Genomic DNA, 461373 nt, shown 5'->3' with positions numbered 1-461373 from the left:
GCCGGCCGCGTCCAGCCACAGCTTGGCGGCGCTGAGATAGACGTCGGTGCCATGGTCGGCGCGCGCGCCGATCGCCAGCGGCAGCGTGCCGTCGCGCAGCCGCTTGTACTGCACGCCCAGCGCCACCTGCGGCGCGGCCCCGTAGACCAGGTCACCGCCAAGCCGCAGCTTGGCGCCGACCACGTCCTGGCCGAGCGCGTTCCACGGCAGCGCCAGGCGCCGCTGCAACGTGCCCAGGTCCAGGCGCTGCCGGGCCAGCGACAGTTCCAGGCGGTTGCCCAGGGTCAGCGCCGCACCCTGCACGTCCAGCCGGTAATCGCCGCTGTCCACATGCGTGGCGAACAGCACCGCACCATCCTGATCGCGCGTGCCGTAGCCGGACAAGGTCGCCCACGGCACGATGCCGCCGCCGCCGCTGCCCTCCACGGTGGAGGCGCCGCCGGTGGCCAGCAGGCGTCCCTGCCCGGCCCAGGCCAGCCCCGGCAACAAGGCCGCAACCGCAAGCAACACGCTTCGTGGAAGTCGGGTTCGGGTCATCGGGACATCTCCATGATCGGGGCCGGCGTTACCGCGCCCGCCTCCGCGCGCTGCGCGCACCAGGCCAGCAACGCGGCTTGGTCGAGCGGCTTAGCATACAGATAGCCCTGCGCCACGTCGCAGCCGTAGCTGCGCAGCAAGGCCTCGGCCGCGGCATGCTCCACGCCTTCGGCAACCACCTTCATGCCCATGTTGTGTCCCAGGTCGATGGTACTGCGCACGATCACCGCGTCGTCGCTGCCCGCAGCCAGCTGCAACACGAAACTCTTGTCGATCTTCAGCTCCTGGACCGGCATGCGCTTGAGCTGCGCCAGCGACGAATAGCCGGTACCGAAGTCGTCGATGGACAGGCGCACGCCGCAACGGCGCAGTTGCTGCATCATATGCAGGGCGTGCTCGACATCGCGCATCAGCGCGCTTTCGGTCAGCTCCAAGGTCAGGCGCGGCGCGGGCAGACCGTGCCGCGCCAGGCAGCCGCTGACGAAGGCCGGCAGGCCCGGATCGTTGAGGTCCAACGCCGACAGGTTCACCGCCAGGCCAAGATCCAGGCCCTGGCCACGCCACAGCGCCTGCTGGCGCATCGCCTCGTCGAGCACGAACTGGGTGAGCTGCTGGATCATCCCGGAGTGCTCGGCCAACGCAATGAACTCGTCCGGCCCGATCAGGCCGAGCAGCGGATGCTGCCAGCGCAACAACACCTCCACTTGTTCGACCTCACCGCGCGCCAGGCCGATCTTCGGCTGGAAGCGCAGCGACATCTCGCCGCGCGCGATCGCCTGGTGCAGGTCGCCGGTCAGGCGCAGGCGGCGCAGGTGCTGCTCGTCCTGCCCGTCGCGGTACACGGATGCGCCACTGCCGAATTGCCGTGCCTGCTGGCGGGCGATGTCGGCGCGGCGCATCAGGGTGTCGGCATCGGCGCCATGCGCGGGAATCAGTGCGATGCCGATGCTGGCATCGGCCAGAATCCCCGCCTGCGGCAGACTCAGCGGTTGCCGCAGTTGCGCCAGCAACTCGGCGGCGTAGGCGTCCACCACGGTGGCATCGCAGCGCGCCAGCACCACCATGAATTCGTCGCTACCGAGCCGGCCGACCCGATCCGGCGCACGCACCGCCTGTTCCAGCCGGCGCCCGGTGTGGACCAGCACCTGGTCGGCGAAATCATGGCCGAAGCTGTCGTTGAGTTCCTTGAAACGTTCCATGTCAAGCACCAGCACGGCCGCGGTGGTGCCATCGGCCTGGCACGCCTCGACCACGCTCTGCAAGTGTTGCAGCAGCGCCGTGCGGTTGGGCAGTCCGGTCAGCGCATCGTGCCGCGCCTGGTGCAGGATGTCCTGTTCGCGGCTGGCGATGCGGCGCTGCATGGCGCCGAAGCTGCTGGCCAGTTCGGTCAACTCGGCGCTGGCGTGCAGCGGCAGCAGCGTCTGGTAGTCGCCGTGCTGGATGCGCCGCGTCGCCGCGACCAGTTGCGCGACCGGGCGGCTGACCCCACGCGCCAGGAAAATCGCCGCGACCAGCGCGGCCAGCGTGGCCACGCCGGCCAGGATCAGGATACGCAGCTTCAGCAGGCGGTATGGCGCATCGGCGCGGTCCAGCGAGGCCTGCAGTGCGACCATGACGCGGCCGTCGTCGGACGCCGGCCGCACCCGCACGAGGTACCGCGCCTGCCCGAGCAACAGTGGCTGCGCGGCCGCCGGCGCCAGCGCCGTGTGCCGCAACTGCTGCTGGAACTGCGCGGCCCGCAGCGGATCCAGGGTCGAGGCTAGCACCTGCTGCGCGCCCTGGGTGGTGAAGAAGGTCGCGTCCAGCCCGGTGGTGCTAATGAAGTCCTGGCCGAGCTCGGCGCCGGATTCCCCGCCAATCGCGACCCAGCCGACCCGTTGCGGCGCCAACACCTGCACCACCGCCAGACGCATGAGGCGCCGGTCCAGCACCACGAAGCCGACCGCGCTGCCGTTGCGCTGCGCCTGCCGCAGCAGCGGCTGCACGGTACGCAGTTGTTGCGCCTGCGGTAGCGCCGACAGCCCAGCCAGGAACTGGCCGTCGGCCGACAGCAGCAGAGCACTGGGCGCGCGCACGCGCGCGGCATGGTTGCGCAGCGCCGACTGCATGGTCGGCACGTCGCCGCTGGTCACCGCGGCGCGGAAACCGAAATCGTCGGCGAGCACCGAGGCGGCCTGCAGCAGTTGCTCGTCGCGGCGCTGGTCGATGCGCTGCCACACACGCTCGCCGGTGCGCAGTTCGTCGTCCAGTTGCGCGGCGACGCTGCGCTGGGTCGCCACGTGTACGGCCAGGAACGTCAGCGCCTGTGCCGCCAGCACCACCAGCACCAGCAGCGCGGCGATGCGGGTGTGCAACCGCAAAGGCTTCATCGCGTCGGCGCCGTCTGGCTGCGACGAAACTTGTCCTGCAGCGCGCGAATGCGCGGATCCTCCGGGACGACCGGCGCCGGCCCGTGCGTGGACAGCAGCACGGCTTGGCGCAGCGGCGCGCGCGCCACCTGCAGCGGCTGCGAATAGCTGGCGCCGCTCAGGCGCGGATGCCACACCCGCAGTTCGTATGCGCCGGGCGGCACATCCAGTCGCACCTGCGCATCGGCGCCGGTCACCGCGAAATACGGGGTATCGAGCACCATCACGTAGCCGACCATCCAGTCATGGATGTTGCAGCCCACCGTGACCAAACCCGGTTGCTCGAAGCGCACCGGCTTGGCAGTGCTGCCCTGGTACAGCGGCAGCTCGAAGCGCTTGGCCGGCGAGAAGGAATAAACCTGGTGGCGGATCTGATCGCGGTTGGGAAAGCGCACCAAGCTACCGACCTGCACCGCCAGCACCGCGGGTACGAACTGCGAGTTGACCTGATCCATCGTCGCCGTCACCGACGCCGCCGGCGAGGCCTGGCGTACCGGCGCGGCCGGTTGCAGGCTGACCACGGCGTCGGCCAGCGGCCCGGCGGCATCGGCTACGACCACCGTGACCGGCGTGGCCGCTGCCGGCAACTCGGCCAGCCCAAGCACAACTGCGAGCCAGCAGCGGCGGCCCTGCCGCCAGAAGGATCCCGTCCGCCTTGTCATCGTAGCCTCTCTACGTGCCCGGCTGGCAGCGCCCGGACCACCCGGACGGCGCATCGAGGGCGACCTGCAAGCGATATCGGCATTGACCGGACCCGGCTTGAGGCCGTTTCCGGCCGGCGGGCGTCCCGACAGCGGCACGGAGCGTTGCGGGCGGGGTTACTTCAACTTGATCTCGCGCAGGCGCTCTTCCAGATAGCCCTGCGCGGTGATCGGCTCAGGATAGCGATTGGGATTGTCGGCACTGACGCACGCAGGCAGCACGTCGATCAGGAAGTCTGGGTTAGGATGCAGGAAAAACGGGACCGAGTAACGCGGCGTGCGTGCCTGCTCCCCCGGCGGATTGACGACGCGATGTGTGGTTGAGGGATACACATGATTGGTCAGCCGCTGCAACATGTCGCCGATGTTGACCACGATGGTATCGGCATCGGAGGTGAACGGCACCCATTCGCCCTGCCTGGACTTCACCTCCAGACCGGCGGCACTGGCGCCGACCAACAATGTGATCAGATTGATGTCCTCATGCGCGCCGGCGCGCACGTTGGGGATGTCGTCGGCGGTGATCGGCGGATAATGGATCGGGCGCAGAATCGAATTACCCGAGTCGGTCTTGTCCACGAAATAATGCTCGGGCAGACCGATATGCAGCGCCAGCGCGGACAGCACCCGCGCGCCGAGCCGATCCAGCGCCTGGTACAAGCCATAACCTTGTGCGCGAAACTCCAGCACTTCGCTCGGCCACAGGTTGGGCGGCATCACTAGACGATGCTTGGAATCGTCAGCGATCTCGCGACCGATATGCCAGAACTCCTTAAGGTCGAAATGCTGGGCACCCTTGGCGGTCTCCACGCCCAAAGGGGTGTAGCCGCGAGCGCCGCCAGCACCAGGCACTTGGTATTTGCGCTTGACCGCTTCGGGCAAAGCAAAGAACGCCTTGAATACAGCATAGGCGGCATCGATCTGCGCCTGTGCGATGCCGTGGTTGCGGATGCCTGCAAACCCCCACTCGCGATACGCCGCGCCCAGTTCGGCGACGAAGGCGTCGCGGTCGCTGTCCAGACGGGTGATGTCCAAGATGGGAATGCGTGCGGTCATGGCAGCAATGGTCATCGTCGCAAAATTAAGGAGACAAACACCGCCATCAACGCAATAGGCGATACAGCAAGTAAAACGTGGCCGCCTTGGCGATCACCACGAAGATGGCGATGAGGATCGACTCACGCCGCGTCACGGACCGCCTCGACGAGCGCATCCAAGGTGTGGCGCATCAACCCGACATCGTCGGCTTCGACCGTGACCCGCACCACCGGCTCGGTGCCAGAAGCGCGCAGGAAGGCACGTCCATGCCCCTGCACTGCCGCCTGCGCCGCCGCCAGCGCCGCCTGCACGCTAATCGCCTCCAGCGGGCGCGCCCCCGGCTGCAGGCGTACGTTGATCGTCTGCTGCGGCACTTTGCGTAAATTCTCCAGCGCCTTGCGCAAGGTCTGGCCGGAGCGCTTGAGCACTTCCAACACCTGCAGTGCACTCACGATGGCATCGCCGGTGGTGGCCCGATCCAGACACAGCATGTGCCCGGACGTTTCGCCACCGAGGATGCCGCTGTGTTCGACCAGCGCCTGATGCACGTGACGGTCGCCGACCTTGGCGCGCAGGAACGGCAACTGCAACTGCGCCAGCGCCTTCTCCAATCCATAGTTGGTCATCAGCGTACCAACCACCGGTCCGCGCAAGCGACCACTGGCGTGCCAGCCGCACGCCAGCACATATAGCAGATCGTCGCCATCGACCGGATTGCCCTGGTCGTCGGCCATCAGCACGCGGTCGCCATCACCGTCGAAGGCGATGCCCAGGTGTGCGCCGTGAGCGCGCACATTGTCGGCGAGGGTGTCGATGTGCATCGAGCCGACGCCGGCGTTGATGTTGAGACCGTCCGGCGCCGCGCCAATGGCGATCACCTCCGCGCCCAGTTCGCTAAACAACAGCGGCGCGATGTGGTAAGTCGCGCCATGCGCGCAGTCCAGCACCAGCTTCAGCCCGCGCAAGTCAAAACCGCGCGACACGCTGGCCTTGCAGAATTCGATGTAGCGGCCGATCGTATCGCGTGCGCGCACCGCCTTGCCCAGACGCTCGGATTCCACCGTGGCGAATGGCGCGTCGAGCGCCGCTTCGATCGCCTGCTCGGTCGCATCGTCGAGCTTCTCGCCCTCGGCGGAAAAGAACTTGATGCCGTTGTCGTAGTGCGGGTTGTGCGAGGCGCTAATCACGATGCCGGCATCGGCGCCGAGCGTGCGGGTCAGGAACGCCACGGCCGGCGTCGGCATCGGACCGAACAACTGCACGTTGGTGCCTGCCGCGACCAGGCCAGCCTCCAGCGCCGACTCGAACATGTACCCGGAAATGCGCGTGTCCTTGCCGATCACCACGGTCGGCTGCGCATTGCCCGCGGCCACCAATACCCTGCCCAGCGCGTTGCCCAGGCGCATCACAAAATCCGCAGAAATCGCCCCTTGCCCAACCCGACCACGGATGCCATCGGTGCCGAAATACTTGCGCACGCTCATAAAGCCGGGACTCGGGACTCGGAACTGGAGACCCAGCGGGAAAAGCGCACAGCGCTGCTAGCGATGAACGCGCGTGCGCTGTTTGTGCGATGCATCCGCTGCGAGAAACCGCCGCCCCCGGGACCCGGGTCTCGGGTCCCCACCTTCATGCGGCCTCCGTCTTCGCCGGCGCCGGTTGACGCATCAGCATCGCCAGCAGTTCGGCCAGGCGGTCGCGCAGTTCACGGCGGTCGCAGATCTGGTCGATCGCGCCATGGTCGAGCAGGAACTCCGCACGCTGGAAGCCTTCGGGCAAGGTCTCGCGCACAGTCTGCTCGATCACTCGCGGGCCGGCGAAGCCGATCAACGCATGCGGTTCGGCGATATTGATGTCGCCCAACATGGCGAAACTGGCCGACACGCCACCGGTAGTCGGATGGGTCAGCACCGACACATACGGCAGACCTGCCTCGCGCAGGCGCCCCAGCGCAGCGGAGGTCTTAGCCATCTGCATCAGCGAAAACAGCCCTTCTTGCATGCGCGCACCGCCACTGGCGGAGAAGCACACGAACGGTGCACCGATCTTCAGCGCGGTCTCGGCGGCCAGCGCGAACCGCTCGCCCACCACCGAGCCCATCGAGCCACCCATGAAGGCGAAATCGAACGACGCGGCGACCAACGGCTGCGACTTGAGCAGGCCCTGCATCGCGACCAGCGCATCGTATTCGCCGGTGCTCTTCTGCGAGGCCTTGATGCGCTCGCCGTACTTCTTCTGATCCTTGAACTTCAGTGCATCGGTCGGCCCAAGACGCGCACCGATCTCGGTGGGCGCGGTGTCGGCATCGAATAACGCCGCCAGGCGCGCACGCGCGCGGATCGGCAGGTGGTGGTCGCACTTGGGACACACCTCCAGATTCTCTTCCAGCTCCGGCCGGTACAGCGCAGCGCCGCAGTTGGGGCACTTCTCCCACAGACCTTCGGGAACACTGCGTTTTTTGCCGGGCGTGTTATCGGTACGGATGCCCGAGGGCATCAATTTGCTGAGCCAACTCATGCGGAATGACGATCCAGTCGCGCGGCCCGTCGGGCCGCCAAGGGGCGACAGTCTAGCGCAGGGCGCGGGCCTGGGTGGCAAGCCCCCCGGCCGGACCCGCACGGATCCGGCGGTAATACGGCGGTCTAGCCGTGCGCGTCCAACGCCTGTCGCAAGGGCGCCAGGAACGCCAGGGCAGCGGCGCGCGCCGCCTGCGGAGTCGCGGCCTCGGCCAAGGCGGCGACCAGGGCGCTGCCAACCACCACGCCATCGGCATCGGTCGCCATGGCCTTAGCGCTGGCCGCGTCCTTGATGCCGAAGCCGGCCACCACCGGCACCGGACAACGCGCCCGCAATTGGCGCAACCGATCCCCGGCGGCATGCGTATCCAGCCGGTCGGCGCCGGTCACGCCAGCGAAACTGACGTAATAGAGGTAACCGCGCGCGGTATCGCACAGCAGATTCAGGCGCGCATCGCTGGTGGTTGGCGAGGCAAGCACGATCAAATCCAGACCGGCATCGGCGAACACCGCCAGGGTCTCGACCGACTCTTCCGGCGGCAAATCGACCAACAGCACGCCATCCACGCCGGCGGCGACCGCTTCCTCGGCAAAACGCGCAGTTCCGTGGATTTCGACCGGGTTGAGATAGCCCATCAGCACCACAGGCGTGACCATGTCGTCACGGCGGAATGTACTGACCGTATCCAGCACGTAGCGCAGCCCGGCACCGCGTGCCAACGCGCGCTCGGAACTGCGTTGGATGGTCGGACCATCGGCCATCGGATCGGAAAACGGCACGCCCAATTCGATCACGTCGGCACCGGCCTCGACCAAGGCATGCATCGCCGGCACGGTCGCCTCCAGCGACGGGTCACCGGCGGTCACGAACGGAATCAACGCCTTGCGCCCAGCCTGACGCAACACCTCCAACCGCGCGGCGATGCGCCCCACCGCGACGCTCACGGACGGCCTCCGACGCACGCCACAACGTCCTCAATGCTGCAACACCTCGTTTCCACGTTGCCTTCTCCCGGCATGTTCTCGTTCTCCGCACCATCGCCAATGATCGACCACGCGGCACAGTGCGGCATCGCGGCAAGCGCGCTCACAGCGTCAACCCTTCGCGCGCGGCGATGGTGTGCACATCCTTGTCGCCGCGACCGGACAGGTTGCACAGCACCAGCGCGTCTTTAGGCAACTCCCGCGCCAGCTTGATCGCTTGTGCAACCGCGTGGCTGGACTCCAGTGCAGCGAGGATGCCCTCCGTATGCGCCAGCAGATGGAACGCGGCCAGTGCCTCGTCGTCGGTGATGCCCTGATAGGTGGCACGACCGCTGTCGGCCAGAAAGGCATGCTCAGGACCGACGCCCGGATAGTCCAGGCCGGCGGACACCGAATGGGTCTCGATGATCTGCCCATCGTCGTCGCAGATCACGTAAGTGCGATTGCCATGCAGCACACCGGGACGCCCAGCCGCGATCGAGGCGGCATGGCGACCGCTGGCGATGCCGTCGCCAGCGGCTTCGGCACCGTAAATTTTCACCGAAGCATCGTTGAGGAAGGCGTGGAACAGACCGATGGCATTGCTGCCGCCACCGACGCAGGCGCTGATCGCATCCGGCAGGCGACCGTAGTCCTGCAACATTTGCGCGCGCGCTTCGCGCCCGACGATGGCGTTGAAATCGCGCACCATGCGCGGATACGGATCGGGACCGGCGACGGTACCGATGATGTAGAAGGTGTCCTGCACGTTGGTCACCCAGTCGCGCATCGCCTCGTTGAGCGCGTCCTTGAGCGTGGCCGAACCGGAAGTCACCGGCACCACCGTGGCGCCAAGCAACTTCATCCGGTAGACGTTGATCTTCTGCCGCTCGATATCGGTGGCCCCCATGTACACCACGCACTCCAGCCCCAGCCGCGCGGCCACGGTGGCGCTGGCCACACCGTGTTGGCCGGCGCCGGTCTCGGCGATGATGCGGGTCTTGCCCATGCGACTGGCCAGCAGGGCCTGGCCGATGGTGTTGTTGATCTTGTGCGCGCCAGTGTGATTGAGGTCTTCGCGTTTGAGCAGGATCCGCGCACCGCCAACTTCGCGACTGAGCCGCTCGGCATGGTAGATCGGGCTGGGCCGGCCGACGTAATGGGCCAGATCCTTGTCGTAGGCGGCGATGAACGCGGGATCCTGGCGCGCGGCATCGTAGGCCGCGGCCAACTCCTGCAGCGGGCCGATCAGGGTCTCGGCGACGAAACGACCGCCATAGCGACCGAAATGGCCGGCGGCATCGGGATAGGCGTGGAAGTCACTGACGGGAACAGAGGCCATGGCAGTAGCTGGGCAGCGGGAGCAAGCGAACACTTTAACGCACATTTCAATGCACAAAAACCTATAAAATCTGACCATATATGTCAGGAAAATTCACATGAATACCCCGCGCCGCCTGCCCTCGCTCAACGCCCTTCGCGCATTCGAGGCGACCGCAAGACTGTGCAGCGTCGGTGCCGCGGCGACAGAACTGCACGTCACCCATGGCGCGGTAAGCCGCCAGGTGCGCTTGCTGGAGGAGGACCTGGGACTGGCACTGCTGCGCCGCGAGGGGCGCGGTATTCGCCCGACCGCCGCCGGCGAACGCCTATGCGAAGCAGTCGGCACCGCTTTCGCCCATTTGCACGACACCGTGGCCGAACTGCGCCAGCCGAGCCGGCCGTCGGCGCTGGTGCTGGGCTGTCCAGGCAGCATCCTGGCCCGCTGGATGATCCCGCGCCTGCAGGCACTGCAGCGCGACTTGCCCGCTCTCACCCTGCACTTGTCCGCACACGAAGGCGAATTCGCCACCGATCTGGAGGGACTGGATGCAGTGCTGTTGTTGGGTCAGGCACCATGGCCGCAGGATTGGCAGGTTCACGTACTGGCGCCGGAACGGATCGGTCCGGTGCTGAGCCCGGCGCTGCCGCAGGCACAGACGCTGTGTGCAGCGACACCGACGGCACTGCTGCAGTGGCCGCTGCTGCATACCGCCTCGCGGCCACAGGCCTGGCCAGCCTGGGCTCAGGCACAAGGCATGAGCTCGGCGCAGTTGCACTACGGCACCGGCTTTGAGCATCTGTACTACCTGCTCGAAGCGGCATTGGCCGGGATCGGCGTGGCAATCGCGCCACAACCACTGGTCGCCGACGACTTGGCCAACGGACGCCTGCTGGCACCATGGGGCTTCGTCGAAACCGCTGGACAATGGGCGCTGTGCACGCGACGCGAACGGCAAGACCCCAGAGTGGAAGCATTGGCCGGCTGGCTGACCGCCGAACTGCGAAGGTGAAGCGCCAACACCAACGCGTCGCACTGCAAATTTACGACGCGAACCAAGCGGCCGCGTGACGCGTCCGCCGCGTCACGCGGCGGACGCTGTCGCACTCAGCGACTCTGAGCCAATTCGTAGCAGTCGGCGCGGCGGACTTCCTCGACGAAACGGCGCATCTTGTTCCCGTCCTTGATCCCGGGCTGACTTTCGATACCACTGGAGACATCTACACCCCACGGCAACGTGGAGACGATCGCATCGAAGACGTTGTCGCCGGTAATGCCACCAGCGAGCAGCAACGGCCGATGCAGCCCGGTCGGCAGTCGCGCCCAATCGAATGTCTTGCCCGACCCACCGCTTTCGCCGGGGGCATGGCTGTCGAACAGAAACCCGGCAGCGTTGGGAAACTGCAACTGCAGCGTGCGCGCATTGAACTCGCCGCCACCCATCGGCACCGCTTTCAAGTACGGCAGGTTGAAACTGCGGCAAAAACCATCGTCTTCAACGCCGTGGAACTGCAACAGAGTCGGACGTAACGTGCGCAGCACCTCGCGCACCTCATCCTTGGTGTTGTCGCGAAAAAGTGCAACAACATCCACCATCGGCGCAGCCGCCTGGCGCATCGCCCGCGCCTCGGTCGGCGCGACACGCCGCGAACTCCCATGGGCGAACACAAACCCGACCGAATCCACGCCCAATTCGCCTGCAAGGCGGATGTCGCCGGCACGGGTCATGCCGCAGAACTTGATGCGAGTGCGATATAAGGTTCGATTCATAGGGTGACCTCATCCGGAAGCGTCCAATGGGCGGGATAGAGGGGACCGACGAAGACCAGCCCCTGCGGCGACGCGGTCGGACCGGCGATACGGCGATTGCGTCCGGATAGAAGTTCGCCAATCCAGGACACCGGCTTTTCGCCCGTTCCGACCATGACAAGCGACCCAACGATATTGCGCACCATGTGATGAAGGAATGCATTGGCCTGGAGCTGGAACTCGACGAGTTCACCGTTGCGAGTGACCACGATCGACTGCAATTCGCGACGCGCATGCAGTGCCTGACACTGTACGCTGCGGAACGCGCTGAAGTCTTGCTCGCCCAGCAACGCCTGCGCGGCGATATGCATCGCCTCGACCTGCAGTGGCCGCCGCTCCCAGCTCAGCGTCTGCCGGTACAAGGCTGGACGCACCTGGCGGTTGAGCAGACGGTAGCGGTAACGACGCGCACGCGCGGAAAACCGCGCATGGAAATCGTCTGCGACCGGCACGCACCAGCGCACGCACACCGAGGGCGGTAAGCGCGCCGTAGCACCCAACATCCAGCCACGTGGGGGCCGCAGCGCAGCGCAATCGAAATGCACAACCTGGCACTCGCCATGCACACCGGCATCGGTACGACCGGCGCACACCACACTCACCGGCACATCGGCCACAGACGACAGTGCCCCCTGCAGCGTCGCCTGGACGCTCGGGCCACCGGATTCGCCAAGTTGCTGCCACCCCTGGAACGCACTGCCGTCGTATTCCACGCCTAACGCGTAGCGCATGGCGGCCTCCCTGCCAACGCTGGCCAATCGCCGAACGCTGTCGACGCGCATCGCACATGGACCGGCCCAACCAAGCCATCCGGATCCACACCAACGACAGCGGCAAGCTGCCGTCTCGCCACGGAATGACGCAAGCCGCTAGCCGGCATACAAAAAAATGAGCGCATTGCCACCGTCCCGATGTCATCAGGACGGCGCCGCGCGCCGTCTGCATGCATCAACCCAGACGCTCCAACAACTGCCGAGCTTCCGTTTGCGCGGTGGGATCGCCGTTGGCGGCCACCTCGATCAGCAAAGTGCGCGCAGTCTCGTGATCGCCCAGATCCATGTATGCCACCGCCAATTCCAGTCGCTCGCGACCGACCGGCGGATACGGCGATTCCGGCACAGCGACCACCGGCGCCTCGGGCGGATGCCAGGTCGGTTCCTGCCGGCCGACTGCGGTCGGCGCGGGCGACGGGGACCAAGGCGCCTCGGCAGCGGGCAGCGGCGTTTGCGCCGATACCGGCTCGAGCGCAGTAGCAGCATCGGCGCGATGGAGATCGATAGGCGGCGCAAACGGCGCAGGCTCCACCGCATCGTGCCGATACGCGTGTTGCGCCATCTCGCGCTCGAATGCATCCATAGCATCTTCTTGCTGTGCGCGGTGGTGATCGTCTGCAACCGGAGCCGGACTCGGCTCGTGCAGGCCTAAGGAACCGTGCGATTCGATACCCTCGACATGATCCAGCGGCGGCAGTTCCAGTGCATCCACCTCGTGGTGCGCGACCACAGGTGCCGATGCCGTCAGCGCCATCGCTTCGTCGTCGTATTCCGACAAGGGCGGCAACGGTGAGGGCTTACGCCGGCGCGAAAGCCACCAAGCGCCAACGCACAATACCAACAGACTCAATCCAGCCCATAGCCACAGCGACGACCCAGCTGCTCCCTGGACAGGTACCGGCTGCGCCTGTCCGGCTTGCGCCAGACGCTTCTGCGCCACAGCCAGGTCACTGTCCTTGAGCGCGAGCAGTTGCTGCTGCCGCGTCTTGAGCTTTTCCAGTTGTTCGACCCGCGAACGCAGTTCCTGAACCTCGGCATCGCGCACTGCGAGATCTTCGCGCGCCTGCTGCAATTGTTGCGTCGCCACTATGTCTCCTTCATTGCCAGCACCAGTGCCGGACTTAGCTCCCGCCCCACGGCGCGACGCCGGTACTGCCGGCGCGATTTCAAGGTGTGCGCCGGATGCGGCGGCAGACGTCGCAGCGACTGGCTTGGTCGCTGACGCCGCGCGGCCCTGCTGCGCCTGCGCAGGCTGCGGCACCGATGCCCGAACATCGCGCCACTGTGCGGCCTGCTCACGCACCAACGCGGCCGCTGCGGCGGCATCCAGGCTAGCCAGATCTTCCTGACGCGGCGTACGCAACACGGCGCCCCGCTTGAGCAGGTTGAGATTGCCACGAATGAAGGCGTCCGGGTTCGCGCGCAGCAAAGCGACCATGGTCTGGTCAAGCGAATGGCCATTTCCCCGCGCCAGTTGCCCGGCAATCTGCGACAAAGTTTGCCCGGCACGCACCGGCGCCAGCGCGTCGCCAGACGCGGCCACTAGCGCGGCGGCTGGTGCCACCGCCCGGCTCGCCGGTACCGGCGCCTGAGCAGCCGCTCCCGCCGACGGCGGCACCGATGAGGATGCGTGGCGGGTAATGCGATCAGACGGCGCTGCAGCCGGCGCCTTGATGGCCGGCGCATCGACCGCCGTGGCGGTGTTAGGCGTGTCGATTAACGCGGAATATTCCCGGACCAACCGGCCCTGCCCCCAATCGACCTCGATCAGAAAGCTCAACGACGGCGCCGCGACCGGCGTGCGGCTAGTGACACGGATCACCGCGCGGCCCTGTTTGGTCTGCGCGAAACGGAACTGCAGCTCGCTGACCAAACCTTGCGGACGCTCCAGGCCGACTCGCGCGAAGGTTGCCGGCGAAGCCAGCGCCACCTGCGCTTGCTCGAGTTCGCCCGGCTGATTGGAGATCACCGGGATCTCGGCCAGAAATGGTTCGCCTGGCCTGGACAACACGCGGATATCGCCAAGACCCAGCGCAAACGCCGTCTGGCTGCATGTCAGCAACAGCAGCGCACACAGCGTCCACCAAGCACGACCGGCACCAAGCGCGATCGACGCATCGCCGCCGACAAGGCGGCAACACAACAAGCGTAGTCCTCGGCGCATCCCGTCATTGCCCGTTGGTGTCATGGGGCCAAATATATATGAAAGCCGGGACGCGGGGCTCCAGACCCGAAAAGACGCCAGGCCAGGACCGATGCCCTGACCTTGGTGATACGTCATCTCAACGGATACACCCTGCAGGCACGCAAGCGATCAAATCCGAGTGCGCCCCAGGCATTTAGTTCTCCTGCGCCACCAACTCCGCCAACTGTACCGCGTTGAGCGCGGCGCCCTTGCGGATGTTGTCGGAAACGATCCACAGGTTGAGGCCGCGCGGATGCGAAATATCCTCGCGGATGCGCCCGACGTAGACCGCATCCTTGCCGGAGGCGTGGGTTACCGGTGTCGGGTAACCACCGGGTTTGCGCTCGTCGACCACCTCTACGCCCGGCGCGGCAGCCAGCAGCGTGCGCGCCTGCTCCAGCGTGACCTTGCGCGTGGTTTCGATCGCCACCGCTTCGGAGTGACCATAGAACACCGGCACACGTACCGCGGTCGGATTCACTTGAATGCTGTCGTCACCGAGGATCTTGCGCGTCTCCCAGACCAGCTTCATCTCTTCCTTGGTGAAGCCGTTGTCCAGGAACTCATCGATATGCGGGATCAGGTTGAAGGCGATCTGCGCCTGGAATTTCTGCGGCTCGATGTCCTGGAAGGCCAGCAACTGCGCGGTCTGCTTGCCCAACTCTTCCATGCCCGAACGACCGGCGCCGGAGACCGATTGGTAAGTGGCCACGTTGATGCGCTCGATGTTGAATGCGCGGTGCAGCGGCGCCAGCGCCACCATCATTTGCATGGTCGAGCAGTTGGGGTTGGCGACGATGCCGCGCGGGCGTTGCTTGAGCGCGTCCGGATTCACTTCCGACACCACCAGCGGCACATCGTCGTCGTAGCGGAAAGCCGAGGAATTATCGATCACCACCGCACCGGCCGCAGCGAATTTCGGCGCGTATTGCTTGGAGATATCGCCGCCGGCGGAGAACAGCGCGATGTCCACGCCAGTGGGATCGAAGGTTGCCAGGTCGAGCACCGTGACCTTCTGGCCCTTGAACTCGATCTGGCCGCCGGCGGAGCGCTCGGACGCCAGCGGGAACAACGTGGCCACAGGGAAATCGCGCTCGGCGAGGATACTCAGCATGGTGTCGCCGACAGCACCGGTGGCGCCGACGACAGCGACATTGAAACGACGAGTTGGGTTGCTCATGGAGGTGTTGGATTCACAGGAAAAAGTTGAGAAAAAACCGCCGTACTGTCAGAAGGATTCGGGGAACCTGCCATGCGGATCGCACGGACCGCCGCAGGTTCCCTATCGTTTTTTGTCCACTATCGCAGACGCTGCGTCGACCGAAACCGCAGTCGCGATCGCATCCAGGTTCAATGCATTGGGCGGACGTCCCGCGTTGGCACCGATGCCCAACGCGGCGAGCAAATTGTCTACCGCCAGCGCCACCATCGCGCGACGGGTCACCGCGCTGGCGCTGCCGATATGCGGGGTCAGCACCACATTGCGCAGCGCCAGCAACTCCGGGCGCACCGTCGGCTCGCCTTCGAACACATCCAGTCCAGCTGCGGCCAGACGCCCCTGCGCCAAGGCATCGGCCAACGCCAGCTCATCGACCAGACCACCGCGCGCGATGTTCACCAAGGTCGCAGTCGGCTTCATTTTGGCTAACGCGGTGGCATCGACAATGTGGTGCGACTGCACGCTGTATGGCAATACCAGCAGCAGGTGGTCGGCACGCGCTAGCAGCGTGTCAAAGCCGACGTACTCGGCGCGATGCGCGTGTTCCAACGGCTCCGGCAGGCGGCGGCGGTTGTGGTAGAGCACGCGCATCGAGAAGCCGGCGGCGCGGCGCGCGATGGCCTGGCCAATGCGGCCCATGCCGAGGATGCCGAGGGTGCTGCCATGGAGATCGGCGCCGAGCATGGTCTGGAACGACCATTGCCCCCAGCGCCCCTCGCGCAACCAGCGCTCGGCCTCGGTGATCCGCCGCGCCGCGGCCATCAGCAGCGCGAAGCCGAGATCGGCGGTGGTTTCGGTGAGCACATCGGGGGTATTGGTGGCGACGATGCCGGCCGCGCTGAGCGCGTCCAGGTCCAGGTTGTTGTAGCCCACGCCAACGTTGGCGATGGCGCGCAAGCGCGGTGCGTCGGCGATCTCGGCGGCACCGATGCGCTCATTGAGGGTGACCAGTGCGCCATCCAGCGGCGCCAGTGCCGCGGCCAGTTGCGCCGGGGTGTACGCGGTCACCGTCGTGGTGGTGGTCAGCACGCAATGCGCGTCCAACCGTGCGACGACATCGTCGAACAGCGGCTGGCTGACCCACACCCGCGGGCGCGGGTCAGCCATCGCCAGCGCCGGGAATGCGCGGCCCGACCACGCCGACATCGCCGCACTGCGCGCGGTGACGCAGCGCCTGATCCATCAGCACCAGCGCCATCATCGCCTCGGCGATCGGCGTGGCGCGGATGCCGACACAGGGATCGTGACGGCCGGTGGTGATGACGTCCACCGTCTGCCCGTCCACATCCACTGTGGCGCCGGGCAAACGCAAACTGGACGTGGGCTTGAACGCCAACGACGCCACGATCGGCTGGCCAGTGGCGATGCCGCCCAGCACGCCGCCAGCATGATTGGATTGGAAACCCTCCGGTGCGATCAGATCGCGATGCTCGGTGCCCTTCTGAGTCACCACCGCGAAGCCGTCGCCGATCTCCACCCCCTTGACCGCATTGATGCTCATGAAAGCGCCGGCCAATTCGCCATCGAGCTTGCCGTAGATCGGCTCGCCCCAGCCTGGCGGCACGCCATCGGCGACCACAGCGATCCGCGCGCCGATCGAATCGCCGGACTTGCGCAGCGCATCCATGTACGCCTCCAGCGCCGGCACCTGCGGCGCGTGTGGCCAGAAGAAATCGTTGCCCTCCACCGCATCCCAGGCAAAGCCCTGCGGCAGCAGCTCTCCCAACTGGGCCAAATACCCGCGCACGCGCACGCCGTAGCGCTGTGCCAGCCACTTCTTCGCGATCACGCCTGCGGCCACGCGCATCGTGGTTTCGCGTGCCGAAGAGCGGCCGCCGCCGCGCGGATCGCGGATGCCGTATTTTTGCCAGTAGCTGTAGTCCGCATGCCCCGGACGGAACTGGCGCCCGATGTGCGTGTAGTCCTTGCTGCGATGGTCGGTGTTGCGGATCAGCAAACCGATCGGGGTGCCGGTGGTGCGTCCCTCGTAGACACCGGACAGAATTTCGATCTCATCGGCCTCGCGCCGTGCCGAGGTATGCCGGCTCTTGCCGCTGGCACGACGTTGCAGATCGTGGGTAAATTCGCTGGCATCCAGTTCCAACCCGGGCGGACAACCATCGACCACGCAGCCGATCGCCGGCCCGTGCGATTCGCCAAAGGTGGTCACGGTCAACAGGGTACCGAAGCTGTTCGCGCTCATGATTGTGGCATCACCGATGCGCGGCCAGCGCGGCGATGCGCGCGTGGTGCGCCACCAACGCGCTGCGTTCCACCGCGAAAATACCCATCTGCCCGACCTTGAACTCGATCCAGGCGAAGTCCACCTCCGGCAGCAACTGCACCAGCGCGCGCTCGGATTCACCGACTTCGCAGATCAACAGCCCATCCTCGCTCAGATGCGCCGGCGCGTCGCGCAGGATCTTGAGCGCCAGATCCAGGCCATCCTCGCCGGCACGCAGGCCCAGTTCCGGCTCGTGCGCGTACTCCGGCGGCAATGCGTCGGTTTCGGCATGGGTGACGTAAGGCGGATTGGTGACGATCAATTCGTAGCGGCGCCCACCCAGCCCGGCGAACAGATCGGACTTGACCAGCGCGACATTGTCGGCCAGCAAGCGCTGTTTGTTTTCCGCGGCCAGCGCCAGTGCCTCGTCGCTGATGTCGACCGCATCCACCTGCCAGTTCGGGTTGTAATGGCCCATCGCGATGGCGATGCAACCCGAGCCGGTGCACAAGTCCAGCGCGCGGCTCACCGCACGCCCGGCCAGCCACGGCTCGAAACCGGCCTCGATCAGCTCGGCGATCGGAGAACGCGGCACCAGCGCGCGCGCATCGCTCTTGAAACTCAGCCCGGCGAACCAGGCTTCGCCGGTCAGGTAGGCGGCCGGGATGCGCTCGGCGATGCGGCGCTCGAACAGCGCCAGCACCTGCGCCTTCTCCGGCGTGGTGACCCGCGCGCTGCCGTAGGCCGGCCCCAGATCGTGCGGCAGATGCAGCGCGTTCAGCACCAGATGCGTGGCTTCGTCCAGCGCGTTGTCGTAGCTGTGACCGAAGCTCAACTCGGCGGCGTTGAAACGGCTGGTGCCGTAGCGGATCAGGTCGATGAGCGTGTGGAGTTCGGCGGCCGCGTCGGCAGTCATGGCAACAAGCAAGGCGATTCGGACCCCGATTATAGAGGCCCGAACGCTATGATGAGCGTTCGTTGCATGGGAAATCAGCATTCGTATGTTCAACCGCACCTTCGGCATCGTCCTGGTGGTTGCCCTGGCCGCGGGCCTGGGGTTGCTGCTGGCGCAGAGGTTCTTCATCGGCAGTCCTGTCCCGGCCTGGCCGGAAACCCTCACCGTGCGCCTGTACCCACAACCGCGCGCCCTGCCCGACGTCCATCTGCGCCAATCCGATGGCAGCGCGCTGACGCCAAGCGCGCTCAAGGGCCATTGGACGCTGGTGTTCCTCGGTTTCACCGCCTGTCCGGATGTGTGCCCCACCACCCTGGCCACCCTGGCCCGCGCGCAGGCGCAATGGCAGACGATTCCGGACAACCTGCGCCCACGGGTGCTGTTCGTCTCGGTCGATCCGCAGCGCGATACGCTGGCGCGGCTGGGCCAGTACGTGCGCGCCTTCCACAAGGACACCCTCGCTGCCACCGCCGACATGCCCGAACTGGAACGCTTCGCCACCGCGCTGGGCTTCGTGTTCCAAAAAGTACCCGGCACGCATTTCGCGCAGAATCCCAACGATTACAGCATGGACCACTCCGCCGCGATCGCGGTGCTCGATCCGCAGGGCCGGCAGGCTGGATTGATCCGCCCACCGTTCGACGCGGCGGCGATCGCCGCCGATCTGCAAGCGCTGACCAAGACCACCACGCCATGAGCCTCATAACCCGATTGACTTACGTGCTGCCGCACCGGCTGCTGTCGTCGCTGGCGCGGCGCCTGGCCTATTCGTCGCAACCAACGCTGAAACAATGGCTGATCGACACCGTGGTGCGCCGCTTCGGCGTGGACCTGAGCGAGGCCGCGCAGCCCGATGCGCGCGCCTACCCCACCTTCAACGCCTTTTTCACCCGCGCGCTGAAGCCCGGCGCACGTGTCGCCGATGCCAATCCACAGGCGCTGCTGATGCCGGCGGACGGCCGCATCAGTCAACTCGGCCAGATCGAGGATGGGCGCATTTTTCAGGCCAAAGGCCAGTCGTTCACCGCTGCGGAATTACTCGGCGACGCTGCGGCAGCGACACCCTTCGCCAATGGCTTGTATGCCACCGTGTACCTGTCGCCACGCGACTACCACCGCGTGCACATGCCCTGGACCGGCACCCTGCGCGAGACCGTGCACGTGCCGGGGCGGTTGTTCAGCGTCGGCACCGATGCGGTGCGCAGCGTACCGCGGCTGTTCGCGCGCAACGAGCGCTTGGTCTGCCATTTCGATACCGACTTCGGGCCGATGGTCTCGGTCATGGTCGGCGCGCTATTGGTGTCGGGCGTGGAAACGGTGTGGAGCGGCGTGGAGATCCCGCGCTACGCAAACCGCATCACCCGCAAGGACTGGCGGGGCAAGGGAATCAAAGTGCAACGATTCGAGGAGATGGCGCGCTTCAACTATGGCTCTACGGTCATCGTGCTGCTCCCGCCCGGCGTAGCCGCGTTCGACCCGACGCTGAAAGCGGAATCACCGGTGCGGCTCGGCCAAGCGCTGGCACGGCGACTGCACGGCTGACGGGCGGCAGCGATAAACCGCCTGATGCTACGTCGAGAAATCCACCTCACCCACATCGCATCGAAGCAAATCGCCCGAGACTGCCGCCTCACCGCCATGTGCCGAACGAGGCACTCGAAAAGGCAATTGCTGCCAGCCGCCTGGCACACGCGTTAGCGTGCGTCCCCAGCCAGCGGCATCCACGTCAACGGCCATTTTCAGCGACTATTTTTCACAGCCGGACAGTTTCAACGACTGCCCCGGCTTCACCGCATAGCTAGGCGCGCGCAAACCGTTGGCCTTGGCAAGCTCCTTGATGTCGCAGTCGTGATGGTCGGCGATCTTGCCCAACGTGTCGCCCTTGGCGACGCGGTAGCTTCGCACCGGCTTTTGCTTCTCTTTGGGCTTGACCGAGGCCGGATGACCGGTGGCAACCGTGGTCCGCACACCAGCAACCTGCCTGACATCGCCCACTGCAACATTACCGGTGAAATCGGCAGCCGGCGCACCGCGGCCGCTGCGCACGGCGGCATTGACGTCGGCGGTGATCAGCGCGCGGGCCAGATCGGCGCGCGGGCCACTCACGCAGTAACGGCTGTACAAGCCGACGATCTTGGTGGTGGCGTTGAGAGCCACCCCGGCTGGAATCCAGCCATCGGGCTCGTAGCGCGGGTTGAGATTGCGCAACACACGCATGTAGCCATCGCGCGTGCCATCGCTGCCCAGGCAGATAGTCAGCTCGTAGATGGTGGTGGTCTTGACCAGACGCAGGATGGCCGGTTGCGCATTGACCTTGGGGAACGCCACGCCGTATTGCTGGGGATGCATAAAGATCCACGCAGCGGCGATCACCATCGGCACATAATCCTTGGTCTCGGGCGGAAACTGGTTGTAAACCGCCGCATCCCAAAAACTATTCCCCTGCATCTGGTTGAACACCCGTGCAGCGCGGCCTTCGCCGCCGTTATAACCGGCCAGCGCCAGTTCCACGTTGCGATTGAGTTCGGCCATGCGCTCATTGATGTAGGTGGCGCTGGCCTCGGCGGCGCTACGCGCGTCGTAGCGGGTATCGAAGCCGGTGCCATCTGGCCCCAGACCGAAACGGCGTCCGGTTGCTGGCATGAATTGCATCAACCCGGCAGCACCCACGCGCGAACTGGCATGCACGCGACCGTTGGACTCCTTGGCGATAATGCCGAACAGCAGCGCCTCGGGCAGGTTGCGCTTCTCCCATTCCGGCCACATGACCGCGCGCAGGTTCTCGTAGTTCTCATAACTACTCATCAGCGCAGGGCGCATGTCGGTGAGCCAGCGGCGGATACCGGCCTGCACCGCCGGGTTGTATTCCACCATCGAATCGAAAGCATGACGCTTATCGCTGAGCAGACGCGCTGCACGTAACGCCTCCGGCACGTCGGCGGCCAGCGGACTGATGTGATCCGGATCGGCCTGCAACGGCGGTGCGTCATCCGTGGCGACATCGGCATCGCTGGCCGCGCCTTGCGCATCGGTTTTGGCTTTCAGCAGACGCTTGTATGCACCCAGGTAGGTACCGACCTGGCAATTGCGCTGCTTGATGCAGGCTTCGATCACGTCCTCGATATCCTGCAGCGCAGCATCGCTCTCCTGAGTGCCCTTGGGGTCGTTGTTGCCGACCAGCACCATGGCATCGTTGTAGCGCTTCTCGGCCGCAACAAGACGCTGATCGAGAACGGCAATGGCGGCCTGATCGCGGGCGGAGACGCGGGCAGCATGGGCAGAGGGGACGGCACAGATCAGCGCCATGGCGGCCCCGACGGACCACACGTTGGAGAGGCGGAACGTAAGGGGCATGGCGGAACGCGGCGACGGAAAGGCCGCAGAGTAGCCCCCACCATCGCATTGCGGCAAGCCGGCGGCCATGGCGGTACTGTTTGCGGGGTGACATCGTTCACATCGCCACCGCCGGGCCGGCACTGGCCTAGCGCACGCGGGTGCGCACGCCCGATGCACGCGCTAGCATCGCCCTCCGCTTGACCGTGATTGTGTCCCGATGAGCCGCTGGCGTCCCCCTGCCGAAAAAAGCACAGCCCTGATCACCCCGGAAGGCCATGCCCGGCTCAAGGCCGAACTGGACGATCTGTGGCGCCTGCGCCGCCCGGAGGTAGTCAGGGCGCTGGCCGCCGCCGCCGCCGAGGGCGACCGCTCGGAGAACGCCGAATACACCTACCGCAAAAAGCAATTGGGCGAGATCGACCGCCGCGTGCGCTACCTGAGCAAACGCCTGGAAGCGCTGCGCGTGGTCGCCGACGCTCCGTCGGACCCGCAGGCGGTGTTCTTCGGCGCGCGCATCGCACTGGAGGATGTCGACAGCGGCGAACTGCGCCGCTACCGCATCGTCGGCCCGGACGAGACCGACGCCGCGCGCGGCTGGATCAGCATCGATTCGCCGCTGGCGCGGGCGCTGCTGAAAAAACGCATCGACGACGAGGTGGAAGCGCAATTGCCCGGTGGCCGCCACAGTTTCGTGGTGGTGGCGGTGGAATACGGCGCGCCTTGAACCTGCGAGGGCCACGCGCCGCATGTGCCGATCCAACCGACCTCAGAGCACCCGCAAATCCAGCGACCGCGACGGTGTCTGATGCGCCGGCAAGGCATCGCCGAACAGATCGTGTTCGTCGCTGTCGGTGATTTCCACCTGGACCAGATCGCCTGGTTTGAGGCCGCTTTCGGCGCCATTTTGGATATGCACAAGGCCATCGATCTCGGGCGCATCGGCCTTGGAACGCGCCACCGCAATGCTGTCTTCCAGCAAATCCACCAGGCATTCCTGCACGCTGCCGATCTTGGCGTCCAAGCGTGCCGCAGAAATTTCCGCCTGCCGCGCCATGAAGCGCGCCAACCGTTCCTGCTTGAGCGCCTCCGGCACCGGATCCGGCAAGGCGTTGGCACTGGCGCCTTCCACTGGCGAGTAGGCGAAGGCGCCGACACGGTCGAGTTGGGCGGCGTCCAGGAACTCCAGCAACTGTTCGAACTCGGCGTCGGTCTCGCCTGGGAAGCCAACGATGAAGGTCGAGCGCAAGGTGATGTCCGGGCACAACGCGCGCCAGCGCTGCACGCGTTCCAGTGTGCGCTCGACCGCGCCCGGCCGCTTCATCAGTTTGAGAATGCGCGGGCTGGCGTGTTGAAACGGGATGTCCAGGTATGGCAGCAACTTGCCTTCGGCCATCAACGGGATCACGTCATCCACATGCGGATACGGATACACGTAATGCAGCCGCGTCCATGCGCCCAGTTCCGCCAATCCCTCGCACAGCGCCGTCATCCGCGTCTGATAGGCGCGACCGCGCCACTCACGCTCTGCGTACTTCAGATCCACGCCATAAGCAGAGGTATCCTGCGAGACGATCAGCAATTCGCGCACCCCGCCTTTGACCAGACGCTCGGCCTCGCGTAACACCTCATCGACCGGGCGCGACACCAGATCGCCCCGCATCGACGGAATGATGCAGAAGCTGCAACGGTGATTGCAGCCTTCGGAGATCTTCAGATACGCGTAATGGCGCGGGGTCAGCTTGACCCCGATGTCGTCCTCGCTGCTGCCGCGACCGCGCGGCAGCAGGTCCACGAACGGATCGTGACGCGGCGGCAGCGCCGCATGCACCGCCTCCATCACGCTCTGATAGTCCTGCGGTCCGGACACCGCCAGCACATCCGGGTACGCCGCGCGAATCTGCTCCGAGCGCTTGCCAAGGCAACCGGTGACAATCACCTTGCCGTTCGATGAAGCCACAGGTATTGACCACCACCACATCGGCCGCGTCGTAGCTGGGCACGATCGCATAACCCTCCGCGCGCAACTGGGTGAGGATGCGTTCGGAGTCGACCAGGGCCTTCAGTCAGCCGAGGCTGACGAAGCCGACTTTGGGCTTCGCAAGAGACATGGGGCCGGGTTCCGGGGCCGGGAAGAAAAAGCACGCGGATCATAGCGGGCCAAGGTGGCTTGCGCGGCATGCCAGCACCCAGCCCTTCACCCGTTCCCCCGCCTTGGTCGCAGCCATGGATAATCCACCGCATCTTCCGCCACAGGAGCGCACCATGGGCCACTGGATCACCCTCTCCACCGCGCACGGCCAGGTCTCCGCCTGGCACGCTCAGCCAGACGGCATCCCGCGCGCCGGGCTGGTGATCATCCAGGAAATCTTCGGCGTCACCGCCTACATCCGCGAAGTCGCCGAGCGCTATGCCGCCCAGGGCTACGCGGTGCTGGCGCCGGCGCTGTTCGATCCGATCGAGAAAGACGTGCAACTGACATACGACCAGGACGGCGTGCACAAGGGCCTGGAGCTGGTCGGTGCGCTCGGCTTCGAGCGGGCCTTGGACATCATGCAGGCCGCCGCACAGACGCTGGCCCCGGCAGGCAAGGTCGGCACCCTCGGCTACTGCTGGGGCGGCAGCGTCGCACTGCTGGCGGCACTGCGCTTGGGCCTGCCCTCGGTGAGCTACTACGGCGGGCGCAACACCCAGTTTCTGGACGAGACGCCGAAGGCGCCGGTGCTGTTCCACTTCGGCGCGCACGACAACAGCATCCCGGCCGAAGCGGTGCAGCAGCACCGCGAAAAACTGCCGCAGATGCAGACCTTCGTGTATCCGGCCGGACACGGCTTCGACCGCCACGTCGATCCGCATCACCACGACCCGGACAGCGCCGAGCGCGCACGCGAACGCAGCCTGGCCTTCCTCGCCGAGCACCTGGGTTGAGTCACGGCCATGGCCGAGTTCATGCTCGATCCACGCCTGCACGCCGACAGTGCGTTCGTCGCCGACGGACCACTGTCGCAAGTCCGGCTGATGGACGATGCCCGCTTCCCGTGGCTGCTGCTGGTACCGCGGGTGGCCGATGCCAGCGAATGGATCGACCTGGACGGCAACCAGCAGCGCCTACTGTTGGCAGAGATCAATCAACTCTCGCAGTTGCTGCGCCAGGAGCCGGACGTGCGCAAGCTCAATATCGGCGCACTGGGCAACGTTGTGGCGCAATTGCACGTGCATGTGCTGGGGCGGCATCCGGGCGATGCAGCTTGGCCCGGACCGGCCTGGGGCAGCGGCCCAGCCCAGCGGCTGCCAGCCGACCTGCTCCAGGCGCGTGTCGCGGTCTGGCGCCAGCGGCTACGATAAGCTCCCTTTTTGCAGAAACCGCGCCTCCATGAAATCCAATGCGATCGCCGCCATCGTGCTGATCCTGATCGGCCTGGTGTTCCTGGCCAACAACCTGGGCTGGACCCATCTGAGCCTGGGCCGATTGATCGCGACCTGGTGGCCGGCAATTCTGGTCGCGGTCGGCGTCGGCATGTTGTTCGGCCGCGGCAAATAACCGCCGACACCGACACATGGCGGCGGCGTGGCGGATCAACGACGGACATTGAACACCCAGGCGCCAGCGCTCGGATCGTGCCAGCAGCGCTTGTCTGGGGGGCCCTCGTGATCGAAAGGGAAACTCAGGTTCTGGGCAAGGTCACGCCGGTCTGGCCCTGGTACTTGCCACCGCGGTCCTTGTAGCTGGTTTCGCAGATCTCGTCGGACTCGAAGAACAGCATCTGCGCGACACCTTCATTGGCATAGATGCGCGCTGGCAGGGGTGTGGTATTGCTGAACTCCAGGGTCACGTGCCCCTCCCACTCCGGCTCCAGCGGGGTCACGTTGACGATGATGCCGCAGCGCGCGTAAGTGCTCTTGCCCAGGCAAACCACCAGCGTACTGCGTGGAATGCGGAAGTACTCCACCGTGCGCGCCAAGGCGAAACTGTTGGGCGGGATGATGCAGACATCCGATTCGATGTCGACGAAACTCCCGTTGTCGAAGTGCTTGGGATCGACGATGGTCGAGTTGATGTTGGTGAAGACCTTGAATTCGCGCGAACAACGCACGTCATAGCCGTAACTGGAGGTGCCATAACTGACGATGCGCTCGCCATTGACCTGTTTGACCTGGCCCGGTTCGTACGGCGCGATCATGCCGTGCTGTTCGGACATGCGGCGGATCCAACGGTCGCTCTTGATGCTCATGGGTAGTCCTGATGCCGATGGCGGCAGGCCACGGCCTGCACGCCGGAAACGCGACCGACGCCGAAAACGGGCCGCAACAGCCGGCGATTCTAGCTGGTCGTGGGCCATTCGCCGAGCGGCTCCGGCCCTCAGCGCAACGCCGCGGCAATCGGGATAGCCGCACGCGGCCGCTTGCGCAACTCCTCGACCAAGCGCTGCGCCGTGGACATATAGGCTTGTGCCGCAACCGACTCCGGCGCGGCCACCACGATCGGCGTGCCGGCATCGCCTTGCTCGCGTATCGCAATCGCCAGCGGCAGCGCCCCCAACAGCGGCACTCCATACTCCTGCGCCATGCGCTGGCCGCCGCCCGCACCGAACACATGCTCAACATGGCCGCACTGGCTGCACGTGTGCATCGCCATGTTCTCGACGATGCCCAGCACCGGCACCTCGACCTTCTCGAACATCTTCAGCGCCTTTTTTGCGTCCAGCGTGGCGATATCCTGCGGAGTGGTGACGATCACCGCACCGGCCACCGGGATCTTCTGCGCCAGGGTCAACTGGATGTCGCCGGTACCCGGCGGCAGATCGATCAGCAGGCAGTCCAAGTCGTCCCACAGCGTGTCGGCGAACAACTGAGTCAACGCCGAGGTCGCCATCGGCCCGCGCCAGATCATCGGCGTGTCTTGGTCCACCAGCAGGCCGATCGACATCGCCTCGATGCCAAAAGCGCGCATCGGTTCGATCGTCTTATCGTCCGGGCTGTCCGGCCGACCGCTCAACCCGAGCATCGCCGGCACGCTGGGCCCATAGACATCGGCATCCAGCACCCCGACCCGTGCCCCCTGACGCTGCAGGGCCAGGGCCAGATTCACTGCCGTGGTGGACTTGCCCACCCCGCCCTTACCGGAACCGACGGCGATGACATTACGGATACGGGGATGCGGCGCGAGTTTGGGCTGGACGGCGTGGGCGGGAAGGCGGAGATGTTCGGTCATTGGGAAACTCATCGAATGAAATGAAACGCTTGCACGCAGGGCACTGCGCGGCAAGCGGGAGACGGGGACAGGACCGCACCGCGGCCATGGCTGTTGACCCAGCGGTCGCGACGCGAGGGATCAGATGGACATACGACTATACAAGTGCGAGGCATTCGCCATCCTCGGCCATGTGCTTCTGTACCCACGCCTGCCGCGCAAATTTGCGCAATCGGCACCCGAACGCCCCGTGTACGGACGCGATGGCCCGACGCGGGCACGCCAATCGAAGCGCACCGGCAACGGCGCGCAAGGCACGCATCGTGACCGTCACTCGCCGCTCCCGCCCCATCCGGGAGAAACAGAATCACCGATCTGGTGCGAGCCGTGCGTCGCCCGCGGACACCAGCACCACCTCCAGACATGCATTCGTTAGGGACCGCACGTCGTTCGCCTGCTCGCCCAATGCATCCATTCAGCATCATGTACATACAACGCCCCAACATGATGCGAATCGGTCATCCGCTGCACGTAATCGGCTGTTTCACCGATGTTTGCCATTGAATCCAGACATATGCAGTCCGTAGACAAAAAAAGAGACAGGCTCATAAAGTCAACCGTTAAGTCCGTGTTACGTTTGGTCACATCGCGGGAAGCGATCCAACTTTCGACACACATGTCGTGGCACGAGGCCGAGTCCCCCCTCTCATCGATTGATTTTCGGGAACAGAAAAATCATGACTGCTCGTCACACTCGTTATTTCATGCATCGCCAACTCAGTGCCGCACTTGTCTCGGCCATGTTGCTCCCAACAGCGTTCAACGCCCTTGCGCAGGACAGCGCATCCGATGGCAAGTCGACCGACAAGACGACGAACCTAAGCAAGATCACCGTCACCGGCTCGCTGATTCCGCAAAGCCAGATCGAGATCGCCACCCCGGTCACCACGATCGATGCCGAGGAAATCAAGGCACGCGGCTTCAGCAGCGTCGCCGAAGTGCTGCAGAAGAGCTCCTTCGCCACCGGCGGAGTGGAAGGCGGGCAAAGCTCGGGCACCTTCACCCAGGGCGCGAAGTCCGTCAGCCTGTTCGGCCTGCCACAGGGGTACGTGAAATACCTGATCGACGGCCGTCCGATGTCGAACTACCCCGCGCTGTACGACGGCACCGATACCTTCAACAACATCAGCGGCATTCCGATCGACCTGATCGACCGCATCGAGATTCTGCCGGGCGGCCAATCGGCCCTGTATGGCTCCGACGCCATCGCCGGCGTCATCAACGTGATCCTCAAGAAGAAGCTGGACGGCGCGGTGTTCAGCATCCGTGGCGGCCGCTACTTCGAAGGCGGCGGCAACAACTTCCGCACGACCTTCGCCGATGGCTGGACCTCCTCCGACGGCCGTACCAGCCTACTGGGCGGTGTGCAGTACGAGGAAAGGGACCCGATCTGGGCCTACCAGCGCGACCTGACCAAGCAGTTCAACACCCAGGGGTATTCCCCACAATTGGTTGGACGCAACTTTCTGGTCTACGGCAAGAAAACAAGCTACCACTTCCTGGATCCAGCGCGATGCCAGAACGTCTCCGGCCTGTTCAACGGCACCGAAGCGTTGCAACGCCGGGTCGGTTTTGGCGATGAATATTACTGCGGCTCGGCCTATGTACCGGGTTATCGAACCCTCAACAGCAGCCTCAAATCCGCGCAAGTCTACCTGCACGGCACCCACGACATAAATGATAACGTCCAACTCTACGGCGACACGCTCTACAACCACGAACAAACCAAGTACCACATAGGGTCAAACTATATTTGGTGGAACACAGCGTCAGATTTCGGCTATTACTACGACCCGAATATCGGCGATCTGGTCAACCTGCAACGCAGTTTTGCCCCAGAGGAAATGGGCGTCAATGGCATCAAGGACACCATGTCTCACGACAAGAGCGAGTCGGTGCGCGTCACGTTTGGCGCCAAAGGCACACTCAGCCAATCGACCTGGGACTACGATGCCGGCGTCACCTACACCCAGTACAAACTCCAAGAAAACAATTTTGTCCGCTACAAGCCAGCAATCGATCAATTTTTCATCAACAAGGTACTCGGCCCGCAACTCGGCGTGGACCCGATCTATGGCACCTACCCGGTCTATTCGCCGAACTACGCGGCGTTCTACCAGCCGATCAGTCAACAGGAATTCGCCAGCTTCACCGGTTATGCCACCAACAAGAGCAAAACCTCCGACGGCATGATTCGCCTGCAGGCGCTCAATGCCAAGCTATTCAGCCTGCCCGGCGGCGATGCCGGCTTGGCCGTGGTCGGCGAATACGGCAAACAAAAATGGAACTACGCCCCGGATCCTGCGATCCTCAACGGTGGTATCTGGGGTTTGACGGCGGTGTCCGGCGGCGGTCAGCGCGACCGCTACGCGCTGACCTCGGAACTGCGCATGCCGGTCTTCGACCCACTGACCATCACCCTGGCAGGCCGCTACGACGCGTTCAAGGCCAGCGGCCGCACCATCGACAAGCCGACCTACAGCGTCGCACTGGAGTACCGTCCGTTCGAATCGCTGCTGCTGCGTGGCAAATACGGCACCGCGTTCCGTGCACCGACCCTGTCCGATCTTTACCAAGGCAAGAGCGGCTATTACAACACCGTGACCGACTACTACCAGTGCGCACAGCGCGGCTACCTGCCAGGCAACACCGATAATTGCCCACAACAGTATTCCAGCGCCCAGTTCTTCGGCACGCAGTCCGGCAACTTGGGGCTGAAGCCGATCAACGCCACGGTGTGGAGCGCAGGCTTCGTGTGGTCGCCGGTGGAGCGCATGGCCCTGACTGTCGACTATCTCAACTGGGATATCAGCGATGAAGTCACCCTGCAAAGCTCCGATGCGCTGAGCCTGCAGGACTACCGCTGCCGCGCCGGCATCGACTCCCCCAGCTCGGCACTGTGCCAAGCCGCCGAATCACAGGTCACCCGCGATTCGACGGGCCAACTCGCCACCATCTATACGCCGAAGATCAACGTATCCAACCAGAAACTGGAAACAGTCATCGCCTCCTTACGTTATGGCTACGACCTGGGACGCTGGGGTGACCTGAGCAGTATTGTCAGCTACACCCAGAACCTGCGCCACAAGTACGTGCGCTACGCCGGGGACACCCCAGTGGATCTGCTCAACGATCCATACTGGAGTACCGATCCCAAGCGCAAGGCCGATGCGGCGCTCACCTGGGATATCGGCGACTTCTCGACCACCTGGTATGCCAACTGGTTCGACAAGACGCCCAACTATGCCGCGACATTGAACGCCGATGGCTATGCCGGAACGCGAGGCGGGAAACTTCCTTCGCACATCACCCACAACGCCAGCATCACCTACAAGGCATTCGAGGGCATGGAGCTGTCGCTGATGGTGACCAACGTGTTCAACAAGATGCCGCCGCTCGACAAGTCCTATCCTGGCAGCACATATTGGGCGTACAACGATTACAACTACGACGTGTACGGCCGCGCGTACTACCTGCAAATGCATTACGCGTTCGGCAAGTAAGCGGATACGCACAATCGGAAAAGCCCACCCCCGCGGGTGGGCTTTTTTGCGTACGCTGTAATTGGAATTTTGTACGTACATCATCACCACTTCACGGCATATACGGCCCATGACACATCGCCGCCAAGCGAAAATTACGCGCTTTTGATAAGCGCACACACCGCCCTTCGCGCCCGGCAGAGTAGGCGGCGGCGTTTGAAGTCCACAGACGAGGCGACCATATCGACAGACATCGCCACACCGCGGTGCGTCCGCCATCGCGCCACGAATCCACGCTAGGCCGCGCCGCCTATTCCACGATCGCCTCGCTCGAACCGATGCGCGATTGCTTGCCTTACTCTGCGCAAACAGCGACGCAGCTCAACCACGCAACAGGGCCATCGCCGCGTTGTGGCCGGGCGCGCCAGTCACGCCACCGCCAGGATGCGTACCAGACCCACATAGAAACAAGCCAGCAATCGCACCGCGATACGCGGCTTGGCCAAGCATCGGCCGCGCACTGAACAACTGGTTGAGGCTCAACGCACCATGAAAAATGTCGCCGCCGACCAAACCGAACGTGCGCTCCAGGTCCAGCGGAGTCAGCACCTGCCGCCCCAACACCGAGGCGGCGAAACCCGGCGCGTAACGCTCGACGGTAGCGATCATCAGGTCCGCGACCACGTCGCGATACGCATCCCACGAACGCCCCTGCGGCAATTGCGGCGCCACGTGCTGGCAGAACAGACTGGCCACGTGCTGACCGGGCGGCGCCAGCGATGTATCCAACGTGCTCGGAATGAGCAATTCAATGATCGGGTCGCGCGACCAGCCCTGCGCACGCGCATCGTGGTAGGCACGATCCATGTAGTCCAGGCTCGGCGCCAGCACGATGCCGGCGGTGAGATGATCGCCTGGCTCGGGCAACGCGCGGAACGTGGGCAACCGCGATAGCGCCACGTTCATGCGAAACGTGCCGGAACCACAGCGCCAGTGCGCCATGCGCTCCAAGGTGGCGGCCGGCACGTGCCTGGGGTCGAGCAGGCGTTCGTAAAGCAACTTGGGATTGACGTTGGCGACCACATGCCGCGCGTACACACGTTCGCCACGTTCGGTCAGCACGCCGACTGCGCGTCCGTCCTTGACCAAAATCTCAGCCACACCGACATCGGTACGGATGCGGGCGCCGGCCGCGACTGCGGCCTTGGCCATCGCCTGCGTGATCGCGCCCATGCCGCCCAGCGCGTGCCCCCAGGCGCCCTTGACCCCGTTGCTTTCGCCGAACACATGGTGCAACAGCACGTAGGCCGAACCCGGCGTGTACGGGCTAGCGTAGTTGCCGACGATGCCGTCGAAGCCGAACAAGGCCTTGACCGGTTCGCTCTCGAACCAGCGCTCCAGATACTCGGCGGCCGAGAGCGTGAACAAATCCAGCAACTCCTGGCGCAAGGTCGCCTCCAATGCATGCAGGCACCGCCCGAGGCGAGCGGCACGCAGCAACTCCGGTAGCGCCTGCCACCAGCCGCCCTCGGTGACGTTGGGTGGCGGCTGCAACGCCAGCGCACGCAGCACGTCGGCAATGCGTTCCAGCCGCGCCTCGTAGGCGGGTAGGCGAGCGGCGTCGCGCGCGGAGAATTTGGCGATTTCGGACTGGGTCAGGCCAGCGCCGGTCAGTAGATAACGGTCGTTCGGCAACGGCAGGAAATTGTTGCGGCGTCGCGGCACGATGCGCAGGCCATGCCCGGCCAGATCGAGGTCGGCAATCACTTTGGGCTGCAGCAGCGACACCGTATAAGACGCCACCGAGTTGCGGAATCCTGGGTGGAACTCCTCGGTGACCGCGGCGCCACCGACCACGCCGCGCCGCTCCAGCACCGTCACCGTCCAACCGGCACGCGCCAGATACGCGGCGCAGACCAAACCATTGTGGCCGGCGCCCACGATCAGGGCATCGCATGGCGGCTGGCTGCGCATGGCGAGCATGGTAAGCCAGTCCCGTGGCAGCGGCAGCGTGGTCGACCATCACGCCATGCCCATGACCTTCGACACCCCTTGCCCACCCTGAAGCACGATAGAGTCTGCCCTCGGCCCATCCGGGCCATTCCGTATCCACGCTGGCCTGGAGCCTCACAGTGACCCTTCGCACCCCTAAGATCTTGCTGCTGTCCCTCGCCGTGAGCGCCGCACTGAGCGGCTGCGGCAAGCACGACGCGGTCGCCCCCGACACCGCCAAGCCGGCCGCGACAACCGCACCAGCCCCCGCGCCCGCCGCCGCCGAACTCACCCTCGACACCAGCAAGCTGCCACCCTACAGCGCATTCAACATCGACGATCTGGATCCCAGCAAGAACGCCTGCGACGACTTCAATGGCTACGTCAACGGAAAATGGCTGGCCACACACGAGATCCCCAAGGACCGCAGCACTTGGGGCTCGTTCTCGATCCTGGAGGAGCGCTCGGTCGCCGTGCAGCACCAACTGGCCGAACAGGCTGCCGCCGCAACCAACGCAAAGGGCGTGGAAAAAATCGTCGGCGACTTCTGGGCCTCCGGCATGGACGAAGCCAAGATCAACGCGCAGGGCCTCGCCCCGCTGAAGGCCGAGCTGAGCGCGATCGACAACCTCAAGGATGGCCCAGCGGTGGCGGACTACCTGCGCCAGAGCGCGGCCAAGGGCGAGAAAACCCTGTTCTCTTTTTACGCGGGGCCCGACTACAAGAACTCGTCCATGAACATGGCCTACACCATGCAAGGCGACCTCGGCCTGCCCGACCGCGGCTACTACCTCGATGCCGACAAAAAGGACAAGCTGAAGGCGTACCAGGCACACGTCGCCAAGGTACTGGAACTGTCCGGCGTGCCAACGACCGACGCCGCCAAGCAAGCGCAGGACGTGGTGGCGCTGGAAACGCGCTTGGCCAAAGTCTCCAAGTCAATCGAACAACTGTCGCGCGATGAAGCGCTGTCCTACAACCCGATCACCCCGGCCGAAGCCGACAAGCTGACTCCGAACTTCCCCTGGACCAAATTCTTCGAATCGCAAGGCGTGGCGGTGCCGGAGAAGTTCTCGCTGGCAATCCCCGCCTTCCACCAGGAGGTCAGCAAGGCGTTGGGCGATACCGATCCGGCGGTGTGGCGCGCCTATCTGCGCTTCCACACCGTGGATAACGCCTCGCCCTACCTGAGCGATGCCTTCGTACAGGAACGTTTCGCGTTCTACAACAAGGAACTCAACGGCCAGGCGGAGATGAAGCCGCGCTGGAAGCGCGTTCTCCACAGCATCCAGGACGGCGCTGGCGAGGCAATGGGCCAGATGTACGTCAAGGTTGCCTTCTCCGCCGACGACAAGGCCAAGATGGAGCAGTTGGTCGACAACCTGCGTCAAGCGTTGAAAGCGCGGATCGAAAAGCTCACCTGGATGAGCGAGGAAACCAAGGCAAAAGCCCTGGACAAGTGGAAGACCTTCACCCCGAAGATCGGCTACCCGGACAAGTGGCGCGACTACAGCGGCCTGAACACGCAGCGCGACAGCTACCTGGACAACGTGCGCGCCGCCAACGCCTTCAACTACAAGTACGTACTGAGCAAAATCGGCAAGCCGGTGGACAAGACCGAGTGGGACATGACTCCGCAAACGGTCAACGCGTACTACAACGCGCAGCGCAACGAGATCGTGTTCCCCGCGGCGATCCTGCAACCGCCGTTCTTCGACCCGAAGACCGACGACGCGTTCAACTACGGCGGCATCGGCGCGGTGATCGGCCACGAGATGACCCACGCCTACGACGACCAGGGCGCGCGCTTCGGGCCGACCGGCAACATGGAAGACTGGTGGACCAAGGCCGACGCCAAGAAATTCGCCGCGCTCACCGGCAAACTGGTCAAGCAGTTCGACGCTTACAAAGTGGACGGTAAACCAGTCAACGGCAAGCTGACCCTGGGCGAAAACATCGCCGACCTGGGCGGTCTGACCACCGCCTACGATGCCTTCAAGAAAGCCACCGAGGGCAAGGACGACCCGAAGGTCAACGGCATGGCCCGCGACCAGAATTTCTTCATCAACTGGGCCACGGTGTGGCGGACCAAATACACTCCGCAGACCGCGATGATGCTGCTGATCACCGACCCGCACGCCCCGTCGCAGTTCCGTGCGATCGGCGCTCCCTCGAACCTGCCGGCGTTCGCCGCAGCGTTCCAGTGCAAGCCGGGAGCCCCGATGGTGCGTAGCGGCGACAAGCAGGTGGTGATCTGGTAAACGCCGCACACACGCAGCGTCCATCGAAAAGGCCCGGCATGTCCGGGCCTTTTCCTTGCCTGGCGAACGCGCAGCGTGCCACTGCCGACGCGCGCGGCACGACACACCACGCACCATCGCCACAGTTGCACGTCGCGGCTTGTTAAACTTGTCGACTTGATTCCTGACCGGATGCGTTCCAGATGCTCATTGCTCGTCCGCTTGCACTTGCCGTCACCCTCGGCCTGATCGCCCTGGCATCCACCACCGATGCTGCGCCCAAAAAGAAACATGCCGCTGCCCCCAAGCCCCCCGCCGTCAGCGCCGCCTGCAGCGATTTCTACGGCGACGCCAATGCGGATTGGTTGAAGCGCAACCCGGTGCCGCAAACCGGCGCAGTCACCGCTCTGAGCCAACTCGCCGAGCACGCCCAACAGCAGCAACGCGACCTGCTCGAGGCGGCAATGCAGTCACCGCAGAACCAAGTGCAGAAGGCACTGGGCGACTTCTGGGCCAGCGGCCTGGACGAGGCCGCGGTGGAGAAAGATGGCTCCACTCCGATTGCGCCGCTCCTCAGCCGCATCGATGCGATCAAGAAAGCCAAGGACGTACCAGCCTCGATCGCCGCGCTGCATCAGATCGGCATCCCGGTCGCGTTCAATTTCGGCGCCGACGTCGACCTGAAGGCGCTGGACCGCCACATCGGTTACTTCATGCAGGGCGGCATGGGTCTGCCCGACCCGGCCTTCTACACCCGCACCGACGCCGACACCCTGGCGCTGATGGGCCGCTACCGGACCTACGTCAAACAGATCCTGACCCTGACAGGCGCACCAGCGGCCACGCTCGACGCCGACGTGCAGTCGGTGCTGCAGATCGAAACCGCGCTGGCGCGCAGCGCCAAATCCCTGGCCGGCATCAACAACCCGTTCAACAACTACGCGCCGATCTCCACCAAGGACTTGAACAAGCAGTATCGCAATCTGCAACTGGACGCCTTCCTCAAGGCACAGGGCGTCAACGACGACCTGGTGTCAATGGCCGATCCGGACATGTTCAAGCAACTCGACGGCATGATCCTCAGCATCAAGCCCGAGCAGTGGAAGGCCTACCTGCGCTGGCGCGTCGGCGATGCGATGGCGCCATACCTGTCCAAGAGCTTCCGCGACGCCAACTTCGACTTCCGCGGCCGCGTACTGGAAGGCCAACCCACGCCACCGCCACGCTGGGCACAGGTGCTGGACGCGATCAACGTCGCTGCCGGGCCAATGCTCGGCCACGAATACGTCGCCCGTTATCTCAACGCCGACACCCGCCACAAAGCCGAGACCATCGCCGACCAAGTGCGCGATGCGCAGATCGCCGCAGTCAAGCGTAGTACCTGGCTCAGCGAACCCGCACGCACCGAAGCGCAAGCCAAGCTGGCCGCCCTGAAGATCGAAGTCGGCGCACCGCATCGCGACCTCGACTACACCCTGCAACCAACCGGCCGCGGCAGCTTCGGCGGCAACATGCTGATCGCTTCCACTTGGCGCCATCGCGAAGAAATGAAGCGCATCGGCAAGGGCAACGCCGACCGCCGCTGGGACGTGTTGCCGCAGCAACCAGCACTGACCTACGACATCGCCCAGAACCGCCTGATCGTCACCGCCGCCGTGTTGCAACCGCCCGTATTCGCTAGCGGCGGCGACGCTGCTGCGCTATACGGCAGCTATGCGGCGCTGGTCGCGCACGAATTGATCGGCGCGATCGACGACAAGGGCAGTCAGGTCGATGCACAGGGCCAGTTGCGTACTTGGTGGAGCGCCGAGGACAAGAACGCCTGGAACGCGCTGGCCGCACGCGCCGCCACGCAATACGGTGCTTATGATTTCCCCGGCGTGAAAGGCGCCAAAGTCAACGGCACGCTTACCCAATACCAGGACCTGACCGACATCGGCAGCGTCGAACTCGCCTGGCAGACCTACGTCGCCGCACAACCCACTGCCAGCGATACCGGCAAGCAAGCGTTCTACACTGCCTGGGCTGGCCTGTGGGCGCAGCAACTATCGCCGAGCGAAGCGGTGCAACGCGTCACCGCCGACGTGCACGCGCCGGGCCGCTGGCGCACCAACGGCCCCCTGGCCAACCAACCGGCCTTCGCCGCAACCTTCAGCTGCAAAGCCGGACAGCCGATGGTGAGAAGCGACGCCGAGCAGATTCACCTGTGGCCGTAACTGCTATCGGATAAGCAAATCCATGCACGACGGCGCGGACAACCGCGCCGTCGTCGTGTTGGTCGCGACTTTTCTTCGGCGCATGGTCCGGGACAGAACACTTCATACTCTCGCCGATTTTTTGCTCAGGTCATCAGACGAATCGCAGCATCGGCTAAGAACAGCAACCCACTCCATTTTATTGCTCGACTCATCGTGGCCATGGGGGCCAATGCTGGCAAAATACTTACTTTAACGATGGACTCGTTTTCTTGGGGTGAGTCAATGGCCCCAACCATCGATGAATCCGAGTTAACCACATACAATCCATTAAATTAATATTAATGCCGTGACGCCAACCACATTATTATATTTTCAATATTGCCTTTGAATAATCGATTCGACATCATAGCCATACGATTAAATACTAGGAATTTAGAAAATCTCAAGCGCTTTGAAACAATGCATAGCCAGTCGAGCAATTTGCGTATCACCGTCTCTACATGTTTCACGTGCCTCTCACGGGATTGATCGGCAATGGCAAGGAGCTGTTGACCAATCGCCCACCTTGCTTGAAAGTGTACCGCATGCTTTATTCATGCAAATGATGCAGTGCGTCTCGCATTTATAATTTTTTAATTAATGTTTTAGCTGAAGTTCGCACTTATATTTTCGAAACTATTTTTTGGAGCAACATGATGGCCACTGATTTGAATATTCGTAAGATCGTGCTGTGCGCCCTGTTTGTAATGATCACAAGCGCCGCTACAGCGGCTGACGCGCAACAACCCTCCACTGTGTTGTACAGCGTGCAGAACTGGAGGCGGGACGTCGTGGCCATAAGGGTTACCGACTCTATCTCCTCAGGTTGCGGACAAGTGCGCTCGTCCAACGGAAACCCCCGACTCAATGACACCATCCCTTTCCAGGTCGGCATGCAAACAAAAGTTGAGGCGATGTCGCAGCGTGACTGTAGCGATAATAGCCGGATAAATAATTTATCCGTATCCACTTCCGTGTCCAAACCAGGAACCATTATTATCAAGGGCAATCAACTCCAAATTGTCCCTGGTCGTTGATCTGCGTAGGATGAGCCTGTAAATCGAACTGCTTGGACTCAACTTCCAAATGCAACACCCCGCAATCACGCGGGGTGTTGCCATGAGAAAGCAATACAGCCATCTGAATTGCAAAGACATGCGCGATCTAGGCGAGCGCTCCAGCCGTCATCGCGTGTATCGCTTGATGCGCGCGCAAAGGCTGCGCGCTTAGGTGGGCGATGGCGCAAGCCACGTTTTCATGCCATGTCTATGCAGCATGGCGCGGCAACTGACTGGACAACGCATCGGTGGAGAGTGTCTTCGGCCTGCTCAAACGCGAGCGGATGAGGCGGCGGATCCACCCACGAAAGACGCCGCACGCGCCGACGCGTTCGACTACATCGAGATGCTCTACAACTCCACAAACGCCGCCATCGTTCCAATGACGATCTGTGGCCTGTAGAGTTCGAGCGGTGCCACGCGCAACGAGGGTCATGCGTGTCTATGGAACCCTGGGAGATTCAGACGCTTGATGACCCGACCTGAGGCGGTGCGCTCGGACACAGCGTCCATCGACTACACCTGCCCAACGGGCCACTCAAAATCGACGGACGCCGACGCCGCAACATCGCGAGCCATCGGTAGCATGCGAACGCAAGGGCATGACAGCCGGACAGGACGAACCTCCAGTACAATCGATAAGATAAAACTATCGATTCAGTAATTTTATTCAAATTACATCAATAGAACTTTCGTTCTATCGTTTGCGCATCTGCCACATGAAGTTCGCCAGATGCGCTTGTCCACCACAGCACCGCCGCACGCGCTCACTCTTTGCCGCACAGCCGGCGAACGAACGCCTTGCCCCTGACCTGCGCTTGCCCCCCCCACACACCGCCTGTTTTCCCATTCCCGCCACTGCGGCGGCCCATCGCTCCCCACATGTTCACGTAGAGAGATAATTGCTCATGACGACCGAAGCGAAGTGCCCCTTCAACCACACCACGACCGGCACCAGCACCAGCAACCGCGACTGGTGGCCGAATCAACTGCGGGTGGAACTGCTCAACCAACATTCCGACCGTTCCAATCCGCTGGGCACGCACTTCGACTACGCCAAGGCGTTCAAGGGTCTGGACTTCCAAGCGCTGAAGCAGGATCTGCGCAAGTTGATGACCGATTCGCAGGATTGGTGGCCAGCCGATTTCGGCCACTACGGTCCGTTCTTCATCCGCATGGCCTGGCATTGCGGCGGCACCTACCGTATCAGCGATGGCCGTGGCGGCTGCCGCCGTGGGCAACAGCGCTTCGCTCCGCTCAACAGCTGGCCGGACAATGTCAACCTGGACAAGGCGCGGCGCCTGGTGTGGCCGATCAAGCAAAAATACGGTCAAGCGATCTCCTGGGCCGACCTGCTGGTCCTCACCGGCAACGTCGCACTGGAGTCCATGGGCTTCAAGACCTTCGGCTTCGCCGGCGGCCGTATAGACACCTGGGAACCGGACCACGACGTGAATTGGGGACGCGAAACGACGTGGCTGGGCAGTGAAGAGCGCTACGCCCACGGGAAGCAGAAGAACACCCGCGATCTGGAACGCCCACTGGCCGCGGTGCAGATGGGGCTGATCTATGCCAACCCGGAAGGTCCCGATGGCGATCCCGATCCACTGTTGTCGGCCCAGGATATCCGCATCACGTTCGGGGAAATGGCGATGGACGACGAGGAGACCGTCGCGCTGATCGTCGGTGGCCACACGTTCGGCAAAACCCACGGCGCCGCCTCGACCGATTATCTCGGCCCCGATCCAGAAGCCGCAGGGCTGGAAATGCAGGGCCTGGGCTGGTTCAACTCCTTCCGCAGCGGCAAAGGCCCCGACACCATCACCAGCGGCCTGGAAGTGACCTGGACCACCACGCCGACGCAGTGGAACCACGACTTCTTAGAACTTCTGTTCAAGTACGAGTGGGAACTGAGCAAGAGCCCGGCCGGCGCGCACCAGTGGGTGGCCAAGAACGCCGATGCGGTGATTCCCGACGCATACGATCCGTCCAAGAAGCACCTGCCGACCATGCTCACCACCGACCTGGCACTGCGCGCCGACCCGGCCTACGAGGCAATCGCGCGGCGCTTCCTGGCGCATCCGGAACAATTGGCCGACGCCTTCGCCCGCGCCTGGTTCAAGCTGACCCATCGCGACATGGGCCCACGCACGCGCTACCTTGGCCCGGAAGTTCCGGCCGAAGAGTTGATCTGGCAGGATCCGATCCCCGCCGTGAACCACCCGCTGGTCGACGCACAGGACATCGCCGCATTGAAGCAGGCCCTGCTCAACGCCGGCCTGAGCATCGCCCAGTTGGTCTCCACGGCATGGGCCTCGGCCTCCACCTTCCGCGGTTCGGACCTGCGTGGCGGCGCCAATGGCGCGCGCCTGTTCCTGGCACCGCAAAAGGACTGGGAGGTCAACCAGCCCGCGCAACTGGCGCAGGTGGAAGCCACGCTGAAACGCATCCAGGCGCAATTCAACGGCGCCCAGAGCAACGGCAAGAAAATCTCGTTGGCCGACCTGATCGTCCTGGGCGGTGGCGCGGCGATCGAACAGGCCGCCAAGCAGGCCGGGCAGACGCTGACCGTGCCGTTCGTGCCAGGACGCATGGACGCCTCGCAGGCGCAGACCGATGTGGAGTCCTTCGCCGTCCTGGAACCGAACGCCGATGGCTTCCGCAACTACGCCAAACCTGGCTACACGGTGTCGGCCGAAGCCATGCTGATCGATAAGGCACTGTTACTGACCCTGACCGCGCCGGAGATGACCGTGCTGGTCGGCGGCCTGCGCGTGCTCGGCGCCAACACCGGGCAGTCCACAGATGGCGTCTTCACCGACCGCCCTGGCGTGCTCAGCAACGACTTCTTCGTCAACCTGCTGGACATGCGCACCGAGTGGAAAGCCACCTCGCAACTGCAGGACTTCTACGAAGGCCGCGATCGCAGCACCGGCAGTCTGAAATGGACCGGCACCCGCGTCGACCTGGTGTTCGGCTCCAACGCGATACTGCGCGCGGTGGCCGAGGTCTATGGCAGCGCCGATGCGCAAGAGAAGTTCACACGCGATTTCGTCGCCGCCTGGACCAAGGTGATGCAGCTGGACCGCTTCGACCTGGCCGCATGAGGTTGACGGCTCAGGCGCCGACTGCGGCGCCTGAGCTTGCGGCAATCGCGGCGACCCATCGCGACGTGTGACATCGCGCAGACGCACCGCGCCTACAACGCGTCGAGATCGCCCAGCGCGCGGATCAGCCGCCGCGCTCGCTTGTCTGGCTTGCTCTCGGGCGCCTGGTAACCATTGCGTTCGGCACGCTGCTGCGCGCGCTGTTGCGCGCGCCGTTCCCGCGACTGCTCGCTTTCCTGGTAAAGCGCCTGCGCCACACTGGCCGAGCCACGGGTATCGCTGAGCCCCAGCACCTGGAGCTCGAAGAGTTCATCGCCTCGTTGCACGCACAAGCACTCGCCCACGCGCACGGCGCGCGAGGATTTCGGCCGCTGCCCGGCCACCTCCACCTTGCCGGTTTCCACCGCCTGCTTGGCTAGGCTGCGAGTCTTGAAAAAGCGTGCGGCCCACAGCCAGACATCCAACCGAACCGCCGCCGCTTGTGCGAGAAGTTCATTCATTTGTGTTGACGAAAATCCAGCTGCATAGGCTGTTCGCCCGACCGCGCGATGTTGCCTTGCGGCGCCTGCCCGGGATTGCAGCGCTGCTGACGCTGGTTCGCCACCAGTCCATCGGCGCGTGGCGGAATCGCACTGGGTTGCTCGCCGACCAAACACTCCGGGCGATCCGGCCGCACGTTGGCATCGCCCCAACGCGCTCTGTCGGCGCAACCGGTCAATCCCGACAACAACGCCAACCCCAACGCGCTGGCCCCCATCCATTGCACATGATCACGTAACTGCCGCATTGCACGCTTCTTCATTCGGTTTGGCATAACGGGCACCCGCACATCCGCTTGGCGGACAGCGGACCTGCGCATCGATGCAACCAGTCTAGGACGTTGGCGGCTGCGCCGCATCTGTCACCGCCCGGGGGGGCATATGCCAGTGCTAGTCTGCACCCCTCACCCATCCTCTTACGCATGCGATGCAAAAGCCCGGCACACTCACCGAAGGACCGATCGGCCGGCAGTTGCTGCTGTTTTCGTTGCCGATCCTGGCCGGCAACATCGCGCAATCGCTCAACAGCTCGGTCAATGCGATCTGGATCGGCCACTACCTCGGCGAGGCCGCAGTGACCGCAGCGGCCAACGCCAACAGCATCATCTTTTTCGTGCTCAGTTCGGTGTTCGGCATCGGCATCGGCATCGGCATCGCCGCCACGATCCTGATCGGCCAGGCGATTGGCCGCAACGACATGGCGCAGGCGCGCCGGGTCATGGGCACCAGCACGAGCTTCTTCATCGGCATTTCGGTACTGATCGCCGCCAGCGGCTGGTGGCTGGCGCGGCATCTGCTGGCGGCAATAGGGACTCCAGCAGCGTCGCTGCCGCTGGCCGAGGCCTACCTGCGGGTGTTCTTTCTGGCGATGCCGTTGCTGTACACGTTCGGATTCCTGTCCGCCGCGCTACGCGGCACCGGCGATTCACGCACGCCGTTTCGTTTCCTGCTGCTGTCGGTGGTGCTGGATATCGGTATGAACCCACTGCTACTGTTCGGGCTGGGACCGTTCCCGCGCCTGGGAATCGCCGGCGCCGCCTGGGCCACGCTCATCGCACAAGGCGTGGCACTCAGCGGACTGCTGCTATACCTGCGCCGCAAGCGCCACCTGCTGTGGCTTGGCCGCCGCGACCTGCATCTGTTTCGGGTGGATCTACCGATCCTGCGCGCGCTGGCCGTCAAGGGCCTGCCGATGGGCATGCAAATGGCGCTGATCTCGCTGGCGATGATCGTGCTGATCTCGCTGGTCAACACCTATGGCACCGATACCTCGGCCGCTTACGGCGCCGCCTTGCAATTGTGGGCCTATCTGCAGATGCCGGCGATGGCGATCGGTGTCGCCTGCTCGTCGATGGCCGCGCAGAACGTCGGCGCGCAGCACTGGGACCGGGTCGCGGCGACCGCACGCAAGGGCGTGCTGTTCAACTTTCTGATCACAGGCGCCCTGATCGCACCGCTGATCCTGCTCGACCGCTGGACGCTCGCGCTATTCCTGCTACCCCACAGCACGGCGCTGGAAATCGCTCGCCATCTCAACCACATTACGCTGTGGTCGTTTCTGTTCTTCGGCGTGACCTTCGTGATTTCCGGCGTGGTCCGCGCCACCGGCGCGGTGATCCCGCCCCTGCTGATCCTGGCGCTGGCGCTGTGGGGCATCCGCGTGCCATTCGCGCAGTTGCTGCAACCATACCTGGGCGTGGAGGCAGTGTGGTGGAGCTTCCCGACCAGCGCCATCTGCGCGATGCTGCTGTCGCTGAGCTATTACCGCTGGGGCAACTGGCGCAAGGCGCGGATGCTCGCGCAACCGCACGCCGACGCATTGACCCACCCCAACGACATCGCAACGCAACCACCTGCACCAGTAGTCGGGGTGCAAACCACACCGGACCCGACGCGCTGAAAACCGTCTCACAGCCCTCAGTCAAGCGCCAGCATGTGCTAACCGGATTGGCAGCAATTGAGCGCAGCCATGCTGGCCGATGATGCAGATGCCACAACCGCTGTTGGGCGGAAATCACGCTCGATGCAAAAAAGCAGCCGTCTCCGCCACGCCCAGCATGGCCCCACGCATCACCACACCGAGCAATCGCAAAAACGCAAACGGCCACCCGGAGGCGGCCGTTGCAGCAGCGACCAGTGGCCGCCGGAGAAGCTTATTCGGCCTTGGCAGCAGCCACAGCAGCCTGACGGGCGACCTTGGCCTGCGCGGCAGCAGCCAAGTCTTCCTTGATGCGAGCAGCCTTGCCTTCCAGGCCACGCAAGTAATACAGCTTGCCGGCGCGAACCTTGCCGCGGCGCTTCACTTCGACCGACTCGATGGTAGCGCTGTGGGTCTGGAACACGCGCTCGACGCCGTAGCCGTGCGAAATCTTGCGCACGGTGAAGGAGGAGTTCAGGCCCCCGTTCTTGGTGCCGATCACCACGCCTTCGTAGGCCTGCACGCGCTCGCGGTTGCCTTCCTTGACCTTGACGTTGACGACGATGGTGTCGCCCTGGTTGAACTCCGGCAGCTTGCGCTGGATCTGGGCGGCTTCGAAGTCGGCCAGGATGGTCTTGTTGAGCTTGCTCATGATGGGCACCGCTTGTGTCTGGTGAGGTGGTCCGGCAGTCGCCACACGGCGATTGCACGATATCGGGCCGGGCCAAGTCAGCAACGCACTGGCCGGAAAGCCGGGAATTTTAACTCAGTCCAATGCCCATGGCTAGGGCTTGGAAGGATTTTCCGGTTCGGGCGGCTCGGGCGATGGCGGAACATCCATACCCTCGCGGAATTCCTGCAGCAAACGCCGGTCGGCCGCACTCAACGCGGCCGCGTCCAGCAACTCCGGACGCCGCCGCCAGGTCCGCCCCAGCGCCTGCATCCGCCGCCAGCGTGCGATCTCGGCGTGGTTACCGGAGCGCAGCACAGCCGGAACCTCGCCCAGGGCATGCATGCGCGGATGGGTATAGTGCGGACAATCGAGCAGGCCGTCCGGCCCTTCGAAACTGTCCTGGGCCGCGGACTCGGCGTCGTTCAACGCGCCCTCCTGCAACCGGGTCAGCGCATCCACCAGCACCGCCGCAGCCAATTCGCCACCGGACAGCACGTAGTCGCCGATCGAGATTTCCTCGTCCACCGCGGCGGCAACGAAACGTTCGTCCACACCCTCGTAGCGCCCGCACAGCAGCAGCAGGCGCGGCAGTACGGCCAGTTCGCGGACCTTGGCCTGGGTCAACGGCTGCCCCTGCGGACTGAGGTAAATCAGCGGCGCCGGCTGCGGATCGACTGCGCGCACTGCCTGCAAACAGGCCTGCAGCGGCTCGATCATCATCACCATGCCCGGCCCGCCGCCGAACGGACGGTCGTCCACCTTACGGTAGCCCCCACTGGCGTAGTCGCGTGGATTCCAGCCATGCAGACCCAACAGCGCGCGCTCCTGCGCACGGCCAACCACGCCGAACGCCGCACACTGGGCGACGAACTCGGGGAACAGGCTGATGACGTCGATGCGCATGGTGAACTCGGGACTCGGGACTCGGGACTCGGGACTCGCAAAGCCTAGGCATGCGCCGCTGCTGTGCAAGCCCCTGCCGGACTCAGAACTCGGGATCCCAATCGACCACGATCAGGTTGGCCTCGAAATCCACCGACCTGACGTAATCCGGCTGCACGAACGGCACCAGCCGCTCACGCTCGCCGCGCACCACCAGCACATCGTTGGCGCCAGTGGAGAACAGGTGCGATACCTGCCCCAAGGCCACACCTTCGACGGTGCGCACGTCTAGACCCTCCAGATCCACCCAGTAGTATTCATCCGGATGCGGCGGCGGCAAGCTACTACGCGTTACGTAGATCTCGGTGCCACGTAAGGCTTCGACCGCATCGCGATCGCTCACCTCGGGCAGGCTGGCGATCAGGGACTTGCCGGAAGCGCGACCACGCACGCCGGTCAGGGTGCTCTCGCTGCCGTCGGGTTTGCGCACGATCCAGGGTTGATAGCGAAAAATGGCCAGACGCGGCTCGGTCCACGATTCGAGCTTGGCCTCGCCACGGATGCCGAACGCGCCGAGAACCCGACCGAGCAGGATGCGGCGCTGGCTATCTTTCATCGGAGCAAACGCAAGGGCCGCACGCAGATGGCGCGGCCCACAGGATCAGGCCGCGACGGCCTGGGCCTTGGTGGCTTCCTTGCACAGATTACGCACCTTGTCGGTCAGCTGCGCGCCATTGGACACCCAATGCTCGACGCGGGCCATATCCAGCACCACGCGCGGCTCTGCGCCCTGCGCGACCGGGTTGTAGTAGCCAAGGCGTTCGATATTGCGGCCGTCGCGCGCGCTGCGCACGTCGGTGACGATGATGTGGTAGAAGGGGCGCTTCTTGGCGCCGCCACGGGTAAGGCGGATCTTGACCATGGTTGAGTTCCGGTGTTGCCCAGTCGCCAGGATGGCGCGGTGAACTGGTAATGATAGCTACCCCAGCGCCATCTGCCAAGTCGCCGCAACCGTTCAGATCGGCTGCCATGGCTGGGTGCGCAATGCGGCCTCCAGTACTTCCAACACCTGCTGGGCAGGCCGCAACGCGCGCCCATCCACCGTGGCGATGGCCTGCTGCCCACGGGCATTGCAGACGAATGCGGCCATGTGCGCATCCAACTCGTGCACTTGCAACGGTCGCACTTGCTGCGCCACGCCCAACGCGGCCAATCCAGCCTGCAACAAGCGCTCCTGGGTTCCGCGCAGGGCCGGCGCCTGCGGCCAATGCAGACACTGCCCATCCCACGCACCCAGGTTCCAGGTCGTGCCTTCGGCCACCCATCCGTGCGCATCAACAAACAATGCATCATCGCACCCGGCCTGCATCGCCAGGCGGCGCTGGTGGAAGGCAGCGAAGGTACCGACATGCTTGATCTGCGGCAATTCGCGCGCGAACACGCTGCTGCGCAGGCGCAATGGCGCGGCGTCCGCCACCGCTGGCGCATCCAGCGAAACCAGCAACTCCGGCATGCAAACCGCATCGGCACGACGCAACGCGAAGCGCGGCGAGAACACCGTGGCGCGCAGCGAGGCATCGGCATGACCGAACTCAGCCAGCGCCGCGCGCAATTCGGCACGCACGTGCTCGGCCGGCAACGCACTGCCGAATAGCAATTGACTGGCCTGATCCAGCCGTTGCAGGTGCAGATCCAACCCGCGCACCGCGCCATCGCGCACCTGCAGCGTACTGAAGTGGCCGTAGTTGACTAGCGCCGCCGCGGCCAGCACCTCCGCGTCCGCCAGCCGCCCGGCGTGAAACACGCGCGCGCTCACCGCAAAGCCTGCGCTTGCGCCCACCACTGCGCCACCAGTTCCGCCGCCGGCTGTGCCTGGGCCATCCATGCCGACTGTCCAGCCCAAGTCTGCATGGTCGGCAGATGATCGGCTTGCAGCGCGGCTTGGCGCATCGGCGTGGTCAAGCCGCGCTGCACGGGGTATGGCCGCGGCGCTGGCGCCCCAGGCGCGGCGGCGGCGCGCACATAGTCGTTGGTCAGCGCACGGCCCAGGCGGCCAGAGAAGGCGCGCGTCAGCAACGCGTGTTCGGGTTCGGCCTGGGCCAGCGCATTGGCCCAGGCCGGCGCCAATGCCGCTTCCGGCGTGCGCAGCAACGCGGTGCCGATCTGCACCGCGCTCGCGCCCAGGGCCAATGCAGCGGCGATGCCGCGACCGTCACCGATACCGCCAGCCGCGATCACCGGCACCTGCAGGCGATCGACCAGGCGCGGCAACAACGCGAACAATCCGGTCAATTGGCGCTCGGCGCTGGCCGCATCGAACGCACCGCGATGGCCGCCGGCCTCAGCCCCCTGCGCGACCACCGCATCGGCGCCGGCCTCCTGCGCAGCCAGCGCTTCCTCCAACGTGGTGGCGCAGGCGAACCAGGCGATGCCGGCCTGCTTCAATTGCACGACAAAGGCGGGCGGGAACAACCCCATGATCGAGGAGGCCGCCATCGGACGCGCTTCCAACACGGCGGCGCATTGCGCAGCGAAGTCGGCTGGCGCCGCGTCGCCAGCGCTGGGATCCACCGGCGGCCCCCAGGCGCCGAGAAAAGCACGCATGTCGGCCTCGGCAGACGCATCGCGCAACGGCGGTGGATCCGGCACCCATAGATTGATCTGGGCCGGTCCACTGCAAGCAGCGCGAAAGGCGTCCATCCACGCGACGATGTCCTGCGGCGAGGACAACACCGCCCCCATTGCGCCCATACCACCGGCCGCAACCACCGCTGCCGACAGTGGCACAGGACACGCTCCGGCCATCGGACTGAGCAACACCGGCAGGCGCAACCCGAACCGCTGCCGAAAGGCGTCGACCCGCGACAAGTCCCCCATCATGCGACTCCAATGATCAACAGAACACGCATGGTAACGGCGACTGGCCTGGGCCACTGCACAGTCGTCGACAGCACTACCCAGCGGCTCATCGACTGCAACACCAAGACCAAAAACACAGAGAACAATCGCCAACGAAAGGACACAAAGCCCGTGCCGTGTTCAGCACTCAGCGGAACGGCAGGCCGCCGCCGCCCATGCCACCCATCATGCCCTTCATGCCGCGCATCAGGCCCTTCATGCCGCCGCCGGCGAGCTTGCCCATCATCTTTTCCATCTGCTGGAACTGCTTCATCAACTTGTTGACGTCGGCCGGCTGGGTACCGGAACCGCGGGCGATGCGCGCGCGGCGCGAACCGTTGAGCAAGGCCGGGTTGCGCCGCTCCTTCTTGGTCATCGAGCCGATGATGGCGATCATGCGTGGCACCTCCTTGTTACCGGCCACTTGCTGCTTGAGGTGCTCGGGGATCTGCCCCATGCCCGGCAGCTTGTCCATCAGCCCGGACAAGCCGCCCATGTTCTGCATCTGCTCGAGCTGGTCGCGCATGTCGTTGAGGTCGAACTTCTTGCCCTTGGCGACTTTCTCCGCCAGCTTCTGTGCCTTGTCCTTGTCGACCTGCTGCTCGACCTGCTCAACCAGCGACAACACGTCGCCCATATCCAGGATGCGACTGGCCAGGCGGTCGGGATGGAAAACATCCAGACCATCGGGCTTCTCGCCCACGCCGATGAACTTGATCGGCCTGCCAGTGATGTAACGCACGCTCAGCGCGGCGCCGCCGCGCGCATCGCCGTCGGTCTTGGTCAACACCACGCCAGTGAGCGGCAGAGCATCGCTGAACGCCTTGGCGGTGTTGGCCGCGTCCTGACCAGTCATCGCATCAACCACGAACAGGGTTTCGGCCGGGGTGATCGCGGCATGCAACGCCTTGATCTCGGCCATCATCGCCTCGTCGATGGCCAGGCGGCCGGCGGTATCGACCAGCAGCACGTCGACGAAGGACTTGCGCGCATCGGCGATGGCGGCGCGAACGATGTCCACCGGTTGCTGCGAGGATTCGGACGGGAAGAACAACACACCGACCTGCTCGGCCAAGGTCTTGAGCTGTTCGATCGCGGCAGGCCGATACACGTCGGCGCTGACCACCATCACTTTCTTCTTGCGCTTTTCCTTCAGATGCTTGGCCAGCTTGCCGACAGTGGTGGTCTTGCCCGCGCCTTGCAAGCCCGCCATCAACACGATGGCCGGTGCAGGCACGTTGAGGTTGAGGTCGCTGGCGGCCGAGCCCATCACCGCGGTCAACTCATCGCGCACCACCTTGATCAGCGCCTGACCTGGGGTCAGACTCTTGAGCACTTCCTGACCGACCGCGCGCACCTTGATGCGTTCGATCAGCGCCTGCACCACCGGCAGCGCGACGTCGGCCTCGAGCAGGGCAATGCGCACCTCGCGCGTGGCTTCGCGGATGTTCTCCTCGGTCAAGCGGCCACGCCCGCGCAGGCGCTGCATGGTGCCGGAGAGACGCTGGGTTAAGGATTCGAACATGCGGGCGGATCGCAGACGGGAAACGGTCTTTGATTATAGCCCTGCGCGTTGGCGATCCCCGTGGCGCAGCGGCCGCCACCATCACCAGGCTCGGCGCGATATGCGAAACTGACGCGATGCTCATCCTCGTCGCCACCTTGCTATACCTGACCGCGACCGGCCTGCTCGTTGGCGCGGTCGTGCGCGACCGGGTGGAGCGCAGCCGCGTGTGGCTGTGGCCGGCGTTGCCGGCGGTGGTTCTGCACACGGCATACCACGTGCAGGTGGCGCTGCATACGCCCGGCGGCCCGGACATGCACTTCTTCGCCGCGCTGTCGCTGGTGAGCCTGGGGATGGCGTTGATGACCGCGCTGGTCGGCGCCAGCGGGCGCATGGCCGCGCTCGGCGTGGTGGTCTTTCCTCTCTCGGCGACGCTGCTGCTGGCCTACCACGGTTACGGCCACGCGCCAGCGCCACTGCTGGATTGGCGGCTGCAACTACATGCCTGGCTGGCGTTGCTGGCCTACGCCACGCTGGGCATCGCCGCACTGCTGGCGGCGATGCTGTGGCTACAGGAACGCGCGCTGCGGCGTCGCGACTTCCACCCGTGGTTGCGCGCATTACCGCCGCTGACCGCACTGGAAACCCTGCTGTTCCGCACGATCGTGGTCGGTTTCATCCTGCTCAGCCTGACCCTGCTGACCGGGGTCTTGTTCGTGCAGGATTTCCTGGCGCAACAGCTCGTGCAAAAGACCGTGCTCAGCGTGCTGTCGTGGATCGTGTTCGGCGCACTGCTGTTCGGCCGCTGGCGCTACGGCTGGCGCGGAGTCAAGGCGGTGCACTGGACCTTGGTGGCGATGCTGTTGTTGCTGCTGTCGTTTTTCGGCAGCAAGTTCGTGATCGAAGTGCTCCTGGGCCACCTGCAATAAGCACCACACGCCACCGAACAATGCATGCTTGCTCGTAGCGCATGCGCACGCTGCGACGCCTATACCTTGCAGATCGGCGCGAACAACATGCGCTGTTTAGAGCGTGTTCAAAGTCTCCCGCGAGCATGAGAAGCTCGGAGGATGAGAAGCTCGGAGGATGAGAAAAGCCTATCCAAGCGGCATCAAGCGCGAGCAGTTCGAGCAGGCCAGGGAATTGCTCGAGAGCGCCCGCAGGAAGACAGCGCCGCGCAGGCGCGCGACCTCACCCGACCAGTGCGGCCTCCACCGCAGCCCAATCGGCGCCCGCACCGACCTCGGCAAAGCGGTATTGGATGCGATGCCGATAGATCTGCCCCGGGCGCAGGATCGTGTCGGGGAACCCAGGCTGGTTCGGTGCATCTGGATAGCCTTGCGGCTCCAGACAAATGCCGCGTCCCAGGTGCGGATGCTGCCGGTCCAGCCCCTGCCCCTCGTACAGTTGCAGCGCCGGCATCGGACTGTCCAGACGCATCGCCACGCCGCTGTACGGCGAGTACAGCAGCGCGCTGTAGTCGCGCGCCTGCGCCAGCACCAGGCAATGATCGTAACCGGCACTCAGGCACAGTTGCGGATCGGCGGCGATGTCCTTGTCGGCGATCGCACGTGGGCTGCGGAAATCGAACGGCGTGGCGGCAACGCCGGCGATCTCGCCGCGGGGCAGCATGCCCGCATCGCACACAGGCAGGTAGCCCTCGGCGGGCACGCGTAGCCACTGCGCCGCCGCGGCCACGGCGGGATCGCCGGCCAGATTGAAATACGGATGATGGGTGAGGTTGAGCGGCGTGGGCGCATCGGTCTGCGCGACGAACTCCAACTCCAGGCAATGATCGTGCAGACGAAACGCCGCTTCCACCCGCAACGCTCCGGGATAGCCTTCCTCGCCGGCCGGCGAGTCGTAACGCAGTTGTAGTTCGCTCGTGGACTGCGCCACGACCGTCCACACGCGCCGTCCGAAACCCTGTGCGCCGCCGTGCAAATGGTTAGCCCCCTCGTTGGCGGTCAAAGGATAACGCTGCCCATCGAGCGTGAACGCCGACCCGGCGATGCGATTGCCGAAACGACCGACCAACACGCCCAGATACGCCGGATCGTGCAGATACGCCTGCAACGTCGGCAGCCCCAGCACCATTTCGACAGGACCGTGCGCGGTGTCCAGGCGCAGGCTGCGCAGCAGACCACCGTAAGTCAGCAGTTCGGCGCGCAGGCCATGCCCGCGGTCCAGGACCAGGCGATGAATGGCGGTGCCGTCGGGAAGATGGCCGAAGATCGATGACATGCAGACTCCAGGTTCGCCGGCACACGCGCCAGCGTGGCGTGCAGCATACCCAGGACGGACACGTGGCGGCCATCGCCATGCAGCATCGCAGCGGCGCGGGGCAGCGCCGACAGCGACACACCGCAGCGCAGCATTGCAATCCGGTTATACGCAAGCCGATTTAAAGCATTGGTCGCCACCTCATGCGGTCCTCTATGCTCGATCCGCCGTGGACAGCGGCACCGCCCATCGCACGGGAGAACGAACGCGAACGCAAGACAGCACGCTGCACGTGTGACGCCAGCGCTTCGCGTGTTTCCAACGCTCGGCGTTCATACATGTGCGCTGCGCGATGGGTATAGCGTCGGCGACACGCTGGCGCAAGCCACTGTCTACGCGCCACCCTTCCCTAGCGCGATACCGCGCTGGCCAGTATGAGGAGATTCCGATGTACTCGATCCGTTCGCTGCACCACCTCGCCAGGCATTGGCGGCAACGCCTGCCACTCATCGCCCTGGCGACACTGACGCTGAGCGCCGGACTGACACAGGCCGACGCGGTCGAAGTGCATGGCACGCTGGACGCCGACCACCCAGGCGCGACCGTCTCGCGCAACCTGTTCGGCCAATTCGCCGAACACTTGGGCAACGGCATCTATGGCGGCGTGTGGGTCGGTCCGGAGTCGAAGATTCCCAATACCCACGGCTACCGCAACGACGTGCTGGCCGCGCTGAAGGCACTGGACGTCCCGACCATCCGCTGGCCTGGCGGCTGCTTTGCCGACGAATACCACTGGCGCGACGGCATCGGCCCGCGCAAGCAGCGCCCGACCAGCGTCAACACCCATTGGGGCGGCGTCGAGGAACCGAACAGCTTTGGCACCCACGAATTCATGGACTTCACTGAACTGGTCGGCGCCCAGGCCTACGTGGCCGGCAACGTCGGCGATGCGGCGCCGGACGAGATGGCGCAGTGGGTGGAGTATATGACAGCACCGACGCACTCGACCCTGGCCGAATTGCGCCGCCGCAATGGCCGCGATGCGCCCTGGAAGCTGCCGTTCTTCGGCGTCGGCAACGAGTTGTGGGGCTGCGGCGGCAACATGCGCGCCGAGTACGCGGCGGACGTGTTCCGCCGCTACCAGACCTTCGTCAAGTCGCCGGCCGACCAGAAAATCCTCAAGATCGCGCCAGGCCCGAGCGACAACGACTACCACTGGACCGAAGTGATGATGCGCGAGGCCGGCAAATACATGGACGGCCTGAGTCTGCACTACTACACCATCCCAGGCGGCTGGCCGCCGCGCGCCTCGTCCACCACGTTCGACGAGACGGCATGGATCGAGACGCTGTCGCGCACGCTGACGATGGACGAACTGATCGCCAAACACAGCGCGATCATGGACAAGTACGACCCGGACAAGAAAATCCCGCTGGTGGTCGACGAATGGGGGACCTGGTACAAGGGCCTGCCCGACGTCAACCCAGGCTTCCTGCGGCAGCAGAACACGCTGCGCGATGCACTGGTGGCCTCGCTCAATCTGGACATCTTCGTCGCCCATGCCGACCGCGTGCGCATGGCCAATATCGCGCAGATGATCAACGTGTTGCAGGCGATGATCCTGACCGATGGCGACAAGATGCTGCTGACGCCCACCTACCATGTATTCGCAATGTACAAGCCGTACCAGGATGCGACCGCATTGCCGCTGCACTTGCAGACGCCCGACTACAAGCATGGGAGCTACACCGTGCCGGCCGTGCATGGTTCGGCGGTGCGGGCCAAGAACGGGCACGTCTACGTGGCGCTGACCAACCTGGACCCCAACCACAGCGCCGATGTGGCGATCAAATTACAAGGCGTCCAGGCGCGCCACGTCGGCGGCCGCCTCCTGAGCGCACCGGCGATGACCGCGCTCAACAGCTTCGCGCAACCGCAGACGGTACAGCCCACCGCCTTCGCCGGCGCCAGCGTGCGCGGCGACACGCTGCAGCTGACGCTGCCAGCCAAGGCCATCGTGATGCTGGAGTTGCAGTAATCGCATATTGCGGCAGCGCCAACGCGCTGCCGCTGCCACGAAGGGATGATTCGCAAGATGGCGCGGTCGTCGTCGCAAAAGCAGTTCGCGGCGGCGGCACGGTGCAAGCCCCTTGGACGCTCGCGCAACGTCGGCACACCCGCGCCATGCTGCAACCACAGCGGCGCTGGAGATGCATGGATTTCGCCACGCCGCGCTCCTATCATCCGCGCAGCCATTCGAGACCCACCCCATCGTGACCACACCGCAACTGTCGGTCTATTTCTTTCTGCAAGCCGCCGCCATCCTGTTCGCGTGCCGGCTGGTCGGCATGCTCGCCAAACGCCTGGGCCAACCGCAGGTGGTCGGCGAGATGATCGCCGGCGTCGCCCTGGGGCCATCGCTGTTCGGTGCGGCGCTACCGGGCCTGCAGCAGGCGCTATTCCCCAAACAGACGCTGGATATGCTGTACGTGGCCGCGCAGTTCGGCGTGGGCCTATACATGTTCCTGGTCGGCACCGATTTTCGCAGCGCGCATTTGCGCGCGCGCTACCGCAGCGCGATGCACGTGTCGCTGGCCGGCATCGCCGTGCCATTCGCGCTCGGCTTCCTGCTAGTACCATGGTTGCTGCATGTGCCGGGCTTGTTCTCGGCCAAGGCCAAGATCGTGGACGCCTCGTTATTCCTTGGCGCGGCGATCGCCATCACCGCATTCCCGATGTTGGCACGGATCATCCACGAGCGCGGCCTCACTGGCAGCTCGCTCGGCACCCTGGCGCTGACCGCCGGTGCAATCGACGATGCGGCGGCTTGGTGCATCCTCGCCATCGTACTGGCGAGTTTTGGCGGCAGTTGGGGCAGCGCCTATCTGGCGATCGGCGGTGGCGTGGGCTATGCGCTGTTCATGCTATTGCTGGGGCGGCATGGGTTGCGTCGACTGGCCGATCATGTAGATCCCGACCAACCTCTGAGCACCAGCGTGCTGGCCGTGGTCCTGATGCTGTTCTGCCTGAGCGCCTGGGCGATGGACGCAATCGGCATCCACGCGGTGTTCGGCGGTTTCCTGCTCGGCGCCTGCTTGCCCAAGGGCGCGCTGACCGAAAAATTGCGCGCGCAACTGCAACCGTTCGTGGTGGTGTTCCTGCTCCCGATGTTCTTCACCTTCTCCGGACTCAAGACGCAACTCAGCGTACTGCTGGCCCCACAAATCCTGCTGTCCGCCGTGGCGATCCTGCTGGCCTCGTTCCTGGGCAAGGGCATCGCCTGCTGGGCCGCGGCACGCGCCAGCGGCGAGAACAACCGCGACGCCATGGCAATCGGCGCACTGATGAACGCACGCGGCCTGATGGAGCTGATCATCATCAACATCGGCCTGCAAGCCGGGGTCATCGAACAAGGACTGTTTTCGATCCTGGTGCTGATGGCCATCGCCTCCACGCTGATAGCCACACCGCTGTTCAACTGGGTGATGCGCCATGACGGCACGCACGCGACAACACCGACCATGGCCGGCAACAGCAACTAGCCAACAATCTGCACTCAACCTTCTGCCGCACCACCGGGCCCACGCCGGGTCAACAAGCGCTGCAACAGGCAGAACACCAACAGTAGCGCGCCGATCACGATCCGCGTCCACCACGAACTGAGCGTGCCGTCGAATACGATCAACGTCTGGATGACCCCCAACATCAGCACACCGAACAGCGTGCCGATCACATAACCGCTGCCACCGGCGAGCAGCGTGCCGCCGATCACCACGGCGGCGATCGCATCCAGCTCCAGCCCCGACGCATGCAGGCTGTAACCGGACAGCATGTAGAACGTGCACACCACCCCGGCCAAGGCCGAACAAAAACCGCTGAAGGCATACACCCGGATCTGAGTGGCATCCACCGGCAACCCCATCAGCCGCGCCGAGGCCTCGCTACCGCCCAGCGCATACACGCAACGACCAAAGCGCGTGCAGTGCGCCAGCCACATGCCCAGCGCCACCGTCGCCAACGCGATCAGCGCGCCGACCGAGAGCGACGCGCCAGCCGCAACCGGCACGCGGGTTTGTGCGATCGCCATGTACAGCGTATTGGTGATCGGAATGGAATCGACGCTGACCAGATAGCTAGCGCCACGCGCCAGGAACATGCCAGCCAACGTGACAACGAACGGCTGCAAACGGTAACGCTGGATCAGCACGCCCATGCCAGCACCGAAGGCGGCGCCGATCAGCAACACCAGCGGGATCGCCGCCAGCGGCGACCAACCGTGGCGTTCAACCAGCGACGCCGACAACACCGTGGTGAACGCCAACGCCGCACCGACCGACAGATCGATGCCGCCGCTGAGGATCACCAGGCTCATGCCGACCGCGACGATGCACAGGAATGCATTGTCGATCAGCAGATTGGCCAATACCTGCGGCGACAGGAAGCCATCGTAGAGCACACCACCGGCGCCGAGCATCGCCACGAACAGGACCACGGTGATCGCCAACGGCAGACGCGCGCCATGCAGCAACGCTCCGGCCCGGCGCAGGCCATCCAGCATGCCCTGCACGGCAACGCGCGGTGCGGGTACGCTCATCGCACCCTCCCGGCAGACGGTCGCCGCACCCAACCGCGCACGCTGGCACGGAACCGTGACGACTGCAGCAGCATCACCGCGAACACCAGCAGCGCCTTGATCAGCATGGTGACCTGCGCTGGCACGCCAAGCGCATAGATGGTGGCGGTCAGGGTCTGGATGATCAGCGCGCCGATCACGCTGCCCGCGAGGCTGAAGCGGCCACCGTCGAGCAAGGTACCACCAAGCGTCACTGCGAGAATCGCGTCCAGTTCCATCAGTTGCCCGGCATTGTTGGCATCGGCGCTCTTGACGTTGGAACTGATCAACACCCCGGCCAGGCCCGCGCTGAATGCGCAGAACACGTACAACAGCACCGAGATCAGCCGCGCCTTGACCCCGGCCACGCGCGCGGCACGCGGATTATGGCCGATGGCGCGCACGAACAAGCCCAACGCCGTGCGTCCAAGCAACAACTGCATAACAAGGAAAACCGCCGCGACCACGAAAAGGGCAAACGGCAACCCAAACAGGAACCCATTGCCGAGATAAAAGTACGGCGAATAGTAGATGGTCAAAATTTGTCCATCGCCGATCAGCTGAGCGATACCGCGTCCGGCCACCATCAGGATCAGCGTGGCGATGATCGGCTGCATGCCGATCTTGACCACCAGCAGTCCGTTCCACAGTCCGCACAGCGCCGCGACCAGCAGCGGCGCGAACACCACCACCCAGAATGGGAAGCGGCTATGTTCGCTGCCGCCGATCGTCCAGGCCGCCACCATGGCAGCAATCGCCACCACCGCGCCGACCGAGATGTCCAGGCCGCGCACCGCGATCACCAGGGTCATACCCAGCGCCACCAGCGCCAACGGCGCGGCACGATTGCCGATGTCGATCAAGGTCCCGTACAGATGTCCGTCGCGCCATTGCAACGACAGAAAACCCGGATTCCACACGCCATTGCCGAGCAGCAACAACGCCAAGGTCGCCAGCGGCCAGAACAAAGGATGCGCGCACAGCCGCGCCAGCCATCGCCGTGGATTCACAACCGACGCGCTGGCCGCGTTCATGCCACCGCGCTCCCGGCGATCAGATCGAACACCACTCGCTCGCCGCAGCCACCTGGCAGTTCGCCGACCAGGCGGCGCTCGCGCAGCACCGCGATCCGGTCGGCGATACGCGCAATCTCGGCGACCTCGGCAGAAATGAACACCACCGCCATACCCTCCCGCGCCAACGCCAGGATGCGGGTCATGATGTCCTGCTTGGCCGCGATGTCGATTCCGCGCGTGGGTTCGTCCAGGATCAGCAAGCGCGGCTGGGTCGCCAACCAGCGCGCCAGCACCACTTTTTGCTGATTACCGCCGGACAACAGGCCCACCGGCGTTTCCACGCTGGCGGTCTTGATCCCCAACGCTTCGACGAAGCGCTCGGCAATGCGCCGCTGTTCCGCCGGGGCCAGGAAACGGCGCAGCCCCCTGCGTGCCTGCAGCGCCAAGACGATGTTCTCGCGCACCGATAGTTCAGCGACGATGCCATCGGTCTTGCGTTCTTCCGGACACAATGCGAAACCATGACCAATCGCATCGGGCGGACCGCGCAACACCACCTCCCGGCCATCGATGAGCACGCGCCCGCACTCGGCGCGATCCAGGCCGAACAGCAGCCGGGCCAGTTCGGTGCGACCGGCACCGAGCAGACCGGCCAGGCCCAGCACCTGCCCACGATGCACGTGCAAATCGGTCGGATGCAGATGACCACGACGACCCAGCCCCTGCACCTGCACCAGCGCTGGCCCCTGCTCGACCAGCGGCGCAGCGACCGTCTCCGCCGCCGCTGGATCAAGCACGCGCCCGACCATCGCCGCGACCAGCTGCGGCGCTGGTAGATCCACCGGCGCGTATTCCCCCACCAGACGACCGTTGCGCAAGACGCTGATACGGTCGGACACCGCATAGACCTGATCCAGAAAATGGGTGACGAACAGGATCGCCATGCCTTGCGCGCGTAATGCACGCATCACCCGAAACAAATCGGCGACCTCACCCTCGTCGAGGCTGGAAGTCGGTTCGTCAAGAATCAGCACCCGTGCCGAGACGCTCACCGCGCGCGCGATCGCCACCATCTGCTGCACCGCCACCGGATACGCGGACAACGCCCGGCGCACATCGATGGCGACGCCCAGCCGCCGCAGGCAAGCCTGCGCATCGCGCTCGACCCGCCGCCAATCGATCCGCCGCAGCCAACCCTTCATCGGATAGCGGCCAGCGAACAGATTCTCCGCCACCGACAGGTTCGGACACAGATTCACTTCCTGGTACACGGTGCTGATGCCCAAGCGCTGCGCCTGCAGCGGCGTGGCCGGCGCGATCGCCACGCCATCGAGCGCGATGCGCCCCGCATCGACCGCGACCACCCCGGTCAACAGCTTGATCAGGGTCGATTTGCCGGCGCCGTTCTGGCCCATCAGCGCATGGATCTCGCCGCCGCGCAGGCACAACCCGACATCCTCCAGCGCAGCGACGCCGGCATAGGCCTTGCTCAAGCCCTGCGCATCCAGCACGACCGGATTCATGCGCGTGCCCGTCAGTATTTACGTTTGGGCAGTTCGGCCGCGGCCTGCGCCTGGGTGTACACCGCCTCCTGGACCACGATGCGCTTGGGCAGCGACTTGCCGGCCTTGATCTCGCGTATCGCCTGTACCAATTGCGGGCCGAGCAGCGGATTACATTCCACGGTGACGTTGAGCTTGCCGGCCTGCATGGCCTCGAACGCACCTTTCACTCCATCGATGGAGATCACCAGGATGTCCTTGCCCGGCTTCAGTCCCGCCTCTTCGATCGCCTGGATCGCACCGATAGCCATGTCATCGTTATGCGCGTACACCACGTCGATGTGGCGGCCTTCGGCTTTCAGGAACGCCTCCATCACTTCCTTGCCCTTGGCCCGAGTGAAGTCGCCGCTCTGCGAGCGCACCACTTGAAAGCGCGGATTGCCGGCGATGACCTCCTTGAAACCGCGCATGCGGTCGATCGCCGGCGCCGACCCCACCGTGCCCTGCAATTCGACGATGCGCACGGGCTGGTCGCCATCCTTCAACGGCGACTGTTGCAGCAACCAGCGCCCGGCCTTACGCCCTTCCTCGACGAAGTCCGAGCCGATCAGGGTGACGTACAGGCTCTGGTCGGACACCTTCACCGCGCGATCGGTCAGCACCACCGGAATATTGGCGGCCTTGGCCTCGCGCAGCACGGTCTCCCAACCCGATTCCACCACCGGCGAAAACGCGATCACGTCCACGCGCTGGGCGATGAACGAGCGCAAGGCCTTGATCTGGTTTTCCTGCTTCTGCTGGGCATCGGAAAACTTCAACTTCATTCCGGCATCGGCGATGGCCTGCTTGATCGAGGCGGTGTTGGCGGTGCGCCATTCGCTCTCGGCGCCCACCTGGCTGAAGCCGACCGTGATCTGCCCCGATGCCTTGCCCGCGTCCTTGCCGCCGCCCGAGCATCCGCCCAGGGCCAATCCCAGCATTGCCAGCATCCCCAACATCGCCGCACGCATTCCCGAGTTCTGCATAGCCCTTCCTCAGTTTGTTGGCGCGCGTGTGGCGCATGCGGCGTTCGCGCCGCAGCGGCCGCCTGGCCTCCCAGGTCGGCGCGCGCATGGGATCGATCTCTACAACACGCGCACTCCGCCCAGATCGAACCCGGCGGGCACCCGCTGCAACGGATTGACTAACGCCGCGCCCAAGGCAGGCAGCTCGATCTCGAAACGATCACCCGGCTGCGTCTGCACACCGTCGGCGAAACTGAGCGTGGCGGTACCGAAAAAATGCAGATGCACATCGCCCGGCACACGGTGCGCGGCGTACTTGAAATGGTGGTATTCGAGATTGGCCAGCGAATGGCACATATTGGCTTCCCCGGTGACGAACGGCTTCTCCCAGATCACCGCATCGCCACGACGGATGCGGCTGCTACCGCGCAGGTCGCGCGGCAATTCACCGCTGCGCAGTTCCGGCCCCACCGCGCAGGCGCGCAACTTGGAATGGGCAAGATACAGATAGTTCTGCCGCTCGGTGACGTGATCGGAAAATTCGTTGCCCAGCGCAAAGCCGAGCCGGTACGGCACACCGTCGGCAGCGATCACGTACAACCCGACCAATTCCGGCTCCTCGCCGCCATCCAGGGCGAAATCCGGCGACGGCAGCGCGGCGCCCGGGGCCACCAGAATGCTGCCATCGCCCTTGTAAAACCACTCCGGCTGGGCGCCGGGCCGGCCGTCGCGCGGGATGCCCCCTTCCACGCCAAGCTGGAAGATCTTCATCGAATCGGTGAGCGTACCGGCATCGGCCTGCTGCTGCAGGTTCTGGTGCATGGCATCGCGGGTGGCGGCGCTGCCCAGATGGGTCAGGCCGGTGCCGGTGACGCGACAGTGCGCCGGGTCCGGATGGGTCAACGGCGACAAGACCCGGCCGTTCGCCAGCAACTCGGCGTAATCCAGCACACGCTCGCTGCGTAGGCCCATGGCCTGCGCGTCCAGACTGCAACCGGCGGCCAGCGCCGCATTGGCCAACGCGTAGGTCGAGGCGACCTCGCGCAGCACCCGAACCTGGGTGCCCTCGGCTTCCACCACGCCCACAGCAGGAACACCGGAGGCCTCGCGCAACTGGATCAATCGCATGAATCGGTCGCCTGTCGAATACGGGGAAAATTTCGCGCGGCGCAGGAACGTCCACCAGGCGGCGTGCGTGGTCATTCTGGCGGCATGACCTATATGCAACAAATATCGATTTTGGCTTAAATTATACGAACATTCGTATACTTCGGCGCATCATGCCTACCGCCACACCCTGGTTCGTCCGCGCCCGCCTCAAGACCCGTCAACTGATGCTGCTGCTAGCCATCGAAGAAGCAGGCAACATCCATCGCGCCGCCGAGACATTGAACATATCGCAACCGGCCGCCTCCAAGCTGTTGAAGGATCTGGAGGACATGCTGGCCGTTCTCCTGTTCGAACGCCTGCCGCGCGGCATGCGCGCGACCTGGTATGGCGAGACGCTGATCCGCCACGCACGCATCGCTCTGGCCAGCCTCAACGAGGCCGGCGCCGAGATCGAGGCGCTGAAGGCCGGGTATGCCGGCAACGTCAGCGTCGGTGCAATCGCCGGCCCGGCGATGAGCCTGCTGCCCACCGCACTGGCCCAGGTCGGCGCACAGCATCCGTTACTGCGCGTGGCCTTGCGCGTGGACGGCAGCGACGTGCTGCTGGAACAACTGGCGCAAAACAAGCTCGACATCGTGGTCGCGCGGCTGCTCGCACGCCACGACAAGCGTCACCTGCACTATCAGGCACTGGCCGAGGAACACATCTGCGCCATCGTCCGTCCCGAGCATCCGTTGTTGGCAGGCCCTCCACCGTCGCTGCGTGCGCTGGCCGACGCCGCCTGGATCGTGCCACCGGACGGCAGCGTATTGCGCCACCGCTTCGAACTGATGTTCCAGAACGTCGGGCTGGAAGCGCCCAAACGCGTGCTGGAAACCTCCGCGCTGGCGGTGCTGCCGCAGTTGCTGCGGCACAGCGATCATGTCGCGGTAGTGCCGGTGGACGTGGCCCGGCATTTCGTCGACCACGGCAGCGTGGCAATCGTGCCGGTGGAACTATCCTGCTGCATGGATGCGTTCGGCATCATCACCCGCAGGGACTGGCTGCTCTCGCCCAGCGCGCGGATCATGCTGCAAGCACTGCAAGACGCCGCCGCCAAGGTGTATGGCATCGCCATGCCGGACGCGGAGCCGCTCACCCACGCATGATGCCACCGCCACTAGCAAGGACAATGCACACGTCTACCGCGTCCCTGCACGCTCGCTATAGAAGCGCGGTTGGTCGCCGCAAACCCACACACAAACGCACACATTAAGAACCCACCAGACACGGCGATCCTGTCGGACTGCCGTCCCTGCGACAACAACCGTCGCCAGTAGCCCCTCCCTGAGCACACCGGCTGTGCATCAAGTCCAACCGGCATCCACCACGAACTCCTGCGCGGTGATCGCACGCGCCTCGTCCGAGGCCAGAAACAATGCCATGCGCGCAATGTCTTCCGGCATCACTTTATCGGGCAAACACTGGTTGCGGGCCAACTCGCGCTCGCCGGCCTCGTCCAGCCACAGCGTGATCTGGCGTTCGGTCATCACCCAGCCCGGGGTCAGCACATTGATGCGGATCCGCGCTGCGCCCAGTTCGCGCGCCAGGCCACGGGTGAGACCGTTCACCGACGACTTGGCGGTGGCGTAGACCGCATAACCACCGGTCTTGGTCTGCCAGCCGGTGGAGCCGAGGTTGACGATGGCGCCGCCACCGAGCCTACGCATGCCGGGCACCACCGCCTGGATAGCGAAAAACGCGGCACGCTGGTTGATCGCCACGCAGCGCTCCCAGTACGCCGGGGTCACCGCGTCCAACGCGTGGCGGTCGTCGCTGCCGACGTTGTTGAGCAGCACATGGAAATCGCCCAGCTCGGTCGCCGCCTCGCCGATCGCCGCTTGCAGCGCCACCACATCGGTGACGTCACAACGGCGCCACCACGGCTTGACCAGGCCAGCGCCAGCCAGACGTTCGACCAGCGCCGCGCTGGCCTCGGCGGCGACATCAACAAACGCCACCTGCGCGCCCTGCACAGCGAAAGCCTCGACCAACGCCGCGCCAATGCCCGAGCCGCCACCGGTGATGAACACCCGACGCCCACGCAAGCTGCCGTATGTTGCCTGAGCATGGGAAGAAGACGCTGCGTTTGCCGAGTTGTCCATGCCGTTTCGCTCTAGGTGAATGGGATTGCCGCATGTAAAAAAAAATATCGTTAACCAGATATTTGTTATTTTTCATGTATCAATATGCCCGCTAGCATCATCTGCGTAAAGCATCCGGGGGCGGCTTGCACACAGGCGGAACCCGGCGACCCGGACACGAGGAACGCCAGCATGGGCTCACCCAGCAAACCGCCACGCCGCAGCCAGGCCTGGTTCGGACGCGAAGGCAAGCAAGGCTTTTACTATCGCAGCTGGCTCAAGAGTGCAGGCCATCCGCACGACATGTTCGATGGCCGCCCGGTGATCGGCATCTGCAATACTTGGTCGGAACTGACCCCATGCAACGGCCATCTGCGCGAACTGGCCGAACACGTCAAACGCGGCGTCTACGAAGCCGGCGGATTTCCGCTGGAATTCCCGGTGATGTCGCTGGGCGAGACGCAGATGCGACCGACCGCGATGCTGTTCCGCAATCTGGCCAGCATGGACGTGGAGGAATCGATCCGCGCCAATCCGCTGGATGGCGTGGTGCTGTTGATGGGCTGCGACAAGACCACACCGTCCCTGCTGATGGGAGCGGCCAGCGTCGACCTGCCGACCATCGGCGTGTCCGGTGGCCCCTCGTTGTCGGGCAACTGGCGCGGACAGCCGCTGGGCTCGGGCACCGGGGTGATCCAGATGTCGGAGATGGTCCGCGCCGGCACTCTGGCGCAGGAGGAGTTCGTCGAAGCGGAAGCCTGCATGCAACGCTCCAAAGGCAGCTGCATGACCATGGGCACCGCCTCGACCATGGCCAGCATGGTCGAGGCACTGGGCATGTCGCTGCCCGAAAATGCGGCGATCCCGGCCGTGGATGCGCGCCGCGCGCGGCTGGCGCGGCTCAGCGGTCGGCGCATCGTGCAAATGGTGGAAGAAGACCTGTGCATGTCGCAGATTCTGACCAGGCAGGCGTTCGCCAACGCGATCAAGGTCAACGCCGCCATCGGCGGTTCCACCAATGCCGTGCTCCACCTGCTTGCCCTCGCCGGTCGCATCGGGGTGCCGCTGAGCCTGGACGACTGGGACCAATTAGGCTCGCGCCTGCCGTGCCTGGTCAATTTGAAGCCATCGGGCGATTATCTGATGGAGGATTTCTACTACGCTGGCGGACTGCCGGCGGTGATGCGCGAACTCGGCGCCGAACTGGACCTGGATGCGCGCACCGTCAACGGTCGCACCCTGGGCGAGAACGTCGTGCAGGCACCGTGCTGGAACCGCGCGGTGATCCACGCACTGGATGCGCCGTTCCGCGAGCAGGCCGGTATCGCCGTGCTGCGTGGCAATCTGGCCCCGGACGGCGCGGTCATCAAACCCTCCGCCGCCTCGTCGCACCTGTTGCGGCACCGTGGCCGCGCGGTGGTATTCGAGAGCATCGAAGACATGAAAGCGCGTATCGACGACGAAGCGCTGGACATCGACGCCGACTGCATCATGGTGCTGAAGAACTGCGGCCCGCGCGGCTACCCCGGCATGGCCGAGGTCGGCAACATGCCGCTACCACCGAAACTGCTGCGCGCCGGCATCACCGACATGGTGCGCATCTCCGACGCACGCATGAGCGGCACCGCCTATGGCACCGTGGTTCTGCACGCCTCGCCCGAGGCCGCCACCGGCGGCACGCTGGCACTGGTGCGCGACGGCGACATCATCGAACTCGACGTCCCCGGCCGCTCGCTGCATCTGGAAGTGAGCGACGAGGAACTGCTACGCCGACGCAGCGAATGGACTCCGTTGCCCGCCCCGACGCGCGGCTGGAGCAAGCTCTACGTGGAGCACGTGCAACAAGCACATCTGGGGGCGGACCTGGATTTTCTGGTCGGCGGCAGCGGCGCAGAGGTCGCCCGCGATTCGCATTAGGCGCTGGACTCCAATGCAGGAGCGGTTTCAGCGGCACCTGCAGCGTGTCGCTGTGCGCTGCTGACAGCAACCTCGAACGACGCCAGCCACCACGTGCAATCGGACGCGCCTGCGCGTCACCGCAGCATCATGATCTCAGCCGGTTGCCCTGCACCATCGTCCCCCACAGCCTGCTCGACATCTACGATTTCCTGCCGTTTGCTTATCCCGCGCTGGCTTGAACAGCGCTGGCTTTAACCACGCATGGCAGCATTTCATTCAAGAACTCTACCGAAGCCGTCGCCACCGCAACGGCAAGCTGCGATTTATACGGCGACCCGATGGCATGAGCCGCGGCGGCGAACGGCAGTGCGCGTTTGTGCTGCGGGCGCGTTCCCAGTGCATCGAACATGGACAACATCGCAGGCACGGATGCCGTGCGATCTTCTGCTCCAGTTGCATCACGGTAATAGCCGAGAAACACCGGGCATTTCACCCTGGACCACGGCGGATCGGCCGCGTTTGCACTGAGCGTATCGCGCAGCGCGTTGAAGCCATCGGGATGTATCCACTGCGACCAGTAGGCTTGGACCGTCGGCGAACGCTCTCCGGGCACCTTCAACGGCTCGGCCGCCGCGCACAACTGATCCAGGAACCCAGGGTCGGCAGCCTCCACCGCGGGCGACCACGCAACGACAGCGCCAACATCCGCGGGCCGCGTGGCCGCAAGCCAGAGTCCCAGCGTGGCGCCGAGCGAGGATCCAACGATCGCAACGACATCCCCCATCGCGCAGGCTCGATCCAGTGCCTCCAGAGCCGATGTTTCCAGGCCCCCACGGGTGAGCCCTTGCATCGCGTCCGGCGCGGCTTCACCGTGCCCCGGCCAGCGGTGGACGTAGAGATTGGCACCCAGCGCCTGTGCCATCTGCTCCGGCAGATCGCCGGCATCGCCGGGACTCGCCGAGAACCCATGAAGATAGAGAAGCACGAGTTGTCTACGAATGCCTGGCCCCAGGCGCCATTGCTCTCTGGCTGCATTGCCGGGCTTCATCGTTTGCTCCTGGGCCACCGTGTGGCTGCATGGTGCCTGATAACAAAAAATAGCGCGTCAGCGTTGACGACCTTGCCGGTCAGCCCGCCATGCCGCTGGACATGTCACCACTGCGTGCACGCACATACCGCTAAGCGCTCGCCGCCTCCAGCGCCTGCGCCAGCCGCTCCACCGCGATCACCTCCATACCCTTGACCGTGCCGATCTTGGGCGCATTGGCCTTGGACACGATGGCGCGCTTGAACCCATGCGTGGCCGCCTCGCGCAGCCGATCCTCGCCGTTGGGTACCGGGCGGATCTCGCCGGACAGGCCGACCTCGCCGAAGGCGATGGTCTTCTCCGCCAATGGCCGGTCGCGCAACGAGGACAGCACCGCCAGCAGCACAGGGAGATCGGCGGCGGTCTCCTGCACGCGAATGCCACCGACCACGTTGACGAACACATCCTGGTCGCCGACCACGATGCCGCCATGCCGATGCAGCACCGCCAGCAGCATCGCCAATCGGTTTTGCTCCAGGCCCACCGCGACCCGACGCGGGTTGGACAGTGGCGAGGTATCCACCAACGCCTGCACTTCCACCATCAGCGGGCGCGTGCCTTCGCGCGTGACCATCACGCAACTGCCGGGCTGGTGCGCGCTGCCACCGGACAGGAAAATCGCCGATGGATTGGAGACTTCCTTCAGCCCCTTCTCGCCCATCGCGAACACGCCCAGTTCGTTGACCGCGCCGAAGCGGTTCTTGAACGCGCGCAAGAGGCGGAAGCGGCTACCGCTCTCGCCCTCGAAGTACAGCACCGCATCGACCATGTGTTCGAGCACACGCGGACCGGCGATGCCGCCCTCCTTGGTGACATGACCGACCAGAAACACCGCGGTGCCGGTCTCCTTGGCATAGCGCACCAGTCGCGCCGCGCTCTCGCGCACCTGGCTGACCGACCCGGGCGCGGCGCTCAGCGCCTCGGTCCACAGGGTCTGCACCGAGTCGGCCACCATCAACTTCGGCCGCGCGGCGCTGGCGTGCTGCAGGATGTGTTCGATACCCGTCTCGGCCAATGCGTTGAGGCCGTCCAGCGGCAAGTCCAGGCGCACCGCGCGCCCGGCCACCTGCGCCAGCGATTCCTCGCCGGTCACGTACAGCACCGGCAACGTGCTGGCCATCTTCGCCAGCGCCTGCAGCAACAAGGTGGACTTGCCGATGCCCGGATCGCCGCCGATCAGCACCACCGCGCCTTCGACCAAGCCACCACCGAGTACCCGGTCGAACTCGCCGATGCCGGTGGACACGCGCGCCTGGTCGCGTTGCTCCACATCCTTGAGCGCGGTGATTTTCGGCGTTTCGGCCTTGCCGGCCCAGCCGTCGCGCCGCGCAGCGGCTGGGACGCTCGCTGCGGTCGCGCGCTCCAGCACGATCTCGCTCAGCGTATTCCAGGCACCGCACTCGGCGCACTGCCCTTGCCATTTCGTGTAGTCGGCACCGCATTCGCCACAGACGTATGCGGTTCTGGCTTTGCTGACGACGCTCTTGACCATGGGACATCCGGACGACAACGGGATGTCCCACTGTAACCGCAGCGCGTCTCGCCAGGCGAGAACGGCAAGCGCGCTGCGACGCCGATCAGGCAGCCTGGCGAAGCCGCGCCTCACCGCGCGCGTGTTCGTCCCAGACTTGGTCGATACAGTCGGCCAGACACTGCAGATCTTCCGAGGTGTGCGTGGACATCACACTGATCCGCAAGCGCTCCTGTCCACGCGGCACTGCGGGGAAATGCACCGGATTGACGAAGATACCCAACTGATGCAAGCGCATCGCCGCCGCCTTGGCATCCATGTCCGCCGGGGTATGCACCATCAGAATCGCCGAGGGTGTGGACACGTTCAAGCCCCAGCGCAAGGCGTTGAGCCGCGCGCACAGCGAAGCGGCATTGGCATGTAACTGACACATGCGCTCCGGCTCGCTTTCGATTACGTCCAATGCGCCATGCACCGCGGCGATGGTGGCGGGCGGCAACGCAGCGGAAAACATGTAAGAACGGGAGATCCAGCGCAGATATTCGATCAGCGGGCGCGAGCCGCAGACGAAGCCGCCATTGACCGCCAGCGTCTTGCTGAATGTCCCCATCAACACGTCGATCTCTTTCGCCACGCCGAAGTGCTCGCCGCTGCCACCGCCATACGCACCGAGCACACCGGTGCCGTGCGCATCGTCGACCACCAGCATCGCCGAATGGCGCTTGCACAGCGTCACCAGATGATCCAACGGCGCCAGGTCGCCATCCATCGAATACACGCCCTCGACAGCGACGAACACGTCGCGGCCGCTGCAATCATGCTGACCCAGCCAGTGCGAAAGCCGCTGCAGATCGTTGTGCGGGAAGCGACGCGCGCTGACGCCCGCCAGCTTCAAGCCATCGAACCACGACGCATGCGAATATTCGTCGTAGTACATCCGATCACCTTCGCGCATCAGTGCGCCCGGCAGCGCCAGGTTGGCGGAAAAGCCACTGGAAAAGATCATCGCGTCTTCCTGGCCTTTGTGCGCCGCCAGGCGCTGTTCCAGTTCGCGGGTGATGCCGAGATATCCATTGAGAAACGGCGGCCCACCAATACCGGTGCCGTATTTTGCGATGGTGCGGGTGACCCGCTCGCGCACATGCGGATGATTGGCCAAGCCAAGATAGTTGTTGGAACCGAACATCAGCATGGGCTGCGCCTTGCCGGTATCGCGATCGAGCACCATCACTTGACGATCGGCAGGCGAGACGATTTCGCGGTGGTACGGCATGCGCGCATGCTGGCGATCCTGCTGGACCAGCGCATCGACGTAGCGCGCGCGCTGTCGCACGTTCATGTCGAGATTGCCGAACAGCAGCGCGGGATCGAAGTTTTCGCCGCTTTGCGGCAAGGGATCGGAAGCTTCCAGAACATCGGCACCGGAAGCTCGCGTATGAGAAGACGACTGCATGGGGAAGAACCTGCGCAGGGAAACGTGAGTGGATTGAGAGCCCGTTTAACAGGGCGATCTACACTAGAGCGCACACCCATAAAGATTCCATCCATCGCCACATCAACTTACACGGTGACGACATAAATTTTGCGCATCCACACCAAAGCAAATGCGCGATACAACAGCACAGATGAAATACTCACCCCCATTGCATCGATGATGCATCGGCTGACACGCAGCGTGGTGTGTGAGCAGATTGCGTCACACCCAGTACACGACTGCACTACGTGGCCACCTGTTGCTACATCTCGACCATCCGATATCAGAAACGGTAGCAGCGCTTCCAGCCTCTACAGGCAACGCTCTGCAAGCGCCGCGATGCGATGTCCAGCACACGTCCGGCGATGCCACGCACACACGATCACAGCATACGGTCACAACGACGCGGCGACGAGTGGCGACCACCGATGCCGCCCTCAGCGCGCACGGCATCGGCAGACGCACTCGGCCATCAGCGCGTCTTATACAGCTCGCTCAAACGATCCGGCTTGCCAGCGATGCGTTCCAGATGCGGATACAACAAGCCGCCGTGGTAATCCAGACGCAGCGTGTCGTAGCGGTCACCGCGCTTGACCAGCAGCTCCAGAGGCGCGCCACCACCCTTGGCTGCGGTAATCGCCTGCTTGAGCGCTTCCGCGCTGTACTCGCGACCAGCGACCGCGACGATGCGGTTGCCAGCCATGATGCCGGCAGCGAACGCCGGGCCATCCCATAGCACATCATCCACCTCGCCCCGCTCGTCCAGATATAGGCCCAACGAATAGGTCAGGTTGAGGCTCTTGCCGCGCGATTCGGTATTCGTGCTGGCCTCGTTCGGCTTCTCGGTGTAGACGAGTTTCCAACCACTGGCCTCGATACCACCGACCAGTGAGCCATGACCGTCGAGATGGCTGCGCAGGAAGCTGGCCCAGTCATACTTGGCAATACCGTTGAGCGCGACGACGATGTCGTCGAAGGTGTAGGTATTGACGTCCCAGGCACCGTCGTGCATGCCGAAGAATGCCTTGGCGAAATCGTCCAGCGAGCGTTTGTCGCCGCTCAGTTCGCGCAACTTCGCATCGACCTCCAGCCACATCATTTGCCCACCCGAATAATAGTCCTCGCTCAATTGATAGCTGTCATAGGCGCGCGGCCGGCGCAGCGAGATGGTCGGGTCGTTGGTGGTGTCCTGCAGTGCACGCCAGGTCAGGCCGGGATGGCCGCGCTGGTAGCTCGCCGCGACGTTGGCGAGTACGTCGCGCGCTTGCGTCTGCGTCCACAACCCCGAGCGCGCCGCGATCACCTGGCCCCAGAACTGGGTCTGGCCCTCGTACATCCACAACAGGCTGTCGCCCATCGGCACGTTGAAGTTCGGTGTGGCGATGTCGACGCCACGGCGATACTTGCCGTTCCAGGAGTGATTGAACTCGTGCGGCAACAGGTCGCGCACTTGCCAGCTCTGGTTCCAATCGGTGAAATAATCCAACGGCTCTCTGTTTTCGCTGGAACGATGGTGCTCCAGGCCGACGCGACCAAGTTTTTCGCTCAGCGCCAGCAAAAATTCGTAGTGATCGAAATGACGTGCGCCGTATAGCTTGTCCATCTGCTGCACCAGCACCTGATGTGCCTTGATCCCATCGGGCTTGACGTCCAACGCTTCGGGCTTGTCGGCGAACACATTCAGCGCCACCGGCGCCTTACTCTTTGCATCCAGCACAATGCGTTTGTAGTACTTGCCGGCAAACATCGGCGAATCGGCCAGATCTTCCAACGTGATCGGTTTGAACGTCACCCTGTCGCCGGAACGGGTGGCGGTGTCCAACGCCGTGGCGTAGCTCCAGCCCGCAGGCAAGGTCACGCTGGCTTGGGTCATGATGTTGCGCACGTACACACCCGCCGGATACAGCATGGTGGTGTTCCACTCCAGGTTGAGCATCTCCGGAGTCATCATCACCTGGCCCTGGCCGTTGCCCTGCGAGGACAAAAACTGATACTCGGCGACGATTTCGTTGACGCCGGCCGGCACCTCGATCTTGAACGCGTACACGTCGAACTGATCGCGCGTCCACGGCAATACCTTGCCGTTGGCCTTGATGATCAATCCGGCCAGTTTGTCGAGCGGCCCGGTCGGCGAATGATTGCCGGGAATCCACTGCGGATACAGCAAGGTCATCGGCCCTGGCGTCGCCGGGATGGTGGTACGCACGCGAAAGATGCGATGCGGCAGATCGGTGGCATCGACATCGATCTTCAACGTGCCGGCAAATGGCACATCACGCGGTGGCGCGGTCTGGGCCGCAGCCTGGAACGGAGCAGTGGCGGCCAGCAGCAAGAGCGCCATCCAGGCGGTGGAATTATTCATGAACTCTCCCCAAGGGAACGATAACGGACAAGAAAACGACCATGCTATGCCTGCAACAGCACCTGCGTGCCATGCCATAGGTCATGCGCAGCAGCATTCACACCAACGGGCAGGGTAACGTCGCAGGCAAACGGCATACAACAGCGCATGCAGCCGCGTTTCACCCACGCAGCAAACACGACGCTGAGCGCAAAATGCGACAGGCCGCCTGCAGGCGGCCTGTCGCAGCATCCAGGTGGGACTCCGCGGGTTCAATGCATCATGTTGACGTTGAGGTTGTGCAAGACCCACAGCGAGCCGACCACCACGATACCGATGATCAACAAGGAGAACAGGCCCACATGCACGTTGGAGCGCTGTTCAGGCGAGCGGTCCATGTGCAGGAAGTAGACCAGATGCACCAGCATTTGCACCGCGGCCATCACCGCGATGGCGATGACAGTCGCCCCCTTGGGGAATGCACCGCTCATCACCATGCCGAACGGGATCACGGTGAGAATCACGGCAAGGACGAAGCCGATCAGATAAGACTTCAGGCTACTGCCATGCGACGGGTCGGCATGCGCCTCGGAAGAAGGATGGTGGGCCATTACAGCGCTCCCAGCAGGTAAACGATGGTGAACACGCCGATCCAGATCACGTCGAGGAAGTGCCAGAACAGGCTCAGGCACGCCAAACGGGTGCTGTTGCGCGGAGTCAGGCCGTTCCTGGCGATCTGGATCACCAGCACCGTCATCCACAGCAGGCCCGAGGCCACGTGCAGGCCATGGGTGCCGACCAGAGTGAAGAAGGCCGAGAGAAACGCGCTACGGCCAGGACCGGCACCCTCGTGGATGAGGTGGTGGAACTCGTAAAGCTCCATGCCCAGAAAGCCCAGGCCCAGCGCCGCGGTGACCGCGAGCCAGGCATACAGGCCGCCCATGCTGCGCCTGTGCGCGGCGATCATCGCCAAGCCGAAGCCCAGGCTGCTGAACAGCAGCAGGAAGGTTTCCACCAGTACGAACTTCAGGTCGAACAGTTCCTTGGCGGTCGGGCCATCCACCGTCGCGCCCGCCAGCACGGCGTAGGTGGCGAACAGGCCGGCGAAGATGAGGCAATCGCTCATCAGGTAGACCCAGAACCCGAAGACGGTGCTGCCGCCCGTGTCGTGATGTGCGTGGTCGTGGCCGTCCGCGTGGTCGGCGTGGTGATCGAGCGTCGTGGAAGCCATGGTTCAAAGCGCCTTTGCGGCATGCGCCGCCTGTTGCTGTTCCAGCAGGGCGAAACGCGCGTTCTCGATGCGCTCCACTTCCTCTGCGGGGACCCAGTAGTCGATATCGTCATCGAAGGTGCGGGCGATGAAACTGCCGACCATGCCGACCAGACCGACGAGCGCCATCCACCAGATGTGCCAAGTCAAACCGAAGCCCAGGGCCACACCGAAGGCGCCGATCCAGAAGCCAGCCGCCGTATTGCGTGGCATGTGGATCGGCTCGTACTTGGCCGGACGCGTCCAGCCCTTGCCCTTCGCCTTGTCTTCCCAGAACTGGTCGCGGTCGTCGATGTGCGGCAGCACGGCGAAGTTGTAGAACGGCGGCGGCGAGGACGTCGCCCACTCCAGGGTGCGGGCATGCCACGGATCGCCGGTCAGGTCCAGGTTGTCCTTGCGCTTCCAGATGCTGTAAACGATCTGCAGCAGGTTGAGGAAAATACCGGCACCGATGATCGCCGCCCCCACCGCGGCCACCATCAGCCACGGTGCCCATTCCGGATGGTTGTAGCTGTTCATGCGCCGGGTCATGCCCATGAAGCCCAGCACGTACAGCGGCATGAAGGCGATGAAGAAGCCGACGATCCAGCACCAGAACGACGCCTTGCCCAGCGTTTCGTTGAGCTTGAAGCCGAATGCCTTCGGGAACCAGTAGGTCAGACCCGCCAGGTAACCGAACACCACGCCGCCGATGATCACGTTGTGGAAGTGCGCGATCAGGAACAGGCTGTTATGCAACACGAAATCCACCGCCGGGATCGCCAGCATCACGCCGGTCATGCCACCGATGGTGAAGGTGATCATGAAGCCGATCGTCCACAGCACCGGCGCGGTCATGTGCACGCGACCGCGGAACATGGTGAACAGCCAGTTGAAGATCTTCACCCCGGTCGGGATCGAGATGATCATCGTCGTGATGCCGAAGAAGGCATTGACGTTGGCACCCGAGCCCATGGTGAAGAAGTGGTGCAACCACACGATGAACGACAACACGCCGATGCACGAGGTGGCGTACACCATCGAGGCATAGCCGAACAGGCGTTTGCGGCTGAACGTGGCGATCAACTCGGAGAAAATGCCGAACGCCGGCAGGATCAGGATATACACCTCCGGGTGGCCCCAGATCCAGATCAGGTTGACGTACATCATGGCGTTGCCGCCACCGTCGTTGGTGAAGAAGTGCGTGCCCAGGTAGCGGTCGGCACCCAGCAGCGCCAGCGCCACGGTCAGGATCGGGAACGCGGCGATGATCAGGATGTTGGTGATCAGCGCGGTCCAGGTGAAGATCGGCATCCGCATCAGGGTCATGCCCGGCGCGCGCATGCGCATGATCGTCACGAAGAAATTGACGCCGGTGAGCAATGTGCCGAGGCCGGAAATCTGCAACGCCCAGATGTAGTAATCCACCCCGACGCCCGAACTGTATTGCAACTCCGACAACGGCGGATACGCCAGCCAGCCTGTCTGCGCGAACTCACCCACGCCCAGCGAGATGTTGACCAGCGCCGCACCGGACACGAACAGCCAGAAGCTCAGCGAGTTCAGGAACGGGAAGGCGACATCGCGCGCGCCGATTTGCAGCGGCACGACCAGATTCAACAAGCCGGTCATGAACGGCATGGCCATGAAGAAAATCATGATCACGCCATGCGCGGTGAAGATCTGATCGTAGTGATGCGGCGGGAAGATGCCCGGATTGCCATCGTGCGCCATGGCCTGCTGGGTACGCATCATCGCCGCGTCGGCGAAACCGCGCAGCAGCATGACCAGCGCCACCAGGATGTACATGACACCGATGCGCTTGTGGTCGACCGAGGTCAGCCACTCGTGCCACAGATAGCCCCACTTTTTGTACTTGGTGACCGCCGCCACGGCCAGCAGGCCGAACAGGCTCGCGCCCCCGAGGGCGGCCATGATGATCGGCTCGTGGTACGGAACCGCCTCGAGCGTAAGTTTGCCTAACATCACTTGTCTCCAGAAGTGCACATGGCGACCGGCTCGACCGCCGATGCCGGATGGGCGTGGTGGCCGTCCATGTCGTGGCCCTTGCCCATCATGTATTTGTCGATCAACGACTTGAACAGGCCGTTCTGCACCGAGGCGTAGTACGTCACCGGATAGGCCGCCTCGTCGTTGCGGTCGGCGGCCAGCGCCTGGAATTGGGCATGGTCCAGCGTCTTCTGCGACGCCTTGACCTTGGCCACCCAGGCATCGAAGCCGGCGCGGTCGGTGGCGTGCACCGTGAAGCCCATCTTGGAGAAGCCGTGACCGCTGTAGTTGGCCGACAGACCGAACATCTCGCCCGGCTCATTGGCGATCAGGTGCAACTTGGTCTCCATGCCGGCCATCGCATAGATCTGCGTGCCCAGATGCGGGATGAAGAACGAGTTCATCACCGTGTCCGAGGTGATCTTGAAATTCACCGGCGTATCCACCGGCAAGGCGATCTCGTTGACCGTGGCGATGCCCTGCTCCGGGTAGATGAACATCCACTTCCAGTCCAGCGCCACCGCCTCGATGGTGATCGGCTTGACCTGCGACTCCAGCGGCTTGTACGGATCCAGCGCATGCGAGGAGCGCCAGGTGAGCACGGCCAGCACCAGGATGATCATGCACGGAATGGACCACACCACCACTTCGATCGCGGTGGAATGCGACCAGTTCGGCTCGTAGCGGGCCTTGGTGTTGGAGGCGCGATAGCGCCAGGCGAAGGCCAGGGTCATCACGATGACCGGGATCACCACCAGCAGCATCAACACGACGGAGGTGATCAGCAACGTCTTCTCGTCTTGGCCGATCTGCCCCCTGGGGTTGAGGATGGCCGAGTCGCAGCCGGCCAACAGCAGCACGGCCGGTAGTAGCAGACCGGAGCGCAGCGAACGCCGGAGTTGTTTCAACGGAATCATCGAACGATCCAACTTGCGTAAAGGAATGCGAACCACCCGAACGAAGGGCGGCGTGCCGTGCAAGGTCCGTCCGCATCTACCGCCGCATCCGGACCGGCCTGCGCGATCACCTGGGTATTTTATGCTGCCGTGCCACAATTCCGGAAGCCATGGCGCCGCCCAAGCAGGCGCAACGCCCTGGTTTGATGTGCGACACATTGCCGCACCGAGCTGCGACATGGGGTCGCAGTGGGTCGATGGAGCGTTCCGGACATCAGCGTCTCACCACGCCATGAGATGAATGCAATCCAAGCCGCTCCGGGCTGGATGCGCTGCTAGGCAAGATGAGATTGCCCCTCGTGATAGATGCGTCGCCAGCACTCTCTCGGTGCGCGCATGCGGCAGGGCCGGGAAACCGTACGCGTTGAAGCATGCATCGTAACCGTTATCGGTCCGGATCACTTTCGGCAGGCCGAACAGATAAAAAATGGCCAAAGGAGATATCCGATTCAAATGGATATTTTCCTCTGGCCATGGAGTTCCACATGTTTTAAATAAAATATGGAAAAATCTTCGCGCCTGGAATCGATTGCGCGGCGCTGGTTAGCCGGTCAGTAGGGCAAGGCAGCAAAACCGTCGGTATTGGTCAGCACATGATCCCAGGAATAATCGGAGCTACCTCGCGCCAGATGCCAAAGCGTCGTAATCAACGCGGGTTTGTATTTTGTTCCATCGACACAGGTGCCGGTCCAGGCGGTGACGCTGCCATAGGTACCCCATCGCACGGAAAAAGTGAATACAGTCCGGTTGTTTGACTTAGTGGGTGAAGCATTGTTAATCCACCCGACCATCGGATACTCAGAACCGGTAGTTCCGGAAGGCGAGATATAGTTACCTGATATCTTCCCGGAAGAAGCATCAAACTCCGAGACAATGAGCGTGGAACCCAACTCGTTTTTCCATCTCCCCAACGGATTGGTGCATGTGGGCTCGGCGTGGGCCAGCGAGGCGCAGCCCGCCAAAAGTGCAAGACAAGCCGCATAGCGATGTATGTGCGTTGACATTATCATGTTCTCCTAAGTAATCGAAACCAGAAAAGCTATTGGGTAGGCCTGACTAACCGAATAGGGAAACGAGCTAGGAAACCACCCATTCTTATGCCACCACTCACTGCCACCAACAAAGCCAATGAAAGACAAAGTGGCAATGACTGAATCACTTAAAGATAGTGAAAACCTTGGCTAAACAGATTACGGGCAGATCAGCTTGATCTATCCACGATAATTTACCTGATCGCCATATGTGTCAATGCCTACAGAGTAAACCGTCTACCGCACGAGATGGATAGACATCCCATTTGAAACAACATCGTGGCGGGATTTGCAAAAGCAGCCTTCGAATTGAACTTCATCTTAATCTTCTCAGAAATATTTTCTGATTGCGCATTCAACGCGGCCCAAGATGAATCGCTCAGTGTTTCCCAAACATCTCAGGGCCATGAAAAATGGCGAGTTAGAACCTGTCCATGAGCAGCAGGTGTGATGCAGATGAGTTCAAGATAGATGGGGTCCGCCAAGTGACCAATCGCAGGTTCAAGACGGTGGAGGCGCCGAACGGTTGGACGATGCGTGATCCCGCCGACACCGACCTGATCTTGCAGACCCTGCTATCCGCGCTTTGGCGGCGCGATCCCAAACCCGCTGGATTGGTTCATCCGGATCAAGCCTCGGCCCAGACTCGCGATGACGGGCCATGTTTCCTGGCGGCCCATGGCCTAGTGCGCAGCACGCGTCGTCGCGGCAACTGCCACGACAATGCACCGATGCAGAGTTTCTTCGGCCTGCTCAAACGCGAACGGATCAGGCATCCCTGATTTCTGGATGCTCGCCATGCGGGCATCTATATGGGGAATTTTTGCGGAGTGGGGGGAGATCGATGCCGTGCAAATCGTGCCACACACCAAAAATGGAAACGCCCGAAACCCATACGGCCCGGGCGTTTCGTATCGAATCGTAGCGATTGAGGCAGCTACTGGATCCAGGCTCTGGTGCCGGAAATAGGAATCGAACCTACGACCTACGCATTACGAATGCGCCGCTCTACCAACTGAGCTATTCCGGCGGAATCGCGAATTTTAGTGGGCCGCCCGCATCGGGTCAATCGATCAGGCGCAGCCGCAACTCCTTGGGCAGAGCGAACACCATCGACTCCGGTTCGCCGGCCAGTTCGGACACGCCCTCGGCGCCGAGTTCGCGCAGGCGTGCGATCACGCCATCCACCAGCACCTGCGGCGCCGAGGCGCCAGCGGTCAGGCCAATGCGACGCTTGCCGGCGACCCAGGCCGGGTCGATCTCACTGGCGCCGTCAATCAGGTACGACTCCACGCCGTCGCGGCGCGCCAGTTCGCTGAGCCGGTTGGAATTGGAGCTGTTCGGCGAGCCGACCACCAACACCAGATCGCACTGGCGCGCCAGATCGCGCACGGCATCCTGGCGGTTCTGCGTGGCATAGCAGATATCGTCGTTCTTCGGCCCCTGCATCACCGGGTAGCGCGCGCGCAGCGCTTCGATGATGCCGTAGGTATCGTCCACCGACAGCGTGGTCTGGGTGGTGTAAGCGAGGTTCTGCGGCTGTTGCACCTCCAGCGTGGCGACCTGTTCCATATCTTCGACCAGATAAATGCGTCCGCTGCCGCGCTCGCGGTCCCACTGCCCCATCGTGCCCTCCACTTCCGGATGACCCGCATGGCCGATCAGCACCACATCGCGACCGGCGCGGCAATGCCGGGCCACCTCGAAATGCACCTTGGTCACCAGCGGACAGGTCGCATCGAACACTTTCAGACCGCGCCGCTCGGCCTCCTGCCGCACCGCCTGGGACACGCCGTGGGCGCTGAAGATCACCGTATTGCCATCGGGCACTTCGTCCAGTTCCTCGACGAAGATCGCACCGCGCTGTTTGAGGTCGTCGACGACGAAGCGGTTGTGCACCACCTCGTGGCGCACGTAAATCGGCGCGCCCAACGTCTCGATGGCACGTTTGACGATCTCGATCGCGCGATCAACGCCGGCGCAGAAGCCGCGAGGGTTGGCAAGCAGAACATGCATAGATCAGATCCGCCGGCTGTTGATGACAGGCGCTTCGATAGGGGAGAGCAAGTCGAATTATCCCGTTTTTCGCTTCGCTTTGCCGTCCCACAACCCGAACAATGCGATCCCGATGGCACCGGCGACGATGGCCGAATCGGCAAGGTTGAACGAAGGCCAATAATGCTGACCCACGTACCACTGGATGAAATCGACCACATGCCCGTGTAGCAGCCGGTCGATCACGTTGCCGATCGCGCCGCCGATCACCAGCGCGTAGGGCACGGCACTGCGCCACTCGCTGCGCGGAGTGCGTGCCAGCCACCAGGCCAGCAGGCCGCTGATGCCCAGCGCCAGCAAGGTAAAGAACCACAACTGCCAGCCCCCGGCCTGGCTCAAAAAACTGAAGGCCGCGCCGGTGTTGTAGGTGCGGTACCAGTTCCAAACACCGGGGATCACCGTCACTGGAGTGAACTCGGGCAGGCTGGACAGCACCCAGGCCTTGCTCCACTGGTCCAGACCGATCACCAACGCCGACAGCAACAGCCAGATCAGCGCGGAGGGGGTGGGGCGTGCGGTCATGTGTTCGTTCTGCCTTGGGCGAAATGAAGAAAAAAACAAGGATGCTGGCCGCGGATGCGGGAACGCCGCCTGCCCGCGCCAGGACTGCTCAGAACCACCGCCGCACTTCGCCCGGCCCGGCGATGTTGCTGACGCAGCGGCCGCACAGCTCCGGATGCGCCGGGTCCAGCCCAACGTCGGCACGGTGGTGCCAGCAACGCACGCACTTGGGCTTGCTGGTGGCCTGGGCACTAACGAAGATCTCCTCGGTACTGGCCTCGCACACCACCACGTCGCCACTGATGAACAGGAAACGCAGCTCTTCCTGCAGCGGCTGTAACCAGGCCACGGTCGCCGCGTCGGCGGCGACGGTGATCTCCGCCTCCAGCGCGGCGCCGATCACGCCGTTGCTGCGCATCGGCTCCAACAGCTTGGCCACCTGCTCGCGCAGCGCCAGCAACCGCTCGACATCGACCGCGCTCAGCGCCGCGTCTTCCGGCAACGGCGCCAGGCCCTCGTACCAGGTCGCGAACAGCACGTTGCCCAGATGCGCCCCTGGCAGATACCCCCACAACTCGTCGGCGGTGAAGCTGAGGATCGGCGCGATCCAACGCACGAACGCCTCGGCCACATGGAACATCGCGGTCTGCGCCGAACGCCGACCATGCGCATCCTCGGCCATCGTGTACAAGCGATCCTTGGTCACGTCCAGGTACAACGAGCCCAGGTCCACGCTGCAAAAATTCAGCAGCGCCTGCACGATCGCGGCGAAGTCGTAGCGCGCGTAAGCGGCCTTGATCTGCTCCTGCAACAGGTAGGCGCGATGCACGATCCAGCGATCCAGGGCGACCAGCTCCGGCAGCGGCCGCAAGTGTTCGGCCGGGTTGAAGCCGTGCAGGTTGCCGAGCAGGAAGCGCGCGGTGTTGCGCAAGCGGCGGTAGGCATCGGCATTGCGCTTGAGGATCTCCTGCGACAACGACATCTCGTTGCTGTAGTCGGCCGACGCGATCCACAGGCGCAGGATGTCCGCGCCCAGGGTTTTCATGATGTCCTGCGGCTCGATGCCGTTGCTCAGCGACTTGGACATCTTGCGGCCATGCTCGTCCACGGTGAAGCCGTGGGTCAGGCACTGCCGGTACGGCGCCATCTGATCCAGCGCCACGCCGGTCAGCAGCGAGGATTGGAACCAGCCACGGTGCTGGTCCGAACCTTCCAGGTACAGGTCGGCCGGCTTGGGCAGGCCGCGCTCGGTCAACACCGCCTCGTGGGTGATGCCGGAATCGAACCAGACATCGAGGATGTCGGTGATCTTCTCGTAATCGGCCGCATCCTCGCCGAGCATGTCGGTGGCGTCGAGGGTGTACCACACATCCACCCCGCCCTCCTCGACCCGGTCGGCGACCTGGCGCATCAGTTCGGCGCTGCGCGGATGCGGCTCGCCGGTTTCGCGATGCACGAACAACGCGATCGGCACGCCCCAGGTGCGCTGACGCGAAATGGTCCAGTCCGGGCGCCCGGCGACCATGCCGGCGATGCGCGCCTGGCCCCAGGCCGGGTACCAATGCACGTCCTCGATCGCTTTCAACGCATCGGCGCGCAGGTTGGCCTGCTCCATCGAGATGAACCACTGCGGCGTGGCACGGAACGCAATCGGCGTCTTATGCCGCCAGCAGTGCGGATAACTGTGGACCATGCTCGCGCGCGCCAGCAGTTGCCGGCGCGCGGCAAGCACGTCGGCGATGAGGTCGTTGGCCTTCCAGATGTGCACCCCGGCCAGTTCCACGCCATCGGCGGCTGGCGTGGACGGCAGATACACGCCGCGCGCATCGATCGGGTTGATCTGCGCGGCGCTGTAGCGCTCCAGCAGCCCGTATGGCTTGGCCGCGACATAGTCTTCCTGGCCGTGGCCGGGCGCGGTATGCACCGCACCGGTACCATCGGTATCGGACACGTGTTCGCCAAGGATCAGCGGAATGTCGCGGGTGTCGTAGAACGGATGCGCCAGCAACTGGTGTTCGAGCGCCGCGCCGGCGACGCGACCATGCACCACCACTTCGGCGACCCCGTAACGCGGCAACGCACGCTCGGCCAGCGCGTCGGCCAGCACCAACCAGCGTCGGCGGCCATCGTCGGCCGGACCTTCGACCAACGCATACACCAGCGCCGGTCCCAGCGCCACAGCCAGCGAGGCCGGCAGCGTCCACGGCGTGGTGGTCCAGATCGGCACGGCGACCTCCACACCCTCCGGCAACGCCACGCCGAACGCGGCGGCCAGCGCCGCGCCATCGCGCGCCGGATAAGCCACCTCGACCGTCGGCGACTGCTTGTCGGCGTATTCGATCTCGGCTTCGGCCAGCGCCGAACCGCAGTCGAAACACCAATGCACCGGCTTCACGCCACGGGTCAAATGACCGTTGTCGACGATCTTCGCCAGCGCACGAATTTCGTTGGCCTCGAAATGGAAATCCAGCGTGCGGTAAGGGTTGTCCCAATCGCCGATCACGCCCAGGCGCTTGAAGTCGCGGCGCTGCAGGTCGATCTGCGCGTTGGCGTACTCGCGGCATTTCTGCCGGAACTGCACCGCATCCAGCTTGACCCCGACCTTGCCGAAGCTCTTCTCGATGGCGATCTCGATCGGCAGGCCGTGGCAATCCCAGCCGGGGATGTACGGCGCGTCGAAGCCGGACAGGTACTTGGACTTGACGATGATGTCCTTGAGGATCTTGTTGACCGCATGCCCGAGGTGGATCGCCCCGTTGGCGTAGGGCGGGCCATCGTGCAACACGAACAACGGCCGGCCCTGCGCGTGGTCGCGCAGTTGCGTGTACAGCCCCTCGCTCTCCCAGCGGGCCAACGTGTCCGGTTCGCGCTTGGGCAGATCGCCGCGCATCGGGAAATCGGTCGCCGGCAGGTGGAGGGTGGCTTTGTAATCCTGGGTCACGGGGGTTTACCGGTCGGTGGTCTTCATGGGGGAATCCGTGCACGCGGCAGCGGACATGGATGGCAGGCCCGCCGCGGCCAGCACGTGCCGCGCTTGCGCGGCATCGCGATGCATCTGTGCGGTCAGCGCAGGCAGATCGGCAAAGGTTTCCTCGTCGCGCAACTTGGCGACGAACTCCACCTCGAGATGGCGACCGTACAGGTCACCCTGGAAATCGAACAAATGCGCCTCCAGCAGCGGCTCCACGCCCTGCACGGTCGGACGGGTGCCGAAACTGGAGACCGACGGCCACGGCTGTGCCGCCGCTCCGTGCACCCAGGTGGCATAGATACCGGACAACGCCGGGGCGCGAGCAAACCGCAGGTTGGCGGTGGGATAGCCAAGCGTGCGCCCGAGCTGTTTGCCGCGCACCACACGCCCCCCGATCGCATACGGCCGTCCGAGCAGGTCGGCGGCATGCGCGAACTCCCCGGCCACCAGCAACTCCCGGATGCGGGTGCTGGAGATGCGCTCCTCGTGCAGATGCACCGGCGCGATCTCGTCGGCGGTGAAGCCGAATTGCACACCCAGCGCGCGCAGCAGGGCAATGTCGCCAGCGCGCTTGTGGCCGAAGCGGAATGCCGGGCCGATCCACACCTCGCGGGCACGCAGACGCTCAACCAGCACGCGCTGCACGAACGCCTCCGCCGTCATCGATGCCATGCGCCGATCGAAGCGCAGCAGGCCGACACTCTCGATGCCGAGTTGCTGCAAGCCTTGCACCTTGGAACGTGCCAAGGTCAGCCGTGGCGGCGGCGCATCCGGGGCGAAAAACTCGCGCGGCAACGGCTCGAAGCTCAGCGCCACCGTCGGCACTCCCAGTGCGCAGGCACGCGCCGACGCCTGCCGCACCAGCGCGCGATGACCCAGATGCAGGCCATCGAAGGCGCCGATGCAGACCACGCTTCCCTGCGGGAACAGGGTCCCGCCCTCGACGTCTCTAAACAGCCTGCTCATCCTCGATCCGAAGCGCCAGCGCAGGTGCGCTGGCCAATAAATGATGCGTAACCGTTGAGTATAACGGGTGGGACACTGCACGCGGGGAAGCCGACCAAAGCGAAATCGCGTTCGAGGCTCCCAGCACGACCATGGAGCATGGACGGATCATGCGGCATTGAAAAAAGGCGGAGCACTATGCAACCTCCAGCCGTCGCAATGCCTTGGCGCCCACCGGCCTGTTCGACACGCGCAAGAAGGCGAGGCACACACGCAAGGCCCACACACTCACCCCTCGCGCAGATCCCGCGGCCGGAACCCCAACGCCAACAACGCCAGCAGATACACGCCGCCGCCGCCGCCGACCAGCAGCAGCAAGCCGCCGATGCGGTGCCACTTGTCCATGCTGGTGAACGCTGGCAACAAATACAGCCCCAGCACCAGCACCGCCGCCATCGCCGCACAGGCCAGACCCAGCCGCAGCAGATAACCACCCCAGCCCGGTCGCGGGCGATACACCTGGTCGCGACGCAACCAACGCCACAACAGCGACAGATTGAGATAGCTGGCCACCGCGCTAGCCAAACCCAGCGCCAGATGCAGCCCAGGCTGTGCGGCCAGCGCCGCGCGCACACCCTGTGCGCGTAGTTCGGTGGGCACCCAAAGTTGGTACAGAATCGCCAGGAACAACAGGTTCAACGCCATGTTCGCGACCAGGGCGGCGACGCCGGCGCGCACTGGAGTGCGCGTATCCTGGCGCGAATAGAACGCTGGCAACAGCACTTTGAGCAACGCGAACGCCGGCAGGCCGAAGCTCAGCCCAAACACCGACATCGCCGCCATACGCGTGTCGAAGGCGGTGAACTTGCCGTACTGGAACAAAGTCGCCACCAATGGCTGGCTCAGCAACATCAGCCCCAGCATCGCCGGCACCGCGATCAGCAGCGTGGTGCGCAGCCCCCAGTCCAGCGCATTGGAAAAGCCCGCATGATCGGTCTTGACGTGGTGCCGCGATAACGCCGGCAGGATCACCGTGCCCAGGGCCACCCCGAACACGCCCAACGGCAACTCCAAGAAGCGGTCGGCCTGCGACAACCAACTCTGCGAGCCGGCATACAGAAACGACGCGATGACCGTATCCAGCAGCAAGTTGATCTGCGCGATTGAGGAACCGAACAGGGTCGGCACCATCAGGGTCAGCACCCGACGCACGTCCGGATGACGCCAACCCCAGCGAGGCAGGATCAACAGATCGATGCCGCGCAGCGCCGGCAATTGGAACAGCAACTGCAGCGCACCGGCGGCCAGCACCGCCCAGCCCATCGCCAAAATCGGAACCTGCAACATGGGCGCCAGCCAGAGCGCACCAACGATCATGCACAGATTGAGGATCACCGGCGTGAGCGCCGGCAGGCCGAAGCGATGGAAGCTGTTCAACGCACCGCCAGACAACGCGGTCAGCGAAACGAACAACAAAAACGGGAACGTCAGCCGCAACAACGCCACAATCAGGCCGAACTTGACCGGATCGTCGCTGGCGCCAGGATTGAACAACAACGCCACCTGCGGAGTGAACAGCAACCCCAACGCAGTCACCAACAGCAAAATCCCGCCTAGGGTGCCGGACACCCGCGCCATCAACATGCGCAGGTCGGCATGCGGTCGGGTCTCTTTCACCTCGGTGAATACCGGCACGAAGGCAGTGGCAAACGACCCCTCGGCAAACAAGCGACGCAGGAAGTTCGGGATACGAAACGCCACCCAGAACGCGTCGGTGGTGGCGTTGGCACCGAAGGCATAATTGATGGCCTGATCGCGAACCAGACCCAGCACCCGCGAGACCATAGTCATGCTGCTGAACGAGAGCAGCCCGCGGAACATACGCGGCGCACTCATGCCGAAGTCCTCTTGACAATTGACTTGACGCAAAAATTCGAACGCTTCATACTCTCCCGCTTGTTTTTATCCACCACACTGCTTTCCAGGAAACCGCCACCGTGGCCAATATCAAGTCCGCCAAGAAGCGCGCCAAGCAGACCGTCGTGCGCAACGCGCGCAACACGGCTCAGCGTTCGATGCTGCGCACCGCCGTCAAGAAGGTCATCAAGGCCCTGGACGCCAACGACGCCACTGGCGCCGAAGCCGCTTTCGCCATCGCCCAGCCTATCCTCGACCGGTTCAGCTCGCGTGGCCTGATTCACAAGAACAAGGCCGCCCGTCACAAGAGCCGCCTGAGCGCCCGCATCAAGGCGATCAAGACCGCCGCCTAAGCGCGCGCGACCGATGCTGGAAGCGCCCGCACTTCCAGCACGACGAAAAAGAAAAAGCCCGGCTTCCGCCGGGTTTTTCGTCTGCGCGACACCCGGCTTCCAGCGCGGTTGCGCGGCGATACGGTCGCCGCGCTCAGGGCGCATTCGCCGCCGCCTCCAGCGCGTCTTCGCGCTGTCGATCAAAGAACGCCATCACATCCTTCATGATCGGCCAGGTGCCCTCGCGCCCCAGCGCCGAGACCAGATACCACGGCTGGGTCCAGCCAAGTTCGGCGATCACCTGCTCGGCCAGCGCGCGCGCCTCGTCCTCGAACATCAGATCGGCTTTGTTCAGCACCAACCAACGCGGCTTGGAGAGCAGCGCCGGATCGTGCTTTTGCAGTTCGCGCTCGATCGCCCGCACCTGCTCGGCCGGCGACACCCCATCCACACCGCCTTCGTCATGCACGCCGAACGCAGGCGCCAGGTCTACCAGATGCAACAGCAAACGGGTGCGCTGCAGATGGCGCAGGAACTGCGCACCCAGACCGGCACCATCGGCAGCACCTTCGATCAGCCCGGGAATATCGGCGATCACGAAGCTGCGATAGGCCTCGACGCTGACCACACCCAGATTCGGATACAGCGTGGTGAACGGATAGTCGGCCACCTTCGGCGTGGCCGCCGACACGGCGCGGATGAACGTGCTCTTGCCGGCATTGGGGAAACCGAGCAAACCGACATCGGCCAACAACTTGAGCTCCAGCTTGAGCGTGCGCTGCTCGCCCTGCTCGCCAGGCGTGGCCTTGCGCGGGGCGCGCGTCACCGAACTTTTGAAGTGCATATTGCCCAGGCCGCCCTTGCCGCCCTGTGCGACCAGCAAGCGGTCGCCGTGCGCGATCAGATCGCCGATGACCTCGTCGGTCTCGACGTTGATCACCACTGTCCCGACCGGCACGGTGATGGTCAGATCCTCGCCGGCCTTGCCGTACATCTGTCGTCCCATGCCATTCTCGCCACGCTGCGCCCGGAACGCGCGCTGATGACGGAAATCGACCAGGGTATTGAGATTCTCATCGGCGACCAGCCAGATACTGCCGCCGTTGCCGCCGTCGCCACCGTCCGGTCCGCCGAGCGGAATGAACTTCTCGCGGCGAAAACCGATGCAGCCATTGCCGCCATTACCGGCAGTGACCTGGATTTCCGCTTCGTCGACGAGTTTCATGGAGGGACAACCTGTGAAAGTGGAAAAGTGTAGCGCGGGGCGCGGTCAACAGCCTCGTCGCGGTCAAGCGATCCGATGCAAACGCAACCGCAAAGCATGCAGCGCACCGACGCGATTCGCTCTGCGACATCGTCGCGTACATCATCGGGGCAACGGCTTGCACTGTGGCGGATTCAAGCAACGCGCGCAGCCAAAACTGCGGCGACACCACGCACAAACACCGCATGAGCTGACCGAACACCCTTGCCCTGCGCTGCAACGAAAAACCCCGCCGAAGCGGGGCTTTCGTCAACCAACCCGCGCATGGCGCGGGCCTTGGAAACCGCAGCTTACGCCTGCGCGACCACGCTCACGGTACGACGCTTCTTTGCGCCTTTGACCGCGAACTCGACCTTGCCGTCGACCAGCGCGAACAGCGTATGGTCGCGCCCCAGGCCGACGCCGGCGCCCGGGTGGAACTGGGTGCCGCGCTGACGCACGATGATGTTGCCCGCCTCGATGGCCTGGCCGCCGAACATTTTCACGCCCAGGTATTTCGGGTTGGAGTCGCGACCGTTGCGCGAGGAACCTACGCCTTTTTTGTGTGCCATGCCTGCTGCTCCTTACTTCTTGCCACCGGCAATGCCGGTGATCTCGATTTCGGTGTAATGCTGCCGATGCCCCTGACGCTTCATATGATGCTTGCGGCGGCGGAACTTGATGATGCGCACCTTGTCGGCGCGGCCATGAGCCACGACCTTGGCAGTGACGGTGGCGCCCTTCAGCGCATCGCCCAAGGTCACGCCATCGCTGCCGCCCAGCATCAGGATGTTGTCGAACGTGATCTCGTTGCCGGCTTCGACTTCGAGTTTTTCCACGCGCAGCGTTTCGCCCTGCGCGACGCGGTATTGCTTACCGCCAGTTACCAGTACTGCGTACATGACCAGACTTCCTCTGTAGTTATTGTGGTCGCCCCTGCCGTGCCTCTGCGGGCAGACAGGAGCGGGATTATAAGCCGCCGAACAGCGCAGGGTCAAGCCAGGGGTGCCACCGAGGCGGCCTGGGCCCGCCTGCGGCGACCAACATCGCGGCGCTGGGATCTACAGCGATTGCCCCCACCTGACAAGCTGGTAGGCTGACCGATTGCCGCCCCCTCTACTACAGCCCTGGCTATCGGCACCGCCGCAGCCGACACACACCGGATCTTTTCATGGCGATGGATTTCATCCGTATCCGCGGCGCGCGGACGCACAACCTCAAGAACCTCGACCTCGACCTGCCGCGCGACAAGCTGATCGTCATCACCGGCCTGTCCGGCTCGGGCAAGTCCTCGCTGGCCTTCGACACCATCTATGCCGAAGGCCAGCGCCGCTACGTGGAATCGCTGTCGGCCTATGCGCGGCAGTTCCTCAGCGTGATGGAGAAGCCGGACATCGACCACATCGAGGGTCTGTCGCCGGCAATCGCGATCGAGCAGAAATCGACCTCGCACAACCCGCGCTCCACGGTCGGCACCATCACCGAAATCTACGACTACCTGCGCCTGCTGTACGCCCGCGTCGGCCAGCCGCGCTGCCCCGACCACCACTATCCGCTGGAGGCGCAGACGGTCAGCCAAATGGTCGACCAGGTCCTGACCCTGGACCCGGAGCAGCGCTACATGCTGCTGGCGCCGGTGATCCGCGAGCGCAAGGGCGAGCACGCGCAAGTGTTCGAACAACTCCGCGCGCAAGGCTTCGTGCGCGTACGCGTGGACGGCGAACTGTACGAGATCGATGCGGTGCCGGCGCTAGCGCTACGCCAGAAACACACCATCGAAGCAGTGATCGACCGCTTCCGTCCGCGCGAGGACATCAAACAACGCCTGACCGAGAGCTTCGAAACCGCGCTGAAGCTCTCCGATGGCATGGTCTCGGTCCAGTCGCTGGACGACGCCACGGCCGCGCCGCAATTGTTCTCTTCCAAGTTCAGCTGTCCGGTCTGCGACTACGCGTTGCCCGAACTGGAGCCACGGCTATTCTCGTTCAATGCGCCGATGGGCGCCTGCCCGACCTGCGATGGCCTGGGCGTGGCCGAGTTCTTCGATCCCGAACGCGTGGTGGTCCACCCGGAACTGTCGCTGTCGGCCGGCGCGGTGCGCGGTTGGGACCGGCGCAACGCCTACTATTTCCAACTGATCGCTTCGCTGGCCAAGCACTACAAATTCAACGTCGACGCCCCATGGCAATCGCTGCCGGACAAGGTCCGCGACGCGGTGCTGTACGGTAGCGGCGAGGAGACGATCACCTTCACCTACTTCACCGATGCCGGTGGCCGCACCCAACGCAAGCACCGCTTCGAAGGCATCATCCCCAATCTGGAACGCCGCTACCGCGAGACCGAATCGCCAGCGGTACGCGAGGAACTGGCCAAGTACATCAGCGAGCGGCCGTGCCCGGACTGCAACGGCGCGCGCCTGAACCGAGCCGCGCGCAACGTCTTCGTAGCCGACCGCCCGTTGCCGGATCTGGTGGTGTTGCCGATCGACGACGCACTGGCATTCTTCCGCCAACTCAACCTGCCCGGCTGGCGCGGCGAGATCGCCAGCAAGATCGTCAAGGAAATCGCCGAACGGCTCGGCTTTTTGGTCGACGTCGGCCTGGACTACCTCACCCTGGAGCGCAAGGCCGACACTCTCTCCGGTGGCGAAGCGCAGCGCATCCGTCTGGCCAGCCAGATCGGCGCCGGCCTGGTCGGGGTGATGTACGTGCTCGACGAACCGTCGATCGGCCTGCACCAGCGCGACAACGAACGCCTGCTCGGCACCCTCACCCGCCTGCGCGACCTGGGCAACACGGTGATCGTGGTCGAGCACGACGAGGATGCGATCCGCCTGGCCGACTACGTGCTCGACATCGGCCCCGGTGCCGGTGTGCACGGCGGCGAAATCGTCGGCCAAGGCAGCGTGCAGGACTTGCTGAAAGCGCCGCGCTCGCTCACCGGACAGTATCTGTCGGGCAAGCGTCGGATCGAGATCCCAGCCAAGCGGCACAAGCCCAATCCCAAGATGACGCTGCACTTGCGCGGCGCCATCGGCAACAATCTCAAGAACGTCGACCTGGACATTCCGGCGGGACTGCTGACCTGCATCACCGGCGTCTCCGGCTCCGGCAAGTCGACACTCATCAACGACACCTTGTTCACCCTGGCCGCAAACGCGATCAATGGCGCCTCGCACACGGTGGCGCCGTACCGTGAGATCGAGCACCTGGATCTGTTCGACAAGGTCGTGGACATCGACCAATCGCCCATCGGACGCACCCCGCGCTCCAATCCGGCCACTTACACCGGCCTGTTCACGCCGCTGCGCGAACTGTTCGCGCAGGTGCCGGAAGCGCGCGCACGCGGCTATTCGCCGGGCCGTTTCAGCTTCAACGTGCGCGGTGGCCGCTGCGAAGCGTGCCAGGGCGACGGCCTGATCAAGGTGGAAATGCACTTCCTGCCCGACGTCTACGTGCCCTGCGACGTGTGCCACGGCAAGCGCTACAACCGCGAGACGCTGGAGATCCTCTACAAGGGCTACAACATAAACGACGTGCTGGAGATGACCGTCGAAGATGCGCTGAGGCTGTTCGAGCCGGTGCCGGCAATCGCGCGCAAGCTGGAGACCTTGATCGACGTCGGCCTGAGCTACATCAAACTCGGCCAGAGCGCGACCACCCTGTCCGGCGGCGAAGCACAGCGGGTGAAGCTGTCCAAGGAGTTATCGCGCCGCGACACCGGTCGCACCTTGTACATCCTCGACGAACCCACCACCGGCCTGCACTTCCACGACATCGAGGCGCTGCTGGCAGTGCTGCACAAGCTCCGCGACGAGGGCAATACCGTGGTGGTGATCGAACATAATCTGGACGTGATCAAGACTGCCGACTGGGTGGTGGACCTGGGTCCGGAAGGCGGCCACCGCGGCGGCACCATCCTGGCCACCGGCACGCCAGAGGAGATCGCCGCACATCCGCACTCCTACACCGGCCGGTTCCTGGCCAAGCTGTTACCCGAGGGAAGCGCTACCAAACCAACCAAGCCAGCGGCACTGGCGAACAAGCCCGCCGCGCTGCCGCCACGCAAGAGCAAGCCCGAGAAACCCAGCAAGCAAGCACGCAAGCCGACCCCCACGACCAAGAAGAGCGCACCATGAGCGATACCTCCGTTTCTCCCACGCACACGCCACTGACACGCGTGCCGATCAGCGTACGCTGGCGCGACATGGACAGCATGGGCCACGTCAACCACGCCAAGTACATCTCCTACCTGGAAGAAGCGCGCGCGCGCTGGATGCTGGGCGTGGAAGGCGTTTCGTTGCGCAACCGCATCATCCCGGTGGTGGTAGCGACCAACCTCAACTATCGCCTGCCGATCATGTGGCCCAACGACATCGTGGTGGAATTGTTCGTCCAACGCCTGGGCAACAGCAGCGTCACCGTTGGCCACCGCATCGTCGACCAACAGGATGCGAGCGTGTTGCACTCGGACGGCAACGTCGTCGCGGTGTGGGTCGACACACAGACCGGCAAAAGCGTGCCGCTACCGGAGCAGATTCGCGTGGCGTGCAGTTAAAAGGCATGCACGCGCGACATACCCAAGGAACCATCCGCACGTACGGCAAATCGCATCCGGCAAACACTACGGCTTGCCCGCACGCACCTGCAATTCGGCCTGCACCTGGCGGCCATCGTCCAGAACAAAAGTCACCGGCAACCGCACACCCTCGCGCAGCGGCTGCGTCGGCTGCATCAGCATCAGGTGGAGACCGCCAGGCTGCAGCAGCGCATCGTTACCGGGCGCCAACGGCAAAGCATCGACCTCGCGCATCCTGCTGACGCCCGCACGCAGCGTGGTTTCGTGCAGGCTGACCTCGGCAAAAGCCGGACTGCGCGCGGACACCACCGTCAGCGTATGCGCGCAGGGGTTGTGCAGACGACCGAAGCCGGCCGCCATCGGCATCGCCGGACTCGGCGGCAAACGCACCCAGCCATCGCGCCACTGCGGCACACAGGCCACCGGCTTGACCGCCGAGGCCGCGACCAACGGCCCGGAGGCGATGAGAAACCACCCCGCCAGCCCGACGGCCAATCGACGTACGCATGCCAATGGTGTGTACTTCATGGCTTTATCATAACGCCCACCGCACTTGGCCGCCGCTCCTGGACGCTCCCGCATGAACGCCCCGATCCAGATGCTCGACCACGGCCCCATCCGCGAATTGCGCCTGGCCCGCGCGCCGGTCAACGCACTCGACACCGCGCTGTGCACCGAACTGGTCGCAGCGATCGCGCAAGCCCAGGCCGATGCGATGCAGGCGCTGGTGCTCTCCGGCAGCGAACGAATTTTTTCAGCCGGCATGGACGTGCCACATCTGCTCGGCCACGGCGACGACCGCGCAAAGCTACGCGACAGTTGGCAGCACTTCTTCGCCGCTGCGCGCGCGCTGGCCGACAGCACCATCCCGGTGGTGGCCGCACTGACCGGCCATGCGCCAGCCGGCGGCTGCGTGCTGGCGCTGTGTTGCGACTACCGGGTGATGGCGCGCAGCCCGGATCCGGCGCATCCGGTCAGCATCGGCCTCAACGAGACCGAGGTCGGCCTGGTCGCGCCGGAAGGCATCCAACGTCTGCTGCGGCGCGTGATCGGCGCACATCGCGCCGAACGCCTGCTGGTCGCCGGCGAACTGGTCAGCGCCGAACGCGCACTGGAGATCGGCCTGATCGACGAGCTGGCCGATGCCCAACGCGTCGTCGCACGCGCGGTGGCATGGCTTCAGGAATTATTGCAGCGACCACGCCAACCGATGCTGCAGACCCGTGCAATCGCCCGCGCCGACCTGCGCGCAGCGCTGAGCGAGGAACACCTCGCACTGGAACGCCTACTCGACAACTGGCATACGCCCGATACCCAGACCGCACTGCACGCGTTGGTGAAGCGGCTGAGCAAGCGCTGAGCCCGGCCAGGCGGGCCGATGCGGACCACCCGGTATAATGGCCACCATTCCTTGCCCAGGCCCGGTTTCTTGTACAGCAAGCCCACCCCTGTCGTCTCCGAACTGATCGACCTGTTGTCGCTGGAGCGGCTGGAGGACAACCTGTTCCGCGGCCAGAGCCGCGACATCGGCACCAAATATGTGTTCGGCGGCCAGGTCCTCGGCCAGGCACTCACGGCGGCGCAGGCCACGGTGGAGAACGGCCGCCACGCGCATTCGCTGCATGCCTATTTTCTGCGCGCCGGGGATATCGAACACCCAATCGTCTACGACGTGGACCGCACCCGCGACGGCGGCAGCTTCTCGGTGCGCCGGGTCAGCGCGATCCAGTACGGCAAGGTCATCTTCTTCTGCGCCGCCTCGTTCCAGGAACACGAAGACAGCGCTACCCACCAGTTGAAAATGCCCGAAGTGCCACAGCCGGAGGACATCGAGCCAACTCCGGCCGCACAGCCAGAAGTGCTGGCGACGCTTCCGATCAAGGTGCAGCGCTGGCTCGCGCGCGGTGGCCCGTTCGAATTCCGCCATGTGTACCCGCGCGACGAACTGAATCCGCCCAAGCGCCCGCCGTTTCAGCAGATGTGGCTGCGCCTGAGCGAACCGGTCGGCGACGCACCGGAACTGCATCAGGCGCTGCTCGCCTACGCCTCCGATTTCCACCTGCTCGGCACCGCCACCTTCCCGCACGGCATCAGCTACTACACGCCGAACGTACAAATGGCCTCGCTGGATCACGCGTTGTGGTTCCACCGACCGTTTCGGGCCGACGACTGGCTGCTGTATGCATTGGACAGCCCCAGCGCGCAGTCCGCGCGGGGTCTGGCACGCGGGCAATTTTTCACTCGCGACGGCACCCTGGTCGCCAGCACCGCGCAAGAGGGCCTGATTCGCGTGGTATCGGACACCGACGCTGCGGCGCAGGTGCCGACGACCAAGCGCTGAGACAACGACGATGCGACAGATCTTCAGCAGCCAACGCGTGGAAACCGCCGAAGGCGTGGCCACGCTGCTACGCGAAGCGGGCATCGAGGTCCGGCTGAGCAACGGCCGTTCCTACCGCAGCCGCCACAGTGGCCAGTTCAGCTACCTCGACCCAGTCGCCACGCAGGCGCAACCCACCGTATGGGTGGTGCATGCCAACGACCAACCACACGCACGCGAACTGCTACGCGCGGCGGGCTTACTCGACAGCACCCGCCGCGACACCGAGCAGAACCGTCCTTATCTGAGCGAGTTTCAGTCGCAGGCCGCTCCGGACAACCGCAAGCGCTGGGCCTGGCGCATCCGTCTGGCGCTGCTGGCGGCGATCGGTGCTGTGGCGCTGGTGACCGCCCTGCATCACCGCAATCCCCCGTCGCCAACCTCCAACGCCGCGCCAGTGCAACACGCCCCCGACAACGACACCGTTCGCGTGCGTCTACAGCCAGCGCCACGCGGCAAATAATCGTCCAACGCCGCTCGGCGTACGCGACGTCAGCGCAATTTTGCGGCGACGCATGGTCTGCGTCTGCGCCGCGCATGTTCCAATACAAGCGCCCCCGCGCCGTAAGGCACGGGGGCGTTATCGATCATCGCCTTGTCGCGATGAAACACAAACCACGCCGAATAGACGTCAGCGCGTGACAGTCGCCGGCATCGACACATCCGCGCGTTGCGCCCCATGTCTGGCGTGCGCCGCATCGAATTCGGCGCGGCTGAGCATGCCGTCCCTGTTGGTATCGGCGGCGGTGAACCAGGCATCGCGATGTTGCTCGGCGCGCAGTTGGAAATCGGCACGGTCGACGAAGCCATCCTTGTTGACGTCCATCTTGTCGAAACGCGCGGCGAATACCGGATCGGCCTGCGCCTCGGCACGACTGATCCGTCCATCCTGATTGGTATCCAGCTTGGTCAGCAGCGCCCGCAGACGGTCGTGGTGGCCGTGCCGTGGCAACTCGTCGGGGCTGAGCCTGCCATCGTGGTTCTTGTCCAGCGTGTCGAAATGCGCGGCCAGGCGCGGATTGGCGGCGGCCTCGTTGCGGTCGATGACGCCGTCGCCGTTCGTATCGAGCCCGGCGAAACCGCCAGCCTCGACCGACGGGGGGGTGGCGGCATACGCGGCACCGGACAGCGCGACGAGCACGGCCAGGGCAAGCAGCGGATTACGGTAATTCATGGGACACTCCCTGAGGATGATGAGGAATCTGCCGGGATGGCAGTGGTCGGTGCGCGTGGTCGGCTCGCGATGCGAACCGGCGCAACGACACCGTCCTCGTAGACAACGCCCGGCTCCCATCACGGTTGACCTGCAGCGGTACACATTCATCCGATGGACAGCCGTGGCGAAGCGCTATGCTCGACGCATGGCCATCCACTCCGACGCCAGCGGCGATCTGCAACTGTTCCAGACCGGCCAGCACGCATGCGGCTACTGGCCCGAGCGGCAGGCACGCGACCTCGTGCTGGACCCTTACGACCGACGTCTGGATACGCTTTACCCGCTCGCGCTGAGCTGGGGCTTTCGTCGCTCGGGCGATCTGGTCTACCGCCCGCATTGCCAACACTGTCGCGCTTGCGTGGCGGTCCGTGTCCCCATCGAAGACTTCGTACCCGATCGCAGCCAACGCCGCTGCCTTGCACGCAACGCCGACCTGGACATGCGCCTGGTTGCCGCCGAACGCACCGAAGAACACTTGGCGCTGTACCAGGACTACCTGCGCGCCCGCCATCCCGGTGGCGGCATGGACGACCACAGCGCACACGAGTTCGACCAATTCCTGATCGGCAGCTGGTCGCATGGGCGCTTCCTGGAACTGCGGCAACGCCCGGTGGACGGGGGCCACGGGCCGCTGCTGGCGGTGGCGGTCACCGACATCACCACGCAAGCCTTGTCGGCGGTGTACACCTTCTACGCGCCAGACGCCCCCGAGCGCAGCCTGGGCACGCTGGCGATCCTGCAACAAATCGCCTGGGCCAAACGCGCGGGGCTGCGCTATCTGTACCTGGGCTACTGGATCCGCGGCCATCGGAAAATGGACTACAAACGCTGCTTCCGCCCGCTACAGGCCTACGACGGCCACCATTGGCGCGCCTTCGACGAGTTCGTGCAGCATCTGCGGGATTAGCCGCGCGCCATGCTGCGGACATGCGACGCATGCGACACTGCATGGATGACGCCACGCCTATTCCTGATTGCCCTGATCCTGTTGTGTGGCGCCTGCACGCACACCACATCCACTGCGATGAGCGACCCCGCCGCGTCCGCCTCGGCACATCTGCGCCTGGCCACCTACAACACCTCGCTCAATTCCGACGTCTCCGGCGGTCTGATCGCTTCACTTCAAGGCGACAGCGCGCAGGCGCGCAAGATCGCCGCGGTGCTGCAACAGGTACGCCCGGATCTGGTGCTGCTCAACGAATTCGACTACGACGACGCGCACCGCGCCGCCGACCTGTTCGAGCAACGCTATCTGGCCGCCCCCCAACCCCACGGCGGCAGCGCCTTGCACTACGCCTATCGCTACCTCGCGCCGGTGAACACCGGCGTACCCAGCGGCCTGGATCTGGATAACGACGGCCATGTCGGCGGCGAAGGCCGCGCACGCGGCAACGACGCCTGGGGCTACGGCCTGCATCCCGGCCAATACGGCATGTTGCTGCTGTCCAGGTATCCGATCGACACCGCGGCAGTACGCAGCTTTCGATTATTGAAGTGGAGCGCGATGCCCGGCGCACTGCGCCCGGTCGATCCGGCCAGCGGCCACTTCTTCCATCGCGACGCGGTCTGGACGCAACTGCGGCTATCGTCCAAATCGCACTGGGACGTCCCGGTCCGCACGCCACTGGGGGTGATCCATGCGCTGGTGGCGCACCCCACCCCACCCGTGTTCGATGGCGCGGAGAAGCGCAATGCCGCACGCAACCACGACGAACTGCGGCTGTGGCGCGAATATCTCGACGATGCCGGCACCGGCAAGGCGAACTGGCTATGCGACGACGCCGGCCGCTGCGGCGGCCTGGCCACCGATGCAGATTTCGTGATCCTTGGCGACCTCAACAACGATCCGATCGACGGCGACGGTCGCCACGATGCCATCGTCGCCCTGATCGCGCATCCGCGCGTGCTGCAATACCCGCCCCCGCACAGTGCCGGCGGCGAGGAGACCACGCGTACCTACGCCGCCAAAGGCATCGCGCATCGCGGCCCGCCGCAACAGGTCACCGGGGATTTCGGGCCGAAGGCCGGCACCTTGCACCTGGACTACGTGCTGCCATCGCGGAATTTTCGCTATCTGGACAGCGGCGTGTTCTGGCCGACATCCGATCAGCCGAGCGCAGCAATCGCCGGCGGCAGCGACCACCATCTGGTCTGGGTCGATGTCGCTGCGGCCCCGTAAACGAGCACCCGACGCGATCCTGCAACCACGGCAGCCAGCTCGCCCCTCGCCCCGGCCCTGATCCAAGCGCCAAGGCCACGTCGCGCACACGCCCCGCGCAAGCGCGGCTCAAGCGCGCAATTGGATGTGCAGCGCCGCCGCCGCATCCCGTGCGATCTGCCGCGCCTGCGCGATGTCGGCACCACGCGCCAGAGTCACGCCCACGCGGCGGTGACCGTGCACGCTCGGCTTGCCGAACAGGCGCAACGCGGTGTCCGCAGCCTGCAGTGCCGCCTCGACATTGCCGAACACGGGAACGCCCTCGCCGTGCGCCAGCAGCGCGCAGGAAGCCGACGGCCCGTGCTGGCGGATCGTCGGAATCGGCAGGCCGAGAATCGCACGCGCATGCAGCGCGAATTCGCTCAGCTCCTGCGATATCAGCGTGACCAGGCCGGTATCGTGCGGGCGCGGCGACACCTCGCTGAACCAGACATGGTCGCCCTTGACGAACAATTCCACGCCAAACAGACCCCAGCCGCCAAGTGCGTCGGTGACCGCGTGCGCGATCTCCTGCGCGCGCTGCAGGGCCAGCGCCGACATCGGTTGCGGTTGCCAACTCTCGCGGTAATCGCCATCCTGCTGCCAATGCCCGATTGGATCGCAGAACGCCGTGCCGCCAGCGTGACGCACGGTCAACAGGGTGATTTCATAGTCGAAATCGATGAAACCCTCCACGATGCAGCGACCGGCGCCGGCACGGCCGCCGGTCTGCGCGTACTCCCACGCCGCCTCGATGTCGGCCTCGCTGCGCAGTGTGCTCTGGCCCTTGCCCGAGGACGACATCACCGGCTTGACCACGCATGGCAGGCCCACCGCGGCGATCGCCGCGCGGTACTGTTCGGGCGTATCGACGAAGCGGTACGGGGAGGTCGGCAAGTGCAGCGTTTCGGCGGCCAGGCGACGGATGCCTTCGCGGTCCATGGTCAATCGCGCCGCGCGCGCGGTGGGGATCACCCGCTGGCCGTGGTCGCGCTCCAGCGCCACCAGCGTCTCGGTGTGGATCGCCTCAATCTCCGGCACGATCAGGTGCGGACACTCGCGCGCAATCAAATCTTGCAACGCCATCGGATCAAGCATGTCGATCACATGGCTGCGGTGCGCGACCTGCATCGCCGGTGCATCGGCGTAGCGGTCCACCGCAATCACCTCCACCCCGAAGCGTTGCAGTTCGATCGCCACTTCCTTGCCCAGTTCGCCCGAACCAAGCAGCAACACGCGGGTCGCGGAAGCGGACAACGGGGTTCCCAGAGTGACCATAGAAAAGGTACCTGCACGAAGAGGGGGGCGTCATTCTACGTCCCGGCGCGGCGGCCCTGCCGAAGGCGGTTCGCGGCAGCCGATGCACACCAACGGAATGCTATCTTCTGTACCGACCTTAGGGACGCCGCCATGACACACCGTACTGCCTGGCACCGCCAAGCGCGCGCCATCCGCTCGTCCCGGCACGCGCCCGGCTTACCCGGGCCAGCGATCGCGCCGCCGCGCCGGAGCCATGCATGTACTCGCTGATGCCGGCTACGGCCTACATCGACGAAACCTGGTTCGCACGCGAGCGCGAACGCCTGATGACCCCGCTGTGGCAGTTCGTGGCCCCACGCATGCTGCTGAACAAGCCCAACGCCTTCGTCCGACGCACGGTGTGCGGGGTGGATGTCGTCGTGCAGAACATCGATGGCGAACTGCGGGCGTTCGACAACGTGTGCCTGCATCGGCAAAAACCCTTGCAGGAACAAGCACAGGGCGTACGGCCGCTGGTCTGCGGCTATCACGGCTGGCGCTACGGTGCCGATGGCGGCGTGGAGCACATCCCCTTCCACGACGAAGCCTACCGATTGCCACCCGATGCGCGCGCCTGCCTGCGGCTGCGTCGCTTCGCCCTGGCCTGCATCGGCAACCTGGTGTTCGTGAACATATCCGCTACGCCGATGCCGCTGGAAGCGCAGTTCTCGCTGTCGGCACTGGACATGCTGCGGGCGGCATCGGAACAGTTCGACGAGGAAGTGCTGGTCGCGACATTCCAAACACATTGCAACTGGAAACTCGCTTACGAGAACCTGCGCGATGCGCTGCATCCGCGCTTCGTACACCCACGCACACTGGCGCAACAAGTGAAGTTTCAGGTGCACATGGACGCGACCGGCATCGCCGAGGCGCGTCGCTATCATGCTGAAGGCAGCGCCTCGCCGGAGCAGCACATGGCGCGCTTGCGCGGGTTCAGCGGCGGTGGCCTCAACGAACCGCTGCTGGCGCTGCCGCACTATGCCTGGCACGACAACGTCGAACGCTTCGGCAGCGACGACTGGTATCTGAACTGGCTGTTGTATCCGAACCTGCATATCGCATCGGGATCCGGTGGTTACTCCTTCATCATCGAGCACCACCAGCCGGTGTCCGCACAACGCACCGACCTGATCGTTTACTACGTTACAGCACGCAAGAAATGCCGCTACCCTGGTTCCGACGCGGTGCTGCTGGGACATCTGCAGGGCGCCGAAAAAGTATTGCGCGAGGACATCGACGTAATGGAGCAGGTGCAATCGGGACTACGCGCGGACACGCCACGCCCCGTGCTGGGCGACTACGATCACATCAACATGCAGGTCGAACGTTGGTACATGGATGTCATGGAGGGACGGCATGTCCTGTGAAAAGTACGTGATCGGCAGCGGTGGGTTGCTGCGCTGGGCGCTCGCGGCATGGGCCGAGGCGGCCCCGGACACCGTGCTGCACCCGGTGGACATCGCGCAAGGCAAGGACTACCGCTTCGACCTGGACGCCCTGTACACCCTACATAGCAGCGGTGCCACCGCTTTCGTCGCCTGGGACGCGCAGTTCCTCAATCTCCGCCGTCAGGAACTGATGGGCGAACTCAAGGCACGCGGCTTCAAGATGCCAGCGCTAATTTGCCGTGGCGCACGACTGGCTGCCAGCGCCAGGGTCGGCGAAAACGGCATGATCGGCGCCGGCGCGATCGTCGGTCCACACTGCGACATCGGCTTCAATAGTTGGATCGGCACGGCGGCGGTGCTGGAACACGGCGTCAAAGTCGGTAACGGCGCATGGATCGATGCGGGCGCATTCGTCGGCGCCGACGCCAACATCGGCAGCCACGCGACCCTGGGACGGCAGGTCGCCATCGCCGCAGGCGTGCGCGTGGGCAAGCGTTGCATTGTCCAGACGCCCGGCACCTACCGCGGCGATATCGCCACCGGCACCCATTATCTGGCCAGCTTCGCCACGCCGGTGCAGATCTTCAACGGCTAGTGCGTCCACGTCAGGCGGCACGCTGTCGCAGCAAGTGTGCGCCGTGTGCAATCACCAGAGGCCCATGGCGCCGACGCTTCCATCGGCACGCTCACCCAGCAAACAACATCGCCATATACTGATATCAAAACAATAATCTTTCCAGAAGTCGCAACGCGCGCCAAGCTCACCCACAAGGACGCCAATCATGAAAGAGCAGCCCCGTTCCTCCCTACCCGGCATCCCGATGATCGCAGGCATCGTCGCGGTGTTCCTGATGAGCGCCGGCACGCTCGTCGCGACAGCCGCACTGCGGCCATCCGCCATGCCGCTCACCTTGCTGTGCATCCTGCCGATCCTAAGCATCGGCGCGTTCCTGTTGGCCGGCCTGTACACCATGGAACCAAATCAGGCCGCCGTGCTGAGCCTGTTCGGCAAGTACATCGGCACCGTCAAAGACGCCGGTCTGCGCTGGAACACGCCCTTCTACAACAAACGCAAGATCAGCCAACGCGCGCGCAATTTCGAAAGCGGCCGGCTCAAGGTCAACGAACTGGACGGCAGCCCGATCGAAATCGGTGCGGTGATCGTGTGGCAGGTGATGGACGCCGCCGAAGCGGTCTACAACGTCGACGACTACGAGCGTTTCGTACACATCCAATCCGAGGCGGCGCTGCGTGCGATGGCCACCAGCTATCCCTACGATCAGCACGAAGACGGGCAGATCTCGCTGCGCAGCCATCCCAACGAAATCAGCGAGCAGCTCAAGCGTCACCTCGACGAGCGCCTGACCCAGGCTGGGGTGGACGTGATCGAAGCGCGCATCAGCCACCTTGCCTACGCACCGGAAATCGCCCATGCGATGCTGCAACGACAGCAGGCCAACGCGGTGATCGCCGCACGCACCCGCATCGTCGCCGGGGCGGTGGGCATGGTCGAGATGGCGCTGGCCGAATTGCATAAAAACGGCGTGGTGGAACTGGACACCGAACGCAAAGCGCACATGGTCAGTAACCTGCTGACTGTGCTGTGTTCGGATCGCGGTACCCAGCCGATCGTCAACACCGGTTCGCTGTACTGACGCACCGATGGCGATGCATGCTGCGTTCGCACCATTGGCATTGGCACTCTCCGGCGTGCCTGCCCTGGTCCTTGCCGCCTGGGTCGGTGGCACCGCATGGGACCACGCCTTATCCACCGTATCAGGAGCATCACGATGAACCAGCATCTGTCTCCCGTGCAGGAACGATACTATCCCGTCATCCCACCGCACCCGCTCGGTCTGGTGGTGTGGCTGTGGCTGCCGCTGTTCGCCGTAACCGCAATCACCAGCGTGGCCGCACTGCATGAACAGCATCCCGCCACCATCCTGCCTTGCATCGGCCTGGTGGCGCTGATCGGGGTCGGCGCCAGCATCGCCTTCACCCAACGACGCGTGCATCTACGCGGCAACGTGCTGCAGGTGCGCGCGACCTTCCTCAGCCGACGCGTCCCGGTCGCGTCCATGCGTCCGAACGATGCACGCATCATCGCGCTATCCGAACACAACGGATTCAAACCCACCTTCAAGACACTGGGCTTCGGCTATCCCGGTTTCCACGCCGGCTACTACCGGACTCGCGACAGCCATAAAGCGTTCTGCCTGATCACCGCCGACCGTATACTGGCCATCCCACTGCAAGACGGACGCTGGCTGCTACTCAGCGTCGAACAACCACGGCAACTGCTGCAGGATCTACAAGCCGCTGCGACAGCGCAAGCCAGCGTCAATGGGGCAAGCAACAGTCGCCACGTGTGCCGCTGAGTGCGCCACGGCAACCGCGACGACCGACAACACCGAACCATCGGCACCCCATCCCCGCGCGCCAACTGGCCCTGCGCACGACTTGGCTCTACTCTGTGCCGATGCGCGCCATGCCTCCCCTATTGCTCAACACCGACGCCATCGAACTGCTGCCGGCCGCGCTGCTGCGCGCGCGCGGCAACGCCGATGCGCGCCAGCTCGCACAGGCGATCTGGCTGCTGCGACGCAAGCGCGACGGTCGCTATCTGGCGACGGCAACCGCACATGGGCTACGGGCGCTGGTGCCACGATTGATGCACGAGCCAGGCATCGAAGCGGCACTGGACCGTCTCGATGCGCTGCCCGCACACTACAAGCGGATACCAACCGATACCGCATGGCTGCCGCTGACCGCGCTGCAACAGCGTCTGGCCGGACTTGGCCTGAAGGCCGAGGACTATGCCCAGCGCACCGGGCTGACACTGCAACCGGAACCGAGCAGCCTGCACGCCGCTGGCCGCGACCGCTATGCGCGACCACTCTGGCTGAGCGCGGGTGCCGCACGCGCGTGGCGGGCGCTGCGCCACGCCGCCACACGCGATGGCGTCGTGCTGGAGGCGATTTCCGGCTACCGCAGTCACGACTACCAACTCGGCATCTTCGCGCGCAAGGCCGCACGTGGACTGAGTCTGGCGCAGATCCTCGCGGTCAACGCCGCTCCCGGTTTCAGCGAACACCACAGCGGCCATGCGCTGGACATCGGCACACCGGGCGAACCGCCGGCAGAGGAAAGCTTCGAACGCACCCACGCCTTCGCCTGGCTGCGCACGCACGCCAGCAGCTTCGGCTACCGAATGAGTTATCCGCGCGATAATCCGCATGGCATCGTCTACGAACCCTGGCATTGGTGCTGGCAGGACACCTCATCAGCCTGAGCGACCGCACGGCACGTGCGCGACGCAACGGACACTGACGGCAGTCGCACCGCACCATGGCTGGCCCGCCATACCGCCGCGCCAATGGCACGACCGCTAATTCCGCACGTTGCCAGACAACGGCAAGCGCGGACACTCAACACGTTGCGCCGCCCCTCCAAATCGCCGACGACACCGACCCGGCTGGCGCACCTCGCCGAGGAATGACCACAACACCACTGCGGCACTCTCAGCGCAGTGCGCGACAGCTTCCAGCACCACCGTGACTTGCAGCAAGCGCGGCACTTCACATTCTCGCAACGGTCACGGTTGAACCACGAGCTGCTGCTCGCAGGCGCTCCGCCACAGCAGTGATCGCACCACGTTCCTCAGGCAAGCACCGACGCCATGCCACGGTCCGGGACACCTCAGCGCCGCAATGCATCCATCGCCCACAGCAGCCAGCCCAACATCAGGGTGACGCCACCGATTGGTGCCAGCCGCGTCGGCCATTGCGCCAGTGCATTGCCGGCCAGACTACCCGAGAACAGCAAGGTTCCCAGCAGCAACAGGCATAACACGACATGCGCAAGCATCCGTTCGTTGCGGCGGCCAAGCGCCGCCAACGCCAGCCCATGACCGAAGGCATACAACGCCGCCGTCTGCAGATGCGATTGCGCCAGCGGCACAAGGGCCGCATGTGCGGCGTAAGCGGACAGGCCGATGGCAACGGCTGCCAACAGCGCGCCGATGCTGGATAGCCAGGATGGCCCACGCGAGCGGCGATCGAAAGTCAGCATTTACATTCTCCTCCGGGGTAGAGCAACCATTTGCAACACCCCATAAACAGAACGCGCCGCAAGATGCGGCGCGTTCCGGGTTCACTCATTGCATCCGTTCAGGACTTACTTGATCGCCCAATAGATGTCGTAACTGCCATCCGGCGTAAACGCCTTATCAACGCCACCCTTCCAGGCTTCGTATGGACGGTCGGTCACCTCGTAACCGCTGGTCGCGGCCCAGGCACGGACCGCATTACGCGCCGTATCCAGACCGGCCATGTGGCCGACATAGCTGGCGAACGCCGAGCGGTGCGCTTCGGTGCGCGTATAGGTCACCGGAGCCCCCTGCGGGATGGTCACCTTCAGCGGCTCGCCTACCGCGGCGACCGGGGTCGCATCGACCGGCGCAGCCGGCGCGTCGTCTTTCTTCGCGTCGTCTTTCTTTTTATCTCCAGACTTCTTGTCTTCGGACTTGTCGGACTTGGCCGCGCCGCCAGCACGCTTGCGCACCGGTTGGGCAACGTCAAAGGCGTACTTGTCGGAACCGAAATCGGTGGTGACGATGCGCAACGGACCCGCCGCTTCCAGGCCATTGGCCTCCATCACGCGCTTGATCCACTCCTGGTTGTCCTTGATCGACTTCTTGATGGAGTCGTTATCGCGGTCGATGTTGCCCGCGTTGACCACCAGCAGATCCTCGGCGGGAACGTCGACGACCTTAAGATCCGTCAGAGGAGTATCTTCGGACCGGTAGTCCACGTTCGGCACGCTGGCCAGGACGTTGGTCAGACGCGACAGACCCAGCTTGATATCGTCACCGACGTGACGACTCACGTACAGACCGGCGTAACGGCCCAGCAGGTCCCAGCCGTAACGCACCGAGTAGTCCTGGGTAATCTTCACGTTACGGCCGTTCTTGCCGGTCGATTCCAGCTTGAAGGTCGTGGTCTTGTCCTTGCCCTTGGTCTCGTCTTCGATGGCGATGACGACGTCCTTATCCTTCTCGGTCGAGGTGATGACCCAGCTTCCCTTGCCGATGTACCCCTCCTTGGAGGTGTAATCCAGACGCGCACCGACGCCCGCTTCCGGGCCGGAAAGCTTCAGATCGACGTGGGGGTCACGCAGCACCAGAGGATTCCAGTCCTTGAACCGCCGCAGACTGTTCAAGGTGTCATAGACAATGGTCATGCGCCGATTGGTCTCGACGCTTTCGGACATGTGACGCTCCGAAGGCAACACCAAGCCAAGGATAACAAACAGGCCAGCCACGATCCCCAGGGCGATCAGGAATTCGATAATACGGGTCATTCAGCAGGTCTCCGGGGCCGATCCCACGGCCGGGTTGATGAAGCGAAGCCCTTATCCTAGCAGGCTTCGCTCCCCCCGTGGTCAGCCCATCACGGAATGACACGCCATCCACTGCCACTGCCGCCCCGGCGCTCGCACGCAGCGGCACGCATGGCACTGGCACGCACGACCAGACCATTGCAACCGACACAGCGCCGGACAGTGACGCGCAACGGCACGTAAGCCAACGTCTGACAACGTGGCCGCATGACGCAGTACCAACAAGACCACCGCTCCCGCGACAGACCAATCCACTGAGCAAGGACTGAAGGCGGCAGCGTGAACACACCCTGCCGCCCCACCTGAACCCCGCATATCGGCACCGGACGGAGCGATCGCGCCGCAGGATCTGCTCAGACCAACTGCAACTCGAACGCTTTCAGCACAGCCCGAGTGCGATCGCGCACGCCGAGCTTGGAGAGAATGTTGGAGACATGGTTTTTGATCGTTCCCTCGGCCACGCCCAACGAGTTGGCGATCTCCTTGTTGGAAAATCCGCTGGCCATCAACCGCAGGATCTCGGTCTCACGGTCGGTCAGTGGATCCGGACGATCCAGGCTGACGAAATCGTTGCGCATTTGCTCCAAGCCAGACAGCAGGCGCTGGGTCACCACCGGCTGCACCAACGATCCGCCCGCGGCCACGGTGCGGATCGCGCCGACCAGCTGCTCCAGAGATACATCCTTGAGCAGGTAGCCCTTGGCACCGGCCTTCAGCCCAGCCAGCACCAACTGATCGTCGTCAAAGGTGGTCAAAATGATGGTCGGCGGCAGCGCCGCGGCGCGCGACAGCAACTGCAACGCCTCCAGCCCGGACATCGCCGGCATCCGCATATCCATCAGCACCACATCGGGACTGACCTGCGGAATCAGATCCACCGCCTGGCGACCGTCGCAAGCCTCGGCCACAACCTCAATGCCGCCATCGAGGGCTAGCAGCGAGCGAATGCCCTGCCGTACAAGAGTTTGGTCATCAACCAGACACACACGAATCATCACAGCACTCCAGGGAGAACGACGGGCAACAGCAGCGCGAGCGTGACACCCACAGGAACCACGGCACGCAAGCGGAAACCCGCGCCCGACGACGCCTCGATCTCCAGGTCACCGCCGCACTGGCTCAAGCGCTCGCGCATGCCGCGCAAGCCGTTGCCGGGCAGCAAAGTCTGGCAACCACGTCCGTCGTCGTAGGCCTGGATCACCACCTGCGGACCATCGCGACTCACACGGATCCACAGGTTCTTGGCCCACGCGTGACGTACCGCATTGGTGATGACCTCCTGGGTACAACGCAACAAAACGTGTGCGCGCTCGGGATCCTCCACCGTCAGCGGCTCTTCCACGTGCAGGTGAATCTGTAGGTCCGGCACCCGTTCAGCCAGCGGCCGCAAGGCTGCGGCCAGGTCGATCGCACCGCTGTCGCGCAGTTGACTGACCGCCTCGCGCACGTCGGTCAGCAACAGCTTGGCCAGGGTGTGCGCCTGCTGCACATGCTCCTGGGCACGCCCCTCGGTGATATGGCCGGCCACCTCCAGGTTCAGGCTCAGCGCGGTCAGGTGGTGCCCGAGCAGGTCGTGTAGTTCGCGGGAGATGCGGGTGCGCTCGTTGACCCGGGCGCTTTCGGCCAGCAGCGCGCGGGTCGCGCGCAGTTCGGCGTTGAGCTGACGCTGCTGCTCACGCGCCTCGGTCTGCTGCCGCGCGACCAGGCCAGTGACAAAAATGAACACACAAAAACCGCCGTACAACAGCGACTGCATCAGCGAGTCGAACAGCGGGAACTGCATGATCAAGTGGTACACCGGCAACACCGCCAACTGACTCAGCAACAGCCAGACCACGCCGATCCGCGTCGGCAGCATCCACGGGATCACCCCGGCGGTGACCATCATCATGATGCTGCCCAGGCCGGAGCCATTGAAATAGCTCACGGCGAGCGCGAAGCCGGTCAGCAGCAGCAGGATCAACCGGTCGTACCAGCGGCTGTACCCGCCGCTGCTCAGCCCACGGGTGAGCCAGAAATAGCTGATCCCAAACCCGAGGTAAGCTGCGAACACCCAGCGGACCTCGTGACCGGCCGGCTGGACCCCGTCTTCGATCGGCACCAGATAACTGTAGACCAGCGGCATGGCGATGATGGCCCAAGTGAACAGGCCGGCATAGCGCAGGACGCGGGTATGACTGAGGTTTCCCAACATTTCCGCATCTTAGGAATGAACGGGGCACATTGCACTCCCACGGAAGTCATGCCCTCGCGGCTCGCCGCATCGGTTCGCGCGTGCGATACTCACGCGCCGGCAACCTGCACTGGCCGCCCGCGTATCCGCAACGGAGTCCCAATGTCGATCGTCATCCGCGACGTGCGCGAGCACGAGCTCGATTCCGTCCTGGCCCTGAACAACAACGCCGGACTGGCGATTCTGCCGTTGGATTCGACCAAACTGCGTCACTTCTACGACACTGCCGAATACTTCCGCATCGCCGAGCGCGACGGCAATCTAGCCGGTTTTCTGGTCGGTTTCGGCAGCGATAGCGACCACGACAGCAGCAATTTCGCTTGGTTCCGCGAACGCTATCCACAATTTTTCTATATCGACCGCATCGTGGTGGCCAGTCGCCGCCGCGGTGGCGGCGTCGGCCGTGCGTTCTATGCCGACGTACAGAGCTACGCCGAATTGCGCTACCCACAATTAGCGTGCGAGGTTTTCCTCGACCACGGCGCCGATGCGGCGCTGCTATTCCATGGCAGCTTCGGTTTCCGCGAAGTCGGCCAAAACACCATGAACGAAGTGGAGGTGCGTACAAGCATGCTGTTGAAGGAGCTGTGCAGCTACACCTGGGTCCGCGAGACCTACGGCGAAACGCTGCCCGAACTGCCCTGGGCCGGCCACGCTCATCGCCTGCAGCGGGCACAACGCCCGACAGGAAGCTGAGCGTGTCGTCGTTAAATCCGGATTTCGAGCAGGCCGGCGAACTCAAGATCGGCCAGGTTGGCATTGCCAACCTGCGCGTGCGCACGTTGGACGTGGCACGGCTAAGCCAGGAAATGCGCGAACGCGTGCAGCGCGCGCCCAAACTCTTTGGCCGCGCCGCCGTCATCATCGATTTCGGCGGGCTGGCGCAGCCGCCGGACGTCGCCACCGCGCAGGCCCTGCTGGACGGGCTGCGCGAGGCCGGCGTGTTGCCGGTGGCGCTGGCCTACGGCACCCGCGAGATCGAAGCGCTATCGGAGGCGCTGAGCCTGCCGCTGCTGGCCAAGTTTCGTGCGCAATACGAGCGCATCGATGGCGGTCCGCCGGCCGCAGCAGCGGCGCCGGTCTCGCCGCCACCGCCGCCGCCCGCACCGGTGCCGCGACCACAACCGGGACGCATGCAGAAGACCGCCGTGCGTTCAGGCCAGCAACTCTATGCGGAGCATTGCGACCTGACCGTGATGGCGACGGTCGGCGCGGGCGCAGAGGTGATCTCCGACGGCAGCATCCACATCTATGGCAGCCTGCGCGGCCGCGCGCTGGCGGGCGCACAGGGCAACACCGAGGCGCGGATCTTCTGCCGCGATTTCCGCGCCGAACTAGTTGCCATTGCGGGCAATTACAAGGTACTGGACGATGTTCCAAAGGAACTGCGCGGCAAAGCCGTGCAGATCTGGCTGGAGCAGGACGAAATCAAAATTGCCGCGCAAGATTGACGCGGCCCTACAACGAACATATCAGGAGACATTCCTTTGGCTGAAATTATCGTAGTCACTTCCGGCAAGGGCGGCGTCGGCAAGACCACCACCAGCGCAAGCCTGGCGTGCGGCTTGGCGCGGCGCGGCAAGAAAGTCGCCGTGATCGACTTCGACGTGGGCTTGCGCAACCTCGACCTGATCATGGGCTGCGAGCGTCGCGTGGTGTACGACTTCGTCAACGTGGTACACAACGAGGCCACGTTGAAGCAGGCGCTGATCAAGGACAAGCGCTTCGACAACTTGTTCGTGCTGGCGGCTTCGCAGACCCGCGACAAGGATGCGCTGACCCAGGATGGCGTGGAGAAGGTGCTCAAGGACCTGGCTGCCGACGGCTTCGACTACATCGTCTGCGACTCGCCCGCCGGCATCGAGAAAGGCGCGTTCTTGGCGATGTATTTCGCCGACCGCGCGGTGGTGGTGGTCAATCCGGAAGTGTCGTCGGTGCGCGACTCCGACCGCATCCTCGGCCTGCTCGACTCCAAGACCCACAAGGCCGAGAACGGCAAGAGCCTGCCTGCGTTCCTGCTGTTGACCCGCTACAGCCCGGCACGGGTGGAAGGCGGGGAAATGCTCAGCATCACCGATGTGCAGGAAGTCCTCGGATTGAAGGCGATCGGCGTGATCCCCGAATCCGGCGACGTGCTCAACGCCTCCAACAAGGGCGAGCCCGTGATCCTGGATGGCGAGTCCCCGGCTGGACAGGCCTACGACGATGCGGTCGCGCGGATTCTCGGCGAAGAACGTCCGATGCGTTTCATCTCTGTGGAGAAGAAGGGCTTCTTCAACAAGCTGTTCGGAGGGTGAGCATGGGACTACTCGATTTCCTCAAGGCCAAAAAGAACACCGCCGAGACCGCGAAGAACCGCCTACAGATCATCATCGCCCAGGAACGCAATCAGCGCGGCGGCCCGGACTATCTGCCGCTGTTGCAACGCGAGTTGCTGGAAGTGATCAAGAAATACGTGAACATCGACGCCGACGCGGTCAAAGTGGATCTGGTCAAAGACGGCGAACACGATGTCCTCGACATTTCCGTGGCCTTGCCGGAAGGGCCGACGCCCTGATCGGCACTGCGGCCGCGGCCATGTACACAGTCGCGGCACCGCGCGCAGCCTGCGTCTGCCGCGAGAGATGCTCCCTCTGCATCCGCGCTCCACGCTTGGCTTTCATCCGTCCTTTTCTGCACGTCCACCGCCAATGCAGACCGATACCGCCATGGCCATCTCCAGCACCGAAGTCCTGACCGTCGGCGCAATCGGTTTGGAAGCCCCGCGCGCACTGCTGGCCCGCTACGCACTGGCACTGCAACATGTCCCCGACGGCGCCGCCATTCCCGGCAGTTATTGGGGCGAACCGGAAGCCGGCGTGATCGCCAGCAACGTGTACGTACGCGACGACACACCGGTGCATTCGTTGCTGCACGAGGCCTGCCATTTGATCGTGCTATCGCCGCAACGCCGCGCACAAGTGCATACCGACGCCACCGACTCGGTGGAAGAAGAGGACGCCGCCTGCTATCTGCAGATCATGCTGGCCGACGCACTGCCCGGTGTCGGCCGCGCGCGGCTGATGGCGGACATGGATGCCTGGGGCTACAACTACCGGCTCGGCTCCACACAAGCCTGGTTCGAACAGGATGCCGAGGAAGCACGCATCTGGCTAACGCAGCGCGGACTGCTGCCCCCACAAGCCTGAGCGCGCCGCTCCGGTTACGACGTACGGGACTTCAAGGCGCTGCTGAGATCCAGGGTCGCGCGCGTGCCGGTGCCGGCCAGCGAATCCAGGTGCAACGCCCAGCCCAGGTGTTCGCACAGGCGCGCGATCAGATCCAGGCCGATACCGCTGCCTTCACGGCTACCGCCACGAGCCATGCGCATGTAGATCTTGCTGATCTCTTCCGGGGTCATACCATGGCCGGGGTCGTCGATGCAGACCACACCAGGCGCCAGCATCGCAATCTGGATCTGGCCTTGGTCGCTATTCTCGATCGCATTGCGCAGCAAGTTGCCGATCGCCACCTGCACGATTGCCAGCGGAATCAGCACCTCGCACGGCGGCAATGGCGCCAGCAACAGTTCCAGGCGCTTATCGGCGCAGAGGTGACGGTGGTCGTCGACAATGTCCGGCAACAACTGATCCAGGCGCACCAAATCGTTGCCGCGCGCCAGCCGCGCCGGATCCTTGGCCAGCATCAGCAGCAGCGAGATCAACTGACCAACGCCGCTGGCGGTCCGGCGAATGCGTAGCAACTGGTTGCGCACGCCCGGAGGGACGTCTTGCTGTTCCAGCGCCAGCTCGGCGGCACCACCGATCACCGCTATCGGCGTGCGTAACTCGTGACTGGTGCTGTCGATAAAAGCACGCTCGCGCTCGACGAACAGGTCGTTGCGCGCGAGATAGTCGTTCAACGCATCGGCAATCACCACCTGCTCGGCGCTGGCGCGCGGATGCACGGCGATGCGCTGACCGGGGTGATCCGGACGCAGACGAGCGATGTGCTGCGCCATGTCGGTCAGCGGCTGCACCACACGGCCTATACCCCAGATCACCAGTCCGCCAAGCAGCAGGATGGCCAACGCATTGGACACCAGCATCCACAGTGCCAGATCGTTCTCGTGGTCGTGCAATTCGGTGATATCCAGCACCAGCGCCAAACGACGGCCACGTACGTCCCGCACCAACACCACCTTTTCGCCACCAGCAAGTTGCACCTCGTCGTGCAGACCCGGTCCTAGCGCAGCCACCGCCGGCGGCAATGGCGCGCCGCCGGCATTCCCGTACAGGCTCACAGTACGGGTGTCGATCCAGCGGTAATGCGGATCGACTGCGCTGCGCTCCAGGAAATACTCCAGCTCCAACGTCAGCAGCGAGCGCCAGGTCAGTTGCTCTGCCTGCGCGTTGACGATGTAGCCATGCACGAACACCGCCAACGAGAGCAGCGCCGCATACCCGATCAACCACAGAGTCAGACGATGTCGTAATCCCGCCCTAAGCGGCATGCTCATCTTCGTTGGATTCCACCACGGCCAGGCGGTAGCCGATACGCGGCAGGGTATGGATCAGCTTGGCCGCAAACGGGCCATCGACACTGCGGCGCAGATCGTAGATATGCGAGCGCAGCATGTCGCCGTCCGGCGGCTCATCGCCCCACAGTGCATGCTCCAGGCGATCGCGGGTGACCGCCGCCGGACTGGCCTGCATCAGCACTTCCAGCAGCTTGCGGCAGGCCGGATACAGATGCAGGATGCGCCCGCCGCGCGTCACTTCCAGCGTCGCCAGATCCAGTTGCAGATCGCCCACCCGCAACACCTTGCTGCGACCGCGGCCGTTGGCTCGTACCAGCAGCGCCTCCAGCCGCACCTCCAGTTCCGGCAACGCGAACGGCTTGGTCAGGTAATCGTCGGCGCCAGCGCGGAACCCAGCGATCTTGTCCGGCAATTCGTCGCGTGCGGTCAGCATAATCACCGGCAAGTTGGCCTGGTGCTCCTCGCGCAGCGCGCGCAGCACTTGCTGTCCGTCCAGGCGCGGCAGCATCCAGTCCAGAATCAGCGCGTCATACTGTTGCGTCGTCGCCAGATGCAGCCCGGTGACGCCGTCCGGTGCTGCATCCAAGGTATGTCCACGCGCTTCGAAGTAGTCGAATAAGTTCGCAACCAGATTTCGGTTGTCTTCTATCACCAACAGCCGCATTGGGGTGCTCGCATTCTGGAGTACAGAGTGCTCAATGCTAGCGGATCCGTGTCGGAACACCGTCAGAAAGGGCGGTTGTCGATCGAAAACCCTTAACCACGTGACAGACCTCTCCGGCTCCATTTCGATATCCGGACTGCGCCGCACCAGTCCACCATCGACCCGACGCGCCTGAAGGATTCGGCCCGACGCTCCAACGCCCGGTGGCGCAACCGAAACTGAAACAGGACCTGTCCGACACTATTCCGACAAGTATCCGACACGCACAATCCGACCATGCCTTCACTCCGCCATCACCGGCCACGCTTGCCGCTCATGTCCAGCACGCCCCCGCATTTATCCGCCGCAACAGCACCCGACTGCGGCGCACTGCGGCACTTCTATCTGTGGCATGCGTTGGTCCCTCTGGCCCTGGTGCTGCTGATCAGTGCAGTGCTGATGGGCCTGGGCGGGGATTTCTGGATCGCCGACCTGATCTACCGCTGGGAAGGCTACCAATGGGCGTTGCGCGATGTCGCGCTGACCCGCAGCGTGATCCATCACGATGGCAAGCTGCTCAGTTGCGCGGCCTGGGCCATGACCGCCGTGCTGGCGCTGTGGTCCTGGCGCCATCCCGACCGCCGGCGCTACCGCTGGCCGCTGCTGTACCTGCTGCTGGCGGTGGGGCTAGGCACCGGCGTGGTCTCCCTGCTGAAGTCGCTGACCGACATGGATTGCCCCTGGGACCTGACCCGCTACGGCGGTGAACAGCTGTTTATCGGCCTGTTCGAACCGCGTCCTGCAAACATGCCGCGCGGGGTATGCTTCCCCGCCGGACACGCCAGCGCCGGTTACGCCTGGGTCGCACTGTACTTCGCCGCGCTGGCACTGAAGCCCTGCTGGCGCTGGCCGGCGCTGGCCCTGGGACTCGGCGCCGGACTGCTGTTCGGCATCGGTCAGCAACTGCGCGGAGCGCACTTCATGTCGCATGACCTGTGGACGCTGGCGCTGTGCTGGGGCGTGGCGCTGGTGTTGTACCGTGCATTGCTGTGGCCACGCACATCGCTGCCGCAACACGCCTGCCCCACCTCCTCAACCACTGCGGAAAAGCCCACTGCATGAGCGCGTCCTTTCCCCGGCACCACCCCACCCTCCGTTCCGGGCGTGGATGGGCCTGGCGCCCGCAACTGAGCAACGAAACGCTCGCGCTGGTGGCCAGCGCGTTCTTCGCCCTGGCCTGCAATGGCATGTTCTGGCGCAGCGCGATGAATGGCCACTCCGGCGACCTGAAGCTGGCAGTGTCGCTGTTCCTGCTGCTGCTGTCGGTGCATGGGCTGCTCCTCGGCTTGCTGCTATGGCGCGGTATTGCCAAGCCGATACTGACCGTCTTGCTGATCACCACCGCGTTCGCCGCGCACTACATGAACAGCTACAGCGTCTATCTGGACGCGGACATGCTGCGCAACGTCCTGGCCACCGACCACAAGGAGTCGCGCGAACTGATGACGCCGGCGCTGATCGCGCCGCTGCTGTTCTATGCCGCGCTGCCGATCCTGGTGCTTTGGCGAGTCCGCCTGATACGGCGCTCACCGGTCAAGGCACTGGCGATCCGCGCCGGCTTCCTGCTGGGCATGCTGGCGCTGGGCGGCATCGGCGCGATGCTGTCGTTTCAGGATCTATCGGCGATGATGCGCAACCATCGCGAAATCCGCTATCTGGCCACCCCGATCAACTACTTGGTCGCGCTGCGACAGAACTTCAAGTCCGACAGCCCCACGCACAAGGCACCGAAACTGCCGCTGGAGCACGATGCCAAAGCCACCGCGCGTGCGCCCGGTAGCAAGCCGCGGCTGCTGGTGGTGGTGCTAGGCGAAACCGCGCGTGCGCAGAACTGGGGGCTCAACAGCTACGCCCGACAGACCACACCCGAGCAAGCCAAGCTGGGGGTGATCAATTTCCCCGATATGCACTCATGCGGCACCAGCACGGAGGTGTCGGTGCCGTGCATGTTCTCGCCGTTCGGCCGCCACGACTACAACGAGAGCACGATCCGGAAACACCAGTCGTTGCTGCACGTGCTCGAACACGCCGGGATCAGCACCCTGTGGCGCGACAACCAGTCTGGCTGCAAAGGCGTGTGCGACGGGCTGGCAGTGCAGAGCATGGACGACGCCAAGGATCCGCAGCTATGCAAGGACGGACGCTGCATGGACGAGATCATGCTGAAAGACCTGGCCGCACAGGTGCGCGCCAAACCCGGCGACCGCGTGGTGGTGCTGCATCAGCTCGGCAGCCACGGCCCCAGCTATTTCGAGCGTTACCCAGCAACGTTCCGTCGCTTCACCCCGACCTGCGACACGGCCGACCTGGGCAACTGCAGCCGTGGCCTGATCGCTAACGCCTACGACAATTCGCTGCTGTATACCGACTATCTATTGGCGCGCACAGTGAAGACGCTACAAGCGATGCCCGACTACGACACCGCGATGATCTATCTCTCCGACCACGGCGAATCGCTGGGCGAGAAAGGCCTGTATCTGCACGGGGTACCCTATGCGATCGCGCCGCAGGAGCAGACCCATGTGCCAATGGTGATGTGGTTTTCGCCGGGTTTCGCCAATGCGCGCGGCCTGGATATGGCCTGCCTGCAAGCCCGGTCGCGCCAGTACGCCGATCAGGACAACCTGTTCTCCTCGGTGCTGGGCCTGATGCAAGTCAAGACCTCGGTCTACGACCGCTCGCGCGACCTGTTCGCATCCTGCATCAAACCGCAGTAACCACTAGCGCGTTCGTGACCGACCACACGATCGCGCGATTCCCGGCGCCGCTATCGGGCGCACTGCGCACGCTCACCGCAACTCCGTGCTTGCGGCCTACCGGACAGCCCACTAGCCTTCCTTGCAGACCGCCCTGCAAGGATTCGCCGTGAACCACCGTCACCCGCTGCTCGGGCTATGCATCGCCGCGAGCTTGTTGTTCTTGTCCGCGTGCCGCAAGGATGCCGCACCGGAGAATGTCGCGCCCGCCACGCCACACGCCATCGGCGAAAGCGCCGACCAATTCGTGGCCCGCATCAACGAGCAGTACCGCAAGCAGCTCCCGGAACTGACCACGGCGCAATGGCTGTCTGCCACCTACATCAACGCCGATACGCAGCGGCTGGCGTCCGAGGCCAACGCGCGCTGGTTGACCACGCTCAACGGCTGGATCGCTCAGGCCAAACGCTACCAAGGCCAGCCAATGTCGGCCGACAGCGCACGTGCGCTGCAACGACTCAAGCAGATGACCGCGATGCCTGCACCGCACGACCCGGCCAAGCTGAATGAACTCACTGCGCTGGCTGCGAAGATGGAAGGCGCCTATGCGGTGGCTACATCCTGCAGCGGCGAAGGCGATGCGCGCCGCTGCCGGCAACTGGACGAACTGGAAGAGGTACTGCGCCGCAGTCGCGACTACGATCAACAACTGGACGCCTGGCAAAGCTGGCACGCCACCGCACAACCGTTGCGCAAGGACTACCCGCGCTTCGTCGAACTGGTCAACGAAGGCGCGCGCGAGATGGGCTATGCCGACACTGGCGCGATGTGGCGCAGCGGCTACGACATGCCGCCTGCACAACTCGTCGCCGAGACCGACCGGCTGTGGGCCCAGGTGAAGCCGTTGTACGAGCAATTGCACTGCTACGCGCGCAGTAAACTCGACACCGAATACGGCAAGGACAAGGGCGAAGTCGCTGGCGGCCTGCTACCGGCACACCTGCTCGGCAACATGTGGCAGCAGGACTGGAGCAATCTATGGGACCTGTTGCAGCCCTATCGCGATGCCAGCAATCTCGACATCACCGATGCGCTGGAGCGTCAATACCAGAGCGACTTGAGCGCGGCACTGGCGCGGCGTAACGGTGACACCTCGGCGGAAGCACGGTTCATGGCACAACGCGAAGCGCAGTCGCTCAGCGCCCGGCAGATGAACGAGCACGCACAGGACTTCTACACCTCCCTGGCGATGCCCAAGCTACCCGATAGCTACTGGAGCCGCAGCCAGTTCATCAAGCCACTGGATCGCGACGTGGATTGCCATGCCAGTGCATGGAACATGGACATGGCCGGCGATGTGCGCGCCAAAATGTGCGTCAAACCGGACGAAGAAGACTTCGCCACCCTCTACCACGAACTGGGGCATGTCTATTACTACCTAGCCTACGACTCGCTACCGCCACTGTTCCAGAGCGGCGCCAACGACGGCTTCCATGAGGCCATCGGCGACACCGTCGTGCTGGCGCTGACGCCGCAGTATCTGCATACCATCGCCCTGACCGAGACGCCGCAAGTCAGTCGCGAGGCGCTGATCAATACACAGATGCGCATGGCGTTGAACAAAGTGGCGTTCTTGCCGTTCGGGTTGATGATCGACCGCTGGCGCTGGGGCGTGTTCGATGGCTCGATCGGCCCGGACCGCTACAATCAGGCGTGGTGGGAACTGAAGGCCAAATATCAGGGTGTGGCCCCGGTCGCGCCGCGCGGCGAGGCGTTCTTCGACCCAGGCGCCAAGTACCACGTGCCGGCCAACACGCCGTACACGCGCTACTTCCTCTCACACATCCTGCAATTCCAGTTCTACAAAAGCCTATGCGATGCCGCCGGCCATAAGGGGCCTCTGTACGCCTGCACCTTCTACGGCAACAAGGAAGCCGGGCAGAAATTCTGGTCGATGCTGCAACGTGGCGCCAGCCAACCCTGGCAGGCCACGCTCAAGGAACTCACCGGCAGCGAGCGCCTCGATGCCGGCCCGTTACTGGAATACTTCGCACCGATCCAGCAGTGGCTCAAACAGCAAAACCAGGGACGTCTGTGCGGCTGGGACACCCCCAAGCCGACAACAGCGCATTGAGCCCGATCAAGCGTGTTGCCGGAGGTGGCAACAACATACGAGGAAAGCTAAGCGCGCTTAAAAACGACGGAGAGTTTTAGAATCAAACCGCAAATAAGACCAAAGAAAAATCCTGCGAGATGCGCGGTCGTGGCTGCATTTTCCGACATCAACTCGGCCTCCAACACTCCCAGAACAGCAAGATTTGCAAGAAACAGACAGAACCCTTTCGGCATAAGGGATCGAGTAGTGAAACCCGAAAAAATCACAAGACCAAAGAGAGCATATACGCCACCAGACAACCCTCCGTAATTATCAAACAAATGCCCCCCATAGTTCATCTGTGCATACGCAGCAATTATATTCCCGAAGAAGAACACTACCAAGCTTATGTGTCCCAACAAAGCAGATGAGAGCACGCCCACGAACAATAGAAGTACGGCATTTTTAATAAAATGGTATAGCGAATAATGCAAAAATGGGCCCGAAAAAAAACGCCAATATTCACCAGAATCAATTGACGCATACATTGCGCCTATCCGCTGAAAGACCAAGTCATTGCTGCCAAGGTGCTCAATCATCAGAAGCTGAAGGCACCCAGTAGCCAGAATCAATCCCATCCAGATTAGCCTGCCTTGACGCGACCGCTTATCGACGTTAAGCCATCGAAAAAACATGGCCCGCTGTACAAGACCAACTTTTGAACCTATACCCAAGCAATAGTCAAGAATAAGCGCACCCGCGAGACTCACGGACAGGAGGCCAATATGAAATGTCCTAGAACCCACCTGCTGAAAAGCAACAACACAGAGGAGCATGCCAAAAACAAGTAAGCCAACAGATATTCTCTTGTAGTTGCCCTGCACGGACTTAAATGCGACGTGTTCCAGCTCCGGTATAAGAATCGGAGGAAGGAACTTCGTTGAGTTAGGTGACGCAATCAGCATTGAGTTCGCTGGCAACCACTTAGACGCAAGACTCATGGCATCCTGCAAGTTAATTTTCTTAGGCTGCCGACGATCAAATAAAGACCACTGCCTTTGCTCATTATCAGGAAATCCCTGCTCATCATCCCATCGCCCATCACCATGCATCACTATGCTCTCTTCGAATGTAATCTATTGATCGAGCAAGTCAGATTCAACTCACTACATTGCACTTCAGTCTATATCCCCAACGACTCTTGTGGATACACACATTTGCGCGATTATGCACGCCAGCCATCCAAAGACGGACTGGCGCGCACTTTCTATTGTCAAACTATTAATCGCTCAATTATTACTGGCCAAATATTGAGCAATGGCCAAACCTGCAGCAGCCCCAATAGCCAGGCCAATAACCGGCGCACTGATGGGAGCCGTGGCGATGGCAGCACCTGTGCCAAGCACTCCCAGAACCGCGCCTGCACCGTCATAGCCAGAGATACCACCGCTGACCGATTGAACTTCATCAATTGACATTTCACGCATCGCAATACTCCTTTACTTACGCTATTGGACACAAGACCCTTGTGTCATGGGGCCGACAACGCGGCAGATGTCAATTTCCCAGAAAGAACGTAGCGACAACTAGACGAGAACTAGCCATGTGCCCGTCAGTACCTGTGCAATGTGCTAACACCTCACCAAGGTGTCGGTATAGACTAGAAATCATCGAATAAATTGTGATTATATTCACATTAATAGAAATTGTCTACCTCATTGGGAAAGGCGCCGCAAGTCAGTCGCGAGGCGCTGATCAATACACAGATGCGCATGGCGTTGAACAAAGTGGCGTTCTTGCCGTTCGGGTTGATGATCGACCGCTGGCGCTGGGGCGTGTTCGATGGCTCGATCGGCCCGGACCGCTACAATCAGGCGTGGTGGGAACTGAAGGCCAAATATCAGGGTGTGGCCCCGGTCGCGCCGCGCGGCGAGGCGTTCTTCGACCCAGGCGCCAAGTACCACGTGCCGGCCAACACGCCGTACACGCGCTACTTCCTCTCGCACATCCTGCAATTCCAGTTCTACAAAAGCCTATGCGATGCCGCCGGCCATAAGGGGCCTCTGTACGCCTGCACCTTCTACGGCAACAAGGAAGCCGAGCAGAAATTCTGGTCGATACTGCAACGTGGCGCCAGCCAACCCTGGCAGGCCACGCTCAAGGAACTCACCGGCAGCGAGCGCCTCGATGCCGGCCCGTTACTGGAATACTTCGCGCCGATCCAGCAGTGGCTCAAACAGCAAAACCAGGGACGTCTGTGCGGCTGGGACACTCCCAAGCCGACAACACCGCATTGAGCCCGATCAAGCGTGTTGCCGGAGGTGGCAACAACATACAAGGAAGCGATGGAAAGTCTGAATAAGTCCATCTCCCCCATTTTTTGCGCGACCAATTCATTGAATCTTAAAGCCGCTGATCTAGAAGAACTGACTTGTTCATGCCCTCCTTGGGTGTCTATGAAAATCTGGCCGCTTCACTTTCCCGCAGACTCAATGCAGAGCATGCTAGAAATGATGACAAGCGTCTTGAATTGACGCTGCATCCCACGACAGTTGGCAAACAGGCCGCATCCCTTTCCAAATTGAGGGCAATAATCATGACAACACATTCGACCATTCGTTATTTCCGTAAAACCGCGTTGTGCACTGTGTTCGCACTGACGGCCGGAGTCACCACATCGGCTAGCGCAGAACAGACCCAGCCGCCTGCTCCCATCCTAGCTTACACAGTAAATTACAACCCCGCCGTGAAAGCTGTTTACATGCAGAACGTTCACAACCCTGGCGGATGGGCGTGCGTCCAAGTCGCCGCGGCGAGGTCGACTGGTGGCTTCAAAGGAGCCCCAGCCCTCCTGTACGGTTTCACATACAGCATGCGCGGGATGAGTAACTCTGACTGCCGATCAAGTTCTGCTTTGCCCAATGTATATCTGAAGGAATATACCGCCACCTACGCAAATCAGATATTTTTCAATATTACCCAAAACTCGATTTACGTCACTGATTAAAGCTCCACCAACTAACAGCCGCTGCTACGCGCGGCGGCCTATCCTGCCATGGGCCGCCGCATTACCGATGTCGGCAATGCCTCATAGGCAACCATTCGGTGGCGCTCATTATTCGCACGATGCACTTGACATGCACCCCGCACCCCCTTCCATATGAAATGCACAGGAATCATCATGTCCATGAATCGCCCAGGTTTACGTAGACACTCATGCTCCTCGTTGCGCGTAGCGCTGCTTGAACTCTACATGGAACAGGTCGCCAGTTGAACCATGGCGGCGTTTGGGGCTGTAGAACATCTCGATGTAGTCGACACCTCGGCGCGGCGACGTCTGGCGGGATAGGCTCGCCGCCTGATCCGCTGGCGTTTGAGCAGGCCGAAAAAGCTCTCCACGGGGGCGTTGCAGGCTTCGCGCGCGTGGCAGTTGCCGCGCCTGCTCATACTGCCACGCTCTGGTCCAACTCGGCACGCTGCACCACGCTAGGCTTGCCGAACTTGCGCAGCCAGGCGTACAGGCTGTGCGTGGTAACACCCGGTCGCTCTGCGACTTCTACCACCTTGAACACTCGGTCGATCACTTGCCGGACCGCCTCAACCTTGAACGCATCCGAATACCGCTTGCTACTCATGGACACCTCCGAATCAGCCATTTCCCATGGCCATGAGATGTCTAGGAAACCCTGGGCGTCTCAATAAGGTGATTGTTCGAGGACTCATCCAACACGGGAACTCCCTCGGGAGCCGGGACGATTCCGCCAGCCTTCTGGAGCGCCTCCCGGCGCGCCAGCACTCCCACGCCCGACTAGCGCCGCATGCGACGCCATGCGATCAAAGCAACCGCCGCCAGCGCGGCGACGCTACCGATCGCAGTCAGTTGCGCCATCCGCCGCGCACGCTGCGCGCGCAACTGCACGTGCGTGTTGTCCGCATCGTCTGCGGAGAGCGGCGACTGAAACACCGCGTGGGAGGCGACTGATCGACTGCGGGCCGTCGGCTTGGCGCTGGCGGGTCTGGAATCGACATCGTGGACGGGACGGATGGTTTTGGTCATGTCGGGTGTCGTCTTGTTCATGCGTCGGGCCGATGCTGCGATGTGCGTGGAGTCACGGCGTCATTGTGCCAAGGGCAACGTTAACCCGATGCGGGCGAAACGTCATCCTGTATCAGCACACTACCTGCATGGTCGGCGAATGAACCTGCGACCACTTGCGGACTACGCGACGACGCCGATGGATCGCCCCCAGGATTGCGGCATGAGCACACTCACAATTCGGTGTACTTGGTGATGCGGCCCTTGGCCCGCTCCACCGGATATTTGGCGGCGTTCACCTGCATCTTGCGCTGCGCCGCGTCGATCGGATCGATGCCAAGCTTGTCGCACAACTGCAACAGATAGAGCAACACGTCAGCGATCTCGCTGCCCACCTGCGCTTTCTTGTCGTCGGACAATTGCCGGCTCTGCGTGTCGTCCAGCCACTGGAAATGTTCCAGCAGCTCCGCCGCCTCCACAGACAGCGCCGCGGCCAGATTACGCGGACTGTGGAACTGGCCCCAATCGCGGGCATCGGCGAAGGCGCGCTGGGCAGTCTGCAGATCGCGAAGGCTGTCGGGCATGGCATGGCTCGGTGTGATGACGCGGCATGGTAATGCAGCAGCGCGTGTGGCAGCACATGGAAGATGTGCACTGCGCGCCTAGTGAGCCGTCGTGGACCGAGACGCGGCGACGCGGCATGAAGGCGTAGAACATCGGTCGCGATGGTAGCTGTGCGCCGAGAGCGGAATGCAATCCTGTGATCTTATGCCGACAGGGGTGACGGGCACGTCAAGAATTCACACATCCTTCACCCGCATTCGATGTAGGGAAGGGCAACGCAGCACGGGATAAGTTTTCCCTCGGCTGACGCCGCTGTCTGCCGGCCGCGTGAAAACGCCATCACTCTTGCCAAACCATTAACATTTAATTTTCATTAAAATCAATTACTTGAATAAAATTTAATGCCGCTCGGTCGATTCGACGTTGTCCACAGAGGGTGTGGATGACTTTTGCATAACGTTGTGGATAAGGTCGATGCCGGCCCGTGAAACAAGAGTGTCAAACGAGGTGATGAAAATTTCACCATCATTAATTTACTTGGGACCGCCCTCCCCCCATCCGCCGTCTTGGCGGCACGGCGATTCGGGCAACATGGCCCGGCATGGAAACCAGACTTCACTCGGGTCCCCTCCCGGGCTCGCGGGCGAGGCCGGGAGATGCGAACGTCGAGGAATGACGCGGTTCAGACCACCGCGTCTTCCTTGTACGCCTCCACCGGGATGCATGCGCACATCACGTTCTTGTCGCCATAGACGTTGTCCACGCGCGCTACCGGCGGCCAATACTTCTGTTGCTTCAGGCTCGGCAGCGGGAACGCGGCCAGTTCGCGCGGATAGGCGTAGGTCCATTCGCTGGCGGTAACCTGCGCGGCGGTGTGCGGGGCGTGCTTGAGCGGGTTGTCTTCGCGGTCCAGGCGGCCGTCTTCGATCGCGGCAATCTCCTCGCGGATCTGGATCATCGCCTCGATGAAGCGGTCCAACTCGTGCAGCGATTCACTCTCGGTCGGCTCGACCATCAAGGTACCGGCGACTGGGAAGCTTAGCGTCGGGGCATGGAAACCGAAATCGATCAGACGCTTGGCGATGTCCTCGGCGCCGATGCCGCTGGTTTTCTCCAACGGGCGCACGTCGAGAATGCACTCATGTGCGACCAGCCCGTTGCGGCCGGTGTACAGCGTCTTGTAGTACGGAGCCAGACGCTTGGCGATGTAGTTGGCGTTGAGCAGCGCGACCTGGGTGGCCTTGCGCAGGCCGGTGCGGCCCATCATGGTGACGTACATCCAACTGATCGGCAGGATCGAAGCACTGCCGAAGCTGGCGGCGCTGACCATACCAACGACACCTTCGCCGGCAGCTTTTTGAGCTTCGCCGGCATTAGGCAGCGTCATGGGCAAGTATGGCGCCAGGTGGGCTTTCACCGCACATGGACCGACGCCTGGGCCACCGCCGCCGTGCGGAATGCAGAAGGTCTTGTGCAGATTCAGATGCGACACGTCCGAGCCCCACTTGCCGGGCTTGGCCACACCGACCAGCGCGTTCATGTTGGCGCCATCGGTGTAGACCTGCCCGCCGTGGGCATGCACGGCGTCGCAGATCGCCACCACGTTTTCCTCGAACACGCCATGGGTGGATGGGTAAGTAATCATCAGCGCGGCCAGGCGCTGGGAATACTTCGCGGCCTTGGCGCGGATGTCTTCGACATCGACGTTGCCGTTGCCATCGCACTTAGTCACCACCACGGTCATGCCGCACATCTGCGCCGAGGCCGGGTTGGTACCGTGCGCCGATTCGGGAATCAGGCAGATATCGCGATGGCCTTCGCCGCGCGCACGGTGATACGCGCGGATCGCCAGCAGGCCGGCGTATTCGCCCTGCGCGCCGGAGTTCGGCTGCAGGCTGACCGCATCGTAGCCCGTGCATTCGACCAACATCGCTTCCAGCTCGTCGATCAACTGCGCGTAACCTGCGCTCTGGGCGGCCGGCGCCAGCGGATGGATCCCGCCGAACTGCGGCCAGGTCACCGGGATCATCTCGGCGGTGGCGTTGAGCTTCATCGTGCAACTGCCCAGCGGAATCATCGTGCGATCCATCGCCAAATCTTTGTCGGCCAGAGCGCGCATATAGCGCAGCAGTTCGTGCTCACTGTGGTGGGTGTTGAACACCGGATGCTGCAGGAATGCACTACGGCGCCGCAATTGCGCCGGCAACGCGTCGGCAGTCGCCGCGTCGAGCGCATCGACGTCGGCGCGCACGCCGAACAACTGCGCCAACGCGACCACATCGGCGCGCGTCGCGGTCTCGTCCAGACTGATGCTCAACGAGCTGCTGTCGATCGCGCGCAGGTTGATGCCGGCAGCGTGCGCCTTGGCGTGGAGCGTCTCGGCATCCACGCCGGTGACGTGCAGCGTATCGAAGAAACGCGCACCAACAGCGACGCCGGCGCTGCGCAGCGCCGCGGCCAGGATCGCAGCCAGACGGTGGGTACGCCGCGCGATACGGACCAGGCCCTCGGGGCCATGGTAAACCGCGTACATCGACGCCATCACCGCCAGCAGCACCTGCGCGGTACAGATGTTGGAAGTGGCTTTCTCGCGGCGGATGTGCTGTTCGCGGGTTTGCAGGGTGAGACGATAGGCGGGGTTGCCCGCCGCGTCGATGGAGACGCCGATCAAACGGCCCGGCATCGAGCGCTTGTAAGCGTCGCGACAGGCCATGAACGCCGCGTGCGGACCACCGAACCCGAACGGCACGCCGAAACGCTGCGAATTGCCGACCACGATGTCCGCGCCCCATTCGCCGGGTGCGGCAATCAAGGTGAGCGCGAGCAAGTCGGTGGCCACGGCGACCAAGCCGCCACGCGCATGCACGGCGGCGGCTAGTGCGGCATGCGCGTCGACCGAGTCGAAATGGAACCGGCCGAAGCTGTCCGGGTACTGCAGCAGCACGCCAAAGCAGTCTGCCTGCAGCGCTTCCTCTGGGGTGCCCACGCGCAGCACAATCCCCAGCGGCTCGGCGCGGGTGCGCAGCAATTCCAGGGTCTGCGGGTGCACCGCGTCGTGGACGAAGAAGGTGTCCGACTTGGCCTTGGCCGAACGCTTGGCCAGGGTCATCGCCTCGGCGGCGGCGGTGGCTTCGTCCAGCAGCGAGGCATTGGCGATCTCCATGCCGGTGAGGTCGGCGCACATGGTCTGGAAGTTGATCAGGGCTTCCATGCGGCCCTGCGAAATCTCCGCCTGATACGGGGTATAGGCGGTGTACCAGGCCGGGTTTTCGAGAATGTTGCGCAGAATCACCTTCGGCGTGTGGGTGCCGTAATAGCCCTGGCCGATGAAGGTGCGGAACACGCTGTTTTTGTCGGCGATGGCACGGATCTTGGCCAGCGCCTCCTCTTCGCTGATCGCCTCGGGCAACGCCAGCGCGGCCGGCGATTTAATGCTGCCGGGCACGATGGCATCGGTGAGCGCATCCAGCGAATCGTGGCCGACGGTGCGCAGCATCTGCGCGATCTCGGCGTCGTTCGGGCCAATATGGCGCTCGATGAAGGCCGAGTGGTGCTCGAGGTCGCGCAGCGAAGAAGTCTGAGGCATGGAGATGATCCGGCAAAGGAAGGCACGAGAAGCAGGCACACGCATATCGCGGTCCGACCGCATAGACGGTTGGCCGACAGGAAGCGCGCGCCTCCCAAATGTGCCCCTCTGTCCTTTTGCCTGAGAGTTTGGAAGCCGCCGTGGATCGCGCTGCGCTTCGTGCCCCTTCGGCGCCGGGTTTGACCGGTCTCTCCAGAGTCTTGGTGCGGGTGGTATCGGGCCTGAGCGATTACGGGCGTTGCGCCTTCGGCAGCGGGTTGCCCCACTTCTCCCACCATATTGCAGATTGATTATAGCGTAGCCAGCACCATCCACGGTGGGTGGAATCGTGCGATGTCAGGCTGAATAGGCAACACAGCATGTGTGCAGCGACGCTGCTGGCGCGTATCATAGGCACACCCTATCTTTCCACGCCCGTCCCTTGCCGGACGGCATCGTTGTGTGTGCGACCAATTTATCAGGATGTCCGAATGTCCCTCCCGAATGTGTCCACCCGCCGCATGACCTTGCTGCTGGCCGGGCTGACGATGTTCGGCCCGTTCTCGATCGACACCATTTTCCCGGCGTTCCCGCAACTGGCGCAGCGCCTGCATGAGGATCCCGTGGCGATCCAGCAGACGGTCAGCGTGTACCTGCTGGCCTATGCGCTGATGGGCCTGGCACACGGGCCGCTGTCCGATGCCTGGGGACGCCGGCGGGTCATCGTCGGTGGATTGACGCTCTTCATTCTGGCCTCGGTCGGTTGCGCGCTGTCGCACGACTTGCCGACCCTACTGGCATTCCGTGCGCTACAAGGTATCTGCGCTGGGGTCGGCATGATCGTCGGCCGTGCGGTGATCCGCGACCTGTTCCACGGCGACGACGCCCAACGGCTGATGAGCCACGTATCGATGCTGTTCGGTATCGCCCCTGCAATCGCACCGATCATCGGCGGCTTGATTCTGAGCAGTGGCCACGGCTGGCCGATGATCTTCTGGTGGTTGGTCGGGTTTTCTTCGCTGCTGCTACTCGCCACGCTGCGCTGGCTACCGGAAACCCACCCGCCGCAGGTACGCACGCCATTGGCGCCGCACACGCTCCTGCGCGATTACCTCGGCATCGCGTTCAACCCACACTTCCAACGTCTGGCCGCCGCCGGTGCGTTCAACTCCGCCGGAGTGTTCCTGTACATCGCCTCGGCGCCCGCGTTCGTCATCGACCTGCTCGGCATGAGCGAGCAGGATTTTGCCTGGCTGTTCATGCCCACCATCGGCGGCATGACCCTGGGGGCATTTCTCTCCGGGCGCATGGCCGGCCGACTCGGGCCACTGCGCCAGGTCCGCATCGGCTTCATCTGCTGTGGTGCATCGGTGGCTGGCAATATCGCCTACACCGCGCTGGCGCCACAGATCGCCCTACCGTGGGCGGTATTGCCGATTTTCGGCGGCGGCCTGGGCATGGCATTGATCTTCCCGATCCTGGCGCTCGCCGTGCTGGATATGTATCCGCGCCAGCGCGGGCTGGCCTCGTCGCTGCAGGCGTTCACCCAACTCATGGTGAGTGTGGCAGTGGCGGGGGGATTGGCACCATTGCTCAGTGGCCACCCGCTGCATCTGGCGCTGGGCTCGGGCGGATTTTTCCTGCTCGGCTGGGCATTCTGGCGTTGGGAGCGGCGCAGCGACATGCCGCTGCCGAAGCAGGAAGCGCAGATGCCAGTGTTGGAACCGACAGACGTACTATGAGCACCGAAGACGTGGTTGGGCTATCGTCGTCGGGTCACCGTTGAGGCAATCGCATGTCCATCCAGTCCAAGCAGCGCCGCAACCTACGCAAGAAATTGGCCGAACGCCTGCGCCACCGCACCGAGATTGCCGCCCCCAGCGCACAGATCGAGCCACACGCGGAACTGCGCGATCGGCAAAGCACGCTCCTGGCCGGAATCGTGCGCCGCGAAGGCGAATGGGTCTTGGGCATGGATGGGCGCATCGCCGGTCAGAGCGAAAGTGCGGCGCAAGTGCTGTCGCTGATCATGCAGGCGGCGGAACTGCACGAGCGTGCCGGCACGTCGGTACGCTTGATGTACTCGGACGCACTGAAGGACGCCGCGCACGCCGATGCGCTGGCACAGGGCCTGAGTTTCGAGGAGTTCAAGGCGCGTCACACTCAGATCATGCGTCGCGACGATGGCGGTGCAGCGGCTCCGCCGGCCTGACTCCATGGGCCAGAGCGCGAGCCAGGCTGCGCACGAGGCCGTGTCGCTGAAGCGGGTGCGGCGGCGCGACAGCATCGCGCTGATCCAGGCGCATCGAACCAGCATCGCCCTGCATCATCCGTGGACGTATCCGTTTACCGACGTGCCCGGTTTCGAGGCCTGGTATGCCCAAACCCTGGACGGTAGCAACATCGCGCTACTCGCGCGCGAGCGCAGCAGCGACGCGCTGGCAGGGCTCTTCACTTTCAGTCAGGTCGTCGGCGGCTGTTTCCAAAACGCCTATCTGGGCTATCACGCGATGGCCGGTTGCGAAGGTCGCGGACTGATGACCCATGCGCTGCGTCTGTGCGTGGCTTATGCGTTCACCGACCTGGGATTGCACCGGGTGGAGGCTAACATCCAGCCGGATAATACCCGCTCGCTAGCACTGGTAAAGCGCGCCGGTTTTCGTTGCGAAGGCTATTCGCCGCGTTACATGCGCATCGGCGGAATCTGGCGCGACCATGAACGCTGGGCACGGCTGGCCGACGACTGAGCAAGGCGCGGAAACACACACATATTTGCCGCACTGCCCTGGTTCGCGACAACAACCCAGCTCAATCGCAGAGAAATCGCTCCGACTGACAGTCGATCAGACGGAGCATCTCGAGCAACCTCAGTGGACGTGGCGCGAGCGGCTCTTGCCCCTGCTGCTGCAATCCCCCAGGACGAAAAGACCGTCGCCAGCGGTAGACAACTGCCGCCGCCACCACCTCGCGCTCATGATTTGGAACTTGCGTTCGAGTCGGATGGATTAATTCAACTTAATATCTCGTATCAGCCAGGGTTTACCGCCTGCTGCACGGGGAAATGTCGTCACACTCACACGAATTCAGACGCTGCAATTCGTCACATTGCAGCGCGCTCTCTCACGGAACATGACCATGATCACGACTCATTCCCTTAAAATAAAAGCGAATGCAGTGGGCATTTTTGCAATTATGACCACAGCCACTGCAATTGCCGCCGCGCCTTCGGTGCCACAATGCACCATTCCGCAACAATGGCCAACCCCAAGCAACGCAATAGTCGTGGGTAATGGTACGGCGGCTAGCTGTACAGCGACTGCACTTTCCAATGCTGTCGCGCAAGGCGGCTACGTCACCTTCAATTGCGGCGCGCAACCCGTCACCATTCCAGTCAGCCAGTCGATCACGATCGGCTCAAGAAATCCGACTGTGATCGATGGGCAAGGCCAAATCACCCTGGATGGTCAGCAATCCACACGCATTTTGCTGGTGAATGCATGGAGCGCACTCTCGGTGCGCAACATACAACTTCAAAACGGTAGTTCTGTGCAGCCACCGTCGAACACTTCGTATGACCCTGGCACCTGGGGCGGCGGCGCGATCAAGGTCGGCTATCAGGGCAAGCTGGAAATCATCAACAGCCAGTTCATCTCCAATCGCAGTAGCATCGGCGGCGGCGTCCTCTTTGCAGGTAGCGACGCGGATGTCACCATCGTGGGAAGTTCCTTCTACAAGAATTCCTCATGGCTTGGCGGCGCGCTCTACACCCAACTCAGCCGCCTGACGATCGTCAATAGTGATTTCGTAGGAAATCAAGCGATTAACCCTCCGCAGGGCTTTCCCGATGCTGGCGAGTTTGGCGGTGGCGGGGCAATCGATACGGATGGCGCATCACTCAACGGGTATATCCACGGGGGAGTGGGGAGCGGCGGCACCTTGTCACTCTGCGGCACCGTGGTTAATAACAACGTTGCCGCAAATGGCTCCGGAGGATTGACACTCTGGGCGTATGCGCCTGACACGATTGACGTGAAATACTCCACATTCGCCAACAACGTCGCGACAAGTGGCCTTGGCGGTGCCGGCCGCATCAGCCTTGGGTTCACCGATGCTTCGCATTCGGGCTCGACCATGACAACACCTGGCATCATCAACGTCACCGAATCGAGTTTTATTTCGAACAAATCTCAAAATGGCAATGCTGGCGCCTTGTATATGGACTGTTACGGCGCGTGCGATATCAGTAATAGTACTTTCTATGGCAACTATGCCTCGAACGTGGGTTCGGTTATCCAGCACACAGGCTGGCCGTCATCCGTCGGCGATCAAGGCAATGTCACCGTGCGCTTCAACAACGTCACCTTCGCGGAAAATTCGCAGGGAGCCGCACTGTTCGGCGACAGATTCGATATCCACAACAGCATCTTCACCTCAAAGACCGAACGTTCGTTCTGTAGCAGCCAGAACAATCACGGCGACAATATCATTGAACATTCAGACAAAGGCGCAGTCTGGCCCTTCAGCTGCTTGAAGTCTGGCTCGGTTAAATCGGCTGATCCACAGTTGTCCGCTCCTGCCGACAATGGCGGTCCGACTCTCACCATGCTTCCTGCTGCAAACAGCCCCGCATACGCTTCAGGTGTCAATTGCCGTGAAATCGATCAGCGCGGCTATTCTCGAAATACAGCGCTGTGCGATCTCGGCGCAGTTGAGATCGGTGCGAAATCCAGCGGTGGCGGCTCCAGCGGTGGCGGCTCCAGCGGTGGCGGCTCCAACGGTGGTGGCTCCAGAGGTGGCGGCTCCAACGGTGGCGGTTCCAGCGGTGGCGGTTCCAGCGGTGGTGGCTCCTCGGGTGGCCCGAGCTTCAGCACCAAGGTCATCGTCGACAGCAATTGGCAGACCGGCTATTGCGAGCGCGTGCAAGTCACCAACACCGGCAACACCACAGGCGACTGGGTCGTCACTCAGACGATCAGCGGCACGATCAACAATCTGTGGAACGCCAATTGGACGCCGCAGGGCTCCACGATCAAAGCCTCGGGCATGGATTGGAACAAGACCCTGGCGCCCGGTGCCATGGCCGAGTTCGGTTTCTGCGCCAGCCGTTGATCTCCTCGGGTGATGTAACACCGTCACCACGCACTGTGCGGTGACCAAGAACGGCAGTGTCTCTTGACGCTGCCGTTCGTGCTTCAGGGCATCACAACGCGCCAACCATCGGCTATCGGCAAACACGGAGCGGCGCCACTCAGTCCAGCCTGTCCATGCGGATGCGGTTGGCGAACAGCGAAAACGCCAACATTCCGGCCAGTCCTCTGGCACGCGCCATCCACGGCGGCAACCAACGCGGCGGCAGCAGGATGCCGGACTCGAACAGCGGCGCGAATCCGACCACATCTTCCAGCGTCATTTTGCCAGCGAACAGCCAGCGGCACAGCGACAGGCGGTCGTGCTGCAAGGCTTGGCGGAAAAAGGTGTGCACCGAAGCCAGCCCGCGCAGGTACACCGTGTCCTTGGTGAAGGCGACGCCACCGCTGGTCGGCACGCCACGAAATACGCGTTGGGCCGATGAAAAACTCTCCGCTGGCAACTGCCCGGCCGCATCGAAGTAACGGAAAACCTCAATAAAGTCAGCGCCCGCGCGCGCCAGCGCGATCGCCTCGATACGCAGACTGATCCGCTTCATGCGCACGATATCGATACTGCCGGTGATCTGCTCGGCGAAGGTCGCCAGGCCTTCCTGGGTCGCCGTCACCCGCGGCGAGGACAGCGCAAGACTGCGCAGATGCACCTGTGCGCGGCCATTGAGCCCGGTCAACGAATGCACCAATGCCTCGTGGTGGAACAACTGCGCGCGGTCGTAATCGCTGAACGTCGCACCAGCGCGTAGGCGGATACGGCGCGCCCCCGCTGCGGCCTTGGATGGCAGGTCCGGATCCAGTTCGACCGCGATCACCCGCCCGCCGAAAAAGGCATCCAGATCGCGCTGCAACAGCAGCTGCAGCGCGGTGGCCGACACCGGCACCTGCTCCTCGGCCGAAAGCAGCTCGCCGTCTAGATCCTTGGCGATATGGATGAAATGGCCGGCCGCCTCGCGCATGGTCGGCCCTTGTCCAGGCATCGGATCTTCAGGGACACCGAACAACTGCGCCGAATACGTCCCCACCGCCGATGTCCCCAGCGACTCCAGCAACGCCGCAGCCAGATCCCAACTCTGCACCGACGCCTGCAGATAGACACCAAGCGGGTGCGTCGGATCGCACGCCTGTGTGATCGCGGCCAACTCGCGACGTGTGTCGGTAAAGTCCAGGCGTGGATACTGCACCTGCGGCAGTTGCGGCTGACCGCGCGCCACGCTGTGCAGAAACGGCGCCTGCAACGCCAACGGCCAGCTCGTCAGTCCCAGTAGACGGATGCCGCGCACCGCCTTGACCATCCGCGCGTCCAGTTTGGCATGATGGCGGATCTCGGTAGGCAACACCGCCATCGCCGAACCCGATCTCGCTCAGCGACGCAGGCTGCGTGACGGCTGGCGCTTGCCGCCCGGCTTACCGGAGGGCGACTGACCGGCGCGGCCGGTCGTCGCGTTCTGCGCTTGCCGCTGCGCCAGCTTGCCAGCGGCACCGACGACTTCCTCGCGCAGCTTGAGGTAATTAGCCAGACGTGCGGCGTCGATCTCGCCGCGTTCGATCGCGGCCTGCACCGCGCAGCCCGGTTCGGCCTGGTGCGCGCAATCGTTGAAACGGCACTGTGCCGCTAATGCCTCGATATCGGCGAAAGCGCCCTCGGCCAGGTCTTCCTCGCCAGTGGGCTTGAGCTCGCGCATGCCCGGCGTGTCGATCAGGCAGGCGCCGGACGGCAGCGGCAACAACGCGCGGTGCGTGGTGGTATGGCGGCCACGCGAATCGCGCTCGCGCACGGCGGCGGTGCGCATCTTATGCACACCGAGCAAGGTATTGGTCAAGGTGGACTTGCCGGCGCCGGACGACCCCACCAGCACCACGGTCTGTCCCGGCTGCAGCCAGGGTCGCAGCACGGCAACGCTATCGGCCTGCGTCGCGTTGACCGTCAGCAGCGGGATCGACTGTGCGGCCAGTTCATCCAGCACCGCCAGGGCGTCGTCGGCGTACTCGGTGAGATCGGCCTTGGTCAGCACCACCACCGGCGCGGCACCGCCACCGCCGACCAGCAGCAGATAGCGCTCGATGCGGCGCGGATTGAAGTCCGCATCCAGGCCGCAGACGATGAACACCGTATCGATATTGGCGGCGATCACCTGCTGATGGTAATGCTCGCCAGCGGCGCCGCGCTTGATCGCGGTGCGCCGCGGCAGCAGCGCGACGATGCGGGTGCCGTCCAGCAGGACCCAGTCGCCGACCGCGGCACGCTCGTGGCTGGGGAAGCGCGGCCGCTGCCAGTCCGGCAGCGACTCCACCTTAAAGGCGGTCTCCACCGCATCGGCGACCACATAGCCGGTGCGATGCTGCTCCACCACCCGCGCCGGTCGCGCCTGCGGATAGGCGTCGAACCGCGCCTGCCAGACCGGTTCCTCAGGCAATCCGGGCCAAGGCCAGCCGATGGGGCGCAACGCAGCGAAGTCGATCGGAAGCAGGCTCATGTGCGGATTCTAGACGCTGCCGACGCTGTCCCGGTCGTTCTATTCCATTTCCGTTACCATGCCAGTTCCACGCACCACCGGCTAATGCGATGCCCACACCGCCGATCAAGCCGCTCGCGATCCGCGAACGTCTGTCCGAAGTCCGCTACGAGATCCGCGGAGAACTGGCCCGGCGCGCACGTGACCTGGAAGCGCAGGGACGCAAGCTGATCAAGCTCAATATCGGCAATCCCGGCGCATTCGGCTTCCGCGCACCGGACCATCTACAGCGCGCGATCGCCGACGACATGGGCCGCACCGATCCCTACACCCACCAGCAAGGCATGCCGGAGGCGCGCGAGGCGATCGCGGCGGCCTACGCGCGACGCCAGCATCCGAACGCCCATCCGGAGCGCATTTTCATCGGCAACGGGGTCAGCGAACTGATCGACCTGTCCCTGCGCGCCCTGCTCAACCCAGGCGACGAAGTGCTGGTGCCGTCGCCGGATTATCCGTTGTGGTCGGCTGCCACCATCCTCAACGACGGTCGCCCGGTGTACTACCGCTGCGCGCCAGAGAACGGCTTCCAGCCCGATCCGGTGGAAATCGAAACGCTGGTGTCCTCGCGCACCCGCGCCATCGTGCTGATCAACCCGAACAATCCCAGCGGCGCCAGCTATTCGCGCGCCCTGCTGGAGAAGATCGTCGCTATCGCGGCCAAGCACAACCTGCTGTTGATGGTCGATGAAATCTACGACCAGGTGCTGTACGACGGCGGCGAGTTCGTCCCGGTCGCGCCCTTGGCCGGGGAGCATCCATGCCTCAGTTTCGGCGGCCTGAGCAAGGTCCACCGCGCCTGCGGCTGGCGGGTCGGTTGGGCGCTGCTCTCCGGTGCCGCCGAGCGCATCGGCGACTTCCGCAACGCCATGGACCTGCTGGGCGCGCTGCGCCTGTGCGCGAACGTACCCGGCCAATTCGCCATCGACGCCGCGGTCAACGGCCCCGATACCATCTCTCCGCTCTGCGCGCCCGGCGGGCGTCTGTACGAAACCCGCCGCGCGGTGATCGATGCCTGCGCGGCCAGCGAACACTTGTCGCTGGTGCAGCCGGCGGGCGCCTTGTATGCGTTTCCGGCCGTAGTTGGCGCCGCCGCACGCGGGTTCGACGACCATGCCTTCGCGCTGGAATTGATGAACGAAGAGGGCGTGCTGGTGGTCCCAGGCTCCAGCTTCAACGTGCCCTATCACAACCACTTCCGCGTCACCCTGTTACCGGAAGCGACGACGATGCGCGAGGTGTTCGCGCGGATCGACCGGGTGCTGACGCGGCGGGCCGAAGCCGCCACCAAGGTGGTGTCGCTGAAGTCACGCAGCGCGATGGCGTGATGCCGCGCATGCCACCGCCAGCCTGGTCGAGATGACCGCACACGCGGCCGGCACGCTGCGCTACCTGGCGCTGGGCGACTCCTACAGCATTGGCGAAGGCGTGGCAGCGCACCAAAGATGGCCGATGCAACTGGCCGCCGCGCTGCGCACGCGTGGGTTGGCCGTGACCGATCCACAGATCGTCGCCACCACCGGCTGGACCACCGACGATCTCGCCAATGGCATCGACGCGGCCGCACCACAGGGGCCGTTCGACCTGGTGACACTGCTGATCGGCGTCAACAATCAGTACCGCGGCTACCCATTGGACGCGTACCGTGCGCAGCTCGACGCGCTGCTGCAACGTGCGATCGACTTTGCTGGCAACCAGCCGCGGCGAGTGCTGATGGTTTCAATCCCGGACTGGGGCTTGAGCCCGTTCGCACAGCCACCCGCGCACGATCCGGTGCAGATCAGCATACAGATCGACGCCTTCAATGCCGCCGCCCAAGACTGCTGCGCCGCGCGTGCGGTTGGTTTCATCGATATCACCCCGATCAGCCGCGATGGCGGCGGCGACGCGGCGATGCTGGCTGCCGACGGACTGCATCCGTCGGCGGCGATGTATGCGCGCTGGACCGAACGCGTGTTACCTGCGGCATACGCGGCGTTAGCCTGACCGGCACGCAACACTCACTGGCAAACAACACCCGCGCAACACCACTTTACTTGCGGTTCTGATCGTTCGGCATCTCGCATGGCGGCTGATCCGCATGCGGCGCCTCGCTGCGATAGGCCGCCACCTGCGGGATATCGGCATCAGGCACGTTTGCGCAGAGCCCACGTGTGCGCAGCACCTGCAGCACGCCTTCCACGACCGCCGGGTTATGCCCGTGTGCCGCACCTTCGTGCAGCAGCACAATCGCGCCCGGAGCCAGATTACGGGCGATGCGCGCCACGGCCACCGCAGGGTCGCAGCGCACGCCGTCGAAGCCGCGCACGTTCCAAGCCACTCGAGTCAGACCATGACGGCGCAGCGGTGCGGCGACAAAGGGGTTGGTCATGCCCACCACCGAGCGGTACCAGCACGGCGCGATGCCGGCGATGGTGGTCAGGGTTTGCTGCGCCTGATCGATCTCGCGCGCCATGCGCTGCGGACCCAACGCCCAGAACCAGGCTTGTGGGTGATTGTGACTATGATTGCCGATGCCATGGCCGCGACACACGATCTCGCGTACCAGGTGCGGGCGGGCGGCAGCGCGTGCGCCGACCAGAAAGAAAGTGGCCCTGGCCTGGTAGCGGTCGAGCAGATCCAGGATCGCCACGGTGTCGTCGGACGGGCCGTCGTCGATCGTCAGCCATACCCTGGGGGCGCTGCCGGGCAAGCGGTCCAGCACCGGCGCATACAGCCGCGCTTGAGGCAGGAAGACCGCCAGCACAAACACCGCATGCGACAGTAGCAGTGCCGGGAGGCCAATGCGCCAGCCGCAGGCCCACCAGAGCGCCGTGACCAGCGCCTGCGAAAGCAGCGCCCAGAACAGCCAGCGGTGCGGATGACGCGGGATACGATGCAGCGTTTCTGGAACTGTCATGCCCCATGATGCCATGCGGCGTAGAATGACCAGCCCGACTCCGCGACCGAATGCCTGCCATGTCCCTCGACCCCGCCCTGCGCTCCCGCATCGAAACGCTGCTTAACTCCAACCGCGTCGTGCTGTTCATGAAAGGTCAGCCGGGCATGCCACAGTGCGGTTTTTCCGCCAAAGCGGTGGGCGCGTTGAACGACCTCGGCGTCGACTTCGCCCACGTCAACGTGCTGGCCGATCAGGACATCCGCGAGGGCATCAAGGCCTACGGCGACTGGCCGACGATCCCGCAGTTGTACGTGGACGGCGAGTTGATCGGGGGCAGCGACATCATTTTGCAAATGGCCGGCAATGGCGAACTGAGCGAGTTGCTGGGCGTGCCCGCCCCGGATCGCACGCCACCGACGATCACCATCACCGACGCTGCCGCCGACATGCTGCGCGGCGCGCTGGCCGACGCCCCAGGCGCCAGCCTGGCATTGGCGATCGATGCGCAGTTCCAGCCGAACTTCCAGCTTGCGCCGACCGATTCCAATGCCATTGCCGCCGAATCCAACGGCCTGCGCGTGCAGTTCGACCTGGGCAGCGCGCGCCGCGCCGACGGCATCACCATCGACTGGGTGGACGACCTGCGCGGGCGCGGCCTGGCAATCGACAACCCCAACGCTCCCAAGCCGGTACAGGACATCAGCCCGCGCGACGCCGACGACCAGATCCGCGCCGGCAACCTGATCCTGGTGGACGTGCGACCGCCGGAGGAGCGCGCGGTCGCTGCTGTGAACGTGGCATTCCGCTCCCTGGACGGCGAGCAGCGTGCGCAATTGGAAGCACTGCCGAAGGACACCGCACTAGCGTTCTTGTGCCATCGCGGCGGACGCAGCGCACAGGCAGCCGAACACTTCCGCACGCTCGGTTTCACCCGGGTACATAACGTGGTCGGCGGCATCGACGCCTGGACCGACCAAGTGGATGGCAGCGTACCGAAGTATTGAGCCGGTTTCGCACGGGGCCACGATCAACGCAACGGGCAAATAAGGTCATGCGCTCGGGCAGCCACTCGTCAGCCGATCGGGCAACTGTCGGCAATGCCTCGCGTGCATTGCCATCGGGCAGTTGAAGGCGCACGACGGTTGCATTCGATGCGCCAATGCGCCTGGCAGCTCACCCGGTGCCAGCGTCGACCTGCAGGAAATCGCCCTCCTCCTGCGTGGTTTTCCGCCCCAACGCCGCATTGCGATGCGGGAAACGACCGAAACGCTGGATTACATCTTCATGCATCACTGCCCATTTCAGCGCCTGGGCATCGCCAAGCGCGCTGAACAATTCCACCGCCTGGCGTTGCAAGGCGGCATCCTCGGCATGGGTGTAAGGCAGATAAAAGAACATCCGCAACGTCGCATCCATCTGCCGGTCGAACCCGTCTGCCAGCGCTTGATCCGCGTAATGGCAGGCAAGCCCGTCGGTGGCGTAGGCATGCGCACTGCCACGAAACACGTTGCGCGGCACTTGATCGAGCAACAGCAACAGCGCCAGTGCACCTTCGGCATCACCCATCCACACCGCATATTCGCCACGCGCGACAGCATGGTGCGCATCCAGCAAGTGTTGGCGGACATTGGCATCGAAGGATTCGTTGACGGCAAACCAGCGCTCGCGGCCAGCACTGCGCCAGAAATCCACGATAGCCTGCGGGGTGATCTCGCTCATCGCGGCGTCTCTCTGGCTTCAATGGGGTTGGATAGCAGATCCGGCGTCGCAATACAGTGCACGGCAGGTCACCATAGGCCCCGACACTGCCGGGGAGAGGGGATGGACCGCATGGCGATATCCACCTGAAGCAGGACATATCGATGTCAAGGCGATATCCACACCTCATTCTGTAGATTAATTTTACGGCCTAAATCCCATGAGAAATACTTACGTGCGTACCTTCTTCCCCCTGATCTTGTGTTGTATCGCAGTTGGCGGTGCACTGCCAGCCGCCGCCCAGAATGGAACCTTCGGCCTAAGCCACAGCGGTGGGCGCTTCGTCGTCGATAGTGGTGCCAACCTGGTGTTCAGCGTGGATGACAGCAATGGCGACTTGGTGTCGATGCGCTATCGCGGCACCGAGTTGCAGAGCACCGAGGCCAAGGGTTCGCAGATCGCCTCAGGACTCGGCACGGCGACCGTGGCGGCACGCACCGTGGGCGACACCATCGTGATCTCGGCACAGGCAGGCGACCTGATCCATTACTACATGGCGCACAAAGGCCGCAATGCGATCTACATGGCAACCTATGCGCCGACCTTACTGCCGATCGGCGAATTGCGCTTCGTCACACGGCTCAATGTCAACATTCTGCCGAATGCCGACCACGAACCTGATTCCAACGTCGGCACCGCGATCGAAGCCCAGGACGTGTTTTTGCTTCCAGACGGCCGCACCAGTTCCAAGTTCTATTCGGCGCGGCGTGCAATCGAGGACAGCATCCATGGCGTGAGCGGTACGAACGTGGCCGTTCGCATGTGGATGGGCAATCGCGAATACAGCTCCGGCGGCCCATTCTTCAAAGACATCGCCACACAAAAGACCGTCGTGACCCACGAGTTGTACAACTATATGTTTTCCAACCACACCCAGACCGAGTCCTATCGCGGCGGCCTGCATGGCGTGTATGCCCTGCTGTTCACCGACGGTGGCGCAGCGCCTGCCGCGGCGACCGATCTGAGCTTCGTCGACGCGACGCTGAAACTAAAAGGCTTCCTGGATAGCACCGGCCGCGGCACGGTATCTGGTCAGGCCTCGGGCGTTGCGGACGGGCAACCGGCAGTGGTTGGCCTGAGCAACGACCATGCGCAGTACTGGGCAAGCGCGGACTCCACAGGTCAATTCAAGATTGCCGGCGTGTGTCCTGGACACTATCGCATCACGCTTTACCAAAACGAGCTTGAAGTGGCGCACGACACGCTTGAGGTCGCTGCTGGCAGCACCGCGCAGGCGACATTGCAGGCGGTGCCGCTTCAGGGCCAGGTGCAGTGGCAGATCGGCCTGCCCGATGGTACGCCCGGCGCTTTCCGCAACGCCAGTCTGTTGCCAACGATGCATCCGTCCGACCAGCGCATGGCGTCCTGGGGGCCGCTGACCTACCGCGTGGGAACCAACGCTCTGGAGGATTTCCCGGCAGTACAGTGGCACGGCGTCAACGCCCCCACGCGCATTGAATTCGTCCTCGGCGCCGACCAAGTCCGCGACTATCGCTTGCGCATGTTCGTCCCACTGACACAGGCCAGCGCGCGCCCACAAGTGAGCGTCAACGATCAATGGACTGGCCCGATGCCACCACGGCCCGATCAGCCGAACAGTCGTGGCATCACCCGCGGCACCTATCGTGGTAACAACACCGTGTACCTTGTCGACATCCCGGCTACGGCCTTGCAGGCCGGTCTAAATTGGGTGGACATCGACGTCGTCTCGGGTTCGCCGGACAACGGCTTCCTAGGCCCGGCTGTCGTCTTCGACAGCGTGCAGTTGATCGTGCCATAAGCTGATCGTGAGCCATAAAGATTGCAAGGACGCGGGAACGTCCTTGCAATCTGGCGCTAGATCGCGCCAATCCCGCGCTTTTGTGCTGGAGTTTTTACCAGGCACCTCGAATAACCCCATGATGCTCGCACTGATACTGCTTCGCCGCTGACGATGTCTACGCAAGACCCGCAGCATGGCTGTCGATCAGGTCTACCGCTTGCGTCAGCGTCTGTATTTGCACCATGGGCGGGGTGTTACTCACTTACCGCATTCATGCTGATCGTATGCAGCTTGCTGCACCGAGTGCCGACACGAGATAGTTGCCCAAGCTTTCCTCGGCCAGGGTGCGTATGTCCGATACCATCAGCGCGCACACGTACAATGGGATGAAATTAGCGTTGCGCTCATGCCCGCAGCCTAGCGGTTCACCTGGATGGCGGACGGACGATGTCGGCGGTGTTCGCGTCGGCTTGCCGTACATTTGTTGGAGTGGGTGCTGGCGCTGATCTTCCTGTCGGCATGACGTGGCAGCAGGGCAGTCTCGCGTCGGCGCTAATCTTGAATGATTGGCGCCTACAGCGTAGGGCGATGCGATCCCCGTTACTGGGCTCCGAAGCACGAACACGAACGACAGCGTCGCAAGACGCTGCCGTTCGCGGCCACCACGCGATGCGTGGTGACGGCATTGCATGACCTCGCTAGATCAATGTTGCGAGGAATTATTCGAACGTGTGGCGCAGAAGCCAAGTGTGGCAGTTTGCTGAGGGTCCAGGTAACGGTTCCAATCCATGCCACTGACTTGGATGGATTGAACGGAGCCGGAGGCATCGGTATTGGGCGTCCAAATGCCACTCCACAGATTGATATTGCTACTGCTGACCTTGCCGAGAATCGGCACAGTGATGTTCCACTGGGCTTTGGTGCTGCCCCTTTTGTTGGTCACCGATATGTTTTCGCAATAGCCTTGACCCCAGTCGCTAGTGACGGTGGACTGGACGTCGAAGGGATTGCTGGTGGAGCCACCGCCGCCGCCCGTCGAGCCACCTCCACCAGTGGAACCGCCACCGCCCGTCGAGCCGCCTCCGCCAGTGGAACCGCCACCGCCCGTCGAGCCGCCTCCGCCAGTGGAACCGCCACCGCCCGTCGAGCCACCTCCGCCAGTGGAACCGCCACCGCCCGTCGAGCCACCTCCGCCAGTGGAACCGCCACCGCCCGTCGAGCCGCCGCCACCAGTGGAACCGCCACCGCCCGTCGAGCCGCCTCCGCCAGTGGAACCGCCACCGCCCGTCGAGCCACCTCCGCCAGTGGAACCGCCACCGCCCGTCGAGCCACCTCCGCCAGTGGAACCGCCACCGCCCGTCGAGCCGCCGCCACCAGTGGAACCGCCACCGCCCGTCGAGCCGCCGCCACTCTGCGCGTTAATGTTCGCCGTGATGTCGATCCAACCGTTGCCGCGCACCACCTCGAAGCCGGCTTCGATGACATGCAGGTAGAGCGAGTCGCTGTAGCGACCGTCCTGACTACGGTTAGCCTGCAACCAGTTGAGGAATTGCTTGACGTCGACATTGAGGCTGCCGCTGGTCGGCAGATTGGCCTGACCGGCCGTGCCGTGCGGGATGAAGGTATACACGTAATAGCCGGCGCCACTGTTATCCCCCTCCCACAAGTCGAAGGTATAGCCGCCAGCGGTGATCACGTTGGTGGCGGTGGGCTGGCCCACCGGATAGGAATTGTTTCCACCCCAGATCATTAATTCCAGTTGTGGCACGTCCTTGTTGGTATCGCGGCGGAAGAATATGTCGTAGGCGAAGTCGCCGTGCATGTCAGTGCCGCCAGCAGTGTAGGAGAACTGGACCGGAATCGACGTCAGCGAGGATATCTGGGCCGGGAACAAGGTATCGCTGGTCGGATTCCAGCCGTAGTGGAAGCCGCGCAGGATCGCTGGATAACCATGCAGGTCGTTGTTGGGGTAGTTGAAGGACACATTCAACTCCGGCGTGCTGCCGGTGCCGAACGTGCCATGCATGCCGTGGTTCGGATCGCCGAAGTCGTTGACCCAAGCATAATGGCTCCCATAGACCTTGTTCGGGCCCGCCATTACCAGTGGCGCGGCGGCCAGACACGCCAGCGCGAGCAGTGTCTGCAGAGAACGGCGTGTCGTACGCGGGGCAAGTGAGACACCCGCGACCATATTGATGTTGTGCATCGGAATTTTCCTGAGAGGAACAGCAATGTGCTGCCTTAACTCACGCTAACAAGATGTCCCCAGCATGAGCTATGAAAAGAACATCTGCCCTCACGCACGAATGGCAATAGTGTTAGGTCGGAGCAGTATCAAGTGTGCGCAAACGCCCACATACAGCCCATTGGCGACATCCGATAACCCGCGTTGTCTACCTGGCTAACCACTGCCATATACACATGCACCGTCGATATAAGATTGTCGATGGGCTTTCGCGTGACGGCTGCGCTATGGCGCGCCGGATGCTGCTCTGACTCTGCTAGGCTGCATCGCCCCGCATCACGGAAAAAACTCAATGGCCGTCACCTATTCGATCAGCCTGCCCGATCCCTCCCGTGCCCGCGGCAGCCACCCGTCGCTGAGTTTCACTGCCCATGGTGCCGACGCCTTCGCCGAACAGTTGCAAACCGCGCTGCGCGACCCAGGCTGGTGCGAGCGTTGGCGCGCGTTGCAGCCTGATCCGGACGAGGCGGATCCGGCCTTGAGCATCACCGACCCCGATGCACGCGTCATCGGCAAGCAGAACGACCTGCGCATCGACCTGTCTGTCACCACCAGCATCCCCGGCGACATTCTGAGGCAGCGCATGCGTTTGCTCGCTGGCAGCTTCTGGGAACTGCACGACGTGCGCTGAAACGGCGCGACATTGTCGCCCTACCTGTCAAGCGACAGTCAGCACGATGTGCGTGGCACAGCCCGCAGTCGATGTCCGAGCGTGGCGATCTCCCTGCACCCATCCAAGGCTGACCGCACACCGCAACCAGCCCCTACATCCCGCGCTGCGCTCAGTCGCGCAGCGCGCGTGCGTGGAAGGCGATGTGCTCGCCGATGAAGCTGCCGACGAAGTAATAACTATGGTCGTAACCAGGCTGCAGACGCAGGGTCAGCGGATAGCCAGCGGCATCGGCGGCATCCTGCAATAGCTGCGGTCGCAGTTGCGCCTCCAGGAACGCGTCGTCACCGCCCTGGTCGATCAGCATCGGCAGGCGCTCGTGGGCCGTGCAGATCAGTGCACTAGCGTCATACGCCAGCCACTGCGCGCGATCCTCGCCCAAATACGCGGTGAAGGCTTTCTCGCCCCAGGGCACCTGCGCCGGCGCCACGATCGGCGCGAACGCCGACACGCTGCGGAAGCGACCTGGGTTCTTCAGCGCGACCACCAGTGCGCCATGCCCTCCCATTGAATGACCGCTGATCGCACGGCGACCGTTGTGCGGAAACTGCGCTTCGACCAATGCCGGCAGTTCCTGCACCACGTAGTCGTACATGCGGTAATGCGCGGCCCACGGCGCGCGCGTGGCGTTGACGTAGAAACCGGCGCCGATGCCCAGATCGTAGCCATCGGCATCGGCCACGTCATCGCCGCGCGGACTGGTGTCGGGCGCGACCAGGATCACCCCATGCTCGGCGGCATAGCGCTGCGCACCGCACTTGATGATGAAGTTTTGCTCGGTGCAGGTCAGTCCACTGAGCCAGTAAAGCACCGGCAATTCTGCGTGCTCTGCCTGCGGCGGCAGATACACCGCGACATGCATCGTGCAGCCGAGGACCGTCGAGTGGTGACAATAGACGTCCTGCCAACCACCGTGACAGGCATGATGTTCGATGCGTTCCATGAAAGTTCCTCGTGGTTTGGGAACGGCCCGCGTGCCCTGCGGTGCGTGCAGGACACCGCGGCGCAACACACCGACCCGACGATCAGAAATGGATGACGGTACGGATCGACTTGCCTTCATGCATCAGGTGAAACGCTTCGTTGATCTCGTCCAACGGCAAGGTGTGGGTAATGAACGGATCCAGGTCGATTTCGCCGCGCATCGCCTGCTCGACCATGCGCGGCAACTGCGTGCGGCCCTTGACCCCACCGAACGCGCTGCCGCGCCACACCCGGCCAGTGACCAACTGAAACGGACGCGTACGGATTTCCTGACCGGCGCCGGCCACGCCGATGATCACGCTCTCGCCCCATCCCTTGTGGCAGCACTCCAGGGCCGCGCGCATCACCTGCACATTGCCGATGCACTCGAAACTGAAATCCACCCCGCCATCGGTCATCTCGACGATGACCTCTTGAATCTGCCTGGCATGGTCCTTCGGGTTGATACAGTCGGTGGCGCCCATGCGCCGCGCCAATGCGAACTTGTCCGGATTGGTGTCGATGGCGAGAATGCGCCCGGCCTTGGCCTGCACCGCGCCCTGGATCACCGCCAGACCGATACCGCCCAAACCGAACACCGCCACCGAATCGCCCGGCTTGACCTTGGCGGTGTTATGCACCGCGCCGATGCCGGTGGTGACGCCGCAACCAAGCAGGCACACCTTTTCCAGCGGCGCGGCGGGATCGACCACGGCCAAGGAAATCTCAGGCACCACCGTGTACTCGCTGAAAGTGCTACAGCCCATGTAGTGGTAGATCGGTTGGCCGTTATAAGAAAAGCGCGTGGTGCCATCGGGCATCAAGCCTTTCCCCTGAGTGACACGCACCGCTTGGCATAGGTTGGTTTTGCCCGACAGGCAGAATTTGCACGCGCGGCACTCGGCCGTGTACAGCGGAATCACATGGTCGCCCACCTTCACGCTGGTCACGCCGTCGCCCACCGCGACGACGATGCCACCGCCTTCGTGGCCAAGCACCGCCGGAAAGATGCCTTCCGGATCGTCGCCGGACAGCGTGAATGCATCGGTATGGCAAACACCGGTGTGGGTGATCCTGACCAGCACTTCACCCTGGCGCGGCGGCGCGACGTCGATCTCCACGACTTGCAGCGGCTGACCTGCTGCGAAGGCGACGGCGGCACGGGATTTCATGGGCGTTCTCCTGGCTGAAAGACGGAGGCAATGAGACCTGGGATGACGGCGATGAATTGAGATACGGGCGGATCAGCAGGCGCATCTTGCGTACACGCGCGGCACGCTGCTTGACATCCGCGCACGCGGGATGGCCGAATGCCTCACACACATGCTTCGCCATCCGGCCGTTGACCGCACCTTGCAGCGATCTGCTGCTGCAAGGTCCGCAGTCCGCAATCCGAACCACCTTGCAACGCCCGCTCCAACACCTCTGTCTGCCCGCGCAGACGGCGGATGCGGGCCAGAACGCACTTCTTCCAGTGCCGGGCGTGGGGCATGCAGTATCGACTCTGAAACGATACTGGGGATAGTATCTGCGCGACCAGCAAAAAGGAACGGCGAACCGTGTCCACGCCATGTCGACCAGCTTCACCAGCGTAACGCGCCGATTCGGCATACACCGATGCTGATACATACAAGAAGATCTCAACAACAGGCAACAAGTTGCCATAAAGCCGTCGCCACTGTTGCCTATGATAATGGAGCGACCATGTGCTGGCCGGATATCGGTGAACAGGCACTGGGGCCGCACCAGTTCCAGGCCGCCGTCACCCGGTCTAGACTGGCTAAATCCCTTTTGGTCACTCCCTCAAGATCGTGGACATGAAATCCTTCATCCTGGTCGTCGACGACGATCCGGATCTACGCCGACTCATCAGCGAGTTCCTGAGCGAGCACGGCTATCAGGTGGAATCCGCCGAAACAGTGGCGCAAATGCGCCAATTGATGGCCGAACGGCAGCCTGACCTGATCGTCCTGGACGTGATGATGCCCGGCGAAGACGGGCTCAGCGCGGCGCGCCAACTCGCCAGCGAGCGCGGCGCCCCTGCCGTCATCATGCTCAGCGCACTGGGCAGCGACACCGACCGCATCATCGGCCTGGAAGTGGGCGCCGACGATTACCTGGCCAAACCCTGCAATCCACGCGAACTGCTGGCGCGCGTGCGTGCGCTACTGCGCCGCAGTCAGGCGGCGACGCTGCCACCGGAAGCGCGCGGCAATGTCTACGAATTCGCTGGCTGGCGGCTGGACGTAATTCGTCGCGATCTACGCGACCCCACCGGCATCTTCATCAATCTCTCCGACGGCGAGTTCGCACTGCTACGCACCTTCGTCGAGCACCCTCAACGCGTCCTCAGCCGCGATCAATTGCTCGACTACGCGCGCGGGCGCGACACCGAGGTCTACGATCGCGCCATCGACAGCCAGATCAGCCGCCTACGCCGCAAGATCAACGAACGCGTGCAGACCGAATTGATCCGTACCGTGCGCAACGAAGGCTACATGCTGCTGCCGAGCGTCACCCGCCTGTGAGCGCCCCCAAGCGCGGCTTGCCGATCTTCGCACGCACCTTCCTGTTGCTCGTCGTGGCGTTGCTCGCCGCACAACTGATCGGCATCGCCCTGGTCCTGCGCACGCCGGCCTACGAAATGCCGGTGCATCCGCCGGAAGTGATCGCCCTGCTCAGCACCCGGATGCCGGCTGGCACGCAGACGCTGAAAGTCCAGGACTCTGCCAATGCGCCATTGCCGGCCCCGGACCAGGTCCGCGATCGCATGGCCGAACGCCTGATGGCGCATTGGCTGGAAGTGGAGCCGGAAGAAGTACGGTTCTACCGCAACAGCGACGGTCGACTCGACCGCCTGCGCTTCCGGCTGGGGGAGCCACCTCCGTCACAACCCACCTCTGCGCCATCCACCCAAGCAGCCGACACGTCCTCCTCGCACATTGCTATCGCCCCACCACCACCGCACCCCGTGTCGGGGGATGCGACCCGCACCAACGCCTTCGAAGCGACCATGCGCGCCATGGGCTGGCGCCAGCATGGCTTCGCCCCAGCGGTGCCGCTGCTGGATGGCTTCACCGCCGCGCTGCACCAACCCGATGGCAGTTGGCGCAGCGTGATGTCGCCGCCGCGACGCTTTTCCGCCGAATTCAAGACCAAGGTGGTGGTACTGCTCTTGGCCGGCATGGTGGCGATGCTACCGCTGGCCTGGTGGTTCTCGCGGGCACTATCGGCGCCGATCAGGCGCTTTGCCGAAGCCGCCGACCGACTCGGCCGCAATCCCAACACACAGCCGCTAGAGCGCAGCGGACCTAGCGAGATCGTGCAAGCCGCCGATTCGTTCAACGCGATGCAGGCGCGTCTGAACCGCCTCATCAACGAACGCACGCACATGGTCGCCGCGATCGCCCACGACCTGCGCACACCGCTGGCACGCCTAGCGTTCCGTCTGGAGAGCCTACAGCCACCGTTGCGCGACAAAACCATGGCCGACATCGAGGAGATGAAAGCGATGATTTCCGCCGCACTGAACTTCATCCATAACGACAGCCAACGCACCCCACGCTCTCCGTTGGACTTCCGCCTCCTCGTAGAGAGCGTGGTGGACGATGCCAGCGATACCGGCGCCGACGTGACCCTGCGCGCCGGCCAGGCCATCACCCTCGATGGCGATCCGCTATCGCTGCGACGCATGGTGATGAACCTGGTGCAGAACGCGTTGAAATACGGCAAATGCGCGCGCCTGCACCTGCGGCGCGAAGCCACCGAGTGCGTGCTGTGGATCGACGACGACGGCCCCGGCATCGACCCTAGTCAGCGCGAAAAGCTGTTTCTGCCGTTCTTCCGTGGTGAAAATTCGCGCAATCGCGACACCGGCGGCATCGGCCTGGGCCTATCGGTGGCGCACAGCACGGTGCTTGCGCACGGCGGGGAAATCGACCTGAGCAACCGTGCCGAGGGCGGCTTGCGGGTGTGCGTGAGACTGCCTTGCCAGGCGAGCGCATGAATCCGCACGCAAGACGAACGAGGCTGGCCCGTCTAGCGTCGTTGCTGACTGACGTGTTCTGCCGCGCTTTCCCGTTGCAGCACCGCCTTCATCCTGGCCAGTCCATCGGGATTGGGCCAGCCAGCGAACGTATCGAGGATGGTGGTGCCACGCACCAGATAGAACGTCGGCGTACCGATGCTGTGCAGGAAAGCCCAGTCGCTGCGCCGATACATCAGGTGCATCGGCAGCCTGGGCTGGCGGCGATTCCATTGCACGATGCCGTCGATGGGTGGGTTGGTGCCCGGCGCAACCAGCAGCACGAGCCGCTCGCGCAGCCAGCGGTCGTCCTCACTGGTCACGATTTCGTTGAGCCCGTTTGCCGCGAAATGGCAATCCGGATGGACCACCGCGAGTATGGCCAGACGGTCATCGTGCAAAGCGAACGCACGCACCACCGCCCGAGTCGGCGAAACGATGTCTATCACGCGCCGGGATGAACCCAAGGGTCGCTCGAACGCAAGCGTGGGCAGCGGTGCGACAGGCCGCGTCGACAACGCGGCCTGTATCCGGTTTGCCGCGTCGAACCGGCTGATCGAGGCCAACGCATCGGCATAGGAGATGACGTGCCAGCGGGTCGCGCGCCCCTGCCGCTGCAAGCGCGCATAGAGGCAGCCGAGTTTATGCACATGCCGGGGATCAAACGAGTAGCCCTCGGCGAGCACCGTCGCCCTAAATAGATCGTCCTCGTCAAAAGGCAAATTGGCGGCAGCGCAGGGATCGGCCGTGCCGGCCATGCGTTCGTACAGAGAAACGACTGCCTCCGCACGCTGGGCGCCAGGCAGGTCTTGAACGTTCAGGTCAGCCAGTGCATCGTAGAGCGAACGGTCACGCGCTTGCGCGCAGACAAAAGGCGCTGCCAAGGCGAGCAAGCCAGCGCCAATGAAAAACACTACTGGTTGCAGAGATGGCATCAGCACTCGCTCGTGCACATCGAGCCTGCGCTCTCTACACAAGTATTATTGGGACGACAGGTTTTATCCATATCCTCATGATCTGGGTCTTGGCCCCTGCCAGGAGTGAAGGCTGACGCTGGATAGGCCCGACTCACGGCCCTGTCTTCCTCGGAATCGACGCGAATCTTGCGCATGCTGGAGACCTTGCTTTCCAACCCGAACAGCGACAGTAGCCGATACGCCTGACTGGCCGAAAACTCCGTCTCTATATCGCTGTATCTAAACGATGTCACACCCGATGCGTTGAAACGCAAGGATTCGACAAACCGTTTTCTTGCAGCGGGGGAAAGCAAATTGCTCGGACTGGAAGCATCGGCCTTGGCCAGGTACTCCTTGAGACCTTCGGCAGAATGAATCGGAGCCGTTCTCAACCGCAATGTACTTGCGTTACTACTGGAACTTTTTCGACTCAAGCCAAAGCGGAAGCTTCAGCAAAGCTCGAATCAAAAAAATTTTGTGTACTGCCACACTCAGATCATCCTGGTCGATGGATGATCGCCACCTCCTCGCTCCTGCTTACCTCAGAACTCCCCCATCGCCCCCCCCTGTCGACCACCATCCATCACTGAGAATTGAAATCCATCGTTGGCAAGCTTATGGAATACTCCCATCGCGCCGCTCGGAAAGAGCACCCAAGGAGATCTCAATGAAACCGGAGTCGAAAAGGCTGGCAGCATTGCTGGCAGCGGTGACCTGGGTGTCGGCAGGAGTTCTTGATTGCGCAACGGCACGTCCGACCGATGCAGCACCAGCGGCAGCGGCAAAGCACGTCGATGCACAAGACGCTTCGCGGTTGCCAACGGCACCCATTCGTTCCGCCGAGCAACTTGATCGTTACCTGGCGAGCGCGGATGCATCCAGCCCGCTTGCGTTGCTTTCGCCTGCTTCGCGGAAGCGCTTCATTCAGTCGCTGCGTTTCAACGCAACCGGCGTAACATCGTTCACTTACGCCGATATCGAAGCGGAGCTTTCAGCCAGCCAGGCCTGCCGCCTGCTGACCCTGTTCGGCATCGAACACACCCTCGCCTCGATGCGCAAGATCCGCATCGAAAACCAGGAAGACGAAAAGGCAATGCAGTCCTGTGGGGCGACCAGCGTTCAACCGCACAGCGCGAACAGACCTCAACACTGACACCACCGAACGCGGGCACTCTCGCATGCCCGCCACGGCGTCCGGCTCGACGACGAGTCCGCCTCAGTACGCGAACTCGCCGAACACCCGGTCGATATCGCCCTGCCACGCGCCGTGATACAGCGCCAGCTTGCGCTCGGCGGCGGTCTCGCCGCTATGCAGAATCTCAACCAACGGATCGAGAAAACGCGATTCGTCCTGCCCATCGCGGTTCAAGCGCGCGCGGCGGCGCAGGCCGGCCACGGCAATCGTCACGGCTTCGGTCGCCAAGTCCCGCACGCTACCGTTGCGGAACGGCAACTTCAGTGCGTGGCGCGGAACGCCATCGCGTAGCGCGTGGCGTTCGCTCAGGCTGAAATCCTTGACCAAATCCCAAGCCGCATCCAGCGCCGCGTCGTCGTACAGCAGGCCGACCCAGAACGCCGACAGCGCACACAGCCGCCCCCATGGACCAGCGTCGGCGCCGCGCATTTCCAGATATTTTTTCAACCGCACTTCCGGAAAAGCCGTGGTCATGTGATCGGACCAATCGCGCAGCGTCGGCAACGCGCCGGGCAGCGCCGGCAACGCGCCGCGCAGAAAATCGCGAAAGCTCTGCCCGCTGGCATCGATGTAGCTGCCATCGCGGTAGGAGAAATACATCGGCACATCCAGCAGGTAGTCGACGTAACGCTCGTATCCGAAGCCATCCTCGAATACGAAATCGAGCATGCCGGTGCGGTCGCGGTCGGTATCGGTCCAGATGTGCGAGCGGTAGCTTAGGTAGCCGTTGGGCTTGCCCTCGGTGAACGGGGAATCGGCGAACAACGCGGTGGCAATCGGCTGTAGCGCGAGCGAGACACGGAATTTCTTGACCATGTCCGCTTCGCTGGCATAGTCCAGATTGACCTGGACGGTGCAGGTGCGGGTCATCATGTCCAGGCCAAGCGTGCCGACCTTGGGCATATACGCCTGCATGATCTTGTAGCGACCCTTGGGCATCCATGGCATTTCATCGCGGCGCCATTTCGGCTGGAAACCCATACCGAGGAAGCCCAGGCCCAATTGATCGGCCACTTGCTTGACCTCGTTGAGGTGGCTACCCACTTCCACGCAAGTGTCGTGAATGGTGTGCAGCGGCGCGCCGGACAACTCCAACTGTCCGGCCGGCTCCAGCGTCACCGAGGCACCATCGCGCAGCAGCGCGATGGTGTGCCCAGCTTCGCGCACCGGCTCCCAGCCGAACCGGGTGAGGCCGAGCAACAAGGCTTCGATCCCACGCTCGCCGTCGAACGTCGGCGGCCGCAGATCGTCCAGACGGAAACCGAATTTCTCGTGCTCGGTGCCGATGCGCCACTGCGCCTCGGGCTTTTCTCCGGAAACGAGCACTTGGACCAGTTCGGCGCGGTCGGTGATCGGTGTCTCGGCAACGTGGCTGGGGCTCGACAAGGGCAGCACTCGCGCGAAAGAGGAAGCAATGTGGGGATCGTCCGCCGCCATCGCAAGGCTGGCACTATAGCCTGCCGGTGGCGCCCACATCGCGACCGGCGGCAGCGTAGCATTCCATAGGCACCACGCTCGGCGCCGTCGAGAGTGAGACGCAGCCACGCGCCACGCTGCCGACTCGGCTAGGCTGACGCTTTACTTGGTTCGCCACAGGCGTCGCGATGCGCCCCACCCACTCCGAACGACACCGCACCGACCGCGCCGGCTGGCTGCGCGCAGCCGTGCTCGGCGCCAACGACGGCATTCTCTCCGTGGCGGGTCTGCTGGTCGGCGTCGCCAGTAGCGGAGCCTCCGCCACCACCGTGCTGACCACAGGCGTCGCCGGTCTGGTCGCCGGCGCGATGTCGATGGCTGCTGGCGAGTACGTCTCGGTGCAGTCGCAGGCAGACACCGAACACGCCGATCTGGCCCAGGAACGCCGCGAACTGCACGAAGATCCGCAGAGCGAACTGGAAGAGCTCACCGCGATCTACCGCCAGCGCGGACTGGAACCGGCGCTGGCGCGCCAGGTCGCCGAGCAACTGACCTTGCATGATGCGCTGGGCGCGCATGCCCGCGACGAACTCGGCATCACCGAAATCCTGCGCGCACGCCCATTGCAGGCGGCGGCCGCCTCGGCGGCGGCGTTTTGCAGTGGCGCGGCGCTGCCGATCGTAGCGGCCTGGCTGGCCCCGGCCGGGCAACAACTGTGGGGGACCGGCACGGCGACCCTGGTCGGTCTCTCGCTGACCGGCGCGCTGGCCGCCCGTGCCGGCGGCGCGTCCGGCATGCGCGGCGCGGCACGCGTGGTGTTCTGGGGAACGCTGGCGATGCTGACCACCGGCACCATCGGGCACCTGTTCGGCGTACACGTCTGAGCGGAGGTCAGCGCGCGTACCACGCTGCGTTGGCAACGTGATCGGTGGTCGCTTGACGCCTCCCCACCATCACTCACCTGAACGCGGCAATTGGCAGCGCGCGCCCAGGGTCGAGCGCGCCACTCAAGGCACGGCGGGCGAGGCAGCCTCAAGCCCCAGCCAGCCGCCGACGATGGCACGCGCCTCGTCCACGCCCTGGCGGCTGGCGCCGGAAAAGGTCTGCACACCGACCGTATCGCCGAACGCCTTGAGCAGCTCCTTGCGCACCTGCTGCAGCGCTTGCGCCTGCTGACCACGGCCGAGCTTGTCGGCCTTGGTCAGCAGCGCATGCGCCGGCAACCCGCGTTGCACGGCATAACTCAGCATCTGGCGGTCGTAATCCTTGAGCGGATGCCGGATGTCCATCACCACCACCAATCCACGCAACGCCTGCCGGGTGCGGAAATACGTATCGATGAACGACTGCCAGTGCGCCTGCAATTCCTGCGGCACCTTGGCATAGCCGTAACCGGGGAGATCCACCAGATAACGCTCCGGCTGGACCTGGAAAAACACCAATTGCTGGGTGCGGCCCGGCGTCTTGGAGACGCGGGCCAGGGCGTTCTGCCGGGTGAGCGCGTTCAACGCGCTGGATTTGCCGGCGTTGGAACGGCCGGCGAACGCCACCTCCCAGCCATCGTCGTCAGGCAACTGGCGGGCGTTGTGGGCGGATAGCAGATAGTGAGCACGTTCGAGGATCAGCGACATGCGTCTAGGATCGCACGTCCGCCCGCCGAGGCGGACTGCGTTGACCACTGGGCCGTGGCGCGAGGATAATCGCGCGAATGCGGTCGCCGCTTCGGCAGCCGCGGGGTCGGGTCATACGGAGCTTCAGCAATGCGCCACGCTCGCGTTCTTGCCTTTGCCGGTCTAGTCATTTCCGTCGCCGCCGCTGTCGCGTTCGCGCAGATCGCGGTGGTGCCCATCCCCGACAACGCACCGGTGCGCACCACGCCGCTGGAAAGCGACGTCGGCAAGGTCGCCTGGGGCGATGCCAAGGCCGGTCAGGCCAAGGCCGCCGCGTGTGCCGCCTGCCACGGCCCCGACGGCAACCCGTCGCTAACCATGTATCCGCGCATCGCCGGGCAGATGGAACGCTACAGCGCACGGCAAATGGCGCTGATCGCGCACGGCGAACGCACCAGCGGCCCGGTCGCGGCGATGGTGCCGTTCGTGCAGGCGCTCGGCCCGCAGGATATGCGCGACATCGGCGCCTACTTCGCCACGCAGAAGGCCGGCGCCGGCATCGCAGACGACGCGGTGATCGCCGAAGGCCCTTACGCGGGCATGAAGTTCTACGAGGTCGGCCAGCAGTTGTACCGTGGTGGCGACCCCGTGCGCGGCATTCCCGCGTGCATGGCCTGCCACGGCCCGACCGGCGCCGGCAATCCGGGCCCGGCGTATCCGCATCTGGCCGGTCAACGCGCCGACTACGTGGCGCGACGTCTGCAGGAATACCAAGCCGGCACCACCCAGGAACGCGACCCAACACTGTTCAAGATCATGGCGCAGGTCGCCAAGCCGCTGACCGACCAGGAAATCAAGGCGCTCGGCAGCTATCTGCAAGGCCTGCACGACCATGCCGACGATGCCGCTGCCACGCCGGCCAAACCTGCGCCGGCCACTCCCCAACAGGGAACGCCTGCGCAACAATCCTGACCTTGCGCCGCCATGCCGGCGCCCGCACCATTGCCCTCGCGCCGGTCCCGATGACCGGCGTTCGTTTTTGCCCATTGGAGATCGCATGAACCGACTGTCCCGCCTGCTGTTGTGCCTGCTCGCCCTGCTGCCGCTCAGCACCTTCGCACAACCCAAGCCAGCGGCAGTGGTGGAAGGAGAGGACTACACCGTAATCGCCGCCGCCAAGCCGTTCGCACCGCTGGCCGGCAAAATCGAAGTGGTGGAACTGTTCGGCTACCCCTGTCCGCATTGCGCGCATTTCGAACCACTGTTCGAAGAGTGGACCGCCAAGCAGGGCAAGGACGTGCGCGTGACCCTGGTCCCAGCCGCATTCGGCGGCCTCTGGGACAACTTCGCCAGCGCCTTCTATGCCGCACAGCAATTGGGCGTGCAAAACCGCAGCCACCACGCCATGTTCGAGGCGATCCACGACAAGCGCAGCGTACCAACGCAGAACGTGGCACCGCAGGAACTGGCCGCATTCTATGCCGCCTACGGAGTGAAACCGCAAGACTTCATCGCCGCGTACGAAAGTCCGCAAGTGGCCGCGCAAGTGAAGGCCGCGCGCGACTTCGCCCTGCACGCCGACATCCCCGGCACCCCCGCACTGGTGGTCAACGGCACTTATCTGGTCAGGGGCAAGAACTTCCAAGACATGTTGCGCATCACCGACGCTCTGGTCGCGCGCGCGCGCGCGGGCAAGTAACCAACGCACAGCGCTTGATCCACGTCATGGCATCATGGCGGCATTGCTGGACCTTTGCTTGCCGCGGGTCCGGCGTATGCCCCCTATCCTGCTGGAGATGTCGCCGATGAAGACCCGCTTCGCCCTGACCTTGATGGCCCTGCTGCCGATTCTGGTGGCATGCAAGGCCAAGGATGGCACTACCGACACCGTCGCCACCGCTACTGGCACCACCGCAGCGCCTGCCACCGACAACAACGTGCCTGCCGAAACCGCGCCGACGCCAGCACCGGCCGACGCCAGCACGCCGCCGGCCACCGCAAGCGACGCCCACACCGCGGTCACGCCGGCCGCGGCGAAAAAGCCCAACGGCCCGGAGCCAGTCGCCGGCACCGACTACGTCGACATCCCCGGCGGCCAACCGTTCCAGCCGACCAACGGCAAGATCGAAGTCGCCGAAGTCTTCGGCTACGTGTGCCCCGCCTGCGCACGCTTTCAGCCGGTGATCGGCCCATGGAAGGCCGGCCTGCCATCGGACGTGCACTTCATCTACGTCCCGGCGATGTTCGGCGGCCCCTGGGACGACTACGCACGTGCGTTCTACGCCGCCGAAGCGTTGGGCGTGCAGGAAAAGACCCATGACGCCCTGTACAAGGCGATCCACATCGACGAGACGCTCAAGGGCGAGCGCGGCCGCGACTCGGTACAGGACATCGCCAATTTCTACGCCAAGTACGGCGTGGACCCCAAGCAATTCGCCGACACCATGAGCAGCTTCGCGGTGGCCACCAAGGCCAATCGCGCCAGGCAATTCGCCACCCGCAGCGGCATCACCGGGACGCCGTCGCTGATCATCGATGGCAAATACCTGATCAAGGGCAAAAGCTACGACGACATGCTGCACATCGCCGATCAATTGATCGCGCGCGAACGTACGGCGCTGACCAAGTAAACGCCCCGCGTCGAGTAGCAGCGACGTGACCGCTCCCGCCACCCGCACCCTGCGCGTGCTCACCGCCAATATCCAGGCCGGTTCGAGCACGCGCCGCTACAGCGACTATGTGACCCGCAGTTGGTCGCATGCGCTGCCGGCCGGGCGCAAGCGCAACAGTCTGGACACGATCGCGCAATTGGCCAGCGCCCACGACATCGTCGGCTTGCAGGAAAGCGATCCTGGCAGTCTGCGCTCGGGCTTCACCAACCAGACCCACTACCTGGCCGAGCGTGCCGGCTTCCATTACTGGAGCCACCAGCCGAACCGACGCGTGGGCGGCGTGGCCTCCAGCGCCAACGGCCTGCTCAGCCGGCTGGAACCACTGGAGGTGCAGGACCATGCCCTGCCGGGCCGCCTCGGCGGACGCGGCGTGCTGCTGGCCAAGTTCGGCGACGGCAACGAGGGCCTGGCAATCGCGGTGGCGCACCTGTCGCTGGGCGCCACCTCGCGCACGATGCAATTGGCCTTTATTGCGGAGCTGCTCGCCGATCATCCCAACGCCATCCTGATGGGCGATTTCAACTGCGTCGCCGACCGACCGGAAATGCAGTTGTTGTACCAGCGCACACGGCTGCAACCACCGGCTTGCGTGGTGCCCACCTTCCCCAGCTGGCGCCCGCAGCGGGCCATCGACCACATCCTGCTCAGCGACAGCCTGCGCTGCAACGCCCATCGCGCGGTACCGGCCGCCTTCTCCGACCACCTGGCACTGACCACCGAAATCCAAGTGCCACAAACACTGCTGCGTTGACCGCTTGCGCAACAAGCAAGTCGTGCCGCGTTCGAGGCCATTGCATCATGTACTTGCCTGTGGCCACGACCTCGCTCTAGAACTTCGCATCGACACGCGCATACAGATAACGACCGCCGGGAATCGCATAGGTCGAGGCGTCGTAGCCATTGAGCGAACACGACAAACAGATCGGCGGATTCTTATCGAACACGTTGTTGACGCCGCCGCTGACGGTCAGCCCCTTGAGCCAATCGAAACGGTAACCCACCTGCGCGTCGTGATAGGTCATCGCCGCCAGCGTATTGGTCCCGGCGACCTGATTGCTGCACACTGGAAATACAACTGCGTCTCCACATTGCTCGGTCAGTGCGGAGAGATGCCGCAGCGTCCATGACGCATTCCAGCGTCCACGCGCCCAATCCAGCGTCATGTTGCTGGTCCACTCCGGGATGGCGCTGTCCACCACTTCCACACCTGGGCGTTGCGGCTGCACTTGGCCGGCAGCGCCGGTGGCGACGTAGCGGGTCACGAAGGTGTTCTGCCAGCGCAGCTTGAAACGTCCGAGCGCCGTTTCCGGCGAACTCCAGAACATGCCGACGTCCCAGCCGTCGGTCTTGATCGCGCCAAGGTTGGTCAGGCGGTTATTGAAGCCGTTGATGACGCCCGTGGCCGCGCGGGTGATGCCCTGACAATAGATCGGCGACAGCGTCTGCACGCACGCGTCGAGCTGAGTCTGCGCATTGATCGCCTGAATCGCACCATCGATGTCATGACGGTAAAAGGTAACATCGACATCGAAGTGGTCCGACCACGGCACGCTACTGGCGAACCAAGGGCTCCACACGAAGCCTGCGCTGAAGCTGCGCGCCTTCTCCGGCTTCAGCGCGCGGTTGCCACCGGTGGTCACCGAGATCTGTGCATTGGCCTGCTGGTAGCCGACCGGCGCACCGAGCGCGGCGCAATGGGACGCACTGCCGCGCGGCGCGTTACCGCCAAGACCGATCGAACACGGGTCGGACAAGATCAGATCGGCACGCGCGGCCGAACCGTACAACTCGCCGATGCTGGGGGCGCGGAAACCGTCGGCATAGCCGGTGCGCAGCACGAAATCCGGCGACACCTGCCAGCGCAGGCCGTACTTCGGCGTGAACTCGCCACCAAAGGTGGAATAGTCCGAATAACGCCCGGCCAGGCTGAGATCCAGTTTATCGCCCAGCGGCGAGTCGGCGAAAATCGGCACGCTCAGTTCGAGGTAAGCCTCTTTGACATCGTAACTCCCCTGAGTCGGCAACGATGGCACCCCGTTGTAATGGCCGATCACAGTCAACGGATCGGGCTGGTACCAACCCTCGTACCTGCGGTATTCGATCCCGGTGGCGAAAGACACCGCGCCAGCAGGTAGCCGGAACAGATCGCTGCTGAGATTGCTAGTGAACTGAGTCAGTACGTTCTGGCTGCGATCGTGCACCACCGGCTGAATCCAGCGCAGCATGTCCGGCGTGATACTGCCGGCACCGCCGAAGAGATTCAGCGGTACACAACCGGCCACCGCCGCGCACGCCGCCGGATCGCCCAACGCCAGATTGATGTTGTAGATGTTGTAGCTGCCATGGTTGGTTTGCTCGGCGTGATTCTTGCTGTAGGTGCCGTCGACGTCCCAGAACCAGGTCCGGCCGGCCCCTTGGAAACTGCCGATCAGGCCAGTCCCGATGTAATGCGTGTCGACCCGCTGCTCGAACACGCGCATACCGCCTTCCACCGGCCGACGCGCGATCATGATCAGATTGCGCGCCGGATCCAGAGCGAAGCCAAACGGGTTATATGGATTGGCGGCGGAAACGAACACATTATCGGCCAGCGGATTGCCGGTGCCCGCGCCTGGCCCCAGAAAAACCGGCTCGGGCGCGGCCTGATTGGTCGATGTCCGCCGGTTGCCCAGCAGCTTCAGATACCACTGCATCTCATCATTGAAAAAGAAACGCAACTGGCCATACACGCCCTTGCGCTCGGACGGCGTCAGCAGCAGGTTGGAGGGGGCAAAGTTGTAGCGGTCGGCAGTGCTGAAACAATGATAATCGTCGCGACGATCGCAACCGGGACTGCCAGCGTAACGGGGCGATGCGACGCCATGATTCGGCGTCAGATCCTGCTGGGCGCCGGTATTGGGATCGATGAAGATGAAACGCCCATCGGGTGTGGCCGAGCTGCCGAAGCTCACCCCTGTGCCGGGAATTGGATAAGACGACTGCGTGCGATCGCGTGCATAGATCGGATCCTGTTTGGTGTCGCTGGCGCCGACGAACACACTGGCGCGCTCACTGCTGTGGCCCCAGGCCAGATCCACCCCTTTGTTCGCACCATCGCCCTTGCCGTACAGACCATCGTTCAGCGTCACCTGCGCCCCCTCGAAACTGCGCCGGGTGATGATGTTGACCACACCTGCAATCGCGTCGGAGCCATACAGCGACGAGGCGCCATCCTCCAACACCTCGATGCGCTCGACAATCGCCAGCGGAATGGTATTGAGATCGGTCGCCGCGCCCACCCCCGATGCAGAGGACTCGTTGACCCAACGCATGCCATCGACCAACACCAGCACGCGCTTGGCGCCGAGATGGCGCAGGTCAACCTGCGCCGAGCCAGCACCGACGCCACTGCCGTCAGGTGGGAAGCCGAAGTTGCCGGAGGAGTTGAACTTGGCATTCAAGGCCGAGCCGGAGGCGGTGAGTTGCTGCAGCACATCGCCGATGGAGGTCAGGCCGGTACGCTCGATATCGGCGCGACTCAGGCGCTGCACTGGCACCTGCCCCTCCACTTCCGCGCGGCGGATGCGCGTTCCCGTGACCTGGACGCCATCCAGCGTGGTGGTCGCGGTCGCGGCCGCTGTGCCCTGCTGCGCCCCGGCCAACGCTGGGGCACCCGCGAACAAGGTCGAGGAAACTGCTAAAACCAAACGACGACGGTGCAGGACGTTCATCCGTCTCTCTCCGGAAAGGATGTGGGCCACTCGTTGCGTCCCCCTGCACCGCGCGGGCATAGAGGCGTTGTAATCAAATCATGAACGACACGCAAGCACCAAGCAGCGACACAAGGCCAGCACCTAGCGGGAAGACTCCGCAGATACCGTAGCAAAGGTACCGCCGTCATTCTCACGCGGGCACTGGCCTGCAAACCGGAATGGGGAAAGCATCACGGCATACTGATTTCTTTACGTACATGATGATGATGAAATTTCCAAAAAGCGTCGGCAAACGCGCACGTGCAAGCTCAAGAGCAGATGCTTCTACTGGCAAAATAAGACGACCCGAAAGTGTGATCGTGCTGTTCGCGTCGGATACGATTAAATAAATCCACCATAACATTGTTGATACGAATCACTGAAAAAGTATTGCGCGACAAGAAAATCGATTCTTCCAGCATCGATAACGCGAAAGTGCCAACTTTTATGATTTCCACGAATTCAGAGCACGACGGCCGTCTAGATTTTTCATAAAATTCTATCGCACAGATTTTCCAATCGAAAATTTCAGCATTCAACTTGTACTTCGTCAGAGGTAGAGCATGAAAAGCCGCTTTCACGGTTGGTCCGCACAGGTGCTCGATGTGAACGATATAGAGGCAGTCATGCGAGATATCGACAAGTACGGGTTCGCTATCGTCCACGACGAATGGCGATTCGATGCGTCAGACTTCGAGCGGATGGCGGCGCTCTATCATCTCGGGCCGATGTATCAGTCCGATTTCAACCGCCGCATGCACATGGAGGGCATGTCAACGTATGGCATTAACCAGATCGGCGGTTTAACGAGTGGTCAACATGATGTATTCAACGGCACGTCAGGCGTGGCCTTGCATACCGATGGTTCCTACTTGCCTATTGGCACGATCAAAACCTCGATCCTCCTTTGCAAGCAACATGCGCTTGGCGGCGGCGAATCGATGTTGTTCGATAGCCTATCGGCATTTCAGTCGCTTTCCCGACATCATCCAGAACTCGCCCAGTGTCTGCTAGCGCCTAAGGTGTTCCGACGCAGATCGACCGATCCACGCCTAAAGAGACAATATGAGTACATCGGCCCTGTGTTTCTCTCTGCAAAAGACGGTGGAGTCGTTGGCTGCTTCACCTTGGACGTGACTGCGGACTGGGACTATTCACGCCGTGTCGACCCTAGAGTGCTCGACGCTGTGGCTTACTTGACCCACCTTGCCGAGCCGAATAGCGGGTACACGCTGAGCTTCACCCTCCAAAAAGGACAGGCCTTGATCATGCGCAACGATCAGCTTTCACACGGGCGAAACGCCTATGTCGACGATCCTGTCAATCCACGTGTTCTACTGCGCGGTCTATTTTTTTCGGCTCCGCGCGCTCGCTACGCAGGAAAAACACTCTAGCGCTTCGGCTTCCAATTCATTACATAAAACTCGGAACAGATCGCCGATATGACTGCACCGATGCTCACATCCCAATGGTCCGCATGGATGTCTTACAGCGATTATGATTTCGCCACACGCATTCGGAGCGACCTTGCAAAATACGCGATTGACGACGATATCACTTCAGCCATCGTCGAATTCGTACATGAATATCGGGCTAGCGGAAGAAACTGGAGTAGCAAGGGACTGCGAGGTGACGAAGTGTTGGCCCCCATGCTTGGCCTTGCGGATCGGGCTCCCAAAATGTTTGAATTGCTACGCGAACAGGTCGCGCAGGCCGAGCAAAACAAATGGATTGGCGGCAGCCTGCATGAAGAGGTCGCCTCCGCACAGAGGCAGTACACGAAGTTCGCCATCGTGTCGACGCCACGCTCCGGGACGCACCTCTTGCGCACATTGCTCGGCTCACATCCATGCATTGAGATGCACGGTGAAGCATTCAATCGGTTCGGCCAGCACTTGCTGCCATATTCCGTGCAGGACACCACCGCAGAGCGTATTCTTGAACGACATCTATTTCGCCCCTACTTCGAGTATGTGGAAGCTGTTGGATTCGTGCTTTTTCGCGATCTCGACACCGAGTGGGCAGGTGCAAACGTATGGGAGACATTAGCTGACTTGCCGGATCTAAAGATCATTCTGCTGGATCGGCGCAACCGTCTCGAACGACTGGTATCGCTCAAGAAAAGCCTGCTCGATCAGGTCTGGTACGTCGGTCGTGACGATAAGAGATATCGGAAAAATATCAAACTGACCATTTCACATGGGGAACTCGTAGACTTTATCGACCAGGATCTTGCCAATCGAGCAAATTTTCATAAATACTTTGATCGCCACGAAATCCTGCCAATCGAATACGAGGACATGCTCGTCAAACCGGAATCTATGCACGCAAAATTACTCGATTTCCTTCGCGTTTCGGCCGCAAGACTCGAACAAGGAACAGGAAAAAAGGAAACATCGTCGGTCTGGTCGACGATCGAAAACAACGACAAATTGAAGTCGGAACTTCAGGGCACACAATATGAGTACTATCTCTAGATCACGCCGCTATTGGCCGCCGTATACACCCATGAACGCCGAGGATTGCCGGCCTAGAATCGTGCGCGGCCAGGGCAGTTATCTCTACGACGATACGGGCCGGCGCTATCTAGACGGCATATCGGGAAGTTATAATCATTGCCTTGGTCATTCTCACCCGGCCCTGATCGATGCGGTCAAGCAGCAGATAGATACGCTTGTCCATGCGTGCAACATTGGCTCAAGCACGTTACTGCCAGAGGCACTCGCAGAACGACTCGGCGATGCGCTGGCACCATCGGGACTCGCACATACGTTCCTTGTGAGCGGTGGTAGCGAGGGAGTCGAAACCGCACTGAAAATGGCGTGGCACTATCAAATCAGTCGCAATCAACCGCAGCGGACGCGAGTCGTGGCGATCGATGGCGCCTATCATGGCTGCACGCTCGGGGCGATGGTCGCCACGCGACGTGCCTTCATCAACGAAGGCGCATTGCCATTTGTCTCCACCTGTTCGATGACGATGCCTCTACCGCAGAGTCTCGACGACTTGCAGGCATGGGAAGCGCTTCTTACCGAACACGGATCGACCGTGGCAGCGCTCATCATCGAGCCGGTGATGGCGATGGCAGGGACACGTCAATTTCCGGACGGCTTTTTGCGAGCACTGTCCTCGCTCGCCAGAGCGCACGACATCCCTTTGATTTGCGACGAAGTCTATTGCGGCATCGGAAGAACCGGCGTTCTATGCGAATCGACCTCTCAGGGGGCCAGTCCGGATATCGTCATTTTCAGCAAGAATCTCGGAGGCGGCTTTCCGATCACCGCCGTCATGACAACACCACATATTGCCGACAGTTTCGCTTCACAACCTTTTCCGCTTTTCCGGCATGGACATACGCAATCCGGCAACCTGCTAGGTTGTCGCGCCGCCTTGTTCATTCTCGACCACCTACACACACAGGACTATTATGAAAACGTCCGAATGAAGGGGGAACGTTTATTACAGACGATTCGCGAAAATTTGCCAGTGACGAGCAATGTCGTGAGTGCACAAGGAAAAGGATTGATGCTGTCGATCACTTTGAATTCTCCAGAAGCATGTGGAGACGTGCAACACGAAGCGCGCCGGCAGGGATTAATCATCGGAGCTGCGGATCGGCATCTGAAGCTTGCGCCACCTTTCACCATCGATGACACTGAAATCGACGAGCTGACGCAGCATCTTATCTGTGCGATAAGCAACGCGCCGCGCCATTGACTCTTTATTTTCATGCGAGATAACACATGACGTCTGGATATTTTTCGCTCGAGCAGATTGCGGGAGGAACACTCCATGACACGCCATTCAATTGGGGTGAATTACAAACAATATGGCGTAACGATGCGCTAGCATACAGACTGGCAAGTGAGTTTCCGACAGAAGGGTTCAACTTCCGCGAACGCAACGGCGGACATTTTTATCGACGCACCGTTGTTCCGTTAAGTTCGCTCGACGTGGACGAACCTGCAACCTTATCCGATGCATGGCGCGCAATGTGCAAGGAACTCATATCCGACGCGTTCAGGTCGGCCATGACTGAGTTCTGCGGGACGGATTTGACGGAATTCCCGATGGAAGCCGTTGCGTTTCGCGGAGGACAAGACACACACTACCTGCCGCATGTCGATGCTTCGTTGCGCCGAGGTTTTCGTCTGATTGTCTATTTCAATTCCCGCTGGGAACTCGACTGGGGTGGATTGCTTCGCATTCTTAATCCTCGAGATCACAGCGTAGCTCACTACGTCGTGACTCCAGTGATAGGAAACGCCACTTTGATAATTCGCGACGGGTGTTACGAAGATACGTGGCATGAAGTGACGCGATTGTCCGCAACAGGCGGACTCACTCGCAACACCCTCAACGTAACCTACTATGAACCAGGAACGACAAAAACAGCGCAGTAAGACGATGATGAGTCTATGCCGCAGGAAAAAGCTCGTGATGCTTTACGGCCCACCCGCCGTTGGGAAATTGACCGTCGGCAAGGAAGTGGCGAAGCGACTCTCTGCAACTCTTTTTCATAACCATCTGACTTACGATCTCGCTACAGCTTTACTAGATGCCAATAGTAGTTTCGAGACTCGCCGGCGATTTGCCTGCCGATTGAGGCTCGATGCGATTTCTTTATTGCTCGAATCCGATAATCGCGACATCATCACAACGTTCTGCTATAGCGGGCCCGATGATGATTGGTATGTCGACGCACTCAAATCGCTCTGTACGAACTATTGGACGACGCCTTACTTTGTTCAACTAAAGGCTCGTTACGACCAACTCATCGACAGAGTGGAGAATGCCGATCGACGCGCATTCGAGAAGGTCAACAGTTGTGACCAACTTGCTGCGATTTTGAAAGATTGCGCATATACAGTCCCAATCCGGACGGTCAACCATCTCTGTATCGACACATCGGATCTTTTGCCAGGCGAAGCTGCTGTTGCGATTGTGAAATGGAGCGACTGCGCATCCTAAAACGCGTGACACCAAATCCGCTGCGAACAACATCCGGGCGGCGCCTTTCGACACCGATGTACTAGGGCAATTCGACTGAACTTAGAAATGCATCACACGCTATCGCCATCCTAGATGGATCGGGGCGATGCTGACGCAATATTTGCGGCACCGGTTGCCGACTCGCCGGTCGTCGTATCGCCCACCATTGGATTGGCACGCCGATTCATCGGTGTTCTGTATAGTCTCGCTCATGATCCTGCGCACCTCCCTTCTGCTATTGACTGCCGCCCTCTGCGGCAGCACTCCCGCTCTTGCCGAATCCCTCGATGCCCAGCGCCCGGCGCTACGCGCAGCAATCGAGGATGCCGAGCAAGGGCACTTCGATCCCACCCAGGCCGCCGCATTCAAACAGCATCCGCTGTACGGCTGGCTGGAGTACGCCTACCTGCGCCGCACGATCGACCAGGTATCCGACGTACAGGCGCAGGACTTCCTCAAGCGCTACGCAGGGCAGCCGGTGGCCGAGAGTTTCCGGGCGCTATGGCTGGCAGCGCTGGCGCGGCGCCAAGATTGGCCGACACTGCTGGCAAACTGGAAACCCACCGATAATCTCGGCCTGCGCTGTGCGCAGCTCAACGCGCGCCAGGCCACCGGCCATGCCGATGCACAGTGGGTCCAGGAAGCGCAGGCATTGTGGCGCAGCAGCGTCAAATCGTCATCGACCGATGGCTGCGATACGGTCTTCGACGCATTGCAGGCGCGCGGTGGCATCAGCGATGCACTGCGCTGGGAACGGGTGGAAGCAGCGGCGGACGCGCAACAGCCTGCGGTGATGCGTGCCGCCGCACATGGCCTGCCCGCTACCGAACTGAGCCTGGCCAACGATTACGCCGCCTTCCTGGACGCGGTACACCCGCGCGCACTGAACTGGCCCAAGACCGAGCGCAGCCGCAAGGTGGCAGTGGACGGACTGGAGAAGCTGGCCAAGACCGATCCGGATGCGGCCGAGCAGCAATTGCCGCAGTTCGCCCAAACGCTCCAGTTCAGCGAGGCGCAACGCGGTGCGGTGCTGTACCAGATCGCGCTGTGGACGGTGGCCTCCTACGGCCCGGACTCGGCGCGCCGGCTCAATGCAGTGCCGGAGTCCGCCTACGACGAGCGCCTGCACGAATGGCGCGCACGCGAAGCGATGGCGCGTGGCGACTGGCCAGCGGCACTGATCGCGATCGGCAAGATGCCGGCGGCGCAACGCAACGATTCGCGCTGGCAATATTTCGAAGCACGGCTAGCCGAAAAGACCGGCAACACCACCGAGGCGCAGCGGCTATACCGGGCGGCGGCGACGGCCTCCACCTTCCACGGCTTCATGGCCGCCGATCGGCTCAAGCAACCCTACGCGCTGTGCCCGTGGGAACCCAACGATAGCACGCAGATGCAGGCCGTCGTCGCCCGCGATCCGGCCCTGATCCGCGCGCTGGAACTGTTCAAGATCGACCGCATCGGCTGGGCAACGGCCGAATGGAACGATGCACTGAGCCGCTTCGACGACACCCAGCGGCGTCTGGCGGTGGAGGTGGCAAGCCACAACGGCTGGTTCGACCGTGCGGTGTTCTCGCTGGGTAAGCGTCCTGAGGAACAACGCCTTTATCTGCTGCGCTTCCCACTGGACCACACCGCCAGCATCCACCGCGAAGCCGGCAAGAATGCGATCGACCCGGCATGGATCACCGCCGAGATCCGCGCCGAAAGCATTTTCAACCCGAACGCACGCTCGTCGGCCAATGCCATGGGGTTGATGCAGTTGCTGCCCGCCACCGGCGCCAACGTCGCCCGTGCCATTGGCCTGACCAGCTATAGCGGCGCCGCCAGTCTGTACGACCCGGACATCAACATCACCATTGGCACCGCTTACCTGCGCCAGTTACTCGACATCTACGGCAAGCCTTACCTGACCATCGCCGCATACAACGCTGGCACCGGACCCGCCACGCGTTGGCAAACCCAGCGCCCCGACTACGATGGCGACTTCTGGATCGAGACGATCAGCTACAAGGAAACCCGCGAATACGTGGCGCGTGTCCTGGCCTTCAGCGTGATCTACGACTGGCGCCTGAACGGCAACGCCCTGCCCATCAGCGAGCGCATGCTCGGCAAGTTCGACGCCCCGCGCAAGACGTTCGTCTGCGCGAGCGTCGGCAATCACCAATGAACACGCGCAACCTCACATTGCAAGGGCAGCGGCGCTGCGACACCGTTGCTGTCGTATGTTCCGGACGCCGCATCTCGCCTCGCGTGCCATGAAGACCTACCTCGTCGGCGGCGCGGTTCGCGACGCCCTGCTCGGACTGCCGCCCGGCGACCGCGACTGGGTGGTGGTCGGCGCCACCCCGGACCAGCTCCTGGCACTGGGCTACAAGCAAGTTGGCCGCGATTTTCCGGTATTCCTGCACCCGCACAGCGGCGAGGAATACGCCTTGGCGCGTACCGAACGCAAATCCGGGCGCGGCTACCACGGCTTCGTGATCCAGGCCGATCCGTCGGTGACCCTGGAGGAGGATCTACAGCGGCGCGACTTCACCATCAACGCAATCGCCCGCGACGAAGACGATGGACGTCTGCTCGATCCATATGGTGGCGTGCGCGATCTCCAACGCCGCGTGCTGCGCCACGTCGGCCCGGCCTTCGGCGAAGACCCGCTACGCGTGCTGCGCGCGGCACGGTTCATGGCGCGGCTGGCGCCGCTCGGCTTCCAGATCGCCCCGGACACCATGGCGTTGATGCGCGCGATGGCGGCCAGTGGCGAATTGGAAGCACTGGTGCCCGAACGGGTATGGCAGGAATTGCGACGCAGCCTCGCCTCGGCACAGCCTTCCGCCTTCCTGCGAACCCTGCACGATGCCACTGCGTTGCGCTGCGTGCTACCGGAACTGGACGCGCTATACGGCGTGCCGCAGCGCGCCGAATACCATCCGGAAATCGATACTGGCCGCCACCAGGAACTCGTCAGCGACATGGCCGCGCGGCTCGCGCCGGGCAATGCGCTGATCGGATTCGCCGCGCTGACTCACGACCTGGGCAAGGCGCTGACACCACCCGCCGAATGGCCACGCCACCTCATGCACGAACAACGCGGCGTGCCAGCGCTGCATGGGCTATGCGAGCGACTGAAGGTCCCGCAGGAACATCGGCAACTGGCCGAGATCGCCTGTCGCGAGCATTTGAACGTACACCGCCTGGCCGAACTGCGCGACCGCACCGTGCACGAACTGCTGCAACGCTGCGACGGTTTCCGCAAGCCCGAGCGCATCGCACAACTGGCACTGGTGTGCGAGGCCGACAAGCGTGGCCGCCTCGGCAGCGAAGATGCCGACTACCCGCAGGGACGCGACCTACAGCATCTGCATGCCGCCGCATTGGCCATCAATGCCCGCGACCTGGTCGCACAAGGCCTGAGCGGCCCGCAGATCGGCGAGGCGCTGGCCAACGCGCGGATCGCGGCAATCGCCGCCGCACGTGCAGGCGTTCGCGCTTCCGAAGTCAACCGTCGCTGATGTCCTGCGACTGCGCACAAGCGAAACGTATTGCAACGACGATCTTCCAGCGCAGCATCATGACCTAAGACAGGGCGTTCGTCGCACCCACATCGACGGCAAACCGACGACCGCACCACAGCGGCGTGCCACTGGCGATGCACGCATCGTCTCGACAATGTCGCTTGACCGAACTATTCCATCTCCCCGCCGATCCAGGTGTGCCGCACCCGCAGCGCGTCATCGAGCAAGACCAGATCGGCCTGATAACCCGGTGCGATGTGGCCGTAACGATGATCCAGGCCCAAGCATTGGGCCGGATACAGCGATGCCATGCGCGCAACTTCCTCCAGCGGCAGACCCAGCCAGCGCACGCTGTTGCGCACCGCGCTCGCCATGTCCAAGGCCGAACCGGCTAGGGCACCGGCGGCATTGCGTACCACCCCATCGATCGCGGTGATGGTTTCGCCATACAAGTCGAACGCCGGGCTGTCCGCACCCACCATCGGCATCGCGTCGGTCACTAGGAACAGCGAGCCGCGCGGCTTGGCCGCCAGCGCCACACGCAGGCTGGCCGGATGCACATGGACGCCGTCGACGATCACCCCGCACCAGGCGTCACGGTCTTCCAGCGCGGCACCCACCGCACCAGGATCACGCCCTTGCAGCGGCGACATCGCGTTGTACAGATGGGTGAAGCCACACACGCCCGCGTCCAAGCCTGCACGGATTTCTTCGTAACTACCGGCCGTGTGCCCGGCGAACACGCGCGCACCGGTCGCGACCAAGGCACGGATACTCTCGGCTGGCAAGCGCTCCGGCGCCAGCGTGATGAGCGTGACACCGTTATCCAGGGAACTCACCAGGGCCAGCTCCTCGGCATCGGGCACGCGGAACTTGTCGGCATTGTGGGTTCCCTTGCGCGCCGGGGCCAGATACGGGCCTTCCAGATGGATACCGAGCACGCCCGGCACGCCATCGGCGATGGCTTGGCGAGTGGCGGCAATGGCCGCGCGCATCACCTCCACGTCGTCGCTGATCAAGGTCGGCAGATAACCGGTGGTACCGTAGCGGCGGTGCGCCTGACCGATGCGGCGCAGCGCGTCCACGTCGGTACGGTTGTTGAACAGCACTCCACCACCGCCATTGACCTGCAGATCGATGAAGCCGGGCAGCAGGCTGCTACCACCCAAATCGTGCTGCACCGGCGCCGCGGCAACGCGCGGATCGGCGTCGTCGAGCAGCGCGAGGATGCGTTCGCCGTCGAGCAGCACACTGATGCCATCGAGGAAACCGTCTTCGCCAAGCACGCGAGCATTGCGCAGCGCCGTTTTAGTCATCACACCGTCTCCGTCACTTTGTTCAGATGCGGCGGCAAATCCGGGTTGTAGCCACGACGCAGCGCCAGTGCGTTGATCGCGCGATAGAAGCTCTGGATCGCCAGCAACGGCGCGCAGACCGGATGCGGCGCCGCGACCAAGGGCAGATCGCCGTTGGCGCTGGCCAGCCAAACCTGCGCGCCACGGCCACGGAATTCCTCGGCCAGACGCCGGGTTCCCTCACCCACTTCATCGGGTTGATCGAACGCCAACACTGGAAACCCCGGGCCGACCAGGGCCATCGGGCCGTGCTTCACTTCCGCCGAACTGTACGCTTCGGCGTGCAAACCGCAAGTTTCCTTGAATTTCAGCGCGGCCTCCTGCGCCGCCGCCAGGCCCAGCCCGCGATCGATCACGAACAGATTGCGAGCATCGACCAAGCCATCGGTGAGCGGACGCCAATCGGCCTGCCAAGCCGAACGCAGCGCCTGCGGTAGCGTCTGCAGCGCCGCCAACAACGCCGGATCGTTTTTCCAGTGCGCGCCAAGTTGCAGGATCGCCGCCAACGAGGCCAGATAGCTCTTGGTCGCCGCCACGCTCTTCTCCGGACCGGCACACAGCGGGAGGACGGTGTCGGCCAGTTGCGCCAGCGGCGAGTCCTCGACGTTGACCAGCGCCACCACTCGCGCACCGGCCGCTTTCGCCGCTTCGGCGTTGCGCAACAGATCCGGGCTCTTGCCCGATTGCGAGATCACCAAATACAGCGCGCCACGCAAGCGCAGCGGCGCTTCGTAGACCGAGCCGACCGACGGCGACGCCGAGGCGGTCACCACGCCGAGCTTGGTCTCGAACAGGTATTTGGCATAGGTCGCGGCGTGATCGGAGCTGCCACGCGCACAGGTCACCACGAACGGCGGCGGATCGGCACGCAGTGCAGCGGCGAGCGCGCTCACCGTGGCCTGGTTACGCTCGAACTGGGCGGCGATCACCGCAGCGGCTTGCGCGGCTTCGCGGAACATCAAGGTTTCGGTTTCGGAGGGCAGCACCATGGGCAAGGTCACATCGGGTCGGGAGAGAAAGAAGAGCGGGCATGAGGTTGCATCGGCGCGGTCGAGCCACGCACCACCAGTTGCGGCACGAACCCCTGGTTATGCAACACCGCTGGATGGTCTTCGTAGGCATCGTTGCGCAACTGGCCGATCAGCAGCCGCGCCGCATGGCGTGCGATATCTTCGGTGGCTTGTTTGGCGGTCGTCAGCGCCGGCCACGACTGGCGCGAGAACGGGCTGTCCTCGAAGCCGGCAATAGAAAGATCGTAGGGCACGTTCATGGAAGCCGACTTAGCCGCGGCTAGCACGCCGGCGGCGATCTCGTCGTTGGAGCCGAAGATCGCGGTCGGCGGCTCGCGCAACGCCAGCAAGCGCCGCGCGCCGCGAAAACCATCGTCGAAGGTGTAGTCGCCCGGCACCACCAGGTGCTTGTCCAGCGCAATACCGTAGTCCTTCAGCGCGGCCTCGTAGCCGGCGTAGCGCTCGCCGCTGGAGCGATGCGCGACCCCGCCCCAGAGGAAGCCGATGCGCTGATGACCGAGCTGGATCAGGTGTTCGGTGATCTCGTAGGCAGCCGCACGGTCGTCGACATAAACGCACCCCCCGTCTTTCGGGTCCTCGATCGCGGCGATGATGCGCACGTTCTTGATGCCGCGCGTGGCCAACGCGGCGACCAGATCCGTGCGCTCGGAGATCGGCGCAGTGAGTACCAAGCCGGCCAGGCGCGAACGTTGGGCCCATTCGGCCAGTTCCTCGGCCAACATCGGCGCGGTCGAATCGCAGGGATGAATCTGCACGCCGAAACCAGTCTCGCGACAGGCGGCAAGCACCCCATTTTGCAAGCCGATGATGTGGTATGGATTGGGATTGTCGTATACCAGCCCGATCACGAACGGGGTGATGCTGCGCAGGTTGCGTGCCGAGGGATCCGGCTCGTAATCGAGTTCGGCGATAGCATGCAGGACGCGCGAGCGCGTGGCCTGCATCACCGACGGTTCGTTATTGATGACACGCGACACGGTTTTCAACGACACCCGTGCCCGCTCGGCGACGTCTTTGATGGTGGGTCTACGCATACTGCGTTCCTGTATGCCGGGAAGTGCGCTCATGATGCGCGATCACGCGCCTGCATGGCCTGACCGACGCGGTGGCCAAGCAGCGAATAAAACAGGATGTACAGATAACAGGGCAGCATCAGCAGCAAGAACACCAACTGAAAATCGACATGCTGTTTCAGCACCGCGAACAACTGCGGAATGACCGCGCCACCGGCGATCCCCATCACCAACAATGCCGAGCCGATTTCGGTAAAACGGCCCAGGCCCTTGATTGCCAGCGGAAAGATTGCCGGCCACATCATCGCGTTGGCGAAGCCGAGCGCGGCGACAAACCCCACCGACACGTAACCGTGGGTGAGATACGCGCCGACCGAGAACAACATGCCCAACACCGCCGACACGCTGAGGTAGCGCGCCTGCGAAATCAACGTCGGGATCACCACCAGGCCGACCACGTACCCCGCGAGCATCACCGCCAAGGTATAAGACGTGAACAACTTGGTCTGGTCCAGTGGCAGGTGGAAGCCATTGCCGTAGGTACCGATCGCGTCGCCGGCCATCACTTCCACGCCCACGTATACGAACAGGCACAGTACGCCCAACCACAGATGCGGAAACTGGAAGATGCTGCGCTTCTGCGCGGCGCCCCCCACCGCCACCGGCGTGGCATTGGCTTGCTCGGCCTGCAACTCCGGCAACGGCGAGAACAACACGCCGATCGCCACCACTACCAGCACGCCGGCCATCACCAGATACGGCGTATGGATCTTGGCGGCGAAGGCGGTAAGCAGCGTTTCCTTGGTCGCCGGATCGGCTGCCTGCATCTGCGCGGCCAGATCGCCGATGCCGTGCAACACCAGCGTGCCGATCAGGAACGGCGCCAGGATGCCGGCAATCTTGTTGCAGATGCCCATCACCGCGATCCGCCGCGCCGCGCTCTCGATCGGGCCGAGGATGCTGATGTAGGGATTGACCGCGGTCTGCAACAGCGCCAGACCACTACCGATCACGAACAGCCCGGCCAACGCACCGGGATAGAACCGCTGCGTGGCGAACTGTCCGAACAGCCCAGCGCCAAGAGCCATCACCAACAGACTCAGGGCCAAACCCTTCTTCATACCAGTGCGCTTGAGAATCCACGACGACGGCAACGCCAGAAAAAAGTACGACAGGTAGAACACCATCAGCACCAGGAAAGCGTTGACTTCGTTGAGATCGAACGCCAAGCGTACGAAGGTGATCAACGGCCCATTGATCCAGGTGAAAAAGCCGATGATGAAGAACAACAGGCCGACGATGGCGATCGAAACGAGAGGATTGGCAGGCCGTGCGTTGGTCATGGGCGGGGGCTCCGGGGTGGCGCGTGGATCGGCGATCAGCGTCGCAGTTCGGCGACGAAATCGTAGTAGTCGTTGTGGCAATACGTGTCGGTCAGTTCGATCGCGCTGCCGTCGCGGGAGTAGCCGACCCGCACCACATGCAGGATCGCCTCGCCTTCCTTCATGCCCAGGTGTCCGGCCAGCCGCACCGGCAGGTTGATGGCACGGAAATACTGCAGTGCGCGCACCACCGGGGTGCCACGCTCGTCCAGGTAGGCATAGAGCGAATCGACGATGGCCTTGGGATCGGGCACGACGTAGTGCGGCAGCACCGCTTCCTCGTAGGCCATGACCCGGCCATCGGCACTGCGCAAACGGGTCAGCTCCGTCACGGCAGTGTCCGGCGACAACCCCAGGCGCAGGATCTCCTCGCCATGGGCTGGGCGGGTACGCCGCTCCAGCCAGCGCGTACCCGGTTCCAGACCTTTCATGCGCACGGTCTCGCTGAAACTGGCCAGGCCGCTAAGCTGGTGCTGAATGTACGAGGTGACGAATGTGCCGGCGCCCTGCCGGCGCGACACCAGGCCCTGCTCGACCAGCGCGTCCACGGCCTGGCGCAAGGTCACCCGGGATACCCGTAGGTGTTCGCACAGTTGGCGCTCGGCCGGCAAGGCTTCGCCCGATTTCCATTGCCCGGCCTTGATCGCCCCCACCAGCTTGCTCGCCAATTGCAGATACAAGGGCGTCGGCGCATCCGAATCCACAGCCAGCGCCTGCAACCTGGGGTCGGCAGGCGGCTTGGGCTTGGTCATCGTGCTCTCCAGACCGAATAGATAGATCATATCCAATATAGTACCAATCCACGCGATGTGCACGCCGCGTGATGGATCGGCGTCGGCGCGAGGGCGATGCCCCGCCGGCAGCCAGCATCGCGGGGCATGTGGTGGCATGGTCGGCCTGCCCACCCATCATCGATTTCGGGCGTGCAGCGCCTCGGACCGGCTGCTGCCGCTAAGAGATGCCACGGCGCTCATCGCCCAGGCAGACGTCATCGGCGAAGCGCAGAGCAGACGCGACGGCCATCATCAACCCAATGGCGATTTTATCTACAACGGATAAGACCAATCCACGCGGCATCGCCCCTCACCGCGAACGACCGTTGACACGAAAAGGCCCCGGTGTCACGACACCGGGGCCCTGGCGCAGATCGCGCACTCTCAATGCCGGGACTGGATGTCCTCGTCGCGCGGGAACTGGACATGCCCGTCGACGTAATACGTCTTCTGATCGCCTCCGCTCGGCAAGGGCGGGATCGTATCGGTCACCACCATGCCGCGAATATCGGTAATGCGCACCTCCAGCATCTGTGCTCCAACGTTCTCGCCGACGAAATGGTTGTAGTCCGTCTTCGGCAGACTGATCCAGTCGCCGTCCTTCTTGTACTCGAACTTGACCACAGGGTAGAGATGGTTGCGTACCTGGATCGCCGCCCAGTAGGGCGAACTGCCATCCTTGATCCAATACTGAAGGTTGCCGGTGATCGGCGCTTGAACCACTTTCCAAGTGATCGGGATGTGACCGGCACTGGTATCGCCAATGGCCGAGAACGCATTAGGCGACATATCCATCGAACAATTGTCGCCTCCGTTATTGACGTCGTTGACGTACACAGTGACCGTGCCCTTGGGACCTTGCACCTGCAGATACGCACCGCCCAGCGCAGCCCTGACCCCGCCATAGTTGAGCTGAATCGGGTTGAGCGCGGTGATCATCGCATCCGACGGAGTTGGGTCAAGCAACATCGCGCCTCCCGAATATCCAGAGTAAGTATAGGTCCCAGTCCCATTACAGACGCTGCTCCAGTCATCCGCAGCAGCGGGCGGGACACTGGCAATTAAACTCAGCACAGCGAACAGACCGGCACTGCGCACAGCGGCGCGAATATGTCGTGCTTGCATAAGGTTTCCTAGTTAATGGGCACGGTGCGCCGCGCGGCGACCGGACGGTTGCCCGGCAAGCCGAATGTGGAAGATGCCCGTATGCAGCAACTTTGCGCGCGGCTGGAGAACGAACTTTTGGTCGGCACCGTAGACGTCGAATGTGCCTGCGCGCAAACATTACGGCACGCCGAGGCTTCCATGCAGCAAACCATTTAATGCGGGTTATGTGAGTTCACCTACACATTGCAAAACGATTGATTCAGCGCCGCCACACACCACGCTCCAGATGCCAAAGCACATCGCGCAGCGGAGTGGCCACCGTCGCCATGCCGGCAACCACCCCAAGCGCGTCGGCCAACGCATCGAACGGATCGGCCGAACGCGTGCTGGTCCATGCTCCCTGCGCGAACTCGATCCCCACGCCCAACGCCAACAGTCCAAGCGCGGCCCAAGTCCAGGCGCGCGGACCGGCATAAAGCTGCACGGCGCCGGCGGCCAGCAACAGATAAGCGAGGAAATGCTCGACCTTGTCGCCCTCGGGCATGTCCAACAACTGCGGTGGCTGGGCAATCATGCAGAGGTAGATCAGCACGACAATGGCCAGCCACCACAGCCCCAGCCATAACCAAGGCCAACGGAAAGGACGCAACGCTCCCTTCACAAGCGCCAACTCAGGTCGCCAGCCAGGAAAGCCGGGGCCAGCGCGACATCCCGCTCGAACCCCATCATCTGGAAACGCTCGCCCATCTCGCTGGGCAGTGTCAGACGCTTCACTTGCTGGCGCAGCCGCAGCCGCCCGGCGTCGTCGGTGCGCGCTTCGGCCTCGGCCAGGAGCGTGTCCAGGCCATTACCCAGCAGGAAACTGGCCTGGTTGCAGTAGCCCGCCAGATCGAAACCGGCCCCCGTGCCGGCCTCGGCCAACGCGGTGAAGTCCACCGACGCGGTCAGGTCCTGCAACCCCGGCCAGCGATACACATCAGCATGGCTGCGATGCCGGTAGAACGCGCGCAATGTGCCATCGTTGCGCTCGGGCAGATAGAACTCGCGACGCGGATAGCCGTAATCCACGAACAGCATCGCGCCGCTGCGCAAGCCACCGGCCACCGCCTGAATCCAGTACGGCAACTGCGGCAGCAGTTCGGAGCGGTAGCCATCGGGCAATGACGTCTCCAGATCGCGCTCCACATGCCGCACGGCCGCCGCCAGCAGCGCATCGGCGGGCTGTTCGCCGCGCTGGAAGCGACCGTCGCCGTCCAGGGTCACTGTCTCCTCGAAGACCTCGCCATCGCGCAGCACGAAGCGCGGCGTCGGCAACGCATCGATCACTTCGTTGGCGAACAGCACGCCGTTCCAATCGTCATCGAACGGACGGTCCAGCCATTCAAGCAGCTCGAACACCGGCGGGATCAACACCCGCGCCAGACGCTCGCGCTGACGCGCGCGCAGGTCCGCACTGGGCTCCAGGATGGCATAGCGTTGGGGCAACGCATCCAACGCCGACAAGCGTTTGAGCATCACTTCGGCGAAAGCGCCGCTGCCGCCGCCTACTTCCAACATGCGCGCCTGCGGGCCCAATTGCCGCAACACCGGCGCCAGCGCGTTGGACACCGTGGCGGCGAACAACGCCCCCAGTTCCGGCGCGGTCACGAAATCGCCAGCATCGCCAAATTTGCTGCTGCCGGCGCTGTAGTAACCAAGTCCCGGCGCGTACAAGGCCAGTTCCATGAAACGCGAAAACGCAATGGCACCGTCACTGGCAGCGATTTCGGCGCGCAGATGCGCGACCAGGCGATTGCTGTGCGCCAGCGCATCGGCATCGGGCAATGGAAGATCGGTGGACATGCAGCACTGGATTGCGTGGACAATGCACAGCATAGCCGAGTACGGAATCCGCACATGCCTCATATCAAAGTCGCCCTGATCACCGGCAGCGCACGACGCATCGGCGCTGGCATCGCCCGGCACCTGCACGCGGCCGGCTATCGCGTGGCGCTGCATGCGCACACCTCGCAAACCGAACTACGGGCACTGGCGCTGGAACTGGAGAACGCACGCGCCGACAGTACCCTGACCCTGCAAGCCGACCTGCGCGATACCGCGCAATTACCTGGATTGGTGACACAGTGCGTACAGCGCTTCGGCCGACTCGATGCGCTGGTCAACAACGCCTCCAACTTCTACCCCACTCCCTTGCACGAAGCCACACCGGCGCAATGGGACGACCTGTTCGCAGTCAACGCGCGTGCGCCGCTGTTCCTCGCCCAGGCCGCTACCGAGCAGCTACGCCAACACGGTGGCGCCATCGTCAACCTCACCGACCTGCATGCCGAACAGCCGTTGCGCGCGCATCCGTTGTACGGCGCCGCCAAAGCTGCCCTGGCGATGCTGACCCGCTCGCTGGCGTTGGAACTGGCGCCGCAGGTGCGGGTCAACGCCATCGCACCCGGCGCGATCCTGTGGCCGGACGCAGGCAAGGATCCCGCCGCGCAACAGGCGCTGCTGGCGCGCACCCCGCTGGCACGCACCGGCGACATCGCCGACATCGCCGAAGCGGTACGCTGGCTGCTCGACGACGCCCACTTCGTCACCGGTCAGACCTTACGGGTGGATGGAGGTCGAGGCCTATCCTGAGGCCGGGACGATGCGTTCGAAACAGCCGGTGATGGCGGGGCATCGCCACCACGACACCGCGTATCTGGCACCGACATGGATCAAACCCTGCAACCGCGTCAGTCCCGCACACGCAGCAACGCGTGTGCGCCCTTGCCTGGTTCGATTTGCCCACAGCCGCTTCTCGGCAAGGGCATCGGGCGCTCCTGCTTCTACGCCATGCTCGACTTTACCCAGCCGCGCGCTCCTACCCTGGAGTCCCGGCCCCCTCCAGCGCCACCACCTCGAACACCGCTCCATGCTCGGCATGCGCCCGCCAAAGTGCCCCCAACGTCAGGCCACTGATCGGGTCGACGAAATCGGCGGCGATGTCAGCCAGCGGCTTCAGCACGAAGGCATGGCGCAGCTCGGGGCGCGGGATCCGCAAATTGCCTGGACCTTCGGCAATGCAGTCGCCATAGAACACGATATCGATGTCCAAGGTGCGGTCGCCAAAGCGCGGACCATTGCGATCGCGTCCGTGCGCGTCTTCCAGCGCATGCAACCAGGCGTCCAGCGGTATCAGGCCCCAATCCGTCTGCAACGCCACCGCGTTATTCAGGAATGCCGCTCCGTCGAAGCCCACCGCAGCGGTCCGGTACGTAGGCGACACCACGATCGGACCGAAGCGCTCATGCAATGCTTCGAGCGCGACGGCCAGGTGATGCTGCGGGCGCAGGTTGCTGCCTAGACTCAGTAGCACGGTGGTCATGCGATATTCGCGCATGCTGCGGCCATCAGCGTCAACAGCTAGCCAAGTCACTACAGCACCGCATAGAATCCGAGCGTGCCGGGCTTCGTCAGCCTCATACCCTCTGCGTCTGTCGGTGCGGAAAGCACGGTCCGCACGTTTTCGCCTCTCCCCTCTGGGGGCCAGCAATCGCGAGCGCGACCAAACTACTATGCCGCCCTCCCCCGCGCGACACCCGGCCCAGCGCCCCCGGGAAACCAATCGCCTTGGAATAGCTAACAAAACGACTGCGTCGCTGTCGGACGGCGTGGACAGTACTCGGAATCCTCTTGTAGCACATGCACACTGCGGCTCCTTCGCACTACCCGCTCCGCCCGACAGCGACTGGCGACGTTGTGTTCGCCACCCTTAGCAGCGAAAAGCACAGACGCCGAATCCGCACGCAAGAGCGACAGCGAATGGTTCAACTGCTCAAACGGAAGCGTGATCGCACCTCGGTGCGTTCTTTCAGATCGCTTGACTCGCTTCCCCGGGAACCGGCTTCTCAGCCACTTTCCAACGCATGTGCCACAGCGCGGAACACGCGTTGCATTTCCAACGGTTTGCGCAGCACGTGCACGGCGATATCGCTGGGAAAGTGATCGCGCTCCAGCACCGTGCCAGCTTCCTCTAGCACGATCGCCGGGCCCTGGTAACGCATTTCCTGGAGCGCCATCAGCAGGCTCACCGCCGACAGCAGGATGATGTCGCTGTCCACGATCACCAGGTCCGGCAGACCGTGTTCCTGCACGTCGCGCAGCGCCGCCGCGCCATCGGGTGCCAATTGCGGGCGGTAACCCTGACTGGACAGCGCGTTACCGAGCAGCGACAACCGCGTCGCCTCGCCATCCACCAGCATCACGCTTTGGCCCTTGCCCATCGGCAAGGACAACTCCGGCTCGACCGAAGGCATCGGGCTGCGCAATGGCAGCATCAATTCGAAACAGGTGCCTTCGCCCGGCGTACTGTCCACGCCGATGCTGCCGCCGTAGCCTTCGACGATACGCTTGCACGAGATCAGGCCGAGACCGGTGCCATCCGGTTTTGTTGTAAAGAAGGGACTGAACAGACGCGCCTGCGTCTCCGCATCCATGCCCATACCGCTGTCGCGGACCAGGATACGGACCTGATCGCGACCGTTTGTGCCGATCGCCTGGATGGCCGAGAAGGTCAGCCTCCCTCCGTTGGGCATCGCCTGAATCGCGTTCAATCCCAGGTTGAGCAGACACTGCTGCAATTCGGTGTAGTTGGCCTCAATCGACAGGGACGCATCGGCCACCTCCACCTGCAAGGCCACCCCCTCTGGCAGGCTGCTCTTGAGCAGCATCTGCACGGCCTGGAACAGTTCGGCGATGCAGACACGCTGACTGGGCGTGCGCGAACCGCGCACGAACGACAGCATCGACTCGGCCATCTCGTGACCACGTCGACCACACTCGGCAATGACATCGGCCAGATGTCGCAGTTGCGGATCGTCGCTGCGTCCGACCATCAGTTCCGGCACGATCAGCAAGGGCTGCAGAATATTGCGCAGATCGTGGCTGAGGCCGGCAGCGAGCAGGGCCAGACTCTCCAGCCTCTGCGCGCGCATCAACTCTCGCTCCACCCGCTGCCGCTCGCGTTCGGAGCGTGCTTCACGGATCGCACGTGTCACCGCCGACGGCAACCGGGTGGGATTGTGCTTGATGATGTAGTCGTTGGCGCCATCGCGCAGCGCCTCGACCGCAGTCTCTTCGCCAATCGTGCCGGAGACGAAAATAAAGGGCACCACGCTGTCATGTTCGCGCAACACCCGCAGCGCCCGATGTCCGGAAAACCCCGGCATGCTCAGGTCGGATAATACGATGTCGGGAGCAAACTCGCGCAGCGCCTCGCGCAGCGCTGGTTCGCTTTGCACGCGATGGAACGTCGCCTCCAGACCGGCGTCCAGCAATTGGTCGGACAGCAACTCGGCATCCTCTGGCGAGTCCTCCACCATCAGGATCCGGATTGGGCCGAACTTGGGGCCGGTCATGGGCATGGGTGCTTACTCTTCGTCCGGAGCCTGATTGATCAGCGCCCAGAACGTTCCCAGCGTCTTTACCGCAGTGAAGAACTGGTCCACGTCCACCGGTTTGACCACATAGGCATTGACACCCAGATCCCAGCTACGGGCCAGGTCGCTTTCCTCGCGCGAGGACGACAGAATCACCACTGGCAGACGCTTGAGCGACTCATCGCTGCGCACCATCCTGAGCACTTCCAGGCCATCCAGGCGCGGCATCTTGATGTCCAGCAGCAACACCGCGGGCATCCCTTCCTCGCGCTTGGCGTAGGCACCGCGACGCAGCAGGTAATCCATCGCTTCCACACCGTCCTCGACGTGCACGATCGGATTGGCCAGGCGAGCATCGCGTAACGCATCCATCGCCATTTCAGCATCGGCGGGACTATCTTCGGCCAGCAGGATGGTGCGAATGGCAGTCATGCGATCAACTCGGTGGTGGGCGCTTCGAGCGCCGGTGGCAAAACGAAGTGGAAGGTCGCGCCCTCGTCCGGCGCGGCCTCGGCCCAGACATGTCCGCCATGGCGGGCGAGCACGCGGCGTACACTGGCCAGACCAATGCCGGTACCCGAGTACTCGCTCGCCTTGTGCAGTCGCTGAAATACGCCGAATAATTTGGCCGCATAGGTCATGTCGAAACCGGCACCGTTATCGCGCACAGTGAAGTGATGGCTACCGTCCGGCTCTATTTGATAGTCGACCTCAATCTGCGCGATCTCGCGTTTGGCGCTGTACTTGACCGCGTTATCGAGCAGATTCAACCACAACTGGCGCATCATGTTCTCGTCGACGACCAGAATCGGCAGCGGCGCGACGCGCCATTCGATGCGATGGCCGCTACCGGCATGGTCGGACTGGTAATTGGCGTCGAGTACCGAGCGCGTCTCCGCCACCAGCGACTGCATGTCCACCGACTGCAAGCGCATGGCGCTACGGCCCAGACGCGAATACACCAGTAAATCGTCGATTAACGAAGCCATGCGCCGCGCCGAAGTGCCGATCACCTCTAGGTAATGCCGGCTCTTTTCATCGGCGACCGTGTCAAGGTGCCGCACCAGCTTGTCGGCGAACCCGGCGACATGGCGCAGTGGCGCACGCAGGTCGTGCGAAACCGAGTAACTGAAGGCTTCCAGTTCGCGGTTGACCTCCGACACCTGCTCCACTTTGCCCTCCAACTGCCGATTCAAATCCTGAATCCGCTGTTGCGCGGACTTCTGCAGGGTGATGTCGCTGACCGTCATCAGCACCACCTCATCCTCGCTATCCGGCAACGGCATGCGTCGCGCGTTCAACAGCATGATCCGGGCCACACCGTCCGCACCGACTTGTTCGTGCTCGAAATCCCAAAGTTCGCGCCCGCGCAACAAAACATCGGCCAGACGCTGACCGATGACAGGATCCCGCCAGACGCCATCGCCCACCTCGACCAACATCTTCGGCACATCGTCGTCCGGTTCCAGGCCGTACAGTTCGGCGAACGCGGTGTTGTGCATCAACATCCGCTGCGAGCCGTCGAGCAACACGATCGGCTCGCGCACGGTCTGCAGCACCGCTGCAGCACGCCCATTGGCGCGCAGCATGTCGCGCTCGGCATGCAGGCGCCGGCCGATCTGCCGCTGCAAAAGCCAGATCACCAGACCCAGCAACAACAACTGCACCGCGAGGGACACCCAGCTCACTCGCGAAGCCAGCGCACGCCGTCGCTCGGCATCGGCGACACGGCGCATCAGCAGTTCGTCTTCGCGCTGCCGAAACTCATTGGTCAAACCGCCGACCGGATTGTCTGCCGTCATCTCCTGGATCAGCGCACCAATCTGCTTCGGATCGCGGTTCTGGGCGATACGTTCGGCCAGCAGACTGCGCCGCTCCAGCATGCTTTGCAGTCGCCCGATACGCATCTGCTGCTCCGGGTTGTCACGGGTCAATTGGGCCAGACGTGCGACGTTGGACACCAGTAATGCGCGTGTCTGCCTAAGGCGTGCCTTGAGCGACGGCGAGTCGGTATCGTGCGACATCGCCATCGCCGAGGACTCCATCTCGCGCACATCTGCCTGCAACTCGCCCAAGGCCGCAGTGACTTCCTGGCTATGGCTAAGCCAGTCGGCAGCGCGCAGGGTTGCAGCGTTCATCTGCCGCAGCAGCAACGACGGCAGAATCACGATCAAAACGACAGCCAGCGCCAGCACCGGCAGGCGCCAGCGATCCCAGACGTCGTGTTTGGCGATGATCTGCATACCTAAAAACTATGAAAAGAGAACGGTGACGGCATCGCAGGCGCGCATTGTCGCCCATCTCCCCCGGCCAATGATGAACTATTCAGGCATACCGCAACACCCCGGCCGCAGTACTTTGAAGCACTTTATCCCAAGCACTGGACACAAAGAAACGGGCGGCTTGCACGCCGCCCGAGTAACGCATCCAACATTGCACATTCAGTGGACTGGATCGCCCTATAGAACGGCGGCGGCATCGACCACGTTCAGGGCCTGAGACGACCTCCCGGCACGCACCAGCAAGAAATCGGCATGGGCACGCAAACGCCGACATTCGGAGTGGCTCAAGTCTGCGTCCAACTCCAGCATCAACGCGGAAAAGGACGGCCAGAAGATGGCGTCTTCATGGGCACTGGCCAACAGTATGCACAGTTGCGCTTCGAGCTTGCGTACCGCCACAAGCAGAGCAGACGGTCGCGCTCCCTGACCTGAAAGTGCGGCATCTAACGCCGCCGCCGCCGCCGCCGCATGGCTTGCTCCCGGATGAGTATTCGTGTCCAACATCTTGATTATTAGTTGACCAACATAACTCCATGATGTCCGAGCGGGTGTCAATGCGGCGCGAAATGGGACAAGCATCGCAACGCGACCCTTGCAAAAAGCAAAGAGAACATATATAGAACGATGCGTTACATAAATCGCCATCATCCACGGGGTGCACCGCTCCGCATGCGGCGGCAGAGCTTACTGGATCAGCTCATAACGGCACCGATCTTGAGGCCCGAGGCGACCACTGTCCTGCCTACGCCGCTCATCTTGGCCTCCGACACCGCCTGATCGTGTTGCATTTTGGTCTTGACCAAGCCAGAGCACTTGACAGCAGCGTTGGCGCTATCGACCTTGACGCTGGTCGCGGACGCCTCCTTGGTTGCGCGCCAATCCGCCTTCGCCTCGGTATCGCGCTCGGCCGCACCGACATGCCGTACGCTGTCGCACTCGCCCATGCTGCCATGGTTCTTGCCAGCACTGATCGGGGGATCGGCGGCGAACACATAGGCAACGCATGCGACCGGCGCAGCATTGCGCAGGGTGCGTGCAGTGAACGTTGTCATGGGACATGGCATCCGTTGACGGGATGCGTAGTGTCCATCCCCCCTCGTCCATACAGCGTGACCAGCGCATCCAGATCACGTGAGTGCGCACGCGAAATGGCGTCGGCGATACTGTCGGTTCGAGTGCCGCGACGCCGACCCCATGCCCAAAACCTTCAATCTCGCCCTGCTCGGCTATGGCGATGCAGGTCGCGTCTTGCACCCACCATTGATCGCACACACGCCTGGGCTTTGCCTGCATACGGTCGTTTCCCGCCGCGCCGACCCGCAAGATCGATGCGGTGGTGATCGGCCACACCGAACCAGACGCATGCACCGCTGGCACTGGCAGCATTGACGCAAGGCAAGCACGTTCTGGTGGACACGCCATTCACCTTGAATGCACACGAGGCGCAGCAGGTGATCGGGCAGGCACAGCGCGCCGACCGCGTCAGCCCTCCTGCTTCATCGCATGGCCACCGAACTGGTTGCGCATGGCGGCCAACAGCTTGTCGGCAAACGAATCGTCCTCGCGCGAACGCAACCGCTCCAACAACGACAGGGTGATGACCGGAGCCGGCACATCCAGGTCGATCGCCTCGGCCACGGTCCAGCGACCTTCGCCGGAGTCCTGCACGAATGGCGCGATTCCATCCAGCTTCGGATTGTGGCCCAGCGCATCCGCGCACAGATCCAGCAGCCAAGAACGTACCACGCTGCCCTGACGCCAAACCTCTGCGATCTGGTGCAGATCTAGCTCGAACGCCTGCTTGCGCGCCATCAACGCGAAACCTTCGGCATACGCCTGCATCATCCCGTACTCGATGCCGTTGTGGACCATCTTGGTGAAGTGGCCAGCACCACTGGGCCCGACCCGTCCCCAACCGGCATCGGCCGCCGGCGCCAAGGTGGCGAACACCGGATGCAGGCGCTGCACCGCCTCGGCGTCGCCACCGATCATCAAGCTATACCCCTCGCGCAGCCCCCACACGCCGCCACTGGTGCCGCAATCGACATAGGCAATGCCATGCGCAGCAACCGCTTCGGCGCGACGCATCGAATCCTTGTAATAAGAATTTCCACCATCGACGATCACGTCGCCCTTTTGCAGGAGCGGCAGCAGTACGGCCAAGGTTTCGTCGACGACCTGCCCGGCCGGCACCATCAGCCATATCGCGCGTGGCGCAGGCAACGCCGCGATCAGCGCTGCCATGGTATCCACCGTCTCCACTGCGCGCTGCTGTGCTGCGCTGCGCGCCGCTTCGCCCAGATCGAAACCGACCACGCGGTGACCACCACGCACAAGGCGTTCGGCCATGTTCGCGCCCATCCGACCCAAACCTACAAGTCCAAGTTCCATGCGTCGCTCCCAGTTGGAGAAAAGGGATGAGTAGGATCGCACGAAGCAGCAGTGCTTAGAGGAGCGTCGCGAAAGCAGGTGATGTGCGCTGAGACGTACCGACGAAGCCGCGGCGAAGAAGGCACCTATTCGGCGACGCGCGCAGATGACGCCTGCGCGCAACCCTGCAACTGCTGCTCGCGCCAACGGTGATACAGCGTGGTGTGCAGGTTGTGCAGAGTCAACTCGATCGCAAACGGAGTGCGTGGATTGCGGTCCAGCAACCGCGCCACGTGGTAGCCGATCGGCTTGACACCCCTGGGATGCACATAGACGTCGAAACCACGGTAGAAGGGATCGTCCAGTAGCGCGTCGAGCTGCGCCAGCACCTGTCGTTGCGGAGGTGACAGTGCTCCGCGTAACCGCGCATCGCGCGTCCACAACAACCGTTCAAAACGCGCGCGGCCAGCCCCACGCAACGCCTGCGCCAACTCCCAGATACGCCGGTTGCTGCGGTCGTAATAGGCGAAGCCGCCATGCTGACGCAACGCCTGCGCCGCATCGGCACTGACCGCGACGACGACGAAGTTTTCCGCCTGATTGTTGATGTCGTCCAGGTAACGGGGCTCGAACACATGCACCAGGTAGCCCGGCGCCCCAAGGAAAGCCGCACGGCCACGCTGCGCGGTTTTTTCCGCTTTGCCATCTGCGAAAAAGGAACCGGCGTGCGCACCGAGCAGGATGCTGTCGGTGCGATGCAAGGTGAGGAACGTGCCGATAGAAAGTTCGTCGGCACTGAACGCGCGATCGAATCCGGCATCGCCATACAGCTCGCGCTGCGCCGCCAATTGCGCGATTTGCCGGCCGACGCCGCATTCCGAACGCACCTGGCCGCTGTAGAACGCGTCGACCGCGCGCGCATTGCCCTGCAACGGGCGATAGCCGCGACCGAAACTACGGAAACCCTGCCACCCCTGCGCACGCGCGCCACGCAGGCCAAAGCCGATCCATCCCAGTTGCAGGGCCGAGAACCGATAACCGGGATTACCCTGCAAGCGCGCGACGGCACGCTCGGTCGCCGCACCGAGCCGCAGAAAATAACCGCACTGCGTCGCCGACGTTTCCAGCAAATTGCGCAGTGCCTGCCGCCGCTGCGCCTCGCCCCATGTGGCCGGCAACGCCACCTGCAGATCGCCATGCGCCTGTGCCTCGGCGAGCGATCCGCGCTCACACGGCATGCCGGGCGAAAACTGTGGCTGTGCGGCAACGGTACTGGCGACGCGCCAGCCGAGTTGATCGAGTATGCTGATCAGACACGCGGCACTGGCGCTGTCCGCCGGATCGGGCACCGCCGCTGACGCGCCGCTCGCCAGCAGCGACACAAACAGCAGGCTGGCACGGCCACGGCGCAACCAGGGGCGTACAGGTGCAAGGGATCGCATCATGGCGCAGACATGGCAGGCAGCGAACGTCCGGACACCGCCAAGACGCGGCACGCGTGCAAGCCTGCCGCCCAGACCGTGCATGCTGCGCGAAGCCACTGCGATCGGCACACGTTCGCTGGATTCACTGCTGCGCAATGCATCGCCCGCCTACACTGCTTGTCCCTTTGACCGAACTGAGCACTCCCATGCACATACTCGTTACCGGAGGCACCGGATTCATTGGCCGTGCGCTCTGCCCTGTGCTGGTGCAGGCGGGACACCGGGTCAGCGTACTGAGCCGCGACCTCCTGCGTGCTGCGCGCGTGTTGCCAGAGGTTCACGCACTGGACGATCTACATCGCGTCGCGTCGGCGGACGCAGTGATCAACCTGGCTGGCGAACCGCTGAGTGATGGCCGCTGGAACGCCATACGCAAACGCCGCTTCCGCACCTCGCGCATCGGTACCACCCGCGCGCTGGTCGACTGGATGGAGCGGCTCGACCCGACGCAACGCCCGAGCTGCCTGATCTCCGGCTCGGCAATCGGCTACTACGGGGATCGCCGCGACGATGTGCTCGACGAACACGCAGGACCGGGCGAAGATTTTTCCGCACAGCTATGCCGCGATTGGGAAGCCGAAGCACTGCGTGCGCAGACGCTAGGCGTACGGACCAGCCTGGTGCGCACCGGTGTGGTCCTCGGTCACGATGGCGGCGCACTGGCAAGAATGTTGCCGCCGTTCAAGCTCGGGCTGGGCGGACGCATGGGCGAGGGACGGCAATGGATGAGCTGGATCCATCGCGACGACCATGTCGCACTGCTGCTATGGCTGTTGCAACACGGTGGCGAAGGTGCCTACAACGGCAGCGCGCCGGCACCCGCCACCAATGCCAATTTCGCCCGCCAGCTCGCTGCGGCGCTGCACCGACCGGCGCTGTTGCCAATGCCTGCCAGCGCCCTGCGCTTGGCCTTCGGCGAGATGGCCGAGCTACTGCTGAGCAGCCAACGCGTACTGCCGACACGCGCGCAGCAGGAAGGCTATGTGTTCCGTTATCCGCAATTGGATGCCGCCTTGCGCGCCCTGCTCGCCTGAGTGCCACGAGCCCCCCCCTCCCCGCTACCAAGCAACGCATCGCGACAGGCAGCAAACAAAACGCCCCGGCCGAAGCAGTGTCCGCCGGGGCGCAGGGCGCATCCTGAGCGCGGGGGTCAGTAGCGCTTGCAGACGGTCTCGACTTCGCGATTGCCGTTGGCTTCCTGGCGCTTGCCCTGGATGTAACGACCGGCTGCACCGCCGGCCACCGCACCGCCGACCGTCGCCAGCGTGTTGCCCTTACCCTTGCCGATTTCGTGGCCGAGCAAACCGCCGATCGCGGCACCGGCCAGGGTGCCACCAATGCGGTCGGGATCGGTGCTGTTCTCGCGCACGGCGACCTTGTTGCAATGTACTCTGGTGCCATCGTTAAAACGGCGCCCATCATCCTCGGGGCCATAGTGGCGATACGCCTGCGCCAACGGCATCACAGCCGTGGCAAGGCCAAGAACGGTGAGACAGAGGGCGGATTTGACACTGTTCATGCTGATTGCTCCTGGGTGGTCGAGCCGATGCACACAAGGCCGCACATCGCGCTCTCGATGGCGGCCAGCTTCGCATCGGATTTGCGAATGCTTGGTGAAGCCCACTCAGCTTGCCTCGCAGCGAATGAATACGTTGTCGAACGTGCCGTCAATTGCCACCGGGCTTGCCGGATTCGCTGGCCGGATGCGGCGCGGCCACAGGTGCCGGCGCCTGAGCCGGCGCAGCGACGGCGGGAGCCGCCGAAGGAGGCGCCGCAGATGGCATCGGCGCAGGCACGGCGGCAGGCGCGGGAACCGCTGCTGGCGGATGCGCGGGTGGTGCCGAGGCAGCAGGCTTGCCCTTCGGCAAGTACTCGTTTATCAGCTGGAAGAAGTGTTTGTAGAAATCGCTGTCCTGCACCGTATTACTGGCGACACGCACCATCGAATCGTCGCTGCTCCCGATCGGCAACGACACCGAGCCGAGCAAGCCGACACCGACACTGGCCGAGGTCGGACTCTTTTTCAGTGCATAGCGGTCCTGCAGCGCACTGACGAACACCCAGGATTCGTCCTGCCCGTGCGGCACACACGACACGCGCAATTCCAGTTGCTCGTGCAGGTCCTGGCTGGGCTGGAAATTCTTGGTGCCTTCGACCGCATCGGCGCTGGCCTTGGCGACCACGTAGCCCTGGCTCAACAGCGCGCGACGCGCCGATTCGCATGCCTGTGCCGGCTGCACCGGGTAGTTGCGCGAATAAGTATTGTCGGAATTGAAGTTCTCTTTCACCAGCCCGTCCTGCTTGGAGCCGAAACAGCCACTCAGGCCGATCGCGACCAGCACGAGCACAGGAAAGACGAGGACGTTGGAGGAAGCGGACATGGCCATTGACCGAGAGTGGAACACCACGGCACAGCATAGCGACAAGCATGCCGGTGCGGCCGTGATGCCGCCGTCGCCGCTCATCCCACGGTTAGCGAGCCCGGCGGCAAGCGCCACAGGCGACCATCACCGTATTGCGGCGGCAACCGCGGCGGGCGGGTCCGCCCCCCCTTCCCCTGCCAGAGGGGCGAGAGACAAGGTCCACGCGCCATGACCGTCACTGCGCTGGCGACACGGCGCCCGAGCCTACTTAAAGACGCGCCGCGTTGGCGCGTTCGCGCACCTCGGCCAAGCTCCAGTCCTGCAGCAAGCGCCCGTTCTCCCACACAGTCACCATCGCGTCGTCGTCGCCTGCCGGGCCAGCGACAGCCTGCGCCGATGCCGCCGTGGCCGGAATCGATTCGGTGCGATAACTGCCGTATTCGCGCTGACGCAGCAACCGCACGCGGCCGCGCTTGCTGAGCTTGCCCTTATCGGTCACCGGGTCCTTGTAGACGTCGATCCAGGTGCCGTTCACACGCGCGGCCGAGCACTTGAGCGCAAACTTCTGGGTATCGCGGTCCAGCCGTTGCAGCAATGCGCCGCCCATGCCGAAGGCAAGATTATCGGTGGCGTAGCCGGCACTGGTGATGCGTTCGAGAATCGCACGGATGCTGATCGGGTTGACGCCATCGCCCTGAATCACCCGCACATGATTGAGCACTTTATAACCCTTGTCGTTGACGCGATGACCGAAGGCTTCGTCGAGCAACTCCAGGCATCGATGCACCACCGCGACCGGATCGCCGGAGTCGGGACGGATGACCACTGTCGCGCCGGAGGCGATCACCTGCTCGCGCAAGGCGCCGCCCCAATACGCGCGGATCGCGTGAAAAATATCGTAGCTGTCCGACACCACCGCGACCACCGCGCCCGGCTTGCCGAACTGGGCGAGCATATTGCGGTAGGCATCGACCTCGTGCGCGCGCCCCCAACTGGTGATGGTGCTGTGCTCGGCGGCGGGAATCGAATAGCCGGCCATCGGCTCGCGATAATGCGCGCGGGCCAGCAACAGCCCGGACACGGTATCGGTACCGAGGAAATTGACCAGATGCGCGGCACCACCGATCGCCGCGGACTCCAGGCTGGACACGCCGCGCGCGCCGAAATCGTGCAGCTTGAACGGCAATTGCCCGTCCGGGTCGTCGCTGGTGCGCTCCAGGAACTGACGGATGGTCTGCTTGGCGTGCCAACTCACCGTGGCCACGGTAACCGGATACCAGACACGCAGCAGCAGGGTTTCCAGATACGAAGGCACCCAGTAGGCGCGCGCATCGGTGGATTCGATGGTCATCAACGCGTTGTGCGTGGGTACCACACTGCCCTCGGGCACGGCACGAATCCGGATCGGCAAATGGCCGCCGAGACGGTCGACGATATCGCGCCAGCCGGCCTCGTTGAACGGTTCGCCGTGCACGGCGAACAGATCGCGCGCCTCGTCGATGTCGGCATGGGTGATGGCGCGGCCCAGCGCCTCCTTGAGAATCGACTGCAAACCGAAAAACACGGTGCGATCGTAGACGCCGCCACGCGATTCCACGTAGAAGAACGTGGCATCGGTTCCTGGGGGATACTGCAGCCAGTGGCTGGCCTTGTAACTATCGGTGTTGAGCAACAGGTTGTTCAGGCATTGCATGACGGAAGCTCCTTCGCGTCCAGGAAGGCCGGCAGTCTGTCCACCGACCAGTAAAACCGCGTCAACCGCGGCCCAGAAAGAATTCGAGCAGGTGCAGGTGGTCTTCGAACAGTTTCGGCCCCATGCCGAGCACTTCGCTGATCGGCACCCAACGCGCCTTGTCGGCATCGTCGCCACCACGCACCTCGGGCAGTTCGCCGAACACGAACTCGAAGTGGGAGGCATGGGTGATGGTGCGTCCGCGCAGGCTGCGCTCGGGATGGTCGAAGACGTGACGGTTCCTCAGCGATCCCTTCAAGACCGGGACGGGAATCTTGAGCCGGGTTTCCTCGCACAGTTCGCGCAGACAGGCATCGAGAATACTCTTGTGCTGCCCAACGAAACCGCCAGACAAGGCCCACAACCCCTTGCCCGGCGCGGCGACGCACCCGCACACATGCCCGGAATGCACCACCACTGCATCGGCGGTGACGAAGGTGGGTGGATACGGCGCCTGCTTCGTAGTGCCGCAGCTCTGTCCTTTGGCTGGTGCACATGCTACGCCAATGCACTGGAGGGTCAAACGTCACCTCGCCAGGTGAGCGATCGACAGCAACGGACACCTGACCCAGGATGTTGCCGACTTTCGAATGATCGACGTACCGCGCCACGCGGTGACGACCGTCATCATCGCCATGCCACCCTTACGCGCGCCCTTACCTGCCGAGATCCTTCATGCCAATGCCCCGACGATTCGCGCATTCGTGTGCGCTGTTGTTGTTGCTGGCCGCGGCCATCGCTCCGGCGCAAACGCATCAACCAACCCCGACGTCTAGGCCGATGCCGCTGAAGGTCATGAGCTTCAATGTCCGCGTGCCGATCGATACCGAGGGCGACAAGCGCTGGGAAGTGCGCCGCAGCGCGATGGCCGTCCTGATCCGTGCGCAGCATCCGGACCTGTTCGGCACCCAGGAGCTGATCAAGCGCCAAGCCGACTATCTGGCCACGAAATTACCGGACTACCGCTGGTTCGGGCGCAGCCGCGACGGTAACGAAGACGGCGAACGCATGGGCGTTTTCTACGACCGCCATCGGTTGAAACTCCTCGCATCCGGCGACTTTTGGCTGTCCGACACGCCGGAAATCCCAGGCAGCATCAGTTGGGGGCATCCACTGCCGCGCATGGTGAACTGGGGACTGTTCGAGCGCATCGCCGATGGCCGCCGTTTTTATCTGTTCGATACCCACCTGCCCTACCGCGAGCAAGACGAGTCGGCACGCGCCAAGGGAGCGGCCCTGATCCTGTCGCGTCTGCGGGCCTTACCGGCGAACGTGCCGGTCGTACTGACCGGCGATTTCAACACGGTGCAGGATTCGCCGACCTACCGCACCCTGACCCGAACCCTGACCGATGCGCGGACGCAGGTGACGCAGCCGCAGGGACCGGAAGCGACCTTCCACGATTTCACCGGCCATCCGGACCGGCGCATCGACTGGATTCTCACCCGCGGACTGCATGCGACCCGCTACGCCACACTGGATGCGCGACCGCAGGGACATTGGCCGTCGGACCATTTCCCGGTGATTGCCGAGTTCGCCTGGAGGCCCTGATCCAGATCGCTGGCGCGCCAGCGCTCATCGCATCGCATCGCATCCGCATCCACCCGCGCCAGCGCAACCAAGAAAACGCGCCACCGCTGAGCGATGGCGCGTGTTGTACTGGCAAGGCGGTGAAGCGCCGAATCAGTCGGCCCAGCGCCCCGGGCCGGTGGATTGCGGCAGCACCTGCACCGACAACGGATGATCCTTTTCCAGCAGGTTCACCGCATCGGCCAGGATCGATGCCGATTCGCGCAGCAACGGGTCCGGACGCTTGTCGACGAGCTTCTCGCGCGCGGCATCCTTGACGATATCGCGCTCGTTGCCGGTCAGGCCGTCGTCGCTGCTATCGTCGGCCAGGGGATCCAGCGGCAGGCCAAGCTGCTTGCGGATCTCCTGGCGTTGTTTGCGCTGGACATCCTGCTTCTCGCGTTCCGCGCGGCGCTCGGCCTCGTTGAGCACCACGTATTTTTTGGCGGCCTCAGCCCGGAACTGGCGCACATCCTCTTCCCACCACTGAAATTCCTTGTCGTTGGCGATGCGGCTGGCATGCTGCGCCTCCAACTTCGGCAACAACGCAGCGAAATTGCCGTACTGGGTGTGCGGCACCGCAGCGATGCGACTCCACGGCAACGCGTTGGCGTAGGTGCTCTCGCCGAACTCGGTGGCGTCGACGCTGGCCGGAAAGGCAATATCCGGCACCACACCCTTGTGCTGGGTACTGCTGCCGCTGATGCGGAAGAACTGGGCGATGGTCAGTTTGACCTGACCGAAGCGGTCGGTCTGGTTGGCCGGCCAGCGATCCAGATCGACGATATTCTGCACCGTGCCCTTGCCGAAGCTGGTCTCGCCGATCACCAGGCCACGGCCATAGTCCTGAATGGCGCCGGCGAAGATCTCCGAGGCCGAGGCCGAGCCGCGGTTGATGAGTACCGCCAGCGGACCATCCCAGGCCACGGAGGGATTCTGATCGCTGTTGACGGTGACGCGGCCACCGGATTCGCGTACCTGCACCACCGGGCCTTGCTCGATGAACAAACCGGTCAGTTCGATCGCCTCATCCAGTGAACCGCCGCCGTTATTGCGCAAGTCCAGCACCACCCCATCGACCTTGTCGGCCTTGAAGCCGGCCAATAGCTTGGCTACATCGCGGGTCGCCGAGGCGTAGTCCTTGGCGTTGCGGCGGCGGCCTTCGAAGTCCTGGTAGAACGCCGGCAGCTTGATGACAGCAACGCGACGCGCCGGCTGGCCATCTTTCGCCGGCAGGGTGATGGTCTCGCCCTTGGCGGCCTGCTCGGCCAAACGCACCTTCCGCCGGGTCAGCAGAACCTGACGATGCTTGCCGTCCACACCGGCCTCGGCCGGAATGTATTCCAGGCGTACCTGCGTGTCTTTGTCGCCACGGATCTTGGCCACGACATCGTCGATGCGCCAGCCGATCACGTCCTCGATCGGGCCAGTCTTGCCCTGACCGACGCCGACGATGCGATCACCCGGCTTGAGCGTGCCATCCAGCGCCACCGGGCCACCCGGGATGACCTCGCGGATCACCACCAGGTCGTCCTGCTTCTGCAACTGCGCGCCGATGCCCTCCAGCGACAGCGACATCTGCTGATTGAAATTCTCGGCGGTGCGGGGAGTGAAGTAGTCGGTGTGCGGATCGACGGTGTTGGTATAAGCGTTCATGAAAAACTGGAACACGTCCTCGCTCTTCAGTTCCTTGACCGAATCGGCGAGGTTCGCGTAGCGCTTGTCCAGGGTCTTGCGGATGTCCTCGGACTTCTTGCCAGCGAGCTTGAGCCGCAACCAATCGTTCATCACCGATTTGCGCCACAACGCATCCAGTTCTTGATCGTCCTTGGCCCACGGCGCCTTCTTGCGGTCGTACTCGAATTTCTCGTTGCCGTCGAAATTGAAGTCCTGTTTGAGCAACTTGCGCGCGTAGGCGATGCGCTGGTCCACGCGCTGCCGGTAGACGGCGAAGATATCGAACGCCGGTTCGAGCTCACCGGAAGCGATGCTGGCACCGAGGTTGTTCTGGAACCCGGCGAACTTGTCGACGTCGGCCTGGGTGAAGAACTGCTTGCTACCGTCCAGGGTCTCCAGATACTTGTTGAAGACCTCCTTCGACGTCGCCTCGTCGAGTGCGCGCGGTCGGTAGGCATAGCGGCTATCGGACAGCAATCCATAGACCAACTTGGAAGTGGTGGACTGGTCGGCAGTGGCGGCGGCCGGCAAGGGCGGCGCCTCGGTACGGGCGAACAACGCCAGCGGTGCGATCAGCGCAAACGCCAGCAGGAAGACGGGAGCTTTGAATTTCATCTAGGGACTCTCGGCACCAGGCCGTCAGGAGGGGCAGCACATCGCGTCAGACAACAACACAGTGGAGCAAGTTTCAGGCCGTGTCACCTGTTGCTGAACCAGACTAGCCGCCTGCCTGCGCAGAAATGTGAACGGCACCGGTGCGGGACGTGCGGATGCTGGTGCCGGGGCGATGAACGCTAAGGACACAACGACAACACGCGCCGCTTCACCGGCACGCGGAGAGGGAAAGCAGGTCGCCGCGCTCAGTCCGCGACGCCGGCGCCAGCCGCCTGACGGTCGGCATGGTAGGAGGAGCGGACCATCGGACCGGACGCCACGTGACTGAAACCCAGCGCGTTGCCATAGTCCTCCAACGCCTTGTACTCCTCCGGCGTCCAGTAGCGCATCACCGGATGGTGATGGGCGGTCGGCTGCAAATACTGGCCGATGGTCACCATGTCCACGTCGTGCGCACGCAAGTCGCGCAGCGTGGCCTGGACCTGCTCCAGGGTTTCGCCCAGGCCGAGCATGATGCCCGATTTGGTGGCGATGGACGGGTGTTGCGCCTTGAACTTCTGTAGCAGGGTCAGCGACCACTGGTAATCGGCACCGGGGCGCACGTTCGGGTACAGCTCCGGCACCGTCTCGATGTTGTGGTTGAACACATCCGGCGGATGCGTCGCCAGGATCTCCAGCGCACGCTCCATCCGACCTTTGCCACGGAAATCCGGGGTGAGGATCTCGATGCGGGTGGCGGGCGCCGCAACGCGGATCGCAGCGATGCAGTCGGCGAAGTGCTGGGCACCGCCATCGCGCAGGTCGTCGCGGTCCACGCTGGTCACCACCACGTACTTCAACCCCATATCGGCCACGGTCTGCGCCAGACTCGCCGGCTCGCCGGCATCCGGCGGCTTGGGCCGGCCGTGTGCGACGTCGCAGAACGAGCACCGGCGTGTACACACCTCGCCCAGGATCATGAACGTGGCCGTGCCATGACTGAAGCATTCGTGGATGTTCGGACAACTGGCTTCTTCGCAGACGGTGACCAGACGGTTTTCGCGCAGCTTGGCCTTGAGCGTCTGCACCGCGTTGCCGGAAGGCAGACGCACGCGAATCCACGACGGCTTGCGCAACACCGGCGCATCGACGAATTGCACTGGCGAACGGGCGATCTTGTCTTCGCCCAATTGCTTGACCCCGGCCTGCAACGGCGCCGATGCGCTATCGGCGGAGAGAACCTGCAAGGGAATGCTGCGTGCGCTGGGCTGGGTCATGGCGTGGTCGGCGGGCAGGCGATCAGGGCGCGTGCGTGAACGTGAGGTCGGGCAAGGCGTCGAGCGGTTGCAGGATCAGCCCGAACTGGCGAGCCAGTTGGGCCAGCAGCACCGGGGTGACCGCCTGCATGCCGGAAGGACCTCCCAAGTCTAACACCGCTGTCACCTGCAAGCCCTGATAGCCACAGGGATTGATCCGGCGGAACGGTTCCAAGTCCATCGCCACGTTGAACGACAGACCATGGAAGCTGCATCCGCGCCGCACGCGGATGCCGAGCGCAGCGACCTTGGCGCCACCGACGTAGACGCCCGGGGCACCGTCGCGGCGTTCGCCCAGGATGTTCCATGTGTCCAGCGTATCGATGATGGCCTGCTCGATCCGGCACACATACTCGCGCACGCCAATCCCCAGGCGGCGCAGGTCGAGCAGCGGGTACACCACCAGTTGGCCGGGGCCGTGATAGGTGACCTGGCCGCCGCGATCCACGTGCAGCACTGGGATATCGCCAGGCGCCAGCACATGTTCAGGCTTGCCGGCCTGGCCAAGCGTGAACACCGGCTCGTGCTCGACCACCCACAATTCATCGGCACTGGATGCATCGCGGGCATCGGTGAAGCGCTGCATCGCCCGCCACACAGGTTCGTAGGGCTGGCGACCGAGATCGCGCACGGCGCATGGCAGCAGCGCGGGCACGGAAGGCGTGTGGGCGGTTACAGCGTCCACTTCACTTCCGGATGCGCGCGCAGCACGGCGTGCGCCGCGTCGTACTGGGCACGATCGACGGCGTGGAACGCGATCCGCACCGAGACGTACTTGCCGTTGGAGGAATGCTGCCAACGGATGCGTTCGTCCAGCACCTCCACACCGGCAGCGGCGAGCAGGCGCGGCAGCTCCGATTCCAAGCCAGCTCTGGCGGCCCCCATCGCACTGAGTTCGAAAACGCCGGGAAACTGGAAGCCGTGATTGGGGTTATCGGAAACGATGTCCATGTCTGCATTATCGGGCTGTGCGCTGGCAAACCCAAGGCCGCGCCACGCACGGCAACCATTTTTCTTGCAAAAGCGGCTTGCGCCACGCAAGTACTCAAATCAAACCTGCACTTGGGAAACATCCCATAACGAAAAAGCCGGCGTCACCGCCGGCTTTTCCACTCAGGCCGATTCCCACCACATCCAAAAGCTGTCCCACAGACGCTTGAAGAAACCAGCCTCGTCGACTGCGTTCAATGCCACCAGTGGCGCTTGTGCGATCACCTTGCCGTCCAACGTCACCCTGACCGTACCGATCGCCTGACCTTGCTTGATCGGCGCCGTCAGGGTCTTGGGCACGTCGATCGACGGCTTCAGCTCGTTGTAGCGGCCCCGCGGCACACTGACCAACAGCGGCTGCGCCACGCCCAGCAGTACCTGCTTCTCGGTGCCCTTCCACACCCGCTGCTGCGCAACCTGTTTGCCCGGCTCGTAAAGACGATGGGTCTCGAAGAAACGGAAGCCCCAGTTCAACAACGCCAGGCTATCCTCGGCGCGCTGCTTCTCCGAGCTATCGCCCATCACCACCGCGATCAGGCGCTGGTCGCCACGCTGAGCCGAGCTGAGCAAGCAGTAGCCGGCTTCGGAAGTGTGACCCGTCTTGATGCCGTCCACGCTGGGGTCGCGCCACAAGAGTAGGTTGCGGTTGGGCTGGGTGATATCGCCAACACGGAATTCCCTGATCTTGTTATAGGCGTAGGTTTCCGGGTAATCGCGCACCATCGCACGGCCCAGCAAGGCCAGATCGTAAGCGGTGGTGTAGTGGCCCTCGGCCGACAAACCGTGCGCGTTGACGAAGTGCGAACCAGTCATGCCGATCTTGGCGGCATAATTGTTCATCAGGTTCGCGAACGCCTCTTCGCTGCCAGCGGTATGTTCGGCCAGCGCGATTGCCGCGTCGTTGCCGGACTGCACGGCCATGCCCTTTTCCATGTCTTCCAGACGCGCGGTCTGGTTGACCGGGAAGCCACTGTAGCTGCCGTCGGTACCGGCACCGCCCTCGCGCCAAGCGCGCTCGCTGAGCATGACCTGATCGTCGCGCTTGATCTTGCCCTGCTTCAATTCGGCGGCTACCACATAGGAGGTCATCACCTTGGTGATGCTGGCCGGGGCCACGCGCAGGTGTTCGTTCTCGCCGGCCAGCACCTGGCCGCTGGCATAGTCCATCAGCACCCAGGATTTGGACACAGCCGGCTTGGGCGCGGGCGGAATCGCCACCGTGGCAGGCGCGACGGTGGCGGCCGGCGGCGCCGGTATCGGGCCTGGGGTCTGCGCGGAAACCATGCCAACAGCGAAGGTCGCCACGGCGGCGACGGCGAAGCGGAATTTCATCTAGAACGACTCCTGGCAGGCCTACAGGCCGATGATTAACGAGGCATTGTAGGACGAGGCACCGCCGTGGCTGCACAGACACGAGCCGGCGTTAAGCCATTAGCCATGGCAACCGCACCCAAGACGCCGCGACCGTTGCCCAAACGACACACCTCAGTCTTTCACGATCTGGGGACGGCCGAAGCCGAGTCCGGCAATACGCGCGGCCAACTCGGCGGCACTGCTGTGATCCCCAGCCTCGACCCGCAGACGCCACAATGTCCGCCCGCCGGAAACGATGTCGCTGATGCTGCCACCGACGATGCCGGCGGACGCCAACTGCGACAGCGCGCGATTGGCATTCTCCCGGCTGGCGAAGCTAGCGACCTGCAGCAGGATGCCGAGCGGCCCGCGCGACGATGTCGCCTCGGCAGGTGTGGGCGACACAGCGGGACTGACCGGTGCGGCTACGGCCGGCGTTGCGAGGGCAACGCTGGTCCTGGCGCTAGACACTGCGGGCACAACTGCGGGCGCACTGGCCGTCGCCACGGCTGGGACGCTGCGTGCCGGAGCCGGAGCGGCAACGACCACGCTGGATTGTTGGAGCGTGGTCGGCTTGCCGGTGGCGACATGCACGCCGCGCGACTTCATCCACGCATCGAAACGATCGGCATTGGGAGGGGTGTTGGCGTCGGCCTGGACCCGGTAACGCCAGCGCTCGCCCTCCGGGAGCGCAGCGGCGGCCGCAGCGGCCGCGGCTGCGGTCGGCGTCGCAGGCGGGGCAGCAACCACGCCCGACCTGGACGGCAAGGTCTTGACCAGAGTGTCCATTTCCCTCGCACGCCGCACCGCGGCGGCATCAACAGTGCCGGCGCTGGCCACCAAGGTGCCAGCAGGCCGGACGCTGTGACGCCGGACAAGCAGATCGCCATTGTCGGCCGGAGTCAGCCCCCGCACCTCCACTCGACCAGTGCCATTGCCGGTGATCCCTAGCTTGACCGCCGCCGCATAGCTCAGATCGATCAGCCGATCATCATGAAACGGGCCACGGTCGTTGATTCGCACCACCACCGATGCGCCATTGTCCAGATTGGTGACCAGGGCGAAGCTGGGCAGCGGCAGAGTCTTGTGTGCGGCGGTGAAGGCGTACATATCGTAGACCTCCCGATTCGACGTCAGGCGACCATGGAATTTGTTGCCGTAATAGGAGGCGGTGCCGCGTTCGACATAACTGTGCGGATCGTCGATGACGGTGTACGCGCGGCCCAGCACCATGTAGGGAGAGCGATTGCCGATCAGCGAGCGTGGCTCGTCGGTGACCAGCGGCTCGGGGATGCAGGCGACGTTGGGCACCTCATCGGGCGTGCTGTCGCGCACCCCGGGCGCGTACAGCCCGCCGGCGGTGTAGTTGCCGCGCTTGGATAGGTCTTCTTTGGCGGGCGCGTAAGGCGAGGTGACGGGACAGCCAGTGGCGATATGTACCGGCCCGCGACCTTCGACTTTGATCCCGGGAACGCGACTGCTTACGGTCTTCTTCGGGGCGCTACTGCAGGCGGCCAACGCCAACACAGCGACGACAGGAGCGATCCGGAGCAGCGCGTGCGGGTTCATGCCGGCGGCAATTCCTTACCTGCGATGGCCTGGGACAGTTGGTAAACCGCCATCGCATACATTTTGGAGGCGTTGTAGCGGGTGATCGCGTAGTAGTTCTGGAAGCCAAACCAGTACTGCTTGCCGGTACTGCCATCGAGTGTGATCGGGGTGGCGGTGGCACCGGCGGGGACTGGCACATTCGGCGTGTAGCCGCGCGCGGCCAGGTCGGTCATGGTGTAGATCGGTTTCCAATCGCTCGGATTGAATTCCTCGGCGCCAGCGCGCAGCGTGGCCGGCACGGCGACCAGGCCACCGCGTACCCAGCCCCCCCTCTTGACGAAGTAGTTGGCAATGGAGGCGAACGCATCGTTGTAGTCGGTGAACATATTGCGCTTGCCATCGCCATCGCCATCGACCGCGTACTGGCGGTAGCTGGAAGGCATGAATTGACCAAGGCCCATGGCGCCAGCGTAGCTGCCCATCAGCGTGGTGATGTCAACGTGTTCTTCGTGGGCCAGCGCGAACAGTTGGCCGAGTTCATCGCGGAAATACAGTTCGCGACGCACCTCGCGCTCGAGATTGGCCGGATCGCCACTGCGCGGATAGCGGAACGCCAGCGTGTACAGGGCATCCAGCACACGGTACTTGCCCATGTTCTTGCCATAGCTGGTCTCCACGCCAATGATCGCGACGATGATCTCGGCAGAGACACCGGTGCGCGCCTGTACGCGCATCAGCGCATCGCGATGGGCAGCCACGAAGGCACGGCCGTTATCGATCTGCGCCGGGGTGATGAACATCGGCCGGTACTCGCTCCACGGCTTGACCCGCTCGGCCGGGCGCGACATCGCCTCCACGATCGCATCCTTGAACTGCGCCTTTGCCAGAGCCGCCTCGATCTGCGCGGGATCCAGGCCGTACTTCGCCGCGGTGTCGCGCACGAAGTTTGCGCGCGCGGTTTCAAACGGTACCGGGGTCAGATCGACCGGCGGTGCCGACACGGTCTCCGGCAACGTCTCCACCGGGCGGGTTGAACGCGATGCAGACGGCGACCCGCTGGCCTGCGACGACGGGAGCGCCTTGGGCAGAGTCGCGCATGCAACCAAGCCAAGGGCGAGTAGGCACATCAGCACATATCGGATCATGTCGACACCCTAACAGATTCAAGATGAATTTTCACCAATAAAACCATGAAACATAAGAACTTTACCACCACACCAAGACGACGCACTGTGTTGCGTTCCACAGATGCAGCACAGCCCGCCCCGCCGACATCGAGTAGCAGTAGCGGGAAAAGAACAGCCGGGCTTGCGTCCAGCGACCGGGAAACCCCAGGGGACACCGAGAGCAAAACAGCAGGCCGATGTCGAGCAGATCGATCCGGCGAACTGATCATCCAGGATCATGCGGATGAAGGTCGTCGGCTTTACCAGGGAAGCGCGAGCCCGCAGCAACCTGACCTGAAGCGTCATTCGCACGAACCGCGAACAATGCCGGTGCTGTACAAGCCGCGACACAGATACAACCATGCCCTCGAACAACGCAGAACGCGCGGCCGACACGCGCATGCGGGGCCAGCACTACAGAGTCGGGAACACCGGCGGACTGTCGCACACCGGCACCGTGCCCGCCACCGAGGCCGCATACGTCGTGACGGCGCTATCGGCATTCACCTGCAAGTTGGAACGATCCACACCGATGCGCGCGTTGTCGATCTTGAGCGTGGTCACGTCGGCCGACACATGCGCGAGTACCAAATCCAGCGGCGCAGCAGCACTATAGCCCTGCACCACGCCGCTCTTGCCCGTCGGCGTGTCCTGCGCCTTCAAACCGTCGACCACAATGCGCTCGAAGGTCGGCACGGCCCCACGGCCGCCATGGCCGCCGCCGTACAGCGGATTGATCACCAACGGCTTGGCCACACCGAACAGACAGGTATTGCGATAAGTGACGTCGCGCACCGGGCCACCCTTGGCCAGACCCGTCTTGATGCGCAGGCCGTTGTTATCGGTGGCGACGATGTCGTCGGCATCGTGGCCGACCAGGCTGTTGCCGTCCACCAGCACGTTGCCGACGCCGTGCATCACCTCGCTACCGATGGAAATGCCGTGGGTGCCATAGAAGCGTGAGGCCCGCACGGTGATGTTGGCCGAGCTGGCCGCACTGGTCTTGATCGCCACGCCGTCGTCGCCGGTCATTACGTCGTTGTCGAACAGAGTTGCGTTGGTGACGCTGTCCAGATCCAGACCATCGGTATTAGGACTATTGGCCGGTGCTTTGACCCGCACACCCCAGACGGTAACGCCGTCGCCGCCGTGCACGAACAGGTGGAAGTACGGCGCGTTGAGCAGGTTGACATGGTAAACGCGCAAATCGGCGACGCTCTGCGCGCGGATGAGATCGGGATTGTTCTGGGTCAGGCCATCGGCCTTGGCCTTGCGGGCAAATCGCCACCAACTGTCGTCGCTACCGAGCATAGGCAGGTCGCCACGACCATCGATGCTGCCCTGATGACCGGCGCGGTCGCGCACGCCCATCACGCCCAACGCGCGGCCTTCTAGCGTGATCAGCGCCCGGCAAGCGCCGCTGCGCGCCGCCGCCTGACCGCATCGGTTGCGACCGGGGTTCTGATAATCGGACGGGTTGCGCGAGGCGAACAGGGTCACGCCGGCATCGATCGCCAGGGTCACATCGCTACCGATGCGCAACGGCCCGCTCAAGAACGCGGAGCCAGTGCCTGCACGCAACAACACGGCGCCACGTCCACGACCAACGGACGCGCAACGATCCAATGCAGCTTGGATACGCGCGGTATCCGGCGGACGCCGTTCCAATGCATCAGCAAAGACGCGCTGTTTCGGCTGCAGCGTGGCCAACAGCGGCTGTCCGCAGGCCGCGGGAATGGATGGTTCGACAACCGTGCGACTATCGCCTGTGGCCGCGCATGCTGGACGTGCGGCCAGCACCGCCATCAGGATGAGGCAGAGTGCGTGGCGCGGTATCACATCACTCCCTGACCACGGCCGGCACATGCGACGGTGCAACGGATGTCGCCAAAGACGGCGGCACCGACGCTTCGAATTCGATCGAGGAAATCTCCTCGTTAACGGACAGTTGCTGCCAGCGGTTCTCGACAATGCTGGCCAGGCCCGCAGGACGCTCATCGAAATGGTGACCACCATGCAACGCCACGACCTGCGCGCCACGCGCACGCAGGGACGGACACAATGTGTCCTTCTCCTTGTCGCCGTAGACGCACAGCAATTGCGATGGAGCAATGCGCGCAACCTCCGGCAGCACTGCCAGCGCGTCGTCGGTTTCGCCCAGATGCAACCAGCCACGCACGCGGATCTGGAAATCGGCCTTGTCCGCAAGACCCAGCAACGCCAACAACCCGACCTCGGACCGCTGCGACGATGGCAGACGGTTGTACATGAAGGGCAGCGTCGCCGCGCCGAAGGAATAGCCGACCAACAAAATCTTCTGTGAACGCCACCGCTGCTGGTAATAGGCGATGACCCGGCTCAGGTCGGCGCTGGACTGCGCGGGCGACTTAACCCGCCAAAAATACCGCAGGCTGTCCCATCCGACCACGGCTATGCCGCGACGTTGCAGTGCTTCGGCAATCCCCTTGTCGATGTCGCGCCAGCCGCCGTCACCGGACAACACGATCGCCAGCGGCGCGCCCGCCCTGGGAACAGACATTTCGATAAGCGGCAGATCGTCCAGCACACCGCCACGCCCAGACGCATGCAAATGCGCGGCCACACGCGTGGCCAACGCCGCCTCCGGGGTACCGGTGGCCGGCGCGGCCACGGTATCGACGAAGCTCTGCGCCGGTATGGCGCCGCCGCGCCCGGCACAAACCTCGGTAGGCAGCGGCGCGACGCCAACGGCACCGCTCAGGGTCGCGCCGGGCGCGGCACCGACGATGCGCTCCACCAGCGTCGCCATGCGCCCAGTTCCGGCCAACATGGGCAAAAAGTAGCTGTCGCCGTGTAATTCACGTTGCAGGTGCCGGCTCAGATGCTCCGCATCGCGCCAAGCTTTATCGCAACGATGTTCAGCACGACCCAAGTGCTCGAGATAACGCTCGCCGTCGACCACCGCGACCAGTACACCGGTGGCAGCAATGCGGGTCGCCGCGTCCTGCCGTTGCGCCGCGCTGCCGCTGGCAAGCAGGATCACCAATCCTTGCGGTACAGCCGGCGGATGCACCAAGGTCGCGCGACCGTAACCCTTACTGTGCAGCGTGCACTGCGGAAAGTAATAGCGGAACAGGACATAGCCACTCAACCCCAACACCATACACATCAACAGCAAGATTCGTAGCAATTTCATCAACAGACAGCCATACCGGCGCGACCGAGCGAGTTAGGAGTAAAGCGAGAAAAAAGCACGACAGCCGCGCAGTTGGCCGTCCCTGGAACCCAAATCGAACAGGTGCGCTACGCTGACGTCATGCCACGGATGTATGTCGGGCACCAAGCAAATCAGCGCCGCCCTGCATGACAAGACAACCTTTCTACGCTAATACACAACTCGGCGAGGATCATCATAACCACATCGCACCAAGAGATATTGTGATCGAGGCAGACACATGCTGCAATCATTCAGCACGGCGTGAACACGCCATGATGAAACCCAATACCAGGAAAACACACTGGTCAGCGCTCAGTAACCATGCACCGGCCGGTAGGATTTCACCGCCATCACTAACCCCAGCCCGGCCAACAGCGACACCGCCGAAGTACCGCCGTAGCTCATCAGTGGCATTGGCACACCGACCACCGGCAACACCCCGGAAATCATGCCGCCGTTGACCAGCACATAGACGAAGAACGCCAGCCCGGTGGCCCCAGCCAGCAGGCGCGAGAAGGTGTCGCGGGCCTGCGCAGCGATCCACAAACAGCGCCCGATCACTACCATGTAAAGGGTCAGCACGGTGGCTACGCCGATCCAGCCGAATTCCTCGCTGAGCACGGAGAAGGCGAAATCGGTGGTCTGCTCCGGGATGAAGTTCAGATGCGACTGCGAACCCATGCCCCAGCCCTTGCCGTACAGACCGCCGGAACCGATCGCGATCTTGGACTGGATGATGTTCCAGCCAGCACCGAGCGCGTCGCTCTCCGGATTGAGGAACATCATGATGCGGTCTTTCTGGTAAGGCCGTAGCAGCCAGTACCAAGCCACTGGTGCCGCCGCGGCAACGCCACCGACGGCGATACCCACCCACCACCACGGCAGCCCCGCCAGCAACAGCACGAAACCGCCACTGGCGGCGATCAGCACACCAGTGCCGAAATCCGGCTGCAACATGATGAGCGCGGTCGGGATGCCGATGATGATCCCGCTGACCAGTACAGTGAAAATCCGCGGCGGCAGCGGCATGCGGTGCAGATACCAGGCCACCATCATCGGCATGCTGATCTTCAGCAGTTCGGCCGGCTGCAGATAGAACAGCTTCAAATTCAGCCATTGCCGGCCGTACTTGCCAGTGCCCAGCACGAACACGGCCAGCAGCGGCAGCATCGAAAACGTATAGATCAGCGGCGTCCATGCACGCAGACGCAACGTCGAGACCCGCGACAGACCCCACATCGCCGCCGCTCCGATTGCAAAGCGCGCGCCCTGCGCCATCACCAAATGGTTGCCGCCAGCGCTCTTGAGCACGGCCAGCCCCATCACCATCAGCGCGCCCAGGGCCAGGCACAGCACCCAGTCCAGGGTACTGGCGAAACGGCCACCGATCTCGACCAGCCAGCGCAGGAAATCCTTCATCGTTCGTCCGGGATCTCGTCGGGTATCGGCGGCGGTGCCGACGGCAACGGCACTGCCGCGGCATCCACCTCGGCCTGACCGATCAGCACCGGGCGCTCGCCGGCGGCCAGCGCGACCGCGTCGGCGGCGGCACGCGAACGCGGATCCTCGGCATAGTAGAGCCGGCTGCCGAATGCGGTGGCACCGCGCAGACTATCCAACGGCTCGATACCGGCAGGCAGCCGTCCGAGCAGCCAAGCATCGAATATCTTGCGCGCAATCGGCGCAGCGGTGCTGGCGCCGTAACCGCCGCCCTCCACCGCGATCGCCAGGGCGATGGTCGGATGGTCTGCCGGGGCAAAGCCCTCGAACAGCGAACGGTGGCGCAGGTGCATCGGCAGGTTGCGCGGATCCACCGCAGCCAGCCCCTTACGGCTGACCACCTGCGCGGTACCGGTCTTGCCCGCCATCTGGTAGGGCGCACCGACGGTGATGGAATAACCGCTACCGCCTGGGCGCATGGTGTCCATCATGCCTTCGCGCACCGCCTGTAGGTTGCCAGGATTGTCGCTGATCGGCTTGCCCGGCCCGATCGCTATCGGCTTCCATGGCTGATCGAAGGCCGCACGCGTGGCCATCACCAGATGCGGCGTGCGCAACCGACCGTCGGCAATCCCGGCCACCCCACGCGCCAATTGCAGCGGCGTCACTTTCCAGTCGCCCTGGCCGATAGCGATGTTGACCGTATCACCCGGGTACCACGCTTCCTTGCGACTCTTCGCCTTGTAGGCCGGCGACGGCACGATGCCACCGGTCTCGCCGATCAGGTCGATGCCGGTCGGACTGCCAAAACCATAGCGGCCCATGTAATGGTCGACCTTGGTAATGCCCATGTCGACAGCCAGCTTGTAATAGTAGGTATTCACCGATTGCGCGATCGACTTGCGCAGGTCGGTCCAACCGTGCCCGCCCCGATGCGAGTCGCCCCAGCCACGGCTGACACCTGGCAGATAGAACATGCCGGTGGACAGGATCTTGTCCTCCGGGCGACGGGTACCGCTCTCCAGACCCGCTAGGCCCATGAACGGCTTGATCGTCGAACCAGGGGCCACGCCACCCAACACCAGCCGGTTGAATTGCGGCCGCGACGGATCGCTGTTGAGCGCCTGAAAATCCGCGTGGGAAATGCCGTTGACGAATAGATTTGGGTCGTAAGCCGGCAGACTGACCATCGCCAAGATCTCACCCGTCCGCGGATCGAGAGCAATCGCCGACCCCTGATAGTCACCGAACGCGGCAACCATGGCGCGTTGCAGATCGGCGTCGATGGACAGGCGCAGATCGGCGCCGGACTGCGCAGGCACCCGACCGACGGTACGAATCGCACGGCCCTGTACGTTGGTCTCGACCTGTTCGTAACCGACTTGGCCGCGCAGTTGTTCCTCGTAATACCGCTCCAACCCCGATTTACCGATGTGAGTCAGTGCCGCATTGCCCTCCCCCAGCGTCTCCAGATCCTTCTCGTCGATACGACCGACGTAACCGATGACGTGCGCAAACAGGTCGCCATAGGGATAGTGGCGAGTCAGATACGGCTCCAGCTCCACGCCCGGAAAGCGCCAGCGATCCACGGCGAAACGCGCCCGTTCCTCTTCGCTCACACGCAGTTTCAAGGTGATTGGACGGAAACTGCGGCTCGCCTTGCGCGCGGCCTGGAAGTGCTCGATGTCATCGGGCGACAGTGCAATGACGTTGCCCAATGCGGCCAACAGCGCGTCCATGTCCGCCACCTTGTCCGGGGTCACGTCGAGCCGGAACGCGGGCAGGTTTTCGGCCAACAGGCGGCCGTTGCGGTCGTAGATCATGCCGCGCCCAGGCACCACCGGCCGCGGCTTGATCCGGTTGGCGTCCGAACGCGTGGCGTAGACATCGTGGTCCAGTACCTGAAGCTTGAAGTACCAACCGCCCAAGCCAAGCAATGCCAGCAACGCCCCCAGCAAACCCAGCGCCGCACGGCGCCGAAACTGCTCGGCCTCGGCATGCGGATTCTTTTGCGCGTGGCGCGTGTTCAGGGCCATGCTACTTGCCCCGACGGCCCAGCCGCAGCCTATCCAGCAGCACGAACAACGGCGTCCACAGCAGCATCCCCAACAGCGGCGCCCACCAATAGCGCCACGGCAGAGTCGGCTCGCCGACCGACAAATGCACCGCCGCAGCGACGATGCGATCGTTGAGCAGCAACCCGCCGATCACCAGCGCCTGCTGAGACATCGGGAAGAAGCGGATACGCGCGCGGAACCGCTGCAGGATGAAACTCAGGATCACCAGCCGCAAGGCCTGTTCGCCCAACACTCCACCGTACAGAAGATCGGTGAGTACCCCGACCACAAACGCAAAACCAAGGCCGATCTTGTCCGGCGTCTCGATTACCCAATACGCCAGCACCAATGCCAGCCAGTATGGCCGCAGCGGCTGTACCGCCAGTGGCAGCGGCATCAGGCCCAGCAGCAGGGCCACGATCACGCTGACAGGCAGAACCCAGCCTCTGCTGCGTAGACGGCTCATGGCGGCGGCTCCTGCTGCGCCGGCACTGCCGAGGGAATCTGAGTCGGATTCCGAACGCGGAGCACGGGGCGCGGAGCGTTGGTTGAGCCTGCGGACTGCGGGTTGGCCGTTGAGGACGGGGACGAAGCCGGGACACGGGAGGAATCTGCTCGTGGAGCATTACTCCCCGAGACATGGGCCTGGGCCGCAACCTGGGTGCCAGACAGGGGCATACGGGCCGCAGCGGCGGCTTGGAAATCAGACGCATGCGTCGCTGGCGCCGCGACGCGCTCGGTGTTCTGCTGCTCAACCGGCACCGACGCACCTCCTGGCCTCGGCTTGTCGACGAGCCCCGGCTTCAGCAACAACACATCCCGCCCACGATCAAGCTTCGCCGCAGGCTTCAACTCACCGACCAGGAAGGCATGGGTGTCGTCGGGACGCAGCGTGGAGATAGTACCGACCGGGAAACCGGCCGGAAAGCGGCCGCCCAAGCCGGAAGTCACGATCTCATCGCCCACTTCGACCCCGGCACTGAGCGGGATGTCGCGCAACTCCAGGCTCCCACCACGACCATAGGCGATCAGGCGCTCCCCATTGCGCGCCACCGTCACCGGCACCGCATGGTCCGGATCGGTCAACAGCAGGACGGTGGAATGCAGTGGCGTCACCGCGATTACCTGGCCCATCAGACCACCGGCGTCGATCACCGACTGACCGACACGCACGCCGTCACGGCTACCAGCGTCCAATACCAAGCGTTGCCGGGTCGGATCCAGATCGATATCCAGGATCGGCGCCAGTTGTACGTCCAGTCCACGGCGCTCGGCCACACCCAGCAACTCGCGCAACTGCGCGTTGTCCAATGCTGCGGTCTGCAAACGGGTCAGGCGCGCCTTGGCGATCAGCAATTGGTTACGCAGCGCACGATTCTCCCTAACCAACTGCGCATGACTGGCGGCATTTTCCTGCACCTGTGTGCCCAGCCGCCCGGGCAGGCCGACCAATGCCCAGATCGGCTGCACCAGCACCGTCGCCTGACCTCGTAAACGGGCCAGCCAATCGACACGCGTGTCGAGTACGATCAACATCAGCGCCATCGCCAAATACGCCAACAAACGCGGCGTACTCGTGGATTCGCCAGGGCGGGCAGTGACGGGAGGACCGGCGTAAAGAGGCACGGATCAGAGCCGGAAGTCGGAAAAAAGAACATCGGAACAACACAACAAGCGGGCGCATCGCGGGCACGCGACCCAGCCAGGATCAGGTGCGCAGACACACGAGGCAACAGGCGCCATCCCTGGGCGAGCCCCCAGCCCATCCACGCAATACCACCGTCGCCGATCGCCCATTTCCGGCCTCGGCCATCACTCCGGGGCGAAGAACTCGTTGCCGTGCATGTCAACCAACTCAAGCGCACGACCACCGCCGCGCGCCACGCAGGTGAGCGGATCGTCGGCGACCTGCACGTGCAATCCGGTTTCCTCGGAAATCAGCCGGTCCATATCGCGTAGCAGCGCGCCGCCGCCAGTCAGCACGATGCCCCGTTCGGCGACATCGGCGCACAATTCCGGCGGGGTCTGTTCCAGCGCCAGTTTGACCGCAGAGACGATACCCGACAGCGGCTCGTGCAAGGCCTCCAGCACCTCGTTAGAGTTGATCTTGATCATCTTCGGCACGCCCTCGGCGAGATTGCGGCCGGAGATCTCCATCTCCTGCACCTCCGACTGCGGGTAAGCGCAGCCGATCTCCAGCTTGATGCGCTCGGCGGTGGCTTCACCGATCAACATGCCGTGGTTGCGGCGCACGTAGTTGGTGATCGACTCGTCGAAACGATCGCCACCGATGCGCACCGACTGCGAGTAGACGATGCCGTTCAGCGAGATAACGGCCACTTCGGTCGTGCCGCCGCCGATATCGATGACCATCGAACCGCGTGCCTCGGTGACCGGCATGCCGGCACCGATCGCCGCCGCCATCGGCTCCTCGATCAGATACACATCACGGGCACCGGCCTCCTCGGCCGATTCCTTAATTGCACGGCGCTCGACCTGGGTCGAACCCGCAGGCACGCACACCAGCACACGCGGGCTGGGACGCAAAAAGCGCGATTTGTGCACTTTCTTGATGAAGTGCTTCAGCATCGCCTCGGTATAGGTGAAATCCGCGATGACGCCATCCTTCATCGGGCGAATGGTGGTGATGTGCCCCGGGGTGCGGCCAAGCATCTGCTTGGCCTCGGCACCGACGGCGGCCACCGAGCGGGTCCCGCCGATCGCGCGGTCCTGCCGCACCGACACCACAGACGGCTCGTTCAGCACGATGCCCTGACCACGCACGTAAATGAGGGTGTTGGCCGTGCCCAAATCGATGGACAGGTCGTTGGAGAACATGCCGCGGAGTTTCTTGAACATCTGGAAATTGTGTCCTGGGGCGCGCGCTGTCGCCGAATGGCGAAAAAATGGGCAAAAAACGAAGTTCGCTAGCCTAGCAACCGCCCACGGACCGGGCAAGGAAATTCTACGCCAAACCGCATACTACTCGGCCCTTTTGGAGACCACGTCCTCGCGATGGTAGCCCTGCCCGGCCGCAGCCGTTACCCTTTGCGCCGGGGCGATGCCACGCCTCGCCCGTCTGAATACGGGTTCATCCCTTCGCCAAGGCCTGCCCGATGTCCGTATTGATCTGTGGTTCTCTTGCTTTCGACACCATCATGGTGTTCCCGGACCAGTTCAAGAACCATATCCTGCCGGACAAGGTGCATATCCTGAACGTCTCGTTCCTAGTGCCACGGATGCGCCGCGAGTTCGGCGGCTGCGCCGGCAACATCGCCTACAACCTGCATCTGCTCGGCGGCCAGCCGATCCCGATGGGCACGGTAGGCGAGGATTTCGGCCCCTATCGCGAACATTTCCAGTCGCTGGGCATCGACTTGTCTCAGGTCAAAGTGATCGACGGGCTGTTCACCCCACAGGCTTTCATCACCACCGACCACGACAACAACCAGATCACCGCCTTCCACCCAGGCGCGATGATGCGCAGCTACGAGAATCACGTCAAAGACGTGCCCGGGGTAACCCTGGGCTTGGTCGGTCCGGACGGGCGCGAAGGCATGATCCAGAATGCAGAGGAGTTCGCCGCCAGCGGCATCCCCTTCGTCTTTGACCCAGGCCAGGCCATGCCACTGTTCAACGGCGCGGAACTGCGCACCTTCATCGAACAATCCGACTACGTCGTGGTCAACGACTACGAGTCAAATCTACTGCAGGAGCGCACCGGCTGGAACGAGCGCGACATCGTCTCGCGCGTGCAAGCTTACATCGCCACACAAGGTCCGAAGGGTGCGCTGGTGCACACGGCGGAGAAGACCTACGACATTCCGCCTGCACACGAACGCCGCGTGGTCGACCCGACTGGCTGCGGCGACGCCTTCCGCGCCGGCATGATCTTCGGCCTGCAACGCGGCTGCGACTGGCTGACCATCGGGCGTATGGGCAATCTGATGGGGGCCTTGAAAGTCGAGCACCACGGCACACAGAACCAGCGCTTCGACTTCAACGACTTCAACGACCAATTCAAGCAGCAATTCGGCTACGCGCTGTAGGGCCGACGTCAGCGATCATCTGCGCAAAGCTGCGGCATCCAGGCCGGCTTCACCCTGAACCGCCCCGAAAAGTTGGGAGGCTGTTTGGTTTGAGTCACGCCGCTTCGGCGTAACCGGCTTGTTGTCGATGGTAAGCCGCTTCGGCTTCTGCTAGCCGAATGTTCCCGATCGACCCCAGCAAACGTTTGTGGTTGTACCAGTCCACCCAATCGAGCGTGGCCAGTTCGACGTCCTGGCGGTTGCGCCATGAGCGCCGGTGAATCACCTCAGCCTTGTACAAGCCGTTGATCGTTCCGGCCAGCGCGTTGTACCACCGTGGAGAGCTTCTTCGGCCTGCTCAAACGCGAGCGGATCGGACGACGAGTCTATCCCAACCAAGGACACCGCACGGGCCGAGGTTTTCGACTATATCGAGATGTTCTACAACCCCAAACGCCGCCATGGTTCAAATGGCGACATATCACCTGTAGAGTTGGAGCGGCGCTACGCGCAACGAGGGCCATGAATGTCTACGGAACACTGGTCAATTCATAGTAATAATGACCAGCGCCATGCATTGACGCTGCGCCCCCGAACAGTTGGCAAACAGGCCGTATCCCTTTCCAAATTGAAGGCGATCATCATAACAACACATTCGACCATTCGTCATTTCCATAAAGCCGCGTTGTGCAGTGTGTTCGCACTGACGGCCGGCGTCGCCGCATCGGCTAGCGCAGGCCAGACCACGGCGGTGCCGACTTACACGCTAAATTTCAACCCCGCCGTGAAAGCTATTTACATACAAAACGTTAATAACCATGGCGGATGGGCGTGCATCCAAGTGACCGCGCCGCCGCCGGATGGCACTGGTGGCTTCGGTGTAGTCCCAGACGGAGCAAAGGTCCTATACGGCTTCACTTACAGCGCGCGTGGGATGAGTACGTCCGACTGCAGAGCCAATAGTGCTGTGGCCAATGTATTTCTGAGCAGTTATACTGTGAATAACAGCAACGAAGTATATTTCAATATTAAAAACAATATCTACATCACCAATTAAAATTCCAGCTAACAACCGCTGATACGCGCGGCGGTCCATCCTGCCACGGACCGCCGCATTGCCGATGTCGGCGGTGCAGCATAGGCGGCTATTCGGTGACGCGGAAGTTCGTAACACGCTCTAGCCGAAAAATCCTGGTTCTGAGCCACCCATCAAGCCGCCGCGAACCGCACCGCGCCGCCGACCCAGCGTGCGACGATGCGGTCGGCCAGTGCAGGCGATGCGTCCAGCAGCCGATCGGCCAACGCATGCACCCGCGGCAGCAATCCCGCGTCACGCGCAAGATCGGCCACGCGGAACGCCGCCAAGCCGGTCTGGCGCGTTCCCAGCAACTCGCCAGGGCCTCGCAATTCCAGGTCTTTTTCCGCGATCACGAAACCATCGTTGGTTTGACGCATGGTTTCCAACCGCTGCCGCGCCATCGCCGACAACGGTGCCTGGTACATCAGCACGCAACTGGAGACAGCCGCACCGCGTCCGACCCGGCCACGCAACTGGTGCAGTTGGGCCAATCCCAGACGCTCGGCGTTCTCGATGATCATCAGCGAAGCGTTGGGCACGTCCACGCCGACCTCGATGATCGTGGTGGCGACGAGCAGATCGATCTCGCCTTGTTTGAAGGCGCGCATCGCCGCCTGCTTTTCCGCCGACTTCATGCGTCCATGGGCCAGGCCCACGCGCAGTTCCGGCAATTGCGCCGACAAGGTCTCGAAGGTGGCCTGCGCGGCACTGGCCTCGAGCCGATTGCCGGCACCGGCCTGCGCGGATGTCTCGGCGTCCTCGGCATCCTCGATCAAAGTGCATACCCAATACGCCTGACGGCCTTCGGCGCAGGCCACGCGAATGCGTTGCACCAACTCGGGACGGCGCTCGGCATTGAGCACGATGGTCTGCACCGGCGTGCGACCCGGCGGTAATTCATCGATCGCCGAGACATCCAGATCGGCGTAGGCGGCCATCGCCAATGTGCGCGGGATCGGCGTGGCGGTCATCACCAATTGGTGCGGCACGCCCGCGCCCGAGGCGCCCTTGTCGCGCAGCGCCAGACGCTGGTGCACGCCAAAGCGGTGCTGCTCGTCGACGATGGCCAGCGCCAGATCGTGAAATGTCACAGCCGCTTGCATCAACGCATGCGTGCCGACCACCACCTGCGCCTCGCCCGAGGCGATCTGCGCCAACACCCTACTGCGCGCCTTGCCGGTGACCTTGCCGGCCAACCAGGCGACACGCACTCCCAGCGGCTCCAGCCACGTACGCAGGTTCGTCAGATGCTGCTCGGCGAGCAGTTCGGTCGGAGCCGCCAGCGCCGCCTGCTTGCCCTTGTCCACCGCCAGCATCGCGGCCATCGCAGCGACCACGGTCTTGCCGCTGCCGACATCGCCCTGCACCAGCCGCAGCATCGGCGCCGGCCGCTCAAGATCGGCGCGAATTTGCGCGAACACCCGCAACTGCGCACCGGTCAGCTGGAACGGCAGCGACTGCTGCAGGCGCTTGACCAACCGTCCGCGACTGTGCAGCGACGGCGCCGGCTGCCGCTGCAAGGCAATCCGCTGGCGACGCAGGCTCAGGTGGTGCGCGAGCAACTCTTCCAACACCAGCCGCTGCTGCGCCGGATGCAGACCAGCGGCCAGTGCGGCGAGATCGGCCTGCGGCGGTGGCCGGTGCGCGACCAGCAACGCGTGACGCAAGGACGGCAAGCCGAGTTCGGCCAGCAACACTGGCGGCAACAGTTCCAGCGACGCGTCTTCCGGCAAGCGATCCAGCGCCTGGCCGATCAGTCGGCGCAGGGTGGCCGGACCGACCCCTTCCACCACCGGATATACCGGGTCCAGACGATCGCCCAGCGCCACCTCCTCGCCTTCGCCGAGGAACTGATAACTCGGATGCACGAACTCCAGCCCATGCTGGCCCGGCTTGGGCGTACCGAAAGCACGCAAGCGCGCACCGACCACGAACTGTGCCGCCTGCGCCGCGCGGAACTGAAAAAAGCGCAACACCAAGGTGCCATGCGATGCATCGGCCACCGCGACACGCAGCATCGGCCGGTAGCGAAAACCGCGATCCACCGCCTGCACCCACACATCCACCTGTGCGGGCACCCCTGGCTGCAGCGCGGCCACCGCCGTCAGTCGCGTGCGATCCTCATAGCGCAGCGGCAGGTGCAGCCACAGATCCTGCAACGTGGACAGACCACGCGCGGCGAATTTCTCCGCCAGTTTGGGACCGACGCCGGGCAGCGTCGTCAGCGGCGCCTCGCCGGCCGCCGACAGCGCCGGCGGCGGAACCTGCACCCGCGGCACGAGCGCTGGTCAGTCCAGCACCATCACCGCGTCCACCTCGAAGCCGGCACCTTTGGGCAGTGCCGAGACCTCGATGGTGGAACGTGCGGGAAACGGCGTCTGGAAGTAGTCCTGCATCACCGCATTGACCTGCGCGAACTGCGATAGATCGGTGAGATACAAGCCCAGGCGCACGATGCGCTCTAGCGAGCCGCCCGCCGCCTCGGCCACCGCCCGCAAGTTGTCGAACGCGCGCCGCGCCTGCGCCACGATGTCGCCGACGACGATCTCGCCCGTCGCCGGATCCAGCGGGATCTGCCCGGAAAAGTACACGGTATGACCAACGCGTACGGCCTGCGAATAGGGGCCAATGGCCGCCGGCGCACGGTCGGTCTGGATGATCTGGCGAGACATGTCCACTCCAAGGATGGGAAATCTCCGCGTAGTTTAGCCGGGACGCGGGTCCTACGCCCCAAACGATACGCTTGCCACGCGCTCGCAGAAAATCCGTCTCCCCGCATCCCGAGCTTACTGGCGGCGCACGCTCTGCACTGCACTCAGACGTCGCAACCGGCGCATCACTTCGGCCAGGTGATTGCGGTCGCGCACCTGGATATTGAAACGCAGCACCGCCGCATTGAAATCGCGGTCCAGGTAGTCCACGCGCTCGATGTTGGATTGGCTCTGCGCGATCGCCGCGGCCAGTTGCGCCAGCACACCCGTGCGGTTTTCCACGTCCACGACCAAGGCAGTATCGTAATCGCCGATGACACTGGCGTCCCAATCGATCGGCACCCAGCGCTCGGGCGACTTGCGCAGTTCGGCCAGGTTCGGGCAATCCAGGCGGTGCACCACGATGCCCTTGCCGGCGGTGTGATAGCCCATGATCTCGTCGCCAGGAATCGGCTGGCAACAATTGGCGAAGCTGACCACGCCGCGCTCGGTCCCGTTGATCAGGATCTTTTCCTGCGAATGCTTGGAATGACCGCCGCCACGCAACTCGGCATAGGCCATCAGCGCCTGCGCGGCTTGGGTCGGCATCCAGTTGCCCAACGCGATGTCGGCCAGCAATGCCTCCAGGCGCGGGTAGCGGTGCTCGCTGAGGAACGAATCCAGGCGCCCCTTCGGCAGGCGCTCCAAGGCACTGTCCATCGCCTCCAACGCGCGGTCGAGCATGCGGTGGCCAAGCTGCACCGCGTCCTCGTGTTCGAGTTGCTTGAGCTGGTGGCGAATCGCGGTGCGCGCCTTGCTACTGACCACGAATTCCAACCACTGCGGCTTCGGCGTGGCCGAGCGTGCGGTGATCACCTCAACGGTCTGCCCGCTGACCAGTTTGGTGCGCAGAGGTACCAGTTTCTTGTCCACGCGCGAGGCCACCGCGCGGTTGCCGACGTCAGTGTGTACCGCATAGGCGAAATCCAGCGCGGTGGAATTGCGCGGCAACGCCAGGATCTTGCCCTTTGGCGTGAACAGATAAACCTCGTCCGGAAACAGATCGACCTTGACGTTATCCAGAAACTCCAGCGAGGAGCCGGCAGCGCGCTGGGATTCGATCAACTCGACGATCCAAGCGTGCGCGCGGCTCTGCGCGTTGTTGGGCGAGTCGCCGCCGAACTTGTAGGTCCAGTGCGCGGCGACGCCACGTTCGGCAATCAGATCCATCTCCTCGGTGCGGATCTGCACCTCGATGGGCGAGCCATAGGGACCGAACAACACCGTATGCAGCGACTGGTAGCCGTTGGCCTTGGGAATGGCGATGAAATCGCGGAAACGCGCATCCAGCGGTTTGAATGTGGCATGCACCGCGCCCAGCGCGTGATAGCAGTCGGATACCCCGCGCAACACCAGCCGAAAGCCGAACACATCCATCACCTGATCGAAGGATTTGTTCTCGTCGCGCATCTTGTTGTAGATGCTCCACGGGGTCTTGATCCGGCTGACCAAACGGTGCTCCAACCCTTCCTTGGCCAAGCGCTGCGACAACTGTACTTCCACCAGGGTCATCGACTCGCGGCGCACCACCGGCTGACTACGGATATGCTTCTCGATGATCGCGTGGCGCCACGGATGCAGCGCGCGAAAACCGAGATTCTGCAACTCGGACTTCATCAAGCTCATGCCCAGACGCTGCGCGATCGGCGCGTAGATTTCCAAGGTCTCTCGAGCGATACGGCCACGCGCCTCGGCACTCTGCGCGCCGAGCGTGCGCATGTTATGCAGGCGGTCGGCGAGCTTGATCATGATCACGCGCAGGTCGCGCGACATCGCCAATAGCATTTTACGGAAACTCTCTGCGGCCGCCTCCTGACGGTCGCGAAACTTGAGTTTGTCCAGCTTGGTGACGCCATCGACCAGTTCGGCCACCGCTTCGCCGAATTCGGCAGCCAGCTCGGCGCGAGTCAACGGCGTATCCTCGATGGTGTCGTGCAGGATGGCCGCAATCAGCGCCTCCACGTCCAGACCCAAATCGGCTAACACCCCCGCCACCGCCACAGGATGGGTGATATAGGGTTCGCCTGACTTGCGGGTCTGCCCGGCATGTGCGGACGCACCGACTTCCCAAGCGCGGCGCAGCAACGGTATTTGCTCGGCAGGCAGATAACTGGCGCTGCGCTCCAGTTGCAGGACATAGTCGGGGACTGACGCATCGACTGGTGACGGCGCGGCACTGGCGACCTGGGCGGGGGGACCTGGGTTCATGGGCAAAGACTATGTCAGCGGCGCGTGGACGGCAAACCGTAAAAACGAAACAGCCCGCGGATGCGGGCTGCTCGTCGAACGATCGCAGCGCGGCAGCGCGATCAGTCGTCGTTCTTGGACATGTCCTCGTCGGCAACGACCTCGGCGGCGGCCCATTCCAGTGCTTCGCGCTCGGCGCGCTCGCGCTCTGCTTTCTCGACCTGATCGATCAGCGCATTGTCGATCTTGCGCGCGGCGATCTCGCGCAACGCCAGCACGGTGGGCTTGTCGGACGAGTCGGTGTTGTCGAGGGTGGCCTGCACGCCGTTGGCAAGCTGGCGGGCGCGCTTGGACGCCATCATGACCAATTCGAAACGGTTGTTCACAACTTCCAGGCAATCTTCTACGGTGATGCGGGCCATGCGGGCTCCCGGCGGGCCGGCGACGGCCACGCGTTGGAATGAGGGAAAGGGCGGCGATTGTAGGGCGACACCCGCCCGAAATCAACCTAACCCCATTCAGTTTCCTTTGGAATCAGCCAGTTGGCGATTCCTGCAGGAGGGTCGCGATCAGCCCGGCATGGCGCTGCTGTTGCGGCAGGCGGCGCAGGCGGCTGGCGACGAAGATCGCGCACATCTCGTCCACCGCCGTATCGAAATGCTCGTTGACGATGACGTAGTCGAAATCGGCGTAGTGCGACATCTCCTCGCGTGCGGCGGCCAGCCGCTGCGCGATGACCGCCTCGCTGTCCTGACCGCGCTTGCGCATGCGCTGCTCCAGCGCCTGCCGCGACGGCGGCAGAATGAACACGCTGACCGCGTCGGGCACCTTGGCGCGCACCTGACGCGCGCCTTGCCAGTCGATCTCCAGCAGCACATCGCGACCGGCAGCCAACTGCGGCTCCACCGATTGCCGCGCGGTGCCCTTCCAGTCGCCATGCACGCTGGCATATTCGAAGAAATCGCCGGCCTCGATCATGCGCTGGAACTCCGTGGCAGCGACGAAGTGATAATGCTCGGCATGACGTTCGCCCGGGCGCGGCGCGCGCGAGGTGAACGAGATCGACAACGCGATCTGCGGGTCGCGCGCCAGGGTCGCGTTGACAATGCTGCTCTTGCCGGCACCGGAAGGGGCCGCGACGATGTAGAGGGTGCCACGCATAGGATCAAGATTCGATTGGGAAGACGAAGTCGCAAACGGCCCGCGGGCCATACCTACGGGGCGGATATGCTACCGGGATTGGAGGGAGCCGTCGCAAACGGGCGGTGCCGCCATGCAGTCCGTCGCCTTCCTATTCCAGGTTCTGCACCTGCTCGCGGATCTGGTCGATCAACACCTTCAGTTCCACCGCAGCGTTGGAAGTGCGGCTATCCACCGATTTGGAGCCCAGCGTGTTGGCTTCACGGTTGAATTCCTGCAGCAGAAAATCCAGGCGCCGCCCAGCCGGTTCCGGTTGGCACAGCACCCGGCGCAATTCTTTGATGTGGCTGCCGAGCCGATCCAGTTCCTCGTCCACATCGAGTTTCTGCAGCCACAGCACCAGCTCCTGCTCCACCCGCCCCGGATCGACCGGATGCGACAGGTCGGCCAGGCGCGCCGCCAACTTGGCCCGCTGACCATCGCGAATGACCGGGATCAGGGTCCGCACCTCGCCGGCGATGCGCTCCACCGCGTCCACCCGTTCGACGATCGCGGCGGCCAGCTTGCCGCCCTCGCGCTCGCGGGCGGCAACGAATTCGGCCAGCACCTCGTCCAGCAATTCCAGCGCCTGCGCCTGCAGCAACGCCGGGTCCACCACTTGCCCCTGCAACACGCCGGGCAGTTGCAACAGATCGACGAACTGCACCCGCAACTGCGGGAAACGCACGCCGAGCCGCTGCGCGAGGATGCCCAACTGCTCGACCAGCGTGTCGTTCACCGCCAATGTCTGTGCCGTGTCGGGCGCGCGCAGACGCAGCATCAAGTCCAGCTTGCCGCGACTAATGCGCGCGGCCACGCGCTCGCGCAGTTGCGGTTCCAGCGCACGCAGTTCCTCCGGCAGGCGCACGCCCACTTCCAGGAAACGGTGGTTGACCGAACGCAACTCGCACCCCAACGTCCCCCAGGGCGTGATGCGCTCGGCACCAGCGAAGGCGGTCATGCTGCGGATCATGCGAAGCCCCCGTACGAGCAAAGCGCGAATGGTACCCTAGTGCGGGTATTGCGCTTGGAAACGAGCTACGTTGGTCGCCAGCGACGCCGTGCCCCTGATATCCCCCACCAACGGGCAACTGTCCGGTGCGCATCGAAGAAAAGACGGCGCGCGCACCAGATCCTCCTCACCTCAACCTCCACCACACACTCCAGCGCCCGTCTCCGCCGCACCAACACGGTCACCTACCGCACACGGCCTCACCACACTTCTGGATCCCCTGCATGTCTTTTTCCCGTCCCAGCGGCCGCACGGCCGAGCAATTGCGCCCGGTCCGCATCGAGCGCGCGTTCACCCGTCACGCCGAGGGCTCGGTCCTGGTCAGCTTCGGCGACACCCGCGTGCTGTGCAACGCCAGCGTCGACAACCGCGTGCCGGGCTTCCTGCGCGGCAAGGGCGAAGGCTGGGTCACTGCCGAATACGGCATGCTGCCGCGCGCGACCCACTCGCGCTCCGAGCGCGAAGCGGCGCGCGGCAAGCAAGGCGGCCGCACGCTGGAGATCCAGCGTCTGATCGGCCGCGCGCTGCGCGCCTGCGTGGACCGCAACGCGCTGGGCGAGCGCACCATCACCCTGGACTGCGATGTACTGCAAGCCGATGGCGGCACCCGCACCGCCGCCATCACCGGCGCCTACGTGGCATTGGTGGACGCGGTGAACTGGCTGCGCCAGCGTGGTGAACTGAAAAAGCCGGTGGTGCTCGGCGCCGTCGCCGCCGTGTCGGTCGGCATCTACCGTGGCGTTCCCGTGCTGGACCTGGATTACGCCGAGGACAGCGACTGCGATACCGACATGAACGTGGTGATGAACGATGGCGGCGGCTTCATCGAACTACAGGGCACCGCCGAAGGCCATGCGTTCCGCCGCGACGAACTGGACGCGCTGCTCGGGCTGGCCGAGCGCGGCATCGGCGAGCTGCTGGCGGCGCAGCGCGCCGCGCTGGCGCAATGAACCCGCACATGACCATGGCCAGCCTGATCGTCGCGGCGTTGCGCGCTGTCGACGGCAACACCAAGGAGCCAATGGAGCCGACACCATGAAACTGGTTCTGGCCAGCAGCAACGCCGGCAAACTCGAAGAACTGCACGCCCTGCTCGACGATGTCGGCGTGGAACTGGTCGCGCAATCCACACTCGGCGTGCATGATGCCGACGAGACCGGCCTGACCTTCATCGAGAATGCGCTGCTCAAGGCACGCCATGCCGCCCGCATCACTGGCCTGCCGGCACTGGCCGACGACTCGGGCATCTGCGTGGACGCGCTGCACGGCGCACCAGGCCTGTACTCGGCGCGATACGCCGGCGAACACGGCAATGCGCAGGCCAACATCGACAAACTGCTGCACGTCCTGCGCGAGGTGCCGCAGGCGCAGCGCGGCGCGCATTTCTACTGCGTGCTGGTGCTGCTGCGACATGCCGAAGACCCGCAACCGTTGCTGGTCGAGGGCCGCTGGCGCGGGCGCATCGCCCAGGCCCGCGCCGGCACCGGCGGACACGGCTACGACCCGGTGTTCCTCGATCCCGAACACAACCAGACCGCCGCGCAAATGTCGCTCGCATTGAAGAACCGCATCAGCCACCGCGCCATCGCGCTGCAGCAACTCAAGCAGCGGCTGGCCGAACTGATGTCGCACTGACATCACGCCCATTCGCCATGTCGCACGACCACTGCCAGCCCCCATCGGATGCGTCATGCGCGGACCATCGCGCGCACGATGTCGCAACGCGACTGTTGCCACCGCCACTGTCGTTGTACGTCCACCTGCCCTGGTGCGTGCGCAAATGTCCTTACTGCGATTTCAACTCGCATGCGGCCAAAGGCGCGCTGCCGTTCGATGCTTACGTGGACGCGCTGATCCGCGACCTCGACCAGGATCTGCCGCTGGTGTGGGGCCGGGTGGTACACAGCGTGTTCTTCGGAGGCGGCACCCCCAGCCTGTTCCCGCCCGAGGCCATCGCGCGCTTTCTGGAGGCGGCGAGTGCGCGTCTGCGCTTCGCTCCGGGCCTGGAGATCACCCTGGAGACCAATCCGGGTACCGCCGAACACGGCCGCTTCGACCGCTATCTGGCCGCTGGGGTCAACCGGCTCAGCTTCGGCATTCAGAGCTTCGACGATGCGGCATTGCAGCGCCTGGGCCGCATCCACGACAGCGCCGAGGCCGAGCGCGCGGTGAAGCTGGCGCAGGACGCCGGCTTCACCAACCTCAACCTGGACCTGATGTACGCGTTGCCGCAACAGACTCTGGCCGAGGCCGAGCGCGACGTGACGCGGGCAATGGCGCTGCAGCCGACTCATATCAGCCACTACCAGCTCACCCTGGAACCGAACACACTGTTCGCGGCGCGGCCGCCACAGGGCATCCCCGAGGACGACGACGCCTGGAACATGCAGGAACACTGCCAAGCGCTGCTGGCCGCAGCCGGCTACGCACAGTACGAAGTCAGCGCCTATGCACGCGAAGGCGAGCGCTGCGTGCACAACCTCAACTACTGGACCTTCGGCGACTACCTGGGCATCGGCGCCGGCGCTCACGGCAAGATCAGTTCCGGCGCCGAGCAGCGCATCCTGCGTCGTTGGAAGCACAAGCATCCGCAAGCCTTCATGGCCGCAGCCGGAACGCCGGCGGCGATCGGCGGCGACGACTGGATCGAGCCAAAGCAACGCCCTTTCGAATACATGCTCAACGCCCTACGTCTGAACCACGGTTTCGCGCTGCGCGATTTTACCGCGCGTACCGGGCTAGCGCCGGCCATCATCGCCCCGGCACTACAACACGCGCAGGCATGCCAATGGTTGCAGGTGAACGACGACAAGGTGATGCCGACCGAACTCGGGCGGCGTTTCACCAACGACGTCATCGCCCTATTCATGTCCTGAACAGACCACCGCCGGCATGGTTGCGCCGGCAGAAACGTGTTACATACCGCCCTCGGTAAAAAACGACGATCACAGGATGCCCCTGTCTGCAACCTTGTCGGGTCCCCCGGCGACGCTTGCTAGCGCCGTCTTACCGACGCGCGTGCGTCATTTGCTGACATCCCTGAACGCGCTGCTGCGGCAGTCGCTGGAAGCACCACTGCAAGCGACCCTGGATGAGCTGGAGCGAGTACTGTTCGACCAAGCCGAACACGGGCACAACGGCCAATTGCGGCAAGACAGCCATCAGGATGCGCAGAGCCTGCGCGCGCAACGCGGGCACTTCGGCCCGGTGTTCCGAGCGCAACTGGAAACCGCGTTAGCCACGATTCGCACCACTCCGGCGTCCGTCCAGTCGGAGCAGCCAGCCACGACCAACGCTGCAATGCAGGCCCTGACCTTGGTCTCCGACGTGGATATCGACTGCAACATCGTGCTGCACGAAATTGCCCGACGCGAGGCGATCCGCACCCATATTCCATTGCAACTGCTCGGCCAGCGGTTCGGCGTACTCGCCGCACGCCCTGCGTTCGAGGCCAAACAGCTGCCAATGGGGCCACAGGCGCTGTGCCGCATGCTGCGCGAGGCCGGCAAGGAACTGCAGATGGGGCTGGACGCACAACTCGCGCTATACCGCGCGTTCGAGCGCCATGTCCTGACGCACTACGCCACCATCGTGGAACGGGCAAATGACCTCCTAACCGACGCTGGCGTACTGCCTGGACTGGTCTACCGGCCGTACCCAATGCGCACGTCGTCGCCCACAGCGACGGTCGACGCACGCAGCGCAGCACGCGCACCCGACAACCCCCATCCGTTCATCGGCCAGACGAGAGCTGCAAGCCATTCCCACAGCACTGCGATCACGACAGACGGCCATGCCATCGCCGCACCGACCGCACCGACCGCACCGACCGCACCGGCGATGCCAGCACAATCGATCACCGCGTCAACCATCGATGCGCCGGTCGACCTGACCACGCTACGCAGCTTGCTAATGGCCGCACGCAGGAATGCCACCCCTGCCACGGCGATATCAGCGACCGATCAGATCGCCACCATGCCCTCCGCGCAGGCCGACGCGTCCCACCCCAGGAGGGTCGCCATTCCAACCACCACACTGTTGCAAGCACTGGGCGAATTGCAAGCGCAGCCGCCAGCGCACAGCACCATGGGTGGGCTGCGCGGACGTCGCCATATCCGCGACGTGCAGACGGCACTGTTGAACGTCTTGCGCAGCGCGCACGGTCCACAGGCCACGTTGGCCTGCCACGACGCCGACATCTTCGATCTGCTCGGCCTGCTGTACGGCGAGATCGAGCGCGAGGTGCGTAGCGGCACGCCAGCAGCATTGCTGCTTGAGCGCCTGCAGGTGCCGCTGGTACGCGCGGCGCTGCAAGACCCCACGCTCTTCGTGTGTGACCGGCATCCAGCACGCGAACTACTCAATGCGGTGGCCGAATCCAGCCTGCTCTGGCTCGGCGACGAGGACATCGATGCACAGTTGCTGCTGAAGTTGAACAAGACCGTGGATCGGGTCGTCGAGGAATACGAAGACCATGTCACGGTCTTCGAACAGGCGCACCAAGAAATCCAGGCGCATTGCCGCACCCTGGCACACAAGGCGGAGATCGCCGAACGCCGACATATCGAAGCAGCACGCGGCAAAGAACGGCTGGCGCTGGCCAAGCAGACGGCGGGCCGTAGCCTGGAACGACTGTGCAATGCCTGGCAACCGCCATACGTGGTGCAGACACTCTTGCAACAGGCATGGTCCGATATCCTGGTACTAACGCTGCTGCGCCAAGGCGAAGACTCCGATGCGTGGCGCGAACGCGAGCGGCTCAGCGAACGCATCGCCGAGATCACCAGCAGCACCGATGAAGCACCCGACACTGCCGTGACCGATGCTGTGTGCAACGACTTGCTGCAGATCGGCTATCACCAGGACGAGGCTGCGGCCATCGCCCGCATTCTGTCCACGCCCGGCGGGGCAGAGACATCGACGGCACTGTCTGGATCTGACACCATGCCGGAGCCCCGCGCGCGTCTGGGCGCGCAGAGCGAAGACAACGAACCGCCTTTGCAGCCACGCACGCAGGACGAACAAGCGGCCTACGAGCATCTGCTCAGCCTGCCGTTCGGCACATGGTTCGCGTTCGTCACCAACCAGCAGTACAACCTGAAACGACAACGCTTGTCGTGGTATAGCCCGACCACAGAACGCGCGCTATTCGTCAATCAACGCGGGCAAAAAACCGCCGATTATTCACTGGATGGACTCGCCAGATTATTGGCGCAGGGCCAGGCACGCATTATCACCGTAAACCGTACACACCTGATCGACCGTGCCTGGCAAGCGGCTATACACACGCTGCGAACACTCGCTGGCACAATTGCGCCGAACACCTCCCTGGAGGACGCATGATCGCAGAAGCCCGCCGCTCGCCGCGCCGCCCGGTGCCGGACATGGTGCCGGTCCTGGACATGATGGAAGAGGTGGTGATCGGTCGCCTCGGCAATGTGTCCGAACACGGCATGCTGCTGCTGGCATCGGCCCACTTGCACGACGACGCGCTGTACCAATTGCGCTTCACGATGCCGCAAACCGACCGCCAGGTGCAGATCGACGTGGGCGCACACCTGTTGTGGAGCGAAGCCTCGCACGCGTCAAGCCATGCCTGGGCCGGTTTCTGCTTTCTCACCATCTCCGCCGCGCACCGCGACCTGTTACGACAATGGGTTAACAACGCCACGCCCAACGGCTGACCTCATCCATTCCATACTCCACGACACGCGCAGAGGCGTCGGCTTGCGCCTTCATGCGACGACATCCGTGGTCTTAGTCGCAGGGCGCCGAATCCCTACCACTGAATTGCGGCACACTGCGCCCTCGTTGATCCACGCCGACCGAGTCCTGTCCATGCTCCAGCACGCCCTCAGCGCCCTGTACGCCAACCATCTGCGCACACTGTCGCACCGCGCCGACACGGCGCTGGCGCGCGGCGCCTTCGAGTACATGGTGATACCCAGCGGCAACCTGCACTACCAAGTATTCGACGACCGCGACTATCCCTATGCGGTGAATCCACAGTTCAAGACATGGCTACCGCTCACCCGAGTGCCGAACAGCTGGCTGGTGTACGCGCCAGGACAGCGCCCGCAAGTGATCTTCCACCAACCACACGACTACTGGCACGCAGTACCAGCGGCACCCAACGGCTGGTGGGTGGAACATTGCGACATCCACATCATCCGCAGCCCGGAAGAAGCACTGGCATTGCTACCACCGCCGGGGCGCTGCGCGATTCTCGGCGAACCACACAGCGCACTCGGCGATTACATCCCGAACAATCCCCAGGCGGTGCTGGATTATCTGGACTACCACCGCGCCTACAAAACGGCCTACGAATTGACGCTGATGCGTCAGGCACAACAACTGGCGGTGCGCGGTCACCGCGCCGCCGAAGCGGCGTTCCGCGAAGGCCGCAGCGAGTTCGAAATCCACATGGCCTATTGCGCCGCCGTCGGCCAGGATGCGACCGAGCTGCCCTACGGCAACATCGTGGCGCTGAACGAACACGGCGCCGTGCTGCACTACACCGAACGACAACGGCAGACACCAACGCCACTGCGCAGCTTCCTGATCGACGCCGGCGCCTGCGCGCACGGCTACGCCAGCGACATCACCCGCACCTACGCTGCCGACGCCGACAGCGAATTCCAGGCGCTGATCGATGCGGTTGACGCCGCGCAACAACGCATGGGCCAGAACGTGCGCGCTGGCGTGGATTACAAGCAATTGCACCTGGACGCGCACCTGGCGCTAATGGGTGTGCTGAAAGACTTCGGCATTCTCACGGTGTCGCCGGAAGCCGCGGTCGCCAGTGGCGTCAGCGCCACATTCTTCCCGCACGGCCTCGGTCATCCGATCGGCCTGCAGGTCCACGATGTCGGCGGTTTCGCCGCCAGCGACCGCGGCGGCCGCATCGAGCGGCCCGACGGCCACCCGTACCTGCGCATGACCCGCACACTCGAACCAGGCATGGTGGTCACGATCGAACCGGGCCTGTACTTCATCGACATGCTGCTGGACGCGCTGAAACAGACCAGCCACGCCGCCAGCGTGGACTGGACGCGGGTGGCGCAATTCAAGCCCTACGGTGGCATCCGCATCGAGGACGAGGTGGTGTGCACCGAGGACGAACCGGAGAACCTGACGCGTCCGGCGTTCGCGGCGACCTGAACCGCCGCACCGGTCGAACGCAGCGCATGCGCCGCATCAATCCGTCGCCATCACCGCTTCGATCTCCTCGGCGCTGCGCGGCAGTGCGTCGGTCAGCACGCGGTGGCCATCATCGGTGATCAGCACGTCGTCCTCGGTGCGAATGCCGATGCCGCGCCACTTCGCACGCACGTCCTGATCGTCGGGGGCGACGTACAGCCCCGGCTCGATGGTGAACACCATGCCCGGCTCCAGCAGGCGCGATGCCCCCGCCAGTTTGTAGTCGCCGACGTCGTGCACGTCCAGGCCAAGCCAATGCCCGGTCTTGTGCCGGTAGAAACGCCTGTAATCGCCGCTCGCCAGATTCTGCTGCAAGCTGCCCTTGAGCAAACCCAGCCGCAGCAAACCTTCGGTCAGCACCTGCACCGCAGCCAGGTGCCCAGCCTCGTATGCTACGCCCGGCCGCGCCTGCGCCAGCGCCGCCGCGTGGGCCGCACCGACCAGATCGTGCAGCGCGCGTTGTTCGGCGCTGAAGCGACCATTGACCGGAAAGGTGCGGGTGATGTCGGCGGCATAGCCACGGTACTCGGCGCCCGCATCGATCAGCACCAGATCGCCGTCGCGCAGGCGCGCGGCATTGGCGTGGTAATGAAGCACACAGGCGTTACTGCCGCTGCCGACGATGCTCCCGTAGGCGGGACAGGCATCGCCTGCACGGAACGCGTGTTCGATCTCGGCCTGCAACTGGTATTCGTGCAGTCCGGGCCGCGCCACCCGCCACGCCGCGCGGTGCCCGGCCACGCTCAGGTCGGCAGCCACCTGCATCAGCGCGATCTCGCCGCGCGACTTGAACAGGCGCTGCTCGTGCAGCAGATGGCCCAGCTCCAGGAACTCATGCGGTAACTGCGCACCATGCCGCACCTGCTCGCGCACGCGCTTGACCCAACCGATCAGCTTGAGATCGAAATCAACATCGCGGCCGAAGTGGTAGTAGACCCGCGAGCGGCCTTCCAGCAGGCCAGGCAGGATGTCGTCGAGATCCTCGATCGGGTAGGCGTCGTCCATGCCATAGTCCTCCACCGCGCCTTCCTGGCCGGCACGCGGGCCGTCCCAAGCTTCGCGCTCGGGGTCACGCTCACGGCAGAACAGCAGCGCCTCGCCATGACGACGGCCGGGCACCAACACCAGGATCGCCTCCGGCTCCGGAAACCCGCACAGGTACCAGAAATCCGAATCCTGGCGATACGGATAATGGGTATCGTGACTGCGCACCCGCTCCGGCGCGCTCGGCAACACCAGGATGGCCTGCTCGCCCGCCATGTCCATCAGCCGTCGGCGCCGGCGCGCGTATTCGGCTGCGCCAATCCCGGTGAGCCGCTTCATCAGTTCAAACGCTGCCGGTGACGCGGACCGAGCACGCAGTCGCTATGCAGCAGCAGCACCGCCACCCGCAAGAATTCCTCGATTTCGGACAGCGCTTCTTCTTCCTCGTCGCCACTGTCTATGTCCTCGCTACTGGTCTGCCCCAGCCGCGCCAAGTCCTGTAAGGCCTCCAGCCCTTCTTCGGACAGCGGCGGCTTGGCGCCTGCGGCAAGACCGAAACCGCCCAGGAAGCTACGACACCACTCGAACAACGCATCGGCACGTTCGAGCAACGGCGCCCCAGGCTCGGCCAACACTAGGTCGAAACCGAAATCGCGGTCCTGCAACTGCGCCACGGTGGCCTCGCGCAGTTGGTCCAAGGCATCACCCCGGCGCGGCGTGGCAATGTCGGCATCGGCCAATACCGCCGCTGGCCAGGCGGGCAGGTCGGCGCCGCCGCCCGCCAGCCAGCCGCACAGGGCACCGTGGAGCTCGGCCGCGGATGCGGCCAAACCCAGTTGTTGGCTGGCATTGACGATCTCGGCGGCAGTGGGAAGTTCGGTCATGGATACAGGGCCTGTCGGGGGGCTTGCCACCGGCTCGGGAGGCCGACAGCGGACTGGATGACTGACCAGTGTAACAATCCGAACACACCTTGCTGCTTGTGGAGGCTTCCGGCACATGCCTACACTCACCACACCCTTTCCTTGATAGATATCACGTCCCGCCATGCCGTCAGAGCACCTCACTGCGGGAATCGCAAGCCATTTCGTCACCGACTGGAGTTTGAACCGTCTGGTGATCGCGCTATCGCTGGCCATCGGCGGACTGACCGTGGCACTGCATGCACTGCTATACCGGCGGCGCATGCAGCAAAAGCTAAAGTGCTACGAAGAGCTGCAGCAGCACGAACATTACCTGAAGCTGGCGCTATGGGCTTCGGGCGAGCACTTCTGGGATTACGACCTACAGAATCGCACGCTACGGCGGATGCGCGCGGACGATGCCAACCCGCATCTGCAGGACATCGCTCTGGTGATCCACGAGGACGATCCGCTGCGGATCCATCCCGACGACATCCAGCAGGCCAAACTCGCGCTCAGCGAGCATCTTGAGGGCCTGACCGCGATCTATCTGGCCGAATACCGGGTGGACCTGACCGGCGACGGCGTCTGGCGGTGGGCGCGGGTGCGTGGACGCGTGGTGGATTACGACGCGGTCGGCAATCCACGCCGGCTCGCCGGCACCGCGCGCGACATCACCTCGCACCGCCAAGCCGACCTGGAGCGACGTATCGCCGCGGAAGTGCTCCGCAGTATGAGCGAAGCGGTGGCCGTGCTCGACGAGGAGCGGCGCTTCATCTCGGTGAATCCGGCCTTCACCCGGATCACCGGCTACAGCGAACGCGAAGTACTGGGCCAGCCGATGACACTGATCGACCACGCGCCCAACGTCCCGCCACCCCCGATGCTCGATCAAGGACGCCACTGGCGCGGCGATGCCTGGAAGCGACGCAAGGACGGCCACGAGATCCTGTGCCACATGCGCCGCAACACCGTGGTCGATGCAGACGGTCGGCAAAGCTTCCAAGTGGTAGTGCTGGAAGACATCACCGAACAGAAGCGTGCCGAACAGGAACTTCGCTACCTGGCCAACTACGACACGCTGACCAGCCTGCCCAACCGCGCGCTGCTGTCCGAGCGACTGGCCCGGGCGATCGTCCGGGCACGACGTCAGGCCGGCGCGGTCGCGGTGCTGTTCCTGGATCTGGATCGTTTCAAGGACATCAACGACTCGCAGGGCCACCCCGTCGGCGATCAGGTTCTACGCGCAGTCGCCGAACGCCTGCAACAGGCGGTAGGACCGCAGCACACGGTGGCGCGTCTGGCCGGCGACGAATTCACCGTGGTGGTGGAGGACATCGTCAGCCAAGACGAGGCCGAAAGCGTCGCCGCGCGAGTGCTGGCGGCGTTCGAGCCACCACTGCGTCTGGACGATCGCCGCGAGGTGGCGGTTTCCACGTCCATCGGCATTTCCCTGTTCCCGCAGCACGCGCTACTGCCCAGCGAACTGCTCAAGCACGCCGATACGGCGATGTACCAGGCCAAGGCAGCCGGCCGCCGTAACGCCCAGGTGTACTCGGCCAGCATGGACGAGGCCACCCGCCATCGCGCGACACTGGCCAGCACCTTGCGCAAGATTCCGCTGGACCAGGAATTGAAACTGGTCTATCAGCCACGCTACTCGTTGCGCGAACAGCGCGTAGTCAGCGTGGAAGCGTTGCTGCGCTGGCATAGTGCCGATTTCGGCCCCGTCTCGCCGAGCCAGTTCATTCCCCTGGCCGAAGAGACCGGGTTGATCCTGCAAATCGGCGAATGGGTCCTGCGCCAAGCCTGCAGCGCGCTGCGCGACTGGCGACAAATGGGCCTGACCGATCTGTGCATGTCGATCAACGTCTCGGCGATCCAGCTCGAACGCAGCAACCTGCCCGAATTGATGGCGCAGATTCTGGCCGAAACCGGCGTACCGGCAGCCAATGTCGAACTCGAACTGACCGAGAGCGTGGTGATGTCGCAGGTCGGCAAGAGCGCGGAAATCCTGCATGCCTGCCGGGAACTGGGCCTGACCCTGGCAATCGACGACTTCGGTACCGGCTATTCGTCGCTGGCTTATCTGAAACGGCTGCCGATCAACACCCTGAAGATCGATCAGGCGTTTATCAGCGACCTGAGCCTGGACCCGGACGATGCCTCCATCACCAGCACCATTATCGCAATGGGACACTCGCTGGACCTGAAGGTGGTCGCCGAGGGCGTCGAACAGCCCAGCCAGCTAATGTTCCTGCGCGAGCACGGCTGCGACGAAATCCAAGGCCACTTGGTGGCGCCCGCGCTAGAACCGGACGCCTGTCTCAAGCTGCTGCAACAACCGCTGCGGCTCCCCATCTGAGCGGCAGCCATCACACCGCCGCGCGATGTCTTGACCACCGCGCGAACGCATGTCTATCGTGAGCGCCATGGACACACCCGACGCCCTCGCCGAACTTCGCGCACTCGCCACGCGCGTGGAAACGCTTGTGGAGCGTTGCCAGCGCCTCGCCGACGAAAACCGTAGCCTACGCCAACAGCAGGAGCAGCTGATCGGGGAGCGTTCGCAACTGCTGACCAAAAACGAACAGGCGCGCTCGCGCGTAGAAGCCATGATCGCCCGGCTGAAATCGCTGGAGCAGCACACGTGAGCGAACCGGTCAGCGTCCGCATCCTCGACCGCGAATACACCGTTGGCGTCGAGGCCGGAGAGCGCGACAGTCTGCTGGCTGCCGCGCGCCTGCTCGAGACGAAAATGCGCGAGATACGCGGCAGCAACCGCATGGCGGCAGTGGACCGCGTCGCCGTCCTCGCCGCGCTGAATCTGGCGCATGAACTCCAGCAACTGCGCGACGAGCACGCCCAGCGCGAACACGAAATGACCCGCACGCTTGCCGATCTCAACCGGCGCCTGGATCGCGTGACCGATACAACGCGTTGATTCGCTCATCGCGTCTCGATCATAAAGGTGAATTGCAACGCACCGTGCGACGGACGGACGCGCCAAGCACGGCGACAGCGCTATACTACCCCCGCGTTCTCTGCTGTGAACGACAGCGTGTGCAAACATTCGCCTTGTCCCTTAATGACGACCACGGGGTGGCGACGGAATCGGGAGTGCAGGTCCGCCTCGTAGCGGGAAGCCCGAAGGTTCTCCAGCCATCCCACTTGAACCCCGGGTTCAAGGTCGTTTCGCACGCATCGTCACGGCGGAGAATGCAATTCTTCCAGGAACCGGCGCCGCAAGGCGCCGTTTCCTTTTCTGCCGGTGCCGTTGCACCCTGCCATCGCCATCCCCACGTCGGCACGATCCACCTCCCGCACAGCGCGGCGGCGCTGGGATCTCCACCTCACGTGCGACCCGCACTGCGGCCACCAGCGTCACCGCTCCTGGCCGCCGACCGCACTGTCCGCCTTTGCCGCTGACGACCAATGCACCTCACTTCACCGTGCCTCCCACGCTCTAGGCAGCGTCCGCGCCGAACAGGACAATAGGAGCGCCTTTACCCTACTGCCCACTCATGCCTGCCGACGATCGCAAGCTCCTGCGTCAGCAACTGCGTGCGCGCCGCGGCGTGCTCCCTGCCGCCGCGCGCCTAGCCGCCGCCGACGCGCTGGCGCAACGCCTGCTCCAACTACCGTTCGCACCGCAGCACGGCTATGTCGCCGGCTACTGGGCGATGGACGGCGAGATCGCCCTGCATCGCTGGCAACTGTCGCTGCCGGACACGGTGCAATACTGCCTGCCCGTCCTGCACGGCACCACACTGCGCTTCGCACCATGGCGTCCGGGGCAGCCACTGGTCGCCAACCGCTATGGCATTCCAGAACCCGATCTCGATGCGGCAGCGATGCTCGCACCCGAACAGATGGCGCTGGTGGTGACGCCATTGGTGGGTTTCGACCACGCCGGCCACCGCCTGGGCATGGGCGGCGGCTGGTATGATCGCAGCTTCGAATTCCGCCAACAGCAAGCGCCTCCGCCATGGCTGGTCGGGGCGGCCTTCGACGCCCAACAGGTCGCTGCGTTGCCGATCGCCGCCTGGGACGTAAGGTTGGACGCAGTCTGTACCGAATCCCTCACTCTCGTGACCGCGCTCAATTCATCCGTATGACTGCACGCACCCGCTATTGGTTGATGAAATCCGAACCGGATACCTTCTCGATCGACGACCTGCAGCGGGTCGTTACCGAACCCTGGAATGGCGTGCGCAACTACCAGGCGCGCAATTTCATGCGCGACGGCATGAAAGTCGGCGATGGCATCCTATTTTACCACTCCAACTGCAAGGTGCCCGGCATCGTCGGCGTGGCCACAGTGGCTAGCGATGCCTACCCCGACGCCACCCAGTTCGACCCCTCCTCGGACTACCACGATCCCAAGGCCACACCGGAGCAACCGCGCTGGTATCTGGTGGACGTGGCATTCGAGCGCAAGCTGACACGCACGATCGCCCTGGACGAGATCAAATCGCACGCCGATGCGCTCGGCGATGGTTTTCCGCTGGTCGCGCGCGGCAACCGCCTGTCGGTCTTCCCGGTCAGTGCCGCGCAGTGGACCCTGCTGCTGTCGCTGGAGTGACGGCCTGCACAGCACGCGCCCTACCCCATCCCGTCCCCGGAACCGCCCCTATGTCTGAAGCAAAACGCCTTGCCGCCGAAAAAGCCATCGAGTACGTCGAGGACGGCATGATCGTCGGCGTCGGCACCGGCTCCACCGTCGCCTACTTCATCGATGCGCTCGGCCGCATCGGTCATCGCCTCAAGGGCGCGGTATCCAGCTCCGAACACAGCACCGCGCGCCTGCGCCAGCACGGCATCGACGTGCTGGAACTGAACCACACCGGCACCCTGTCGCTGTACGTGGATGGCGCCGACGAATGCGACCCGAACAAGTGCCTGATCAAAGGCGGCGGCGCCGCACTGACCCGAGAGAAGATCATCGCCGAGGCGAGCGAGCGCTTCATCTGCATCGTCGACCCCAGCAAACAGGTACAGACCCTGGGCGCATTCCCGCTGCCAATCGAAGTGATCCCGATGGCGCGCAGCCTGGTCGCCCGTGAAATCCTGGCGCGCAGCGGCGGCCAGCCAGTCTGGCGTGATGGCGTGATCACCGACAACGGCAACGTGATATTGGACGTACATCACCTCTCGATCAGCGATCCGCTCACGCTGGAGCGCGAGTTGAATCAGATCCCCGGCGTGGTCTGCGTCGGCCTGTTTGCGCACCGCCGCGCCGATGTGGTGATCGTGGGCGGCGAGCCACCGCGGGTGTTTTGATTCGGGATCGGGAAATGGTTTCCGGCGCCGCGACGCGTTGGACGCCTTGGCGGTCGCGCATCGCGGCCAAGATCGCTCCTACGATAGAAAAAAGTGCCCGCATTGGCTGCACATCGTGCCACGCTGCCAATCCAGTCAGGCGCTTGACTCCCCGCGCACGATGCAACAAGGTGCTCGTTCTCCTCCTCGCGCTTGTTGCAACGCCATGTCCCTGTCCCGAGCCTTTTGCGTTCTTTTCTTTGTTGCGCTCAGCGGCTGCGCCAGCGCCGGCGACCACTGGGTGGAACTGGGCGGGCACCGCTATCAAGTCGAGTTGGCCCAGGACGACGCCACCCGTGCACGCGGACTGATGTTTCGCGACCAAATGGCGGCCGACCACGGCATGCTGTTCATCCACAAACGCGAGGAACCCCAGGCCTATTGGATGAAGAACACCAAGATCCCGCTGGACATCCTCTACTTCGACACCCAACGCAAGCTGGTGGCGCAACAGCGCGATGTGCCACCGTGCTCGGCGGGCAACGCCTGCCCCCCATATCCGAGCAATGCGCCGGCGCGCTACGTGCTCGAACTCAACGCCGGTCAGGCCGAGCAACTCAAATTGCAAAACGGCACCGAACTGCGCTTCGGCCCAGGCATTGCGCAGGCCCATTGACTCCCCAAGGGGCCGTCCTCGCGCCACGGTCGTGGCGCTGAACCCGACATCGCTGTCAGGAACCGCCGGACTTGATCGGACTGCGTTTTGCCGCCAGTCTTCGAGCATGTCCGACGCACTGACATTGCCAAGCTGGAATACCCTGTCCACCCTGGACGACGATGCGCTGCCATTGCTCGCAACCGCGCTGCTGATCGCACGCGACGAATATCCGGAGCTGGATGCTGCCCACTACGACACGCTGGCGCAAAGCCATGCCGACCATCTGCGGCACGAAGTGGCGCTGATCGAACCATGGCCGCTGAAAATGGCGGCAATCAATCGCCATCTGTTCGAAGAGCTTGGCTATAGCGGCAATCACGACGAATACTACGACCCGCGCAACAGCTACATGAACCAAGTGTTCGAGCGCCGCCTGGGCAACCCGATCTCGCTAGCGCTCGTGCAGATGGAAGTGGCCCGGCGACTGGGTATCCCGCTGGATGGCGTCTCCTTCCCTGGACATTTTCTGGTGCGCCTGCCGGTGGACGACGGCCTGCTGGTCATGGACCCGTTCAACGGCGGCCGCCCGCTGGCGGTGGAAGAACTACGCGAACGCGTACGACCACACCTGGGCGGAGAAAACCCGGACGACCGTGCGCTGCTACAGATCCTGGATCCGGCTCCGCACCGCGCGATCCTCACCCGGGTGCTGCGCAACCTGCACGGCGTCTATGCCGAACGCGAGGAATGGGACCGTGCGGCACGCAGCGCCGACCGGGTACTCAAACTAATGCCAGACCAGTCGGAAGCCCTGCGCGACCGCGGTCTGGCCTATCTGGAAATGGATTATGTGCTCGGCGCCCGCCACGATTTGAGCCGCTATCTGCAGCTGAATCCGGAAGCACACGACGTGCTGCCAATCCGCGAACACTTGGTGGAACTGAGCGCACGCGCACAACGGATGCATTGACGCGCAGCGCCAGGGTCGTTGCAAGCGCACCATGCGCTTAAAAGACGATCGCCCTGTCGGGATGCGGCCACCCAGGGCTTGCAAGCATTCGTGCGCTGCGCGATGCCAGGACGGCCTCCGTCACGACACGGCGAAGGGTGAAGCCGCGCAGCGAAAGCCGCTCGTGCAGCATCCCAACGAAGCCGCGCACTGGCGGAAACCCACCAATCCCAACCGCTTACTCGATCGTCACCATCTCGAAATCGTCCTTGGTGACGCCGCAATCGGGGCAGGTCCAGGTGTCGGGCACATCTTCCCAGCGCGTCCCAGGCGCGATGCCCTCCTCCGGCAAGCCGTCGGCCTCGTTGTAAATGAAGCCGCAGACGACGCACATCCAGGCGCGGTAGATGGTGGCAGTGGCATCGCTCATTGGATAATCGCAGGTCTACGGCTGGGGAGAGCAGCATTGTCCCATCGCCGCCGACGTACCGAAAGGCTTGGCCCTCCATGAACGCATCCACCACGCCTCGCGGCGTGTACCTCATCACCCCGGACGAGACCGATGGCACACGCCTGCTGGAACGGGTGGCACCATTGCTGGAACAGGGCGTGACCTGGCTGCAATACCGCAACAAGCGCGCCGATGCGGCGCAGCGGCTGGCCCAGGCCAGCGCGTTACACGCCATGTGCCTGCGGGCCGGGGTACCGCTGATCGTCAACGACGACGTGACACTGGCACAGACGGTCGGCGCCGCCGGCGTGCATCTGGGCGAGGACGACGGCGACCTGAGTCGCGCCCGCGCCACGCTCGGACCACACGCGCTGATCGGCGCCTCTTGCTACGACGATCTGCAGCGCGCCCGCGCCGCCGCCATGGCCGGCGCCAGCTATGTCGCGTTCGGCGCGTTCTTTCCCAGCCGCAGCAAGGTCGCCACACGCCGCGCCGATCCTGGCCTGCTGCGCGACGCCGCAGCGCTGCGACTGCCGCGCGTAGCGATCGGCGGCCTGACCCCGGACAACGCACGCGCCGTGGTCGCCGCCGGCGCCGACCTGCTGGCGGTGATCAGCGGCGTGTTCGATGCCGACAACCCACGCGCCGCGCTGGCCGCCTATCGCGCCTGTTTCGCCTGATGCGCTGGCTGGGCCTGCGCGGCGTCCACGCGTCACTGCGTCCATGCATGCGACCAACATCAACGCCGCGTGCGCGGCATGACGACAGCGCATCCACCACCAACACGCATGGTGGTTCCCCACCATAGCCGCGACAATAACTGCACATGCGCCAGACGCCCGCCCGCTCAACCCGCCGAGGATTTCCGCCCATGCACCACGCCCGTTCACACGCTCTGTTCGCACAAGCGCAGTCGCTGATCCCCGGCGGGGTCAATTCGCCGGTGCGCGCTTTCAAGTCGGTCGGTGGCGAACCGTTCTTCGTGCAGCGCGCCGACGGCCCGTATCTGTACGACGTCGATGGCAACCGCTACATCGACTACGTCGGCTCGTGGGGGCCGATGATTGCCGGCCACAACCATCCGGCGGTGCGCGAGGCGGTGCAGCGCGCGATCGCCGACGGGTTATCGTTCGGCGCGCCATGCCCGGCCGAGGTGACGATGGCGCAGACCATCACCCGGCTGGTGCCATCGTGCGAAATGGTGCGCATGGTCAACTCCGGCACCGAAGCCACGCTATCGGCCGTGCGCCTGGCGCGCGGCGCGACCGGGCGCAGCCGCATCGTCAAATTCGAAGGCTGCTATCACGGCCACGGCGACTCGTTCCTGGTCAAGGCCGGCAGCGGCATGCTGACCCTGGGCGTGCCGACCTCGCCGGGCGTGCCGACGGCGCTGAGCGAGCTCACCGCCACGCTGGTCTACAACGACATCGAGGGCGCCAACGCGTTGTTCACACAGATGGGCGATGAAATCGCCGCGGTCATCATCGAACCGGTGGTCGGCAACGCCAACTGCATCCCGCCACGCACCGGCTACCTACAGCATCTGCGCGCACTGTGTACCCAGCATGGCGCGCTGCTGATTTTCGACGAAGTGATGACCGGCTTCCGCGTCGCCCTCGGCGGCGCGCAGGCGCACTACGGCGTGGTGCCGGATCTGACCACCTTCGGCAAGATCATCGGCGGTGGCATGCCTGTAGGCGCCTATGGCGGACGCGCCACGCTGATGCGGCAAATCGCACCATCCGGCCCGATCTATCAAGCCGGCACGCTGAGCGGCAATCCGGTGGCAATGGCTGCCGGCCTGGCGCTGCTGGAGTTGATCCAGGCACCCGGCTTCCACCAACGTCTGGAGTCGGCCACCGCGGCGCTATGCGCCGGGCTCGAACAGGCAGCCGCCGCGGCTGGCGTGGCGGTCACCACCAACCAGGTCGGTGGGATGTTCGGCCTGTTCTTCACCAGCGAAAAAGTAGAGACCTACGCGCAGGCCACCGCCTGCGACACCGCCGCGTTCAACCGCTTCTTCCACGCGATGCTCGCGCGCGGCGTATTCCTGGCGCCGTCGGCGTACGAGGCCGGATTCCTCTCCAGCGCCCACGACGACGCCGTGCTGGCGGCGACGCTGCAAGCGGCACGCGAAGCGTTCGCGGAGGTCGCTGCTGGCTGACGACGCCAAAAGCGAGTGCCGCTCAGCGCGTAGCGAGGTAATCGCGCAAAGCGCCGCGCAGGCGCGTCAGGCCTGCGCTCAATTCGGCATCGCTGAGGTTCAACGCCGGCACGAAGCGCAACACATCCGGACCGGCTTGCAGAATCAGGACACCATGCGCGGCAGCATGATCGAGGATCGCGCCAGCCTGACCCGCGTGCGCCGACGTCAGCACCGCGCCCAGCATCAAGCCACGACCGCGCACCTGGGAAAACAGCGCGAAATCGTCGTTGAGCGCAGCCAATCCCTGGCGCAAGGCCACCGACTGCTTGGCCACGTTGGCCGCGATCGGCGCGGACGCCAGCTTGCGCAGCGCCACCCGCGCCACCGCGGCAGCCAGTGGATTACCGCCGAAGGTGGTGCCATGCGCGCCGAACTGCATGGCCTCGGCCACCTTCGGCCCGGCCAGCATCGCACCGATCGGAAAGCCACCGCCCAGCGCCTTGGCCAGGGTCACGATGTCCGGCGTCACCTCGTCTTGCCAATGCGCGAACAAGGTGCCGGTGCGGCCCATGCCGCATTGGATTTCGTCCAGCACCAGCAACGCGTCATGGCGATCGCACAGCGCGCGCACCTGTGCCAGAAAGCCCGGCGCGGCCGGCATGACCCCGCCCTCGCCCTGCACCGGTTCCAGCATGACCGCAGCCACATCGCCAGTGGCCATCGCCGTTTCCAGTTGCGCGATGTCGTTGAAGTCGACGTAACGGAAGCCGCCAGGCAACGGTTCGTAGCCTTCCTGATATTTGGGCTGCGCGGTCGCGGTGACCGCTGCCAGCGTCCGGCCATGGAAGCTGCCGCGAAAGGTCACGATGACCCGCTGCTGCGGCGCGCGCCCCTGGCTGGCCGCCCACTTGCGCACCAGCTTGATCGCCGCTTCATTGGCCTCGGCGCCGGAATTGCACAGGTACGCCTTGTGCGCGAACCGCGACGCCTCGACCAACTCCTCGGCCAGACGCAACGGTGGCTCGCTGTAGAACACATTGCTGGTGTGCCACAGCTTGCCCGCCTGCTCCAGCAGCGCCGCATGCAGATCCGGATCGTTGTGACCGAGGCCGCACACGGCAATGCCGGCGGCCAGATCGATGTAGTCGCGCCCCTCGCTGTCCCACAGCGTGGCCCCCTGGCCGCGTTCCAGCACCAGGTGACGCGGGCGGTAGATCGGCAGGCAATAGCGCTGAGCGAGGGCAATCAGCTCTGCGGTGGCAGAAGCGGTCATCGAAGCAATCCAGCAGGGAAAAGCCGATTATAAAGACCACCGCAACCGCCTGCGCGCAGCGGTGTGCAAGACGCAAAAACGTTCACCATACTCCGGTATTGGGCATCGACGCCCACGGCTCGGCCGGGGCCAACGCTTCGCCCTTCTGCAGCAGTTCAATCGAGATCAGGTCGGGGCTGCGCACGAAGGCCATGCGTCCGTCGCGTGGCGGACGGTTGATGGTCACGCCTTGCGCCTGCAGGTGTGCGCAGATGGCGTAGATGTCATCCACCTCGAACGCCAGATGGCCGAAATTACGCGCGCTGCCGTAATCCTCGTCCGAGCCCCAGTTGTAGGTCAGCTCGACTTCGGCTTGCGGGTTTTCCGGCGCACCGAAGTACACCAGGGTGAACTTACCCGCGGCATTCTCGATGCGGCGGGTCTCGTACAGGCCCAAACCTTTGGTGAAGAACGCGCTGGTCTTTTCCAGATCGTGGACGCGGATCATGGCATGCAGGTATTTCATCGCGAAACTCCAGTGAATGGGGAAAACGGCCGAGTGCCTGCGTATTCGCAAAACACAACTGTGCTGGATTTACCCAGCGAGCGAGGCAATAGCGCGATCAACGCCGTGCCTGTATCGCCAGGGATGGGCAAGACGTATCGACCCAACCGCCTCACGGTTTCGGCCCCTGCCCTTCGTTGTCCTCCCAGTGCAGCACCCGCCGGGTCACGAAACGGTATACCCTCTTGCCACTGGCGAACCACAGCGTGCGCACCCAGGAATGGCGCCTGAGCAGACGCCGCTCCACCGGCGTCAGCGCATGCGCGCAATACATGCGCTTGTGCTTGAGCAGATGGCGCAGATCCTCGCGTGCCAGCAAGCGCATCCAGCGCGAACGTGGCGCCCCACGCACCGCCAGTTGGAAATCGATCAACGCCGGACGACCGTCTTCCAGCACCAGCCAGTTCGCTTCCTTGGCCAGGTCGTTGTGCGCCACCCCGCGTCGGTGCACTTGCTGCAACAGGCGCCGGGCATTGCGGAAGTACGTCAGGTCCCCGCGCGGCGGCCGCTGGTACATCGCCGCACCGGCCAGATAGCTGCGGTCCAGGAAGATGCCATCCCAGCCGCGCAATTGCGGCGTCGCCGCCATGCCTGCCAACTGCCGCAGCGCGCAGGCTTCGCGCCGCGCCAGCCACCATGCCGGCAGACGTAACCACCACGGCGAGGCGCTCAGATCGCGGCGTACGAAGCGCCCGTCGCCTTCACCCAGCAACAGGATGCGCCCGAAGCTGTCGGACTTGAGGATCTGAACGGAATCGGCGGCAGGCATCGCCCCAGTTTACGCGGAACGCCATCCGGACCCGCCTATAATTCGCGGATGAATGTCTCATGGACCGATGCCACGCTGGCGTGGATCGCAGCGCACCCCATGCTGGCCGGCGCGGTCATCTTCGCGATCGCGCTCTGCGATGCGGTCATCCTCCTCGGCACGGTGGTGCCGGCGCTGCCGCTGCTGTTCGCGATCGGCGTCTTGATCGGCCTGGGTCGGATTTCCGGTCCATATGCGGTCCTCAGCGCCGCGCTGGGCGCGCTGATCGGCGACGGACTCAGCTACTGGGTCGGATACCGCTGGGGCCACCGTTTGCGCAGCTACTGGCCGTTCAAACGCTATCCGCAGTGGCTGGACCGTGGCGAGGCGATGTTCCGCCGCAATGCGTTCAAGAGCATCTTGGTCGCCCGCTACGTGGGCGCGATCCGGCCGTTCGTGCCAGCGGTGGCAGGCATGTTGAAGATGCCGCTGCGGCGCTACCTGCCGCCCAGCAGCTTGGCGGCGGTGACTTGGGCGCTACTGTTCCTCGGGCCGGGCTGGCTGCTCGGCCAGGCTTACGAAGCGGTAGCGGCGGTAGCCGGGCGTCTGTTCCTGATTCTGGGCCTGCTGACGCTGGCGTTGGCGCTGGTCTGGACGATCGTGCTGCACGGCTACCGCTGGTCGGCCGGGCACATGGATGCGCTATTGGCGCGCGCGCTGGACTGGTCGCACCGACATCCAGTGATCGGTCGCTATTCGGTCGCCGTGTTCGACCCGCAACGGCGAGAGTCCGTGCCGCTGGCGATGCTGGCGACGATGCTGCTGGTACTGGGATGGGGCTGGTTCGCACTGCTGATGCTGGTGATCGCGCACGACGCACCGCTGCGCCTGGACCTGGCCGTGCACGACCTGATGCTGGCGCTACGCAATCCGTTGGCGGACGCCCCGATGGCCGCGCTGGCATCGCTCGGCGACTGGCAGGTGCTGGCACCCGCCACGGCACTGGGCCTAGGCTACCTGACTTGGCGCCGGCGCTGGATGGCCGCGACGCACTGGCTGGCGGCGCTGGCGTTCGGCCTGGCCTTGACCAAACTGCTCGGCAGCACCGTGCACGTGGTGCAACCGCCAACAGCCAGCAGCGGTTTCGGCTTTCCATCGGTCGCAGTGACCATGGCGACGATCAGCTTCGGCTTCTTCGCCGTGTTGATCGCACGTGAACTCCCTGGGCGCTCACGGGTCTGGCCGTATCTGCTGTCCGGCGTGGTGGTCACGCTGATCGGCTTCGCCCACCTCTACCTGGGCGCGCATTGGCTTAGCGACGTGGTCGGCGGCATGCTGTTCGGCATCTTCTGGCTGTTGGTGCTGGGCATCGCCTACCGCCGTCGCCTCGAGCGCAGGTTCTGGATGACGCCACTGGCATGGCTGTTCTACGGCGGATTCGTGGTCGCCGCGCTGTGCTACGCACCACGCCACCTGGAACGCAAACTGGCCAAGTTCGAACCCCCACCACCGCCACTGGCACAGATCGCGACATCGGCCTGGTGGCAGCACGACTGGCAGCAACTACCACCGCGCCGCAACGCATTCGACGACGACCAACGCTGGCCGCTGAATTTACAAGTGGCCGGACCGCTGGCGCCGTTGCAACGTCGGCTCGCTGCCGCCGGCTGGCGAGTCCAACCACAAGCCGGCTGGCGGCAGGCGCTGCAATTGCTCGACGACACGGCAATACCCGCACAGGTGCCGGTATTGCCGGCGACACTGGATACCCGAGTGGAATCGCTACTGATGCTACACCACGGCGCGCACTCAGACGAACTGTACGCACTAAGATTGTGGCCGGCCGCCGCACGCCTGCAGCCAGGCAACCTGCCGCTCTGGCTCGGCAGTGTGCAGCGTCTGCGCTACGAACGCCATTTCAACCTGATCGGGATGTGGCGGCCTCTACCGGACACCGAGTCCGCACTTGACGAGGTCACCGACGCACTGCACGACCTGCCCAAACGCAAGGAAGTGCATCACTCGTCGCAGGGTTCGGTACTTCTTGTGCGCAGCAACGATGAAACGCCAGCGACACGGCCCTGAGAGGCACAAGAACAATCGAATCAGCCATGTCAGGCCTTTTAGAGTGGCCAACAAAACGTCGCGAGTCGCTGTCGTTTTGTTAGCCGATCTTAGTCGCAGCACGGCCGATGTTGAGTCGTGCATTGGTTGGGAGTCCAATCTCCCGATTGGACTCCGCATCCGCCATCCGCATACGACTCGAAAGCGGGGGACGCATCGAGTCGACTGCTCAGGCGTTCCTTATTGCCTCCGCAAGAGCTACCGATAAGATTTCCACATACGGCGGCTTCACCATGGATTGATGCGTGCCTGGAACTTGAATGTGACAAATAGAATCCTTCGGCAAAATCCCTTGCCAACTTTGGAGTGGACCTTGCTGAAGCGGACGCACCATCGCGGCGTGTGAAGCCTCAAATAGATGTACTCGTATCGGAATTGAAGGCACATCATACTCAATGGCCGATTTCATGAATTCAGCACACATCGTGTAATCCAAAATTTCGCTTTGCATCATCTGTTCTGTCTCTTTCATCTGCTCTGGCGACAAGAACATCTGCTTGCAAAAATTCACGATTTCGTTGAATTCTTCCGTTTCGTTCTCCATACCCACACTCTCCACACTCAAGACGCGACGAATAACATCTCCACCTTCGACTCCAGAAAAAGAGGCAATCATTTCCTTCAACCGAACATCGCTCGAAAAATTCATCGTATCGAGAAGACCTAGAAATTCGACTTGCATATCGGCCTTTATAAGCTGATTCGCCATTTCATAAGCCACAACTCCACCGAAAGACCAGCCAGCCAAACGATACGGACCCGATGGCTGCACCCGCCGAATTCTTTCGATTGCCTGAGCAGCCATGCCTTGCATGGAATGCACCGAAGAACCCTCAGGATATTCAACACCATAAACCGGAATCCCGGCGCGCAAGAATTTCTCGATCTCCATGCCATACATGGCATGCCCTGAAATATCATAAATAAAGAATAGCGGTGGCTCACTGCCTTCTTCACGAAAGGGGATCAGGCCATCGCGAGCATCCTCACACTCCCCTTTCTGGAAATGCGCCGCCAATGAAATGATATCCGGATGAGCGAATAGATCGCCCATGGAGATTTCGACTCCAGCCTGCTTGAGACGGCTCACGACCTGTACCGCCAGTAGCGAATGTCCACCGAGAGCGAAAAAGTTATCGTGCCGGCCTATCGTCTCCGGCTCCAGCAGGTCACTCCAGATCGCGGCAATGGTTTGTTCGATCGCACCCTGCGGCGCTTCATACGCACGTGCTGCATAGGCAGTGCTGTCTGGCGCGGGTAATGCCTTGCGATCCAGTTTTCCGTTCGGGTTCAATGGTAGGCGATCCAACTGCACATAGGCCGCCGGGACCATATAATCCGGCAGCACATCCGACAGCCAACTGCGCAAGTCCGCAGCATCCACACCTTCGGCACCGACCCAATACGCCACCAGCCGTTTGTCGCTGCCTGCCGCATCCTCCAGCGCCACCACCACGCACTCGCGTACATCCGCATGCACGCTTAACCGTGCTTCGATCTCGCCCAATTCAACACGGAAACCACGAAGCTTGACCTGGTGATCGTTGCGTCCGACAAACTCGATCATACCGTCGACACGCCAACGCCCAAGATCGCCAGTGCGATACATCCGCGCTGTCGGATCGATGTTGAATGGATCGGCGAGGAAACGCTCGGCGGTCAAATCGTCGCGATTCAGATACCCACGACCCACGCCATCGCCACCGATATACAACTCGCCTACCACCCCAATCGGAACTGGTGCACCTTGCCCATCGAGGATGTAGATCCGCGTGTTAGCAATCGGCCGACCGATTGGCGTCGTACCCACACATGATGCCCCCTCATATTTAAATGCTGTTGCATCAATCGTTGCTTCGGTAGGGCCATACAAATTGATCACTCCATCCGAAACCATTTTTTGAGCACGAAAAGCCAGAAAAGAGGAAATTCGCTCTCCACCGCAGAATAGATATCGGCATCGGAATGGAATATTATCTTGAAAATATTCAAATATCGCCAGAAGAATACTTGGAACCAACTGGACAATCGTCACACCCATCTCATTGATGATACGAACCATCGCCTCGACATTTTTCGCATCTTCCGCAGAAGTCAAGATAATGGATGCCCCATAAGACAACGTTGTCCATATCTCCCATCCCGAAGCGTCGAAGGAAGTCGAAGTCCGTTGTAATACACGATCTTCCGATGAAAATCCAAATAACGCCCCCTGCCAGAGAACGTGATTGCATAGATGACGATGTTCAATCATGACGCCCTTCGGCGTACCGGTCGATCCAGACGTGTAGATCACATACACCAGATGGCGCGCAGTCAGGCCATTGGCGTGGCGATCGGGATTGCTGTCTGGCAAATGCCCCCAGCGCTCGCGGTCGGCTTGCAGATCGACAATCACCGCCGCAGCGGCACTGTCTTCGACCAGGCTACGACTGGCAGCATCCGTCAGCACTGCCACCGCACCGCAATCGGCTTGCATATAGACCAGCCGCTCGGATGGATACGCCGGGTCCAGCGGCACATACGCACCACCTGCCTTCAATACCGCCAGCAACGCCACCACCATCTCGACACTACGCTGCACGCAGATCGCCACTCGCTCGTCCGGACGTACGCCCAACTCACGCAGGTAATGCGCCAAGCGATTGGCCTGTGCATTCAACTCGCTATACGTCAGCGACGCCTCGCCGTGCACAACCGCGACAGCCGAGGGATCACGCAACACCTGCGCCTCGAACAACTCGTGCACACAGACATCGCACGGATAATCCGCTGCCGTTTCATTCCACTGCGTCAGTACTTGATGGCGCTCGGCCTCAGGCAGAACGTCGAGCGCGCGCACCGCCGTCTCCGGCGCATGAGCCAGCGCATCAGCAAGCCCTTCCAGCGCCTTCACCAAAAACACGCATATCCGCTCCGGAGCCTGTGGCCGCTGCGACTGCACTTCCACTACAAAGCCAGACCCCACATCGTCCACAGAAACGCCAAGCGGATAATTTGTCCGCTCCTGACTCGACAGCGTCTGGACCCCCTCCCAGGCCATCGCCGCGGCATCATCTTCTGCATGGCCGCTATGCCGGTAGTTGAGTAGCGAAGTGAACAACGGCGCCGGTGCCGGAACACCACTGCAGCGCTGCACCAGCGACAACGGCGCATGCTCGTGCCGCAACAGCGCGGCAAGTCCCTGCTGCACCTCGCGCACACTCTCCACCACACTGGACCCGTCAATCTCGATCCGCAGCGGCAAAGTATTGATGAACACGCCCAGCGCACGGTCGGCCCCCGCTCCGCCCTGCATGCGGCCAAACAGCACCGTCCCGAACACAACACGCGCATGCCCCGTCGCACGCGCCACCACCTGCGCCCAGGCCAGATGAAACAAGCTAGCCACACTCACACCGAGTTCGCGCGCCTGGCTGCGCAGCATTGCCGACAACCGATCCGGCAGCTCGAGCCGCACTTGCTCCACATCCGATCCATCGCCCTGTACATCGAGCAGACCAAACGGCGCACACGGCTCATCCACATCGCCGAACATGCTGCGGAAATATGCCTCGTGCTCCTCGCGACTCACGCCCAGCAATGCCTGCGCCACAAAATTACGGAACGGTAGCGGGGCTGGCAGGCTGTCAGCCTCACCAAACATGTGGCGTTTGACTTCCTCCAGCACGATCTCCAGGGTGGTGTGATCCAGGGCAAGGTGGTGGCTGAGCAACTGCATTAACCAACGACCACTAGCCGGATCGTGTGCGACAAAGCCGCGCATCAGTGGCGCTTGACGCACATCCATGCGCCAGTGCCGTGGATCGAAGCGCGATTGCAACTGTGCAGCCACATCGCCGTCGGCCTGCTCCAGGCAAACCTCCTCGATCACCAGCGACGCACGTCGCCACACGACCTGCACCGGCGCGGCCAGTCCTTCCCAGACCACCGCCGTGCGCAGGATATCGTGACGATCGATCACGTGTTGCAGCGCATCGACAAATTTATCCAAACGCGAACGGCTGTCGAACGCGATCAGGTTCGGTAACAGATAGGCATCGCCTTTGCGTTGCAGCAGGTGATGGAAGAAAATTCCTTCCTGCAACGGGGCCAGCGGATAGATGTCCTGAATATTGCCGCAGCCACCCGATGTCATCGTGACAATGACATCGATCTGCTGCTGCGTGAGCGCCACCAACGGCAGCATCTCCGGCGTAATCACTGCACTGTCGAGCGCAATGGCATTGGGTGGAACACTGACCGACACCGCACCGCTCGCTGCGGCCAGTGCCGCAAGCGTCGGCGTAGCGAACAAGGTGCGCAAATCGGCCTGCAAGCCATGCTTGCGCATGCGCTCGGTCAGCGTCACCGCCAGCAGCGAGTGACCACCAAGGGCGAAGAAGTTGTCGTGCCGACCAATCTTCTCCAGACCCAACAGGTCGCGCCATATCTCGGCAATGGATTGTTCGATTGCACCCTGCGGCGCTTCATACGCATGCGCCGCATAAGCCGACGCATCCGGTGCCGGCAACGCCTTGCGATCCAGTTTGCCGTTCGGGGTCAGCGGCAGGCGATCCAACTGCACATAGGCCGCCGGCACCATGTAGTCTGGCAGCGCATCCGATAGCCAACTGCGCAATGTCTGTGCATCTATGCCTTCGGCGCCGACCCAATACGCCACCAATCGCTTGTCCGTCCCTGTCGCATCCTCCAGCGCCACCACCACGCACTCGCGCACATCCACGTATGCGTTCAATCGCGCCTCGATCTCGCCCAACTCGATGCGGAAACCGCGGACTTTGACCTGATGATCGTTGCGTCCGACAAACTCGATTATGCCGTCAGCACGCCAACGCCCAAGATCACCACTGCGGTACATCCGCGCCGTCGGATCATCGTTGAACGGATCAGCGAGAAAACGCTCGGCGGTCAATTCGTCGCGATTCAAATACCCACGCGCCACACCATCGCCGCCAATATACAACTCGCCCACCACTCCGATCGGAACTGGCGCACCGTACCCATCGAGAATGTAGATCTGCGTGTTCGCGATCGGACGTCCGATCGGAAGACTTCTCAAATCATCATCGATCTCCACGACCTCATAAGTGGCGGCGATGGTCGTGATTTCCGTGGGACCGTAACAATTCAAGAAATGCTGCGGGCTGTCGCCAGCCAAAACCTTCGCCACCACGCTTGGATCAAGCGCATCGCCACCGGCAAGCAGATAACGCAAGTGGCAAAAGCCTTCTTTCATCTTATCCGCGCACTGATGAAACAGCCCTGCCGCCAAAAGCAATATGCTGATACCTTCGCACTCGATCACCTCTGCCAAACGTACCGGACTCAGCAAAACATCGGCTTCGATGACGACCAGCCGCGCACCATTGAGCAGTGCGCCCCAGACCTCCAACGTAGTCGCATCGAAACTCGGATTGGCGGCGAAAGCGATACGATCGCTCGGATGGAAGGACAGATATCCGTTATTCAATACTAGACGATTGATCCCTCGATGCGGGATTTCGACCCCCTTCGGCAGCCCTGTCGAACCGGAGGTGTACATGACATAAGCACTTGTGCTGCCATGTGGGCGCAATCCGGGATTGTCAGATTCCACAGCATTCACTGCTGCATCGTCGATATTGACTCGCAAGACCTCAAGCGGCTCTGGCAAGATGGTGTCCCTAACCGCCAACACCCTAACGGCGTCGCAATCGGCAAGGATGTAGGTCAGCCGCTCAAGCGGATAGGCCGGATCAAGCGGCACATACGCACCACCGGCCTTCAGCACCGCCAGCAGCGCCACCACTATCTCCACGCTGCGCTGTACGCAGATCGCTACACGGTCGCCTGGGCGTACGCCCAACTCGCCCAGGTAATGCGCAAGACGGTTGGCCCGCGCATTCAATTCGGCATACGTCAGCGACACCTCACCCTGCACCACCGCGATAGCCGAGGGTGTCCGTTCCACTTGCGACTCGAACAGTTCATGCACACAAGCATCGCGTGGATAATCCGCTGCCGTTGTATTCCACTCCATCAACATCTGCTTGCGCTCGGCTTCGCCCAGCAACGGCAAGCGATCCACCACTTGATCCTCGGCATCCTCGGCCACCATCGCATCCAACAGATGCTGCCAATGGCCCATCCAGCGCTCCAGCGTCGCATGCTCGAACAGCGCCGTGGCATAGGTCAGACTGCCGATGATCCCTGCTTCGCTTTCGGCCAACGACAACGACAAGTCGAACTGCGCACTCGTCTGAGACGTGCCCAGCCCACTGGCCTGAAGCTCACCAATATCCAGTTTGCCCTGCGGCGTGTTCTGCCACGCGAACATCACCTGAAACAACGGCGTATGCGCCAGGCTGCGTGGCGGTTGCACTAATTCCACCACCTGTTCGAACGGAATGTCCTGATGCACCTGCGCTTGCAGCGCACGTTCTTTCACCGACGCCAGTAACTGTGCCAGCGTCGGCGAGCCGGACAATTCCACCCGCAACGCCAGCGTGTTGACGAAGAAGCCGATCAGCCCCTCGGTCTCCGAGCGGCCACGATTGGCCACAGGACTGCCGATCACCACATCGTCCTGACCAGACAGACGTGACAGCAGCATCGCCCAACTCGCCAGGAGCGTCATATACATCGTCAGGCCGTGCCGCTGGCTCAGCGTCTTCAGCGCCTGTGCCTGCTGCTGACCGACGACCACCTCCAGCGTTGCCCCTGCATGGTCCTGCCTGAACGGACGCGAACGATCCGTCGGCAGTTCAAGCAGCACCGGCGCACCGGACAGTGTCTCGCGCCAGTAATTGGCCTGCTGCTGCAATACCTCACCAGCCAGCCATTGCCGCTGCCAGTTTGCATAATCGGCGTACTGGATCGGCAACGGCGGTAGCGGATCGGCTTCGCCATATGCAAAAGCCCGATACAGCACGCTCAGCTCGTTGATCAAAATCCCCATCGACCACCCGTCCGAGACGATGTGGTGCATGGTCACGAAGAGAACATGTTCGTCGTGGGCGAGCTGTACCAGCACGCCACGGATCAGCGGGCCGCGTTCCAGCGCGAAGGGTGCCTGCGCTTCCTCGGCCAATAACCGTTCCAATGCCGTTTCGCGATCTTGCACATCACACAGATCGTGAACGATCAAATGGAAGCCAATGTCCTCGACCGCAATCTGCTGCAATGCTTGACCATCGATCAACGCGAAGGTCGTACGCAGCGATGCATGCCGAGCCACGATGCGATCCAGCGCACGTTGCAGCGCCTGCGTCTCCAACGCCCCACGCAACCGCAGGCCACCGCTGATGTGATATGCCTGACTGACACCCTCGAACTGCGACAAGAACCAGAGCCGTTGCTGCGCAAACGACAGCAACCGGGGTGCATCCGGTTCCATGGGCTTGATCGGCGGCAATACTGCAGCAGACGAAGACGTCACGCACGCGGCAAGTTGCTGCAACGTCGAATGCGCAAACAGCTCCGCCACGCCGATCTCGGCTGCCAACTCCTGACGCAAACGCGACGCGACCCGCACCGCCAGCAACGAATGTCCGCCGAGAGCGAAGAAGTCGTCGTGCCGCCCGATCGTTTCCAGACCCAGTAGGTCGCCCCAAATCGTGGCAATCGTTTGTTCGATGTTGCCCTGTGGCGCTTCATAAGCAACCGCCGCATAGGCCGCGGCATCCGGTGCTGGCAATGCCTTGCGATCCAGCTTGCCGTTCGGGGTCAGGGGCAGGCGATCCAACTGCACATAGGCCGCCGGCACCATGTAATCCGGCAGTACATCCGATAGCCAATTGCGCAAAACCTCCGCGCCCAGATGCTCGGACGTTACGCCATCTGCGCTGACCCAATACGCCACCAGTCGTTTGTCCGTCCCTGCCACATCCTCCAGCGCCACCACCACGCACTCGCGCACATCCGCATGCGCGCTCAGCCGCGCTTCGATCTCGCCCAACTCGATGCGGAAACCGCGGATCTTGACCTGATGATCGTTGCGTCCCAAAAACTCGATTGTGCCGTCGGCACGCCAGCGCCCCAGATCACCAGTGCGGTACATCCGTGCCGTCGGATCAGTACTGAACGGATCTGTAAGGAAGCGTTCTGCTGTCAAGTCGTCGCGGTTCAGATATCCACGCGTGACACCTGCACCGCCAATATAGATTTCCCCCATGACGCCCACCGGCACAGGCTGTCGATACTTGTCCAGCAAATAAAACTGCGTATTTGCCAAAGGCTTGCCGATATGCTCCACAAAACCATCGTGACGCGCCATCGACACCCAACTCGAATACGTCGTGGTTTCCGATGGCCCGTACAGATTGCATAGGCGTTCGACTTGCGTCTTGGCAAAAAGATCCTCGACAACCTGACGCTTCAACACTTCACCGCATACGTTGACCGTATGTACCCCCTCGCCTTGCCCACCCGATTCCAGCCATCCCTTCAGTGCTGAAGGAGTGGTGTTGATCAACGTGACATCATGCTGATCTGTTTGCAGCGCCAGCAGATTATCGACCACCTCGATCGCACCACCACACATCAGCGGCGCAAAGCATTCATAGACCGACAGGTCGAAGTTCAACGACGTGGAGAATAGGGTTTTGGCCAGGACTGATGCTTCGAAAGAGCGCTGCGCCCAGGTCAGCAGGTTCACCGTATTGCTGTGCTCGACCATCACCCCCTTAGGCCGGCCAGTGGAGCCGGAGGTGTAGATCAAGTAGGCCAGATGGGCCGAGGTTAGGCCGTCGATCGACAGATTCGCCACCGACTGGGCATGCCAGTACGACTCATCCAGATTGACGATCGGCGCTGATCCGGCCGACAGCAGGTTCAAGGTCGATGTCTGCGCCAGAACAGCCACAGGAGCGCTGTCCTCCAGCATGTAGGCAAGACGTTCCACAGGATAAGTCGGGTCCAGCGGCACATACGCACCGCCCGCCTTCAGCACCGCCAGCATCGCCACCACCATCTCCACACTACGCTGCACACAGATCGCCACGCGATCATCCGGGCGCACACCCAATCCGCGCAGGTAATGTGCCCACCGATTGGCTCGCGCATTCAACTCGCCATACGTCAGCGACACCTCACCCTGCACCACCGCGATGGCCGAGGGATCACGTACCACCTGCGCCTCGAACAACTCGTGCACACACGCATCGCGCGGATAATCCGCTGCCGTTGCATTCCACTCCGTCAACACCTGATGCCGCTCGGCCTCGTCCAGCAACGGCAGACGATCCACCGCCATATCTTCGGCACCCTCGGCCACCATCGCCGCCAACAGATGCCGCCAATGGCCCATCCACCGCTCCAGCGTCGCATGCTCGAACAACGCCGTGGCATAGGTCAGACTGCCCACGATCCCGTCCGTGTTTTCTTCCAACGACAGCGACAGATCGAACTGCGCGCTCGTCTGCGTCGCACCCAGCCCACTGACCTCGAGTTCGCCAAGATCCAGCTCACCCTGCGGCGTGTTCTGCCACGCGAACATCACCTGGAACAGCGGCGCATGCGCCAGACTGCGCGGCGGCTGCACCAGTTCCACCACCTGCTCGAACGGGATGTCCTGATGTGCCTGCGCTTGCAGCGCACGTTCTTTCACAGACGCCAACAGTTGCGCCAGCGTCGGTGAACCCGACACCTCCACCCGCAACGCCAGCGTGTTCACGAAGAACCCGATCAGCCCTTCGGTCTCCGAGCGGCCACGATTGGCCACCGGACTACCGATCACCACATCGTCCTGTCCAGACAAGCGCGATAGCAGCAATGCCCAACTCGCCAAGAGCGTCATATACATCGTCAGGCCGTGCCGCTGGCTGAGTTCCTTCAGCGCCTGCAACTGCTGTGGCTCCACGACCATTTCCAGCGTTGCTCCAGCATGGTCCTGCCTGGGCGGACGCGGACGATCCGTCGGTAGTTCCAGCAGTACCGGCGCACCAGACAGCGCCTCGCGCCAATAAGCGACCTGCCGCTGCAACACCTCGCCTTCCAGCCATCGCCGCTGCCAGCTCGCATAATCAGCGTACTGGATCGGCAACGGCACTAGCGGATCGGCTTCGCCACGTGCGAAGGCCCGATACAGCACACTCAGCTCGTTGATCAAAATCCCCATCGACCAACCATCCGAGACGATGTGATGCATAGTCACGAACAGCACGGACTCCTCATCGGCAAGTCGTACCAGCACGCCACGGATCAGCGGGCCGTGCTCCAGCGCGAAGGGTGCCTGTGCCTCCTCGGCTAACAGCCACTCCAGCTTCGCCTCGCGCTCGGGCACATCGCGCAGATCGTGGGCAATCAACTGGAAGCCGCAGTCTTCGGCGGCGACCTGTTGCAATGCCTGCCCATCGACCAGCGCAAAAGTCGTGCGCAGCGACGCGTGCCGGGCCACGATGCGATCCAGGGTGCGTTGTAGTGCCTGGGTGTCCAACGCCCCACGCAAGCGCAGGCCGCCGCTGATGTGATACGCCTGACTGACACCCTCGAACTGCGACAAAAACCAAAGCCGCTGCTGCGCAAACGACAGCACGCGCGGCGCATCCGGCGCCAGCGGCGTGATCGGCGGCAACACGGCAGCGGACGAGGACGCCACACACGCGGCAAGTCGCTGGAGCGTCGCATGGGCAAACAACTCGGCCACGCCGATCTCAACACCCAACTCCTGGCGCAAGCGTGAGGCGACCCGCACCGCCAACAAGGAATGTCCACCGAGAGCAAAGAAGTTGTCGTGCCGACCGATCGTCTCCAGACCGAGCAGGTCGCCCCAGATCGCGGCAATGGCCTGTTCGATGGCACCCTGCGGTGCTTCATATGCACGCGCCGCATAGGCCGCAGCATCCGGTGCTGGTAACGCCTTGCGATCCAGCTTGCCGTTGGCGGTCAACGGCAGCGTTTCCAGTTGCACGTAAGCGGTGGGCAACATGTAGTCGGGCAGGCGCACGTCGAGTTGGGTACGCATGGCCTCCGGGCTGAGTGCAATACCATCGACATCGCCGACCAGATAGGCCACCAATCGCGGTTCGTCCGGGTGGTCCTCGCGCAGCAACACGACGGCATCCTGCACGCCCGCGCAGGCGCGTAGCGCGGCGGCGATTTCGCCCAGCTCGATGCGGAACCCGCGTAGTTTGACCTGGTCGTCGTTGCGGCCGACATAATCGAGCGTGCCGTCGGGACGCCAGCAGGCGATATCGCCACTGCGGTACATGCGTTGGCCGGGCTGTTCGGCGAACGGGTCGGGGACGAAACGTTCGGCGGTCAGATCGGGGCGGCCAAGATACCCGCGCGCCAGCTGTGGCCCGGCGATATGTAGCTCTCCAGCCACGCCAATCGGCGCGTGTTGTCCGTAGGCATCGAGCACGTACAGACGCAGATGCGCAATCGGTTGACCGATCGGCACGCGTCCGTTGGACGCATGTGCATCGTCAGCGGTGGTCGTGTGGACCGCACAACCGACCACGGTCTCGGTCGGGCCGTATTCGTTGATCAGCCGGGTATGGGGCGCGAGGGCTTGCCAACGCGCCAGCGTGGCGGGCGGCAGCGCTTCGCCGCCGATCACCATCACCGCCGAGTTCAGCGGTGTTGGATGGTCGGCCAATTGCTGGCCCAGCACTTCCAGATGCGCCGGTGTGAGCTTGACCAAGCCTAGCGGAGTCGGATCGCACAGGCGTTGCCGCAGGGCGTCGAGGGTGTCGTGGTCGGGCAGCAGTTCGACCTGCGCACCGCACAGCAACGGGGCGAGCAGGCTGGTCAGCGTGGCATCGAAGGACAGCGACGAGGACACCACCGCGCTGGGAGTTGGCCGATAGGTCGCGACGGCCCATTGCAGATAATGCGCGGCGCCGGCATGGGTGAGCAAGGTGCCCTTGGGTTGGCCGGTGGAACCGGAGGTGTAGATGACGTAGGCCAGATTGTCCGGACACAGGCCGGGGACATTCGGCGCGCCGGGATCATCGTGTTGTCTATCGGCAATGTCGTCCAGGGTCAGCACGCTCACGCGCAACATGGCGCGACTGGCTGGGAGATGATCCTGCAGATCGGTGCAGGTCAGCACTGCGCGCGGGCGGCTGTCCTCCAGCAGGAAGGCCAGGCGTTCGCTGGGCAGTTCCGGATCCAGCGGCACATACGCCGCGCCGGCCTTGAGCGTGGCGAGCACCGCGACCACTTGCTCGATGCTGCGCGGCAGGTACAAGGCGACTCGACTCTCCACACCGACGCCGGAGCGGCGCAGACGCTGGGCGAGCCGATTGGCGCAGCCATCCAGTTCGGCATAGCGCAGGGTGCGTTGTCCTTCGCGCACCGCGATGGCATCGGGTGTGCGCTGTACCTGCGCTTCGAACAGGGAGTGGATGCAGGTGGCCGGTGGAAGCGACGTGCTCTCGGTGACAGTGAAGCGCTGCAATTGCACGCGTTCGTCGGCGGGCAACAGCGGCAATTGCGCGACGCGGGCGTGCACGTCGGCGACCATGCCGCGCAACAGGGTCACGAACTGAGCCAGATGGCGTTCGATGGTGCTGCGGTCGAACAACGCCGTGGCATACCCCAGGCTGCCGACGATACGATCCTGCTGCTCGTGCAGCGAGAACTCCAGATCGAACTTGGCATCGCCGGCCTGTGCCGAGAGCGGCTGCAACCGAATGTCGGGCAGGACCAACTCGGCCTCGGGCACGTTCTGCCATGTGAGCACGACCTGGAACACCGGCTGCGCAGACAAACTGCGCTCGGGATTGAGCGCTTCGATCACCTGTTCGAACGGCACGTCCTGGTGATCCTGCGCGGCCAGTGCGGTGACGCGCACCTGGGCCAGCAAGTCGGCGACGGTGGGCGCACCGCGCAGATCGATGCGCAGTGCCTGGGCGTTGACGAAGAACCCGATCAGCGCTTCGAGTTCGCTGCGGGTGCGATTGGCGACGGGTGCGCCGATCACCACCTGGTCTTGACCCGACAGTCGTGACAACAGCACGGCCCAGCCGGCCAGCACGGTCATGAACACGGTGGTGCCGTGGCGTTGGCTCAGGGCACGCAGGGCATCGGTGAGTTCGGCATCCAGGGTGATGTCGACATGATCGCCACGATAGTCCTGCAATACTGGGCGCGGATGGTCGGTAGGCAGTTCCAACAGTGCCGGCGCGTCATGCAGGTGCTCGCGCCAGAAGCCAAGTTGACGTTGCAACAGCGGCCCCTCGAGCCAACGGCGTTGCCACACGGCGTAATCGGGATATTGGATCGGCAACGGCGGCAAGGGATCGGGTTGGCCTTGCACGAAGGCGGCGTACAGCGCGCTCAGTTCCTGCACCAGCAACGCCATCGACCAGCCATCCGAAACGATGTGGTGCATGGTCACCAGCAGACGATGTTGCTGCTCGGCCAGCTGCAACAGGCGACCACGGATCAGCGGACCACGACTCAGGTCGAAGGGCGTGTTGGTTTCCTGTTCGGCTTGATCTTGCGCGGCGACCTGGGCATCTGGCGTGTTGCGCAGATCTGCACACGTCAGCGCAAAGCCTACATCCGCAGGAGCAATCGACTGGGTGGCGCCGTCGTCGTCGGTCACGAAGCAGGTGCGCAGGGCTTCGTGGCGGGCGACGATGCGATCCAGCGCCTGTTGCAGCGCGGGCAGATTCAGCGCGCCGTGCAGGTCCACGCCGCCGGCGAGGGTGTAAGCCTGCGCGGCGCGACTGTCGAATTGTGCCAGGAACCACAGCCGTTGTTGCGCGTAGGACAATGGCAATGCCGCGTTACGGTCGGCCGGCACAATGGCCGGCAAGGTGCTGGAATTGGCACAATCCAAGGCTTGTGCCAATTCGACCAGACGCGGCTGAGCGAACAACGTAGCCAGCGGCAATTCCAGTCCCAGCGCGCTGCGGATACGCGAAATCAGCCGCACACCGAGCAACGAGTGACCACCGAGGGCGAAGAAGTTGTCGTGACGCCCGATGTTCTCCAGGCCAAGCAGTTCACTCCAGATCGCAGCAATGGTCTGTTCGATTTCCCCCTGCGGTGCTTCATACGCATGCGCCGCATAGGCCGAGCCATCCGGTGTGGGTAATGCCTTGCGATCCAGCTTGCCATTCGGGGTCAGTGGCAGGCGATCCAACCGCACATAAGCGGCTGGGACCATGTAATCCGGCAACACATCCGTTAGCCAGCTGCGCAAAGTTTCTGCGCTCAGATGCTCGGAGGTCACGCCTTCGGCACCAACCCAGTACGCCACCAGCCGTTTGCCCGTGCCTGTCGCATCCTCCAGCGCTACGACCACGCACTCGCGCACATCCGCATGCGCGCTCAGACGTGCCTCGATCTCGCCCAGTTCGATGCGGAAGCCACGGATCTTGACCTGGTGATCGTTGCGGCCCACAAACTCGATTGTGCCATCGGCACGCCAACGCCCCAGATCGCCAGTGCGGTACATCCGCGCCGTCGGATTGTCGCTGAACGGATCGGTGAGGAAGCGCTCGGCGGTCAAGTCATCGCGATTGAGATACCCACGCCCCACGCCATCGCCACCGATATACAGCTCGCCCACCACCCCGATCGGAACCGGCGCACTGTTTATATCCAGGATATAAATACGCGTATTGGCGAGAGGCTGTCCGATAGTGACAGCCGAATCGCATTCGGCATCTTGCGTCAGATGTTCTGCAGTACAAGAAACCGTGGTCTCTGTCGGTCCATAGGTATTAACAACTTCTATGTTGTGAGGCCTTAATGCATGCCATTCCCTTAGCTTCTGCGGAGATATGGCATCTCCAGTGACATTCAGAAGTCGCACGCCTTGCAGTTGTACACGTGCCAGTTCCGGCGATTGCTTCCATGTGCCGACAAGGCTATGCCAATGCGCCATCGTCAAATGCACCACCGTCACCCGTGGGGACGAAGATATCTCTCCGCATCCATGATCCACAGCACCGAATATCGTTGGTGCAAGAACAAGTGCAGCCCCGCCAAGCAAGGCAGGGAAGATTTCTTCCACCGAAAGATCGAAGCTGATCGAATTTTGTTGCAAGACGAGATCGGATTGCGTCACCCCGAACAACGTCACCGCATCCAATGCGTAGTTGCACAGATTCCTGTGCTCGATCATGACACCCTTCGGCGCGCCGGTCGATCCGGATGTATAGATCACATACGCCAAATGGCGTGCGGTCAGGCCATTGGCATGACGGTCGGGATTACTGTCAGGCAGATGCTCCCAGCGCGTGCCGTCTACTTGCAGATCGACGATCACAGTAGAATTACCACTGCCCTCGACAAGGTGCCGGCTGGCGGTATCCGTCAGCACCGTCAACGCGCCGCAATCGGCACGCATGTAGGCCAGCCGCTCCGGCGGATAAGCAGGATCCAGCGGCACATACGCACCACCGGCTTTCAGCACGGCAAGTAACGCCACCACCATCTCCACGCTGCGCTGCACGCAGATCGCCACCCGCTCGTCCGGGCGCACACCCGACTCGCGCAGGTAATGCGCCAGGCGATTGGCACGTGCGTTCAACTCGCCATACGTCAGCGACGTCTCGCCCTGCACCACCGCGATCGCCGTGGGATCGCGCGCCACCTGCGCCTCGAACAACTCGTGCACACACGCATCGCGCGGATAATCCGCCGCCGTCGCATTCCATTGAATCAATACCTGATGGCGCTCGGCCTCACCCAGGATTGGTAGACGGTCCACCGCACGATCGTCAGCGTCTTCGGCCACCATCGCAGCCAACAAATGCTGCCAATGACCTATCCATCGCTCCAGCGTCGCATGCTCGAACAACGCGGCGGCATAGGTCAGACTGCCGACGATCCCATCCTTGCTTTCTTCCAAGGACAGCGATAGATCGAACTGCACGCTCGTCTGCGCCGCACCCAGACCACTGGCGTCGAGTTCGCCAAGATTCAACACACCCTGCGGTGTGTTCTGCCAGGCGAACATCACCTGGAACAACGGTGCATGCGCCAGGCTGCGCGGCGGCTGCACTAATTCCACCACCTGCTCGAACGGGATGTCCTGATGCGTCTGTGCTTGCAGCGCACGCTCCTTCACCGACGCCAGTAACTGCGTCAGCGTCGGCGAGCCGGACAACTCCACCCGCAACGCCAGTGTATTGACAAAGAAGCCGATCAGCCCCTCGGTCTCCGAGCGACCACGATTGGCCACCGGACTGCCGATCACCACATCGTCCTGTCCAGACAAGCGCGATAGCAGCATCGCGCAACTGGCGAGTAAGGTCATATACATCGTCAGCCCGTGCCGCTGGCTGAGTTCCTTCAGCGCCTGCGCCTGCTGCGGACCGACGACCACTTCCAGCGCTGCGCCGGCATGGTCTTGCCGGGCAGGTCGCGGACGATCCGTTGGCAACTCCAGCAACACCGGCGCACCGGACAGCGTTTCGCGCCAGTAAGTCGCCTGTTGCTGCAATACTTCGCCCACCAACCATTGCCGCTGCCAACTCGCATAATCGGCATATTGGATCGGCAACGGCGGTAAAGGATCGGCTTCACCACGTGCAAACGCTCGATACAGCGCGCTCAACTCGTTGGTCAAAATCCCTATCGACCACCCGTCCGAGACGATGTGGTGCATGGTCACGAAGAGGACGTGTTCGTCGTGGGCGAGCTGTACCAACACGCCACGGATCAGCGGGCCGCGATCCAGCGCGAAGGGTGTCTGCGCTTCCTCGGCCAACAGCCGCTCCAGCACCACCTCATGCTCGGGCACCTCCCGCAGATCGTGAGCGATCAAATGGAAGCCACTATCCTCAGCAGCGACCTGCTGCAATGCTTGCCCATCGATCAAGGCGAAGGTCGTACGCAGCGATGCATGCCGCGCCACGATGCGATCCAGCGCACGTTCCAGCGCATGCCTCTCCAGTGGCCCGCGCAAACGCAGGCCACCGCTGATGTGATATGCCTGACTGACACCCTCGAACTGCGACAGGAACCAGAGCCGTTGCTGTGCAAACGACAGCACGCGCGGTGCATCTGGTGCCAGCGGCATGATCGGCGACAAGATCGCGCCGGAGGAAGACGCCACACAAGCGGCAAGCTGCTGGAGCGTGGCATGGGCGAACAACTCGGCCACGCCGATCTCGGCACCCAAGTCCTGACGCAAGCGCGACGCGACCCGCACCACCAGCAACGAATGCCCGCCGAGAGCGAAGAAGTTGTCGTGCCGCCCGATCGTCTCCAGACCCAACAGGTCGCGCCAGATCACCGCAATGGCTTGTTCGATTTCACCCTGCGGAGCTTCATACGCATGCGCCGCATAAGCCGCACCATCCGGTGCCGGCAATGCCTTGCGATCCAGCTTGCCGTTGGCGGTCAACGGCAGCTTGTCCAGTTGCACATAGGCCGCCGGCACCATGTAGTCCGGTAGCACATCCGATAGCCAACTGCGCAATCTCTGTGCATCTACATCCTCGGCACCAACCCAGTACGCTACCAACCGCCTGTCGCTGCCTGCCGCCGCATCCAGCGCCACCACCACGCACTCGCGCACATCTGCATGCGCACTCAGACGCGCTTCGATCTCGCCTAACTCGATGCGGAAACCACGGATCTTGACCTGGTGATCGTTGCGGCCCACAAACTCGATCGTGCCATCGGCACGCCAGCGACCCAGATCGCCACTACGGTACATCCGCGCTGTCTGATCGGTACTGAATGGATCGATGAGGAAGCGTTCTGTGGTCAAGTCGTCGCGATTGAGATACCCACGCCCCACGCCATCACCGCCGATATACAACTCGCCCACCACTCCAATCGAAACTGGTGCGCCGTGTGCATCGAGGATATAGATGCGCACATTAGCAATCGGACGACCGATCGGTGGTGCTCCCGTCGCATTCGCATCACATTCATGCACACTGACACAGACCGTCGTCTCCGTGGGCCCATATGCATTGATCAAACGTCTTCCTTCACCCCAACGTTTCACCATCGCAGCAGGCAGTGCCTCACCTGCAACGACAACCGTTTGCAAAGAGACCAACTCTTCAACATTTGACACCGTAGGCAACACTGTTGGTGGCAACGTCGCGTTGGTGATTTCCTTTTTCTTGATTATTTCAAAAAAATCATCTCCCACCATAATTTCATTATTGAATGGGATAAATAATGCGCCCCCCCAGCAGATCGCCATCATAATTTCGAACGTACAGGCATCGAAACTGAAAGAGGCAAACTGCAAGATACGGCTATTGGAATTTAAGAATAATATTTTCTTCTGAGCGCAAGCCATGTTGACCAAGCCGCGATGCTCGTTCATCGCGCCCTTGGGCGCACCGGTCGATCCGGACGTGTAGATCACATACGCCAAATGGCGTGCGGTCAGGCCATTGGCATGACGGTCGGGATTGCTGTCCGGTAGGTGCTCCCAGAGCTCGCCGTCGGCTTGCAGGTCCACGATCACTGCCGTAGCGGCACTGTCCTCGACTAGGTAGCGGCTGGCGGCATCCGTCAGCACCGCCACCGCGCCGCAATCGGATTGCATATAGGCAAGCCGCTCCGGCGGATAGGCAGGATCCAGCGGCACATACGCACCACCGGCCTTCAGCACCGCCAGCAACGCCACCACCATCTCCACACTACGCTGCACGCAGATCGCCACGCGATCATCCGGGCACACGCCCAATTCGCGCAGGTAATGCGCCAGACGGTTGGCCCTCGCATTCAACTCGCCGTATGTCAGCGACACCTCGCCCTGCACCACCGCGATGGCCGATGGATCACGCGCCACCTGCCTCTCGAACAACTCATGTATACACGCATCGCGCGGGTAATCCTCTGCAGTTGCATTCCACTGCGTCAGCACCTGATAGCGCTCGACCTCGTCCAGCAATGGCAAACGATCCACCGCCTGATCTTCGGCGCCCTCGGCCAACATCGCCGCCAACAGATGGCGCCAATGTCCCATCCACCGCTCTAGAGTCGAATGCTCGAATAGCGCTGTGGCATAGGTCAGACTGCCGACAATCCCCTCTTCGCTCTCCGCCAAAGACAACGACAAGTCGAACTGCGCGCTCGTCTGTGCGACGCCAACTTCACTGGTCTCTATCTCGCCAAGATCCAACTCACCATGTGGTGTGTTTTGCCACGCCAACATCACTTGGAACAACGGTGCATGCGCCAGGCTGCGCGGCGGTTGTAATAGCTCCACCACCTGCTCGAACGGGATATCCTGATGCGCCTGCGCCTGCAGCGCACGCGCCTTCACCGATGCCAGCAGTTGCGCCAGCGTCGGCGAGCCAGACAACTCCACGCGCAATGCCAGCGTATTGACGAAGAAGCCGATCAGCCCTTCGGTCTCGGAGCGACCACGATTGGCCACTGGACTGCCGATGACCACATCCTCCTGCCCGGAAAGCCGCGATAGCAGCAACGCCCAACTCGCGATTAACGTCATGTACAACGTCAGCCCATGCCGCTGGCTCAGCGCCTTTAGCGCCTGTGCCTGCTGCGGACCGACGACCACCTCCAGCGTCGCGCCGGCATGGTCCTGACGGGCTGGACGCGGACGATCCGTCGGCAGTTCCAGCAGCACCGGCGCACCGGACAGCGTCTCGCGCCAGTAACTGGCCTGCTGATCCAGCACCTCGCCCGTCAGCCATTGCCGCTGCCAGCTCGCATAATCGGCATATTGGATCGGCAATGGCGTTAGCGGATCGGCCTCGCCACGTGCAAATGCCCGATACAGCACGCTCAGTTCGTCGATCAAAATCCCCAAGGACCACCCGTCCGAGACGATGTGGTGCATTGTCACGAACAGCACGGACTCGTCATCGGCAAGCTGCACCAGCCGGCCACGGATCAGCGGGCCGCGCTCCAGAGCAAATGGTGCTTTCGCCTCATCGGCCAATAAACGCTCCAGCGCGCCCTCGCGCTCAACCAACTCGCGTAGATCGTGAACGATCAACTGGAAGCCGCTGTCCTCGGCGGCGATTTGCTGCAGCGCCTGCCCATCGACCAGCCCAAAGGTCGTGCGCAGCGATGCGTGCCGCGCCACGATGCGATCCAGTGCACGTTGCAACGCCTGGGTGTCCAGCGCCCCACGCAAACGCAGGCCGCCGCTGATGTGATACGCCTGGCTGACGCCTTCGAATTGCGACAGAAACCAGAGCCGCTGCTGCGCAAACGACAGCACGCGCGACGCATCCGGCTCCAGTGGTACGATCGGTGGCAAGACCGCGCTAGAGGAAGACGCCACACGCGCGGCAAGCTGCTGGAGCGTCGCATGCGCAAATAGGTCGGCTACGCCGATCTCGATATCCAACTGCTGACGCAAGCACGAAGCGACCCGTACCGTCAGCAACGAGTGACCGCCCAGAGCGAAGAAATTATCGTGCCGCCCGATGTTCTCTAGACCAAGCAGATCGCTCCAAATCGTGGCAATCGTTTGTTCGATGTTGCCCTGCGGCGCTTCATACGCATGCGCTGCATAAGCCGACCCATCCGGTGCTGGCAATGCCTTGCGATCCAGCTTACCGTTCGGGGTCAGTGGCAGGCGATCCAACCGCACATAGGCGGCTGGGACCATGTAATCCGGTAGCACATCCGATAGCCAGCTGCGCAAAGTTTCTGCGCCCAGATGTTCGGACGTCACCTCCTCGGCACCGACCCAGTACGCCACCAGCCATTTGCCCGTGCCTGTCGCATCCTCCAGCGCCACCACCACACACTCGCGCACATCCGCATGCGCGCTCAGTCGTGCCTCGATCTCGCCCAATTCGATGCGGAATCCACGAATCTTGACCTGGTGATCGTTGCGTCCGACAAACTCGATCGTACCGTCGGCACGCCAGCGCCCCAGATCGCCAGTGCGGTACATCCGCGCAGCCGGATCGGCACTGAATGGATCGGTGAGGAAGCGCTCGGCGGTCAAGTCGTCACGATTTAGATACCCACGCCCCACTCCATCGCCGCCGATATACAACTCACCCACTACCCCGACCGGAACTGGCGCATCGTGTGCATCCAGGATGTAGATGCGCGTATTGGCGATAGGACGACCGATTGGCATCGTCTCCGATGCAAAGAGATCTTTGATAACACCATCGACAGCAACGTCCGTGATTTCAGCGGGCCCATAACTATTTACAAATACATACTTTTCATTGCCTGAAATCCACGCCGAAAGGCGATCTCCTTTTATCGGCTCTCCACCAAGTACAATATAGCGCAACTGATCAAGCAGAATTTCCTTATTTCCAGACCCGCATTCATCAAAAACTCCATACAACTGACTTGGCGCACAATTGATCAATGCGGCACCACTCGACTCAAGAAGACTCAAAATACTTGACCCCACCATTACAACTGCCGGCGCCAATACGACAGTAGAACCAACAAATAATGGAGAAAAAATATTCTTAAGCGTCAGGTCAAAAGAAAAAGAAGAAACAACCAATACCTTCTCGCCCTGCCTTAAATAGCCAAGAGCGTAGTGATGGTATAAATTGACACAACCCCGGTGCTCGATCATCACGCCTTTGGGCGTACCGGTCGATCCGGACGTATAGATCACATACGCCAGATGGCGCGTAGCCAAACCAATGGCATTGCGATCCGGATTGCTGTCCGGCAGTTGTGCCCAGCGCTCGGCGTCGACGTGCAGATCGACGATCACGGCCGAAGCAGCACTCTCCTCGATCAGGCTGCGGCTGGCGGTCTGCGTCAGCACCGCCACCGCACCACAATCGGCGAGCATGTAGGCCAGTCGCTCCGGCGGATAGGCGGGATCCAGCGGCACATACGCACCACCGGCCTTCAACACCGCCAGCAACGCCAGCACCATCTCCACACTACGCTGCACGCAGATCGCCACGCGATCGTCCGGGCACACGCCCAATTCGCGCAGGTAATGCGCCAGACGGTTGGCCCTCGCATTCAACTCGCCGTATGTCAGCGACACCTCGCCCTGCACCACCGCGATGGCCGATGGATCACGCGCCACCTGCCTCTCGAACAACTCATGTACACACGCATCGCGCGGATAATCTTCCGCAGTTGCATTCCACTGCGTCAACACTTGATGGAGCTCGGCCTCAGACAGTAATGGCAGACGATCCACCACCTGATCTTCAGCGCCCTCGGCCACCATGGCTTCCAACAGATGACGCCAATGTCCCATCCACTGCTCCAGCGTCGAACGCTCGAAAAGCAATGGATCAAAATCCAGAATGAAACCTATCTTTTCTCCCCATTTGACCGCCTCTAATACAAGGTCAAGTGCTGCAGCACCAGCAATCGGAGGATGGCAGAAGTGAACGAGATGCAAACCACCCCAATGCACAGGCGCAATTTCATCATCGCCGACCAAAATATTCAACGCATCGCCAAAGCCACGCGGATTCTGAAATACGAACATGGTCTGAAAAAATGGCGAACGACTTTCCTCTCGATGAGGATTAAGTCGTTCGACCAACTCGAAAAATGGAAAATCCTGATTTTCCATCGCACGCCTAACGCGACTACGCACTCTGCGCAGCAACTCCCCGACGGTAAGATCAGGATCGAAATTAGCTTGCAAGACGACCTGATTAAAGAATGCCCCGGTGACATCGGACCACTTCTTCCCTCTCCGAGCCGGCATCGGCGATCCGACATTGAAATCATCCTGACCCGTAATCCGACGCAACAAAATGAAATAAGCCGCCAGCAAGACCACGTAGATCGAGGAATTACAGCGATCTGAAAAATTATTCAACTTCATGGACAACTCCATGTCCAAACCAAAGTAGATGGCATCTCGGTGCTTCGCTGGAAACGCCGCCCGTGGCGTGCGTACCGGCAAATTCAAGGATGGAACCTCATCAGCAAGCAATTCCTTCCAATAAGAAAATTGCTTACTTCCGCCATCACCGTTAATCCAATCACGTTGCCAGCACACATAATCGAAGTAGCTCGGCTTCGATTCACTGCCACAAGAGACCACCGGGCGTAATGGCGCAGCGCCACCAATTCCCTCCAGAATAACACCCAATTCTTCGATCAAACGCCAAAGCGACCAACCATCCACCACAAGATGATTGAATGTCAAAACAATAACGCTTTCTTGCGCATTGACCCGATAAATCCCGACTCTAAATAACGGAGCAACTGTGAGATCGAAAGGCCGAACGCTATCTTCCTTGACCATACGATCAAGAGCTGAGGAATTCACCCCATACACATCAACCACTTGAAGTTGCGCCCGCGCAAAACGCTCGCTTCTTTGCTCAGGCTCTTCGCCCGCCTCACGAAAGCGAGTGCGCAACATCGCATGGCGCCTCATTAGCTCTGCAATCGCCTGATCCAATAAATCAAGATCAACCTCACCAAGAAGACGTGCGAAAAAGCTGATGTTGTAATTCCCCTGCAACTCCGGCTGTAACTTGTATAAAAACCATAAATTGCGCTGATTTGCGGACAATGGGAACCAGGCATCATCATTCACACTAGCGAAAGCGTTTTGACCATCAACTTTCGGAACCATTACTTCGAAATCTTCCATACCACCCTCGCAAAGTTGAATTCCTTACAAAGCGTCAACCACTATCGATGAGCTGAACTATTTTTTAATATTTTTTTCATAATTGATTCCTATTTGCGAAAGAAAAATACGGAATCGCAACAGCGCCCGTAGACGCCAGAACCATGGCACGGATACAGGTAAATAAAGCAAATATCAGCAAATGTTGGGCAGGCGGTCGCGCCGATGGAGTTCAACGCATCAACTTGAGTGCCATTGAACCAGCAGCGGCCGAATCGATGCTACCCGCCACAGATTCTCGATCTTCAGCTCCACCACTTGTCGGAGCTTACTCCAGTTACATTGCCACCTGGAAAGCAAGCTGGTCAAGTTCAAACCACCGTCACCACCGCTAACACAGATGGCAGCCTCAACATGGCGGCGGCACGACTGGTCGCAACGACCATCGCGATGCAACGCATTCGACGCCGACCAACGCTGGTCACTTAACTTACAGGTGGCCGGAGCGCTAACGTCGTTGCAACGCCAACTCGTTGCCATGGGCTAACGGTTACACCACAGCACGACGACACAGCGCATACCCACACAGGTGCCGGTGTTGCCAGCAAGGTTGGATACACCCGGATGGAATCGCTGCTGATGCTTTGCCCGGCAAGCGCGCAGACGAACTCCACCTTCAGCCGGGCTGACGTACCGCTATGGATCGGCAGCGCACAAAGCCTGCGCTACTAACACCATTTCAATTTGATCCGGATGTAGCGACCGCTGTCTCTGGCGGCAGCGAACACGCTGACCGAAGCACTGCACGCCCTGCCCACACGTAACAAGTCCAAGGTCGGTACTGCTGTTGCACCGCGACGGCGAAATACAGGCACCGCTGGACTGAACCTCGGCTCCCACCGCCGCACCGATCGAGCCCGCGGCGCAGTAAAGCGGCGCAGTAAATAAGACTACGATCACACACCAAGCGCGGCGACCGCGGCGACGACCCTGACCTGCGTGGAACCCGACTACTTCACCTTAAGCCTGACAGATCGCGAATCCGAAGCCTGCTCTTCCCTGGGCCGCGCGTAGATCAGGTCGACGACACCATTGCCACGATTCATCGCCTTGAAGGTGAAGATGACACTCCCACCGCACCCCACTTCTCCCTTGCCACAGGAGCTACTCGGGCGGCGAGAGACGTCGATCAGCGACAGCGACCGCGGCAGAGTGCGCAACGCCCATGACATGCCGGTCGAATTATTTTCGGGAAGCTCGATCGCGACCAACTGACCACGCTTCAGCGGAAACCCCTTTATGGCATCGGCCAGACAGGTCTTGGCTACCGGCTGGTCGGCGTTGCCGGTCACCTGGACGATGGAGCCGTCCAAACACACGCCAGCGCCAGGGGCGACAGCGCCTGCGGCCATAGCCGGAAGACTCAGGCAACCGCTGGCAGAGAGCAGTAAAAGCAGGAAAGAACGCGTCATCTGAAGTTTCCTCGATCATAGGTGGAAACGATGTACGGGTATCCGACCGCCCGGTGCGCTGGGCCATTGCCGGTGGCAGCTGCGATGCGGGAGGATCGCGACCAATCATCATCCACACAGATCAGCCCGAGGCTGAACGCAGGAGCGCGGCGCTGTCGAGGATACCGTCGCCCGCCGATCTTCGCGCTCATGGGACGCAGCGCGTGGCTGGCTTATGTGCCACACCAAGCAACGCCGGCACCGAATCGGGCGCGAAAATCGGCACGACGTCATGAATCGCCGCTCACGGAATCCAGGCCAGCAATTGCTCCAGCCGCACGTGCGGATCGTCTTGCTGCAACAGTGACAGGCGTTGCCGTTCGTCAAGCGGCAGCAGTTCGGCCAGACGCCAGCCGACCCAGGCGGCCTGATCCAGCAGGCGCGGCCCGACCACCGGATACACCGCAGCCGCCTGGTCCAACAGGCTCTCCAGCAGCGTCGCCAGCAGCGCATGCTGCGGACGCAGTTCGTCGTCGTGATCCGGTTCGCACCACGCCACATCGCCAACCACCAGGCCATTGTCGCGAGTCCAGTGACGCGCCACATGAAAGCGCCGCGCGCCGCGCAGACTCAACAGCAGCACGCCATCGGTGCCGACATCGAAATCGACGATGCGCGCCTCGATGCCGAACTCCGCCGGTAACGCTGCGGCACCGGCCTCACTGCCATGCATGATCAAGCAAACACCGAAACCGCTGTCGTGACGGCCGCACTCGCGAACCATATCCAGATAACGCGGCTCAAACACGCGCAGCTTCATCGATGCGCCTGGCAGCAGCACTTTATGCAGCATGAATAGCGGCAGCGTCGTTCGCTCCACGCTCACTCGCACACTCCGCTGCGTCCGATCATAATCATTGAAGCGCCGCCAGGAAACGCCGCGGCGCGCCGTCGAAACCGCCGTTGGACATGAACACCACATGGTCGCCCGCGCGTGCCTGCGTCTGCAACGCCGCCAGTAGCGCGTCCACGTCGGTGGCGGCGTGAGCCTGGCCGCGCACTGCGGCGATCACTTTGCCGGCGTCCCATGCGAGTTCCGGACGCTGCAGGAACACCACCGCATCGGCCACCTCCAGCGACGGCGCCAGCGCATCGGCATGCGCGCCTAAGCGCATCGAATTGCTGCGCGGCTCCATCGCCACCACGATGCGCGCCGTACCGACCTTGGCACGCAACCCTTCCAGGGTGGTGCGGATCGCGGTGGGATGATGGGCGAAATCGTCGTACACGGTGATGCCCTGCGCCTGACCAAGCACTTCCAGCCGCCGCTTGACGCTGCGAAAACGCGCCAGCGCCGGGATCACCTGCGCAGGCGCCACGCCAACCGCATGCGCCGCCGCCAAAGCCGCCAGCGCGTTCATCACGTTGTGGCGACCGAGCAACGACCATTCGACCACACCCAATTGCTGGCCTGCATGCAGCACCGCAAAACGGCTGCCATCGGCGGCAAGCAGACGCGCGCTCCAATCGAACCCCGGATCGAAGCCGAAGCGCTCCACCGGCGTCCAGCAGCCCATCGCCAGCACCTCGCGCAGATGCGCGTCCTCGCCATTGACGATCAGGCGGCCCCGGTGCGGCACCGTGCGCACCAGGTGGTGGAACTGACGTTGGATCGCGGCGACATCGGGAAAAATATCGGCGTGATCGTATTCGAGGTTGTTGAGGATCGCCACCAGCGGCCGGTAGTGCACGAACTTGCTGCGCTTGTCGAAGAACGCGGTGTCGTATTCGTCGGCCTCGACCACGAACAACGGCCGCTGCGGGGCCGCGACCGGACCGCCCAGGCGCGCCGACACGCCGAAATCCTCGGCCACCCCGCCGATCAGGAACCCCGGCTCGCGACCCGCCGATTGCAACAGCCAGGTCAGGATGCTGGTGGTGGTGGTTTTGCCATGGGTGCCCGCCACTGCCAGCGTCTCGCGCCCGGGCAACACCTGCTCGCTGAGCCACTGCGCCCCGGAAATGTAGGCGCGTCCGGCATCGAGCACCGCCTCCACGGCGAGGTTGCCGCGCGAGAGCGCATTGCCGACGATCACCTGCGCGCAGTCGGCCTCGATGTGCTCCGGCAGGTACCCCTGCTTCAACGCGATGCCCAATTGCTCCAACTGCGTGGACATCGGCGGATAGATCGCCTGGTCGCTACCCTCGACCACATAGCCGAGTTCACGCGCCAACGCGGCGACACCCCCCATGAACGTACCGGCGATGCCGAGAATATGGATTTTGCTCATGAGCCGATTGTCGCCGATCCCCCGACCCAGGCAAACCGGCAAATGGCTTGATACCACGGCGACTGCACGGTGGCAGTATTCGGATGCGCCATGCACGAGCAAACAGGCTCGGCAGACGCTCACATTGCACAGCCTCGCTGTACCCAACACGACGCCCTAACGCGGCGGTGAGCAGCGCGCAACGTGACCGGCGGACGCGCGCCAAGCGCATCCGCGGAAGGTCGCTGTCGCCTCAGCGACCGATCGCGGCCAGAATGCGGGCGAGCACCTCGTCCAGCGAGCCGACTCCATCCACGCGCGCGAGCGTGCCGCGCTTATCGTAGAAGCCGATCACCGGCGCCGTCGAATCGTTGTACACCTGCAACCGCTTGCGCACCGACGCGGGATTGTCGTCTTCACGCCCCTCGGCCTTGGCACGGCCGGCGATGCGCTCCACCAGCAGATCGGTGGCCACGTCCAGTTGCACCACCGCGCCCAGCGGTTGGCCGAGTTTGGCCAGCAATTCGTCCAGCGCCCCAGCTTGGGCAAGATTGCGCGGATAGCCATCGAGGATGAAGCCGTTGCGCACGTCCTCACGACTGAGGCGCGATGCCAGCATGCCCAGCAGAATATCGTCGGAAACCAGATCGCCACGCGCCATCACTTCCTTGGCCTGGACCCCGAGCGGCGTGCCGGCGGCGACTTCCGCGCGCAGCAGATCGCCGGTGGAGATGTGCGGAATCTGCAGCGTGTCCTTCAGACGGGCCGCTTGCGTGCCCTTGCCCGATCCGGGCGGTCCCAATAGAACCAATCGCATCAACCTGACTCCTCAAGGAAATTACCGTGCATGACCTGCCGCGTTTAGACTCATAGGTCCACGCTGCGCCGCAAGCCTCTCAGTTTACCGCATCCGGGCAATGTCCCGGCAATGTCCCCACCCCAGGAGCGACCCTCGACCATGGCCCAAGGCACCCTGCTCTACGCCCAATCCGGCGGCGTCACCGCCGTCATCAACGCCAGCGCCGCCGCCGTGATCGGCGAAGCACGGGCGCGCAAGGTCAAGGTGCTGGCCGCGCGTAACGGCATTCTCGGCGCACTGCGCGAAGACCTGATCGACACCTCCAAGGAATCGGCGGCGGCGATCCGCGCGCTGGCACACACCCCGGGCGGCGCCTTCGGCTCTTGCCGCTACAAGCTCAAATCGCTGGAAGCCGATCGCCCCAGGTACGAGCGCCTGCTACAAGTGTTGCAAGCGCATCAGGTACGCTACTTCCTCTACAACGGCGGCAACGATTCGGCCGATACCGCCTGGAAGGTCGCACAACTGGCACAGGCATTCGACTATCCCCTGCATTGCATCGGCGTGCCCAAGACCATCGACAACGACCTGACGGTGACCGACACCTGCCCCGGTTTCGGCTCGGCGGCCAAATACACTGCGGTGGCGGTGCGGGAAGCGGCGCTGGACGTGGCCGCCATGGCGGAAACCTCGACCAAGGTCTTTGTCTACGAGGCCATGGGCCGGCATGCCGGCTGGCTCGCTGCCGCCGCCGGGCTGGCCGCGCAGTCGCCGGACGATGCACCGCAGATCATCCTGTTCCCCGAGCGCGCCTACGACGAGGCGGCCTTCCTGGCACAGGTGCGCAAGGTGGTGGATCAGGTCGGTTGGTGCGTGGTGGTGGCCAGCGAAGGCATTCGAACCGCGGACGGGCGCTTCGTCGCCGATGTAGGCGGCGGCACCGACGCGTTCGGGCACAGCCAGCTCGGCGGCGTGGCGGCGTACCTCGCCGGCAAGGTCAAGTCAGAACTCGGCTACAAGGTGCACTGGACCCTGCCCGACTACCTGCAACGCTCGGCACGCCATATCGCCTCGCGCACCGACTGGGAACAGGCACAGGCGGTTGGCAAGGCGGCGGTGCAATTCGCCCTCAACGGCATGAACGCGGTGATGCCGGCGATCGTGCGCAGCAGCGATGCGCCCTACCGTTGGAAGATCGAGGCCGCGCCGCTGAGCAAGGTCGCCAACCATGAGAAAAAAATGCCGCCGTCGTTCCTGCGCAAGGACGGCTTCGGCATCACCGAGAAAGCCCGCCGCTACCTGCAACCGTTGATCCGCGGCGAAGCGCCGCTGGCTTATGGCAACGACGGCCTGCCCAAATACGTGACACTGAAAAACGTGGCGGTGAAGAAAAAACTACCGGCCTGGGAAGGATGACGCCAAGCCACGTGCGATGGGGCACGCACAGAAAGACCACCTACGGCCCGGGACGCAGGCTGGGCCAGCCTGGCAGATGCCGCCCAGCGCAAGCGGCATCTGCCGGACAAGGCATCGGCGGGAGCGCCTTTGGCATCAAACCCATGCCACTCAGCGGCAGGCAGTGCCTTCCAGGGTCATTTGCACGGTGAACTCTGGAACCGGGGCAATTTTGCCAGCGTCCGCCTGCTGCTTGGCCTCTTCCAGGTAGATCCGCGACTGGCCCTGACCATCGCGCTCGGTGTTGAGCGCGACTGGCTTGCGCCAGACCCGCACCACCGCCTGCTGGCTGGGGCAAGCCGCGCTGGGTACGCGGATCAGATCGTTGAACTTCCAGCCGGTCGCTTCGCTGGGCTTAGCCTGGTCGAACTCCACCAGCTTGGCGCGCGGCTGACAGGTGGGGCTGCTGCGCACGGCGGAGAAGCGATACGGCTGTGCGGCGTCGCCGGTGTATTGGCCCTCGAAACGCACGCAGGCCTCAGGAATCTGCCGGATCGTATGCACCACGCCCACGGCTTGCGGCGCGCCGATGGAGCGCTGCAATTCCGGAGTGGGGTCGGCGGCGAGCGCACTCAGGGGTACCAATACGCACAGGCTCAAGGCCAGCGCCGATACGCGCATGCGGGGGGGAAGCGTCGGTTGCATCGAATTGTTCCTCGGAAGCGATGGGTCACGCTGCCATGTGCCAACTGAACCGAATGCCAAAGCGCCACATCCCGACCGCGTCGCTGGCGGCCTGCCGGGGCCGGGCGCATACTCGCGGCGCTCAGGCCAGGTCGAGATTGCTAGACGCACCAGCGGCGCATTACGTATGGGAGTCCTTGTCTGTTGACGCTCCCACGGCGCGATCCCGCAGCATGTCCAGCGCCTGGGCGTCATCCACATCCTTGGGAGGGGTCATGTTGGAACGATATGCGGTGATCGTGGCATTGGCGTGCGCAGGTTTGGCGATCCTCTATGGCATCGTGTCCACGCGCTGGATCCTGGCACAACCGGCCGGCAACGAACGCATGCGGAAGATCGCCAATGCGATCGAGGAAGGCGCCCGCGCCTACCTCAACCGTCAGTACCTGACCATCGCCATCGCTGGCGCGATCCTGTTGGTTCTGGTCGGCGTGTTTCTGAGTTGGTACACCGCCGGCGGCTTCGCGATCGGCGCGGTGCTGTCTGGAGCCGCCGGCTACATCGGCATGAACCTGTCGGTACGCGCGAACGTGCGCACCGCCGAGGCGGCACGGCGTGGACTGGGTCCGGCGATGAACGTCGCGTTCCGCGGTGGCGCGATCACCGGCATGCTGGTGGTGGGACTTGGGCTGATCGGCGTGGCGGGCTATTACGGCACGCTGCAATGGCTGGGACATAGCGTCGCCGACAGCCTGCACGCACTGGTCGGGCTGGCCTTCGGCAGTTCGCTGATCTCGATTTTCGCGCGCCTGGGCGGCGGCATTTTCACCAAAGGCGCCGACGTCGGCGCCGATCTAGTGGGCAAGGTCGAAGCCGGAATTCCCGAAGACGACCCGCGCAACCCGGCGGTGATCGCCGACAACGTCGGCGACAATGTCGGCGACTGCGCGGGCATGGCCGCAGACCTGTTCGAAACCTACGCGGTCACGCTCATCGCGACGATGCTGCTGGGCGGGTTGATGGCGGTCGAGGCCGGACGCAACGCCGTGCTGTATCCACTGGTGCTCGGCGGCGTGTCGATCGTGGCGTCGATCGTCGGCACTTTCTTCGTGCGCGTGCGCCCAGGCTGTTCGATTATGGGCGCGCTGTACAAGGGAGTGGTGATCTCGGCGGTGCTGGCCGCACTGGCGTTCTGGCCGGTGACCCAGCAACTGATGGGCGACACCGCGGCCGGCGCCGGCAACCTCTATGGCTGCGCGTTGATCGGGCTGGCGCTGACCGGTCTGATCGTATGGATCACCGAGTACTACACCGGCACCCAGTATGCGCCGGTACAGCACGTGGCCGCGGCCAGCACCACCGGCCACGGCACCAACATCATCGCCGGCCTCGGTATCTCGATGAAATCGACTGCGTTGCCGGTGATCGCGGTGTGCGCGGCGATCTGGGGAGCGTTCGCGCTGTCGGGCCTGTACGGCATCGCTATCGCAGCGACCGCGATGCTGTCGATGGCGGGCATGATCGTGGCCCTGGACGCCTACGGCCCGATCACCGACAACGCAGGCGGCATCGCCGAGATGGCCGAGCTGCCGTCGGAGGTGCGTGCCATCACCGATCCACTGGATGCGGTCGGCAACACCACCAAGGCAGTGACCAAGGGCTATGCGATCGGTTCGGCCGCGCTGGCCGCGCTGGTGCTGTTCGCCGACTACACCCACAACCTGCGCGCCGCACACCCCAGCGCGCATTTCGCCTTCGACCTGTCCGATCACACCGTGATCATCGGCCTGCTGATCGGCGGACTGATCCCCTATCTGTTCGGTGCGATGGCGATGGAGGCGGTGGGCCGTGCCGCCGGCGCGGTGGTGGAGGAAGTGCGGCGCCAGTTCCGCGAGATCGCCGGCATCATGCAAGGTACCGGGAAGCCGCAGTACGACCGCGCGGTGGACATGCTGACCCGTTCGGCGATCGCCGAGATGATCGTACCGTCGCTGTTACCGGTCGTGGTGCCAATCGTGGTCGGTCTGCTGCTGGGACCGCGTGCACTCGGTGGCCTGCTGATCGGCACCATCGTCACCGGGCTGTTCGTGGCGATCTCGATGACCACCGGCGGCGGCGCCTGGGACAACGCCAAGAAGTACATCGAGGACGGCCACTTCGGCGGCAAGGGCAGCGAGGCGCACAAGGCTGCGGTCACCGGCGACACTGTCGGCGACCCGTACAAGGACACCGCCGGCCCCGCGATCAACCCGCTGATCAAGATCATCAACATCGTAGCGCTGCTGCTGGTACCACTACTATAGAAGGTAGCGCTCTGACCGGCAGCCGCCAACATCAACCGATCATGGCGTCAGGCAGTCCATCAAACCATCGTTGATACTGTGCCGGTGATGCGGTAACGGCGCGCGCAACGGTCGCTCACCTGCCAGCGCCTTGTACAACGCTGCCAGACGGGTCTGCGGCAGCAAGGGCGTGATGCATTGCCACAGCCGCGCATCGACCAGCACCCGGCCGGTGTCCGGGTCGATGCTGGCCTCGCTGGCACCGAAAGTCCACACGCACTGGCCGATCACACCATCGCGCTGACGCACCGAGCAGCGGTAGCGCAACGGCCGGTAGGCGCTGTAATCGCCTGCGCAAAAAGTGTCGCCGCACAGCCGCTCGAAATCGTGGACCAGTCGCTGCTCCAAATCAGCGAATGTCTCCCCGCCCTCACCCGGAGCATCGTCCATCGCGTCCACGTAAGCCTGTTGCGTCTGCTCCGCATGGGAAGCCCGCGCACCAGCACAGACCAGCACCGACACAATCAGCAACAGTCCTGACAAATACCGAACTATGTTCATCGCCTTGCTCCTTCAAGGACAGGACAGACAGCGTGCCACCCGCCCGGTACTAGCGCTATCGGACTATCCCGCATCGGCTCGGGGCCGGAATCCGAACCGGGTGTAGGAATCGCCACAGGCCCAGGGACGCTGTATTGCAACAGTCAAGCGACTAGAATGCTGGTCCCTTTCAAGAAGCCACTCTACTGGAGCTCACGCATGGGTCTGGAACTGGTCACCTCCGGCAAGAACCTGCCGGAAGAAATCAACGTCGTCATCGAAATCCCCAAGGATTCGGAGCCGGTCAAGTATGAAGTGGACAAGGCCAGCGGCGCCATTTTCGTCGACCGCATCCTGTCTACCCCGATGCGCTATCCGTGCAACTACGGCTACGTACCCAATACCCTGTGCGGCGACGGCGACCCGGCCGACGTGTTGGTAGTACTGCCGTTACCGCTGGTACCCGGCTGCGTGGTGCGCTGCCGCCCGGTCGGCGTACTGCGGATGAGCGACGAGGCCGGCAACGACGAGAAACTCCTGGCTGTGCCGGTGGCCAAGGTGTTCCAGGGCTATGCCCATATCGAGGACATCTCTCAGGTGTCGGGCCACTGGATGGAACGTATCGGCCACTTCTTCGAGCACTACAAGGACCTGGAAAAGGGCAAGTGGGTCAAGCTGGACGGCTGGGGTAACGCTGCGGAAGCCAAGGAAATCCTGCGCGCTGCCGTCGCTCGCTTCGACGCCAACGCCTAAACACGGCCGCGGCTGGACCGCCAGGTTCCGCCGCGACCGATGCCATTTCACGTTTTGCCATCGCCGACAAAGAAAGTGCCGGAGGGTTTGGAGTAGATTGAGCCACGGCATGATCGAACCGGTCGGGGACGATCCGGGTTTTCTTGGGGTAAATTCACTTGCGTATCCTATTCGTCGGCGACGAAGCGAGCCTTCCGGCTGAAATCACGGAATACCTGCGTGATCTTGACGAGGATTGGCAAGTCCAAAGCGCGGCGGACGGCAATACCGCCATCGCGGTGGCCGCCACCGTGCAATTGGACGCAGTGATCGCCGCGCCGACGCTACCGGACCTGACCACCGCCACCCTGCTCGGCCAGATCCGCACGCTTAGCCCGGAAACCATTCGCATCGCGCTGATTGAAGCCGAGCAGATCAATCGTGCGCCACCGGCGCGGATCATCGGCGTGGCGCACCGCTTCCTGCCACTGCCGCTATCGCCGGAGATGTTGCTGGAAGCCATCACCAACCTCGAAGAGCTGCGCGACCTGCTCGGTAATCCGCGACTGCGCACCAGCATCGGCCGTATCGAGAAGCTACCGGCGCCGCCGCATCTGTACCTCAGCCTGATGAACGCGCTGGAACAAGACGAAGGCAGCGATGCGGCCAATCTGTGCAATTTGGTCTCGGGCGATCCCGCGATCGCGGCCAAGATCCTGCAATTGTGCAATTCGGCATTCTTCTCCAACGGTCGCACCATCTCCGATCTGCGCACTGCCGTCACCCGGCTGGGTACCGCCACCCTGCGCGATTTGGTACTGGCCAGCGAGGTGTTCACGGCACAGACGCTCTCCAACGCCGAACGCAACGCGCTGCAACGGCGCTCGCTGGTCGCCTCCAAATTGGCGTCGAAGATGCTGCCCGCATCCAGCGCCGAACTCGGCTCGACCGCGGCGTTGCTGGCCGACATCGGCATGCTGCTGCCGGGCATTCGCGACGAATACAAACCACTCGTGGATGCGGACGACATGCGCCCAGGCCATACCGAGGCTGGCGCCTACCTGCTAGGCCTGTGGGGCCTGCCGATGCCGATCATCGAAGCGGTGGCGTTGCACCGCCAGCCACAGCGCTCCAGCACTCGCAGCTTCTGGATCACCGGCGCGGTCCATGTGGCGATGGCGCTGGCCAGCGGTACTGAGGTGAATGAAGACTACCTGGCCAAGACCGGCGTACTCAATAAGCTACCGAGCTGGCGCGAGTCTGCGGAAAATTTGATGGGAATGGGCTCGGCATAACCCCAGGCAGTCGTGGATCGCAGCACACGCGCCAACGCACAGAACCGATCTCCTTCTTGCCGATCCATAGCGCTCGCCATTGGCGGCAGGCCGGAAGGTATACCCTGCGTGTCGCCCATTCGGCGTACTTGCGATCGACGGCAACATTGCCGGACGCCGCGTCGTGTACGCGATCAAGAACACTTGGATTCTGAAAGCAGGCCCTCCTGAGAGCGGACGGACGATGCGCAATCGGCGCAGGCGTTAGTAGTGACCGGCAACACATCCCAAGCGCTACTGGACGGACGCGTGGATTGAAACTCGGTGATCTGTACCGGCTTGCTCTCGTCGCACTGTCGCGCCCTCACGGGCGCGTACAGCACGCAGGCACTGGCATGTAATCGGGGTTACTGAGGATTCCAAGCGCTGCACTCATCCCGCAGCGATGCAACAGTTTCGTTAGCCGCTCGTAATCGACACCGGCCTGGCCGACACGCCGACCAGACCGTCGCTGCCCGCCGCGCGCTACTCGGCCCGATATACCTGCGCCCCGGCAGCCCGGAACTGCGCCGATTTTTCCTCCATGCCCGCCTGTAGCGCCGTTTCCGCATCAACGCCATGTTCGGCGGCGTAATCGCGCACGTCCTGGGTGATCTTCATCGAGCAGAAATGCGGCCCGCACATCGAGCAGAAATGCGCCAGCTTGTGTGCATCTTTGGGCAAGGTCTCATCGTGGAATTCGCGCGCCTTCTCCGGATCCAGCCCGAGGTGGAACTGATCGTCCCAGCGGAACTCGAAGCGCGCCTTGGACAATGCGTTATCGCGCACCTGCGCGCCAGGATGGCCCTTGGCGAGATCGGCGGCATGGGCGGCGATCTTGTAAGCCATGATGCCATCGCGCACGTCCTGGCGATTGGGCAGGCCCAAGTGTTCCTTCGGGGTCACGTAGCACAGCATCGCCGTACCGAACCAGCCGATCATCGCCGCGCCGATCGCGGAAGTGATGTGGTCGTAACCGGGCGCGATATCGGTGGTCAGCGGCCCCAGCGTGTAGAACGGCGCCTCGCCGCATTCGCGCAACTGCTTGTCCATGTTCTGCTTGATCAACTGCATCGGCACATGGCCGGGGCCTTCGATCATGGTCTGCACATCGTGCTTCCACGCGATTTTGGTCAGCTCGCCGAGCGTCTCCAGTTCGCCGAATTGCGCCGCGTCGTTGGCATCGGCAATGCACCCCGGGCGCAGACCGTCGCCGAGCGAGAACGCCACGTCGTAGGCCTTCATGATGTCGCAGATGTCCTCAAAGTGGGTATAGAGGAAATTCTCGCGATGGTGCGCCAGACACCATTTGGCCAGGATCGAACCACCACGCGAGACGATGCCGGTGACGCGCTTGGCGGTCAACGGCACGTAGCGCAACAGCACGCCGGCATGGATGGTGAAATAATCCACACCCTGTTCGGCCTGCTCGATCAACGTGTCACGGAAGATTTCCCAGGTCAGTTCCTCGGCGCGGCCATCGACCTTCTCCAGCGCCTGATAGATCGGCACCGTGCCGATTGGCACCGGCGAATTGCGCACGATCCACTCGCGCGTCTCGTGGATATGCTTGCCCGTGGACAGGTCCATCACCGTGTCCCCGCCCCAGCGGATCGCCCACACCAGTTTCTCCACTTCCTCGGCGATACCGGAGCTGACCGCGCTGTTGCCGATGTTGGCGTTGATCTTGGTCAGGAAGTTGCGACCGATGATCATCGGCTCGCTTTCCGGATGGTTGATATTGCACGGCAGGATGGCGCGACCGCGTGCGATCTCATCACGCACGAACTCGGGGGTGATGACCGCAGGGATGCCCGCACCGAATGCCTCTCCGGGATGTTGCGCGCGCAGTTGCGCATCGCGCACCAACTCCAAGCGCTGATTCTCGCGGATCGCGACGAACTCCATCTCGGGAGTGACGATGCCACGCCGCGCATAGTGCATCTGAGTGACGTTGGCACCGCCCAGCGCCCGCCGTGGCAGATGCCGCGCGGGGAAGCGCACCGCCTGCAGGCGCGCGTCGCCCTCCCGCTCGCGGCCAAAGTGGGAACTGAGCCCCGCCAGCGCGACAGTGTCGCCGCGCTCGGCGATCCAGCCCGCGCGCAGCGGCGCCAGACCCGCACCGAGGTCGATCCGGGCCTGCGGGTCGGTGTACGGACCGGAGGTGTCGTAGACGCTCACCGGTGCGTTCTCCTCGCCGCCGAACACGGTCGGGGTGCGGGTCAGCACGATTTCGCGCATCGGCACTTGCAGGTCGGGGCGCGAGCCTTGTACGAAGATCTTGCGCGAGCCGGGAATGGGGCGAGTTACCGCAGCGGACAGGGTATCGGTCTGCTGCTGGAGTGGGTTGGGCATGGCATTCATCGGCATTCGTCCTGGTTCGGGTGACCCGCGCCGGGCGCGGAACGGTGGCGAGCAAACGAACTCGCATGGGGGACGAAGCGGCGGCGCGGGTCCAGTGGCAACGGGAAGAGGCCGACAGCGGACTTGCGAAGCTTCCCTACGCCGGTCTCAACCGGATCAGGTTCCAAGGGACTGTCTCAACCGCGGCCTGCGCCAGCGGTACCCCCACTTCTGGCGCTATTAGACCCGTTTCCGGCGCGAGCGCCAACCGGTCTCATGTCCAGAGCCTGCACACAGGCCGTACTTTGTGTCAGCACTGTCACACGCGGCGGCAGCGGCGACAAACTCCAACCATGTGGCCGACCTAGCCTAGACATACGAGTGCAAGAAGTCTCTCTCATTGCCGCCGTTAACACCGGCGGCATTTTTTTCGCCGCTAGCCTGCACCCCGCTCACTCCAGCACGTAGGCCACGCGCAGCCCGCCCCAATGGCGTCCACGCGCATAAACCGGCACCGACAGGTCGAACAGGATCTGCCCGGTGTCGCGCCGATACACCTGCAACAGATAAGGCTCGGTATGACGACCGACGGTGCGACCGACGCGGTCGGTGAAGATGCGCTTGGTCCGGTTACCGACCAAATCACGGGCGCGGTCGCCGCTGAGCGTCTGGCTGAAACACAGGTTGTGCGTCGGCACGTAGCCATCGACATTTGCACAGATCGCGAACACGATCCACGGATGCGCGGACAGCAAAGGCTCCTGCAACGGCGGCAGCAACTCGTCGCATAGCGCGTCGAAGGCGGTATGGTACTTGGGTGGGTCGACACCCTGGATCGGGGTGTAATCGGTGGAAAACAGCGCATCCTCGGCGATGCGACCGCGCGCGAGTGCGGCCTCAAACGCCTGGCCGACCTGCGCGGCGGCCGCCGTGGCCAAGTCGCGCACGCGCGCATGACGCGGCTGCCGCATCGGATCGTCCGGCAAGCGGAACAGGTTCACGCAATCGTGCAGAGTGGCGCTACTGGTCGCCAGCGCCTCACTGCGCTGAACCACGCTTGCAGCATGCTCCAAGTTGCTGCGGCTGAGTCCGACTAGGTGCTCGACCGCACGATCGATGCCGCCGATCTCGCCGCTTTGCGCGGCGACGCGGCTTGCCACGGCATCCATCGCAGCGCTGGCGCGGCCGAGCAACTCGCCGATGCCGCCAAGCACTTGCTCAGTGCGTTGCGCCGAAACAGCACTGTCCTGCAAAGCGGTGCCGGTCTCGCCGATGATAATGCGGACATCGCGCGCAGCGTTGGCGGCGCGCTCGGCGAGCTGCCGGATCTCGGTGGCAACCACGGCAAAACCACGCCCGGCCGGGCCGGCATGCACCGCCTCGATGCTGGCGTTGATCGATAGAATATTGGTCTGGAACGCGACCGAATCGATCACCTGGATGACCTCGTTGGCACGCGCCGAGCGCCGTGCCACCTCCTGCATCGCCTGGCCCAAGGTCCGCGCCGCCTCCACGCCCTGCCGCGCGCTGTCGTCTGCACTGGCCGCCACGGCGATCACCGCGCGCAGCTCTTGGTCCATCTCGTGCAATCCCTGCAACAGCCGACGGGTCGTGGATACCACCGTCTGCAGTGCATCCAGCTGGGTCTGCGACTGCCGCGCCAGTTCGTCATTCTCGGCGACCACATGCGGCACATCGGCAGCAATCTGCAGCGACAACCCCACCGCCTGACGGATCGCCTCCGCCAAGTTACCGAAGCCGGCAGCCAAGCGCCGCCCCGGAACCACCTCGGCGTCCTGCACCGACAGTGGCGTGCTCAGCCCCAGATCCAGATCGCAGCCGGTCAGACACTCGCCAACGCGCTCAAGCAGCGCCTGTGCCGCGGCTCCCTCCAGGACACGCTGTGCAAGCGCCTGCAACGCCGGACTGATCGCACCTTGCACATGCCCACCGCCGAGCAGTGCGACATCGCGCAGCAACGCGGCGGTCTCCGGATGCGGCAGCGACAACAGCCACCCCTGTCCATCCCGATCACACTGGTAGCGCACGCGCCGCGACGGATCGGTACCTGGCGCCAACCAACAGCCTTCAGAACCAACCAACGCCGCCAGCGGCAAGCCCCAGACCGCCTCGCTGGACGCACCGAGCAGCGTGTCAGCCTGGACCCCCAGCAGATCCAGCGCAACGCGATTAGCGGCGCTGACGCATCCGTCCGGATCCAGCCGCAGCAAGGCGATCGGGGCATCTGGCAAGCCGGCGGCCGGTGCGGCGTCGGTATCCGGGTTGCGTGAGAACAAGGCCATCGTCGTTTCCCTCGGTTCTGCCCCATGGTAGCGGCTCCAACACTGCCGCCGCAGCGGCGGTCGCTGCAATCGGGATTGACGTCATAGGCGACGCCAATATGCTGCTAGCGTGACGCCACGACCGCTGGATTGTTCTTTCAGGATCCTCCCTCAACCAACTGCTGACGATACGATACGCCTGCGCATGTCGCCGTTGCCAGCCGGCTCCATCAGCCCGAGCGCGGCCTGGGCAACGCCAGCCGAGTACGGCCGCAAGCACCGCGCACGGCTGCCGACAGCGGCAACGTGAGCCGCCCGTTTTCGCGCAATCGGCGCGATCCGCATCGCGCGCGCATTCCGTTTCATACGCAACCATACAGCACTGGCGCGGTTTTCGGCACATCCACTCGTAGATGCGCGCAGCCCGGTTGACAGGCGTGCGAAGCACATGGTTATCTCGCTAAATGCTGCGATACCGCGCCACCCCGAAGCCGTCCCACCTGCACGCTGCGCTTGGCGCGGACGTCGCGGCATCGCTCCTTGTACTCGTGCTTATTAGCTCGCCCACATCTGCGGGACGAACTGGCACGTAAGCGACAAGCCGCCAGGATTCGATCAGACCCCGCACTGGCAACGGCGCGGGGTTTTTCATTTCAGTGACCACAAACGCAAAGACCCTTTCCACTCCACCCCACATTGAGGATATCCGCATCATGAGCAGTTCCGCCCAGCCCACCACCAAGATCGCCATCGTCGGTTACGGCAGCCAGGGGCGCGCGCACGCGCTGAACCTGCGTGAATCCGGCTTCGACGTCACCATCGGCCTGCGTGCCGGCGGCCCGACCGAAGTCAAGGCGCAGGCCGATGGCTTCGTGGTGAAGCGCCCTGAGGAAGCGGTCAAAGACGCCGATCTGGTTGCCGTGCTGACCCCGGACATGGTGCAGAAGAAGCTGTACGAGGAGGTACTGGCGCCGAACATGAAGCAGGGCGCCTGCCTGCTGTTCGCGCACGGCCTGAACGTGCATTTCGACATGATCAAGCCGCGCGCGGACCTGGACGTGGTGCTGGTCGCGCCCAAGGGGCCGGGCGCGCTGGTGCGCCGCGAGTACGAAATCGGCCGTGGCGTGCCGTGCATCTGGGCGGTATATCAGGACAAGAGCGGCAAAGCCGAACAACTCGCGCTGGAATACGCGGCCGGCCTGGGCGGCGCACGCGCCAACCTGATCAAGACCACCTTCAAGGAAGAAACCGAAACCGATCTGTTCGGCGAGCAGGCGGTGCTCTGCGGCGGCGCCTCGTCACTGGTGCAGGCCGGCTTCGAAGTGCTGGTGGAAGCTGGCTATCAGCCGGAAATCGCCTACTACGAAGTGCTGCACGAACTGAAGCTGATCGTCGATCTGTTCTACGAAGGCGGGATCACCCGCATGCTCGAATTCGTCTCCGAAACCGCGCAGTACGGCGACTATGTCAGCGGCCCGCGGGTCATCGACGCGGCGACCAAGGCACGCATGCGCGAGGTGCTGACCGACATCCAGAACGGCACTTTCACCAAGAACTGGGTGGCCGAATACAACGCGGGCTTGCCGAACTACACCAAGTTCAAGCAGGCCGATCTGAACCATCCCATCGAAGCGGTCGGCAAGCAGTTGCGCGCCAAGATGGTGTGGCTCAACGGCGAGGCTGCGGCCAAACAAGCCGCTGGCAGCACCAAAGCCGCGTAAACCGCGGCTCCCCCCGCTTCCACCGAAAGGTCGCCACGTATGAACTCCTCCGCTAAAGGCACGCCCCCCCGCAACGGCGCCCGCTGGCTGACCCAGGCACTGGAAGCCGAAGGCGTGGACACGCTGTTCGGCTATCCGGGCGGCACCATCATGCCGTTCTACGACGCATTGGTAGACAGCCAGCTCAAGCACATCCTGGTCCGCCACGAACAGGGCGCCGCGCTCGCCGCCAACGGTTATGCCCGCGCCAGTGGCCGGGTCGGGGTGTGCGTGGCCACATCCGGTCCAGGCGCGTCCAATCTGGTCACCGGCATCGCCGATGCGATGCTCGACTCGGTGCCGATGATCTGCCTGACCGGACAAGTCGCCACGCCGCTCCTGGGCACCGACGCGTTCCAGGAACTGGACGTGTTCGGGCTGACCCTGCCGATCGTCAAGCACAGCTTCCTGGTGCGGCGCGTGGACGACCTGCCGCAGGTGTTGCGCGATGCGTTCCGCATCGCCCGCGAAGGGCGCCCGGGACCGGTGCTGGTCGACCTGCCCAAGGACGTGCAACTGGCCGATGCATCGCACCTACCGGACCACGTGCCCGCCAAGGTCCCGACGCTGCCGCCGCCGTGCGACAGCGTCCTGGCCGACGCGCTGGCCGCGATCGCCAGCGCCGAAAAACCGGTGATCTACGGCGGCGGCGGCATCGCCCTGGCCGATGCGGTAGACACATTCCGCCAGTTCGTGGACATCACCCGCATCCCCACCGTGCTGACCCTGCGCGGGCTGGGCGCGTTGCCGCACGGACATCCGCACTACCTGGGCATGCTCGGCATGCACGGCACCCGCGCCGCCAACATGGCGGTGCAGCAATCGGACCTGCTGATCGTGGTCGGTGCCCGTTTCGACGACCGCGCCACGGGCAAACTGGCCGAATTTGCGCCGTTTGCGCGGATCATCCATCTGGACGCCGATGCCTGCGAGATCTCCAAGCTGCGCCAGGCCGACATCGCCATCCCCGGCGATGTGGCCCAGGCGCTACGCGCGCTGAGCGCGGCGACCAGTACCTGCGAAGCCTGGCACACGCACTGCATCGGCCACCGCGAGAAGTTCGGCGTGCGCTACGACGCGCCGGGCGATGACATCTACGCGCCAGGCCTGCTGAAACGGCTGAGCGAACTCGCCCCGGCCGACACCGTCATCGCCTGCGACGTCGGCCAGCACCAGATGTGGGTGGCCCAGCACTGCCGCTTCAATCATCCACGCAACCACCTGACCAGCGGTGCGTTGGGTACCATGGGTTTCGGCCTGCCAGCGGCGATGGGCGCACAGTTCGCCTGTCCGGACCGGACCGTGGTACTGGTCAGCGGCGACGGGAGCTTCATGATGAACGTGCAGGAGCTGGTCACCATCGCCCGCTGCAAACTGCCGGTGAAGATCGTGCTGCTGGACAACAGTTCGCTGGGCATGGTGCGACAGTGGCAGGAACTGTTCTTCGCCGAGCGTTACAGCGAGATCGATTTGTCCGACAACCCGGACTTCGCCGCGCTGACGCAGGTCTTCGGCATTCCGGCCAAACGCATCACCGCGCGCAACCAAGTCGAGGACGGACTGGCCGAACTGCTGGCGCAACCAGGCCCGGCGCTACTGCACGTGGTCATCGACGCACGCGCCAACGTATGGCCATTGGTACCGCCGAATTCCGCCAACAGCACCATGCTGGACAGCAACCCAGCAACCCAGCGCCAGGAGGCACCGCATGCGATACCGGCTTGACCTGGTGCTCAAGCCCATCGATGGTGCGCTCCTGCGCGCCATCGGCATGGCCGAACGGCGCGGCTTCGCCCCAGTGTCGATCAATGGCGCACCGATGGCCGAAGACGCAGGCCGCTGGCATCTGCAAATCGTGGTGGATGGCAATCGTCCCGGCGAGACGCTGCGCATGCAGATGGAAAAGGTCTACGACTGCGAATCGGTACGGGTGACCGCGCTGGATGGGGCGACATGAGCGTATCGGGATCCATGCGTCGGGACATGGGACGCAGCGCCAGCCCTGGCAACGTGTTGGCCTCGGCCTCTGGCTGCATGCATACCGTCCGGCAGCGGCGCACGGCGGCGCGCAGGGGCTTTTCGACATGGAGGTGTCTTCTTCGCACCTGCGCCTTGTCCATCGCATCCTGCGTCCTGCGCGACCCCATCCACCATGTCTGATGCCGGCCGCCCCGCCCCGCAGGAGTCGGATGCCGACCACGTCGCGGTGAGTGTGGCCGACGTGCTGGCCGCGCAAGCGCGGTTGCGTCGCTACCTGACCCCGACGCCGGTGCATTACGCAGAGCGTTTCGGGGTATGGCTGAAGCTGGAGAATCTGCAACGCACCGGCTCCTACAAGGTCCGCGGTGCGCTCAATGCACTCTTGGCCGGGCTGGAACGCGGCGACGAGCGTGCGGTGATCTGCGCCTCGGCCGGCAACCATGCGCAGGGCGTTGCCTGGGCTGCGCACCGCCTGGGTGTACAGGCGATCACGGTGATGCCGCACGGCGCACCGCAGACCAAGATCGCCGGCGTCGCACACTGGGGCGCCACCGTGCGCCAGCACGGCAATAGCTACGACGAGGCTTACGGCTTTGCCCGCGAACTCGCCGAACAAAACGGCTACCGCTTTTTGTCCGCGTTCGACGATCCGGACGTGATCGCCGGCCAGGGGACCGTCGGGATCGAACTGGCCGCGCATGCCCCTGACGTCGTGATCGTACCGATCGGCGGCGGCGGCCTGGCCTCCGGCGTAGCCCTGGCGCTGCGCTCGCAAGGCGTCCGCGTCGTCGGCGCCCAGGTCGAGGGCGTGGATGCGATGGCGCGCGCGATCCGCGGCGACATCCGCGCGCTGGAGCCGGTCCCCACCCTGGCCGACGGTGTCAGGGTTAAAATCCCCGGGCTCATCACCCGCCGGCTGTGCGCCAGCCAGCTCGACGACGTGGTGATCGTGCGCGAGGCGGAACTGCGCGAAACACTGGTTCGCCTGGCGCTGGAAGAACACGTCATCGCCGAAGGCGCTGGCGCGCTGGCGCTGGCAGCCGGGCGCCGCGTCAGCGGCAAGCGCAAGTGCGCCGTGGTGTCCGGTGGCAACATCGACGCTGGCGTGCTGGCGACGCTGCTGTCGGAGGTGCGTCCGCGTCCACCGCGCAAGCCGCGTCTGCGCAATATCGAGCGACTTCGCAACCAACGTCCGGCCCCACGCGTACCTACCCAGCTCGCCTCGCCACCGCTCCACCATCCGCTAGCCACCGCCTCCGTAGAGGAACCCATCTGGTGAACACTTCAGCCTCTTCTCAGCCCCCCCGCATCCGTATCTTCGACACCACCCTGCGCGACGGCGAGCAATCCCCCGGCTGCAGCATGACCCCCCAACAAAAGCTGGTGATGGCACGCGCCCTGGCCGAGTTGGGTGTGGACATCATCGAGACAGGCTTCCCAGCCAGCTCGCATTCGGACCGCGAAGCGATGGCGTTGATCGGCCGCGAAGTGCGCAGCTCGACGCTGGCGGTGCTGTCGCGCTGCCTGACCGCGGACATCGAGACATCGGCACGCGCACTGGAAGCGGCGGCACATCCACGCCTGCACGTGTTCCTGTCGACCAGCCCACTGCACCGCGAGCACAAGCTGCGGATGAACCGCGAGCAGGTGTTGGAATCGGTGCGCAAGCACGTGGCATTGGCACGCAAATACGTGGACGACGTGGAATTCTCGGCCGAGGACGCCACCCGCACCGAGGAAGACTTCCTGGCCGAGGTCGCCAGCGTGGCGATCGCCGCCGGTGCCACCACCATCAATCTACCGGACACGGTCGGCTTCACCACACCGGAAGAGATCCGCCGCATGTTCGAGCGGATCATCGCGCACGTGCCCGGCGCCGAGCGCGTGGTGTTCAGCACGCACTGCCATAACGACCTGGGCCTGGCCGTGGCCAACTCGCTGGCCGCGGTGGAAGGCGGCGCACGCCAGGTGGAATGCGCCATCAACGGCATCGGCGAGCGTGCCGGCAACTGCGCGCTGGAAGAAATCGCGATGGCGCTGAAGGTGCGCAACGCGTTCTACGAACTGGACACCAGCATCAATACCCAACGCATCGTCGCCACCTCGCAATTGCTGCAGCGTCTGGTCGGCATGCCCGTGCAGCGCAACAAGGCAATCGTCGGCGGCAATGCCTTCGCGCACGAATCGGGTATTCACCAACACGGCATGCTGCGCCACCGCGGCACCTACGAGATCATGCGTCCGGAAGACGTGGGCTGGGAATGCTCGCAGATGGTGCTGGGCCGTCACAGCGGTCGCGCCGCGGTCGAACAGCGTCTTCGCGCGTTGGGCTATGTGCTGGAAGAGGCCGAACTGGGCATCGCCTTCGATGCGTTCAAGACGCTGTGCGAACAACAGCGCGTGGTCAACGACACCGACCTGCAGGCAATGATGCAGGAAGCGCCGGAAAGTCAGGGCTATCGACTGTGGTCGATGACCATCAGCGACCGCGGCCAGCGCGCCAGCGCGCAGGTCGAGCTATCCGATCAAAACGGCCAGCGGGTCAGCGAGCAAGCCGAGGGCGATGGCCCGGTCGATGCGCTGTTCTCCGCATTGTCTGCCGCCACCGGCGTGCAGTTGGCGCTGAACAGCTATCAGGTACACAGCGTCGGCATCGGCGCCGATTCACGCGGCGAAGCCAACCTCAGCGTGCGTCACGGCGAGATCGAGTATGTCGGCACCGGCACCAGCCGCGACATCATCGAAGCCAGCGCACTGGCATGGCTGGACGTCGCCAACCGCATCCTGCAACAACGCCAGGGCGCGCTGGTAGCGACTGCGGCGGCCTGACCACGGTGGACACGACGACCATCCCCGCCGCCGGCCAGCGCTGGAACGCGCAAGACTATGCCGCCAACGCTGGCTTCGTGCCGGCGCTGGGCACGGCTGTGCTGGATCTGCTGGCGCCGCAGCCGGGCGAACGTATTCTGGACCTGGGCTGCGGCGACGGCGTGCTGACCGCCAAACTGGCCGCCAGCGGCGCCGACGTACTGGGCGTGGACGTATCGCCCGAACTGATCGCCGCCGCCCGCACCCGCGGCGTCGAAGCACAGGTACTAGACGGGCATAAGCTACCGTTCGCGCAGCGCTTCGATGCGGTGTTCAGCAACGCCGCGCTGCACTGGATGTGCGAACCGGACTTGGTGCTGGCCGGCGTGCGCCGCGCGCTGCGGCCCGGCGGCCGCTTCGTGGGCGAATTCGGCGGCCACGGCAACGTCGCGGCGATCGTCACCGCGCTGCACGCGGCGCTGCGCCTGCACGACGCGCCAGCGCCGACCTTCGCCTGGTTTTTCCCGACCGCGGATGCCTATGCGCAACGCCTGCAGGCGCAGGGCTTCCAAGTGCTACAGAGCGCGCTGCTGCCGCGGCCCACGCCGCTGCCCACCGGCATGGCCGGCTGGCTGGGCACCTTCGCCGATCCATTCCTTTCCGGCGTCGATGCCGGCCTCCGCGAAGATGTCCTCGCCACCGCCGTCGCATTGCTGATGCCGACGCTATGCGACGATCGTGGCCGCTGGAGCGCCGACTACGTCCGCCTGCGTTTCCACGCCATCGTGACGGCCCAGGCCGACGCCTGAGTCCGCCCCTTCCAAGAGCCCGCAAGGTTATCGGTAATGAACCCAGCCCCCCGCACCCTGTACGACAAACTGTGGGACGCGCACGTCGTCGTCCCGGAAAGCGACACGGCCCCCGCCGTGCTGTACATCGATCTGCACCTGATCCACGAAGTCACCTCGCCGCAGGCCTTCACCGAACTCAAGACGCGCGGCCTGAAGCCGCGCCGACCCGAGCGCACCAAGGCGACGATGGATCACTCCACGCCCACCCTTCCGCGCGCGGCCGACGGTACCCTGCCCTACGCCAGCAAGGCTTCCGAGGCGCAGGTGGACATGCTCGCGCGCAACTGCGCCGACTATGGCATCGAGCTGTTCGACATGGGCTCGGCCAACCGCGGCATTGTCCACGTGATCGCGCCGGAACAGGGGTTCACCCAACCCGGCATGACCATCGTCTGCGGCGACAGCCACACCTCCACCCACGGCGCGTTCGGTGCGCTGGCGTTCGGCATCGGCACCAGCGAGGTCGGCCACGTGCTGGCGACCCAGTGCCTGTTGCAGCGCAAGGCCAAGACCATGGCGATCAGCGTCGACGGACCACTCGCGCCGGGCGTGGGCGCCAAGGACGTGATCCTGCACATCATCGGCGTGATCGGGGTCAACGGCGGCACCGGCCATGTGATCGAATACCGCGGCTCCACCATCGAAGCGATGGACATGGAACAGCGCATGACGCTGTGCAATATGTCAATCGAGGCCGGCGCGCGTGCTGGCATGGTGGCACCGGATCAGACCACCTTCGACTGGGTCGCCAAAACGCCGCGCGGCCCCAAGGGCGCCGATTTCGATGCCGCCGTGCAACGCTGGTCGCTGCTACGCAGCGATGCTGGCGCACGCTTCGACGTGGAAGTGCGCATCGACGCCCGCGACATCCGCCCAACCCTGACCTGGGGCACCCACCCAGGTACCGCGATCGCGGTGGACGTGCCGATCCCGGCCGCACAGGATGCCGCGGCGCAGAAGGGCCTGGACTACATGCAACTGGAAGCTGGACATCCGCTGATCGGCACGCCGGTGGACGTGGTGTTCATCGGCTCCTGCACCAACGGCCGGCTCAGCGATATGCGCCAGGTGGCGCAGGTACTGCGTGGTCGCAAGGTTGCCCCACACGTGCGCATGCTGGTGGTGCCGGGTTCGGAAATCGTCAAACACCAGGCGGAGGCCGAAGGCATCGACGACGTGGTGCGCGCCGCGGGTGCGGAATGGCGCGAATCCGGCTGCTCGATGTGTATCGCGATGAACGGCGACCTGGTCGCGCCAGGACAGTTGGCGGTGAGCACCAGCAACCGCAATTTCGAGGGTCGCCAGGGTCCGGGAGCGCGCACCCTGCTGGCCTCGCCGCTGACCGCGGCCTGGGCGGCGGTGAACGGCAAAGTCAGCGACCCACGCACGCTGTTCGCCGATGCCAAGGACGGCGGCAGATGACCCTGCACATCGCGACCTTCGCGGCCACCTTGACCTTCGTCGCGGCCAGCACGCGCGCCTTCGCCCATCGCGACAAACCGCTGCTGCCCCCCTACGTGTCCCTCCCGGCGCTGCCGCCGGCACTACAAAGCCCCCCGGCGGGACCCGCTTCCGCCGTATCCCAGGAGACCCCGTGATGGCCGGCTTCGCCACCCTCACCTCGCGCAGCGTGGTGCTGCGTCAGACCAACATCGATACCGACCAAATCATTCCGGCGCGGTTCCTGTCCACCACCGAACGCGCCGGCCTCGGACGCAACGCCTTCAACGATTGGCGTTGGCAGGCCGACGGCACGCCGAACCCGGAATTCGCCTTCAACCAGCCGCACAACGCTGGCCGCCAGATCTTGCTGGCCGGGCGCAACTTCGGCTGCGGCTCCTCGCGCGAGCACGCCCCATGGGCACTCACCGACCTTGGCCTGCGCGCCATCGTCAGCAGCGAGATCGCCGACATCTTCCGCAACAACAGCCTCAAGAACGGTCTGCTGCCAATCGTGCTGGCCGAGGACGACGTGCAGACGCTGATGCAGCGTCCGGACGACGAACTGACCGTGGACGTGGCCGCACGCGAGCTACGCACGCCCGATGGTCGTGTCTATACCTTCCCGCTCGATACCTTCTCGCAGACCTGCCTGCTCGAAGGCGTGGACGAAATGGGCTACCTGCTGTTGCGCCAACCGGACATCGAACGCTACGAGGCCACCCATGCACGCTGACATCGTCGTCCTACCTGGCGACGGCATCGGCCCCGAGATCACCGCTGCGGCGGTCTCGGTGCTGCACGCCATCGCTCATCGCTACCAGCACACCTTCCAATTCCACGAACACGACATCGGCGGGATCGCCATCGACCGCCACGGCGAGCCATTGCCGGCGGCGACGCTGGAAGCCTGCCAGCGGGCCGACGCCGTGCTGCTGGGCGCAGTCGGCGGGCCGAAATGGTCCGATCCCAATGCCAAGGTGCGCCCCGAACAAGGCTTGCTGGCGATCCGCCGCGGCCTGGGCCTGTTCGCCAACCTGCGTCCGGTCAAGCCGCATCCGGCGGCGCTGGAAGCTTCCCCGATCAAAGCGCATCTACTGACCGACGTGGACATCGTGGTGGTGCGCGAACTGACCGGCGGCATCTATTTCGGCGACAAGACCCGCAGCGCGACCGACGCCAGCGACCTATGCCGCTACAGCGTCGACGAGATCGAACGGGTGCTGCGCAGCGCCTTCCGTCTTGCGCAACAACGCCGCAACCACGTCACCTCGGTGGACAAGGCCAATGTGCTGGAAACCTCGCGGCTGTGGCGCGACGTGGCCGCGCGCATCGGCCGCGACGAATTCCCCGAGGTGCGCCTGGAACACCAACTGGTCGATTCGATGGCCATGCATCTGCTGGCCAAGCCGCGCGAGTACGACGTAATCGTCACCGAAAACATGTTCGGCGACATCCTCACCGACGAGGCCTCGATGCTGGCCGGTTCGTTGGGCCTGCTGCCGTCGGCCTCGCTAGGCGACGGTCGCATCGGCCTGTACGAACCGATCCACGGTTCGGCCCCGGACATCGCCGGCAAGGGCATCGCCAACCCCTACGCGACCATCCTCAGCACGGCGATGCTGCTGCGCCACTCGCTCGGCTTGAATGCCGAAGCGGAAGCAATCGAGCAGGCGGTGGGCGCCGCGCTCGACGCGAAGGTGTTCACTGCCGACCTGGCCGCGCCCGGCCACGGCGTTTCCACCGAGGCTGCTGCACGCGCGGTCCTGGAGCAGCTCAGCGTCGCGAACGCGACGGCACGCTGAGCACGCCGCCAACGTGGCGCCCGCACGCGCGCGCGCCACGACTTTTGCAACGGATCGCGACAACGCGAACGCGCAGAGTTCTAGCCGATCACCCGATCGCGGCCTTCGTGCTTGGCTTGGTACAGATGCTTATCGGCCTGTAACAACAGGTCGCGGCGTGTACGCAAGGTCGGCGAGAGACAGGCGAAACCGATGCTGGCGGTGAATTGCACGACGCATCCATCCTCGTCCTGCAGGGTGAGGGCGGCGAAACGCCCCCTGAGGGTATCCAAACATGCCAATGCCTGTTCGCGATCCAGCCCAGGCAGCACCAACAGAAACTCCTCGCCGCCATGACGGGCCGCGAAGGCATTATCGCCCAGGGCAACGCGTAGCAAATCGCCGACCCGGCGCAACACCTCGTCGCCGATCTCGTGGCCGTAAGCGTCGTTGATCTTCTTGAAGTAATCGATGTCAAGCAACGCTACACACAGTGTTGTAGACGCGGCCATGGCCTGCTCCAACGCTGCGGTGAGATAGGGTTCGGCGGTATGCCGATTCGGCAAGCCGGTCAACGCATCGTGGCCAGCCTGATAAGCAAGCTTGCGCACCAATTCGTCACGTTCGCGATTGGCCGCCGTCAGCGCCATATTATTCGCCCGCAACTCGTGAGTGCGATCCGCAATGATCGCATTGAGGCGGCGTTGACGGCGCCGATGACGATAAGTACGGCCGTGATACCACCACAGCAACAAACCGGTGACACTCATTGATGCGAACAGCACGAACGGCCAACGCTGCCAGAACGGCGGCACGAGTTGCAGGGGGAACGAGACGCTGCCGATCCGTTCGCTGCGCGACCAATCCAGCGGACTGATTATCGCCTGCACCTCCATGCGATAATCGCCGGGCGGCAGGTTGGTATAAACCGCTTCTTCGTTGCTACCAGCATCGATCCATTGGCGATCGAAACCATACAGGCGATAGCGGTAACGGACCTTGTCGGGAGAGCGGAAACTCAGCCCGGCGTAGCGAATCGCCAACCGCGCGACACTCCCATGCAAGATGTAATTCCTGTGCAAGGCCAGTGGTTTGCCGTTGACCTGCAGGCTCTCGATCATCAACGGCGGCGGGCGCACGCTGCGCAGTCCAGGCAGCGTCGGATCGATCAATCCCAGGCCAGCGGAGGTCGGGATCAACAGCGTGCCGTCGCGGCTGCGCCAGCCCGCCGGCGCACTACTACCGTTGACCTGACTGCCCGGCATGCCATCGCTGCGGTCGAGTACGTCCACCACTAGCTTCGTGCGCTGGCCAGCATCCAATTGCCCCAGATCGGCACGCGGAATACGCAACACACCCAAGTTACTGGTCGCCCATATATTGCCGCGTTTATCATCGATAAGCCGGAACAACTTATCGCGCGGCAGACCAACCCGATGATCGTAGAGATGGAACAGCCCGCCGCTTCGCCGCAGCAAGCCATGATCGCTGGCGATCCAGAGGGTTCCATCGGGATCTTCGAGAAAATCGAACGCATTCTGCGCCTGAAATCCACTGCCGCTCGGGATGCCCTTCAGCACACCATCGGCCGACATTGTCGCGATGCCCTGGTTGGTCCCGATCCACAGCACACCGACGTGATCACGGTACAGGGTTTGCACATGCGATCCAGGCAATCCATCGGCGGTGCCGTAGGCGCGCATATAGGCCCCCTTGCGATACAGCAGACCGTCATTGCTACCGATCCACAGGCCACCGTCGGCATCGGGCAGCACTGCACGCACCATCGTCTTAGGAACCCCAGCCTCGACACCAAGGCGTTGCCTGATCGATCCATCGGCCGATAACAACACCACGCCTTGGCTATCGGTGCCGACCCACATGCCGCCATCCTTGGTCGGTGCCAGCGCCAACGCCGCTGGATCTCGACCAGGCCGATCGCCGATGCGCAACGCGCGGATGCGGCCGTGCTGCCAAAGGTCGAGTCCGGCCGCGTGGCCGATCCAGATGGCGCCATCGGCGCTTTGCCTGACCACGCGCACATAATCGCTCCCCAATCCATCGCGCCGGGTCAGGCCACCGGCATCGCCCTTGGCGACGCGGTACAGACCATCGCTGCTGCCTGCCCAAATCAGACCTTCGCGATCCTCGATCAAGGTCGCGCCGAAGACACCGGAGATCGACAGGACCTGCGCATTGCCACCACCCGGCAAAACCCGCAGCAGTTGCCCGTTGGACAGGGTCATCCAGAGTTGGTTCTCTTGGTCCTGCAACGCAGCCACGACACGCTCGCCCCGCTGTAGCCATTGCACGTCACCACCGGCACTGCGCCAGAACAGACCCACCTCGGTGGCGATCAGCAGCCCGCCGTTGCGGTCGCGCGCCAAGTTGCGGATCGACGCTGTCTGCATCGCCGTGCTACCCCAGCGGTATGCCGAGGCAGTCGCCGAGGCCAGCCGGAACAGACCCTGCGATGTCCCCACCAACAACCCATCACCGTCCTGCAACAAACACACAACCTTGATATTGCGCAGACCAGCACGAGTGCCGACATCGATCAAACGGCCATCGCGCTCGATCCGGAACAGGCCATCCTCGTTGCCGACCCACACTGCGCCGTCGGCATCGCGCAATATGAATTCCGCGCGCAACCGCTGCGCGCGCGCGTCGCCCAGATGTTGCCACCGCCCCGCGACGTAGCGGAACACGCCGTTATAGGCGGTGCCGACCAGCACGCTGCCATCGGACTCGGCCACGACCGAGAACACGCTCGACAGCTCCATCCCCGGCGTATTTTGCCGGTCGAACGAGGTAAAGGTGCGGCCATCGAAACGTGCCACGCCTTCCCAGGTAGCGACCCAAATCATGCCATCACGGTCCTGCACCAGACCATGCACCAGGTTGTGCGGCAGCCCCTCCTCCATGGTCCAGCGTGCGATCACCGGACGATTGAGTACCTCGCGCTCAGTCAGCAACGGCACCGACTGCACAGGCAATGTTGCGATTGCGGGTGTACACAGAGTACACAGCAACAACAAAAAAAGGCGCGAACCCAGCGTCAAACAACGGCGGGTCGCGCACGCACGGATGCGTGCGCGATTTTGATGAAGCCGTTGCCCCTGTTCCATTACATTCCGAATCGCACCAGCAACGGCGCTCGGCACCCCATATAGCAAGTGGGCTAATCTATCACCGAGCACTCAAGGCCAATGTCAGGATATTCCTGACCTGGGCAGTAGACCGTACGACATCTATTCAGCACGGGAATCGAAGTGCGCCATAGGCGACACATCGCGCCACACCGGCCATTCCAACAAGTTAAGCCGGAGAGATGAACCGTAGCCATCCATGCCCCATTATCAAAATAATGAACGCGACGGCATAGCATATATATCGAACCGGCTGGTATAGTATTATCACTATGGCCCGCCAATCGTCCGCTGCACACTCACCCAAGCCTTCCTCACGTCCTGCCGGGCCAGGACGCCCCAAGGACATGGGCAAGCGTGCCGCGATCCTGGAAGCGGCCATGCACATGTTCACCGAACTGGGCTTCGGCCGGGTCAGCATGGACGGCATCGCGGCCCGTGCCGGCGTCTCCAAGCTAACCGTCTACAGTCACTACGGCGACAAGGAGACCCTGTTCGCCGAGGCGGTGCGCGCGCAATGCCAGACGCTGCTGCCCGACGACCTGTTCGGCCATCCGCTGAAAGGTCCGCTGCGCACGCAATTGATGGAGATCGGCCTAGCCTATTTCACGATGATCAGCAGCGAGGATGCAATGGCCACCCATCGCATGATGCTGAGCCCGGGCACCGGCGACGAGCACGTCCGCGAGATGTTCTGGAACGCCGGCCCCAAACGCACCCGACAGGATCTGGCGCAATTACTCCAGGCGCACGCGGAGACCGGCGAACTGGAGATCGCCGATCTGGGCCTCGCCGCCTCGCAGTTCTTCTGCCTGGCCAGGGGCGAACTGTTCACGCTGATGATGTGCGGCCTGTGCCGCGACCCCAGCCCGGCGCAGATCCAGGCCCACGTCCAGGCCAGCGTCGACTTTTTCCTGCGCGCCTATGCAGTGCGCTGAGTCCACGCTACGGGCGTGGCCCGGTACCGATGACTTCCGGCACTGCGCGCCGCGCTGTCCCGACGGCGATGCTGCGGCATACGCCCAGCCTCCCCGCCAGCTAAAATGCGCGACCCTCTGCGTTGGATGCCCGAAATGACGATCGACTACTCCCAAGCCCGCGAAAAAATGGTTGAACAGCAGATCCGTCCTTGGGACGTGCTCGACCTGCGCGTGCTCGATGTGCTGTCGCGGCTGCCGCGCGAGACTTTCGTGCCGCACAGCCACCGCGCCGTCGCTTATGCCGACCTGGAGATTCCGTTGGGCCACGGCCAGTACATGATGAAGCCGGTCATCGAGGGCCGCATGCTGCAAGCGCTGGATCTGCAGGCGGGCGAGGACGTACTGGAAATCGGCACTGGCAGCGGCTTCGTCAGCGCCTGCCTGAGCGAACTGGGCCGCGAGGTGGTAAGCCTGGAGATCGAAGCCGCCCTGGCCGGGACCGCACGCGCCAACCTTGATGCCGCCGGACTGGGAAGCAATATTCGCATCGAGACCGCCGACGCATTGACTTGGACCCCGGGCGAGCGACGCTTCGACGCGATCTGCGTGACCGCCGCGGTCACCGAGATTCCGACAAAATTTCTCTCCTGGCTGCGCCCGGGCGGACGCCTGTTCGCCATCTGTGGTCGCGCCCCGGTCATGGAAGCGGTAAGGATCCACGCCAACGCCGGCACACCACGCACGGAATCGCTGTTCGAAACCGACTTGGCGTATTACCTGCGGGGCACCGCGCCAGTTCCTCAGTTCACATTCTGATCCATCAAGGAAGCCGCAATGATCCGCCGATCCCTCGTTCTGGCACTGGCCGTCGCGTTGTCTCCGTTGGCCGCCAACGCCACGGACCTATTGCAAGTCTACGAAATGGCCCGCAACAGCGACCCACAGCTGGCCTCGGCGGAATCGACCCGTCTGTACGACAAGGAAGGCGCTGTGCAGGCGCGCGCGGCACTGCTGCCACAGATCAACGGTGGTGCCTCACTGCAACGCACCCATAGCAATACCGAGCGCGACTCCAGCGCCAACAATCAACTCATCGACCTTATCCACCGCATCAATCCGTCCTTCCCCACCGACGCACTCGAAACCGCGCAGGGCCCAACATCCAGCACCAGCAAGAGCCGCAACTACACCCTCCAGGGTCAGCAGACCCTGGTCAATTTCGCGCAGTTCTCCAACCTCCGCGCGCAAAAAGCGCGTAGCCTCGCCGCGGACTACACGCTGGAATCGGCCAAGGACGAGCTGATCGTGCGCACCTCGGCCGCCTACTTCAACGTACTGGTCGCGATCGAATCGCTGGTCGCGGCACAGACCAACGAAGCCGCCGCGAAAAAACAATTCGACTACGCCCAAAAGCGACTGGAAGTGGGCCTGGCACCGATCACCGACGTGCACGAAGCCCGTGCCCAGTACGACCAGGCCCGCGCCGACACGATCAGCTCGCGCAACGCGCTACAGGACCTGTACCAAGCGCTGACCCAGATCACCGGAAAGCCTGCGCACGACCTGCGCGGGCTGCCGGAGGATTTCCGTCCGCAACTGCCGCCCAACAACGGCGACATCGACAGCATGATCGCCTCGGCACTGGACAGGAATCCGTCGCTGCGCTCCTACAAGTACCAGGTACAGGCAGCCGAGTACAGCGTCTCGACCGCACGCGCCGGGCATCTGCCGACGCTCAACCTGTCGGCCAATGCCGGCCACAGTGCGACCTGGGGCAACCCCGGCAACAACACGCCGCGCAATGACAGCAACGTCATCGGCCTTACCTTGAACATCCCGATCTTCGCTGGCGGTGCCACTCAATCGTTGGTGCGCCAGGCCCTGGCGCAGCGCGACATTGCGCAAGACAACTACGAGTTGCAGAAGCGAGCACTCGACCGCAACACCCGCAATGCGTATCAGACAGTCCTCGCCGGGATCAGCGAAATCGAGGCGCGGCGTCTGGCGGTAGTCTCGGCGCAAGCCGCCTTCGACGCCTCGCAAGTCGGCCTGGAGGTGGGCACCCGCACCGTGCTGGACGTGGTGCAGAACCAGCGCACCCTGTATCAGGCACAACTGGCCTACGCGCAGGCGCGCTACAACTTCCTGCAGAACCGCCTCCTGCTTAACCAAGCGCTGGGAACGCTGAACGTGGCCGACGTGCAATCGATCAATGCGTTGCTGACGCAAAAAGCCGAATCCAAACTCGACTCCAGCAACAGCCCCCAGTAAACCCGACTAGCCGCAGGCACGCCAATCCTCCTACACGGTGGCCATTCGTTCGCGCGGGTATGTTGTGCCGACGCGACATGATGCGCTCGCCCATGCCATTCGCTACAGCGGGCTGACCTCAGCCGCATGCCGCGAACGGGTCTGCTTCCGGTTCCACTGCGGCCACCGGCGGCAGATGCGGCGCAATCAACTGCAAGGTACGCTGCAGCGCGCCGCGACCATTCGCGACCAGCGCGTACCCGGCGTCGGCCATGTGGACGCGTGCGTCGGCATCGGCCAGTAGCCGCTGCAACGCGACGCACACCGCCGCCGCATCCTCGCAAATGACCAGCGCACCGGCTTCGCGCATACGCCGCGAAATTTCGGCGAAATTGTGCAGGTGCGGGCCGCTCACCGACGGCGTGCCGACCGCGGCCGGTTCCAGCAGGTTGTGGCCGCCGACAGGCTGCAGGCTGCCACCGACGAAGGCGACCTGGGCGCAGGCATAGAACGCCATCAACTCGCCCAGCGTATCGATCACGAACACATCGTCCTCGGCCCCCGGCCATTGCTGCTGACGGCGCGTGGACACCCGCCAGCCCTGGTCGCGCGCCAGCATCTCGACCTTGGCGAAGCGCTCAGGATGACGAGGCGCCCACAGCAACAGCAACCCCGGCCATTGCCTGCGTAACTGCCGGTGCATTTCGATCACCGCCACCTCTTCGCCATCGTGGGTGCTGGCAGCAATCCATAGCGGACATATCGCAGGCACTCGCTCGCGAAACGCCGCGACAAACGCCGACAAGTCCGCAGGTGCGGCGATATCGAACTTCAGATTACCCAGCGCACATACCTGCTCCGCACCCGCCCCCAACTCGACGAAGCGCGCGGCATCCTCCTGCGACTGCGCCGCCACGCAGGTCACCGTGCGCAGCGCACGCCCGATCAGCGGTCGCAGCACCCGGTAGCCACGCAGCGAACGCGCCGATAGCCGCGCGTTGAGCACGTACACCGGAATACCGCGGTCGCGGCAACCGAACAGCATGTTCGGCCACAACTCGGTCTCCAGGATCAGCGCCAGACTGGGACGGAAGTGGCGCAGAAACCGACCGACACTGCCTGGCACGTCATACGGAAGATAGACATGCTCCAACGCGTCCCCCCATAGCGCGCGCACCCGCTCGGACCCAGTCGGGGTGATGGTGGTGATGACCCAGCGGATATCCGGACGCTGCGCGCGCAACGCATTGACCACCGGCGCGGCGACGTTGACCTCGCCCACCGACACCGCGTGCAACCACACCCGCGGACGGCCACGGCTCTGCGGATACGCGGCATAACGCTCGTCCCAACGCTGGAAGTACTGACGCACACGAAAACCGCGCCAGATCAAGTGATAGACCGTGACCGGCAGCAGCAGATAGAGCACGGCCGAATACAGGCCACGCAGCAGCCGTTCGATGAAATCATTGCGCATCCGGACAGCATAGCCGGTTGCGCGCGGCTGGCGGCAGACGATGGCCGACGCCATCTTGCACGCCCGGCTACACTGACGCCATGTCCGATGTCGCCTCTGCTCCGTCCTCCTCCGCCACCCACGTCACCCCACCACCACGCACGCCGCGCCACTGGTCAACTTGGTTGCTACTGGGCCTGGCGCTGCTCGCCGCGCGCCTGCCCTGGTGCTTGCAGCGCGCACTGGGTCGCGGCATCGGTTGGCTCGCGCTGCGCCTGGCCGGCACCCGCCGCCACGCCGCCGCAACGAATCTGGCGCTGTGCTTTCCGGAGCAGAGCGACGCCTGGCGCGCGCACCTGCTGCGCGAGAGCTTCGATGCATTGGGCGTGGGGGTGTTCGAGTTCGCCCGGGCCTGGTGGGGCAGCATCGCCCCGATGCGTTGCCACGCACGCATCGAGGGTTTGGAACACCTGCAACGGCTGCAAGCGCAGGGGCGCGGTGTCCTGCTGGTTTCCGGCCACTTCATGACCCTGGAGATCTGTGGCCGCCTGCTGTGCCAACACGTACCGCTGGCCGGCATGTACCGGCGCCACCGCAATCCGGTGTTCGAGTGGGCGGTCAAACGCGGTCGCCTGCGCTACGCCAGCGCCATGTTCGCCAACGAGGACCTGCGCGGCAGCATGCGCCACCTCAAGCGCGGCGGCATGCTGTGGTACGCGCCGGATCAGGACATGCGCGGCAAGGATACCGTCTTCGTGCCGTTCTTCGGCGTGCCTGCGGCCACCATCACCGCCACCCACCAGTTGGCGCGGCTCACCGGCTGCGCAGTCGTGCCGTTCTTCCACCATCGCGAGGGCGGCGATTACGTGCTGCGCATCGCGCCACCACTGGACAACTTCCCGTCCACCGACATCGTCGCCGACACCGCTCGGATCAATGCCGCGATCGAAGCGATGGTGCGCGCAGCGCCGGCGCAGTATCTGTGGATCCATCGCCGCTTCAAGCGCCAGCCCGATGGCCGTAGTAGCGTCTACACACGCGATTGAGTCCCGCCTAGGCCGACGCCACCGCACCCTCGGGATCCCCCGCATCGGGCTCCTTCGCCAAGAGCGCGCCGACGTACAAACCGACCAGCAGCAACGCCAACGAACCCCAGAACGACGAATAGAACGCCAAGTGGGTGTTGAACGGAAACACCGTGATCAGCAACGCCTGCATCGCCGGCCGCGTGCGTTCGCGCGCTGCAACCGACGCATAACGCCAGGCCCGCCAGGCCTGGGCCGCACCGGCCAGCCAGAGCAGTAAGCCGATTACGCCGGTTTCGCTGAGCACCTCGAGCACGATCTGGTGGGCATGAAAGGCCGGTTCGCTGCCCCACTCACCGGGCTGGGTCGGAGTCGGATTGCAGGCGGCATAGGCCTCGCGGAAACCGCGTACGCCGACTCCGTCCAATGGATGCTGACGGATCATGCACCAGGAGGCAGCCCAGATCTGCGCACGGCCAGTCAATGCCGCATTGAGATCGGCCGGTTGCCCGCTGAACGCACGCGCACTGCGCTCGAAGCGGTCATGCACCTGCGGCGACACAAGACCGAGCACGCCGGCCACCAACGCCGCAGCCACACCGAGCACCAACAACTTGCGCGCGCCAAGCAAACCCCAGCCCGACAGCACCAGCAGCAGCGCATAGGTAATCCACGACGCACGCGATCCAGCCAACACCAGCACCACCCCCACCGCCGTGGCAGCCAACAACCACCCCCAGGCACCACCGCGACGCGCAGCCCCCCACAACAGAAATGGCGACACGCTCGCCAGAACCTGGCCGAACTTGAGATTGCACGGGCCAAACACACCGCTGAGACGATCGGCCGCCATGGCCTGTTGCAGCGTACACAGACCGTGGTGGCTGATCGCCCACTTCAACTGATCCATCGACCAGAACAGCGGACTGGTACCGCACAATGCCTGCACCAATGCGTCCAGCGTCCAGATCGCGGCGATCACCCCCAGACCGTTGAACGTGAGGCGACGCCCGCGCGACGTCGCCACCGCCATCGCGACCAACCACAAGAACGGCAAAAAGCGCAGATCCACCGCAGACTCGCGCAGCGCCAACGGCACGTCCACCGCGCCCAGCGCCGACAGCGGCTGCGGCAGCCAATAGGCCAGAAACAATAGCGTGGTCAGCGCCCAGGCCGGCCCGCTCAACAAGCCCGCACCACCACCACGGAAGCGGCTGTGCAGCAAACGCGCCAAGGTGACCAGCGCGCCCAGCGCCAGCACACTCGCGGCCAGACCCGGCGCCGGCCACAGCGCGACGAAGATCAGCACCCAGACCGGCGCCCAATGCTCCCCGGATTCCGTTACAGGAGATGTGGACAAGGACCTCTCAGTGCCGGAGTTCGTCATAGATCGCCAGAGTACTGCGCTGCATCGCCTGCAGCGTATAGGGAATCACGGCCGGCAACGCCGGTGGCAACATCAGCAATTGGCGCGCGACCGCATGCAGCGCGACGGTATCGAAGGCGACCACTGCACCGCGAGGCTGCAATTGCGCCAGCAGTTCGCCGACCCCACCGTGCGCCCAACCCAGTACTGGCCGACCCACCGCCAGCGCCTCGACCACGGTGCGACCGAATGCCTCTGGCTTGCGCGACAATTGCAGCACCAGATCGCTGGCGGCATAGGCCTCGGCGATGCGCGCGGTCGGCGCGGTAAACGCGACCGCATCGGCGACGCCCAGCGCGGTTGCCTCGGCCTCCAATTCGCGCACATAGGCCTCGCGCCCCGGTTCGCGCGACCCGGGCAACCACAATCGCACGTCGTCGCCCTCGCCACGCAGCGCCGCCAGCAGCCGCAACGCATCGGCATGGCCCTTCAGCCTTGTCCCCCGGCCCGGGAGCAACAGTAGCGGACCGGGATGACCCGCGAGTGCGGGTGCCTGCGTCGCGGCCCAGGCGCGCGCATCCGGGTCCGGCGCGGGCCGACGCGGAAACTGCGCCGGGTCGATGCCGCGCGGAATCACTCGTAGCCGCGCAGGATCGGTCTGTGGATAGTGGTGCAGCACGTAGCCATGTACCGTGTCGGACACGCAGATCACGCGCTCGCCACGTGTCATCACCGCGCTGTAGCGGCTGGGCGAATTGAGTCCATGTACCGTAGTGACGAAGCGTGGACGCTGCACAGCCGGCATTCCGCGCAGCGCATGCCAGCCGAGCCAGGCCGGCAATCTTGAACGGGCATGCACGATGTCGACACGCTCCCGCGCGAACAGGCGCCGTAGCGTCGACACGTGGCGCAGCGTCAACAGCGACTTGCGCCCGATGTCCAAAGCCAGATGTTCGGCACCGGCAGCGGCCAACGCCGGCAACAGCCGCCCCCCCGCAGACACCACCAGCGCACGATGCCCGGCAGCCACCAGGGCTTGGGCGATTTCCAGCGTGGAGCGCTCCACGCCACCGGACTCCAGCGCCGGCAGCAGTTGCACCACGGTCAGACGGTGCATCGCACCATCGATCAATCGACCAGCACGAAGACCGAACCGCAATACGGACATTTGGCCTGGCGGTCGGCCGCGTCCTGAATCGGCAGGTAGACGCGCGGATGCGAGTTCCACAGCGCCATTTCCGGGGTCGGACAGCACAGCGGCAGGTCGGCGCGGCGCACCTCGTAGCGCGTCTGGGCATTGGCGGGCACGGTGGCGGTCTGGCTCATGGCAATGGGGACACATCGATAGATGAAGCGCAATTCTAGCAGCCCCCCCCAGGGGGCGGGCGGGTTGCTGCAGCCGGCAGCCCCCCCCTCGCCCCCCTCCTCTCGACCAACATGCTTGATGCGGAACGAAGGCAACACTATGCTGACGCGACGCGGCGCCGATATGCCGCTTCGAGGTGTTCTGTGGATATAGGTGTGCGATTGATGCAGGCGCGGCGAAATGCAGGCTTCACTCTGCGCGAGCTTGCCGCCTTGTTGGGCGTGGCGCATAGCACCCTTGGTCACTGGGAGAACAACCGTTCTGTCCCCAATGCCAGGCATTTGTTGAAGATCGCCGAACTTACCGGCGTTGATGCTTATGTGTTGCTAACTGGCAAGCCCTCCAAGCTGAACCAAAACGACAGCGACAGCCTGCCGTTGCCTGCTGGCAGCAAGCGACTGGCCTGAAAGGGCTGGGCGCCGTGACAACGCCGCCACGCTTCGGCGTGGCGGCGCAGTCTTTTGACGGGCATCACAAAAGCACCCAACCCAGTTGCCCCACATCGGCGCTTGTCTGATAGCCGACGCATGGGAAGTGAGTTCCTGCGGCGCTTGCAGCCTCGACCTGCTCAACTCACGCGCACTTTCAGAAGTCAAACCCCACGCCTGGTAATGCACCTGCGGTTGTCGCCCATAGATCATCACCAGCACTGACCGCGTGCTGACAATGGAGCAGGGGCGCATCGTGTATGCGATGCCGCCACAGGCGATCCACAACTGCAACTGCCTCAGGCTCTACTTGCCCAGGCAATCGCATTTGGCATTCAAATGGCGAGTTACCTCATGCAGAAACAATAATTTCGCCTGTCGGTACAGTCCACGAGCGAGAATCACTCGCTGCTTTTGCCGACGCCAAAGTGCCCCCTTATCGCCGATCAAGCCGTGATATCCCATTGGCATCGCCGCTATGTCCTCGTGCACTGCCTCCATCCGCCCAAAGTCGAAGGCAGGATCGAAGAAACTGATAGTGTCGGCAATGCTGTCGGCGAAAAAATTAAACTCAACTTCCATGCGCAACACCTCGCAATCACATAAAGCGTTGCACATGGAGTTTGAGCCTAAGAACTGTCAATCCGTAGAGAGCGGTCCAGTCCAATATCCGACAACCAACGCTATTCACCTCCCCGCATTCGCTAGCTTGTAGACAAGGAAAAAACCATGCGACCTACCGGCGAATCTTCCTTTGAACAGAAATCAACCAATCTTCTCCGCCTCAATCTGTTTGCGGATCTGCGCATCGACAGCCGCGATCGCGGTCATATTCATCACCCGGCGCGCGGTGGCGCTGGTGGTGAGGATATGCACCGGCTTAGAAATGCCCATCAAAATCGGCCCAATCGCCACGCCCTCGGTGAAAACGCGCACCAGATTGTAGGCAATATTGGCCGCCTCCAGATTCGGCAGCACGAACAGATTGGCGCGCCCCTTGAGCGTGCTATTGGGCATGATTTGATTGCGTAATGCCTCGTCCCAGGCAGTGTCACCCTGCATCTCGCCATCGATGTTGAGATCGGGCTTCCGCTTGAGCAGTGCCTCGCGCACCTGACGCATCTTCAGCGCATCGCGCGAGTCGTGGCTGCCGAAGTTGGAATGCGACAGCAGCGCGATGTTCGGCTCGATGCCGAACAACTTCAAACGATACGCGGCCTGCAGGGTGGCTTCGACGATCTGTTCCACGCTTGGGTCTTCCTGCACGTGGGTGTCCACGAAAAAGAATACGCCCTGCTGGTTAATCATGCCGGTCATCGCCGAGGTCGAGCTGACCCGCGGCTCCAGCGGAATCACGCTACGCGCATAACCGAGTTTTTTGTGGAAGCGGCCGAGCACGCCGGACAGCAGCGCATCGGCTTCGCCGCGCGCGACCATCACCGCGGCAATCAGCGTCGGCCGCGAACGCATCAGCTCCTTTGCTGCGCTGACAGTCACCCCACGCCGCTCGGTGAGCGCATGGTAGTACTGCCAGTAGTCGTTGAAACGCGGATCGTCATGGATGTTGGTGATTTCGAAATCCACGCCGGCGGTGATGCGCAGCCCCATGCGCTGGATGCGCGCCTCGATCACATCCGGCCGGCCGATCAGAATCGGGAACGCCAGACCTTCGTCAATCACGCTCTGCACCGCGCGCAGCACGACTTCCTCTTCGCCTTCGGCGTAGACCACGCGCTGTTTGTCGGCACGCGCGCGGTCATACAGCGGTTTCATCATCAGGCTGGTGCGGTAAACGAACTGGCTGAGCTTGTCGCGATAGGCCTGCATATCGGCAATCGGGCGCGTCGCCACACCCGAGTCCATCGCCGCCTGCGCCACCGCCGAGGACAGTTCGACCAGCAAACGTGGGTCCAGCGGCCTGGGAATCAGATAATCCGGGCCGAAACTCGGGGTCTCGCCCCCATAGGCCGCGCCGAGATCGGAGGCTTCGCGCCGCGCCATCCCCGCGATCGCCTTGACGCAGGCGATCTTCATTTCCTCGTTGATGCTCGTTGCGCCGGCGTCGAGCGCACCGCGAAACAGATAAGGGAAGCACAGCACATTATTGATTTGGTTCGGATAGTCCGAACGGCCGGTACCGATGATGGCGTCCGGGCGCACCGCCTTGGCCGCTTCCGGGGTGATTTCCGGATTGGGATTGGCAAGGGCGAAGATCACCGGTTGCGGTGCCATCGTCGCCACCATCTCCGGCGTGAGGATACCTGCCGCCGACAAGCCGAGAAAAATATCCGCGCCTTCGACGATTTCGGCCAGCGTACGCTTGTCGGTGTCGCGTGCGTAGCGCGCCTTGTCCGGATCCAGGTCGGTGCGGCCAGTGTGGATCACCCCATCGCGATCCAGCGCCAGGATATTTTCCGGCTTCAGGCCCAGCGACACCAGCATATCGACGCATGAGATGCCTGCCGCACCCATGCCGGTGGTGGCAAGTTTGACGTCCTCGATTTTCTTGCCGGTCACCACAAGTGCATTGAGCACCGCCGCGGCCACGGGGATCGCGGTGCCGTGCTGATCATCGTGACACACCGGGATCTTCATACGTTTGCGCAACTTGCGCTCGACGATGAAACATTCCGGCGCTTTGATGTCTTCCAGATTGATGCCGCCGAAAGTCGGTTCGAGGCTGGCGATAATATCGACCAGCTTGTCCGGGTCGTTCTCGTTGATCTCGATGTCGAACACGTCGATGCCGGCGAACTTCTGGAACAACACGCCTTTACCTTCCATCACTGGCTTGGAGGCCAGCGGCCCGATATTGCCCAGGCCCAACACCGCAGTGCCATTGCTGATGACCGCGACCAGATTGGCGCGCGCGGTCAGTTCGCTGGCCTGCTGCGGATCGGCGACGATGGCCTGGCAGGCGAACGCCACGCCCGGCGAGTAGGCCAAGGACAGGTCGCGCTGGGTCACCATGGGCTTGGTCGCGGCGACCTTGATCTTGCCCCGTGGCTCCTGGCGGTGATAGTCGAGTGCGGCCTGTTTGAAATCGTCGTTTGACATGGAGAGCTTCTTTTGTCGAAAGGCGCGAAGGAGCGGAATTCTACTCTGTGGACCTGCGCCGGAAAAAATGCGCAATGCCGATCATGCCCGCACATCGTGCAATGGCATCAATCAGCACAACGCGCCAAGCTTTAGAGTGGCTAACAAAACGTCGCGAGTCGCTGTCGGGTGGGCGCGTACAGCGCGCAGGAACCGCAGTGTACAGGTGGTACATCAGGATTCCGAGCACTGCCCGCGCCCTTCCGGCGGCGACGCAGTCGTCTTGTTAGCTACTCTTAGGCCACCGTCACCGGCAGGACGACGTCACCCGCGTCCAACGCAAGGCGCAGACGATCGCGATCCAACGCATTCTCCCAACGCGAGACCACCACGGTGGCCACCGCGTTGCCGATGAAGTTGGTCAACGAACGACACTCGCTCATGAAACGGTCCACGCCAAGAATCAGTGCCAAGCCGGCCATGGGCACTTCCGGCACCACCGCCAGGGTCGCCGCCAAAGTGATGAAACCCGCACCGGTCACGCCAGCCGCACCCTTGGAGCTAATCATCGCCACCAGCAACAAGGTGATCTGGTGACCAAGGGTCAACTCGGTGTTGGTCGCCTGCGCGATGAACAGCGCGGCCAGGGTCATGTAGATATTGGTGCCGTCGAGATTGAACGAATAGCCGGTGGGCACCACCAGGCCGACGACCGACTTCTCGCAGCCGGCATGCTCCATCTTTTCCATCAGCGACGGCAGTGCCGATTCGGACGAAGAAGTACCAAGCACCAGCAGCAGCTCCGACTTCAGATAGCGGATCAATTTGAAGATCGAAAACCCGCACAGGTGGGCCACTGCACCGAGAATCACCAACACGAATAGCAGTGCGGTGATGTAGAACGATCCGACCAACCAGGCAAGATTCACCAGCGACTGCACACCATGCTCGCCGATGGTGTAAGCGATCGCGCCGAACGCACCGATCGGCGCGGCCTTCATCAGCAGATGCACCAGCTTGAACACCGGCGCGACCAAGGCATCGAGCAGCTTCAACACAGGCTTGCCGCGCTCGCCCACCAACGCCAGCGACACGCCGAACAACACCGCAACGAATAACACTTGCAGGATGTTGGGACCAGCCAACTTGCCGTTGATCACCTGGTCGCCAGTAAAGGCCCCGATCAGCGAGTTGGGAATGATGTCCATCAAGAAGCCTGTCATGGTCAGTTGGTGCGACTGCTGCACGTAACTATCGACCTTGCTCTGGTCCAACGTCGCCAGATTGACATTCATGCCCGCGCCGGGCTGCACCACATGCGCGACGATCATGCCAACCACCAGCGCCAGCGTGGAGAAAAACAGGAAATACACCATGGCCTTGACGAAGACCCGGCCCACCGTCTTCAACTGAGTCATCCCGGCGATACCGGTCACGATGGTCAGGAAGATCACCGGGGCGATGATCATCTTCACCAATTTGATGAATGCGTCAGCCAGCGGCTTGAGTTGTACGGCCCAGGCGGGATCAAGATGGCCGAGTACGGCACCGACGACAATGGCGAACAATACCTGAACGTATGTGTGCCGGTAGAACGGCACGGGCTGCGGCCCGCGACCTAGCGTGGGAAAGGGACTGTGCATCTGAACGCGCTCCGGAACGGTACGGCAACCCAACGCGGGTCGCGGAATGCAGCCTTTGTACGCGTCAACGCTGCGAAAGCAGATAACCCATTGGTCGTAGTCTTCGTTGCGGGCGCCGGCGGCGCAGGGGCGGTGTCCCCAAACGCTCACGGAAGCGGGACCACCCAGAAACCAGCATCGGCGTTCAGATATGTGCGCAGCCCCCTTTCGCCTGCACTTTCGCCACGACACGCCCCTTAAGTTAAATCATTCACATATGAATTGTGATCTTATCGTTAAAGAATGGCCGCCCACGACCGCTATTGCCTAGATGCAAGCCGTTATCGGGGACTACATCTCCCTCGATGGCAGCCTTTCATGCGTGGCCGCTCCCGTGTCGCATCGCGACCTGACCGGGGACTGTGGCGCCTCTTTGACCTTAATCGAGACAACCTCCATCATGCGACACAGCCTCCTCTTCGCCGCACTGGGCCTGACCGCCGCCGCTCCCGCCATCGCCGCCAACGGCTTCGATGACTGGCCGACCAAGGTGACCTTCAGCGATGGCACCACGCTGGCTGCGGTCGGCACCTACCAGTACGACTGGAACACATTCTCCAACGACAACAGTCGCCTCCTGAAGAACAACCACACGTTCCGGCGTAAGGAATTCGGCGTCCATTTGAATAAGGACGGCGTATACGACGCGATGGTGGGCTTCGACTTCCAGTCCAAGCAGTGGCTGGACGTGTTCTTCGGCGTGGAGACCAAGGCGCTGTTCGGCAACAACTACGGCCACGTGCGCGTGGGCTACATCAAGGTGCTGGGTGGCCTGGAAGCGTTGACCAGCGGTGCTGCGGGCAGCTTCATGGAAGCCGCGCTCCCGGTACAGGCGATCTATCAGGGCCGCCGTACTGGCGCGGAATGGACCTTCGAGCAGCCGCAGTACCTGCTGCAGGCTGCCGTTTACGGCGGCAAAGACCTGCAGGGTCACAATCCCGGCACCACGCAGGCCGTCCATGCCGCGTGGACACCGTTCAAGGCCGAAGGCGATGTGTTGCATCTGGGCCTGGTGTATTCGCAGGAAAATCCGCGCGGCTACCACAACGGCCTGAACGTGAGCTTCAGCCCGAGCGTGCGCCTGAATACACCGCCGGAAGTCGCGCTGACCCCTGTGAGCTTGATCGATTCGGGCATCCTGACCGACGTCGACCAGATCCGCCGCACCGTGCTGGAAGCGCTCTGGATCAAGGGACCGTTCTCGCTGCAAGGCGAAGCGTTGCGTGCCGACGTGACCCGCACCAACAGCCTGCCCAACTACAGCGCAGACGGCCAGTACGTGTTCGCCAGCTATGTATTGACCGGCGAATCGCGCCCGTACAGCGCCGGCAACGTCGACATGGTCAAGCCGGCCAACGCCTACGGCGCGGTGGAAGTGCTGGCGCGCTACAGCCGTCTGGACCTGGACGACGGCAACGTGTTCGGCGGCCGCCAACACGATTGGACCTTCGGCGCCAACTGGTATCTGACCAACCACTTCAAATTCCAACTGAACTACGTGCGGGCCAATGCCGAACGCGCCGGCGTGCAATTCAAGCCGAACTCGGTGGACGTGCGCGCCCAAGTCCAGTTCTGATCCACCCCTCGCGAATACGGCGGTCCGGGCACGTACCGGACCGCCACGCGATCACGCCTGCGACACGGCGGACACCGCGTCGCACGCCAGCTAAGCTGATGCGGAACTGGTCATCGCCTTTCTCCGCATGTCGTTCTTCTTGCAACACCGCCACCGCATCCTGCTACTGAGCTTCATCGTCGGCGCAATGGCGCTGGTCATGCTGTCGGCGCAGCACTTGGCCGAACAGCGTGCACAACGCAGCGAAAGCCTGCAACTGCACCAGCAGTTGGAGTTGTATGCGCAATCACTGCAACAACGCATCGAGCGCTATCGGACCATAGCGCAGGTACTGGCACTGGACCCGGAGTTGCGCAACGCGCTGAAGCAGCCGCTGAGTCTGGCCACGCAGCGACAGTTGAATCTGAAGCTGGAACGCGCCAACACCGTCACCCGCTCATCGACGCTGACCCTGATCGATACCGCTGGCCTCGCCCTGGCCGCCAGCAACTGGCGCTCTGCCAACAGCAACGTGGGTGCCGACTACGGCTTCCGGCCCTACGTGAAACAGGCGCTGACCCAAGGTAAAGGAGGCTTCTACGGCATCGGCATGACCACCAGCGTCCCAGGGTATTTCCTCTCGCAGGCGATCAAAGACGACGACGGACGAGTACTCGGCGTGATCGTCATCAAAATCGAGTTGGCCGCAATGGAGCGCGAATGGCGACGTTTGTCCGACGTGGTCCTGGTCAGCGACCGTCACGACATCGTCTTCCTGTCCAACCGCGATGTCTGGCGCTACCGTCAGTTACAGCCGCTCGGTGCGCGCGAGCGCGACGAACTACTGGCCACCCGCCAGTACGCCCAGCAGCCCCTATTGTCGACGCAACGGTACGTACTGGATACGCTGGAGGACGGTAGCCAGGTGATACGCGTCGCCGTCCCCGCGCAACCGGCGCCACTGCTGTGGCAACGTATCGCGCTACCAGAGAACGGATGGCGGCTGCATTTACTGCACGACATCAGTGGTCCCCGTGCCGCCGGCCATGCTGCGGCACTGGCCGCAGGCGGCATCTGGCTAGCATTGGCATTGCTGGGACTGCTGTTCCAACAACACCAGCGTCTGGCGTGGTTGCGTCAGCGCAGCCGACAGGAACTGGAATCGCTGCTGCAACAGCATGCACACGAGCTCCACACCGCACAGGACGGCATCGTGCAAGCAGCGCAACAGGCCGACACAGGGCTCAGCCGCAGCCTGGAACACCTACCACAAGGCGTGGTGATCATCGACACGCAACTGCGTCTTGTGGCATGGAATTCGCGCTACCTGGAAATCTTCCGCTTCCCGCCAGAGCTGATCTGCGTCGGCCGTCCGATCGAGGACGTCTTCCGCTACAACGCACGCCGTGGCTTGCTCGGCACTGGCCCGGTGGAAGCGGCAATCCAACGCCGCCTGGACCACTTGCGCAGCGGTCGCCCGCACATGCGCGAGAGCGAGAAAGAAGACGGCACCGTATTGGAAATTCGTGGCAATCCGCTGCCCGACGGTGGCTTCGTGACCAGCTATGCCGACATCACCAGCTACAAAAATGCCGCGCGCGAACTCCGCTCGTTAGCGAATGCACTCGAAAACCGCGTCGCCGAACGTACCCGCGACCTCGCCGCGGCCAAACGCGAGGCCGAGAACGCCAACCGCTACAAAACCCGCTTCGTCGCTGCGGCCGTCCACGACCTGTTGCAGCCGCTCAACGCCGCGCGCATGTTCGTCTCGGCACTACGCGGCAAGCTGCACGACACCGACGCGCGGCAAATCGCCGACCATGTCGACAACGCACTGGTGGCGCAGGACGCGATCCTCAATAGCCTTCTGGACATCTCGCGACTGGAATCGGGCACGCTGAAGACTCAGGTGCAGGACATCGCACTGAACCCGCTACTGCAAGCGCTGACGCACGAATTCGGCATCCTCGCCGAGGACCGCGGCCTGCGCCTGAACTACGTGCCAAGCCGGGCCACGGTACGCAGCGACGCGACCCTGCTGCGACGCATCCTGCAAAATTTCCTGTCCAATGCACTGCGCTACACCCCAAGCGGATCCGTTCTGCTGGGCTGCCGCCGCGATGGTGCCAACTTGCGCATCGAAGTCCACGATCAGGGCCCGGGCATCCCCGATGCGTTGCATCAAGAGATCTTCGAGGAGTTCCGACGGCTCGGCGACGGCGTCGCCCAGGATCGCGGCGCCGGGCTGGGCCTGGCGATCGTGGAACGTATTGGACGCCTGCTCGGGCACCCCATCAGCCTACGCTCACAGCTGGGCCGTGGCAGCGTGTTCGCCGTCACCGTGCCGCTGGGCGATGCCGCGGCCATGACGCAACCGCAGGCACCGGCCGCAGTGGCCAGCGACAACGGCGACGATCCTATCCTGCACGGCTGCAGGGTCTGGTGCATCGACGATGATCCGCGTGTGTGCGAAGCCAACAGCGCCATGCTAACGCGCTGGGCGTGCCGAGTAGATCTGGCCGCCAGCCCGAAGCAAGCGCTGGCCGCGGCGCAACCGGTACACGTGCCAGAGCTGGTGCTGCTAGACATCCACATGGACGAACACGATGGACCGCCCCTGTTCGCGCAACTTTGCGCCCGCTGGCAGGCTGAACCGCGTTTGATACTGGTCACTGGCGAAATGGACACGGCGTTGCGCGCACTCGCCCAGCAGAACGGTTGGGGATTGCTGATCAAACCGGTACGCGCGCCAGCCTTACGTGCCCTGATGACGCAAATGCTGTTGCGACGCGGCCAGAGCATCTGATGAGATTTGGCTTGGAATACGAGGACAATCGAAGACGATGCCATGCGCGCCGACCCCAACCCCAGACCGCGCACGTGAAGCAATCGACGCGTCGACATCGGCCAAGCAGGCAGTAGGCCTTGTCGATATACAGAGAATCCCTAGGCCGCAGCTACGGCTCAAACTTCACCTTCCGGCTCCAGCGCCTTGACCAGCAGCGCAGCCTGAGTACGACTGTGACATTCGAGCTTCTTCAAAATGCCCGTCACGTGGACCTTGACCGTGTTCTCGGCCAAACCCAATGCGTAAGCGATCTGCTTGTTGAGCAGCCCATCGGCCAGGCACAGCAGTACCCGGAACTGTTGCGGCGTCAGTTGGGCCAGGCGGGCCGCCAACTGCGCATCGGCCTGCGAACGCGCGACTGTCAGCGGCGGGAACCAGGTGCCGCCGTCGAACACCACCGCCACCGCCACCCCGATGGTTTCGGCAGGAGACGACTTTGGAATGAATCCAGCGGCACCGAACTGCTGCGCGCGGCGGATCACGCGCGGATGGTCGTTAGAGGAAATGACCACCACCGGCACATCCGGACGCTCGCCACGCACGTGTAACAGCGCCGAGAAGCCGCGCGCACCGGGCATCGCCAGATCCAGCAAGACGAGATCGACATCGGCATGCGCGGCCAGTGCAGCATCCAAGTTGGCGGCGCTGGCCGCCTCAACGACCTGGGCGTGCGGCAACGCCTGCCGCAATACATGCAACACCGCAGCACGAAACAAAGGGTGGTCGTCGGCGACCAGGATTGTGGGCCCATCCATGGCAGATAGTCTGACATGCGCGAGGGCGGCAAGGCAGTAACGCACACTCAAGCCCGAGGTCATGCCGGCCGATAATGCGGCGTGAACGTACTTCTCTCCAGACTGATCCGCTGTTTATACGGCTGCCTGCTAGGACTGCTCTTGACACCGGTCCCAGCCCTGGCTGGCAACGCGGCGACGCACAGCAGCCTGGAGCACTTCGGTCTGGACGAGGGCCTGTCGCAACTGACGATCAATAGTTTGCAAAGCGACGATCAGGGATTCCTGTGGGTCGCCACCCAGGAAGGCTTGAACCGCTTCGACGGGCATCAGTTCCACACCTACCGACACGAGCTCAACGCCAACGAAAAGCAAAGCCTAGTCAGCAGCAGCATCGACAGCCTGGCCTTCGAATCGCGCGGCAAACGCTTATGGCTAGGCAGCAACGATGCCGGGCTGGAGGTGATCGACCTGACCACCTGGCGCCGCCATCGGCTCAATACAACCGATGGACTGTCGCACAACCGCATCACCCGCATCCTGCTCGATGCCCAGGGCGGCGCATGGCTCGGCACCGAACGCGGCATCAATCACGTGGATGCCAGCGTCCGCCAGGTACGGCGACTGGGCAACGATACATCTGTGGTGGGGCTGGGCTGGATGGCGGATGGCAAACATGCCGTCGCGCTGGACCGAAGTTGCCGGCTGTGGCAACTGGATCGCGACACCCTTCATGAACTACCCGCGCCACGCGGCATCGACGAGTGCGTGGCGTTAAAGACCGGCCCGGAAGGACTGTGGATCGCCTCGTCCAGAGGCGGGCTGTTCAAGCTCGACACACACGGCGCAGTGTTGGGACACTGGACCGTCGCGCAACTGCTGACCGAGGGCGGCGATCTCACCGCGCTGCTTCGACTCAATGACGGAAGCATACTGGTCGGCACCAGCAATGCGATCGTCACGCAATTGCGTGCAGATGGCGGCGGACCACAACGGCTGATCTTCGACAACCCTGTCCACAGCACCATCACTCGCTTCTATCAGTCCCCCGACGACACATTGTGGATCGGCACCTATACGGAGGGTTTGTATCGAGTGCGGCCATTGTCGGCGATGATCCGTAACGACGAGGAACATCTGAACGACACCAGCAACTGGCCCAGCACCAGCGTGCGCAGCATCTGGCGCGACGATGCGCGCATGCTCATCGGCACCGACCAAGGCTTGCTGATACGCGACAGCAAGGATGCCGCCTGGCGCATTCCCCCAGAACTGGCGAGCGCGGCGATCCGCGCGATCGTGGCCGATCACGACGGATGGTGGCTGGGCACGCGCCACGGGCTCTGGCACCTGGATCACGGCGGTGAGTTGCGGCAGTTGAACGGACTGGCCGACGACCACATCAACGATCTGCTGCTCGAAGGTAATACCTTGTGGGTCGCCTCCCGCCGCGGGCTGAATCGCGTAGTCGCCGGCCGCGTGCAGGACGACCAACGCTGGGCCCCACTGGCAGGCCATCCCCTGACCCGGATTTATCGCGATGACGACAATACGCTGTGGATCGGCTGCAACGACTGTGGCCTATGGCGGATGCGCGGCGACCTCCCCGCCACGGCCTATCGTCCGCAGGGTGCAGGCATCTACCCCTCGGTCTGGTCGCTGTACGCACACAACGGGACGCTATGGGTAGGCACGTTCTCTGGCGGTCTATACCAGATAGACCTGAAACGCGACACCGCGATCCGCTACAGCGACCGCGAAGGACTGAGCAGCAATGTCGTTTACACCATCCTGCCCGACCTGAAGGGACGACTGTGGCTGAGTACCAATAGCGGCTTGAGTGTGCTCGATCCCGCCACCGGAATCATTCAGAATCTAGGCGGACGCGACGGGCTGCCGAATCAGGAACACAACAGCGGCCGTGGCTACTGCGATCCGCAGGGCATGCTGTACTTCGGCGGCACCCAGGGTGTGGACGTGATCGATCCCCGCCTGCTGCCACTGCGCAGCCCACAGGCACGCGCGGCGCTGACCGATCTGCGCATACTCGATGCCAGCGAAGGCCATCATAACGGCGCGAATCAAACCGAAATCAACGTGGTCTATGCGCAGCACGTCGCACTGGATTACCGCGACAACGTGTTCACCGTGGGGATGACCGCGATCGACTTCTCCGCGCCGGGCACCGCGCGCTTGCGCTATCGTGTGGATGGCCTGCAAAAGGGATGGGTGTATCCGCAGAGCGCGCACAGCGAGTTCTCAGTCAGTCACCTACCGCCGGATCGTTACACGCTGGTGGTGCAGGCCGCCGGTCGCGACGGCCAGTTCGGCGCATCACGTGCACTGCAGATCGAAGTGCTACCGCCTCCATGGCGTCACCCGTTAGCCTATGCCGCATACGTGCTGCTGGGGCTAATCTTGATCTGCCTCGGGCTGCAACGGTTCCGCCGTACCGTCAACCGCGAACGCGACATGGTGGAACGCCTCAACCTCACTGTGGCCGAGCGCACGCGTCAGCTCGAACGCGCCAATCAGCAGTTACTGCAGAGCAATTCCCAACTGGAGGCCGTCACCCGCCTGGACCCGTTAACACGCGTGTCCAACCGCCGCGAACTGCAGGACTGGCTGGCACGCCAATGCCCCGCCCTACTGACCGCACTGGAAGACGGCAACAGCGGCGACGCCTTGTATTTCTTCATGATCGACATGGATAACTTCAAGCGCATCAACGACGACTACGGCCACCAGGTCGGCGATGCCGCACTCGTGCATTGCGCCGACAGCCTACGCACGCGCTGTGGCCAGCACGATCTGCTGGTGCGTTGGGGCGGCGAGGAGTTCATGCTCGTCACCCGTCTACCCCGCAACGGCGCTGCCGAAACGCTGGCCGAACAACTGCGTGAGGCGGTGGCAACGCACCGCCTCACACTACCCGAACGCGAACTGGCGATGACCTGCTCGATCGGCTACGCGCCTTGGCCATTCGTCGCCGCCTGGCCGACACTGGGCGACTGGGAACAAAGCGTGGGCCTGGCCGATCGCTGCCTCTACGCGGCCAAGGGCGCGGGCAAAAACGGATGGGTCGGCCTGGCCCCTGGACCAGCACCGGAGCGACCGCGCGTGCATGCGCTGTTGGCCGGCGGCGCTCCGGAAGAAATCGGCGACAACGTGCGTATCCTGCATTCCCCCGGGCGACTGCCGCGCTTCGCGCGCTGAGCGGCCATACATGGTCGGATTCAGCGCGGGCGACATGCGCGGCATGCGACCACGACGAGTCCGCAGAAACTGGACACGCTTGCGACGCGTCCAGATTGAATCGTCCCGGGTGACGGTCATGACAGCGCTGCACGACCCGGCTGGCATACACTGCAACTTCCGCCTCGCCTCTCGCTTCGATCAATCGCATGCCCGACAAACCCGAACCCGGTACGCCCGGCTCGCGCCTGCAGATGGCCGACATCGCGCGCATGGCCGGCGTCTCCGAGTCGACCGTCTCGCGTGCACTGGCCGACAATCCGGTCGTCGCCGAGCGAACCCGTGCCTACATCAAGCAACTGGCCAACGAAGCGGGCTACCGTGTCGATCCGATCGCGCGCAGTTTGCGTGCGCGACGCTCGAACATCGTCTGCGTGGCCGTGCCGCTGATGCACGCGCACGAGCAACCGCTGTCCGATCCCTTCATGATGACCATGCTGGCACTGCTCGCCGATGCATTGACCGCGCGCGGCTACAGCATGCTGTTGTCAAAACTGCATCAGCACCAGGACCATTGGGTCGAAGATCTGGCGCGCAACAGCCGCGCCGACGGCATCATCATGCTCGGCCAAAGCCACGAACATGCCGCACTCGACGCCGCCGCGCGCGGTGGCCTGCCGATGATCGTGTGGGGCAGCCGCATCGACGGCCAGTCCTATGTCAGCGTCGGCAGCGACAACCTGCGTGGCGGCGAACTGGCCACCACGCACCTGATCGAACACGGCCGCCGCCGCATCGCCTTCCTCGGCGACGAGGAACTGCCGGAGGTGGCGCCGCGTTTCGCCGGCTACCGGCGCATGCTCGACACGCACGGCCTAACCTTCGACCCGCGCCTGCACGCACGCAGCTATTTTCTCAGCGAGGACGCCTACCGGCTGACCCGTGCAATGCTCAAAAAAACCACGCCACCGGATGCAGTGTTCGCCGCGTCGGACATCATCGCCCTGGGCGCGATCCATGCCCTGATCGAAGCAGGACATCGCGTCCCGCAGGACATCGCGCTGATCGGTTTCGACGACATTCCCCTGGCCACCTACAGCCAACCACCGCTGACCACCGTGCGCCAGGATCTCGCTCGCGCCGCCACCGTGCTGGTAGACGGCGTGCTGAGCCTGATCGCCGGCCAAGCAGTGGCATCGGTGGAATTGCCGGTGAGCCTGGTGGTACGCGACTCGGCATGAGCGGCGGGAACACCTGACGATTCGCACGTGTGCCGCGTCGCGGCACGAGACGTCAGTCGCTGATGTCGTTCACGTCGCGCATTCGCCATCACGCCCGCTGGCTCTTCACCAACGACATCGCCACCGCCGCCGCCAGCATCAGACCACCCGCCAGACGGATCACATTGCGTGGATCGCTCTGCAGCAGGGCGTCGTAATACAGCGGCAGGGTCACGATCTGAATCAACATCGGCAGCACGATGAACAGGTTGAACAGCCCCATGTAGACGCCCGTGCGCTCGGGCGGAATGCTGTTGGCCAGCATCAAATAGGGATTGCCCATCATGCTGGCCCACGCCAGGCCGATGCCGACCATCGGCAGCAACAACAGCCATCGATCGTGGATGGACGGCAGCAACCACATGCCGACGCCCGCGGCAACCAAGCACGCGGCATGCGTGATCTTGGGGCCGACGCGGCGCGCCACCGGCACCATGGCGAACGCGGCCAGGAACGCAACGAAGTTGTAGAAGCCGCCGATCTGGCCATTGACTAGGCCCGCCTCGCGGAAACCATGCGAATCGGCCGCCGTAGTACCGAACAGCGTGGTCGACAAGGACAAGACAATGTACTGCCAGTAGCAAAACATCGCATACCATTGAAACAGCATCACCAACGCCATCTGCCGCATCGTCGGCGGCATCTGCCGGATCGCATCGACGATCTCGCGCACTGTGGCCAGTGGACCGACCCCCTTGTGGCGCAAGCATTCCAATTCTTGTGGCGACAACGCCGGCTCGCGCACGCTACGCGCGGTGAGCAGGATCGAAACGGCGGAAAAACCCGCGCCGATGGCGAACGCGGCGATGGTGACATAGGGAATGTGATGCGCATTGGCCGCATCCTGGTTCATGCCCAACCACACCAACAGCGGTGGCGTGACATAGGCCAAGGTCTGGCCAAGGCCGGTGAATGCACTCTGGGTCAGATAGCCCAACGGACGCTGCGGCGGGGTCAGCACGTCGCTGACCAAGGCACGGTAAGGCTCCATCGCCACGTTGTTGGCCCCATCCAGCAACCACAACAAGAGCACCGCCATCCACAACGCAACACTGAAAGGCATGGTCAGCAGGCACACGCTGCAAACCAGTGCCCCCACCACCATATACGGCATGCGCCGGCCCCAACGGGTCACGGTGCGATCGCTGAGCACACCGACGACCGGCTGCAATACCAGCCCGGTAATGGGGCCGGCCAACCACAGGTACGGCAAATTGGCGTGGTCGGCACCCAGGTAGTTGTAGATCGGACTCATGTTGCTCTGCTGCAATCCGAAGCTGTACTGCACGCCGAAGAAACCAGCGTTGAGCGCCAGCACACGCGAGAGCGGAAGCAAGGAGCGATGGGAACGCATGAGCATCAGCCTGGAAGAGCCAAGTGCACGGGAAGCGCACCGCAGCGGCGAGCGGATGGTGATTTTCTTGCAATCGTTTGTAACGCTGCACCGCAACATCTGCATCATTCAAAAATCAAACAGAGAACATGCTTAGGTAAAATGGCGGAATTTGTTGCAATGCAAGTTGCAATCGATTGCAAGTCCGCGTATTTGTCAGCCGCCGCACCTTTCGCACGGGGCGTGCACGCCAACGCTGTCGCGAGCACGCCCCGTCCCATCGTCATCACTTGCTTCGGGAGAGAACGCGATGCATCCCTCTTCAATCCGCCTGCAAAGCCTGGCCCTGGCCGTCGCCGCAGCGCTGTCCGCACCAACTGCCGCCCTGGCGCAACAGGCCACACCTGCCACGACCGACACGACCCAGGCAAAAGGCGATGTGATCAGCCTCGACTCGGTATTCGTCACCGGCATCGCCACCGCCAAGAGCAAACTCAAATCCAGCGTCTCGGTCAGCACCGTCGGCGCCGAGGCGATCGAACAGTCCGCGCCGCGCAGCACCGCCGAGATCTTCCGCAACATCCCCGGCATCCGTTCCGAATCCAGCGGCGGCGAAGGCAACGCCAACATCGCCGTGCGCGGCCTGCCGGTCGCATCCGGCGGCGCCAAGTTCCTGCAACTGCAGGAGGACGGGCTACCGGTACTGGAATTCGGCGACATCACCTTCGGCAACGCCGATATCTTCCTGCGCTCGGACTACAGCCTGGAACGCATCGAAGCGATCCGTGGTGGTTCCGCCTCGACCTTCGCCAGTAACTCGCCCGGCGGCATCATCAATTTCATCAGCAAGACCGGCGACACCGCCGGCGGCAGCGTCGGCCTCACCCGCGGCCTCGGCGGCTACGACAACACACGCCTGGACTTCGACTACGGCGCGCCGTTCGCCGAACACTGGCAATTCAACATCGGCGGCTTCTACCGCCGCGGCGACGGCGTGCGTGATGCCGGCTACACCACCGACAAGGGCGGCCAACTCAAGGCCAACCTGACCCGGTTGTTCGACAACGGCTACGTGCGCGTCTACGCCAAATACCTCAACGACCGTGCAGCCGGTTACCTGCCCGTACCGACCATGGTCAGCGGCAGCGATGGCTCGCCGCACTTCGGCAGCATCAACGGCTTCGATCCCGGCACCGATACGCTGTACAGCCCGTACTTCCGCAGCAGCGCCACGCTCGACGGCAAAAATCGGCCATCGCGGATAGAACTGGGCGACGGCATGCATCCGCTGTCGCGCGCGTTCGGCGCCGAGGCGCAATTCGATGTCGGTAGCGGTTGGACCCTGACCGACAAGTTCCGCATCGCCGACACCTCCGGTGGTTTCGTCTCGCCGTTCCCGGCGCAAGTCGCCGATGCCGGCGCGCTGGCCACCAGCATCGGCGGCGCTGGCGCCGGCCTGCGCTACGTCGACGGCCCGAATGCCGGCCAGGCCTACAGCGGACTGGCACTGCGCACGCATCTGTTCAACGTCCATCTCAACAACTTGGACAATGCGGTCAACGACTTCAGCTTGGCGCGCGACTTCGGCAACGGCAACGGCGGCAGCCTCAACCTCAAGGCCGGCTGGTATACCTCGCGGCAGACCATCAACGCGGACTGGACCTGGAATTCCTACGTGCTATCGCTGGCGCACCGCGCGCGACTGCTGGACGTGGTCGCCGCCGACGGCAGTCTGCTCTCGCAAAATGGCCTCTACGCGTACGGCGTGCCGTACTGGGGCCTGGACAACACCCGCCACTACGACGTGCGTTACGACATCAACGCGCCCTATCTGGCGCTGAGTTGGGATCAGGGACCGCTGAGCGTGGACGGCAGCCTGCGTTACGACATGGGCCGTGCGCGCGGCAACACGTCCGGTGGCGCGTTGGTCAGCAACGTCGACGTCAATGGCGACGGCGTGATCGAGGCGCCGGAGCGCAGTGTGGCGACCATCGACTACGCCAATCGCAAGCCGGTGCACTACGACTGGAATTACCTGTCTTACTCGTTCGGCGGCAATTACCTGATCAACGACGACCTGGCCGCGTTCGCGCGTTATAGCCGGGGCGCGCGCGCCAACGCAGACCGTCTACTGTTCGGGGTGGTCCGCGACGATGGCTCCGTTTCTTCCAACGAGGCGGTGAACGTGGTCAAACAACTCGAAGGCGGCCTGAAATGGCGCAGCGGCAGCGGCCTGAGCCTGTTCGCCACCGCCTTCGCTGCGCGCACCCAGGAACAGAACTACGAAGCAACCACCCTACGCTTCTTCGACCGCACCTATAAAGCGCATGGCCTGGAACTGGAGGCCGCTTACCGGGTCGACGGTTTCGGCCTCAACGGCGGGCTGACCTGGACCGACGCCACCATCGACAAGGACCAGATCACTCCGGCCAACGCCGGCAACACGCCGCGCCGGCAGGCCCGATTCGTCTGGCAACTGACGCCGAGTTACCGCGGCGAGCGCTACGAGGTCGGCGTCAACGCGATCGGCACAACCTCGGCCTACACCCAGGACAGCAATCAACTGAAAATGCCCGGCTACACGCAGGTCAATCTTTTCGCCGACTACCGCATCACCGATGCGCTAACCGTTTCGCTCAACGTCAACAACGTGTTCAACACCTTCGGCCTCACCGAAGCCGAGGAAGCCTCGATCGCCGATGCGTCCTCCAACATTATCCGTGCGCGCTCGATCCCGGGGCGCACCTCCAGCATCAGCCTGCGCTACGACTTCTGACCAAGGACTCGACGTCCGCGCCCCGACCGGGGCGCGGCCTCCCCCCCATGACCGTTTCCTCTCCCGACACGCTTCCTCTTCTCGCCCGCAGCCTGTGGCAGCAACGCCTCGACGCGGATATCGCCGCGACAGTACTACCGCGCCTGCAACTGCACGGCGAGCGCCTGCTGGCGCCATTACAGGCGCTATACGGCACGCACCCAGCGTTCGCGCAATGGTTGCCACAGTGGCTCGAACAACTCGCCAACGCCGCCAATGCACGTCCACTGGACCTGCGCCGGCTGGATGTCGAGCGCGCACCCAATTGGTTCGGCACGCCGGCCATGCTCGGCTATAGCGCCTATGTGGATCGCTTCGCCGGCACCTTGGCCGGAGTCGGCGAACGCGTGCCGTATCTGCAGGAACTAGGCGTGCGCTACCTGCATTTGTTGCCGTTCCTGCGCGCGCGCGCCGGCGACAACGATGGCGGCTTCGCGGTCAGCGACTATGGCCAGGTCGAGCCGCGACTCGGCGACAACATCGACCTGATCGCACTCACCACGCGCCTGCGCCTGGCCGGCATCAGTCTGTGCGCCGACTTCGTCCTCAACCACACCGCCGACGACCATCCCTGGGCACTGGCGGCCAAGCGCGGCGACACTCGCTACCTGGACTACTACCACCACTTCCCCGACCGCAGCACGCCCGACCGCTACGAGCGCACCCTGGCCCAGGTATTCCCGCATACCGCGCCAGGCAACTTCACCTGGGTGGAAGAAGCCAATGCTTGGCTGTGGACCACGTTCTATCCTTACCAGTGGGATCTGGACTGGAGCAACCCGGCAGTCTTCGGCGAAATGGCATTGGCGCTGCTGCACCTGGCCAACCTGGGCGTGGAAGTGTTCCGCCTGGATTCCACCGCCTACCTGTGGAAGCGCCCGGAAACCGACTGCATGAACCAACCGGAAGCGCACACGATTCTGCAAACGTTGCGCGCGCTCACCGACATTCTCGCTCCGGCCGTTCTGCTGAAGGCCGAAGCCATCGTGCCGATGGCGCAACTCCCGCCCTACTTCGGCACCGCCGCGGCAGGCGGCCATGAGTGCCATCTGGCCTACCACAGCACGCTGATGGCCGCTGGCTGGGTGGCGCTAGCCGAGCAACGCGGCGACATCGTACACAACGCGATCGCGCATACGCCCGCACTACCGTCAGCCTGCGGCTGGCTGAGCTACGTGCGTTGCCACGACGACATCGGCTGGAATGTGCTGCAGAACGAAGCCGCTGGCGACGATGGCGTGGCACCGTTCGCCTTGGCGCGCGTGGCGCAGTTCTACGCAGGCAAACTCCCCGGCAGCTATGCGCGCGGCGAAGCGTTCCAGAGCAGCGGCGAAGGCGTGCACGGCAGCAACGGCATGAGTGCGGCGTTGGTCGGCATCGAAGCCGCCCTGGCCGCCAACGATATCGCTGCACTGGAACTGGCCGTGCGCCGCCTGCTGCTGCTCTATGCAGTCGCGCTGGCGATGCCTGGCATTCCACTGCTTTACATGGGCGATGAACTGGCGTTGGGTAACGACACGGCTTACCGCGACGATCCGCTGCGCCACCACGAAGGCCGCTGGTTGCATCGTCCGATGATGGACTGGGCGCGCGCCGCGCAACGCCACGACAGCAATCAACTTGCTGGGCAGGTTTATTCCCGGCTGCGCCGCCTGATCGATGCGCGTGCAGGCACTGCAGCGCTGGCCGCCGACCAGCCGCTACGCGCTGTGCCGCTGCACAATCCGGCCTTGCTCGGCCTCGCCCGCGGCGAGGATTTTTTCGCCATCTACAACTTCAGCGCACAACCTGTGACTGTGGAACTGACGGCGATCACCGGCGAGGGAATATGGCAGGCTATCGCCGATGGCAGCGGCGATCCCGCGACGCTGGCGGACTGGGATGGCACCCTGCCCGCATACGGCCTGCGCTGGTGGCGGCGCGGTTGAGCGCAATCACCGTCTCCTCCAGCAATGTGCACAAGCAATGTACCCAAAGCTTTGCTCTCACCATTGGCAACCAAGCACTCCCTGCAAGAAAATATCGACTCAACTGGATTAGTGCCCAAAGTAATTCGTCAATCTTAAATAACACCACATCCCCTGCTATACCATGCATTTTGCAACCCAGAAAGCATTCCTGGATTGAATCGCCCAGGGTTCCGCAAACACTCAGAACCCTCGTTGCGCGTAGCGCCGCTCGAACTGTACAAGCGACAGATCGCCATTGGAACCATGGCGGCGTTTGGGGTTGTAGAACATCTCGATATAGTCGAACACCTCGGTGCGTGCGGCGTCTTTTTTGTTGGGATAGATCCGCTGCCTGATCCGCTCGCGTTTAAGCAGGCCGAAGAAGCTCTCCAAGGGGGCATTGCGCCCCAAGGGCAGGCTTCGCGCTCGTGGCAGTTACCGCGCCAATTCATGCTGCACACCAAGCCATGGGATGCCAGGAAACTCTGCCCGTCATCGCTGGTGTAGACCGAGCCTTGGTCCGAGTGAAACAGGCAACCCGATCTGGGCTTGCGCCGACAGCAAAGCCTGCACGACCAACTTGGTATCGACCCGATCACGCATCGCCCAGCCGATGACTTGCCTGGAAAACAGGTCGAGCACAACGGCCACGCACATCCTTTTTTAGAATGTCGCACTCCTCGGTCACACGGCGCAACTCGGCCTTCAGGCGCCGAACCTCGACGCTCTGTTCCAACTCGACACGCTGCACGACGCCAGGCTTGCCAAATTTGCGCAGCCAGGCATACAGGCTGTGCGTGGCGACACCCAGCCGCTCGGCGACTTCCGCCACCTTGAACCCTCGATCGATTACTTGCCGGACCGCTTCGACTTTGAACGCATCCGCATACCGCATGCTGCTCATGGACACCTCCGAATCAGCCATTTTCCATGGGCATCAGATGTCCAGGAAACCCTGGACGTATCACCGCACGATTCAATCGTTAATTCTCGATATTTTTTCAGAGGCCCCATGAATTCCTCCTACGGCAAACACCAGCTGTCTCTCACCTTGCCGCAAGCCAGCACCGATATTTTCAGAACTGATACGCCCGACGATTTTTATGCAATATCCCGCAATACATGAGGCATGAATAGATGCACATCATCAATAAATGATGACTCATATCACAAGTATCACGCCATAAATTAATTGTCGACGGCCTTTTGTTGCGATTCGCGTAATGTGCAACCGCCTGAAAGGCAGGCAAAAACTCCCCAATGGGATAAGGAATGGCTATGTTGAAAATTTCGAAAACCGCCCTCGTGGCCTCGAGCATCGTCCTGTGCTCGGCGTTGATCGCCGCCGCCGATGCGCAAAGTTGCTGCCCTGGAGGCGGAAATGGTTCTCCGATCTCCACCAATAGTTTGGGCGAAAGCATATCGCCGATGCGCAACCTCTCGACGAACCCATACGTGGGCGTCTATCAGTCCAAGATTAATGGCGCGACCTATCTGCAGATCAGAGACATCACAGGTCAGGTGCGCGGCACGATCAGGCGTGTCGGCGACACCGCGAAGGTCATGCCGATAGGTAAGGACATGTATCGGGTGAAAACCGTCGATAACTTCGACAGCCGAAATGGCACGGTGGTCAGCAATACCGCTTACTTCACCGTCCAGCTCGCCAAAGGCGTCAACGGCGATGCCTGGACCATCACTCTCAATAAGTAATCAATCAAGAAGCGTCAGCCTCTCCAGAGGCTCGGACACCAGAAAACTGAGTTTCCGCTCATGACGGCGCCGGCAGGCGCCGTCATGAGCCTTCAGCCGACTAGCCAGTTCATCATCGACATCGCCATCATCTCGGCCTGTTTTGCCACCCGGCATGCGTGGGTCGGCCTCGATGCTCAGCAGCACCCCACGCCGGCCATTGGCAGTCCACACACGGGCGGCGATCCGATGACGCCCGGCGCTAGGCAGAATATCCAGTGCGTTGAACACGCAACGGTAGGCGGCCAGTTGCAGGCCGATCGACAGCCTACGCGAGTCGCCACGCAAGTATGTCTCCACTTCGGTATCGCACGAATTGGCGAACGCGATAGAACCCAGCGCACCGTAAAGGCCATGCGTTTCAATTTCCAGCGGATATAGAGCGGCAACATAGTCGTCCAGCAACTGCGCCTGGATGACACCGGTGCGGTTCATTTCCATTGCCGCGGCATAGTGGCCGTGCTGTTTCAGCGATGTCGCGATGTCGCGGCGCAGCTTGTTGATATGGACGTGGATGTCGGTGTATTCGATCACCCGATTACGCAGAGTCCGTTCGGCCGACATGTAACTGGCCTGGGCGACCTGCAGCGCCTGCTGCTCTGCGAACCCGAGACGCCGGGCCTGATCCAGCACGCCGGAGATCCTGGTCCCGAGAATGAACAGCGTGGTGCTGCCGAATGCGACCAGCATCTGGACGTAGAACGTATCCAAATCGAAGGCGCCAAGACGATGCACCTTGGGCAAAGACATGGCGACCGCGATGTCGGCCAGAACGATACCGATCGCGGCGCCGCGCCAATGATGCGAAAGCGTCAGCCAGAAGCCGGGAACGATCATCAGCACCAGCAAGAATTGCCTTACAACGCCGGCCGTCGTATTCATCGCAAGGCCATACAGAGCGGCGATCAGGGCCGCCGCGATCAATCCATCGTGGACGAGACGGCGCGGCACCAGCATGGGGCCTTCGCGTCGCACCCACAGCAGCGCTGGCAGCACGAACACCAGAATGCCCAGATAGTTACCTATCCAGAATTTGAGGGCATTCTCCAGATTGATGTAGTTAGCAGGCCCATCGAAGAACCAGTTCAAGGCCTTGTTGACCAACACGCCCCACAGCGACATGGCCAGGACGACCAACAGCAGACGTTCCTGCCATACCAACATATCGGGGACGCGCCGACGAAACCACAGCGGCAGTAGCGCCGACATCGGCATCAGCAGGAATGGGCTGAGAAAGACCCATGTCGCGCTCTCGCCCTGATCGATCATTGGCGCACGCAAGACCAGCAACGCCGCCGCATCGCCGAGCAGCAGATAGGGCCACAGTCGCAGCGGGGCGAACAGCAGCGTAGCCGCGCGCAAGCCGGCCGGTAGAAACCACTGGTCCAACGACAGATTCCACACCCCCAAATAGACGGCGCAGTAAATGACGCTCAGTAAGATTCCATTCGCGAAAGTCTTCAATCTAGCCATGCCACCTTGGTCCTGGCGGTCCCCCGAATTGGCGCAAACATACACGACAGCATGGCGCAAAACAGTAGACATTTCACCCCTTGCAAAACCCTGTAATGTCTTTCCTGACAGGGAGTTGCAGAAGGCCGGCAGGTGCATGCGATGAGGTTCTCAGCCTTAACGCCGCGGCCATCCCAGTGGAGCCACGATCGCCGTAGGTGGCGCCAGCACACCACACACTGCCGCACCAACCACTGCCAGCAACGCACACGGCACTCATGCGTCAAGCCGCACCTCCAGCGCTACCGCCCAAAGTCGGGCCATGAATACCCGAAAAGATCCGCCATTCAACACGCCACGCGGTGCGACGCGACGCGTGCGGCAGCGCCCCGCTACCTGCCAATTTGCCGACAACAGCCGTATCAGCGACACTCGATGGCACTCTCTGTTGCAAAAATATGAATGAACCACGACACCAGCCTCATCGACATCATCGCGGTCGGGCTCGGCTTGGCCTTCCTGCTAGGCACGCTCGCCCACCGCCTCAGACTCTCGCCGCTGGTCGGCTATTTGCTGGCCGGCATCTGTGTGGGGCCATTCACTCCCGGCTTCGTCGCCAACCAGGAGCTGGCGCATCAGTTGTCGGAACTGGGAGTGATCTTACTGATGTTCGGGGTTGGCCTGCACTTCTCGCTGGAAGACCTTCTGGAAGTGAAGTGGATCGCGATCCCCGGCGCGCTAGCGCAGATCGCGGTCGCGACCCTGCTCGGCTGGGGCATGGCCTACAGCATGCATTGGCCGACGCTGCACGGCCTGGTGTTTGGCCTGGCGCTGTCGGTGGCAAGTACGGTGGTGCTGTTGCGAGCGATGGAGGAACGGCGCCTGCTGGAGACGCAGCGCGGGCGTATCGCGGTCGGCTGGCTGATCGTGGAGGATGTGGTGATGGTGCTGGCACTGGTGCTGTTGCCTGCACTGGCCGATGCACTGGGCGACAAAGGCGCCGACATCGGTTCGATCCTCGGCACACTGGGCGTGACACTGCTGAAGATGGCCGCGTTCGTGGCGGTGATGCTGCTGGTGGGCCGCCGCGCCATTCCATGGGCATTGGAAAAAGTAGCCGCGACCGGCTCGCGCGAACTGTTCACGCTGTCGGTGCTTGCAATCGCCTTGGGCGTGGCATTCGGTTCGGCCACTCTATTCGGGGTCTCGTTCGCGCTGGGGGCCTTCTTCGCCGGCATGCTGCTGAAGGAGTCCGAACTCAGCCACAAGGCCGCCAACGATTCGCTGCCGCTGCGCGACGCGTTCGCAGTGCTGTTCTTCGTCTCGGTCGGCATGCTGTTCAATCCGCACATCCTGCTCGACCACCCATGGCAGGTGCTGGTGACATTCTTGATCATCACCGTGGGAAAGTCGCTGGCCGCCTTCCTAATCGTGCGCGCATTCGGCCATCCCATCCGGACTGCCCTGACCATCTCCACTAGCCTGGCGCAGATCGGCGAATTCTCTTTCATCCTCACCGGCCTGGGGATGAGCCTGGCAATCCTGCCGGAAACCGGACGCGACCTGATTTTGGCCGGGGCACTGTTATCGATCATCGCCAATCCGCTGCTGTTCACCTGGCTGGACCGCTGGCAGGCACGACAGGCGGCGGAGGCACAGGTAACGCTGGAACCGGAGTTACCCCCAGGCCCATCTCTGGACGTGGCAGGGCATGCCATCGTCATCGGCTACGGCCGGGTCGGCAGCACGCTGGCCGCAGTACTGCGCACATATGGCGTACCGGTACTGGTGATCGACGACAACCGCGAACATGTGGAGCGCGCCCATGCCGACGGCCTCCCTGGCATCCGCGGTAGCGCCACCGCCGACCGTGTTCTGGCCGAGGCACACCCGGAAAAGGCCACGATCGCGATCCTGGCGATTCCACAGCCGTTAGAAGCCGGCGAAGCACTGGTCAAGCTGCGCGCATTGAACCCGGAGCTGACACTACTGGCGCGCGCCCACAGCGATGCCGAGGTCAAACACCTGCTCGACCATGGCGCCGACGGCACCGTGATGGCAGAACGCGAGCTGGCCCACTCGCTAGCGGAAATGGTGATGGCGACACCGCCATATCGGGCATTGCGCAAGGCGGCGCACTGAAGCCTTGGGCAGAGACCGCCTGGACGAGCAGGACCGGCGTTCGGAGACGCCTGCGCCGGAACCTTCAAAGCGTCGCACCATCGCACACGAATGCACTGCGGCGCGCTCAATCTGCCACAACGCGGATGTCCGCCTGCGGAGACAGACGGCCGTGGCGCGCAGAAATCGCCGACGGGACTTATAAAAAGCGAATCGTATTGATAAGCGTTATCATTTATGAGAGGATGAGGTTCCTGTCTCAATGCGGCTCGCCCCCATGGCCTGCAAGATCGGTTTGCTCAATTCCGTCCCCAGCCCCCTGCTTTGCGAGATGTTCGGCCATATCGGCTACGACTTCGCCGTGCTCGACCTGGAGCACGTCCTGCGCTCGCCGACGGAACTGGAACACGCGATCCGCGCCTGCGAATTGGGCGGCTGCGAAGCGTGGGTACGGGTACCGGAGGTCGATGCCAAGCTGATCGGCCGGGTGCTCGATGCCGGCGCCCGAGGCGTGGTGTTGGCCGGCCTGGAGAACGCCGAACAGGCCGAGCGCGCCGTCGCCGCTGCGCACTTTCCGCCGCATGGCCGACGCGGCATCAGCGGCGGGCGCGTCACCGGCTTCGGCAGCGTCTCCTTGACCGACTATCTCCAACGTACCCACAGCAGCGTGCGTGTGGTGCCGATGATCGAAAGCGCGGCGGGCGTGCATGCACTACCGCAGATCTTGCAAGTACCTGGCGTGTCGCTGGTGATGGAAGGCGCGCTGGACCTGGCGCTGGATTTGGGGCTTGGTCCGCAGCCAACCCATCCGCAGGTCTGGGCGCAGCTGCTGGCGATTGCCGCCGCCTGCCGCGACGCCAACGTGCCGTTCTGCCCCAATCCGCGCGATGCAACGCAACGCCGACACTGGCTGGCGCAAACGGATCTGCAATGGTTGTTCGCTGGCGAAGATCGCGCGCTGCTGCAAAACGCATTACGGCAGCACGCGACCGATCTACGCAATCACTGAGCGTTTTCCTGGAGTCTTCGTCATGAGCACTGGGTTTCCTCCCACGTTTCTGTCCGCCGCCATCGCCGCCGTGTTCGCCCCATCGAGCGGGTACGCGCAGCAGGCGCAGAACGTCGGCGAGATGCACGATGCCCAGACGCAGATCCATCAGATCGACACAGTACAGGTGCAGGGCAACCTGCTCGGTCGCTCCACCGTCGAGGACGTGCAGCACTATGTCGGCAGCCGTCAGGTGATCGACAACGCGCAACTGCGCGGCGGCGCCAATCGCTCGCTGGACGATGCGCTACAACGGGTTCCGGGCATCAAGATATTCGACGAGACCGGAACCGGCGCGTTGCCGCAGATCATGCTGCGCGGCCTGTACGAAAGCCGCAGCGGTCGGGTGCAGGTGCTGGAGGATGGCATTCCGTTGGCACTGGCGCCCTACGGGCAGACCAGCCTATCGTTGTTCCCGGTCGACCTGAACCAGATCGACCGGATCGATATCGTGCGCGGCGGCGCGGCCGTGCAGTACGGCCCCAACAACGTCGGCGGCGTCATCAATCTGATCAGTCCAGACATCCCCAGCACCTGGACCACCTTGCTGAGACAAAACGTCACTGCTGGCGGTGCTGGACACTTCCTCGGCAACAGTGCGATCAGCACCGGCGGCTACGCCAGCGACCGCTTCGGCCTGCAACTGGACGCAAACTGGACCAAGGGCGATTACTGGCGCGACCACAGCGCCACCAACATCAAGAACCTGCGCCTGCGCACGCAATGGCGGCTGGCGCCGGACAAACTGCTCAAGGCCAGCGTGCAGCGCTACGTCGCCGACATGGATCTCGCCGGCGCGCTGGCACCGGCCGACTACCGCCGCAACCCACGCCAATCCACACGCCCGCTGGATACCTTCAACGGGCGCACCACCCGTATCTCGCTGGTCTATCAACAGGACTTCGGCGACCTGGGACCGTTACAGGATTTGCGTCTGGACTGGAGCAACTTCAGCGCGCGCAGCAGCCGCAACTTCGTGATCGGCCTACGCCAGGACGCCTCCGAGACCTGGCGCGCGGACCTGCCGCCGCAATTGCGGCAGAGCGCACCGCGCGACTTCCGCGTCTACGGGAGCGAGCCGCAACTACGCTGGAGCATGGGCGACGGCGCGCTGCGCCAACACTGGACGCTCGGTGCGCGAGCGATCAACGAAGACATCGACTTCCTGGTCGGCGCTACCCGTCTGCGCGATGGCGTCTATCGCGTGATGCGCGACTGGCGTTTCAAGGACCGTGGTGTTGCCGCCTACGTCAGCGATGCCATCGCGCTGGCCGATGAGCGCATCACCCTCACGCCAGGACTGCGCTACGAGCAGGTGGATGCACGTTACGACAACCTCGCCAGCGGCGCACGCACACGCAACAAGACCGGCGACACCCTCCCCGGCCTGACCCTCGGAGTGCAGGCCAGCCCGCAGTGGTATGTGTACGCCGACGCACAACGCTCGCTGCGCGCTCCGCAAGTCACTCAGATCATCTTCGGCGACAACCTCGACGCCGAACTGGCCTGGAACTACGAAACAGGCGCACGCTACCAACCCAACGCGCATACCTACGTGCAGTTTGGCGGCTACCTGATCGACTTCGACCAACAGATCCAGCTCGACAACACCAGCCGCAGCTACCGCAACCTCGGCAAGACCCGCCACCAGGGCGGTGAAGTGGAGCTGCACTGGAGTCCGACACGCTTGCCCGCACTGACCTTCAACGCCGGCTACGCGTATCTGGACGCACGCCAGGAAACGGGCCTCTACGACGGCAAGCGCGTGCCTTACACCTCGCGCAACCAATTGACGCTCGGCGCCGCTTACCAATCCGGTCGCACCACGGTCGCGATGTCCAGCGACTACTTCAGCCGCGCCTTCAGCGATGCCGCCAACAGCGTGCAGGAAAACGCGATTGCCTCGGTCGGCGAACTGCCCGCGTATTGGGTGTGGAATGCACAAGTGAGCCAGGTGCTCATCGAAGGCGATGGCGGCGAGCTCAGCGCTTCGCTCGCGGTGAACAACCTCTTCGATTGCAATTACTGGTATCGCGGCATCGATACCAGTCCGTGGGGACGCCAGCCTGCGCCGGGCCGCAGCATCACCCTCGGTCTGGAATACCGCTTCTGAGCGCCGCCGGCGGGACACCACGACACCAGCAACGGCAACACCGCGCGCCGTAACGGCGCGGTGCCGCCCGCTAAAGACGCGGGTGGATGTAACGGACGCCACCGCGTCCTCTCCCGACCCAGCACACGCCCGATGCGTGCGCCAGGCAACCTCGCAACCCGCCGCAGCCGCGGCGCGCCTGCCGTGTCCGCCCGCTCGCGGCCACGCCAATGGCGTGCGCACGCCTGCGTTCGACGAGCAACCCGCATGACTTCACACGCCTCTCCCTTGCTGATCCTCAGCCACATCTGCCATCCCGCGGTGACCGATGGCTTCCTCCCCGCCGCACAACGCCTGGGCGTGCCGGTCTTGCTGCTGACCGACCACCGCCGCGCTCACCTGGAGCACTTCCGCCATCACCCACCGGCCACGCCAGTGCAAGTGCTGGAATGCGACGTGTTCAATCCGCTCAGCGTGCTCGACCTGCTCGATACCATGCCGTTGCAACCACGCGCGGTATTCAGCAACAGCGATCACCTGCAAACCAGCACCGCGCTGGTCGCCACCGCACTTGGCGTCCCCGGCAAGGACTGGCGGATCTGCTACGCGGCCAAGAACAAGGCCGCGATGCGACAGCGCCTGCGCGCGCAAGGATTACCGACACCTTGGTTCTTCTGTCTGCCACCGGGCGCGGCGCCACCCACACAAGCACCATGGCCACTGATCGCCAAACCGCGCGAAGGCGTGGCCAGCCAGGACGTGCGTCACTGCGCCGATGCCGCTGCGCTGCAAGCGTATCTGGACGATCTCTGGCAGCGCCACCCACACCGCAGCGTCTTGCTGGAAAGCGTGCTGGACGGCCCGTTATTCACCCTGGAAACGCTCGGTGACGGACAGCAATTGCAAGCGCTCGGCGGCTTCGATGTGCGCCTGTCGTCACCGCCGTACTTCGTCGAATGCGAGGCGCACTGGCGCGGCGCGGTCGATAGCCCGGTCGTGCAGCAAGCGTTGGTGCAATTGCAGACCTTCGGCGTCGGCTTCGGCGCCTGCCACAGCGAATTCATCCTCACCGCCGACGGCCCGATCCTGGTGGAGATCAACTATCGCAGTATCGGCGACGGGCGCGAGTTCCTGCTCGAACGCATGTTCGGCGGACGCTGGTTCGATAGCGTGCTCGGCCTGCACCTGGGACAACCGCTGCCGACGCTGCGCGCGCACCGCGAACATGCGCTGGTGCGCTACTACGTCGCACAACGCGAGGGCATTCTGACCCTGGCTAGTGCCGACCAATCCTGCAGCGACACGCGATGGGAAGCGCACTATCGCTGTCTGCGACAACCAGGCCAGGACATCCGCCTGAGTCATTCCAACAAGGACTATCTGGGCGCGCTACACGTGCTCGCCGATGCCGCGACCGACCTGCAGCATGCACTCGCCAGCGCCGAGGCGCCGCTGCAATGGCACATCGATGCCACCGCTGGAGCGCGGCAATGAATCACGACGCAGACCGTTACTACATCGCCGTGCGGGTCATCGACGCCTGCCTGCGCGAGGATCTGCACGGCATCACCAGCCACGGCCGCAGTGCATCGCCTCCACCCGCGGTCCTAGCCGCATGGCCGCAGCCGATCGCCGACGCCATCTGGTGGCGCATCGCGCACCTACCCGACGGCGAGCTATGGCTCCCGCTGCTGCGCCTGGGCTATCTGCAGGAACTCAGCGCGTGCAGCGACGGCTGGATCCTGCACACGGCGCAACGCAGCGTGTTCGAATCTGGCACGACCCAATGGCTGGCGCGGATGAGCGCTGGATGCGACGCGCAAACGCAGACGCTGCATCGTGCCTATGCCGAGGAGGCGGATTGCGCGGTACGTCAGCGTCGCCTGGCGCGACAAGCCTATCTGCAACAGCAGCCGCTGCTGGCCGCCGCGCTGGATGCCAGCGACGCGCACGAACGCGCCTACCGCTGCGAACAACTGGCCAGCCACCGCGACCATCCCTTCTATCCGACCGCGCGTGCCAAAGTCGGCCTGGACGATGCCGATCTGCCACGTTACGCGCCGGAGTTCGGTCCCAGTTTCATGCTGCGCTGGCTGGTGCTGCCGTCCGCGCAGGTGGTGCAGACCACGCCGCCGCCGGCGTTCTGGCCACAGCCGAGCCTGCTCGGGTTGGATACAGCACTGGACGCCAGTCATGTCGCCTGGCCACTGCATCCACTGCTCTATGCACGCCTGGGCGAAACGGATTTCACCTTGCCTGCAAGCGCAATCGTCGCGCCACACCCCTGGCTGCAGGTGCGTCCATCGCTATCGCTGCGCACGGTGATCCCACTGGAGTTTCCGGACCACCATCTGAAGCTGCCGGTGCCGATGCGCACCCTCGGCGCACTCAACCTGCGGCTGATCAAACCATCCACGCTATACGACGGACACTGGTTCGAATGCGTGCTGCGCGACATCGCCGCGCACGATGCGGCGCTAGCTCCACGCTACCTGCACGTGGACGAAGCGCACGCCGGGCATGTCGGCGATGCGCGCCATCTTGCCTATCTGCTGCGCCGCTATCCAACACTGCCCGAGGCGACACTGGCTCCAGTGGCTGCACTGTGCGCGCCGATGCCGGATGGGCGCCCGCTGGCGATGCACCTGGCCGAACGCTTCCATGGCGGCGACCTGACAGCGTGGTGGGACAGTTATACGGCGCTGATGTGTCAGGTCCATCTGCGGCTGTGGCTGCGTTACGGCATCGCGCTGGAAGCCAATCAACAGAACAGCGTGCTGATCTACGCCCCCGGGCATTCGCCGCGCTTGCTGTTCAAGGACAACGACGCGGCGCGGGTGATGCTATCGCGGCTGCATGCGCAACGACCAACGTTGGCCGCACTGGGAGCACCACGCGATGCGCGGATCGCGGTGGAAGACGACAACGCGCTGGCACGGATGTTCTGCACCATCATCCTGCAACTGAACCTGCAAGCCGTACTGGAAGGATTAGCCGAGTGGCGGTCGGCGCTGCGTGCGCCACTGTACACCCGCTTGCGCGCATGCATGTACGACACCCTGCGTGCGTTACGCGCCGACGGCATCGACACCGCGCCGGCACAAGCGCTGCTGGCAGCGCCGCGACTGCCGGTCAAGTATCTGCTCAGCGCCGGCAGCCTGCTCGGCAAGCAGCTCACAGGCGCCACCGATATCAACAAGTTCTACGGCGATAGCGCACCCAATCTGCTATGCGACGCGCTGGATGTACCCGCGCCGACGACAGCGACGGAGACCACACCGTGAAACGCATCCTCGGTCCCGTGCTGGCCGCACACTATCTGGCCGCTTTCACAGCGCTGGGCATGCCGCTGTTCCTGCCGCAAGTGCTACAGCAACTGGCACCCGGCGCGGCGATCGGTTGGAGCGGCGTGCTGTATGTGCTGCCTACCCTGTGTACCGCACTCACCGCCAGCACCTGGGGTTGGCTGGCCGATCGCTACGGACGCAAGCGCTCGCTGCTGCGCGCGCAACTGGGGCTGGCGCTGGGCTTCGCCATGGCGGGCTTTGCCCCGAACCTGGGCTGGCTGATCGCCGGTTTGATCGTACAAGGCACCTGCGGTGGCTCGCTGGCCGCGACCAATGCCTATCTGACGACCCAAGCCCAGCACGGACCGCTGACGCGCGCGCTGGACTGGACCCAGTTCTCCGCGCGTCTGGCGATGGTCACCGCGCCCGGCCTGCTCGGTCTGGCAACCTCACTGGGACCGGCACAATCGCTGTACCGCGGTCTGGCATTGCTGCCGTTGCTGGCGTTCGCGCTGAGTTGGCGTCTGCCAGCCGATCCTGCGCGACCACGCGACAGGCCCGTCACTGTCGCGCACGCAACGCACGCAGACACGCCACACCAGCACTGGACGCTGTGGACCACGCAATGCCTGTTCTGTTTCGCGATGGTGGTGACGTTTCCGTACTTCCTGCCGTATGCGCAGACGCACGGCATCGGCAACAGCGCCGTCGCCGGCCTGCTGTACAGCCTGCCGCACCTGGTCTATCTGGTCCTGCTGCCATGCTGGCGTGGACGCGACCGCAATGCCTCGCCGTTGCCGACCGGGTTGGGTTTATTCGCACTGGCCTGCCTGCTGCACACCGCATCACTCACCCGCGGCTGGCTGATCGTGGCGCGGCTGCTGTTCGGCCTGGGCATGTGGATGGCCCTGCGCGGCCTCAATCGCAGCCTCGCGGAGATCGCTGGCGGACACAACGCCGGACGCGTGTTCGGACGCTTCGATGCGGCCGGCAAGTTCGCCGGCGTCGCCGGTGGCGTGCTGGCCAGCGCCCTGGTGCAGGGCCATGGCTTGGCATTGCCATTCCTCGCCGCTGGCATCGCCGCGCTGTTGGCGCTGCTGCCAGCCCTGTTGCTCACGTCCGTTCGGAGAAACCTCGATGTCCCTGTCAACGATACATGACCCGTGGTACGACACCCTGGCGCAAGCGCATGCGATGACCTGCTGGCTCAATTGCTATTTGCGCGAAGTCGCGCTCGGACACGGCATGGCCGATCTGGATTACCGCGGCTTGGACCGCCCTGGCAGCGGTAGCACTGACGAACGCTGGCTGCGCCTGCAACTTCCCTCAGGCGCCGCATTGTGCGTGCGCCTGGCGCATGCAGACGGACTAGGTCGCTGCCGCTTCGCCTCGGCGCCGTATCTGAAGGCCGATGGCCGCCCCTGGCGCTGCCTCGATGCCGCCACGCTGGTGCGTGTGCTGCTGCAAGAACTGAGCGAAGGCCAGGCGCCCAACCTGGCGCTGCTCGCACAGAGCGACAACAGCATCGCCATCACCACGCAATTGCTGCGTAACGCAGAGGTCGCAGCACCCAGTGGCGATGCCCTGATCGATGCCGAGCAATCGATGCTGTGGGGCCATGCGTTTCATCCCACACCAAAGAGCCGCGAAGGTGTGCCGCTCGCGCAAGTGCTGGCCTGTTCGCCGGAAGCGCGCAGCCAGTTTCCTCTGTTCTGGTTCCGCATCGATCCGCGCCTATACCGCGCACAGGGCGTGGACGTGCGCGCCACCCTGGCACAGGCCAGCGGCAGCGTCGATCTGTACCCCTGCCACCCATGGGAGGCCGAGCGCGTGCTGGCGCATCCCCTCCTGCGCCAGGCACAAGCGCGCGGCTGGATCGAGCCGCTTGGCGAACGCGGCCTGGCACTGCGCCCAACATCATCGGTGCGCACGCTCTACCACGCCGAGCTGGACTACTTCCTCAAGCTGTCGGTACATGTGCGCCTGACCAACTGCGTGCGCAAGAACGCGTGGTACGAGTTGGAAAGTGCGGTGGCGCTGACCCACCTGCTGGCGCCGACCTGGCGCGCGCTGGCGCGGCGCGTACCAGGATTCCAAGTACTGCTGGAACCAGCCGCCACCGATCTGGATTTTTCTGCGCTCGATACCGATGCGCAGGCCTGCCGCGAACTCGGCGAAAGTTTCGGCGTGCTCTACCGACAGGCGATTGCCGCCACGCAACGGCAACGCTTGCGTCCGCAAGTGGCAGGCGCGCTGTTCACGTGCGACGCGCGCGGCCAGCCGGCCTGCACTGCACCGCTGCGGGCGCTGGCGCAGCGCCACGGCGATAGCCTTGACGCAGCCACCTCTGCCTGGTTTCACAGCTATGCACGCCTGCTGCTGGACGGTGTATGGAGCGCATGGTTCGCCTACGGCATCGTGCTGGAACCGCATTTGCAGAACACCGTGATCGGCAGCGTCGATGGTCTACCGACACAGCTATGGATACGCGACTTGGAAGGCACCAAACTGCTGCCCTCGCGCTGGCCTGCCACACGCCTGCACAGCCTGTCCGAAGCCGCGCGGCAATCGCTGTACTACAACGCCGAACGCGGCTGGAACCGCATCGCCTACTGCGCGCTGGTCAATAATCTGGCCGAAGCGATCTTCCATCTCGCCGACGGCCACACCCATCGCGAACGCGGACTCTGGCGAATCGTTGGCGACATCGCCCAGCGCTGGCAACAACGCCACGGCACACAGCCTGCGTTGCAAGCCTTGCTGGACGGCGCGCCATTGCCGGCCAAAAACAACCTGCGCACCCGTCTGCTGCAACGCGCCGACCGCCATGCCGACTACAGCGCCTTGCCCAATCCGATCGGTACGCCGACGCGACAGCAGGTGGCCGCATGAGCCTGCACATCGACCCGACACCGCTGCCGGCTGCGCTGAGGCAGCTACGCGCGCAGGCCGATGGCCCTGTATGCGCCTACGTCTACGACCTGGCCGCACTGCATGCGCACGCATCCACGTTACGCACGCAACTGCCGGCAGGTTGCGAACTGTTCTATGCCGCCAAGGCCAATGCCGAACCGCCACTGCTGCGCACCTTGGCCCCCTGGGTAGACGGCTTCGAGGCTGCCTCCGGCGGGGAACTGCAATGGCTGCATCACCACCAACCAGGACGGACGCTGCTGTTCGGCGGCCCCGGCAAGCTCGACGCCGAACTGCAACTGGCCACCATCCTGCCCCACTGCAGCGTGCATGTGGAAAGCCTGAGCGAATTGCAGCGACTGGCGCACATCGCTGCGTCAGCATCACGTCTGGTCTCGGTGTTCCTGCGCCTGAATATTGCGGCACCTGACATGCCGGACACGCGCCTGGTCATGGGCGGACGGCCGTCGCCATTCGGCTTGGACCTGCTCGACCTGGATGCAGCACTGCGCCTGCTGCGCGACAGCCCGGCGTTGCGCCTGGACGGATTCCACTTCCACCTGATGTCGCACCAGCGCGATGCGCAGGTACACCTGCGCCTGATCGCCCACTACTTGCAAACCGTGCAAGGCTGGCGCCAGACCTACGCGCTGGGACCGTTGACAGTGAACGCCGGCGGCGGCTTCGGCGTGGACTATGCCGCGCCAGAAGCCTCGTTCGACTGGGCCGCGTTCTGCGCCGGACTCCCCCCACTACTGCGCGCGCACGGCACCGATCTGCGCCTGCGCCTGGAGCCGGGCCGCTACGTCAGCGCCGCCTGCGGCTGGTACCTGATGGAAGTACTGGACATCAAGCGCAGCCATGGCGCGTATTTCGCCATCGGCCGCGGCGGCACCCATCACTTCCGCACGCCCGCTGCGCAAGGCCACGATCACCCGTTCCGGGTGCTGCGCGGTACGCAGGCGCCGATGCTATGCGATGCCCAGGTGACATTGGTCGGGCAATTGTGCACACCCAAGGACGTACTGGCCCGCGCCCAGCCAGTCGCCGCGCTGGCACCGGGAGACTGCCTGGCGTTTTCGCTGGCCGGCGCCTATGCGTGGAATATCTCCCATCAGCAGTTCCTGATGCACCCACCACCACACATGCTGTTCTTGGACAGCACCGCCCAGACGCCGCCGAACTGAAGGTCAGCGCGATGCACGATCCTCACGTACCGCCGCACGTCCGCCGGCCTGCGGATCGAGCCAGCGCCGATCAAGCAGCAGCGACCGTCATATGAGGATGGCACGCACAGAGGCGCGTGTGCGTTGAAGCCAACTGGCGTGCCGCCGTATTACGCCGCCGTGTCGGTGATCGGCGCCGGATGCGGGTCGGCATGCAACGGCATGCCCGCATGGTCCACCGGGATCGGGACGTAATCCTCACCGAACGCCACCTCGCCGGGCACCCAGCCTACGCGGCGGCGCACAGCGCCCCAGAATCGCTTCAACCCTTCCAGTTGCAGCGCCACCAGTCCCAGGTCGTTGTCGCGATCGACCATCGGGTCACCGACACCGGTAGGCCGCACCGGCTCGCCATACAACGATGTGCCGAACAACACGTCCCAGAACGCGAACACTTGGCCGAAGTTACAGTTATGCAGATTCGGCCGCTGCGGATCCACGCGCATATGGTGCAAACGGTGAAACGGTGGATCGACCAGAATCTTGTTCAGCACCGGGCCGAAGCCGAAGCGCACATTGGCATGCGACAAGTTCTGCACCAATTCACCGAGCAGCATCATCCAGGCGAATTCGTCAGCCTCGATGCCGAACACGATGCCTACTGCGGCCAGCACGAACGACTGCAGCATCCCGTCCAGATAATTGCTGCGATCGTTGCTCCAGCAACTGAGCTGACGTTGGCTGTGGTGCATGCTGTGCATCGCCCACCACCATGGGATCCAGTGTTGAACCCGATGCATCCAGTAATAAGTGAAGTCGTAGGCCAGGTAGTACAGCGCAAACAGGGCCAGCGGATGCCGGTCCAGCCACGGCCAGGCGTAGCGCAGACCCCATTGCGGCGCGGACGCGGCACTCGCATCGGCCCCGCCCAGCGCATTGAACAATGGGGTCAGGATCAGGAACGAGAACAACGGAAACACCCCGACCAACATCACCCAGGTGTAGTGGAAGTCGATGCGCGCCAAGCGCCGGTGTTCCCAACGCTCGGCCGGCCAAAGGCTCTCCAGCGGGCGGAACAACACGCCGATGATGCTCAGTTGCAAGAGAGCAATCAGCAGCGACGCGGCGATGTCGCGCGGATTATCGCTCAGGCCGGTGAGGTGTAGCGCGGCCAGCAACGGCGCTACCCCACGGTCGGCAAACAAATCGACCGATGTGGACCAGACATGCGCAACGGACTCAACGATGGCGAAAGAAAACATTCAGACAACACCATAGCCGGACTGCGGCTTAAACGCCTTCCAGCATGTAGGTGCGATCTTTCGCAAAGCTTTCCGTCTCGAACCGTAGCGCACCGCCCCGCCATCGGCGTGCGGCGGCGCTTTTACACAACGCAACCCCGTGCCGAACGCAACGACGATCAGCGACGGCCGCGACAAAATGGCTGTCTTGTGCATGCGCGGCCATGGCAGGCAGCAAACTCACCAACAGCACGCTGCAACACAGAGCGCGGCAGCGCCCGCATCACCGCGTTTATGATTTGGCTTTTCGAAACTCCACAAAGAGATGAATAATTAAACCTACCAATATAGACAAAGCAGCGAATGCAATTATCAACCCAAGAACAAGATGCACGACACCACCACGATTAATAGTAATTCCAGAAATGATAAAAAACATTGCAGGAATGGCCAACATATAGAAAAATACTCGCAGATCCTTGGGTATATTCACAATATTAACTCGCGATTTATTTAAATAATAAAGCAAAAGCGCAATGATACCCGCCTTTGCTTTAGTTTTACTTATTGATGCATCAACTCGTATAAGCCGCAGCCAATCAATCCAACGCCGGCAACTGCAGCCACTACGCCGCCCCAATAATAATGCCACCAGCGAGACCCGATTCTACAAGCAAACCACCTCCCGCCGTTGCAACACCACCGCCAGCCATGCCAATTCCGCCCAAAATATCCGGGATACCACCCCCCCCAGAGACAGCATTTACTTCTGCCACTGTCAATACTTGCATCTCGATTTCCTTGTCCTTAGATGGTCCATGAGTCATTTTGACCGCACTGGAATCGGCAACTGCTAATTTTCATATCAGCAGCATTTTTTCGGAAAACCCGACCAACTCTTCCCTTCTAACACAGCACAAAAAATATGTAGGCAAATTGATTATATGCGCAAGTGCTGACGTAGCGGGCCGGCGTCGCTCATCACACCCCCAGCATCACCACACCGACGGCATCGCGCCGTCTCGCACAGCCCATACCGATATGGCCGCGCATACCCCGCTACGGAGCCACAAACGCGCACGCATGATGTCGGTCAGTACGTGACCCGGATCGAGGCCCCGAAGCGGCGGTCGTTGAGCTGGTACTGCAATGGTGCCGCTGGCGTGCCGATGTAGGTCTGATTCATGCGGTTGGTCAGATTCACCGCGTCGAACGACAGCGCCACATGCTTGTTCACGTCGAAACTGAGCGAGGCATCCAGCGAGGCATACGGTTTCTGGAACTGCGGAATGCCGTTGGCGCCGCTGCCATACGTGGTATCCAGATACGCACCGCGCCAACTCCAGGCCAGGCGTGCGGTCAGGCGGCCTTTTTCATAGAGTGCCACCGCGTTGTAGCTATGCTTGGACAATTTCTCCAGCGGTACCCGGGTCGGGAGATTGGAGCCAGGCGTCGCGAAGGGATTGGAAACGCTACTGTCCACGTAGGTGTAATTGAACTGGAAGCCCAAACCACTCAGCCAACCGGGCAGGAAATCGTAGAACTGTTGGTAACCGAACTCGGCGCCACGGATGGTGCCATCGCCGGTGTTGAGGGTGGTGCCGATGTCGTAATCCAGGCCATTGTAATTGCGCACCACCGTGCCGCTGGCCAGGAAGCCATCCACCCGCTTGTAAAACACGCCCGCAGTGAGCGAGCCGGTGGGCGCGAAATACCACTCCAGCGTCGCATCGTAGTTATCCGAGTGAATCGGATTGAGCAACGGGTTGCCGGAAGAACCACTGGGCCGGCCGGTCACCGGATTCACCTGACCGGGCGCGCCCAGCGACACATTGGTCGACATCTGGTCGAAATTGGGCCGCGCAATCGCCTGCGAATAGGCCAGACGCGCTTGCAGCGTGTCGCTCAGGTGCACGCGCAGGTTGAGGCTGGGCAGGACATCGTGATAACTGCGGCGCACCGAGAGCGGCGCAATCGTGCCATCGTCCATGAACAGCGCGCCATCCGAACCCGTCGTGGTCTTGACCAGGCGCACGCCGGCATTGCCGTCCACGGGCAGGCCAGCGATCTGGGACTCGTAGTCGGCGTTGACGTAACCCGCCCAGGTCTTTTCGGTCTGGTGGTTGAGGTTATCTGGCCGGAACACGGTCTGCGGCGCGAAGCCAAACAGCGCTTCGGTCCGCGCCGTACGATCGAACAAACCGTTGCCGTTGGCGAATTCCGGGTACAGAACGCCGCCGGCCAGGGTATTGCCGTCGAAGAAGTGCGGCGACGGGCCGCGCCGTACCAACTCCGGATGCAGCGCGACGTTCGGATAAACCAGATTCGCTGCACAATCGCGATCGGCGCCGCTGACGCCCAGGCAGGCCGCATTCCAAGTGCCGCGCAGATCGATGCTGGTATTGGCGTAGCGCACGCCGCCGGTGAGTTTGGTGAAAAAGCCACCCTCGGTGAAATATTCCAGATCCGATTGCAGGGCCAGCTGATCGGCGTCGTTACGCTGCAGCGCATCGGCGATGTAGCTGAAACCGTAATTGCGTGGATCACTGAGCAGGGCAGGATTGCGCACGTTGAAGCGTGGCCTGGGGCCGTTGAGATCGAAATCGACGATCGATTGATGCGGGCCGGTGGTGCCGTCCTCATCGCCACGGTCGTACAGGGAAACGACGAAGCCATTGCGGTCGGCATCGTAGAATGTATCCAGATACTGCGCATCGAACGTCATCGCCAGCTTGTCGCTGGCATTCCAGCGCAGGTTGAGGCTGTAGTTGGTGTTTGCCGATGTCAGATCCTGATCGAAGCGCGCCGACTCGAAGACCTGATTCTCCAGCGCGCCAGAGGTGGCGTAGCCTTGGTTGTTGAAGGTAAATGCGGCGCCGGGCAAGGGCGAGGTCGCGTTACGTCGGTTACTCGCATAAAAATACTTGCCTTGGCGGAAAAAATCGTACTGCGTGCGCAGGAATTGTCCGGTGACCAGCACGCTGTCGGAAGGCTTCCACTGCAACGTCGCCGCCGTCCCCAGGCGTTTGCGATCACCGCCGTCGTCGTAAATCTGGAACCCGTAGGGAATCTGCGCAGTGTCCGGTGCGCCCGCGATGGCACCTGGCTGCACCGGGCCGAACGGACCGGACAAAATGGCGTCCTGGCGGTAGCTGGATCGCCCCGCACCGACATTGAACAGCACCCCGACTTCGCCGAGGTCGGTCTGGAAGCGGTCGCTGTACAGACCGGAAGCCGATCCCCCGGTCTTGTCCGCGCGATCGTAATAATTTCCCTTGAGCGTCGCGCTCAGCACGCGACCCGGGGCATCGAACGGAAGCCGCGTGCGCAGATTCACCACGCCTCCCACACCGCCCTCGATGATGTTGGCAGGCGGGCTTTTGTAAACGTCGATGCCGGACAGCAATTCCGGCGGAATGGCTTCCAGATCCAGCGTGCGCCCACCACTGGCGGAAAACGTATCGCGGCCGTCTAGAAAGTTACGCACCTGGGTCAGACCGCGCACGGTGACGGCCGGCTGCGTGCGATGATCGAAGTCGGTCGCACCTTCACCATAACGGCGCTGGATCTGCACGCCGGTGATGCGCTGCAAGGCTTCCACCGTGTTCGCATCCGGTAGCTTGCCGATGTCCTGGGCCTGTACCGAATCGACGATCTGAGTGGCGTCCTGCTTGATCGCCTGCGCCGAGCGCAGACTTTCGCGCACCCCGGTCACGACCAGACCATCCAGCGTTTTGACATCCGCCGTAGGCGCGGTCGCCACATCCTGCGCAGGACGCTCGGTCGGAGGCGGGGGCGCGGCCTGTGCCCACGCCAACACCGGGGTCAACATGGCCAGACCCAGGGCGCTGGCAAGCGGATGCATGCGGCTCCACAGTGGACGATTCGGCATTCGCACGCTCTCCGAAACTAGCGGAATTGGTCTTCGAATCGATGCTGACACTACAAGCGCAGAACGGCACACGAGAAAAACAGCCACGCATCGGCCTCCATGGCATCGGCAACGCTCATAGCTGCAACAGCAGCACTGACTTTCTGCTACCGATATTTATATGATCATTTAAAGAACGCACGTCGCATCGCAACAATGCCAACACCAGCACACTGCGTGGCGCACGTGCAGGATCGCGATATCTGACTGTCCAAGCGCGCCGCCGTGGCACGCGTGGGGCCATCGGCAAGCCGCGACCCGCTCCGGCAGCACGGTCGATGCCGGAGCGGTCGGCCTCAAGCTTTGGCGAACAGCAGATGCCCGCCCTCGGCATCGACCTTGATGATGTCGCCACTGAGGAACTGACCGGACAGGATCTGCTGCGCCAGCGGGTTCTCCAGTTGCGCCTGAATCGCACGCTTGAGCGGACGCGCGCCGTACACCGGATCGAAGCCGACGTTGCCGAGCAATTCCAGTGCGCGATCGCCGAGTTCGATCTTCAAGCCGCGCTCGGCCAGGCGCTTTTCCAGGCCATGCAACTGGATACGCGCGATCGCCTTGATCTGCGCCTTGTCCAACGGATGGAATACCACGATATCGTCCAGCCGATTGATGAACTCGGGGCGGAAATGCGCCTGCACCACACCCATCACCGCCGCCTTCATCTGTGTGTAGGCCTCGGCACTGTCGTCGCCGCTGAGCTCCTGAATCTGGTGCGAGCCCAGGTTGGACGTCATCACGATGACGGTGTTACGGAAGTCCACGGTACGGCCCTGTCCATCGGTCAGGCGACCGTCGTCGAGTACTTGCAGCAGGATGTTGAATACATCGCTGTGCGCCTTCTCCACCTCGTCGAGCAGGATCAGGGAATACGGCCGACGCCGCACCGATTCGGTGAGATAACCACCTTCCTCGTAGCCAACGTAGCCCGGAGGCGCGCCGATCAGCCGCGCCACCGAATGCTTTTCCATGAACTCGCTCATGTCGATGCGGATCATCGCGTCGCTGCTGTCGAATAGAAACTCGGCCAGCGCCTTGCACAATTCGGTCTTGCCGACGCCGGTCGGCCCCAGGAACAGGAACGAGCCGCTGGGGCGATTCGGATCGGACAACCCCGCACGCGAACGGCGCACCGCATCGGACACTACCTTGATCGCTTCATGCTGACCGACCACGCGTTGATGCAGTTCGTCTTCCATGCGCAACAACTTGTCGCGCTCGCCCTCCAGCATTTTGTTGACCGGAATACCGGTCCAACGCGACACCACTTCGGCAATTTCCTCGGCGGTGACGCGGTCTTGCACCAGCTTGAACTCATGCTGCTCGGCCTCGTTGGCGGCCGCGAGCTGCTTCTCCAGATTCGGTAGCAGGCCGTACTGGATCTCGCTCATCTTGGCGTAATCCTGACGCCGCTGCGCCGCTTCCAGTTCCACCCGCGCCTGCTCGATTTGCTCCTTGATTTTGGTCGCACCCTGCAACGCGGCTTTCTCGGATTTCCACACCTCGTCCAGGTCGTAGAACTCGCGTTCGAGCTTGTCGATGTCCGCTTCCAGATCGGACAGACGCTGCCGCGAGGCGTCATCCTTCTCTTTCTTCAGCATTTCGCGCTGGATCTTCAACTGGATCAGACGCCGCTCCAGGCGATCGAGCTCCTCCGGCTTGGAATCGATCTCCATGCGGATGCGGCTGGCGGCCTCGTCCATCAAATCGATGGCCTTGTCCGGCAACTGACGATCGGTGATGTAGCGGTTGGACAACGTGGCCGCGGCGACGATCGCCGGGTCAGTGATCTCCACGCCGTGATGCACCGCGTAACGCTCCTTGAGCCCGCGCAGGATGGCGATGGTGTCCTCCACCGTGGGCTCGCCGACGAATACCTTCTGGAAGCGCCGTTCCAGCGCCGCATCCTTCTCGATGTACTTGCGGTACTCGTCCAGCGTGGTGGCGCCGATGCAGTGCAGTTCGCCGCGCGCCAGCGCCGGCTTGAGCATATTGCCTGCGTCCATCGCGCCATCGGCCTTACCAGCGCCAACCATGGTGTGCAGCTCGTCGATGAACAGGATGATCTGGCCTTCGTTTTTGGACAGATCGTTGAGCACGCCCTTGAGCCGTTCCTCGAACTCGCCGCGGAACTTGGCCCCGGCGATCAACGCGCCCATGTCCAGCGACAGCACGCGCTTGCCGCGCAATCCTTCCGGCACTTCGCCGTTGACGATGCGCTGCGCCAGGCCCTCGACGATGGCGGTCTTGCCGACACCGGGTTCGCCGATCAGCACGGGATTATTCTTGGTGCGCCGTTGAAGCACCTGCACGGTGCGGCGGATTTCCTCGTCGCGGCCGATCACCGGATCGAGCTTGCCGCTCTCGGCGCGTGCGGTGAGGTCAATGGTGTATTTTCCTAGCGCCTGGCGTTGGTCTTCGGCGTTTTCCGACTGCACGGTTTCGCCGCCGCGCAACGTGTCGATGGCCGCTTCCAGTTTCTTCTTGTCGGCACCGGACGCACGCAACGCCAGACCCAACACACCGGCATCGTCGACGGCGGCCAGCACGAACCATTCGCTGGGGATGAACTGATCGTTGTGCTGCTGTGCCAGTTTGTCGGTCTGGTTGAGCAAGCGACCGAGGTCGTTGCCCATCGATAGATTGCCCGGCTGGCCACTGACCTTGGGCAACTTTTCCAGCGCCTCGCCCAAACGCTCGCGCAGCGCGGGCACGTTGACGCCGGCCTGCGCCAGCAGTGGCCGGGTGCTACCGCCGGCCTGATCGAGCAGCGCCGTGAACACATGCACCGGCTCGATGATGGTGTGGTCGCGGCCTACGGCCAGCGACTGCGCGTCAGCCAGCGCCTGCTGGAAACGCGAGGTGAGCTTGTCCATCCGCATCGGGAAATCCTCTGACTGGGGCCGGCCATGCCGGCATGCCTAATCAGATGCGGTTGACTGCACCTGTTTCAAGCCCATGCCTCTGCACACGTACAACCCACGCAACGCAGGGCGTGCATGAACCTGCGACGCTCACCGTCTACAGCGCAGTGATGCGAAGGTGGTCCTCGTTCAATACGAATGCGATCTTCCGCCACTCCATGGAACGCGATGGCGAAGACGGCTCGCAAGGTCTATCGCCGATCGTCCTTGCTGTCCCTCATGTCTGGGTCAAGCCCGCGCGCAACGCACGCAATTGCACCTTTACCGCAGCGGCCTGCGTCGGCCCCAGTCGCAGCAAGGCCTTCTGCCCGACCGAGAGCGACTCCAGCGCCGGATCGACGAAACGGAACTTACCGTGCACCGGATCGTTCACCACCGCCAACGGCGCCGACGGCAGCGGGGTCTGCAGCAGATGGTCGATCACCTGCACCAAGCGGTCGTTGAAATATCCGTGCGGATACCCCAGCTCCACATAGGCCTGCTGAAACAGCGGATAGAAACGTCGGTAGGCCGCTACCAGCACCTTGGGATCGGCATGGGTGAAGGCCTGCACGTAGAGCGCATAGCGCTGCGCATTGGCTTCGGCGATGACCTGGATGCCACTGGCATCTTTGCTCACCTGCAATGCGCCGGGGACCGCGGTGAGCGCCAGCGCGCGCGTGGTGACGCGGTGCTGCGTCAGGTTGTCGACCATCGTCACCAGGCGCTGGATCAGATGATCGCGCAACAGCAACGCCAGTGGCGTATCGCCACCGGCCAGCTTGGTCAGTTCCGTCCAGGCGGCGGCATCGCTCTCGGCCAAGGACGGAATCGCCGCATCGGCCGCATCCGCGGCGGCGGCATCGATCGGATGCTGGATCGGTGGTGCCGATGCAGCATCCGCCGCGGCTGGCGCAGACGGCACCGCAGGCGCGACGGGAGCACTCGGCGGCGGTGGCGATGGTGGGGCCACACGCTGCAGCAAACCGCCCAGGGCGTCGCGGAACAACCATGCTGCGGCGGCAACCACCAGCACCGCGACCAGCATCCAGGGCCAAAGGGAAGGACGTGGCGGCATGGCAGGACGCGGCGGCATGGAATCGGGCTCCGTTGATAGAACTTCATTCTGACAGCGACAACGGCCACTAGGTTCCGATGCGACACGGTCGGTGTTCAGCATCGAACGGGATGCAACCGCGACGACCATTGCAAACACATCGCCTCTTTCCGCTAGCGTTCCACCGCGTGCGGGCGCAATCGCGCTCAGTCCACGACCCGCAGCGCACGCGGCCTGTGCAGCGACAACAGACCGATCAACGCGGCCAGCAGCAGATAACCACCGGCAAACTGCCACGCCATCAACTGAGGCACGCCGCGCAACGTCCAAGGCAGATAAATGCCGCCACGCGGATCCACCGAATGGATCAGGCCGAACAGCGTCAGTCCCGCCGCCACCAACAGAAACCCCGCAGCGCGACGCAAGCGCCCGTCCACCATCGCCGCCACCGTGGCAATCCACAGCATGGCGGTGATGATGAAACCGTTGCCCAGGGTCAGAATCACCGCCAGTTCCGGCAACCCATTGCCGTCCAGCGTGGTGGTCAGCGCGGCCAGATGGTCCGGCGCGATCCAACCCAGCGCCTTGATCGCCAGCAGATACGCCACCGACGGTAGAAAACCCAACACCATCGCGCCAGCATGGCGTTTGGGGGTGGCCTGGAATGCCTGGGTAGTGATATCAATAGACACGTACACGATGATCGGCGCCAGCACCGCCAACGGCAGCCACTGCACCAGCCCGGCGACCAATCCCAACATGCCGCCCAGGCCGATGAACATCCCGGTCAACAACGTATAGCCACTGCGCGCGCCCATGTGCTTGTAGGCCGGCTGGCCGATATAGGGCGTGGTCTGGGCGACACCGCCGCAGACCCCGGCAATCAGGGTCGAACACGCCTCGACCAGCAGAATATCGCGGGTGCGGTAGTCATCGCCGGCCGCACGCGCGCTCTCGCTGACGTTGATGCCGCCGACCACCATCAGCAAACCGAACGGCAACAGCAACGGTAGCAGCGGCACCGTATCGGCCAGCCCGGCGACGAAGCCCAGGCTCGGCCATGGCAGCACCAAATGCGGTGTGACCCACTGCGCCGCCTGATGGCCCGGAATGCCCATTCCTACCGCATTCAATCCGTAGTAAAGGCCGGTGCCCAGCACCAACGCCAGCGGTACCCCTGGCAGGCCAAACGGCAAGCGCCCCCTGGCGATCAGCACGTACAACAACAGGCCCAGCACCACCAAACCGACCACGGGGGTGCGCAAGGTCTCCAGCAGTGGCAGGAAGCCCATCAGCACCAGCGCGATGCCGGCGATGGAACCGAGCAACGCCGCACGCGGCAGCGCTCGCGTGACCGCCTCGCCGAAGAACGCGAGCACGGTCTTGAGCGCCCCCATCAGCACCAGCGCGGCCATGCCCAGGCGCCAGGTGGCCAGCGCCGCCGCCTGCGGATCCAGACCCTGCTGTTTGTAGCGCACGAACGCCGGGCCGAGCACCAACAGCGCCATGCCGATGCTGGTCGGCGCATCCAGGCCCAGGGGCATCGCGGTGACATCGCTACGCCCACTGCGCGCGGCCAACTGTCGCGCCATCGCGGTGTACAGCAGATTGCCGATCAGCACCCCGAACGCGGTACCGGGAATCATCCGCGTGTAGATCACCTCGGCGGGGAACTGGAACATGCCGACCAGGGCCAGAGTGATGAAACCGAGGATCGACAGATTGTCGACCACCAGGCCGAAGAAGCCATTGAGATCGCCCACGACGAACCAACGCGGCCGCGTGGCAGAGGACACCGAGGCGAGGGTCATGGCAAACCGACCGTAACGCTGAGCGTGCGCGCGGAGCCGCACACGCGCTCAGCCCGCCGCGCAGCGCTGCGGCATGCTTGGCTCCCAACCCGACAGGCAGACATCACGGCCATCAAAACGACACCTCCACCGCCTGCCGTGCCCACAGCACCGACTGGTGTCCAGTGGCCTGCTTCCACGCCAGCCGGATCGCCTCGATGTCCGCGCGACGCTGCGGCGTGTCTTCGTGCAGGATCACCAGTACCTTGGTGTTGAGCCGATTCGGTTCCTTGGCGCCGCGAAACAACCACTGGCCGTAAGCATCGAACACGGTCAGGCCATCGGGGAAGCGCGGTGTGACCTCCTTGTCCAGGAACGCGCGCCAGCGCGCCTGGCTGATCGTCTCGGCCTGCGGACGATCGGCCGGGCCGTGTTCCTCGCCGACGCCGAAATACAACTCGCTGCGCACCCACCCCTTGGCCTGCGCCGGGCGGGCGGCATCGCCCTGCAACGCGGCGCTGACCGCGCCCGGTGCGGCGGTGGAGGCAGAAGGCGCGACGCCAGTACAGGCGCTCAGAGCAAGGAGGACGGCAAACAAGGGGACACGGTGCAGCATCGGCGGGATCTCAGTCGAAACACGGGTAAGAGCGCGCGATGGTAAGGCTTCGTCGCTGAAAAAACCCGTGACGCCATATCGACCAATGCATTGCAGGCATCCTCCGGCGTGCTGCGCTTGCCAGTTTTCGCCAGGCTAAAACGGATCTATCTCATGACCAAGTTGAAGAGCGAGAAGATGAAGGACGAAAAGGGCAATCGCATGACCGAGCAGCGAAGAACTGCGACCGGTTGATGACGAACAACCAGAGGGGACATCAACCTGTCTACGAAAAACGGGCGGCTCATTTCGCTTCGACATGAACACTCCTCACGGCCTTGATCGGCCTTCTCGTAAGTGCCCGTGAAATGCCCCCCCCTCACACCTCGCGCAGAGCTACTGTGATCGGCAGGCGGGCGGCGCGCAGGGCGGGGAACAAACCGCCGACGAAGCCGATCGCCATGGACCATTTGATTCCGGTCCACAGCACCTCGGGCGAGACCTTGAAGGCGAAGGTCAGCTGGCCGACACCGCCGACCAGGGTCGAGGCGGTGAAGCCGTTGAAGATCACCCATGCCAACACGCCACCAAGCACGCCGCCAAGCAGCGCCAACAGCATCGTCTCCAGCATCACCGCCACCACCACCGGCACGCCGCGGAAGCCAATCGCACGCAACGTGGCGATCTCGCGGGCGCGGGCGGCGACAGTGGCGAACATGGTGTTGAGCGCACCGAACACCGCACCAATCCCCATGATCGCACCAACCATCATGCCGATGGCGCGGATAATCTTGGTCATCTGCTCGGACTGCTTGCTGAAGTAGGACAGGGTAGTTTCGGCATCCACGTCCAGCTGCGGGTTGGCGGCCAGCGCGGCCTTGAAGCTGGCGAGAGCCTGCGCATTGGTCAGCTTGGCGATGACCGAGGTGCGCGAGCTGCCGCGGCGATAGGTGGTGGCGACCACTTCGGCATCGGCCCACAGCTCCGAGTCAGTGGCATCGCCAGACTGGAAGATGCCAGTCACCGTCCATAGCTGGCTGCCCAGACGGATCTGCTTGCCTGGTTCCAACCCCTTGAACTGACGCTGCGCGCCGACGCCGGCCATCAGCTCGCGCCGCCCCGGAACAAACTTGTCGCCCTGCACGACCTTGACGTTGGGGCGTATGGTCCAGGCCGCCGCGCCGACGCCGCGCAGCTGCACGCTACCAGTCTCGTCAGGAGCGCCGTCGCGCAGCGGCAGGTTGGCGGCGACCACCAGTTCCGGCGAGATCAGGGCGCGGTTATCCAGATCGTGCGCCACGCCCGGTGCCTGCGCGATCAGGTTGACCGCCTCATGCGGGAGAATGGACATCACCTCGGCCGAGGACGCGCCGCGCAGCACGATGGCGGTGTCCTCGCTGCCGCTGGCGCGCAACGTGGCACGATAGCCCTGCGCCATCGCCAGCAGCGCCACCAGCACTGCGACCACGCCGGCGATGCCGATCACGATCACCGACGAAGAGCCGATGCGCTGGCGCAACGTGCTCAGGCCGATATGCGTGATCGAGCCCGCCTGCTGGCCACGCCGGGTGAACAGCATCCACAGCAAGAACACCGCCACCAGTGGCAACAGGATGTACCAGGGCAAAGCCAACCAAGCGACCAGGCCGACCAGCACGACCACAAACAAGCCAAGCCCGCGTGCGAAGGATTTCAGGAATCGCATGGTGAATTCTCCTTAGCGCCCGGCCAGGGCATCGACGATGTTCAGGCGCCCGGCACGCAGCGCGGGCAGGAGGCCGACCAGCAAACCGATGCCCAACATCAGCGACAGGCCGAGCACCCAGCTATGCAAGCCGACCGGCGGCATGGTGATCGCGCCACCAGTGGCCGTGGTCAATATCGGCCCGATCAACGCGGCGATGCCCAGCCCCAGCACGCCGCCCAGCACCACCTGCAGCACCGACTCGGCCAGCACCAAGCCCAGCAGCGCGCCATCGCGGAAACCGATCACCTTCATCACCGCCAGTTCGGAGGTGCGCTCGCGCACGGCCAGCGCCATGGTGTTGCCGGTGAGCAGCAGCAGGGTGAAGAACACCGCGCCCATGATCGAGCCGACGATCAAGCCGATATCAACGACCTGCTTCACCACCGAGGCCATCGCGGACGATTCGGTCTGGGTCTTGGTCTCGTGGTCGGAGTTCATCGACAGCGCATCGATCGCCTTGGCCACGCGGTCGGCCTGGTTGGCATCGGCCACACCGGAGACATACCAGCCCACCGCGCCACGGTTGTATGGGGAGGATTCGTCGAAATACTTCCAGTGCAACAACATCTGCTGGTCAAACCATACGCTCCCCGAGCCCGGCTTGACTTTGAGCACGCCAACGATGTCGAAGGACCAGTTTTTGCTGCCGTTTTTGTTGGGGAAGATGGTCGACAGCAGCGGGATCTTCTGCCCGACCTTCCAGCCGAAACGCCGCATCAACTTCTCGCCCACTAGCACACCGGTTTGGGTGTTGGCGAAAGCGGCGCGCTGCGACTGGTCGACCTCGATTTCCGGATACAGGTCGAGGTAATTCGGCGCCACGGCGAAGCTGAAGACCTGGTTGCGCGCATCCTGGTAAGCGCCGCCGAACCAGTTGGCGTATGTCACCTTGGTCACGCCATCGACACGCGCGATGCGATCGTTGAGCGACAGTGGCAAGGTGTCGCTGAAGGACAAACGCGAGCCGGTCTGCAGGCGCTTGGCGCCCTGCGCGCTCTGGCCGGCCTGGGCGAAGCTTTCGCGCACGCCGTTGAGCAGGCCGAACAATAGGAACGCGGCCAGAATCGACACCAGCGTGAGAATCGTGCGGGTCTTGCGCCGGAACAGCCCCGCCCAGATCAGATGTAGGTATTTCATCGCGGGCTCCTCGCGTCAGGCGTGGGCCGGCTGTTCGACCAGCACGCCCTTGTCCAGGTGCAGGATGTGGCTGGCGTGCTCGGCCGCCTTCGGGTCGTGGGTGACCATCACGATGGTCTTGCCGTGCTCGCGGTTGAGCATCTGCAGCAGGCCCAGGATCTCCTCGGCGCTATTGCGATCCAAGTCGCCGGTGGGTTCATCGCAGATCAACAGGGTCGGATCAGAGACGATGGCGCGCGCGATGGCCACGCGCTGCTGCTGGCCACCGGAGAGTTCGTTGGGCTTGTGCGACTTACGCTCGGCCAGGCCGACCAAGGTCAGCGCGATCTCGGCGTTGCGCTTGCGCTGCGCGCCGGACAGCCGCGTCAACAACAACGGCAGCTCGACGTTTTTCTGTGCCGTCAGCATCGGCATCAAGTTGTAGAACTGGAACACGAAACCGACATGGTCGCTGCGCCACTGCGCCAGCTGGCCGGCCGACATCGATTCGAGGTGCTGGCCGGCGATCTGGATCTGGCCGTCGCTGGCCGTGTCCAACCCGCCTATCAGGTTGAGCAGCGTGGTCTTGCCAGAGCCGGACGGCCCCATCAGCGCGACAAAGTCACCGGCGGCGATGTCCAGGTTCAGCCCGTGCAGCACCTGCACGTTCTCCGGGCCGCGCTGATAGCTCTTGCTGAGGTTGCGGATGGAAACCAGGGACGTCATGGCGATGCCTCTCTTGCGGTCGATTCGGGTGGACGGCCCGAACGGGACGGCGGTAAGCGCACGGACGTCCGGCTCCGGCGCGTGACCCGGCGCGCGTGGCGCCGGCCTTATTCATGCGAAAGCGACGATCGGGCGGGGAGGTGTTCAAATGCGACCTCCACTCCCGCAATGCGATGCAGCGCTACGACTTGTCGGTGGAGCCGGTGATGACCGCATCGCCGTCCTTCAGCGTCGGCGGCGGATCCAGCACCACGGTTTCGCCGGCCTGCAGGCCACCGAGAATCTGGCGGTCGTTGGCCAGCGTGGCACCTACCTTGAGTGTGCGCTGTTGCACCTTGCCCTCGACCAGCACGAACGCCGCCGGCGCGCCATCGCGCACGGTCACCGCCGCGGCCGGCACGCGCACGCCCTTCAGCGTGGTGTCTGGCGTCCTGGCGTGGTCATCGACTGACGGTTCGAGGAAGCTGACGTTGACACCCATCTCCGGGACGATGCGCGGGTCCTTGGACTTCAGCGCGATGCGCACCTTGACCGTGGCCTTGCCGCGATCGGCGGTGGGGATCACGGCGATGACCTCGGCGGGGATCTTCCAGTCCGGATAGGCATTGAGCGTGGCCTCGACCGGCATCCTCGGCTGCACGCGACCGATATAGGCCTCGCCGACATCCACTTCCACTTCCAGCGAATCCATATCGACGATGGTGCCGATGCCGGTGCGGGTGAAGCCGCCGCCAGCCGACAGCGGCGAGACGATCTCACCGGGCTGAGCGGCCTTGGCGGTGATCACGCCCGCGAACGGCGCGCGCACCACGGTGTAATCCTTGCCGATGGTGGAGAGCTTGAGCTGGTCTCGCGCGACCTGCACGTTGCGGCGCGCGGTTTCCAACTGCGCACGCAGCGCGTCGCGCTCGGCGACCTGCTGGTCGTACTGCGAGCGCGACACCAGCTGTTGCTTGGCCAGGAATTCCAGGCGCTTGGCTTCGGCTTCGGCACGGGTCAGCTGGGCCTGCACGTTCTGCACCTGGCTCTGCGAAGCCGACAGCTGCGACTGCGCCAGACTGCGTTCGGCATCGGCGTTGATCGGATCCAAGCGCGCGAGGATCTGGCCTTCTTCCACACGCTGGCCTTCCTCGATCATCACTTCTTCCACCCGGCCGGTGATCTGCGCCGAGACCGTGGCGGTGCGCCGCGCGATCACGTAGCCGGTCGCATCCAGCACCGAGGCTGCGGCGCGGTTGTTCCCTCCCATTGCCGTCACCGTGGCGGTACGCACTTCCAGCGGCTTGGCGCGGCCCAGGACACGCCAGACGGCGAGACCGGCCAGTAACAGCACCACCACCACGAGCAGCGCGATCCACACGCCTTTGCGCGAGGACGGCGGTGGCGCCTTGTTGCGGTCGATACGGAGTTCCCTGAGCAATTCGGCAGACGAGTTCATGAAAACATCAATATCCTTTTGAGGAAAAAAGCGAGTGAATCCCCCAGGGTTCTGTAGACACTCATGACCCTCGTTGCGCGTAGCGCCGCTCGAACTCTACAGGCGACAGGTCGCCATTGGAACCATGGCAGCGTTTAGGGTTGTAGAACATCTCGATATAGTCGAACGCATCGGTCCGTGCGGCATCCTTGGTGGGATAGATCCGCCGCCTGATCCGCTCGCGCTTGAGCAGGCCAAAGAAACTCTCTACCGGTGCATTGTCGTGGCGGTTGCCGCACCGACTCATGCTGCATACCAGGCCATAGGCCACCAGGAAGCTGCGCCAGTCATCGCTGGTGTACACCGAGCCATGGTGCGCCGGGTTTGGGCTTGCGCCGCCAGAGCGCAGACAGCAAGTCCTGCAAGATCAGGTCGGTATCGGCGCGATCACGCATCGCCCAACCGATGCGCTGCCTGGAAAACAGGTCGAGCACAACGGTCAGTTACATCCAGCCCTCCCTCGTGTGTGCGGATGTACGTGAAATCGCTCGCCCAGACCGGTCCGCCGCGGTCACGTCGAAATGGCGATCAAGCAGGTTGGTCACCGCAGCGCAATATGGCCCGCCATGCAAGCGTGGCTTGCGCCCGTAGCCCACCTGAGCACGCAGACCTTCCACGCGCATCAAGCGACGCACGCGATGGCAGCTACAGCATGCGCCGAGATCGTGCAGAGCCTTGGTCACCTTGCGATGCCCGTAGACACTGCCGCTAGCTAACCATTGATGTTTGATCAGCTCCAGCAGGCGTTCGTCTTCCATGGCGCGGTCACTCTTTGGCGACTGCAGCCTGGCGTACTAACCCGCCCAGTTCACACGCAGCACTCACGCCTGAACTCCCGACGATGCCGCTACATGAAGGCGTACGCTGCCTTTACCCCTTAAAGTACGCGGCAGTTGTTTAGGATGTCGCGCTCCTCGGCCACCCGCCGCAAATCGACCTTCGGGCGTCGAACCTCGGCACTTTGATCCACCTCAGATCGCTGCTCCACACCAGGTTTGCCGAACCTGCGCAGCCATGTGTATAGGCTGTGCGCCCCCCACCCAGTCGTTCGGCCACCTCTGCCACTTTGATCCCTCGATCAGTCACCTGGCGGACCGCTTCTATCTTGAACTCACCTCTATAATCTTTGCTACTTATGGAAACCTCCGAGCTCGCCATTTTCCATGACCACGAGATATTTAAAAAAACCTGGGCAATTCATTCCTTAAAATTTGCAATAATAAAATTAAGCCAAGCCAGAACCAAAATATATTCCATCGCCAAGACCACTTTACCGAATTGACTTCCGGAAAAATAATTTAATATAATCAAAAATGGTTGCAGAGGAGCCCGCGCTTATCGTGGCGTAAACAAATACACGGCCAGCAAAAAATCTAAGTAGAACGATAGCCATTACACTGAAGATCAGCGCCAAAATTACGTCTAACGTAGGAACAGCACCATTCAGCAGTCTAACAGGCATCGCGGCCATCGATGATGGAGGAAAGATAGAAAGAAATTCAAGAAACTCGCTTTGCGGATGCTTTGCGCCACTCAATGAAATGAGCAGAAATGATATTGGAAGAATTGGCAATATGTTCCGTATAGCCGACTGCTCACTTGGCAGGATGGCGGCAATCAAGGCGAAAAAGCAATTCCAAAAACACAATCCCAGTATGCATATCAATACAAGGAGCCCCACCATGTTCGATTGTGCCAGAAGATCGACGAAAACAGATATTTTAACAAAACCCATCACTACGACGGCCAGCGACGTGTAGATCGCATAAGTGACGATGGTCTTAAGGCCATGCAGCGTTGCGGCAATGACCTTCCCGTCTAACCATATTTGCGCTGGGAGCGCGGTCAGTACCATCTCACTGATGCGGCCAAATTTCTCACCTGCGATCCCCTGCACTAACATTGAGAGGCAGCCGATGACGCCCAGCATAGTCAGTACAATAAAGCCAATGGCGAATCCATAAACCGATGCTGTCTTGGGTCTAAATGCAGCGTCGATATAAGCCAGATCAAAATTCACGGACTCGTTGATCCGCTCGTAAGCCGGCATGGAAAGCCCGGCAGTCTGTATGCGTAGATTACGCTGATGAGCTTGTATAAGCTTTTGAAATTCATCGGTCCAATTAGGTGATCTATGCACCAAAAGCGTATAAACAGATGATGATCCGTGACCAGCATCTTCTAGCAGGATGCCATCGAGCTGATCGTTCTTCAGATCAAGCTTCTTTCGTTCGAGGTCACTCACAAGGATGGGTTCGAAATGAAATCGGCTATCGCCGTTAGCGAGCGGAAAACCTTGTATCGAAGTGGCGATTCGCACTGGTGCTTTGGACCCTGCGTTCAAAATCGCCTCGCCGCCAAAACGCAAAGCAGCCAAGAGCATCAGGATCAAAAGACTAATGACTTCGCCGCGAAAATCAAAAAAACGCAGGAATTCGAATTTCGCAACCGACCATACTCTTGAGTCGTTCATTGGGAACTCTTGGAAGATTGCGGAGAATCTTTGACCACCGAAAGATACCGTTGGTGTAGATCTTCTTTAATGATGTCAATGTCACGTACGTCAGCGCGTGCAGCGATGGTTGAAAGTCTAGAGTAAAATTCGCTTGGCGTCGCAACCTGCAGACGTAGCGTCAAGTTGCCAGGATTGGCTGAAACGACCTCAGAAGCATCCCAGTGACCAGAATTTTCTGGCTCTATATCGTCATTGAAGAAGATCTGCACTGCTTTGATAGCAGGATGGATTTGTGCCTGGGCATTGTCAGGAGCGGAGTCACTGACTATCTGGCCCTGCTTTATTATCAAAATATGATCTGAAATCCGCTGCACCAATGAAAGCTGGTGCGCCGAAAGTAGAATTCCAACCCCAAGTTGACACTGCTGTCGCAGCAATGTGGAAACTATCTCTTGATTTACTGGGTCAAGGCCGGAAAACGGCTCGTCCAAGATGAGATAGCGCGGCTGGTGGATCAGGCAGCAAGCGAGTTGCAATTTTTGTTGGTTACCCTTGGAAAGGGCACTGACCTTTTCACTTCTCTTTCCGCTCAATTCAAATTTATCCAACCAATGGCGTGATGCCGACTTCGAATCGGCATTAGACATTCCTCTTATGCGACCCCAATATTCTATAATATCGCCAATACGAACGCCTTGGTACAGGCCACGTTCTTCGGGGAGGAAGCCTATATCTTCCCTTCTCACTTTTCGGATTGCACTGGAATCTTGAATCAGAACACTACCAGAGTCTGGCCGTAAAAGACCTACAATCATTCTAAAAGTGGAAGACTTTCCCGCTCCGTTAGGGCCAATAAGAGAAAGAATCTGCCCACTTTTAACACTTAGGCTAACGTCACTGACGGCAGGAAAATTTCCGAATTTTTTCGATATATTGAGTACTCTCAACATATCATCCCACCTGATTCGACTTTGGGCAGAGAGATCAATTTCTCGATGTCCGCGGTATGTATACGGGACCATTCCCTGAGAAACGCTGGATCTGCATCGCCAATCCCAGCATATATCTCCAGCGCCTCTTCCGCAGAAGTCTTCGCTGATGCAAGCGCATGGTAGGCGCACATGCGAACTCGTTCAATCGGATGTTTGCGACCGATTTCCTCTAAAATATCCTGGGACTCGCTGTCAGGGTGAGCTGCGAGTATGTGAAAGAGTGGCGCTGCGCCAATACGATTTATTACCCCGGAGATTGAACCATTTTCAACATTGAAAGCATACTGATCCATAACACTCGACCTCATCGTATTCTCCATGATGTTCAGCGAGATGGAGAATTTGTCAGCCGGCAGCTGATTATGGATATCTGTAAAAGCCCGGTAAAGCATTATCTTTCCTGTTTCAAGGCGAGATCTTTCAACGAACTTGAGGCCAGCATCTTCGCCCTTGTAGCCGATTCTATCTTTGTACTCATACTCATAATAATCACTCCAATATCCAGGACCGTGATATCCCACGGTCATGAAATTGAAATTGTGATCGTGCGGCTTGTAGTAAAAAAAAGGATCAGTGCCGCTGACTTTCATGATCTGTTCGTTTTCACTCGCCCATAAGCAAGCACGAATGAGGAACGATTGCCCACGCCGCTGGGGTCCGTACAACATGAAGACCTGCGGAGAGTATGAGTTATTTAACTGTATAGCTCGATAATCCTTCAGCTCCTTGCAAATCATTTCGGCAAGGAATGTGCGGTTATTCCCGAGTGCCTTCAATGCTGGAGCGACTTCAACGAACGAATCGTGGTCGGTCGGATCGAAGCGATCTTGATGGAGTTTTTCGACTAGTGCTTCGAGATCTGAAGCTGGCTGGTCTTCGGTATCGATCACTAGTGGCATTATTGAACCTTCGAAAGAATTTCAAGGGTTTTTTTTGCAACTTCTCTAACCTGCGGATGTACGTCACTCGAAGCAAATCTTATTAAGTGAGGCTTTGCAGCATCCATATCTAGAGTTAGCGCTTCGCGCATAACGTGCCATCTAACGAAATGATCTGGGTGATCCAGAAGTTCAATTAGCGTAGAAATTCCCTCATGGAAACCAAGTTCACGAACCGAGGTCGCTAATAGCTGTGCTCGTGAAGACATGACGCTTGCCGAGGAACAGGAAAATAAACTGCCATCATCTGTCTTGTAGTGAGCTGAGACTGATGTACGAGGTCGCTTACGGGTGATCAATACCATTAACACAGAGCCAATGCAGTGCTTGATAGACAGGCCATGGCGCCCGCCCTCCAAGAACACGCTTTCTCCACCCACAGGATTTATACACGGTAACGGAGTGGCGGTCCGGATGCCGAGCGCAGTGGCCGGACCAAATGGCTCAGCGTGCCAGAGCTCGATTGATGCGTCACCGGGCGAGATGAATTTCATCAAAGTATCGCTTCCCTGAACGGTGACACTTTTTTTATCCCCGGATAAATTCTTAGCCTGCTTCAAGGAACGCACAACAGGGGGAAGGACTAGCACAGAAATATTTACGTGCGCGTTTGAATAAAAAACCACACCGTAAAACGCTTCACTTTCGATAAATTGCGTTGCAATCGTGTAAATAGACGATTTATTGAATCTACTGGATTCTTCTTGAATGAATTCTTTGATGAGATCTGGCGTGAAGAGCGCACTGATTTCCCTGAGGCTAAGCTCTACTTCGTTTGCACTTATTTCTTCAGACAGGGCAGAAGAAATCATGTCGATTTTTTCAGGCAGCCCGGTCTCGGCTAATCGATCATCAAAGCGACTCCCGGCGCCATTGAGGGCGAAGAATATCTTCTGCGTCTCCAAGTCGTTTACCATTGTTTGGACCTGATCAGAATTCTTCACGATGACGATGCCTCCGACTTGGGTCGGCATTATGGGAAGATATAAATATAGAAGATCTGCCAAACGAGATCTTCAGAAAGATTTCGAGCCGGTCGATCAAGCTTAAACAGTGGGCAGGATTCCCCTACCCACTGCTCATCGGCCGCAACTTGCGTCAGCTACTCTGGATGGATCCCGCGGTTGATCAATATCCCAATTGCAACACCGATACCTGCGCAGACAGGGCCCACACTCTCATCAAGTGCGCAGCTACCGATCAGACCCACGTCGTAGGATAGGCTAGGAAGATCGTTGATGTTATTCATTTCGTGTACTCCCCTTACAAGATTTAGTGGGGTAGAACTGCGATGACGATTGCTACAGCGATAGTGACCGGATCAAGCGTGGACTCAAGCATCGGTGAGCCGTGGACAGCAACATCAAAAGGAAGCGACGGAAGAATGGAAGTGATGGAGCCAATCATCGTGATCTCCTTAATTTCCTATGGAGCCATATCAGGATTACAAGCCAGAGTATGGCCAACTGGTCGGCAGCGTGCGTTTTTCGTAAATATTCCTGTCGACATTTTTGACGCTACCATGAACCACTCAAAGCTCGGTAGACAATAATTATTGTCTGAACAAGTCTGCTCAAATTCAGATTGTTGCGTTTTCACGCCGAAATCACGGCCGGGTTGGAAAGGGCTGAAAACTTCACATCCTGTTTGGCGATCCTTCGTCTCATCCTCGGGCTATATCGCCACTCGATGTATTCGAACACATCGGTCCTAGCTGTATCGAGCGCCTGATACTTCATGCCTTAGATCCGCTCGCCCTTGAGCAGGCCAAAGAAGCCAGAACATGCAGCGTTGTCGCCGCAGTGATCGACAACGCTCATCGAGCACACCAGGGTGTGCTCCTTCGGGTCGCTCTGTCTGATAGCCGCCGCTTCGAAATTGACTGCCACGATCAGAGTGCAAAATGACACGATGGCCGCCGTGTCGCCGCCAGACCATCATCTGCACCGACTGCATCTAAACCATCTGCTGGTCTTTTCGGTTGTGCATCGACCCGCCCACGATGCGATGCATGAACACTCCTCATGGCTTCAAACGGCCTTCTTTAAGTACCCGTGGAAAAGAGGGAAACCCCAGCTGACGTGAATCCACGACGCGCGCACCACGTTAAAATTGCGATAACATATCGCTCCATCCGGATGGATGCAGCAAGCCCAACCAGCGACGCCCCCGAAACGACGCACCGCTGGTCTTCACGGTCATCGTTTCAGGAGAGTTCCATGTCGTATCCGTTCGCCACGCCGCTGAGCCTGGCCATCGCCCTGGCCCTGTCGGCACCCGCCCTGGCGCAGCAGGCCGATCCCGCCGCCACCAACCTGGACACGGTCATCGTCACCGGCACCCGCGCCAGCGGTCGCACCGTGCTCGAATCCACCGCGCCGGTGGACGTGCTCAGCGCCGAGGACATCCGCCGCGCCGGCGTGGTCAACGGCGAACTCGGCAGCGCGCTGCAAGCGCTGCTGCCGTCGTTCAATTTCCCGCGCCAGTCCAATTCCGGTGGCGCCGACCACGTCCGCGCCGCGCAGTTGCGCGGGCTCTCGCCCGATCAGGTGCTGGTGCTGATCAATGGCAAGCGCCGCCATACCTCGGCCCTGGTCAATACCGACAGCAAGATCGGCAAGGGCACCACGCCGGTGGATTTCAATTCCATCCCGATCAGCGCGATCAAGCGCATCGAAGTGCTGCGCGACGGCGCCGGCGCGCAGTACGGTTCCGACGCGGTGGCCGGGGTGATCAACGTGATCCTCGACGACGATCCGGACAGCGGCGCAGTGGAAACCAGCTACGGCGCCAACCATACCGACGTGAAGCCGATCCACCGCACCCTCACCGACGGCCAGACCGGCTATGCCAGCGGCAAGGTCGGTACTCGCCTGGGCGAGGATGGCGGCTTTTTCAAGGTAGGCCTGGAACTCAAACACCACGACGGCACCAACCGTGCCGGCTTCGATGAGATTCCGCCGTTCGAAGCGCAAACCCCCGCCAATCTGGCACTGGCCGGCAAGCGTAATTACGTGCTCGGCGATGGCGCCAGCAAGGACCTCAACGGCTGGATCAACGGCAAAGTGCCGTTCGGCCAGGGCAGCGAGATCTATTTCTTCGGCACCTACAACCAGCGCGACACCCAGGGCGCCAATTATTTCCGTTATCCCGACAGCGTCGCCAACTGGCTCCAGGTCTACCCCACCGGTTACCGGCCGGTGTCGCTGGGCGAAAACCGCGACGTGCAAGGCGTCAGCGGCGCACGCGGACAATGGGGCGACTGGACCTACGATGCCAGCCTCGACTATGGCCGCAACGATTTCACCTACCGGCTGAAGCACTCGCTCAACGCTTCGCTGGGCCCCGGTAGCCCGACCCGCTTCAAGACCGGCGACTACGCTTTCGCGCAAGGCGTGGCCAACCTCGACCTGAGCCGTAGCCTCGACGCCGCTGGCGCCACCCACACGCTCGGCACCGGCGTGGAACTGCGCCGCGAGCATTACCGCACCCGGCCCGGCGATCCGGCCAGCTACGCCGCCGGCCCCTACATCGACCGTCCCACCGGCGCCCAAGCCGGCGGCGGACTGACGCCACAGGACGCAACCGACCTGTCGCGCAATGTCGCCAGTCTCTACGCCAGCCTGTCCAGCCAGTTCGGCGAAAAACTCTCCACCGATCTGGCCGCGCGCTACGAGCATTACCAAGACTTCGGCAGCGAACTCACCGGCAAGCTTGCCGCGCGCTACGAATTCGCGCCCGCCTTCGCGCTGCGCGGTGCGATTTCCAACAACTTCCACGCGCCATCGCTGAGCCAGATCGGCTACGAGGCCAGCTCCAGCGGCTACGACGCCGCCGGACGCCTGCTGCAGGGCCGGTTGCTGTCGGTGGACAACCCAATCGCACAGGCGCTCGGCGCACGCACGCTGCAACCGGAAAAATCAGTCAACTACAGCCTGGGTTTCACCAGCCGCATCGATCCCCACTTCGACCTGTCGCTGGACCTGTTCCAGATCGACATCGACAAGCGTATCGCGCTGTCGGAAAACATCGACGGCGCGGCACTGACCGACTTCGTCGCGCAACGTTTCGGCATTGCCGGCCTGCAAAGCACCAGCTTCTTCGTCAACGCCGCCGACACCCGCACCCGCGGTGCCGAGCTGGTCGGCAACTGGCGGCAGGCGTTGGGCGACGGCCAGCTGCAACTCACCGGCACCTGGAGCTATGCCAAGACCCAATTGCAGAACGTGGTTGCCACGCCGGCGCCGTTGCTGGCCCTGAACCCGGACTACGTGCTGTTCGGCATCGAAGAACGCAACACCCTGACCGGTGCAGCGCCGCGTACGCGCGCACAACTGGCCGCGAACTGGAGCGATACGCGTTGGTCGTTGCAGACCCGGCTCAGCCGCTATGGCAGCGCCACTCGCATCTTCGATTTCGGTGGCGGCTTCGCGCCGCAGCAGACCTACAGCGCCAAGTGGCAACTCGACGCCGAAGTCGAGTACCGCCTCACCCCACAATGGAGCGTGGCCATCGGCGGACAGAATCTCACCGACGCCTACGCCGACCGTTCCAACAGCGACATTTCCTACTTCGGCAACCTGCCCTACGACGTGCTGTCGCCGATCGGCAGCAATGGCGCGTATTACTACGGGCGCGTGCGCTACAGCTTCTAAGCGTCGCCAACGAAACGGCTGCGTCGCGATCGGGCGAGCGCGAACAGTGCACGGAATCCTCGTGTACCCCCGTGTACACCACGGTTCCTGCGCACTGTCCGCGCCGCCCGACAGCGGCTCGCGACATTTTTCAGCCACCCTACCTCGGCGCATCGGCAAGCCGAATACCACGCGGAGGACGACGGCGCCGCCTCGCTCAACTTCTCCCTAACGTCGGCTGGGCGATGATGGGCAAATGGCAGACGCTCGCCCCCTCCGCCCGCCGCCGCCACGCCTGGACGATGCCTGTGCATTGTTCCTGGACGTGGATGGCACGCTCATCCCATTTGCCGAACACCCCGAGCGGGTGCAGTTACTACCCGAGGTGCGCGAGGCGATCGGTCGCCTGTACGCATCGCTCGGCGGTGCCGTGGCGCTGGTCAGCGGGCGTCCGCTGACGCAACTGGATGCCTTGTTCGCGCCGTTGCGATTGCCTGCGGCCGGGCTGCACGGCCACGAACTACGCGCCGATGCCACAGCGCGCGCCACGATCTCCACCGACACCGGACCATGGCTGCGCATGCTGCAGACGCGCGCCGCGCTGCTGCGCCAAACCTATCCGGGCGTGCTGATCGAGGACAAAGGCGCCAGCTTGGCACTGCACTGGCGTGCGACACCGGCCGCCGCCGAGCAAATACTGGCCTTCGCCCGCGAGCAGATCGCCAGCCTCCCCGGCTATCGCCTGCAACCCGGTGACCATGTAATCGAATTCGTTCCCGAGGGCAGCGACAAGGGCGTCGCGGTAACCACGCTGCTGTTGCAGCCGCCGTTCCATGGACGCCGCCCGGTCTTCGTCGGCGACGACCTCACCGACGAATTCGGTTTCGCCGCAGCCAACCAGGCCGGCGGCTGGAGCGTGCTGGTCGGCCACCGCGCTGACAGCGCCGCCACCTACGCACTGCCAGATCCACACAGCGTCCACACCTGGTTGCGCGATAACGCCGTATGAAGAAGGCGGCCACGCCCCGCACGTCCTAGCCCTTCCGCCATCGCCGATTCCCCCCTGCTTTCCGCACAAGGACACGTCCACTCCATGAACTCCCCCAACCTTGACCTCGGCGTGATAGGCAACGGCAGCTTCGGCGCACTGATCGACAAGCGCGCCAGCGTGGTATGGAGTTGTCTGCCAGCATTCGACGGGGACCCCGCATTCTGCGCGCTGCTGTCTCCGCGCGCGCACCCGGGCGGCGACTTCAGCATCGAACTGGAAGACTTCGTCGACAGCGACCAGCAGTATCTGACCAACACCGCGATCCTGCGCACCGTTCTGCGCGATACGTATGGCGGTTCGGTGGAAGTGATCGATTTCGCGCCGCGCTGGCGCAACAACGGACGCTTCTACCGTCCCGTGAGCATCATCCGTCAGGTGCGACCACTGACCGGCAACCCGCGCATTCGGGTGCTGGCACGGCCACTGGCCGACTGGGGCGCGCACAAACCCGAAAGTACCTGGGGCAGCAACCACGTGCGCTGGCTGCTGCCGGATTTCACCCTGCGCCTGACCACGGACGTCCCGGTGCGCTTCATCCGCGACGAACGCGCTTTCGTACTCAGCCATCCCGTCCATCTAGTGCTGGGCGTGGACGAATCCTTGACCCGCTCACTGACCGGCTACGTCCAGGAGGCGCAGGAACGCACCGAGGAATACTGGCGCGAATGGGTACGCTACCTGTCGGTGCCGCTGGATTGGCAGGAGGCGGTGATCCGCAGCGCGATCACGCTGAAACTGTGCCAGTACGAGGACAGTGGCGCGATCATCGCCGCGATGACCACCTCCATCCCGGAGGCGCCGGATACGCCACGCAACTGGGACTACCGCTACTGCTGGCTGCGCGATGCCGCCTTCGTGGTGCGTGCGCTAAACCGGCTCGGCGCCACCCGCACGATGGAGCAGTTCCTGGGCTACATCTTCAACATCGCCACCACCGACGGCAGCCTGCAACCGTTGTACGGCATTGCTTTCGAAGCGGCGTTGGAAGAACACGAGGTCACCTCGCTGGCCGGCTACCGCGGCATGGGCCCGGTGCGGCGCGGCAATCTGGCCTGGATCCAGAAGCAGCACGACGTGTACGGCAGCGTGGTGCTGGCCTCCACGCAACTGTTCTTCGACCTGCGCCTGAAAGATCAGGGCGACATCCACACCTTCCTGCGCCTGGAGCCGCTGGGCGAGCACGCCTTCGCCCTGCACGACGTGCCCGACGCGGGGCTGTGGGAATTCCGTGGCCGGGCCGAAGTGCATACCTACACCAGCGCGATGTGCTGGGCCGCCTGCGACCGCCTGGCCAAGATCGCCGCACGCCTGGGTTTGGAAGACCGAGTGACATACTGGCGCGAGCGCGCCGAGCGCATCCGCGAACGCGTCTTGGCCGAGGCATGGAGTCCGCAGTTGGGCCACTTCACCGATACCTTCAACGGCCATCGGCTGGACGCTTCGCTGCTGCTGTTGGCCGACATCGGCTTGATCGCTGCTGACGATCCGCGCTTCATCGCCACAGTCGAGGCGATCGGGCGCGACCTCAAGCACGGCGACGCGCTATACCGCTACGTGGCACCGGATGACTTCGGCGCACCGGAAACCAGCTTCACCATCTGCACGTTCTGGTACATCGACGCCCTGGCCGCGATCGGGCGCACGGACGAGGCACGCGAACTGTTCGAACGCATCCTCGCGCGACGCAACCACCTGGGACTGCTTTCGGAAGACCTGGCCTTCGACAACGGCGAAGCCTGGGGCAATTTCCCGCAGACCTATTCGCACGTCGGCCTGATCATCGCCGCGATGCGCTTGTCGCGTAGCTGGCAGGAGGCTTCATGAGCCGATTGGTGGTGGTGTCCAACCGCGTGGCCGTGCCGGGCGAGAACCACGCCGGTGGCCTGGCGGTGGGCCTGCTCGCCGCACTGAAGGAACGCGGCGGCATGTGGTTCGGCTGGAGTGGCAAGACCGTGCGCGGCGACAGTGGCGCATTGCACGAACAGAGCAAAGGGCCCATCCGTTTCGTCACCATGGATCTGAACCGCCCGGACCTGGATGGCTACTACAACGGCTTCGCCAACCGCACACTCTGGCCGTTGCTGCACTTCCGTCTGGACCTAGTCGATTACGACCGCGCCACCCGCGCGTGCTATCGCCGGGTCAACGCACTATTCGCCGAGAAGCTGGCGCCGCTGTTGCGCGAAGACGATACGCTGTGGATCCACGATTACCACCTGATCCCGCTGGGCGCCTATCTCCGCGAACGCGGCATCGGTTGTCGCATCGGCTTTTTTCTGCACGTACCTTTTCCCTCTGCCGACCTGATTCAGGCGTTGCCCGAGCACGCGCAGTTGTTCTGCGACTTTTACGCCTACGATCTGGTTGGCTTTCAGACCCAACGCGATGTGGACCGTTTTCAGGCCTACGTGCGCCTGTTCGGCGGCGGCAAAGTAGTCAAGGATGGCCTCTTGGAAGCACCCGGCGCTCGCCGCTTTCGCGCCGCGATGTTTCCGATCGGCATCGATACCGCGTTGATCGCGCAGCAGGCGCGCGCGGCGATGTCCAAACGTGCGGTGCGCGATCTGCGCAACAGCCTGCGCGAGCGCCAACTGGCAATCGGCGTGGACCGGCTGGACTACTCGAAAGGCTTGCCGGAGCGCTTCCTCGGTTTCGAGCGCTATCTCGAGCGGCACCCGAAACAGTGCGGCAGCCTGACCTACCTGCAAATCGCCCCGGTTTCACGCGGCGAAGTCCCCGAGTACAAGCAACTGCGCAACCAGCTCGAACAGATCGCCGGCCACATCAACGGTGGCCATGCCAAACCGGAATGGACCCCGCTACGCTACGTCAACCGCAACTTCACCCACGCCACGCTCACCGGTTTCTACCGCGCCGCGCACATCGGCCTGGTGACGCCGCTGCGCGACGGCATGAATCTGGTCGCCAAGGAATATGTGGCCGCACAGGACCCGGAAAATCCCGGCGTGCTGATCCTGTCGCTGCTGGCCGGTGCGGCCAACGAACTGAAGGATGCGCTGCTGGTGAATCCGCACGATCTGGACGGCGTCGCCGACGCCATCGCCACCGCCGCGTCGCTGCCCAAGGCGCAGCGCATCGAACGCTGGCAAGCGATGATGGACCACCTGCGCAAGCACGATATCGGCGTCTGGCGCCAGCGCTATCTGCAGGCACTGGAACGCTGACGCCAGCGGCGGCCTTGCGCTGCCACACGATGGACGTTCTGCCGCTGCGCACGCAGCACCGGCGGCAACTGCGCGAACGCCGGCCCCAGCACCTGTGCGAACAGCGACGCGCTCAGTCCGCGATCCACGCCAACGTCGCCATGCGCCCGGTGCGACCGTCGCGACGATAGGAATAGAAGCGCAACACGTCGGCGATGGTACACAGGCCGCCGCCGTACACCTGCGCCGGGTTCAGTCCGGCCGCGGCCAGGCGTTGCCGCGCCAGCGCATACAGATCCACGTTCCAATGTCCTGGACGGGTGGCGACGAAGGCGCTGGCCGCCGCCGCATCGTGCTGCAGAAACGCCTCGCGCACGTTGACGCCGACCTCGTAGCGCTGCGGGCCAGCGGCCGGCCCCAGCCAGGCCTGCAATCGCGACGGCGGCGTGCGCAACGCGGCGACGGTCGCTTCGAGCACGCCGCCGGCCAGGCCTTGCCAGCCGGCGTGCGCGGCGCCGATTTCGCTACCGTCGCACGCGGCGAACACTACCGGCAAGCAATCGGCGGTCAGGATCGCCAATACCACGCCGGGTTCGGCGGTCACTGCGGCGTCGGCGCTGGGTTCGGCATCGATGCCATGCGCCGTCGGCGGCTGCTCGAAACGCCGTACCTGTACCCCATGCACTTGCCGCAGCCAGTGCGGCGACGACGGCAGCGCCAAGCCGGCGATCAATGCCTCGCGGTTGCGCTGCACGGTGGTCGGATCGTCGCCGTCGGCGGCACTGCGATTGCCCAGGTTGAAACGGTCGAACGGCGGCAGCGAGGCGCCGGCACCGCCACGCAGCGTGGTGAACGCGCGCACTCCAGGCGGGGCCGGCCAATCGGCAGGCAAGGCAAAGTCGGTCATCGGCGCCGCTCTGCGCAGATGCAATGCAGACAGCCGCGCCATGGTCAGCGCCGCGCCTGCTCGGCGGCCAACTGCGCATCGGCACGCAGCGCCGCCAGCAAGCGCTGCAGGTCGGCCGGTACCGCGGCCGTGACACGCACCGGTTCGCCATGCAACGGATGCTTGAACTCCAGGATCTCGGCATGCAGCGCCTGACGTTTGAAACCGCGCAATTCGGCGATCAGTGGATCGGCGGCCCCCTTGGGCAGTTTCAGCGGACCGCCGTACAACGGATCGCCGATGATCGGGTGCTTGAGGTGGGCCATATGCACGCGGATCTGGTGAGTACGCCCGGTCTCCAGGCGGCATTCCAGCGCCGTGTGTGCGCGGAAGCGTTCGCGCAACCGGTAATGGGTGAGTGCGTCGCGGCCATCCTCGCGCACCGCCATGCGCAGACGGTCGCGCGGATGGCGGTCGATCGGCGCGTTGGCGGTACCACCGGAAACCAGCGCTCCGACCACCAGCGCCAGATACTGCCGATGCACTTGGCGCGCGGCCAGTTGCGCCACCAGCGCGGTGTGCGCCTGCAGAGTCCGCGCCACCACCATGGCGCCGCTGGTGTCCTTGTCCAGGCGGTGCACGATGCCGGCGCGCGGCAACGCCGACAACCCAGGGTCGCGGTACAACAGCGCGTTGACCAGGGTGCCGCCCGGATTACCGGCGCCCGGATGCACCACCAGCCCGGCCGGTTTGTTCAGCACGATGACCTGATCGTCCTCGTACAGCACCTCCAGCGCAATGTCCTCCGGCAAGGCATGGGTCTGTGTATCCAGCACCGCGTGCAGGCTGGCGATCTCGCCGCCGCGCAGCGGGTCGCGCGGCCGCGCCGGGGCGCCGTCGAGCAGGGCATCGCCGGATTTGATCCATTCGGCCAGGCGCGAGCGCGAGTATTCGGGAAACAATTCGGCCAGCACCGCATCGAAGCGGCGGCCGGCGGCATGGTCGGGCACGCGCGCCTGGCGCGGGCCGTCGCTGGCGGCATCCTCGGGGAAGTCCGGGAGGGTATTTGGCATTGGCAGGGAGACGGATCGGTCGGGGAACAGGGGGGTGCGACGGCCGTAGTCAGTCGCAGGACAGGCCACTAGGCTATCATCGCCCCCTCGTATTCCTGCCGTGTCCCGCCCGAACCCATGATCCGACGCTCCGTCCCGCTGTCCGCGCACGTCCGTTTCATCGCCCTGCTGCTGGTCACGCTGGTCGTGGCGACGGGTTGCCACCGCCACAAGAAGGACCCCGAAGAAGGGATGCCGGTGGAGCAGTTGTACCAGAAGGGGCACGCACAAATGGAAAGCGGCAACTGGTCCGGCGCCGATCACAGCTTCAAACGTCTGATCGCGCAGTACCCCTATGGTCAGTACACCGAGCAGGCGATGATCGAAAGCGCCTACGCCCAGTACAAGGCCGGCAAGCACGACGACGCGGTGTCCACCATCGACCGTTTCATCCGCACGTACCCGACCCAGCGCAACATCGCCTACATGTATTACTTGCGCGGGTTGTCCAATTCAAACCGCGATACGGTGTTCCTGCGCCGGCTGTGGTCGCTGGACCCCAGCCGCCGCGACCTGTCCACCCCGCAGCAGGCCTATGCCGACTTCAACACCGTCACCGATCGCTACCCCAACAGCCGCTATGCCGCCGACGCGCGCGAACGCATGATCGCGCTGCGCAACGTATTCGCGCAGCACGAACTGGACAATGCGCTGTATTACCTGCGGCGCGGCGCCTGGGTGTCGGCCACCTCGCGCGCCAATTATCTGTTGGAGACATACCCGCAAAGCGCATTCCAATATGACGCGGTAGCGGTATTGGCCGATGCCTATACCCACCTGGGCAACAAGGCCCTGGCCGCCGACGCGCGCCGGGTACTGGAACTCAACGATCCAAAGCATCCCTGGCTGAGCGGTCAGTGGCCAAAGTACCCGTGGATGATCCGCAAGCTCAATCCGTTCGCCGGCGAAAAATCCGCCGCGACCGGGCAATCCAACTCGCAGATGACCAACTGATCCACGCCGCCTGATCCATACCGCAACGCATCCACCGACAGGGGCCGCCAGGCCCTTGCCGCGTTGTGGCATGGCTGTGCCGCATTACCATCGCGTCCTTGCTGCTGCACGACGGCCTCGCTCGGCCTGATGTTCTTCCTGGCGCGAACCTGGGCAGCCATGGCGCGAGCGCCAGCGGCTATGCTGCGAGCATGTTCGAACTGCATCGGGTCACCCGCCGTTACGGCGACACGCTGGCGCTGGACCGGGTCGATCTGCGTATCGACACCGGCCGCACCACTGCCCTGATCGGCCCCAGCGGTGCCGGCAAGTCCAGCGTGCTGCGGATGCTGCTCGGACTGGAATGGCCCGATAGCGGCGAGGTCCGCTTCCAGGGCGAACCACTACGCCGCGCCACCTTGCTGGGGCAACGTCGGCGCATCGGCTACGTGATTCAGGAAGGCGGACTGTTTCCGCACCTGAGCGCGCGCGACAACGCCGCGTTGCTGGCGCGCACGCTGGGCTGGAAACGGCCTCGAATCGAGGCACGCCTGCGCGAATTGGCGGCCCTGTGTCGCCTGCCGGAACCGCTGCTGGCACGCTATCCAGCCGAATTGTCCGGCGGCCAGCGACAACGTGTGGGGCTGATGCGCGCGTTGCTGCTGGATCCGCCAGTGCTGCTATTGGACGAACCACTGGGCGCGCTCGACCCGATCGTGCGCCACGAACTGCAAACGCAAATGCGCGAGCTGTTCGCGTTGCTCGGCAAGACCGTCGTACTGGTCACCCATGACGTCGCCGAGGCCGCCTACTTGGGCGACACCCTGGTGCTGATGCGTAGCGGCCGCGTGCTGCAACAAGGCAGTGCACGCACCCTGCTGGAGTCTCCAGTCGATCCGTTCGTCGGCCAGTTCCTGCACGCGCAACGTACCCTGTTGGAGGCACGATGATCACGCTGCGGCTGGCCCGCGACGCCCTGCTCGGCGTGGTGGTCGCACTGCTGGCTGTTCCGGCCCAGGCGAGGCCGGAACGGGTCGTGGTCGGCTCCAAGAACTTCACCGAAGCGGTGATCCTGGGGGAAATCGCCGCCGGCGCCGGGCGCCAGGCTGGGGTGGAGGTCGAGCACCGGCGTCAACTCGGCGGCACCCGCATCCTGTGGCGCGCGCTGCAACAGGGCTCAATCGACGCTTACGCCGAATACACCGGCACCCTGGCGACGGAACTGCTGCAGTTGCCCGCTGCCGACGACGCCACGCTGCGCCGCGCGCTGGCCCAGCGCGGCCTGGCGATGAGCGCGCCATTGGGCTTCGACAACACCTATGCTTTGGGCATGCGCCGCGCGGGCGCGCAAGCGTTGGGCATCACCCGTCTTTCCGACCTCCCCGCGCATCCGGCACTGAAGTTCGGCCTGAGCAACGAATTCATCTCGCGCGCAGACGGCTGGCCCGGCATGCGCGCCGCCTACCGGTTGCCACAGATCCCCACCGGCTTGGACCACGACCTGGCCTACCGCGCACTGGACAGCGGCGCAATCGATCTCACCGACCTGTACAGCACCGACGCCGACATCCCCGCGCACGACCTGCGGGTGCTGCTGGACGACCGGCATTACTTCCCGCGCTATGCCGCAGTCTTCGTTTACCGCCAGGATTTGGCACAACGCGCGCCACGCTTCGTACAGGCGCTACAGAGCCTGGGCGGGCGCATCGACGCGGCGACAATGCAGCGGCTCAATGCCGAGGTCAAACTACACAAGCGCGCCGAGAGCGCGGTCGCCGCGGACTGGCTGGGAATTTCCGCACCCGCGCAGGACGGGCGCCTGTTGCGGCTGCTGCAACGCACCCGCGAGCATCTGACCCTGGTCGGATTATCGCTGGGGCTGGCGCTATTGGCGGCGTTGCCGCTGGGCATCCTCGCCGCACAACGACCGCGGCTCGGTCAGGCGCTGCTGGCACTGACCGGCGTCTTGCAAACCTTACCCTCGCTGGCGGTGTTCGTGTTCATGATCCCGCTGTTCGGCATCGGGGCGAAACCGGCGATCGCCGCGCTGTTCCTCTATAGCTTGCTGCCGATCGTGCGCAACACCCACGCCGGCCTGACCGGCATCGCCCGCGAATTGCGCGAAACCGCCGCGGCGATCGGCCTGCCGGCGAGCACACGGCTATGGCGGATCGAACTGCCATTGGCCATGCGCACCATCCTAGCCGGGATCAAGACCGCCGCGGTGATCAATGTCGGCACCGCCACGCTGGGCGCCCTGATTGGCGCCGGCGGCTACGGCCAGCCGATTCTCACCGGCATCCGCCTGGACGACCTCGGCCTGATTCTGGAAGGCGCGGTGCCGGCCGCCGCTCTGGCGCTGTTGGTGCAGGGTCTGTTCGAAGGACTGGAACGCTGGCTGACCCCACGCGGTCTGCGGCTGGCCGCACGACACTGAAGCCGCACGTGGCCGCACTCAGGCGCGTGCGACCATGCGCATCTCGACAGCGAGGTCGTGCATCGTTGCGATCTCCAAGTGCAGATACGGCGCGATGCGCAAAGCGCCGTGACGATAGGTGCAGATCACCTGCGCACGCTCTCGCCACGGCAACAAGCGCTGCAAGGCCGCCGGCGGCGGTCGCAGTGCGAACACATGCGGCGCGTGCCCGGGCGTGATCCAGTCGCCCAGTCCCTGCGCCAACAACGCGCCTGCGAACGCCGCGCTCAGTTCGCCCAGCCGCTTGGCGATGCGCGTCGGCTGCCAATGCTGCACTTGCTGCATGGCCGCGTGCGCCATCGCTAGACGCAGTGGATCGGCGACCCCACCGGCATCGAAGCGACGCGCGCCGGCACGGTAGCGTGGCGGCGCGTCAGTCGGGAAATCCCAGTCGCCACCAGGATCGCGCGCTTGCCAATGCTGTTCGAACGGCACGCCGTGCGCCCGCCAGTGCGGCGAGACCCACAGCCAGGCTAAGCCCATCGGCCCGAGCAACCATTTATGCCCGACCGCCACGACGAAGTCCGGTCGCCACGCCGCCAGCCGCGCCGGCAGCACACCCAGGCTTTGACTCAGATCCAGCACCAGCATCGCCCCCGCCGCATGCACGCGCGGCGCGATCCTGTCCAGATCCAGCAGCGCGCCATCGCGCCAGTATGCGTTAGGTAACGCAGCCACACGCACACGCGGCTGCGCATCCAGCGTTGCAAGTACCGCCTCGGTCCAGCCCTGCCCCGGCGCGCGCCTTACCACCGCCAAATGCGCGCCGGTCTCGGCGCAACGCTGCTGCCACACCAGCAGATTCGATGGAAACTGGCCATCGAGCAGCAACACCGCATCGCCCTTGGCTAACGGTACCTGTCGCGCGGCGATGGCCAAGCCGTAGGCCGCCGATGGCACCATCGCCACACCATCATGATCGTGTTCGAACACCGTGGCCGCGGCCAGCACACGCAGTCGCTCGATCTGCGCGCGCCAATCGTCGAAAGACAAGCGCCACGACGCAATCGAATCGGCCAGCGCCACCTGACCCGCCGCCAGCACGCTAGCCAAGCGCGGCCCCTTGCTGGCCGTGTCCAGATAGCGCACCCCGGCCGGCAACACGAAAGCACCCGGCGCCGCAGGCAAATCGACCACGCACGCCGTGCGCAGATCGCGCGTCTCGATGCTGGAAGCCGCTGTAGACATCGTCCAAGCGTATCGCCAGAATCCGCCATGCGTGACGAAATATTCACAGCAGTCCCCCAAAACTGCGTCGATGCAAGCAACCTCTCCGGCGGCATCAACTTCGCCCACGCTCTCCACTGCCACACTGACGGCACGCCTGCTCCAGGTGCGCCAACGCAGCTGGCAACTGGCCGCACCGTTGAGCGACGAAGACGCCATGGTGCAGAGCATGGAGAACGCCAGTCCGGCCAAATGGCATCTGGCACACACCACCTGGTTCTTCGAACGCTTCGTATTGGCGGCCGACCCCGCCTACCGCCCGCTGGACCCGCAGTGGGACTACCTGTTCAACAGCTACTACCAAAGCCTCGGCCCGGCGCACGCACGACCGCACCGCGGCCTGCTGTCGCGTCCATCGCTGGCGCAGGTACTGGACTATCGCAGCGAAATCGAAACGCGCGTGCTGGCGCGGTTACAGCAGGGCACCCTGCCGCCGCAGACGCTGCAGGCGCTGGAATTGGGGCTGCAGCACGAACAACAGCACCAGGAATTGCTGCTGACCGACATCAAGCACGCGTTCTGGCGTAACCCGCTGGGGCCGGCATACCGTTCGGACTTGCGCGTACACCGCGCACCGGCCACCCGTTTGCGCTGGCTCCAGCGCGACGAGCAGCTCTGCACGATCGGCGCCGCCGCCTGGCCGGCGCATGTGGACTTCGCCTACGACAACGAGTCGCCGCGGCACCGCGTGCTGGTGCCAGCGCATGCGCTGGCAAGCCGTCCGGTGAGCAATGCCGAGTACGCCGAGTTCATCGCCGACGGGGGCTATCACAGCGTCGGCCTGTGGCTCAACGACGGCTGGGCGCGACGCAACGCCGAGGACTGGCAGCGGCCGCTGTACTGGCACACTGACGGCGTGCGCGAGTTCACCCTGGGCGGATGGCGCGAGCGCGATCCGCACGCGCCGGTGTGCCACCTGAGTCTGTTCGAGGCCGATGCCTACGCACGCTGGGCCGGCGCACGCCTGCCGACCGAGGCGGAGTGGGAACAGGCCGCCGCCGGCATCGCCATCGCGGGCAACTTCGCCGATGCCGATGCGCTGCACCCGCAACCATCGACGCCGACGGAAACCGGGCTGCAACAGTTGTTCGGCGATGTCTGGGAGTGGACCGGCAGTGCCTATCTGCCGTATCCGGGGTTTCGCCCGTGGTCGGGCGCGCTGGGCGAATACAACGGCAAGTTCATGAACGCGCAATGGGTGTTGCGTGGCGGTAGCTGCGCCACGCCGCACGACCACATCCGCGCCAGCTACCGCAATTTCTTTCCCTCCGATGCACGGTGGCAGTTCGCCGGCGTGCGCCTGGCCAAGGATCCCGCATGAATGCCGCAACCGCCCGTGCCCTGACCGAAACCGCATTGACCGACCTGCATCCACCGCCGGACGACATCATCGCCGATGCAATCACTGGATTGTCGCGCACACCCAAGCAATTGCCGTCCAAGTATTTCTACGACGCCGAAGGCTCGCGCCTGTTCGAAGCGATCACCCACCAGCCCGAGTATTACCTGACCCGTATTGAGTTGAGCCTGCTGGAAGCGCATATGCCATCGATTGCGCAGGCCGTGGGCATCGGCGCGCATGTGGTGGAATTGGGCAGCGGCAGCGGACGCAAAACACAACTGTTGCTGGACGGCCTGCGCGCGCCGGTAGCCTATACCCCAATCGAAATGGCGCGCGACATACTGATGTCCAGCACCGCGCGCTTGGCCGAATGCTTCCCGCACATTGAGATGCTGCCGGTGTGCGCCGACTTCACGACACCAGTCCCGCTACCAGCGCCACAACGCGACGCACGCCGCACACTGGTGTTTTTCCCCGGCTCGACCCTGGGCAATTTCACCCGCGAGGACGGCATCGCACTGCTGCGCTCGATACGCACGACCATGCGCGAGGACGGCTGCGCACTGATCGGCATCGATCTGGTCAAGGATCCCGCAGTGCTAGAGGCGGCCTACAACGATGCCTTAGGTGTCACCGCTGCGTTCACGCTGAACCTGCTGCGCCGTCTCAACCGCGAAATCGGCAGCGACTTCGACCTGGAACAATTCCGCCACCGCGCGGTGTACGCACTCGCAGAGCAGCGCATCGAGACCTTCCTGGTCAGCCAATGCGCGCAGCAGGTGCATGTGGGCGGACACCGCTTCGCCTTCGCCGCCGGCGAAGCGATGCAGGTGGAATACAGCCACAAGTACACCGACCGCAGCTTCGGCGCGATGGCCGCCGAAGCCGGCCTGCGCGTCAGCCATGGCTGGAACGCGCAGGACGATGCATTCGGATTACGCTTGCTACAAGCGCTATGAAGCGGACGGACACACCGCGCGCGGCTAGGCGTGGTAGCCGTTACTGATCGGGTAACGGCGTTCGCGGCCGAAGGCACGGCGCGAGACCTTCGGGCCCGGCGCAGCTTGGTGCCGCTTCCACTCGGTGATGCGCACCAGCCGTATCACCTGATCGACCACCTCCGCCGCATAACCAGCGGCGATGATTTCATCGCGCGATGCTTCCTGATCGACATAGCGATACAGGATACCGTCGAGCACGTCGTAGGGCGGCAGCGAATCCTGGTCGGTCTGGTTGGCGCGCAGTTCCGCCGAGGGTGCTCGCGTGATCACCGCCGGCGGAATCACCGGCGTTGCAGCGGTCGTATTACGCCATGTCGCCAGAGCAAACACCTCCGTCTTGTACAGGTCCTTCAGTGGCGCGTAACCGCCGCACATATCGCCATAGATAGTGGCGTAGCCGACCGCGTACTCGCTCTTGTTGCCGGTGGTCAACAGCAAGCCACCGAACTTGTTGGCCAGCGCCATCAGGATCAGCCCACGGCTGCGCGATTGCAGATTCTCCTCGGTGACGTCGGGCTGGGTGCCGTCGAACAACGGACCGAGCGCCTGCAACACGCCTTCGAACGCCGGCTCGATCGTCACCGTCTCCAGCCGCACCCCCAACGTGCGGCATTGCTCGGCGGCCAGGTCGTTGGAGAGATCGGCGGTATAACGCGAGGGTAAACGCACGGCGGCGACATTCTCCGCACCCAGCGCGTCCACCGCCATCGCCAGCACCAATGCCGAATCGATACCGCCGGACAACCCCAGCCACACCTTGGAAAAACCGTTCTTGCGACAATAATCCTGCACCCCGCGCACCACCGCGCGCCAGGCCAGCGCCTCGCTGCTCGCTTCGCTGGCGCTGTCGCTGTCGCAACGCCAGTGCAACGGCACAAAGCGGCGTGCGGCAGGGTCGTAGTCGACCACCAACCATTGGTCGGTAAACGCAGCGGCGGCTGGATGCACCCTACCGTCGCCGTCGGCCACCACCGAGGCGCCATCGAACACCAGCGCATCCTGACCGCCGACCACATTGAGATAGGCCAACGCCGCACCGCTTTCACGGCTGCGCTCGGCCAGCAAGGCATCGCGCTGCGCGTGCTTGCCACGCTCGTAGGGCGAAGCATTGGGCACCAACACCAGTTCGGCGCCGGCGCGCACGGTCACAGCCAAGGGCTCGGGGAACCACAGATCCTCGCAGATCACCAGGCCCACACGCGTGCCCTTGACATCGAACACGCAGTGCTCGCCATCCAGATCGACATCGAAATAACGGCGCTCGTCGAACACCGCGTAATTGGGCAGTTCGCGCTTGCGGTAGGTAGCAGCGATGCGCCCGTCGCGCAGCACACTGGCCGCGTTGTAGACCACGCTGCCGGCACTTTGCGGCCAACCGACCACCGCGACGACCCCGTGCACGCACGCGGCGATGCGTTGCACGGCCTGTTCGCAATCGGCGAGAAACCCAGGACGCAACAGCAAATCTTCCGGTGGATAGCCACTCACCGCCAGCTCCGGGAACAACACGATGTCGGCGCCATACGCATCGCGCGCCTGCTCGATCAGCGCCATGATCCGATCGGTGTTCTGGGTCACGGCGCCTACCGGAAAATCGAACTGAGCCATGGCGAGGCGGAGGGAGGAGAGCATGAACAACCTTGAGATTCGGAAGGGAAGACGCACAGCGGTCTTCCCACAGATGGTCAGGCAAGTCTAGCGAGGATCACGCTCTTCGGCAGCCTACCAAAAAGTGCGTGCGCTCCTGTTGCTCAGCCAACGCCTCTTCCAGGGCATCCAGCCGCTGGCGGAGGTCAGCAGACCCTCGACCGAAAACTCTCATGCGATTACTCCCCGCCCAGCGCGAGCCGGGGTACCTGCGGTGCTTGCAGCAACAGCTTCTTGAAGTAGCTGTCCTTGTAGTAAAAAATCTTGTTCGCCAGGATCGGATAGCCAATGCCCTCAATGAACACGATGGCTTTATCCGGTGCCAGCCCCTTGACCTCATCCGGATTCATCAGCGGACGCCGATCCAGCACCTCGGTATAGCTGTGGCTGTTACCCTAGCCGTATGACTGCGTGCGCTGCCGACGGCGCACGGTGGTCTCGCCCAGCATCTTCGAATATTCCTCGGCATCGCGCTGTTCTCGTGGAGTAAACACGATCCGCACGCCGAGATTGGTGATCAAGCCGCGCGCTGTGTCGGCGCCATAGACCGATTCCAACTGCGCAATCGACTGGATCACGATCACGATGCGGATGCCATAGCCAGCGACCCAGCCCACGGCCACCGGGACGATCTCCACCCGGCCCAAGGCCGTGAACTCGTCGAGCATGAACATGCACTGGGATGAGGTAGAGCATGACAGGCAAGCCGAAGCCGCAGATACCCGACAGCTTGATTTTCGTGGCATACGGATGCCACACAGGCTGATCCACCACCTGCCAATAGCGCCAATAGGTCAGTAGTTGGACCTGTGCATGCTCTCCGAGCAAGGTCAGCACTAAAAAGCCGGACAGATACAGCCCGGCGATGGCAACGGGCAGCAACGCGATGAGGGCGGTAATGCCTTTGGTACGCGAATTCATCGGGGGACTCTTCCTTGGGAAATCGGGTATGAGGGAGGCTGCAACGTCCTGTGGCAGGTGAAGTCGTCAAGTGCGATGTTGCTCTGCGCATGGTCGTCCATGCGGTGTTGCCTGGATGAATTGCAGATGCCGCCTACAGCTTCATGACCATGCCCTGCCCTTGCATCTGCGCCGCGCGCTGGGCCTGCATCGCCTGCTCGGCGAGGTTCTGCTGTTCCACCGTCTGCAATTGCTGGCTAGCCTGGGCCACGTCCGGCGCTTGCGCCAGTTCCGGCGCAAAGATACGCGCCACGATCTTTCCTTCCGATTGCACCACGTAATTCGGCGTCTGGGTCGCATACCCCTGTGGCATCCCCAAGTGGACACGCTCCACTTCGGTCTGACCGAACTTGCGCGCCTCCACCACCACGTGCGCCGCATGACGGTCCAACTGTTCAGGATCCGGTGCCGGTCGGCCCCACCTTTCATTGGCATTGGCGATGGCATTACGGGCTTGTTCGAACATCGCATGGCGCGGATGCGCGGGATGACGCATATCCTCGGCGGTGATCGTGATCGGGGCAATGACGCGGCTTGGCGACTCGGGGTGGGATGCTTCACGCGCCTTCCAACTCGCGGCATGCTGCTCGGGCGACTTCGCCAACGCCTGTTCGGGATCGATCCTCAACACATGGCTCTTTTCGGTGAACGAATACGGCTGGTCATAAGCCAGCAGTTGGCCCTGATGCTGCTTGAAACCTCTGATGCTATGTTCGTATTGCGGATCGATGCCGAGGGCGTCAGTGAACCCGGCCGCCAACCGTTCCTGCTGCGCCGGACCGTAGGGCAATTTATCGCCGTTCCTGGGCAATGTATGGGACTGTTCAAGCGCATTCTTGAACTGTGTATAGCGCGAGTGCATTGGATGGTCCGGTTGACGGAAGTCTTGGAGATGCTCATCCAAACGCGGTGGGCGCGTCGGCGGGGTATACAACATCGCCTCGCCTGCTTGGCGCTGTTCGTGTGGATGTGACCGGGTGTCTTGGTTGTGGCGCTGTTCGTGTTCGCGTTGCTGCGCGTCCACGGCCTGACGATGCAACTGCGCATGTTGCTGCGCGAGGCGCTGTTGCTGCTCTCGCGCTGCCTGCGCTTGCTGTTCCTGCTGCTGCAATTGCGCGATCCGCGCCTGTTCCTGCATGTCCACGCTGGCTGGTTTTTCATGGGCCGGGGCGCTGTCATGGGACGGCGGCGCATGTGTCTGCGTGAAGGATTGCGCCAGCGGCTGCGCCTGTTGGATGCGTTGCTGGTGCTGCTGAGCGACGAGGTCGTCCTGCATGCGCGAATGCTTATCCATGGCCTGGGACGGCGTGGACGCGTCAGCGGAGGAAGATGAAGAAGACGTGTCCGCGTTCGTCGATGCGGTGTGGGTAGACGGTGCGCCCACTGCATGGGGCGTTGCTCCTTGCTGCAAATACGCAGGCAGCGGCGGTGCCGCTGACGCATGCGGTCGCTCCCGGAAGAACGCCGGCAGCGCCGGATCGGTGTGTTCGGTCGATACCGCCACCGGGCGCAAGGGAAAGTGTGCGCGTAGCTCGGCATCCAGGGATTGCGCATCGAATGGAGCCAGGGTCATAGCCGGGCCGGCCAGATCATGCACATGCACGCGATGCCCGAGGGTCGTCGCCATGGTGGTGGTGTAGTAGGAACCGTGCTGTTCGGAGCGGTGAATGACGTTCATTTCTGGCGCGCTTGAGACCGCGCGCGGTTGCAGGAACGGTTTATCGCTGAGGCTGTTGACATAATCGATCAACAGATTGCCGTTACGCACGGACAAACCATCGAGCCGGTAGGAACCGCCGATATCCGAATGCGCGCCAGGATGGACCAGATTGAGGAATCGCCCGTCATGGGAATGGCCGGGATGCAGGATGTCTTTGGCCGGGAACAGATCGCGGCGTTCGTCGCGGGCGCTGAGCTGCAAGCCCGATACCACCGAGGGCGGCAAGCGCACGTCGTGGAAATTCATCTCGCCGGTGGCGACCGGGTCCAGCAAGCCGACGACCTGCGCGGTGCGGCCTGGTGGCACCAGCGGTGGATGCGTGGGAGTGAGTTTGAGGATTTCGCCGTGTGGGCCTTGATCGATTTTCATCCCAATCGGATCCTGGATGCCGCGCTCGTGGACCATGCGGGTAAACATGGCCGCAGTGACCGCACCACGACTGAAACCGGTGGACAGGATGCTGATTTCGGCTTGCGGATCTTTTTTTCTCCAATCATGCACCTGGCGGATGAACTTCAAGTACATCTCTTCCATCCGTGGGCCATAGCTATAGCCCAGAGCGCCGTCGGCAATGCGGGGCAAGGCATCGTCTTGGGTGCCTACGCCGGGGACGTAGTGGCCCCTGATGTTGTTGATGCCCCTCGAGTACGCCAAGTCCAGTTGATCGCTCAATATCCCAATATTGGTGATGTGCTGAGGATCTTTGTGCTTGTCGTTACCGGTGCCATCGAAGCAGGCCACGAACAAACGTGTGTGCGGACTCTGTTGGCTGACCAGCAGCGGTGCCTGGAACTGCGCCAATGCATGGCGGCTGTGTGCATATGTCGCCAAGTCTTGCGCCGTTGCTGGATACGTTTCCACGTCATCCGGCCATGTCTTTGCATCGGTATGTTCGTTGCCCATTGCATGCTCCCTGGCGAGGACGCCATCAGTAGGTTTTGGTGTAGGCGAGGATCAAATCGTTGCGTGAGTTGCTATATTTGTTACCTGGCTCTTGCAAAACAGTAGTCTCCACAAAGGCCCGCATATACACATTGATGGTGCGGTCGTTCACTTCCAGGATGATGTCCGGACGAATATCTGCCTGTAGGATCGGCGGCAACTGATTCTGCGGCACATGATGCAGGATCACCTTGTCCTTGAAGATGGCTTCGAGATCGACCAAGGCATGATGCGGCTGGCCATCCTTGGAGCGCCATGTCACCTCGGCCGGGGGGGGAAGTGCGGGAAGTTGCGAATGCCGATATGCGATGCACCCAATGTATCATCCGGGTACTTGTCTCCCAACGACGCCGATGAAATCGTCTTGTTATCATCCGGAATGTTAAGTAAAGACATGTCGTCATAAATCACCTTGCAACCATAGGTGTCGTAGCAGGCCACTCCGAACGCATGCGTACTGAACGGAATCGGCTTACGGGTATCGATATGCACGGTGTTATGGGCATCAACGGGAATATTCCCGATCAGATGGATGCCGGGAGGTTCATTGGTCGGAGCGTTGGTCGGCGTGTTCATGCGCGAACATCCTGTCAGAGAGTGGGCGAAGACGGCGGTGAGCAGAAGGAGAAGTGCTGCACGGGACGGCGTGGCAAAAGGAGGTCGCACAGCCATGGTTCCACCAGTGGGAAGGGAGAGAAGCAGCCTACTACCCAGCGCGTGAGCACGATAGAGTCGTGTCGGTTTGACTGACCAGCAGCGGCGCCTGGAACTGCGCCAATGCATGGCGACTGTGTGCATATGTCGCCAAGTCTTGTGCCGTCGCCGGATACGTTCCCACACCATCCGGCCATTTCTCTGCATCGGTCTGTTCGTTACTCATTGAATGCTCCCTGGCGAGGACGCCATCAATAGGTTTTGGTGTAGGCGAGGATCAGGTCATCACGGAAATGACTATATTCGTTACCAGGCTTCTGTAGTACGGTCGTCTGCACCATTGCCCGCATATACACATTGATGGTGCGGTCGTTCACTTCCAGGATGATATGCGGAGAGATATCCGCATGCAGGATCGGCGGCAACTGATCCTGCGGCACATGATGCAGGATCACCTTGTCCTTGAAGATGGCTTCGAGATCGACCAAGGCATGATGCGGCTGGCCATCCTTGGAGCGCCATGTCACCTCGGCGGGGGGGGGGGGAAGTGTGGGAAGTTGCGGATGCTGATCGTATTGCCTTTAAGATTATTGGGATAGACATCCCCTAGCGACGCCGATGAGATTTGTTTGACATCGTCGGGATCGTTGGCTTCGTACCTACCGTCGTACAGCACCTTACAGCCATAGGTGTCGTAGCAGGCCGCCCCGAACGCATGTTCGGCAAACGGTATCGGCTTACTGGTATCGATATGCACGGTGCCATGAGCATCGACGGGAAGATTGCCGATCAGATGGATGCCGGGAGGTTCATTGGTCGGAGCGTTGGTCGGCGTATTCATGCGCGAACATCCAGTCAAAGAGTGAGCGAAGACGGCGGTGAGCAGAAGGGGAAGTGCTGCACGGGACGGCGTGGCAAAAGGAGGTCGCACAGCCATGGTTCCACCAGTGGGAAGGGAGAGAAGCAGCCTACTACCCAACGCGTGAGCACGATAGAGTCGTGTCGCTTTGACTGACCAGCAGCGGCGCCTGGAACTGCGCCAATGCATGGCGCCGGTGTTCATATGTCGCCAAGTCTTGTGCCGTCGCCGGATACACATCCACGTCATCCGGCCATGTCCTTGCATCGTTATGCTCGTTGCCCATTGCATGCTCCCTGGCGAGGACGCCATCAGTAGGTTTTGGTGTAAGCGAGGATCAAATCGTTGCGTGAGTTGCTATATTTGTTACCTGGCTCTTGCAAAACAGTAGTCTCCACAAAGGCCCGCATATACACATTGATGGTGCGGTCGTTCACCTCCAGGATGATGTCCGGAGAGATATCTGCATGCAGGATGAGGGCGCGGCAGAAAACTTGGACTACCTGGGAGGGTAGTTCATGTTTTCATACGAGGATCGGCTTCGAGCCGTGCAGCTCTACATCAAGCTCGGCAAACGGGTCGGACTGACGATCCAACAGCTTGGCTTTCCAACCAAGAGCACGCTCAAGCACTGGTGCCAGGAATACGAGCAAGGCCTTGGCTTGGCCACCCGGTCCACGCGCGCGCCGACGTATTCGCAGGCCCAGAAGGAATTCGCGGTCGCTCACTATCTGGAAAACGGGCGCTGCTTCGCGACGACAATCAAGGTGCTCGGGTATCGGCCGCGGACGTTGCTTCCATTCTGTGCCCAGAAGTTGGGCATGTCTCGTCCATCGCTGTACACCTGAAAGAATCAGCTGCTCGGCCACGACGCACCTGCATCCATGAAGCGCAAGCAAGATATTCCACACGATGCTGGACGCAGCCATCGAGACCGTCACAGCCAGTAAACAACGGCCGACCATACACTCCGATCGCGGCGCCCACTACAGATGGCCTGGATCGCTGATGCAAAGCTTACGCGTTCGATGTCTCGCAAGTCATGCTCGCCGGACAACGCTGCGCGTGAAGGCTCCTTCGGCCGCCTGAAGACCGAGCTGTTCTACGCGCGCAGCTGGTTGTCCACGACCAGCGAGGACTTCATCACGGCGTTGCACTCCTACATCCTTTGGTACAACGCAGACCGGATCAATATCTCGCTGAGAGCCCGTAGCCCCATCGAGTACCGGAGAAACCTTGGACTCGCCACATAACCCGTTTCAGTTTTCTGCCGCCCCCCCCCCTTGAGGGCGCTGCGCGCTTGTGCCATGGTTAGCTGCGGGGGGGGGAAGTGAGACTGTGTTTAGAGGCGGAGGGTTTCTAGAGGTTCCCCATTAATTATATTTCTAGAGGTTCCCCATGATTATGATAGAACGCAGGTGTAATCGGGGCAGCGGCTGGTGGCAGCTTACGGCCGGCGCGGCTCTAGTGGTGGCGGTAACGCCGCAAGGTTGGGGTGGAGGAGATGGCGGCGCGCCCGTATCCGCAGCCCCGGCGGCGGTCCTTGCCAGTGTCACGCCCAGCAACATCAACATCGTGGCGTCCGATGCTGACGTGCGCCAGAAGGTTTATTTCGCCGGCCCTACACAGGGCTTCGTCGCCAAGGCGCTGTCGGCATCTCTGCCGGCCGGCACTGAAAGTAACTATGACATCCTGGTGATCGGCGATGCCGACAAGGGAGGCCGCGCCATGCTGGAGCTGGCCCGCAAGGCGCTGGATGAAGGCAAAGAAGTGGTGCTGGACGCCGCCAGCGACGGTTCGGCTCAGTCGGCCCACGCAAATACGTTACAGGCCCTGGTGGGCACCAGCATCGACGCAGGAGCAGTGCGGGTTAAAAAGGGCGGTCGCGGCCACTATGTGACGCCGATCGACACCCCCGCAGTGGTGCATAAGAAAATGCAGATCGCCGCGGCCAATGCCCAATCGCAAGAATCGGGCAGCGAGCCCAGCATTAATTCCGTCCAGAACATTTTCGGAATTCAGAGCAAGGAGTCCGGGCAATGAAAGTCACCCATGTTGCTAGTGTCTTGGCTTTCGTGCTGCCAGCGGTCACCACCCTGCAGATCGCCCATGCCGGCGATGCCTGTTTTCCGAGCAACGACGGCAACGGGGGGTTCGTGAACCTGCTGGGCGACAGAACCTCGTGGGGAATTCCCACGATGCAGGCGAGCAATACGTGGGAGGACTGGATCTGGCGAGGCCCGTTGTTCTACTGCAATCCGAGAGGCTTGCGTTGCAACTACAGCTGGACCCAGGCGAACACCTCGGCGTACCAATGGTCGATCGGTGTGGACTTGGATGTGAGCAAAATCCCCGTTGTCGGAGACTTCTTGGGAATGTTCAACATCAAGGGCCAGTACCAGTCACAAAAAACTTACACAGAAACCTTCGGCTGGAGCCAGTTTCTCAAACCCGGCAGTACTGCGCAACCCGTGCAGGTCGTTGTGCGTCGCTGGAAGGCCGGTTACTTCCAGGGTGGCTGGTGGAGGGTCAATGGCGGATCCTGCGAGATTATCAAACACCTCGGAGGGCTCGTATCCTATGAACCAGGCAACCGTTATTGGTGGGACGGTACCGCCACCTACGGCAATTGGAGTGCCGAGGTAGAAGAGAGTCGCTACGCCATGTACAACATCTGGTAATCGTCCATTTCGCATCACACTTTGGCATCCGTGCGTTATGCCACCTGAAAGCCGTCTTGGCTAGGCGGCTTTTTCGGGTGTTTGACCCGTCCAATTCAGCGTTGATCCCTCGGCCTTGCGCCAAGCGCAGGTATTATGGACGCGAGTGTCAAGCGCATATAGTCGGCCCTGCAAAAATCTGTTAGTTGGTTTGCGCCGATACTGGTAAGCGCACGTTGTGCAGATTCATGTTGCCGGTGGCGACCGGGTCCAGCAAGCCGACGGTCTGCGCGGTGTGGCCGGGCGGCACCAGTGGCGGATGCGTGGGAGTGAGTTTAAGGATTTCGCCGTGTGAGCCACGGTCGATCTTCATGTCTTTGCGGTCCTGGATGCCACGTTCGTGGAGCATACCCGTCCACGTTTTCCGCCGCCCTCGCCCCCTTGAGGGCGCTGCGGGCTTGTGCCATGGTTAACTGTGGGGGGGAGTGAGACTGTGTTTGGAGGCGGAGGGTTTCTAGAGGTTCCCCATTAATTATATTTCTAGAGGTTCCCCATGATTATGAAAGAACGTAGGTGTAATCGGGGCAGCGGCTGGTGGCGGCTTACTGCCGGCGCGGCGCTAGTGGTGACGGTAACGCCGCAAGGTTGGGCTGGAGGAGATGGCGGCGCGCCCGTATCCGCAGTCCCGGCGGCGGTCCTTGCCAGTGTCACGTCCAGCAACATCAACATCGTGGCGTCCGATGCTGACGTGCGCCAGAAGGTTTATTTCGCCGGCCCTACACAGGGCTTCGTCGCCAAGGCGCTGTCGGCATCTCTGCCGGCCGGCACTGAAAGTAACTATGACATCCTGGTGATCGGCGATGCCGACAAGGGAGGCCGCGCCATGCTGGAGCTGGCCCGCAAGGCGCTGGATGAAGGCAAAGAAGTGGTGCTGGACGCCGCCAGCGACGGTTCGGCTCAGTCGGCCCACGCAAATACGTTACAGGCCCTGGTGGGCACCAGCATCGACGCAGGAGCAGTGCGGGTTAAAAAGGGCGGTCGCGGCCACTATGTGACGCCGATCGACACCCCCGCAGTGGTACTGAAGAAAATGCAGATGGCCGCGACATATACCCAATCGCAAGAATCGGACAGCGAGCCCAGCATTAATTCCGTCCAGAATATTTTCGGAATTAAGAACAAGGAGTCCGCGCAATGAAAGTCACTCATATCGCCATTGCTTTGGCTTTCGTGTTGCCAGCGGCAACCACCCTACAGATCGCCCATGCCGGCGATGTCTGTTTTTCGAGCAACGACGGCAACGGCGGGTTCGTGAACCTGCTGGGCGACAGAACCTCGTGGGGAATCCCCACGATGCAGGCGAGCAATACGTGGGAGGACTGGATCTGGCGAGGCCCGTTGTTCTACTGCAATCCGAGAGGCTTGCGTTGCAAATACAGCTGGACCAAGGAGAACACCTCGGGGTACCAATGGTCGATCGGTGTGGACGTGGATGTGAGCAAAATCCCCGTCGTCGGAGACTTCTTGGGAATGTTCAACATCAAGGGCCAGTACCAGAAACAAAAAAGCTACACGGAGAGCTTCGGCTGGAGCCAGTTGCTCACCCCCGGCAGTACCGCGCAGCCCGTGCAGGTCGTTGTGCGTCGCTGGAAGGCCGGTTACTTCCAGGGTGGTTGGTGGAGGGTCAATGGCGGATCGTGCCAGATCAAACACCTCGTTGGAAGGAGCGTATACTCGGTGCCTGGCAACCGCTATTGGTGGGACGGTACCGCCCGCTACGGCAATTGGGATGCCGAGGTAGAAGAGAGCCGCTACGCTATGTACAACATCTGGTGATCGTCCATTGCGCATCACACCTTGGCATCCGCGCGTGATGCCACCTGAAAAGCCGTCTTGGCCAGGCGGCTTTTTCGGGTGTTTAACCCGTCCGATCCAGAGTTAATCCCTCGACCTTGCGCCAAGCGACGGTCTGCGCGGTGTGGCCTGGCGGCACCAGTGGCGGATGCGTGGGAGTGAGTTTAAGGATTTCGCTGTGTGAGCCACGGTCGATCTTCATGTTTTTGCGGTCCTGAATGCCACGTTCGTGGACCATACCCGTCCACATTTTCTGCCGCCCCGCCCCCTTGAGGGCGCTGCGCGCTTGTGCCATGGTTAGCTGTGGGGGGGGGGAGTGAGACTGTGTTTGGAGGCGGAGGGTTTCTAGAGATTCCCCATTAATTATATTTCTAGAGGTTCCCCATGATTATGAAAGAACGCAGGTGTAATCGGGGCAGCGGCTGGTGGCAGCTTACGGCCGGCGCGGCTCTAGTGGTGGCGATAACGCCGCAAGGTTGGGGTGGAGGAGATGGCGGCGCGCCCGTATCCGCAGCCCCGGCGGCGGTCCTTGCCAGTGTCACGCCCAGCAACATCAACATCGTGGCGTCCGATGCTGACGTGCGCCAGAAGGTTTATTTCGCCGGCCCTACACAGGGCTTCGTCGCCAAGGCGCTGTCGGCATCTCTGCCGGCGGGCACTGAAAGTAACTATGACATCCTGGTGATCGGCGATGCCGACAAGGGAGGCCGCGCCATGCTGGAGCTGGCCCGCAAGGCGCTGGATGAAGGCAAAGAAGTGGTGCTGGACGCCGCCAGCGACGGCTCGGCTCAGTCGGCCCACGCAAATACGTTACAGGCCCTGGTGGGCACCAGCATCGACGCAGGCGCAGTGCGGGTTAAAAAGGGCGATCGCGGCCACTATGTGACGCCAATCGACACCCCCGCAGTGGTGCTGAAGAAAATGCAGATGGCCGCGACATATACCCAATCGCAAGAATCGGACAGCGAGCCTAGCATTAATTCCGTCCAGAACATTTTCGGAATTAAGAACAAGGAGTCCGCGCAATGAAAGTCACCCATATCGCCATTGCTTTGGCTTTCGTGCTGCCAGCGGCAACCACCCTACAAATCGCCCATGCCAGCGATGTCTGTTTTGCGAGCAACGACGGCAACGGGGGGTTCGTGAACCTGCTGGGCGACCGTAGCTCGTGGGGAATCCCCACGATGCAGGCGCGCAATACGTGGGAGGACTGGATCTGGCGAGGCCCGTCGTTCTATTGCAATCCGCAAGGCTTGCGTTGCAACTACACCTGGACCAAGGCGAACACCTCGGGGTACCAATGGGCGATCGGTGTGGACCTGGATGTGAGCAAAATCCCCGTCGTCGGAGACTTCTTGGGAATGTTCAACATCAAGGGCCAGTACCAGAAACAAAAAAGCTACACGGAGACCTTCGGCTGGAGCCAGTGGCTCAAACCCGGCAGTACCGCGCAGCCCGTGCAGGTTGTTGTGCGTCGCTGGAAGGCCGGTTACTTCCAGGGTGGTTGGTGGAGGGTCAATGGCGGATCGTGCCAGATCAAATACCTCGCTGGAAAGACCATAAACTGGGCACATGGCAACCGCTATTGGTGGGACGGTACCGCCCGCTACGGCAATTGGGATGCCGAGGTAGAAGAGAGCCGCTACGCTATGTACAACATCTGGTGATCGTCCATTGCGCATCACACCTTGGCATCCGCGCGTGATGCCACCTGAAAGCCGTCTTGGCCAGGCGGCTTTTTCGGGTATTTGACCCGTCCGATCCAGAGTTGATCTGTCGACTCCCCGCAATTTAGTGCCAGCTAAAATTAGAGGTCTGGGGTTGATGTTGATCACGGAACTCGGTGGGTGTTAGCCCGCCCACGCTGTCGTGCGGGATCTGTTGGTTGTAGTCGGCCAACCAGTGTTCGGTCTGTTCGCGGACCTCGCTGAGTGTGCGGAAGATATGCATGTCCAAGACACCACGCCGGTAGCTGCCGTCGAAGCGTTCGATGAAGCCGTTCTGCATCGGACGGCCCGGCTCGATGAAGTCCAAGGCGATGCCCTGGCGCTCGGCCCACTCCGCCAAGGCCAGCGCGACAAATTCCGGCCCGTAGTACCTGTGGAAGCATGTTCGGATAACCGCGCCATGCCGCGATGCGCTCCAATGTGCGGATGACGCGGACAGCCGGGAGATTGAGGTCGACTTCGATGGCCAAGGCTTCTCGACTGAAATCGTCGATGACATTGAACGTGCGGAACCGTCGACCGTCCCACAACGTATCGGACATGAAGTCGATCGACCATCCCGCATTGGGTCGCTGTGCGCATGCCAGTGGCTGTGGATGCCGCGTCGGGACCCGGCGCCTAGCTGTGACGCTGTTGATTGAGCTTCATCAGGCAATACACACGCCAGACCCTCTTGTGGTTCCACACATGTCCGCGACGGCGGATGAGCTGAAAGAGCTTTCCAAACCCACGCTCGGGAAAACGCTCCGCCAACTCGGACAGCAGCGCAATGACCTCTTCATCCCGATCAGGACGGCGCCGATAGCGTGCCGTCGAGCGAGCCACGCCCAGCACCGAACAGGCCCGGCGCTCGCTCCAGCCATGCGGCTCGATGAGCCAGGCAAGAAGCGGGCGCTTATGCGCCGGGTCTACAATTTTTTGCGATGACATCCTTCAATGCATGGTTTTCCATCGCAAGCTCGGCATATATCCGCTTGAGCTTGCCGTGTTCGGTTTCCAGGTACCGAAGGCGCTGCACCTCAGCAGCCTCCATGCCGCCGTACTTGGACTTCCAGACGTAGTACGTCGCCTCGGAAATGCCCAGCTCATCGTTGGTCTCCTCGGTGGCTAGTCTGCACGGAGACCTCTAGCTATGGCTGGATCAATTTTACGGGAGGCTGACAAGGCAGGCCATCCGTCACCGTGCGACACGATGCCCGCGCAGGTCAGTTCGGGCAGGCTGATGAGCGCTCATTCACCCCACCTCTGCATGCCATCACCCACATAGCGAATCGATCATGTGGAACGCGGCCTGCGCCAACGAAAAAGGCCTCGCTCACGCGAGGCCTTTCCGACAGCCTTGCCGCACCGTCGCCGCAACCGGTTTGCGGCGACGACGCAGTGCTCGCGGCTTACTTCACCAGCGAAGCAATCGCCGCGCCCAGGTCGCCCGGCGAACGCACGGTCTTGACGCCGGCCGCTTCCATCGCCGCGAATTTGCCTTCGGCCGTGCCCGAACCGCCGGAGGCAATCGCGCCGGCATGGCCCATGCGCTTGCCCTTCGGCGCGGAAGCGCCGGCGATGAAACCGACCACCGGCTTCTTGACGTGCTGCTTGATGTACGCAGCACCGGCTTCCTCGGCGGCACCACCGATTTCGCCGACCATGATGATGCCTTCGGTCTGCGGGTCTTCGTTGAACAGCTTGAGGCAGTCGACGAAGTTCAGGCCGTTGATCGGGTCGCCGCCGATGCCGATGACCGTGGACTGGCCCAGGCCGGCGGCGGTGGTTTGCTTGACCGCTTCATAGGTCAGCGTGCCCGAGCGCGAGACGATGCCGATCTTGCCCTTCTGGTGGATGTGGCCGGGCATGATGCCGATCTTGCACTCGCCCGGGGTGATGATGCCGGGGCAGTTGGGGCCGACCAGCACCACGTCCGGATGCTGCTTCAGCACGTTCTTGACCCGCAGCATGTCCAGCACCGGGATGCCCTCGGTAATGCAGACGATGACCTTGATGCCGGCCGCTGCGGCCTCCAGGATCGCGTCGGCCGCGAACGGCGGCGGCACGTAGATCACCGAGGCGTCGGCGCCGGTGGCCTGGACCGCTTCGCGCACGGTGTTGAACACCGGCAGGCCGATGTGGGTGCTGCCGCCCTTGCCGGGGGTCACGCCGCCGACGACCTGGGTGCCGTATTCCACCATCTGGGTGGCGTGGAAGGTGCCCTGCTGGCCAGTGAAGCCCTGCACGATGACCTTCGTCTTCTTGTTGATCAAAACAGACATGATTCTTCCTAAGTCTCGTGGAGGGTTCAGGCAGCGACGGCAGCGACGGCCTTCTTGGCACCGTCGTTGATGTCGTCGGCCGGGGTGATGGCCAGGCCGGAGTCGGCCAGCAGCGTCTTGCCCGCTTCCACATTGGTGCCTTCCAGTCGCACCACCACCGGCACCTTGACGTCCACTTCCTTGACCGCGGCGATGATGCCCTCGGCGATCATGTCACAGCGGACGATGCCGCCGAAGATGTTGACGAAGATGGCCTTGACCTTGTCGCTGGACAGGATGAGCTTGAACGCCTCGGTCACGCGTTCCTTGGTGGCGCCGCCGCCCACGTCGAGGAAGTTGGCCGGCGCACCGCCGTTGAGCGCGATCACATCCATCGTGGCCATCGCCAAGCCGGCGCCGTTGACCATGCAGCCGATGTTGCCGTCCATGGTGACGTAGTTGAGGTCGTGCTCGCTGGCCTTGACCTCGGTTTCGTCTTCCTGCGTGGTATCGCGCATGGCAGCCAGATCCTTGCGACGGAAAGTGGCGTTGTCGTCGGAGTTGACCTTGCCATCCAGCGCGTAGAGGTTCTGGTCGTCGAGAATCGCCAGCGGGTTCAGTTCGACCAGCGACAGATCCTTGTCGTTGAACAGCGCGTACAGCCCGCCCATGATGTTGGCCAGCTGATTGGCCTGCTTGGCGGTCAGTCCCATCTTGAAGCCGATCTCGCGTCCCTGGTAGGGCTGCACGCCTTCGGCGTAGTCCACCACAAGGGTGTGGATCTTCTCGGGCGTGGTGGCGGCGACTTCCTCGATGTCCACGCCGCCTTCGCTGGAGACGATATAGGTGATCGACTTCTGGTCGCGATCGACCAGCAGCGATAAATACAGCTCCTTGACGATCTCGCCGGCAGTGGTCACCAGCACCAGATTGACCGGCAGTGCCACGCCTGCGGACTGGTAGGTGGCCATCTTGGTACCGAGCATCTTGGCCGCGGCGGCTTTGACATCGTCGGTGGTCTTGCAGAACTTCACGCCGCCGGCCTTGCCGCGGCCGCCCGCATGGATTTGGGCCTTGACCATCCAGGGGCCATCGCCCAAGGCATTGGCCGCTTCGACGGCTTCTTCCGGCGTGGACGCGATGCGTCCGGCCGGAACCGGGATGCCGTAGTTGGCAAACAGTTGTTTCGCCTGGTATTCGTGGAAATTCATGCGTCACCGTGGGAGAAGGAACGACCGTCCCGCAGCGACCTGGAGCCTGAATGGCAGCCGGAGACGGTACGGACGGGGCGCCTATTGTCGCCGACCCTGGGCGGCGGCGCAAAAGCGCCAGTGCGCCGACCCCACCGGTCGAGCGCCGCGTGTGTGCGTCGGCCATCGTCCAGGCTGGCACGCCCGCACCACGACGGCGGGATCGCCATCCCGAAGCCTGCCCCCTCTGCCATCCGCCACGGTAGCGACCCCCTATACTCGCGCCGTCCACCGCCCGCCTGGAGTCCAGCTTGGCCACCAGCGCCTCGCTCATCAATCGCATCAAGTCCATCCCGCGCCGCGAACTGTATTTTTTTGCGCTGTACCGGATCCTGGTCGCCGGGTTGATCGCGGCATTGGTGTTCAGCCCACTCAGCACACTGATCGGCGAGCCGCGTTTCCCGCAACTGGCGAACGAGCTGGCCACGGTCTATGTCTTCGTGGCACTGGCGCTGTTGTTATGGGGACGCAACGAACGTCACCTGCCCCCCATCGTGTGCTTCAGCACGGTCACCGACATCGCTGCGGCGACCGTGGCAGCGCATGCGCTGCCCGCCGCCAGCGCCGGTATCGCCATGATGCTGCTGTTCAATATCGCCGCCTCGTCCATGATGCTGCGACTGCGCTGGAGCATGGCGATCGCGCTGACTGCCTCGGCGGCGCTCCTGGCGGAATATCTCTGGACCATCCTGGACAGCGGCAACAACAGCCGCAGCCTGGCCGAATTGGCGATGTTCGCCACCAGCTACCTCGCGGTGGCTTACTTCTGCAATCGCATCGGGCGACGCGCGCGCATCAATCAGAGTCTGGCCGAACAGCGCGGCGCGGAGGTGGCGAACCTCTACGAAATCAACGAACTGATCATCCGCCGCATGCGCACGGGCGTGTTGGTGGTAGACGGCCAGAACCGAGTCACTCTGGTCAACGAGGCGGCCTCGTTCCTGCTCGGCGATACCGACAGTCACAGCGATAACGGCCAACTCAACCTGCTCCGTGCCGCGCCGGAGTTGGCGCGTCGCCTGCAACGCTGGCGCAATGGCTGGAACCAAGAGGAAAGCCCGCTGCAACTATCCCCGGACCAGCCGGAAGTACAACCGCGCTTCGCCCGGCTATTGGCCGAGGGCGAGCTCACCCTGGTGTTTCTCGACGACGCCACGGTAGTCTCGCGGCGCGCCGAGTCGCTGACACTGTCGGCAATGGGCCGCTTCTCGGCGAGCCTGGCCCATGAAATCCGTAATCCACTGGCAGCCATCAACTACGCCTCACAGTTGCTGGAGGAATCCACGGCCATCGACAATGCCGACCGCCGCCTGTTGCAGATCATCCATCAGCAGTGCCAGCGTACCAACGGCATTGTCGAGAGTGTGCTGGGACTGGCCCGACGCGAGCGCTCAAACCCCGAGAATCTAGACTTGGGTGCATTCTCGCGCCGCTTCGTGCTGGACTGCCAACAGGGCCTGTCGATCGAGACCGACAGCATCGAGGCGATCCTTCCGCAGCACCCCGTACATGCGTTGGTCGATCCTAAACATCTGCATCAAATCCTCAGTGCGCTGGTGCACAACGCACTCAAGTACGGCCGGGTGATGGAGGAACCGGCACGGGTACGGCTGCGCGTCTGCATGCAGGAACGCAACGCCATCGTCGACGTGATGGACCGCGGCCCCGGCATTCCCGAGACAGTGGCGGCACAACTGTTCCGTCCATTCTTCACCACTTCCGAGCACGGCACCGGACTGGGCCTGTACATCGCCCGCGAACTGTGCCGCGCCAACCAGGCGCGCCTGGAGTACGTCCCGGTCCCAGCGGGAGGTGCCTGCTTTCGCGTCACCCTGCCCGGACCACACGCGATGCTGGTGCGCTGAGAGGTGAGAATCGCTTCGCCAACACGCCAGCAACACCGCTAAATTGCCGCCCTCGCTCTTCCTCAACCATCAACCCTCTTTTTGCGCATGAACGAAACCCGAAGCGCCCTGATCGTCGACGACGAGCGCGACATCCGCGAGTTACTGGTCCTGACCCTGGGCAGGATGGGCCTGCGCATCAGCACCGCCGCCAATTTGGCCGAAGCGCGCGAATTGCTGGCGAGCAATCGCTACGACCTGTGCATCACCGACATGCGCCTGCCCGACGGCAACGGCATCGAACTGGTCAGCGAGATTGCCAAGCACTATCCGCACACACCGGTGGCGATGATCACCGCCTTCGGCAGCATGGATCTGGCGGTGGAGGCGCTGAAGGCCGGCGCGTTCGACTTCGTCAGCAAGCCGGTCGACATCCAGATTCTGCGCGGCCTGGTCAAGCACGCGCTGGAACTCAACAACGCAACGCGTGCCGCCGCGCCAATCCCGGCGCCGGAACATGCCAGCCGCCTGCTCGGCGCATCGGCGGCGATGGAGGCGCTGCGCAACACCATCGCCAAGGTGGCACGCAACCAAGCGCCGGTCTATATCCTCGGCGAATCGGGCGTGGGCAAGGAACTGGTCGCCCGCACCATCCACGAACAGAGCGCGCGCGCGGTCGGACCGTTCGTCCCGGTGAACTGCGGCGCGATCCCCGCCGAACTGATGGAAAGCGAGTTCTTCGGGCATAAGAAAGGCAGCTTCACCGGCGCGCATGCTGATCAGGCCGGCCTGTTCCAGGCCGCGCACGGCGGTACCTTGTTCCTCGACGAAGTCGCCGAACTGCCGTTGCCGATGCAGGTCAAGTTGCTGCGCGCGATCCAGGAAAAATCGGTGCGCCCGGTCGGCGCCGCCACGGAAGTGCCGGTGGACGTGCGTATTCTCTCGGCAACCCACAAGGACCTGGCCGACCTGGTCGCCGAGGGCCGCTTCCGCCACGACCTGTATTACCGCATCAACGTGATCGAACTACGCGTGCCGCCGCTGCGCGAACGTGCCAGCGACCTGCCGCACCTGGCCGCGGCGATTCTGTTGCGGCTGGCCAAGAGCCACGACCGGCCGGCCCCGTTGCTCTCGTCCTCCGCACTGGACGCGCTGAGCGGCTACGCCTTCCCCGGCAACGTGCGCGAACTGGAGAACATCCTCGAACGCGCCCTGGCGATGGCCGACGACGACCAGATCGATGCCGCGGATCTACGCCTCCCGCAACCCGGCAACAGCGCCCGGGCGGCGGCCGAGGCCGCCCCGGCGCTGCCGCCCGGCGTGGTCGACATCGATCCCGGTTCCTCGGCGCTGCCCACCTATATCGAGCAGCTCGAACGCGCGGCGATCCAGAAAGCGCTGGAAGAAAACCGCTGGAACAAGACCCGTACCGCCGCGCAGCTCGGCATCACCTTCCGCGCCCTGCGCTACAAACTGAAAAAGCTGGGTATGGAATAGACCCCAGCGGGCCGGTCGCCGCAAGGCATACCGCAACGCCGACACGACACCCTGCGTTGTCATCGACATCGCCTGGCATCCAAGGCATGTTGCGCAGATCACACGGCGGAGCGGCGCCCTGTCGCGCACCGCCCCACTGCACATCAATCCTTGGTCACGCGGTTGATCTCAGCCAAACTGGTGATGCCATTGCGCGCCTTGAGTAAGGCCGACTGACGCAGATCATTGACCCCGATCTTCTGCGCGGCGCTGGCGATGTCCATCGCGTTACCGCCCTGCAGCACGATCGCGGCGATTTCGTCGTTCATCGGCATCACCTGGTAGATGCCGGTGCGGCCCTTGTAGCCTTCGGTGCATTCCTCGCAACCGACCGGCTCGTACAACTGGATCCCCGCGGCGATGTCCGCTTCGGTGAAGCCTTCGGCCAGCAAGGCTTTATCCGGCAATTTGACCGGGCGTTTGCAGTTGTTGCACAGCCGCCGCGCCAGACGCTGCGCGATCACCAAGGTCACCGAACTGGTGATGTTGTAGGGGGCGATGCCCATGTTCATCAGACGCGCGATGGTCTGCGGCGCATCGTTGGTGTGCAGGGTGGACAGCACCATGTGACCGGTCTGCGCCGCCTTGATCGCGATCTCGGCGGTTTCCAAGTCGCGGATTTCGCCGACCATGATGATGTCAGGGTCCTGCCGCAGGAACGAACGCAAGGCTGCGGCGAAGGTCATGCCGCGCTTGTTGTTCTGCTGCACCTGATTGACGCCCGGCAGACGGATTTCCACCGGGTCCTCGGCGGTGGAAATGTTGCGGGTTTCGTCGTTGAGAATGCCCAGCGCGGTATACAGCGACACCGTCTTGCCGGAGCCGGTCGGGCCGGTCACCAGCACCATGCCGTAGGGCTTATGGATCGCGTCCAGGAACAACTGCTGCTGTTCCGGCTCGTAGCCGAGCTTGTCGATGCCCAGCTTGGCCGCACTGCCGTCGAGAATACGCAGCACGATCTTCTCGCCGAACAGCGTCGGCAGTGTGCTGACGCGGAAGTCGATCTGCTTGTTCTTGGACAGATTGAGCTTGATGCGCCCGTCCTGCGGCACCCGCTTCTCGGCGATGTCCAACTGCGCCATCACCTTCAGCCGCGCGGCGATGCGCTGATTGAGCTTGACCGGCGCCTTGGCCACGTTCTTGAGCAGGCCATCGATGCGCAGGCGCACCCGGTAGTCGTCCTCGTAGGGCTCGAAATGGATATCCGAGGCACCGCGGCGGATCGCATCGATCAGCACCTTGTTGACGAACTTGACCACCGGCGTGTCGTCGCTCTTGGCGTCCATACCGGTGTCGCCGCTGCCGCCGTCCTCGTCGCCGCCCACATCGAGGTTGTCCATGCCCTCGTCGTCGCCGCCCAACGCACTGCCGAGCGCATCGTTGCTGGAATGCCACTGCTCCAGCGTGCGCCGGATCTGGTCCTCATCGACCAGGATCGGCTCGACGGTGAGATTGGTATGGAACTTGATGTCGTCCAGCGCGCGGGTCTGGGTGGGATTGCTGATCCCCACGAACAGCCGGCTACCGCGCTTGAACAACGGCAGCACCTGGTGCTTGTGCAGCAGTTCCTCGCTGACCAGCTTCATCGCGTTCTGGCTGGGGTCGAACACCGAGGCGTCCAGCAATGGCACGCCGAATTCCACCGCATTGGCGGCGGCCAACTGCGCAGCGGTGACCAGCTTCTTCTCGGCAAACCATTGCGGCAGCGGGACCCTGGCCTCGGTCGCCTGGGCCATGGCGGCCCGCGCCGCGGCCTCCTCCAAGACCCCATCCTGAACGAGACGGCGGGCGATGCCGGTGATGCCGACGAGATTGGCTGATATGGCGCTCATAACCGGGACCCTGTATCCAGAGGCGCTATCTTAGCGGTATCGAGCAGAGGACTGATGCCACGTCATCACCACAAAAAACAAACCCGCCTGATGGCGGGCTTGTCGTGACTGGAATGAGGGGCGGACGATTCCGATGGTCGCTCTTTCGATCAGGCACCCGTGCAGGTATTTGGCACATACTTCTGCAAGGCCGTCGTCGTGCAGACCCAGTTCAAAGCACCACCAACGTTATTCGCGGTCAACTTCACTGTCTTGTTTTGTAGATTGGCATTGACACCCGCGGCGTTAAATGTCGCAGTGATGGTGCAAGCCGGAGCTGTGCCGCCCAAGTCGATTTTTGCGGTGTAATTGCCGGCATAACCGGTATTGGCTTCGAACCCATTCGCACCATTGGCCGGGCAGGCTCCCTGATTGGCATAGTACTCGGCCACCTGGGTCTTGAGCCCATCGGTGAGTGTCAGCGCTTCCGAGAACTGCGCACGAGCCAAATAATTCTGGTACTGCGGTATGGCAATCGCGGCCAGTATAGCAATGATCGCGACCACGATCATCAGTTCGATCAGGGTAAAGCCCTGCTGCTTCTTCATAAAAAACCCCTAGAGTATGGCGTGTAAGGTGTAGGCACTCGCCCGCGGAGCGTTCTCCCCGAGCGCCGCGGCGAAGCGCCACGTACAGGGTTCCAAGCAGACGGCGTGCCAACTTTTCGCACCTCCCCGCATGACTCCCCGGACATATGATGCCCTATTACGGCGCACGGGAAGTAGCCAAGATTCGGGATCTGCGACGGGATGGGCCGGTCGCCCACCAGGGTCAAAAACTGACGCACTGCGTCACTCGGCAATCATCGACAACTGATGCGACTTCCAGCAGCGCACGGATGCCAGGCGCCACGGAAACCGATACCATGCGGTGCATGTCCGCCCGGGGATGGCCGGACGGGGGAGACGACCTGATGTCCGCAACTCGCAGCGCAGTCAAGAGCGCAGTCAAAAAAGAACCGGTCGCGCGCGCTACCAGCCAACAAATTCAGTTCGTCTGGGAGGGCACCGACAAACGCGGCGTCAAGATGAAGGGCGAGCAGACGGCCAAAAACGCCAACCTGCTGCGCGCGGAACTGCGCCGCCAGGGCATCACCCCCACCGTGGTCAAGCCCAAGCCCAAGCCCTTGTTCGGCGCGGCGGGCAGCAAGGTCACCCCCAAGGACATCGCCTTCTTCAGCCGGCAAATGGCGACGATGATGAAGTCGGGCGTGCCCATCGTGGGGTCGCTGGAGATCATCGCCAGCGGGCACAAGAACCCGCGCATGAAAAAGATGGTCGAGCAGATCCGCACCGATATCGAGGGCGGCTCCTCGCTCTACGAAGCGATCAGCCGGCATCCGGTGCAGTTCGACGAGTTGTACCGCAATCTGGTCAAGGCCGGCGAAGGCGCTGGCGTTCTCGAAACCGTGCTGGAAACGGTGGCCACCTACAAGGAAAACATCGAAGCGCTTAAAGGCAAGATCAAGAAGGCCTTGTTCTATCCGGCCATGGTGATGGCCGTCGCAGTGATCGTCAGCTGCATCCTGCTGGTCTGGGTGGTGCCGCAGTTCGAGGACGTGTTCAAGGGCTTCGGCGCGCAACTGCCGGCCTTCACCCAGATGATCGTGACGGCCTCGCGCTTCATGGTCGCGTATTGGTGGATGATGCTGATCGTGGTGATCGGCAGCATCGTGGGCTTCACCTTCGCCTACAAGCGCTCGCCAGCCATGCAGCATGGCATGGACCGGCTGATCCTGAAGGTGCCGGTCATCGGCCAGATCATGCACAACAGTTCGGTGGCGCGCTTCTCGCGCACCCTGGCGGTGACCTTCCGCGCCGGCGTGCCGTTGGTGGAAGCGCTGGACATCGTCGCTGGCGCCACCGGCAACAGCGTCTACGAAAAATCCGTCTTGCGCATGCGCGACGACGTGGCGGTCGGCTACCCGGTGAACGTGGCGATGAAGCAGACCAATCTGTTTCCGCACATGGTGATCCAGATGACCGCCATCGGCGAGGAGGCCGGCGCGCTGGACGCGATGCTGTTCAAGGTGGCCGAGTATTTCGAACAGGAAGTCAACAACGCGGTCGATGCCTTGAGCAGCCTGATGGAACCGCTGATCATGGTGTTCATCGGCACCATCGTCGGCGGCATGGTCATCGGCATGTATCTACCGATCTTCAAGCTGGCCTCGGTGGTGGGATAAGGCGCAATGGCATTTCTCGATCAACACCCCGGCCTGGGCTACCCGGCCGCGGCGGGGCTGGGCCTGCTGGTGGGAAGCTTCCTCAATGTGGTGATCCTACGCCTGCCCAAGCGCATGGAATGGCAATGGAAGCGCGATTCGCGCGAGATTCTGGAGTTGCCGGACCTCTACGATCCAGCGCCCCCCGGCATCGTGGTGGAACCGTCGCACTGCCCGCATTGCAAGCACCGGCTGGCCTGGTACGAGAACATTCCGCTGTTCAGTTGGCTAGCCCTGCGCGGCAGGTGCCGCTACTGCCATACCCCGATTTCGATCCAGTATCCGCTGGTGGAGCTGTTGACCAGCCTGCTGGTGATCGCCAGTGTGTGGCGCTTCGGCTTCGGCTGGCAGGGCTTCGGTGCGATCGTGCTCAGTTGCTTCCTGGTCGCGTTGTCGGGGATCGATCTGCGCACCCGCCTGCTTCCGGATCAACTGACCTTGCCGCTGATGTGGCTGGGCCTGATCGGCAGTATGGACAATCTGTACATGCCGGCCAAACCGGCCCTGCTCGGCGCGGCGGTCGGCTATGTGTCGCTGTGGTCGGTGTGGTGGCTGTTCAAGCAGATCACCGGCAAGGAAGGCATGGGCCATGGCGACTTCAAACTGCTGGCCGCCATCGGCGCCTGGTGCGGGCTGAAGGGGATCCTGCCGGTCATCCTGATCTCCTCGCTGGTGGGCGCGATCCTGGGCTCGGCCTGGCTCGCGGCCAAGGGCCGCGACCGGGCGACGCCGATCCCGTTCGGCCCCTATCTGGCCATCGCCGGGTGGATCACCTTTTTCTGGGGCAGGCAGATCGTGGACACCTACCTGCACTGGTCCGGGCTGCGTTGACGGGGCGGCGGCTTGACTGAGTTCATCGTCGGCCTGACCGGTGGTGTCGCCTCGGGCAAGAGCGAACTCGGCCGTCACTTCGAAGCCAAAGGCATTGTCGTCGCCGATGCCGACATGGCCGCACGCGCCGTGGTCGCGCCCGGTCACCCGGCACTGGCGCAGATCGTGGAGCGGTTCGGCGCGCAGCTTCTGCGCGAGGATGGCCAACTCGACCGCGCCGCCTTGCGCCAGCACATCTTCGCCGATGCGGCCGCGCGGCGCGACCTCGAAGCGATCACCCATCCGGCCATTCGCCTGCTGCTGCAGCAAACGTGTCGCGAGGCCGCTGGCGCGTATGCCATCGCCGCCATTCCCTTGCTGACAGAAATAGGCGCGCGCACGGCCTATCCCTGGCTGGACCGGATCCTGGTGGTGGACGCACCCGAAGCGTTACAGCACGCGCGGCTGACGCAGCGCGATGGCATCAGCGCCGATCTCGCCCAACGGATGATGGCCGCGCAGGCCACCCGCGCGGCGCGGCTGGCGATTGCCGACGACGTGGTGGTCAACGACGGCACGGCGGCGCAGTTGCAGGACGCCGTGGACGCACTGGATCGGCGCTATCGGGCATTGGCGGCGATCAAAGCCGCGAGGTAGAAGCCACCGTCGCCACGGTCGCAGCGATAGGCCATGCCGCCATCGCTGAAACGGCACCCATCGAATCCGCCACTACGCCGGCTTGAACCACAGCGTGGCGACCACGCCCTTGGCGGCGCCTGGGCGCACGTTGACCTGCCAACCATACAGATCGCACAGACGGCTGACGATCGACAGGCCTATGCCGCCACCCTGCGAATGGCCCGCGTGGGTGCCGCGATAACCGCGCTGAAATAACTTGGCGGCGTCTTCCTCGCTGAGGCCGGGACCGGAATCGATCACCTGCACCGCATCGCTCAACACCCGCACCAGCACCTGGCCTTCCTGGGTGTACTTGACCGCGTTGCCGATCAGATTGCCCAGCGCGACCGAGAGCGCCGAATCGGGCGCGTCGATGGTCAGGTCGCGCTCGCCCTCCAACAGTAACTGGAGTGGTTTGCCGCCCAATTGCGCCCGATGCGACTCGATCAGTTGCTCGGCGACCTTGGCCACGTTGCTATGCCCTTGCCCGCGTTCGTTGCGCGACAACAGCAACAACGAACCGATCAGGTCGCTGCACTGCTGTTCGGCACGCTGGATGCGCTGCAGACGCTGCAACACCTTGTCGTCGAGATTGGGACGGGTCAACAGCAGCTCCGTGGCGCCACGGATCACCGCCAGCGGCGTGCGCAGTTCATGGCTGACGTCGGCGTTGAACTCACGGTCGCGCTGCACCACTTCGGTCAACCGCGTGGAGTAATCGTCCAGCGCCTCGGCCAGCTGGCCGACTTCGTCGTCGGGGAAGTGCGGCGCCAACGGCTTGGGCTCGCTGGTGCCGCCGCGGTAGGCGCGCAGGCGCGCGGCAAGGTCCGACACCGGGCGCATGACCTTGGACGCCGACCACCAACCGATCAGCAGTGAAAAAAAACCAAACAACAGAACCGAAACGCATAACCAAGCCCTTAACCGATTCTGAGCAACACTGGCTCTCGTCGTATCGTAGGCAAGGAAAAACCAGGCATCTTGCGTCTTTCGCACTGCAACCTGGTACGCCAGCGGCTTATTGAATTCATCTGTTCCGCTGTAGCTCTCGATACCTTCCGGCATCTTTACCCACCCCGGAAAATCTCGCGCAAGCCGCGCCATCGCTTCCGGATCTTTCGGATTGACTGCACGCGCATACATCTGCTCGACCTGGAGTGCGGGCTTGGCATCCGGATTCGCCGCATATGACCGCGCCATCACTTCGATGTTGCGATTCATCACGTCCTCGATCATCTTGGTTTCGATGTATCGATTCGCCCAGATTGTCGCAAGCGCAAACAGAATCGTCAGCCCAGTCCCGAACAACAAGAACGACAGGATGATGCGGGTGCGCAGACGCCGCCGGCTACGGGCCTTCATTATTCGCACCACGAATTCGGACCTCTATGGCAAAACCGGCATACGAATACCGACACTGCAAATAACCACACGAACCAGAAAGTCACACTCCGCAAAACAATAGCGGCCCACTTGGGCCGCTATCGCAAATCATGACAATCAAAATGGATCGGAACAAGAAGAAACTTCTTGGCAATCAGTGTCGAAAGACCATTGACCAAGCCACCCTAAATTGTAAGTCGTCGAAGTACAAATGGTGCATGCCGATCCGGCGGCAAATGCAGAACCAGCACACAGCGCCAGTCCAATCAACACCACGATGGGAAACAGCTTCCTCATCTTTTTGCCCCTCTCAGTTGTCTATACATGATTGTTAGCCAACACCTATCGATACAAAATAATCTTTGCATCGATTGATTCAGCCTACCTGATCTGAAAGAAAGAAAGCAACTCTCAAGAACCGCGTAGACGGCGTGAACCAACAACATGGGCTTCCGGAAGGACGACAGTCAGCCGTCAGGCATCGGGCGCAGCGATGCGGTAGCCGATGCCGTGACGGGTCTGGATCATCGGCACCCCGAACGGCTTGTCCACCACCGCACGCAGGCCGTGGATGTGCACGCGCAAGGAATCCGAATCCGGCAGTTCCTCGCCCCACACCCGGGTTTCCAGCTCCTGCCGGGTGACCACGGCGGGAGAAGCTTCCATCAATGCCTGCAGGATTTTCAACGCGGTGGGATTGAGCTGCAGCAGCTTGCTCTGACGTCGCACTTCCAGCGTGTCCAGGTTGTACTCCAGATCGCCCGTCACCAGGACCCGGGTATGCACCCCTTTGCCACGACGCGACAGCGCATTGAGCCGCACTTCCACTTCCTGCAGCGCGAACGGCTTGATGAGGTAGTCGTCGGCACCGGAATCGAAGCCGGCGAGCTTGTTGTCCAGCGAATCGCGCGCGGTGAGCATCAGCACCGGGGTCTGCTTGCGCGCTTCGTTGCGCAGCTTGCGGCAGACTTCGATTCCATCCATGCCGGGCAGGTTGAGGTCGAGCACGATCGCATCGAACTCGTGTACCACCGCCAGATGCAGGCCGGTGACGCCGTCGGCGGCGAAATCGACGGTATGGCCACGGTCTTCGAGGTAATCGCCCAGATTGGCGGCGATGTCGCTGTTGTCTTCGATCACTAAAATTCGCACCAACATTTACCCCGTCAGTCGTACTTGCCATTTGGATTGCGCCACATCACGTCCGGCGCATCCTCGTTCTCACGACGGTGTTCCGCCGCGACCTGTGCATTGCGTGGTGGCGCGCAACGACGCCATCGCTACACACACCACATGGCTGCGCGCCACCGACCCCGCACCGTCCGCGGCTCGTCGAACGGGTCCTCGCGCAATGTGCGGGTACGGATAAGCTGCCAGGAGGCCGCCTTCCGCCACGGCACGATTGCCCTGGTGCCAGACCCATCCCGCTACGCCCGCACGGATGTCGGAATTGGTCGCGCTCAACCACTCAGCCGAATTGTACGGAGTTCCTGCGCGAACGCTTCGTTCACGTTCATGGGCGCCTCACCTTTCATCTCCAGCATCGCGCGACGGGTACTGGCCTCCCCTGCCCGGCCGGCCATCACTGCCACCTCGCAATGCCTCCACCCGGCAGCTCCGGATCCGGAGCACTGTCACGGTCGTTGCGCCGCGGCTATGGCCGCACGCAATACCGCGACGCCGATCGCGCCCAAGAAAAAGGCCCAGGGGACAATGCCACCTGGGCCAAAAGTATCTATCCCGATTACCGTTCCTGCTGAGGAGGGCAGAGCTGCGGTGAGAAGAAGCATACGCAGCCCGGAATTAAACCGGCGTTAAGTCAGAAATGATGGCGATAAAACAAGATAACTCATTGATTTAATTCACCCGCAGCCAGCTTCGAGATGCGCGATGATCTTGTCGGCAATCTCCCGCCCGCACACCGACTCGATGCCCTCCAGACCCGGCGTGGAATTGACCTCCAGAACCAGCGGCCCCCGCCGCGAGCTGATCAGATCGACCCCGGCCACCCCCAGCCCCAGCGCCTTGGCCGAGCGTATCGCCACCTCCTGTTCGCTGCTGCTGGGGCTGTAACGCTCGGCCGTCCCCCCCAGATGCAGGTTGGAACGGAAGTCGCCTTCCGGCGCGGTCCGGCGCATCGCGGCGACAACCTGATCGCCCACGACGAAACAGCGCAGATCGGCCCCCTCGGCTTCGGCGATGAATTCCTGCACTAGGAAATTGGCGGACAACCCGCGCAACGCCTCGACCATCCCCCGCGAGGCGCTGGCCTTCTCAGCCAGGATCACCCCGGTGCCCTGGGCGCCTTCGTTCAACTTCACCACATGCGGCGGGGGCCCCAACATGGACAACAGATCGCCAGTGTCGTCGGGATTGTCGCCGAACACGGTCATCGGCATATCGATGCCCTTGGCCGCCAGCAGTTGGTGCGCACGCAGCTTGTCGCGTGCGCGCAGGATCGCATCGGACGGATTGGGAGTATGCACGCCCATCATTTCCAGTTGCCGCAACACCGCGGTGCCGTAGCGGGTCACGGAATTGCCTAGGCGCGGGATCACCGCGTCGTAACCGGTGATCGGCTTGCTTTTGTAGTGCATGGTGAAGTTGCCAGAAGCGATGCGCATGTAGCAACGCAACGGGTCCAGCACCCGCACCGTGTGCCCGCGCTCGCGGCCGGCCTCGATTAGGCGCCGCGTCGAGTACAACTTACTGTTCCGGGACAGAATGGCGAGCTTCATCGAGGCGCGGTGACGGTGGCAGGCCGGGCATCATACGTCGCGCCGACAACGCTGTAACCGCCGCAACGCTGGCGCAGGCAAGACGCGCGAGGTCTGCCTCTCTCATCGGCTGACCTCGACTCGCTGTCCTATCGCCGACACAGAACCGCCCCGAAATTTTCACAAATCCCGTTCATGGTGAGGGGCCTGCCGCACGTCGGCATGGCACGGGCTGCCCGCGCGTCGCGCAGCAGGCCCGGCACGTCTCTCCTACATGATTGGTGACTCTTGATGCTCCCCACTTCCCGATCCTTGCGCCCGCATGCGCTGGTGCTCGCCGTCGCGTCCGCACTACCGGCTTTCGCAGCGCTGGCCGACAACGCGCCAACAACGGCTAACGCTACCGCAGATGCGGCCACCAACGCGGCCGGCGGCGGCGATGCGACGATGCTCGATGCGATCACGGTCGCCTCCACCGGCACCACCCGCCAGGTGCAGCGCATCACCGGCCAGGACATCGGCATCGCCGCACCCGGCACCAGCGCGCTGAAGGTGCTGGACAAGCTACCCGGCGTGCAGTTCCAGTCGGCCGACGCCTGGGGCGCCTACGAATGGTCGACCGCGATCAGTCTGCACGGTTTCGACCAGAGCCGTCTGGGCTTCACCCTGGACGGTGTACCACTGGGCAACATGAGCTACGGCGTCACCGACGGCCTGCAAGTGACCCGCGCGATCATCTCCGAAAACGTGGCATCGGTGGAACTGGCGCAGGGCGCTGGCGCGCTGGGCACCGCGTCGAGCAGCAACCTCGGCGGCACCGTGCGTTACTTCTCCGCCGACCCCGACGCCGAAGCCGGCCTACGTTTCAGCCAGACCATCGGCTCGGACAGCACCCGCCGCACCTACCTGCGTGGCGATACCGGCGATCTCCATGGCTTCTCGTTGTACACCTCGGTGGTCCACGGCGAGGCAGACAAGTGGAAAGGCTACGGCAACAACGAATACAACCAGGCCAACGCCAAGGCGCTGTACCAGTGGGGCGAGGGCAATCGGGTCAGCCTGTTCCTGGACAGCTCGCACCGCAAGGAATACGACATCATGGATTTGTCGCTGACCTCGCAGAAGGTGCTGGGCTGGAACTGGGACTACCTGATGCCGGACTGGAACAGCGCCGTGCAGATCGCCAACGCGCTCAACGGCAATGGCAGCTACCCGGCCTCGCTCAATGGCCTGCCTGCCGACTACGACAAGGCCGATGCATCCTATTACTCCGGTGCCGGCCTGCGCCGCGACAATCTGGCCGCGCTCAGCGGCAGCTTCAATTTGGGTGGCAGCGCCACGCTGAACCTCACCGGCTACTCGCACGGCGATAATGGCGAAGGCCAATGGACCACGCCATACGCGGCGTCCTCGGCGACCATCCCGCTGTCGATGCGCACCACCGACTACCGCCTCGACCGGCACGGCGTCACTGGCTCGCTCAACTTCACCGTGAGCGGCAACGAGATCGAGATCGGCGGCTGGTACCAGAACGCCAAGACCGTGCAGGAGCGCAATTACTTCCTGCTCAATGGTCCATTCACCGACCTGTACTACTTCAACCAGCACGGCACGCTGTTTGCGCGCGGCTTCGACCAGCACTACGACACCGACACCCGCATGATCTATGCGCAGGATACGCTGCGCCTGCTCGACGAACGCCTGACCTTGAACTTCGGCGCCAAGAAACTGATCGTCGACACCACCGCGCATTCACTCGTGCCGTCCAGGGCCAACGCCGCCGGCGAGATCAAGGCGGACTCGGATCTGCTGCCGCAGGTGGGTGCGAACTTCAAGATCGACGATCACCAAGAGGTCTACGCCTCCTACAACAAGAACATGGCCGGCTTCGGCTTCACCCCGTTTCAGGAATCGCAAAACGCATTCAATGCCATCAAGGGATCGCTGAAACCGGAAACCGCGCAAACCTATGAAATGGGCTACCGCGTGCGCGGTGGCGGCGTCGAAGCATCGCTGGCGCTGTACCACACCATGTTCGACAACCGCCTGCTGGTGACCTCGCCGTGCAGCGCGATCCAGACCTGCTCGGCCACGCTCAACAACGTCGGTTCGGTACGCAGCCAGGGCGCCGACTTGGCGGTGATCTGGCGCCCGATCGAGCAACTGCGCTGGCTGAACTCGCTGTCCTACGACAACGCCACTTACCAGGACGACTACCTCAACGGTGGCGTGGTGGCGACCTCCGGCAAGCACGTGGTCGGCATCCCCGAATGGATGTTCTCCAGCAGCCTGGCCTACGAAAACGCCGGCTGGCATGCGTCGCTGGACGGCAAATACACCAGCCGCCGCTACATCAGCTACCTCAACGATTCGTCGGTACCCAGCTACTGGCGCTTCGACCTGAGTGCCGGTTACGACTTCGGTCAAGTTGGCATGTTCCAGAACCTGGGGCTGAGCGCCAACGTCACCAACCTATTCGACAAGCGTTACTTCGCCACCACCGGCACCAACGGCTACGTGGTCTCCGACCCCAATGGCTACAACCAGACCTTGATGGCCGGCGCACCGCGGCAGTTCTTCGTCACCTTCAACGGTAAGTTCTAAGCGACACGCACACCGCCCGGGAAGGCAATACCGCCGCCGTTGCGCAAGCAGCGGCGGCGTTTTGTTTGCATGAGGAAGGGACACGCACGGCCGCAGCCTGCCGCTCCACGATTCCGATCGATGAGCCGATCACGGCACGCGCCGACACGATCACCACGCCCACCACGGACACCCACGTCCATCGGCCCGGCTTTTACGCAGACGCACTGACGCATTGCAAACGGTCGGCCCTGACATCCCTGCCCGCGCCGCACGCACACCAGCGGCGCGTCAGACGACGGCCGCGCGCCCGATCGCCGGATCGCTCATGCTCGGATGTCCGGTTTCGATATGTCCGGCCAAGCGTCGCCGCCACGGCGGCATGGCCTCGCTGGTGACCAGCAGATCGTACCAATGGTGCTGCGCCTGCAGCGGGAAACGCAGCACGCGGCGCGCGCCCGGGGCCAGCACGTGCGTCCGCTCCGCACCGTCCCGATAGCCATCGCGAACCCGCAGCGTAGCGGACTGCGCGCCCGCATTGCCCAACTCCAGCAGCAGGCATTGCGCCGCAACGTCGTATTCAATCTCGGCATGCAAACCGGCGTCGGCCAGGCCGTCGCCATGGAACTCGCGCAGAAAGCCATTCGGCCCATGCACGCGCAGCGCATACCCGGCATCGGCGACATCGCCGCGCCACGCGCGCGCGTCCTGCAGCTCGCTACCGGCGGCCAGCGTGTAGAACCAGGGGCCGGCGACGCCGTCATCGGCATAGACATTGAGCGCCACCCCGGCGGCGCCACGGTTGCGCATGCGCAACACCCGCGCCTGCGCTTGCACCTGCAGACGCACATCGACATCGTAGGGCAGCGCACGCGCCGGGCGCTGGCCGGGTTCTTGCACCGGCAGCGCCTGCTGCAACGGACGCTGCGGCGGCGGCAGCGTCGCGGTGGCATCGATGCGGGCGATGAAGTCGCCCGTGTGCGGCAACACCACCGGCGCCGCATCGTGACCGGCGAAGTCCAACGTCGAGGTCAGATCGCCAGCCACAGCGCGACGCCAGGGATTGATGTTGGGTTCCATGACACCGAAACGACGCTCCAGGAAGCGGATCACCGAGGTGTGGTCGAACACTTGCGAATTCACCCAGCCACCGCGGCTCCACGGCGACACCACCAACATCGGCACGCGCGGCCCCAGTCCGACCGGGACCCCGTGATAGTCCTCGCCGTGCAGGTCCACGTTGCTGGCCCCCAGCTCCGGAAGGATCGCCGGCAATGCCGGGGGCACGTGGTCGAAGAAACCATCGTTTTCGTCGTAATTAATCAGAAATACCGTCTTGGACCAGACCTCGGGCGATCCGGCCAGGATGTCCAACAGGCGCGCGCTCAACGATTGCCCGTAAGCCGGCGTGGCCTCGGGATGTTCGCTGAGCAAGTAAGGCGCGACGACCCAGGAAACCTGGGGCAAGGTACCAGCGCGCACGTCGCGCGCGAACGCGGCGAGCAGATGTTCGCCACGCGACGCCTTGGCGTTGTCGGCGCTGGAACCCGGCACCCAGGCACGGCCGCGACGGTACAACGGCGAAGCTAGATCCAGGTTGCGGAAGCGGGCGAAATACGCGTGACTGTTGTCGCCGTAGTTGTCGAACTCCTGATACACCTGCCAACGGATGCCGGCCTGCTGCAAGCGTTCGGCGTAAGTGGTCCAGGTGTAGCCGGGAAAGCGCGGATTATCCCGCGCCATATCCGCGGTCCAGTTGCCGTCATCACGATTGTTCACCGCCTGTTCGCCATCGTTGCCGACGCTCAGGCCGCTGGTGCCGGTGAACATGTACATGCGGTTGGGATTGGTCGGACCAAACAAAGAGGCGTGGTAGCCATCGCAAATAGTGAAGGCGTCGGCCAGCGCGTAGTAGAACGGCAAGTCCTCGCGCTGGAAATGGCCCATGCTCATCGCGCTCTTCTGCGCGATCCAGGCATCGTGATGTTTCCAGGTGTCGTGCGCGCCCTTCCAATCGTGGTTGAGGTCCTTCATCCACTGCGCGCTGGTCGTCTGGCTGTCGAGCCGAAACGGCAGCACATGGCGCTCTCCAGCACCCGGCTCGGGCTGGTACCAGACCGGCCGGCCATTGGGCAAGCGCAGCGGCCGTGGATCACCATAACCACGCACCCCGCGCAGACAGCCGAAGTAATGGTCGAAGGAGCGGTTCTCCTGCATCAGGATCACCACATGCTGCACGTCCTGCAACGTGCCGGTGACCCGCGCCGGCGGCACCGCCAGCGCACTGCGGATGGCTCCCGGCAACAGCGGCATGGCCGCTCCTGCCCCCAGGGCCAGGGACGCACGGGCAAGGAAACGACGACGGCTATATTCGACCACGGCAACGCATACCGACAACGAGCGAACGCTCAAGCGTCGGTCAGCCTAGCGGCCGCGGATGAAATAACGTTGACAGGGCCTAGACGGACCATAGAACTGCCACATCGACCGCCAAGGGGCTTGGGCCGGCATCAGCAAACCCGCGCGAACCGTCGCCAACACCTTCGCGCTGCGCACAGAGGGATCGCCACTGGCACTGCGCAGCGCATCCTCAGCGCGGTTGATGCAGCGCAGCCCCGCAGAGGCGGGGCGGGTTGGGTCGCACCGATCCGCGAGCGCGGATCAGGCGAACGGATCCTGCAACACCATCGTGTGGTCGCGGTCCGGGCCGGTGGAGACGATCGAAATCGGGCAGCCAGCCAGTTCTTCCAGCGCACGCAGATAGGCGCGGGCGGCAGGTGGCAGATCCTCCCACACGGTGACGCCGTGGGTGTTCTCGCTCCAGCCGGGAAACTCCAGATACACCGGTGTGCACTCTTCCCAGCCCTGGGCGTCCAGCGGCGCATATTCGCTGCGCTTGCCGTGGTATTCGTAGGCGATACAGATCTTGAGCTTCTCCATGCCATCGAGCACGTCGAGCTTGGTGATGCACAGGCCGGAGATCCCGTTGATGGCCACGGCACGCTTGAGCGCGACGATGTCCATCCAGCCACACCGGCGCGGACGGCCGGTGGAAGCACCGTACTCGGCACCGCGGTCGCGAATCCCCTGGCCAATCGCGTCGTCCAGTTCGGTCGGAAATGGGCCACCGCCGACGCGCGTGGCGTAGGCCTTGGCGATACCCAACACGTAGTCGATGTCCTGCGCCCCCACGCCGGTGCCGGCCAGCGCACCGCCGACGGTGGTGTTGGAACTGGTGACGTAGGGGTAGGTGCCGTGGTCGATGTCGAGCAACGCGCCCTGCGCACCCTCGAACAAGACGCGCTTGCCCTGCTTGCGCAGGTCGTGAAGGATGCCGGCGACGTCGGATTTCATCGGCTGCACGTACTCGCCAAAGGCCAAGGCTTCGTCGAAGGTCTTCTGGAAATCGACCGCCTCCACGCCCAGGTACTTGGTCAACACGAAGTTGTGGTAATCCAGCGCGGTGCGCAGCAACTCCTCCAGTTGCGGCGTGTAATGCAGGTCGGCAATGCGAATGCCGCGACGCGCCACCTTGTCCTCGTAGGCCGGCCCGATACCACGGCCGGTGGTGCCGATGGCCTTGCCACCGGCGGCCTTCTCGCGGGCCTGATCCAAAGCGATGTGATAAGGCATGATCAGCGGTGCGGCCGGGGAGATTTTCAGCCGCGACCGCACTTCCACTCCAGAAGTCTCCAGCTCTTCGATCTCCTTGCGCAACGCAGCCGGGGAAATCACCACGCCGTTGCCGATCAGGCACAGCGCGTCTTCGCGCAGGATGCCGGATGGAATCAGGTGCAGGACGGTCTTCTTGCCGTTGATGACGAGGGTATGGCCGGCATTGTGGCCACCCTGGAAACGGACGACGGCACCGATTTCCTCGGTGAGCAGATCGACGATCTTGCCTTTGCCTTCATCGCCCCACTGGGCGCCGAGCACGACAACTGACTGACCCATGGCTGGGTAACTCCTGGTTTGCTGCACGGCCATCGGGGCCGCGCGAATGTAGTGGCCGCACGAGGCACCGACCGCGACCGGCGCGACCGCTCCATCGGGGAGCGATCCGGCAACGGCTGACCCACACACGGAAAAAGCCGGTCCAGGCGCTCATCATGGAGCGAGCCCGGCCGGCTTTTGTGCATTATCCGGGTTTTGGATGACGCTCACCAGCCCCTCGCCCAGAACGTTCAGCAGCAACGCTGCACGCGATCGAAACGCCGAATCCGCGCTTGCGCTGGCCGGACCGGATCCGGATGGCGACGCTCAGCGATCGCTCTTGAGGTACTGCAAGAACGGATCGTTCTTGTCCAACACAATGACGCCATTGCCGTCGGCCATGGCACCACGGTAAGCCTCCAGGCTGCGGTAAAAAGCATAGAACGCTGGATCAGCCGCACCGGCCTTGCCATAAAGGCTGGCGGCCTGGGCATCGCCCTCGCCACGCAGTTTCTGCGCGTCGCGTTCGGCTTCAGCAACCAGCACAGTGCTTTCACGGTCGGCCTGAGCGCGAATGGTCAACGCCTGTTCTTCGCCTTCGGCGCGCAACTTCGCGGCCTCCTGCTTGCGCTGCGCACGCATGCGCTCGTAGACATCGTTGATGACACGGCTATCGGTCGGCAGATCGATCTGCTTGATACGCAAGTCGACGATCTGCATCCCCAGCGTTTTACTGGCCGCGTTGATCGCCACCAGTTGTTTGGCGATCAGTTCGCTGCGATCGCCCGACACCAGTTGCTGCAAGGTGCGCGAGTTGATCTGATTGCGCAGCGAATCGGTGATGATCGGCGCCAGCAAGGTATTGGCGACCTTCTCGTCGCCGCCGGTGGTGGCGCGGTAGAACGCACGCACGTCGGAGATATAGCCGATGGCGAAGAAACTGACGCTGACATCCTTCTGCTCGGCAGTGAAGTAGCGCGCCGGCGTGGTGTCCAGCACCTGGAAGCGGCGATCGAACATGCGCACCGATTCCACCAGCGGGACTTTGAAGTGCAGTCCCGGCTGGAGGTCGGAGCGAACCACCCGGCCCAGGTTCAGCACCATCGCGCTCTTGTCCTCGGGCACCACGAACACCGCGCTGAACAGCGCGATCACGGCGACGCCCGCCCACACTGAGATTTTCATCGCTGCATCTCCTCATCCTCACGCCCAGTCGGACGCGGCGTGCGCTCCGGGTCGCGGACACTCTCTGCCGAACGACTGTTCAACGCCGGCATCAAGAACTCTTGCGGTAACGTCGTCGGCTGTGTCGGCGCCGTGGCCGATGCCGCTTTGCCGCCTTCGGCCGGCATCGGCAGGTAGATCATCGGGCGAGCTTCGCCGCCGATGACCTTGCGGCTCTCCGCCAGCACCTGCTGCAGGGTCTCCAGCCACAGCCGCTTGCGGGTGACCTCCGGAGCATTCTGATACTGCTGCTGCAGCAGGGTGAAGCGATCGGCATCGCCCTGCGCGCGGGCAATCGCCGCATCCTTATCGCCTTCGGCCACGGTACGGGTGCGTGCCGCCTGGCCGCGCGCCTCCGGCACCACCTTGGCGGCATAGGCCTGGGCTTCGTTGATGAGCCGCTCCTTCACCTGCTGAGCGCCGTTGACCTCGTCGAAGGCAGACTTCACCGCTTCCGGCGGACGCGCATCGGGCAGAGTCAGGCCGGTCACGATCAGGCCGGTATGGTAGGCCTTCAGCGCCACCTGCAGGCGATCACGGGCGGCGACGGCCATCGGCCCACGATTGTTCAGCACCGTATTGAGATCTGAGTGTCCAACCTGCTCGCGTACTGCGCTCTGCGCGGCCTGCTGCAACACCTGGTCGGCATCGCGCGTACCGAACACGTAGGTGCGCGGATCCTCGACCCGATACTGCACATTGAGCGACACATTGACGATGTTCTCGTCACCGGTGAGCACCGGCAACTGGCTGTCGAAGGTCTTGATCCGGGTCGCATCGACCTTGCGCACCGTCTCGATCGGCCAGGGTAGCTTGAAGTTGGGGCCCGGCAACAAAATCCGCGAGAACTGACCGAAGCGCAGCACCACCCCGCGCTGCTGCTCACCAATCAACTGGAAGCTGCTGAACAACAGCGCCACCGCCGCCACCCCCAGCACCCAACGGCCGATGCCGCCGCCGTCGCCGAATAACTCCTTCAACGGACCGGGCAACCCACCCCACTTACGCCCCCCATTGCCGCCACGCGGCGTCCAGGGACCGCGCCCACCATTGTCCGGGCCGTCTCCGCCGTTGCCGCCAGGTGTATTCCAGGCCATGCATACTCCAAGAAGGAAAGGTGCCGGCGGGTCGGTCCGCGCCGGTCACCGGTTGTCAGTCGCTGATTCTACAAGATGCGGCAGAACCGACATTACCAAAAGGTATTTTGGTGCATTCATGCAGACAGACCAACCGAGGTGCTCCATGCCCATTCCCGCCAAGTTCTCTGCCTTCCACATCCACCAGGACGCCACCGGCCACCGCGCCGGCATCGCATCGCTCGCGCTGGACCAGCTCAACTCCGGCGACGTCGTGATCCGTGCCGCCTGGTCCTCGGTGAACTTCAAGGACGCGCTCGCCGGCACTGGCCAAGGCAAAATTCTGCGACGCTTTCCGCTGGTCGGGGGAATCGACGTGGCCGGGTACGTGGTTGCTTCCGACGACCCGGCGTTCAAAGAAGGCGATGCGGTGTTGGTCACCGGCTGTGGCCTCAGCGAGACCCGCGACGGCGGCTACAGCGAATACGCACGCCTGGAGTCCAAGTGGGTGGTGCCGCTGCCGGCCGGACTGAGCCTGCGCGAAAGCATGGTGCTGGGCACCGCGGGCTTCACCGCGGCGCTGGCGCTGCTGCGCCTGCTCGACAACCGGCAGACCCCGGCGCACGGCCCGCTGTGCGTGACCGGCGCCAGCGGCGGGGTCGGCTCGCTGGCGATCGACATCTTCAGCCGCGCCGGCTTCGAGGTGCACGCGGTCAGCGGCAAACCCGAGCGCGCCGATGCGCTGAAAGCCCTCGGCGCCACCCAGGTCCTCGACCGCGATGTCCTGCAGACCACACGCCCGCTGGAATCGGCACGCTTCGGTGGCGGCCTGGATAACGTCGGCGGGGCGATGCTGACCAGCCTACTGGCGCAAACCGCACCCTACGGCAATGTCGCCTGTGCCGGCTTGGCGGCGACCGCGGAGCTGAACATGACGGTGATGCCCTTCATCCTGCGTGGCGTCTCGCTACTTGGCATCGGCTCGGCCGGTACCGCTCGCGACCTGCGCGAGCGCATCTGGCAGCAGCTGGGCAGCGACTGGAAGCCGCGCCATCTGGATGCCATCTGCACCCGCGAGGTGGAGCTGACCGAGCTGCCGGAAGTCTTCGCGACGATGCTCGCCGGCCAGTCATTCGGGCGCACCGTGGTGCGTCTGGACCCAACGGCGTGAGCGCAGGTTTGTGACGGAAAAGGCTTTCCGCATTCGTGCCGCCGCCACTACACTCGGATCCTCCAAGGGGGAGAAACATGGCACGTGTTTTGATCGTCGACGACTCGCCGTCGCAGTTGTTAGGCATTCAGCGCATCGTCGAAAAATTGGGCCACGAGACGATCACCGCCCATGACGGCGCCGCCGGGGTGGAAGTGGCCAAGGCGACACTGCCGGACCTGGTGTTGATGGACGTGGTGATGCCCAACCTCAACGGCTTCCAGGCCACCCGCATGCTAAGCCGCGAGCCGACCACGCAGAACATCCCGGTCATCCTGGTCACCACCAAGGACCAGGACACCGACCGCCTGTGGGGGATGCGCCAGGGTGCGCGCGGCTACATCACCAAGCCGTTCTCCGAGCAAGAACTGCATGAGGCGATCGAACAGGTCTTCAACGGTGAGGATGCAATCCAGCGCTGAGCGCATACGCGGGGTACGTTACCAGGGGACAGCAGCGCTATCACACGATTTGGCAAAAATTTCGACACCTGCGTTTTGAAGAAAAACAGCAGTGCGCTGCATGCCGTTACCCAACTCTCTTTTCTTGCAACGACAGCGTAGCCGCATGCAACAGGTAAAACGCGCGGGTCGCGCGTTCGTTGAAAACCTACACTCGTACGCATCATGCATGCAGGCCCACAGACAACCGAATCGCGAGTGCCAGCTCTACGCCTTCTCGCCAAACGCCTTAGCCAACGCCCGATAGGCCTTGCGCTGCGCTTCGGTTTCCGGAGCCGGCGCCGACACCTCCAATTCGACGATCTGGTCGCCCGGCGGTGTCCCAGGTAGACCGCGGCCGCGCAGGCGCAGCTTGCGGCCTGCATCCGAGTCGGGCGGGATTTTCAACTCCACCGCACCGCCGAGCGTCGGGACGCTGATGCTGGTGCCCAACGCCGCCTGCCACGGCGTCACCTGCAAGGTGTACAGGATATTGCGCCCATCCACCTCGAACTGCGGGTGCGCTGCATACTCGATCTCCAGCAACAGATTGCTGCCGCCGCTACCCTGCCCGCTCAAGCGAATCACCTGACCGGGACGCACGCCCTTCGGCACACGCACGTCCAATTGCTTGCCGTTGATGGTAATACGCACGCTGTCGCCGGCATGGACGGCCTCCAGCGGCACCGCCAATTTGGCACGGGTATCGCCACGCGGTGCGCCCGGACCCTGACCGACGCCGCCACCCTGGCGCGCGCGCTGCTGGCGGGCGAACAGGCTCTCGAAGAAGTCGCTGAAACCGCCGGCTGCTCCACCATTGCCGAACACTTCCTCGACATCGAAGCCGGCGCCTCCGCCGTAATGAGGTGGCGCATGGAACTCCTGGCCCGGCCGATAGCCCTGCGCGCGCAATTGGTCGTAGGCGGCGCGCTTGGGTGGATCGCGCAAGGCTTCGAAGGCTTCGTTGACCGCCTTGAACTTTTCCTCCGCTCCGGGCTCCTTGCTGACATCGGGATGATATTTGCGCGCCAGCCGCCGGTACGCGGTCTTGATCTCGGCATCGCCCGCGCTGGGCTCGACGCCCAAAGTCGCGTAGTAATCCTTGAATTGCATCTATCACCTCAAAAAGAGTCGGCCCGCCGCCTTGCGGCAACGGGCCGGTTGCATACGCTGCGCCATCGCCCGACCATTCTACTGGCCGAGCGCGGCAACGCGACGCCGCCATGGCGACGCCGACGTGCACATGCGCTTACTGCATGATCGTGGCCCCGGTATCGACCTGGATACGGCGCGGCGTACTCGCCGGACGCTTGGGAATCCGCACTTCCAGCACGCCATGGTAGCCGCTGGCAGAAATGCCGTCGGGATCGGCACTATCCGGCAGTGCGAAGCGACGGTGGAAGCTGCCATAGCGGCGTTCGATCCGCGAGAAATGCTCGCTGTCGGCAGCCGATTCGCTCTTGCGCTCGCCCTTGATGGAGAGGATGCCCTTGTCCATCGACACCTCGATCTCCGACGGGTCCATACCCGGCAGATCGGCGTACAACACGAAGCGCTCCGGCTCCTCCTTGATGTCCACGCGCGGCACCCACTGCGCGGTGACGACGGCCGATTCATCGGTACCGCCATTGGGATCGAAGAAACGGTCGAACACCTGCTTGATCTCGTTCTGGAATGCGGCCTGGGCCGGCCACTGGCGATAACGGACAATGCTCATCGTGGTCTCCTGAAACGTGAATGAGGAACACCCCAAGGGGGCCGTTCGGGGAGGCGGGACAGGCCCGCCGCCCATGCACGTCAGATAAGCGTGCATCGTGGTTTTTCAAGCCGTTGACGTCACCTTGCCATCTGCGTTTCTAGAATTGGTTCATCTTTAAGGAGACCGCTATGCCGATCCAAGCAGGAGAACGCATTCCCGACGCAGTGATGCAGCGCATCCGCGACGGCGTCGAACAGGTCGATACCCACACACTCTTCGATGGACGCCGCGCGCTGTTGTTCGCCGTCCCCGGTGCGTTCACTCCAACCTGTTCGGAAAAGCATCTACCCGGCTATGTGGAGCATTTCGAAGAGTTCCGCAAACGCGGCATCGAGGTCTACTGCATGGCGGTCAACGATCCGTTCGTGATGCAGGCATGGGGCAAGAGCCAATTGGTCCCGGACGGGCTGCAGATGCTGTCAGATGGCAATGGCGACTTCACTAAGGCGCTGGGCCTGGAATTGGACGCCAGCCACTACGGTATGGGCCTGCGTGCGCGCCGCTTCGCCTTATATGCCGAAAACGGCGTGGTGCGCTCACTGTTCGTCGAGGCACCGGGCGAGTTCAAGGTCTCAGCCGCGGATTACGTGCTGCAACACCTCCCCGACTGATCCCCTCCCCTCTGCTGGCAGGCAACACACGCCAGCCAACCCTGCGCGGCCATGCCGCTGCTTCGCATCATGTCAACCGCAACTTCAGCCTGACCCACCTTGGTGGTGTCGCCCGCAAACGCCTGGTCCCACTGTCCAAACGGCAAGTTTGCTGGTCAGCAACAACGCGTCTTTTTCATAGCGTTTGGCGAGGACCTGGAAAACAGGAACGTTTTGTCGTACGACCCTTTCCACGACACACCACCGAAGAACTCAACGGCGTGCTCGTGACAGGCCACCAGCGTCTCCAGCTTCTCGTCGGTGACGCATTCCACGTCGCTGGCCCGAGACAACCCTGCATCGCCACAAACGCGGACAATATGTATTTGCCGCGCCAAAACACGCCCCAGTCGCACTGCATCTGCTGCCCGGCCGGCGTCTCGAAGCACACCAACGGCTCCTGCACAGGGACCACACGCAGGCTGCGCATGAACTGCCGCAGTCGCAACATCAGACCCAAGACTACGAGAGGTTGGTCAGGTTGAAGTTGCTCAAGCAAGTGAGTCAGGTCAAGAGTGCTGGTGACAATGCCGCAGCGCAAGCGATCGCCCGTGCAGAAACGACGACGCCGATACGCTGCCACATCGGCTTCGTGGCCGGCCAGTGACTGCGTAGCTGCCGTTTAGCAGGCTCAGAACTCTTCCCAGTCCGAGCTTTCCGCCAACGCACCGGACTTGCTGCGCGCCACCGGCTGCACGGTCGGCACCGCCACTGACGCAGGCGCTTTCTTGAGCGGCGCACGCGCGGAGGCGATCGGGCGCACCGACGCATACGGCACGACCGTGGCGAGCGGCTGCGCGCCACCGGCGAGGCGGAACACCGCCACCGCACGGGTCAGGTCCAAGGCTTGGTCTTCCAGGCTCTTCGCCGCTGCGGTGGCTTCCTCCACCAGTGCTGCGTTCTGCTGCGTGCTCTCGTCCAGCTGCATCACCGTCTTGCTGACCTGCTCGATGCCCGAACTCTGTTCGGCGCTGGCCCCGGAAATCTCCGCCATGATATCGGTGACCCGCTTCACCGATGTCACCACCTCGGCCATGGTGTTGCCGGCGCGCGCGACCAGGGTCGAGCCCTGCTCCACTTCCTGCACCGAGTCAGAGATCAGAGTCTTGATCTCCTTGGCCGCAGCGGCCGAACGCTGCGCCAACGAGCGCACTTCCGAGGCCACCACCGCGAAGCCGCGGCCCTGCTCGCCGGCACGCGCCGCTTCCACCGCGGCATTGAGCGCCAGGATGTTGGTCTGGAACGCGATGCCGTCGATGACCCCGATGATGTCTGCGATGCGCGAGGAAGCGGCGCTGATCGAGGCCATCGTGGTGACCACGTCCTCGACCACGCGGCCGCCGCTCTCGGCCACTTCGCCGGCACCCAGCACCAGCTGGTTGGCCTGGCGCGCGTTGTCGGCGTTCTGCTTGACCGTGGAGGTCAGCTCTTTCATCGACGCGGTGGTTTCTTCCAGGCTCGCTGCCTGCTGTTCGGTGCGCACCGACAGATCGCTGTTGCCGCTGGTAATCTCGCCGGCCGCGGTGTTGATCGACTCGGCCGAGCGCTGGATGCCTTGTACGATGGTGGTCAGCTGCGCGACGGTGCGGTTGGCGGCCTCGGCCAGCTGACCGAAAGCGCCCTCGTAGCGTGCATCCACCCGCTGCGACAGGTCGCCGTCGGCAATCGCGCCCATGATCCGGCCCACGTCGGCCAGGCCGCTCTCGGCCTGCTGCATCAGCCGGTTCAGCGCTCCCACCATTTCCTTGAACGCGAACTGGTAGCGCCCTTCTTCACCGCGCGCGGAGAAATCCCCGTGCGCGGCCGCATCGGCCAGGCGCGCGATGTCGCCGTTGATCGCCGACAGGTTGGCCTTTACCGCATCCAGCGCCTCGTTCAGCGCGGCACGCTGGCCAGGTAGGCGGCGCATGTCGCGGCGCAAGTCGCCGCGGCCGTACTCGCCCATGATCGCCATCGCCTCGATGATCGCATCCAGGTGCTCGAACAACGCGGTATTGATGCCCCGCGCCAGGGTGCCGTAGTCACCTGGGAAATCCTCCGGCATACGGTGACCGATGTCCTCCCCCTGCTGTAGCTGCACCAGGGTCTGCATCTCGCCGTTGAAGCGCTGCAACTGGATCTGCATCTGCTGCATGCTGGTCATCAGCTGCCCGGTCTCGTCGTGCGACTCCACCTTGATGGCGTTGTCGAAACGGCCAGAAGCAATGGCCTCGGCGGTGCGCGTTGCCGCGCGCAACGGGGTGATGATGGCGCTGGCGATCAGCCAGCACAGTCCCACCATCAGCACCACCAGCACAGCGCCGATGATGGTGAGGATCTTGGTGAAACCCAGCGCCTCGAACTGGATATCCTCGGCGTACACGCCCATCACCAATATCCAGTTCCACTGCGGGTAGAGCTCGGCGTAGCTGATCTTCGACAATTGCTCTTTCTTTCCGGGCTTGGGGCCGGTGTAGTGGCTGAAACCGTCGCCACTGCGCACCGCGGCCTGGATGTCGCGGTACACGTATTCGCCGGCATCGCTCTTGTAGCCGCTCATGTCGGTGCCGACCTTGCGTTTGGGATGCATGACGATGTGCATCTGCGGGTCGACGATGAAGAAGTAGTCCACCCCGCCATTGGTCTTGATATCGGCAAGCGTGTTCTTGGCCGCAGTCTGCGCCTGCGCCTCGGTCAGTTCGCCGCGCTTGGCCTTGTCGGCATAGTGCGCGATGACGCTCATGCCCATGTCGACCTCCGTCTTGACAGTCTGCTTGCGCGCTTCCACCAGATCCAGGTATTGCAGGCGCGCGGCAGCGACCGCCAGCAGGATCACGCCGATTGCCAGCAGCGTGCATAACACCACGAACTTGCGCGCCATCGGCAAATTGGCGACGCGAAGACGCAGGAAGTGAACGGGATTCATAGCGATCCTGTTGGCAATGCCGATCTGTATGTAGACTTAATATCGGTCGCGAGCCTTTCAAACTTGACTCCCGCATGACGCCGAAAGCGCATGACAACCGTGATCGGATGTGCAATTCGGTGCTACTGCAACGGTAGAGATGACGAACCGAACGGCATGCAATCGCAATCGATGTCAGGCGACGCCTGTCACGGGTGAGCGTTACTGCATCGCATCGCCACCATCCGCTGTGTCAGACTAGCCGATGGAAATCGAAACAGGACTGCAGGCGCGGCTTCACCACGTTGAATGTCGTCGTCCCTGAAAAATTCATCAGTCCCTTAGGACGTGTTCAAAGTCTCCTAAGCAATGCCACCAGGAATCCCCGGTGGATGAACTGTAGACTGGTATTGCGCTTGCGCTCGCAGTTCTTCCACGACCTTCGGCTCTTCTCCAGCCAGGCAAAACTGCGTTCGACGATCCAACGCTTGGGCATGACCTTGAAGTTGTGCAGCTCACTGCGCTTGACGATCTGCACCTTGACTTTTTCGCCAAGCACTGCGCGTACGCCTTCGGCGAACGGCTCTGCGGTGTAGCCACTGTCGCATAGCAGGGCTTTGTCCGCTTCAACCTGACTTGCCGCGCTGGAGCGCTTCCGGCGCACATTTGCGATCGGTCACTTCGTCCGTCGTCACTGCCACCACATGTGGCAGTCCTTACGTATCCACCGCAATATGCCGCTTGATCTCCGACACCTTCTTGCCCGCGTCATAAGCCTTTGAGCCCCGCCGTGCCCCCGCTCTTCACGCTCTGCGCGTCCATCTGCACGTCCACGATCAAGAACGTACTTGATGCGTTGCTCCCTTATTTCTTTCGGGCCTCGCCAACCTGATTTTTTAAGCCTACTCCAGCAGGCTGCCCCCCCTCACGCGACTCGCTCCAGATGGCAAAGTACGAATGCACCGCGCGCCACTGCGGGAACTCCTCGGGCAGCATGCGCCACTGGCAGCCGCTCTTGAGCAGATACAACACACCGCAGAACACCTCTTACAGGTCCACTCATTGTGGAGTCTGGTCTGCCGGCGAGCGCTCTCCAGCAATGGTTGGATGATCGCCAATTGCGCGCGGCTTATGTTGCTCGGATAGCGCTTTGTCATCCACGAATGCGCATAGTTCGCAGGGAAACTTTTGACAGGCTCGAAGCGCTGGAAGCACCGCCGCGGAATACCCCGCGGCGGTCAATATCGCGAATACTCAGTGTGGTTTGAGCGAAGCACGGTAACGCAGCAGGGCCTCCGGCTCGTCGGTCTGCAGCGCACCAACACCGGCGTGGTACAGCCGTCCCCAGACGGCATCGGGATCGCGTAACGCCTCGGCATCGCCGCCGACACCAGTGACAAACCCTTCCCATAATGTGTTGACCAGCAGCCGCATGCGCTGTTGATTGGCCAGCGCCACCAGCGGCGCCAATTGCGCGAGCGACATGCGCGGCAGTTCAATCGCCACAGGCCGCACCTTGCCCCCGATCTGGATGCGCATGGTCCGCAGCAGATCGTCGGTGCCTGGGGGGTTGAGCAGCACCGGGGTGAAGTTCACTTGGTCGAACGGCGGCAGCGACGCCAACGGCTGGCTATGCACGCCGACCTCGGTCTTGAGGACTACCTCGCGCTGCATGCCAGCGCGCCGCACCGCGTCGGCGACCTCGGCATAGATCGGCGCTTTGACGTCGAGATTGAGCATGATCCGGCCTTTGGCCGCAGCCAGCATCTGCTCCAGGGTCACCGGATGCTGATCGGTGAGCGCGGCATCGGCGCCGCCCTCGTCGTCGCGCAAGCGTAACTGTGACAGTTGCGCCCAGGTCATCTCGGCGACCTTGCCGCTGCCGTTGGTGGTCCGATCCACCGTGGCGTCGTGGAACATCACCAAGGTGCCATCGGCAGCGCGACGGATATCGGTTTCGAGCATGTCCACGCCCACCGCCACACAGCGCTCCAGACCGAGCAGCGAGTTCTCCGGCGCATGCCCGGCGAAGCCATGCTCGGGCGCGGGGTTATGGCAACCACGATGGGCAACGACGAAGATACCGCCTTCCGGATTGGCCAGGCGTGCCTGGATCGGGGCGATACCGGCCGCCACGGCCGGGACGGCGAAGGTCAGCAGGCCGGCCACCAGGCCACCACGAAAAATACGCACGTTCATTAAAAATCTCCGACACTCATCAGAGCGATGGGGTAAAGCGCAGACCGATCCAATACGTGGTCGGCATCGAATAGCTGTCCTTCAGCAGGTTCTCGCCTGGACCGGTGAAACTGGTGAGGCGGCTGTGGGTGACGTTGCTGACCTGACCCACCACGCTGAGTTGCTTGCTGACCGCCCACGTGGCCGACAGGTCCAACTGCGAACGCGGCGCCCAGTACAAATCCTGCCAGGGAATGTTGCTGACGATCGAGCGCAGCGCTTTGCCCTGACGGTTGTAGGCCGCGCGCAATTCCAAGCCGCCGACGGTATAGAACAGCGAGGCGTTGGCGGTGTAGTCGGGCTGGCCGACCATGTTATCGACCGAGCGCTTGCTCTGCACGATGTTCGGCGCGGTGCCGGTGCTGAACGGCACGTCCATGCCGCCGTCGAGCAACGCCAGGTTGGCGCTGGCGCCCAGGCCGGACAATGCCGGGACGCCCGGCAACAAGGTGTTCAACACCGCGCTCAGTTCCAGGCCGCGCACATGTGCCTTGGACGCGTTGGCCGGCGTGCTGATCAACACATTCGAATACGTGGTGCCGTTGAAGGTGAACTGGTCGACACGCGAGAGGGTAAAAATCTCGTCCTGGATGCGCTTGTCGAACACGGCGGCGGCGAGCATGCCGTCGTAGTCGTCGGGCAGACGCCATTCCAGCGACAGGTCCAGATTGGTCGAAATGCGCGGTTTGATATCGGGGTTACCGATGGTCACGGTGACGCCCTGGGCGTTGGGATTGCCCATGTCGTTGCTATTGACGAAGCCGATCGAGGTGCGCGCGGCGTAAGCGTCGTAAGGCGGGCGGCCAAGCGTGCGGCTGGCGCCGGCACGCAGGTCGAGGCGATCGTTGAGATGGTAGGTCATGATCGCCGACGGCAACAGATTGCCGTAATGCGAATGCGTCGGCGCATCCACGTACACATACTTGCCGCTGGCAGCATCCAATTGGCGTTGGCGGCCGACCGTGGACTGGTCGGTATGGTCGTAATGCAGGCCGGCCTCCACGTCGAACGCGTCGGCGCGATAACTGACCAAGCCGTAGGTGCCGAAAATCTTTTCGCTGTGGCTGAAATTATCCTGGTTGCTGAAAGCGCTCTGGTCGGTGCTGTTGAACGCGCTCAGCGGCACCGAATTCAAAATATTGTTGGCCTTGGCCGGATCGATCGCGATCAGGTTCATGTTCAAGTAACGCATCGGCGCGTTGGACGGCGCCAGCACGTCGGCGATGTTCAACGCCGGGGCACTGCGATTGGGCTGGTATTCCACGCGATAGATGTTGAAGCCGGGCTCGTCGCGGGTGTAACTCAGGCCGGTGCCGAAACCGAGCCCACGATCCATCTCGCCGCGATTGAAGGCATAGTCCAAGCGCCCGGTGAGCACTTTGTCGCGCGCACTGCGTTGGTAGTCCGGACGCCAATACAGCAGGCTGTAGTTGTCGTAGTTGTAGTACGCCTGCGGCGCGATCGGGAAACGTTGATTCAAGCCCGACGTGTCGTAGTTGAAGCCATAGGCCGCATTCGGCACCACCGTCACGCCAGGGCCAGTCTGCCCGGTGGGCACCGCCGCCGGGCGCGAAGCACCGGTAACATACTTGATCATGCGCATCGGCTCTTCATAGGTCGCATCGGACCAGGAGCCGCGCGCCGACAGTACCTGTCGGTCGTCCGGACGCCATTCGAAACCGGTCTGACCGAGCTTGGTGCGGGTGGTGGTGATCTGATTGGAGTAACCGACCTCCACGTCACCGGCCGGATACGTACCCGACGTGGCGGTCTGGTTGTACACATTGCTGCGGTTGCGCGGGTCGATGATGACCTCGTTGCGCTCCATGTTGTCGCGGAAATAGTAATAGCCGGCCAGCGCATAGGCCTGCAGCGACTCGCTCACGTGCGCCTCGAACTTACCGGTGAGGCCGTAGCGGTCGCGCTTGTCCATCACGTACCAGTACTTGTCCTGCTGCGGCACGGCCCAGCCGTTGCCCAGATTGGTGCCGCTCTGCAACACGCCATTGCTGTCGTAGAACCCGTAATGCACCGTATCGGTGGTCATATGGGTTTCAGTGTAACTGCTCAGGGTCTGATAGTTACCCGACAAGGTCAGGCCGTACTGCCCTTCGCTGCCGAAGGTGCGGCTACCGGTCGCAAGCAGGCGATATCCCGGATCGTCCTGATCGCGCGGCTTGCCCACGTCGTTGGCATGCCCCAGCGACGCCTCGGCGGTGAAGAACGGCTTGCCGCCATTTTCGAACGCACTGCGGGTCTTGAGGTTGATCGCACCGCCGGTGGCATTGGGATCCAGGTCGGGAGTGAAGGTCTTGATGACCTGCAATTCGCTGACCATCGAAGCCGGCAGAATATCCAGGCGCACGCCACGGGTGATCGAACCGAGCGTTCCGTTCGGCGTGCCCGGGGAGGCCACGGTCAAACCGTCGATGGTGACGTTGTTGTAGGACGGACCGAGACCGCGCAGCACCGGGGTGGCGGCTTCGTCGCGTGGATGCTCGTTGTCGGTCGCCGGCAGCACGGACAGGCCCGGAATACGGCGCAGCGCTTCGACGATGGTGGTATCCGGCAACGCGCGCACGTCGGTGGAACTGACCACGTCGGTGATGTTGGTGGCCTCGCGCTTGCTCTCGATCGCGGCGGCGTTGGCCTTGCGTACCCCGGTCACGACAACGCTGGACAGGGTCTTGGTTGTGTCGGACTCGGGAGCGGCGGCGGTATTGCCAGCGACCTCGTTGGTGGTGGTCGCATCCGGTGAGGCAGGCACTGCTGGAGTGCCACCGAGAACATCCGCCGCAAGCGCGGCGTGGCAACTGGCAGCTAACACACAAACGAAGAATACCCGTTGCCGGTGGTGGAGTGATTTCATTGCAAGGCCCCTGAAAATCAGAATCTGATCAAGTAAAACCCGGCATTTAATTCCAAAAATATGACAATTTAATATCACCAATTCCATACCTCACCGCACAGACCGAAGCGCACGGATCAGCAGCGCCCTGGGATCGGCGAGCGCCCCTCCCGGATCGACGCGGCAGGCGTGCCGCTCATGCCATCGGGTCGCGGGCGCGCAGCGGCAAGCCCAATGCGATCAGTGCAGCACGCAGGGTGGCCGCATCGCGAAACTGCAGCGCCTGCATCCCGATCCCGGCTGCGGCGTGTACGTTGCGCGGCGCGTCGTCGATGAACACCGCGCGCGACGGCGTGATCGCATAGCGCGCGCACAGCAGCGCGAAAATCGCCGGATCCGGCTTCACCAGCCGCTCCTCGCCCGACACCAGCACGCCCTCGAACCAGTCAAGGAACGGATAACGTTCGCGCGCGATCGGGAAGGTCTCGTGCGACCAGTTGGTCAGCGCGTACAGGCGCACATCGCAGCCACGCAGTTCTTCCAACACCGCCACCGTGTCCTCCAGCGCGCCGCCCAGCATTTCAGGCCAGCGCGCGTGGTAGGCCGCAATCATGGGCGCATGTGCCGGATGCAGCGCACTGAGTTCGGCGACCGCCTCATGCCACGGCCGGCCCGCATCCTGGCGCTCGTTCCACTGCGGGCTGCAAATCTCGCGCAGGAAATGCTCCATCTGCGCCTCCTGCGCGAACAAACGACGGTACAGATAGCGCGGGTTCCAATCGATCAGGACACCACCAAGATCGAACACGACGGTATCGATATTGGACACGGCGGACAAAGCGGACGACGGCATCACGGACTCCAGAAACGAATGGGGATCTCCACGCAGCACTACTGCGGCGAATGCGATCAGTGCAGCATGCGCTGCATGTACAGCGCAATCAGTCGCGATCGGTCCAACGCCAGACACACCTGCACGTTGGCCGTGCCGCTAGTGCCGCCAGCGGCGGCCATTGCGTTGGTCAGCGGCATCTCGCGCGTATTGCCCTGATCGTCGATGACGATGCGCCGCGGCACGGTCGGGCACAGATCAGGCTCCAGCAACTGCGCCACCGGCACCACGTCAAATAGCGTCGGTGTGGCGCTGGACCATGGCTGATCGGTGTCGCGCCACTGGTAGTAAAGCTGTGTCAGCGCATCGGTCAGCGGCTCGCCATGCGCGAACAACGCGATCCGCTCCGGCTCCTCCAGCGTCACCTGGGTCGCATCCAGCGGCAGCATCACGATCGGCACACCAGCAGCGAATACGCGCTGCGCCGCCCCGATGTCGGAGACGATGTTGTATTCGGGAACCGGCGGATTCGGCGTGCGGTAGCGCGACTTCCCGTAGCCGACGCGCACCGAGCCGCCCATCAACACCACCTGCTTGAGTTGGGCGAAACCCGCCGGATCGCGCTGCAACGCGCGCGCTGCATCGGTCAACGGCCCGAGCACCAGCAAGCTGACCTCGCCGGGATGGCGCCGCGCCTGCGCCAGGATGAACTGCGCCGCATCCGGCGCATCGCGCGGCAGCGTCCCCTTGGCGGCCCAACGCGCCTGGCTGAAGGCAACGGCACTGGCGGTGCGTTGCCCGATCGCCAGCGGAATATCACCGCGGCCAGCCTGCCGCAACAGCCGTTGCAACAATTGCGCGCGCAAGCCGGTGTCGCCCCAGGTCGAGGCGATGCCGAGCACTTGCAATTCCGGACTGCGCAACAGCAGTGCCAGCGCGAACGCATCGTCGATGTCATCGCCGATATCGGTGGACACCACCACTTTTTGCACCGGCGTCGCCATCACAGACGCCGCCGCGATGGCACACACCACCATGCTCAGCAGCGCCAGCGCCGCCCATTGCTTCAGACCGCGCATGCACGTCCCCCCAAGATAAGCAGCCGGCTGAGCGCCGGCCAGCGTTACTGTAACGCCTGCGTCGCAAATCAGAAGTTGGCGCGGAATTGCGCGCCGACGATACGCGGGTCATTGATGAAGCCGGTGAGATTGTTGAAGTCGATCGCCCCGGTGGCGCGGATCTGGTTGGTGCAGTTGCGGCAGAACACCGAGACTTCATAGGCGTCGGCATCCCAGGTGTATCCGATCTTGACGCCGCCCTCCAACAGCGGTTGACCGACGAACTCGCGCGAGTCGTACAGAAAGAAATTGATCGCACTGCGGTAGGACCAGTCGGTCAAGAGGAAGAACTCGGCGTTGTCGCCAACCGGGATACCGTAGCGCAAGGTCGCGTTGCCCATCCATTTGGCCGCCTGCGGCAGCACATTACCATCGATCAACGCGCGCCCGGCGGCGTTAAGCGGATCGGTGACGGTGCAGGTACGGCACACGGCGACCGACAACGTCGGGTCTTGGATGCGGGTCCAGTTGTAAGCACCGCCCAGGGTCACGCGCAGGTTCCGGGTCAACATCGCTTCGCCATCGAACTCGGCGCCACGCGCCTTGGAGGTGTTCGCGTTGAGCAGGCGTATATCGTTGGAAGCGCCCCCCACCGCGGTCAACTGCTGGTTCTTTACCCGGAAATCGTAGATGTCGAAGTTCAAGCGCGCGCGCTTGTCGAATAAATCGGACTTGATGCCGATCTCGTAGGAATCCACGGTCTCCGGCGCGGCCACGGTCAACGGCGCGGTCGCCGACGGCACGCCGAAGCTGGCGCCGCGAAAACCACGCGCGGCACGCGCGTAAACGTTGACGTCTTCGTCAATCCTGTAAGTGGCGCTGAGATCGCCGGTGAGCTTGGCGTTGTCGGTGCTGCCGCTGGACGGTTGCTGGAGGACGACGCGGTCCAGTGCCAGAACGTCGAACCGCTTCTTGTCGTCGGTGTAGCGCAGGCCGGCGCGCACATCCAGGCGTTCGGTGACGGCATCGTGCAACGAACCGAACACCGCCCACGCGGTGTTGCGCTGTCGGGTCAACTGATAGCTGGACAAAGAACCGCCGGCCAGCGTGTCGTAGGTGTAATTCTCGCCTTCCACCGCATCTTGGAAGTAGTACAAGCCTGCTTGCCAATTGAGCGGGCCAGCGTACTGCGATTCGGCCCGCAGCTCCTGCGTGTACTGGTCCAGGCGCTTGATGCCACCGGCGGTCTCCACCGGGAACGGGATCGTCCCCGGGCCGGACGGCGGCGCGAACACCGCGCCGTAGCCGCCGTCGATGTCGCCACGACTGTAGTACTTGCCGATGCCCTCGTAGCCGGTGATCGCATGCAGCACGATGTCGTCCAGGTTCCAGGTCAGGTTGGCACTGCCGCCATACGTCTGCAATTGCTGGGTGTTCTTGCCGTCGATGGACACCTTGTCCGGATCGAAACCGGCAATCAGCCGGTTACTGCCCGGTTGGAAGATGTTGGCGCGGAACAGCCGCGCGGTGCCGTCGAGATGGCGCGCATGCGCGTTGAACAGCGCACTGAATGCTTCGCCCGGCTGGAACAGCAGTTGCACGCGCACCGCCGAATCCACGTAGCCCTCGAACGAACGGTCATCGGCCGTGTTGTCGACCCAGTCGCCGCGGCGCTGGCCCAGCGCCGAGATGCGCGCGGCCCACCGCTCGCCCAGCGCCACACTCACGCCGGTCTCCATGGTCATGGTGCCGTAGGTGCCATAGGACAGGCTGGCGTAACCGTCGTTGGCGCCAAGGGTCGGCTTGACCGAATTGAACTTCACCACACCCGCAGGCGTGTTGCGGCCGAACAGCGTGCCCTGCGGACCGCGCAGCACTTCCAGGCTCTGTAGATCGAAGATCGGAAAGCCCTTCAGGAACGCGTTCTCGGCAACTACCTCGTCGTAGATCAGCGACACCGGCTGCGAGGCATAGGTATTGAAATCGGTGTTGCCGTAACCCCGGATGTAAAAGCGCGGAAACACGCGACCATTGGAGGATTCGACATTGAGACTGGGCGCCTTGCCCGCCAAAACGCGCACGTCCGAGCCACTGGTGGCGATCGCGTCCAGGTACTCCGGTCGCAGCACGCTGGCCGATACCGGCACATCCTTGGCATCCTCCGCGCGACGCTCGGCGGTGACCTTGACCGCATCCAGACGGGCAACTCCATCGCCGTTGTCCGCCTGCTGCGCGGCGGCAGGCAACGAGAACGCGGAAACGACGGCAACGGCAAGGACGCTGGCGCGCAGCGAGCAACTGGCGGACATGAGAACTCCAGGATGGGGGAGGGAAGCGCGGTGCGGCGCGCGGTCGCGCCGTACAACAATTAACACAACGCACACATGATGCACATCCGCCTGCCATTGGGCGGTGTTGCCGCAGTTCCACACTCCGCTGTGCCCAGCCTTGCCCCATGCCTGGTCGGCATGCACTGCGGTGGCGCCGCCATGTCGCTGGCGGCGCCACCGCGTTGAAGACAATCGCGCGCTGCGCCGCAAGACCGTTCGCTTAAAGCGGCCAACAATACGTCGCCCGTCGCTGTCGCGCGAACGCAGACAGCACACAGACACCGCCGTGTGCAGTGGCACATGCGACTTCCGAGCACTGCCGCGCCCGTCCAGCGGCGACGCCGTCGTTTTGTTAGCGACTCTTAGCCCAGCGCGACATCCGGCACCCGTACCCAGCCTTCCATCAGCACCCGCGCGCTGCGGCTCATGAGCGCCTTGGTGACCGTCCACTGGCCATCCACCTGACGCGCCTTGGCGCCGACACGCAAGGTGCCCGAGGGATGACCGAAACGCACCGCGTTGCGCGCGCCACCACCCGCGGCACGGTTCACCAGCGTGCCCGGGATCGCCGCGGCGGTGCCGATTGCCACCGCCGCGGTGCCCATCATCGCGTGGTGCAATTTGCCCATCGACATGGCCCGGACCAGCAGGTCGATGTGGGCAGCCGCAACCGGTTTGCCGCTGGAAGCCACGTAGTCGGCTGGCGGCGCGACGAAGGCGAGCTTGGGCGTGTGCTGGCGCGTGGCCGCCTGCTCCAACGTGGCGATCAGGCCCATGCGCAACGCGCCGTATGCGCGGATGGTCTCTAATCGGGCCAACGCCTGCGCATCGTCGTTGATCGCGTTCTGCAATTCGGTACCGCGATAACCGAGTTCTTGCGCGTCGAGGAAGATGGTCGGAATGCCGGCGTTGATCAAGGTCGCCGTCAACGTCCCCACACCAGGCACTTCCAGCGTCTCGATCAGATGGCCGGTGGGAAACATCGCGCCATCGGCACCGTCTTCGTCGGCGGCCGGATCGAGGAATTCGAGCGCAATCTCCGCTGCGGGGAAGGTCACGCCGTCTAGTTCGAAATCACCGGTTTCCTGGACGTCACCGCCCGCCATCGGCACGTGCGCCAGAATGGTCTTGCCGATGTTGGCCTGCCAGATCCGCACCGTGGCGATGCCATCGCGCGGAACCCGTGCCGGATCGAGCATGCCCGCGGCAATGGCGAATGGCCCCACCGCCGCCGAGAGATTGCCGCAGTTGCCGCTCCAGTCCACGAACGGGCGGTCGATCGCCACCTGACCGAACAGGTAATCCACGTCGTGATCCGCACGCGTACTCGGCGCCAGGATCACGGTCTTGCTGGTGCTGGAGGTGGCCCCACCCATCCCATCGATCTGCTTGGCATACGGATCGGGACTGCCGATCACGCGCAACAGCAGTGCGTCGCGCGCTGGGCCCGGCACCTGTGCCGCCACGGGCAAATCCTGGAGCCGGAAGAACACCCCCTTGGAGGTGCCACCGCGCAAATAGGTGGCGGGAATACGCAGTTGCGCAACGTGAGCCATGGCAGTTCCAGTCGGAGAGACGAATCGATTGATTAGAAGACCACACGCAACGCGAGCGCGGCTGACTACACCGGCCTGCACGGCCGCCACCGCGTTCGACGGCGCACGCGCACTGCGGCATCAGGCCGCCGCCGCGTCGAGAAAATCCTGGGCGAAGCGTTGCAACACACCACCGGCCTCGTAGATGGACACGTCCTCGTCGCTGTCCAGGCGACACAGCACCGGCACCTGCACCGGATCGCCATGCGTGCGCTCGATACGCAGCGACAGGGTCGCGCCGGGGCGGCGTTCGCCGAGCACCGCAAAGATCTCGCTGCCGTCGATGCCCAAGGTCTTGCGCGTTGTACCCGGCAGAAACTGCAACGGCAACACGCCCATGCCGATCAGGTTGGTGCGGTGGATACGCTCGAACCCCTCGGCGACGATGGCCTCCACGCCCGCAAGACGCACGCCCTTGGCCGCCCAGTCGCGCGAGGATCCCTGGCCATAATCGGCACCGGCGATGACGATCAACGGCTGCTTGCGTGCCATATAAGTCTCGATCGCCTCCCACATGCGCAGCACCTGTCCCTCCGGTTCCAGGCGGGTCAGCGCACCTTGCCGGACCTGACCATCGACCACCGCCATCTCGTTGCGCAGCGTCGGGTTGGCGAAGGTGGCGCGCTGCGCGGTGAGGTGGTCGCCGCGATGCGTGGCGTAAGAATTGAAGTCTTCCTCCGGCACGCCCATGCGCGCGAGATATTCGCCAGCGGCGCTGTCGGCAAGGATCGCGTTGGACGGCGATAGATGATCGGTGGTGATGTTGTCGCCGAGCACTGCCAGCGCGCGCATACCGCGCAACGTGCGCTCCCCGGCCAGCGCACCCTCCCAGTATGGCGGGCGGCGGATGTAGGTGCTTTGGGGGCGCCACGCGTACAGCGGGCTGACCGGCGCGGCGTGCTCCGCGCGCACGCTGAACATCGGCGCGTACACGCGGCGGAACTGCTCCGGCGTCACCGCCGCGCGCACCACCGCGTCGATCTCCGCATCGCTGGGCCAGATGTCCTGCAAGCGCACCGGACTGCCATCGGCATCCACGCCCAACACGTCTTTTTCGATGTCGAAGCGCACCGTGCCGGCAATGGCATAGGCGATCACCAGCGGCGGCGAGGCCAGGAATGCCTGTTTGGCGTAAGGGTGGATGCGGCCATCGAAGTTGCGATTGCCCGACAGCACCGCGGTGACGTACAGATCGCGGTCGATGATTTCCTGCTGGATGTGCGGATCCAACGCGCCACTCATGCCGTTGCAGGTGGTGCAGGCGAAACCGACGATGCCGAAGCCGAGCGCCTCCAACTCCGCCAGCAGGCCGGCTTCTTGCAAATACAGCTGCACGGCCTTGGAACCGGGCGCCAGCGAGGTCTTCACCCATGGTTTGCGGGTCAGCCCACGCGCGTTGGCATTGCGCGCCAGCAGCGCGGCGGCGATGACATTGCGCGGGTTGGAGGTGTTGGTGCAACTGGTGATGGCGGCGATGATCACGGCGCCATCGGGCATCCGCCCCTGCGCCTGCTCCGCCTTGCCAGCCTCCAACTTGGCGGCGTCGGCGATACCGCGCGCGGCCAGTTGCGTGGTCGCTACCCGCGTGTGCGGGTTGCTCGGGCCGGCCATGTTGCGCACCACGCTGGCAAGATCGAAGCGCAGCACGCGCTCATACTGCGCCGTGGTCAGCGCCTCGGCCCACAACCCCGTGGTGCGCGCGTAGGTTTCCACCAACGCGAGCTGCGCTTGTTCGCGTCCGGTCAGGCGCAGATAGTCGATGGTCTGCGCATCGATATAGAACATCGCCGCGGTGGCCCCGTATTCCGGGCACATGTTGGAGATGGTAGCGCGGTCGCCGATGGTCAGCGCTGCGGCGCCGGGGCCGAAGAATTCCAGATATGCGCCGACCACGCGTTGTGCGCGCAGGAACTCGGTCAGCGCCAGCACCACATCGGTGGCGGTGATGCCCGGCTGTGGTTTTCCGCGCAGTTCGACCCCGACGATCTCCGGCAGCCGCATCCATGACGCGCGCCCAAGCATCACGCTCTCGGCCTCCAGCCCGCCGACGCCAATCGCAATGACACCCAGCGCATCCACGTGCGGGGTATGGCTGTCGGTGCCCACGCAGGTATCCGGAAACGCGACCCCATCCTGCACGTAAACCACCGACGACATTTTCTCCAAATTGATCTGGTGCATGATGCCGTTGCCCGGCGGAATCACGTCCACATTGCGGAAGGCGTGTTTGCTCCAGTCGATGAAATGGAAACGGTCGGCGTTGCGACGATCCTCGATGGCGCGATTCTTCGCGAACGCCTGCGGATCGGCGCCGCCGCATTCCACCGCCAGGGAATGATCGACGATCAGTTGCACCGGCACCACCGGATTGACCTGGGCCGGATCGCCCCCCTTGTCGGCAATGGCATCGCGCAGCCCGGCCAGATCCACCAACGCGGTCTGGCCAAGAATGTCGTGGCACACCACCCGCGCCGGAAACCACGGGAAATCCAGGTCGCGGCGACGCTCGATCAGTTGCAGCAAGGCATCGCGCAGCAGCGCCGGATCGCAGCGGCGCACCAGGTTCTCGGCGAAAACCCGCGCGACATACGGCAAGGCGGCATAGGCGCCGGGGTGGATCGCATCGACTGCGGCGCGCGCGTCGAAATACTCCAGCGACGTGCCCGGCAGGGGAAGGCGGTAGTGGCTGTTCATGTCTGGCTGGCTTGGCCTGGCTGAGAAAAACAAAGGCGGATTGGGCCGTGCAACCCGGAAAGGCGCGGCGCGGCATCTGCGCGCGCTTGCCTCGTCTCCATGCTCAAGCGCGACACAAGCAAGCGACGACGCGCAGCGAGTGCCGAATCCCCGCGTCAGCGCTGATCGATGGGCACGAACGCCCGATCTTCCGGTCCGATGTAATCCGCGCTGGGACGAATGATCTTGCCGTCGATGCGCTGCTCGATGATGTGCGCGCTCCAGCCAGCGGTGCGGGCGATGACGAACAGCGGCGTGAACATCGCCGGCGGCACCCCCATCATGTGGTAGCTGACCGCGCTGAACCAGTCCAGGTTAGGGAACATTTTCTTGACGTCCCACATCACGCCTTCCAGGCGCTCGGCGATGTGGTACATCTTGCGATTGCCCTGCACTTCGGATAGTTCGCGCGCGACGTCCTTGATGATCTGGTTGCGCGGATCCGACACCGTGTATACCGGATGACCAAAGCCCATGATCACCTCCTTGCGTTCCACGCGCGCCCGAATGTCTGCCTCCGCCTCGTCCGGGCTGTCGTAACGTTTTTGCACCTCGAACGAGACCTCGTTGGCGCCACCGTGTTTCGGGCCGCGCAGCGCGCCAATGCCACCGGCGATGGCGCTGTACATATCGCTACCGGTGCTGGCGATGACCCGGCAGGCGAACGTGGAAGCGTTGAACTCGTGCTCGGCGTACAGAATCAAGCTGGTGTGCATCGCCTGCACCCATTCCTCGTGCGGCTTGGAGCCGTGCAACAAGCGTAGGAAATGCCCACCGATCGAATCCTCCTCGGTCTCCACCTCGATGCGTCGCCCGTTGTGACTGTAGTGATACCAGTACAACAGCATCGAGTTGAGGCTGGCCAGCAGCTTGTCGGCGATATCGCGCGCACCTGGAGGCTGATGGCCTTCCTTCTCCGGCTGCACGCAACCCAACACCGACACGCCGGTACGCATCACGTCCATCGGATGCGCCGACGGCGGCAGTTGCTCCAGCGCGGCCTTGACCGCAGCCGGGATCCCGCGCAACGCACGCAGCTTGGCCTTGTACACAAGCAATTCGGAGTTGCTGGGCAGCTTACCGTGTACCAGCAGGTAAGCGATTTCTTCGAACTGGCTGTTGCGCGCCAGATCCACGATATCGTAGCCACGGTAGTGTAAATCGTTGCCGCTGCGGCCCACCGTGGACAGCGCGGTGTTGCCGGCGGGGGTGCCGGACAGCGCCACCGACTTTTTCGGTTTGAAGGCGGAGGCGGTCTGCGAAGCGGTGCTGTCGTTCATAGCGAAATCTCCAGGGTGCTGCGTTCGGATGGACGCAAGTGAATCAGAGTGCCTGCGACGCTGACGGCCAGGGGCTGGCACGCTCGATCAGTTGCTGCAGCATGGCGATCTGACGGTTCTGCAGATCCACCAGCGTCGCCCAGTCCTGCTCGCGCAACTGATTGAGTTTTTCGTGTACCTGCAGGATTTCCAGTTCGGATTTGATGTTTACTTCGTAGTCGTTCTGCGCGCGCAGCCGATCCACGGCAGCCTGACGGTTCTGGCTCATCATGATCACCGGCGCCTGGATCGCGGCCAGGCACGACAGGCATAGATTGAGCAGGATGTAGGGATACGGATCGAAGGCGTGCGCCAGCACCAAGCTGTTGAGCGCGATCCAGCCCAGCAGCACCACACAAAAGCTGATGATGAAGCTCCAACTGCCGCCGATCTCGGCGACCCGGTCGGCGATACGCTCGCCCAGCGAGCGGTCATGCTCGGCCTGCGTGGCGATGTCTCGAGCCACACGACGCTTGGCGATGAAGCGCTCCACCACTTCGCGCTCGGCCGCGGGCAGCTTTTCCAACTCGGTCTGGAGCAATTGCCGCGCAGTCTGGCGGCGATCGATGCGGCCACGCAGCGGTGAGGGTGGATCGGCGTGTGCGCTCATGGACATGCTCAGGCTGGGAATGGGAAGCCGCCGCCAATCATGCACCTTTACCGGCGAAAAACGCATCCAGACGCTGTTCGAAGGCGTGATAGCCGATGCGCTCGTACAGCTCCTCGCGGGTCTGCATGCTGCCCAGCACCGCCTGCTGATGGCCGTCGCGACGGATCGCCGCGTACACCGCCTCGGCGGCCTTGTTGGCGGCGCGGAACGCCGACAGCGGGAACAACTGGATCGCCACCCCGGCCCCGGCCAATTCATCCCGGCTGAATAGCGGGGTCTTACCGAACTCGGTGATGTTGGCCAGCACCGGCACCTGCACCGCGTCGACAAAACGACGGTAGGTGTCCAGATCGTAGGCGGCCTCGGCGAAGATGCCGTCGGCACCCGCCTCCACGCAGGCGATGGCGCGCGCGATCGCCGCGTCCACACCCTCGGCCTGGATGGCGTCGGTGCGCGCGATCAGGAAGAAATCGGCATCGGTCTTGGCATCGGCCGCGGCCTTGACCCGATCCACCATCTCCGCCTGACTGACGATTTCCTTGCCCGGCCGGTGACCACAACGCTTGGCGCCGACCTGATCCTCGATATGGCAGGCGGCCGCCCCCGCCTTGATCAGCGCCTTGATCGTGCGCTCAATGTTGAACGCACTGGGGCCGAAACCGGTATCGATGTCCACCAGCAGCGGCAGCGCGCATACATCGGTGATGCGGCGCACGTCGATCAGCACATCCTCGAGCGTATTGATGCCCAGGTCCGGCAGGCCCAGCGAACCGGCGGCGACGCCGCCACCGGAGAGATAGATCGCCTTGTAGCCGGCGCGTTGCGCCAGTAGCGCATGGTTGGCGTTGATCGCGCCGATCACCTGCAGCGGCGCTTCGGCGGCGAGCGCGGCGCGGAAACGGGCACCGGGAGAAACGAGGGACATGATCGACTCCTGACGTAGAGGCGCGGCCCCGCAGAGCGTTCCGCGCTGCTCACCAATTTGGCACCATCTTCGGCGCCAATCAATGTCCTGTGCTTTCAAACCCGGCGTGCCGCACAACACTCAACACCTCCCGGGGCTGCGTTTGCTGAACGCGCAACCGTTGCTGCTACGCATGGAACGCAACGTTCTCGAGCGCCTGGGCATAATCGAATGCTGCCCAGCAGCATCGACTGCGATACATCCGGGCAGGGTTGAGTGAGATCGAGGACCGCAACACACGTCGCGAAAATCCAATTGCAATCGAGAACCAGCGTGCCGCTCACGATGTTGCCAAGAATACTATTCTGGTAGCACGCGACGGCAGCATGAGCGAGCAACTCCGGCGATGCACCTTTCAGTTGAGCGTCATCCAGGAGCGATGGAGCGCGTTTGGTGGATCGTGGCGCTGGATGAAATGCAGCACTGGGAATCAAACGCCACCCGATCCCGAGTCACATGCTTTCGTGTTGTATCTATAGCTGTTTAACACCCAACCACCGCCAGACGCGTTGGAAGCCCACGCATATGACCACATTTGGCTAACGCCCGCAGAGCACGACGAAACCGAGAATGCGTCTCCCGGATGCCCACTGTCAGCAAGAAGGACAGGCGATGCATCGCCTTGGGACTGGACAGCATATCTATCAAGAGCCGTCTCGCGGCTATAGGTCACCGTGACATCGCCGACCCGTTCGAATTCGCCGATCAGATGCCCTTTCACCCGCTCAGCGTGCTGCTGCAACCACGCCATGACCGCGTGCTCTTCCGCAGAATTTGCAGAATAGGTTGATTTAGTCACCATCAACTGAGATGCCGTGACCGCGCTCACCACAAACGGGACAGCGATCAACTGGGCAGCGAACAGGAATTGCAAAAGAAATTTTCTCATATTCGTTAGCCCTGCTTTGTGCATGAACGGCATGCGCACGTTTTAAGCTACGCCTTCACGCTCGTATGTCACAAGGATCGGCGCGACAGATGTCTACAAATCACCTCATTTATTCCACCACTACCCGGCGTCTGAATCGCCCAGTATTTCCTAAACATCTCATGACCATAGAAAATGGCAAGCTCGGAGGTGTCCGTAAAAACGGGGGTGGACCCATCAGCATCTACGGATACCCTGGACGATTCATAGGTAGGCAGAAATATGGGCTACGATTTCAACGAATTCATCGAAACGCAGCGTGAAATTAACCGCGATGCTTTCGAATTTGCTCACAGGTATGTGCAAGGGCTTGTCGTCGTCGGCTATGCCGCGATGTTCTTCCTGTGGAACAAGACCGAAGGCCGAATGCCGCCTGTTCTATGGTCGGGCATCAGTCTACTGCTGTGCATTTCAGTTGGAACCTATCTGGCATGGGAAGTGTTCGCCTTCCTATTTAGGCAGCGGTTACTTATGCGCCAAGCGTCAGCAGTCGGAAAGCCTGGCGAAGAAATCGACGCCGAGGCATTCCACGCTGTCATGCAACGAAATCTGGATGACCTGCGAAACCTGCTGCCACGGCTGCGCGCGGCATGGTATCCAGCAATGTTCGGGATTGTCGTGCCAATCGCCTTGGCCTGGGCTGTTTTGCTGGCGGCCTTTGCAATTGATTTCATCCGCATCATTTACCAGACCGCCTAACTGTTGGCATGCGGTGCTGACGCAAAAAGCCGGCACTGGGCCGGCTATTTCGTAAATAGTGGTGGGCGGTACAGGGTTCGAACCTGTGACCCTTGCCGTGTGAAGGCAATGCTCTACCGCTGAGCTAACCGCCCGTGTCGCGAGCCGAGCATTATAGAGCGGCAGCGGCCGACGTCAACGGCGTCGGCACCGCTCTGGCCGCAGAGCCATTACATGGTCATCGTAGGCTTGTCGGCGTTGAGGGTGCCGGCCAGTTGGGTCTCGATCTTGGTCCGGATGGTTTCGCCGTCGCTGTTTTCCGGCAGTTGCACGCCGATCCCCGCAGCCCGGTTGCCCTGCGCGCCGACCGGGGTCACCCAGACGACCTTGCCGGCCACCGGCAAGCGCTCGCTGGAATCGGGCAAGGTCAGCAACAGGAAAACTTCATCGCCAAGCAGGTAGCGCTTGGGCGTGGGCACGAAGATGCCACCGTTCTTCACGAACGGCATGTAGGCGTTGTACAGCGCCGCTTTGTCTTTCACCGCCAAGGACAGGATGCCCTGGCGCCCACTCGTCGCACTCATCGTCGCGCCTCTCTCCCGGCTGGGCGATCGCCCTCGCGCCAGGTCAGTAACAGTTCCGCAATCGCCAGGTCGGCGCGCACGGTGGTGCGTAGCAGGTCGCGGGTGCGGTTGGCTGCGTCGAACCAGGCGGCCAGCTTGTGCAATCGCGCCGGGTCGGTCAAGCCGGCCTGCGAAGACTGCATCAACGCTAGATCGGCGGCATGGCTCAAGCGCTGCTCGGCGAGGTCGTCCCCGCTCCAGCGCTGTGCGGCGTCCAGGGCGCCCAGATTGCCAGCCGCGATCTGTTCCAGATCCGCAGCCACCTGCCGACGCAGTGTCAGCCCATCCTCGCGCAACCAGTGCGCGGCCAGACCGGGATGACCGCGCGCTGCCTCCAGCGCCTGGCGCGCGGTTTTTTCGGGAAAATCCTGTGCCAGCAGCCAGGCGATCGCTTCCTCGGCAGGCGGCAGCTTGAATTCCAGGCGCTGGCAGCGGCTGCGGACGGTCGCCGGCAAACGCGCCGGCTGCGCACTGATCAGCCACAGGTAACGACCGGGCTGCGGTTCTTCCAAGGTCTTGAGCAGGGCATTGCAAGCGGCGCGGTTGATCGCATCGGCCGGGTCCACCACCACCACCTGGGCGATGCCGTACTGCGGAGTCAGCGCCAGTTTCTGCGAGATTTCGCGTACCTGCTCGATGACGATCTCGGTGCGTAATTTGTCGCCGGTCCGGTTGGGAATGAACGAGATCAGATGCAGGTCGGGATGGGTACCGGCAGCGATCAGTTGCGCGCTACGCTGGTTAGCGGCCGGCTCGCCCTGGCCGAGTACGTGCGCCGCCAGTTTCAGCGCCACCGCGCGCTTGCCAAGGCCTTCCGGCCCACAGATCAACAGGCCATGACCGAGCCTGCCGGCATCGAGAGCGGCCACGGTCTGGTCGTAGGCACGCTGCTGCCACGGCGCGAACGGCAACTCGCTCATGGCGCCGGCACCTGTTGTCCCTGTACCCACGCAGCCAGGGCAGCGGCAACGGCCTGCGCCACCGCCTGCGGAGGCTGGCTGGCGTCGATGACGCGGAAGCGCTGCGGGTCCTGGGTGGCACGCTGGCGGAAGCCGGCACGCACGCGCTGGAAGAAATCGTCCTGCTCGCTTTCGATCCGGTCCGGCCACAGATCGCGGCCACTGGTACGGGCGCGGCCGATCTGCACGTCTAGATCCAACAGCAGGGTCAGGCCCGGCTGCAACCCGACCGCGCGCCGCTCCAAGTCGGCGATCCAGGCGCGGTCCAGGCCGCGGCCCTCGCCCTGGTAGGCGTAGCTGGAATCGGTGAAACGGTCGCTGACCACGTAAGCCCCACGTTGCAGCGCCGGGCGGATCACCTCGCGCACATGCTGGGCGCGTGCGGCGAATACCAGCAACAGTTCCGTCTCGGCAGACAGCGGCTCGGCGGACGACGACGGTGCGGTATCCAGCAACAGCCCGCGGATGCGTTCGGCCAGCGGTGTCCCGCCTGGTTCGCGGGTCAGCACCACCTCGTGGCCCTGCGCCTGCAGCCAGTCGCGGATCGCATTGATCGCGGTGGTCTTGCCGGCACCCTCGCCGCCTTCCAGGCTGACGAAGCGATGGTGACGCAGCACAGCCTCGCTCATGGCTTCTCCTCCGCGCCGCTACGCGTCTGGCGCAAGCGCTGCAGGTAACGCGCCACCGCCGCGTTGTGTTCGGCATAACTGGAAGAAAACGCATGCGCGCCGCTGCCATCGCCGATCGCCACGAAATACAAACTGTCGCCCGGCGCAGGATGCGTCGCGGCGCGCAGCGCCTCGCGCCCTGGCATGGCAATCGGAGTCGGCGGCAAGCCGGTGCGGGTGTAGGTGTTGTAGGGCGTATCGGTTTCCAGATCGCGCTTGCGGATGTTGCCGTCGTAGGTGCTACCGATGCCGTAGATCACGCTCGGATCGGTCTGCAGTTTCATCCCCAGTTGCAGGCGCCGCACGAACACGCCGGCGATCTGCGGGCGTTCGGCGGCCAGGGCGGTTTCCTTCTCCACGATCGAGGCCAGGATCAGCGTCTGTTCCGGCGATGACAGCAGCAGGTCGGTGGCACGGCTGTCCCATGCGTCGGCCAGCGCCTTGTCCATCGCCTTATGCGCGCGCCGCAGCAGATCCAGATCGCTGTCGCCGCGCTGGTAGAGATAGGTCTCGGGCAGAAAACGGCCTTCCGCAGCTTGACCAGGCTGGGCGAGTTTGGACATCAGGTCGTTGTCACCGAGATCGGCGGTGATATGACGCAGTGGCGTGGCCGCATTCAGCGCCACGCGCAGTTGGCGCAGGTTCCAGCCTTCGACGATGGTGAAGCGATATTGGATCACCTGCCCCTTGCGCATCCGCAGCAGCAAGGCGCGCGGGCTAAGTGGCGGCTGTAGCGCGTATTCGCCGAACCGGAGCTTGCCGGCGACGCCGAGTTCGCGCGCCAACACCTGCCATTGCAAGTCGCTGCCCTGGTTGACGCCAGCATCGCGCAACCTGCGCAGCACGCTATTGAACGAAGCGCCACGCGCCACCTCCACGCTGGGCTGAACCGCCTGCAGCGGGCGGTCGGTGAAAGCGCGATAGCTCTGCCACCACCATGCACCGGCCGCTGCGAGCAGCAGCGCAAGCGCCAGCACCGCCGCCACCAGCATCAGACCCCCGCGTTTAGCCCTGGTCACGACCACCTCGAAGCGCATTCAACGACATGCAGGATACCGCGTGGCCGCCATCACCCGGTATCGCCGGGAGCGACACTCAAGGTTCCAGCGCGCGCAGTAGGCCGCGCGCCTTGGCCAGGGTCTCGTCGAGTTCGCGCTCGGGCTGGGAATCGAACACGATGCCGGCACCGGTGCGGAACTGCACCTGCGCAGCCTCCACCTCGGCGGTGCGGATGAGGATGTTCAGGTCCATGTCGCCGTCGCAGTTCAGCCAACCGAACGCGCCGGTATAGGCGCCGCGTGGGGTTTGCTCCAGTTCGGCGATGATCTGCATGCAACGCACCTTGGGACAGCCGGTGATGGTGCCGCCTGGAAACGTGGCGCGGATCACCTCGCCTGGGCTGACCCCATCGCGCAGGCGGCCGCGCACGTTGCTGACGATGTGATGCACATGGGCATAGCTCTCCACCGTCATCAGTTCGTCCACTTCGACACTGTCAGGCGCGCAAATCCGGCCCAAGTCGTTGCGTTCCAGATCGATCAGCATCACGTGCTCGGCACGTTCCTTGGGATGGCCGACCAGTTCGCGGATGCGCGCGGCAGCGTCATCGCCCGGCGCGCGCGCGCGGGTACCCGCAATCGGCCGAGTCTCGACCACGTCGCCGCGCACCGACACTAAACGCTCCGGCGAGGAACTTACCACGGCACGACCATGACCGACGAACAGGCCAGCAAACGGCGCCGGGTTGGCACGGCGCAACTGTGCGTACAGCGCCGCCGGCGCCACCGCAGCAGCGAAGCGCGCCGTCCAACGCCGCGACAGGTTGACCTGAAATACGTCACCGGCCCCCAGGTAATCGAGAATACGGCGCACCCCCTCGATAAAGCGTTGCGGCGGGTCTTCCTCGATCGCCAGCGGCGCGGTCCAGACAGGCGCCGGGGCCGCACCGGGCAAGGCACCTAGATCGGCAAGGACGGTCTCCAACAGCGCCGCATGCGCGGACTCGGCCACCGCCACGCAATCGCCGCTGACATGGTCGCGCAGCAAGGCGGCGGGGCAACGCAAGGCCAGCGCCGCGGGCGTCGCCGCCGCGGACTGCGGCAACGGCAGTATCGGCTCGACCTGCGCGGCCAGTTCGTAATCCAGCAGCAACGCCCAACCACCACGGAACGGCCAGCGCGGCTCGTCGCGCGCGCTGCGCGCGGCGTGCCAGCGCGCATCCAGCACACTCAGGAAATCGCCCTCGACGGCCGCCCCCTGCAGTTCGCGGGTGACACCATCGCGATCCAGGCGCAGCCCCTGGCCGTCGGCGACCAACAGCAAATCCCAGCGCCCTTGCGCGGTGCCCGATGCCGCCGACTCCAGCAACACCGGATAACGCTGCGGCGCCAGACGATGCAAGGCCAGCAGATCAATCTCGGCCGGCAGGGGAACGGTACGCAGCATCGAAGATCCGCTGGAAGAATGAAAACGCAAAGCGGCGCGGCGCCATCAATCGGCCGATGCCCATGCAGTTGGTCGCGACGTCCAATCCGCGTCGGCATCGCGGCATGCACCTGTGCGCACGACCAGGCACGATGCACCGGCCATTCCAAATGCCGCGTCCCGGTCGTCAGATCCGCTTGAACACCAAAGTCCCGTTGGTCCCGCCGAAGCCGAACCCATTGGACATCGCCACGTCGATCTTCTTCTCGCGCGCCACGTTCGGCACGTAGTCCAGATCGCAACCCTCGCCCGGTTCGTCCAGGTTGATGGTCGGCGGGATGATGCCCGTGTGGAGTGCCATCACCGAGAAGATCGCCTCGGCACCACCAGCCGCGCCGAGCAGATGCCCGATCATCGACTTGGTGGAACTAATCATGAGCTTGTAGGCATGATCGCCGAGCGCGCGCTTCATCGCGATGGTCTCGGCCAGGTCGCCCGCAGGCGTAGAGGTGCCGTGCGCATTGAGATAATCGATCTGGTCTGGATTGAGCCCGGCATCGCGCATCGCCGCGCGCATACTGCGCGCAGCGCCTTCACCGTCTTCGCTCGGCGAGGTCATGTGGAAAGCATCGGAGCTGGCGCCGAAGCCAGCCAATTCGGCATAGATGCGCGCGCCACGCGCCTTGGCATGCTCGTACTCTTCCAGCACCAGCACGCCGGCGCCATCCCCCATCACGAAACCGTCGCGGTCCTTATCCCATGGCCGCGAGGCCGCAGCGGGATCATCGTTGCGGGTGGACATCGCCCGCATCGAGGAAAAGCCGGCGATCGCAGTCGGCGAGGATCCCCGCTCGGCACCGCCAGCCAGCATCACGTCGGCATCGCCGTACTGAATCATGCGCATCGCGGTGCCAATGGAATGATTGGAGGTGGCGCAGGCGGAAACCGCCGAGAAGGTCGGCCCCTTCAGTCCCTTCATAATGCTTACCTGGCCCGGCAGCATGTTGATGATGGTACTGGGCACATAGAAAGGCGAGACCTTGCGCGGGCCACCCTCCTGCAACTTGAGGGTCTGCTCTTCGATGCCGAGCACGCCGCCGATGCCCGAACCAAGGATGGCGCCGATGCGTTCGGCATTGGCATCGGTGATCTCAAGGCCGGCATCGTCCAGTGCCATGAACGAGGCGGCGACGCCGTAGTGGATGAACGAATCCATCTTTCTGACGTCTTTGGCAGACAGGAACTTGGTCGGATCGAAATCCTTGATTTCACCGACGATGCGGGTGGCGAACTGAGATGCATCGATAAGGGTAATCGGACCGATGCCCGAACGCCCATTGACGATCCCGTCCCAGCTGCTGGCCAGATCATTGCCCAACGGCGACACCAGACCCATGCCGGTTACCACGACGCGACGGCTCATTGCGTAATCTCCTCACCGCTATATATGCGGCCTCTTGACACTGTAAAAACACAGGGCCGCATACGCGGCCCCATGGAATTGTCACACGCATCGGACCAACAAGGGCGTCGATGGCGATCTGGGACGGAGCATCAGCTCTTGACGTGCACCTTGACGTAGTCGATAGCCTGCTGCACCGAGGTAATCTTCTCGGCCTCTTCGTCCGGAATCTCGCACTCGAACTCTTCTTCCAGGGCCATCACCAGCTCGACGGTGTCCAGCGAGTCCGCACCGAGGTCATCGACGAACGATGCGCTGTTGGTGACTTCTTCTTCCTTGACGCCGAGTTGTTCGACGACGATTTTCTTGACGCGTTCTTCGATGGTGCTCATTGGGATATCGCTCCAGATGGAGGGGGGGTGGTTCGAAACGCCATCGCGTCTGCGATGGCTACGTTGGATAGTGTAGTGGAAACCGACGGCCCGTTGCAGCGCAGCCCAAGCGCCAGCCAATCAGCAACTTAGCGACACCTGTTGCGTCACAGGCTCACGGCATGTACATCCCGCCGTTCACATGCAGGGTCTCGCCAGTGATGTAACCAGCGCAGGGACCGACCAGAAACGCCACCGCATGGGCGATGTCAGCAGTTTGACCAAGCTGACCCAGCGCGATCTGCTGCAACAGCGCGGTGCGCTGCGCTTCGGGCAGGGCCTTGGTCATATCGGTGTCGATGAAACCCGGTGCAACCACGTTGACGGTGATGCCGCGCGAACCGATTTCCTTGGCCATCGACTTGGAGAAGGCGATGATGCCGGCCTTGGCCGCGGCATAGTTGGCCTGTCCCGGATTCCCGGTCACCCCGACCACCGAAGCGATGTTGACGATGCGTCCCTTGCGCGCCTTCATCATGCCGCGCAGCACCGCTTTGGAGGTGCGGAACACACTGGTGAGGTTGGTATCGATGATCGCCTGCCAGTCCTCGTCGCGCATCCGCATCAGCAGCGTGTCGCGGGTGATGCCAGCGTTGTTGACCAGGATCGAGACAGGTCCGAATTCCTTTGCAATCGCCTCGATCAATGCATCGACCGCGGCGGCGTCGGTGACGTCCAGCGGGCGGCCGTGACCACCGCTGGCGGCAAGCCGCGCGCCGATCGCCTGCGCACCGGCATCGGAGGTCGCGGTCCCGATGACAGTGGCACCCTGCGCGGCCAGTTCGTCGGCAATGGCTGCGCCGATACCGCGGCTGGCGCCGGTGACGAGAGCGATTTCTCCCTGCAATGGCTTGCTCATCTACATTTTCCTTCAAAAGCGGACGGCGCGCGATGCGCCAGGGAATGAACGCCGGCGTGGGCGGAGCGCCCGACGCACGACAACCGGATATCAAACAGCCCAGGCCTCGCGCGCACCGACGAAATCGGTCGGTACCGACAGGGCGCGACCATCGAGCGATTTGTCGATGCGTTTGATCAGCCCGGTCAACACTTTACCTGGACCGCACTCGGCCACCCGGGTGGCGCCACGCGCAGCCAGCGCCTGCACGCAGTTGGTCCAACGCACGGGCAGGTACAACTGCTCGACTAGCGCCAGGCGGATGGCCTCGACACCATCGTGTACCTGCGCATCGACGTTCTGTACCACCGGCAACTGCGGCGCATGCCAGGCGACTCCACGCATCGCATCGGCCAGACGATTAGCCGCCTCACGCATCAACGGCGTGTGCGAGGGGACGCTAACCGCCAGCTTCACCACCTTGCGCACGCCACGCTCGCTCAGCAACGCCAGCGCACGCTCGACCGCAGCGGCATGGCCCCCGATCACCACCTGACCGGGCGCGTTGTAATTGGCGGGGATCACCACCTCACTGTCGGCAGCCTCCGCGCAGACCGCTTCGATCAGTGCATCCTCGGCACCGATCACCGCGGCCATCGCACCTACCCCGGCAGGAGCGGCATCCTGCATGAGTTGCCCGCGCAACCGCACCAACTGCGCGCCATCATGCAGCGACAGTGCGTCAGCAGCGACCAGCGCGCTGTATTCGCCCAGGCTATGCCCGGCGAGCAACGCCGGGCGTGCGCCGCCTTCGGCCAACCACAGACGCCACAGCGCCACGCTGGCCGCCAGCAGCGCCGGTTGCGTATATTCGGTGCGATTGAGCATCTCTTCCGGGCCGTCCTGACTCAGCGCCCATAGATCTACGCCGGCACCGTCGGAGGCCTCGACGAAGCTGTCACGTACTTGCGGATGTTGTTCGGCGACATCCGCCAGCATGCCCAACGATTGCGAACCTTGGCCGGGAAAGACAAAGGCGAGTGTGGAATCGGTCACACGGATGGCCCTGCAAAAATCGAGCGGCGATGATACGGGCGAAATCCGCCGTGCGTCTGTACCCGTGCGTATTGATGCGACACATCCACCACCATGGAAGGAACATAAGGAGGCCGCCAGCCCCATGCCCAGGGGACGCGCCGCAGCGCTCCCGACCGCACGTGCATACCGCGCGCGACCATCGGGCAGCCCAACGTCATCGGCACCGAATGCGCGCGAATCCGCTCAGTAGCGCAGGAGTGCCGAGCCCCAGGTGAAACCGCCGCCAAAGGCTTCCAGCAGCAGCAACTGGCCGCGCTGGACGCGACCTGAGCGCACTGCCACGTCCAGCGCCATCGGCACCGAGGCGGACGACGTGTTGCCATGCACGTCCACCGTGACCACCACCTGATCCATCGACATATCCAGGCGTTTTGCGGTGGCCTCGATGATGCGCAGGTTGGCCTGATGCGGAATCAACCAGTCCAGATCGTGCTTGTCCAAGCCGTTGGCTTGCAGGGTCTCATCGACCACCGCATCCAGCGCCTTGACCGCGTATTTGAAGACCTCGCTGCCCTTCATCTGGATGCCACCACCAGCCAGATGGCCGGTGCCATCGACCAACCCCGTGCCGATGCCGGTGGCGTTCAACAGGAGTTCCTTCTTGCTACCGTCGGCATGCAAATGCGTGCTGAGAATGCCGGTGTCCTCGTCGGCACGCAGCACCACCGCACCGGCGCCATCGCCGAACAACACGCAGGTGGTGCGCTCGGTCCAGTCAACGATGCGGCTGAGAATTTCGGTACCGATCACCAGCACGGTCTTGGCGTCGCCGCTGCGGATGAACTTGTCGGCCACCCCGAGCGCGTAGACGAAGCCGGAGCAGGCGGCATTGAGGTCCAGCGCCGGACAACCAACCGCCCCCAGCCGGGCCTGGATCAGGCAAGCTGTGGAGGGGAAGATCAAGTCGGGTGTCGTGGTACCGACAACGATCATGTCCAACTCGGCGGCCTGGATACCGGCGGCCTCGATCGCCTGCAGCGCGGCCTCGTAACCGAGGTCGCCAGCGGTCTGCCCGGGGGCCGCGATGTGCCGCTCGCGGATGCCGGTACGGCTACGGATCCATTCGTCGCTGGTCTCGACCATGTGCGACAGATCGTCGTTGGTCAATACTTTTTCAGGCAAATAACTACCTGTGCCCGCGATCCTGGAATAGATACGCTTGCTCATGCTGGTTCCTGTTACAGGTGACGCGGGCCGCCCGGCGTGGCGCGGCCTGTGAAGAGAGGTGCCCCCGTCCGCCGCAACGCGGTGGACGGACACGCATCAATCTTCTTCGACCTGCGCGGTCTTGGTGGCGATCACCTTCTTGCCACGGTAGTACCCCTCGGCGGTGACGTGGTGGCGCAGGTGGATCTCGCCGCTGGTCGGGTCGGTCGACAACTGCTTGGCGCTGAGGGCGTCGTGCGAACGGCGCTGGCCGCGGCGGGACGGGGTGACACGGGATTTCTGCACAGCCATGGGATTGCTCCAAACTCGGTTCGTTTACATCTGTCGTCATTACGTCGCGCAGGACGCGCGCGTCCGGCAACAACCTCAGGTAGCGGCAGGCAGGCCGGCCACTACGGTTTCTTCAGCGCAGCCAACGCCGCGAACGGGCTGACCTTGCGTATCTCTTCCTCGGTCGCCGACCAATCGCGATCGACCGCCCCGCTCCCGGGCGCCACCGGCACCAGCGGCACCGCCAACACCAGTTCGTCCTCGACCAGATCGGCGGGCCGCAGCATACCGTCGTCCGGCACCAGCAACGCCTCGTGTTCCGGCGGCAACGCGGCCTCTTCGGCCTCGTTGCGAATCAGCCCAAGCCGCTGCACGCTCGACACCGGCAGCAGAAAGCGCTGCAGACTGCGCTGACAAATCAGCGGCAATGCGGTCTCGATCCTCAATTCGACGTAGGACACTTGCATCACAGCATCGCGGCCGAATTCCAGCGTATAGCGGCATTCGCCTTCGGTATCGGCCAGACTGCCTTGCAGACGGGTCATCGCCGATAGCGGCAGACGGTCCTCGAAGACCCTGCGCGCTGCGACCATCCGCCAAGCATCCAACAGTTCGGGCACGTTCGCGGACATAAGCCGCAGAATGTTAAGGATTGCCACTAGCACTGTCAAACCACCCCGTCCCGGCGCTTGCCCGCCCGCGACGGCCGTCGCAGACTGCCAGCCCCGCGCCATCATCCCGCCCCCATCGCCGATGCCGCCACTGATCCTGGCCTCCACGTCCATCTACCGCCGCGAATTGCTGCTGCGACTCCGCCTACCGTTCGATTGTGTGCGTCCGCAGGTCGAGGAGACACCACTGCCCGGCGAAACGCCGTTCACGTTGGCACAGCGTCTGGCTGCCGCCAAAGCAGCGGCAGTCGCCCCCCATGCCAGCGACGCCTGGGTCATCGGCGCCGACCAGGTCGCCGAACTGGACGGCCAACCACTGGGCAAGCCCGGCGATGCCGTCACGGCACGAGCGCAACTGGCGGCCATGTCCGGACGCACTGTGTGCTTCCACACCGCCGTGTGCCTGCAACGCGGCGCACGGACGCTACATGCCTGCGACTTGACCGAAGTGCAGTTCCGCGACCTGCACGCCGATGCCATCGCCCGTTACGTCGATGCCGAGCAACCGCTGGACTGCGCAGGCAGTTTCAAGTGCGAAGGTCTTGGCATCAGCCTGTTCCGCGCGATCAACACCCAGGATCCGACCGCGCTGATCGGGCTGCCCTTGATCGCGCTGGCCGGGCTACTGCGCGAGGCCGGCTATCTGCTCCCCTGACCTCTGCAAAGGCTCGGCCGATCCGAATCGCGAGCATAGACCAAGATGCCCCGCAGATGGAACACACATGAGCAGCCGCTTGGCAACAGGAGATGCGCGATGCAGGAGAATCAACCCCAAGGCCACTGAAAACGCCACCAACGTCGTGGAAAAACCCAATACTCCAACCACCGCAACAGCCACAGCGAGCAAGTCACCCTTCCAAGCAAGCCGGGGATCGGTCAACACATAGACTGGCACGATGCATCCCAGCAAACTGACGAATACAGCGACCTGCCAGCCCCACTGCAAGTTGATCAAATGTCCAGGATAAAGTGCCAGGAACACGAACACGCATCCCCAGCCAGAATGCAGCCACGCGCCGAATTCGCGCAGCACCATCCGTAGCAGAACCGCAGCAGAAAAACCCAGCAATACCACACTGACAAGACAATCCAGCCAAGTCTGGCCACCGGATACACGAGTCGTGAGCAGCAAAATCGCATAGGCCGCCGTGTGCAGATGGCTGCCATCGTGAACTTTCCAGAAATCCGATCTCGCCAAGTGTCCATTCTCCCAGGCTTGATAGATCGGCACCAAATCGATGTTATCCCAGAGCAGAATCGGGATACGCCACGCCATTGCGAGGCACGCAGTGAGGACAATCCCAAATACAAACAACCACCAAACACTTGTCGGCCTCAACTGTCCAAACCGATATAAACATGTCGACAATACGCCGCGACCACGACTCATCTGCGCATCAATGCTATACATCGGCATTAAACTCTCGCTTCACTAGCCTTCATAAGACAGATTAAGATTCTGGAACGCAGAAATCGCCTCACGCCGTTCAATTCCACGATGCAATGGACTTTACTTCTTCGCATCCAAAATGATCGACTGCTCCAGCCAATCCTCGACGCTACCGTCGCGACCATACAGGCGCAGACCAAGCCAATGCGTTCCCGGCGTCAGCGCGCTGACGTCGAGCGTGGCGCGGAAACCAATGTTCGGATGGCCAGGATCGGTGGAGATATTCCAGAACGCGGCGACGTCATTGCGCTCGCCATAGCGCGCCTGCGCGGCGACCTTGCCATCGAGCAACACCTCCACGCGCGCGATCCCAACCCCGTCCTTGAACGCCCAACCAGACACCTCCACACGACGCCCAACCGCTGCATCGACAGCCGGCGTATCGATCCAGGCCATCGCCGGCGTGGTGCACGGGCCGGGCAGGCGCTGAGCTGGCAACGCAAACAACAGGAATCGCTGGCTACCATGGTCGTTGGACACCACCTGCGGCGGTGGCAGTGGACCGACCAGGTCGCAGATTGCGTGGTAGCGCTGCAAGAGCAGACGGTATCGCATGTCGTTCGGCGAAAGCACCAGCAGGCGCGGCCCGTCGCGACGACCATCGCTGAGCAACCCCCATTGCCGCAATTGCGCGCTGCGCCCGTGTTTGGTGTTCAGCGGATGCGGCAGCACCTGAATGTCGGGATCGTGCAATTGGAAACCGAGTTCGGCACCGACCTTGAAATTGTCCGCCAACACCTGCGTGCCCGCCGGCATCGCTGCCAGTTCGCGGCGCACCGCCGCAGCCAGCGGCTGCCAGCCGGCGAAATTGCGCGGGTAGTACTTGTCGCCTGCAGCATGCTCGCGTATTGCCGGTAGCGACACCGCCAGGTAACAGCCGAATGCGGCAATCAGCCCCAGCCCGGTCAGCAGCCAGGTCGCGCGGCGCAGCCGCTTGGACCAGCCGTTGAGGATCATCGGCGTGGCGATCAACAAGGCCAGATAGCCTGGCAACGGCCAGTGGAAACTGACCCGCTCGACATCGGTAAAGAAACCGAGCAGGAAGATGCCCAGAGTGGACACGCCACCGAGCAGACCGAAGTAACGCCACTGCACCCGTGCGCCACCGTTACCGCCGCCACGCGTGGCGATCAACGCAACCTTTGCCATCGCCACCGCCAGCAATGGCGTCACCAACAGCAGTTGGATCAACACGAACCCGATGCCGGCGGACTGGAAGCTCCAAGGGTGGCGATCGATCAACTGAAACTTGAGGCCAGCCTCGCCGTTGTCCACATTCCAGGCCAGCAACGGCAGCCAGGCGACGATGCCCAGCGCCAGCGCGACCCACACCTGCGGATCGCGCAGCATGCGCCTGCCCTGCGGAATCAGCAGCAAGGCGATCGCACCGACTCCGATCACGCCGACAAAACGGTAGTGACTCAGTGCACCGATGCTCAGACCCAGCGCCAATTCCACCGCACTCATCGCCTCGACCTTGCGTAGCAAACGCGCGCTGGCGTCGATGCACAGGATCGTCGCCAGCGCCATCGGCACGTCAGGCAACGCGAGAATACCCAGCGTCCCCGACAGGGGCATCAACAAGGTCAGACTGCCGGCGCGCCAACCCGCCACCGCGCCGAACCAGCGCGTGGCAATGCGCGCGATCAGCCACGGCATCCCTGCACTCAACAACAGGAAGGGCGCGCGCAACGCCAACAAATGATCGCCGCCGATGGCCACGCCCAGCCGCACCAGCCAGGCGGTGAGCCCAGGCAGATCCGAATAGGCGGCAGCTAGATGCTGGCCCTCTTGCCAATAAAATGCCTCATCCACGAATAATGGCAAATGCGCAGCCACTAGCAATTTGGCAGCCGTCACCCCTATCCACAGCACCAGAAAGATGCTGCGTGCTCGTTGTTCGCCTTGCATTGCCCGTAAACTCCCTCAAACCGTTGCGAGACCGCTGCGAGAATGCGATGCCGACTCCGCCCCGCTTACCGGGAATGCTAACCGATACGCTGCGCGAAGCACTCGCGCGTGCGCAGCGGCAGGTCAATGCGCTGGTGCTGGGCAAGCCGCAGCAGGTGCGCATGGCCTTTGTCGCCCTGCTATCGGGTGGACACCTGCTGATCGAAGACCTGCCAGGCCTCGGCAAGACCACCCTGGCGCATGCGTTGGCGGCGAGCCTGGGCCTGGGTTTCCAGCGCGTGCAGTTCACCTCCGACCTGTTGCCGGCCGATGTGCTCGGGGTCTCGGTGTACGACCCGCAATCGCGTCAATTCCAGTTCCATCCCGGGCCGGTGTTCACCCACGTGCTGCTCGCCGACGAGATCAACCGCGCACCACCGCGCACCCAGAGCGCGCTGCTGGAGGCAATGGCCGAGCAGCAAGTCACTCTGGATGGCACCACCCATCCGTTGCCGGCGCCGTTCTTCGTCATCGCCACACAGAATCCGGTAGATCTGTCGGGCACCTTTGCGCTGCCCGACTCGCAATTGGACCGCTTTTTGCTGCGCCTGTCGCTTGGTTATCCGAATGCCGAGTCCGAGCGTGCGCTGCTCAGCGGCAGCGACCGCCGCGACCTGATCGCACAAGCACAGCCGCTGCTCAGCGATACCGACATCGCCACACTGCGGCACAGCGTGGAGCAGATTCATGCCAGTGACGCGCTGATTGATTACGTGCAGGCATTGATGGCACGCAGTCGCCAGCATCCGGGAGTCCGCGTGGGCCTGTCGCCACGCGCCGGCATCGCACTACTGCGCGCCGCCAAGGCACATGCGTTGCTGCTCGGTCGCAGCCATGTCCTGCCCGACGACGTGCAGGCACTGTTCGTGGAGGTGGCCGAGCACCGGCTGGTGGCCGAGCAGGAATCGGCTTCCGGACAGGCGCTGGCCAAAGCAATCCTGCACAGCGTCGCCGTGGACTGACACCGATGCCGGCACGGCAACGCGACTGGCGGCAACGACTGGCACGGCTGGCGACGCCACGCGATCCGGAACCCCTGCCAGTGCGACTGGACCGGCGCCGCATCTACATCCTGCCGACGCCGTTCGGCAACTTCATCGCCCTGCTGCTGGCAACGATGCTGCTCGGCGCGCTGAACTACAACAACAATCCGGCACTGCTGCTGGCGATGCTGCTAGCCTCGACCGCGATTGCCAGCGCCATCGTGGCACACCTGCAACTCTCGGGACTGCGCCTGGACGCCCTATCGGCGCAACCCGTCGCCGCCGGCAGCCCACTGCGGCTGCGGCTGGCGCTGATAGCCAACGACGGCCGACGCCGGCGCGGCCTGCGCGTGCGCTACGGCGAAGCGCTGGCCCACCTCGATCTGCACGACGACGATCACAACGAAGCCGACCTGAACATCCCCACCGAACGCCGCGGCTGGATGGATCTGCAACGCATCCAGATCTCCACCACCCAGCCACTGGGTCTGCTGCGCGCCTGGGCCTGGTTCTGGCCCGAGACTCCACTGCTGATCTATCCGCAACCGGAAGCCGACGGCCCGCCACTGCCGGCCGGTACCGGCACACCCACGCAAACCCGGCTGCATGCACTCGGAGAGGAACTCCACCAGTTGCGTCCCTATCGCACCGGCGATGCACCACGCACGATCGCCTGGAAGCATTCCGCACGCCGCGACACCTTGCTGGTGCGCGAGTACGAACGCCCAATCGGTGTGGACGTAGTGCTGGACTGGCGCATGCTGCCAACACTGCCTTACGAGCGCCGCATCGCACGGCTGGCGCGCTGGGTCGACGAAGCCGAGCGCGATGGCCGCCGTTATCGCCTGTTGCTGCCCGGGCATCCCGCGCTAGGTCCGGACCGTGGCCCGCAGCACCGACACCTGTGTCTGCGCGCGCTAGCGCTGTTGCCGCATGACTGAGTCGCGCACGCCTGCGTTGAGCGCATCCAGCCGGGCCTGGGCAATGAGCACTGCGCTGCTGTCGCTGCTGCCGCTGCTGTTACAACTGCCCACTGCACTGGCCTGGCTGATCGCACTGGCCGCGCTTGTGGTGGGCGCCAGTTCGGCCTGGCGCCCACTCCCCGCCGCGCTGCGTCTGGCACTGGTCGCGGCGATGCTGACGACGCTGTACTGGCAAGCCGGGCTGCGCTTCGGTCGCGACACCGGATGTGCCCTGCTCGCGGCCATGTTGGCGATCAAACCATCGGAACTGCACACGCTACGCGACGCGCGCAGCCTGCTCGGCTTCGCGCTGTTCGCGCCTTTCGCCGCCTTCCTGCTGGATCAAGGACCGGCGACGATGGCAATGGCGCTGGCCGCGGTGATCCTCGCCCTGCTGTGCATGCAGCGTCTGGCCGACCAGGAAGGGTACAGCGAACGCCGTCCACTGCGGGGGCAACTGCGCAGCGTCGGCCGTCTGCTGGCGTTGGGCCTGCCACTGGCGCTGGCTGCATTCTGGCTGTTTCCGCGCCTGGGCGCGCCTCTGTGGGGCGTTCCGGAACGCGCACTGGGCCGGCCCGGTCTGTCGGACACGATGACACCAGGACAATGGCTGGACCTGATGGCCGACGACACCCCGGCACTACGCGTACAGTTCTTCGGCCCGGTGCCACCGCCCACCGAGCGTTACTGGCGTGGACCGGTGCTGTGGGATTTCGACGGCCGCACCTGGCGCACTCAGGACGACAATGCAACGGCGCCCGCACCAACCATGCAATCCGGCCCCAATGCGTGGGACTACCAGATCGAAGTGGAGCCGACCGACCGCCGCCAACTGGTCGCTCTGGAACTGCCGCTACAGGCGCCCGCCGGCACCCGGCTCTCGGCAGACGCCGTGCTGCAAACCGAGCAACCGCTCAGCGCACTGACCCGTTGGCACCTGCGCTCGGCACCGCCGCAGTGGCTACAAACCGATCTGGCACCCGCGCAGCGCCAGCGCGCACTGGCGCTGCCACCGGGCTATAACCCGCGCACCCTGGCGCTGGCACGGCAATGGCGACAACAAGCCGGCAGCGACGATGCGGCAATCGTCGCCCGCGCACTGCAATGGATCCGCCACGACTTCGCCTACACCCTGCAAACGCCACTACCCGGCCGCGACAGTGTGGACGAATTCCTGTTCCGGCAGAAAGCCGGCTTCTGCGAACACTTCAGTTCGGCCTTCGTGGTGCTGATGCGTGGCGCCGGCATTCCCTCCCGCATCGTCACCGGCTATGCCGGCGGCACCCGCAACCGGCTCGGCGACTACTGGGTGGTCCGACGCATGGACGCGCACGCCTGGGCCGAGGTGTGGCTGGCGCAACGCGGCTGGGTGCGCGTGGACCCGACCGCAGCGGTCGCACCGGAACGCATCTACGACACCCTGGAAGAGCGCATCGGTGGCGACGGCACGACACAGGGCGACGGCGCCATCTGGCAGTGGCGCGATGTCGCCGACTGGGCCCGCCGTGGGTGGAACGATCTGGTCCTATCCTTCGACGCCAATCGCCAGCAGCTGCTGCTGCGCCATATCGGCATCACCCGGCTGGAGCCAACACAACTAGTGGCCCTGTTCGCCGGTTGCGCGGCGCTACTGTTAGGCGCGACGGCCTGGTGGCTGGCCCGTGCCGAACGCGAGCGCGACCCGTTGTTGCGGGCCTGGCGGCGCCTTGGTCGCCGCTATGCGCGGCTGGGCCTGGAGCGCCAGATGCACGAACCAGCACTGACGTGGGCCGCACGCGTGCACCGGAGAGTGGGCGAGGCAGGGCTGATTTCGCTCAGCCGGCGTTTCGCCGATGCGCGCTACGCTGGCGCCGATTCGGACAGCGCTTCATTGTTGCGCGACCTGCGCAGGCACCGTCCGCCAACCGGAGCATCCCGATGAAGACCCGCCTGCTGTTCCCTATGCTCGCCGCGCTGGTCCTGGGCGCCTGCGCGACCGCCCCCAAACCGCTGCAAGGCCAGTTCGCTTCCGTCACCCCACGCGATTCGGTCACTGGACAGCAAGTCGGCGCCGCCGTGCGCTGGGGCGGCAAGATCATCAAGACCATGCCCGGCCAGGGCCAGACCTGCTTCCAGATGCTGTCGCGTCCACTCAACGCCAGCGGCCGACCGGACAGCGACTCGGCCGACGCCAGCGATGGCCGTTTCGTCGCCTGCCGCTCCGGCTTCTACGACCCCGCCGTGTTCGAACCTGGCCGCGAAGTGACCTTTATCGGCCACGTCGCCGGCTATGAGAACACCCACATCGGCGAATACGACTATCGCCTGGCGAAAATGGATGCCGACGTGGTTTACCTGTGGCCGGTCGTGCGCCAGGTCGAGGTGGTACCGGCCTATCCTTATGGCCCCTGGGGACCTTG

General features: G+C 63.3%; 361 protein-coding genes, 2 tRNA genes, 3 other RNA genes, 24 pseudogenes and 2 riboswitches (2 of these 392 only partly in view). Of the genes and pseudogenes, 164 read left to right on the top strand and 226 right to left on the bottom strand.

Annotated features, from left to right (window positions below):
* The 8 genes from XaFJ1_RS04685 to trpB all read right to left on the bottom strand — a co-directional run.
* Positions 1–537: the 5' portion of a DUF3034 family protein gene (locus XaFJ1_RS04685; RefSeq protein ID WP_012915520.1), read on the bottom strand. The gene continues 333 nt to the left of window position 1, outside the view; the window shows 537 of its 870 coding nt (coding positions 1–537); the start codon lies at positions 535–537; its stop codon lies off the left edge, out of view.
* Positions 534–2906, bottom strand: a complete 2373-nt coding sequence (locus XaFJ1_RS04680) for a putative bifunctional diguanylate cyclase/phosphodiesterase (protein ID WP_012915519.1) — start codon at positions 2904–2906, stop codon at positions 534–536. Before XaFJ1_RS04680 ends, XaFJ1_RS04685 begins: the two co-directional genes overlap by 4 nt.
* On the bottom strand, positions 2903–3607 hold the full coding sequence (locus XaFJ1_RS04675) for a methylamine utilization protein (RefSeq protein ID WP_012915518.1): 705 nt from the start codon (positions 3605–3607) through the stop codon (positions 2903–2905). Before XaFJ1_RS04675 ends, XaFJ1_RS04680 begins: the two co-directional genes overlap by 4 nt.
* A 156-nt stretch (positions 3608–3763) precedes the next feature.
* A complete protein-coding gene (locus tag XaFJ1_RS04670; RefSeq protein ID WP_012915517.1) occupies positions 3764–4702 on the bottom strand; it encodes an isopenicillin N synthase family dioxygenase in 939 nt (312 codons plus the stop codon).
* A gap of 122 nt (positions 4703–4824) precedes the next feature.
* Positions 4825–6168 (bottom strand): phosphoglucosamine mutase, encoded by a 1344-nt coding sequence (gene glmM, locus XaFJ1_RS04665; RefSeq protein ID WP_012915516.1) that lies wholly within the window; start codon positions 6166–6168, stop codon positions 4825–4827.
* A 145-nt stretch (positions 6169–6313) separates the two neighbouring features.
* On the bottom strand, positions 6314–7201 hold the full coding sequence (accD, locus tag XaFJ1_RS04660; protein ID WP_012915515.1) for an acetyl-CoA carboxylase, carboxyltransferase subunit beta: 888 nt from the start codon (positions 7199–7201) through the stop codon (positions 6314–6316).
* Positions 7202–7326: 125 nt separating this feature from the next.
* Positions 7327–8145, bottom strand: coding sequence for a tryptophan synthase subunit alpha (trpA, locus tag XaFJ1_RS04655; RefSeq protein ID WP_012915514.1), 819 nt, complete (start codon positions 8143–8145; stop codon positions 7327–7329).
* Between the two features lie 142 nt (positions 8146–8287).
* Positions 8288–9505, bottom strand: a complete 1218-nt coding sequence (trpB, locus tag XaFJ1_RS04650; RefSeq protein WP_012915513.1) for a tryptophan synthase subunit beta — start codon at positions 9503–9505, stop codon at positions 8288–8290.
* Between the two features lie 97 nt (positions 9506–9602).
* Between trpB and XaFJ1_RS04645 the strand changes: the two genes are divergently transcribed.
* A complete protein-coding gene (locus XaFJ1_RS04645) occupies positions 9603–10496 on the top strand; it encodes a LysR family transcriptional regulator (RefSeq protein ID WP_012915512.1) in 894 nt (297 codons plus the stop codon).
* Positions 10497–10591: 95 nt separating this feature from the next.
* On the opposite strand, the gene XaFJ1_RS04640 is transcribed toward XaFJ1_RS04645, so the two are convergent.
* The 7 genes from XaFJ1_RS04640 to prmB form a co-directional block, all read right to left on the bottom strand.
* Positions 10592–11254: a phosphoribosylanthranilate isomerase gene (locus tag XaFJ1_RS04640; RefSeq protein ID WP_012915511.1), complete on the bottom strand. Its 663-nt coding sequence runs from the start codon at positions 11252–11254 to the stop codon at positions 10592–10594.
* Positions 11251–12024: a tRNA pseudouridine(38-40) synthase TruA gene (truA, locus tag XaFJ1_RS04635; RefSeq protein ID WP_012915510.1), complete on the bottom strand. Its 774-nt coding sequence runs from the start codon at positions 12022–12024 to the stop codon at positions 11251–11253. The genes XaFJ1_RS04640 and truA overlap by 4 nt, the downstream gene beginning before the upstream one ends.
* Before the next feature lie 217 nt (positions 12025–12241).
* Positions 12242–14230: a type IV pilus assembly protein FimV gene (locus tag XaFJ1_RS04630; RefSeq protein WP_012915509.1), complete on the bottom strand. Its 1989-nt coding sequence runs from the start codon at positions 14228–14230 to the stop codon at positions 12242–12244.
* Positions 14231–14405: 175 nt separating this feature from the next.
* Positions 14406–15431, bottom strand: coding sequence for an aspartate-semialdehyde dehydrogenase (locus XaFJ1_RS04625; protein ID WP_012915508.1), 1026 nt, complete (start codon positions 15429–15431; stop codon positions 14406–14408).
* Between the two features lie 102 nt (positions 15432–15533).
* Positions 15534–16577, bottom strand: a complete 1044-nt coding sequence (locus tag XaFJ1_RS04620) for a 2-hydroxyacid dehydrogenase (RefSeq protein ID WP_012915507.1) — start codon at positions 16575–16577, stop codon at positions 15534–15536.
* On the bottom strand, positions 16570–17673 hold the full coding sequence (aroC, locus tag XaFJ1_RS04615) for a chorismate synthase (protein WP_012915506.1): 1104 nt from the start codon (positions 17671–17673) through the stop codon (positions 16570–16572). The genes XaFJ1_RS04620 and aroC overlap by 8 nt, the downstream gene beginning before the upstream one ends.
* A gap of 10 nt (positions 17674–17683) precedes the next feature.
* On the bottom strand, positions 17684–18610 hold the full coding sequence (gene prmB, locus XaFJ1_RS04610; protein WP_045756762.1) for a 50S ribosomal protein L3 N(5)-glutamine methyltransferase: 927 nt from the start codon (positions 18608–18610) through the stop codon (positions 17684–17686).
* Positions 18611–18695: 85 nt separating this feature from the next.
* Between prmB and XaFJ1_RS04605 the strand changes: the two genes are divergently transcribed.
* Positions 18696–19346: an SCO family protein gene (locus XaFJ1_RS04605; protein ID WP_012915504.1), complete on the top strand. Its 651-nt coding sequence runs from the start codon at positions 18696–18698 to the stop codon at positions 19344–19346.
* Positions 19343–20191 carry an archaetidylserine decarboxylase gene (asd, locus tag XaFJ1_RS04600; RefSeq protein WP_012915503.1) on the top strand — a complete coding sequence of 283 codons (849 nt, stop codon included), beginning with the start codon at positions 19343–19345 and terminating at the stop codon, positions 20189–20191. Before XaFJ1_RS04605 ends, asd begins: the two co-directional genes overlap by 4 nt.
* Positions 20192–20395: 204 nt before the next feature.
* Here the strand turns inward: asd and XaFJ1_RS04595 are convergent, their stop codons facing one another.
* The gene (locus tag XaFJ1_RS04595; RefSeq protein WP_012915502.1) at positions 20396–22003 is read right to left on the bottom strand and encodes a transglycosylase SLT domain-containing protein; all 1608 of its coding nucleotides are present in this window, start codon (positions 22001–22003) and stop codon (positions 20396–20398) included.
* A gap of 199 nt (positions 22004–22202) precedes the next feature.
* Here XaFJ1_RS04595 and greB point away from each other — a divergent pair, with 199 nt between their 5' ends.
* Positions 22203–22709, top strand: coding sequence for a transcription elongation factor GreB (gene greB / locus XaFJ1_RS04590; protein ID WP_012915501.1), 507 nt, complete (start codon positions 22203–22205; stop codon positions 22707–22709).
* Positions 22710–22751: 42 nt separating this feature from the next.
* Here greB and rimO read toward each other — a convergent pair.
* Positions 22752–24048 (bottom strand): annotated as a pseudogene (rimO, locus tag XaFJ1_RS04585) (30S ribosomal protein S12 methylthiotransferase RimO).
* Between the two features lie 199 nt (positions 24049–24247).
* Here rimO and XaFJ1_RS04580 point away from each other — a divergent pair.
* From XaFJ1_RS04580 to XaFJ1_RS15850, 3 genes are read left to right on the top strand one after another with little or no spacing between them, the layout of a single operon-like run.
* Positions 24248–24910, top strand: a complete 663-nt coding sequence (locus XaFJ1_RS04580; RefSeq protein ID WP_012915499.1) for a dienelactone hydrolase family protein — start codon at positions 24248–24250, stop codon at positions 24908–24910.
* A 9-nt stretch (positions 24911–24919) separates the two neighbouring features.
* A complete protein-coding gene (locus XaFJ1_RS04575) occupies positions 24920–25327 on the top strand; it encodes an HIT domain-containing protein (RefSeq protein WP_012915498.1) in 408 nt (135 codons plus the stop codon).
* A gap of 28 nt (positions 25328–25355) precedes the next feature.
* On the top strand, positions 25356–25523 hold the full coding sequence (locus XaFJ1_RS15850; RefSeq protein ID WP_012915497.1) for a LiaI-LiaF-like domain-containing protein: 168 nt from the start codon (positions 25356–25358) through the stop codon (positions 25521–25523).
* Positions 25524–25647: 124 nt separating this feature from the next.
* On the opposite strand, the gene dcd is transcribed toward XaFJ1_RS15850, so the two are convergent.
* Positions 25648–26214: a dCTP deaminase gene (gene dcd / locus XaFJ1_RS04570; RefSeq protein ID WP_012915496.1), complete on the bottom strand. Its 567-nt coding sequence runs from the start codon at positions 26212–26214 to the stop codon at positions 25648–25650.
* A 128-nt stretch (positions 26215–26342) separates the two neighbouring features.
* Positions 26343–27194 (bottom strand): iron-sulfur cluster carrier protein ApbC, encoded by an 852-nt coding sequence (gene apbC, locus XaFJ1_RS04565; protein ID WP_012915495.1) that lies wholly within the window; start codon positions 27192–27194, stop codon positions 26343–26345.
* A 779-nt stretch (positions 27195–27973) separates the two neighbouring features.
* Between apbC and XaFJ1_RS04560 the strand changes: the two genes are divergently transcribed.
* Positions 27974–30736, top strand: a complete 2763-nt coding sequence (locus XaFJ1_RS04560; protein ID WP_045757213.1) for a TonB-dependent receptor plug domain-containing protein — start codon at positions 27974–27976, stop codon at positions 30734–30736.
* Positions 30737–31096: 360 nt separating this feature from the next.
* Here XaFJ1_RS04560 and XaFJ1_RS04555 read toward each other — a convergent pair whose 3' ends face one another.
* Positions 31097–32689 (bottom strand): phytoene desaturase family protein, encoded by a 1593-nt coding sequence (locus XaFJ1_RS04555; RefSeq protein ID WP_045756761.1) that lies wholly within the window; start codon positions 32687–32689, stop codon positions 31097–31099.
* Between the two features lie 158 nt (positions 32690–32847).
* Here XaFJ1_RS04555 and XaFJ1_RS04550 point away from each other — a divergent pair, with 158 nt between their 5' ends.
* The 5 genes and pseudogenes from XaFJ1_RS04550 (at position 32848) to katG (ending at position 41349) form a co-directional block, all read left to right on the top strand.
* Positions 32848–34968 carry a M13 family metallopeptidase gene (locus XaFJ1_RS04550; RefSeq protein WP_012915492.1) on the top strand — a complete coding sequence of 707 codons (2121 nt, stop codon included), beginning with the start codon at positions 32848–32850 and terminating at the stop codon, positions 34966–34968.
* A gap of 182 nt (positions 34969–35150) precedes the next feature.
* Complete coding sequence (locus tag XaFJ1_RS04545) at positions 35151–37163, top strand: M13 family metallopeptidase (protein ID WP_012915491.1); 2013 nt, start codon at positions 35151–35153, stop codon at positions 37161–37163.
* Between the two features lie 674 nt (positions 37164–37837).
* Positions 37838–38221, top strand: coding sequence for a hypothetical protein (locus XaFJ1_RS04540; RefSeq protein ID WP_012915489.1), 384 nt, complete (start codon positions 37838–37840; stop codon positions 38219–38221).
* A gap of 257 nt (positions 38222–38478) precedes the next feature.
* Positions 38479–38728, top strand: a pseudogene (locus tag XaFJ1_RS16470) (IS3 family transposase); the annotation flags it as partial.
* A 422-nt stretch (positions 38729–39150) separates the two neighbouring features.
* Complete coding sequence (gene katG, locus XaFJ1_RS04530; RefSeq protein ID WP_012915486.1) at positions 39151–41349, top strand: catalase/peroxidase HPI; 2199 nt, start codon at positions 39151–39153, stop codon at positions 41347–41349.
* 92 nt (positions 41350–41441) lie between these two features.
* On the opposite strand, the gene XaFJ1_RS04525 is transcribed toward katG, so the two are convergent.
* Positions 41442–41849 carry an RNA-binding S4 domain-containing protein gene (locus XaFJ1_RS04525; protein WP_012915485.1) on the bottom strand — a complete coding sequence of 136 codons (408 nt, stop codon included), beginning with the start codon at positions 41847–41849 and terminating at the stop codon, positions 41442–41444.
* Positions 41846–42136, bottom strand: a complete 291-nt coding sequence (locus tag XaFJ1_RS04520; protein ID WP_045757212.1) for a hypothetical protein — start codon at positions 42134–42136, stop codon at positions 41846–41848. Before XaFJ1_RS04520 ends, XaFJ1_RS04525 begins: the two co-directional genes overlap by 4 nt.
* 179 nt (positions 42137–42315) lie before the next feature.
* Between XaFJ1_RS04520 and XaFJ1_RS04515 the strand changes: the two genes are divergently transcribed.
* Positions 42316–43788, top strand: a complete 1473-nt coding sequence (locus XaFJ1_RS04515) for an MATE family efflux transporter (RefSeq protein WP_012915483.1) — start codon at positions 42316–42318, stop codon at positions 43786–43788.
* Positions 43789–44041: 253 nt separating this feature from the next.
* Here XaFJ1_RS04515 and rplS read toward each other — a convergent pair whose 3' ends face one another.
* From rplS to ffh, 7 genes are all read right to left on the bottom strand, one after another.
* Positions 44042–44458 (bottom strand): 50S ribosomal protein L19, encoded by a 417-nt coding sequence (rplS, locus tag XaFJ1_RS04510; protein ID WP_012915482.1) that lies wholly within the window; start codon positions 44456–44458, stop codon positions 44042–44044.
* A gap of 132 nt (positions 44459–44590) precedes the next feature.
* Positions 44591–45382 (bottom strand): tRNA (guanosine(37)-N1)-methyltransferase TrmD, encoded by a 792-nt coding sequence (gene trmD / locus XaFJ1_RS04505; protein WP_012915481.1) that lies wholly within the window; start codon positions 45380–45382, stop codon positions 44591–44593.
* An 82-nt stretch (positions 45383–45464) separates the two neighbouring features.
* Positions 45465–45977, bottom strand: a complete 513-nt coding sequence (gene rimM / locus XaFJ1_RS04500; RefSeq protein WP_012915480.1) for a ribosome maturation factor RimM — start codon at positions 45975–45977, stop codon at positions 45465–45467.
* Positions 45978–46022: 45 nt separating this feature from the next.
* Positions 46023–46283, bottom strand: coding sequence for a 30S ribosomal protein S16 (gene rpsP, locus XaFJ1_RS04495; RefSeq protein ID WP_012915479.1), 261 nt, complete (start codon positions 46281–46283; stop codon positions 46023–46025).
* Between the two features lie 93 nt (positions 46284–46376).
* Positions 46377–47177 (bottom strand): aminotransferase class IV family protein, encoded by an 801-nt coding sequence (locus tag XaFJ1_RS04490; protein ID WP_012915478.1) that lies wholly within the window; start codon positions 47175–47177, stop codon positions 46377–46379.
* Positions 47174–48238, bottom strand: coding sequence for an NAD(P)H-dependent flavin oxidoreductase (locus XaFJ1_RS04485; protein ID WP_045757211.1), 1065 nt, complete (start codon positions 48236–48238; stop codon positions 47174–47176). The genes XaFJ1_RS04490 and XaFJ1_RS04485 overlap by 4 nt, the downstream gene beginning before the upstream one ends.
* Positions 48239–48407: 169 nt before the next feature.
* Entirely contained in the window at positions 48408–49784 is a 1377-nt protein-coding gene (gene ffh / locus XaFJ1_RS04480; protein ID WP_012915476.1) for a signal recognition particle protein, read from the bottom strand.
* 116 nt (positions 49785–49900) lie between these two features.
* Between ffh and XaFJ1_RS04475 the strand changes: the two genes are divergently transcribed.
* Positions 49901–50692 carry a cytochrome C assembly family protein gene (locus XaFJ1_RS04475; RefSeq protein WP_045756758.1) on the top strand — a complete coding sequence of 264 codons (792 nt, stop codon included), beginning with the start codon at positions 49901–49903 and terminating at the stop codon, positions 50690–50692.
* Between the two features lie 157 nt (positions 50693–50849).
* Positions 50850–50945, top strand: a pseudogene (locus XaFJ1_RS04470) (IS5/IS1182 family transposase); the annotation flags it as partial.
* A gap of 9 nt (positions 50946–50954) precedes the next feature.
* On the opposite strand, the gene XaFJ1_RS04465 reads toward XaFJ1_RS04470, so the two are convergent.
* Complete coding sequence (locus tag XaFJ1_RS04465) at positions 50955–52007, bottom strand: aldose epimerase family protein (protein WP_012915474.1); 1053 nt, start codon at positions 52005–52007, stop codon at positions 50955–50957.
* Positions 52008–52434: 427 nt separating this feature from the next.
* On the opposite strand from XaFJ1_RS04465, the gene XaFJ1_RS04460 reads away from it, so the two are divergent.
* Together XaFJ1_RS04460 and XaFJ1_RS04455 are read left to right on the top strand one after the other, a co-directional pair.
* The gene (locus tag XaFJ1_RS04460) at positions 52435–54024 is read left to right on the top strand and encodes an alpha-N-arabinofuranosidase (protein ID WP_012915473.1); all 1590 of its coding nucleotides are present in this window, start codon (positions 52435–52437) and stop codon (positions 54022–54024) included.
* 235 nt (positions 54025–54259) lie between these two features.
* Entirely contained in the window at positions 54260–55528 is a 1269-nt protein-coding gene (locus tag XaFJ1_RS04455; protein ID WP_012915472.1) for a cation:proton antiporter, read from the top strand.
* Between the two features lie 14 nt (positions 55529–55542).
* Here the strand turns inward: XaFJ1_RS04455 and yjfF are convergent, their stop codons facing one another.
* The 5 genes from yjfF to araD1 all read right to left on the bottom strand — a co-directional run bounded on the left by yjfF (position 55543) and on the right by araD1 (position 61248).
* Positions 55543–56580 carry a galactofuranose ABC transporter, permease protein YjfF gene (yjfF, locus tag XaFJ1_RS04450; RefSeq protein WP_012915471.1) on the bottom strand — a complete coding sequence of 346 codons (1038 nt, stop codon included), beginning with the start codon at positions 56578–56580 and terminating at the stop codon, positions 55543–55545.
* On the bottom strand, positions 56577–57632 hold the full coding sequence (locus XaFJ1_RS04445; protein ID WP_012915470.1) for an ABC transporter permease: 1056 nt from the start codon (positions 57630–57632) through the stop codon (positions 56577–56579). Before XaFJ1_RS04445 ends, yjfF begins: the two co-directional genes overlap by 4 nt.
* The gene (locus tag XaFJ1_RS04440) at positions 57629–59137 is read right to left on the bottom strand and encodes a sugar ABC transporter ATP-binding protein (RefSeq protein ID WP_012915469.1); all 1509 of its coding nucleotides are present in this window, start codon (positions 59135–59137) and stop codon (positions 57629–57631) included. Before XaFJ1_RS04440 ends, XaFJ1_RS04445 begins: the two co-directional genes overlap by 4 nt.
* A gap of 11 nt (positions 59138–59148) precedes the next feature.
* A complete protein-coding gene (locus XaFJ1_RS04435; protein ID WP_012915468.1) occupies positions 59149–60141 on the bottom strand; it encodes an ABC transporter substrate-binding protein in 993 nt (330 codons plus the stop codon).
* A 99-nt stretch (positions 60142–60240) separates the two neighbouring features.
* Positions 60241–61248: an AraD1 family protein gene (gene araD1 / locus XaFJ1_RS04430; RefSeq protein WP_045757209.1), complete on the bottom strand. Its 1008-nt coding sequence runs from the start codon at positions 61246–61248 to the stop codon at positions 60241–60243.
* 152 nt (positions 61249–61400) lie between these two features.
* Here araD1 and XaFJ1_RS04425 point away from each other — a divergent pair, with 152 nt between their 5' ends.
* Positions 61401–62378 carry a LysR substrate-binding domain-containing protein gene (locus XaFJ1_RS04425; RefSeq protein WP_012915466.1) on the top strand — a complete coding sequence of 326 codons (978 nt, stop codon included), beginning with the start codon at positions 61401–61403 and terminating at the stop codon, positions 62376–62378.
* Between the two features lie 198 nt (positions 62379–62576).
* Here the strand turns inward: XaFJ1_RS04425 and XaFJ1_RS04420 are convergent, their stop codons facing one another.
* Positions 62577–63374: an SDR family NAD(P)-dependent oxidoreductase gene (locus tag XaFJ1_RS04420; RefSeq protein WP_045756755.1), complete on the bottom strand. Its 798-nt coding sequence runs from the start codon at positions 63372–63374 to the stop codon at positions 62577–62579.
* A 171-nt stretch (positions 63375–63545) separates the two neighbouring features.
* Here XaFJ1_RS04420 and XaFJ1_RS04415 point away from each other — a divergent pair, with 171 nt between their 5' ends.
* Positions 63546–65270, top strand: coding sequence for an IlvD/Edd family dehydratase (locus XaFJ1_RS04415; RefSeq protein ID WP_012915464.1), 1725 nt, complete (start codon positions 63546–63548; stop codon positions 65268–65270).
* Positions 65271–65472: 202 nt separating this feature from the next.
* Here XaFJ1_RS04415 and XaFJ1_RS04410 read toward each other — a convergent pair whose 3' ends face one another.
* The 9 genes from XaFJ1_RS04410 to XaFJ1_RS04370 form a co-directional block, all read right to left on the bottom strand.
* Positions 65473–66300, bottom strand: a complete 828-nt coding sequence (locus XaFJ1_RS04410) for an alpha/beta hydrolase (protein WP_012915463.1) — start codon at positions 66298–66300, stop codon at positions 65473–65475.
* 130 nt (positions 66301–66430) lie between these two features.
* Positions 66431–67831 carry a DNA repair protein RadA gene (radA, locus tag XaFJ1_RS04405; protein WP_012915462.1) on the bottom strand — a complete coding sequence of 467 codons (1401 nt, stop codon included), beginning with the start codon at positions 67829–67831 and terminating at the stop codon, positions 66431–66433.
* A gap of 85 nt (positions 67832–67916) precedes the next feature.
* Entirely contained in the window at positions 67917–69263 is a 1347-nt protein-coding gene (locus XaFJ1_RS04400; protein ID WP_012915461.1) for an aminotransferase class I/II-fold pyridoxal phosphate-dependent enzyme, read from the bottom strand.
* Positions 69264–69756: 493 nt separating this feature from the next.
* The gene (locus tag XaFJ1_RS04395; RefSeq protein WP_012915460.1) at positions 69757–71646 is read right to left on the bottom strand and encodes a M61 family metallopeptidase; all 1890 of its coding nucleotides are present in this window, start codon (positions 71644–71646) and stop codon (positions 69757–69759) included.
* 251 nt (positions 71647–71897) lie between these two features.
* Positions 71898–72236: a cytochrome o ubiquinol oxidase subunit IV gene (cyoD, locus tag XaFJ1_RS04390; RefSeq protein ID WP_012915459.1), complete on the bottom strand. Its 339-nt coding sequence runs from the start codon at positions 72234–72236 to the stop codon at positions 71898–71900.
* Complete coding sequence (gene cyoC / locus XaFJ1_RS04385) at positions 72236–72856, bottom strand: cytochrome o ubiquinol oxidase subunit III (protein WP_012915458.1); 621 nt, start codon at positions 72854–72856, stop codon at positions 72236–72238. Before cyoC ends, cyoD begins: the two co-directional genes overlap by 1 nt.
* Positions 72857–72859: 3 nt before the next feature.
* A complete protein-coding gene (gene cyoB, locus XaFJ1_RS04380; RefSeq protein ID WP_045756754.1) occupies positions 72860–74860 on the bottom strand; it encodes a cytochrome o ubiquinol oxidase subunit I in 2001 nt (666 codons plus the stop codon).
* Positions 74860–75801, bottom strand: a complete 942-nt coding sequence (gene cyoA, locus XaFJ1_RS04375; protein ID WP_012915456.1) for a ubiquinol oxidase subunit II — start codon at positions 75799–75801, stop codon at positions 74860–74862. The genes cyoB and cyoA overlap by 1 nt, the downstream gene beginning before the upstream one ends.
* A gap of 590 nt (positions 75802–76391) precedes the next feature.
* Positions 76392–76847 (bottom strand): avidin/streptavidin family protein, encoded by a 456-nt coding sequence (locus XaFJ1_RS04370; RefSeq protein ID WP_080928189.1) that lies wholly within the window; start codon positions 76845–76847, stop codon positions 76392–76394.
* A 548-nt stretch (positions 76848–77395) separates the two neighbouring features.
* Here XaFJ1_RS04370 and XaFJ1_RS04365 point away from each other — a divergent pair.
* Positions 77396–77644: pseudogene (locus tag XaFJ1_RS04365) on the top strand (IS3 family transposase); the annotation flags it as partial.
* A gap of 181 nt (positions 77645–77825) precedes the next feature.
* Here the strand turns inward: XaFJ1_RS04365 and XaFJ1_RS04360 are convergent.
* The 6 genes from XaFJ1_RS04360 to murJ form a co-directional block, all read right to left on the bottom strand.
* A tRNA-Thr gene (locus tag XaFJ1_RS04360) sits at positions 77826–77901 on the bottom strand.
* Between the two features lie 35 nt (positions 77902–77936).
* The gene (gene ispH / locus XaFJ1_RS04355) at positions 77937–78887 is read right to left on the bottom strand and encodes a 4-hydroxy-3-methylbut-2-enyl diphosphate reductase (protein WP_012915452.1); all 951 of its coding nucleotides are present in this window, start codon (positions 78885–78887) and stop codon (positions 77937–77939) included.
* Between the two features lie 57 nt (positions 78888–78944).
* On the bottom strand, positions 78945–79448 hold the full coding sequence (gene lspA / locus XaFJ1_RS04350; RefSeq protein ID WP_012915451.1) for a signal peptidase II: 504 nt from the start codon (positions 79446–79448) through the stop codon (positions 78945–78947).
* 88 nt (positions 79449–79536) lie between these two features.
* Positions 79537–82368: an isoleucine--tRNA ligase gene (gene ileS, locus XaFJ1_RS04345; RefSeq protein ID WP_012915450.1), complete on the bottom strand. Its 2832-nt coding sequence runs from the start codon at positions 82366–82368 to the stop codon at positions 79537–79539.
* Positions 82369–82374: 6 nt separating this feature from the next.
* Positions 82375–83364 (bottom strand): bifunctional riboflavin kinase/FAD synthetase, encoded by a 990-nt coding sequence (locus XaFJ1_RS04340; protein WP_012915449.1) that lies wholly within the window; start codon positions 83362–83364, stop codon positions 82375–82377.
* 267 nt (positions 83365–83631) lie between these two features.
* On the bottom strand, positions 83632–85224 hold the full coding sequence (gene murJ / locus XaFJ1_RS04335; RefSeq protein ID WP_155393731.1) for a murein biosynthesis integral membrane protein MurJ: 1593 nt from the start codon (positions 85222–85224) through the stop codon (positions 83632–83634).
* Positions 85225–85340: 116 nt separating this feature from the next.
* Here murJ and rpsT point away from each other — a divergent pair, with 116 nt between their 5' ends.
* On the top strand, positions 85341–85613 hold the full coding sequence (gene rpsT / locus XaFJ1_RS04330) for a 30S ribosomal protein S20 (protein ID WP_012915447.1): 273 nt from the start codon (positions 85341–85343) through the stop codon (positions 85611–85613).
* Positions 85614–85746: 133 nt separating this feature from the next.
* On the opposite strand, the gene obgE is transcribed toward rpsT, so the two are convergent.
* The 3 genes from obgE to rplU form a co-directional block, all read right to left on the bottom strand.
* Entirely contained in the window at positions 85747–86817 is a 1071-nt protein-coding gene (gene obgE / locus XaFJ1_RS04325) for a GTPase ObgE (RefSeq protein ID WP_012915446.1), read from the bottom strand.
* 329 nt (positions 86818–87146) lie between these two features.
* On the bottom strand, positions 87147–87407 hold the full coding sequence (gene rpmA / locus XaFJ1_RS04320) for a 50S ribosomal protein L27 (RefSeq protein ID WP_012915445.1): 261 nt from the start codon (positions 87405–87407) through the stop codon (positions 87147–87149).
* Positions 87408–87419: 12 nt separating this feature from the next.
* Complete coding sequence (rplU, locus tag XaFJ1_RS04315) at positions 87420–87737, bottom strand: 50S ribosomal protein L21 (RefSeq protein WP_012915444.1); 318 nt, start codon at positions 87735–87737, stop codon at positions 87420–87422.
* A 269-nt stretch (positions 87738–88006) separates the two neighbouring features.
* Between rplU and uvrA the strand changes: the two genes are divergently transcribed.
* The gene (gene uvrA, locus XaFJ1_RS04310) at positions 88007–90973 is read left to right on the top strand and encodes an excinuclease ABC subunit UvrA (RefSeq protein ID WP_012915443.1); all 2967 of its coding nucleotides are present in this window, start codon (positions 88007–88009) and stop codon (positions 90971–90973) included.
* Positions 90970–91392 carry an acyl-CoA thioesterase gene (locus tag XaFJ1_RS04305; protein WP_012915442.1) on the top strand — a complete coding sequence of 141 codons (423 nt, stop codon included), beginning with the start codon at positions 90970–90972 and terminating at the stop codon, positions 91390–91392. The genes uvrA and XaFJ1_RS04305 overlap by 4 nt, the downstream gene beginning before the upstream one ends.
* 66 nt (positions 91393–91458) lie before the next feature.
* On the opposite strand, the gene XaFJ1_RS04300 is transcribed toward XaFJ1_RS04305, so the two are convergent.
* The gene (locus tag XaFJ1_RS04300) at positions 91459–91941 is read right to left on the bottom strand and encodes a copper chaperone PCu(A)C (RefSeq protein WP_045756753.1); all 483 of its coding nucleotides are present in this window, start codon (positions 91939–91941) and stop codon (positions 91459–91461) included.
* Between the two features lie 52 nt (positions 91942–91993).
* On the opposite strand from XaFJ1_RS04300, the gene XaFJ1_RS04295 reads away from it, so the two are divergent.
* The 3 genes from XaFJ1_RS04295 to XaFJ1_RS04285 are packed head-to-tail and all read left to right on the top strand — an operon-like array spanning position 91994 to position 94256.
* The gene (locus XaFJ1_RS04295) at positions 91994–92773 is read left to right on the top strand and encodes an enoyl-CoA hydratase/isomerase family protein (protein WP_012915440.1); all 780 of its coding nucleotides are present in this window, start codon (positions 91994–91996) and stop codon (positions 92771–92773) included.
* 18 nt (positions 92774–92791) lie between these two features.
* On the top strand, positions 92792–93754 hold the full coding sequence (gene tesB, locus XaFJ1_RS04290; RefSeq protein ID WP_425476753.1) for an acyl-CoA thioesterase II: 963 nt from the start codon (positions 92792–92794) through the stop codon (positions 93752–93754).
* 10 nt (positions 93755–93764) lie between these two features.
* Complete coding sequence (locus XaFJ1_RS04285; protein WP_012915438.1) at positions 93765–94256, top strand: putative signal transducing protein; 492 nt, start codon at positions 93765–93767, stop codon at positions 94254–94256.
* Positions 94257–94424: 168 nt separating this feature from the next.
* Here XaFJ1_RS04285 and XaFJ1_RS04280 read toward each other — a convergent pair whose 3' ends face one another.
* Positions 94425–94967, bottom strand: a complete 543-nt coding sequence (locus XaFJ1_RS04280; RefSeq protein ID WP_012915437.1) for an EF-hand domain-containing protein — start codon at positions 94965–94967, stop codon at positions 94425–94427.
* A gap of 187 nt (positions 94968–95154) precedes the next feature.
* On the opposite strand from XaFJ1_RS04280, the gene XaFJ1_RS04275 reads away from it, so the two are divergent.
* Both XaFJ1_RS04275 and XaFJ1_RS04270 read left to right on the top strand, forming a co-directional pair.
* Positions 95155–95916: an arginyltransferase gene (locus XaFJ1_RS04275; protein ID WP_012915436.1), complete on the top strand. Its 762-nt coding sequence runs from the start codon at positions 95155–95157 to the stop codon at positions 95914–95916.
* A 45-nt stretch (positions 95917–95961) separates the two neighbouring features.
* Entirely contained in the window at positions 95962–97188 is a 1227-nt protein-coding gene (locus XaFJ1_RS04270; RefSeq protein WP_080931550.1) for an endonuclease/exonuclease/phosphatase family protein, read from the top strand.
* Positions 97189–97296: 108 nt separating this feature from the next.
* Here XaFJ1_RS04270 and purT read toward each other — a convergent pair whose 3' ends face one another.
* Complete coding sequence (gene purT, locus XaFJ1_RS04265; RefSeq protein WP_012915434.1) at positions 97297–98484, bottom strand: formate-dependent phosphoribosylglycinamide formyltransferase; 1188 nt, start codon at positions 98482–98484, stop codon at positions 97297–97299.
* A gap of 239 nt (positions 98485–98723) precedes the next feature.
* Between purT and XaFJ1_RS04260 the strand changes: the two genes are divergently transcribed.
* From XaFJ1_RS04260 to XaFJ1_RS04240, 5 genes are all read left to right on the top strand, one after another.
* Entirely contained in the window at positions 98724–99875 is a 1152-nt protein-coding gene (locus XaFJ1_RS04260; protein WP_012915433.1) for an aromatic ring-hydroxylating oxygenase subunit alpha, read from the top strand.
* Positions 99865–100491 carry a DapH/DapD/GlmU-related protein gene (locus tag XaFJ1_RS04255; RefSeq protein WP_012915432.1) on the top strand — a complete coding sequence of 209 codons (627 nt, stop codon included), beginning with the start codon at positions 99865–99867 and terminating at the stop codon, positions 100489–100491. The genes XaFJ1_RS04260 and XaFJ1_RS04255 overlap by 11 nt, the downstream gene beginning before the upstream one ends.
* A gap of 187 nt (positions 100492–100678) precedes the next feature.
* Positions 100679–101551 carry an SPFH domain-containing protein gene (locus XaFJ1_RS04250; RefSeq protein ID WP_012915431.1) on the top strand — a complete coding sequence of 291 codons (873 nt, stop codon included), beginning with the start codon at positions 100679–100681 and terminating at the stop codon, positions 101549–101551.
* Between the two features lie 135 nt (positions 101552–101686).
* Positions 101687–102274, top strand: a complete 588-nt coding sequence (locus XaFJ1_RS04245; protein ID WP_012915430.1) for a hypothetical protein — start codon at positions 101687–101689, stop codon at positions 102272–102274.
* Between the two features lie 101 nt (positions 102275–102375).
* The gene (locus tag XaFJ1_RS04240) at positions 102376–103188 is read left to right on the top strand and encodes a M15 family metallopeptidase (RefSeq protein ID WP_045756752.1); all 813 of its coding nucleotides are present in this window, start codon (positions 102376–102378) and stop codon (positions 103186–103188) included.
* Between the two features lie 407 nt (positions 103189–103595).
* Here XaFJ1_RS04240 and XaFJ1_RS04235 read toward each other — a convergent pair whose 3' ends face one another.
* The 4 genes from XaFJ1_RS04235 to XaFJ1_RS04220 form a co-directional block, all read right to left on the bottom strand.
* A complete protein-coding gene (locus XaFJ1_RS04235; RefSeq protein WP_012915428.1) occupies positions 103596–103967 on the bottom strand; it encodes a DUF423 domain-containing protein in 372 nt (123 codons plus the stop codon).
* A gap of 105 nt (positions 103968–104072) precedes the next feature.
* A complete protein-coding gene (locus tag XaFJ1_RS04230) occupies positions 104073–105257 on the bottom strand; it encodes a polyketide cyclase (protein ID WP_012915427.1) in 1185 nt (394 codons plus the stop codon).
* A gap of 392 nt (positions 105258–105649) precedes the next feature.
* Positions 105650–106291, bottom strand: coding sequence for a response regulator (locus tag XaFJ1_RS04225; RefSeq protein WP_012915426.1), 642 nt, complete (start codon positions 106289–106291; stop codon positions 105650–105652).
* Positions 106291–107490, bottom strand: coding sequence for a sensor histidine kinase (locus tag XaFJ1_RS04220; protein ID WP_012915425.1), 1200 nt, complete (start codon positions 107488–107490; stop codon positions 106291–106293). The genes XaFJ1_RS04225 and XaFJ1_RS04220 overlap by 1 nt, the downstream gene beginning before the upstream one ends.
* A gap of 141 nt (positions 107491–107631) precedes the next feature.
* On the opposite strand from XaFJ1_RS04220, the gene XaFJ1_RS04215 reads away from it, so the two are divergent.
* The 5 genes from XaFJ1_RS04215 (at position 107632) to XaFJ1_RS04195 (ending at position 110717) form a co-directional block, all read left to right on the top strand.
* Entirely contained in the window at positions 107632–108225 is a 594-nt protein-coding gene (locus XaFJ1_RS04215; protein ID WP_012915424.1) for a GNAT family N-acetyltransferase, read from the top strand.
* A gap of 2 nt (positions 108226–108227) precedes the next feature.
* Entirely contained in the window at positions 108228–108980 is a 753-nt protein-coding gene (gene minC / locus XaFJ1_RS04210; protein ID WP_012915423.1) for a septum site-determining protein MinC, read from the top strand.
* A 36-nt stretch (positions 108981–109016) separates the two neighbouring features.
* On the top strand, positions 109017–109826 hold the full coding sequence (gene minD / locus XaFJ1_RS04205; RefSeq protein WP_012915422.1) for a septum site-determining protein MinD: 810 nt from the start codon (positions 109017–109019) through the stop codon (positions 109824–109826).
* Positions 109827–109828: 2 nt separating this feature from the next.
* Positions 109829–110086, top strand: a complete 258-nt coding sequence (minE, locus tag XaFJ1_RS04200) for a cell division topological specificity factor MinE (RefSeq protein ID WP_012915421.1) — start codon at positions 109829–109831, stop codon at positions 110084–110086.
* Positions 110087–110219: 133 nt separating this feature from the next.
* Positions 110220–110717: a hypothetical protein gene (locus tag XaFJ1_RS04195; RefSeq protein ID WP_012915420.1), complete on the top strand. Its 498-nt coding sequence runs from the start codon at positions 110220–110222 to the stop codon at positions 110715–110717.
* A gap of 14 nt (positions 110718–110731) precedes the next feature.
* On the opposite strand, the gene XaFJ1_RS04190 is transcribed toward XaFJ1_RS04195, so the two are convergent.
* Together XaFJ1_RS04190 and XaFJ1_RS04185 are read right to left on the bottom strand one after the other, a co-directional pair.
* Positions 110732–112021 (bottom strand): sensor histidine kinase, encoded by a 1290-nt coding sequence (locus XaFJ1_RS04190; protein ID WP_045756751.1) that lies wholly within the window; start codon positions 112019–112021, stop codon positions 110732–110734.
* Complete coding sequence (locus XaFJ1_RS04185; protein WP_012915418.1) at positions 112011–112712, bottom strand: response regulator transcription factor; 702 nt, start codon at positions 112710–112712, stop codon at positions 112011–112013. The genes XaFJ1_RS04190 and XaFJ1_RS04185 overlap by 11 nt, the downstream gene beginning before the upstream one ends.
* Positions 112713–113027: 315 nt before the next feature.
* Between XaFJ1_RS04185 and XaFJ1_RS04180 the strand changes: the two genes are divergently transcribed.
* The 3 genes from XaFJ1_RS04180 (at position 113028) to XaFJ1_RS04170 (ending at position 117581) form a co-directional block, all read left to right on the top strand.
* The gene (locus XaFJ1_RS04180) at positions 113028–113813 is read left to right on the top strand and encodes a phosphatase PAP2 family protein (RefSeq protein WP_012915417.1); all 786 of its coding nucleotides are present in this window, start codon (positions 113028–113030) and stop codon (positions 113811–113813) included.
* Complete coding sequence (locus XaFJ1_RS04175; RefSeq protein ID WP_012915416.1) at positions 113810–115468, top strand: phosphoethanolamine transferase; 1659 nt, start codon at positions 113810–113812, stop codon at positions 115466–115468. The genes XaFJ1_RS04180 and XaFJ1_RS04175 overlap by 4 nt, the downstream gene beginning before the upstream one ends.
* A 148-nt stretch (positions 115469–115616) precedes the next feature.
* Positions 115617–117581, top strand: a complete 1965-nt coding sequence (locus XaFJ1_RS04170; RefSeq protein ID WP_012915415.1) for a M2 family metallopeptidase — start codon at positions 115617–115619, stop codon at positions 117579–117581.
* A gap of 47 nt (positions 117582–117628) precedes the next feature.
* Here XaFJ1_RS04170 and XaFJ1_RS04165 read toward each other — a convergent pair whose 3' ends face one another.
* Together XaFJ1_RS04165 and XaFJ1_RS04160 are read right to left on the bottom strand one after the other, a co-directional pair.
* Positions 117629–118654, bottom strand: coding sequence for a rhomboid family intramembrane serine protease (locus XaFJ1_RS04165; protein WP_045756750.1), 1026 nt, complete (start codon positions 118652–118654; stop codon positions 117629–117631).
* 177 nt (positions 118655–118831) lie between these two features.
* A complete protein-coding gene (locus XaFJ1_RS04160; RefSeq protein ID WP_012915413.1) occupies positions 118832–119029 on the bottom strand; it encodes a hypothetical protein in 198 nt (65 codons plus the stop codon).
* Positions 119030–119275: 246 nt separating this feature from the next.
* On the opposite strand from XaFJ1_RS04160, the pseudogene XaFJ1_RS04155 reads away from it, so the two are divergent.
* Both XaFJ1_RS04155 and XaFJ1_RS04150 read left to right on the top strand, forming a co-directional pair.
* Positions 119276–119839 (top strand): annotated as a pseudogene (locus XaFJ1_RS04155) (M2 family metallopeptidase); the annotation flags it as partial.
* A 140-nt stretch (positions 119840–119979) separates the two neighbouring features.
* Positions 119980–120549 (top strand): hypothetical protein, encoded by a 570-nt coding sequence (locus tag XaFJ1_RS04150; protein ID WP_155393636.1) that lies wholly within the window; start codon positions 119980–119982, stop codon positions 120547–120549.
* Positions 120550–120756: 207 nt separating this feature from the next.
* On the opposite strand, the pseudogene XaFJ1_RS16090 reads toward XaFJ1_RS04150, so the two are convergent.
* The 5 genes and pseudogenes from XaFJ1_RS16090 to gcvP all read right to left on the bottom strand — a co-directional run.
* Positions 120757–120992, bottom strand: a pseudogene (locus XaFJ1_RS16090) (IS3 family transposase); the annotation flags it as partial.
* Positions 120989–121177 (bottom strand): annotated as a pseudogene (locus tag XaFJ1_RS16085) (IS3 family transposase); the annotation flags it as partial. The pseudogenes XaFJ1_RS16085 and XaFJ1_RS16090, both read right to left, overlap by 4 nt.
* Before the next feature lie 173 nt (positions 121178–121350).
* Positions 121351–121599, bottom strand: coding sequence for a hypothetical protein (locus XaFJ1_RS04140; RefSeq protein WP_155393635.1), 249 nt, complete (start codon positions 121597–121599; stop codon positions 121351–121353).
* A gap of 212 nt (positions 121600–121811) precedes the next feature.
* Entirely contained in the window at positions 121812–122162 is a 351-nt protein-coding gene (locus XaFJ1_RS04135; RefSeq protein ID WP_012915407.1) for a nucleotide pyrophosphohydrolase, read from the bottom strand.
* 662 nt (positions 122163–122824) lie between these two features.
* Entirely contained in the window at positions 122825–125773 is a 2949-nt protein-coding gene (gcvP, locus tag XaFJ1_RS04130; protein ID WP_425476752.1) for an aminomethyl-transferring glycine dehydrogenase, read from the bottom strand.
* Between the two features lie 53 nt (positions 125774–125826).
* A riboswitch (glycine riboswitch) is annotated at positions 125827–125934 on the bottom strand.
* Positions 125935–126198: 264 nt separating this feature from the next.
* Between gcvP and XaFJ1_RS04125 the strand changes: the two genes are divergently transcribed.
* From XaFJ1_RS04125 to XaFJ1_RS04110, 4 genes are all read left to right on the top strand, one after another.
* Positions 126199–127449, top strand: coding sequence for a multidrug effflux MFS transporter (locus XaFJ1_RS04125; protein WP_012915405.1), 1251 nt, complete (start codon positions 126199–126201; stop codon positions 127447–127449).
* Between the two features lie 53 nt (positions 127450–127502).
* Entirely contained in the window at positions 127503–127919 is a 417-nt protein-coding gene (locus tag XaFJ1_RS04120) for a hypothetical protein (RefSeq protein ID WP_012915404.1), read from the top strand.
* 4 nt (positions 127920–127923) lie between these two features.
* Complete coding sequence (locus tag XaFJ1_RS04115) at positions 127924–128454, top strand: GNAT family N-acetyltransferase (protein WP_012915403.1); 531 nt, start codon at positions 127924–127926, stop codon at positions 128452–128454.
* Positions 128455–128842: 388 nt separating this feature from the next.
* Positions 128843–130816 carry a choice-of-anchor Q domain-containing protein gene (locus tag XaFJ1_RS04110; protein WP_230598049.1) on the top strand — a complete coding sequence of 658 codons (1974 nt, stop codon included), beginning with the start codon at positions 128843–128845 and terminating at the stop codon, positions 130814–130816.
* Positions 130817–130955: 139 nt separating this feature from the next.
* Here XaFJ1_RS04110 and XaFJ1_RS04105 read toward each other — a convergent pair whose 3' ends face one another.
* Together XaFJ1_RS04105 and rsgA are read right to left on the bottom strand one after the other, a co-directional pair.
* The gene (locus XaFJ1_RS04105) at positions 130956–132194 is read right to left on the bottom strand and encodes a flavohemoglobin expression-modulating QEGLA motif protein (RefSeq protein ID WP_012915401.1); all 1239 of its coding nucleotides are present in this window, start codon (positions 132192–132194) and stop codon (positions 130956–130958) included.
* An 18-nt stretch (positions 132195–132212) separates the two neighbouring features.
* Positions 132213–133325 carry a ribosome small subunit-dependent GTPase A gene (rsgA, locus tag XaFJ1_RS04100; RefSeq protein WP_012915400.1) on the bottom strand — a complete coding sequence of 371 codons (1113 nt, stop codon included), beginning with the start codon at positions 133323–133325 and terminating at the stop codon, positions 132213–132215.
* 89 nt (positions 133326–133414) lie between these two features.
* Between rsgA and XaFJ1_RS04095 the strand changes: the two genes are divergently transcribed.
* Together XaFJ1_RS04095 and XaFJ1_RS04090 are read left to right on the top strand one after the other, a co-directional pair.
* Positions 133415–134689 carry a pyridoxal phosphate-dependent aminotransferase gene (locus XaFJ1_RS04095; protein ID WP_012915399.1) on the top strand — a complete coding sequence of 425 codons (1275 nt, stop codon included), beginning with the start codon at positions 133415–133417 and terminating at the stop codon, positions 134687–134689.
* A gap of 31 nt (positions 134690–134720) precedes the next feature.
* Positions 134721–135347 carry an SGNH/GDSL hydrolase family protein gene (locus XaFJ1_RS04090; protein ID WP_012915398.1) on the top strand — a complete coding sequence of 209 codons (627 nt, stop codon included), beginning with the start codon at positions 134721–134723 and terminating at the stop codon, positions 135345–135347.
* 139 nt (positions 135348–135486) lie between these two features.
* Here the strand turns inward: XaFJ1_RS04090 and XaFJ1_RS04085 are convergent.
* A pseudogene (locus XaFJ1_RS04085) lies at positions 135487–136275 on the bottom strand (polysaccharide deacetylase family protein); the annotation flags it as partial.
* A 44-nt stretch (positions 136276–136319) separates the two neighbouring features.
* Here XaFJ1_RS04085 and grxD point away from each other — a divergent pair.
* A complete protein-coding gene (gene grxD, locus XaFJ1_RS04080; RefSeq protein ID WP_012915396.1) occupies positions 136320–137246 on the top strand; it encodes a Grx4 family monothiol glutaredoxin in 927 nt (308 codons plus the stop codon).
* A gap of 169 nt (positions 137247–137415) precedes the next feature.
* Here the strand turns inward: grxD and XaFJ1_RS04075 are convergent, their stop codons facing one another.
* Positions 137416–137961: a DUF924 family protein gene (locus tag XaFJ1_RS04075; RefSeq protein WP_012915395.1), complete on the bottom strand. Its 546-nt coding sequence runs from the start codon at positions 137959–137961 to the stop codon at positions 137416–137418.
* Between the two features lie 199 nt (positions 137962–138160).
* On the opposite strand from XaFJ1_RS04075, the gene XaFJ1_RS04070 reads away from it, so the two are divergent.
* Positions 138161–139780, top strand: a complete 1620-nt coding sequence (locus XaFJ1_RS04070) for a rhamnogalacturonan lyase B N-terminal domain-containing protein (protein WP_045756748.1) — start codon at positions 138161–138163, stop codon at positions 139778–139780.
* Between the two features lie 685 nt (positions 139781–140465).
* Here the strand turns inward: XaFJ1_RS04070 and XaFJ1_RS16080 are convergent.
* Both XaFJ1_RS16080 and XaFJ1_RS16075 read right to left on the bottom strand, forming a co-directional pair.
* Entirely contained in the window at positions 140466–140705 is a 240-nt protein-coding gene (locus XaFJ1_RS16080) for a hypothetical protein (RefSeq protein WP_045762282.1), read from the bottom strand.
* A gap of 468 nt (positions 140706–141173) precedes the next feature.
* Positions 141174–141968 (bottom strand): annotated as a pseudogene (locus XaFJ1_RS16075) (GH12 family glycosyl hydrolase domain-containing protein); the annotation flags it as partial.
* A gap of 331 nt (positions 141969–142299) precedes the next feature.
* On the opposite strand from XaFJ1_RS16075, the gene XaFJ1_RS04060 reads away from it, so the two are divergent.
* Positions 142300–142638 carry a hypothetical protein gene (locus XaFJ1_RS04060; RefSeq protein ID WP_012915392.1) on the top strand — a complete coding sequence of 113 codons (339 nt, stop codon included), beginning with the start codon at positions 142300–142302 and terminating at the stop codon, positions 142636–142638.
* 151 nt (positions 142639–142789) lie between these two features.
* On the opposite strand, the gene fghA is transcribed toward XaFJ1_RS04060, so the two are convergent.
* Both fghA and XaFJ1_RS04050 read right to left on the bottom strand, forming a co-directional pair.
* Positions 142790–143620, bottom strand: coding sequence for an S-formylglutathione hydrolase (fghA, locus tag XaFJ1_RS04055; RefSeq protein WP_012915391.1), 831 nt, complete (start codon positions 143618–143620; stop codon positions 142790–142792).
* 82 nt (positions 143621–143702) lie between these two features.
* Positions 143703–144812 carry an S-(hydroxymethyl)glutathione dehydrogenase/class III alcohol dehydrogenase gene (locus tag XaFJ1_RS04050; RefSeq protein ID WP_012915390.1) on the bottom strand — a complete coding sequence of 370 codons (1110 nt, stop codon included), beginning with the start codon at positions 144810–144812 and terminating at the stop codon, positions 143703–143705.
* A 645-nt stretch (positions 144813–145457) separates the two neighbouring features.
* On the opposite strand from XaFJ1_RS04050, the gene XaFJ1_RS04040 reads away from it, so the two are divergent.
* Positions 145458–146168, top strand: a complete 711-nt coding sequence (locus XaFJ1_RS04040) for a response regulator (protein WP_012915388.1) — start codon at positions 145458–145460, stop codon at positions 146166–146168.
* Positions 146165–147646, top strand: a complete 1482-nt coding sequence (locus XaFJ1_RS04035; RefSeq protein ID WP_012915387.1) for an ATP-binding protein — start codon at positions 146165–146167, stop codon at positions 147644–147646. Before XaFJ1_RS04040 ends, XaFJ1_RS04035 begins: the two co-directional genes overlap by 4 nt.
* A gap of 32 nt (positions 147647–147678) precedes the next feature.
* On the opposite strand, the gene XaFJ1_RS04030 is transcribed toward XaFJ1_RS04035, so the two are convergent.
* Positions 147679–148599 carry a hypothetical protein gene (locus XaFJ1_RS04030; RefSeq protein WP_045756747.1) on the bottom strand — a complete coding sequence of 307 codons (921 nt, stop codon included), beginning with the start codon at positions 148597–148599 and terminating at the stop codon, positions 147679–147681.
* A pseudogene (locus tag XaFJ1_RS16065) lies at positions 148599–149021 on the bottom strand (hypothetical protein); the annotation flags it as partial. The pseudogene XaFJ1_RS16065 and the gene XaFJ1_RS04030, both read right to left, overlap by 1 nt.
* Before the next feature lie 266 nt (positions 149022–149287).
* On the opposite strand from XaFJ1_RS16065, the gene XaFJ1_RS04025 reads away from it, so the two are divergent.
* Positions 149288–149773: a hypothetical protein gene (locus XaFJ1_RS04025; RefSeq protein ID WP_012915385.1), complete on the top strand. Its 486-nt coding sequence runs from the start codon at positions 149288–149290 to the stop codon at positions 149771–149773.
* Between the two features lie 63 nt (positions 149774–149836).
* Here the strand turns inward: XaFJ1_RS04025 and XaFJ1_RS04020 are convergent, their stop codons facing one another.
* Positions 149837–151201 carry a glutamate--cysteine ligase gene (locus tag XaFJ1_RS04020; RefSeq protein WP_045757203.1) on the bottom strand — a complete coding sequence of 455 codons (1365 nt, stop codon included), beginning with the start codon at positions 151199–151201 and terminating at the stop codon, positions 149837–149839.
* Between the two features lie 218 nt (positions 151202–151419).
* Here XaFJ1_RS04020 and XaFJ1_RS04015 point away from each other — a divergent pair, with 218 nt between their 5' ends.
* Positions 151420–152115 (top strand): VIT1/CCC1 transporter family protein, encoded by a 696-nt coding sequence (locus XaFJ1_RS04015; RefSeq protein WP_012915383.1) that lies wholly within the window; start codon positions 151420–151422, stop codon positions 152113–152115.
* A gap of 123 nt (positions 152116–152238) precedes the next feature.
* Here the strand turns inward: XaFJ1_RS04015 and yihA are convergent, their stop codons facing one another.
* On the bottom strand, positions 152239–152862 hold the full coding sequence (gene yihA, locus XaFJ1_RS04010) for a ribosome biogenesis GTP-binding protein YihA/YsxC (RefSeq protein WP_012915382.1): 624 nt from the start codon (positions 152860–152862) through the stop codon (positions 152239–152241).
* 129 nt (positions 152863–152991) lie between these two features.
* Between yihA and XaFJ1_RS04005 the strand changes: the two genes are divergently transcribed.
* The 4 genes from XaFJ1_RS04005 to XaFJ1_RS03990 all read left to right on the top strand — a co-directional run bounded on the left by XaFJ1_RS04005 (position 152992) and on the right by XaFJ1_RS03990 (position 156264).
* Positions 152992–153813 carry a c-type cytochrome gene (locus tag XaFJ1_RS04005; RefSeq protein ID WP_012915381.1) on the top strand — a complete coding sequence of 274 codons (822 nt, stop codon included), beginning with the start codon at positions 152992–152994 and terminating at the stop codon, positions 153811–153813.
* An 85-nt stretch (positions 153814–153898) separates the two neighbouring features.
* Positions 153899–154540, top strand: coding sequence for a thiol:disulfide interchange protein DsbA/DsbL (locus XaFJ1_RS04000; RefSeq protein WP_012915380.1), 642 nt, complete (start codon positions 153899–153901; stop codon positions 154538–154540).
* Positions 154541–154646: 106 nt separating this feature from the next.
* Entirely contained in the window at positions 154647–155471 is an 825-nt protein-coding gene (locus tag XaFJ1_RS03995; protein WP_012915379.1) for a thiol:disulfide interchange protein DsbA/DsbL, read from the top strand.
* Positions 155472–155496: 25 nt separating this feature from the next.
* Entirely contained in the window at positions 155497–156264 is a 768-nt protein-coding gene (locus XaFJ1_RS03990) for an endonuclease/exonuclease/phosphatase family protein (protein WP_012915378.1), read from the top strand.
* A 76-nt stretch (positions 156265–156340) separates the two neighbouring features.
* Here XaFJ1_RS03990 and XaFJ1_RS03985 read toward each other — a convergent pair whose 3' ends face one another.
* Positions 156341–159223: a TonB-dependent receptor gene (locus tag XaFJ1_RS03985; RefSeq protein ID WP_012915377.1), complete on the bottom strand. Its 2883-nt coding sequence runs from the start codon at positions 159221–159223 to the stop codon at positions 156341–156343.
* A gap of 584 nt (positions 159224–159807) precedes the next feature.
* On the opposite strand from XaFJ1_RS03985, the gene XaFJ1_RS03980 reads away from it, so the two are divergent.
* From XaFJ1_RS03980 to XaFJ1_RS03950, 7 genes are all read left to right on the top strand, one after another.
* On the top strand, positions 159808–160638 hold the full coding sequence (locus XaFJ1_RS03980) for a TauD/TfdA family dioxygenase (RefSeq protein WP_012915376.1): 831 nt from the start codon (positions 159808–159810) through the stop codon (positions 160636–160638).
* 39 nt (positions 160639–160677) lie between these two features.
* The gene (locus tag XaFJ1_RS03975) at positions 160678–161721 is read left to right on the top strand and encodes a sulfotransferase (protein WP_045756746.1); all 1044 of its coding nucleotides are present in this window, start codon (positions 160678–160680) and stop codon (positions 161719–161721) included.
* A gap of 61 nt (positions 161722–161782) precedes the next feature.
* On the top strand, positions 161783–162961 hold the full coding sequence (locus XaFJ1_RS03970) for an aminotransferase family protein (RefSeq protein ID WP_187388437.1): 1179 nt from the start codon (positions 161783–161785) through the stop codon (positions 162959–162961).
* Between the two features lie 26 nt (positions 162962–162987).
* Positions 162988–163647, top strand: coding sequence for a 2OG-Fe(II) oxygenase (locus XaFJ1_RS03965; protein WP_012915373.1), 660 nt, complete (start codon positions 162988–162990; stop codon positions 163645–163647).
* Positions 163616–164215, top strand: coding sequence for an AAA family ATPase (locus XaFJ1_RS03960; RefSeq protein WP_230596687.1), 600 nt, complete (start codon positions 163616–163618; stop codon positions 164213–164215). Before XaFJ1_RS03965 ends, XaFJ1_RS03960 begins: the two co-directional genes overlap by 32 nt.
* Before the next feature lie 232 nt (positions 164216–164447).
* Complete coding sequence (locus XaFJ1_RS03955) at positions 164448–166406, top strand: transglycosylase SLT domain-containing protein (RefSeq protein WP_045756744.1); 1959 nt, start codon at positions 164448–164450, stop codon at positions 166404–166406.
* Between the two features lie 88 nt (positions 166407–166494).
* Positions 166495–167748 (top strand): multifunctional CCA addition/repair protein, encoded by a 1254-nt coding sequence (locus tag XaFJ1_RS03950; protein ID WP_012915370.1) that lies wholly within the window; start codon positions 166495–166497, stop codon positions 167746–167748.
* 173 nt (positions 167749–167921) lie between these two features.
* On the opposite strand, the gene nagA is transcribed toward XaFJ1_RS03950, so the two are convergent.
* From nagA to XaFJ1_RS03925, 5 genes are read right to left on the bottom strand one after another with little or no spacing between them, the layout of a single operon-like run.
* Complete coding sequence (gene nagA, locus XaFJ1_RS03945; RefSeq protein WP_012915369.1) at positions 167922–169067, bottom strand: N-acetylglucosamine-6-phosphate deacetylase; 1146 nt, start codon at positions 169065–169067, stop codon at positions 167922–167924.
* The gene (locus XaFJ1_RS03940) at positions 169067–170095 is read right to left on the bottom strand and encodes an SIS domain-containing protein (protein WP_012915368.1); all 1029 of its coding nucleotides are present in this window, start codon (positions 170093–170095) and stop codon (positions 169067–169069) included. The genes nagA and XaFJ1_RS03940 overlap by 1 nt, the downstream gene beginning before the upstream one ends.
* An 8-nt stretch (positions 170096–170103) precedes the next feature.
* Positions 170104–171171, bottom strand: a complete 1068-nt coding sequence (locus XaFJ1_RS03935) for a LacI family DNA-binding transcriptional regulator (RefSeq protein WP_012915367.1) — start codon at positions 171169–171171, stop codon at positions 170104–170106.
* A 29-nt stretch (positions 171172–171200) separates the two neighbouring features.
* Positions 171201–172493, bottom strand: coding sequence for a sugar MFS transporter (locus tag XaFJ1_RS03930; protein WP_012915366.1), 1293 nt, complete (start codon positions 172491–172493; stop codon positions 171201–171203).
* Positions 172494–172528: 35 nt separating this feature from the next.
* Positions 172529–173284: a GntR family transcriptional regulator gene (locus tag XaFJ1_RS03925; RefSeq protein WP_012915365.1), complete on the bottom strand. Its 756-nt coding sequence runs from the start codon at positions 173282–173284 to the stop codon at positions 172529–172531.
* Between the two features lie 136 nt (positions 173285–173420).
* Between XaFJ1_RS03925 and XaFJ1_RS03920 the strand changes: the two genes are divergently transcribed.
* Positions 173421–173591: a hypothetical protein gene (locus XaFJ1_RS03920; protein WP_155393065.1), complete on the top strand. Its 171-nt coding sequence runs from the start codon at positions 173421–173423 to the stop codon at positions 173589–173591.
* A 98-nt stretch (positions 173592–173689) separates the two neighbouring features.
* Here XaFJ1_RS03920 and XaFJ1_RS03915 read toward each other — a convergent pair.
* Positions 173690–174334: pseudogene (locus tag XaFJ1_RS03915) on the bottom strand (expansin EXLX1 family cellulose-binding protein); the annotation flags it as partial.
* Positions 174335–174445: 111 nt separating this feature from the next.
* Between XaFJ1_RS03915 and XaFJ1_RS03910 the strand changes: the two are divergent.
* Positions 174446–174628, top strand: a complete 183-nt coding sequence (locus tag XaFJ1_RS03910; protein ID WP_045756742.1) for a hypothetical protein — start codon at positions 174446–174448, stop codon at positions 174626–174628.
* Between the two features lie 43 nt (positions 174629–174671).
* Here XaFJ1_RS03910 and XaFJ1_RS03905 read toward each other — a convergent pair whose 3' ends face one another.
* Both XaFJ1_RS03905 and XaFJ1_RS03900 read right to left on the bottom strand, forming a co-directional pair.
* Positions 174672–175082, bottom strand: a complete 411-nt coding sequence (locus tag XaFJ1_RS03905) for a VanZ family protein (RefSeq protein WP_012915363.1) — start codon at positions 175080–175082, stop codon at positions 174672–174674.
* The gene (locus tag XaFJ1_RS03900; protein ID WP_012915362.1) at positions 175070–176254 is read right to left on the bottom strand and encodes a class I SAM-dependent methyltransferase; all 1185 of its coding nucleotides are present in this window, start codon (positions 176252–176254) and stop codon (positions 175070–175072) included. The genes XaFJ1_RS03905 and XaFJ1_RS03900 overlap by 13 nt, the downstream gene beginning before the upstream one ends.
* A gap of 54 nt (positions 176255–176308) precedes the next feature.
* Between XaFJ1_RS03900 and XaFJ1_RS03895 the strand changes: the two genes are divergently transcribed.
* Positions 176309–177043 (top strand): pteridine reductase, encoded by a 735-nt coding sequence (locus XaFJ1_RS03895; RefSeq protein ID WP_012915361.1) that lies wholly within the window; start codon positions 176309–176311, stop codon positions 177041–177043.
* 226 nt (positions 177044–177269) lie between these two features.
* Here XaFJ1_RS03895 and folK read toward each other — a convergent pair whose 3' ends face one another.
* From folK to XaFJ1_RS03865, 6 genes are all read right to left on the bottom strand, one after another.
* On the bottom strand, positions 177270–177773 hold the full coding sequence (folK, locus tag XaFJ1_RS03890; protein ID WP_012915360.1) for a 2-amino-4-hydroxy-6-hydroxymethyldihydropteridine diphosphokinase: 504 nt from the start codon (positions 177771–177773) through the stop codon (positions 177270–177272).
* Positions 177774–178296: 523 nt separating this feature from the next.
* On the bottom strand, positions 178297–179811 hold the full coding sequence (locus XaFJ1_RS03885; protein WP_012915359.1) for an ATP-binding response regulator: 1515 nt from the start codon (positions 179809–179811) through the stop codon (positions 178297–178299).
* Between the two features lie 6 nt (positions 179812–179817).
* Positions 179818–180258, bottom strand: a complete 441-nt coding sequence (locus XaFJ1_RS03880; RefSeq protein ID WP_012915358.1) for a response regulator — start codon at positions 180256–180258, stop codon at positions 179818–179820.
* Positions 180255–182069 (bottom strand): sensor histidine kinase, encoded by a 1815-nt coding sequence (locus tag XaFJ1_RS03875; protein ID WP_012915357.1) that lies wholly within the window; start codon positions 182067–182069, stop codon positions 180255–180257. The genes XaFJ1_RS03880 and XaFJ1_RS03875 overlap by 4 nt, the downstream gene beginning before the upstream one ends.
* A gap of 216 nt (positions 182070–182285) precedes the next feature.
* Positions 182286–182612: a hypothetical protein gene (locus XaFJ1_RS03870; protein WP_012915356.1), complete on the bottom strand. Its 327-nt coding sequence runs from the start codon at positions 182610–182612 to the stop codon at positions 182286–182288.
* A 188-nt stretch (positions 182613–182800) separates the two neighbouring features.
* Positions 182801–183160, bottom strand: coding sequence for a hypothetical protein (locus XaFJ1_RS03865; RefSeq protein ID WP_012915355.1), 360 nt, complete (start codon positions 183158–183160; stop codon positions 182801–182803).
* Between the two features lie 142 nt (positions 183161–183302).
* Here XaFJ1_RS03865 and XaFJ1_RS03860 point away from each other — a divergent pair.
* Positions 183303–183592 (top strand): annotated as a pseudogene (locus XaFJ1_RS03860) (Gfo/Idh/MocA family oxidoreductase); the annotation flags it as partial.
* Here XaFJ1_RS03860 and gnd read toward each other — a convergent pair.
* Together gnd and XaFJ1_RS03850 are read right to left on the bottom strand one after the other, a co-directional pair.
* Positions 183591–184499 (bottom strand): phosphogluconate dehydrogenase (NAD(+)-dependent, decarboxylating), encoded by a 909-nt coding sequence (gene gnd, locus XaFJ1_RS03855; RefSeq protein ID WP_012915354.1) that lies wholly within the window; start codon positions 184497–184499, stop codon positions 183591–183593. The pseudogene XaFJ1_RS03860 and the gene gnd overlap by 2 nt on opposite strands.
* Before the next feature lie 125 nt (positions 184500–184624).
* Positions 184625–185923 (bottom strand): hypothetical protein, encoded by a 1299-nt coding sequence (locus tag XaFJ1_RS03850; RefSeq protein WP_049887205.1) that lies wholly within the window; start codon positions 185921–185923, stop codon positions 184625–184627.
* A gap of 185 nt (positions 185924–186108) precedes the next feature.
* Between XaFJ1_RS03850 and XaFJ1_RS03845 the strand changes: the two genes are divergently transcribed.
* Entirely contained in the window at positions 186109–186996 is an 888-nt protein-coding gene (locus tag XaFJ1_RS03845) for a TIGR01777 family oxidoreductase (protein ID WP_012915352.1), read from the top strand.
* Positions 186997–187112: 116 nt separating this feature from the next.
* Here XaFJ1_RS03845 and XaFJ1_RS03840 read toward each other — a convergent pair whose 3' ends face one another.
* The 4 genes and pseudogenes from XaFJ1_RS03840 to XaFJ1_RS03825 all read right to left on the bottom strand — a co-directional run.
* The gene (locus tag XaFJ1_RS03840) at positions 187113–187481 is read right to left on the bottom strand and encodes a glycine zipper 2TM domain-containing protein (protein WP_012915351.1); all 369 of its coding nucleotides are present in this window, start codon (positions 187479–187481) and stop codon (positions 187113–187115) included.
* A gap of 148 nt (positions 187482–187629) precedes the next feature.
* Positions 187630–188343: a DUF2242 domain-containing protein gene (locus tag XaFJ1_RS03835; RefSeq protein WP_045757200.1), complete on the bottom strand. Its 714-nt coding sequence runs from the start codon at positions 188341–188343 to the stop codon at positions 187630–187632.
* A gap of 250 nt (positions 188344–188593) precedes the next feature.
* On the bottom strand, positions 188594–190018 hold the full coding sequence (locus XaFJ1_RS03830) for a nicotinate phosphoribosyltransferase (RefSeq protein WP_012915349.1): 1425 nt from the start codon (positions 190016–190018) through the stop codon (positions 188594–188596).
* Between the two features lie 61 nt (positions 190019–190079).
* Positions 190080–190517, bottom strand: a pseudogene (locus tag XaFJ1_RS03825) (NUDIX domain-containing protein); the annotation flags it as partial.
* 200 nt (positions 190518–190717) lie between these two features.
* On the opposite strand from XaFJ1_RS03825, the gene XaFJ1_RS03820 reads away from it, so the two are divergent.
* Positions 190718–191608: an endonuclease/exonuclease/phosphatase family protein gene (locus XaFJ1_RS03820; protein WP_425509572.1), complete on the top strand. Its 891-nt coding sequence runs from the start codon at positions 190718–190720 to the stop codon at positions 191606–191608.
* Positions 191609–191740: 132 nt separating this feature from the next.
* Here XaFJ1_RS03820 and XaFJ1_RS03815 read toward each other — a convergent pair whose 3' ends face one another.
* From XaFJ1_RS03815 to XaFJ1_RS03750, 14 genes are all read right to left on the bottom strand, one after another.
* Positions 191741–193918: a carboxy terminal-processing peptidase gene (locus XaFJ1_RS03815; protein WP_012915346.1), complete on the bottom strand. Its 2178-nt coding sequence runs from the start codon at positions 193916–193918 to the stop codon at positions 191741–191743.
* A gap of 245 nt (positions 193919–194163) precedes the next feature.
* Positions 194164–195174 carry a lipoyl synthase gene (gene lipA, locus XaFJ1_RS03810; RefSeq protein ID WP_012915345.1) on the bottom strand — a complete coding sequence of 337 codons (1011 nt, stop codon included), beginning with the start codon at positions 195172–195174 and terminating at the stop codon, positions 194164–194166.
* A 22-nt stretch (positions 195175–195196) separates the two neighbouring features.
* Positions 195197–195898, bottom strand: a complete 702-nt coding sequence (lipB, locus tag XaFJ1_RS03805) for a lipoyl(octanoyl) transferase LipB (RefSeq protein WP_012915344.1) — start codon at positions 195896–195898, stop codon at positions 195197–195199.
* Positions 195886–196164 carry a YbeD family protein gene (locus XaFJ1_RS03800; protein WP_012915343.1) on the bottom strand — a complete coding sequence of 93 codons (279 nt, stop codon included), beginning with the start codon at positions 196162–196164 and terminating at the stop codon, positions 195886–195888. Before XaFJ1_RS03800 ends, lipB begins: the two co-directional genes overlap by 13 nt.
* Positions 196165–196326: 162 nt before the next feature.
* Complete coding sequence (locus tag XaFJ1_RS03795; protein WP_012915342.1) at positions 196327–197535, bottom strand: D-alanyl-D-alanine carboxypeptidase family protein; 1209 nt, start codon at positions 197533–197535, stop codon at positions 196327–196329.
* A gap of 153 nt (positions 197536–197688) precedes the next feature.
* Positions 197689–199125 (bottom strand): septal ring lytic transglycosylase RlpA family protein, encoded by a 1437-nt coding sequence (locus XaFJ1_RS03790; RefSeq protein ID WP_012915341.1) that lies wholly within the window; start codon positions 199123–199125, stop codon positions 197689–197691.
* Complete coding sequence (gene mltB, locus XaFJ1_RS03785; RefSeq protein WP_012915340.1) at positions 199122–200252, bottom strand: lytic murein transglycosylase B; 1131 nt, start codon at positions 200250–200252, stop codon at positions 199122–199124. The genes XaFJ1_RS03790 and mltB overlap by 4 nt, the downstream gene beginning before the upstream one ends.
* Positions 200253–200687: 435 nt before the next feature.
* Complete coding sequence (locus tag XaFJ1_RS03780) at positions 200688–202139, bottom strand: glycoside hydrolase family 28 protein (protein WP_080929676.1); 1452 nt, start codon at positions 202137–202139, stop codon at positions 200688–200690.
* Positions 202114–203448: a virulence factor family protein gene (locus XaFJ1_RS03775; protein WP_012915338.1), complete on the bottom strand. Its 1335-nt coding sequence runs from the start codon at positions 203446–203448 to the stop codon at positions 202114–202116. Before XaFJ1_RS03775 ends, XaFJ1_RS03780 begins: the two co-directional genes overlap by 26 nt.
* 333 nt (positions 203449–203781) lie before the next feature.
* Positions 203782–204888 carry a rod shape-determining protein RodA gene (gene rodA, locus XaFJ1_RS03770; RefSeq protein ID WP_012915337.1) on the bottom strand — a complete coding sequence of 369 codons (1107 nt, stop codon included), beginning with the start codon at positions 204886–204888 and terminating at the stop codon, positions 203782–203784.
* Positions 204885–206945 (bottom strand): penicillin-binding protein 2, encoded by a 2061-nt coding sequence (gene mrdA, locus XaFJ1_RS03765; RefSeq protein ID WP_012915336.1) that lies wholly within the window; start codon positions 206943–206945, stop codon positions 204885–204887. Before mrdA ends, rodA begins: the two co-directional genes overlap by 4 nt.
* A 1-nt stretch (position 206946) precedes the next feature.
* On the bottom strand, positions 206947–207432 hold the full coding sequence (mreD, locus tag XaFJ1_RS03760) for a rod shape-determining protein MreD (protein WP_012915335.1): 486 nt from the start codon (positions 207430–207432) through the stop codon (positions 206947–206949).
* On the bottom strand, positions 207429–208592 hold the full coding sequence (mreC, locus tag XaFJ1_RS03755) for a rod shape-determining protein MreC (RefSeq protein WP_012915334.1): 1164 nt from the start codon (positions 208590–208592) through the stop codon (positions 207429–207431). Before mreC ends, mreD begins: the two co-directional genes overlap by 4 nt.
* A 186-nt stretch (positions 208593–208778) precedes the next feature.
* The gene (locus tag XaFJ1_RS03750) at positions 208779–209825 is read right to left on the bottom strand and encodes a rod shape-determining protein (RefSeq protein ID WP_012915333.1); all 1047 of its coding nucleotides are present in this window, start codon (positions 209823–209825) and stop codon (positions 208779–208781) included.
* A gap of 257 nt (positions 209826–210082) precedes the next feature.
* Here XaFJ1_RS03750 and XaFJ1_RS03745 point away from each other — a divergent pair, with 257 nt between their 5' ends.
* Entirely contained in the window at positions 210083–211015 is a 933-nt protein-coding gene (locus XaFJ1_RS03745) for a carbohydrate kinase family protein (RefSeq protein ID WP_012915332.1), read from the top strand.
* 94 nt (positions 211016–211109) lie between these two features.
* On the opposite strand, the pseudogene XaFJ1_RS03740 reads toward XaFJ1_RS03745, so the two are convergent.
* Positions 211110–211322: pseudogene (locus XaFJ1_RS03740) on the bottom strand (integrase core domain-containing protein); the annotation flags it as partial.
* An 11-nt stretch (positions 211323–211333) separates the two neighbouring features.
* On the opposite strand from XaFJ1_RS03740, the pseudogene XaFJ1_RS03735 reads away from it, so the two are divergent.
* Positions 211334–211520 (top strand): annotated as a pseudogene (locus XaFJ1_RS03735) (IS3 family transposase); the annotation flags it as partial.
* Positions 211521–212051, top strand: coding sequence for a hypothetical protein (locus tag XaFJ1_RS03730; RefSeq protein WP_012915330.1), 531 nt, complete (start codon positions 211521–211523; stop codon positions 212049–212051).
* Between the two features lie 152 nt (positions 212052–212203).
* Here XaFJ1_RS03730 and recG read toward each other — a convergent pair whose 3' ends face one another.
* From recG to XaFJ1_RS03700, 6 genes are all read right to left on the bottom strand, one after another.
* A complete protein-coding gene (gene recG, locus XaFJ1_RS03725) occupies positions 212204–214351 on the bottom strand; it encodes an ATP-dependent DNA helicase RecG (RefSeq protein WP_012915329.1) in 2148 nt (715 codons plus the stop codon).
* Positions 214352–214360: 9 nt separating this feature from the next.
* Positions 214361–214744: a RidA family protein gene (locus XaFJ1_RS03720; RefSeq protein WP_012915328.1), complete on the bottom strand. Its 384-nt coding sequence runs from the start codon at positions 214742–214744 to the stop codon at positions 214361–214363.
* A 114-nt stretch (positions 214745–214858) separates the two neighbouring features.
* Positions 214859–217030 (bottom strand): RelA/SpoT family protein, encoded by a 2172-nt coding sequence (locus XaFJ1_RS03715; RefSeq protein WP_012915327.1) that lies wholly within the window; start codon positions 217028–217030, stop codon positions 214859–214861.
* Between the two features lie 101 nt (positions 217031–217131).
* Complete coding sequence (gene rpoZ / locus XaFJ1_RS03710) at positions 217132–217431, bottom strand: DNA-directed RNA polymerase subunit omega (protein ID WP_012915326.1); 300 nt, start codon at positions 217429–217431, stop codon at positions 217132–217134.
* Positions 217432–217543: 112 nt separating this feature from the next.
* Positions 217544–218170, bottom strand: coding sequence for a guanylate kinase (gene gmk / locus XaFJ1_RS03705; RefSeq protein WP_012915325.1), 627 nt, complete (start codon positions 218168–218170; stop codon positions 217544–217546).
* Positions 218171–218300: 130 nt separating this feature from the next.
* Complete coding sequence (locus XaFJ1_RS03700; protein ID WP_012915324.1) at positions 218301–219161, bottom strand: YicC/YloC family endoribonuclease; 861 nt, start codon at positions 219159–219161, stop codon at positions 218301–218303.
* A 263-nt stretch (positions 219162–219424) separates the two neighbouring features.
* On the opposite strand from XaFJ1_RS03700, the gene rph reads away from it, so the two are divergent.
* The 6 genes from rph (at position 219425) to pepQ (ending at position 226361) form a co-directional block, all read left to right on the top strand.
* Positions 219425–220150: a ribonuclease PH gene (rph, locus tag XaFJ1_RS03695; protein ID WP_012915323.1), complete on the top strand. Its 726-nt coding sequence runs from the start codon at positions 219425–219427 to the stop codon at positions 220148–220150.
* Between the two features lie 85 nt (positions 220151–220235).
* A complete protein-coding gene (gene rdgB / locus XaFJ1_RS03690; RefSeq protein ID WP_012915322.1) occupies positions 220236–220835 on the top strand; it encodes an RdgB/HAM1 family non-canonical purine NTP pyrophosphatase in 600 nt (199 codons plus the stop codon).
* A 17-nt stretch (positions 220836–220852) separates the two neighbouring features.
* The gene (gene hemW / locus XaFJ1_RS03685) at positions 220853–222076 is read left to right on the top strand and encodes a radical SAM family heme chaperone HemW (RefSeq protein ID WP_045756739.1); all 1224 of its coding nucleotides are present in this window, start codon (positions 220853–220855) and stop codon (positions 222074–222076) included.
* Positions 222077–222227: 151 nt separating this feature from the next.
* Positions 222228–224543, top strand: coding sequence for a DUF1631 domain-containing protein (locus XaFJ1_RS03680; RefSeq protein WP_425509567.1), 2316 nt, complete (start codon positions 222228–222230; stop codon positions 224541–224543).
* Positions 224540–224884 (top strand): PilZ domain-containing protein, encoded by a 345-nt coding sequence (locus tag XaFJ1_RS03675; RefSeq protein ID WP_012915319.1) that lies wholly within the window; start codon positions 224540–224542, stop codon positions 224882–224884. Before XaFJ1_RS03680 ends, XaFJ1_RS03675 begins: the two co-directional genes overlap by 4 nt.
* Positions 224885–225038: 154 nt before the next feature.
* Complete coding sequence (gene pepQ / locus XaFJ1_RS03670) at positions 225039–226361, top strand: Xaa-Pro dipeptidase (RefSeq protein ID WP_012915318.1); 1323 nt, start codon at positions 225039–225041, stop codon at positions 226359–226361.
* A 36-nt stretch (positions 226362–226397) separates the two neighbouring features.
* On the opposite strand, the gene XaFJ1_RS03665 is transcribed toward pepQ, so the two are convergent.
* The gene (locus XaFJ1_RS03665) at positions 226398–227723 is read right to left on the bottom strand and encodes an aminopeptidase P N-terminal domain-containing protein (RefSeq protein WP_012915317.1); all 1326 of its coding nucleotides are present in this window, start codon (positions 227721–227723) and stop codon (positions 226398–226400) included.
* Positions 227723–228268, bottom strand: a complete 546-nt coding sequence (locus XaFJ1_RS03660) for a YecA/YgfB family protein (protein ID WP_012915316.1) — start codon at positions 228266–228268, stop codon at positions 227723–227725. The genes XaFJ1_RS03665 and XaFJ1_RS03660 overlap by 1 nt, the downstream gene beginning before the upstream one ends.
* A 163-nt stretch (positions 228269–228431) precedes the next feature.
* On the opposite strand from XaFJ1_RS03660, the gene XaFJ1_RS03655 reads away from it, so the two are divergent.
* The 9 genes from XaFJ1_RS03655 to XaFJ1_RS03615 all read left to right on the top strand — a co-directional run bounded on the left by XaFJ1_RS03655 (position 228432) and on the right by XaFJ1_RS03615 (position 235176).
* Entirely contained in the window at positions 228432–230651 is a 2220-nt protein-coding gene (locus XaFJ1_RS03655) for a putative bifunctional diguanylate cyclase/phosphodiesterase (protein WP_045756737.1), read from the top strand.
* Positions 230652–230718: 67 nt separating this feature from the next.
* Positions 230719–230940, top strand: a complete 222-nt coding sequence (locus tag XaFJ1_RS03650; RefSeq protein ID WP_012915314.1) for a TIGR02449 family protein — start codon at positions 230719–230721, stop codon at positions 230938–230940.
* Positions 230937–231230: a cell division protein ZapA gene (locus tag XaFJ1_RS03645; RefSeq protein WP_012915313.1), complete on the top strand. Its 294-nt coding sequence runs from the start codon at positions 230937–230939 to the stop codon at positions 231228–231230. Before XaFJ1_RS03650 ends, XaFJ1_RS03645 begins: the two co-directional genes overlap by 4 nt.
* A 94-nt stretch (positions 231231–231324) precedes the next feature.
* A non-coding RNA gene (ssrS, locus tag XaFJ1_RS03640) (6S RNA) lies at positions 231325–231509 on the top strand.
* 301 nt (positions 231510–231810) lie between these two features.
* Complete coding sequence (locus XaFJ1_RS03635; protein WP_012915312.1) at positions 231811–232404, top strand: 5-formyltetrahydrofolate cyclo-ligase; 594 nt, start codon at positions 231811–231813, stop codon at positions 232402–232404.
* Positions 232401–232871, top strand: a complete 471-nt coding sequence (locus XaFJ1_RS03630; RefSeq protein WP_012915311.1) for an EVE domain-containing protein — start codon at positions 232401–232403, stop codon at positions 232869–232871. The genes XaFJ1_RS03635 and XaFJ1_RS03630 overlap by 4 nt, the downstream gene beginning before the upstream one ends.
* A gap of 50 nt (positions 232872–232921) precedes the next feature.
* Positions 232922–233569, top strand: coding sequence for a ribose-5-phosphate isomerase RpiA (gene rpiA / locus XaFJ1_RS03625; protein ID WP_012915310.1), 648 nt, complete (start codon positions 232922–232924; stop codon positions 233567–233569).
* A gap of 205 nt (positions 233570–233774) precedes the next feature.
* Positions 233775–234224: a DUF192 domain-containing protein gene (locus XaFJ1_RS03620; protein WP_012915309.1), complete on the top strand. Its 450-nt coding sequence runs from the start codon at positions 233775–233777 to the stop codon at positions 234222–234224.
* A 37-nt stretch (positions 234225–234261) separates the two neighbouring features.
* Entirely contained in the window at positions 234262–235176 is a 915-nt protein-coding gene (locus XaFJ1_RS03615) for a SirB1 family protein (protein ID WP_425476774.1), read from the top strand.
* Between the two features lie 217 nt (positions 235177–235393).
* On the opposite strand, the gene XaFJ1_RS03610 is transcribed toward XaFJ1_RS03615, so the two are convergent.
* Positions 235394–235585: a rubredoxin gene (locus XaFJ1_RS03610; RefSeq protein ID WP_012915307.1), complete on the bottom strand. Its 192-nt coding sequence runs from the start codon at positions 235583–235585 to the stop codon at positions 235394–235396.
* A 77-nt stretch (positions 235586–235662) separates the two neighbouring features.
* Here XaFJ1_RS03610 and thiE point away from each other — a divergent pair, with 77 nt between their 5' ends.
* Positions 235663–236286 carry a thiamine phosphate synthase gene (gene thiE / locus XaFJ1_RS03605; RefSeq protein ID WP_012915306.1) on the top strand — a complete coding sequence of 208 codons (624 nt, stop codon included), beginning with the start codon at positions 235663–235665 and terminating at the stop codon, positions 236284–236286.
* A gap of 191 nt (positions 236287–236477) precedes the next feature.
* Positions 236478–237770 carry a glutamate-1-semialdehyde 2,1-aminomutase gene (gene hemL, locus XaFJ1_RS03600; RefSeq protein ID WP_012915305.1) on the top strand — a complete coding sequence of 431 codons (1293 nt, stop codon included), beginning with the start codon at positions 236478–236480 and terminating at the stop codon, positions 237768–237770.
* A 22-nt stretch (positions 237771–237792) separates the two neighbouring features.
* On the opposite strand, the gene XaFJ1_RS03595 is transcribed toward hemL, so the two are convergent.
* From XaFJ1_RS03595 to XaFJ1_RS03585, 3 genes are all read right to left on the bottom strand, one after another.
* Complete coding sequence (locus XaFJ1_RS03595) at positions 237793–239025, bottom strand: acetylornithine transaminase (protein ID WP_012915304.1); 1233 nt, start codon at positions 239023–239025, stop codon at positions 237793–237795.
* An 82-nt stretch (positions 239026–239107) separates the two neighbouring features.
* Complete coding sequence (locus XaFJ1_RS03590) at positions 239108–239530, bottom strand: VOC family protein (RefSeq protein ID WP_012915303.1); 423 nt, start codon at positions 239528–239530, stop codon at positions 239108–239110.
* A gap of 151 nt (positions 239531–239681) precedes the next feature.
* Positions 239682–240338: a serine/threonine-protein kinase gene (locus tag XaFJ1_RS03585; protein ID WP_012915302.1), complete on the bottom strand. Its 657-nt coding sequence runs from the start codon at positions 240336–240338 to the stop codon at positions 239682–239684.
* A gap of 48 nt (positions 240339–240386) precedes the next feature.
* On the opposite strand from XaFJ1_RS03585, the gene XaFJ1_RS03580 reads away from it, so the two are divergent.
* Complete coding sequence (locus tag XaFJ1_RS03580) at positions 240387–242402, top strand: bifunctional DedA family/phosphatase PAP2 family protein (RefSeq protein ID WP_012915301.1); 2016 nt, start codon at positions 240387–240389, stop codon at positions 242400–242402.
* Between the two features lie 208 nt (positions 242403–242610).
* Here the strand turns inward: XaFJ1_RS03580 and XaFJ1_RS03575 are convergent, their stop codons facing one another.
* From XaFJ1_RS03575 to XaFJ1_RS03555, 5 genes are all read right to left on the bottom strand, one after another.
* Positions 242611–265884 carry a non-ribosomal peptide synthetase gene (locus tag XaFJ1_RS03575; protein WP_238988317.1) on the bottom strand — a complete coding sequence of 7758 codons (23274 nt, stop codon included), beginning with the start codon at positions 265882–265884 and terminating at the stop codon, positions 242611–242613.
* Between the two features lie 1007 nt (positions 265885–266891).
* Positions 266892–267353: a protease inhibitor I42 family protein gene (locus tag XaFJ1_RS03570; RefSeq protein ID WP_012915299.1), complete on the bottom strand. Its 462-nt coding sequence runs from the start codon at positions 267351–267353 to the stop codon at positions 266892–266894.
* Between the two features lie 283 nt (positions 267354–267636).
* Positions 267637–268185: an LON peptidase substrate-binding domain-containing protein gene (locus XaFJ1_RS03565; protein ID WP_045756735.1), complete on the bottom strand. Its 549-nt coding sequence runs from the start codon at positions 268183–268185 to the stop codon at positions 267637–267639.
* Between the two features lie 61 nt (positions 268186–268246).
* The gene (gene mpl / locus XaFJ1_RS03560; protein ID WP_012915297.1) at positions 268247–269623 is read right to left on the bottom strand and encodes a UDP-N-acetylmuramate:L-alanyl-gamma-D-glutamyl-meso-diaminopimelate ligase; all 1377 of its coding nucleotides are present in this window, start codon (positions 269621–269623) and stop codon (positions 268247–268249) included.
* 232 nt (positions 269624–269855) lie between these two features.
* Positions 269856–270419: an adenylate kinase gene (locus XaFJ1_RS03555; RefSeq protein WP_012915296.1), complete on the bottom strand. Its 564-nt coding sequence runs from the start codon at positions 270417–270419 to the stop codon at positions 269856–269858.
* 141 nt (positions 270420–270560) lie between these two features.
* On the opposite strand from XaFJ1_RS03555, the gene XaFJ1_RS03550 reads away from it, so the two are divergent.
* Positions 270561–271817, top strand: coding sequence for a 6-phosphofructokinase (locus XaFJ1_RS03550; protein WP_012915295.1), 1257 nt, complete (start codon positions 270561–270563; stop codon positions 271815–271817).
* Positions 271818–271967: 150 nt separating this feature from the next.
* Here the strand turns inward: XaFJ1_RS03550 and XaFJ1_RS03545 are convergent, their stop codons facing one another.
* The gene (locus XaFJ1_RS03545) at positions 271968–272477 is read right to left on the bottom strand and encodes a hypothetical protein (RefSeq protein ID WP_407071001.1); all 510 of its coding nucleotides are present in this window, start codon (positions 272475–272477) and stop codon (positions 271968–271970) included.
* Positions 272478–272755: 278 nt separating this feature from the next.
* Between XaFJ1_RS03545 and XaFJ1_RS03540 the strand changes: the two genes are divergently transcribed.
* Positions 272756–274783 (top strand): sodium-translocating pyrophosphatase, encoded by a 2028-nt coding sequence (locus XaFJ1_RS03540; RefSeq protein WP_012915293.1) that lies wholly within the window; start codon positions 272756–272758, stop codon positions 274781–274783.
* Positions 274784–274822: 39 nt separating this feature from the next.
* Here XaFJ1_RS03540 and XaFJ1_RS03535 read toward each other — a convergent pair whose 3' ends face one another.
* Positions 274823–275323 (bottom strand): hypothetical protein, encoded by a 501-nt coding sequence (locus XaFJ1_RS03535; protein WP_045756734.1) that lies wholly within the window; start codon positions 275321–275323, stop codon positions 274823–274825.
* A gap of 198 nt (positions 275324–275521) precedes the next feature.
* On the opposite strand from XaFJ1_RS03535, the gene ppa reads away from it, so the two are divergent.
* Together ppa and XaFJ1_RS03525 are read left to right on the top strand one after the other, a co-directional pair.
* The gene (ppa, locus tag XaFJ1_RS03530) at positions 275522–276055 is read left to right on the top strand and encodes an inorganic diphosphatase (RefSeq protein WP_012915291.1); all 534 of its coding nucleotides are present in this window, start codon (positions 275522–275524) and stop codon (positions 276053–276055) included.
* A gap of 158 nt (positions 276056–276213) precedes the next feature.
* Entirely contained in the window at positions 276214–277329 is a 1116-nt protein-coding gene (locus tag XaFJ1_RS03525) for an HDOD domain-containing protein (RefSeq protein ID WP_012915290.1), read from the top strand.
* A 504-nt stretch (positions 277330–277833) separates the two neighbouring features.
* Here XaFJ1_RS03525 and thiC read toward each other — a convergent pair.
* Both thiC and XaFJ1_RS03515 read right to left on the bottom strand, forming a co-directional pair.
* Positions 277834–279711 (bottom strand): phosphomethylpyrimidine synthase ThiC, encoded by a 1878-nt coding sequence (gene thiC / locus XaFJ1_RS03520; RefSeq protein WP_045757192.1) that lies wholly within the window; start codon positions 279709–279711, stop codon positions 277834–277836.
* Positions 279712–279826: 115 nt separating this feature from the next.
* Positions 279827–279927: riboswitch (TPP riboswitch) on the bottom strand.
* A gap of 215 nt (positions 279928–280142) precedes the next feature.
* Complete coding sequence (locus XaFJ1_RS03515; protein ID WP_012915288.1) at positions 280143–281993, bottom strand: methyl-accepting chemotaxis protein; 1851 nt, start codon at positions 281991–281993, stop codon at positions 280143–280145.
* Positions 281994–282685: 692 nt separating this feature from the next.
* Here XaFJ1_RS03515 and ilvC point away from each other — a divergent pair.
* The 10 genes from ilvC to leuB all read left to right on the top strand — a co-directional run bounded on the left by ilvC (position 282686) and on the right by leuB (position 292616).
* Positions 282686–283693 carry a ketol-acid reductoisomerase gene (ilvC, locus tag XaFJ1_RS03510; RefSeq protein ID WP_012915287.1) on the top strand — a complete coding sequence of 336 codons (1008 nt, stop codon included), beginning with the start codon at positions 282686–282688 and terminating at the stop codon, positions 283691–283693.
* A gap of 39 nt (positions 283694–283732) precedes the next feature.
* Positions 283733–285457 carry an acetolactate synthase 2 catalytic subunit gene (gene ilvG / locus XaFJ1_RS03505; RefSeq protein WP_012915286.1) on the top strand — a complete coding sequence of 575 codons (1725 nt, stop codon included), beginning with the start codon at positions 283733–283735 and terminating at the stop codon, positions 285455–285457.
* Complete coding sequence (locus XaFJ1_RS03500; RefSeq protein WP_012915285.1) at positions 285441–285689, top strand: ACT domain-containing protein; 249 nt, start codon at positions 285441–285443, stop codon at positions 285687–285689. Before ilvG ends, XaFJ1_RS03500 begins: the two co-directional genes overlap by 17 nt.
* Positions 285690–285884: 195 nt before the next feature.
* Positions 285885–286991, top strand: coding sequence for a threonine dehydratase (locus XaFJ1_RS03495; protein WP_012915284.1), 1107 nt, complete (start codon positions 285885–285887; stop codon positions 286989–286991).
* Positions 286988–288541, top strand: a complete 1554-nt coding sequence (locus XaFJ1_RS03490) for a 2-isopropylmalate synthase (protein ID WP_012915283.1) — start codon at positions 286988–286990, stop codon at positions 288539–288541. Before XaFJ1_RS03495 ends, XaFJ1_RS03490 begins: the two co-directional genes overlap by 4 nt.
* The gene (locus XaFJ1_RS03485) at positions 288472–289329 is read left to right on the top strand and encodes a class I SAM-dependent methyltransferase (RefSeq protein WP_187388422.1); all 858 of its coding nucleotides are present in this window, start codon (positions 288472–288474) and stop codon (positions 289327–289329) included. The genes XaFJ1_RS03490 and XaFJ1_RS03485 overlap by 70 nt, the downstream gene beginning before the upstream one ends.
* A gap of 36 nt (positions 289330–289365) precedes the next feature.
* Positions 289366–290793, top strand: coding sequence for a 3-isopropylmalate dehydratase large subunit (gene leuC, locus XaFJ1_RS03480; protein WP_012915281.1), 1428 nt, complete (start codon positions 289366–289368; stop codon positions 290791–290793).
* Positions 290790–290969, top strand: coding sequence for a hypothetical protein (locus tag XaFJ1_RS03475; protein ID WP_045756733.1), 180 nt, complete (start codon positions 290790–290792; stop codon positions 290967–290969). The genes leuC and XaFJ1_RS03475 overlap by 4 nt, the downstream gene beginning before the upstream one ends.
* Positions 290969–291547 carry a 3-isopropylmalate dehydratase small subunit gene (leuD, locus tag XaFJ1_RS03470; RefSeq protein ID WP_012915280.1) on the top strand — a complete coding sequence of 193 codons (579 nt, stop codon included), beginning with the start codon at positions 290969–290971 and terminating at the stop codon, positions 291545–291547. The genes XaFJ1_RS03475 and leuD overlap by 1 nt, the downstream gene beginning before the upstream one ends.
* A complete protein-coding gene (gene leuB, locus XaFJ1_RS03465; RefSeq protein WP_012915279.1) occupies positions 291537–292616 on the top strand; it encodes a 3-isopropylmalate dehydrogenase in 1080 nt (359 codons plus the stop codon). Before leuD ends, leuB begins: the two co-directional genes overlap by 11 nt.
* An 80-nt stretch (positions 292617–292696) precedes the next feature.
* On the opposite strand, the gene XaFJ1_RS03460 is transcribed toward leuB, so the two are convergent.
* Positions 292697–295576 carry a ligand-binding sensor domain-containing diguanylate cyclase gene (locus XaFJ1_RS03460; protein WP_230598047.1) on the bottom strand — a complete coding sequence of 960 codons (2880 nt, stop codon included), beginning with the start codon at positions 295574–295576 and terminating at the stop codon, positions 292697–292699.
* Positions 295577–296091: 515 nt separating this feature from the next.
* Between XaFJ1_RS03460 and XaFJ1_RS03455 the strand changes: the two genes are divergently transcribed.
* The 3 genes from XaFJ1_RS03455 (at position 296092) to XaFJ1_RS03445 (ending at position 298935) form a co-directional block, all read left to right on the top strand.
* Positions 296092–296682, top strand: coding sequence for a TetR/AcrR family transcriptional regulator (locus XaFJ1_RS03455; protein ID WP_045756732.1), 591 nt, complete (start codon positions 296092–296094; stop codon positions 296680–296682).
* Positions 296683–296817: 135 nt separating this feature from the next.
* A complete protein-coding gene (locus tag XaFJ1_RS03450; protein ID WP_012915276.1) occupies positions 296818–297480 on the top strand; it encodes a protein-L-isoaspartate O-methyltransferase family protein in 663 nt (220 codons plus the stop codon).
* Between the two features lie 18 nt (positions 297481–297498).
* The gene (locus XaFJ1_RS03445) at positions 297499–298935 is read left to right on the top strand and encodes a TolC family outer membrane protein (protein WP_012915275.1); all 1437 of its coding nucleotides are present in this window, start codon (positions 297499–297501) and stop codon (positions 298933–298935) included.
* A gap of 118 nt (positions 298936–299053) precedes the next feature.
* Here XaFJ1_RS03445 and waaA read toward each other — a convergent pair whose 3' ends face one another.
* Positions 299054–300391, bottom strand: coding sequence for a lipid IV(A) 3-deoxy-D-manno-octulosonic acid transferase (gene waaA / locus XaFJ1_RS03440; RefSeq protein ID WP_012915274.1), 1338 nt, complete (start codon positions 300389–300391; stop codon positions 299054–299056).
* An 80-nt stretch (positions 300392–300471) separates the two neighbouring features.
* Here waaA and XaFJ1_RS03435 point away from each other — a divergent pair, with 80 nt between their 5' ends.
* The gene (locus XaFJ1_RS03435) at positions 300472–301416 is read left to right on the top strand and encodes an LpxL/LpxP family Kdo(2)-lipid IV(A) lauroyl/palmitoleoyl acyltransferase (protein ID WP_012915273.1); all 945 of its coding nucleotides are present in this window, start codon (positions 300472–300474) and stop codon (positions 301414–301416) included.
* A gap of 7 nt (positions 301417–301423) precedes the next feature.
* Here the strand turns inward: XaFJ1_RS03435 and XaFJ1_RS03430 are convergent, their stop codons facing one another.
* The 3 genes from XaFJ1_RS03430 to XaFJ1_RS03420 are packed head-to-tail and all read right to left on the bottom strand — an operon-like array spanning position 301424 to position 304087.
* Complete coding sequence (locus tag XaFJ1_RS03430) at positions 301424–302782, bottom strand: O-antigen ligase family protein (RefSeq protein ID WP_012915272.1); 1359 nt, start codon at positions 302780–302782, stop codon at positions 301424–301426.
* Positions 302763–303878 carry a glycosyltransferase gene (locus XaFJ1_RS03425; RefSeq protein ID WP_012915271.1) on the bottom strand — a complete coding sequence of 372 codons (1116 nt, stop codon included), beginning with the start codon at positions 303876–303878 and terminating at the stop codon, positions 302763–302765. Before XaFJ1_RS03425 ends, XaFJ1_RS03430 begins: the two co-directional genes overlap by 20 nt.
* 11 nt (positions 303879–303889) lie before the next feature.
* Complete coding sequence (locus XaFJ1_RS03420; RefSeq protein ID WP_012915270.1) at positions 303890–304087, bottom strand: zinc-finger domain-containing protein; 198 nt, start codon at positions 304085–304087, stop codon at positions 303890–303892.
* 204 nt (positions 304088–304291) lie between these two features.
* Between XaFJ1_RS03420 and XaFJ1_RS03415 the strand changes: the two genes are divergently transcribed.
* Positions 304292–304534 (top strand): helix-turn-helix domain-containing protein, encoded by a 243-nt coding sequence (locus XaFJ1_RS03415; RefSeq protein WP_012915269.1) that lies wholly within the window; start codon positions 304292–304294, stop codon positions 304532–304534.
* Between the two features lie 354 nt (positions 304535–304888).
* Here XaFJ1_RS03415 and XaFJ1_RS03410 read toward each other — a convergent pair.
* From XaFJ1_RS03410 to XaFJ1_RS03395, 4 genes and pseudogenes are all read right to left on the bottom strand, one after another.
* A pseudogene (locus XaFJ1_RS03410) lies at positions 304889–305116 on the bottom strand (peptidase domain-containing ABC transporter); the annotation flags it as partial.
* A gap of 204 nt (positions 305117–305320) precedes the next feature.
* Complete coding sequence (locus XaFJ1_RS03405; RefSeq protein WP_012915267.1) at positions 305321–307612, bottom strand: NADP-dependent malic enzyme; 2292 nt, start codon at positions 307610–307612, stop codon at positions 305321–305323.
* Between the two features lie 138 nt (positions 307613–307750).
* A non-coding RNA gene (locus XaFJ1_RS03400) (sX9 sRNA) lies at positions 307751–307826 on the bottom strand.
* Between the two features lie 61 nt (positions 307827–307887).
* Positions 307888–309234, bottom strand: a complete 1347-nt coding sequence (locus XaFJ1_RS03395; RefSeq protein WP_012915266.1) for a dicarboxylate/amino acid:cation symporter — start codon at positions 309232–309234, stop codon at positions 307888–307890.
* A gap of 439 nt (positions 309235–309673) precedes the next feature.
* On the opposite strand from XaFJ1_RS03395, the gene XaFJ1_RS03390 reads away from it, so the two are divergent.
* Positions 309674–310849, top strand: coding sequence for an OprO/OprP family phosphate-selective porin (locus XaFJ1_RS03390; protein ID WP_012915265.1), 1176 nt, complete (start codon positions 309674–309676; stop codon positions 310847–310849).
* A gap of 127 nt (positions 310850–310976) precedes the next feature.
* Positions 310977–313634, top strand: a complete 2658-nt coding sequence (locus XaFJ1_RS03385; protein WP_045756730.1) for a hybrid sensor histidine kinase/response regulator — start codon at positions 310977–310979, stop codon at positions 313632–313634.
* 158 nt (positions 313635–313792) lie between these two features.
* On the opposite strand, the gene XaFJ1_RS03380 is transcribed toward XaFJ1_RS03385, so the two are convergent.
* Complete coding sequence (locus tag XaFJ1_RS03380; RefSeq protein ID WP_012915263.1) at positions 313793–314431, bottom strand: response regulator; 639 nt, start codon at positions 314429–314431, stop codon at positions 313793–313795.
* Between the two features lie 141 nt (positions 314432–314572).
* Here XaFJ1_RS03380 and XaFJ1_RS03375 point away from each other — a divergent pair, with 141 nt between their 5' ends.
* Complete coding sequence (locus tag XaFJ1_RS03375) at positions 314573–317626, top strand: ligand-binding sensor domain-containing diguanylate cyclase (protein WP_012915262.1); 3054 nt, start codon at positions 314573–314575, stop codon at positions 317624–317626.
* Between the two features lie 188 nt (positions 317627–317814).
* Complete coding sequence (locus XaFJ1_RS03370; RefSeq protein WP_012915261.1) at positions 317815–318846, top strand: LacI family DNA-binding transcriptional regulator; 1032 nt, start codon at positions 317815–317817, stop codon at positions 318844–318846.
* An 88-nt stretch (positions 318847–318934) separates the two neighbouring features.
* On the opposite strand, the gene XaFJ1_RS03365 is transcribed toward XaFJ1_RS03370, so the two are convergent.
* On the bottom strand, positions 318935–320239 hold the full coding sequence (locus XaFJ1_RS03365) for an MFS transporter (RefSeq protein ID WP_012915260.1): 1305 nt from the start codon (positions 320237–320239) through the stop codon (positions 318935–318937).
* Here XaFJ1_RS03365 and XaFJ1_RS03360 point away from each other — a divergent pair.
* From XaFJ1_RS03360 to XaFJ1_RS03350, 3 genes are all read left to right on the top strand, one after another.
* A complete protein-coding gene (locus tag XaFJ1_RS03360; RefSeq protein WP_155392934.1) occupies positions 320238–320375 on the top strand; it encodes a hypothetical protein in 138 nt (45 codons plus the stop codon). The genes XaFJ1_RS03365 and XaFJ1_RS03360 overlap by 2 nt on opposite strands.
* A gap of 153 nt (positions 320376–320528) precedes the next feature.
* The gene (locus XaFJ1_RS03355; RefSeq protein ID WP_012915259.1) at positions 320529–322994 is read left to right on the top strand and encodes a TonB-dependent receptor domain-containing protein; all 2466 of its coding nucleotides are present in this window, start codon (positions 320529–320531) and stop codon (positions 322992–322994) included.
* Positions 322995–323041: 47 nt separating this feature from the next.
* Positions 323042–324961, top strand: a complete 1920-nt coding sequence (locus tag XaFJ1_RS03350; protein ID WP_012915258.1) for an alpha-amylase family glycosyl hydrolase — start codon at positions 323042–323044, stop codon at positions 324959–324961.
* Between the two features lie 222 nt (positions 324962–325183).
* Here XaFJ1_RS03350 and XaFJ1_RS03345 read toward each other — a convergent pair.
* Positions 325184–325886 (bottom strand): annotated as a pseudogene (locus XaFJ1_RS03345) (DDE-type integrase/transposase/recombinase).
* Positions 325887–326260: 374 nt separating this feature from the next.
* Between XaFJ1_RS03345 and XaFJ1_RS03340 the strand changes: the two are divergent.
* The gene (locus tag XaFJ1_RS03340) at positions 326261–326695 is read left to right on the top strand and encodes a hypothetical protein (RefSeq protein WP_012915255.1); all 435 of its coding nucleotides are present in this window, start codon (positions 326261–326263) and stop codon (positions 326693–326695) included.
* On the opposite strand, the gene XaFJ1_RS03335 is transcribed toward XaFJ1_RS03340, so the two are convergent.
* Complete coding sequence (locus tag XaFJ1_RS03335; RefSeq protein ID WP_012915254.1) at positions 326696–328207, bottom strand: MASE1 domain-containing protein; 1512 nt, start codon at positions 328205–328207, stop codon at positions 326696–326698.
* 441 nt (positions 328208–328648) lie between these two features.
* On the opposite strand from XaFJ1_RS03335, the gene ybaL reads away from it, so the two are divergent.
* The 8 genes from ybaL (at position 328649) to XaFJ1_RS03295 (ending at position 340834) form a co-directional block, all read left to right on the top strand.
* Positions 328649–330328 carry a YbaL family putative K(+) efflux transporter gene (gene ybaL / locus XaFJ1_RS03330; protein ID WP_012915253.1) on the top strand — a complete coding sequence of 560 codons (1680 nt, stop codon included), beginning with the start codon at positions 328649–328651 and terminating at the stop codon, positions 330326–330328.
* A 256-nt stretch (positions 330329–330584) separates the two neighbouring features.
* Positions 330585–331316, top strand: a complete 732-nt coding sequence (locus XaFJ1_RS03325) for an HpcH/HpaI aldolase family protein (RefSeq protein WP_045756728.1) — start codon at positions 330585–330587, stop codon at positions 331314–331316.
* A 121-nt stretch (positions 331317–331437) separates the two neighbouring features.
* A complete protein-coding gene (locus XaFJ1_RS03320) occupies positions 331438–333468 on the top strand; it encodes a TonB-dependent receptor family protein (RefSeq protein WP_230598107.1) in 2031 nt (676 codons plus the stop codon).
* A gap of 246 nt (positions 333469–333714) precedes the next feature.
* Entirely contained in the window at positions 333715–334941 is a 1227-nt protein-coding gene (locus tag XaFJ1_RS03315; RefSeq protein ID WP_012915250.1) for an ATP-grasp domain-containing protein, read from the top strand.
* The gene (locus XaFJ1_RS03310) at positions 334938–336731 is read left to right on the top strand and encodes an IucA/IucC family protein (RefSeq protein ID WP_012915249.1); all 1794 of its coding nucleotides are present in this window, start codon (positions 334938–334940) and stop codon (positions 336729–336731) included. The genes XaFJ1_RS03315 and XaFJ1_RS03310 overlap by 4 nt, the downstream gene beginning before the upstream one ends.
* Positions 336728–337894 (top strand): MFS transporter, encoded by a 1167-nt coding sequence (locus XaFJ1_RS03305; RefSeq protein WP_012915248.1) that lies wholly within the window; start codon positions 336728–336730, stop codon positions 337892–337894. Before XaFJ1_RS03310 ends, XaFJ1_RS03305 begins: the two co-directional genes overlap by 4 nt.
* A complete protein-coding gene (locus tag XaFJ1_RS03300) occupies positions 337872–339626 on the top strand; it encodes an IucA/IucC family protein (protein ID WP_012915247.1) in 1755 nt (584 codons plus the stop codon). Before XaFJ1_RS03305 ends, XaFJ1_RS03300 begins: the two co-directional genes overlap by 23 nt.
* Positions 339623–340834 carry a type III PLP-dependent enzyme gene (locus XaFJ1_RS03295; RefSeq protein ID WP_012915246.1) on the top strand — a complete coding sequence of 404 codons (1212 nt, stop codon included), beginning with the start codon at positions 339623–339625 and terminating at the stop codon, positions 340832–340834. The genes XaFJ1_RS03300 and XaFJ1_RS03295 overlap by 4 nt, the downstream gene beginning before the upstream one ends.
* 149 nt (positions 340835–340983) lie before the next feature.
* Here XaFJ1_RS03295 and XaFJ1_RS03290 read toward each other — a convergent pair whose 3' ends face one another.
* The 18 genes and pseudogenes from XaFJ1_RS03290 to XaFJ1_RS16060 form a co-directional block, all read right to left on the bottom strand.
* Entirely contained in the window at positions 340984–342075 is a 1092-nt protein-coding gene (locus XaFJ1_RS03290) for a sterol desaturase family protein (RefSeq protein WP_012915245.1), read from the bottom strand.
* A 271-nt stretch (positions 342076–342346) separates the two neighbouring features.
* Positions 342347–342706, bottom strand: a complete 360-nt coding sequence (locus XaFJ1_RS03285) for a hypothetical protein (protein WP_155393634.1) — start codon at positions 342704–342706, stop codon at positions 342347–342349.
* Positions 342707–343147: 441 nt separating this feature from the next.
* Positions 343148–345946: a TonB-dependent receptor gene (locus XaFJ1_RS03280; RefSeq protein WP_045756727.1), complete on the bottom strand. Its 2799-nt coding sequence runs from the start codon at positions 345944–345946 to the stop codon at positions 343148–343150.
* A 335-nt stretch (positions 345947–346281) separates the two neighbouring features.
* Positions 346282–348867 carry an ATP-dependent chaperone ClpB gene (clpB, locus tag XaFJ1_RS03275; protein WP_012915240.1) on the bottom strand — a complete coding sequence of 862 codons (2586 nt, stop codon included), beginning with the start codon at positions 348865–348867 and terminating at the stop codon, positions 346282–346284.
* 259 nt (positions 348868–349126) lie between these two features.
* Positions 349127–349966 carry a DUF3014 domain-containing protein gene (locus XaFJ1_RS03270; RefSeq protein ID WP_045757184.1) on the bottom strand — a complete coding sequence of 280 codons (840 nt, stop codon included), beginning with the start codon at positions 349964–349966 and terminating at the stop codon, positions 349127–349129.
* Between the two features lie 185 nt (positions 349967–350151).
* Positions 350152–351756 (bottom strand): hypothetical protein, encoded by a 1605-nt coding sequence (locus tag XaFJ1_RS03265; RefSeq protein WP_012915238.1) that lies wholly within the window; start codon positions 351754–351756, stop codon positions 350152–350154.
* A 112-nt stretch (positions 351757–351868) separates the two neighbouring features.
* Positions 351869–352351: a DUF3574 domain-containing protein gene (locus XaFJ1_RS03260; RefSeq protein ID WP_012915237.1), complete on the bottom strand. Its 483-nt coding sequence runs from the start codon at positions 352349–352351 to the stop codon at positions 351869–351871.
* Between the two features lie 358 nt (positions 352352–352709).
* Positions 352710–354035, bottom strand: a complete 1326-nt coding sequence (locus tag XaFJ1_RS03250; RefSeq protein WP_012915236.1) for an ABC transporter permease — start codon at positions 354033–354035, stop codon at positions 352710–352712.
* A 12-nt stretch (positions 354036–354047) separates the two neighbouring features.
* The gene (locus XaFJ1_RS03245) at positions 354048–355214 is read right to left on the bottom strand and encodes an ABC transporter permease (protein ID WP_012915235.1); all 1167 of its coding nucleotides are present in this window, start codon (positions 355212–355214) and stop codon (positions 354048–354050) included.
* Positions 355215–355229: 15 nt separating this feature from the next.
* On the bottom strand, positions 355230–355919 hold the full coding sequence (locus XaFJ1_RS03240; RefSeq protein WP_012915234.1) for an ABC transporter ATP-binding protein: 690 nt from the start codon (positions 355917–355919) through the stop codon (positions 355230–355232).
* Positions 355920–356100: 181 nt separating this feature from the next.
* Positions 356101–357357, bottom strand: a complete 1257-nt coding sequence (locus XaFJ1_RS03235; protein ID WP_012915233.1) for an efflux RND transporter periplasmic adaptor subunit — start codon at positions 357355–357357, stop codon at positions 356101–356103.
* A 61-nt stretch (positions 357358–357418) separates the two neighbouring features.
* A pseudogene (locus XaFJ1_RS03230) lies at positions 357419–358533 on the bottom strand (IS3 family transposase).
* Positions 358534–358666: 133 nt separating this feature from the next.
* Entirely contained in the window at positions 358667–359869 is a 1203-nt protein-coding gene (locus XaFJ1_RS03225) for an ABC transporter permease (RefSeq protein ID WP_012915232.1), read from the bottom strand.
* Complete coding sequence (locus XaFJ1_RS03220) at positions 359866–360801, bottom strand: ABC transporter ATP-binding protein (RefSeq protein WP_012915231.1); 936 nt, start codon at positions 360799–360801, stop codon at positions 359866–359868. Before XaFJ1_RS03220 ends, XaFJ1_RS03225 begins: the two co-directional genes overlap by 4 nt.
* Positions 360795–361733, bottom strand: coding sequence for a transposase (locus XaFJ1_RS03215; RefSeq protein WP_155393060.1), 939 nt, complete (start codon positions 361731–361733; stop codon positions 360795–360797). The genes XaFJ1_RS03220 and XaFJ1_RS03215 overlap by 7 nt, the downstream gene beginning before the upstream one ends.
* A gap of 8 nt (positions 361734–361741) precedes the next feature.
* Positions 361742–362725 (bottom strand): HEAT repeat domain-containing protein, encoded by a 984-nt coding sequence (locus tag XaFJ1_RS03210; protein WP_155393059.1) that lies wholly within the window; start codon positions 362723–362725, stop codon positions 361742–361744.
* Between the two features lie 328 nt (positions 362726–363053).
* Positions 363054–363188, bottom strand: a complete 135-nt coding sequence (locus XaFJ1_RS16350; RefSeq protein WP_268988970.1) for a hypothetical protein — start codon at positions 363186–363188, stop codon at positions 363054–363056.
* 188 nt (positions 363189–363376) lie between these two features.
* A pseudogene (locus XaFJ1_RS16060) lies at positions 363377–363800 on the bottom strand (IS3 family transposase); the annotation flags it as partial.
* 200 nt (positions 363801–364000) lie between these two features.
* Between XaFJ1_RS16060 and XaFJ1_RS03200 the strand changes: the two are divergent.
* From XaFJ1_RS03200 to otsA, 5 genes are all read left to right on the top strand, one after another.
* A complete protein-coding gene (locus tag XaFJ1_RS03200; protein WP_012915228.1) occupies positions 364001–366436 on the top strand; it encodes a TonB-dependent receptor plug domain-containing protein in 2436 nt (811 codons plus the stop codon).
* A gap of 61 nt (positions 366437–366497) precedes the next feature.
* Positions 366498–366572: non-coding RNA, sX9 sRNA (locus XaFJ1_RS03195), on the top strand.
* 99 nt (positions 366573–366671) lie between these two features.
* Positions 366672–367424 (top strand): trehalose-phosphatase, encoded by a 753-nt coding sequence (otsB, locus tag XaFJ1_RS03190; RefSeq protein WP_012915227.1) that lies wholly within the window; start codon positions 366672–366674, stop codon positions 367422–367424.
* Positions 367425–367508: 84 nt separating this feature from the next.
* Positions 367509–369290: a glycoside hydrolase family 15 protein gene (locus tag XaFJ1_RS03185; RefSeq protein WP_012915226.1), complete on the top strand. Its 1782-nt coding sequence runs from the start codon at positions 367509–367511 to the stop codon at positions 369288–369290.
* Positions 369287–370651, top strand: coding sequence for an alpha,alpha-trehalose-phosphate synthase (UDP-forming) (gene otsA, locus XaFJ1_RS03180; RefSeq protein WP_012915225.1), 1365 nt, complete (start codon positions 369287–369289; stop codon positions 370649–370651). Before XaFJ1_RS03185 ends, otsA begins: the two co-directional genes overlap by 4 nt.
* Positions 370652–370763: 112 nt before the next feature.
* On the opposite strand, the gene pgeF is transcribed toward otsA, so the two are convergent.
* Positions 370764–371537 (bottom strand): peptidoglycan editing factor PgeF, encoded by a 774-nt coding sequence (gene pgeF, locus XaFJ1_RS03170; RefSeq protein WP_012915224.1) that lies wholly within the window; start codon positions 371535–371537, stop codon positions 370764–370766.
* 44 nt (positions 371538–371581) lie between these two features.
* Positions 371582–372589, bottom strand: a complete 1008-nt coding sequence (rluD, locus tag XaFJ1_RS03165) for a 23S rRNA pseudouridine(1911/1915/1917) synthase RluD (protein ID WP_012915223.1) — start codon at positions 372587–372589, stop codon at positions 371582–371584.
* Between the two features lie 117 nt (positions 372590–372706).
* On the opposite strand from rluD, the gene XaFJ1_RS03160 reads away from it, so the two are divergent.
* The 3 genes from XaFJ1_RS03160 (at position 372707) to XaFJ1_RS03150 (ending at position 375998) form a co-directional block, all read left to right on the top strand.
* Positions 372707–373582, top strand: coding sequence for an outer membrane protein assembly factor BamD (locus XaFJ1_RS03160; protein ID WP_012915222.1), 876 nt, complete (start codon positions 372707–372709; stop codon positions 373580–373582).
* Positions 373583–373773: 191 nt separating this feature from the next.
* Positions 373774–374511 carry an ATP-binding cassette domain-containing protein gene (locus XaFJ1_RS03155; protein WP_012915221.1) on the top strand — a complete coding sequence of 246 codons (738 nt, stop codon included), beginning with the start codon at positions 373774–373776 and terminating at the stop codon, positions 374509–374511.
* Positions 374508–375998, top strand: coding sequence for an ABC transporter permease/substrate-binding protein (locus XaFJ1_RS03150; RefSeq protein ID WP_012915220.1), 1491 nt, complete (start codon positions 374508–374510; stop codon positions 375996–375998). The genes XaFJ1_RS03155 and XaFJ1_RS03150 overlap by 4 nt, the downstream gene beginning before the upstream one ends.
* Before the next feature lie 18 nt (positions 375999–376016).
* Here XaFJ1_RS03150 and XaFJ1_RS03145 read toward each other — a convergent pair whose 3' ends face one another.
* Complete coding sequence (locus XaFJ1_RS03145) at positions 376017–377225, bottom strand: aminotransferase class V-fold PLP-dependent enzyme (RefSeq protein ID WP_012915219.1); 1209 nt, start codon at positions 377223–377225, stop codon at positions 376017–376019.
* A 70-nt stretch (positions 377226–377295) separates the two neighbouring features.
* On the opposite strand from XaFJ1_RS03145, the gene egtB reads away from it, so the two are divergent.
* Together egtB and egtD are read left to right on the top strand one after the other, a co-directional pair.
* On the top strand, positions 377296–378585 hold the full coding sequence (egtB, locus tag XaFJ1_RS03140) for an ergothioneine biosynthesis protein EgtB (RefSeq protein WP_012915218.1): 1290 nt from the start codon (positions 377296–377298) through the stop codon (positions 378583–378585).
* Positions 378582–379565, top strand: coding sequence for an L-histidine N(alpha)-methyltransferase (gene egtD / locus XaFJ1_RS03135; RefSeq protein WP_012915217.1), 984 nt, complete (start codon positions 378582–378584; stop codon positions 379563–379565). The genes egtB and egtD overlap by 4 nt, the downstream gene beginning before the upstream one ends.
* Positions 379566–379589: 24 nt before the next feature.
* On the opposite strand, the gene XaFJ1_RS03130 is transcribed toward egtD, so the two are convergent.
* The 8 genes and pseudogenes from XaFJ1_RS03130 to XaFJ1_RS16035 form a co-directional block, all read right to left on the bottom strand.
* Positions 379590–381239 (bottom strand): NAD+ synthase, encoded by a 1650-nt coding sequence (locus XaFJ1_RS03130; RefSeq protein ID WP_012915216.1) that lies wholly within the window; start codon positions 381237–381239, stop codon positions 379590–379592.
* A 194-nt stretch (positions 381240–381433) separates the two neighbouring features.
* Positions 381434–382000, bottom strand: a pseudogene (locus XaFJ1_RS16055) (type IV secretory system conjugative DNA transfer family protein).
* 308 nt (positions 382001–382308) lie between these two features.
* A complete protein-coding gene (locus XaFJ1_RS03115; RefSeq protein ID WP_012915213.1) occupies positions 382309–384837 on the bottom strand; it encodes a T6SS phospholipase effector Tle1-like catalytic domain-containing protein in 2529 nt (842 codons plus the stop codon).
* Positions 384838–384862: 25 nt separating this feature from the next.
* Positions 384863–385099 (bottom strand): hypothetical protein, encoded by a 237-nt coding sequence (locus XaFJ1_RS16050; RefSeq protein ID WP_238988316.1) that lies wholly within the window; start codon positions 385097–385099, stop codon positions 384863–384865.
* Positions 385100–385134: 35 nt separating this feature from the next.
* Positions 385135–385452, bottom strand: coding sequence for a hypothetical protein (locus XaFJ1_RS16045; RefSeq protein WP_238988315.1), 318 nt, complete (start codon positions 385450–385452; stop codon positions 385135–385137).
* A gap of 130 nt (positions 385453–385582) precedes the next feature.
* Positions 385583–385756 carry a hypothetical protein gene (locus XaFJ1_RS15780; protein WP_155393719.1) on the bottom strand — a complete coding sequence of 58 codons (174 nt, stop codon included), beginning with the start codon at positions 385754–385756 and terminating at the stop codon, positions 385583–385585.
* 25 nt (positions 385757–385781) lie between these two features.
* Positions 385782–386018 carry a hypothetical protein gene (locus tag XaFJ1_RS16040; protein WP_012915211.1) on the bottom strand — a complete coding sequence of 79 codons (237 nt, stop codon included), beginning with the start codon at positions 386016–386018 and terminating at the stop codon, positions 385782–385784.
* 35 nt (positions 386019–386053) lie between these two features.
* On the bottom strand, positions 386054–386371 hold the full coding sequence (locus XaFJ1_RS16035) for a hypothetical protein (RefSeq protein WP_012915210.1): 318 nt from the start codon (positions 386369–386371) through the stop codon (positions 386054–386056).
* 536 nt (positions 386372–386907) lie between these two features.
* Here XaFJ1_RS16035 and XaFJ1_RS16465 point away from each other — a divergent pair.
* From XaFJ1_RS16465 to XaFJ1_RS03090, 4 genes and pseudogenes are all read left to right on the top strand, one after another.
* A complete protein-coding gene (locus XaFJ1_RS16465) occupies positions 386908–387237 on the top strand; it encodes an IS3 family transposase (RefSeq protein WP_012915209.1) in 330 nt (109 codons plus the stop codon).
* A gap of 52 nt (positions 387238–387289) precedes the next feature.
* Positions 387290–387642: pseudogene (locus tag XaFJ1_RS16460) on the top strand (IS3 family transposase); the annotation flags it as partial.
* A gap of 217 nt (positions 387643–387859) precedes the next feature.
* The gene (locus tag XaFJ1_RS03095) at positions 387860–388432 is read left to right on the top strand and encodes a hypothetical protein (RefSeq protein ID WP_203417801.1); all 573 of its coding nucleotides are present in this window, start codon (positions 387860–387862) and stop codon (positions 388430–388432) included.
* On the top strand, positions 388429–389070 hold the full coding sequence (locus XaFJ1_RS03090) for a hypothetical protein (protein WP_049887163.1): 642 nt from the start codon (positions 388429–388431) through the stop codon (positions 389068–389070). The genes XaFJ1_RS03095 and XaFJ1_RS03090 overlap by 4 nt, the downstream gene beginning before the upstream one ends.
* Positions 389071–389251: 181 nt before the next feature.
* On the opposite strand, the gene XaFJ1_RS03085 is transcribed toward XaFJ1_RS03090, so the two are convergent.
* Positions 389252–389458 (bottom strand): hypothetical protein, encoded by a 207-nt coding sequence (locus XaFJ1_RS03085; RefSeq protein WP_012915206.1) that lies wholly within the window; start codon positions 389456–389458, stop codon positions 389252–389254.
* Between the two features lie 144 nt (positions 389459–389602).
* On the opposite strand from XaFJ1_RS03085, the gene XaFJ1_RS03080 reads away from it, so the two are divergent.
* Both XaFJ1_RS03080 and XaFJ1_RS03075 read left to right on the top strand, forming a co-directional pair.
* Positions 389603–390247 (top strand): hypothetical protein, encoded by a 645-nt coding sequence (locus tag XaFJ1_RS03080; RefSeq protein WP_045771456.1) that lies wholly within the window; start codon positions 389603–389605, stop codon positions 390245–390247.
* The gene (locus XaFJ1_RS03075; protein WP_052688461.1) at positions 390244–390885 is read left to right on the top strand and encodes a hypothetical protein; all 642 of its coding nucleotides are present in this window, start codon (positions 390244–390246) and stop codon (positions 390883–390885) included. The genes XaFJ1_RS03080 and XaFJ1_RS03075 overlap by 4 nt, the downstream gene beginning before the upstream one ends.
* 82 nt (positions 390886–390967) lie before the next feature.
* On the opposite strand, the gene XaFJ1_RS15770 is transcribed toward XaFJ1_RS03075, so the two are convergent.
* Complete coding sequence (locus XaFJ1_RS15770; RefSeq protein WP_203417806.1) at positions 390968–391141, bottom strand: hypothetical protein; 174 nt, start codon at positions 391139–391141, stop codon at positions 390968–390970.
* Between the two features lie 146 nt (positions 391142–391287).
* Here XaFJ1_RS15770 and XaFJ1_RS03070 point away from each other — a divergent pair, with 146 nt between their 5' ends.
* Together XaFJ1_RS03070 and XaFJ1_RS03065 are read left to right on the top strand one after the other, a co-directional pair.
* Positions 391288–391932, top strand: coding sequence for a hypothetical protein (locus tag XaFJ1_RS03070; protein WP_155395650.1), 645 nt, complete (start codon positions 391288–391290; stop codon positions 391930–391932).
* Positions 391929–392570, top strand: a complete 642-nt coding sequence (locus XaFJ1_RS03065; protein WP_012915204.1) for a hypothetical protein — start codon at positions 391929–391931, stop codon at positions 392568–392570. The genes XaFJ1_RS03070 and XaFJ1_RS03065 overlap by 4 nt, the downstream gene beginning before the upstream one ends.
* 124 nt (positions 392571–392694) lie before the next feature.
* Here the strand turns inward: XaFJ1_RS03065 and XaFJ1_RS03060 are convergent.
* The 3 genes and pseudogenes from XaFJ1_RS03060 to sucC all read right to left on the bottom strand — a co-directional run.
* A pseudogene (locus tag XaFJ1_RS03060) lies at positions 392695–393717 on the bottom strand (IS3 family transposase); the annotation flags it as partial.
* 304 nt (positions 393718–394021) lie between these two features.
* Complete coding sequence (gene sucD / locus XaFJ1_RS03055; RefSeq protein ID WP_012915199.1) at positions 394022–394894, bottom strand: succinate--CoA ligase subunit alpha; 873 nt, start codon at positions 394892–394894, stop codon at positions 394022–394024.
* A 26-nt stretch (positions 394895–394920) separates the two neighbouring features.
* Positions 394921–396084 (bottom strand): ADP-forming succinate--CoA ligase subunit beta, encoded by a 1164-nt coding sequence (gene sucC / locus XaFJ1_RS03050; RefSeq protein WP_012915198.1) that lies wholly within the window; start codon positions 396082–396084, stop codon positions 394921–394923.
* A 290-nt stretch (positions 396085–396374) separates the two neighbouring features.
* Here sucC and XaFJ1_RS03045 point away from each other — a divergent pair, with 290 nt between their 5' ends.
* Positions 396375–397988 (top strand): sensor histidine kinase, encoded by a 1614-nt coding sequence (locus XaFJ1_RS03045; RefSeq protein ID WP_012915197.1) that lies wholly within the window; start codon positions 396375–396377, stop codon positions 397986–397988.
* An 87-nt stretch (positions 397989–398075) separates the two neighbouring features.
* On the top strand, positions 398076–399464 hold the full coding sequence (locus XaFJ1_RS03040) for a sigma-54-dependent transcriptional regulator (RefSeq protein WP_012915196.1): 1389 nt from the start codon (positions 398076–398078) through the stop codon (positions 399462–399464).
* 143 nt (positions 399465–399607) lie between these two features.
* Here XaFJ1_RS03040 and pilB read toward each other — a convergent pair whose 3' ends face one another.
* Positions 399608–401335, bottom strand: coding sequence for a type IV-A pilus assembly ATPase PilB (gene pilB, locus XaFJ1_RS03035; protein ID WP_012915195.1), 1728 nt, complete (start codon positions 401333–401335; stop codon positions 399608–399610).
* A gap of 149 nt (positions 401336–401484) precedes the next feature.
* Complete coding sequence (locus XaFJ1_RS03030; protein WP_012915194.1) at positions 401485–401922, bottom strand: pilin; 438 nt, start codon at positions 401920–401922, stop codon at positions 401485–401487.
* A gap of 365 nt (positions 401923–402287) precedes the next feature.
* Here XaFJ1_RS03030 and XaFJ1_RS03025 point away from each other — a divergent pair, with 365 nt between their 5' ends.
* The 3 genes from XaFJ1_RS03025 to coaE are packed head-to-tail and all read left to right on the top strand — an operon-like array spanning position 402288 to position 405065.
* Positions 402288–403559, top strand: a complete 1272-nt coding sequence (locus XaFJ1_RS03025) for a type II secretion system F family protein (RefSeq protein WP_012915193.1) — start codon at positions 402288–402290, stop codon at positions 403557–403559.
* Between the two features lie 6 nt (positions 403560–403565).
* Complete coding sequence (locus tag XaFJ1_RS03020) at positions 403566–404429, top strand: prepilin peptidase (RefSeq protein WP_012915192.1); 864 nt, start codon at positions 403566–403568, stop codon at positions 404427–404429.
* Positions 404430–404441: 12 nt separating this feature from the next.
* A complete protein-coding gene (gene coaE / locus XaFJ1_RS03015) occupies positions 404442–405065 on the top strand; it encodes a dephospho-CoA kinase (protein WP_012915191.1) in 624 nt (207 codons plus the stop codon).
* Between the two features lie 72 nt (positions 405066–405137).
* Here the strand turns inward: coaE and XaFJ1_RS03010 are convergent, their stop codons facing one another.
* The 3 genes from XaFJ1_RS03010 to rimK all read right to left on the bottom strand — a co-directional run bounded on the left by XaFJ1_RS03010 (position 405138) and on the right by rimK (position 409207).
* Complete coding sequence (locus tag XaFJ1_RS03010) at positions 405138–406448, bottom strand: sensor histidine kinase (protein ID WP_012915190.1); 1311 nt, start codon at positions 406446–406448, stop codon at positions 405138–405140.
* Between the two features lie 495 nt (positions 406449–406943).
* On the bottom strand, positions 406944–407621 hold the full coding sequence (locus tag XaFJ1_RS03005) for a response regulator transcription factor (RefSeq protein WP_045728928.1): 678 nt from the start codon (positions 407619–407621) through the stop codon (positions 406944–406946).
* Between the two features lie 710 nt (positions 407622–408331).
* Positions 408332–409207 (bottom strand): 30S ribosomal protein S6--L-glutamate ligase, encoded by an 876-nt coding sequence (gene rimK / locus XaFJ1_RS03000; protein WP_012915188.1) that lies wholly within the window; start codon positions 409205–409207, stop codon positions 408332–408334.
* Positions 409208–409477: 270 nt separating this feature from the next.
* On the opposite strand from rimK, the gene XaFJ1_RS02995 reads away from it, so the two are divergent.
* Positions 409478–411790 (top strand): TonB-dependent receptor, encoded by a 2313-nt coding sequence (locus tag XaFJ1_RS02995; RefSeq protein ID WP_012915187.1) that lies wholly within the window; start codon positions 409478–409480, stop codon positions 411788–411790.
* Between the two features lie 270 nt (positions 411791–412060).
* On the opposite strand, the gene XaFJ1_RS02990 is transcribed toward XaFJ1_RS02995, so the two are convergent.
* From XaFJ1_RS02990 to hflK, 4 genes are all read right to left on the bottom strand, one after another.
* Complete coding sequence (locus XaFJ1_RS02990) at positions 412061–414148, bottom strand: phosphocholine-specific phospholipase C (RefSeq protein WP_012915186.1); 2088 nt, start codon at positions 414146–414148, stop codon at positions 412061–412063.
* 282 nt (positions 414149–414430) lie between these two features.
* Positions 414431–415723 carry an adenylosuccinate synthase gene (locus XaFJ1_RS02985; protein WP_012915185.1) on the bottom strand — a complete coding sequence of 431 codons (1293 nt, stop codon included), beginning with the start codon at positions 415721–415723 and terminating at the stop codon, positions 414431–414433.
* Between the two features lie 306 nt (positions 415724–416029).
* Complete coding sequence (hflC, locus tag XaFJ1_RS02980; RefSeq protein WP_012915184.1) at positions 416030–416887, bottom strand: protease modulator HflC; 858 nt, start codon at positions 416885–416887, stop codon at positions 416030–416032.
* A complete protein-coding gene (gene hflK, locus XaFJ1_RS02975; RefSeq protein WP_012915183.1) occupies positions 416884–418023 on the bottom strand; it encodes an FtsH protease activity modulator HflK in 1140 nt (379 codons plus the stop codon). Before hflK ends, hflC begins: the two co-directional genes overlap by 4 nt.
* A 145-nt stretch (positions 418024–418168) precedes the next feature.
* Between hflK and XaFJ1_RS02970 the strand changes: the two genes are divergently transcribed.
* Entirely contained in the window at positions 418169–419173 is a 1005-nt protein-coding gene (locus XaFJ1_RS02970) for an acrylyl-CoA reductase family protein (protein WP_045756720.1), read from the top strand.
* Positions 419174–419250: 77 nt separating this feature from the next.
* Positions 419251–419634 (top strand): twitching motility response regulator PilH, encoded by a 384-nt coding sequence (gene pilH / locus XaFJ1_RS02965; protein ID WP_012915181.1) that lies wholly within the window; start codon positions 419251–419253, stop codon positions 419632–419634.
* A 246-nt stretch (positions 419635–419880) separates the two neighbouring features.
* Here pilH and XaFJ1_RS02960 read toward each other — a convergent pair whose 3' ends face one another.
* Together XaFJ1_RS02960 and XaFJ1_RS02955 are read right to left on the bottom strand one after the other, a co-directional pair.
* Positions 419881–420765, bottom strand: coding sequence for a DnaJ C-terminal domain-containing protein (locus XaFJ1_RS02960; RefSeq protein ID WP_012915180.1), 885 nt, complete (start codon positions 420763–420765; stop codon positions 419881–419883).
* Positions 420766–420901: 136 nt separating this feature from the next.
* Positions 420902–421369 (bottom strand): Hsp20/alpha crystallin family protein, encoded by a 468-nt coding sequence (locus XaFJ1_RS02955; RefSeq protein ID WP_012915179.1) that lies wholly within the window; start codon positions 421367–421369, stop codon positions 420902–420904.
* Positions 421370–421539: 170 nt separating this feature from the next.
* Between XaFJ1_RS02955 and XaFJ1_RS02950 the strand changes: the two genes are divergently transcribed.
* On the top strand, positions 421540–422022 hold the full coding sequence (locus tag XaFJ1_RS02950) for a peroxiredoxin (RefSeq protein ID WP_012915178.1): 483 nt from the start codon (positions 421540–421542) through the stop codon (positions 422020–422022).
* Between the two features lie 101 nt (positions 422023–422123).
* Here the strand turns inward: XaFJ1_RS02950 and XaFJ1_RS15840 are convergent.
* Positions 422124–422223 (bottom strand): annotated as a pseudogene (locus XaFJ1_RS15840) (ATP-binding protein); the annotation flags it as partial.
* A 319-nt stretch (positions 422224–422542) separates the two neighbouring features.
* Between XaFJ1_RS15840 and XaFJ1_RS16345 the strand changes: the two are divergent.
* Positions 422543–422668 (top strand): hypothetical protein, encoded by a 126-nt coding sequence (locus XaFJ1_RS16345; protein WP_275402253.1) that lies wholly within the window; start codon positions 422543–422545, stop codon positions 422666–422668.
* 24 nt (positions 422669–422692) lie between these two features.
* On the opposite strand, the gene XaFJ1_RS02945 is transcribed toward XaFJ1_RS16345, so the two are convergent.
* The 13 genes and pseudogenes from XaFJ1_RS02945 to XaFJ1_RS02885 form a co-directional block, all read right to left on the bottom strand.
* Complete coding sequence (locus tag XaFJ1_RS02945; protein WP_187388433.1) at positions 422693–424948, bottom strand: methyl-accepting chemotaxis protein; 2256 nt, start codon at positions 424946–424948, stop codon at positions 422693–422695.
* A gap of 349 nt (positions 424949–425297) precedes the next feature.
* Positions 425298–426102: pseudogene (locus XaFJ1_RS02940) on the bottom strand (IS5 family transposase).
* Positions 426103–426199: 97 nt separating this feature from the next.
* Entirely contained in the window at positions 426200–427144 is a 945-nt protein-coding gene (locus XaFJ1_RS02935; protein WP_012915175.1) for a glycerophosphodiester phosphodiesterase family protein, read from the bottom strand.
* Between the two features lie 19 nt (positions 427145–427163).
* Positions 427164–430052, bottom strand: a complete 2889-nt coding sequence (locus XaFJ1_RS02930) for a TonB-dependent receptor (RefSeq protein ID WP_012915174.1) — start codon at positions 430050–430052, stop codon at positions 427164–427166.
* A 175-nt stretch (positions 430053–430227) separates the two neighbouring features.
* On the bottom strand, positions 430228–430884 hold the full coding sequence (locus tag XaFJ1_RS02925; RefSeq protein ID WP_012915173.1) for an HAD family hydrolase: 657 nt from the start codon (positions 430882–430884) through the stop codon (positions 430228–430230).
* Positions 430885–430940: 56 nt separating this feature from the next.
* Positions 430941–431942 carry a nucleoside hydrolase gene (locus XaFJ1_RS02920; RefSeq protein WP_012915172.1) on the bottom strand — a complete coding sequence of 334 codons (1002 nt, stop codon included), beginning with the start codon at positions 431940–431942 and terminating at the stop codon, positions 430941–430943.
* Positions 431943–432010: 68 nt separating this feature from the next.
* A complete protein-coding gene (locus XaFJ1_RS02915; RefSeq protein ID WP_012915171.1) occupies positions 432011–434230 on the bottom strand; it encodes a TonB-dependent receptor in 2220 nt (739 codons plus the stop codon).
* A 383-nt stretch (positions 434231–434613) separates the two neighbouring features.
* Positions 434614–435807, bottom strand: a complete 1194-nt coding sequence (prpF, locus tag XaFJ1_RS02910; RefSeq protein ID WP_012915170.1) for a 2-methylaconitate cis-trans isomerase PrpF — start codon at positions 435805–435807, stop codon at positions 434614–434616.
* Between the two features lie 120 nt (positions 435808–435927).
* Positions 435928–438540 (bottom strand): Fe/S-dependent 2-methylisocitrate dehydratase AcnD, encoded by a 2613-nt coding sequence (acnD, locus tag XaFJ1_RS02905; protein WP_012915169.1) that lies wholly within the window; start codon positions 438538–438540, stop codon positions 435928–435930.
* Positions 438541–438695: 155 nt separating this feature from the next.
* The gene (gene prpC, locus XaFJ1_RS02900; protein WP_012915168.1) at positions 438696–439859 is read right to left on the bottom strand and encodes a bifunctional 2-methylcitrate synthase/citrate synthase; all 1164 of its coding nucleotides are present in this window, start codon (positions 439857–439859) and stop codon (positions 438696–438698) included.
* A gap of 43 nt (positions 439860–439902) precedes the next feature.
* The gene (locus XaFJ1_RS02895) at positions 439903–440508 is read right to left on the bottom strand and encodes a DUF1003 domain-containing protein (RefSeq protein WP_012915167.1); all 606 of its coding nucleotides are present in this window, start codon (positions 440506–440508) and stop codon (positions 439903–439905) included.
* A 37-nt stretch (positions 440509–440545) separates the two neighbouring features.
* A complete protein-coding gene (prpB, locus tag XaFJ1_RS02890; protein WP_012915166.1) occupies positions 440546–441433 on the bottom strand; it encodes a methylisocitrate lyase in 888 nt (295 codons plus the stop codon).
* Positions 441434–441902: 469 nt separating this feature from the next.
* Positions 441903–442394: a hypothetical protein gene (locus tag XaFJ1_RS02885; protein ID WP_155393054.1), complete on the bottom strand. Its 492-nt coding sequence runs from the start codon at positions 442392–442394 to the stop codon at positions 441903–441905.
* A 228-nt stretch (positions 442395–442622) separates the two neighbouring features.
* Here XaFJ1_RS02885 and XaFJ1_RS02880 point away from each other — a divergent pair, with 228 nt between their 5' ends.
* Positions 442623–443099, top strand: coding sequence for a hypothetical protein (locus tag XaFJ1_RS02880; RefSeq protein WP_012915163.1), 477 nt, complete (start codon positions 442623–442625; stop codon positions 443097–443099).
* A gap of 59 nt (positions 443100–443158) precedes the next feature.
* On the opposite strand, the gene XaFJ1_RS02875 is transcribed toward XaFJ1_RS02880, so the two are convergent.
* The 13 genes from XaFJ1_RS02875 to XaFJ1_RS02815 all read right to left on the bottom strand — a co-directional run bounded on the left by XaFJ1_RS02875 (position 443159) and on the right by XaFJ1_RS02815 (position 453590).
* Positions 443159–443233: transfer RNA gene (locus XaFJ1_RS02875), tRNA-Val, on the bottom strand.
* 75 nt (positions 443234–443308) lie between these two features.
* The gene (locus XaFJ1_RS02870; protein WP_012915162.1) at positions 443309–443662 is read right to left on the bottom strand and encodes a PilZ domain-containing protein; all 354 of its coding nucleotides are present in this window, start codon (positions 443660–443662) and stop codon (positions 443309–443311) included.
* Complete coding sequence (locus tag XaFJ1_RS02865; RefSeq protein ID WP_012915161.1) at positions 443659–444621, bottom strand: DNA polymerase III subunit delta'; 963 nt, start codon at positions 444619–444621, stop codon at positions 443659–443661. The genes XaFJ1_RS02870 and XaFJ1_RS02865 overlap by 4 nt, the downstream gene beginning before the upstream one ends.
* Positions 444618–445289, bottom strand: coding sequence for a dTMP kinase (tmk, locus tag XaFJ1_RS02860; protein WP_012915160.1), 672 nt, complete (start codon positions 445287–445289; stop codon positions 444618–444620). The genes XaFJ1_RS02865 and tmk overlap by 4 nt, the downstream gene beginning before the upstream one ends.
* Positions 445286–446365 (bottom strand): endolytic transglycosylase MltG, encoded by a 1080-nt coding sequence (gene mltG / locus XaFJ1_RS02855; RefSeq protein ID WP_045756718.1) that lies wholly within the window; start codon positions 446363–446365, stop codon positions 445286–445288. The genes tmk and mltG overlap by 4 nt, the downstream gene beginning before the upstream one ends.
* Positions 446366–446423: 58 nt before the next feature.
* The gene (locus tag XaFJ1_RS02850) at positions 446424–447773 is read right to left on the bottom strand and encodes an aminodeoxychorismate synthase component I (protein WP_012915158.1); all 1350 of its coding nucleotides are present in this window, start codon (positions 447771–447773) and stop codon (positions 446424–446426) included.
* Between the two features lie 166 nt (positions 447774–447939).
* On the bottom strand, positions 447940–449175 hold the full coding sequence (gene fabF / locus XaFJ1_RS02845; protein ID WP_012915157.1) for a beta-ketoacyl-ACP synthase II: 1236 nt from the start codon (positions 449173–449175) through the stop codon (positions 447940–447942).
* A gap of 131 nt (positions 449176–449306) precedes the next feature.
* Positions 449307–449546, bottom strand: a complete 240-nt coding sequence (gene acpP, locus XaFJ1_RS02840; RefSeq protein ID WP_012915156.1) for an acyl carrier protein — start codon at positions 449544–449546, stop codon at positions 449307–449309.
* 154 nt (positions 449547–449700) lie between these two features.
* The gene (fabG, locus tag XaFJ1_RS02835; RefSeq protein ID WP_012915155.1) at positions 449701–450444 is read right to left on the bottom strand and encodes a 3-oxoacyl-ACP reductase FabG; all 744 of its coding nucleotides are present in this window, start codon (positions 450442–450444) and stop codon (positions 449701–449703) included.
* A 90-nt stretch (positions 450445–450534) separates the two neighbouring features.
* The gene (fabD, locus tag XaFJ1_RS02830) at positions 450535–451479 is read right to left on the bottom strand and encodes an ACP S-malonyltransferase (RefSeq protein ID WP_012915154.1); all 945 of its coding nucleotides are present in this window, start codon (positions 451477–451479) and stop codon (positions 450535–450537) included.
* Positions 451480–451704: 225 nt separating this feature from the next.
* A complete protein-coding gene (locus tag XaFJ1_RS02825; protein WP_012915153.1) occupies positions 451705–452688 on the bottom strand; it encodes a beta-ketoacyl-ACP synthase III in 984 nt (327 codons plus the stop codon).
* 96 nt (positions 452689–452784) lie between these two features.
* Entirely contained in the window at positions 452785–452979 is a 195-nt protein-coding gene (gene rpmF / locus XaFJ1_RS02820) for a 50S ribosomal protein L32 (protein ID WP_012915152.1), read from the bottom strand.
* Between the two features lie 101 nt (positions 452980–453080).
* Entirely contained in the window at positions 453081–453590 is a 510-nt protein-coding gene (locus XaFJ1_RS02815; protein WP_045756717.1) for a YceD family protein, read from the bottom strand.
* Between the two features lie 121 nt (positions 453591–453711).
* Between XaFJ1_RS02815 and XaFJ1_RS02810 the strand changes: the two genes are divergently transcribed.
* A complete protein-coding gene (locus XaFJ1_RS02810) occupies positions 453712–454284 on the top strand; it encodes a Maf family protein (protein ID WP_012915150.1) in 573 nt (190 codons plus the stop codon).
* On the opposite strand, the gene XaFJ1_RS02805 is transcribed toward XaFJ1_RS02810, so the two are convergent.
* Entirely contained in the window at positions 454252–454905 is a 654-nt protein-coding gene (locus tag XaFJ1_RS02805; RefSeq protein ID WP_045756716.1) for a hypothetical protein, read from the bottom strand. The two genes, XaFJ1_RS02810 and XaFJ1_RS02805, sit on opposite strands and share 33 nt — an antisense overlap.
* A gap of 234 nt (positions 454906–455139) precedes the next feature.
* Complete coding sequence (locus XaFJ1_RS02800) at positions 455140–456990, bottom strand: glycosyltransferase family 39 protein (RefSeq protein WP_012915149.1); 1851 nt, start codon at positions 456988–456990, stop codon at positions 455140–455142.
* 47 nt (positions 456991–457037) lie between these two features.
* On the opposite strand from XaFJ1_RS02800, the gene XaFJ1_RS02795 reads away from it, so the two are divergent.
* The 4 genes in view from XaFJ1_RS02795 to XaFJ1_RS02780 are tightly spaced (at most 5 nt apart) and all read left to right on the top strand, a layout consistent with a single transcriptional unit that may run on beyond the window.
* On the top strand, positions 457038–457991 hold the full coding sequence (locus XaFJ1_RS02795) for an AAA family ATPase (RefSeq protein WP_045756715.1): 954 nt from the start codon (positions 457038–457040) through the stop codon (positions 457989–457991).
* A gap of 5 nt (positions 457992–457996) precedes the next feature.
* Positions 457997–458953 (top strand): DUF58 domain-containing protein, encoded by a 957-nt coding sequence (locus XaFJ1_RS02790; RefSeq protein ID WP_012915147.1) that lies wholly within the window; start codon positions 457997–457999, stop codon positions 458951–458953.
* The gene (locus XaFJ1_RS02785) at positions 458946–460895 is read left to right on the top strand and encodes a transglutaminase TgpA family protein (protein ID WP_012915146.1); all 1950 of its coding nucleotides are present in this window, start codon (positions 458946–458948) and stop codon (positions 460893–460895) included. Before XaFJ1_RS02790 ends, XaFJ1_RS02785 begins: the two co-directional genes overlap by 8 nt.
* Positions 460892–461373, top strand: partial view of a Slp family lipoprotein gene (locus XaFJ1_RS02780; protein WP_012915145.1) — the 5' portion only. The gene runs 34 nt beyond the window's last position; the window shows 482 of its 516 coding nt (coding positions 1–482); its start codon is at positions 460892–460894; the stop codon falls past the right edge of the window. The genes XaFJ1_RS02785 and XaFJ1_RS02780 overlap by 4 nt, the downstream gene beginning before the upstream one ends.

The organism is Xanthomonas albilineans (assembly GCF_009931595.1).
Classification (GTDB): Bacteria; Pseudomonadota; Gammaproteobacteria; order Xanthomonadales; family Xanthomonadaceae; genus Xanthomonas_A; species Xanthomonas_A albilineans.
The sequence above is the reverse complement of the archived record's forward strand: the minus strand, read 5'-3'. Positions and strand labels throughout refer to the sequence as shown.

Excerpts from the sequence above, each read along its gene's own strand:
- XaFJ1_RS03580 (WP_012915301.1), top strand. The coding sequence starts at position 240,387 with ATGAATGTCTCATGGACCGATGCCACGCTGGCGTGGATCGCAGCGCAC.
- rodA (WP_012915337.1), bottom strand. The coding sequence starts at position 204,888 with ATGAAGGATTTCCTGCGCTGGCTGGTCGAGATCGGTGGCCGTTTCGCC.
- grxD (WP_012915396.1), top strand. The coding sequence starts at position 136,320 with ATGTCCCTCGACCCCGCCCTGCGCTCCCGCATCGAAACGCTGCTTAAC.
- cyoC (WP_012915458.1), bottom strand. The coding sequence starts at position 72,856 with ATGGCTTCCACGACGCTCGATCACCACGCCGACCACGCGGACGGCCAC.
- ispH (WP_012915452.1), bottom strand. The coding sequence starts at position 78,887 with ATGCATGTTCTGCTTGCCAACCCTCGCGGCTTCTGCGCCGGCGTTGAT.
- XaFJ1_RS03655 (WP_045756737.1), top strand. The coding sequence starts at position 228,432 with ATGCCGTCAGAGCACCTCACTGCGGGAATCGCAAGCCATTTCGTCACC.
- XaFJ1_RS03350 (WP_012915258.1), top strand. The coding sequence starts at position 323,042 with ATGACCGTTTCCTCTCCCGACACGCTTCCTCTTCTCGCCCGCAGCCTG.
- acpP (WP_012915156.1), bottom strand. The coding sequence starts at position 449,546 with ATGAGCACCATCGAAGAACGCGTCAAGAAAATCGTCGTCGAACAACTC.
- XaFJ1_RS03080 (WP_045771456.1), top strand. The coding sequence starts at position 389,603 with ATGATTATGAAAGAACGTAGGTGTAATCGGGGCAGCGGCTGGTGGCGG.
- XaFJ1_RS03025 (WP_012915193.1), top strand. The coding sequence starts at position 402,288 with ATGTCCGCAACTCGCAGCGCAGTCAAGAGCGCAGTCAAAAAAGAACCG.
- XaFJ1_RS03290 (WP_012915245.1), bottom strand. The coding sequence starts at position 342,075 with ATGTTTTCTTTCGCCATCGTTGAGTCCGTTGCGCATGTCTGGTCCACA.
- XaFJ1_RS03030 (WP_012915194.1), bottom strand. The coding sequence starts at position 401,922 with ATGAAGAAGCAGCAGGGCTTTACCCTGATCGAACTGATGATCGTGGTC.
- mltG (WP_045756718.1), bottom strand. The coding sequence starts at position 446,365 with ATGCGCTTCGAGGTGGTCGTGACCAGGGCTAAACGCGGGGGTCTGATG.
- XaFJ1_RS03040 (WP_012915196.1), top strand. The coding sequence starts at position 398,076 with ATGAACGAAACCCGAAGCGCCCTGATCGTCGACGACGAGCGCGACATC.
- XaFJ1_RS03435 (WP_012915273.1), top strand. The coding sequence starts at position 300,472 with ATGTCCGATGTCGCCTCTGCTCCGTCCTCCTCCGCCACCCACGTCACC.
- XaFJ1_RS02825 (WP_012915153.1), bottom strand. The coding sequence starts at position 452,688 with ATGAGCAAGCGTATCTATTCCAGGATCGCGGGCACAGGTAGTTATTTG.
- XaFJ1_RS16465 (WP_012915209.1), top strand. The coding sequence starts at position 386,908 with ATGTTTTCATACGAGGATCGGCTTCGAGCCGTGCAGCTCTACATCAAG.
- XaFJ1_RS03065 (WP_012915204.1), top strand. The coding sequence starts at position 391,929 with ATGAAAGTCACCCATATCGCCATTGCTTTGGCTTTCGTGCTGCCAGCG.
- XaFJ1_RS03870 (WP_012915356.1), bottom strand. The coding sequence starts at position 182,612 with ATGTTGGACACGAATACTCATCCGGGAGCAAGCCATGCGGCGGCGGCG.
- gmk (WP_012915325.1), bottom strand. The coding sequence starts at position 218,170 with ATGCGTGGCACCCTCTACATCGTCGCGGCCCCTTCCGGTGCCGGCAAG.
- XaFJ1_RS03325 (WP_045756728.1), top strand. The coding sequence starts at position 330,585 with ATGGCCTGCAAGATCGGTTTGCTCAATTCCGTCCCCAGCCCCCTGCTT.
- XaFJ1_RS03730 (WP_012915330.1), top strand. The coding sequence starts at position 211,521 with ATGTCTACGGAACACTGGTCAATTCATAGTAATAATGACCAGCGCCAT.
- thiC (WP_045757192.1), bottom strand. The coding sequence starts at position 279,711 with ATGAATGCCATGCCCAACCCACTCCAGCAGCAGACCGATACCCTGTCC.
- XaFJ1_RS02960 (WP_012915180.1), bottom strand. The coding sequence starts at position 420,765 with ATGCAATTCAAGGATTACTACGCGACTTTGGGCGTCGAGCCCAGCGCG.
- XaFJ1_RS03010 (WP_012915190.1), bottom strand. The coding sequence starts at position 406,448 with ATGAAGGCCCGTAGCCGGCGGCGTCTGCGCACCCGCATCATCCTGTCG.
- XaFJ1_RS15850 (WP_012915497.1), top strand. The coding sequence starts at position 25,356 with ATGAAATCCAATGCGATCGCCGCCATCGTGCTGATCCTGATCGGCCTG.
- clpB (WP_012915240.1), bottom strand. The coding sequence starts at position 348,867 with ATGCGGATGGACAAGCTCACCTCGCGTTTCCAGCAGGCGCTGGCTGAC.
- XaFJ1_RS04545 (WP_012915491.1), top strand. The coding sequence starts at position 35,151 with ATGCTCATTGCTCGTCCGCTTGCACTTGCCGTCACCCTCGGCCTGATC.
- XaFJ1_RS03900 (WP_012915362.1), bottom strand. The coding sequence starts at position 176,254 with ATGTCCACCGATCTTCCATTGCCCGATGCCGATGCGCTGGCGCACAGC.
- XaFJ1_RS03920 (WP_155393065.1), top strand. The coding sequence starts at position 173,421 with ATGGTCGGCCTGCCCACCCATCATCGATTTCGGGCGTGCAGCGCCTCG.
- XaFJ1_RS02795 (WP_045756715.1), top strand. The coding sequence starts at position 457,038 with ATGCCGACTCCGCCCCGCTTACCGGGAATGCTAACCGATACGCTGCGC.
- XaFJ1_RS03950 (WP_012915370.1), top strand. The coding sequence starts at position 166,495 with ATGAAGACCTACCTCGTCGGCGGCGCGGTTCGCGACGCCCTGCTCGGA.
- rpiA (WP_012915310.1), top strand. The coding sequence starts at position 232,922 with ATGTCTGAAGCAAAACGCCTTGCCGCCGAAAAAGCCATCGAGTACGTC.
- XaFJ1_RS02995 (WP_012915187.1), top strand. The coding sequence starts at position 409,478 with ATGCTCCCCACTTCCCGATCCTTGCGCCCGCATGCGCTGGTGCTCGCC.
- XaFJ1_RS03780 (WP_080929676.1), bottom strand. The coding sequence starts at position 202,139 with ATGTGCCGGCCGTGGTCAGGGAGTGATGTGATACCGCGCCACGCACTC.
- XaFJ1_RS04050 (WP_012915390.1), bottom strand. The coding sequence starts at position 144,812 with ATGAAATCCCGTGCCGCCGTCGCCTTCGCAGCAGGTCAGCCGCTGCAA.
- XaFJ1_RS03475 (WP_045756733.1), top strand. The coding sequence starts at position 290,790 with ATGACCCTGCACATCGCGACCTTCGCGGCCACCTTGACCTTCGTCGCG.
- ilvC (WP_012915287.1), top strand. The coding sequence starts at position 282,686 with ATGAGCAGTTCCGCCCAGCCCACCACCAAGATCGCCATCGTCGGTTAC.
- XaFJ1_RS03020 (WP_012915192.1), top strand. The coding sequence starts at position 403,566 with ATGGCATTTCTCGATCAACACCCCGGCCTGGGCTACCCGGCCGCGGCG.
- cyoD (WP_012915459.1), bottom strand. The coding sequence starts at position 72,236 with ATGGCCCACCATCCTTCTTCCGAGGCGCATGCCGACCCGTCGCATGGC.
- XaFJ1_RS02950 (WP_012915178.1), top strand. The coding sequence starts at position 421,540 with ATGCCGATCCAAGCAGGAGAACGCATTCCCGACGCAGTGATGCAGCGC.
- XaFJ1_RS02790 (WP_012915147.1), top strand. The coding sequence starts at position 457,997 with ATGCCGGCACGGCAACGCGACTGGCGGCAACGACTGGCACGGCTGGCG.
- rdgB (WP_012915322.1), top strand. The coding sequence starts at position 220,236 with ATGAAACTGGTTCTGGCCAGCAGCAACGCCGGCAAACTCGAAGAACTG.
- XaFJ1_RS04150 (WP_155393636.1), top strand. The coding sequence starts at position 119,980 with ATGCCCTCCTTGGGTGTCTATGAAAATCTGGCCGCTTCACTTTCCCGC.
- ilvG (WP_012915286.1), top strand. The coding sequence starts at position 283,733 with ATGAACTCCTCCGCTAAAGGCACGCCCCCCCGCAACGGCGCCCGCTGG.
- trpB (WP_012915513.1), bottom strand. The coding sequence starts at position 9,505 with ATGGCCTCTGTTCCCGTCAGTGACTTCCACGCCTATCCCGATGCCGCC.
- XaFJ1_RS16350 (WP_268988970.1), bottom strand. The coding sequence starts at position 363,188 with ATGATTGGCTCCATCACTTCCATTCTTCCGTCGCTTCCTTTTGATGTT.
- XaFJ1_RS04040 (WP_012915388.1), top strand. The coding sequence starts at position 145,458 with ATGAAATCCTTCATCCTGGTCGTCGACGACGATCCGGATCTACGCCGA.
- XaFJ1_RS03380 (WP_012915263.1), bottom strand. The coding sequence starts at position 314,431 with ATGGATGGGCCCACAATCCTGGTCGCCGACGACCACCCTTTGTTTCGT.
- XaFJ1_RS03885 (WP_012915359.1), bottom strand. The coding sequence starts at position 179,811 with ATGCCCATGACCGGCCCCAAGTTCGGCCCAATCCGGATCCTGATGGTG.
- XaFJ1_RS04400 (WP_012915461.1), bottom strand. The coding sequence starts at position 69,263 with ATGCAGTCGTCTTCTCATACGCGAGCTTCCGGTGCCGATGTTCTGGAA.
- XaFJ1_RS03295 (WP_012915246.1), top strand. The coding sequence starts at position 339,623 with ATGAGCCTGCACATCGACCCGACACCGCTGCCGGCTGCGCTGAGGCAG.
- XaFJ1_RS03895 (WP_012915361.1), top strand. The coding sequence starts at position 176,309 with ATGCCTCATATCAAAGTCGCCCTGATCACCGGCAGCGCACGACGCATC.
- XaFJ1_RS03355 (WP_012915259.1), top strand. The coding sequence starts at position 320,529 with ATGCATCCCTCTTCAATCCGCCTGCAAAGCCTGGCCCTGGCCGTCGCC.
- cyoB (WP_045756754.1), bottom strand. The coding sequence starts at position 74,860 with ATGTTAGGCAAACTTACGCTCGAGGCGGTTCCGTACCACGAGCCGATC.
- katG (WP_012915486.1), top strand. The coding sequence starts at position 39,151 with ATGACGACCGAAGCGAAGTGCCCCTTCAACCACACCACGACCGGCACC.
- XaFJ1_RS04030 (WP_045756747.1), bottom strand. The coding sequence starts at position 148,599 with ATGCCATCTCTGCAACCAGTAGTGTTTTTCATTGGCGCTGGCTTGCTC.
- XaFJ1_RS03995 (WP_012915379.1), top strand. The coding sequence starts at position 154,647 with ATGAAGACCCGCTTCGCCCTGACCTTGATGGCCCTGCTGCCGATTCTG.
- murJ (WP_155393731.1), bottom strand. The coding sequence starts at position 85,224 with ATGTTCCGCGGGCTGCTCTCGTTCAGCAGCATGACTATGGTCTCGCGG.
- XaFJ1_RS04015 (WP_012915383.1), top strand. The coding sequence starts at position 151,420 with ATGCGCCCCACCCACTCCGAACGACACCGCACCGACCGCGCCGGCTGG.
- XaFJ1_RS03985 (WP_012915377.1), bottom strand. The coding sequence starts at position 159,223 with ATGAACGTCCTGCACCGTCGTCGTTTGGTTTTAGCAGTTTCCTCGACC.
- XaFJ1_RS04220 (WP_012915425.1), bottom strand. The coding sequence starts at position 107,490 with ATGTTGGGAAACCTCAGTCATACCCGCGTCCTGCGCTATGCCGGCCTG.
- XaFJ1_RS04305 (WP_012915442.1), top strand. The coding sequence starts at position 90,970 with ATGAGCGATACCTCCGTTTCTCCCACGCACACGCCACTGACACGCGTG.
- lipA (WP_012915345.1), bottom strand. The coding sequence starts at position 195,174 with ATGACCCAGCCCAGCGCACGCAGCATTCCCTTGCAGGTTCTCTCCGCC.
- XaFJ1_RS03610 (WP_012915307.1), bottom strand. The coding sequence starts at position 235,585 with ATGAGCGATGCCACTGCCACCATCTACCGCGCCTGGATGTGCGTCGTC.
- XaFJ1_RS03220 (WP_012915231.1), bottom strand. The coding sequence starts at position 360,801 with ATGTTGAGAGTACTCAATATATCGAAAAAATTCGGAAATTTTCCTGCC.
- XaFJ1_RS03155 (WP_012915221.1), top strand. The coding sequence starts at position 373,774 with ATGTTCGAACTGCATCGGGTCACCCGCCGTTACGGCGACACGCTGGCG.
- fabF (WP_012915157.1), bottom strand. The coding sequence starts at position 449,175 with ATGAGCCGTCGCGTCGTGGTAACCGGCATGGGTCTGGTGTCGCCGTTG.
- XaFJ1_RS04395 (WP_012915460.1), bottom strand. The coding sequence starts at position 71,646 with ATGAATAATTCCACCGCCTGGATGGCGCTCTTGCTGCTGGCCGCCACT.
- XaFJ1_RS04605 (WP_012915504.1), top strand. The coding sequence starts at position 18,696 with ATGTTCAACCGCACCTTCGGCATCGTCCTGGTGGTTGCCCTGGCCGCG.
- XaFJ1_RS03665 (WP_012915317.1), bottom strand. The coding sequence starts at position 227,723 with ATGAAGCGGCTCACCGGGATTGGCGCAGCCGAATACGCGCGCCGGCGC.
- XaFJ1_RS03250 (WP_012915236.1), bottom strand. The coding sequence starts at position 354,035 with ATGCGATTCCTGAAATCCTTCGCACGCGGGCTTGGCTTGTTTGTGGTC.
- XaFJ1_RS03620 (WP_012915309.1), top strand. The coding sequence starts at position 233,775 with ATGTCCCTGTCCCGAGCCTTTTGCGTTCTTTTCTTTGTTGCGCTCAGC.
- XaFJ1_RS03445 (WP_012915275.1), top strand. The coding sequence starts at position 297,499 with ATGATCCGCCGATCCCTCGTTCTGGCACTGGCCGTCGCGTTGTCTCCG.
- XaFJ1_RS03875 (WP_012915357.1), bottom strand. The coding sequence starts at position 182,069 with ATGCAGATCATCGCCAAACACGACGTCTGGGATCGCTGGCGCCTGCCG.
- XaFJ1_RS04075 (WP_012915395.1), bottom strand. The coding sequence starts at position 137,961 with ATGAGCGAGATCACCCCGCAGGCTATCGTGGATTTCTGGCGCAGTGCT.
- XaFJ1_RS03240 (WP_012915234.1), bottom strand. The coding sequence starts at position 355,919 with ATGACGTCCCTGGTTTCCATCCGCAACCTCAGCAAGAGCTATCAGCGC.
- prpC (WP_012915168.1), bottom strand. The coding sequence starts at position 439,859 with ATGAACGACAGCACCGCTTCGCAGACCGCCTCCGCCTTCAAACCGAAA.
- XaFJ1_RS16035 (WP_012915210.1), bottom strand. The coding sequence starts at position 386,371 with ATGAATACGCCGACCAACGCTCCGACCAATGAACCTCCCGGCATCCAT.
- obgE (WP_012915446.1), bottom strand. The coding sequence starts at position 86,817 with ATGAAACTCGTCGACGAAGCGGAAATCCAGGTCACTGCCGGTAATGGC.
- XaFJ1_RS03940 (WP_012915368.1), bottom strand. The coding sequence starts at position 170,095 with ATGGTGCTGCCCTCCGAAACCGAAACCTTGATGTTCCGCGAAGCCGCG.
- XaFJ1_RS03160 (WP_012915222.1), top strand. The coding sequence starts at position 372,707 with ATGATCCGACGCTCCGTCCCGCTGTCCGCGCACGTCCGTTTCATCGCC.
- XaFJ1_RS03540 (WP_012915293.1), top strand. The coding sequence starts at position 272,756 with ATGTTGGAACGATATGCGGTGATCGTGGCATTGGCGTGCGCAGGTTTG.
- prpF (WP_012915170.1), bottom strand. The coding sequence starts at position 435,807 with ATGGCTCACGTTGCGCAACTGCGTATTCCCGCCACCTATTTGCGCGGT.
- XaFJ1_RS04485 (WP_045757211.1), bottom strand. The coding sequence starts at position 48,238 with ATGGGGGACTTGTCGCGGGTCGACGCCTTTCGGCAGCGGTTCGGGTTG.
- XaFJ1_RS04295 (WP_012915440.1), top strand. The coding sequence starts at position 91,994 with ATGAACGCCCCGATCCAGATGCTCGACCACGGCCCCATCCGCGAATTG.
- XaFJ1_RS03450 (WP_012915276.1), top strand. The coding sequence starts at position 296,818 with ATGACGATCGACTACTCCCAAGCCCGCGAAAAAATGGTTGAACAGCAG.
- XaFJ1_RS04110 (WP_230598049.1), top strand. The coding sequence starts at position 128,843 with ATGATCACGACTCATTCCCTTAAAATAAAAGCGAATGCAGTGGGCATT.
- truA (WP_012915510.1), bottom strand. The coding sequence starts at position 12,024 with ATGCGCTACGCGTTAGGCGTGGAATACGACGGCAGTGCGTTCCAGGGG.
- XaFJ1_RS04285 (WP_012915438.1), top strand. The coding sequence starts at position 93,765 with ATGCGACAGATCTTCAGCAGCCAACGCGTGGAAACCGCCGAAGGCGTG.
- XaFJ1_RS02870 (WP_012915162.1), bottom strand. The coding sequence starts at position 443,662 with ATGAGTGCGACGAGTGGGCGCCAGGGCATCCTGTCCTTGGCGGTGAAA.
- leuB (WP_012915279.1), top strand. The coding sequence starts at position 291,537 with ATGCACGCTGACATCGTCGTCCTACCTGGCGACGGCATCGGCCCCGAG.
- XaFJ1_RS03750 (WP_012915333.1), bottom strand. The coding sequence starts at position 209,825 with ATGTTCAAGAAACTCCGCGGCATGTTCTCCAACGACCTGTCCATCGAT.
- fabG (WP_012915155.1), bottom strand. The coding sequence starts at position 450,444 with ATGAGCAAGCCATTGCAGGGAGAAATCGCTCTCGTCACCGGCGCCAGC.
- leuD (WP_012915280.1), top strand. The coding sequence starts at position 290,969 with ATGGCCGGCTTCGCCACCCTCACCTCGCGCAGCGTGGTGCTGCGTCAG.
- XaFJ1_RS03200 (WP_012915228.1), top strand. The coding sequence starts at position 364,001 with ATGTCGTATCCGTTCGCCACGCCGCTGAGCCTGGCCATCGCCCTGGCC.
- XaFJ1_RS04680 (WP_012915519.1), bottom strand. The coding sequence starts at position 2,906 with ATGAAGCCTTTGCGGTTGCACACCCGCATCGCCGCGCTGCTGGTGCTG.
- XaFJ1_RS03420 (WP_012915270.1), bottom strand. The coding sequence starts at position 304,087 with ATGAGCCAGACCGCCACCGTGCCCGCCAATGCCCAGACGCGCTACGAG.
- XaFJ1_RS03535 (WP_045756734.1), bottom strand. The coding sequence starts at position 275,323 with ATGAACATAGTTCGGTATTTGTCAGGACTGTTGCTGATTGTGTCGGTG.
- XaFJ1_RS04140 (WP_155393635.1), bottom strand. The coding sequence starts at position 121,599 with ATGACCAAAACCATCCGTCCCGTCCACGATGTCGATTCCAGACCCGCC.
- XaFJ1_RS02895 (WP_012915167.1), bottom strand. The coding sequence starts at position 440,508 with ATGAGCGCACACGCCGATCCACCCTCACCGCTGCGTGGCCGCATCGAT.
- XaFJ1_RS04540 (WP_012915489.1), top strand. The coding sequence starts at position 37,838 with ATGATGGCCACTGATTTGAATATTCGTAAGATCGTGCTGTGCGCCCTG.
- XaFJ1_RS03150 (WP_012915220.1), top strand. The coding sequence starts at position 374,508 with ATGATCACGCTGCGGCTGGCCCGCGACGCCCTGCTCGGCGTGGTGGTC.
- minE (WP_012915421.1), top strand. The coding sequence starts at position 109,829 with ATGGGACTACTCGATTTCCTCAAGGCCAAAAAGAACACCGCCGAGACC.
- XaFJ1_RS03335 (WP_012915254.1), bottom strand. The coding sequence starts at position 328,207 with ATGGCTAGATTGAAGACTTTCGCGAATGGAATCTTACTGAGCGTCATT.
- XaFJ1_RS03575 (WP_238988317.1), bottom strand. The coding sequence starts at position 265,884 with ATGGTTCCGAAAGTTGATGGTCAAAACGCTTTCGCTAGTGTGAATGAT.
- XaFJ1_RS04640 (WP_012915511.1), bottom strand. The coding sequence starts at position 11,254 with ATGAATCGAACCTTATATCGCACTCGCATCAAGTTCTGCGGCATGACC.
- XaFJ1_RS04620 (WP_012915507.1), bottom strand. The coding sequence starts at position 16,577 with ATGGCTGACCCGCGCCCGCGGGTGTGGGTCAGCCAGCCGCTGTTCGAC.
- pepQ (WP_012915318.1), top strand. The coding sequence starts at position 225,039 with ATGCTCCAGCACGCCCTCAGCGCCCTGTACGCCAACCATCTGCGCACA.
- hemL (WP_012915305.1), top strand. The coding sequence starts at position 236,478 with ATGCACCACGCCCGTTCACACGCTCTGTTCGCACAAGCGCAGTCGCTG.
- hflK (WP_012915183.1), bottom strand. The coding sequence starts at position 418,023 with ATGGCCTGGAATACACCTGGCGGCAACGGCGGAGACGGCCCGGACAAT.
- ybaL (WP_012915253.1), top strand. The coding sequence starts at position 328,649 with ATGAACCACGACACCAGCCTCATCGACATCATCGCGGTCGGGCTCGGC.
- XaFJ1_RS04280 (WP_012915437.1), bottom strand. The coding sequence starts at position 94,967 with ATGAATTACCGTAATCCGCTGCTTGCCCTGGCCGTGCTCGTCGCGCTG.
- XaFJ1_RS02925 (WP_012915173.1), bottom strand. The coding sequence starts at position 430,884 with ATGCCGTCGTCCGCTTTGTCCGCCGTGTCCAATATCGATACCGTCGTG.
- nagA (WP_012915369.1), bottom strand. The coding sequence starts at position 169,067 with ATGACTAAAACGGCGCTGCGCAATGCTCGCGTGCTTGGCGAAGACGGT.
- rpmF (WP_012915152.1), bottom strand. The coding sequence starts at position 452,979 with ATGGCTGTGCAGAAATCCCGTGTCACCCCGTCCCGCCGCGGCCAGCGC.
- XaFJ1_RS04515 (WP_012915483.1), top strand. The coding sequence starts at position 42,316 with ATGCAAAAGCCCGGCACACTCACCGAAGGACCGATCGGCCGGCAGTTG.
- XaFJ1_RS04125 (WP_012915405.1), top strand. The coding sequence starts at position 126,199 with ATGTCCCTCCCGAATGTGTCCACCCGCCGCATGACCTTGCTGCTGGCC.
- XaFJ1_RS15770 (WP_203417806.1), bottom strand. The coding sequence starts at position 391,141 with ATGGTCCACGAACGTGGCATTCAGGACCGCAAAAACATGAAGATCGAC.
- cyoA (WP_012915456.1), bottom strand. The coding sequence starts at position 75,801 with ATGATTCCGTTGAAACAACTCCGGCGTTCGCTGCGCTCCGGTCTGCTA.
- XaFJ1_RS03225 (WP_012915232.1), bottom strand. The coding sequence starts at position 359,869 with ATGAACGACTCAAGAGTATGGTCGGTTGCGAAATTCGAATTCCTGCGT.
- XaFJ1_RS03565 (WP_045756735.1), bottom strand. The coding sequence starts at position 268,185 with ATGCTGCATAAAGTGCTGCTGCCAGGCGCATCGATGAAGCTGCGCGTG.
- rluD (WP_012915223.1), bottom strand. The coding sequence starts at position 372,589 with ATGCCAAATACCCTCCCGGACTTCCCCGAGGATGCCGCCAGCGACGGC.
- waaA (WP_012915274.1), bottom strand. The coding sequence starts at position 300,391 with ATGCGCAATGATTTCATCGAACGGCTGCTGCGTGGCCTGTATTCGGCC.
- XaFJ1_RS02935 (WP_012915175.1), bottom strand. The coding sequence starts at position 427,144 with ATGAACGTGCGTATTTTTCGTGGTGGCCTGGTGGCCGGCCTGCTGACC.
- XaFJ1_RS02915 (WP_012915171.1), bottom strand. The coding sequence starts at position 434,230 with ATGTCCGCCAGTTGCTCGCTGCGCGCCAGCGTCCTTGCCGTTGCCGTC.
- XaFJ1_RS04000 (WP_012915380.1), top strand. The coding sequence starts at position 153,899 with ATGAACCGACTGTCCCGCCTGCTGTTGTGCCTGCTCGCCCTGCTGCCG.
- prpB (WP_012915166.1), bottom strand. The coding sequence starts at position 441,433 with ATGTCCCTCGTTTCTCCCGGTGCCCGTTTCCGCGCCGCGCTCGCCGCC.
- prmB (WP_045756762.1), bottom strand. The coding sequence starts at position 18,610 with ATGACTGCCGACGCGGCCGCCGAACTCCACACGCTCATCGACCTGATC.
- XaFJ1_RS04410 (WP_012915463.1), bottom strand. The coding sequence starts at position 66,300 with ATGAAGCCCGGCAATGCAGCCAGAGAGCAATGGCGCCTGGGGCCAGGC.
- XaFJ1_RS04250 (WP_012915431.1), top strand. The coding sequence starts at position 100,679 with ATGAAAGAGCAGCCCCGTTCCTCCCTACCCGGCATCCCGATGATCGCA.
- rimM (WP_012915480.1), bottom strand. The coding sequence starts at position 45,977 with ATGAAAGATAGCCAGCGCCGCATCCTGCTCGGTCGGGTTCTCGGCGCG.
- otsA (WP_012915225.1), top strand. The coding sequence starts at position 369,287 with ATGAGCCGATTGGTGGTGGTGTCCAACCGCGTGGCCGTGCCGGGCGAG.
- XaFJ1_RS04090 (WP_012915398.1), top strand. The coding sequence starts at position 134,721 with ATGACCGCACACGCGGCCGGCACGCTGCGCTACCTGGCGCTGGGCGAC.
- acnD (WP_012915169.1), bottom strand. The coding sequence starts at position 438,540 with ATGAACAGCCACTACCGCCTTCCCCTGCCGGGCACGTCGCTGGAGTAT.
- XaFJ1_RS03235 (WP_012915233.1), bottom strand. The coding sequence starts at position 357,357 with ATGAACTCGTCTGCCGAATTGCTCAGGGAACTCCGTATCGACCGCAAC.
- XaFJ1_RS03360 (WP_155392934.1), top strand. The coding sequence starts at position 320,238 with ATGAGCATCAGCCTGGAAGAGCCAAGTGCACGGGAAGCGCACCGCAGC.
- XaFJ1_RS03085 (WP_012915206.1), bottom strand. The coding sequence starts at position 389,458 with ATGCTCCACGAACGTGGCATCCAGGACCGCAAAGACATGAAGATCGAC.
- XaFJ1_RS03590 (WP_012915303.1), bottom strand. The coding sequence starts at position 239,530 with ATGAAATACCTGCATGCCATGATCCGCGTCCACGATCTGGAAAAGACC.
- XaFJ1_RS03390 (WP_012915265.1), top strand. The coding sequence starts at position 309,674 with ATGCGACACAGCCTCCTCTTCGCCGCACTGGGCCTGACCGCCGCCGCT.
- gnd (WP_012915354.1), bottom strand. The coding sequence starts at position 184,499 with ATGGAACTTGGACTTGTAGGTTTGGGTCGGATGGGCGCGAACATGGCC.
- sucD (WP_012915199.1), bottom strand. The coding sequence starts at position 394,894 with ATGTCTGTTTTGATCAACAAGAAGACGAAGGTCATCGTGCAGGGCTTC.
- XaFJ1_RS03090 (WP_049887163.1), top strand. The coding sequence starts at position 388,429 with ATGAAAGTCACCCATGTTGCTAGTGTCTTGGCTTTCGTGCTGCCAGCG.
- XaFJ1_RS04575 (WP_012915498.1), top strand. The coding sequence starts at position 24,920 with ATGGCCGAGTTCATGCTCGATCCACGCCTGCACGCCGACAGTGCGTTC.
- XaFJ1_RS02810 (WP_012915150.1), top strand. The coding sequence starts at position 453,712 with ATGCCGCCACTGATCCTGGCCTCCACGTCCATCTACCGCCGCGAATTG.
- XaFJ1_RS04025 (WP_012915385.1), top strand. The coding sequence starts at position 149,288 with ATGAAACCGGAGTCGAAAAGGCTGGCAGCATTGCTGGCAGCGGTGACC.
- XaFJ1_RS04135 (WP_012915407.1), bottom strand. The coding sequence starts at position 122,162 with ATGCCCGACAGCCTTCGCGATCTGCAGACTGCCCAGCGCGCCTTCGCC.
- XaFJ1_RS03500 (WP_012915285.1), top strand. The coding sequence starts at position 285,441 with ATGCGATACCGGCTTGACCTGGTGCTCAAGCCCATCGATGGTGCGCTC.
- XaFJ1_RS04445 (WP_012915470.1), bottom strand. The coding sequence starts at position 57,632 with ATGAACGCGGCCAGCGCGTCGGTTGTGAATCCACGGCGATGGCTGGCG.
- XaFJ1_RS04670 (WP_012915517.1), bottom strand. The coding sequence starts at position 4,702 with ATGACCGCACGCATTCCCATCTTGGACATCACCCGTCTGGACAGCGAC.
- XaFJ1_RS03495 (WP_012915284.1), top strand. The coding sequence starts at position 285,885 with ATGTCTGATGCCGGCCGCCCCGCCCCGCAGGAGTCGGATGCCGACCAC.
- XaFJ1_RS02955 (WP_012915179.1), bottom strand. The coding sequence starts at position 421,369 with ATGAGCATTGTCCGTTATCGCCAGTGGCCGGCCCAGGCCGCATTCCAG.
- XaFJ1_RS03775 (WP_012915338.1), bottom strand. The coding sequence starts at position 203,448 with ATGAAATTGCTACGAATCTTGCTGTTGATGTGTATGGTGTTGGGGTTG.
- XaFJ1_RS03455 (WP_045756732.1), top strand. The coding sequence starts at position 296,092 with ATGGGCAAGCGTGCCGCGATCCTGGAAGCGGCCATGCACATGTTCACC.
- rimK (WP_012915188.1), bottom strand. The coding sequence starts at position 409,207 with ATGAAGCTCGCCATTCTGTCCCGGAACAGTAAGTTGTACTCGACGCGG.
- hflC (WP_012915184.1), bottom strand. The coding sequence starts at position 416,887 with ATGAAAATCTCAGTGTGGGCGGGCGTCGCCGTGATCGCGCTGTTCAGC.
- XaFJ1_RS03865 (WP_012915355.1), bottom strand. The coding sequence starts at position 183,160 with ATGACAACGTTCACTGCACGCACCCTGCGCAATGCTGCGCCGGTCGCA.
- XaFJ1_RS03365 (WP_012915260.1), bottom strand. The coding sequence starts at position 320,239 with ATGCGTTCCCATCGCTCCTTGCTTCCGCTCTCGCGTGTGCTGGCGCTC.
- ppa (WP_012915291.1), top strand. The coding sequence starts at position 275,522 with ATGGGTCTGGAACTGGTCACCTCCGGCAAGAACCTGCCGGAAGAAATC.
- XaFJ1_RS03130 (WP_012915216.1), bottom strand. The coding sequence starts at position 381,239 with ATGCTCTCCTCCCTCCGCCTCGCCATGGCTCAGTTCGATTTTCCGGTA.
- XaFJ1_RS04195 (WP_012915420.1), top strand. The coding sequence starts at position 110,220 with ATGCAGACCGATACCGCCATGGCCATCTCCAGCACCGAAGTCCTGACC.
- XaFJ1_RS03385 (WP_045756730.1), top strand. The coding sequence starts at position 310,977 with ATGTCGTTCTTCTTGCAACACCGCCACCGCATCCTGCTACTGAGCTTC.
- XaFJ1_RS02920 (WP_012915172.1), bottom strand. The coding sequence starts at position 431,942 with ATGCGCGGTCTGAAGCAATGGGCGGCGCTGGCGCTGCTGAGCATGGTG.
- XaFJ1_RS02815 (WP_045756717.1), bottom strand. The coding sequence starts at position 453,590 with ATGTCCGCGAACGTGCCCGAACTGTTGGATGCTTGGCGGATGGTCGCA.
- XaFJ1_RS15780 (WP_155393719.1), bottom strand. The coding sequence starts at position 385,756 with ATGAGTAACGAACAGACCGATGCAGAGAAATGGCCGGATGGTGTGGGA.
- XaFJ1_RS03660 (WP_012915316.1), bottom strand. The coding sequence starts at position 228,268 with ATGACCGAACTTCCCACTGCCGCCGAGATCGTCAATGCCAGCCAACAA.
- XaFJ1_RS04175 (WP_012915416.1), top strand. The coding sequence starts at position 113,810 with ATGAGCGCGTCCTTTCCCCGGCACCACCCCACCCTCCGTTCCGGGCGT.
- XaFJ1_RS04435 (WP_012915468.1), bottom strand. The coding sequence starts at position 60,141 with ATGCAGAACTCGGGAATGCGTGCGGCGATGTTGGGGATGCTGGCAATG.
- trmD (WP_012915481.1), bottom strand. The coding sequence starts at position 45,382 with ATGCGCATCGACGTCATCAGCCTGTTCCCCGAGTTCGTCGCCCAGTGT.
- rpsP (WP_012915479.1), bottom strand. The coding sequence starts at position 46,283 with ATGGTCAAGATCCGCCTTACCCGTGGCGGCGCCAAGAAGCGCCCCTTC.
- rplS (WP_012915482.1), bottom strand. The coding sequence starts at position 44,458 with ATGAGCAAGCTCAACAAGACCATCCTGGCCGACTTCGAAGCCGCCCAG.
- XaFJ1_RS04230 (WP_012915427.1), bottom strand. The coding sequence starts at position 105,257 with ATGACCCGTATTATCGAATTCCTGATCGCCCTGGGGATCGTGGCTGGC.
- XaFJ1_RS04215 (WP_012915424.1), top strand. The coding sequence starts at position 107,632 with ATGTCGATCGTCATCCGCGACGTGCGCGAGCACGAGCTCGATTCCGTC.
- XaFJ1_RS03910 (WP_045756742.1), top strand. The coding sequence starts at position 174,446 with ATGGGCACGGTGCGCCGCGCGGCGACCGGACGGTTGCCCGGCAAGCCG.
- XaFJ1_RS03310 (WP_012915249.1), top strand. The coding sequence starts at position 334,938 with ATGAATCACGACGCAGACCGTTACTACATCGCCGTGCGGGTCATCGAC.
- XaFJ1_RS03245 (WP_012915235.1), bottom strand. The coding sequence starts at position 355,214 with ATGAAATACCTACATCTGATCTGGGCGGGGCTGTTCCGGCGCAAGACC.
- XaFJ1_RS03430 (WP_012915272.1), bottom strand. The coding sequence starts at position 302,782 with ATGACGAACTCCGGCACTGAGAGGTCCTTGTCCACATCTCCTGTAACG.
- XaFJ1_RS03545 (WP_407071001.1), bottom strand. The coding sequence starts at position 272,477 with ATGCGCGTATCGGCGCTGGCCTTGAGCCTGTGCGTATTGGTACCCCTG.
- XaFJ1_RS04475 (WP_045756758.1), top strand. The coding sequence starts at position 49,901 with ATGCTCATCCTCGTCGCCACCTTGCTATACCTGACCGCGACCGGCCTG.
- rph (WP_012915323.1), top strand. The coding sequence starts at position 219,425 with ATGTCTTTTTCCCGTCCCAGCGGCCGCACGGCCGAGCAATTGCGCCCG.
- XaFJ1_RS02885 (WP_155393054.1), bottom strand. The coding sequence starts at position 442,394 with ATGCCGTTCATGCACAAAGCAGGGCTAACGAATATGAGAAAATTTCTT.
- accD (WP_012915515.1), bottom strand. The coding sequence starts at position 7,201 with ATGAGTTGGCTCAGCAAATTGATGCCCTCGGGCATCCGTACCGATAAC.
- XaFJ1_RS04525 (WP_012915485.1), bottom strand. The coding sequence starts at position 41,849 with ATGAATGAACTTCTCGCACAAGCGGCGGCGGTTCGGTTGGATGTCTGG.
- XaFJ1_RS03145 (WP_012915219.1), bottom strand. The coding sequence starts at position 377,225 with ATGTCTACAGCGGCTTCCAGCATCGAGACGCGCGATCTGCGCACGGCG.
- ffh (WP_012915476.1), bottom strand. The coding sequence starts at position 49,784 with ATGTTCGAATCCTTAACCCAGCGTCTCTCCGGCACCATGCAGCGCCTG.
- XaFJ1_RS04645 (WP_012915512.1), top strand. The coding sequence starts at position 9,603 with ATGAATACCCCGCGCCGCCTGCCCTCGCTCAACGCCCTTCGCGCATTC.
- otsB (WP_012915227.1), top strand. The coding sequence starts at position 366,672 with ATGGCAGACGCTCGCCCCCTCCGCCCGCCGCCGCCACGCCTGGACGAT.
- greB (WP_012915501.1), top strand. The coding sequence starts at position 22,203 with ATGAGCCGCTGGCGTCCCCCTGCCGAAAAAAGCACAGCCCTGATCACC.
- apbC (WP_012915495.1), bottom strand. The coding sequence starts at position 27,194 with ATGACCGAACATCTCCGCCTTCCCGCCCACGCCGTCCAGCCCAAACTC.
- fghA (WP_012915391.1), bottom strand. The coding sequence starts at position 143,620 with ATGGAACGCATCGAACATCATGCCTGTCACGGTGGTTGGCAGGACGTC.
- XaFJ1_RS03965 (WP_012915373.1), top strand. The coding sequence starts at position 162,988 with ATGACGTCTGGATATTTTTCGCTCGAGCAGATTGCGGGAGGAACACTC.
- mltB (WP_012915340.1), bottom strand. The coding sequence starts at position 200,252 with ATGATCCGATATGTGCTGATGTGCCTACTCGCCCTTGGCTTGGTTGCA.
- XaFJ1_RS03280 (WP_045756727.1), bottom strand. The coding sequence starts at position 345,946 with ATGCCGAATCGTCCACTGTGGAGCCGCATGCATCCGCTTGCCAGCGCC.
- XaFJ1_RS04260 (WP_012915433.1), top strand. The coding sequence starts at position 98,724 with ATGTACTCGCTGATGCCGGCTACGGCCTACATCGACGAAACCTGGTTC.
- folK (WP_012915360.1), bottom strand. The coding sequence starts at position 177,773 with ATGACCACCGTGCTACTGAGTCTAGGCAGCAACCTGCGCCCGCAGCAT.
- XaFJ1_RS03980 (WP_012915376.1), top strand. The coding sequence starts at position 159,808 with ATGAAAAGCCGCTTTCACGGTTGGTCCGCACAGGTGCTCGATGTGAAC.
- XaFJ1_RS02930 (WP_012915174.1), bottom strand. The coding sequence starts at position 430,052 with ATGAAATCACTCCACCACCGGCAACGGGTATTCTTCGTTTGTGTGTTA.
- XaFJ1_RS04180 (WP_012915417.1), top strand. The coding sequence starts at position 113,028 with ATGTCCAGCACGCCCCCGCATTTATCCGCCGCAACAGCACCCGACTGC.
- XaFJ1_RS03550 (WP_012915295.1), top strand. The coding sequence starts at position 270,561 with ATGGCCCAAGGCACCCTGCTCTACGCCCAATCCGGCGGCGTCACCGCC.
- XaFJ1_RS04340 (WP_012915449.1), bottom strand. The coding sequence starts at position 83,364 with ATGAGCAGGCTGTTTAGAGACGTCGAGGGCGGGACCCTGTTCCCGCAG.
- XaFJ1_RS03315 (WP_012915250.1), top strand. The coding sequence starts at position 333,715 with ATGACTTCACACGCCTCTCCCTTGCTGATCCTCAGCCACATCTGCCAT.
- XaFJ1_RS04425 (WP_012915466.1), top strand. The coding sequence starts at position 61,401 with ATGCCTACCGCCACACCCTGGTTCGTCCGCGCCCGCCTCAAGACCCGT.
- XaFJ1_RS04190 (WP_045756751.1), bottom strand. The coding sequence starts at position 112,021 with ATGCCGCTTAGGGCGGGATTACGACATCGTCTGACTCTGTGGTTGATC.
- mreD (WP_012915335.1), bottom strand. The coding sequence starts at position 207,432 with ATGAGCCGTCTACGCAGCAGAGGCTGGGTTCTGCCTGTCAGCGTGATC.
- XaFJ1_RS04160 (WP_012915413.1), bottom strand. The coding sequence starts at position 119,029 with ATGCGTGAAATGTCAATTGATGAAGTTCAATCGGTCAGCGGTGGTATC.
- sucC (WP_012915198.1), bottom strand. The coding sequence starts at position 396,084 with ATGAATTTCCACGAATACCAGGCGAAACAACTGTTTGCCAACTACGGC.
- XaFJ1_RS03745 (WP_012915332.1), top strand. The coding sequence starts at position 210,083 with ATGTCCGTATTGATCTGTGGTTCTCTTGCTTTCGACACCATCATGGTG.
- XaFJ1_RS03260 (WP_012915237.1), bottom strand. The coding sequence starts at position 352,351 with ATGCTGCACCGTGTCCCCTTGTTTGCCGTCCTCCTTGCTCTGAGCGCC.
- rpoZ (WP_012915326.1), bottom strand. The coding sequence starts at position 217,431 with ATGGCCCGCATCACCGTAGAAGATTGCCTGGAAGTTGTGAACAACCGT.
- radA (WP_012915462.1), bottom strand. The coding sequence starts at position 67,831 with ATGGTCAAGAGCGTCGTCAGCAAAGCCAGAACCGCATACGTCTGTGGC.
- XaFJ1_RS03370 (WP_012915261.1), top strand. The coding sequence starts at position 317,815 with ATGCCCGACAAACCCGAACCCGGTACGCCCGGCTCGCGCCTGCAGATG.
- XaFJ1_RS03720 (WP_012915328.1), bottom strand. The coding sequence starts at position 214,744 with ATGTCTCGCCAGATCATCCAGACCGACCGTGCGCCGGCGGCCATTGGC.
- XaFJ1_RS04675 (WP_012915518.1), bottom strand. The coding sequence starts at position 3,607 with ATGACAAGGCGGACGGGATCCTTCTGGCGGCAGGGCCGCCGCTGCTGG.
- XaFJ1_RS02985 (WP_012915185.1), bottom strand. The coding sequence starts at position 415,723 with ATGGGTCAGTCAGTTGTCGTGCTCGGCGCCCAGTGGGGCGATGAAGGC.
- XaFJ1_RS04560 (WP_045757213.1), top strand. The coding sequence starts at position 27,974 with ATGTTGCTCCCAACAGCGTTCAACGCCCTTGCGCAGGACAGCGCATCC.
- XaFJ1_RS03415 (WP_012915269.1), top strand. The coding sequence starts at position 304,292 with ATGCAGGCGCGGCGAAATGCAGGCTTCACTCTGCGCGAGCTTGCCGCC.
- XaFJ1_RS03515 (WP_012915288.1), bottom strand. The coding sequence starts at position 281,993 with ATGGCCTTGTTCTCACGCAACCCGGATACCGACGCCGCACCGGCCGCC.
- XaFJ1_RS03790 (WP_012915341.1), bottom strand. The coding sequence starts at position 199,125 with ATGAACCCGCACGCGCTGCTCCGGATCGCTCCTGTCGTCGCTGTGTTG.
- XaFJ1_RS03340 (WP_012915255.1), top strand. The coding sequence starts at position 326,261 with ATGTTGAAAATTTCGAAAACCGCCCTCGTGGCCTCGAGCATCGTCCTG.
- XaFJ1_RS03815 (WP_012915346.1), bottom strand. The coding sequence starts at position 193,918 with ATGAAATTCAAAGCTCCCGTCTTCCTGCTGGCGTTTGCGCTGATCGCA.
- XaFJ1_RS03185 (WP_012915226.1), top strand. The coding sequence starts at position 367,509 with ATGAACTCCCCCAACCTTGACCTCGGCGTGATAGGCAACGGCAGCTTC.
- XaFJ1_RS03320 (WP_230598107.1), top strand. The coding sequence starts at position 331,438 with ATGCACGATGCCCAGACGCAGATCCATCAGATCGACACAGTACAGGTG.
- rsgA (WP_012915400.1), bottom strand. The coding sequence starts at position 133,325 with ATGAGCCTGCTTCCGATCGACTTCGCTGCGTTGCGCCCCATCGGCTGG.
- XaFJ1_RS04555 (WP_045756761.1), bottom strand. The coding sequence starts at position 32,689 with ATGCGCAGCCAGCCGCCATGCGATGCCCTGATCGTGGGCGCCGGCCAC.
- XaFJ1_RS03395 (WP_012915266.1), bottom strand. The coding sequence starts at position 309,234 with ATGCACAGTCCCTTTCCCACGCTAGGTCGCGGGCCGCAGCCCGTGCCG.
- XaFJ1_RS04120 (WP_012915404.1), top strand. The coding sequence starts at position 127,503 with ATGTCCATCCAGTCCAAGCAGCGCCGCAACCTACGCAAGAAATTGGCC.
- XaFJ1_RS03840 (WP_012915351.1), bottom strand. The coding sequence starts at position 187,481 with ATGAACAGTGTCAAATCCGCCCTCTGTCTCACCGTTCTTGGCCTTGCC.
- XaFJ1_RS03485 (WP_187388422.1), top strand. The coding sequence starts at position 288,472 with ATGGCTGGACGTCGCCAACCGCATCCTGCAACAACGCCAGGGCGCGCT.
- XaFJ1_RS02970 (WP_045756720.1), top strand. The coding sequence starts at position 418,169 with ATGCCCATTCCCGCCAAGTTCTCTGCCTTCCACATCCACCAGGACGCC.
- XaFJ1_RS03700 (WP_012915324.1), bottom strand. The coding sequence starts at position 219,161 with ATGATCCGCAGCATGACCGCCTTCGCTGGTGCCGAGCGCATCACGCCC.
- XaFJ1_RS03630 (WP_012915311.1), top strand. The coding sequence starts at position 232,401 with ATGACTGCACGCACCCGCTATTGGTTGATGAAATCCGAACCGGATACC.
- uvrA (WP_012915443.1), top strand. The coding sequence starts at position 88,007 with ATGGCGATGGATTTCATCCGTATCCGCGGCGCGCGGACGCACAACCTC.
- egtD (WP_012915217.1), top strand. The coding sequence starts at position 378,582 with ATGAATGCCGCAACCGCCCGTGCCCTGACCGAAACCGCATTGACCGAC.
- XaFJ1_RS02800 (WP_012915149.1), bottom strand. The coding sequence starts at position 456,990 with ATGCAAGGCGAACAACGAGCACGCAGCATCTTTCTGGTGCTGTGGATA.
- aroC (WP_012915506.1), bottom strand. The coding sequence starts at position 17,673 with ATGAGCGCGAACAGCTTCGGTACCCTGTTGACCGTGACCACCTTTGGC.
- purT (WP_012915434.1), bottom strand. The coding sequence starts at position 98,484 with ATGGTCACTCTGGGAACCCCGTTGTCCGCTTCCGCGACCCGCGTGTTG.
- pgeF (WP_012915224.1), bottom strand. The coding sequence starts at position 371,537 with ATGACCGACTTTGCCTTGCCTGCCGATTGGCCGGCCCCGCCTGGAGTG.
- XaFJ1_RS04005 (WP_012915381.1), top strand. The coding sequence starts at position 152,992 with ATGCGCCACGCTCGCGTTCTTGCCTTTGCCGGTCTAGTCATTTCCGTC.
- leuC (WP_012915281.1), top strand. The coding sequence starts at position 289,366 with ATGAACCCAGCCCCCCGCACCCTGTACGACAAACTGTGGGACGCGCAC.
- thiE (WP_012915306.1), top strand. The coding sequence starts at position 235,663 with ATGAACGCATCCACCACGCCTCGCGGCGTGTACCTCATCACCCCGGAC.
- XaFJ1_RS04580 (WP_012915499.1), top strand. The coding sequence starts at position 24,248 with ATGGGCCACTGGATCACCCTCTCCACCGCGCACGGCCAGGTCTCCGCC.
- tesB (WP_425476753.1), top strand. The coding sequence starts at position 92,792 with ATGCGGACCACCCGGTATAATGGCCACCATTCCTTGCCCAGGCCCGGT.
- XaFJ1_RS03960 (WP_230596687.1), top strand. The coding sequence starts at position 163,616 with ATGAACCAGGAACGACAAAAACAGCGCAGTAAGACGATGATGAGTCTA.
- XaFJ1_RS03270 (WP_045757184.1), bottom strand. The coding sequence starts at position 349,966 with ATGCCGCCACGTCCTTCCCTTTGGCCCTGGATGCTGGTCGCGGTGCTG.
- XaFJ1_RS04275 (WP_012915436.1), top strand. The coding sequence starts at position 95,155 with ATGGCCATCCACTCCGACGCCAGCGGCGATCTGCAACTGTTCCAGACC.
- XaFJ1_RS04630 (WP_012915509.1), bottom strand. The coding sequence starts at position 14,230 with ATGCGCCGAGGACTACGCTTGTTGTGTTGCCGCCTTGTCGGCGGCGAT.
- XaFJ1_RS03795 (WP_012915342.1), bottom strand. The coding sequence starts at position 197,535 with ATGAAATTCCGCTTCGCCGTCGCCGCCGTGGCGACCTTCGCTGTTGGC.
- rplU (WP_012915444.1), bottom strand. The coding sequence starts at position 87,737 with ATGTACGCAGTACTGGTAACTGGCGGTAAGCAATACCGCGTCGCGCAG.
- XaFJ1_RS04235 (WP_012915428.1), bottom strand. The coding sequence starts at position 103,967 with ATGCTGACTTTCGATCGCCGCTCGCGTGGGCCATCCTGGCTATCCAGC.
- XaFJ1_RS03115 (WP_012915213.1), bottom strand. The coding sequence starts at position 384,837 with ATGGGCAACGAACATACCGATGCAAAGACATGGCCGGATGACGTGGAA.
- rpmA (WP_012915445.1), bottom strand. The coding sequence starts at position 87,407 with ATGGCACACAAAAAAGGCGTAGGTTCCTCGCGCAACGGTCGCGACTCC.
- lspA (WP_012915451.1), bottom strand. The coding sequence starts at position 79,448 with ATGACCGCACGCCCCACCCCCTCCGCGCTGATCTGGCTGTTGCTGTCG.
- XaFJ1_RS03935 (WP_012915367.1), bottom strand. The coding sequence starts at position 171,171 with ATGCGTAGACCCACCATCAAAGACGTCGCCGAGCGGGCACGGGTGTCG.
- XaFJ1_RS03070 (WP_155395650.1), top strand. The coding sequence starts at position 391,288 with ATGATTATGAAAGAACGCAGGTGTAATCGGGGCAGCGGCTGGTGGCAG.
- XaFJ1_RS04460 (WP_012915473.1), top strand. The coding sequence starts at position 52,435 with ATGTACTCGATCCGTTCGCTGCACCACCTCGCCAGGCATTGGCGGCAA.
- XaFJ1_RS04300 (WP_045756753.1), bottom strand. The coding sequence starts at position 91,941 with ATGAAGTACACACCATTGGCATGCGTACGTCGATTGGCCGTCGGGCTG.
- XaFJ1_RS04415 (WP_012915464.1), top strand. The coding sequence starts at position 63,546 with ATGGGCTCACCCAGCAAACCGCCACGCCGCAGCCAGGCCTGGTTCGGA.
- XaFJ1_RS03650 (WP_012915314.1), top strand. The coding sequence starts at position 230,719 with ATGGACACACCCGACGCCCTCGCCGAACTTCGCGCACTCGCCACGCGC.
- XaFJ1_RS16045 (WP_238988315.1), bottom strand. The coding sequence starts at position 385,452 with ATGAACACGCCGACCAACGCTCCGACCAATGAACCTCCCGGCATCCAT.
- XaFJ1_RS03595 (WP_012915304.1), bottom strand. The coding sequence starts at position 239,025 with ATGACCGCTTCTGCCACCGCAGAGCTGATTGCCCTCGCTCAGCGCTAT.
- XaFJ1_RS02785 (WP_012915146.1), top strand. The coding sequence starts at position 458,946 with ATGACTGAGTCGCGCACGCCTGCGTTGAGCGCATCCAGCCGGGCCTGG.
- yjfF (WP_012915471.1), bottom strand. The coding sequence starts at position 56,580 with ATGAGCGTACCCGCACCGCGCGTTGCCGTGCAGGGCATGCTGGATGGC.
- XaFJ1_RS04245 (WP_012915430.1), top strand. The coding sequence starts at position 101,687 with ATGAACCAGCATCTGTCTCCCGTGCAGGAACGATACTATCCCGTCATC.
- XaFJ1_RS03425 (WP_012915271.1), bottom strand. The coding sequence starts at position 303,878 with ATGCACCGTCTGACCGTGGTGCAACTGCTGCCGGCGCTGGAGTCCGGT.
- XaFJ1_RS03570 (WP_012915299.1), bottom strand. The coding sequence starts at position 267,353 with ATGACGCGTTCTTTCCTGCTTTTACTGCTCTCTGCCAGCGGTTGCCTG.
- XaFJ1_RS04270 (WP_080931550.1), top strand. The coding sequence starts at position 95,962 with ATGACGCCACGCCTATTCCTGATTGCCCTGATCCTGTTGTGTGGCGCC.
- XaFJ1_RS04115 (WP_012915403.1), top strand. The coding sequence starts at position 127,924 with ATGGGCCAGAGCGCGAGCCAGGCTGCGCACGAGGCCGTGTCGCTGAAG.
- pilH (WP_012915181.1), top strand. The coding sequence starts at position 419,251 with ATGGCACGTGTTTTGATCGTCGACGACTCGCCGTCGCAGTTGTTAGGC.
- XaFJ1_RS03850 (WP_049887205.1), bottom strand. The coding sequence starts at position 185,923 with ATGATGCGATCCCTTGCACCTGTACGCCCCTGGTTGCGCCGTGGCCGT.
- XaFJ1_RS04105 (WP_012915401.1), bottom strand. The coding sequence starts at position 132,194 with ATGGCGGTGTTGCCTACCGAGATCCGCCATCATGCCAAACTGGACGCG.
- XaFJ1_RS03835 (WP_045757200.1), bottom strand. The coding sequence starts at position 188,343 with ATGTCCGCTTCCTCCAACGTCCTCGTCTTTCCTGTGCTCGTGCTGGTC.
- dcd (WP_012915496.1), bottom strand. The coding sequence starts at position 26,214 with ATGAGCATCAAGAGCGACCGTTGGATCCGCCGCATGTCCGAACAGCAC.
- XaFJ1_RS03800 (WP_012915343.1), bottom strand. The coding sequence starts at position 196,164 with ATGGACATCGTTTCCGATAACCCCAATCACGGCTTCCAGTTTCCCGGC.
- XaFJ1_RS02850 (WP_012915158.1), bottom strand. The coding sequence starts at position 447,773 with ATGCTGCGTACCGTTCCCCTGCCGGCCGAGATTGATCTGCTGGCCTTG.
- tmk (WP_012915160.1), bottom strand. The coding sequence starts at position 445,289 with ATGAGCGAGGCTGTGCTGCGTCACCATCGCTTCGTCAGCCTGGAAGGC.
- hemW (WP_045756739.1), top strand. The coding sequence starts at position 220,853 with ATGTCGCACGACCACTGCCAGCCCCCATCGGATGCGTCATGCGCGGAC.
- mpl (WP_012915297.1), bottom strand. The coding sequence starts at position 269,623 with ATGAGCAAAATCCATATTCTCGGCATCGCCGGTACGTTCATGGGGGGT.
- XaFJ1_RS04060 (WP_012915392.1), top strand. The coding sequence starts at position 142,300 with ATGGCCGTCACCTATTCGATCAGCCTGCCCGATCCCTCCCGTGCCCGC.
- XaFJ1_RS02865 (WP_012915161.1), bottom strand. The coding sequence starts at position 444,621 with ATGAGCGAGTTGCCGTTCGCGCCGTGGCAGCAGCGTGCCTACGACCAG.
- asd (WP_012915503.1), top strand. The coding sequence starts at position 19,343 with ATGAGCCTCATAACCCGATTGACTTACGTGCTGCCGCACCGGCTGCTG.
- XaFJ1_RS04255 (WP_012915432.1), top strand. The coding sequence starts at position 99,865 with ATGTCCTGTGAAAAGTACGTGATCGGCAGCGGTGGGTTGCTGCGCTGG.
- XaFJ1_RS03955 (WP_045756744.1), top strand. The coding sequence starts at position 164,448 with ATGATCCTGCGCACCTCCCTTCTGCTATTGACTGCCGCCCTCTGCGGC.
- pilB (WP_012915195.1), bottom strand. The coding sequence starts at position 401,335 with ATGAGCGCCATATCAGCCAATCTCGTCGGCATCACCGGCATCGCCCGC.
- XaFJ1_RS03075 (WP_052688461.1), top strand. The coding sequence starts at position 390,244 with ATGAAAGTCACTCATATCGCCATTGCTTTGGCTTTCGTGTTGCCAGCG.
- araD1 (WP_045757209.1), bottom strand. The coding sequence starts at position 61,248 with ATGCGATTGATCCAGTTGCGCGAGGCCTCCGGTGTTCCTGCTGTGGGC.
- XaFJ1_RS03555 (WP_012915296.1), bottom strand. The coding sequence starts at position 270,419 with ATGCGATTGGTTCTATTGGGACCGCCCGGATCGGGCAAGGGCACGCAA.
- gcvP (WP_425476752.1), bottom strand. The coding sequence starts at position 125,773 with ATGCGTGTGCCTGCTTCTCGTGCCTTCCTTTGCCGGATCATCTCCATG.
- XaFJ1_RS03585 (WP_012915302.1), bottom strand. The coding sequence starts at position 240,338 with ATGCCTGCCGCCGATTCCGTTCAGATCCTCAAGTCCGACAGCTTCGGG.
- XaFJ1_RS03830 (WP_012915349.1), bottom strand. The coding sequence starts at position 190,018 with ATGCAATGCCTGAACAACCTGTTGCTCAACACCGATAGTTACAAGGCC.
- XaFJ1_RS04440 (WP_012915469.1), bottom strand. The coding sequence starts at position 59,137 with ATGAATCCGGTCGTGCTGGATGCGCAGGGCTTGAGCAAGGCCTATGCC.
- XaFJ1_RS03300 (WP_012915247.1), top strand. The coding sequence starts at position 337,872 with ATGTCCCTGTCAACGATACATGACCCGTGGTACGACACCCTGGCGCAA.
- XaFJ1_RS03880 (WP_012915358.1), bottom strand. The coding sequence starts at position 180,258 with ATGACTGCCATTCGCACCATCCTGCTGGCCGAAGATAGTCCCGCCGAT.
- XaFJ1_RS04595 (WP_012915502.1), bottom strand. The coding sequence starts at position 22,003 with ATGCCCCTTACGTTCCGCCTCTCCAACGTGTGGTCCGTCGGGGCCGCC.
- XaFJ1_RS02880 (WP_012915163.1), top strand. The coding sequence starts at position 442,623 with ATGGGCTACGATTTCAACGAATTCATCGAAACGCAGCGTGAAATTAAC.
- yihA (WP_012915382.1), bottom strand. The coding sequence starts at position 152,862 with ATGTCGCTGATCCTCGAACGTGCTCACTATCTGCTATCCGCCCACAAC.
- XaFJ1_RS04465 (WP_012915474.1), bottom strand. The coding sequence starts at position 52,007 with ATGTCATCGATCTTCGGCCATCTTCCCGACGGCACCGCCATTCATCGC.
- egtB (WP_012915218.1), top strand. The coding sequence starts at position 377,296 with ATGCAAGCAACCTCTCCGGCGGCATCAACTTCGCCCACGCTCTCCACT.
- XaFJ1_RS03265 (WP_012915238.1), bottom strand. The coding sequence starts at position 351,756 with ATGACCCTCGCCTCGGTGTCCTCTGCCACGCGGCCGCGTTGGTTCGTC.
- XaFJ1_RS04095 (WP_012915399.1), top strand. The coding sequence starts at position 133,415 with ATGCCCACACCGCCGATCAAGCCGCTCGCGATCCGCGAACGTCTGTCC.
- XaFJ1_RS02805 (WP_045756716.1), bottom strand. The coding sequence starts at position 454,905 with ATGGCGTGGCGTATCCCGATTCTGCTCTGGGATAACATCGATTTGGTG.
- XaFJ1_RS04070 (WP_045756748.1), top strand. The coding sequence starts at position 138,161 with ATGAGAAATACTTACGTGCGTACCTTCTTCCCCCTGATCTTGTGTTGT.
- mrdA (WP_012915336.1), bottom strand. The coding sequence starts at position 206,945 with ATGGCCCTGAACACGCGCCACGCGCAAAAGAATCCGCATGCCGAGGCC.
- XaFJ1_RS04165 (WP_045756750.1), bottom strand. The coding sequence starts at position 118,654 with ATGCATGGTGATGGGCGATGGGATGATGAGCAGGGATTTCCTGATAAT.
- XaFJ1_RS03925 (WP_012915365.1), bottom strand. The coding sequence starts at position 173,284 with ATGACCAAGCCCAAGCCGCCTGCCGACCCCAGGTTGCAGGCGCTGGCT.
- XaFJ1_RS04625 (WP_012915508.1), bottom strand. The coding sequence starts at position 15,431 with ATGAGCAACCCAACTCGTCGTTTCAATGTCGCTGTCGTCGGCGCCACC.
- XaFJ1_RS04185 (WP_012915418.1), bottom strand. The coding sequence starts at position 112,712 with ATGCGGCTGTTGGTGATAGAAGACAACCGAAATCTGGTTGCGAACTTA.
- XaFJ1_RS03635 (WP_012915312.1), top strand. The coding sequence starts at position 231,811 with ATGCCTGCCGACGATCGCAAGCTCCTGCGTCAGCAACTGCGTGCGCGC.
- XaFJ1_RS04240 (WP_045756752.1), top strand. The coding sequence starts at position 102,376 with ATGCGCGCCATGCCTCCCCTATTGCTCAACACCGACGCCATCGAACTG.
- XaFJ1_RS04520 (WP_045757212.1), bottom strand. The coding sequence starts at position 42,136 with ATGCGGCAGTTACGTGATCATGTGCAATGGATGGGGGCCAGCGCGTTG.
- XaFJ1_RS04225 (WP_012915426.1), bottom strand. The coding sequence starts at position 106,291 with ATGATTCGTGTGTGTCTGGTTGATGACCAAACTCTTGTACGGCAGGGC.
- XaFJ1_RS03405 (WP_012915267.1), bottom strand. The coding sequence starts at position 307,612 with ATGTCAAACGACGATTTCAAACAGGCCGCACTCGACTATCACCGCCAG.
- XaFJ1_RS04420 (WP_045756755.1), bottom strand. The coding sequence starts at position 63,374 with ATGGACAACTCGGCAAACGCAGCGTCTTCTTCCCATGCTCAGGCAACA.
- XaFJ1_RS03845 (WP_012915352.1), top strand. The coding sequence starts at position 186,109 with ATGCACATACTCGTTACCGGAGGCACCGGATTCATTGGCCGTGCGCTC.
- XaFJ1_RS03715 (WP_012915327.1), bottom strand. The coding sequence starts at position 217,030 with ATGAACCCAGGTCCCCCCGCCCAGGTCGCCAGTGCCGCGCCGTCACCA.
- glmM (WP_012915516.1), bottom strand. The coding sequence starts at position 6,168 with ATGAGCGTGCGCAAGTATTTCGGCACCGATGGCATCCGTGGTCGGGTT.
- XaFJ1_RS03675 (WP_012915319.1), top strand. The coding sequence starts at position 224,540 with ATGATCGCAGAAGCCCGCCGCTCGCCGCGCCGCCCGGTGCCGGACATG.
- XaFJ1_RS03930 (WP_012915366.1), bottom strand. The coding sequence starts at position 172,493 with ATGACCAACGCACGGCCTGCCAATCCTCTCGTTTCGATCGCCATCGTC.